The organism is Salipiger sp. ABN3_019, from assembly GCF_056158605.1.
This window is the reverse complement of the sequence record NZ_JBSWTP010000009.1, coordinates 1,568,450-2,012,359: the sequence shown is the minus strand read 5'-3', so window position 1 is coordinate 2,012,359 and position 443,910 is coordinate 1,568,450. Positions and strand designations below refer to the sequence as shown.

Genomic DNA, 443,910 nt, shown 5'->3' with positions numbered 1-443,910 from the left:
CGGATCGACAGCATGTTGCGATGCCGCCCCGCGTCCATGCCAAAGATCGAATGCGGCGCGTCCTTGAACACCACGGCGATCTCGGAGGCCTGCGCCGCCAGCCGCTTGCCGGTGCGCAGATAGAATGGCGTGTTCGCCCACCGCCAGTTCGAGATATAGCACTTCATCGCGATGAAGCTCTCGGTCTTCGAGGCGGGGTTCTCCACGTCTTCGCGGTAAGAACTCATCTCGCCATCCGAGGTATACTGCCCACGCACGATGCTCTCGGGGTCCACCGGATCGAGGGCGCGGATCACCTTGAGCTTCTCGTCGCGCACTGAATCGGGCTCGAACCGCGCGGGCGGCTCCATGGCGATCAGGCACAGAAGCTGCATCAGGTGGTTCTGCACCATATCGCGCATGGCGCCCGACTTGTCGTAATAGCTGCCGCGCCCGGCCACGCCGACGGTCTCGGCCACGGTGATCTGGATGTGATCGACGTATTGCGCGTTCCACAGCGGCTCGAACAGCATGTTGCCAAAACGCACGGCCATCAGGTTCTGCACCGTCTCTTTGCCGAGGTAATGGTCGATGCGGTAGATCTGCGTCTCGTGGAAGTGCCGCGCCAGTTCCTCGTTGAGCGCGCGGGCGCTTTCGAGATCATGGCCAAAGGGCTTCTCGACAACGATCCGAACGGCGGGATTGGTCAGCCCGTGGCTGCGCAGCCCCTCTGCCAGATCGCCAAAGAGGCTCGGCCCCACCGAGAAATAGAAGGCGCGCACGATGTCCTCGTCGTCGCGCAGCGCGGATTTGAGCTCGTCCCAGCCGCCCTCGCCGCGGGCGTCCACGGCCACATAGTCCAAAAGGCCAAGGAACTCCTCGAGCGCGGCATCGTCGCATTTGGCCTTGCTGAATTCGCGGATCGCCTCGCGCACCATGTCGCGGAACTCATCGGCGCTGATCTCCGAGCGCGCGGCACCGATCACCCGCGAGCCCGCGGGCATCTGCCCCGAGCAATAGCGGCGGAACAGGCCGGGCAGGATCTTGCGCCGGGCCAGATCGCCGGTGCCCCCAAAAATGACCAAGTCGAACGGATCGACGGGAATAACGCGGGAAACCATCTCGGGCTAACTCCAATTCTTGTATCTGTGGCGGTTAGCGCTAACCGACCTCTGCCTACCCCATTGCTGCCGCCGAGTCTAACATCCTGCGACCACACGGCAATGGTCGCGGCAAGATTAACCGCAGCGGGTAACCAGCCGGTGACCGATTGCCGAAAGCCGACAGTCCGCTTGAACCGGACCCGCCCCCGTGCGACGCAAGGACACCAGAAAGTTACGGGCAGATCATGGCACGACGCATCATCATAGACACCGATCCGGGACAGGACGACGCGATCGCCATCCTGCTGGCGCTGGCCTCGCCCGAGCTAGAGGTTCTGGGGCTGACCGCGGTCGCCGGGAACGTGCCGCTGGCGCTGACCTCGCGGAATGCACGGATGGTGCTGGAACTTGCCGGGCGCACCGATGTGCCGGTCTATGCGGGCTGCGACGCGCCGCTCTCGCGCCCGCTGGTCACCGCCGAACATGTGCACGGCAAGACCGGCCTCGACGGGCCGGTGCTGCCCGAGCCGCAGATGGCGCTGCAAGAGGACCATGCGGTGGATTTCATCATCGAGACGCTACGCCGCGAACCCGCAGGCAGCGTCACCCTCTGCCCGCTGGGGCCGCTGACAAATATTGCCACCGCCTTCCGCCGCGCGCCGGACATCATCCCGCGGGTGCAAGAGATCGTGCTCATGGGCGGCGCCTATTTCGAGGTCGGCAACATCAGCCCCGCCGCCGAGTTCAACATCTTCGTCGATCCCGAAGCCGCCGCCGAGGTGTTTGGCGCGGGTGTGCCGCTGGTGGTCATGCCGCTCGACGTCACCCATAAGGCGCTGGTCACCCCCACCCGCAACGAGGCGTTTCGGGCCTTGGGCAGCAAAGTCGGCACGGCGGTCGCCGAGATGACTGATTTTTTCGAGCGCTTCGATCTGGAGAAATACGGATCGAACGGCGCGCCGCTGCATGATCCCTGCGTCACCGCCTATCTGCTGGCACCCGGCATCTTCTCGGGGCGGCACATCAACGTCGAGATCGAGACCACCTCGGAACTGACCCGCGGCATGACCGTCGCCGACTGGTGGCGGGTCTCTGATCGCGCGCCCAATGCCACCTTCATCGGCGATCTCGATGCCGATGCCTTTTTCACCCTGCTGACCGAAAGACTGGCCAACCTATGAAATCCCTGCATCTTGCCGGCCCCGACGACCTCGAGCGGCTGCTGCCCATGGTGGCCAGTTTTCAGACCGAACGCGCCGGGCAGCAGCCCGACGAAGAGCATCTCTCCGCCGCCCTGACGCCGCTGCTGGACGGCGCACCGCAGGGCGCGATCTGGCTGATCGGGCCGCGCAAGGCACCGGTGGGCTATGTGGTGGCGGCCTTCGGCTGGTCGGTGGAGAGCGGCGGGCTGACCGCAACGCTCGACCAGATCTACGTGCGCCCCGCAGTGCGCCGCCGCGGCATGGGCAGCGAGGCGTTGTTCCAGCTTACCCAGGCGCTGCGTCAGGGCGGGGTCACGGCGCTGCAGATGGAAGTCTCGGCGAGCGACGAGCCGCTGCTGCGCTTCTGCCGCCGCGCCCGGCTGCAGGACCGGGACGGCGCGATGCTCATGCGCTGCGCGCTCTGAGGGCTGGGCTGATGGCTGGGGCTGAGGGGCGCTGCCCCTCTTGGCCTGCGGCCAATTCACCCCGGCGTATTTTCAAAGAGAAGAAGACCCGGCGGCTTGGCTGGGCGTGAGACAGGGAACCCCGCAGGGGCTTTTCGTTCCCGCCGCGCGGCCTTATCTCTGGGGCATGACCCTTAGCATCCCCTTCGACAACAGCTACGCCCGCCTGCCCGAGAGCTTTTACGCCCGTCTTGAGCCGGCGCGGGTGGCCGCGCCCGAGCTTATCGCCTTCAACCAAAGCCTCGCGCAGGATCTTGGCATCAGCGGCGAAGACGATCCCCTGCTCGCCGCGATATTTGCTGGCAACACCCTGCCCGGCGGCGCCGAGCCGCTGGCGCAGATTTATGCCGGGCACCAGTTCGGTGGCTTCTCGCCGCAGCTGGGCGATGGCCGCGCGCTGCTGCTGGGCGAGGTGGTGGACCGCAGCGGCATCCGCCGCGACATCCAACTCAAGGGATCGGGGCCCACGCCCTTTTCCCGGCGCGGTGATGGCCGCGCGGCGCTGGGGCCAGTGCTGCGCGAATATGTGGTCTCGGAAGCGATGCATGCGCTTGGTGTGCCGACCACCCGCGCCCTTGCCGCCGTGCGCAGCGGCGAGCAGGTCTACCGCGAGACAGTACTGCCCGGCGCGGTGCTCACCCGCGTCGCCGCCAGCCACATCCGCGTCGGCACCTTCCAGCTGTTCGCCTCGCGCAAGCAATACGATCAGCTGCAGCAGCTTTTCGACTACACCCGCGAGCGGCATTACCCCGAGGCCGAGACCCCCGGCGCGCTTCTGGCGGCGGTCTGCGCGCGGCAGGCCGAGCTGGTGGCGCAGTGGATGTCGCTGGGGTTCATCCATGGCGTGATGAACACCGACAATTGCACGCTTTCGGGCGAGACCATCGACTATGGTCCCTGCGCCTTCATGGATCACTATGATCCAAACACCGTCTATTCCTCGATCGACCGCTATGGGCGCTATGCCTATCAGGCGCAGGCGGATGTGATCGTGTGGAACATGGCGCAGCTGGCGACGGCGCTGGTGCCGCTGGTGCAGGACCAGCAGGCGGCGGTCGATGAGTTCACCACCATCGTCAACGGCATGCCCAATCTCATTCGCGCCGCCTGGCTGCGCCGCTTCGGCGCCAAGCTCGGGATTGCCGATGCGCAGGCCGAGGACGCACCGCTGATCGCCGATCTGCTGGCGATGATGCAGGCGGGCGGCTCTGATTTCACCAATACCTTCCGAGCGCTCGCCAGCGGTTCGGCACGCGACGAGATCACCGAGCGCAGCGCCTATGACCTCTGGCACGCCCGCTGGCAGGAACGCATCGCCCGGGCGGACGCCCCCGAAGCGCTCATGCGGCGCACCAACCCGGCCTTCATCCCGCGCAATCACCGGATCGAGCAGATGATCGCCGCCGCGCTCGACGGCGACGACCGGCCCTTCCACCATCTGAACGCGGTGCTCGCGCGCCCCTATGAGGACCAGCCGGAGGCCGAGGAGTTGCGCCGCCCGCCCGCGCCGTCGGAAGTGGTGCAGGCGACCTTCTGCGGCACCTGAACCGCTTCGGCGTCATTTCGCCAAAACCGGCTCAGGCCCGCGGCGCGGCTCTTTAAGCCGAGGTTTTCGCTTCACCCCTGCTGGTGCTTCCGGCAAGCTGCCCTAGGGTCACTGACGTGAGTTGACCAAAACCAAGGGAGAGAGAAGATGAGCCTCATGGGCACACTGGCGAAGATCGCCGTCGGATACGCCGCTGCGCGCGGGGTCGACCGTCTCTCGGGCGAACAGGGGCTCGGGCCACTGATCGGCGGCAAGGCGCAATTGCCCGGTTCCGAGCCCGGCACCAACCTGCAGGCGCAGATGGGCAAGATGCTCGGCGGCAGCGGCAATCCGCTGGGCGCCATCGTCGAGCAGCTGCAAAAGAGCGGTCTGGGCAACCTGCCGGGGATGGATCAGGCCGGTCAGGCGGCAAGCTCTGGCCTTGCGGGGATGCTCGCCGCCATGGCCAAGGCCGCCAATATGGGTGGAAAGAACCTCGGCTCGATGCTCGACCAGATGAGCACGGCGCAGGCCGCCCCCGAGGCCGAAACCGCCGCCGGGCTGATGCTGCGGGCGATGATCCAGGCGGCCAAGGCCGACGGCGACATCGACAAGGCCGAGCAGGCCAAGCTGATGGACACGCTCGGCGAGGATGCCAGCGCCGAGGATATCGCCTTCCTCAAGGCGCAGCTTGCCGCAAAGGTCGACCCCGAGGCGCTGGCCAAGGACACGCCGGATGCGCAAAAGACGCAGGTCTATTCGGCCTCGCTGATGACCATCACGGTGGACACGCAGAAAGAGGCAGAGTATCTGGATCGCCTCGCCAAGGCGATGGGCCTGCCTGAGACCGCAGTCAATGCACTGCATATGCAGATGGGCCTGCAGCCGCTCTACACCTGACTTACCCGAAGGCCCGCATGCAAAGACCGCCGCACTACGGCCTGGGGCTCGCCGCCCTGGGCGCCCTTGTCCTGACCCCCGACACGCTGCTCATGCGGCTGTCGCAGATGGACGGGCTGGCGATGCTGGTCTGGCGCGCGCTGGCGCTCGGCACGGTGTTCTGGGCGATCTTCCTGCTCACCAGTCGCGCGCCGCGCAACCTTGGCCTGCTGCTGACCCGGCCCGGGCTGACGGTGATCGCCTGCCAGAGCGCCAATGCCGCGCTCTTCGCGCTCGGCATCTCCATGGCGCCGGTGGCCGTGGTGCTTTTGGCGGTGGCGACCATGCCGGTCTGGGCGGCGCTGCTGTCGCGGCTGCTTTATGGCGAGCCGACCCGGCGATCCACATGGATCACCATGGCGGCGGTGCTGCTCGGCATCGCGCTGGCGGTCAGCGGCAAGGGCGGCACGGGCCATGGCACCACCGAGGCCAGCAACACGCTGGTGGGCGCGCTCTGCGGGCTGGGTGTGGCGCTGACCCTCGGGCTCAGCTTCGTCACCCTGCGCCATGCGCCGCGCCTGCCGCTGCTGCCGGCGATGGGCAGTGGCGCGCTGATCTCGGGGCTCTGCGGGCTGGTGCTGATCGCGCCGGGCGCGCTGACCGAGGGCCACGCGCTGCCGATCCTCGCCACCGGCCTGCTGATCCTGCCGATCTCGTTCTTCTGCCTCAGCTCGGCCTCGCGCCACACGGCGGCGGCCAACGTCAGCCTGCTGATGCTGCTCGAGACGGTGCTGGGCCCGGTCTGGGTCTGGGCCTTCCTGCCCGAGAGCCCGGGGCCCCGGATGCTGCTTGGCGGCGCCATCGTGGTGGCCAGCCTCGCGCTCTACATCCTCAGCACGCGCCGCCGCCCGGTCCCGGCTTCTTCTCTTGCCAAATACGCCGGGGGTGAGGTGCCCCGCGCCGAGGGGGCGGAGCCCCCTGCTCGGCCGCCAGCCGCGCGCCCCTGAGGGGTCGCGACCGGCGCTGACACGCGCCCGAGCACTCGCCCAAACAGCGCGTCACTCGACCAGCAGGTTGACCCGCCGGTTCTGCTTGCCCTTGTTCTCGATCTTGCCGAGGCGGATTTCCCCGATCTCGCCGGTGCGCGCCACATGGGTACCGCCGCAGGGCTGCAGGTCGATCTGTTCCGCGCCTTCGCCGATCCGCACCAACCGCACATGGCCCGCGCCGCGCGGCGGCTGCACGCTCATGGTCTTCACCAGCTCGGGGTTGGCGTCCAGCTGCGCCTCGGTGATCCAGTCTTCGCTCACCGGCAGATCAGCGGCGACAAAGGCGTTGAGCTGCGCTTCCAACGCCTCGCGGTCCTCGGGCGGTTCGGGCATGAGGAAATCCAGCCGCCCCTTGCCTGCGCCGATCTGGCCACCGGTGACCGGCAGCGGCAGCGCCACCGACAGAAGATGCAGCGCGGTGTGCACGCGCATATGGCGGTGCCGACGCTCCCAGTCGAGGTGCTGGGTGACATGCGCGCCGACCATCGGCAGCGGCTTCGGCTCGGCGGGGACCAGCACGATCGCGCCGTCCTCGCCTTTTACCGCCGTGGCGATCTCGATCTCGCCGCCGGGCCAGCTGAGCCGCCCGCTGTCGCCGGGCTGGCCGCCGCCGGTGGCGTAGAACAGCGAGGCATCGAGGATGATCCCGCCCTCTTCGGTCAGGCCGATCACTTCACCCGGCGCCTCGCGGCGGTAGGCATCTTCAAGGAACAGACGCTCGGTCAACTCTCTCTCCTAGGCATCATCCGGCCCGGCGGTCGGGAACTCTTCATCCCGATGCTCGGCCGTGGTCTCTGTATCGCTGTCGCGCGGCACCTGTTTGTCGCCGCTCTTGCCAGCCACGTCCGCCTGCGGCGGCACCGCATTGCTGCGCAGCGCCTCGGGATTGCGCAGCCAGATATCGCGCTGCGCGAAGGGGATCTCGATCCCTTCTTCGGTGAAGCGGCGGGCGATCTCGTGGTTGAAGTCCGACAGGATGTTCAGCTTCTGGTTCACGTCGCGCACGATGGCGCGGATCTCGAACTCCAGCAAATCCGCGCCAAAGCGTGCGAAGACCACCGAGGGTTCGGGGTTCAGCAGCACCATATCGTGCTGGCGCACGATGCGCAGCAGAATGTCCTCGACCAGCCGCGTGTCGGTGCCATAGGCCACGCCCACCGAGGCGAAGACCCGCCCGATGACGTTGCCGCGGGTGAAGTTGGTCACCGTGCCCGAGATGAAGTCCGAGTTCGGCACGATCACATCGGTGCGGTCGAAGGTCTCGATCCGTGTGGCGCGCACCGAGATATCCTTGACGATGCCCATATTGGGGCCGACCTCGATCCAGTCGCCCTGGCTGATCGGCCGTTCGATCAGCAGGATGATGCCCGACACGAAGTTCTGCACAATGTTCTGCAGGCCGAAACCGATGCCGACCGACAGCGCCGAGATGACATAGCCAAGCGCGGTGAGGTTGATGCCCGCCGCGGTGATCGCCAGCAGCGCCGCCAGCATCACGCCAGCGTAGCCCAGCCCCGAGACCACCGCGTTTTGCCCGCCGATGTCGAGCCGCGTCTTGGGCAGGATCGAACTGCGCAGCCCGCTTTGCAGCAGCCGGGTGACGCTATAGCCCACCGCAAAGACCACCAGCATGGTCAGGAAGCTGGTCGGCGAGATCCGCGTGTCGCCCAGCAGGAAGCCTTCCTGAAAGCGCGCCCAAAGCTCTGTCAGATCGGCGATCCGCGCGCCCCAGATCAGCGCCAGCGCGGGCAGCGCCAGCAGGATGATCACAAAGCCCGCCAGCACCGTGACGAGGCTGTCGTTGGGGTCTTTGCGGGTGATCAGCGCATAGAGATCGCGCACGAAGCGTTGCAGCACCAGCACCAGCGCCAGCAGCGACAGCGTTTGCACCGCCGGGAACACCATGCCTTGGCCGACGCGGTGATAGCCGATGGCCGCAAGGATCGGACCGGCAACGGAGAGGAAGATCGCGCCGCGTCCGATCAGCCGGGCGATCTGCATGCGGAAGGTCGAGCCTTCGAGCAGCGTGCCCTCGCCGTCCGTGTCTTCGCTGTCCTCTTCGCTCAGCCCCGACAGAATAAGCCCCAGCCGGAACAGCATCAGCGCCGACAGCAGCAGCAGCGGGAAGTCGAGAACCGCGATGGTTTCTTCGGTGAAGTCGTAAAGCTGCGCCAGCGTCTCGCCCATGCCGCGCAGCACGAAGAGCACCGCCAGCACTGACGAGTAAAGCCACGCCTCGGTGCGCTGCCAACTGGGCAGCGGCATGGTGGCGATCGAGTTGTCGCTGTTGAAGCTCTGATCCGCCAGCCAGCGGATATAGAGCAGCACCATCCCCCAGATCGGCACGCTGATCAGGATGACGTTGAGGTTCTCGCCCGGTAGCCCCGAGATCTCGGCGGCCACCACCAGCAGGATCAGCCCCGCCAGCGGCACGATGATCGAGCCCAGCGAGGCGACGAAGCGCCAGACGCCGGTGCCCCGCCGGGTGCGGCGGCGCAGCATTTCCTCGAGCTTGGTGATCCAGCGCGGTCCGCGCACCAGCAGCAGGATCGACAGGCCCACCAAGAGCACGATCACCGGCAGGTTCTCACGGGCGGTGGCCCGCGTGGTCTCGGAGGCGAGATTGTCGCGCACGCCCTGCACGACGGAAGATCCCGCGCCCATGACCTCGCCGAACGCGGGCCCCCAGAGCTGCGGGTTCAGCGGTGACGGCCCAAGCGTCAGCAGCCGGTTGGTCTGCAATTCCCGGATGTTGCCGTCGATTTCGCTGATCAGACCGTTGGCCTGCGTATAGGCCTCTTGCGCGCGGCGCCCCGGCGCCTGCGCCTGCGACAGCTGATCGTTCAGATCCGCGCGGCGCTGCGCAATGTCCTCGGCCTCGCTCTCGCCTTCGGCCGGGGGCGGCCCCAGCGTCTCAAGCTGCGACTGAAGCGTGTCGATCCGGCCCGCGTTGGTGCTTTCGGCCTGCAGGAAACTGTCGCGCCAGCCAGCGATCTCGCGGCGCAGGTCTTCGTATTCCTTGACCGTCGCCACGCCGCCGTCGATCAGCGTGTCGGCCTTTTCGACGGTGCTCAGCCATTCCTTGTAGTCGATGTCGGACTGTTCCTGCGCGACCGCAAAGGTCGCGCAGAGCAGCAGCATGGCAATCGCGGCGAGGCCGCGCCGGATCAGGGCAGTCATACGTCCTCGAAGACACCCGGGATCGACGCCGGCGAGCGGTCGAGCCAGCCGGGAACCGGCAGATCGCGCGAGCGCAGGAAGCTCGGGTTGAACAGTTTCGACTGATAACGGGTGCCATAGTCGCAGAGGACCGTGACGATCGTGTGGCCCGGACCCATCTCCTTGGCCATGCGGATCGCCCCGGCGACGTTGATGCCCGACGAGCCGCCGACGCAAAGCCCTTCCTCGGCCAGCAGATCAAACACCACCGGCAGCGCCTCGGCGTCGGGGATTTGATAGGCGAAATCGGGGGTGAACCCTTCAAGGTTGGCGGTGATACGGCCCTGCCCGATGCCCTCGGTGATCGAGTCACCTTCGGATTTGAGCTCACCGGTGGTGTAATAGCTGTAGAGCGCCGCGCCCATCGGATCGGCCAGCCCCACCTTCACGCCCTTGGGCTGCAGCGCCATGCCGGTGCCGGCCAGCGTGCCGCCCGAGCCCACGGCGCAGATGAAGCCGTCGACCTTGCCGCCGGTCTGCTCCCAGATCTCGGGGCCGGTGGTTTCCACATGCGACAGCCGGTTCGCCACGTTGTCAAACTGGTTGGCCCAGATCGCGCCGTGCTTTTCGGTCTTGGCCAGCTCTTCCGCCAGACGGCCCGAATAGCGCACGTAGTTGTTGGGGTTGCGGTAAGGCGCCGCCGGAACCTGCACCAGTTCGGCACCGGCCAGACGGATCATGTCCTTCTTTTCCTGCGACTGGGTCTCGGGAATCACGATCACCGTGCGGAAGCCCATCGAGGCGCCGACAAGCGCGAGGCCGATGCCGGTGTTGCCCGCGGTGCCTTCGACGATGGTGCCGCCGGGCTCGAGCAGCCCCTTCTCCATCGCGTCCTTGATAATGAACAGCGCCGCGCGGTCCTTCACCGACTGGCCGGGGTTCATGAATTCGGCCTTGGCGAGGATCTCGCAGCCCGTCATCTCGCTGGCTTTCCGCAGCCGGATCAGCGGCGTATTGCCAACCGCTTGTGCAAGATCTTGTGCCACGCGCATGGGTATCTCCCCTTGGTCTAACCGTTGGAGCACAGGTGTAGGGCGTGAGGGGGGTGAACTCAAGCCGCCGCGCGGAGCCTTTCACGCTGACGTGCCAGCCACAGCAGCATCATCGCCAGCGGCCCGGCGTTCACCTCGCCGCTTTCCACCAGCGCCATGGCGTCGTCAAAGGCCAGCACGTGGCTGCGGATGTCTTCGTTCTCGCTGTCGAGACCACCCAGACCACCGCCGTGCTCGCCCAGATCGCACAGCCCGAGGAAGCAATGAAAGAACTCGCTGGTGTAGCCCGGCGAGGCATAGACCCGCATCATCGGCTCCAGCGAACCCAGATGCAGCCCCGCTTCCTCGACCGCCTCGCGCCGTGCGCAATCCTCGGGGCTTTCGCCCGCATCGACCAGCCCGGCCACCGGCTCGAGAATCCACGGATGGCGGTCCTCGCGCAGGATCGGGCCATAGCGCATCTGTTCGATCAGCAGCACAAGATCGCGCTCGGGATCATAGGGCAGCACCAGCGCGGCATCATAGGCCACAAAGCCCTCGCGCTGGATCACATCCGACATCGCGCCGTCAAAGCGCTCGTGCTGCAGGGAAAACTGCCGCATCCGGAAGAACCCGTCATGCGCCGAACTGTCCGAGACGATCCGGACCGCATGCTCGCGCGTCCGGTCAGAGCGCAGCACGCAAGGCGTCTCGCGGTCCGCCAGCGCCCGCGACCAGGCGCGCGCGGCAAGGTAGGGACGGATCGCCCGGACCATGGCGGCGGGCCGCTGGCCATAGCCGCGCATGATCTCCCGCGCGATCTCGCAGGCCAAGGCGCCCTGCGCGTGCCCCCAAGCCTCGGCGTCAAAGCGCGGCTGCCCCTCGGCACTGTCCGGCGACACAGGTGCCTGAACGGATTCCTGCACCTGCGGCACATCGACCGGCGCAAAATCGCTTTCCGACCAGCCGGTGAAATAGCACAGCCGCTCCAGATCCTGCGCTTCGCCGTCCGTCACCAGCACGCCCGCCGCGCGCTCGCCCTGCACCTTGCACAGGCGGGTCAGCGTGTCCGCGCCGCCCGCAGGCGGCAGCACCGCGTGATCGGGCAATTCCGCGGGAACCAGCACCGGCACCCGGCCAAGAACGATCTCCAGCAGCGGCGGATAGGCCAGCGTGCCGGTCAGGAACATCGTCATCGCGCTTATCTCCAGTTGCGTGCTGCAAGCTCCGTCAGCATGCCGGCGATGACAGCACCGGCGAGCATCAGAAAGATGAACCCGCCATCGAACAGAAGCTCGCCGAAGTCCAGAGTAAGTTCGAATATGGCTGCGAAGGCTTCCATTGGACCGTCGTAACGATGCCGCATGGCAAGGCGTGTCATCTCATTGATCGCCTGCACGAAAAGCCCGCAGGCCACCAGCGCCGCCGCCGATGTCAGCCCCGCCGAGATGCCATGCGCATAGCCGCGGGACGCCTGCCCGCCCGGCAAGACCCAGCCGATCACCAGCCCGAGCACCACATTGACCCAGCGAAAATAGCCGAAATCCTGCATCTGCTCCAAGGCCACCATCAGGTACCCCGAGGCGAGATAGGCCAATGCCGCAAGACATAGGGCGCCAACAAGGCGCGCAGCAGTCGTCATGAGAAACCCCTCGGAAACACATACGCAAAAATACCGTGCCAGCTAACTCCGCTCTCCTGCAGGATGCAAGAGAGCCCGCAAGCTTCCGTGAGGGCCGTTGCCGTTGCGCCGCGCGTGCCGGTGTCAGAAGTCGCGCTCTTCATAAGCGGTCAGCGCCGCCTGCCGCCCCTCAGAGGCGCTCACCACCGGCTTTGGATAGCCATCCTCGGGCGACAGGTCCCAACTGCGCGGCACCGCCTCGAAGTAATCCAATGCGTCCTGCGGCGGCTGGCTCTGGCCCTCGGCGATCCAGCGGCGGCGGTAAGCGCCCTTGGGGTCGAATTTCTCGGCCTGCGTCTCGGGGTTGAAGACGCGGAAATAGGGCGCCGCATCGGGGCCGCAGCCCGCCACCCATTGCCAGCCCATGGCGTTCGAGGCCGGATCCCAATCCACAAGGCAATCGTCAAACCACGCCATGCCGATGCGCCAATGCACCATCATGTGTTTCGTCAGGTAGCTCGCGACGATCATCCGCGCGCGGTTGTGCATATAGCCGGTGACATACATCTCGCGCAGCGCCGCGTCGACGACCTCCATGCCGGTGCGCGCCTGCTCCCACGCCCGCACTTCCTTAAGGCGGCGGTCCTCCTTCCACGGAAAGGCCTTCCACTCCTCACGCCAGTTGTCTTCCAGCATATGCGGCGTGTGCCACATCAGATGATAGGCAAACTCGCGCCACGCCAGTTCGGCGAGAAATTTTCCCGCGCCCGCCTTGCCGTCCGCCTGCGCCCGCAGCCCCGCGTGCCAGCAGCGCGCCGGGCTGATTTCGCCAAGGCTGAGGTACTCCGACATGCGCGAGGTGCCCTCGACATCGAGCCGGTCGCGCATCTCGCCATAGTCCCCGACCCCATCGCGAATGAACGCCCCGAGCCGCGCCTGCGCCGCCGCCTCTCCGGGTTTCACATGTTTGGCGAGCACTTCGGCGCCCCGATTCATCGCCGCGCCGAGCTGCCAATCCGTCAGCGCCTCGCTCTCCGGCCAGTCCGCTGGCGCGGACAGATCCGAAGGTTCCGGCAAGGGCTCGGGCACCTCGCGCTCTTTCACCGCCCGCCAGAACGGGCTGTAAACCTTGTAATAACCGCCCTGCTTGGTCTCCACGGTCCACGGTTCGAACATCAGATGCCCGGCAAAGCTGCGCGCGTCGATCCCGTCTTCCTTCAGCGCCGATTTGATGTCGGCGTCGCGCTCCACCGAGGCCGGATCATAAGCGCGCTGCCAATAGACCGCGCCCGCCCCGGTTTCGCGCACCAGCGCCGGGATCACCTCGCGCGCAGGCCCCGCGCGCAGGATCAGTTTCGATCCTTTCTCCTCCAGCGCCCCCATATAAGCGGCGAGCCCCTGCTCCAGCCGCCATTTCGGCGCCGCGCCAAGCGCCTCGACCGTGCTGTCCCGCACGAACACCGGGATCACCGGCCCGCCGCGCTCCACGGCGGCACAAAGCGCCGCGTGGTCGGACAGCCGCAGATCGCGCCGGATCCACACCAATGTCGGGGACTGCTCACTCATCGCTCACCTCCTGCTCGTGCCCCCAAGCTGGCCCGCAAGCGCAGGCGGTCAAGCACAGACGGCACAGGCCCTTTCATCTTTCCAAAAATACTCAAGCACCGCGCCCGACAGAGCGCGGCGCACGGCAGAGGCCCGCCCCCACCTTTCATTGTTCCCTAAAATACGCAGCCCGCCACCCCGCGGATCACCGGCCGCTCAAAGAACCTCATCCAGCGCCGCGATCAGCTTCGCGATCTCCGCCTCCGAGGTGTAATGGGTGAACGACAGCCGCAGCACGCCCTTTTCAGGGTCCACACCCTGCGCCTGCAGCGCGCGCACCGCGTAGAAATCGCCGCCCCCCGCCATGATGCCACGCGCCGCCAGCGCCTCGTTCAGCTCGGCGGCGGGACGTGCGTGTTCCAGCGCCACGGTGGGCGCGCGGCGCTCGGCGTCCGACGGCCCCAGCAGGCGCACGGAATTGCGGCCCGAGAGATAGTCGAGCAAAGGCCCGGTCAGCGCCACTTCCTGCGCGCGCATGAGGCCCGCCACGCCGCGCGCATCGGTGCCGTGATGGGCGGCCTGCGCGTCGATGTAATCGGCCATCCCGGCGCAGGCCGCGATCTGCGCATGGTCCGGACCGGCGGGAGTGAAGCGTTTGTAGAGGGTGCCCGCGTTGAAGAAATGCCCTTGGTTCGGCAGCGCCTCGCCAAGCGCGCGGCGGATCACCATAAGACCCTGATGCGGCCCATAGGTCTTATAGGCGGAGAAAAGGTAGATATCCGCCCCCAGCGCACCCACATCGGGAAACCCATGCGGCGCGTAGCTCACCCCATCAACGCAGGCATAAGCCCCGGCGGCGTGGATCATCGTGCAGATCTGCCGCACCGGGTTGATCTCGCCCACCACGTTCGAGCAATGCGGGAAGCACACCAGCCGTACCTTCTCGTCGAGCAGATCGGCCAGCGCCGCCGGGTCGAGATGGCCGGTCTCGGGGTCCATCCGCCACTCACGTACCTCAATCCCCTCCTCCGCCAGCCGCCGCCACGGACCGGAGTTCGCCTCATGGTCCTGATCAGTGACGATGATCGCCTCGCCGGGCTTCAGAAAACGGCGGAAAGCGTTGGCCAGCACGAATGTGTTGGCGCTGGTCGAGGGGCCAAAGCTCAACTCCTCGGTCTCCACGCCCAGAAGCGCCGCCATGCGGCTGCGCGCCTCATCCATCTCGGCGCCCCCGGCCTCGGCGGGCGCATAGGGGCCATAGGGCTGCATCTTGCGCTCCCGGTAAAAGCGCGTCAGCCGGTCGATCACCGCACCGCAGGTGTAGGAGCCGCCCGCGTTCTCGAAGAAGGCGAGATCGTGCAGCGAGGGCTCGGCAAAGGCGGGGAACTGGGCACGGGTGAAATCGACGTCAAGCATCAGGCGCTCCTTGCAATTTGCGCAAATTCTCCCGCACCAAAGCCGCGCCGCGCGGCAGGGTCAAGGTGGTGACGCGGCGGCACAGGTGCTTGCGGCGCGGACGCCGCGCGCTTATCTTCGTGTCAGCACCGCCGATCGTGGCGGCCGCAATGGAGAGTGGATGCTCGAGCTTGTCTGAATAAACTCCCGCGCAATTGCGCCGGAGCCGCTGAAAACCCCGCCGAACCGGGTCCCCTCGGGGGCCTGCGTTATCGCGTTTTTCATTCAGGCAAATATCATGAATATCTCGAAACCCGAAAACCGTGTGCTGCACGTGCTGGCACAGGGTGGCCGCATCTCACACGAACGTTGCGGTAGCCGCATCACCGACATCACCTGCATCACCACCGATGGGATGATCCTGTCGTCCTGCTCGCTGGAGATTTTCCAGCGACTTCGACGCAAACGGCTGGTCGCCTCGAAGGGCGGCGGCGCGTATCGTATCTCCGAGCGCGGGCGGCGGCTGGTCGCAGCCCGCCCCGACAACCGAGTTTAGGCGCATTCAGGCGCGTCTAGGCTCGATCAGGGAGGCAGACATGCAGATCAGACCGGAACGACCGGAAGAGGCCGAGGCGATCTCGGCCCTCACCACCCACGCCTTTGCCACCGCCCCGCATGCGGATGGCACCGAGGCGCAGATCGTCGGAGGGCTGCGCGCCGCAAGCGCGCTGACCCTCTCGCTGGTCGCCGACGAAGGCGGCACGCTTCTTGGCCATGTGGCCGTCTCGCCGGTGCAGGTGGATGGGCATTGGGGCTGGCAGGGGCTGGGGCCGATCTCGGTGCTGCCCGAGCGGCAGGGCACCGGCATTGGCGCGGCGCTGATGCATGCGGCGGTAGAGCAACTGCGGGCCTCTGGCGCGCATGGCATCGTGCTGGTGGGCGATCCGGCGTTCTACACCCGCTTCGGCTTTCGCGCGGCACCGGGGATCGGGCTGACGGGCATCCCGCCCGAAGCGATCCTTGCGCTGCCGTTCCACGAGGCCATGCCCGAGGGGGCGCTGCGGTTTCACCAGGCCTTTGGCCTCGAATACTAAGCCCAGCCGGCTTCAAACAAGGCAGCGCCAAAACCAAACGCGGGCCCCGAGGGGCCCGCGCTTTTCTTTCCACGGGTCAGACCCGTCAGGTCAGCCGCGCGGCTCGGCGCGCAGGCCGCGCCAGATCGCAAGGCACATGATCAGCAGCACGATGGTGAACGGCAGACCGGTCGAGATGACCATCGACTGCAGCGACGACAGGCCGCCCGCCGAAAGCAGCAGCACGATCGCCACCGCACCCTCGAAGACCGCCCAGAACACACGCTGCGGAACCGGTGCGTCGACCTTGCCGCCTGCGGTGATCGTGTCGATCACCAGCGAGCCCGAGTCCGACGAGGTGACGAAGAACACGATCACCAGCACCACCGCGATCACCGAGGTGATCGACGACAGCGGCAGCCCCTCCAGCATCGCAAAGAGCGAGAGCGGCGGGTTGTAGCTGTCGATCACATTGGCTTTCACCATGCTGTTGGCCGGATCGCTCAGCACTTGGTCAATCGCCACGCCGCCAAACACCGCCATCCACAGCACGCAGACGAGGCTCGGGATGATCAGCACACAGATCACGAACTCACGCACGGTGCGGCCACGGCTGACGCGGGCGATGAACATGCCCACGAACGGCGACCAGCTGATCCACCACGCCCAGTAGAACGAGGTCCAGCCCTGCACAAAGTCGGTGTCTTCGCGGCCAACCGGGTTCGACAGCGGCACGAGGTCCACCAGATAGGCGCCGAGCCCGCTGAAGAAGTCCGAGAAGATCATCATCGTCGGGCCGACCGCCAGCACGAAGAGCAGCAGCAGCGCCGCGAGGCCCATGTTGATCTCGGACAGGACCTTCACCCCGCCGTCGAGGCCGCGCACCACCGAGACCAGAGCAACCGCCGTGATGCCGGAGATGATCAGCACCTGCATCGTCGAGCCGATCGGAACGCCGAACACATGGTTGAGGCCCGCGTTCACCTGCTGCGCGCCAAAGCCCAGCGAGGTGGCAAGACCAAAGAGCGTGGCAAAGACCGCAAGGATATCGATGATATGGCCCCACCAGCCCCAGACGCGCTCGCCGAGCAGCGGATAGAAGGCCGAGCGCACGGTCAGCGGCAGACCCTTGTTGTAGGAGAACAGCGCCAGCGCCAGCGCCATCACCGCGTAGATCGCCCAAGGGTGCAGACCCCAGTGAAAGATCGTCGCCGCAAGGCCCATGGTCTTGGCCGCCTCGACATTCTCGGGGATCAGATTGCCATCTGCGTCAAAGGGCGACGGCACACCGAGCGGCGAGCTGACCGCCATGTGGTAAACCGGCTCGAGCACGCCGAAGAACATAAGGCCAATGCCCATGCCCGCGGCGAACAGCATCGCGAACCAGCCCGCGTAGCCGTAATCGGGCGTCGCTTCGGCCCCGCCGAGGCGCACCTTGCCGAGCGGCGAGACGATGAGCACGAGGCAGAAGATGACAAAGATGTTCGCCGCGCCAAGGAAGAACCAGTCGAAGGTCTTGGTGGCGAAGGAGAACAGCCAGCTGAACACCGCGCCCGCCTGTTCCGGCAGCGCGAGCGTGTAGAACACGAAGGCCACGACCACCGCACCCGAGATGAGGAACACCGGGTTGTGGATGTCGAGGCCGAACGGGCCGATTGTGGTTTCGATATTGTCCTGACCGATCTCATAGTCGGTCTGGATGATGTCCGACGCGCCTTCCGGCGCTGGGATACCCAGATCCTCGGTGTCTTCCGTGGAGTTGTTGTCGCTCACGTGTGGACCCTCCTTATTGTGTTGTCTTGTTGTGTGGTTCTTGGCGGTGTGCCTGTGTCATGAGCCTGAGAGGCAGCTCAGCGCACCACCATGACCGAGACTTTTGCGCGGGATGCCACCGTGCCGCCGTTCGACGGCCAGAAGTGGTCGGCGATGCCGGGGATGTGGCTGGCCATCACCACGAGGTCGGCATCGGTGTCGATGACCGCCTTCACCAGCGCCGGATCAAGGTCCACCGCCGGATCATGGGTGATCACCGGAAAGGACTCCACCTCGACGCCAGCCGCGAGGGCCTTGGCCTTGGCGAAAACGGCGAGTTTCTCGCCATATTCCTCCGGTGTGTGCGCGATCGACGAGGGCGTCGACGCGCTGACCCCGACATAGATCAGCTTGGCTCCGTAATGCGCGGCCAGATCCCCCGCCACGTCCAGAGCCTTCTGCAGCCGATCCGCATGGGTCAAATCGACCGGCACCATGATGCGTTTGAACATGGGTCCCTCCGTCTTTCACGGCCCGTGTGCGGGCCTGCGTACCTGTTCCAGCAAGGCGCGACAGGGGCGCTGAGCCTCTGATCCCGCCTGCCCCTCTGTCACCCGCCGCGGCGGCCTATGCCCGCGCCAGCCTTGGGCAATTGCCGTTGGCGCGGGGCCGCAACGGCCCGGCGGACCCCCGGCGCGCCATCAGCTAGCGCACGGAGACGTGAGGTAAAGGTTACATTTATTTTAGCTGCGGACCAAGCTTAGCCTGCCCTAGCGTCAGCTCGGCGGCTTTTCCCGCCCCCTCGCTGAGCCCTGAGCCGGGATCACTGCGAAGGCATCAAAAACAGATCGCTGACCCAGCCCGCGCCGCCCGCGGCGGTGACCATCGCATGGATCTGCCCGCGGTGATGGGTCTGGTGGTTGAACATATGCGCGATGCACACCGCTTTGGGTTGCTGTTGCTCGCACCCGCTCGCCCCCGACCACCAGCGCAAATCGCCCACCAGATCCGCGCTGCCGAGGGCCTCCGCCCAGCCCAGCATGTGCGCGTCCAGTTCCTGCCGCTCTGAAGACCAATCAGCCAGCCCATCGGTCAGCGCCACGCTGTCTACAATGCCGCCCTCGGGCCGCGCGACATCCGAAAGCCGGCTGAGCCACATGCGATCAGCCCAGAGAAGATGGTTGGCGGTGGCAAGAATGGAGCCAAAGAACGCGCCCCTCTGCGCCGTCAGATCCTGCGGCGGCAGCAAGGCGAGCTCCGCCTGCATCAGCCGGTTCTGCCAGTCGTTATAACGCGCAAGGCGCTGCACATCCGCTGGGTCCATCCGCTCTCTCCTGCTGGGCTGAAGCGCCGCATCCGGGCGGATGTTAAGATCACCGCGGCCACAGCCGCAACTTATGCGCGTCCGGATCGGCAGAACCCCACTTGACCGGACCTGCGGGGATGCTAGTGAGGCGGGACGGTGGGCCTGTAGCTCAATTGGTTAGAGCAGGGCGCTCATAACGCCTTGGTTGCGGGTTCAAGTCCTGCCGGGCCTACCAAAAACCGCCATATTCGGCGATCCCTCCCCTGAACCTTCCTCGGAACATCCCGCTGTCGTGCAAGCCTTCGCTCTGCAAAGGCAAACGCTGTGCTTGGGCCCGCCGCTGTCCATGCGCCAGGTCGACAATCCATGCCACAGGCATGTGATTTGACCAATTTGCGCCACAGTTAGATCAAAGTTTCTCCGCTTAGTTCACCTAAACAATTCATTAACCACTGAGCAGATGCCCACTCTGGGCAGCAAGAGCCTGAGGGCAAGGTCGCAAGTAACTACAAGTGATAAGGGGTAAACCTCATGCCGGACCGTCTTGATCGCCACCCGAAACTCGCCACCTCTTTTGTGGGTGTCATGTCTTTCGTCGTGATCGCGGCCACTGCCGCTGCCATCTTTGGCATCCGCTGGCAGGCAGAGGATTACGAGGTGCGTCTGCAGCGCGAATTGGGGCTGCGCAGCGCGCAGGCTCTCGCGCAGACCTTCAACAAAGCGATCGAACGGGAATGGGACTCGCTGCGCGCCGTCGCCGCCCGGACCGCCGATGCCTCCACCGAGGAAATGCAGGACTTCGCCGACGCCGTCATTCAAGCCGGTGGTCAGGTGGCTTGGGTCGGCTTCGCCTCGCCCGACGGGGTGATCATCGCCGGATCGCGTGGCGAGCGGGTCGGAGAGTTTGCGGACCAATGGAACTGGTTCAAGTCCGGCTTCAGCGGCGAGACGGTGGGGACCGCCTGGACCAAGAAGAACGGCGACGAAAGCGGCGAGCGCTTCATCAACCTGTCGATGCCGGTGACCGATCAGAACGGCGACACCGTAGCCGTGGCCGTCTACCGTCTGCGCATCGCGTGGGTTGCCGACTATATGGCCGATGCCGCCAGCAACCTCGCCGTCGGCGCGGTCATCCGCGACCGCAAGGGCCAGACCATCGTCGACACCCGCGGCGGCGACCACGCCGAAGACCTGCCGCCGCGCGTCGAAGGCATGATCCTCGCAGGCCGCCCCGACGCCGACCGCACCGCGCTGGAGCGCACCGACGCGGGCCATCTCTATGCCGTGCTGCCCAGCTTCACCAACGCCTCGATGCCGGGCTTTGGCTGGACGCTGATCGTCGATGTGCACGCGGACAGCTTTGCCGAGGCCCTGCCCGACTTCATGCGCGGCGTGAACATTCTGATCGCGGCGGTCGCCCTTGGCACCCTGCTCTGCGCGGCGCTGCTGTTCCGCCACCTCACGCGCCCGTTCCAGCGTCTCATCCAGACCGCCACCGCGCTCGCCGATGGTCAGGTCGTCTATCCCCGCGAAGAGCAGACCACCCGCGAGAGCATGCTTCTGTCGGCGGTGCTGGCGCGGCTCCAGACGCAAATCCAATCGCTGCGGGCCACAACTCGATAAGGGGTGACCCGCGCCACGAAGAAGGCCCGCAGCGGAGATGCTGCGGGCCTTTTGCTTTGCGGATCACGGAAAGGGCCGGTTCAGGCGGAGGCCGCCGCCTTGGGCTCTGCACCCTGCCCCAGCACATCCGCCGCGATCTCAAAGCTCTTCAGCCGCGCCGCGGGATCGTGGATCATCCCGGTCAGGATCATCTCATCCGGCTGGTAGCGCACGATCAGCGCATCGAGTTGCTCCGCGACCGCCGCACGATCGCCAACCGCAGAGATCCGCAGCGCCGAATTGGCGGCGGCAAGGTAGCGCGGATCGGTGGCTGCCTCGATATCGTCCAGTGGGCGCGGCAGTTTGCCGGGGCGTCCGGTGCGCAGATTGATGAAGGCCTGCTGCTGCGAGCTTTTGAGCCGCAGCGCCTCCTCGGTGGTGTCCGCCGCCCAGACGTTGGCGGCCAGCATGAAATGCGGCTCCTGCGTCACCCCCGGCTGGAACCGGCTGCGATAGACGTCGATCGCCTGCTCCAGCGCGTCGGGCGCGAAATGCGAGGCAAAGGCGTAGGGCAGCCCGAGATGCGCCGCCAGCTGCGCGCCGAAGAGCGACGAGCCGAGGATCCACACCGGCACATACGTGCCCTCGCCGGGCACCGCGCGCACCGGCTGGTGTGGCTCGGCGGGTTGGAACAGGCCCAGCAGTTCGACCACATCTTCGGGGAAGCGATCGGCGCTCTGCGCCATATTGCGTCGCAGCGCCATGGCGGTGGTTTGATCCGAGCCTGGCGCGCGCCCGAGGCCAAGGTCGATGCGCCCGGGAAACAGCGTCTCCAGCGTGCCGAACTGTTCGGCGATGACCAGCGGCGCATGGTTGGGCAGCATGATGCCGCCCGCGCCCACGCGAATGGTCTTGGTCGCCGCAGCCACCTGTCCGATCACCAGCGAGGTCGCCGCCGAGGCGATGCCGGGCATATTGTGGTGCTCGGCCAGCCAATAGCGCGCGTAGCCCCAGGCCTCGGCGTGCTTTGCCAGCTCGAGCGTGTTCTGCAGCGCCTCCGCCGTGGTGCCGCCTTCGGGCACCGGCGACAGGTCGAGCAGGCTGTAGGGAATGCGGGTCATGGAGAACCTCTTTGTCGTGTCGACCCTCGATATAGGCTCCGCATGCCCGCACCGTCACCCTGCACAGACGCACACAGCGCGCCCGAACCTGTGCACCCGCACAAACCGCCTCAGCGCGCCGCCATGCGGATCGCGCCGTCGAGGCGGATCACCTCGCCGTTCAGCATCGGGTTCTCGACGATATGCTGGACCAGCGCGGCATATTCCGCCGGATCGCCAAGCCGCGCCGGGAACGGCACCTGCTGGCCAAGGCTGTCCTGCACCTCCTGCGGCAGCCCCTGCATCATCGGCGTCAGGAAGAGCCCCGGCGCGATGGCACAGACGCGAATACCGGTCGGGGCCAGATCGCGCGCCATGGGCAGTGTCATGCCAACCACACCGCCCTTGGAGGCGGCATAGGCCACCTGCCCGACCTGCCCCTCATAGGCGGCCACAGAGGCGGTGTTGACGATGACGCCGCGGTTGCCGTCCTTGTCCAGCGGCGCGTTCTGAGCCATCAGCGCCGCCGCCTGCGAGGCGACGTTGAACGTGCCGGTAAGGTTGATGGCGATGGTTTTGGCAAAGAGCGCCGGATCATGCGCCGCGCCGCGCGAGACGGTCTTGGCCCCCGGCGCGATCCCGGCGCAGCTGACCGCCACATGCAGCGCGCCATGCGCCGCGGCGACCTGCGCCAGCGCGGCGGCGACGCTCTCGGGGTCGGTCACATCGGTTTCGATAAAGCTGCCACCGATGTCGCCCGCCGTCACCGGCCCGCGCTCGGCATCCTTGTCCAGCAGCACCACTTTGGCGCCAAGCCCGGCGAGCCGCACCGCCGTCGCCGCGCCAAGCCCCGAAGCGCCGCCCGACACCACGGCCACGACATTTTCGTCGATCTGCATGAAATCCTCCAGTTTCTCCTCGGGCGCGAGATGACCGCAGCCAAGGCCCCGCGTCCAGCGCGCGGGCGGAGGGACGTTGCGTCAGTCCTCGCGCGTGGCCGCGTCGATCACCGGGCTGCCAAGCGCGCCATACAGGATCATCACCACCGCGCGGCTCGGCGCTTCCTTCAGCGTCTCGCCCAGTTCCGCCACGGTCGAGGCCACCATGCGCTGCCCGGCCTTGCTCACGTTCTCGGCCATCAGCGTCGGCGTCTCGGGCGGCAGCCCCGCCGCGATCAGCCGCTCTGCCAGCTTCGAGAAGGTCCGCCGCCCCATGTAGACGCAGGTGACCGCCTCGGGATCGGCCAGCGCGGCGAGGTTCATCTCTTCGGGCAGCGCGCCGGTGACGTCATGGCCGGTGACGAACTGCAGCCGCCGCGCGGTGAGCCGCCGGGTGAGCGGCATCGACGCCGCCGCAGCCGCCGCCGACGCGGAGGTCACGCCCGGCACCACCTCGAAGGGAATGCCCGCCTCGGTCACGGCTTTGATCTCTTCCTCGAGCCGTCCGAAGATGCCCGCGTCGCCCGATTTCAGCCGCACCACATGCTGGCCCGACAACGCATGTTCGACCAGCAGCGCGCTGACATATTCCTGCTTTGGCGAGGGGCAGCCCGCGCGCTTGCCGACGGCGACCATCTCGGTGCCTGGGTTGCAAAGTTCGAGGATTGGACCGGAGGCGAGATCGTCATAGAGCACGGCATCGGCGGCCTGCAGGCACTTCAGCGCCCGCACGGTCAGCAGATCGGGGTCTCCGGGACCGGAAGAGACGAAACTGACAAAGCCGGACATGGGGCCTCCGTGAGCGGAATGAGCGGTGCGCCCTCTGCTACGCTGCGGAAGGGAGCGGTGCAAGCTGGGTGCTGCGCCAACGTGCCCGGAATCAAGGCGAAGCCGCCGGGCGAGCGCCGGCCCGTCCCGGCGGGCTGGCGCTTTGGTAGGTTCCACAAGGCGACACGGTCATCCGGGTTTGGCCTACATAAAGCGCCCTAGCCGCAGCTTGCGGCGCCACCCCACGGGCCAGCGCTCACCCGGCGGCCTCCGGCCCGTACGGGCGCCATCCCAGCCGGAGCAAGGCGCGCAGCGCCGCCGGCCAGCGGCCGACCGCCCCCCGGGCGGCCGCTTCTTTGTCGTTACCGCGCGCTCGGCGGTTCAGCGGTGCGGCACGATAAAGCGCTGCCCCTCAAGCGCCGCAAGCGGCAGCCCGCGGTCGGCCGCTGGCCTCTGTTAGGGCTGTAAGGCGACTAGCGGCTCGCCCACCCCCGCAAAGAAAACGCCCCGCACCTTGCGGTACGGGGCATCAAATCTCGACCTGTGGTCAGGACATCAGAGGCGCGAGGCCACGTTTTCCCAGTTCACCAGGTTGTCGAGGAAGTTCGCCAGATAGGCCGGACGCTTGTTGCGGAAGTCGATGTAGTAGGAGTGCTCCCACACGTCGCAGCCAAGCAGCGCGGTCTGGCCGAAGCACAGCGGGTTCACGCCGTTCTCGGTCTTGGTGATCTTCAGGCCACCGTCGGTGTCTTTCACCAGCCAGGCCCAGCCCGAGCCGAACTGACCAGCGCCAGCGGCCGAGAAGTCTTCCTTGAACTTGTCGAAGGTGCCGAAGGACTCGGTGATCGCTTTTTCCAGCTCACCCGGAAGCGCGTTCTCACCCGGGCCCATCATTTCCCAGAACTGGGTGTGGTTCCAGTGCTGCGAGGCGTTGTTGAACAGGCCGGACTGGGCGACAGCGCCGGACTTGTAGGTGCCCTTGACGATCTCTTCCAGCGACTTGTCCGCCCACTCGGTGCCGTCGATCAGCTTGTTCAGCGTGGTGACGTAGGTGTTGTGGTGGATGTCGTGGTGATACTCCAGCGTCTCCTTGGACATACCCTTGGAGGCCAGCGCGTCGTGGGCATAGGGAAGGTCGGGAAGTTCAAAGGACATATGCGTTTCCTTTCGCCTGTCTGTGAGTTTGAGTGTATTCCTAGACCTGCTACACGCGAGGTCAAGCTAAGTTCCGTGTACCATTGCACTCAGGGCTGTGCGGCAAGTTCGTTCAGCGGTGCGCCTTCGCAGATGCCACTGGCCTGAAACACCCGGTCAAATCCCGCCGGGATCGCGGTGACGACAACCTCTCCGCTGCGCTTGTCAAACCCAGCACGGTAGAGCATCCGCCGCGTTTGCTGCGCCCCCGATCCAACCGGATAATCCCATATAAAGCTGATCCTGCGCGTGCTGTCGCGGGCCACTTTGCCCGGCACCGGCAGGCCGTGATTGTAACTCAGCGCGATCGGGTCCGAGATGATCACGCGCCCAGTTTCGGGATCATGGGCGATGAACAGCACCGGCGGGATCCAGCGTTGGCTGTAGGGCGCATCTATGCGGCATAAATATCCGATCGCCCCTGCCGGAATCACCAGCGGCACCACTTCTGCCGCCGGCGCGGCCAGCGCGCGATCCTGCCGCGCGGCGGGCGCTCCGCCCGCCCAAAGCGTCTGAGCGCTCAGCGCAACTGGCCCCGCAAGCGCGCCGATCTGCGCCGCCACACACAGGTGGCGCAGGGCGATCCGGGCGATGGTATGCGCTTGGAACCTCATCCGATCGCCTCTCTCCCTTGCGGTACGTCTGCCGACGCTACGGGTGCCGGGCCAAAGGTGCAATGAGCTACGCCTCAGAAATATTCGAAATCCGGGCCATTTTTCGCCGCGCCAGACAGCAGACGAAAGACGTAATCGGCCACCGAGCGAAAGGCGAAGATCTGCGCCTCCTCGTCCGAGACCAGCCAGATCGCCGCAGCCGCCTGCGAAAGTCGGGTGCGGCGCAGCGCCCCGACCGGAAACGCAGCGGGCGCCATATTGCTGGGCGTGAGCCGCGCCAGCGTCTCGCGCAGGCAGCCGCCGGTCAGGCTCAGCCGCACCCGCATGTCCGACACGTCGAGCACCAGCGCAAGCGCCCCGGCGTCATCCAGCTCGGCCTGCAGCCGCCGCGCCGCCTCGGCGGCTTCGCCATGCGGCAACAGCAACAGCAGCTCATCGGGCGACATCCACAGCAGCCCCCGCTCCGCCGTGCCCGAGACCTGCCAGCGCCCCGGCAGCGCGCAGCCCGCCAGTGCCTCAACCGGGTGGGCAAAGGCCGGATGATCAAACGCGCCGCGCAGCGAAACCATGCCGCAGGGCCCCATCTCGCGCAGGGTGATCGCGCCTTCGGCCACGGCGCCCATCAGCGGGCTCATCGGCTCCATGGTGATCTCAGACATCGTTCCTTGCCCCCTCGGCATCGTAAAAGACCGGGCTGACGATCCGCGCTTTCAGCGTGGTCTTGGCCTCGTCTGCGGGATCATAGTCATCGGTGGTGAAGGTCAGCTCCTCGCCCATCCGCTGCGGGCCGCCGCGCACCAGCGCCATGGCGATCCCCTTGCCCAGCGTCGGCGAGAAATAGGAGGAGGTCACCCGCCCCTCGGTGTTGCGCTGGCCATTGGCGTTCTTGCCCGCCGCAATGGCGAGCGCGCCCGTGGGCAGCACACCGCCATCGTCCATTTCGAGCCCGACCAGTTTCCAGCGGGTCTGATCGGCCATATGCACCCGCTCCTGCGCGCGCTTGCCGAGGAAGTCTTCCTTCTTCTTCGAGATCGCCCAGCCAAGGTTCAGATCCTGCGGGATCACCGTGCCGTCGGTCTCGTCGCCGATCATGATGAAGCCCTTCTCGGCGCGCATCACATGCAGTGCCTCGGTGCCATAGGGCGTGGCGTCCCATTCCGCGCCAAGCTCCAGCAAACGCCCCCAGAATGCCCGCCCGAGGCCCGCCGGAACCGCCACCTCATAGCTGAGTTCTCCAGAAAAGGAGATGCGGAACACCCGCGCCGGGAAGCCGCCGAGCGTACCTTCGGCAAAGCTCATGAACGGCAGCGCCTCTTTGCTGAGGTCCATGCCGCCGAGCTTTTCCAGAAGGTGCCGCGCCTGCGGGCCAACCACGGCGACCTGCGCGTAGGCCTCGGTTATATTGGCGGTATAGGCTTGCCAGTCAAACCATTCACATTGCAGCCAATCTTCCATATGAGCATGCACATGCTCGGCGCCGCCCGTGGTGGTGTGGCAGAGCCAAGTGTCCTCGGCCAGCCGAACCACCACGCCGTCATCCATCAAAAAGCCGTTCTCGCTGCACATCAGCCCGTAGCGACATTTGCCCACCGGCAGCGTGCTCATCATGTTGGTGTAGAGCATGTCGAGGAATTTGCCCGCATCCGGCCCTTTGACGACAATCTTGCCCAGCGTGGATGCATCCAGCAGCCCAAGGCTTTGACGTGTCGCAAGAATCTCGCGATTGACCGCCATCTCGGTGGTCTCGCCGGGGCGCTTGTAGCAATAGGGCCGCCGCCATTGCCCCACCGGCTCGAAAGCGGCGCCGTTGGCCTCGTGCCACGCATCCATCGGCGTGCGGCGCAGCGGCTGGAACAGCTCGTCCCGCGCCTCGCCGGTGATCGCGCCAAAAGAGATCGGCGTGTAAGGCGGGCGGAACGTGGTGGTGCCAACCTGAGGAATGGCCTCACCCAATGCATGAGAAAGCACGGCAAGACCATTGATATTGCTGAGCTTACCCTGATCCGTCGCCATGCCCAGCGTGGTGTAGCGCTTGGCGTGTTCGACACTCTCATAGCCCTCGCGGGCGGCAAGCTGCAGGTCCGATACTTTCACGTCGTTCTGATAGTCGAGGAAGGCCTTCATGCGCAGATCGGGCGTCGCCTTGCTGGGCATGATCCATGTGGCCAGAAGCGGGGTCTCGCCAAGGTCCTCGCCCGTCGCAGAGATACCTTTTGCCTCCTCACACCCCACTTCAAGAGCGGCCTTTAGACCTGCTTTATCAGCACTTTGCAGGACATAATTCAGCCTCATTTCGCCATCAGCCGCGCCCGCCGCGATCAGATTTGCCATGCCATCGGCACCGCTGGCGGCCCGCGCGGGATCGGGTCTGAAGAAAGCGCCATCCTCGTCCCAGCGCAGCTTGCCGCCGCAATGGGACCAGAGATGCACAACCGGAGACCAGCCGCCCGACATGGCAAGCGCATCGCAAGCAATATCCTCGAGCACATTGCCGGTGCCATCGGCGAGACAACTGTGCACCGTCGCCACCCGCGCCCCGCCCGTGACTTTCGCCACCGCGCGCCCGGGATCGACGCGCACGCCGCGCTCGCGCACCAGTTCCATCAACTTGCCGCCGCCCATGGGCCGCGCGTCGAGCACCCGCTCGACGATCACACCGGCATCGACGAGCGTCAGCGCGGTGCGATAAGCGTCGTCATTGTTGGTGACGATCACCACCTTCTCGCCCGGCGTGACGCCATAGTTCACCACATAATCGCGCATCGCCGAGGCCAGCATCACCCCCGGCACGTCATTGCCGGCAAAGCTCAGCGGCCGCTCGATCGCGCCGGTGGCTGTGATGATGCGCTTGGCGCGGATCCGCCAGAGCCGGTGACGCGGACCCGCCGCGCCCGGCACGTGATCGGTCAGCCGCTCGTAGCCGAGCACATAGCCATGATCCTGCACCGCCGCGCCCATGCAGCGCGCGACGCGGCGCAGGTTCGGCAGCGCGTCAAGCTCAGAGAGCGTCGCCTCGACCCACGCCTCGGGCGTCATGCCGTCGATCGTTCCGCCATCGACCGGCGCACGCCCGCCCCAATGCGGCGATTGCTCGATCAGCAGCACCTCGGCCCCGGCCCGCGCGGCGGTCTTGGCGGCCTGCAGCCCCGCGATGCCGCCGCCGACCACCAGCACATCGGTGTGGACATGGAAATGCTCGTACCCATCGGCGTCGCGGCTTTCCGGATGCGGCGCCTTGCCAAGCCCGGCGGCGCGGCGGATGACCGGCTCGTAGAGATGCTTCCAGAAGGCGCGCGGCCAGAGGAAGGTCTTGTAGTAGAACCCCGCGGGCAGAAAGCGCGAGAGCGCCGCGTTCACCGCGCCGATGTCATGCTCGAGGCTGGGCCAGCGGTTCTGGCTTTCGGCGGTGAGCCCGTCAAAGACCTCGGTGGTCGTGGCGCGCTGGTTCGGCTCGAAGCGTGGGCCGGTGCCAAGCCCGACCAGCGCGTTCGGCTCTTCCGCCCCCGAGGCAACGACCCCGCGCGGGCGGTGATATTTGAAGCTGCGGCCCATCAGCAGCCGGTCGTTGGCGATGAGCGCCGAGGCCAGCGTGTCGCCGGGATGGGCGGTCATCGATGTGCCGTCGAAGGTGAAGCGGATGCTCTTGGAGCGGTCGATGAACCGACCGCCCTTGGCCAGACGGGTGCTCATGTGCGGTGCCTCGCTGTCTGGAATCCGCCGGAGCCTCCGGCGGGAGTATTTGCCGAAAGGTGAAAGCTCATGCGGGCACCTGCCAGTCCGGGTGGCGGGTGCGGATCCGCGCGAGGATCTCTTCGGGCGGTTCGGGCGCGCGGGCGCTGTAGGTGCCATAGACCTCCATCGTCACACTGTCGCGCGCCGCAAGGAACCACTTGCCGCAGCCATAGGCGTGGCGCCAACGTTCCAGCACCGGGCCTTTCGCCGCGTGGCGGTTGAAGAGGTAGGCCTCAAAATCGGCATCGGAACTGCCGGGGCCCTCGCGCCGCAGATGCGCCTCGCCTCCGGGCGCGAGTTCGATCTCTGCAGCCTCGAGGCCGCAGCAGGGACAGGTGAGGATCAGCATGCGACCTCTCCTTTGGTTGGGGAAGACAGGGGCATGGCGCAGCGCCGCCAGCCCGCCGGAGCGGCGGGGGCGGTAATTTGGCGGATCAGAGAGCGCGCGGTGCCGTCAGTCCGCAGCGGCGGGCGGCTCGGCGGTGTCCTGAAGCGTGCCACTTTCGCCTTCCACCGCTTCGACCGCTTCGACGAGGCTTTGGCTGTCGGCGCTGGCGGCAGCGCTGCTTTGGTCGCCAGCGCCCGCCTCTGGTCCGGCTCCGAACAGCGCCCAGAGGACAACGGCAATGACCACGAGCGCCACGCCCAGAAGCAGGGAGAGCAGCGCCACGAGGCCGCTGCGCGCCGATGAGCGGCTCTTGCGGGGGGCGTCCCGGCCAGGTGCGCGGCCTGTTGCGCGGGCCTCTGCCGCGGGTGTGTCATGCGGCGTGGCGTGGCCTGCCATGGGCGCTCTCCTTGGGTGCTGCGTTGCGTGACCGCAACGCGCAGCCCGGCGGTTCCGTTCCGCTGCACCGCGGCAATGGTCCATTTTCCGTTCATCGTGCGGGCACCTCCCCCCTGCGCGCGCCTGATTTGCGGGCGTACACGCTGAATACACGCGGAATTCAGCGCTGTGTTGCGCTTGGTCAATGATTGGTCACCGCCCCGACCTACCGTGAGGAAACGCCGGCCCGAACCGGAAGACAAGAAGCCACGCAAGGAGGCCCCATGAGCAGACTTCTGACCCTGACCCTGACCAGCCATCGCGGTCGCCGCTACCCGGTCGAGCTTTTCACCGCCGACACCGCCTTTGCCGACGAAGGCGCGGTCTATCTTCTGATGCGCCTGCCCGAGGGGCGCGCCGTGCAGGCGCAAATCCTCTATGTGGGCGACGCCGAAGCGCTTGGCGCGCAGCTTGAGGCCGACAAGCGCGAGAACGGCCCGTGGTCCCGCGCCGCCGAAATGGGGTTCGACACCGTGGGTGCCGTGGCGCTGTCGCGCCCCGAGGACCGGCAGATGATCGCCCGCGAGTTCATCGACAGCTGGCACCCGCCCTGCAACGCGGGCCAAGGCGCGCAGACCGGGCTGATGGGGCTGGCCGCGCCCCTGCCCGTCACCCTGCCGCGCAGCGCGCTCGGCCGCTGAGGCGCGAGCAGCAGCGCCTCCGAAGGGGCTCGTGGCGGCGCTCAATGGGCCACCCCCGCCGCCACGCTTTCGTCGATGAACCGCCCTTCGCGGAACCGATCCAGCCCGAACTCGGCGGTGAGCGGTGAGTGCCCCTTGGCCATCAGTTCGGCAAAGCCCCAGCCCGAGCCGGGGATCGCCTTGAAGCCGCCGGTGCCCCAGCCGCAGTTGAGAAAACAATTCTCCAGCGGTGTCTGCGACAGGATCGGCGAGCGGTCGCCGGTCACATCGACGATGCCGCCCCATTGCCGCAGCATCTTGAGGCGGCTGATCATCGGGAAGGTCTCGGTGAGCGCCCGCACGGTTTCCTCGATGTGCTGGAAGCTGCCGCGCTGGGTGTAATTGACGAAGCCGTCGGTGCCGCCGCCGATCACCATCTCGCCCTTGTCCGACTGGCTCATATAGCCGTGCACCGTGTTGGCCATGACCACCACATCCATGCAGGGTTTGATCGGCTCGGAGACCAGCGCCTGCAGCGCCACCAACTCGATCGGCAACCGGAAGCCGGCCTTCTCGGCCAGCACGCCCGAATGTCCCGCCACCACGATGCCAAGCTTGTCGCAGTCGATCTCGCCGCGGGTGGTGCTGACGCCCTGCACCTTGCCGCCCTCCGCGCGGATGCCGGTCACCTCGCAATTCTGCACGATGTCCATGCCCATGTCCGAGCAGGCCCGCGCATAGCCCCAGGCCACCGCATCGTGGCGCGCCGTGCCGCCGCGCGCCTGCCACAGCGCGCCCAGCACCGGATAGCGCGGCCCGTCGATGTTCATGATCGGGCACAGGCGTTTCACCTCGCGCGGGCCAATCATCTCGGTCTCGATGTTCTGCAGTCGGTTGGCGTGTACGGTGCGCTGATAGCCGCGCAGCTCATGCTCGGTCTGCGCCAGCATCATCACGCCGCGCGGGCTGAACATCACGTTGTAATTGAGGTCCTGACTGAGCCCCTCGTAAAGCGAGCGGGCCTTCTCATAGATCGCTGCCGAAGGGTCCTGCAGGTAGTTCGAGCGGATGATCGTGGTGTTGCGCCCGGTGTTGCCGCCGCCAAGCCAGCCCTTCTCGAGGATCGCCACATCGGTGATGCCGAAATTCTTGCCGAGGTAATAGGCGGTGGCCAGACCATGTCCGCCCGCCCCGATGATCACCACGCTGTAGCGGCGCTTCGGCTCGGGCTTGCGCCAGGCGCGCGCCCAGCCGGTGTGGTAACGGGCGGCCTCACGGGCGATGGCAAATACCGAATAGCGTTTCATGGGTCTCGAATCCGCTTTGTGAAAAATCCACTGGCTGATGCAATTCCTGCACGCGGCGGCGCGCGGTGCAACCGCCTGTCTTGCCGCGCGGTGAACACGCGGCAAAGAGCTGCAGGGCTTTGCCCTTTTTTCCCGGCGCGCGGGCATATACATGGAGGGCAGAAGGAGAGCTTGGGATGATGATTTTCTGGATCGTGACCGGCCTTGCGGTGCTTGCCGTGGCCGCCCCGATGGTGGTGGCCCTGCTGCGCGCGCGCCGCGAGATCACCGGGGCCGAGGCCTCCGACCTGCAGGTCTACCGCGACCAGCTTTCCGAGATCGACCGCGACCGCGCCCGTGGCACCATCGGCGAGGCCGAGGCCGAGCGGCTGCGCACCGAAGTGTCGCGCCGCATTCTCGCCGCCGACAGCCGCGCCCATCAAGCCGGTGCCGCGCCCGCCAGCGGCGCCGCACGCGGACCGCGCCGGCTGAGTGCCGCGCTGCTGCTGCTGGCGCTGATCGGCGGCAGCTATGCGCTCTATCTGACGCTCGGCGCGCCCGGCTATGGCGATCTGACGCTGCGCGGGCGTATCGCCGCAGCGCAAGAGATGCGCGAGGCTCGCCCCTCGCAACAAGAGGCCGAAGCCGCCCTGCCCGCCAGCCCGCCCAGCGATGCGCCCGAGGAATACGCTCAGCTCGTCACCCGCCTGCGCGGCGCGGTGGAGGAGCGCCCGGACGATCTGCAGGGCCAGATGCTGCTCGCCCGCTCTGAGGCAGCGCTTGGCAATTACGCCGCCGCCTATGCGGCGCAGCGCCGGGTGATCGACCTCAAGGCCGATGCTGCCGGTGCCGAAGATTATGCCGATCTGGCGGATATGATGGTTCTGGCGGCAGGTGGCTACGTCTCGCCCGAGGCCGAAAAAGTGCTCGATCAGGTCATGCAGCGCGATCCCGAGAACGGCGTGGCACGCTATTACGGCGGGCTGATGATGGCGCAGACCGGCCGCCCCGACAGCGCCTTCCGCATCTGGGACAATCTGCTGCGCGACAGCGACGCGGGCTCGCCCTGGGTGCCCGCCATCGCCGAGCAGATGCCGCAGATGGCGCAGCGCGCCGGGATCAACGACTACACGCTGCCGCAGATGGCCAGCGCCGATCTTCCGGGACCAACTACAGAAGACATGCAAGCCGCCTCCGAGATGTCCGAAGGCGACCGTCAGGCGATGATCGAGGGGATGGTCGACAATCTCTCGCAGCGTCTCGCTGATCAGGGCGGCAGCCCCGAGGAATGGGCCCGCCTGCTCACCGCGCTCGGCGTGCTCGGCCAGACCGATCGCGCGCAATCCATCTGGAACGAAGCGCAGCAGGTTTTCGCCACCCGCCCCGAGGCGCTCGCCACGGTGCGCCAAGGCGCGGCCCGCGCCGGCCTCACCGACTGATGGCCCGGCGGTCCATTCGTCGCTGGGCCCTTCTTCTCTTTCCAAATACGCCGGGGTGAATTGGCCGACAGGCCAAGAGGGGCAGCGCCCCTCCCTTCCCACACCGCCCGCGCTGGCTTAAACAGCGCGAAACCAGCACAGGACGCCCCGAGATGATCCACGAAGACATCGCCGATTTCGCCGCCGCCCTGCCGCCGATGCGGGCCATTGCCGGGCTCGACCTTGGCACCAAGACCATCGGCGTCGCGCTCTCGGACCGGCTGCTGTCGGTCGCCACCCCGGTGGAGACGATCAAGCGCAAGAAATTCACCCTCGACGCCGAGGCGCTGCTCAAGATCGTTCGGGACCGCGAGGTCGGCGGCATCATCCTCGGGCTGCCGCGCAATATGGACGGCTCCGAAGGCCCGCGCGCGCAATCCACCCGCGCCTTCGCGCGCAACCTGTCGAACCTCTGGGACGGGCCGATCAGCTTCTGGGACGAGCGTCTGTCGACCGTCGCCGCCGAACGCGCGCTGCTCGAAGCCGACACCTCGCGCAAGAAGCGCGCCGAGCTGATCGACCATGTGGCGGCGAGCTTCATCCTGCAGGGCGCGCTGGACCGGCTGCGCCATCTGCGCGGGGCCTGAGCCGATGACCGGCGACGCGCCCAGCGACGATGGCCCCATAGAAAGCCCCTGCATCAATATCTGCGTGGTGCACCGCGCAGCCGGGCTCTGCACCGGCTGTTTGCGCACGCTCGATGAGATCGCGGGCTGGGGCGGCTACACGCCGCAGGAACGCCGCGCCATCATGGACGCGCTGCCCGAGCGCAAGGCGCTGCTGCGCCAGCGCCGGGGCGGCCGCGCCGGACGCCGCAGCCGCGAGGCTTAGGCGGCGGCGTCGCGCATCCGGCCCTGCGCCTCTTCGATCACCTCGAGGCCAGCGCCATCGCGGGTCGACTTTTCGGACAGCACCTGCCGCCATTTGCGCGCGCCGGGACGCCCCGCGTAGAGCCCCAGCATGTGCCGCGTGATCTGATGCAGCTTCCCGCCCGACGCGATATGGCGCTCGATATAGGGAAGCATGGCGGCGACCGCCGCATCCGGCGATACCGTCTCCACATCCCGCCCGAAGATACGCGCATCCGCCTCGGCCAGCACGTCCCACGGCTGGTGATAGGCCGACCGGCCGATCATCACCCCGTCGAGGCCCCGCGCCAGATGCGCCTCGGCCTCTTCGAGGCTCTGCACCCCGCCGTTGATCGACACATGAAGCTGCGGAAAGGCGGCCTTCATCTCATGCACCAACTCGTAATCGAGCGGCGGGATATCGCGGTTCTCCTTGGGGCTGAGCCCCTGCAGCCACGCCTTGCGCGCGTGGATGGTGACCCGCGCGCAGCCCGCTGCGGCGATCTTTTCGAGGAACTCGGGCAGCACCTCGCGCGGCTCCTGCTCGTCGACACCGATGCGGCATTTCACCGTCACCTCGACGTCCACCGCCTCGCGCATGGCCGCGACGCAATCGGAGACCAGCTGCGGGTGTTTCATCAGCACCGCGCCGAAGGTGCCCGACTGCACCCGATCCGAGGGACAGCCGCAGTTGAGGTTGATCTCGTCATAGCCCGCCTCGGCCCCCAGCTTCGCCGCCTGCGCAAGCTCTTCGGGATCCGAGCCGCCAAGCTGCAGCGCCACCGGATGCTCCGAGGGATCATAGGTGAGCAGATGCAAGGCCCCGCCACGCACCAGCGCGGGCGACGTGACCATCTCGGTATAAAGCAGGCTCTCACGCGACAAGATGCGATGCAGGTACCGGCAGTGCCGGTCGGTCCAATCCATCATCGGAGCGACGGAAAGCCGCGCGGCCCGCGACAGGTCGAGATCTTTCTGTGCTGCCTGTGCGGTCATGGTGCATTGGCCCCTTGGTTGCCTGTGCGGGGCCGTTTGCCCCGGATCAGGGCCCGGTGCAATAGACTGTGCAACACAATATGCGCCGGAATGACGCCTGCTCGGCTTCGGCCCCGCGTGCAGGATAGCGCATGCGCGGGCCGGGCCCAAGCGGGCGGGCGCTGTTCAGCCTTCGGGCACTGACAGCGCCTCGGCCACCGCTTCGGCGGGCAGGTCGAGCCATGTGGCGCCCATCTCCTCGACAAAGCGCGCCTCCATGCGGCTCAGCGGGCCGGGGGTGACGATCACATGCCCCTGCCCCGAGCGCTTGGCGATCTGCCGCGCGAAAATGCGCAGCATCTGATCGTCGAAGCGGCAGCCGAGGAACAGGAATGGCGTGCCGGTGCGGCGGCGCTGCACCTCCTCGGGGATCGGACGCTGGATGTCGATCTCGGTCAGTACCTCGACGTAATCGCTGTCGGAGATCAGCATCGAGCCGCCCTTGCGCGCCAGCCCGTGCGGCTTGTAGATCAAGGTCTTCCACGCGGGATCGGCGGCTTCGACCTCGGCGCCGGTGGTGTCATAGGCGCGGGTGAAGATGTCGATCCATTCGCCATTGCGGCTGACACCCTGCACCAGCCCCCAATCTTCGGTGCCTTGGCTTGCGGCATCGAAGGCGCGCAGCAACCCGTCGTCATACCATGTGTCCACCACCATCGAGGGGCGCACCCGCGCCAGCCAGTCGTGCACCGGATTGGGGCCGGGGGTATCCCCGGCAAAGGCGTCCTGCACCAGCTTGTCGAGCGTGGCGCGGAACTTGCGGCTCTCGACATATTGCGCCACCGACCACAGGTTGCCCTGCGCCCGGCGCGGCGCACGCACCTGCGCCTCGATCTGCGCGCAGAGCGCAGCCGGAGAGCTTGGCGCGCGGCCGCCCGAGAGCGCCGAGACCTCGGGTCCGAGATAGGCGATGCGGCGTCCGGCGGCGACCTCGATCATCGCCTGTTCAAGCTGGTCATAGGGCGACATGGCTCAGTCCTCCTCGGCGGTGGTCAGGCGGCGCGCGTCCACGGTGATCGGCAGGCGCGGCGGCTCGTCAAAGGCGGGCATGGCAAAAACCCAGCCGTTCGACAGCCGGGCCCAGCCACCCCAGAGCCCCTCGTTCTCGGTCTCGACGACCATTTCCTCGAGGTCCTTCTTGGGCACATAGGCCTCGAGCCCCTTCGGCGTTTCGCGGATGATGACTTTCATTCTGCCGCCTCCCTGCTGGTGCGTGTGACGATGTGGGATTGCAGCGCGCTTGGGTCGTCCACCCGGCGCGACGCGTCCGGGTCGGCTGCAATAAGCTCGCGCTCGCGCATCCCGACGATGCTGCCGCGCCCGACAAAATCGACCGCGTAGATATAGAATTGCTGGAGGAACACGCCGATGTCGCGCACGTAGCCCTCGTCGCCCTTGCGCACCACGGTCTCGCCGATCTCGACCCCGGCCATGGTGCCGTCGTTCTTGACGTTCTTCTTCGAGATCACCTTGTCGCCCGGCTCGAAGGCCGGGTCGCGGTAGACCTCGATCTCGCGGTCATCGGTAGACATCAGGCATTCTCCTTCAGCTGAGCGAGCCGCGCGCGGGCGGTCTCGCGGATGATTTCCTCTGGATCGTCGAGCAGCGCCTCGGCCTCGGCGGTGGTGCCATTCTCGGCGACCGTGTGGCGCACCCGCATGTCCGCATCCCCGACAAAGGGCGCCGGGCAGCGCGCCGCCGCCTCGCGGCGCACCAGCGGGTCGGGATCGAGCCGCAGCCGGTCGAGCCAGCCCTCGCCGATGCGCCGCGCGACGATGCGGCGGATCTCGGGGTCGTCATCGCCGAGCATCACCGGCAGCATTCCCGGCGCGGCGCGGCGTGCGACGATGCTGCGCACATAGCTGTCGGCGTCGTCCGCCATCGCCACCAGCGCATCCACATCGAGCCGATGCGCCACGGCGATGCGCACCCGCCGGTCCGGATCATGCACCCGCCGCGCCGCCTGCACGCTGGGCAGGCGCAGGATCGCCATGGCGCGCACCCCGGCATCCGGGTCCGACAGCATCCGCGGCAAGCGAAAGACCGAGGCCACCCTTGCGGCATTCATCCGCACCTCAAAGTAAGGGTGCGTCAGGCATTCGTCGGCCAGATCGCGGTTGAGCAGAAAGAACCGCTCGATCCGCTTGGCGTAGCGGTCGTGCAGGCAGGACCAGCCCAGCCCGCAGCGCCCCGGTGCCAGCCGGGCACGAAACCGGCAGCCCGTGCAATCAAGCGGCGCGCCCTGCCAGTCGAGAGGCTCTGGTCCATCGGGCATGCTCAGGCCGGCACGCAGGTTTCCGGCACCGGGCAGATCTCGGCGCATTGCGGGATATCGTAGTGCCCCTTGCACTCGGTGCAGAGGTCGGGATCGATGATGTAGGTCTCATCCTCGAAGCGGATCGCGGCGTTGGGGCATTCAAACTCGCAGGCACCGCAGACGGTGCAATTGCTCTGGACGATGGTCAGGGACATGGCGTGCTCACTCCTGATGCGAACGGCTGTCGAAGGGCGCGGGCTGCGCCCCCCCCGGGGGAACTTGCGGTCAGGCGATTTCAGCGGCGGGAAGCCCCGCCTTGGCGCGGTAGACCGCCGAGACCGCGGTCTCGATGTACTCGTAGGCGTAGTCCTGAATGGCCTCGATCCCGGCGGCTTCGAGGTCTTCGCGCGGGCAGTCGCCGATCTTGGCCACGAGGATCGTGTCGATCCCCTCGAGCGTCTTGATCACCAGTTCGAGCTTGTCCTCTTCGCCGTAGCCGCCGACGCAGTAATTGTCGCAGCGCCGGTGGGTGACAAAGCGCACGCCTTCCGCATCCACCTCGAAGATCTGAAATTCGGTGGCATGGCCGAAGTGCTGATTGATCCGCCCGCCGCCCTTGGTGGCGACCGCGATCAGCATCGCACCGGCATCGCCCGCAACGGCGGCCTGCGTTTCGGCCTTGGCTTCCTCGGCGGCGGCGCGGCGCTCGCCGCGCTCTTCGGCGACCCACTCTTTGTAGGCCTCGCGCTTGGAGGGATCGTAGGTCACCTCGTCGGGCACCAGATCCATGGTGAACTCCTGCCCGCGGTCCTCGCCCAGCAGGCCCACCGCATCGGCGCGGCACTGGCGGCAGTGCTTCATCAGGTTGGCCCCGCCCGCGCAGGCATCCTGCAGCTTCTTCAGCTCGGCGGCGGTCGGCCCGCGCTGGCCTTCGAGACCAAAGACCGTGCCATGCTCGGGGGCCGAGATCAGCGGCATGATGTTGTGCAGGAAGGCGCCGCGCTTCTTCACCTCCTTGTTCACCTCAAGAAGATGCTCGTCATTGATGCCGGGGATCATCACCGAGTTGACCTTCACGAGGATGCCGCGCTCGTGCAGCATGTCGAGGCTCTGCATCTGCCGCTCGTGCAGGATCTGGCTGGCCTCGAGCCCGGTGCGGCGCTTGTGGTCCCAGAAAATCCACGGGTAGATCTTCGTGCCGACCTCGGGGTCGATCATGTTGATCGTCAGCGTCACATGGTCGATGTTCATGTCGAGCAGATCATCCACGTGATCGGGCAGCGCCAGACCGTTGGTCGAGAGGCAGAGTTTAATGTCGGGCAGTTGCTCATGGACCAGCCGGAAGGTCTCGCGGGTCTTTTTCCAATCGTAGGCGCTGTCGCCCGGCCCGGCGATGCCAAGCACCGAAAGTTGCGGGATCTCATTGGCGACGGCGATCACCTTGCGCGCGGCCTTTTCCGGCGTCAGCCGTTCCGAGACCACGCCGGGGCGGGATTCATTGGCGCAGTCGTACTTGCGGTTGCAGTAGTTGCACTGGATGTTGCAGGCGGGTGCCACGGCCACATGCATGCGCGCGAAGTAGTGATGCGCCTCTTCCGAATAGCACGGGTGATCCTTCACCTTTTCCCAAGTGGCCGGGTCCATATCCTCTGGCGCGTCGGAGGAGCCACAGGCCGAGGAGGAGCAGCCTTCGGATTCCATCGCCTTGGTGAGCGTATCCTTGGAGCCGACCGAGAGGTCGCCGATCGAAATGACATTGGACATGCGCGCGTTTCCTTCATGCTGGAGGTTCGGAGCGTTTCCATGTCCTTCAGCAAGCGCCGTGCCAAACGCCGGGGCCTTGGGTTTTGCGACATTCCGGCGGGCGATTGTCGCGCCGGATGTCGCTAAGGGCACAAAGCCTGCAACATCCCAAGCGCCGTGGCCCTACAAACGCGCGTGGCTAAACTGGGATTAGCGGACAGGGATTGGCAAACGCAAACGGCCCGATCCATTTCGGACCGGGCCGCCATAGGCGCGCTTGGGAGGGATCAGATCTTGCGCACCTCGATGCCGTGTTTTTGCAGCGCGTAAGCCACCTGCCGCGGTGTCATACCCAAAAGCCGCGCGGCCTTGGCCTGCACCCAGCCCGCCTCTTCCATCGCCGCGATCAGATCCTCGCGGGCGGTGTTGGCGGTCTTGCGGCGCGGATACCCGAGGGTGTCGTCGGGGCTGCTGGCCACGGGCGGCGCGGGCGGCGGCGGTGTGCGCCGCACGGTGGGCGTCACCACCCGCCCCACACCAAGCCCGCCAATCGGCGAGGCCGCGCCTTCCTGTAGCCGCGACAGTTCCGACGACAGGCAAGTGCCCTGCTGGCAGGCCAGTTCCTGCCCGAGCACCACCACACCATCCGACAGCGCCGCAGCCCGGTTCACGCAGTTCTCCAGCTCGCGCACGTTGCCGGGGAAGCTGCATTTGCAGATCGTCTCGAAGGCATCGGGCGCGAACACCACGCTAGTGCCGTTCATCTGGTTGAACCGATCGAGGAACAACTGCGCCAGCGGGCGGATGTCGCTTTTGCGGTCGCGCAGGGGCGGCAGCACGATGGGCACGACGCAGATGCGGAAATATAGATCGGCGCGGAAACTGCCCTCGGCGACGCTGCGCTCGAGATCCTTGTTGGTGGCGGCGACGATGCGCGTGTCGACCTTGATCGTCTTGGTGCCGCCGACCCGTTCGAACTCACCCTCCTGCAGAACCCGCAGAAGCTTGGTCTGGAACGCGGGCGAGATCTCTCCGATCTCGTCAAGGAACAGCGTGCCCTTGTCGGCCAGTTCGAACCGTCCTTTCTTCAGCGCCCCGGCGCTGGTGAACGCGCCCTTCTCATGGCCGAAAAGCTCCGACTCCAGCAGCGTTTCCGACAGCGCCGCGCAGTTCACCCGCACGAACGGCCCGCGCGCCCGATCCGAGGCGGTGTGCACGGCGCGGGCGAAAAGCTCTTTGCCGGTGCCGCTTTCGCCGCGCAGCAGCACCGGGGCACGGGTTCCGGCCACCCGTTTCACCTGCGCGATCACATCGGCAATGGCCGGGCTGTCGCCGACGATGCCGTCGATATTGACCGGCGGGCGCTGCCGGGTCCGGCCGTCGGTGACGCTTTGCAGCATGCGCCGCGTGTCGGTCAGCGCGCGCTCGCGGTCGCGGGCGATGCGGCGGCGGAAGCGCAGCGCCTGTTCGAGCAGCGCGGCCACCATCGTCATCACCCGCACATCCAGATCCGAGGCGCCGGTGAGGTCGCTGTCATGGCTGCGGAAGGCACAGAGCACCCCCAGCACGAACTGGCTGCGCTCGGGGTCGCGCAGCGGCACGGCCACCAAGGTCTGACCACAGTCGCGCAGCCGCGTGGGCACCGCGTCCGGCCCGTATTCATCGGCCAGATCGAAAGAGACCAGCGTCACCCCCGAGCGGAACACCATCTGCACCACCTTGTCCGGGATCACCTCTGCGATCGGCATGCTGTCGTCATGCACAAAGGCGGTGGCGGCGATATGATAGGGGTTCACCGTGCCGGGGGGCGGCGCGCTGCCGGGCTCTGCCAGCAAGGCCAGAACCCCGTGTCGCAGGTCGAGAAACGATGAAAGAACATTTAAAATATCCGGCACCACGTCGATCGGATCGGGTGCCGTTGCAAAAGACTTGGCGATCTCGAAGACCGCATCGAGCGCGTGCCGCTCGGCCGCGCCACGGCCTGCAGGCATGTGTGTCGCCTCGGAATTTCTTGGGTCGTGCGTGGTCGTAGAGATCATGTCGAGCCCTCTCCTGAAGTGACGTCCTCCCAGATGTCTCTCTTCAACGGGCGCGTATCGGGGCTCCTCTCCCCGGCGTCCGTTCGAGCACTCTATCAACTGAAGGCAAACTCCGGGGGGCTTTCGCGCGGCAGCGGCCACAGGATACCTCTCAGCCACGCTGCGGCCCGCCCGATGCCCAAGCTTGCAGCAGCCGCGCGCCGTTTCCGCCAGAAAAACGCAGATCAAAGCGGTTCGGGTCATCAATAGGTCACATCTCGCGGATACCCGACAGAATCACTGCACCCGGACTCGGCCGCCACTACTCGGCAACTGCCGCACGCCGCCTCTGGTAAGACGAGGCGAGTCCCAGCATGGAGCGATATTTGGCCACGGTGCGCCGGGCGATGCGCAGACCTGCCCGCTCGGCAAGCTCGACAATCGCATCATCCGAGAGCGGCTGCGTCTTGTCCTCATTGCGCACGGTGGTTTCGACAAAGCAAAGCGCGCTGTCGCGCGAGACGGCGGGCGCCCCCGCCATGGACGAGACAGCGCGCGAGAAGAACGCCTTCAGCGGCAGCGCATGTGTCGGGGTCTGGATCATCCGCCCCGAGATGGCGCGCGAGACCGTCGAGGCGTGAAGCCCAAGCTCTCCAGCCACGTCTTCGAGGGTGAGCGGCACCAGATCCTCTGCCGCGCCGCGATCAAGAAAGGCGGCCTGTTTGGCGACCAGCACGGCGGCGGTGCGCAGCAATGTGTCGCCGCGCCGTTCCAGCGCCAGCGCCAGCGCGCGCGCCTCCGACAGCGCCTTGCGGTTGGCGCGGCGAGCCTCGGCGGTATCGCCCTCGACCCCGCGCTCTTCCTGAACGGTGATCTTTGGCGTGGTGGCGCGGTTGAGCTCGACCGTCCAGCCGTCTTCGCTGCGGGTGGCCAGGATATCGGGCGGGAAGACCGGCACCGCCACGTGATCGAAGGCCAGCCCCGGCTTGGGGTCGAGCCCCTTGAGCTGTGACAGGATGTCGGGCACATCCGCGGGCTCGCAGTCGCACAGCACCGCAAGCTCGGCGATGCGCCCCTCGCCGACCAGATCGAGATTGGCCAGCAGCGTCTCGACCTCCCATGTCAGCAGGTCCGCCTCGCGCGCCTGGATCAGCAGGCATTCGGCAAGGTTGCGGGCAAACAGCCCCGCAGGCTCGATCCCCTGCAGCGCGCGCAGCACCTGCTCGGCGCGGAGGCTGGGCACCCCGGCCTGCAGCGCCACGGCCTCGACCGGCTGGCCAAGCCAGCCCGTGGGCTCCAGCGCCTCGGCAAAACGCAGCGCGATCATCCGGTCCTGCGGCGCCGGGAAGGCCAGTTCGATCTGCCCCACCACATGCGACATCAGGCTTGGCCGATCCGCCGCCAGCGCCGCCACCGCGTCGAAATCATCGCCGCCGCGCGCGACAAAGGCGGCGGGCGGACGATAGGAGACATAGGGGTTGGTCTCGGCGCGCTCGGCCAGATGCTCCGAGAGATCCTCGGACGCCATGCCGAGGATCGACAGGGAGTGCAGCATCTGCCCCCCCATCTGCATGGTCTGCCGTGTCGAAAGCGTCTGGACCAGTTCCATGGCTAGATTCCTATCACGCTGCCGCCGCTACGGTTGCGCTGCGCCCCATCTGCCGCGGCGTCGCAACGCCCGCCTGCGCAAATCTGCGGCGATGGCGGGCCCGAGTGATATCTGCGGTGCCGTATGCGGCACCGCCCACCACGCCAGATGGGGCACGCCCGCTCATTCCTCCGGCACGCTGTTCGACGGCTCGGCATTGAGCTGCGCGTAATTCGCATCGCCAATGCTGCCCAGCAGCTCGAGCTGGGTTTCGAGGTAGTCGATATGCCCCTCCTCGTCGGTCATCAGCTCTTCGAAGAGGTTCTTGCTGACGTAATCGCCCTCGGCCTCGCAGAGCTCGCGGGCTTCCTTATAGAGCGCGCGTGCGCCGTATTCTGCTTCGAGATCGGCCTCTAGCGTCTCCTTCGGGGTCTCGCCGATGCGCAGCGGATCGAGCACCTGCAGGTTCGGATGACCTTCAAGAAAGATGATCCGGTCGATCAGCTTGTCCGCATGGCCCATCTCTTCGATGCTTTCCTCGCGCGACTTGGCGGCCATCTTCTGCAGCCCCCAATCGGCCTGCAGCCGGTAATGCAGCCAATACTGGTTGACCGCCGTCAACTCGGAGCGCAGCGCCTTGTTGAGATAATCGATGACCTTTGCATTGCCCTTCATAGTCTACCTTCCCTGATTGCGGTTTTCGTCTCTGTGGTTTCATCCGAGCCGTAGCCCAGCTTGTGGCGGAAGCGCTGCGCCTCGGTGTTGACGAGCCGGCAGCAGCGCCCGCATTCCATGCGCCGGCCGGCGCGGTGAAAGACCCGGCCCGGGGTGATCACCGTCCACGGGTCCTCGTGGAGCATCTCGCGCACGACCGCCTGCACCGCGCGTTGATCGAGGCAGGTGCAGGAACATAGGATCATCGTCGCCCCCCTCGGCGCTGCGCTTTGCCCTCAGCCGCCGGTCGCCAGACCCGCGCGCCCCCCAGCCCCCACCGATGCCAGCCGCAGCGGCACCAGATCATGCACCGTGCCCGCCACCGGCACCGGCGCGACCTCGGCCCGCCCATCGCAAAGCGTGATGACCTTGCTGCACAGGCGGCGGACCTCTTGCGGGGCGTGGCTGATGAAGATCATCGGCACCTGCGTGCGCGCCTGCACCTCGGCGATCAGATCGAGCGTGCGCGCCTTCAGCGCCGGGTCGAGCGCCGAGACCGGCTCGTCGAGGAGCAGCAATTCCGGCTCGGCCATCAACGCCCGCGCGATCGCTGCGCGCTGCCGCTCTCCGCCCGACAGCCGACCGGGCCGGGCGCGCAGCAGCGGGCGAAGCTCCAGCGCGTCGATCACCTCATCCCAAAAACCCGTGCCGACGTTGCTGGCGCCATAGGCAAGGTTCTTGCCGACGCTCATATGCGGGAACAGCACGCCGTCCTGAAACACCACGCCAATGCCGCGCCGCGCGGGCGCGACCGACAGGCCCGTTGCCGCATCGAAAAGGCTGCGACCGTTGAGGCTGATATAGCCGCCCGAGGGCCTGATGTGCCCGGCGAGACAGGAAAACAGCGTCGATTTGCCCGCCCCCGAGCGCCCGATCAGCCCGGTCACGCCGCGCGCTTCGAGCAGCAGATCAACGTCGAGCAGAAAGTCGCCCTGCCGGTGTTTGAGGCTAATTTCGATCAGCCCCGGACGCGCGTGCCGCCGCCTGCGATGCGAGGACCCCATGATCATGCCCGTGCCTCCTGTTGCCATGTGAGCCGCCGCGATACCGCCTCGGATGCCAGCAGCGCCGCCCCCGCAAGTGCCAGCGACAGCAGGCAGAGCCGGGTCGCCGCGGCCTCTCCGCCGGGGCTTTGGGTAACGGTGAACAGCGCCAGCGGCAGGGTCTGGGTGCGGCCCGGAATATTGCCCGCAAGGGTGATGGTCGCGCCGAACTCGCCGACCGCGCGGGCAAAGGCCAGCGTCAGCCCGGTCAGGATCCCCGGCGCCATCAGCGGCAGGGTGACGGTGGCGAAGATCTTCACCTCCGACGCGCCCAGCGAGCGCGCCGCGCGGGCAAAGCGCGGGTCGAGCGCCTCGGCGGACTGGCGGATGGCGCGCACCATCAGCGGAAAGCCCACCACGGCGCAGGCGATCACCACGGCGCTTTCGGAAAAGGCGATGCGGAGGCCGAACCATTGCTCCAGCGGCGCGCCAATTAGGCCGCGACGCCCCAGCGCCAGCAGCAGCAGATAGCCCAGCACCACCGGCGGCAGCACCAGCGGCAGATGCACCAGCGCGTTCAGCGCAGCATGGCCGGGAAAGCGCCGGGTGCCCAGCAGCCAGCCAAGGCCCACCGCCAGCGGCAGCGACCACAGCACCGCGCGTGCCGAGGCCGAGAGCGACAGCAGCAGTGCCGCCTGTTCTGCGGGCTCGAGCATCATGTGCCGCCCTCCAATGCGATGAAGCCATGTTCGGCCAGCACCCCCGCCGCCTCGGCACTGCCAAGGTAGCTGCAGAGCGCCGCGCCGCCTTCTGCGTCCTCGCCCTGCGCCAGCGGCGCCACGAGGTAGCGAATGGGCGGATGGCTGTCTTCGGGGATGTCCCAGACCACCTGCACCCCCGGCTGACCGGCGGCGTCCGAGGCATAGACCAGCCCCAGCGCCGCATCGCCCGAGGCCACCGCCGCGACGGTGGCGAGCGTGTTGCGCGTCGGCACGAAGGCCGGAGCGATCCTCTCCCAGACCTTCAGCGTCTCGAGCGCGGCCTTGCCGTAGCTGCCCACCGGGGCGGTCTCGGGATCGGCCATGACGAAATTCTCACCGGCAAGCCGCGCGCCGATCTCCTCGGGCACAAGCGCGGCTGCCCCGGCGGGCGCGATCAGCACCAGCCGGTTGGACATCAGCACCGAGACCTCCGCCTCGGCCACCAGCCCGCGCTCGATGAGATAGGCCATCCACTTGGGGTTGGCGGAGACGAAGATATCCGCCGGCGCGCCCTGCTCGATCTGCCGCGCCAGCATCCCCGAGGCGCCGTAGCTGGTGACCGCCGCGATGCCGCTTTCCTGCAGCGCCGCATCCAGCGCGCGGCTGGTCGAGGCCGCAGCCAGCACCATGGGATCAGCCGCCGCCAGCGCCGGAACGCAGACGGCCAGCACCGCAAGGAGGCGCGCCGGGCGGATCATTGCGCGCCCAGCTTGAGCGTGTCGAGACCGACGAAGCGCGCCTTCATCTTTGCCTCTTCGTCGCGGAATACCTTAAAGACCTTTTCCTTCAGCGGCGTGCTTTCGAGGAAGTCGGCATAGGCCTGCTTGAGCAGCCCGCGCGCCTGCAGGAACACCTCTTCCTCGGTCAGCCCGTCAAAGCTCGCGTCGCGCAGATAGCCGCCAAAGCGCTTCATGATGTGCAGCCGCGAGACGTTGACCACCTCCTGCTCGAAGGGCAGCAGCAGATAGGTAAAGATATCCTCCGCCGAGGACAGTTTGCCGATGTGGTCCAGAACGCCGGTCTCTTCGAAATCCTTGGGCATGGTCTCTCTCCTTGTTGCTTGCGTGGCTTGGTTGGGTGAAATCAGTTCGGCCTCTCGGTGGGCACATCTTGCAGGCGCCCATCCGGGGCGTGGCAGCGCGCCTCATGGTGCTGCAGATCGCGGTCGCGCGCGGCGAGCCGTGCCTCGAGAAAGGCGACGCGGTCCGCGAGCCCGGCCAGCGAGCGCCCCACGGGATCGGGGATCAGGTGATGATTGAGATCGACGCGATAGGGATCGGCGCTGGGACGCGGCGCGCTGCGCACGATGCGCGCGGGAATGCCGACCACCGTCGCGCCCGGCGGCACCGCTTCGACGACCACCGAATTGGCCCCGACACGGGCCCCGGCGGCGACGGTGATCGGCCCGAGGATCTTGGCCCCCGCACCCACCATCACCCCGTCGCCAAGCGTCGGATGGCGCTTGCCCGGCGACCACGACACGCCGCCCAGCGTCACCCCATGATAAAGCGTCACGTCGCGGCCCACTTCAGCGGTCTCGCCAATCACCACGCCCGCGCCATGGTCGATGAAGAACCCCGGCCCGATCTGCGCGCCGGGATGGATGTCGATGCCGGTGACGGCGCGCGCCGCGTAGGACAGCAGCCGCGCCCAGAAGCGCCAGCCGCGCCGCCACAGCCCATGCGCCAGCCGATGCGCCACCGTGGCGTGCAGGCCCGGATAGGTCAGCGCGGTTTCCAGCTTGCCGCGCGCTGCCGGATCGCGCTGCCGGATGGCGGCGAAATCGGCGCTTATGAGGCGGCGCAGGCTCATGACGCCTGCCCCGCATCCGGCACCAGCGCCAGCCCCGAGACGCGCGCCACCATGCGGCGCAGATCCTCGGGCGTGGCGGGCCGTTTGAACCGCTGCGCGTGGGCGCGCAGATGCGGTTTCAGCGCCAGCGCGATACCGTCGGTGGCAGGCAAGCCCGCCGCGCTCAACGCCGCGCGCAGCCCCGCCAGACCCGAGTGCTTGCCGATTACGAGCTGCCGCTCGCGGCCAAAGCGCGAGGGCGCGCAGCGCGGGTCCTCGTAGGTGTCGGGGCTCTTGAGGATAGCGTCCACATGGATCCCCGCCTCATGCGCAAAGACCAGATCGCCGGTGATCGGCTTGGCCACCGGCAGCGCCCGCCCCGAGGCGCGCGCCACCACCGCCGAAAGCGCGGGCAGCGCGGTCAGGTCGATGCCGGTGGCGATGCCGTTCGCCTCCAGCGCCGCGCCGACCTCTTCCAGCGCAGCGTTGCCCGCCCGCTCGCCAAGGCCGTTCACGGTGACCGACAGGAACGGCGCGCCCGCGTGATAGGCCATCATCGTGTTGGCGGTGGCCATGCCGAAATCATTGTGCGCGTGCATCTCGATGGGCAGCGTGATGCGCTCGGCCAGCGCCGCCACCAGCCGGTAGGCGCCCATCGGATCAAGCAGCCCAAGCGTGTCGGCGATACGGAAGCGCACCGCCCCTGCCGCCGCCGCCACCTCGGCCAGCCGCACGAGGAACTCGGGATCGGTGCGGCTGGCGTCTTCGGCCCCGACCGAGACCACATGCCCGCGATCCACGGCGCAGAACACCAGCGCGGCGGTCTCGGCCAGCAGCCAGTCCGGGCTGCGGCCCAGCTTGCCATCAAGCTGCATCTTCGATGTGGGGACGGCGAAATGCACCCGCCGCACCCCGGTCTTCATCGCCATGTCCAGATCGCTCATCCGCAGGCGGCACCAGGCCACCGGCTCGGCGCGGGTCAGCTCCGCCGCCAGCACCCGCATGTCGGCCACCTCGTCCCAGCCCATCGCCGGGATGCCCAGCTCGATCTCGGCGACCCCTGCGCGGTCGAGCGCCCGGGCGATGGCGCGTTTCTCGGTCAGGGTGAAGGCGACGCCGGCGGTCTGCTCGCCATCGCGCAGGGTGGTGTCGCAGATCGCGACCTGTGGCTGAGAGGAGAGGAAGGACATGGCAGGCACCTCAGGCGTATTCGGGGTTGAAACCGTCGGGCTTGGCGCCCGCTTCGGACCAGAAGGGCGACATGGTGCGCAGCCCGGCGATGATCTCGGGCATCACCTTCAGCACATGGTCGATCTCGGCCTCGGTGGTCTCGCGGCTGAGCGAGAAGCGGATCGCGCCATGCGCGGCGGTAAAGGGGATGTCCATCGCCCGCAGCACATGGCTCGGCTCCAGCGAGCCGGAGGTGCAGGCCGACCCCGACGAGGCGGCAATCCCGGCGGCGTTGAGCTTGAGCAGGATCGCCTCGCCCTCGATATACTCAAACGCCACGGTGGCGGTGTTGGGCAGCCGGTCGTGCGGATCGCCGGTGACGAAGCAATGGCCGATGCTCTTGATCAGCCCGCTCTCGAGCTTGTTCCGCAGCGCCGCCATGCGCGCGCCATCCTCGGCCATGGTCTGCAGGGTCATCTCTGCCGCATGGCCAAGCCCGATGATCGCCGGGGCATTCTCGGTTCCGGCGCGGCGCCCGCGTTCCTGATGCCCGCCGCGCAGCAGCGGACGGAACCGCGTGCCCTTGCGCAGGTAGAGCGCGCCCAGCCCTTTCGGCCCGTGGAACTTGTGCGACGAGAGCGAGAGCATGTCGATCTCGGTGCTCTTGAGGTCGATCGGCACCTTGCCAACCGCCTGCACCGCATCGGTGTGAAACAGCGCGCCGACTTCATGCGCCAGTTCCGCCAGACCATCGACGGGGAAAATCGTGCCGGTCTCATTGTTGGCCCACATCAAGCTGACGATGGCGGTCTTCTCCGACAGCGCCTCACGGTAGGCGTCGATCTCGAGACGGCCGAGCTTGTCCACGGGGATGCGGTGCACCACGACGCCTTCGTGCTTTTCCAGCCAGTCGCAGAGCGACAGGATCGCCGGATGCTCGACGGTCGAGGTGATCACCTCGTTGCGCCCCGGCATCACCTGCAGCGCCGAGCGGATCGCGGTGTTGTTGGATTCGGTGCCGCCCGAGGTGAAGATGATCTCGTGATCGAACTCCGCCCCGATCAGGGCCTGCAGCGACTTGCGCGCCTTGCGCAGCGCGCCGCCGACCTCCGAGCCGAAGGCATGGATCGACGAGGCGTTGCCGAACTGCTCGGAGAAAAAGGGCAGCATCTTCGCAACGGTCTCGGGAAAGACGCGGGTGGTGGCGTTGTTGTCGAGGTAAACGGGTTCCATCGTGCGGCCTCCTCAGGTCTTGGCGACGGGCATGACGCGCACGGGGCGGCCAAGTGCCTCGGAAAGTTTCATCTGGATGCCGCCCAGCGTCTGCGACGCCAGCTGGCACCCCGAGCAGGCGCCGGTGAGATGGACGAGGACCAGCGAGCCCTCCATATCCACCATCTCGACGTCGCCGCCGTCGCGGCGGAAGATCGGGCGCAGCTCCTCGATGATCTTGGCGCAGATGATCGCCTCCTTGGCGGGGCTGAGGCCCGAGGTAACTTCGGGGGCCACTGCGGCGGCGGGCGTGGGCGCGACCGGGCGCGGCATCTGCTTCGCGGCGGCATCGCGCGTGGCCGAGATCACCGCGCCGTTGGGCATGGCGATCTGGGTCGGCGCAGTGGTCTGCACGGGTTCAATCTGTACGGGTTCGATTTGCATAGGTGCCGAGGGCTGCGGCGGTGCCTTGGGCGTCGGCGGCTGGTCGGGGATCACAAAGCCCTGCGCCTTTTTCTTCGGCGCCGGAGCGGGCGCCGCGCCGAACACGAAGGCTTCGGAGGCGGCGATCACCCCTTCGGCCACCATCGCGGCATTGGTGTCGGCCAGCAATTCCTCAAGCGGCTCGCGGCACGAGCTGCAGCCGCCGCCCGCCTTGGTGTAGAAAGTCACCATCTCGGGCGAGGTCAGCTTGTTGGTGCGGATCGCGCGCTCGATCATCCCGGCGTCAACGCCAAAGCACTTGCAGATCAGCGCGCCCTCTTCGTGGTCATCCTCGTCCAGCGCCTCGCCGGTATAGGCGGCGACGGCGGCGTGCAGCGCCTCTTGGCCCATGACCGAGCAATGCATCTTCTCGGGCGGCAGACCGTCGAGGAAATCGGCGATGTCCTGATTGGTCAGCCGCCGCGCCTCGGTGATCGTCTTGCCGATGATCAGTTCGGTGAGCGCCGAGGACGAGGCGATGGCCGAGCCGCAGCCGAAGGTCTGGAACTTGGCGTCTTCGATCACATCGGTTTCGGGGTTCACCTTGAGCATGAGCTTCAGCGCGTCACCGCAGGACAGCGAGCCCACTTCCCCCACCGCGTTGGCGTCAAGCAAAGCGCCAGCGTTGCGCGGGTTGAAGAAGTATTCCTTGACCTTTTCCGAGTAGTCCCACATCGCGCCCGCTCCCTTAGCAGAAGGATTTGCCGCAGCCGCAGGACGACTGGGCGTTGGGGTTGTCGAAAACGAAGCCCGAGCCTTCGATCCCGGTGACAAAGTCGATCTTGGTGCCGGTCAGATGCGCCTGGCTTTCGGGATCGACGAGCACGGTGACCTCGCCAGCTTCGATGATGGCGTCGTCGGGCTGGGCTTCGAGTTCCAGCGCCATGCCGTATTTCATCCCGGCGCAGCCGCCGCCCTGAACCATGACGCGAAGGCCCGCGACGGGCTGCCCGGCGCCGTCGATGGCGGTCTTGATGGCGCTGCGGGCGGGTTCGGTGATCTCGATCATCTTGCTCTCCTGTGCGGTGCTGAGGTGGCATCGGAAGAGATGAAGCAAGCAGCGTGCCAAGTTGCGCGCGCCGGGTGATCCATTGATTTTATGAGAAATTCTTCAAACCATGTCGCGACAATGAATGATTTGCGACAGGTGCGACAAAAGCCGACAGTGCCAAGGGGGCTTGCGCAGTGCGGCTTAGGCGTCGTCCCCCGACTGCGCGAGGATATCCAGGATCCACCGCCCGCCGAAACGATCCGTGGGATCAAGCTCGGCAGCCTTGGCAAGCACGTCCTCGGCCTCGGATCTCTGACCGGTGCGGGCGGCGCAATAGCCGATCGCGACGAGCACCTGCAGGAACATCCCCGGCGCGAACTCATGGGCGGTGAAATCGGCGTCCGTGGCGCGCACCTCGCGCCAGTCGGGCGAGACGTTGAGCCGCCGCGCCACATGGCCCAGCAGCACATGCGCCTGCATCCGCGCCGCGGCATAATCATGGGTGTAGTAATAAAAGCGATAGGCCGCGAGCCGCACTTCCGCGTCATCGGGCGCAGCCTCAAGCGCCGCGGCGATCACCTCGGCCCCCTCCTCGGGGTTGCTGTGCGGTGCCTCGGCCCCGGCCAGCAAGTCGTGCCTGTCACTCTGGGGCAAAACAATCCGCCCGTTCTTCGCAATCGTCGCAGGTGGGCGACAGACACAGCGAGAACGCCGCATCCGAGCAGATCTGCCGATAGAAGAACTTCTTCCAGCGCATGTTCTGGCTGTTCGCGGCGGCGAGCCCCGGCAGATGCCGCGCGATAAGCCCGCTCAGCGCCGCGCGCGAGGGCAGGCCGCAGTCTTCCCACAGGTGCCGCCGCTCCATGGCGCGCCGGGCGAGGATCGCGGCAAGCCAGCGCGCCTCGTCGTCCGAGGCCCGCGCGCGCCAGAGGATCAGCGTGGCGATCGCCTGCTGGTCGGCGGAATATTGCGGCGCAGGCAGGCTCAGGTCCGGCAGCACCGCCGAAGGCGACCAGCGATCGCGCAGCCGCGCGATCTCGGCCCCCGAAAGGCCAAGCCGCTCGGTCAGCGGCCCCTGCCCGGCCTCGCGCTCGGCCAGCGCATGGTCGAGGATGCAGGCAAAATCCGAGCGCGACAGCATGGCCGCGGCAAGCGCGCCCTGCACCGCGGGAAGATCAGTCAACAGCTGCATGGCTCTGGCAATCCGACGGGCAGACCCGCGCGCAGGCCCCGCAGCCGATGCAGAGATCGGGCGCGACCATGGTCATCACCGATTTGATGATCTCATCCTCGACATCATCGTATTCGTCGGTGCCCGGCCGCACGAGATCGCCATCTTCGGTCAGCCCGTGCAACGTCATCACACCGCGGCCGCAGACCTTGTAGCAGCGCCCGCAGCCGATGCATTTCTCGGGGTCGATCGCCATGAGAAACTCGGGCACATATTCCGTGCCGCCCCGGGTGAGCGCCGTGCGTGTCATGCGCTTTCCTCCGCCGCTTTCTTGGCAGCCTTGAGTTCCTTTCGCGCCTCGGTCAGTTCCTTGAACACCTCATAGGTCGCGGCGGCCACTTCGGGGATCTTCTGCCAGTCGGTGGGCAGTTCCTCGGCCAGATCGTGCAGGTTCATCTTGGCGTCGGTCGAGCGCATCGACAGTTTCTTGACGCGTTTTTCCAGATCTTCGACGGTCATCCTTTTGATCCTTTCTGGGGTTCGTTCTGGGGTCCTTTCCGGGGTGTCAGCCCGCGCAGAAAGCGCGAGGCAGGCGTGCGTCCCGCGGGGCGGCGCGCCACCAGCGGCGGCAGGCTCACCACGGGTTTCGCGGCGGGCAGCGGGGCGATGCGGATCATCGCCTCAGCCCTTCGCGGCGTCGGGATAGGTGTCGATGATCTCGGCGGCGCCCTCGACCAGCTTTTCCCCCGCCTCGGCAAGCTTGGCCCATGTCTCGAAGCCAAAGCGATGCACGTCGCGCAGATGTTTGGAGACCACCACCAGCTTGCCCGCGATCAGCACGATGCGGCCAAAGCCCTCGTGGCTCATCTTCTGCATCTGGCTGGCCATGCAGCCGGTCTTTTTCTCGATCATCAGCCCGACCGCATCGTAGAACTTGCCAATGCGCCACATGACGTCGGGATCGGGATCGCCGATGATTGGAATCTCGCGCCGCTCTTCGCGGGTCACGATGAACTCATCCATCAGCTCGGCGTCGGACTTGCCGTCCCACTGCCCATAGCTGTCCTCGGCGCGGATCACCGCGGCAAGCTGGGTCAGGAAATCGCTTTGCACCATGTCGCCCCCGCGCGGGGCCTCTAGGGTATCCGAGACCATCAGGCCCACTCCTCTTCATCCATGAAATCGGGTTTTTGAAACGTGCCGAGTATCTTGCGCAGGAAGGGCGGCGGCGTGCCGCGCAGCATCTCTTGCGTTTGGGCCAACACGTCGCTGATCGGCTCGGGGTCCTTGCGTTTGATCGGATGGATCCCCGCCTTCACCACCTTGGCCGCCGAGGGCCCACCGATGGCCAGCGCAAAGAGCAGCGCGCAGCCCTCCAGCGCCTCAACCTTGGGCGTGATCTTGTCGTCCTGATCGTCGTGCTTGCCCTTTTGGCCGGTAACATTGTCGAAGGCATGCGCCTCGATGAACCGAAAGCCGCTTTGCCAAACCTCGTAGATCGCGAACTTCTTGGCGCTGCCGAAATGCGCGCCGAGGGTTTCCATGTCATTGGTGGCGATGGCGATGCGCAGGGGCGTCTCGCCCGGTGCCGGTCCGTCTGAAGTGGCGCTGTCAATGACGCGCAATGTGCGGGACATGATCGAACTCCTCTGGGATGGGGGCGGCGCCAAAGTCTTCCGGCGTCGCGCGGTGATGTTGCGCCTGCATGATGTTGGCGAACTCGTAGAGAAAGGCGCGGCTGCCGCGGTAGCCGACGCGGCAGAGATCCTGCGCGCCGATGCGGTCGAAGATCGGGAAGCCCACGCGCATCAGCGGCAGATGCAGCGCCTCCGACAGATGCCGGCCGTGGCTGTGGGTGAGCAGGATCTGCGCCGCGCCCGCCTCGCTGCCGCGCCGCAGATCGCCCAGATCGCCCAGCACCACCTCGTCGCAGGGCATCCGGTCAAAAAGCGGCGAATGTTGCGAGGCGGTGACCGCCGCGACGATCTCGGTGCCCATGGAACTCAGCGCGGTCGACAGCGAGAACAGCAGGTCAGGATCGGCCCCGATGGCCACCCGCACGCCGCCGGTATGGAAATGCGCGTCCAGCGCCGCGTCCACCAGCCGCGCACGATCGCGCTTGACCGAGGGCGGCGGATCGGCGACGCCCGAAAGCGCCATGAGCGTGCGCACCAGCGCGTCCACCGGTTTCAGCCCGGTGACCGACTGGAACACGCGATAGGGCACCATGGCGCGGTCTTCGATGATCTGCGCCGCCTTGCGCATGCTCTCTCCGATGGCCAGCGTGAAGGCGCTGCGCGCCGCCTCGGGGATGCGGGCCACCGGGGTGCCGCCCTGGGTGGCGCCCGACCAGTCGTCGCTCACATGGCCGTCGAGCGAGCCCGAGATGTCCGGCAGTACCAGCGGCTCGAGCCCGAAGGAGCGGATCAGCCGCGTCAGCTCGTCGATATCGCCGGGCGTCAGATGCGCCCCCGCAAGCAAGGTGACCTGCCGCAGATCCACATCGCGCTCGGTCACCCGCGGCACCAGATCCGCGACAATGGCTTCCACCGCCTTGGCCCAGCCGTCCTGCAGCGCGCCGTCGAAATCGGGGGTCGAGGCATAGACCACTTTGGTATCGGCAAAATCCTCACGCCGCTGCAGGATCAGCCGCAGATCGCCCGGCACATCCTCGCCCCGCGTCTCGGTGAGCGCGGTGGAGGCGATGCCGATGAACTCCGGCGCGCTCTTCTTGCGCAGGTTCTCGATGGCTTCTTCGATCTGATCGGCGCCGCCAAGGATGGTCGAGACCTCATTCATCGCCGTGGTCTGAAGCGGCACCGCCTCTTTGAAGTGGCGCACGAGGTGGACCATGGCAAAGGCGGTGCAGCCCTGCGAGCCATGAAACAGCGGGATCGCCCGGTCGATCCCGAGGTAGGCCAGCGCCGCGCCCAGCGGGGCCGAGCTTTTCAGCGGCATGGTCGAAAGCGCGCGCTTGGGATGGGTCAGCTTGGCCATGTCAGCAATCCTCGAAATCGGTGGCGGAGGAGGTGAAGCCTGCGACCTCTACCGGCGCGGCCAGGGCAGCGCCCGAGGGCGGCAGCGGCGGCACCAGCGAAACCGCCCTGCCCGTTCCGGCGATCCCGGTGACCGGGCACTCTCCGCTCAGCGGCGGCAAGGTGCGGGTCTCGGTCAGCGGCGTCTCCCAGGGCGCGGGCGCGCGCAGCTCTTCCCACATCGGATTGTTCACCGCGCGGTCGATGGCGCGCAGCAGATCGACCATCCCCATGTAGCCCGCGTAGGGCTCGTGCTTTTCCTGATTTACATCGACCCAGGGCATGCGCGCCTTCAGCGCGACGAACTGGCTCCGCCCGCCCGACATCAGCACATCGGCGCCCGCGTCCTTGAGCAGCCGGTACATGTCCTTGGGCGCCAAATTGTCGAACATATGCTTGTCGTCGCCCATGATCTCGGTGACGCGGGTCTTGTCCTCTTCGGTGGCCTTGCGCACCGAGGTGCCGATCACCTCCATCCCCAGTTCCTGCAGCGCCGCCACCACCGACCACGACTTGTGCCCGCCGGTGTAGAGCAGCACCCGCCGCCCCTCGACCCGCGCGCGGAAGCCTTCGAGCCGCGCCCAGATCGCCGCCTCTTCCTCGGTGATCAGCGCCTCGCAGCGGTCCAGAAGTTCGGCATCGGCGCCCTGCTCCACAAGGATGCGGCACATCTCGCGCAGCGAAGCGGAAGTATCGGAGATGCCGTAGAAAGACCCCTCGAACCACGGCACGCCATGGCGTTCCTCGAGCTTGCGGGCGACGTTGATCAGCGCCTTGGAGCAGACCATCATCGTCACCTTGGCGCGGTGCATATAGGCGACCTGCTTGTAGCGGGCATCCGCCGCCAGCGAGCCGAGGATGCGGATCCCCAGCTTGTCGAACAGCGGTTTTACCTGCCACAGCTCGCCCGACAGGTTGTAATCGCCGACGATATTGATGTCGTAAGGAGTTAGCGTCTCGGGCTCCAGCGTGCCGATCACGTGATCCAGCATGGCCTCGCCCGCCAGCTTATTGCCGAGGTTCTTGGAGCCGACGAAGCCGGGCGCGTTGACCGGAATGCAGGGCGTGCCGAATTTCTCGGTGGCGGCGCGGCACACCGCGCCGATGTCATCCCCGATCAGCGCCGGAACGCAGGTGGCATAGACAAAGACCGCGGGCGGCGCCTCGGCCTCGATCACCTCGCGGATCGCGCGGAAGAGCTTGCGCTCGCCGTGCCCCATAACGATGTCGAGCTCGCTCATGTCGGTGGTGAAGCCGGTCCGGTAGCGCTCGGACCCCGAAGAGGCCGCGCCCCGGTTGTCCCAGCCGTTGCCCTCGCAGGCCAGCGGCGCATGCACCAGATGCGCCACGTCGACGATGGGCTGCAGCACGATCTTGGCGCCGTCGAAGGCGCAGCCCCCCGCCGCCGCGCCGGGGGTCAGCGGCTTGGCGCAGCCCTTCTTGCGCTGCTGCTCGGACTTCGAGACGTTGGTGCCGCAGGCGGGCTCGTCAAAGACATCGGCGATCTTGTCTTTCAGGGCATCGGCCATCTTGGGGTCTCCTCGCGCGGGTTCGAGGTATCCAAGCAAGCGCCGTGCCATCCGCCATTGGCCGCGGTTTTCAAGGGCGCGCGGGGCCTTACCGGGACATGGAGCGCCTGTAGCTTTCCCGACAATGGGGCATCCGAAACGCTGGGGCACTATCCTGAGGCCGCGCAGAAGGCGCTATCGAACCAATGCATTCGAATGTATGATTTTGGTGTCTTAGGGAGGAGACCAACATGATCAGGAGAACCGCGCTCGCCGCCATTCTGGCGGCGGCGCCTGCAATGGCCATGGCAGCAGGAAAAACCCATCACGTGGCGATCCACGTCGATCAGAACGAGCCGCATGTGCTCAATATGGCGCTCAACAACGCCCAGAACCTCGCGGCCTATTACGCCGAGGTGGGTGATGAGGTGGTCATCGAGATGGTCACCTATGGGCCCGGCCTGCACATGCTGGTCGAGGGGAAAAGCCCGGTGAAGGACCGGATCGAGACGATGTCGCTGGAACTGCCGATCACCTTCTCGGCCTGCGCCAATACGATCGCCGGGATGGAGAAGAAGACCGGCGAGAAGGTCGTGCTGCTGGAAGAGGCCGGCGTGGTGCCCTCGGGCGTTGTGCGGCTGATCGAGCTGCAGGAGGAAGGCTACGCCTACGTGCGGCCCTAAGCGGCGCAGTGCCTCGCCCGGCGGCTTCGCCTTGATCCCGGGCGTGTCGGCGCAACGCCAGAAAAACACCGGCCGCGGTCTCCCGCGGCCGGTGTCCTGTTCGCCCTGCCTCGATTAGCGGGTCAGGTCGTAGCTGTAGTCGGTCTCGCCCGGCACGATGGTGTCGTCGTCGAGCTTGTCGAACACCGTATCCAGCAGCTTGACCAGCACCGTCAGCGCGCCTTGATACCCCATGGTCGGGAAGCGGTGGTGGTGGTGGCGGTCGAAGATCGGGAAGGCCAGACGGATCAGCGGCGTGCCGGTGTCGCGCTCGAGATACTTGCCGTAGCTGTTGCCGATCAGCATGTCGCAGGGCTCGGTGTTGAGGAACGAGCGCATGTGCCACAGGTCCTTGCCCGCCCAGACCTGACCCTGCTTGCCGAAGGGCGAAGAGGCCAGAAGCGCTTCCATCTTGGCGGCCCACTTCTTGTTGCCGTTGGTCGCAAGGCAGTGCACCGGCTCGCCGCCCAGTTCCATGACGAAGCGGGTCATGCCGTAGACGAAATCGGGATCGCCGTAGATCGCGAAGGTCTTGCCGTGCAGCCACGCCTGGCTGTCGGCGATGGCATCCACCAGACGGCCACGCTCGAGGCGCAGTTCCTCGGGGATCTCCTTGCCGGTCAGCTCCTGCACTTTCATCAGGAACTCATCGGTGCCCTGCACACCCATCGGATAGTGCAGCGCGGCGGTCTCCTGCCCCTTGCCCGCGATATATTCCAGCGTCTTGGGGCTGCAGTATTCCTGCATCGAGATCGTCGCCTTGGCGTTCAGCGCCGCCTTGGCCTCGTCGAGCTTGGTGCCGCCGTCATACATGCGGAACTCGCCGTCCGAGGGCGTGTCGTAGACGTCCGAGACATCCGACAGGAAGCTGAACTCGACGCCCATGGCATCCAGCATCTTCGTGATCTCGCGGTTGTTGGCCACGGCGAACCCGTCGAAACCGGGGATGATGTTGATCTTGTCGGTCTCGGTGCGTTCCTCGCCTTCCCAGAAGTGGCTGATGATGCCCTTTTGCATGTTGTCATAGCCATCGACGTGGCTGCCGACGAAGGCCGGAGTGTGCGCGAAGGGCACGTCGAAGTCTTCGGCGACAGAGCCCTTTTCCTTGGCCTGCAGGATGAAGGAGTTGAGGTCGTCGCCGATCACCTCGGCCATGCAGGTGGTGCTGACCGCGATCATCTTGGGATCGTAGAGCGCCTTGGCGTTGGCCAGACCGTCGACCATATTGACCAGCCCGCCAAAGACCGCCGCATCCTCGGTCATCGAGGACGACACGCAGGAGCTCGGCTCTTTGAAGTGGCGCGACAGATGCGAGCGGTAGTAGGCGACGCAGCCCTGGCTGCCGTGCACGAAGGACAGCGTGTCCTCATAGCCAGCGGCGGCAAACACCGCGCCGAGCGGCTGGCAGGCCTTGGCGGGGTTCACCGTCAGCGCCTCGCGGGCGAGGTTCTTCTCGCGGTACTCCCACGACTTGGTCCAGTCACCGATCTCGGTGACCAGCTCGTCGGGATGGCCGCATTCGAACTTCATCTTCTTGTTGGCCAGCATCTCCTTGTATTCGGGCTGCTGGAAGAGCGGTGCGTGGTCGAGCACCTTGTCGCCGGACTGGGGCATGGATGTATTCCTTCTGTTGGCCGTCCGCATTCCGAGACGCGCCTGTTGAGGGGATCATGTGGGAGGGGCGCCGGGGGACCGGGAGCAATGGCCCCCCGGCGCTGGGAAAACGCGAAGGGTTACTCGGCGGCGATGGCCTGACCGGCTTCCCAAGGCGCGTCATAGAGGTTCCAGACCGGCGAGTTCACCGCCATGTCCATGTCGCGGGCGAAGATCGCGAAGCCGTCATAGCCGTGGTACGGACCGGAGTAGTCCCAGCTGTGCATCTGGCGGAACGGGATGCCCATCTTCTGCACCGGGTATTTCTCCTTGATGCCCGAGCCGACGAGATCGGGGCGCACGCGCTCGATGAACTTCTCCAGCTCGTAGCCGGTGACATCATCATAGATCAGCGTGCCTTCCTTCACGTAGTGGCCGGTGCGCTTGTAGTCGTCGCCATGGGCGAACTCATAGCCGGTGCCGGCGATGACCATGCCCAGATCGTCATAGGCCGTCACCACGTGGCGCGGACGCAGGCCGCCGACGTAGAGCATCACCGATTTGCCTTCGAGGCGCGGCTTGTATTTGGCGATCACCTCGTCGACCAGCGGCTGATACTTGGCGATAACCTTCTCGGCGTTTTCCTGAATGGTCTCGTCGAAGTTCTTGGCGATGGCGCGCAGGCTCGCGGCGATCTGGGTCGGGCCGAAGAAGTTGTACTCCATCCAGCCGATGCCGTGCTTTTCCTCCATGTAGCGGCAGATGTAGTTCATCGACCGATAGCAGTGGATGAGGTTGAGCCGGGCCTTGGGGGCGCGCTCGATCTCGGCCAGCGTCGCGTCGCCGGACCAGTTGCCGACCACGTTCAGACCCATCTCTTCGAGCAGGATGCGCGAGGCCCAAGCGTCGCCGCCGATGTTGTAATCGCCAATGACGTTCACATCGTAGGGGCCGGGCTCATAGGCCTTCACCGCATCGCTTTCTTCCTGTTCGAACACCCAGTCACGCACCGCGTCGTTGGCGATGTGGTGACCCAGCGACTGCGACACGCCGCGGAAGCCTTCGCAGCGGACCGGCACCATGGTCTTGCCGGTTTCCTTCTTCTTCTGGCGGGCGACCGCTTCGATGTCGTCGCCGATGAGGCCGATCGGGCATTCCGACTGGATCGTGGTGCCGTTCGACAGCGGGAACAGCTCGTTGATCTCGTCGATGGTCTTGGCCAGCTTCTTGTCGCCGCCAAAGACGATGTCCTTTTCCTGGAAATCGGTGGTGAACTGCATCGTCACAAAGCTGTCCACGCCGGTCTTGCCGATGTAGTAGTTGCGGCGCTGCGACCACGAGTACTGCCCGCAGCCCACGGGGCCGTGCGAGATATGCACCATGTCCTTCACCGGTCCCCAGACCACCCCCTTGGAGCCCGCATAGGCGCAGCCCCGGATGGTCATCACGCCCGGCACGGACTTGACGTTGGATTTCTGGGTGTCGCATTTCGACGCGATCCCGGTGGTGGCATCGGGCTCTTCTTCCGAAGGCTTCGACACCGTCAGGTGCTTGGCGCGGCGTTTCTTCGCCTTGGCCGGATAGGCTTCGAGGACTTCCTCGATCATCGCCTCATAATCTTCCGGCCCGTTTGCGTGATCCTTGGCCATCCTTTTGGCTCCTCTCACTGATTTCCGGGGGGATGGAGGCCGCAGCGCGCGGCCTCCGGTGGCTCTGGGGGCTCTGGGGTCGGGCCGTCTCAGCCAGCCTGCGCTTCGGAGGCGGCGATGGCCGCGAGACGCTCTTCCTCGGACTGCATGATGCCGAACTCCATCAGCATCTCTTCCAGCTCGTCCATGGTGACCGGGGTCGGGATCACGCCCTTGCCCGAGTTCTCGTGGATCTTGCGGGCCAGTTCGCGGTACTCGTTGGCCTGCGCGCTTTCGGGCGCATATTGCAGCACAGTCTGGCGACGCAGTTCCGCGTGCTGCACGATGTTGTCGCGCGGCACGAAGTGGATGAGCTTCGATCCCAGCTTGGCGGCCATCGCTTCGGCCAGTTCCAGTTCCTTGTCGGTCTGACGCTCGTTGCAGATCAGCCCGCCAAGGCGCACGCCGCCGGAGTTGGCGTATTTCAAAATGCCCTTCGAGATGTTGTTGGCGGCATAGAGCGCCATCATCTCGCCGGACATGACGATGTAGATTTCCTGCGCCTTGTTCTCGCGGATCGGCATGGCGAAGCCGCCACAGACCACGTCGCCCAGAACGTCGTAGGACACGTAGTCCACGTCGTCATAAGCGCCGTTTTCCTCGAGGAAGTTGATCGAGGTGATCACGCCGCGGCCGGCACAGCCGACCCCCGGCTCGGGGCCGCCGGACTCGACGCATTTGATGTCCTGATAGCCAACCTTGAGCACGTCTTCGAGCTCGAGGTCCTCTACCGAGCCCATCTCGGCGGCAAGGTGCAGCACGGTGTCCTGCGCCTTGGAGTTGAGGATAAGGCGGGTGGAGTCCGCCTTGGGGTCACAGCCGACGATCAGGATCTTCTGACCCATTTCGACCAGCGCTGCGAGGGTGTTCTGCGAGGTGGTGGACTTGCCGATCCCACCCTTGCCGTAGAAGGCGATCTGACGAAGTTCGCTCATAATCGGTTCCTTTGGTTGCTTCGTTCGGTGTCATGGTCGAGACGGTGCGCGACCGCGCTCGATGAGTAAGAAGCAGGGAGCGTGCCAAGCCGTGGAAATCACTCAGGTGGTTTAAAATCAGTGGCTTAGGCGGATTTTTGGAGCTTGGAGCAAAGCCGACAAAAGCCGACAAAGACCGACAGTCACACCCCATATTCGCACTGCCCCAAAAAAGGACGCGGCCCCGAACCACCGGAGCCGCGCCATAACGGGTTTTGGAGGGGAAGGCCGGATCAGGCCGCGTCGCTGGCCGCAGAGAGCGGCAGGCCGAAGGTCTCGGCGATGCTCGCCAGCCAGCCCGAGAGCCGCTCTTCGGTCAGCATGGATTCATTGTCGAGATCGAGCGCCAGCCCAAGGAAGTGATCGCCGTCGACCGCCATGGACTCCTCGAAGCCGTAACCTTCGGTCGGCCAGTAACCGACCATCTTGGCACCGCGCTCTTCAAAGAACTCATGCAGGAAGAAGACGGCGTTGATGAACTCCAGCGGATAGGTCACCTGATCGCCAAGCCCGTAGATCGCGATGGTCTTGCCCTCAAAGCTCTGGTCCTCGAGCTTGGGCAGGAACTCCTCCCAGCTTTCGCTCTCGGCATCGGCGCTGAGGCCGGGCAGCAGCCCGTCGCCCAGCGTCGGCGTGCCGAGGATCAGGAAGTCGTAACTCATGAAGTCATCGACCTCGGTGCGGTTGACGTTCAGCGGCTTCGCCATCAGCTCATCGTCGAACTGGCGCTTGATCTGCTTCGCGATCTTGCGGGTGTTGCCGGTGTCGGTTCCGAAAAAGATGCCAATCTTGGCCATGGGCTGCATTCCTCTGTCTGGATGTCGGATGCGCGCAGCACCCATCCGCCGCGCGGGGCGGCACTGCGCCTGCCACTCATCCAGCAAGCCGCGTGCCAAGTGGTCCCCGCCGCCCCAAGACGCGAACACCCCGCCAACATGGGCGGGGTGTTAAAGGCGGCTCCAAAGGAGGCGGCGCGCGCCCTACTCTGCTGCGACCGCTGCGGTCTCGAGATAGGCAAGCAGAGTGTCCGGCGAGCTTTCGCCGTAGGGATCGTCGGGGCAGTTGTCCATCAGGCCGGGCTCTTCGAACCACGCCTCGACCACGCCATCATTGACGATCGCCGCATACCGCCAAGACCGCTGACCAAAGCCAAGGTTGTCCTTGCCGACCAGCATGCCCATCCGCCGGGTGAACTCGCCCGAGCCGTCGGGAATGACCTTCACATGCGCGATCCCCTGCGCGCGCGCCCATTGGTTCATCACAAAGCTGTCGTTGACCGACAGGCAATAAATCTCGTCGATGCCAAGGTCGCGGAACCGGGCGAAATTCTCCTCGAACCCGGGCAGCTGGTAGGTCGAGCAGGTGGGCGTGAACGCCCCCGGCAGCGAGAAGAGGATCACCCGCTTGCCCTTGAAGTAATCGGCGGTGGTCATGTCCTGCCAGCGAAACGGGTTCGGACCGCCGACACTCTCGTCGCGCACCCGCGTGCGAAAGGTGACATTCGGCAGCTTCATGTTGGTTTTCATCTGTCGCTCCTGTGATTGGGTGTTTGGGTATTGCCTGCGCAGGGCGCGGCTCAGTCCGAGCCGCCCGGCGCGCCGCTGAAGCGCACCAGCACATCCTCGTTGCGCGCGATGAACTGGCACGCCAGCCGGTAGCGCGGCGGCATGTCGTTGACCTCGGCGTTCTCGATCTCTGCTGGGGTCAGCTTCGAAAGCTCCTTGAGCCGCGCCTTTTCCTTTTCGGTCAGGGCCATGCCCATCGCGGGCTTGTCCTCGAGCGAGGTCACTTCGATCAGGCACGACCCGCAGTCGCCATCGCCGCAATCAAAGGGGATCGGGATCTCATGCTCTTTGGCGAGCGCGAGGATCGTCGCGGTGTTTCCGGCGACGGCGTAGACGGTTTTGTCGCGCTGCATGATCGGGGATTGGAAGGTAATATTGGCCATGGCTGTGCTCACTTGCTGTGTGGAAGGAAGGCCACCCGCGAAGGGCCGCTCTTTCGGATTTCAGCAAAACTCATGCCAGCCGGTGCGCAGTGGCGGGCGATCACGGGCGGCAAGGGAACTTCGGTGATCTCTGCCGGAAAGCCATCGCCGACCGGCGACAGACGCGCGCGCATCCGTGGGCTCGCGAACATCCGCCCGGCCTCGTCGATCAGCAGCACCGCATCCACGCCCATGTCCGAGGCGACCTGCGGCCAGTCCTGCGCCCCGGCAACCGACAGCGCGGTGGCCGCCGCATCGGCGCGGCTTGGGTCGGTGTCCAGCACCGTGACCGAGACGATCTGCTGGACCGGCCAGCCTGTCTTTGGGTCGATGATATGCGCAAAACGGGTGCCGGAATACTCGAAGTATCTCTCGTAATTTCCTGATGTGTATAGGCTTTCTCCGGGTCTCAACTCGACCGATGCGACCGCCCCCCAGACAAAGGGATCGCGGATCGCCACCCGCCATGGCCGCGCGCCGTTGCCGCCGCTCACCGTGACGTCGCCGCCCGCGTTGAGCACCGCGTTCTCGATCCCGCGCGCGTGCAGCACGGCCACCGCCTGCTCCAGTGCCGCGCCCTTGGCAAAGCCGCCGAGGTCAAGCTGCACGGCCCGGTTGATCGAGCGGACGCGCGTGCCGTCTAGAATGAGATCGGTCATCTTCGGCTGCGCGCCCAGCAGCGCACCAATCTGTTCGGGTGCCGGTGGCGCGCCTTCCGGGGGCGTGTCCTGATGAAATCCCCATAGGCCGATCAACGCGCCAATCGCGGGCTCGAACCGCCCGCCGCTGGCACAGGAGAGGTCCCGCGCCCGCGACAGCGCCGAGGCCAGATTTGGCGGCACCGAGGCAGGCTCTCCGCTGGCCAGCGCGGCATTGAGATCACTCAGTGCGCCCGGTCGCCATGCGTGCCAAGCGCCGTGCAGCCCCTGAAGCAGCTGCGCCACGTCCCCCGCCGCCGCCCGAGCGCGCGCGGGCCGCTCGCCCTGAATGACGATCTCGACAAGCGTGCCGAAGACATAGACCGTCTCGCGATATTCGCCGCCGCGCCCTGTCCGCAGCCCAAAGCCAAGCGCCGCCACAAGCAGCACCGCCAGCGCCCACAGACGCAGGGCGCGGGCACTCATCCGCGCGATCCGGCCGGGATGATCCGCTCGATCCTGATCTCCTCTGCCAGCCGTCCGCGCCGCTCGCTGGCACGAAACGGCAGGAAGGAGACGGCAAGCGCGGGGATGCAGAGCGCCGCGGCCAGCGCGTCGGAGATCCCCAGCGCGCTGCACAGGCTGACGCAGAGGACCAGCATCAGCACCGGCAGAAGGTACATCAGCCCCGCCGCCCCGAGAAAGGCCCCAGACGGCATGACCACCACCGCGCTGTCACCGGGCTGCGCCGGCCCCGCGTGGGGCAGCACGAGCCGCTCGGAGCGATGGGTCTTGCGCGCGGCGGCCATCTCGGTCAGCGCGCGCGGACCGCAGGTCTCGCGCACCGCGCAGGCGGCGCATCCGGCGGTGCGTCGCAGTTCCAGCTCGATCTGACCGTCGCGGGTGCCGATCACCCGCAGGGTCTCGCGCAGGAAACCCGGCGTATCGCTGGGGCTATTGCTTTGGGTGGTATCCATCTTCGGCCCTCCAAATCCTGACATCTTGCGCAACCGCCGACCGTCAGCCCGGCTTCACCTTCACCGCGCCGCCCAGCACCTGACACTGGCAGGCCAGCCGGTCGGATTGTCCGGCAAGGTTTTCGCGCAGAACCCGAAGCTCCAGCGCGGAGGGGTCCGACAGATGCTCAGAGCCCTCGAGCACATGGGTGATGCAGGTGCCGCAGTCGCCCTCGCGGCAGCCGAAGACGATCCCCGCCCCCACTTTTTCCGAGATCTCGATGATCCGCGTGCCCGCAGGCACGGTCACCGTCAGATCGACATCGGTGAACGTCAGACTTCCTTTGGTCATGGCGCGGGTCTCCCTCTGGCGGCGCGCGTGTCACGGCGTGTGCCTCAGAGCCAAGCAAGTGCCGTGCCAAACCTGTGAGCGCCTGCACCTTCAGCGCCAGTTCCCGCGCCCCGTGGGCCCATCCGCCCCCTGTCCGACATTTTGTAGCCATTGCGACAGCGGCGGCGCGCGGGCACCGCGAACACCAGCCTCCACCCAGCCACCCCACAGAAACGACGCGCGAAATCCACTTGGCACGGGCCTTGCTTCACCCTCTCCACCGCCGCCCCGCAGAGACAGAGACGCGGCAGAGGAGACCGAGATGAGCGAGATTTTCCTGATCCTGTTGGGCACCGCGCTGGTGAACAATGTCGTGCTGGTGAAGTTCCTCGGGCTCTGTCCCTTCATGGGCGTCTCGCGCAAGACCGACGCGGCCATCGGCATGGGGCTTGCCACCACCTTCGTGCTGACCCTCGCCGCCGCCGCCTCATGGGTGATTGAAACCGCGCTCCTGCTGCCTCTGGGCCTGCAATACCTGCGCATCCTCGCCTTCATTCTGGTGATCGCCGCCATCGTGCAGTTCACCGAGGCGGTGATGCGCAAGATGTCCCCGGTGCTCTACCGCGCGCTTGGCATCTATCTGCCGCTGATCACCACCAACTGCGCGGTGCTCGGCGTTGCGCTGCTGAACATTCAAGAAGAGCACAATTTCGCGCAGAGCCTGCTCTACGGCTTCGGCTCGGCGCTGGGGTTCACGCTGGTGCTCGTGATCTTTGCCGGGCTGCGCGAGAAACTCGCCCAGCTTTCAGTGCCCGCGGCCTTTGCCGGGGTGCCCATTTCCTTCATTTCCGCGGGCCTGCTGTCCATGGCGTTCATGGGCTTTGCCGGTCTCGTGCCCAATTGATCCGCCACGTTCGGAGGATACGACCATGCTTGCCGCCGCCGCCACCATGTCTGCCCTTGGCGTGACACTGGGCCTTGTTCTGGGCGTCGCCGCCCGCCGCCTGCAGGTGGACGCCCCGCCCATCGTCGAAGAGATCACCGCCGCCCTGCCCGGAACCAACTGCGGCCAATGCGGCTTTCCCGGCTGCTCGGGCGCGGCGGAGGCCATCGCAGAAGGCGGCGCGCCGCTCACCCTCTGCCCGCCGGGCGGGCGCGACGTGGTGCTACAGCTGGCCGAGATCACCGGCATTGCGCCGCCCGCGCCGGGCGACATGGCCGACACGACCCCGCGCATCGCCTTCATCTTCGAGGACCATTGCACCGGCTGCACCAAGTGTTTCAAGCGCTGCCCGACCGACGCCATCCTTGGCGCTGCCAAGCAGATCCACACGGTGATCCCCGACGCCTGCATCGGCTGCAACGAATGCGTCGAGGTCTGCCCGACCCAAGCGATCCTTCTGCGCAAAAAGCCCCGCACCCTGCGCAGCTGGTACTGGGAGAAACCGCAGACAGCCCAGACCAGCCAGACCGCCCAGACCAGCCGGAGGCTGGCATGAGCTTCCTGTCGCTCGCTGCCCTGCGCAAACCGGCTCAGCTTTTCGGCATCCGCGGCGGTGTGCACCCCGAGGGCCGCAAGTTCCTCGCCGCCCATTGCGCGATCGAGCCGCTGCCCATGCCCAAGCTCCTGCGCATTCCGCTGCAGCAGCACATCGGAGCAGAGGCCGAGCCGCTGGTGCGGCGCGGCGATCATGTGCTCAAGGGCCAGCTGATCGGCCGTGCGCGCGGGCCGGTGTCGGCCAATGTCCATGCGCCCACCTCGGGCGAGATCATCGCGGTGGGCCATTTCACCGCGCCGCATCCTTCCGGTCTGCCGGTGCCGACAATCACCCTGCGCCCCGATGGCGCCGACGAATGGGGCCCGCGCATGCCGCGCCTGCGCCCCGAGACCGCCAGCCCCGAAGATCTTGCCGCCCGCGTCGCCGAGGCCGGGATCGTCGGCATGGGCGGCGCCACCTTCCCCGCGGCGGTGAAGCTGAACCTGCGCGCGAAATACCAGTTGCACACGCTGATCATCAACGCCGCCGAATGCGAGCCTTACCTCACCTGCGACGACCGGCTGATCCGCGAGCAGGCCGAGGAAGTGGCCGATGGCGCGGCGATCATGGCGCGGGCGCTGGGGGTCTCGCGGCTGATCGTCGCCATCGAGTCGAACAAGCCCGAGGCCGCCGACGCGCTGCAGCGCCACAACCTGCCGATGGGCCTGCGGCTCGAGATCAAAGTGGTGCCGACGCAATATCCCATGGGCTCGGAAAAGCACCTCGTGCAGACCGTCACCGGGATGGAGACCCCGGCCCGCGCGCTCACCGCCGAGCTGGGCGTGGTTGTGCACAATGCCGCCACCGCGCAGGCGGTGCATGCCGCCGTGCGCTACGGCGAGCCGCTGATCTCGCGCGTGGTCACCGTTTCAGGGCGCGGCGTCGGTCAGCCCGCCAACATTCGGGTGCTGATCGGCACGCCGGTGGCGGATCTGCTGGACCATTGCGGCGGCCTGCAGGGCGAGCCCGACCGGCTGCTTCTGGGCGGGCCGATGATGGGCCAGCCGGTGCAGAACCTGCGCGTGCCCATCGTCAAGGGCACCAACGGCGTGCTCGCCCTCACCCGCGCCGAGACCCGCGCCAGCGAGCCGCACCCCTGCATCCGCTGCGGCTCCTGCGTGCAGGTCTGCCCCTGCGGCCTGATGCCCTTCGAGATGAACGCCCGCATTCAGGCCGAGGACCTTGATGGCGCGGCGGGCGTCGGGCTGATGGATTGCGTCTCCTGCGGCTCCTGTTCCTACATCTGCCCCTCGTCGATCCCGCTGGTGCAGGCCTTCAACTACGCCAAGGGCGCGCTGGCCGAGAGCCAGAGCCGCAAGCATCAGCAAGAGGCCACCAAGCGCCTCGCCGCCGAGCGTACCGCCCGTGAAGAGGCCGTGGCCGAGGCCAAACGCGCCGCCATGGCCAAGCGCAAGGCCGAGATGGCCGAAAAGAAAAAGCGCGACGCCGAGAAGAAGCGCGCCAAGGAGGCCGCAGCCGCCGCCTCGGATACGGAGGTCACCAAATGAGCCTTCCTCGCATCATTGCCGGGCCGCACACCCATTCGATGTTCAACGTGCCGCGCACCATGGTGGCGGTGATGGTCTGCCTGACCCCCGCGACGCTCTTTGGCATGGCGCAATTCGGCTGGCCCGCCGCGCTGCTCTTTGCGGTGACGCTGCTGTCGGCGCTGCTGTTCGAGGCGCTGGCCCTGTCGCTCGCGGGAAAACCGCTGCTGCGCGGGCTGTCGGACGGCTCGGCGGTGCTGACCGGCTGGCTGCTGGCGCTGTCGCTGCCGCCCTGGGCACCGTGGTGGCTGGGCGTCACCGGGGCGGGTATCGCGATCCTGCTGGCCAAACACGCCTTTGGCGGGCTCGGGCAGAACCTCTTCAATCCCGCGATGGTCGCCCGTGCCATGCTGCTGATCGCCCTGCCGGTGCAGATGACCACATGGGTCGCCCCGCTTGGCGGTGCCGGTCCCGATCTGGCTCAGGCGGCGGCGATCACCTTTGGCGGCGGCAGCGGCTTCGACGCGGTCAGCAGCGCCTCGACGCTGAACCACGTGCAAAGCAGCCTCGACGCCGGGGTGCCCATGGCCGAGATCCTCGCCGGGCTGCCGGACCTGAAGACCCACGCGCAGGGGATGATCTCGGGCAGCCTTGGCGAGACCTCGGCCTACCTGCTGCTAGGCGGGGGCGTCGCGCTGGTGCTCCTTCGGATCATCACGCTGGTGATCCCGCTCACCGTGCTGGGCTCTGTCTTTATCCTTGCCGCCATCGCCCATGCGCTCGACCCCGAGCATTTCATCCCGCCGCTGCTGCATCTGACCTCGGGCGGGCTGATGCTCTGCGCCTTCTTCATCGCCACCGATTACGTCACCTCGCCGGTCACCGGCGCGGGTAAAGCGATTTATGGCATCGGCGTCGGCGCGCTGATCTTCGTCATTCGCACATGGGGCGCCTTCCCCGAGGGCGTCGCCTTCGCGGTGCTGCTGATGAACGCGGTGACGCCGCTAATCGACACCTATGTGCGTCCGCGTGTCTTTGGCCGCACCCGCGCGGGCAAGCCGCTGCCGCTGACCGACAAGCTGGGAGAGAAGGCATGAGCGACACCCTGCAGCCCAAACCCCCGCGCCTGCGGGCGTTGCGCGACACGCCGCTCGCCGCCGGGCTTGCGCTGGGGCTCTTCGGCCTTGGCAGCGCGATGACGCTGGCGCTCACCGACCAGCTGACCATGGGCCCGATTGCGGCGCGCGAGGCCGAGGACATGCGCGCCTCGCTCTCGCAGGTGCTGACCATGGCGCATGACAACGACCCGGCGCAGGAACCGCTGGCGCTGGAGGACCCCGCTGAGGGGCCGCTGAACGTGCATCGTGCCACCCTTCACGGAGAGGTCACCGGCGCCGCTTTCGAGCTGACCGGCTACGGATATGGCGGCGCGATCCGGGTGCTGATGGGGATCGCCCCGGATGGCACGCTAAGCGGCGTCCGGGTGCTGTCGCATGCGGAAACCCCGGGTCTGGGCGACAAGATAGAGGCCGCCAAAAGCGAATGGGTTCAGTACTTTACCGGACGCAGCTTAACCAATACCGCGCCCGAGGGCTGGCACATCGCCCGCGACGGCGGGATCTTCGACCAGTTCTCGGGCGCCTCGATCACCCCGCGCGCAGTGGTCGCCACCGTCGCCCGCGGCCTCGCGCTGTACGAGCGCCAGCGCGCGGCGATCCTCACCGCAGCAGAAGGAGCCGAACCATGACCGATTACGCGCGCATCGCCCGCGACGGGCTATGGGACAACAATGTGGTCTTTGGCCAGCTTCTTGCGCTCTGCCCGCTGCTGGCGGTGACCGGCACTGCGACCAACGGGCTGGGCATGGGGCTGGCGACCACGGCGGTGCTGATCGCCTCGGGGCTGGCGGTCTCGCTGCTGCGCCATGTGATCACCCCCGACATCCGGATCCCCGCCTTCGTGCTGATCATCGCCTGCCTCGTGACGGCGGTGGACATGGAACTCAACGCCTTTGCCCATGAGTTGCACCGGCAGCTTGGCCTGTTCATCCCGCTGATCGTCACCAATTGCGCCATTCTTGGCCGCGCCGAGGCCTTCGCCTCGCGCCAGCACCCGCTCGCCGCGGGCTGGGACGGGCTGATGATGGGGCTTGGCTTCACCGCCGCGCTGGTGCTGCTGGGGGCGCTGCGCGAGATTCTCGGCGCGGGCACGCTCTTTGCCGGGGCCTCGGTCCTGCTCGGGCCGAGCTTTGGCTTTCTCGAGACCACGGTGATCCCCGGCTATCAGGGGTTTCTGCTGATGATCCTGCCGCCGGGCGGCTTTCTGGTGCTGGGGGGCTTGCTGGCGCTGAAGGCGCTGCTCGACCGGCGCAGCACGCAAAGCGCCGCGGGCCGCGGCAGCGCAGACCCGGCGCGCGTGTTCACCGCCGTGGGCGTGCTGCAGCCCGAGCCTGACATGGCTGATATGGGAGAGAGTGAATGAACGTCGGATGCGCCTATGCCAAACCCACCGCGCAGGTGTGGAAACGCTTTGAGATCGACGAGGGCGCCACGGTGCGCGACGTGATCGAGCGCTCGGGCCTGCTGGGAGAATTCCCCGAGATCGACCTTGCCGAGATGAAGGTCGGCATCTTCGGGACAGTGGCGAAACTCGACAAACAGGTGAAGGAGGGCGACCGGGTCGAGATCTACCGCCCCATTCACCCCGAGGCGGAACTGCTTGAAAAGAAGCAAAAAGGAGACGGATCATGACGCGCCTCACGCGCCGCGGCTTTGGCGCCGCATTGCTCTGCGGGGCGGCGCTTGCCCCGTTCACCCTGCCGGGCCGCGCCCGTGCGCTTGTGGTCGGCGGCGGCCCTGCCGGGGCCAGCGCCGCGCTCGCCCTCGCCCGCAGCGCGCCACGCGCGTCGGTGGTGCTGGTCGAGCGCGATCCCACGCGCCTTGCCCGCGCCGCCAGTCCCGCCTTTGCCCGCCCCGAGGCCGGGCCGACGCTGTCGGAGCTGCAGGCCGCCGGGGTCGAGATCATGATCGACGAGGTGACCGAAATCGACTGGCAGCGCGCAGAGCTACAGGGCTTCAGCGGGCGCAGCACCGGGTTCGATCAGCTTGTCATCGCGCCCGGCATCGCCGCGCTGCCCGAGGATATCCCCGGCTTTGACGCCGCCGCGCGCCACCGCTTCCCCGCCGCATGGGGCAATCGGCGCGAGGCGCTGCGGCTCTCGGCCCAGCTTGCCGCGCTGCCGGAAAGAGGCCACGTGGTGCTGCGCCTGCCTGCATCGGGCCTGAGCCATCCACAGATCGCGCTGTCGCGTGCACTTAGGTTGGCCGATCACCTCACAAAGCACCGCCCCTCGGCGCGGCTGACGGTGCTCGACGGCGGCGCAGCGGCGGGGCTTGCAGCGGCCTTTCACGCGGCGGTCCCCAAGGGGCTGGAGGCGCGCTGGCTTGGTCCGCGCGAGGGCGGCAGGGTCACCGCGCTCTCTGCGCCCGACGGCTCGATCGAGACCACTGCCGGACGGCTGCGGGCAGATGTGGTCAACTTCATCCCGCCGCAGGGGGCGGCGACGCTTGCGCGTGCCGCGGGGCTCACTGGCGCCGACCACTGGTGCCCCACCGATGCCGCCGGACGCTCCACCCTGCAGCCGCAGGCGATCATCCTCGGCGACGCGCGGCAGAGCGCGGCGCGGAGCCTGTCCTCGGCGCTGACGCAGGCGCGCGCGCTGCATATCTGAGCCGAGCCGTCGGGGCTGGAGCGATCAGCCCACCAGCCCCGACAGGTCCATGGCATCGCTGTCCTTCAGCGTCTTCAGTACGAAATCCGAGCGCACCTGCGAGATCTGCGGCATCTGCAGCAGCCGCTCGTGCAGGAAGGTCGAGAAGCTCTCGAGGTCGCGCGCGCGGACGTGCAGCACGTAATCGGCATCCCCCGACACCGAAAAGGCCGACTGGATCTCGGGCTGCCGGTCGATCCAACGCGAGAAATCGCTGTCGGTGGTCTTGTCGTGCACCCGCAGGTTCACCCGCACCACCACCCGGATCCCGAGCCCGAGCCGCCCCGCATCAAGCCGCGCGCGATAGCCCTCGATCACCCCTGCCGCCTCGAGCGCGGCGCGGCGGCGCGAGCATTGCGAGGGCGACAGGTTCACCACCTGCGACAGTTGCGCATTTGTCAGCGCGCCGTCACGCTGCAGCGCGTCGAGGATGAGACGGTCAAAACGGTCGAAGGCCACGGCGGGCAAACCTCATGCATTCATTTCAAGTCGGATACACATACCACGCGCTCTGAACGCAAACCATGCACGTTTTGCGCATCTCCTCAAATCGAAACGCATGCGATTGCACACAACGTGCAGCCTCCTCGCGCTATCCTGAGATCAGACAACAGGAGGCCGCAATGTTCGACACCACCCCCACCCATGTGCATCAGGCCATCGCTCAGGCGGTGCGGGATCACGGGATCGACACGATGTTCGGCCTGATGGGCGACGCAAATCTGTTCATCGCCGATCACTTCGTGCGCGGCTGTGGCGGGCGCTTCGTTCCGGCGGCGCATGAGGGCAGTTCGGTGCTGATGGCGCTGGCCTATGCGCATGTGGCGGGCCGCATCGGCGTCGCCACCGTCACCCATGGCCCGGCGCTGACCAATTGCGTCACCGCGCTGACCGAAGGCGCGCGCGGGCAGATCCCCATGGTACTGCTCGCCGGGGACACGCCGGTCGCCAACCCGCGCCACCTGCAGGGCATCGACCAGCGCGAGGTGGTGAAATCCACCGGCGCCGGCTTTGAACAGATGCGCTCGCCCGAGCTTGCGGTGCGCGACGTGGCGCGGGCCTTCTACCGCGCGCAGGTCGAGCGGCGGCCCATCGTGCTCAACATGCCCGCCGATTTCATGTGGCAGGATGCGCCCTATGCGCCCTGCGTGCTGGATGTGTTCGAGACCCGCAGCTTTGTGCCCGAGGGCGATGCGCTCGACGAGGCGATCGGGATGATCGCCAGCGCCCGCCGCCCGGTGATCCTTGCCGGGGCTGGCGCCTGCAGCGCGCGCGACCAGATCATTGCGCTCGCCGACCGGCTCGAAGCGCCACTGGCCGCCACGCTCAAGGCCAAGGGGCTGTTCCGCGGCCATCCGCACGACATGGACATCTTTGGCACGCTGAGCACGCCCGCCGCCTATGAGGTGATCGGCAAATCCGACTGTATCGTCAGCTTTGGCGCCGGGCTGCATGATTTCACCACCGACAAGGGCGCGCTGCTGAACGGCAAGCGGCTGGTGCAGATCGACAGCGACAGCCGGGCCATCGGCCGCAACGTGCATCCCGATGCGGGGCTCATCGCCGACGCCGGGCTGACGGCGGACAATATCGTGCACTGGCTCGATGAGGCAGAGATCCCCGCCAGCGGCTTCACCCGCGAGCTTGAGCCGGGCAGCCTGCGGCGCCATCCCCCGGCCCGCAGCACCAAGATGCCCGAAGGCTATGTGAACTACGTGGGCGCGCTCGACCGGCTGGAGCAGGCACTGCCGCAGGACCGCATCCTTGTCACCGACGGCGGGCGCTTCATGACCGAGGTCTGGTGCCGGGTATCCGCCCCCGATCCCCGCAGCTTTGTCGTCACCGCCAATTTCGGCGCCATCGGGCTTGGCCTGCAGGAGGCCATCGGCGCCGCGGTGGCGGCGCCCGAGCGGCCCGTGGTGCTGTTCTCCGGCGACGGCGGTTTCATGATGGGCGGGCTGGGCGAGTTCAACACCGCCGTGCGGCTGCGGCAGGACCTTATCGTGATCCTGTGCAACGACAGCGCCTATGGCGCCGAGCATATCCAGTTCATCGACCGCAAGATGGACCCGGGCCTGACGCAATTCGACTGGCCGAGCTTTGCCGAGGTTGCCACCTCGCTCGGCGGCAAGGGGCTGCTGGTGCAAAGCGAGGACGACCTGCAGACCGCCATCGACGCCATAGAGACCCGCGACCGCCCGCTGCTGATCGAACTGCGGCTCCATCCCAACGACGTGCCCCGGATGCGTCTCTGAGCGCAGGGCACCGCCGCAGCGCTTGACCTTCGGCGGCGCAGGGCGCAGGCATCCGGCGCCAGACCCCGGAGAGCCGCCATGTCCCGCCCGCCCCTCGTCATCTCGATCCAGAGCCAGGTCGTGCTTGGCCATGTGGGCAATTCCGCCGCGCTGTTTCCGATGCAGGCGGCGGGGCTCGAGGTGGCGGCGATCCCCACGGTGGTCTTTTCCAACACCCCCGATTACCCCACGCTGCGCGGCCGCGCCCTGCCCGCGGATTTCTTTGCCGAGCTGCTGCTCGGCGCCAAAGAGCGCGGCCTGCCAGAGCGCGCGGCCTATATCGTGTCGGGCTATATCGGATCGCCAGAGGTCGCTGAACTGACGGCGGGTTTCATCGCCGAGGCGAAGCGGCAGAACCCCGGCCTCACCTATCTGTGCGATCCGGTCATGGGGGATGCGGGACCGGGGCTTTACGTGCCCGGCAGCATCGCCGAGATCCACCGCGACCAGCTGCTGCCGCTGGCCGATCTCGCCACGCCCAACCCGTTCGAGCTGTCATGGCTCACCGGGCGCGAACTGCAGACCCTGGACGATCTGCGCGCCGCGCGGGCCGCGCTGCGGCTGGCCGAGGGCGCGCGCCTGATCACCACCGGCTGCGCGCTCGCGGACACGCCCGCGGGCCACATCGAAAGCGTCATCCTGAGCGGACCTGAGGTCACGCGTCACCCCGCCCCGCATCTGCCCATCGCGCTGCCCGGCACCGGAGACCTTTATGCCGGGCTGCTGACTGCGGCGCTGGCGCGCGGGCGCAGCCTGCCCGACGCTGTGGAGATGGCGCAGCAACTCACCGGACGTGCCCTGCAGCGCGCCGCCGCGCTTGGCGCCGGTGAGGTGGTGCTCAGCGATCCGGCACTGCGCAAGACCCTGCTGCAGTTGGAAAACGATTCAATTCTGCCCAATCCCTAGGCAACCTCCGGTGGCAGGCGCGCGACAGGTTGCGCGGAATTGCGCGGCAAGTCTGTTTCGAAACGCACCATGTCGCATCCAGCCCTCAGAATTGTCGCGAGCGCGATATTTCTACCCTCAGATTGTCGCGGATGATCCATGGCCTGCGTCGCATTTCTGCGGTGCGGCTCGGAGCGGAAGCGGCAGCGCGCACCACCGCGGAGGGCGGTGTCGCCTTCCGGGGCGCCCCCTTCTCCACCAGAGATCACGGGCCCCGCGCCCGGCCTACGGAGTTCGGCCATGACCGCTGACGCCAAGACCCTCGACCTGCTGAGCCGCCGCAAGCCCGGCCATTCGCTGCAGCAGGCCTTCTACACCGACCCCGAGATCTTCGCTCAGGACATGGAGCAGATCTGGTACCGCGACTGGCTCTTCGCCACACCGGTCGCCGCGCTGCCCAAGACCGGCAGCTATGTCACCCAGAAGGTCGGCCCCTACCGCGTGGTCATCGTCCGCGGCCCCGATGGCTCGATCCGCGCCTTCCACAACACCTGCCGCCACCGCGGCTCGGTGATCTGCAAGGCCGCCTCCGGTCAGGTCGCCAAGCTGGTCTGCCCCTACCACCAGTGGACCTACGAGCTTGACGGACGCCTGCTGTGGGCGCGCGACATGGGCAGCGATTTCGACGCCTCGTCGCATGGGCTGAAGCCGGTGCACTGCCGTGTGCTGTCGGGCCTCGTCTATATCTGCCTCGCCGATGAAGCACCCGATTTCGACGCCTTCGCCGCCATGGCCGAGCCCTTCCTCGCCGTGCACGACCTGAGCAACGCCAAGGTCGCGCATCAGTCGACCATCGTCGAGAACGGCAACTGGAAGCTGGTGTGGGAGAACAACCGCGAGTGCTATCACTGCGCCGGCAACCACCCGTCGCTGTGCCGCACCTACCCCGAGGATCCGACGATCACCGGCGTGTCGCAGGACGGCACCTTCCCGCCCATCGTCGAAAGCCACTTCAGCCGCCTTGAAGCCGCTGGTGCGCCCTCGCGTTTCCAGATGGGCGCCGATGGCCAGTACCGCCTTGCGCGCATGCCGCTGCTCGACGGGGCCGAAAGCTATACAATGAACGGCAAGATCGCGGTGCAAAAGCGCCTCGGCAGCATCCCGTTCAACGATGCGGGCACGCTGCTGAAGTTCCACTATCCGACCACCTGGAACCACTTCCTGTCGGATCATTCGATCACCTTCCGCGTCGTCCCGATCAGCCCGACCGAGACCGAGGTGCAGACCACCTGGCTCGTGCACAAGGATGCCGTCGAAGGCGTGGATTACGATCTGGAGAACCTCACCACCGTCTGGATCCACACCAACGACGAGGACCGTGTCGTGGTCGAGGACAACCAGCAGGGCATCAACTCGCCCGCCTATGAGCCCGGCCCCTATTCGGCCAGCCATGAGGATGGCGTGAACCAATTCGTCGACTGGTATTGCGACACGATGACCAAACGTCTCAGCCCCGCACGGATGGCAGCAGAATAATGGCGGCGGCAAACAACATGCCCTCCGCCGCCGTGCGCTATTGGAAAGATGACGAGATGCTGGAATGCGTCTCGGTCATCCCCGAGGCGCCGAATGTGTCGACCTTCTGTTTCGCGGCCCCGTCGGGCGCGCTGTTTGACTACCTGCCCGGCCAGTTCGTCACGCTGGAACTGCCGGTGCCGGGCGGGCCGCTGCACCGCACCTATACGATCTCGTCCTCGCCGTCGCGGGCGCTGTCGATCACCGTCACCGTGAAGGCGCAGCCGGATTCGATCGGCACGCGCTGGATGCTCGACAACCTGCGTCCGGGGATGCGGATCAAGGCGATCGGTCCGGCCGGGCACTTCACCTCGCATCACCACCCGGCCGAGAAGTATCTGTTCATCTCGGCGGGCTCGGGGATCACCCCGATGATGTCGATGGTCACCTATATGTATGATCTGGGGCGCATCCCGGATGTGGTGTTCATCAACTGCGCCAAGCGCCCGTCGGACATCGTGTTCCGCGAGCGGCTCGAGCATATCGCCAGCCGCATCGACGGCATCGAACTGCGCTGGGTGGTCGAGGAAGGCGACCGGTTCCACCCGTGGACCGGCTACAAGGGCATGTTCAACCAGCTGATGCTGGGCCTCACCGCGCCGGACTATCTGGAGCGCGAGGTGTTCTGCTGCGGCCCCGAGCCCTTCATGCAGGCGGTGCGCGAGGCGCTGCAGGGCCTTGGCTACGACATGGACCGCTACCATCAAGAGAGCTTCCAGCCCTCTCTGGCCAAGGAAGAGCAGGATGCGACCGAGGGCGATGTGGTGCCCGAGCACGACGTCTCTGCCGAGGTTACCTTCGCCTCCTCCGGCGTCACCCAGAGCTGCAAGGAGACCGATACGATCCTCGCCACCGCACGCTCGGCGGGTCTCAATATTCCCTCGGGCTGTACCTTCGGCGTCTGCGGCACCTGCAAGATCAAGAAGACCTCGGGTCAGGTCCACATGGTGCACAATGGCGGCATCACCGAAGAGGATATCGCCGACGGCTACGTGCTGGCCTGCTGCTCGCATCCCATCGGCAAGGTCGAAGTCGAGGCCTGAGCGCATTCAGACACGGACAAGGAAAAGGCCGTCGCGAGAGATCGCGGCGGCCCTTTTTGTCACTGCCCGAAGGGTGATCCACCCGAACTCAAGGCGAAGCCGCCGGGCGCGCGCGCCCGGCTATCGTTCGGGCTTACTCTGCCGCCACGGTCTTTACGCCGCCCGGCACGTAGTTGAGGATCGGCGCGAGCCAGCGCTCGACCTCCTCGACCGCCATGCCCTTGCGCACGGCGTAATCCTCGACCTGATCGCGCTCGACCTTCGCCACGCCGAAATAATAGCTCTCGGGATGGCCGATATAGAGCCCCGACACCGACGAACCCGGCCACATGGCATAGCTCTCGGTCAGTTCGACGCCGGTGGCATTGGTCGCATCAAGCAGTTCGAACAAGGTCGTCTTCTCGGTGTGGTCGGGCTGCGCGGGATAGCCCGGCGCGGGGCGGATGCCAGCGTATTTCTCGGCGATCAGTTCCTCGGGTGTGCAGGCCTCATCCGGCGCGTAGCCCCAAAGCTCGCGGCGCACCATCTCGTGCATGCGCTCGGCGAAGGCCTCGGCGAAACGGTCGGCCAGCGCTTTCACGAGGATCGACGAATAGTCGTCGTTCTTCGCCTCGAACTCCTTGGCGATGCGCTCTTCCTCGATGCCCGCGGTCACCACAAAGCCGCCGACGTAATCGGGCGTGCCCTCGGGCGCAACAAAATCCGACATCGCCACATTGGGCCGGTCGCCGCGCTTGGCGGTCTGCTGGCGCAGGGTGAAGAAGGTCGCCAGTTCCTCGGAGCGGGTCTCGTCCTTGTAGAGGCGAATGTCGTCGCCCACGGCGTTGGCGGGCCAGAAGCCGACCACGGCGCGCGGGTGGAACCACTTCTCGTCGATGATCTTCTTGAGCATCGCCTGCGCGTCGTCAAAGAGCGCGCGCGCCGCCTCGCCCTGCTTCTCGTCATCGAGGATCTTCGGATAGACGCCCTTCATCTCCCATGTCTGGAAGAACGGCGTCCAGTCGATGTAACGCGCCAGTTCGGCCAGATCCCAATCGTCAAAGGCCTTGGTGCCAAGGAAGCTCGGCGCGTGCTGCGGCTGGAAATCGAGTTTCAGCGCGTTGGCGCGGGCGTTCTCCAGCGGCAGGCGCTTCTTGGCCAGTTCGGCGCGGGCGTGCTTTTCGGCGACGTCGGCATATTCACTCTGCACATTCGCGACATACTCGGGCTTCTGCACCGGCGAGAGCAGCGACGAGACCACGCCCACGGCGCGCGAGGCGTCGTTGACATGCACCGCCTGCCCGGCGCCGTAGCGCGGGTAAATCTTCACCGCCGTGTGCACGCGGGAGGTGGTCGCGCCGCCGATCAGCAGCGGAATGTCGAAGCCCTCGCGCTCCATCTCCGAGGCCACATGCACCATCTCGTCGAGCGACGGGGTGATGAGGCCCGACAGGCCGATCACATCCACATTGCGCTCGCGCGCGGTGGCGAGGATCTTCTCCGCCGGGACCATGACGCCGAGGTCGATGATCTCGTAGTTGTTGCAGGCCAGCACGACGCCGACGATGTTTTTGCCGATGTCGTGTACGTCGCCCTTCACCGTGGCCATGAGCACCTTGCCAGCGCTCTCGCGGCCATCGCCGCCGTTCAGGCGCTTTTCCTCTTCCATGTAGGGCAGCAGCACCGCCACGGCCTGTTTCATCACGCGGGCGGATTTCACCACCTGCGGCAGGAACATCTTGCCCGCGCCAAAGAGATCGCCGACCACGTTCATCCCGGCCATGAGCGGCCCTTCGATGACGTGCAGCGGGCGCTCGGCGGCCTGCCGGGCTTCTTCGGTGTCGGCGTCGATGAACTCGGTGATGCCGTTGACCAGCGCATGCTCGAGCCGCTTCTCAACGGGCAGCTCGCGCCAGCTCATGTCCTTCTCGCGGCCCTTGGCGCCGCCCTGACCGCGATACTCCTCGGCCAGTTCCAGCATGTTCTCGGTGGCCGAGCCGCCGTTCGCGGGTTTGCGATTCAGCACCACATCCTCGCAGGCCTCGCGCAGCTTGGCGTCGATCTGGTCATAGACCGCCAATTGGCCCGCGTTGACGATGCCCATGTCCATGCCGTTCTGGATGGCATGATAGAGGAACACCGCGTGCATCGCCTCACGCACTGGCTCGTTGCCCCGGAACGAGAACGACAGGTTCGACACGCCGCCCGAGATGTGGACGTGCGGGCAGGTTTCGGTGATGCGCTTGGTGGCCTCGATGAAATCGACGCCGTAGTTGTCATGCTCCTCGATGCCGGTGGCGACGGCAAAGACGTTCGGATCGAAGATGATGTCCTCGGGCGGGAAGCCCACCTGCTCGGTCAGGATCTTATAGGCGCGCTGGCAGATCTCGACCTTGCGGTCCTCGGTGTCGGCTTGGCCCGTCTCGTCAAAGGCCATCACGACCACGGCAGCGCCATAGGCACGGCACAGACGCGCCTGATGCAGGAAGCTCTCTTCGCCTTCCTTCAGCGAGATCGAGTTGACGATGGACTTGCCCTGCACACATTGCAAGCCCGCCTCGATCACCTCCCATTTGGAGCTGTCGATCATGATCGGCACGCGGGCGATGTCGGGCTCGGCGGCGATGAGGTTGAGGAACTCGATCATCGCCTGCTTGGAGTTGATGAGCCCCTCATCCATGTTGATGTCGATCACCTGCGCGCCGTTCTCGACCTGATTGAGCGCGACCTCGAGCGCGGTGGCATAGTCGCCATTGGTGATCAGCTTGCGGAAGCGGGCGGAGCCGGTGACATTGGTCCGCTCTCCGACGTTGACGAAGGGGATCGCCTCGGTGAGCGTGAAGGGCTCCAGCCCCGAAAGGCGCATCTGCGGGATGTGCTCGGGGATCTCGCGCGGTGCGTACTCAGCCACGGCCCCCGCGATGGCGCGGATGTGGTCATAGGTCGAGCCGCAGCAGCCGCCAACGATGTTCACCAGCCCGTCGCGGGCAAAACCAGCGACCTGCTCGGCCATCTGCTCGGGAGTCTCGTCATATTCGCCCATCTCGTTGGGCAGGCCAGCGTTGGGATAGGCGCAAATCAGCGTGTCGGCCACCGACGAAAGCTCGGCAAGATGCGGGCGCATGGCATTGGCCCCAAGCGCGCAGTTCAGGCCAATGGTCAGCGGCGCGGCATGGCGCACCGAGTGCCAGAAGGCGGTGGGCGTCTGGCCCGAGAGCGTGCGGCCCGAAAGGTCGGTGATCGTGCCCGAGATCATCACCGGCAGCCGCTCGCCGCGCTCGGCGAACACTTCTTCGCAGGCAAAGATCGCGGCCTTGGCGTTCAGCGTGTCAAAGATCGTCTCGATCAGCAGGATGTCGATGCCGCCGTCGATCAGCGCCCGCGCCTGCTGGGCATAGGCCTCGCGCAGCTGGTCGAAGGTCACCGCGCGGTAGCCGGGGTTGTTCACGTCGGGGCTGATCGAGGCGGTGCGGTTGGTCGGCCCAAGCGCGCCAGCGACGAAGCGCGCGCGCCCGTCCTCGGCCTCGGCCCGGTCCATGGCCTTGCGCGCCAGCCGCGCGCCCTCGAAGTTGAGGTCATAGACCGCCGCCTGCATGTCGTAATCGGCCTGCGCGATGGTGGTCGACGAGAAGGTGTTGGTCTCGGCGATATCGGCGCCCGCCATGGCGTATTGGTAGTGGATCTCCTCGATCGCCTCGGGGCGGGTGAGGTTGAGGATGTCGTTGTTGCCCTGCTGCGGCTTGTCGCTGGAATGCGGCAGGTGGCAGGTGCAGGCGCCGCCGCCGCAGCCTTGGAAGTCGCCCTCCGACAGGCCCAGCTTCTGGATCTGCGTGCCCATGGCACCGTCGAGGATGAGGATGCGCTCGCGCGCGGCCGCCTCGAGACGGTCGAAGACGGGGGAGCGGGTCGGGATGGAAGCGGACATGACGGACTCCGGGCCAGAGGTGGCAAGCATTGGTTGCGCCGTCTCTAGCGATCTCGGGCGGTGAAGGCCATCTCATATTAATCATCGTTTATATGAAGACGGCTCAAGCGGCGGCCAAAAGCCTCTCAAGGCTTTTGCAAATCTCTTTGAAGAGATTTGCCCGGCCGCAACGCAAAGGGGCGGACCTTTCGGCCCGCCCCTCGCTGTCTCTCACCGGACCGATTAGTTCGGGATCAGGTCGGGCACGATGGTGACGATCCCCGGCGCGAACCACAGCAGCGCAAGACCGGCCACCTGGATCAGCACGAAGGGCAGCACCCCGCGGTAGATATGCCCCGTCGTCACCGAGCTTGGCGCCACGCCGCGCAGGTAGAACAGCGCGAAGCCGAAAGGCGGCGTCAGGAACGAGGTCTGCAGGTTCACCGCGATCATGATGGTCACCCATTTGGGATCGAAGCTGCCGCCATAGATCACCGGCCCGACAATCGGCACCACGATGTAGATGATCTCGAGGAAGTCGAGCACGAAGCCGAGGATGAACAGCACCAGCATGACGATCAGGAAGACCTTATGCTCGTCATCGAAGCTGCGCAGGAAGCTCTGGATGTAGTGCTCGCCGCCAAAGGAGATCACCACGAGGTTGAGCAGCTGCGAGGCCACGAGGATGGTGAACACCATCGAGGTCACCTTGGCCGTCTCGCGCACCGCCGGGGTCAGCACCCCCGCTTTGAACAGCACCCAGCAGGCAAAGAGCAGACCAAAGAGCGCGTAGAGATAGGCCGCCTGTGCCACCATGAAGGCGATCCAGGTTTCGGCGCCCGCGCCCTCGGTGCCGACGCGCAGGTCGAAGTTCACCCCGATGAGGATCATGATCGCCACCGCGAAGGTGGACATCAGGATGATCTTCGGCGAGCGCCCCTCTTCGCCCAGCTTGCGGTAGGCCGCCAGCATGATGGCACCGGCCGCGCCGAGCGCCGCGGCGGGCGTCGGGTTGGTGATGCCGCCGAGGATCGAGCCCAGCACGGCGACGATCAGCACCAGCGGCGGGAAGACCACGCGGATGAGATCGTTCTGCGCAAGGCGCGCTGCCGCGTGCTTGCAGCCCCAGAGCGCGATGGCCCATGGGATGAGCATCATCAGCACGGTGGCGAGCGGCGAGGTGCTGGGCGAGATGAAGAGCACATCCACCAGCAGACCAAGCGCCAGACCGCCTGCCCCGATCAGCAGCGGCTTCGGCTCGGACGAGGGCGAGACCGCCCGTGCCCATGCCAGCACGATGCCCAGCAGCACGGCGATCACCGCGATGCCGGTGCCGATCGGCGCGGCATTGGCGATCTTTTCGGCGCGCAGGGTCTCGATCTCTTCGGCGCTCAGACGGTGCGATTGCTCGACCCCACCAGCTTCGTCGATAGCCTGCTGTTCGGCCACCGCCGCATCCCATGCCGCCTGACCGTGCAGGTCGATCATCGACGCCTTGCACTCTTCACCGACGTTGGTGCGCAGCGAGGCCATCTGGCCGCTGTCCGAGAAGCTGTCGACCTGCGTCGACTGCGAGCCGACGATGCCGATCTGCCCCAGTACCAGCGTGCCGGCGATGATCAGCGCCGGAACGCCGAGGTACCAGGTGAAGGCCTCGCCGCGGGTCACCGGCTCGCTGGTGGACCCTTCAAGCTGCACCGGCGGTGCGGACTGCGGACGGAACATGGCAAAGCCGAAGGCATAAAGCGCGTAGAGCACCGCCAGCAGAATGCCCGGCAGCAGCGCCGCCTGGAACAGCGTGCCAACGGAAACCACCGCAGGCTCGCCCAGCAGCGTCAGCGCGTCGGTACAGCCCGCAAGCTGCGCGCGGTCTTCCTGCGCCGTGGCGTAGAGGTCACCGGCCAGCGTGCCCAGCAGAACGATCACGATCGACGGCGGGATGATCTGGCCCAGCGTGCCCGACGCGGCGATGACGCCGGTCGCCAGCTCGGGCGAGTAGTTGTTGCGCAGCATGGTCGGCAGGGCCAGCAGGCCCATGGTCACCACCGTTGCGCCGACGATGCCGGTGGAGGCCGCGAGGAACGCGCCCACCACCACGATCGACACCGCAAGGCCGCCCGGCAGCGGTCCGAAGACGCGCGCCATGGTGGTCAGCAGGTCGTTGGCGATCTTCGAGCGTTCCAGCACGATGCCCATCATCACGAACATCAGCACGGCCAGCAGCGTCTCGATGGACTGGCCCGCGATGACCCGCTCGTTGATGCGGTTGACGATGAACGACACGTTGCGGTCAAGCGCCACTTCCCAGCCGCGATCAAAGACCGGCATCGCGTAGCGCGGCAGGTCCGGATAACGGAAGATGGAAATGGCGTCCTCGCGCACGCCGCTTGCGACCAGCGCACGATAGGCGTCAGAGCCCGTGTCGATGGCCTGATGGATCAGCAGCCCCGCGCTGTCGAGCGCGGCGATGATGCCAAAGGAGATGACCCCCGCGCCGCCGATGGCGAAGGCCACCGGGAAGCCCGAAAGGATCGAGGAAAAGAGCGTGAGAAAGACGATGATCAGGCCGATCTCGACGCCATCGAGTCCGAATAGCATTTACCTATGTCCCTCTCAGAATTCCGCGTGGTCGTAGGCTTCTTCGCCCTGCTCGACCTTGTCGTGATCGTGGTATTTGCCGTCGCTCTCCGGGCCCTCTTTCCATTCGAGGTAGGAGCGCCAGAAGAAGGTGACCCCCTGCAGGAAGATGAAGCCGCACATCAGCACGATCAGGATCTTGAACAGGAAGTAGGCGGAAAAGCCGTTGGGGCTGAAGCCGATGGTCTCGACGTTCCAGCGCAGCGCCCGGGCCTTCATCACCAGCCGCTCGAGGCCTTCGGAGGCCGAGGGCTTGGGCACGATCAGGTGCCGCCACAGGAAGAACCACGAGTAAAGCCACATCAGCGTGGCCATCGGCATCATGAAGAACAGGCTGCCGAACATGTCGATGATCTTCTTGGTGGAGTATTTCACCGGCGAGTAGACCAGATCGACGCGCACATGCCCGCCCTGCACGAAGGTGTAGGCAAGGCAGAGCGCCACGACGATGGCGTTATAGAGCTTGAGCTCTTCGGACCACCAGCTGACGTCGAAGGTCACCGGAACGCCAAAGCCGAACGACAGGTCCGGCCGGGCGAAAACGCGCTGCACGAGGATGATGATCACCTGCTGCAGCACCATGATGAGACCGGCCCATGCGGCGACGCGCCCGACGGTGTTGTGGAAGGCTTCGAGCCCGCGCACCATGCCCCACATGAAGCTGTTGCGCCAAATTCCGATCGCCGTGAGCACGAGGAACGTGGTGAGCACGACAAAGAAGAACTCTGCCGATGCGCCGTAATAGACGAAGCGCATCACCGCCTCGTTGTCCGCCCAGTTCAGCCAGCTTGACGGATGCGTCAGTGCGTAGCCGAAATTCCAGAAGGACATGGCGATATTGCCGAAGAACCAGGCCAGCGCGTCCAGTATCGCACTGAACGCCCCACCCGAGGCTGTCTCTTCCATGACCGGTGCCCCCTTTTCTTATCTTGTTGGATGCCGCCCCCGGACCTGCGAAATTGCGGTCCCGGACGGGGCGATGTCTTGAAGCAGCGACGCCCCCGCGTGAAGCGGGGGCGCGTTTTGCGGTATGCGTGGGATCAAAGACCCATGACGCGGTTACGCTGTGCCGAGAACGAGCCTTCCGAGCGGCTGATCCACTGTGCCGAGGAGCGCAGCGAGGTGTTGAAGCTCTCAAAGCACTTGGCATAGAGCTCGTCGCCCATGGGCTCTTCCATGACTTCCTTGGCCGCGGCGCCGAAGGCATCCCAGACGCTGTCGGGGAATTCCATCAGCTTCACGCCGCCGGACTGCAGGCGCTGCAGCGCTGCCGAGTTGTTGGCCATGAACAGCGACATGGTCCACAGGTTCGACGCGCGCGCCACCTGACGGACGATCTCCTGATGACCTGCGCTCAGGCCCTCGAACACGTCGAGGTTCATGGTCAGGTTCAGGTTCGGACCCGGCTCGTGGAAACCGGCGGTGTAGTAAATCTTGGTGATTTCCTGGAAACCGGCCTTCTCGTCGGCCCACGGACCGATCCACTCGGTGCCGTCGATCGCGCCCGAGGACAGCGCCTGATACACTTCCGCGCCCGGCAGGTTCTGCACCGATGCGCCGAGCTTGCCCAGCACCTGGCCGCCCTGGCCCGGCATACGGAACTTCAGGCCCTGGAAGTCTTCCGGCGAGTTGATCTCTTTCGAGAACCAGCCGCCCGACTGCGGGCCGGTGTTGCCCGACGGGAAGGCCTTGAGGCCGAAGATCGAGTAGAGTTCGTCGCAGAGCGCCTCGCCGCCATCATGGTAGAACCAGTTGGCATATTCCATGAAGTTCATGCCGAAGGGCACCTGGCTGAAGAACGACAGCGCCGGGTGCTGGCCGAGGAAGTAGTAGTCCACGCCATGGTACATGTCGGCCTGACCGGCGGACACCGCGTCGAACACCTCGAAGGCGCCCACGAGCTCGCCCGCGGCCTTCAGCTCGACGGTCAGCTGGCCATCTGTGGCCGCAGTGATCTGGTCGGCGCAATATTGCGCGCTGTCATGCACACCGGCAAGGCCGCGGCCCCAGGTGGTGACCATGGTGAGGGTACGCTTGCCCTGCGCATAGGCCGGAGCGGCAAGCGCAGACGCGGCAGCAGCGGCACCACCAGCGGTGGACGCCCTCAGAAAGGAACGACGATCCATTTAAATCCTCCCATAGATTATCAGGCGCGGGCCATCTCCTCATGTCCTCGCGCGGATCGTTACAGTTCGGGCAGACTAAGACAGGTGCGCGCGCAAACGAAATACCCAGCACTACGTAAATCGCGACATAAAATTGCCGATTACGCAGCGAAACGGCAGCTTCCCCTTGCCTTCCGTTGCGGAATTTCTAGGGAAAAATCGCCTTCCGGCTTCCCTCAAGGCCGAATCGTGGCGTAACTGGAACAAGATGCGCGCGCTCATGCAGAAATTCAGCCTCAGCTACGGACAGAAGCTCTTTCTTCTGGCCTCGGTGCCGCTGATCCTCGCCTGCGCCGCCATCGCGCTGCTGGTGGCCTATCAGTCGCGGATGCTGGCCGAGCGTGAAATTCGCCAGCTCGAAACCGAACTTCTGGAAGCCAAGAAGCAGGAGCTGCGCAACTACGTCACGCAGGCGCGCAACGGGTTCTACTTCATCTATGGTGCCGCCGCCCCCGACGACGAGGCCGCCAAGACGCAGGTCGCGCAGATCCTCGCAGCGATGATCTACGGCGAGGACGGCTCGTTCTTCGTCTACGACTACGACGGCACCAATCTGGTCTCGCCGCGCCGCACCGACATGATCGGCAAGAACTGGTCGGGGCTGGCCGACAGCGCGGGCACGCCGATCGTTGATCCGATGATCGAGATCGCCCGGCAGGGTTCGGGCTATCACTCGTTTCTCTGGCCCAAACCCTCGACCGGCGAAGAGGCCGAGATGATCGCCTTCGTGCTGGGCTTTCAGGACTGGCAATGGGCGGTGGGCACCGGCGTCTGGATCGACGACGTGCTGGCCACGGTCAGCGCCAGCCGCACCGAGGTGCAGGCCCGCATCCGCCGCACCTTCCTTTATATCGGCGGGATCACCCTTGGCGCGCTGCTGATGGTGTTCCTCTCGGGGCTGGCGATGAACCTGCGCGAACGGCGGCTGGCGGACGCCAAGCTCAAGGAACTGACGCAGCGGGTGTTTGACGCGCAGGAGGACGAGCGCCGCCGCGTCGCGCGCGAGTTGCACGACGGCATCAGCCAAATCCTCGTCGGGGTGAAATACGCGCTCGACATCACCCGCCGCCGCCTCAGCCAGAACGACCCGCGCGCCATGGATACGCTGGGCCGCGGCACCGAGGCGCTTTCGGGAGCCATCCAGGAGGTGCGCCGGATCAGCCGCGACCTGCGCCCCGGCGTGCTCGACGATCTCGGTCTCGGCCCCGCCCTGCGCGCACTCATCGACGATTTCGAGGCCCGCACCGGCATCACCAGCCGCCTCGAGACGGTGGTCTTCCGCAACCGCGTCGATCAGGAGGGCCGGATCGCCCTCTACCGCATCGCGCAGGAGGCGCTGACCAATATCGAGCGCCACTCCGGCGCCACCTCGGTCACCATGGACCTGCGCGGTCATCGCCGCGGCGCCACGCTCCGGATCGAGGACAATGGCCACGGCATCGACCCCGAGAAGGCGCGCGGCCAGCGCGGCATCGGCCTGCGCAATATGCAGGAGCGCATGGATCAGCTTGGCGGAAGCTTGCGGATCTTGTCCTCGAAATCTGGCACGGTTATCGAAGCGCAGATCCCGCTGTCCCACCTCCTGCCACCCGAAGACGGCGCAACCACTTCCAGCAGCAAGGCGTCCGCATGACACAGCCCATCCCCCAGCACGCGCAGGGCGCAGAGCCCACCAAAGTGGTGATCGTCGACGATCACCCGCTCGTCGCCGAAGGGATCGAGGCGCTGCTCGACAGCTATGACGACATTGCCGTGCTGGCCACGGTCTCGGACGGGCAGATCATGATCGACCGGCTCGACGAGCTGTCGCCGGATGTGATCCTGATGGATCTCAACATGCCCGGCCTCGGCGGGCTTTCGGCCACCGAGATGATCCTCGAACGCCGCCCCGAGACGCGCATCCTCATCCTGTCGATGCATGACACCCCGCAATATATCACCACCGCGCTCGGCCATGGCGCCTCGGGCTATGTGCTGAAGGATGTGCCGACCGAAGAGATCAAGACCGCCATCGACACGGTGATGCGCGGCGAGCGCTATCTCTGCACCGGTGCCGAGGGCGCTTTGGCGCCGGTGATGTCGGGCGGGCGCGAACAGCTGACCAACCGCGAGCAGACCATTCTGCTGCAGCTGGCGCAGGGCAAATCCAACAAGGAAGTGGCGCAGGCGCTGGATATCTCGGTGCGCACGGTCGAGACGCACCGCAAGAACATCAAGCGCAAGCTCGGCATCAGCTCCACCGCCGGGCTCACCCGCTACGCGCTGGAACATGGTGTGCTGCAGGGCACCGGCGTCAACAGCTGAGCGCCCCCGCCCTCGTTCCTCTTGGCAAAAATATCCCGGGGAGTCCGCGTCAGCGGACGGGGCAGCGCCCCGAAAGCCGCCACCGCCAGACCGCGCTCAGATCAGCTTGCCGATCTTCGCCACCGCGTCTTCGGCCTCTCCGAACATGGCGGGCAGCAGCTGCGGGACATGCACGGTCTCGATCGCGGCCTCTTCGGCGGCGTGATGGGTCTGGATGCTGGACAGCGCTTGGGTCAGGACGAGCAGCCCCACCAGCGCGACGGCCTTCAGCGCGCCAAAGTCGCGCGCCCGGCGATAGAACCTGTGATGATGCGCCATGTTTCCCTCCTGCGCATAAGTAAACCCTCCAGTTCAGTATTCCACGCAGGTGCCGCACGCACAATTCACGTTGACGCGCGGTCTCGTGTCATGCGCGAGTCGTGGCGCACAGCAGGCCAAAACTGGCGCAATGTTTCGTAAAAGATCATTCACACCCACATCACGCGCAACAAAAGTAAATTTTTCTCGCGCCGCACGCAGTTTTTCTGTGGCGTTAGGTGTTGACGCCCCCTGCCCCTCCGCCTATGGTCCGGCCCACGCACGAAGGGAGTCTGCGGATTATGGGCCTACTTGTAATCATTGTAGAGACATGGCGCATGGGCCGGTAATCGGAACCATAATGGACCCCCATGCGCCCCCGAAATCCTCGGGGGCTTTTTTGTGCGCGACAGAAATTAAGTGAATGACGTCTGGAACGGAGACCGCGATGACACGTCAGATGACCGGAGCGAAGATGGTGGTTCAGGCCCTGAAGGATCAGGGTGTGGACACGGTATTCGGCTATCCCGGTGGCGCGGTGCTACCGATTTATGACGAGATCTTTCAGCAAAACGACATCCGCCACATCCTCGTGCGGCATGAGCAGGGCGCGATCCACGCTGCCGAAGGCTATGCCCGCTCGACCGGCAAGCCGGGTGTGGCGCTGGTGACCTCCGGCCCCGGCGCGACCAACGCCGTGACCGGCCTGACCGATGCGCTGCTGGATTCGATCCCGATCATCGTCCTTTCGGGTCAGGTGCCCACCTTCATGATCGGCTCGGACGCCTTTCAGGAGGCCGATACCGTCGGCATTACCCGTCCCTGCACCAAGCACAACTGGCTGGTGAAAGAGACCGACAAACTGTCGGCCACCATCCATCAGGGCTTTCACGTGGCGACCTCGGGCCGCCCCGGCCCAGTGCTGATCGACATTCCCAAAGATGTGCAGTTCGCCACCGGCACCTATACCGCCAAGCCGCAGGCACCGGTCGGCCACTACCAGCCGCAGGTGAAGGGCGATATCGAGACGATCACTCAGTTGGTCGAGGCCATTGAGACCGCCGAGAAACCGGTGTTCTACACCGGCGGCGGCGTGATCAACTCGGGCCCTGCCGCGAGCCAGTTGCTGCGCGAGATCGTCGAGGCCACCGGCTTCCCGATCACCTCAACGCTCATGGGTCTTGGCGCCTACCCGGCGTCGGGCAAGGCGTGGCTGGGGATGCTCGGCATGCATGGTCTTTACGAGGCCAACCTCGCGATGCACGGCTGCGATCTGATGATCAACATCGGCGCACGCTTCGACGACCGGATCACCGGGCGCCTCGATGCCTTCTCACCGCGCTCGAAGAAGGCGCATATCGACATCGATCCCTCGTCGATCAACAAGGTGATCAAGGCCGATATCCCGATCGTCGGCGACGTGGGCCATGTGCTCGAGGACGTGCTGAAGATCTGGAAGGCGCGCGGCCGCAAGGTGAACCGCGAGGCCATCGCCAAATGGTGGCGTCAGATCGAAGAGTGGAAGAAGGTCGAATGCCTGACCTACAAGAACTCCGAGACCACGATCAAACCGCAGTACGCGCTGCAGCGGCTCGAGGCGCTGACCAAGAGCCATGACCGCTATATCGCCACCGAAGTGGGCCAGCACCAGATGTGGGCGGCGCAGTTCCTCGGCTTCGAGGATCCCAACCGCTGGATGACCTCGGGCGGCCTTGGCACCATGGGCTACGGCTTCCCCGCCTCGATCGGCGTGCAGGTCGCCCATCCCGATGCGCTGGTGATCAACGTGGCGGGCGAGGCGTCTTGGCTGATGAACATGCAGGAGATGGGCACCGCGGTGCAGTTCAACCTGCCGGTGAAGCAGTTCATCCTCAACAACGAGCGGCTCGGCATGGTGCGCCAGTGGCAGCAGCTGCTGCACGGCGAGCGCTATTCGCAAAGCTGGTCCGAGGCGCTGCCCGATTTCGTCAAGCTGGCCGAGGCCTTCGGGGCCAAGGGCATTATCTGCAAGGATCCCGCCGATCTCGACGACGCGATCATGGAGATGATCAACTACGACGGGCCGGTGATCTTCGACTGCCTCGTCGAGAAGCACGAGAACTGCTTCCCGATGATCCCGTCGGGCGAGCCGCACAACAAGATGCTGCTGGGCGACGCACAGGCGACCAACGCCATCGCCGGCAAGGGCGCGGTGCTGGTCTGAGCCTTCAGCGGACGGGGCTGCCCCGTCCGCCCCCACCCCACGCATGTTCCGCAGCGCCGGTCAGAGGAGGAAGCCGGATGATCTTTGCCGCCATCACTTCGGCCAGCCACCCAGCCCGCCAATGCGACGCATCCCTTGCGTGCGCCCTGCCGCTGCGGGCAAGAAAAACGCGGCGCCCCCGTTCAGGGCGCCGCGCGAGCCATGCTGAAATCTTCGCTGAAATGCCGGTTGAAAAGGGCTTTCTGAAACCGGCTTACAGGATGAAATCGAGCAGCCCGTCGTCGCAATCGTCGGCGTATTCCTCGCCGCCGTGCTCGTCAGAGCCGCTTTCGACATTGCCGGTGAGCAGCGCAAAAAGATTGATGTCCTCACCGACATCCGCGTCTGCCAGAGCGGTGACATCGATCGCCTCGCCCACATCCGCATCGGCGATGGCGTCAACGTCCAGCCCATGCTCATCGAGATCGGCGCTGGCAAAAGCATCGACGTTGATCCCGTCGTCGCCGCCGATATCTGCATCGGCAAGCACGTCGACATCCAGCCCGTCCTCATCGAGATCGGCGCTGGCAAAGGCATCCACGTCGATGCCGTCGTCGCCGCCCACGTTGACCCCGGCCAGCACATCGGTGTCGAGCCCGTCTTCGTCGAGGTCCACATCGGCAATCGCCCCGATATCGATCCCATCGTCGCCGCCGATATTCACATCGGCCAGCAGATCCACATGCAGGCCACCGTCGTGCTGGTCTTCGTCCTTCGAGCCGAAGCCCCTGAAAATTCCGAACATCAATAACTCCTCCTGTTGCATGCGCCTTACGACGCACAGCAGGAGTCACGAAAAAGAGAGCGAAACGGTTTCCAAAAATTTAGGCAACATTGTGTCAACAAGCGGTCAACAATCCGCCACAATTGCCCGAATGCCCGTCCCGCGCCCAGCGTTGCAATAAGGAGCTGCAATAATGTCGCCGCTACAGATCAAGAAAGGTTCGTCCAAACATTCGGCCTATAACCTCCGGCCGACATTCTCGGACGTGCAGGAAACCCATACGATTACCGTTCTGGTGGAAAACGAGCCGGGCGTTCTGGCGCGGGTTATCGGGCTCTTTTCCGGGCGCGGCTATAACATCGACAGCCTGACCGTGGCCGAGGTGGATCACGAGGGGCATCTGTCGCGGATCACCATCGTCACCACCGGCACGCCGCAGGTGATCGAACAGATCAAGGCACAGCTTGGCCGCATCGTTTCGGTGCGCGACGTGCACGACCTGACCGCCGAAGGCAGCTCGGTCGAGCGGGAACTGGCGCTGCTGAAGGTCGTGGGCGCTGGCGACAAGCGGGTCGAGGCGCTGCGCCTTGCGGACATCTTCCGCGCCAATGTGGTGGACAGCACGCTCGAGAGCTTTGTCTTTCAACTCACCGGCACGCCTGACAAGATCGACGCCTTTGCCGACCTGATGCGCCCGCTGGGCCTTGTTCAGGTGGCGCGCACCGGGGTCGCGGCGCTGTCGCGCGGACACGACTGAGCACAAGACGCGCAACACATTGGGTAGAAATGCGAAAGGGTCCGCTTAGCGGACCCTTTCTTTGTTCCAAGGACGCGACGTTCCGGAGTGGTGGCTAGGCGACAAAAGCCTTTTCACGTCGGCGTGCCCCCGGAAAGGCGATCACCCGCTCCCCAGCCGGACGATCGACCATGCTCGGCGTTGCGGAAGACTCCACAGCGCGCAAACTCTGAGCAAGACCGAAGTAGGATTGCGACTCAAGACGTTCAGGATTGCTTGCCCGCCGCAGGCTCTCGCCCTCGGTGACCTCGAATTGAATGAGGTCCCCCACATCCAGTTCCGCGCCGTCGTGAATGCTCGGATTTGAATTGTGCCAATAAGCCAGATCACCATGGTCCTCACACCAGATGACCGCTTTCTGTTCGGTTTGATCGGCCCAAAGTACAACACCATACATTTTCTGTGACATGGACACCCCCCACCGTCTCTCCACTTAACACTGACGCACTCAAGCACCTGGGCACATCGCGCGAAACGTGACGCACGCTTGCTTTTTGTGACAATATGCGCAACGCTTGGTGCGCAATGGCATCAACGCTGACGCTATAGCGCGACAGGTAATCGGTTCAAAGGGAGAAATTGCCCATGGATGGCGTTGTCCTTGAAGGAACTGTCTCGAAGAAGAAAGAAAGCGGCATGGCAAACCGTCCCGGAGACAGACAATCACAGCCCAGCCCCGCAGAATTGCGCAGCGTGTTCGGTGCAAATCTTCGAAGGCTCGGGAAACACGCCCCCTCCATTTCCGCCCTGTGCCGCGACCTCGGAATTAACCGGACGCAGTTCAATCGCTATCTGGCGGGGGAGTCCTTCCCGCGGCCGGACGTGCTGCACCGCATCTGTACCTTCTTCAACGTCGACGCACGCATTCTGCTCGAACCGGTCGAGGAGATCCGGCAAGAGCCGCGCGATCTGCTGAGCCATCCGTTCATCGCCGATTATGTCGGTGCCGGAATGAAGGGGCTGGTCGAGGATGATTTCCCCTCGGGCTTCTACCGCTTCTCGCGCGCTGCCTTCTCCGAAGAAGAGCGTTTCGTCGTCGGCGTCGTGCATATTTCGCGTCAGGGCGGCTATACCTTCCTGCGCGGCTTCGAGCCGAAAGAGGCGCTGGCCATGTATGATCTGCCCACCGATGCCGCCTCGCGCGAGTATCGCGGGCTGGTCATGCCGCAGGCCGAAGGGATCGCCGCGCTGGTCAGCCGCCGCGATGCGGTGACCACCTCGTTCAACTACCTGTCGCGCGCTGCCGCGCTCGCCAACCATTTCTGGGTTGGCTACACCGTGCGCACCACCCCCGAGAACCCTTCGGGCAGGCGCGCGGCGCGGCTGGTCTACGAATACCTCGGCCATGACACCCACAAGGTGCTCGCCGCTGCGCGCGGTGCCGGCTACCGGACGATGAAAGAGCTTGTGCCCTTCCACCGCCAGCAGTTGCGCGTCAACGAGCCGTTCCGCTGACCACAAGCGGGGTGCCGTCAGACCCGGCGCCCCGCCCAGCACTCCCCTCATCCGCCATCCATCACGTGCCGTCGACCCGCAGCAGATCGTAAAGGTGCCACGTCGCATGTCCCAGCACCGGCAAGGCGACGAAGAGCCCCAGAAACGCCGGCAGCATCGCCACGAAGGTCACCAGCGCCAGCAGCACACCCCAGCCGAACATCGGCAGCGGGTGGGCGGCAACATATTGGAACGACGCGATCATCGCGGTGACGAAATCCACGTCCCGGTCCAAAAGCAGCGGCAGCGCCAGCACGGTGATCATGTAAAGCAGCGTGGCAAACCCCGCCCCCACAACCGAGCCCACCGCCAGCATGGTCAGCCCGTTTGGCGTGAGGAACACCTCGAGGCTCGAGGACACATTGGTCATCGGCGCAAGCCCGAGGAACAGCGCAAAGATCATGTGGCCGAGGAAGAACCAGAACAGAAAGACGATCACGATCACCGCGCAGAGCGAGGGCAATTGCCGTTTCGACTGCCGCAGGATGACGCTGAAGATCTGCATCCAGTCCAAGGGCTGGCCGCGTTCGAGACGGCGCGAGACCTCGTAAAAGCCCACCGCCGCAAAGGGGCTGATCAGCGGAAAGCCGATCGCCGCCAGAACCAGCCAATAGCTGGTGCCGGTCGCCATGGTCAGCCATGCCAGAAACAGGCCCGCCAGCACGTAGACGCCGGCAAAGACGAGCGCGAAGCCCGGCGCGAAGACCAGATCGGACCAGCCCTGCCGCAATGCCTTGCGCAATGTCTTGACCGTGACGTCGGAAAACTCGGGCACCCCGTGCAACGGGGCCTCGGCGTGATCATCCGGACCGAAGCGCCGCCCGTCTCTGTCCTCCCCAGTCCTCTCCGACCCGATACGCTCCATACGCCTTCCCTCCGATCCCCTCTTGCAGGAGATTTAAGCCGGGAGGGACCGCGTTAGGCAAGCATCCTGTCGGGCAGGCGTGGCAGGATCAGTCGTCGCGGGCGTCGGCGCGGGACTTGCCCGAGACCTGCTGCGCCAGCGTCGCGCCCATGAACGGGTCGAGATCGCCGTCGAGCACGCCTTGGGTGTCCGAGGTCTCGTGGCTGGTGCGCAGGTCCTTCACCATCTGGTAGGGCTGCAGCACGTACGACCGGATTCTGGTTGCCCCAGCCCGCCGAGCCCTTGTTCTCATGGGCTTCGTTGATCGCCGCGTTCCGCTTGTCGAGCTCCATCTGATAGAGCCGCGATTTCAGCGCCTTCATGGCGATATCGCGGTTCTGGTGCTGCGACTTTTCCGACGAGGTCACGACGATGCCCGTGGGGTGGTGGGTGATCCGAACGGCGGAGTCGGTGGTGTTCACGTGCTGGCCGCCCGCGCCGGACGAGCGGTAGGTGTCGACGCGGATGTCAGCGGGGTTCACCTCGATCTCGATATTGTCGTCGACCACCGGGTAGACCCAGACCGAGGCAAAGGAGGTCTCGCGCGTGCCCTTGCCGAAGGGCGAGATGCGCACCAGACGGTGCACGCCGCTCTCGGACTTCAGCCAGCCATAGGCGTTGGGGCCGGAGATCTTGTAGGCGCAGGATTTGATGCCCGCCTCGGCGCCCGCTTCTTCCGATTGCAGCTCGACCTCATAGCCGCGCTTTTCGGCCCAGCGGACGTACATCCGCTGCAGCATGGCGGCCCAGTCACAGGCCTCGGTGCCACCGGCACCGGCGTTGATCTCAAGGAAGGTGTCATTGCCGTCGGCCTCGCCGTCGAGCAGCGCCTCAAGCTCTTTTTGCCCCGCCGTCTCGGCCAGCGCCTTGAGCGACGTCTCGGCCTCGGCGACGACCTCGTCGTCTTCTTCCATCTCGCCCAGCTCGATCAGTTCGATCTGATCCGCCAGTTCCTGCTTGATCGACTTGTAGGTGTCGATGGCATCCACCAGCTGCTGACGCTCGCGCATCAGCTTTTGCGCTGCGGCGGGATCGTCCCAGAGGTTCGGGTCTTCGACCCGCGCGTTAAACTCCTCGAGCCGGAATTCGGCGGTCTCCCAGTCAAGGCGCTGCTCCAGCAGGTCGACCGACTTCTTGATTTTCTCGACGGTGTTCTGGATCTCGGCGCGCATGCGGGTCTTCCTGGGAAAAGGGCGGTTTTGGTCTGGCGTTTGTTCCGGGGGACATAAACCAGCGCCGGTCGCCCTTCAAGCGCAGAGCGCGTGCCGGGGATCGGGGGCCGCCCGCCCCCGCCGCGCCACGACGCGTTGGGCCGCGCTCAGCTGGCCGCGCCGCCCGCGTAGACCGTGATGGTCGGCAGATCGGTCAGCGGCGCGCCGATGAGGCGCATTGCGGCCAGCGAGATCCGGCTGCCCCCCGAGGCCGGGCCGTCGATGGGCCGAAGCTCGACCTGCGCCGATTTGCCGGTGCCGGGATAGACCACCCTGCCCTTGGTCACGCTCGAGACCAGCGGCGTTTCGAGCCAGAAGCCCGGCTCGGCAGGATCACCGAGCGAGGCCACCGTGCTGCCAAGCTGACGCTCGGAACTGCTCGGCGCGGCGGCGGCGGCGGCGCGTTCTTCGACGCTGGTGGTGTCGAACTCTTCCTCGGTACGCGCGCTGGCCGGCGGGCGCGCCGTGGTCACCGCGGTCTGGGTCGGGCTCTGCGCCTCGGGCGCGGGGCTGGTCGGGCTCTGCGCGCCCTGCTGCGCGCAGGCACCAAGCGCGACAAGCGCCGCGCCTAAAACGAGTTTCTGCGCCAGCGCCAGCTTGGGCGCGCGGCTGCGGATCGGGGCGTGTGTCGCAACGTTCACTGTCATGTGTGCAAGATTAGGGCGCACCCCCCGGTCTGACAATCGCGCAGCGGCTTGTCCCGGCAGGGTTTCGCGCATACATTCAGACCCATGACCCCGCTTGTCGATCCATTCCTCCGCCCGATCTCCTACCTGCGCGTCTCGGTGACGGACCGCTGCGATTTCCGCTGCGTCTATTGCATGTCCGAGAACATGAGCTTCCTGCCCAAGAAGGAGCTTCTGACGCTCGAAGAGCTGGACCGCCTGTGCTCGACCTTCGTCGGCCTTGGCGTCGAAAAGCTGCGCATCACCGGCGGTGAGCCTCTGGTCCGGCGCGACATCATGACCTTCTTTGGCGCGATGACCCGGCATCTCAACTCCGGGGCGCTGAAGGAATTGACGCTGACCACCAATGGCTCGCAACTCGAACGCTTTGCGCAGCCGCTGTGGAACGCGGGCGTGCGCCGGGTGAACATCTCGCTCGACACGCTGGACGAACAGAAATTCGCCGACATCACCCGCTGGGGCCGCCTGCCGCAGGTGCTGCGCGGCATCGACGCGGCTCAGGCCGTGGGCATGCGGGTGAAGCTGAACGCCGTGGCGCTGAAGGGCTTCAACGAGGACGAGCTGTTCTCGATGACCGAATGGTGCGCCGAGCGCGGCATCGATCTGACGTGGATCGAGGTCATGCCCATGGGTGACATCGGTAATGAGGACCGTCTGGGCCAGTACTGGAAGCTGTCGGATGTGCGCGCCAAGCTTGCCGAGCAATATACGCTCACCGATCTGCCCGAAAGCACCGGCGGCCCGGCCCGCTACGTGCGTCTGGAAGAGACCGGCCAGAAGATCGGCTTCATCACCCCGCTGACGCACAATTTCTGCGAAAGCTGCAACCGCGTGCGGCTGACCTGCACCGGCGAGCTTTATATGTGCCTCGGTCAAGAGGACAACGCCGATCTGCGCGCACCGCTGCGCAACCATCCGGGCAGCGACGCGCCGCTCGAAGAGGCGATCCGCGCTGCCATTGCGCGCAAGCCCAAGGGCCATGATTTCGACTATTCGCGCCAGTCGGTGGACGGGCGCGTGTCGCGGCACATGAGCCATACCGGCGGCTGAACCGCGTGACGCTCTGGAACTGAGGGGGCGAGCCTGAACGGGTGAAACTAAGGGGGCTCTGCCCCCTCGCCGCTGCGCGGCTCACCCCCGGCGTATTTTCAAAGAGAAGAAGATAAAGCGGCGACGTTGGAGCAACGGCGTTAAAGCGATTACGGCCACCGCTTCGTAGTAATGAAAAGCGCCCGCCACGGGGAACCGGGCGGGCGCTTCTTTGGTGTGCTCGGTCGGGCGTCAGTCGCCCTGCAGCAGCGTGGTGATCCGGCGCACGGCGGCGCGGCGGTTCTCACGCTCGTCGCCCTGGCTTTGCACCGCAAGATCGCTCTCGCCGTAGCCCTGCAGCACCATGTTCGACGGCGGCACGTCGAAATATTCGGTCAGCGCCAGCGCCACGGATTCCGCCCGGCGGTCCGAGAGCGCGAGGTTGTAGCTGGCCGAGCCGGTGGCGTCGGTGTGGCCCTCGATCAGGAAGACCTCCGATGGGTTCTGCTCGATCATCCGCTTCATCGCATTGCCGAGCGCCGCCAGTTCCTCGGCCTCACCAGGGCGGATCGCCGCGGAGTTGGTCGGAAAGGTCACCGTGTCCACCGAGATCTCGGGCACCAGATGGCGCACGCGGTCGATGTTGCGGATCTGGTTCAGCGAGAAGGCCCGGTTCACACCCTCGGCTTCCTGAGCGGCCAGCGCGGCGGCAAGGTCCTCGCCCTGCAGGTCGCGGAAGTTGAGACGCTGGGTGCGGGCCTGCGGCAGCTCGCTCACCACCACGTCCTGCGCCTGCTGCGTGTCGTCAAACAGCATGACCTGCTGACCATCGGGAAGGATGCGCGCACGGCGCAGCACCCGGCCATCGGCGGCCTTGATCGTCTCGACCGTGGTGCCGTCGTCATAGGCCACGACGGTGCGGGTCGAGCCGTCGTCATAGCGGTAGGTCTTTACGTCCGAGCCGGGCTGACGCAGCAGCACGTCGTCGTTGCGCAGCACGCGGTACTGGCCGTTCTCTTCGACCACGACGCGGTCGCCGGTGTTCTGCACCACCTGCGCGTCATCGCCGACCATCTGGCTCAGCGCGAAGGTGCCGAGACCAAGCAGCGCAGCTTTTTCGAAGTTGCTGAGCCCGTCTTCGTCGTCGTCATCGTCTTTCTTGGCGCGCTCTTTGCGGGCCTCTTTGCGTGCGTCTTTGCGCGACTGCAGGTCGGTGGCGAAATCCTCGTCCGAGCTGCGCACGTCGGCGTCGGTCAGCGTTTCTTCGGTCAGTTCCGCCTCGCTGCTGTCGGACTCGCTCGCGGCGGCGGCGGCCACTTTGGCCTCCTGCTTGTCCTGACGAGCCACCGCTTCGGCCTGCGCCTCCGCGCTTTGCTTCTTCGGGGCCTCCTGCTCGGGCGCGGGCTGCTGGCCCGTTTGCTCTGCGGCGGTCTGCTCCGGTGCGGTCTGCTGGCTGTCTGCGGCGCGCGGTGCGTCCTGCGCCTCGGGGTCTTTGCCGCCGAGCTCATTGGCCAGGTCCTCGGCCTTCACGTCGCCGCCGGGTTTCGTCTCGGCCTTGGTCTCGGCTGTGGTCTCAGCTTGGGCATCAGCCTTCGGTGCCGGTGCGGCCTCTGCCGCAGTGGGCGCCTCAGTGGTTTGCTGCGCCTTCGGCTTCTTGTCTGCCTCTGCCTCGACCGTGCCGTCCTGCTGCGTTTCGAGCTTTTTGGCGAGATCGTCCGATGCCACATCGCCATCCGCCGGTGCCGTCTGCTCCGTCGCGGCGGCTGCGCCAGCGGCGGGCGCCTTTGCCGCACTGTCGGCCTTGGGCGCCTGCGTTTTGGCTTCGGCGTCCTGCTGAGCCTTCAGACCTTTGGGCTGGCGGTCGGCGCTCTGCGCATCCTGCGTCTGCTCAGGTGCCTGCTTGGTTGCCTGCGTCCCGGCGTCGAGCTTGGGCTCTGCCGCGGCGGCGGTGCTGGCCTCCCCCTCGGCGATGCCCGGCTCGCTTGCCTTCTGCGCCTGCTTCGCCTTCTTGCCCGGAGCCGCGTCCGCCTCTGCGGAGACCCCGGTCTGGGCCTTCGGCGCGTCCACAGCGGGCTCTGCTGCGGTCTGCGTCGCGGCAGGCTCGGCGGTCTGCTCTTTGCCCTTCGCCTGCTTGCCGCCAGCGTCTTTACCGGTCTCGGCAGCGGCGTCGGCCTCGGCCTTCTTGGCCTTGCCCGGCTTTTCCTCGCCTTTGCTCTGCTTGGCCTTGGCCTGATCACCCTTGGCCTGCTCACCCTTCTGTTGCGCGTTTTCGGGCGCACAGGCAGGGGCGTCGGGCGTCTTGGCGCAATCCGCGCCGTTGTTGCTCTGCGCGGCGGCAGGCATCGCGAGGCTGGCTGCCAGCGCGAGCATGGTCGTCGATTTGAGAAGACCCTTGGTCATCTTGTCGTCCTTTCTCCTCTCCGCTTTCGCGGCATGAGGGGGCAACGTCGCGGACGAACAAAGGTTCATTCAAAACGTCTAAAAAATAATCACCTTTTGGATGGAACTTTTCTTATTCCTGCAGCAAGGCCATGAGCCGCGCCTTCTCGCCGCTGTCGCCGGTGCTGGAGATCACCTCGCCGAGCGCCTCCAGTGAGGCGATGGAATGGCCGGCGCGAAAACTGTCCACATGCGGCAGCATGGCGCGAATGCCCGCCGCCTTGGGGGCGAACCCATCCCAGCGCAGCAGCGGGTTGAGCCAGATCAGCCGCCGCGCCGAAAGATGCAGACGCTGCATTTCCCGCCCGAGCAGCCCCGCGTTGTCGCGGTCGAGCCCGTCGGTGATCAGAAGCACCACCGCGCCCTGCCCCAGAACGCGGCGGCTCCAGTCGCGGTTAAACGCGTGCAGGCAGCCACCGATCCGCGTGCCGCCCTCCCAGTCCTGCGCCTCGGCCCCCGCCGCGCGCAGCGCCGCATCCACGTCGCGCGTGGCCAGATGGCGGGTGATATTGGTGAGCCGCGTGCCAAAGGTGAAGGCATGCACCCGCGCCCAGCCCGCGCCCTTGCGGTTGGCCACCGCGTGCAGGAAATGCAGCACCATCCGCGAGTATTGGCTCATCGAGCCAGAGATATCGCAGAGCACCACGAGGTTCGGCCATTTCTCGCGCGGTTTGAGATAGGCGAGCTCGCGCAGCTCTCCGCCTTGCCGCAGGGCCGCGCGCAGGCTGCGCCGCCCGTCGATCCGCCGCCCGCGCAGCGAGGCAATGCCGCGGCGCGAGGGCAAGGGTTTCACCGGCAGGGTCAGCCGGGCCAGCATGCGCTTAGCCTCGGCAATCTCTTCGGTGGACATCTGTTCGAAATCGAGGCTCTTGAGCCGTTCCTCGCGCGAGACGGTGAACGACGCGTCGACCTCGATCTTCGTCGCCTCCTCTTCCGGCGGCTCTTCTGGCAGATCGGGCAGCGCGTCGCCCAGCAGCGCCTGCGCGGCGCGCTTCTCGGCCGATTGCGCGCGCTTTTCCTCTTGTACGCCGCGCACCGCCGGGAGCATCATCGACATCATGTGCTCGAGATAGCGCGGGTCGCGCCAGTAGAGGCGAAACACCTGCGCAAAGACCAGCCGCTGCTCGGGGCGCGAGACGAAACAGGCGTGCAGTGTCCAGTAGAAATCCATCCGGTCGGTGAACCCCGCCGCCTCCACCGCCCGCACCGCATCCACCACGCGGCCCGGCCCCACCGGCAATCCGGCGCGGCGCAGCGCGCGGGCAAAATGCAGGATGTTCTGCGCGAGGCGCGGGTGCTCGGGGAGCGTGAGGGGGATTTGTTCGGCCATCTAGTGCAGGATCCGGACGGCGAAGTTTCGGGGGCTCTGCCCCCAGACACAGGACAGCCGGGGGCTCTGCCCCCGGACACAGGGCAGCCGGGGGCGCTGCCCCCGGACCCCCGGGATATTTCGGTCTAGACGAAGCGTCATGCGGTCTCGAGCGAGGATTTGGCTTCGTCGAGCAGGCGTTTGGCTTCGGAGCCTTGGATTTTCATGATGTCATCCTGATACTTCAGGATCGCGCCGAGCGTGTCCGAGATCACCTCGGGCGAGAGGTCGATCACATCAAGCGCCAGCAGGCATTTCGCCCAGTCGATGGTTTCCGCCACGCCCGGTTTCTTGAACAGGTCCTCGGTGCGCAACGCCTGTACGAAGGCCACGATCTGCCGCGACAGCGCCTCGGCCACCTCCGGGGCGCGGGCGTGCAGGATCTCCAGCTCGCGGTCAAAATCGGGGTAGTCGACCCAGTGATAAAGGCAGCGCCGCTTCAGCGCGTCATGCACCTCGCGGGTGCGGTTGGAGGTGAGGATCACCACCGGCGGCTCGGGCGCGGTGATCGTGCCAAGCTCGGGGATGGTGACCTGAAAATCGCTCAGCGCCTCAAGCAGAAACGCCTCGAAGGGCTCGTCGGTGCGGTCCAGCTCGTCGATCAGCAGGATCGGCGCGCCGGTCTCATCCGGGCGCATCGCCTGCAGCAAAGGCCGCTCGATCAGGAAGTCCGGGCCGAAGAGATCATGCTGCAGCTGGCCGCGGTCGGCCCCGCCCGCCAGAGTGCCCGCAGCTTCGGCGGCGCGGATGGCGATCATCTGCGCCGGAAAGTTCCACTCGTAGACCGCCGTCGCCGCATCCAGCCCCTCGTAGCATTGCAGGCGGATCAGCCGCCGCCCGGTGGCAAGGCTCAGCGCCTTGGCGATCTCGGTCTTGCCGACCCCCGCCTCGCCTTCGAGAAACAGCGGCCGCCCGAGCCGCAGCGCCAGAAACAGCACCGTGGCCAACGGGCGCGGGCAGACATAGCCGCTGCGGGCCAGCATGTCTTGCACCGCATCGATCGAGCCGGGCAGACCGGCGCCTTGGTGATCCATCATGTGCCTCCTCCTGCCTCTCTTGCTGCCCGTCCGCGCGCATCCGGTCAAGATCCCAGCGTTACCGACCTTTGGCTCTATCGCCGCGCCGCGTTGACGCAGCCGGGGCAAGATGCGATGGTCAAAGGCAATATCACGGGGGAGAAACCCTCGGATGGGGACGGGCGGCGACGGGCAGCGACATGGCGACACCATCGGCAAGCGGGCTGCGCATCTGCGCGGTCACCTGCGTGAAGAACGAGGGCCCCTTCGTGCTCGAATGGGTGGCCTATCATCGGCTGATCGGCGTCACCGACTTTCTGATCTATTCCAATGATTGCGACGATGGCACCGATGCGCTGCTGGACGCGCTGGCGCCCGCGGGCGTCCGGCATCTGCCGAACCCGGCCGAGGGGCGGAATTACCAGATGGAGGCGCTGAAGGACGCCGCACGGCAGGATCTGGTCACCGGCGCCGATTGGGTCTGGGTGGCGGACGTGGACGAGTTTCCCAATATCCACGTGGGCGATCACAGCTTTGCCGCGCTGATCGAGGCGTGTGGCAATCCACAGGCGATCTCGCTCAGCTTTCAGTTCTTCGCCAATGATGGCGTCGAGACCTTCGAGGACCGTCCGGTGATCGGCCAGTTCTGCCGTGCGCACAACCCCGACCTCTGGTGCGACCAGAGCGCCATCGAGGTGAAGACGCTGGTCCGCCGCGACTTCCCGCTGCAATATTTCGGTGCCCATCGCCCCTTTGCCCGCAAGTCCCGCGCGCCCGAAAGCTGGACCGATGGCGCCGGGCGCGCCGTGCCCGGCCCGTTCCTCAGCGCTGCCAAACCGCGCCGCATCCGCAAGTTCCCCGCCGCCGGGGCGCGGCGCTTTGCGACGCTCAACCATTACGCGCTGCGCTCGGTCGACAGCTATCTGGTGAAAACCGAGCGCGGCGACGTGAACCGCGAGGGCCGGGTGTTCGACGAGAGCTACTGGCAAGAGCGCAACGACCCGGCATGGGAAGACCGCTCGATCCAGCGGATGCTTCCGGCGCTGGAGGAAGAGATCGCCGCGCTGCGCACCCTGCCCGAGGTGGCGCGGCTGCATGATCTGTCGGTGCAGGCGCATCGCGCCAAGGTCGGCATGCTGCGCGCCCGGCCCGAGATCGCCGCCCGCGCCGCGCATCTGGCCGCCCTGCCCGCGCTGCCGCCGGGTGAGGCCGAGCTGATCGCCGAGCTTGGCCTTGCGGAGACACCGCGATGATCGTCGTGAACCTCGGCCTGCCCAAGAGCGGCACCACAACGCTCGGCGTCGCGCTGGAGCGGGCCGGGCTGCGCGTCGCCGACTACCGGCTGCGGCGCGGCAAATGTCCCGACCCGTCGATCGCAGGCAGCTTTGTGGCGCGGCAGCTCTATGATGGCTATTTCGGCTCGGGCGATCCGTTGCAGCGGCTCGGCGGGCTCGATGCGCTGACCGAGATCAGCGTGCTCAACACGCGGCTCTGCCTCTGGCCGCAGACCGACTTCGGGCTGATCGAGGCGCTGCGCAGCCGCCATCCCGAGCTGAAGTTCCTGGCCTCGACGCGCGACCCGCAGGCGATGGCGCATTCCATGCTGCGCTGGTCCGACCTTGGCAGCAACCGCCTTCCGCGCGGTGCGGTGCCCGGCCTGCCCGCGGGCTATGGCGAGACCCGGCTGGAGCGGGCGCAGTGGATCGCCGCGCATCATGCCTTTCTCGCCCGCATCTTCGCGGATGACCCGCGCTTTCTTGCCTATGACATCGACGACCCCGAAGCACCGGTGCGTATCTCGGCGCATCTCGGCGTTGATCTGCCGTGGTGGGGCAAGGCCAACGAGAACCTCTCGGGGCGGCGCGGCGCGGCGGCGGAGACGCCATGAGAATTTGCGTTCACATCGGTCCCGAGGCCCAGATCGCCGACCGGCTGCAGCGGGTGCTGGACGGCAAGCGCAGGCAGTTGGCCAAGCGCGGCGTGCTCTATTCCCGCAGCCTTGGCGCGCGCAACCACACGCGGCTTTACATGGCGGTGAGCGATCCGCAGGCAGTGGATGCGCTGCGCTGGAGCCGCGGCTGCGCCACCCCTGAGGCGCAGGCCGTGCTGCGCGACGCGGTGGCGGCGGACCTGCGGGCCGAGGTCGAGGCGGCGGAGCCCGATCTGCTCATCCTCGCGGCGCATCAGCTTGGGTCTGCGCTGGTGAGTGCCTCAGAGCTGACGCGGCTGCGGGCGCTGCTCACCCCGCTCAGCGAAGACATCACCATTGTCGCGCATGTGGACACGCCCGCGCAGATGCTGGCGCGCAGCTATGCGGCGCAGCTGATGGAGGGACGCGCGCGCGGGCTGGATCTGGAGCTTGGCTTGCTGGACGCGCCCGACTGGTGGCAGGCCGCGCTGGTGAGCCGACCGCCGCGCGATCCGCGTGCCGGGCAGTTCCCCGAGGCACAGGGCGCGCCGCAGTGGCTCGATCTCGCGCGGCTGCAGCGCGAGTGGCAGGCGGTCTTTGGCCCCGGCACCGTGCAGATGCGCAGCGTCGATCCGCAGCGGCTATACGGCGCGGAGGTCACCGAGGAGATCCGCGCGGCCTTCGGCATTCCTGAGACCATCGGGCGGGCAGAACCAGCAGAGCCGCCCAAGGCCCCCTCTGCCGCATGGCTCAGCCGCTGCCGGAGGATGAACGAGGTGCTGCTGCGCCGTCTTGCCACCGATCCAGGGCTGGTGCTGCAGCGCCCGCTCTGGCGGCGGCTGCTGACCGAGATCAAGGTGAAGGGCGCGCCGCTGGATCCGGCCGCGCTGGCGCCGGTGAATGACCGTTTCGCTGCGGATATCGAAGCGCTCTGCGCGCAGCATCCGGGGCTGCAACTGGACATCGGCAGCGCGCCCAGCACGGGTGCGCCGTGGCAAGAGGCCGATCCGCTCTTTGGCTTTCGCGCCACGCAATACCTCATTGCCTTCCGCTGGCGCATCGAGCGCGCCTCGAAAGAAGCGCAAGCCTCGGAGCGCGCCGCCCTCCAAAACACCCCAAAAGCAGCCCCGACCACAGCCCCCGGCCTTCCGCCGCATGTGGCGCAGAAACTGGCGGGTCTGCAGGGCTCGCCATGGCTGCCGCACAACAATCACGGCACGTTGGACGAGACCGCCCCGGCGCCGGACTACACGCCCGCGCCGCGCCCGGCTGAGACGCAGGACCGCCGCGTCATCCTCGGCTGCATGAAGAACGAGGCACCCTATATCGTCGAATGGATCGCCTATCACCGCGCCATCGGCGCGGATGACTTCCTGATCTATTCCAACGATTGCGAAGATGGCACCGATGCGATCCTGAACCGGTTGCAAGCCATGGGCGTGCTGCAGCACCGCGACAACTCCGCATGGTCCGGTAGCTCGCCGCAGCAGCACGCGCTCGACGCCGCGCAAGACGAGCCGCTGGTACGCGCCGCGCATTGGCTGCTGCACATCGACGTCGATGAGTTCGTCAACATCCGCACCGGCAATGGCACGCTGGATGATCTCTTTGCCGCCGCGCCCAAGGCCAGCCATTTCGCCCTGACGTGGCGGCTCTTTGGGCATGGCGGGGTGCGGGCGCTGAGCGATGCGCCGGTGATCGCGCAATTCACCGATTGCGCGCCGCGCTACAGCCCCAAGCCGCACACTACATGGGGCTTCAAGACCCTGATGCGCAACGATGGCGCCTATGCCAAGCTCTCGTGCCACCGCCCCAACAAGCTTCGCAAGGCCGCCGAGGAGGCGGTGACTTGGGTCAATGGCTCGGGCCGTGACATGACGGCGGAGGTGGCGCGGAACGGCTGGCGCAACTCGCGCAAATCCGTCGGTTACGATCTGGTGCAACTCAACCATTACGCCCTGCGCTCGGCGGAAAGCTATCTGATCAAGCGCCAGCGCGGGCGGGCGCTGCATGTGGACCGGGCGATCGGGCTGAACTACTGGATCCGCATGGACTGGTCGGGGGCGCGCGATCTCACCATCCAGCGCAATCTGCCGCGCCTGCGCGCCGAGATGGACCGGCTTCTGGCCGACCCCGAACTTGCCCGCCTGCACCGCGCCGGGCAGGCGTGGCACCGCGCCAAAGCCACCGAGCTGCGCGCCACGCCCGAATTTGCCGAGCTTTACGATCAGGCGCTGGCGCTGCGCCTCACCCCCGCCGAGCGCGTCGCATGGGCGCTGTCGCTGGACATGGAGAGCTGAGCGATGGACACGGCCAAACCGCCGCGCGACCCCTATCTGCATTCGCGCGGGCTGCGCATCCCCAAGCATCCGCAGCTGACCACCGGGCGCGTGCGCGGCGCGATCAAGGGCGAGACCTACGAACGCAAGGAATGCGACGCCGTGAGCCGCGTGGTGCACGAAGGCGACCGGGTGCTCGAACTGGGCGGCGGCATTGGCTATATGTCGACGCTGCTGTCGGTGCGGCGCAAGGTGGCCAGCGTCACCAGCTACGAGGCGAACCCGGCGCTGATCCCCTATATCCGGCAGGTGCACGCCGCCAATGGCGTCAGCAATGTCGATCTGCGCAATGCGCTGCTCTCGCCAGACGGCGGTGATCCGGTGCCCTTTTATGTGCGGCGCAACTTCCTCGCCTCCTCGATGGACCGCGAGAGCGATCCCGACAGCATCACCGAAACCGTGCCCGTGCCGCGCCACGACCTGCGCGAGGTGCTGGCCGAGACCGCGCCGGACGTGCTGGTCTGCGATATCGAGGGCGCCGAGGCCGAACTGCTGCCCGCTGGCGACTGGTCGTGCCTGCGCGTGGCGGTGATCGAACTGCACCCGCAATGGATCGGCCAGCGCGGAGTGCAGGCGGTGTTCGACGCCATGCAGCGCGCCGGGCTCACCTATTTCCCCAAGGCGTCGGAGGCGAAGGTGGTCACCTTTCGGCGCGGCTGGTGAGGACGGGTCCGACGATCACCGCGCCAAAAATTACCGCGGTTGTCTGCCTGCGCAACGAGGCGGCCTTTCTGCTCGACTGGCTGGCGCATCATTACGCCGCCGGGATCAGCCATGTGGTCGCGCTCAGCAACGATTGTCAGGATGGCACCGACGCGATGCTGGACCGGCTGGCAGAGATCGCGCCGCTGACCCACATCCGCAACGACGGCCCTTATGACAAGGGCGGCATCCAGTTCACCGGCCTGAAACTCGCCGACAAGGCCCCCGCCGTGCAGCAGGCCGACTGGCTGCTGGCGCTCGACGTGGATGAGTTCGTCAACGTCCATACCGGCGATCACACCCTGCCCGCACTCATCGCGGCGCTGCCCGAGGCGACGGCGATCCCGCTCACCTGGCGGCTGTTCGGCAACGCCGGGGTGCTGCGCTACATGGATGTGCCGGTGCCGCAGCAGTTCACCCGCGCCGCGCCGGTGCGGATGTTCTGGCCGTGGCGCTCGGCGATGTTCAAGACGTTCTACCGCAACGATGGCACTTATCGGAAGCTGGGCGTGCACCGTCCGCGCAACCCCGATCCCGACCGGATCGCCGCCGCCCGCTGGTTCGATGGCGAGGGGCGCGAGTTTGACGCGCAGTTCCACACCCGGCGCATCTTTTCGAACTACGGGCGCTCGAACTACCGGCTGGCGCAGCTCAACCACTACCCGCTCGGGGCGATGGAGAGCTATGTGCTGAAGGCCGACCGGGGCCGCGCGGTGCACAGCGATCACATGCTCGGGCTCGACTATTGGTGCGAGCGCAATTTCAACACCGACGAAGACCTCAGCATCGCCGCGCTGGCCGCACCATCAGCGGCGCGCCGCGCCGACCTCGCCGCCGATCCGCAACTGGCCGATCTGCACGCGCAGGCGGTGCGCTGGCGCCAGACGCGGTTTGCCGAGCTGATGGCCGAAGAGCCCTTTCGCGCGCTTATGGGCCGTCTGATGATGACCCCGCCCTCGCGCCCGCTGAGCCCGGAACTCGCGCGCCCGCTGATCGCGGCGGCGACCCGTGCGCGGCTTGGCGAGGAGGACTGAGGCCCCTTTCGCCGGTGCCAGAGCCGCCTCCTCAAAAGGCAGTTTTTGATTGCCGCCGTAACACCGCCATATTACCCATAAAGCCACACAGTTCCGCCCCATTCGGCGCTCAGGCTGCAGAGGATACCGGGCACGTTCCGTACCTGGCCTCCATCGCTTGCCTGCCGCCGCCCTGCCCTTTGCCCTGACGGGCCCGAAGGGAACGCACGGGGAACGCACTGGCAGGTGAGAAGGTTACGACAGTGAGTGTTTTACGGAACGGTGCCGGAAGCGACAGGACAATGGCAGATATCATGAAGGACAGCGCGGAACAGCCCCTCGACCGGCCCGCATTCGACGATGAGCTCGACCTCACGGATGTCGATCTTAGTGCGTTCACCCGCGCGGATTGGATCGCCGAGATCTCGAAGCTTGGCGAAAAGCATGGCTTTGCCGAACCGCTGGGCAAGCGGCATCACGCGATCTTCGTCGAGGATGGCGACACGCTGCTGGTCACCTTCGAGAGCATGCCCGGCATCTCCGCCTACAGCCAGACCGCCACGCCGCTCGGCTGGGAGATGCAGGCGATCGAAGGCTGGTCGAACCTGTCGGTGATCTGCACCGCCGACACATGGTTCCGCGACGAAGAGGTGACGCGCTTCTTCGATCAGTTGCTCGATGACGGATTTTTCGACGAGTTCGACAAGGTGATCTTCTACGGGGCCGGTCCCTGCGGCTATGCCGCCGCCGCCTATTCCGTGGCCGCGCCCGGGGCGCGCGTGGTGCTGCTGCAGCCGCAGGCTACGCTCGATCCGCGCGTTGCCGAATGGGACGATCGCTTCCCCGAGATGCGCCGCGTCGATTTCACCTCGCGCTTCGGCTACGCGCCCGACATGCTGGACGCCGCGCAGGCGGGCTATGTGCTCTACGATCCGCAGCAGCGGATGGATGCCATGCACGCGGCGCTGTTCGAGCGGCGCAATGTCACCCGCTTCCGCCTGCCCTATATGGGCGATGCGCTGCAGGGCGATCTGCTGGAGCTTGACCTGATCCACCCGATCCTTTCCGCCGCCGCCGAGGATCGGCTCGACACTGCCGAGATGGCGCGGCTGCTGCGCAAGCGGCGCGGCCATATCCCCTATCTGCGGCGTCTGCTTAGCCGGCTGGATGCCGAGAACCGTCCGCTGCTGGCCGAATGGCTTTGCGCCAATGTCACCGAGCGGATCAACGCCCCGCGCTTCCGCCGCCGGCTCGAGGCGCTGCGCGCCGAGGGGGTCACGCCCGAGGGCTGACCTCAGGCGGACCCCGCGCGCCCCCCGCTTGGCCCCGTGCCGCGCGCGGGCTTTGAGGCGGCGTTTTCCGGCAACCCTGCCTGCCCCGCGCCGCGCAGACTGACGGCATGACCCAAGACAAGGCTCCCGCCGCAAGCGCCAAAGACCCGCTCACTGACCCGCTCGTTGTCTTCACCCCGTCGGGCAAACGCGGCCACGTGCCCACCGGCACCCCGGTGCTCGACGCCGCGCGCCGGTTGGGCGTTGATCTCGACAGCGTCTGCGGCGGCCGGGGCATCTGCTCGAAATGTCAGGTCGCGCCCGCCTTCGGGCAGTTCGCCAAACATGGGATCACCTCGGAGCCGGGCGCGCTCTCGGCGTGGAACGCCACCGAGCAGCGCTATGCCGACAAGCGCGGCCTGCCCGAGGGGCGCCGCCTTGGCTGTCAGGCGCAGATCCTGTCGGACGTGGTGATTGATGTCCCGCCCGAAAGCCAGTTGCACCGGCAGGTGATCCGCAAATCCGCCAGCGCCCGCGCGGTGGAGATGGACCCGGCGATCCGCCTGCATTTCATCGAGGTCGCCGCCGCCGACATGCACGCTCCCAGCGGCGATGCCGAGCGGGTCGCCGAGGCGCTGGAGGCGCAGTGGGGCCTCTCCGGCGCCCGCCCGGCGCTGCCGGTGCTGGCGGCGCTGAGCCAAGCGCTGCAGGACGGCAGCGGCAGGATCACCGTCGCCCTGCATCACACTCATGCGAACCAGCCGCCGCAGATCGTCGCCGCATGGCCCGGCCTGCTGGAAGGCGATGCCTACGGTCTGGCGGTGGATCTGGGCTCGACCACCATCGCCGCGCATCTGGTCTCGCTGCGCAGCGGAGAGGTCGTGGCTTCGGCGGGCCGGATGAACCCGCAGATCCGCTTTGGCGAGGATCTGATGTCGCGCGTGTCCTATGCCATGATGAACCCCGGCGGCGCGGTGCAGATGACCGCCGCCGTGCGCGAGGCCCTGGCCGCGCTGGCGGGCGAGCTGACCGCCGAGGCGGGCATTGCGCCGGATCGCCTGCTCGATGTGACCATCGTCGGCAACCCGGTGATGCACCACCTGCTGCTCGGCCTCGACCCGACGCCGCTGGGACAGGCGCCCTTCGCCCTCGCCACCTCCTCTGCGCTCGATCTCGGCGCGCGCGATCTGGGCCTCGCCACCCTGCCTGCGGGCGCGCGCGTCTACCTGCTGCCGCTGATCGCCGGCCATGTGGGCGCCGATGCTGCCGCCGTGGCGCTGGCCGAGGATCCGGGCGCGTCGGACGATCTGGTGCTGATCGTCGATGTGGGCACCAACGCCGAGATCCTGCTCGGCAACCGCAGCCGCGTGCTTGCCTGTTCCTCGCCCACCGGCCCCGCCTTCGAGGGCGCGCAGATCAGCGCCGGGCAGCGCGCCGCCCCCGGTGCCATCGAGGCGGTGCGCATCGACCCGGCCACCAAAGAGCCGCGCTTTCGGGTGATCGGCTGCCCGCTCTGGTCCAACGAGGACGGCTTTGCCGAAGCCACCGCAGGCACCGGCGTCACCGGCATCTGCGGCTCTGGCATCATCGAGGCGGTGGCCGAGATGCGCATGGCCGGGCTGGTGGATGCGCGCGGGCTGATCGGCTCGGCGGCACAGACCGGCAGCGCCCGGATGATCCCCGAGGGGCGCACCCATGGCTATCTGCTGCATGACGCCAGCGCCTCGGGCGGGCCGCGCATCCTCGTCACCCAAGCCGACATTCGCGCCATCCAGCTGGCCAAGGCGGCGCTCTACGCCGGGGCGCGGCTGCTGATGGACGAGATGGGGGTGGATGAGGTCGATTGCGTGGTGCTGGCCGGGGCCTTCGGCGCGCATATCTCGCCGCTGCACGCGCTGGTGCTGGGGATGATCCCCGATGTGCCGCCCGAGCGGGTCACCTCGGCTGGCAACGCTGCGGGCACCGGCGCGCGCATCGCGCTCTGCAGCCTTGCGGCGCGGCGCCGGATCGAGGCGCAGGTGCGCCAGATCACCAAGGTGGAAACCGCCGTGGAGCCGCGCTTTCAGGAGCATTTCGTCGCCGCCAGCGCGCTGCCCCATGCCGAGGCGCCCTTCGCCCATCTGCGCCAAGTGTCGCCCCTGCCCGAGCCGCAGTTCAACGCGGGCGACAGCGGCGGGCGGCGGCGGCGCGGTCGGGGACTTCCCGGTCAGGCGTCTGAGACGATCTGATCCACGAGGCCGCGCAAATCGCCGAAATACCCGCCCGAACGCGCCGGGCGCATCGGGTCCGAGGTGATCGCGATCACCATCTCGCGCTCTGGCACCACCACCAGCATCTGCCCGCCGTATCCCCGCGCATAGGCCGCCTGCGCGCCATCGAACCGCGTCAGGAACCAGCCGTAGCCGTATTGATCGCCCGAGAACGGCGAGCGCGCGCGCGGCTGCCACGAGGTCTCGATCCACCGCTGCGGCACCACCTGCCGCCCCTGCCACCCGCCGTTCTGCCGCACCATCTCGCCGATCCGCAGCAGGCCGCGCGGGGTCAGCCCCATGTCGTTGCCGCCCAGATACCGCCCCTGCGGATCGCGCACCCAAGGCGCCACGTCGATGCCCAAGGGATCGCCCAGCCCGCTGCGCGCAAGGCTCAGCAGGCTTTCGCCCGTGGCTTCGCTCAGCGCCGCGCCCAGCACATGCCAGCCCCCCGTGGAATAGATGAACCGCCCACCCGGCCGCGCCTGCGGATCGGGCTGCAGCGCGCTGTCGAGCCAATTGTCGCTGGCCACCCATGCGCCGTAAGACGCCCCAGAGGTGCGCACCAGCCCGCCGCGCATCGACAGCAGATCGCCCACGGTCAGATCATCGCGGCTGTCGCCGGTCGGCGCGCGTCCCAAAAGCGGCAGCACAGGCGCCTCGACGCCGCCGATCTCGCCTTGCTCGATGGCAATGCCGGTCAGCAGCGCCACCAGCGTTTTCGACACCGATTTGACGTTGGCAATACGGTCAAGCCCCGGCCCGCGAAACGCCTCTTCATAAAGCGGCGTGCCGCCGCGCCAGACCAGCAGCGCGTGCAACTGATCAAGCCCCTCGGCCCGCCCCGCCCAAGCGCGGCTCTGCGCCAGCGCCGGCGCAGCCAGCGGCAGGCCAAGCGCGGCGGCGGAGGTGGCAAGGAAAGCGCGGCGGGAGACGGCGGAGGACTGGCTCATGAAACAAAGTTTGCGCGTCATGGGCGCTGCGGCAAGCCAACGCCTGTTCACAGCCGCGTGGGGCGCAATTTCCGCGACGCAGCCGCTTGACGCCAGCCCGCGCCGCCAGTAGATCAGCACTCCAGAGCGCGGGTATGGTGAAAAGGTATCACGCGAGCTTCCCAAGCTTAAGTTACGGGTTCGATTCCCGTTACCCGCTCCATCCTCCCCGCCAGTCTAAATCATGCGGCCTAGATCACGAAGCCTAGACCACAGGCGTCAGACCAGCCCGCTCAGACCTCAGCCCTGAGACGCACCCGGAGCGCCGCGACACCGCTGCGGATCTCATCCCGCAGCTGCCCCTCGCGCGGCGCGTCGCGCAGCGTGGTCAACAGCGCCTCCGAGGGGCGCCCGCGCCGTGCCCAGACCTGCCGCCCCAGCACCCCCAGCGCCTCGGCGGGCAGATGCTCCGGCACCTCGTGGCCGGACAGCGTGGCCCAGACCAGCGACCAGCAGCGCGCCACCGTCCAAGGATTGTAGCCGCCGCCGCCCGAGACGATCATTCGCGGCGCCAGCGCGCGCAGCTCCCGCACCGCCGAGGCATGGGCGTTGTTCGACAGCGCCAGCCGCGCCAGCGGATCCTCCAGCACCGCATCGGCGCCGCATTGCAAAAAGATCGCGTCGGGCCGGAACGCTGCCACCGCCGGCAGGATCATCTCCTGCAGCACATGGGCAAACTCAGCATCGTTGAACTCCCGCGGCACCGGCAGGTTGAACGCCGCGCCACCGGCCCGATCCTCCAGCGCGCCGGTGAAGGGCCAGCGCCGCGCCTCATGCACGGAAATCACCCGCACCTGCTCGGATCCGTCAAAGGCGATCTCCACCCCGTCGCCGTGATGTGCGTCGATGTCCACATAGGCCACGCGCCGCATCCCCAGCCGCAGCAGGTGGCCGATGGTCAGCACCGGCTCGTTGAGAAAGCAAAAGCCGCTGGCGCGGTCGGCCAGCGCGTGATGCGTGCCGCCGCCGGGGTTGAACACCGCGCTGCCCTCCGCCGCGACGATCTCCGCCGCCAACAGCCCGCCGCCCACCGCCGTTGCGGGGCGCCGGTACATCTCGGGAAAGATCGGGTTCGACAGCGTGCCCAGCCCGTGCCGCTCGCGGGTCTGATCCGACACGGCCCCCGCCGCCTCCGCCGCTTGCAGCGCCGCCACATAGTCCGGCGCATGAAAATCGGTCAGCGCGGCGGGCTTGGCGCGCGGCGAGACCCGCCACTCCTGAGCCGTCAGCCAGCCCATGGCGCGGCACAGATCGATCACCGCCGGCACCCGCTCGATCGACAGCGGATGCAGCGCGCCGTAGCGCGAGCCGCGATAGATCTCCGATCCGATGAAAATCGCCATGCCTACCTCTTTCGCGCCCTGCGGCCCCGGGCTTCTTCTCTTTCAAAATACGCCGGGGGTGAGGCCGTAGGCCGAGGGGGCAGCGCCCCCTCTACGAGCCCAACTCCCGAGACCTAGCCCGCGATCGCCCGCAGCGCCTTGGCCCGCGCCGGAGGGATGGCGGCGGTCTCGACCCCGGTGAACACATGCAGCGTGTTCATCTGTCGGTCCACCACTGCGTGATCGCTGACCCAGCCGCCCATGCCCAGATAGGTGCGCAGCAGCGGCGGGATCAGCCGCATCACCCCGCGCGCTTCTGCCTCGGTGGGCACAAAACCCACCCGCTCCGCCGCCTTGGCACCGATCCGCCAGCGCTCGGGGGCCGCATGGCGCGCCGCAAGAAAGCCGAAAGCCTTTGCATAGGGCGCCGGATCGGTCCCGGCGAAACTGGCGCAGCCAAAGAGCAGCCGCGCGCCGCCCCGATCGACGAGCGCGGTGATCGCCCCCCACGCCAGCCGCAGCACATCCGGGTCGACCAGACCGGGCCTTGTGCAGAAGCGCCCCAGTTCGATCATCGGCCCGCCGTAGCCCGCGAGCCGCTGCAGATCGTAATATTGCGCGGAATAGCTGGTGCCGATCTCGGCGCTGGTATCGAGCCAGAGGTAGCGGAAGCAGGCCTGCAGTTGCCCGGCGCGATCCTCGATCAGTGCGTGGCTGCAGCGCGTGTCGAGCGGGTCCACATCGGCCCCACCCTCGGGACCGAAAAACGCCAGCCCGCGCAGCCGCTGCGCTGCCGCGACATCGGCAGCGCCTTGCGCGAGGCGGACCCTCAGGCCGCCGCGGGATAGAAGAACGCCGCCCTCTCCCGATGCAGCGTCGTGCAGGCGGGAGGACATGGCGCGTGCCTCACTGCTGGTCGAAATCGCCGAGGGAAAGCCCGCCGATATTGCCGAAGAGCTTGCGGATGAAGCCCAATTCGCCATCGGTGGTGCGGGTGATCCGCCGGGTCAGCGGCACGACATTGCCATCCTCGAGCCCGTAGCGGGTGATATTGTCCACCACGCCCTGCCCGTCGAAGGTGATCGCCAGCACCTGCCGGTCCACCACTTCGGGCTCGTGCCAGGCAAAGCTGCGCACTTCCGACTCGATGTAGTAATAGCCGCCCTGATCCAGCACGCCCGAGGCCGTGGGAACGCCGATGACGTCCTCTACGGTCGCGCGGGTGTCGATACCGGGCACAATCTGCTGCAATTCGTCTTCGCGCGGCACGTAACCGTGGGTCTGGTACTGTGCCGTACAGGCGCTCAATACCAGCGTAGCCGCTCCGGCCAGAAATGCGAATCTCAACCGTGATACCATGGACGCAGTCCTGCCCCTTGCCTTGCCCTCGCGGGCCTTCTATCCCGCATTACACAACCGAGCCAAGCGCTTCAAGCAAAGGAAAGCCCAGCCTATGGACAGAGGCGGAAACCCCGCGCGGCTGCGCGTCTCGACGATGCGCCGCGACTCCCCCACCGAATTCGATTTCCGCCCCGACGCGGACGAGCGCGCCGCCATGGCCGAGCAGCTGGGTCTGCTGGGTCTGCGCAAGGCGCGGCTGGCCGGACGGCTCAGCCCCGAGGCGGGCGGGGCCTATCGGCTGACCGCCGAGCTTGGCGCCACCGTGGTGCAGCCCTGCGTCGTCACGCTCGATCCGGTGACCACGCGGATCGACGAGCCGCTGAACCGCGTCTTCCGTCCCGCCGCGCAGATCGCCGAGCCCGATCCCGGCTCGGAAATCGAAGTGCCCGAGGAGGAAGAGGACGAACTGCCCGACGTGATCGACCTTGCGTCGATTCTGACCGAGGCCCTCAGCCTCGCGCTGCCGCCCTACCCGCGCAGCGAAGGGGCCGAGGCCGCCGCCGAGCAGTCGTCGCAAATCATCGATGCCGCAGAGGCCGAGGAGCAGGACCGCGAATCTCGTCCGAACCCGTTTGCCGGGCTCGCCGGACTGCGCGATCAGCTCTCAAAAGACGAAAAAGACGAGAAGTAAGAGCGATAAGCGCGAAATCTCTCTTGCGTCTTTGCAAGAAATACCTATTTTCGCGCCTTCATCGGAATTCCGGGTTGCCAGCCGCCATGGGTTAAGACTATGAGGCCGGACACGCCCGAACGTTATCGGGCACTCGTATAGCCCCCACACGCGAACAATCGAGGTTGAGACATGGCCGTCCAACAGAACAAAGTATCGAAATCGCGCCGCAACAACCGTCGCGCCCATGACGCGCTCGTCGCGGCCAACCCCAATGAGTGCAGCAACTGCGGCGAACTGAAGCGCCCGCACCACGTCTGCCCCTCCTGCGGCCACTATGCCGACCGTGAGGTCGTCGCCATGGCCGACGAGATCGACCTGGACGAAGACGCGGCATAAATTGCTGAAAGGCCCGGTCGTCGCATGACATCCGCAACGGATAACCGTCAAGCGCGCGGGCCTCTGGTCCTTTCCATCGACGCCATGGGTGGCGATCGCGGGCCGGCAACCATCGTTGCCGGTCTTTCCGCCTTTGCGCGGAAGCACCGCGATGTCCGCTTCCTTTTGCACGGACCCGAGGCAGAACTGCGCCCGCTGGTGGACAAGCACAAAGGCTTGCCCGCCCAGGTCGAGATCCGCGACGCTTCCGGCGTCGTGTCGATGGAAGACAAACCCAGCCACGTGATGCGCAACGGGCAGGACACGTCGATGTGGTCCACGCTCGACGCGGTGCGCAACCGTGAGGCCACCGTTGCCGTGTCTTGCGGCAACACCGGCGCGCTGATGCTGCTGTCGATGGTCCGGCTGCGCAAGCTGCCCGGGGTGAACCGCCCTGCCATCGCCGTGCTCTGGCCCTCGCTGAACCCGCAGGGGTTCAACGTGATGCTGGACGTGGGCGCGGACATCCGCGCCGACGCCGACGATCTGCTGAAATACGCGATGATGGGGGCGTCCTACGCCCGCAACGGCCTGTCGCTGACGCGCCCGCGTGTCGGCCTGCTGAACGTCGGCACCGAAGAGCACAAAGGCCGCGCCGAGCTGAAGGCCGCGCATGACCTGATCGCCGCGAACGCCGAGGCGGGCAGCTTCGATTACGTCGGCTTCGTCGAAGGCGGAGACATCCCCGGCAAGCGCTGCGATGTCATCGTCACCGACGGGTTCACCGGCAATATCGCGCTCAAGACCGGCGAAGGCACCGCCTCGCTGATCAACAAGCTGCTGCGCGAGGCCTTCACCTATTCGCCGCTGTCGCGGCTTGCGGCCCTGCTGGCGCTGAGCTCGCTCAAGCGGCTGCAGGCGCGCGTCGATCCGCGCCGCAAGAACGGCGGCGTGTTCCTCGGGCTGAACGGAACCGTGGTGAAATCCCATGGCGCCGCCGATGCCACCGGGGTGGCAGCAGCGGTGGAACTGGCCTATGACCTCGCGCAGTCGGGCTTTGGCGACAGACTGGCGGCACGGGTTGCCGCCTCTGCCGCAAGCGCAGAGCCCACAGAGGCCACAGAGCCGGCAGAAGCCACAGAGACAAAAAAGAGCGGAACAGGCATATGAGCATACGGGCAAAGGTCGCGGGCGTCGGGCATTACCTGCCGGAGCGCATCGTCCCCAACTCGGAATTCGAGAAAACCCTCGACACCTCCGATGAATGGATCCGCACCCGCTCGGGCATCGAACGCCGCCATTTTGCCGCCGAGGGCGAGACCACCTCGATCCTCGCCGCCCATGCCGCCGCCGCCGCGCTGAAAGATGCCGGCGTCGACGCCTCCGAGGTCGACGCGCTGATCGTCGCCACCTCGACCCCCGACCTCACCTTCCCCTCCGCCGCCACCATGGTGCAGGCGCGCATCGGCATGACCGGCGGGTTTGCCTTTGACGTGCAGGCGGTTTGCGCGGGCTTTGTCTATGCGCTGGCCAATGCCAACGCGCTGATCGTCGCGGGCACCGCCAAACGCGTGCTGGTCATCGGCGCCGAGACCTTCTCGCGCATCATGGACTGGACCGACCGCTCGACCTGCGTGCTCTTCGGCGATGGCGCGGGCGCGCTGCTGCTCGAGGCGGATGAGGGCGAGGGCACCTCTGCCGACCGCGGCATTCTCTCGGTCGATCTGCATTCCGACGGCAACTTCCGCGATCTGCTGTATGTCGACGGCGGGGTCAGCACACAGTCGATCGGTTACCTGCGGATGGAGGGCAAGGAGATCTTCCGCCACGCGGTCGAGAAGCTGGCCAAGACCGCCACCGCCGCGATGGAAAAGGCCGGGATCAGCTCGGAACAGGTGGATTGGGTCGTGCCGCATCAGGCCAACATCCGCATCATCAACGGCACCGCGAAAAAGCTCGGCCTGCCGATGGAGCAGGTGGTGGTCACCGTGCAGGATCACGGCAACACCTCCGCCGCCTCGATCCCGCTGGCGCTCTCGGTCGGCAAGGCCGAAGGCAAGATCAAAACCGGCGACGTTGTGGTCACCGAGGCCATCGGCGGCGGTCTCGCATGGGGCGCGGTGGTGCTGCGCTGGTAAGCGCCAGCGCCTCGCCCTGCCGCAATCCTGGGCCCGGCTTCCCACCCGGCCCGCACCCCAGCCCGAAAACTCCGGCAAAATCCGGCCCTTGCACGGCAAGAGGACGCTCCGCGCGCTTGACTCGGAATCCGCCTGCCCCCTATGCTTGGCCGCAACCTTTGGAGGCTGCCACTATGAGTGACAAGACTTTGACCCGGATGGACCTGAGCGAAGCCGTGTTTCGCGAAGTGGGCCTGTCGCGCAATGAAAGCGCGGAACTGGTCGAATCCGTGCTGCAGCACATGTCCGACGCGCTGGTGCGCGGCGAACAGGTGAAGATCTCGTCCTTCGGCACCTTCTCGGTGCGGGACAAGGCGGCGCGCATTGGCCGCAATCCCAAAACCGGCGAAGAAGTGCCGATCCAGCCGCGCCGCGTGCTGACCTTCCGGCCCTCGCACCTGATGAAAGAACGCGTGGCCGAGGGCAACAAGTCCTGAGCGGCCCGCGCTGATCCAACTGCAACCCTGCGTCCCCTCCGCCCCGCGCCCCAGCGCTTCGTCTGGGGGGCGCTTCTGAGGGGACCGACCACATGAGCAAGTCGCGCGACGCCTTCCGCACCATCAGCGAGGTCGCCGAACTGCTGGAGACCCCAGCGCATGTGCTGCGCTTCTGGGAAACCAAGTTCACCCAAGTCAAACCCGTGAAACGCGCCGGCGGCCGCCGCTATTACCGGCCCAATGACGTCGCGCTTCTGGCCGGAATTCGGCAGCTGCTGCATGACGACGGGCTGACCATCAAGGGCGTGCAGAAGGTGCTGCGCGAACAGGGCGTCAAACATGTGGCGGCCATCGCGCCGCCGCCCGGCCTGCTGGACGAAAGCGGCGAGGACATCGCCGAGGCCCCCGCCGCGCCGACCGCTGCCGAGCGCGCGCCGCAACAAGACAGCGCCACCGTCCTGCCCTTCGCGCAGCCGCAGGCCGCGTTGCCCGAGGCCGAGTTCGGTTGCCTCCGCCGAACCGGCGCCTGACCCCCAGCCCGACTCCACTGCGCCCGACGCTCCGCTCTTTGCCGAGGCCAGCGATCCGGACCCGCAGGCCACCGCCGATGATGCGCTCTGGCAGCCCGACCCTCAGGCAGACGCTGAGGCCCTACCCGCAGAGCCCGACGACACCCCGGAAGAGCCGCTCCCCGGCTTCCTGACCCAATCGCTGGAGGACCGCGGCGCCACGCCTCTGCCCGAGGCCGGAAGCGCGGAAGGCGCCCCCGCTGCCGCTGCCCCGCTGCCCGAGGTCGCGCAGCTCGACAGCCTACCCCAGCCCGCGTCCGGCCCGCTCACGGCGCTCGCCACAGCCCCGCAACTGACCGCGCAGAAAGCGGTTTCCGCCCGCGCCAAACTGGCCGCGCTGCGCGCCTTCGTCGCCGCGCGCGACAGCCATTCGGCAGCGTGAGAAAATTGGTGAAAAAACTTGCGCATTAGGGGTTGTGCCTGCGCTCAGAACCAGTAAATACCGGCCTCACAAGTCGGGCTATAGCGCAGCCTGGTAGCGCGTCCGTCTGGGGGACGGAAGGTCGCAGGTTCGAGTCCTGCTAGCCCGACCAATTCACCCCCGCCGCCGTTTCTGACTTGATCCGCCCCTCGGGGTGAGAGAAACGGCCAGAGGTAAGCCTCTCCAAAACCACCAAAAAGTTGCACCGCTCGCCCTTGAGCGTAGCTAACCCGTCGCCCTGTTGGCCGCTGTCACACAGCCGCGCCCGAAGTGCCGCCCGCGCGCATTTGCCGTTCCCCTCGCCCACGCCGCTTGCTAAGCAAGTTCAACGCAATACCGGGGGATCGTGACCATGACAGGGGTGCTCGCCAGCCAGCAGATTTCGGCGCTCGTCGACAGCGGAGCCATCCGCAGCGCAGCACCGCTCGTCGAGGGGCAAATCCAACCCGCCAGCCTCGATCTGCAACTCGGCCATGAGGCGATCCGCGTGCGCGCCTCCTTCCTCGCCGGAGCCGGACGCCCGCTGGACGCGCGGCTGCAAGAGTTTGAGATGCACCGCGTCGACCTCACCGAAGGCGCCGTGCTGGAGAAGGGCTGCGTCTATGTGGTGCCGCTGCTCGAAAGCCTCGATCTGCCCCAGGACCTTTCGGCCGTCGCCAATGCCAAAAGCTCGACCGGGCGGCTCGACCTGCTGACCCGCACGATCACCGATGGCGGCACCGAGTTTGATCGAATCGCGCCCGGATACAAAGGCCCGCTCTACGCCGAGATTTGCCCCCGCTCCTTCTCGGTGCTGGCGCGCACCGGCATGCGGCTCAACCAGATCCGCTTTCGGCGCGGCCAGTCGGTGCTGAGCGACGCCGAGCTCACCACACTGCATGAGGCCGAAACGCTGGTCAGCGGCGGCCCGGCGGTGATCGGTGAGGGCCTTGGCTTTTCCGTCGACCTGCAGCCCGGCGCTGGTGAGCTTGTCGGCTGGCGCGCCAAGCCGCACACCGGGGTGATCGACCTCGACCGGATCGGGCAGTATGACCCGGCGGAGTTCTGGGACCCGCTGCAGGCCTCGCGCGGGCAGCTGATCCTCGACCCCGACGCATTTTACATTCTCGTCAGCCGCGAGGCGGTGCATATTCCGCCGCTCTATGCCGCCGAGATGGCGCCCTATCTGGCCATGGTCGGCGAGTTCCGGGTGCATTACGCGGGCTTCTTCGATCCGGGCTTTGGCCATTCCGCGGCTGGCGGCACCGGCTCTCGCGGGGTTCTGGAAGTGCGCTGCCACGAAGCGCCCTTCGTGCTTGAGCATGGGCAGATCGTCGGGCGGCTGGTCTATGAGCGTATGGATGAGCCGCCAGAGCAGCTTTACGGGGCCGGGATCGCCTCGAACTATCAGGGTCAGGGCCTGAAGCTGTCGAAACACTTTCGCAGCTAAGACCCGGCGCTGACCGCCGAAGCGTCACGCCGCCTCACAGAGCACCACGCCCCGTTCGCCCTGCTTGCGGGCCTCATCCAGCGCCTGCCGCGCCCGGCGCAGCGCGGGCCCCAGATCGCCGTCGCCGCGCCGGGCCATGACCACGGCAGCGGTGAGCGCGATCGGCAGCAGCTCCCGCTCGGGATCGCGCAATTCGCCGCCCCGCGCGCAGAGGTCCTGCGCCCGTATCGTCAGCGAATCCAGGGTGCAGTTCCGGGCCAGAAGCATGAGGCCCATATCCTCGTCCCGGCAAAGCAGTTCCTCGGGCGCGAGGTCGCGGTGAAGGCCGACAGAGACCAGCCGCAGCACCCGTTCTGCCGCGGTGCGGCCATAGCGCGCCTCTAGCGCGTCTATCCCCTCAACCTCGAGCAGCACGAGCCCTTGGCTGGTCAGCGGCCCGAAGGTGGCGCTGTAAAGCTCTGCCGAGGCCCGGGTGCGCATGCCCGTCGACGGATCGCGCATCGCGGCACGGTAGAGGCGCCATTCGGTGAGACGCAGCCGCGAGGCGCTGGCGTCATATTTGCCGCCAAGAAAGAGGATCGCCGCCAGCATCACCAGCGTGTCGACCAGCATCAGCGTCACGCTCGACAATTCCAGCCAAGGGCCCGGCACGAAGCGGACAGAGACCGCCTGCACCGCCACCAGCACGAGCCACGCGAGGAGGATGCCGCGCACGATCCGCCCCGAGGACGAGCCGCTGACCAGCGGCCGCAGCAGCGCGCGGCGGGCATGTCTGGAAACATTTGCCACCCCAAGCGCCAGCAGCAGCAGCGATGTGGACAGGGACATATCGCCGAACATCACGGGCTGGCCATTGAGATAGCCCACGGCGGCGATGAACGGCAGGAACATGGTCATCAGCGTCAGGCTGAAAGACGACAGCGGCAGCCGCCGGTAGCACAGCTGCGCCCCGGCCAGCAGCACGAAGGACACCGCGGTGTTGCCGCCCATGCGCCCGGCGCCCACATCGATCCCGGCGCGGTAGCCGAGCCCGGTGAGCAGGCACAGCGCAATGACCATGAGCCAAAGCAGCGTCTCGCGCCCGTCAGAGCGGCGCAGGGGCCGCTGCAGCAGCGTCGCCGACAGCGCCGCGACCCCCGCCAGCAGCGTCGGCAGAGAGAGCGCCGCGTCGCCGCTTGGCGCATAGAGACGCGAGATGCCGTAAATATGCCCCTCTGCCGCGATCAGCAGCAGCGCACCGGCCAGCACCAGACAGACCGTACGCGTCCACGCGAGGGGCCGAAGGCTGGGATGGGCGGGCGCGAGAAACACGCCGTTCTGCGCCGTCAGAGCCTGAAATTTTGCACTGTGATCCACCTGTCCGGCCTCCGGAATTCGCTTGGTAAGACAGGCATCCTCGCAGATCGCAGTTAAGGCGGGCTTTAGATGACGCCGCCGCCGCACAACGATCTGCGACTTACTCCGGCGCATTTGACGAAAACCTGCGCGGCCCTGCCATCACCGGCTGCCGGGCGACGACCAAAGCATGCCCAAGATCGCGCGAGGGCAAGATAACTCCCCCGTTGCGATCTTGTTCCAATCCCGCAAGCCGCCAAGCGCAATTCCGCCTAAAGAATGAAATATCAATCACTTCAGGCGGTTTTTTCATCTTTGCGGGAACGGTTTTTCTGATCTTGCGGTTGAGGCACCAGAACGGCGGATCGCAGCGCGGCCGCCAAAGATCAGAAAGGATTATTCCGATGACCACCAAGAAAACGCTTCTGCTTTCGCTGCCGCTTGCCGCTCTGGTTGCCGCTCCCGTCTCCGCCGCGATGAGCGCCTCGGCCACCACCGAGCTGAACCTGCGCGCAGGCCCTGGCCCGCAGTACCAGATCGAGAACGTGATCCCCTCGGACGCCGAGGTTGACGTGAAGGGCTGCCTGGCAGACGCGGAATGGTGCGAGGTGAGCTATGAAGGTGTGGAAGGCTGGGCCTATTCCGCCTATCTGACCACCCCGGTCGAGGACGAGCCGGTTGTGCTTTACGAAAACCGCGACCGTGTTGAGGTGAAAACCATCACCTATGAAGACAAGGACAATGCCGCAGCTGGCGCAGGCGTCGGCGGTGCATGGGGCGCGGCCGTGGGCTCGCTGCTGGTGGGTGGCCCGGCTGCCGTCGCAGCAGGCGCGGTGCTGGGTGCCGTGACCGGCGCGGCAAACAACGCCGAAGAAAAGACCGTCACCTATATCGAGCGCAACCCGGTCGAGCCGGTCTATCTGAACGGTGAAGTTGCCGTGGGCGCGGGCATCCCGCAGGAGATCGAGGTCTATGAGGTGCCGGAGAGCGACTTTGAGTATCTCAACGTCAACCAGCAGACCGTGCTGATCGACCCCGAGACCCGTCGCATCGTTCAGGTCGTGCGCTAACTTAGCGCCGCAATAACCTGATTATAAATACGAAAGGCCCCGATTGATCGGGGCCTTTTGACGTCTGCGGCGCGCCTTGGGCTGGCAAAGACGAGGTCAGTCTTCGAACAGTTCCGACTGACCGGGGGCTTCGTCTTCCTCGTCGTCCGCGTCTCTCTGACCCAGCGAAATGCTGCCCGGCGGCGGGCGGTTGTCGAGCAGACCGGCGGCGCGCAGTTCCTTCAGCCCCGGCAGGTCGCGCGCGTTCTCCAGCCCGAACTGGTCGAGGAAATCCTGCGTCACCACGAAGGTCACGGGGCGGCCCGGGGTCATCTTGCGGCGGCCAAAGCGGATCCACTCCATCTCCAGAAGCTGGTCGATGGTGCCGCGCGAAACGCTGACGCCGCGAATCTCCTCGATCTCGGCGCGGGTGACCGGCTGGTGATAGGCGATGATCGCCAGTGTCTCGATCGCCGCGCGCGAGAGCTTGCGGGTCTCCACCGTTTCCTTTTGCATCAGGAAACCGAGGTCAGGCGCGGTGCGGATCGCCCAAGCGTCGCCGACGCGCACCACATGCACGCCGCGCCCCTCATAGCGTTTGCGCAGATGCGCCAGCGCTTCGGCGGGATCGCAGCCATGCGGCATGCGATCTTCGAGCTCGCGCACCGTCACCGGCTCGGCGGAGGCAAAGAGGATGGCCTCGACCATACGCTCCTGCGCGCCCATGGGCGGTGCCTCGAACAGGCTGTCCTGATCCTCCTCGGCAGGCTGCTCGGGGCGGAAATCGTCGATATCTTCACTCACGCGGGGTCTCTCTCTTGCGCAGATGGATCGGCGCGAAGGTCTCGTCCTGCCGGATCTCCACATGGCCTTCCTTGGCCAGTTCCAGAGAGGCGGCAAAGGTGGCGGCGGTGGCAGAGCGCCAGCGCATGGGATCCTCGGACCAGCCATCGGGCAGCCAGCCGGAAATGTCGGTCCACTCCCCGGCAAAGCCCATCAGCCCGCGCATCCGGTCGAGCGCCTGCTCCATGGTGAAGACGTCGTGGCGGTCCATCACGAAGGGGCGGAACTCGTCGCGGGTACGGATGCGGGCATAGGCCTGCATCAGGTCGATCAGCGAGGCGGTGTATTTCACCTTGCGCACGCGCTGCATGTCTTCGGGGATGCCACGGGCGAAAAAGTCGCGCCCCAGACGGTCGCGCGCCATCAGCCGGGCGGCGACGTCGCGCATGGCCTGCAGGCGCTCGAGCTGGAAGGCAAGGTGGGCGGCCAGTTCCTCGCCCGACGGACCCTCTTCGGTGGGGTCGGGCGGCAGCAACAGGCGCGATTTCAGGAAGGCCAGCCAGGCGGCCATCACCAGATAGTCGGCGGCAAGTTCGATGCGCAGCTCCTTGGCGCGCTCGACGAAGGCGAGATATTGGCGCGACAGCTCCAGCACCGAGATCTTGCGCAGATCGACCTTTTGCGTGCGCGACAGCGACAGCAGCAGGTCGAGCGGCCCCTCATAGCCCTCGACGTCGACGATCAGCGCCTCCGCCGCAAGACGGTCGGCGACGCTGAGCGTCTCGAACTCCAGTTGCGAATTGTCCTGCATGTGATCAGCGGTGCCCGGCCAGCAAGGCCTCACGTTCGGCCCTGAGGGCCGCTATGTCAATCTCGGCAGGCACGGTGCGCGTGCGCAGCGCCGCCTCGGCGCGCACCTGCGCGGCCTCGGTCATCGAGCCGGCCTCTCGCACAGCCTGTTCCATCTCGGGCATCTTGCCGTTGCAATGCAGCACCAGATCACAGCCCGCGGCAATCGAGGCCGCGCTGCGCTCGCCGATGCTGCCCGAGAGCGCCTCCATCGAGATGTCGTCGGTCATCAACAGGCCCTGAAAGCCGATGTTTTCGCGAATGAGTGTGATCATTGCCGGGTCGATGGTGGCGGGCTTGGTGTTGAGCCCCTCAAAGACCAGATGCGCGGTCATCGCCAGCGGCAGATCGGCGAAGGGCCGGAAGGCGGCGAAATCCACCTCTTCCAGTTCCCCGCGCGGCGCGTCGATGCGCGGCAGGTCCTTGTGGCTGTCGAGCTGCGCAAGCCCATGACCGGGCAGGTGTTTCATCACCGGCAGCACGCCGCCATCGACCATGCCCTTGGTCGCGGCCTTGCCCATCTCGACCACCTGCGACAGGCTCTCGCCGTAGCAGCGGTTGCGCAGGAAGGCATGGGTCTGAGGCCGCGCCACATCGAGCATGGGCGCGCAATTGCCGTCTATCCCCAGCGCCAGAAGCTCGGCGGCGATCAGGCGATAGCGCAGTTCCATGGCGCGCGCGGCGTTGGCTCCGGCCTGCATCACCTCATCGAGCGGCGGCAGGAACTCGGTGGCGAGCGGCGGGCGCAGGCGCTGCACGCGGCCCCCCTCCTGATCGATGAAGATCGGGGCGTGCCAGCCCACAGCAGCGCGTAGATCGTCGCAGAGTGCGCGGATCTGCTCCGCCGTTTCAAGGTTGCGGGCAAAGAGGATGAAGCCGAACGGGCGCGCTTCGGCAAAGAAACGCGCCTCGTCCTCGCTCAGCACCGGGCCGAGCGGCGCCAGAATGGTCGCCCCAAAGCGGCTCACCGGGTGGTCACCGGGATGCAGTCGGCGTTTTCGGCAACGAAGGCGGCGCAGAAGCGGCGCGCGTCGGCCAGATCGTCAAAGCCCGCAGCGCGCAGCCGGTAGAAGGTGCGCCCGCCCGAGCTTGCCTTTTCGATCACCCGATCCTTGCCGTCCATGAACTCGCCAAACCGGGCGCTGAAGCGCTGCCATTCCTCGCGCGCCACATCGGCGCTGACATAGGCGCCAAGCTGCGCAAGCCGTGTGCCCGCGGGCAGCGTGTCGGGGCTGATCTCTTCGGGACCAACGGCTTCGGGCTCTGCCGGGGCCAATGCGACCGGCTGGTTCAGCAGATCGCCGGGTCGGGTGGAGGGCCGCAGCGAGCGGATCAGCGCGCCCGCGGGCGCGGCGCCGGTGACGCTGGCGACCAGTTCGCCCTCGCCATCCTCGCCATCCAGATCGCTGAGCGGCTTGGCATTGGCGGCGATCTGATCGGCAAGCGCCTGGATCGGATCGACCTCGCCGCCTTCGGCCAGATCATCGCTCAGCCCCTCGCCGGACGCGTCGCTGGACAAGGCCGCCGGTTCGATCCGGTCGGCGTTGCGCCGCGCCTCGGCCAGCCGCGATTGCGGGATATCTTCGTCCGACAGACCGATGCCCTGCGGCGCCAGCAGCAGCCGGTCCGCGCCGCCCTCGGCGGTGCCGGTCCCGGCCACGGCGTTGACCGCAAGCCCCTGATGGTCGGCGGTGGAGCCGCCCGGATCCTCGGGCGCCACACGCATGGGACCGTCCATGGCCTGCACCACGGGGATCCCGTTCACATCACGCATCAGAAGATCGTAGCCCCAGACGCCAACGCCAACGACCAGCGCCAGCGACACCGCCGCACCGGCCCAATTGGCCAGCGATGCGGCGCGGCGCCCGGACGGGGCCGGTGCCTCCGGCCCCTCATAGGGGTAATCGGGGTAGTCCGCGGAATAATCCGCCGGGTAGTCCGCCATGTCTGCCTCGGTCTGCCTGTCGGGCCGGCGACGGGTGTCGCTGCCGGCCATCTTGCTCTGCCTTGTTGCCCCGAGGCGCCTTTTGTCAGCGCATCTCTTCTGCCGGGGTCACGCCCAAGATACCAAGACCCGCCGAAATGACAACCGCGACGGCCCGCGCCAGCGCGATTTTGCCTTGGCTGACAGTCGGATCGTCCTGCAGGAAGCGCAGGTCGGGCTCGTCGTGGCCGCGGTTCCACAGACCGTGCAGATCCGAGGCCAGTTCGTTGAGCCAGATGGCAACCTTATGCGGCTCGTGGCCCTTGGCGGCGATCTCGACGAGGCGCGGCCATTCGGCGACCTTCTTGGCCAGCGCCAGCTCTGCCTCATGGGTCATGCCCGACAGATCGACCTTGGACAGCGCCGCATCGCTGACGTCGATCCCCGCTTCCTGCGCCTTGCGCATCACCGAGCAGACCCGCGCGTGGGCGTATTGCACATAGAACACCGGGTTCTCGCGGCTCTGCTCAACGGCCTTGGCAAAATCGAAGTCCAGCGAGGCGTCGTTCTTGCGGGTCAGCATGACGAAACGGGTGACATCGGGGCCAACCTCTTCGACCACGTCGCGCAGGGTGACAAAGGTCCCCGCCCGCTTGGACATTTTGAATTCTTCGCCGTTTTTGAAGAGCTTAACCAGCTGGATCAGCTTGATATCCAGCGGCACCTTGCCATCGGACAGCGCCGAAACCGCCGCCTTCATCCGCTTGACGTAGCCGCCGTGGTCGGCGCCGAACACGTCGATCAGCATGTCGAAGCCGCGGCTCACCTTGTCGTAGTGATAGGCGATGTCGGGGGCGAAATAGGTCCATCTGCCGTCCGACTTCATGATCGGACGATCGACGTCGTCGCCATGCTCGGTCGACTTGAAGAGGGTCTGCTCGCGCGGCTCCCAATCCTCGGGCTTCTTGCCCTTCGGCGGCTCCAGCACGCCGCGGTAGATCAGGCCCTTCTCGGTCAGCGAGGCAATGGCGGCCTCGATCTTGCCGGTGCCGTAGAGCGACTTTTCCGAGAAGAAATGATCCATCTTCACGCCGAGCAGCGCCAGATCCTCGCGGATCATGCCCATCATCTCGTCGGTGGCGAAGTTGCGCACCTCTTCGAGCCATTCGGCCTCGGGCTGATCGACATATTTGTCACCAACCTGCGCCTTCAGCTTCTCGCCGACGCCGATGAGATATTCGCCCGGGTAGGTCCCGGCTTCGAATTCAACAGTGCGGCCATGCGCTTCGAGGTAGCGCAGGTACACCGACCGCGCCAGCACATCGACCTGCGCGCCGCCGTCGTTAATGTAATACTCGCGCGTCACAGCGTAGCCCGCGTAATCCAGCAGAGAGGCCAGCGCATCGCCGAAGACCGCGCCGCGGGTATGGCCCACGTGCATCGGGCCGGTGGGGTTGGCCGAGACATATTCGACGTTGACCTTCAGCCCCTGCCCCATGTCCGAGCGGCCATAGTCGGTGCCGGCCTCAAGCACGGTGGCGGGCAGCGCCTGCCACACCGACGGGTCAAGGCGCAGGTTGAGGAACCCCGGGCCCGCAACCTCGGCGCTGGCGATCCGGCTGTCGGCGCCCAGCTTGGCGGCGAGCGCCTCGGCGATGTCGCGCGGCTTTTGCTTGGCGGGCTTGGCCAGCACCATCGCGGCATTGGTCGCCATGTCGCCATGCGAGGGGTCTCGCGGCGGCTCCACCGTCACGGCGGCGGTCGCCAGCCCCTCGGGCAGCGCGCCTTCGGACTGCAGCGCCTCGATTGCCTGAAGGACAAGCGCGCGAATGTCGGTGAAGAGGTTCATCTATCTGTCTCCATACGGTCGGATGCTCCTCTACCATCTTGGCCCGCAGGGTCAAATGCAGAGAGCGGCGGAATGGCCGGGAATGTGCCGGAACGCCCGCAGGCGGCCCCGAAACCCATGCCCGGCCCCTGCCCTAGACCGCTTTCGCGCCCTTCAGCGTGTCATTGCCGTTCTCGTCGCGGCGGTCTTCCTTGCGCTCTTCGCGCTTGGGCGCCAGCACCACCAGCCGCACGCCGTCGGCCTCTTTCGGCGCATCATCCGGCCCAAGCAGGCGGAAGGTGCCATTGGGCCCAAGATCGGCCACGATGTGCCCGCGCGGGTTCATCTCACGCCAGTTTTCCAGCGTGAACTCTTCGGTGAGCCTTGAGACGCGGAACTCCCAACCTTCGGAGATGCGCGCGTTGCCCTCCCAATAGCTCTCGTCCGGCCCGAAGCGGCGCCCGCCAAGCGTGGCGGGCAGCGCGTGACGGGTCGAACTGTCGCGCTGCGGCTTGAGTTGGAAGATGTGCTCGCGCCCGAAATCCGGCGCAAGGTCGGTCGCGACCAGCGTGTTGTAGGCGTCATTGTCGGTGGCGGCGATCAGATGCTCGTAGCTCACCAGATCGAGCCGATGCTCGGCGGCTTCCGACAGGATGTCGCCAAAGAACGTATCCAGCCCCGCCTTGCGCGCGTCGCGCAGATGCGCGTGGTTGGGATCGGCGATCAGCACCGGCAGTTCCAGCTTCTTCAGCGCCAGACCCAGCGCCACGGACCAGCGCGAGCCGCCGGTGATCAGCACGCCGGGCGTTTCGGTCGCGGTCTGCCCCAGAAGCCGCGCCATGGGGGCCAGCGTGAAGCCATGCAGCACCACCGTCGCCGCCACCAGCGCGAAGGCCAGCGCCGGGATGCGGCCCGCGTCCTCGACCCCCAGCGACACCAGCCGCTGCCCAAACAGCCCGGCCACCGCCACCAGCACCACGCCGCGCGGCCCGGTGAAGGCCACCAGCAACCGCTCGGACCACGGCAGATTGGTGCCGATAAGCGAGATCAGCACCGGAATCGGCCGCGCCAGCAGGATCACCGACAACACGAAGGCTGCGGCCCGCCAATCGAGCGAGGCCAGCGTCTCGCGGCTCATGTTCGCGGCGAGCAGGATGAACACGCCCGACACCAGCAGGATCGTCGCGTGCTCTTTGAAGCGGCGCATCTCCTCGTAGCTGGCGAGCCCGGCGTTGGCGATCCACACGCCCATCAGCGTCACCGCCAGCAGCCCGCTCTCATGCAGCACCGAGTCGGCCAGCGCAAAGACCGCCAGCATCGACACGAACAGCACCGGCACCTTCATGTATTCGGGCACCTTGCCGCGCTTGAAGGCCTGCGACAGCCCCCAGCCGCCCAGCACCCCCAGCGCCGAGGCCGCAAGAATGCCCACCGCGATGTCGACCAGCGCCTCGCTCATGGACACGGCATCGGCCAGCACGGTGACCACCTCGAAGGCGAGCACCGCCGCCAGCGCGCCGACCGGGTCGTTGACGATGGCTTCCCATTGCAGCAGCGCCGAGGGTCGGTGTTTCAGCCGCGCCTGCCGCAAGAGCGGCGCGATCACCGTGGGGCCGGTGACGATCATGATGCCGCCAAAGACCGCCGAGCTTTCCCAGCTCAGCCCCGCCACCCAATGCAGCGCCGCCGCCGAAGCCAGCCAGCCCAGCGGCGCGCCGACAAAGATCAGCCGCCGCACCCCGAGCCGCGCGTCGCGCAGCCCCTGAAAGTTCAGCGTCAGCCCGCCTTCGAAAAGAATGATGGCCACGGCGATCGCCAGCATCGGCTCCATCAGCTCGCCGAAATCGCCATGCGGATCGAGGATGCCGAAGCCCGGCCCGATGGCCAGCCCCGCCACCAGCATCACCACGATCGCCGGCAGCTTCATCCGCCATGCAAGCCATTGCGATCCCACGCCAAGCGCGCCCACGAGGGCGAAGCCAAGTATAGGGTCGATCCCGCCCATATCAGGTCCGGTCATTCATGGGCCCTTTCGTCTGTCCCGCGCCTCCCGCGTCCATGATCTGGTCCGCGGGGCGGCTCTGTCCAGAGCACAGGCTAACACGGGCCTATGGCACGTCGTGCAGGATATCCTTGCCGGTGAGCTTGGCATGCTGCTGCAGGGCAAAGCGGTCGGTCATCCCGGCCACATAATCGGCCACCATCCGCGCAAGCTCGGTCTCGCCGCGCGGCTCGGTCGCGCGCCAGCGTGCCGGCAAAAGCAGCGGGTTGTTCATATAGATCGGGAACAGCTCCATCAGCGCCTGCGTCACCTTCTCGCGGATCACCACCACCGAAGGCGCGCGATACATGCGGGTGAAGAGGAACGTGCGCACCTGTTTCAGCTCGCGGTACATCTCATCCGAGAAAGCCACCACCGGATGGCCAAGCGCGCGGATGTCGTCGCAGCTCTGCGGGTTCGCGGCAGCGATGCGGGCGCGGCTGGTGTCGATCACGTCGCTGACCATATAGCCGAACACCCGGCGCAGCGCCTCATGGCGGCGGCGGTAGGCGTCGAGGCCCGGATAGAGCCGGTCAACCTCGGCATAGGCGGGCGCGATCAGCGGCAGATCGGCGATATCCTCTTCGGTGAACAGCCCGGCGCGAAGCCCGTCCTGCAGATCATGGTTGTTATAGGCCACATCGTCGGCGATCGCCGCCACCTGCGCCTCGCCGCTGGCATGGGTGTGAAGCTCCAGATCATGCTCGGCGTTATATTCGGCCAGCGCCAGCGGCAGCGTCTCGCCCTCTTTCAGCGGCAGCAGCGGGCCGTTGTGCTTTGCGATCCCCTCGAGCGTGTCCCAGGTGAGGTTCAGCCCGTCGAACTCGGCATAGTGGCACTCGAGCCGGGTGACGATGCGCAGCGTCTGGGCGTTGTGATCGAAGCCGCCATAGGGCGCCATCAGATCATGCATCGCATCCTCGCCGGTATGGCCGAAGGGCGTGTGCCCAAGGTCATGCGCCAGCGCCACCGCTTCGGTCAGGTCAGTGTTGAGCCCCAGCGCGCCGGCCATGGTGCGCGCCACCTGCGCCACCTCGATGCTGTGGGTGAGCCGGGTGCGGTAGAAATCGCCCTCATGCTCGACGAAGACCTGCGTCTTATGCTTGAGCCGGCGGAAGGCCGAGCTATGGATGATGCGGTCGCGGTCACGCTGAAAGCACGAGCGGAACGCGCTTTCCTCTTCCGCCACGCGGCGGGGTCTCGCCCCTTCGGGGGCGCAGGAATAGATAGCCATCTCTTCAGCCTTTCAGCCCATCGGGTCGCGGCTCACGGCACGGTGCTTGGCACGGCTGTGCCGGGTGGTTGCCGCTGCTCTTGAGGATCCCTATATTATGGACCGACCGGGAGATAAACCTTTGAGGCCGCCCATGAACCTGCCCCCGAAAGTGACTGACCGCGCCTATGAGCGCCTCGCCGAGATCGGTGCGGGCGCGCAGGGCAAGGCGCTGCGCATCGCCGTCGAAGGCGGCGGCTGCTCGGGCTTTCAGTATGACATCCGCCTCGACGAGGCCGCCGAGGACGATCTGGTGCTCGAACGTCAGGGTGAGCGCGTGGTGGTCGACAGCGTCTCGCTGCCTTTCCTGACCGACGCGGTGATCGACTTCTCCGAAGAGCTGATCGGCGCGCGCTTCACCATCGAGAACCCCAATGCCACCAGCTCCTGCGGCTGCGGCACCAGCTTCTCGATGTAAACGCGCCCTGCCCATGACGCATCAAAGCCACGGCAGTGCCGTGGCTTTTTTGTTTAGCTGCAAGGCTTTCCGCGCCTATTCCCCGGCGGCCGCCTTGGCGAAGCGCTCCAGCGCCTCCTCCATCTTCTCGATGTACGCGGCGTCATCATCGATATCGAGATCGTCGAAGGTCTCCTCCGGCTCCTCCCAAAGGATCTGCGTTTCGCCATCCTCGCCCGCATAAACCAGCATCTTCAGCGGCAGGTAGAGCCCGGCCCGCATGTCGTCCTGCATGGCGGGCGTGCCGAGCTTGGGGTTGCCGAAGATCAAAAGCTGCGCCTCGGCAAGCTCCATCCCCGCCGCCCGCGCGCCCGCGCCGTGATCGACCCGCGCAAAAACACTCGCTCCCGCGGCTTTGACACTGGCCTCGAGCCGGTCGGCGACCTCGGCCACCGAGCCTTCGGCCTGCACGCGTTCCACATCCGCGAAAGCCGCGGCGGGCAAAAGCGCCGCAAGCGCGATGGGTGCAAGAAGATGTTTCATATCGCTCCTCCCTAAAGCTGCAGATCCAAAACCAGCATCCGCCGCCAGAGGTTCCCCGCAAGCCTCTCCGCCACCGCCACAGCCCGCTACCGCAAAGGAAAAAAGGGGCGCGCCCGCCAAGGCCCGCCCCTTCTTCTCATTTCAAATACGCGTATCTCGACCGCGCCACCGGCGCCGCGTCAGTGGTCCGTGCTGGCGGTCCCCACTGCTGGCCCCTACTGGCGGTCAGCTACCCGTGGTCCGCGCCTCAGTCCTCGGTGACCGCGTCGTCGCCGTCGCCGCCGTTGAACTCGAGCCCATGCGCCGCGCGGATCTTATCCTCGATCTCGGTGGCGATCTGGGTGTTTTCCTTCAGGTAGTTCTTGGCGTTCTCACGCCCCTGACCGATGCGCTCGTCCCCGTAGGAATACCAGGCGCCGGATTTGTCGACCACGCCGGCCTTGACCCCAAGATCCAGCAGTTCGCCGGTTTTCGAGATGCCTTCGCCGTACATGATGTCGAACTCGACCTGCTTGAACGGCGGCGCGACCTTGTTCTTCACCACTTTGACGCGGGTGGCGTTGCCGACCACTTCGTCCCGGTCCTTGATCGAGCCGATGCGGCGGATGTCGAGGCGCACCGAGCTGTAGAACTTCAGCGCGTTGCCGCCGGTGGTGGTTTCGGGCGAGCCGAACATCACGCCGATCTTCATCCGGATCTGGTTGATGAAGATCACCATGCAGTTGCTGCGCGCGATCGAGCCGGTGAGCTTGCGCATCGCCTGGCTCATCAGACGGGCGTGCACGCCGACCGAGCTGTCGCCCATGTCGCCCTCAAGCTCGCTCTTGGGGGTCAGCGCGGCGACGGAGTCGACCACCACGAGGCTGACCGCGCCCGAACGCACCAGCGTATCGGTGATTTCCAGAGCCTGTTCGCCGGTGTCGGGCTGCGAGATCAGCAACTCGTCAAGATCGACGCCCAGTTTCTTGGCATATTGCGGGTCAAGCGCGTGTTCCGCGTCGACAAAAGCCGCAACGCCGCCCTTTTTCTGTTCCTCGGCCACCGCATGCAGGGTGAGCGTGGTCTTGCCCGAGCTTTCCGGGCCATAGATCTCGATGATCCGGCCCTTGGGCAGGCCGCCAATGCCGAGGGCGATGTCGAGCCCCAGCGAGCCGGTGGAGGTTGCCTCGATGTCGCGCAGGGCGTTGTCGCCGCCCAGCTTCATGATCGAGCCCTTGCCGAATTGCCGCTCGATCTGGGCCAGCGCCGAGTCGAGTGCCTTTTGCCTGTCCGCGTTGCGCTTGCTGTCCATAGTCAGAAGATCTGCCGTTGCCATGATTTCCGATCCTTATTTCACACCGCGTCCGGGGCGGCAATCGCTGCTTTTGTTCGCCTCTTGTTCTTACTCGCCGTTATGAGACCAAAAAGAGAACATTTCAAGCACGAACTCACGTAAGTCTTGCGAAACATGGTTAAAGAGTAGTTTATCGGCAAAAAGACAAAGCTGGGGACGGGAATGCTGGTGTTCTGGAAGGCGCGGCTGGTGCTGCTGGCGGTGCCAAAGACGGGAACCTCTGCCTATGAGGCGGCGCTGGGGCCACATGCGTCGATGGCGGTGCTCGATCCGCCCGAGCTGAAACACGCGCCGGTCTACCGCTACAACCGCTTCTTCCGGCCGATGTTCGAGAAGATGGGCGTGGAGCATATGGAGCTTATGGCCGTGGTGCGCGAGCCGGTGTCCTGGCTCGGCTCGTGGTATCGCTATCGCCAGCGCGGGTTTCTGGAGGGCAAGCCCACCTCGACCCGCGGCCTCAGCTTCGATGATTTCGTCGACGCCTATACCCGCGGCGAGCGCCCGCCCTTCGCCAATGTCGGCAGTCAGGCGAAATTCGTCGAGCCGCGGCCCAATGGCACCAACGTCACGCATCTGTTCCGCTACGAGAACCAGGCGGTGATCACCGGGTTTCTGGAGGAGCGGCTGGGGCTGCAACTGGATCTGCCGCGCGAGAATGTCTCGCCGCGCGCCGATCTGGCGCTGTCGCCCGAGATCGAAGCCAAGCTGCGCCGCAAATGCTCGGCGGATTTCGAGCTTTGGGAGCGGGCTGGCTGAGCCCGCCCCTCAGGCCAGCTGCCGCTGCACCGTCTCGGTGAGATCGCTGAGCGAAAACGGCTTGGGCAGGAACACCGAATTGGGCACTTCGATCCGGCTCTTGTCGAGCGCTTCCTCGGCATAGCCCGACACGAAAACCACCCGCGTGCCCGGCCTGTCGACCAGCGCCCGGCGCACCCAGCTGGGTCCGTCGAGCCCCGGCATCACCACATCGGTGACAAAGACATCCACGTGCAATTTCGCATCGGCAAGGATCTCCAGCGCCTCCTCGGCGGTTTCGGCCTCGATCACCTCAAAGCCCCGCAGCCGCAGCGCCCGGCCCGCAAAGGCGCGCACCGGCGCTTCATCCTCGACCAGCAGCACGGTGCTGCCGTCGCGCGGCGCTGAACTGGCGCTCTCCTCAGGCCTCACCGCTTCCACCTCGGCGGCCTGCTCATGGGCCGGGAAGAGCAGCGTGAAACAGCTGCCCTCGCCCAGCACGCTGTCGACAAAGATGAAGCCGCCGGTCTGTTTGACGATGCCATAGACCGTCGACAGGCCAAGCCCCGTGCCCTCGCCCGTGCGCTTGGTGGTGAAGAAGGGCTCAAAGACTTTCTGCAGCTTGTCCTGCGGGATGCCGACGCCCTGATCCACCACCTTCACGCAGGCATAGGCCCCCGGCTCGACCCGCGCGCGGTCGCGCTGCAGCGGGTCGTGCAGCACGCAGCGCTCGGTCTCGATAGTGATCTCGCCGCCCTCGGGCATGGCGTCGCGGGCGTTGACCACGAGGTTCATCATCACCTGCTCGAGCTGGCGGCGGTCGCCGCGGATCGGCGGCAGCACCGGATCGTGGCGCAGGGTCAGATTGACCCGCTCGCCGACCAGCCGGTTGAGCAGATGGGTGAGGTCCGACAGCGTGTCGCGCAGGTCGAGCTTTTCGGCGCTGAGCGTCTGCTTGCGCGAGAAGGCCAGCAACTGCCCGACCAGCGCCGCCGCGCGGTTGGCGTTCTGGTTGATCTGCATGAGGTCGGCATAGTCGGCATCGCCCTGATCATGGCGCAGCAGCAGCAGGTCGCAATGGCCCGAGATGGCGGTCAGCAGATTGTTGAAATCATGCGCGACGCCTCCGGCCAATTGGCCGATCGCCTGCATCTTCTGGCTCTGGACGAATTGCGCCTCGAGCGTCTTGAGCTCGGTCGCGTCGTTCAGCACCGCGACAAGCTCGGCGCGTCCGCCCTCCATCACACGGTTGAGCGTGACCTGCACGAACACCTCGCGGTCCGGACGCACCAGCCGCAGGAACTCCGAACGGTGCAGGCCACGGCCCGCGGCGGCATCCACCAACCAGTCGGTGATCGCACGGCCCAGCCCCTCCATATGCTCGCCGATCCGGCTGCCATCGGCGCTGGTGACCTCGAGCATGCGGCAGGCCTCGGGGTTGGCGCGCAGGATCAGCCCGTCAGGGCGCAGCCGCAGCAGCGGCACAGGCAGCTCGTCAACGCCGTCGCGCACCGCTGCGCCGTTGGTGTCCGGCAGTCGCTGCAGGGTGATTTCCTGCCGCCCCACGCCCGCATCGGCGATATGGATCTCGAAACTCTCCGGCCCTTCCGCCGTGACCACCTGCTGTACCATGCCCGAGCGCGGCGCGGCCTCGAGCACCTCGTCGAGCCGCTTGATGCGGCGGCCCAGCAGGCGCCGCGCCGGCGCGTTCATATAGAGCACCGCGCCGCTGCGCCCCACGGTCAGCACCGGCGTTTCGGGGCTATGGAGGCGCGGCGGCACCGCGGGATCGGCCAAGGGCCGCGGCGGCAGACGTTCGAGCCGCCAGCAAGCCGTGCCCGCGGTTTCGATCAAAGTGACCCGGTAGCGCCCCGCAGAGGACACCACATCCTCGCTGGCCCCGCCCTCGCCATCGGCGCGGAGCAAGAGCCGCTGGATCAGCGCCGCAGCGTCGGGCAGCAGCGGCGACAACACCGCCTCGACCCGGTCGCCCGGCCCCGCGCCCAAGCCAGCGCGCGCCGCGCGGTTGGCATAGCTCACGCGCCTGCCGCTGCCCGAGAGCAGCGCTGGCACCGGGTCCACCTCGATGAGGCCCTCAAGCGCCGCCATATCGCGCCCGGCGCGCCGCCGCCCCAGACCGCGCCGCAGCGCCAGCAACCCTGCCAGCGCAAAGAACGCGCCGCCCGCGGCAAAAAGCGCAAGCTCCATCTCGGCGCTGGCCATATCGCCCGGCGGCGGCAGCAAGGCCGCCGCGGCGACGCAGCCCAGACCGGCCGTCGCCAAAACGAGGCCCGGAACCATCTCGCGCAGCTGCCGCGGCAGCGCTTTCGCCTCATAGGCCTCTGATTGCGTCACACTGCCTCCATTCCCGCGACAAGCATCACGTCTTCATGTGGCACATGCAGGATTAACCAAAGGTTAACCGCGGCGTGACATGACGTCAGGCAGCGGATGGAGCGGCAAGATTACGCTTCAGGAGGGGAGCTTCAGGAGGCGCGTGTCAGGAGGCGCGTTTCAGGAGCGCGTGATAAAAACCGTCGCCACCGTCGCGCGGCAGATACTGGCGCTGCTCCGTCACCGTCCACTCTGGGTGGCGCTGCGTGAACGCCGCGATCTGCGCGCCGTTCTCGGGTGCCAGCATCGAGCAGGTCGCATAGGCCAGCACCCCGCCGGGGCGCACCAGCCGCGCAGCGATATCGAGGATTTCGGCCTGCACCTTCTGCAACTCCTGCAGCCGGTCCGGCGTCAGCCGCCATTTGCCTTCGGGCGCCCGGCGCCACGCACCGCTGCCGGAACAGGGCACGTCGCAAAGCACCAGATCATAACTGCCCTTGGGTTTGGCCACGGGGCGCACACGGGCTCCGGCGCGCTCGGCGCGGGCGGGCAGATCGGACATGCGGCGCGGCTCGGCGTCATGCGCCTCGATCTCGCCGCCGGCGCGGGCGGCCATGGCGAGCGCCTTGCCCCCACCCCCGGCGCAATAATCCAGCACCCGCTGCCCCGGCGCCAGCGGCAGCGCCTCGACCACCGCCTGACTTGCCACGTCCTGCAGTTCCACCAGACCCTCGGCAAAGGCGCGGCCTTGCGCGATGCGGCGCGCGCCTTCGGTCACCTCGAGCGCCCCTGCGGCGAGCGGATGCGGGCGGGTCTCGATACCCTCGGCGGCCAGCGCCTCCTGCGCCGCGGCCAGATCCCCGCGCAGGCTGTTGACCCGCAGAAACACCGGCGCGCGCTCGCGCAGCGCCTCTGCCGCCGGACCCGCCTCATCGCCAAGGCTTTCGGTCAGCAGAGCGTCGAGCCAATCGGGCATGTCGCGCGCCTCGGCCCCCTCGGGCAGAGCGCCCGCCGCCAACTCGGCATCGGTCAGCGGCGCGGGGGCGTGGCCGTCGCCGGTGAACAGCGTCTCGGGTATGATCCCCTGCTGGCGCAGCAATCCGATGAGCCGCGCACGACCGCTCTCGCCGCCGCCCTGCACGGCGGTCGAGCGCCAGCGCCGCAGCGTGTCGAAGACATGGTCACGCACCGCCGCCCGGTCCTTGGAGCCCGCGTAGCGCGCGCCCCGCGACCACCCAAGCAGCGCCTGTTCCGCCGCCATGCCGCCAGCGATCCGGTCGAGCACCTCGGCGGCGGCCTGAAGCCGTGCGCCGGGGGTCATGCTGCGCGCTCCGCCCAGAGGGCCGCGCCCGTGATCGTCCGGCTGACCCGCCCTGTGATGGAATGCTGCATGGCGCCTGCCCCTCTACCTCGCCCGCCTTGGGCCGTTCAGCGCCCCTCTACCCGGCTCCGGCGCGGCGCGTCCAGCGCTTTCCCCGCAGCGCCTGCCCTACAAAGCCCCAAGCTCAGGGCCACAGCAGCCGCGGCGCGGGCGCCTCAAAGCTCATCCGTCCGGCGCGCATCCCCCACAAGGGCCGCCCGATCTCGGCAACCGTCGCCGCCCGGCTCGCCCCCGGCAGCAGCACCAGATCCGCCGCGCTGCCCAAAGTGATCGCCGGATCGCGCCCCAGCAGGCGGAACGCCGCGCCGCTCACCATGTCGAAACAGGCGCTGAGATCCGCGTCCTGCCCCAGTTGCGCGACATTGGCAAAGAGATTGGCCATGCGCGGCAGCGAGCAATCCCCATAGGGCGTGAACGGGTTGAGCACATTGTTGGTGGCCACGGTGCAGCACACGCCGCCCGCGTGAAAGCGATGCGCCGGCGCCACTCCGCGCGGCACCGCATGATCGAACGCGCGCCCGGTGATGAAGAGATCGGTGGCCGGCAGCACGGTCAGCGCGATCCCCGCCTCGCGCAGCAGCGCAACGCTCTGCGCCAGCGCCTCGGGCGGCAGCATCGAAAGCTTCGTGACATGGCCGATCGCCACCCGCCCCTGCATGCCAAAGGCGATAGTCTGGCGCGCCACTTCATCCAGATGCCGCCAGCCGGGATCGAGGTCGAAATCGAGGTGGAAATCCAGATCCACATCGAACTCCCGCGCCATCTGAAAGATCCGCACGATCTGCCCATGCGGGTCACTGTCGGTATAGGGGCAGCCGCCCAGCAGATCCGCTCCCTGCGCCAGCGCCGCGCGCAGCAACTCTTCGGTGCCGGGATAGTTCAACAGCCCTTCCTGCGGAAACACGCAGATCTGCAGATCGAGCGCCCAGGCATAGTCCTTGGCCAGTTGCTGCACCGCGTGAAACCCCGCCAGACCGATCACCGGGTCGATCTCGACCTGCGTGCGGATGAGCGTGGTGCCCTGCCCGATCGCCTGCTCCAGCACCTTCGCGCCGCGGGCGTAGACGTCCTCTTGGGTGAAACCGCGCTTGGCCGCGGTCACCGCCTCAAGCGCGCCCTTGAGCGTGCCGCTGTCGTTCACCGCGCGTTCGAGGATGCAGGCCTTGTCGAGGTGCAGATGGCTGTCGGCAAAGCCGCGGATGAGCAGCCCGCCGCGCGCCTCTCGCACCGGCGCATCACTGTCGATCCGCGGCGCGATGGCGGCGATTTTTCCCTCTGCGATGCCGATATCAACCGGCTCCGCACCGTCCTGCAGCCGCGCCTGAGAGATGACGAGATCGAGGGACATGGCAAGGCCTTTCGCTTGGGAGGCGCCGCGCCCGGCACCGTTCAACCGCTTCTAGCCATTGGGTTTCCGCCAAAGCAAGACAGGCGGCGCGGGATCGCGCCCCCCGCTACCGGCGCTGCGCAGGAAAGAGGCGATGCGCCCTACCGCCCACAGCTTCGGACCCGGCCTCGGACAATTTACCGAATATTCAGAATTGATTTCATTAAATGCCGCATCTTCCGCCCGTACCGGAGAGCGCCGAAATGCCCACGATCACGATCGACGAGACGACATTCGCCAACCTGCGGATGCTCAAGATATGGCACGACACGGTAACGCCGAGTGAGACCGTCGAGGCCGTGGTCAATGACGCGATGTGTCAGCTCGGTCTCTACACCGGGTCCGAGGCAGAGGACGCCGCTGCGCCACCATCCGCCTCGATCTCAGGACCCGCGTCAGACCCGGCATCAGCGCCCCCTAAAGATATGAAAGTCATAAAGGCGACCGTCGACGGCGAGCCGGTAAGAGACCTCAGTTGGATCGGCGTGCTGCGCGCCGCGATCTTGGCGCTCAGGCGCCGAGGCACGGATATCGAGCGGGTGATGCAAGACGTCCAGATCGCCTTCATACGCGGAAACTATACAGAGAAAGGCTACTATTACGTGCCCAACCTCGGAGCGTCGCTCCGCAACCTCTCGTCTAGGGACGCTTGGACAAGGATCGAGCGGCTGGCGACGAAGGAGAACATCGCAATTCGCCTCGAATATGCGCCTAAGGAGAGCGCCTTGAATGGCGATGCCTTGCTTCTCACTTGCGGACCGCAGAAATGATCCACCGGGGGCGGGACAACGCTCAGATGACCATGCCGGCAGTAGACGTCACGCGCATTGCTCCACTCGCGTTTCGCAGCCGATTTAGGCGAACCGTTCTCAATGAGACCGCCCCCCAAAGGAAAAGGCCGGCCCCGAAGGACCGGCCCTGATCTTCTCAATCCGCTGCGGCTCAGCCGATGCGGTAGTTCGGCAACTCGCGGGTGATCTGCACGTCGTGCACATGGCTTTCCGACAGGCCGGCGTTGGTGATGCGCACGAAATTGCAGTTCTTGCGCATCTCTTCGACGGTGGCGTTGCCGGTGTAGCCCATGGCGGCGCGCAGGCCGCCGACCAGCTGGTGGATCACCGCCGAGGCCGAGCCCTTATAGGGGACCTGACCCTCGATGCCCTCGGGCACCAGCTTGTCGCTCGCCGCGTCTTTCTGGAAGTAGCGGTCCGCCGAGCCGCGCGCCATGGCGCCGAGGCTGCCCATGCCGCGGTAAGCCTTGAACGAGCGGCCCTGATAGAGGATCACCTCGCCCGGGCTCTCGTCGGTGCCCGCGATCATGCTGCCGACCATGGCGCAGGACGCTCCCGCCGCGATCGCCTTGGCGAAATCGCCCGAGAACTTGATGCCGCCGTCGGCGATCACCGGCACGTCACCGGCAGCCTTGGCGCAGTCCATCACCGCCGTCAGCTGCGGCACGCCAACCCCGGCGACCATGCGGGTGGTGCAGATCGAGCCCGGGCCGATGCCGACTTTCACCGCATCCGCGCCCGCGTCGATCAGCGCGCGGGTGGCATCGGCGGTGGCGACATTGCCCGCGATCACCTGCACGTGGTTCGACAGGTTCTTGGCGCGGGTCACCGCCTCGAGCACCCCGGCGCTATGGCCATGCGCGGTGTCGATCACCACGATGTCGACACCCGCATCCACCAGCGCTTCGGTGCGCTCAAAGCCAGCCTCGCCAACGCCACTCGCCGCAGCGACACGCAGACGCCCCAGCTCGTCCTTCGAGGCGGTGGGGTTGACCACGGCCTTCTCGGTGTCCTTCAGCGTCAGCAGGCCGGTGAGCTTGCCGGTGGCGTCGGTGACCAGCAGCTTCTCGATCCGGCGCGCGCGCATCAGGCTGATCGCCTCTTCGCGGTCGGCGGGCTCTTGCAGGATGGCGAGGTTTTCCGAGGTCATCATCACCCGCACCGGCGTGTCGGGCTTCTGCGCAAAGCGCATGTCGCGGTTGGTGACGATGCCGACCACGCGGTGCTTTTCATCGACCACCGGGAAGCCGGTGAAGCCGTAGCGCTCGGTCAGCGCCTGCGCGTCGGCCAGCGTCTGCTCGGGGGTCAGCGTCACCGGGTTGTAGACGATGCCACTCTCAAAGCGTTTCACCCTGCGCACTTCCTGCGCCTGACGCTCGATGTCGAGGTTCTTGTGGATCACCCCGATGCCGCCGGCCTGTGCCATGGTGATGGCCATGCGGGCCTCGGTCACCGTGTCCATCGCCGAGGACAGCAGCGGAATGTTGAGCGCGATGCTCTTCGTCACCCGCGTGCGCGTGTCAGCCGTGGACGGCAGGACGCTGGACGCAGCGGGAAGCAGTAGGACGTCGTCGAAGGTGAAAGCCTCGCGAATCTCCATGGGGGCGGCTCCTTGGGAGGGTATCGGTTGGCACGTCCCTATTGCACGGATGTTGGGCGGGGGAAAGACCCCTCGCGATTTCGCGCGCTTGGACGTGGTATTTGGGGGGGCGCTGCCCCCGCCCTGCGGGCTCCCCCGGGATATTTTCGTCTAGACGAAGAGACGCCAGACAAGATCGATCAGCGCGAGGGCCGCAAAGGGGAGCGAAAGCAGCAAGGCCAGCAAGAGCGCGGCGGCGCGGGTCGGACGGGCGCGCGGTGCCGTGGTGTCTCTTGGCTTGGCGGGGCGCGGGCTGAGGGGCGGACGGCTCATGCGGCCATGTTAACCACAAAGTGACGTCTCGAAGCGTTAATGCCCGCATGGATGCGCCCTGCTTGCCCCTGCCGCAATCGCCGCAGTACGCCTGCGCCTGCGCGCTTCTCGGCACCGAGACGCGCGGCGGCACGTTGACACGCTCAGGATGCGTCTCTGGCGGCCACTGGCTGCACTGGCAGACACAAGCGCGCCACCTGCCCTGCCTTGGCCGGGTCGAGCTGCTCTCACGCGGCCCGGTGACCTGCGACCTTACCAATACGACCGCGGCGCTGGCCGCATGGTTCGAGGGGTTTCTCGCAGCCCGCCCCCGCGGGCCATTGCTGCTGAATGCCGATGGCATGCCGCCCGAAGTGCTGCGCCGCGCGGGGTTCTGGCCGCTGCTCACCCCGGCGAGCTTGGCGCTGCTGCCGCTGGGCTCCGAGGCGGAGATGCGCGCCGCCATGGCGCAGAAATGGCGCAACCGGCTCAACCGGGCGCAGCGCAGCGGGCTGCGGCTGCGGCGGCTGGCGCTGCGCGGCGATCACTGGCTGCTGCCCGCAGAGGCGGCGCAGGCGCGCGCCCGGCGCTATCGCAACCTGCCGCCGGGATTTCTTGCCGCCTATGCTGCCGCCAACCCCGGTGATGCGCTGATCTGGGAAGCGCGGCTGGATGGCGCGCCCGTCGCCGCCATCGCAGTGCTGCGCCACGGGCTGATGGCCAGTTGGACCAGTGGCGTTACAAAGCCCGAAGGCCGCCGCTCCGGCGCGATGAACCTGCTGCTTTGGGAGGCCGCGCGCTGGCTTGCGGCGCAGGGGCACCTCTGGCTCGACATGGGCATCCTCAACCAGCAGGACGCGCCGGGGCTGACGCATTTCAAGCTCGGCACCGGCGCGCGCGTGCATCGGCTCGGCGGCACTTGGCTGCACAGCCGCGCCCTCGCCCCGCTGGCCCTCCGCCTGCCACGCGCCTTGGCGCGTTGACACCCGCAACGCGCCCCCGCCACATCCCTCCCGCAAATAAAAGGGCCGGCCACCGCGCGGTGCCCAGCCCTTCTTCTCTTCGCAAGTACGCCGGGGTGAATTGCCCGCAGGGCAAGAGGGGCAGCGCCCCTCCCCGGCGCAAGGCTTACTCGGTCACGCTCACCGAGGTCATCACATCGGGCTTGCCGATCACCGCGCCATTGCGGCCTTCGCCGCGCTTGATCGCGTCGACCACTTCCATGCCCGAGGTCACCTCGCCCACCACCGTGTACTGGCCGTTCAGATGCGGCGCCGGGGCGAACATGATGAAGAACTGCGAGTTGGCCGAGTTGGGGTTCTGCGAGCGGGCCATGCCGACCACGCCGCGCTCAAACGCTTTGTCCGAGAACTCCGCCGGCAGATCATCCATGTCCGACCCGCCGGTGCCCGCCATGCGCAGGTCTTCGCCCAGCTTGCCGTATTGCACGTCGCCGGTCTGCGCCATGAAGCCGTCGATCACCCGGTGAAACACCACGCCGTCATAGGCGCCGGATTTCGCCAGTTCGGTCAGCCGGGCCGAGGCCTCGGGCGCGACATCGTCGAACAGTTCGATGTGGAAGGTGCCATTGGCGCCCTCGCCCTCGACCTGCACGTCGAGCCCCGCCGCCAGCGCGGGCGAGGCCAGCACCGAAAGCAGCAGTGCCAGCTTACGCATCTGCAGCCACCTTCACCGAAATCATCCGGTCGGGCTCGGCAGGCGGCTCGCCGCGGGTGATCGCGTCCACATGCTCCATGCCTTCGACAACCCGGCCATAGACGGTGTACTGGCCGTTGAGGAAGTGGTTGTCCTTGAAATTGATGAAGAACTGCGAATTGGCCGAGTTCGGGTTCATCGAGCGCGCGGCGCCCAGCGTGCCCCGGTCATGCGGCAGTTTCGAGAACTCCGCCGGCAGATCCGGCAGGTCCGAGCCACCGGTTCCGGCGCGGCGCAGGTTGAAGCCGTCTTCCATGTCGCCATGCTCGACATCGCCGGTCTGCGCCATGAAACCGTCGATCACGCGGTGGAAACAGACGTTGTCATATTCGCCCGCGCGCGCCAGTTCCTTCATGCGCTCGGCGTGTTTGGGGGCCACGTCGGGCAGCAGCTCGATGGTGACGGTGCCACCTTTCAGCTCGATGAGAATGGTGTTCTCGGGGTCCTTGATCTCGGCCATGTCGATACTCCCTATGGCAAGTGCTGGCCGAGATTTAGTCTGCCCCGCTCCGAATGCCAAGTCGGGCGCGCGCCCAAACAGCGCAAGCTCTTGTGTTGCATTGACCTCTGGGGCCGCTCGGGGCAGACCTTTGGGCAAGGACGAGATCAGGAGGACCAGAATGGCCTGGAAGACACTCGACGACATGGACCTGAGCGGCAAGCGCGTGCTGACCCGTGTCGACATCAACGTGCCGGTGGATGGCGGCGTGGTCACCGATGCAACGCGGATCGAGCGCGTGGCCCCCACCGTGCAGGACATCCTCTCGCGCGGCGGCACCCCGGTGCTGCTCGCCCATTTCGGCCGCCCCAAGGGCAAGGTCGTGCCCGAGATGTCGCTGAAAATGCTGGTGCCCGCGCTCGAGGCCGCCTTTGGCACCGCCGTCAATTTCGCCACGCTCGACGAGGCTGCGGCGGTGATCGACGGCTGCGGCGAGGGCCAGATCGTGCTGCTGGAGAACACCCGCTTCGAGCCCGGCGAGGAAAAGAACGACGAGGCGCTGGCGCAGCGCTATGCCGCGCTTGGCGATGTCTATTGCAACGATGCCTTCTCGGCGGCACACCGCGCCCATGCCTCCACCGCCGCGCTGGCGCATCTGCTGCCGGCCTGCGCCGGACGGCTGATGCAGGCCGAACTGGAAGCGCTGGAGGCGGCTCTGGGTAACCCCAAGCGCCCGGTGCTGGCGGTGGTCGGCGGCGCGAAAGTGTCGACCAAGCTCGACCTGCTGGGCAATCTGGTGGAAAAGGTCGACATGCTGGTGATCGGCGGCGGCATGGCCAACACGTTCCTTGCGGCGCAGGGCGTGGACGTGGGCAAATCGCTCTGCGAGCATGAGATGACCGGCACCGCCCTTCAGATCGCCGAGAAGGCCGCCGCGGCAGGCTGCGAGATCCTGCTGCCGCGGGACGTGGTGGTGGCGCGCGAGTTCCGTGAAAACGCGCCGTCGGAAGTGGTACCTGCCGAGGCCTGCCCCGCGGATGCGATGATCCTCGACGCCGGTCCCGACAGCGTGGCCCACGTCGAGCAGGCCATCGGCCGCGCCGAGACGCTGATCTGGAACGGCCCGCTCGGCGCCTTCGAGATCGCCCCCTTCGATGCTGCGACCAATGCCGCGGCCAAATTTGCCGCCAAGCGCACCGCGCAGGGCGAGCTGGTCTCGGTTGCCGGTGGCGGTGACACGGTGGCGGCGCTCAACAAGGCCGGCGCGTCGGAGGATTTCACCTATATCTCCACCGCGGGCGGCGCCTTCCTCGAATGGATGGAAGGCAAGACCCTGCCCGGCGTCGCCGCACTAGGGTAACAGGCGGTAAGCGGCGGTAACTGGCCACCGCAACTGCGCTTTTCCCGGCACACCCGCCGGGAAAAGCGGCAAATTACCGGCCCGCGCCCGCCGCCGGCACCGGCAATCATTCCCAACACGATTCGCCTGTGGCATAGTTTCTGCGCCGGAAGGCCCCCGCACGAACGAGGGGCCGCGGCAGAGTGCAGAGCGGTACGATCTTTGAGCAGGACCAAATTTTCATGACGGGCAGACGCAAACCGGCCTTTGGCGGCCTGATTTTCGCGAGTATCGCGGTGAGCCTTGCAGGCTATTTCACCTTCGCCGCGGTTCAGGGCGACTATGGCGTGTTCCGCCGCGCCGAGATCGAGGTCGAGGGCGACCGGCTGACCGCCGAGCTTGACCGGCTCAACACCGAAGTGGCGCATATGGAAAACCTCACCCGCCGCCTGTCGGATGATTTTCTCGATCTCGACCTGCTCGACCAGCAGGCCCGCGACGTTCTGGGAATGATCCGCTCGGACGAAATCGTCGTGCGCTAAGGCCCGCCGCGGCACTCCATCCAACCCACAGTTCTAGGGGCTCCGCCCCCGCCCGCCGCTGCGCGGCGCGCTCCCCCGGCGTATTTTTGAAGAGAAGAAGCCCCGGGGACCACCTGTAAGCGCCTCTGAGGGCTTCTTCTCTTTCCAAATACGCATAGCGCACCGGTCCGTCCGGGCGCCGCGCAGGCAGCGGCGCGCGCCGGCGGGGTTTCGCCACCCGCTTGCCCTGAGCCCGGCCCGCACCACTTTTTCCCGCAACAGCCGCCAGCGCCCTTTGACACTGACGTGTCAGGGCTTTACTGTGTGAGAAAGTTTAACACTAAACTAAGTTGGGAGGAGCGCTAATGGCCGCCCGGAAACCAGCCGCCAAGCCGAACGTCTCGCCCGAAGAGCTCAAGCAATACTATCGTGACATGCTGCTCATCCGCCGCTTCGAAGAGAAGGCGGGTCAGCTGTATGGCATGGGGCTCATCGGTGGGTTCTGTCACCTTTACATCGGTCAGGAAGCCGTTGTCGTCGGCCTCGAGGCCGCAGCGGAGGAAGGCGACAAGCGCGTCACCTCCTATCGCGACCACGGCCACATGCTCGCCTGCGGCATGGACCCCAACGGCGTGATGGCCGAGCTCACCGGCCGCGAAGGCGGCTACTCCAAGGGCAAGGGCGGCTCGATGCATATGTTCAGCCGCGAGAAGCATTTCTACGGCGGCCACGGCATCGTCGGCGCGCAGGTGCCGCTTGGCGCCGGTCTCGCCTTTGCCGATGCCTATCTCGACAATTCCCGCGTGACCTTCACCTATTTCGGCGACGGCGCTGCCAACCAGGGCCAGGTCTATGAGACCTTCAACATGGCCTCGATCTGGAAGCTGCCGGTGGTCTTCGTGATCGAGAACAACCAATACGCCATGGGCACCTCGCAGAAGCGCTCGACCTCCACCGACGAGATCTATACCCGCGGCGCGCCCTTCGGCATCCCGGGCGAGCTGGTCGACGGTATGGATGTGCTGGCGGTCAAGGAAGCTGGCGAAAAGGCCGTGGCGCACTGCCGCGCCGGCAAAGGTCCCTATATCCTCGAGATCAAGACCTACCGCTACCGCGGCCACTCCATGTCGGACCCGGCGAAATACCGGACCCGCGAGGAAGTGCAGAAGATGCGCGACGAGCGCGACCCGATCCAGAACGTGCGCGACCTGCTGCTGCAGGGCAAGCATACTTCGGAAGATGACCTCAAGGCCATCGACAAGGAAATCAAGGACATCGTCAACGCCTCGGCGGAGTTCTCGAAAGAGAGCCCGGAGCCCGCTCTGGAAGAGCTGTGGACCGACATCTATGCCGACGAAGTGCCGCAAGGCGACGCGGTAGAGGCCTGAGGCAGAAGGACTAGACGCATATGGCAACCGAAATTCTCATGCCCGCGCTCTCGCCGACCATGGAAGAGGGCACGCTGGCCAAATGGCTGGTCAAGGAAGGCGACACCGTCACCTCGGGCGACATTCTCGCCGAGATCGAGACCGACAAGGCCACGATGGAGTTCGAAGCGGTCGATGAAGGCATCGTCGGCAAGATCCTCATCGAGGAAGGCACCGAAGGCGTGAAGGTCAACACCCCGATCGCCGTGCTGGTCGAGGAAGGCGAAGACGCCTCGTCGATCGAGGTCTCCTCGGGTGGCGACGCAGCTCCGGCAGCCGCCGAAGAAGCGCCCGCGGCTCCGGCAGAAGCGGCTCCCGCCTCCGCCCCCGCGACCCCCAAAGCCAAGGCGGTTGAACCCGACTGGCCCGAGGGCACCGAGCTCAAGCAGCAGACCGTGCGCGAAGCGCTGCGCGACGCCATGGCCGAGGAAATGCGCTCGGACGCCAATGTCTTCGTCATGGGCGAGGAAGTGGCCGAGTACCAGGGCGCCTATAAGGTGACCCAGGGCCTGCTCGACGAGTTCGGCTCCAAGCGCGTGATCGACACGCCGATCACCGAGCACGGCTTTGCCGGTATCGGTGTTGGCGCGGCCTTCGGCGGGCTCAAGCCCATCGTCGAGTTCATGACCTTCAACTTCGCCATGCAGGCGATCGACCAGATCATCAACTCGGCGGCCAAGACGCTTTACATGTCCGGCGGCCAGATGGGTGCGCCCATGGTGTTCCGCGGCCCGAACGGCGCAGCGGCCCGCGTCGGCGCGCAGCACTCTCAGGACTACGCGGCGTGGTACGCGATGGTGCCCGGCCTCAAGGTGGCGATGCCCTACTCGGCCTCGGACGCCAAGGGCCTGCTCAAATCGGCGATCCGCGATCCCAACCCGGTGATCTTCCTCGAGAACGAAATCCTCTACGGCCGCTCCTTCGATGTGCCGGTGATGGATGACTTCACAGTGCCCTTCGGCAAGGCCCGCATCTGGCGCGAGGGCGAGGATGTCACCATCGTGTCCTTCGGCATCGGCATGACCTACGCCCTCGAGGCGGCGGAAAAGCTGGCGGAAGACGGCATCTCGGCCGAGGTCATCGACCTGCGCACCCTGCGCCCGATCGACTATGGCACGGTCATCGAGTTGGTCAAAAAGACCAACCGCTGCGTGACCGTGGAAGAAGGCTGGCCCGTCGGCTCGATCGGCAACCACCTGTCGGCCTACATCATGCAGAACGCTTTCGACTGGCTCGACGCCCCGGTGATCAACTGCACCGGCAAGGACGTGCCCATGCCCTATGCGGCGAACCTCGAAAAGCACGCGCTGATCACCACCGCAGAGGTGGTCGACGCGGTCCGCCAAGTCACCTACCGGTAAGGAGAGCGCGTCATGCCCACGGAAATCCTGATGCCCGCGCTGTCGCCGACCATGGAGGAAGGCACACTGGCCAAATGGCTGGTGAAAGAGGGCGATACGGTCAACTCCGGCGACATCCTCGCCGAGATCGAGACCGACAAGGCGACGATGGAGTTCGAAGCCGTCGACGAAGGCACCATCGGCAAGATCCTCATCGAGGAAGGCAGTGAAAGGGTGAAGGTGAACACCCCCATCGCCGTGTTGCTCGAAGAAGGTGAAAGCGCCGACGACATCGACACCTCGGCCGCCAAACCCGAGGCGAAAGCCGAAGCGCCCAAGGCGGAAGAGGCCAAGGCCGCGGCCGCCACCCCGGCAGCTGGCTCCGCAACCCCTGCCCCGGCAGCGCCCGCCGCTGCCGATGGCACCCGCATCTTCGCGTCGCCGCTGGCCCGCCGCATCGCGGCGGACAAGGGGCTCGACCTGGCGCAGGTCAAAGGCACCGGCCCGCACGGTCGCATCGTGAAAGCCGACGTCGAGGCCGCCAAGCCCGGCGCTGCTCCGGCCAAGTCCGAGGCTGCGGCACCTGCCGAGAAGAAGGCCGCCGATGCCGCCGTCATGCCCGCCGGTCCGTCCACGGATGCGGTGCGCAAGATGTACGACGGGCGCGACTTCGAAGAGGTCAAACTCGACGGCATGCGCAAGACGGTGGCCAGCCGTCTCACCGAGGCCAAGCAGACGATCCCGCACTTCTACCTGCGCCGCGATATCAAGCTCGACGCGCTGCTGAAGTTCCGCAGCCAGCTCAACAAGCAGCTGGAAGCGCGCGGCGTGAAGCTCTCGGTCAACGACTTCATCATCAAGGCCTGCGCGCTGGCGCTGCAGTCCGTGCCCGACGCAAACGCCGTCTGGGCAGGCGACCGCATCTTCAAGCTCAAGCCCTCGGATGTGGCCGTGGCCGTGGCGATCGAAGGCGGTCTCTTCACCCCGGTGCTGAAAGACGCCGAGATGAAGTCGCTGTCGGCGCTCTCGTCCGAGATGAAGGATCTGGCGGGCCGCGCCCGCAACAAGAAGCTCGCACCGCATGAATATGTCGGCGGCAGCTTCGCGATCTCCAACCTCGGCATGTATGGCATCGACAACTTCGACGCGGTGATCAACCCGCCGCATGGCGCGATCCTCGCCGTGGGCGCGGGCGTTAAGAAGCCGATCGTCGGCGAAGATGGCGAGCTGACCGTGGCCACCGTGATGTCGGTGACGCTCTCGGTCGACCACCGGGTCATCGACGGCGCGCTTGGCGCCGAGCTGCTGTCGGCCATCGCCGACAACCTCGAGAACCCGATGGTGATGCTGGCCTGATCCGCCGCAAAACCTGAGCACATCAGCGGCCCTCGCCTTCGCGGCGGGGGCCGTTTTCCGTTCGGGCCCCGCACTCGGCGCGCGGAAAGCTGCCCATGCGTCATGCAATCGCTGCATGGCGAGCTTGCGCAGGCGTCGCTTGAGAAGATGTACCGTTCGCGTAGATTAAGCTCATGCTGCGTCGCGGCGGGCTTGTCATGCCTGTTTGACACCCGCCCCGCCAAGGCTTCCCGACATCGCATTCGACGACCCACGTCCAACCCAACTTCCGACCATCGGAGCTGTGACATGGCTACCCAAGACCGTCAGGCCGTTCTGACGATCCTCTCGCTGGCGCTTGGCGCCTTTGCAATCGGCGTTTCCGAATTCGCCGCAATGGGGCTGCTGCCCTATTACGCCGCCGATCTGTCGGTGACCGAACCCGAAGCGGGCCACGCGGTCAGCGCCTATGCGCTTGGCGTCGTCGTCGGCGCGCCGGTGCTGGCCGTCCTCGGCTCGATGATCCCGCGCAAGTTGCTGCTGATCCTGCTGATCTCTTTCTTCGGCCTCGGCAACTTGCTGAGCTCCATGTCCACCGATCTCACCACGCTGATCATCGGGCGTTTCGCCTCGGGTCTGCCGCATGGGGCCTTCCTCGGCATCTCGATGCTGTTCGCCGCCGAGTTCTCGCCCGAGGGCCGCAAGGCGCGCGGCGTGGCGCAGGTGCTGATGGGGCTGACCATCGCCAATGTGATCGGCGTGCCGCTGGCCGGTGCCGCGGGTCAGGTGTTTGGCTGGCGTCTGTGCTTTGTCGTGACCGCCGCCATTGCCGCCGCTTCGGCGCTGATGATCACCCGCGTCGCGCCCAATGTGCAGACCGGCCCGATGCCGAGCCCGCTGCGTGAGCTTGGCGCGCTGGCCAACCGCGCCGTCTGGAGCACGCTGATGATCGGCGCCATTGGTTTTGGCGGGGTCTTCGCGGTCTATTCCTATTTCTCCGCCGCCATGCTCGACGCCACCACCGCCCCCGCTTGGGCGATCCCGGCGGCGCTCTCGGGCTTTGGCCTTGGCGGCGTGCTGGGCAATCTCATCGCCGGGCGTCTGGCCGATTGGTCGCGGCTCGGCGGCGCGCTGCTGCTGCTGGTGGGCATGGTGCTGATGTCGCTGCTCTACACCGTGGTGATCGGCGATTGGCTGATGATGAGCCTGTCGATCTTCCTGCTCGGCACCACCGCCAGCCTCGCCATCCCGCTGCAGATGCGCCTGATGGATGTAGCCGGAGAGGCGCAGACGCTGGCCGCCGCGCTCAACCACGCCGCCTTCAACGCCGCCAACGCGCTGGGGCCGTTCCTTGCCGGGCGCGCGCTGGCTGCGGGCCATGGCTGGGGCGCAACCGGGCAAGTGGGTGCGGCGCTCGCCGCAGGCGGGATCGTGATGCTGGCTCTGGCGTGGTTCGAGAGCCGCAGCCGCGCCCGCCGCGTCATGCCCGCCGTGATGCCCGCTGAGTGACTTGCCGGAGCAAGGCGCGCAGCGCCGCCGGCCAGCGGCCGACCGCCCCCAGGGCGGCCGCTTCGGTCAGGACAGCGCGCGCGCAAGCGCAGGCCGGTGCGGCACGATAAAGCGCCAAGCCACGATCGCTGGAAGCGGCAGCCCGCGGTCGTCCACTGGCCTCTGTAGCGCTCATCAAATCCACCTATGGCGCTCACCACCACAACGCAAAAGGCGCGGACCCCGAGGTCCGCGCCTTTCTCTATTCCGCAGTCCTGAAACCGCTCACTCGCTGCAATTGCAGCCGGTCAGCTTCTGGTCCATCGAGCGCGAGGGCTGATCGCAGCCCGCCTCGCCGACGATCTTGGCAGGCACCCCCGCCACGGTCTTGCACGGCGGCACCTCGGCCAGAACCACCGAGCCCGCGGCAATGCGCGAGCCGCAGCCGACCTTGATATTGCCCAGCACCTTGGCCCCCGCACCGATCAGCACGCCATTGCCGATCTTGGGGTGACGGTCCTCGTCTTCCTTGCCGGTGCCGCCCAGCGTCACCGAGTGCAGGATCGACACGTCATCGCCCACCACCGCGGTCTCGCCGATGACGATGGAATGCGCGTGGTCGATCATGATGCCCTTGCCGATCTTCGCCGCCGGGTGAATGTCGACACCGAACACCTCGGACGAACGCATCTGGAAGAAATACGACAGATCGCGCCGCCCTTGGGTCCACAGCCAATGCGCCACGCGCTGGCTCTGCACCGCCTGAAAGCCCTTGAAGTAGAGCAGCGGCTGCAGATAGCGGTGGCAGGCCGGGTCACGCTCATAGGTGGCCTGAATGTCGGCGCGCGCCTTCAGCGCCAGCGAGGGGTCCATGCTGTAGGCCTCGTCGCAGATCTCGCGCAGGATTTGCTCGGACATCTCGCCATTGGCCAGCTTGAGCGAAATCCGATAGGCCAAAGCCCGCTCTATGGTGGGATGGTGCAGGATCGAATAATGCACCGAGCCCCCAAGCAGCGGCTCGGCGGCCACGACCTCTTCGGCCTCGTGGATGATCCGGGCCCAGACAGGGTCGAGTTCGGCGATCTTGGCGCGGGTCTTGGCCATTGGAATCCTCCGTGCGGTTGCCCAGCAGTCTAGCAGATAGGCGCGGCGCGCCGAAATGCAAAACCGTGATCTAGGGGATCGCGGGCGGAGATGAAAGCGCCGATTGCCCGGCGCCGCGGGTCTTAGTCTCAGGTCTTAGTCTCAGGCCTCATTCTCAGGCCGAGAGCATCAGCGTCGCGAAGGGTCCCGGCCCATAGCGCGCCGACACTTGCGCCACGCGCAGCTCGAACGCGCCCGAAAGCCCATCGCTCGCTGGATCGTAACTCCAAGACGGCACGCCGGAAAACGCTTCGCGGATCAGCGTCTCCCCCTGCGTGACGCGAATAAGATAGCTCTCGCTTTCCTCGCCCAAGGGAACCTCGGGCAGATCCCAATCATCGCCCTCGATCCGGGTGCGCCGAATCCAGCTGACCAACAGCCCACCCGCGCCGAAATCCGCGCGCAGATGCGCTGGCTTGTAGGGCCGCAGCCCGTTGCCATCGAAGGCCAGAACCCGGTGCACATAGCTCGGATCGTCATAGCCGCGCCGCGCCGGTCCGATGCGGTAATGCCGTGCCTGCCGCCGCTGCGCCGCCGCCAGCGCGATCTGCTGCGGCGCGCCGTCGAGCAGCACCACCCATGAGCCCACCGGCCAGACTTCGGGCATCAGCCCGTCGCTGCCCGCCTGACCGCGCAGCCGGTGCGAGATAAACCACACGCCCGGCTCGGCCAGTTGCGCATTGCGGAACTGCAGCACTTCCCAGTTGCCCGGGCTGCCGTCGCCGATGGCCATGAGATTGGCACCGGCCAGAAACGCCGCCTCTTCCACCGATTGCAGCGCGCCGGACGTCAGCCGCAGTTGCAGCGCGTCGCCGCGGTCGATCCGTCCCGGCGGCGCGGCGAAAAGCGGTGTCTCGGTGCGCCCCACGGTGGCCCGCGCGGCGAGGATCTCGTTCAGCACGTAATCCGCATCGCTCGGCGCGTCATAAACCGCGACACTGCCCGGCCAAGGCTGCGCGGTCAGCGCAAGATGCGGCGCGTGGGGCACCTCCTCGCCGCTCATCAGCGGCAGATCGAGGAACAGCGGCAACACCGGCACCGGCGCCGCGAAGGGCCGCAGCAGCGGCGCGCTGTCCTGCATCTGTGCAGGAAGATAGGTGTCGGGCTCGATCCGCACCGCCTCGATGCGCTGGCTGTCGCCGATCTCCACCCGGTCGATGCGCATCCGCGTGACGCCCGAGGGGGACGGCAGCGAGACGATGTCGCCCGCACCGAGATCGAGCCGCGACGGCGGCAGGCTGAAGTCCAGCGTGTCCCGCGCGATCCGCGCCTCGGCCAGCCAACGCTCGAGGATCATCCTCCCCTCGGCCCGGCTCAGCGACAGCGGCAGTTCGCTCTCGGCCACCGCATGGGTGCCCTCGTCGGGCAGCACCACCTCCTCGGCGGCGATGGCGTGATCGCCCTCGGCCTCGACAAAGCGCAGCCGCAGCCGCCCCGACATCTCGGCCTCGGCGGCGCGGGTCTGCCGCAGATCCCCCTCGTCATCGCCATCATGCACCAAATCGGACAGGTCCAGCGCCACCGCAGCCCGGCCCCGGCGCGGCAGGAACAGCAGCACGCCGTCGCGTTCGATCGCATCCACCCCATGCGCCAACAAGAGCCCCTGCAGCGCGCTCCGCGCATCGCCCACACGGTCGATCTGATAGCCGCGCACCCAGCCCCAAAGGCGGCTCACGTCGAACTGCGGCACCCCGGCAGCGGTGCAGACCTCGGCCACCACCGACGCCAGTGTGCGCGCCGAGCAGCGCCCGTTCAGCCAATGCCCGCGCCGGTAGTTGCCGCCATCGCTCCACAGATCCTCGAGCCCCGGAAACCACGGAAACGGCCGCGCATCCCACGCCCAGACCAGCGCCTTGGACATATCGAGCATCGGCGCGCCATAGACCTCCGAGACCGGGTTATGCGCCGGGTCATTCCAATGGGCATGGATCGCACGCAGGTACTGGCGCTGCATAAGATCGTCCCGCAAGTCATTGGAATAATGCGGAAGAAGGCTCTCAGAGCTTTTCGGGTCGAGGAATTTATTGGGCTGGTTGGCGCCCTTGTCGATGGCGGCGCAGCCCAGTTCGGTGAACCAGATCGGCTTGCTTTGCGGCTCCCAACCGGTCGGCAGCGCCTGCCGCACACCGCCGATCCGCTCGTGGTGCAGGTTTGACCACCAGCTGCGCAAATCCTTGTAGCGATAGACCCATGGCTCGCCATGCGCGCCATCGGTGATCGCAACGCGGCGCTGCGCCTCGCGCGCCTCGGCGCTGGGATAATACCAGTCGAACCCCTCGCCGCCCTCGACGTTCGACATGAGGTACCCGGGATCGTAAATCGCGCCCCATGCGGCATCGGCATGATCGTCGCCATCGCGCCAGTCCGACAGCGGCATGTAATTGTCGATGCCGATGAAATCGATCTGCGGATCGCTCCACAGCGGGTCGAGATGGAAATAGACATCGCCCGAGCCGTCCTGCGGGTGATAGCCGAAATACTCGCTCCAGTCGGCGGCATAGCCGATCTTCACCTCCGGCCCCAGCAGCGCCCGGCACTCGGCGGCCAAGGCGCGCAGCGCCGCCACCGCGGGAAAGCCCGAAGCGCCGCGGATCTGCGTCAGCCCGCGCATCTCCGAGCCGATGCAGAAGGCCGCAACACCGCCCGCCGCCGCGCAGAGCGCCGCCTGATGCAGGATGAAGCGTCGGAACGACCATTCATCCGGCCCCGCGTAGCTCACGGCGCCTCCCTGCACCGAGAAATCCGCCGCCGCGGCGCTGCCGAAGAAGGCCGCCACCTCCTCTTCCGCCGCAGCCGTCCCATCGGGCGAGCCCGCGCGCCCCGGCGCCGCGCTGAGCGTGATCCTGCCGCGCCACGGCAGCACCGGCTGCCCCTCGGCGCCGGTCCACGGGTCGGGAAGATCATTGCCCGCCATCTGCTCCATCAGGATGAAGGGGTAATAGACCACCTCCAGCCCGCGCGCCGCCATCTCCTGCAGCGCCTCGATCACCGAGGCGTCCGACGGCGTGCCGCCATAGACCGGGCGGTCCTCCAGCCTTGGCACCAGACCCGCCGCATCGCGCCCCAGCCCCGAGACGCGCCACGGCATCTCCTCGGAGTCCCATTCGGCCTGCTCAAGCTTGGGCCGGATCGCGCAACGCCCGCAGCGCAGGTCATCGCCGAACCAGCTCACCACCAGCGAGGCGGCACGGCACGCGGGCAGCTCATCGCGCAGCTGATCCAGCGACACGAGAAAATCCGGCACATCGGCGGGCGTGTTGAGATTGACCGCGCCTTTCGCGCCGCCGCCGTAATCGAGATAGACCGGCCGGGTCGCCAAAGCATATTCGCCTGTGCCGGGGATCATCGCGACGCCGCGGATTGCCAGAGGCACATCCTCGGCATCTTCAAGCTCCGGTCGCGTGACCTCGAAACTCAGTTGCGGCACACGGTTGCCGAAGCGTTCGAGCAGCAGATCCTCGATCACCACATAGGCGGTGCCGCGATAGGCCGGCACCAGCCCCGCGCCCTCCACCGCCTCCATCTTGGGATCGGGCAGCTGGTCCTCGCTGCCGCTGTAAACGCGCATGTTGAGATCGCGCAACGCGATCTCGCTGCCATCCGCCCAGACCCGGTTCACCCCGGTGACCTCACCCTCGCAGAGCGCCAGAGCGAGGCTCACCGAATAGCTGTAGCTTTTCACCGTGGTCTCGCCGCGCGGGCTGCCCTTGCCGCCGCTCGAGACCGTCTGTTTCTTCACCTCTTCGCGGAACTCGCTGGCCCAGATCACCTGCCCGCCAATGCGCATCCGGCCAAACACCTGCGATATCGCCGCGCCCTCGCCAGCGCCGCTGAGCCGGAACCGCTCGATCCGCCCGGTTTCGACGGTCTCCGAGCCGCCGCCCATCAGGCGCTGATCCAAAGCGCGCCCCAGACCGGCGCCGATGAAGCGGCCGACGGCGGTCATCGACAGGCCAAGCACCGAGCCGCCCACCGCGCTGCCAAGCGCCGCACCCGCGGCGGAAAGGAGGATAGTCGCCATCAGTCGTTCTCCATCGGAAGGGCAAAACGTGCCGCGATGCGCCGCCGCCACGGCGCGCTGAGGGCGCTTTCGATCACCCCATGGCCGCTGTAGGCATGGACGAAGGACGCCTCAGCCCCGATGCGCGCCTGCAGCCCCAGATGCTTGGCGACGCTGCCCGCGCGCATGCGGAACAGCAGCACATCGCCCGGGAACTCATCGCCCAGGGTTTTCGGGCGCAGGTGGCGCAGGGCGGCCTGCAGCAGCGCCTCTTCACCCTGCGGCTCCGACCAGTCCATGCTGTAGCGCGGCACCGGCTCGGGCTCTGGCCCCAGCAACTCGCGCCAGACGCCGCGCAGCAGCCCGAGGCAGTCGCAGCCCGCGCCGCGCCGCGATCCCTGATGCAGATAAGGCGTGCCGATCCAGGCGCGGGCCACCGCCACCGCGCGCGCGCCGCTCATCGTCTCGACCCGCCGTCGGTGACCGATGCGCTGCTGGCATGGGTCAGCATCCAATCCTCTTCCGGCACGTCAGGAAACCCTTGGAAGTTGATGATGTTGTTAAATTTAAACCGGCAGGTGTCGAACATCTTGTCGCAGCCCGCGGTGAGCAGAACGCGATCTCCCGGCGCAAGCGGCGCGCGCAGCGGCTCCCACAGGTCGATGACCCGCAGCCCGTCGATGTGGCGATCGCGCTTGATCCCCCCGGACAGCCCCGCAGCGGCGCCGCTCAGCATCTCGAGCCGCCCACGGCTGAACCAGCCAAGCTCGAACCCTGGCAGAAGCGGAACCAAAAGGCTCTGCGATCCATCCACCGAAACGATATCATTTTCAGCAAGATAACCGGCATTCTTGAGATCGAATTTGCACGCCGCATCGCCCAGAACCGCGGCGCAGGATTTGTGGTAGACCCGCCCCAAGGGACGGTTCAGCCGCTCGGTCAGCCCGCGCAGTTCCGCATGAAAGGCCGAAGGGCCGCGCCGGATTTGTCCCAGCGTGCCGCGAAACAGGATGCGGCGCTGGCTGACGTCGGCCCAGTTGACCAGCCAGGCGACAAGCTCGGCATCGTCAAAGCGCCCGGCCTCGATATCCGCCTCCGAGAGCGATGCATCCGACAGCGCGCCCATCGCCTCGGAATTGTCCACCGAAAGCCCGGTCGCCTGCTGCACTGCCTTGGCGCTGAGCCCGCTGTCGGCGCGGAACTCCAGCCCGTCGAAGCGCAGCGCGCGGTCGTGGTCGGTAAAGCCAAGGCGCAGCCCGTCGCGCCGGGTCAGCGCCCAGCAACGCACCACGGTGGTCAGCCCGCCGGCCAGATGGGCGTGAAGCTCTGCCGCGCCCATCAGACGCGCACCTCGACCACCGGCACATCGGGTACCTGTCCGGCCTGAAAGCTCGCGACCGAGACGTTGATCCGGTCGGTGTCGAAGCGCACCGGCACGTCGAACTCAAAGCCCGCGCTGACCTCGGCCCCGGCCAGCGGCGGCTCGGCGAAGGTGACAAGGCCGGTGATGGTGTCCACCTCGAAATGCACGCCCTCATGCATCTCGACATCCTGCACCGCCGCCAGCACCGTTCCGGCCACCGGCTTGGTGATGGCGCGCGCATAGCTTGCCGTGCCCGAGCGGTAGATCTTTGTGAGCTGGAAGGTGCGGGTCGCGCCGTCGCCGCGGGCGATCACCTGATCCCCGGCAGAGACGCTCTGCGACGGCAAGCAAGAGGCGTAATCCGACCAATCCTTCCAGCGAAACCCATAAAGCTGCCCGCGCCGCGCCTCGAAGAACGCCAGAAGCTGCGCGATATGATCCAGCGAGCGCAGACCCAGCCCGGCATCGAAGCGCCGCCGCGACTGTGCCCAAGGGCTGTTGCGCTCTTCGAAGCCCGAGCTCAGCTCAACCACATCGGTGCGGCGCTCTGGCCCGCCCATGGCGCCAAAGCTGAGGTCGGCGGGAAAGCGTATCTCGTGAAAGCTCATGATCGCTCCTTCAGCGGTTGCGCGCGCCCTGCGACAGCGCGCGGCTCATCTGCGCGGCGATCTGCGCGCGGCTGCGCTGAAAGCCCTGCACGTCGGGGGTCTGGATGTTCATCACCACGGTGACCGGCTGGCTGCGTCCCTCGGCGCGCACGCCAAGCCGCCCGTCGGCGCCGCGCGACAGCGGCAAGATCGCCTCGGGCCCCGCCTCGCCCATCAGGCCCATGCCGCCGCGCATGGGAAAGCGCACCGGCCCGCTGACGACGCCGCCGCTGGCGAAGGGCGTGACCCGCCCCTGAGAGAAGGCGCCGCCCTGCGCAAAGGGGGAAAACGCCCCGAAAAGCTGCGTCACCCCGGCGGCCAGAGCGCCGCCCAGATGGTCGGTCACCGGGCGCACCGCGGCGCGGTAGGCACTGTCACGCACGCTGCGCGCCACCTGCTCCAGCGCCTCGGAGGCGCTGCGCCCGCCGAACACCACGCCATCGAAGGCCCGCGCCAGCGAGCGGCTGAGCGTGCCTTCGAGCTTTGACGCACCGCGCCCGGTGGCGGAAAACGTCTGGTGGATGCGCTTCAGTTCCGCATCGAACCCCGCCGCCATGGTGCTGGCCCCGCCAAGGCTCTGCTCCAGCCCCTCGAGGGCCCGGTCAAGATCATCCATCTCGGTCATCGCCATCTCCTTGCACCGCGTCCGGGAAGGCCGCGATCAATTCCTCCAGCCGGGCGCGGCCCATCGCGCGCGACCCGTCGCCGCCCAGCATCAGCCGCAATTCAGCCGGGGTAAGCGCCCAGAACTCCGCCGGGCGCAGGCCCAAACGCTCGACCGCCGCACGCAAAAGCGCCGCCCAGTCAAAGCTGCTCATCCGGTCTCTCCGGGCAGCGCGAAAGCATGCGCCAGAAGCTCTGCCGCCGCGCGCGCGGCCAGCAGCGGGCCGCCGCCGATCTCGGCGCTCACGAGGTCCTGCGCCGTGCCCGGCCAGCCGCCCCCGCGCAGCCCCGCGACGATCAGCGCGAGCACATCGCGGGTCGAACAGCTGCCGCTTTCGAAGCGGCGCACGAGATCAAGCAGCGTGCCGTCCTCCAGCATCGCCTCCAATTCGGCCAACGCGCCCAGCGTCAGCCGCATCACGTGGCGCTGGCCGTCGATCTCCAGCGCCACTTCGCCGCGCCACGGGTTCGGCATTTACGCCTCCACCGCCGGCACGAAGCTCAGCGCGCCGGCCGAGGCGAGCGCGATCTCATAGGTCGCCTCGCCGTCGTGGCTGCCGGCATAGTCGATCGAGGTGAGCTGAAACGGCCCCTCGACGGTGCCGAAATCGGGGATGATCACCTGAAAATCCGGCGTCTCCCCGTCAAAGAAGATCTGCCGCGCGCGCTCGTCGGTGCCCGCGTCCTTGAACACGCCCGAGCCCGAAAGATTGGCCGATTTCACCCCGGCCCCGGCGAGCAGTTCGCGCCAGCCTCCGGCGCTTTCCAGAGAGGTCACATCGACGCTCTCGGCGTTGAAACTCACCCGCGTGGCGCGCAGCCCCGCCATGGTTTCGAACTGGCCGTCGCCGGTCAGGTCGAGCTTGATCAGAAGGTCTTTGCCGTTCTGGGCAGCCATTGTCGCAACTCCTTGATGTGGCGCGTTCAGTCGTCTTCGAGGCGCGCGCGGAATGTCATTTCGATGCGGCGCAGACCGCCGGTCTCGCGGCGGGCGCGGGCGCGGCGGAAGCGCAGGCCGATGAGCCGCCCGCGGCTCAGCGCCAGATCGGCCTCATGCAGCGCGTCCGAGACCGCCGCCGCCACCGTCTTGGCCGCCGCAAACCCCGCAGCCTCGGTCACCACGGCAACGGTGAGATCGTGCCAAGCGCCGCGGCTGCCCACATCCGAGGCGTCGCGCGCCTCTTCCGCGCCGAGCGTGACGTAGAGCGGCGGCAGGTTTCCGGCGGGCAGCGCGTCGTAGATGTTGCTGCCGACCAGTTCGGCCAGCGCGGCATCGGCCTGCAGCGCGGCAAACACCGCGGCCTGCAACGCGCCGGACATCGCATAGCTCATGACGCCACCTCCTCCTGCGCTTCGCATTGCAGGTAGAGGCCCGAGGCGTCGCGCTCGGTCACCGCCTGAATGTCGAAGATCCGGCTGCCGCGCCGAAATCGCTGGCCCGGTGCCGGGCGGCTCGACGATCCCTCGGGGGCCGCGCGCACGGTGATGCGGAAACGGCCCCGCGCCACCGGCCCGGCCTCGCCCTGCACCTCGCGCCCGCTGCGCGGCTGCAGTTCCGCCCAGAGCGTGCCGAGCGCCTGCCAGCCCTCGGTGAAACCGCCCATGCCGTCGGGCGTGCGGGCCGGGGCCTCGAGCACCAGCCGCTGTGAAAGACGCACCGCCCTCATGAGGTGAATCCCATGCGCAGCGGCCGGTAGCGCGCGATCAGCGAGGTTACCCCAAAGGGCATGCAACCCTGGCTCAGCGCGGTCTCGTCGCGGTATTCGTAGTAATGCGCCGCGAGCAGCAGCACCGCCTGCGCCAGATCGGGCGGCAGCGCATCGAAACTGGCGGCAAATCCCGCGCTGAAGCGCAGCTCCGCCGCGCCGCCCTCGGGGATGGTCGGAAGCGTGGCCCCCTGCGGGCGCAGCCGCGGGGCGATGCTGTCCACCTCCAGCCGGTAGCGCTCGGGCGCGATCACCTGCGCCGCGCCGTAACGGTCGATCAGCGCCAGTTCGGTGACGCTCTGCACCGGCGCCAGCGGGAGCACCGCGCCCTCGGGGTCGCGCCAGCCGTGCAGCGTCCAGAGGAATCTGCGGATCAGCAGCGCCTTGCCGGTCCGGGCCTCGATCGCCGCCAGCGCCGCGCGCAGAAAGGCCCGCAGCACCGGCTCCTGCAGGTCCGCCTCGTCAAAGCCGCTGCCCATGCGCAGCTGCGCCGTCAGCGCCTCGACCGGCAGCAGCTCGTCCGCCACCTGCGTCTCTTCGATCACCATCATCAGCCTTCTCCGGTTCGTGCCGCAGGCGGCCATGGCGACACCCCGCCGCCATGGCCCCTCACGCTCAGCTGGTGGCGCAGCGCAGCAGCTTGATCGCGGCGAAATCGCTCACGTCGCCGCCGACGCGCTTGGTGGCGTAGAACAGCACATGCGGCTTGGCGCTGAACGGATCGCGCAGCACGCGCAGATCGGGGCGTTCGGCGATCGTGTAGCCGGCGGCGAAATCGCCAAAGGCGATGGGATAGGTATCGGCGGCGATGTCGGGCATGTCCTCGGCGATCAGCACCGGGTAGCCCAGCAGCCGCGCCGGCTGCCCTGCCGAGAGCCCATCGCTCCACAGGTGCCGCCCGTCCGCATCCTTGAGCTTGCGCAGGGCACCGGCGGTCTTGGAGTTCATCACGAAGCTCGCCTTGGCGCGGTACTCGGCGCCCAGCGCGTAGACGAGGTCGATGATCTTATCGCCATCGCCGATCCCCGCGGCCACCTCCGAGGGCACATAGCCCAGATTGCCCCACTCCCAGATCTCATTGTCGACCATGCTGTGCGACAGGATGCCCATGGGCTTGTCGACGCCGTCCCCCGCCACGAAAGCCGCCGCCTCGGCGCGCGAGAACTTGTCGGCGATGCGCCCGGCGAGCCAGGCCTCCAGATCGAAGGCCGCGTCATCCAGCAGACGCTGCGAGGCCTTGGGCATGGCCGAAAGCTCGTGCAGCTTGATCTGGATGCGGTCGATGGTCGGCGTCTCGCTCTCGGTGCTGTCCGAAAGCTCGTTCGCCCAGCCCGCGCCGGTGTCACCCTGATCGACCAGCACGTCGACGGATCCCGCCTCGACGCTCACCACGGCAGCGATGGCACGGATCGAGGCCGCGCCTTCCAGCACGCCGCGCACGGTCTCGGAGGTGACCGGATCGACGAGATAGCCGCCATCCGCCGCGACGGCGGTCGAGAGCGCCTTGCCCTCCAGCACCAGCCCGCGCAGCCCGTCGTCGTCGCCGGTGCGCAGATAGGCGTTGAACGCCTTGCGGTGCGGCAGCTCCAGCTCGGCGGTGGTGGCCAGCGCCGGGCGCGCCGCGGCATGAGAGGTCTTGGTATCCAGCATGGTCAGTCGCTCTTCGTGTTTGTCCAGTTTCGCGTGAATGTCGGCCTGCATGGCCCTGATGTCCGCCGTGAGCCCCGCCATCGCGGCGCCCACACGGGCGACCGGGGACAGATCTTCCCGGCCCGAGAATGGCTCTCGGTTGTCTTCATCAACTCGGTCCCCTGTTGAGGGCGCGCGTCAGCGGCGCGCCAGGTCGAGGCGCGCGGCGTCGATGGCCAGCGCCAGATCACGCATCATGTCTGCCTCGGGATGCTCTCCCTTGGCCGCCACCCGCGCACTGGGCAGCATCGGGAAAGTGACAAGCTACACCTCCCAAAGCTCCAGTTCCTTGAGGAGCCTGCGCCCCCCGTGCTCTTTCACCGCCGTGACGGTGCGATAGCCGATCGACAGCCCGTCGATGGCCCCCGCAGCGATGAGCGCCGCCGCCTCGCGTCCCTTCTCGACGCTCTCCAGCAGCCGTCCCTTCACATGCAGGCCGCGCGCGTCCTCGCGCACCTCGTCCCAGATGCCGATGGGCTGACCCGGGTCGTGCTGCCAGAGCATACGCACCGCGCGACCCTCGTCCGCCAGCCGCTTCAGCGAGGCGGCATAGGCACCTTGCGCAACGATATCGCCCCCCTGATCCGGCGCGCCGAAGAGCGAGGCGTAACCTTCGATCCGCGTCCCTTCGGCCTTGGTGACCTGCGCGGTAATCTCTGTGCCCAGCCGGCAGAACTTGTGCTCCAGTTGCATCGCTTGCATCCCTTCGTGTTCCGCCCCTCAGGGCGCCATGGTGACAAACCCCTGCAGCGCCTGCGCCAGCAGACCCGCGGCCACCCCGTAGACCGCCAGCCACAGGCGCTTCTCGAGCCGCTCCAGCACCAGTTCGAGCCGGGCGAGCCGTCCCTCCAAAGCGTCGATCTGCAGCTTGTGCAGCCGCTCGTGGGCATCGAGTTTCAGCGCCGGGGCGCAGGCGAAGGGCTCATAGGGCAGATCGCGCTCACGCACCGGGTTCTTCCCCTGTCTTCTCCCCCGGTGTGTCGCCATCCTCGGTGAGCGGCGGCAGCCCCAGCATCCGGCGTTTTTCTGGCACCGTAAGGAAGGCCGCCTCGGAGACACGGCGCCAATGGGTCTCGCGTTCCGCCGACAGGGCTGGCACCTGATCGAGGTCGGGCTTTAGCTCCACCTCCTCGCCAGTGAAGCCCGCCAGCCACCTGCCCAGCGCGGCGCTCACCCGCTGCGCCAGCGGCAGGACGGTCAGCCGGTAGAAGGCGCGGTTGGCCTCTTGGTAATTGGCGTAGGTGGCATCGCCGGGAATGCCCAGCAGCATCGGCGGCACGCCAAAGGCGATGGCGATCTCGCGCGCGGCGGCCTCCTTGGTCTGGCGGAACTCCATGTCCGAGGGAGAGAACCCCATGGGCTTCCAGTCGAGCCCCCCTTCCAGCAACATCGGCCGTCCGGCGTTGCGCGCGCCCTGATGGTTGCTCTCCATCTCCGCCACCAGCCGCTCGTACTGATCCTGTGCAAGCGTGCCCTGCCCGTCGGCCCCGGTCCAGACAATCGCCCCCGAGGGCCGCGCCGCATTGTCGAGCAGCCCCTTGGACCAGCGCGAGGCGCTGTTGTGCACATCCACCGCCTGCGCCGCCGGTTGCAGCGGCGAGAGGCCATAGTGATCGTCCTGCGGGTGGAAGTTCTTCACATGGCAGATCGGTGCGGGCGTGTCCTGCACGTCGAAGCGATGGCGCCTGCCGTCCACCTGATACTCATAGGCGACGGGCCAGCCATCAGCCCCCGGCACCAGCCGCATCCGTTCCGAGCGCAGCACATGCAGCTCCACCGGCAGCCCGCGTCCCTGGCCCACCGCTTCGACATAGCCATCCCCCGACAGCAGCAACTGGCCATACAGTGCCTCGAACAGCTCAGCACGGCCCTGCGCGGGATTGGGCGCGTTCAGGCAGCGCAGGATGGGATGGGTGCTGTAGCGCATCTCACTGTCCTGCAGCACCAGCGGCAGCGCGGCGGCAGCCTCCGAGATCAGCTTCACCGCGCGAAAGCCCACGGGGTTGCCAGAGAACCCCTGCCGGGTCAGCGAGCCGGTGTCACGCGGCGTCCAAGCCACGCGCCCGACCGCCTGCATCGCGACAAGCGGCCCGACGGCAGAGGCTTTCACCTCGGGCAGAGTTTCCCCCTCGCGCGTTCGCCGCAGAAATTCGAACACCATTGCACGCTCCTCGCTTCGCCCCGGAACATCGGCCACCCGGCCGTGTTGCGCGTTGAGAAGAACCCTAGAGAGCGTTGGTTAACCACGCTTGCAGGCAGCGCCCGCCGCCATGGCAACACCCTCTAAGGCAGGTGCAATGGGCGAGGTGAAGCGTCAGGCGCCGATCACCAGCGCGTCCGAGGGATTGAGCGCCAGCGAGACCGTCTCACCCACCTGCGGCGGTGCCTGCCGCGTGGTGTTGAACAGATCCACCGCCAGCGGCTGCCCGCCAAGGTCGATGCGCAGGCGGATCACCGAGCCAAGGAAATCAAGCTCGGTGATCGTGCCGGTGAGCGCCGTCTCTCCGGGATGCGCGCCAAGCCGCAGCATTTCCGGGCGCAGCCCCAAGGTCGCCTCTCCGGGCGGCACGGCGCGTCCCAGCACCAGCTCGTTCTCGCCCAGCTTCACCCGGCCCACCTGCGGATCGAGCACTTTGGCGTCGAGCGTGTTCAGCGTTCCCACGAAGCCCGCCACAAAGCGGGTCGCGGGGGCGTTGTAGATCTCGAAGGGGCTTCCCACCTGCTCGGCCACCCCCTGGTGCATCACCACGATGCGGTCGGACATCGACAGCGCCTCTTCCTGATCGTGGGTGACAAAGATGGTGGTGATCCCCAGCTCGCGCTGAATGCTGCGGATCTCGTTGCGCAGGCTGACCCGCACCTTGGCGTCCAGCGCCGAGAGCGGCTCGTCGAGCAGCAGCACCTGCGGCTTGGGAGCCAGGGCCCGCGCCAGCGCCACACGCTGCTGTTGCCCGCCCGAAAGCTGGAACGGATAGCGATCGCCCAGTTCCGGCAAGCCGATCAGCGACAGCATCTCCTCGACCCGTGCCGCGATCTCACGCGCGGGGGCGCCCTTCACCCGCAGGCCGAAGCCGACGTTCTGCGCCACGGTGAGGTTCGGGAACAGCGCGTAGGCCTGAAACACCATACCGATGTTGCGCTGGTTGGGCTTGAGGCTGGAGACCTCGCGCCCCTCGATGGTGATATTCCCGGCGCTCGGGCTCTCGAACCCAGCCACCATGCGCAGCACCGTGGTCTTGCCACAGCCCGACGGCCCGAGCAGCGAAATGAACTCGCCCTTCTGCACATCGAGGTTGAAGTCCTTCACGACGCGGGTGGCGCCAAAGCTCTTTTCCAGGTGAGAAATCGTCAGGAAGCTCATCGGCCCGCCTTGTCGTGTTTGGTAAATCTGGTGACCAGCTGGATCAGCCCCATGCAGGCCCAGGTGATGATGAAAGCGATGGTGGCCAGCGCGAAGGGCTCATAGGCCTTGTTGGCGCCCATCAGCTGCAGATACGGGCCAAAGGCCGGACGGTTGAGCAGCGCCGCCATGGTGAACTCGCCCATGACGATGGCGAAGGTCACGAAAGACCCCGACAGCACCGCGACCAGCACATTGGGCAGGATCAGCTTGGCGATGATGGTGAACCACCCCGCGCCAAGGCTCTGCGCCGCTTCGGTCAGCGTGGCGACGTCGATGGTGCGCAGCCCAGTGTCCACCGCGCGGTACATATAGGGCAGCGACAGCATGGCGTAGCCGAACATCAGCAGCAGGTTGGTGCCAAAGAGCGTGCCGGTCAGCGGCAGCCAGCTCGAGGTGTTGTAAAGCCGGATATAGCCGAACACCGTGACGATCGCCGGGATCACCAGCGGCAGCAGGGTGACGAACTCGACCAGCGGGCGCAGACGCGGCAGCTTCAGCCGCACCCAAAAGGCGGTGGGCACCACCAGCAGGATACCAAAGACGATGGTCAGCAGCGCCATCACCACCGAATAGGAAAAGGTCTCGCGGAACTGCGGATCGGCCAGCACAGCAGCGTAAGCGTCGAAGCTATACTCGCCCCGCCGCATGGACAGCGAGAACTCGACCATGCCGACCAACGGCAGGATGAAATAAGTCAGGCCCAGAAGCAGGATGGCCCAAGAGGCAGCCTTGGTCATTTCAGCCACCTCTCGGAACGGATGCGCAGCCAGATGTAGATGACGTTGGCCAGCCCGGTGACGAGGATCATCCCAAAGGCCATGGCATAGCCCAGATGCGGGTTGCCCAGAACGTCACCGCGAATTTGCGCGAACAGCATGATCGGCACGATGTTGAGCGAGCTTCCCGTCAGCGCGATGGCGGTCGCCACAGCACCGAAGGCATTGGCAAAGAGCAGCGCGAAGGTGCCGAGGATGGTCGGAAAGAGGATCGGCAGCGCCACGATACGCCAGTATTGCGCGCCGCTTGCCCCAAGGCACGAAGCCGCCTCGCGCCATTCGCGCTTCAGCCCGTCCAGCGCCGGGGTGATGATCAGGATCATCAGCGGGATCTGGAAAAAGAGGTATGTGATCGTCAGCCCCCAGAAGCTGAGGATGTTGAACCCCATGGCGCGCAGGTTGATGCCGAACTCGGTGCGCAGGAACATGGTCACCAGACCCAGCGGGCCGAGCGTCGCCAGAAACGCGAAGGCCAGCGGCACGCCTGCAAAGTTCGAGGCGACGCCAGAGAAGGTCATCAGCGGCGAGCGGATGCCGCGTGGCAGCCCGCCCAGCACCATGCCCGCCGCCATCAGAAAGCCGATGAGACAGCCGATCGCCGAGGAGGCGACGGAAATCTTGATCGAGATCCAATAGGACGACAGGATCGACGCGGTGAACAGCCCGGCGATATTCTCGAAAGTGAAAGAGCCGTCGGCACGCTGGAAGGCACCGATGACGATCTTCATCGTCGGCATCACCAGAAACAGCGCGATGAACAGCGCGAAGGGCAGCAGGCCCAGCCACGTCAGGCTCGGGCGCCAGCGGCGCTTTGGCGGGGGGGATGTCAGGTCAGTCACACAAGGTCCGGATAAGGGCAGGACGGAAAACGCCACTCCCGCCCCGGTGCCTTTGCTTTTAGACACACGCCGGCGGGACAGGGGCCCGCCCGGAACATCCGGTGGGCCCCCGAGTGTTTGGTCTTACTGGACGTTGGCGCCCACGACGGCATCCCAGCCACCGACGACCGCTTCTTTGTTGCCCGCCTGCTCGTCGAGCGACGGGAAATAGGCGGCCTCATAGCTTTCCGCCGGCGGCAGCGCGTCGAGCAGGTCCTGCGGGATCTTGCCATCGGCGGCCATCGCGTTGAACCGCGCCGGGTGGCAGTAGCCCTTGAGCCACAGGCTCTGGCCCTCGTCGGAATAGAGATACTCCATCCACAATTTGGCGGCGTTCGGATGCGGCGCATGGGCCGAGATGCCCTGCACATAGACACCGGCCAGAACGCCCGACTTCGGCACCACCACGTCGACCGGCGGGTTGCCGTTCAGCGTGTCGCGGGCCGCCAGAGCGTTATAGTCCCACATGATGGTGATCGGGGTCGCGCCCTGCGCCAGCGTGCCCGCCTTGCCGATGACCGGCACGAAATTACCCGCCTCGTTCATCTTCTTGAAGAAATCGAGGCCCTTCTCACCGGCATCCTTGCCAGCGGCACCGCCCTCGGCCATGCCCGCCGCGAGCACCGCGAGGATCGCTTGGTTCGAGGCGCGCGGATCGCCCGCCAGCGCCACCGAGCCCGCGTATTCCGGCTTCAGCAGGTCCGACCAATCCTCGGGCGTGGTGTCGATCAGGTCCTTGTTCACCATGAACGACATGACGCCGTAATAGTCGCCGTACCAGTAGCCTTCCTCATCCTTCACCGCGTCGGGGATCTCGTCCCAGGTCGAAACCTTGTAGGGCTGCAGCAGGCCTTCTTCCTTGGCCTGCGGGCCGAACGACAGGCCCACGTCCAGAACGTCGGGCGCCTGCGGGCCGGTGTTGCCCTTGTTGGCGCGCACCGCCTCAAGCTCATCCGCCGAGCCCGCGTCGGGGTTCAGCTCGTTGACCTCGATGTCGGGGTATTTGGCCTTGAAGCCCGCGATCACGTCGCCATAGCCGCACCAGCTGTGCGGCAGAGCGATGGTGGTCAGCATGCCTTCTTCGATCGCCGCCGCCTCAAGCTCGGACAGGTCTTGCGCCTGTACCATCGACGTCGTGGCCATCAGCGCGGCGACGCCAGCCAGCCAAATCTTTGTATTTGCTTTCACAATCATTCTCCCCGGTATCCGGACCCGGCCCGATTGGCCGTGCCGCGCGTGTAGGTTTTTATCTTGACGGTCTTATGACAGCCGAAAATGTGGCAAAGACCGCGGCGCGAGACTTGCGTGAAAATTGACGCCGCGCAAGCCTGCTGGGCCGCTGCACTGCCGCAATCACCAACTCCTGCATCGAAAACGCCCGCCAACCGCCGAAAAACGCGTCGAAATCCGCTGCGCGGGGGCAATTGCCAGAAGGCGGATGCCCCCGGCGGCAGGTCACAAAAGCCGCATCCGGGGCCGACGCCAGCTTTCCGCCGGGCCGGTCACCAGTTCGGTCAGCGCCCAGACCAGCGCATCCACCCGGTCCGGCGAGCCCTGACCGGCAAAGCCCGAAACGGTCATCAGGCCCATCTGCTCTTCGAGCGCTTCGAACCGCCGCGCGTGCCCGATCCGCCCCTGCTCATAGAGCGCCGCCACCGGCTCGGCACGGGACGCCTTGCCTCGGGTTGCCGTCACCTTGCGCAGCGGCACATTTGGCGCCACCTGCCGCAGCACCGCCTCGACCATCGCGCCGCCCTGATTGACCTCGGCGACGATGCGGTCCCCCTGCCAGCGCTCCAGCGCCTCGACCGCCGCTTGTGCCCAGCCGGTCGGCCCCACTCCCTGCACCGAGGCATCCTCGAGCACATAGGCCCGCCACGCCTGCGGCGGTCCGTCGCTGACCACGCCGCAGACCACGATCCCGCAGGCATCCGCGCTCTGCCCGTCGCCTGCAGGCGGGTCCACCGCCACGACGATCCGGTCAAAGCAGCCCGGCACCTCGGCCAGCCGCGCGCGCTCCAGCATGTCCTGCGTCCAAAGCGTGCCATCCACGTCAGAGACCATCTCTCCATCCAGCTCCTGCCGCGCCAGCCGCGTCGCGCCATAGCGCGCCCGCACCTCGTCAAGGAAAGACGCCGCAAGATTGGCGCGATTGGCTTCGGTCGGCGCGCGGGTCACCACGGTACTGGGCAGGTCCAGCACCTCCTTGAGCACCGCCACATTGCGCGGCGTGGTGGTCACGCAGGCGCGCGGATGGGTGCCGAGCCGCAGCGCGAATTGCAGCATGTCCCATGTCTCGCGCGCCTTGCGCCATTTCGCCAGTTCATCGGCCCAAGCGGCATCGAACTGCGGGCCGCGCAAAGCCTCGGGATCATGCGCCGAAAACACCATCGCCTCGGCGCCATTGGGCCACGTCAGGCAACGCCGCGTGGCGCTCCAGTCCGGGCGCCGGTCGGGCGGCGAACAGGCGAGGATGCCGCTGTCGCCAAAGACCATCACCTCGCGCGCCTGATCCAGCGTCTCGCCCACCAGCGCCACACGTTTGCACCGGCCCGGCGAGAGCGGCAGCGGCCCTTCGACCATGGCGCGCACCCATTCGGCCCCGGCGCGGGTCTTGCCCGCCCCGCGCCCGCCCATAATCACCCACGAGCGCCAATCGCCCTCGGGCGGCAACTGGTGCTCCATCGCCCAGAACTCGAACAGAAAGGGGAGCGCCAGGCGCTCCCCCTCGGTCAGTTCAGTCAGAAAGCTCTCCTGCACCGCAGCACCGGCGGAGGCGAGCCATGCGGCAGCCGACCTCAAGCCGGGCCCGCTCGAGATCGAGCGCCCAGTCTCCTGCAATTCCCTTTTGCTTGCGTCTGACATTGGTGATCAGTGCCTCCGTTTCATGAGCGACCTTGAGCCAGTAGCGCAGATCCGCCACCGCCTTGCTGGTCTCGGGTTTGTCCAAAGTACCGCTTTCCTCGTACTGCCCGCGCAGACGCCGCATGTCGGCGCCCAGATGCCGCAGCATGTCGGCGATCATCTCCCGCTCTTCTTCGAGACGGGTCAGTTCCTCGTCGAGATGGATGAGAACCATGGCTCGATACCTTTCTTGCCTGTGAAAAGTGCCTCTGCTCGGCCTGCTTTGGGTTTTTTTGGATGCAGGCCCGCCAAACGAAAAAACGGCCACCGGGGTTACCCCCGGGGCCGCCTGCTCAATTCGTCCAGCATGTCTGAAACGCTACGCGGCAGCGCACGCCAAGTCAAGTTACCGGGCCGCGCGGAGCATATCTAAACCACTGTTAATGATTGATAATAATAGACCACCGCAGCGCCCGATCCAACGCGCACCCTACGCTCTTGCCGCCCCCCGGAGGCTCTGGCACAAAGTCACCCATAGCACAGTCCGGAGCCGCGCCATGCCGACCCTTTCCAGCCGCATCACCTCTCTCAACGCCGGGGGCGGCGATGGCTGGGAGATTTTCTACAAGGCCCGCGCGCTGGTCGCCGCGGGGCAGCCGGTCACCGAACTGACCATTGGCGAGCCCGACACAAAGACCGATCCCGCGATCCTTGCCGAAATGCACCGCGCCGCCAGCGCCGGGCACACCGGCTATGCGGTGGTTCCCGGCACGCCTGCGCTGCGCGATGCCATCGCCGCGCGGGTCACCGAACGCAGCGGCGTGCCCACCACGCGCGCGAACGTGCTGGTCACCCCCGGTGGCCAATCGGCGCTTTTCGCCGCGCATATGGCGGCCTGCACTCCGGGCGGCGCCGCGCTGATGGTCGAGCCGCATTACGTCACCTACCCCGGCACCATCCGCGCCGCCGGGGCGATCCCCCACAGCGTGCAGACCCGCCCCGAACGCAGCTTCTTTCCCGATCCCGCCGACCTGCGCCGCAGCGCCGTCGCCAGCGGCGCAAGCTCGCTGCTGATCAACACGCCCAACAACCCCACCGGCGCGGTCTACCCCCGCGAAACGCTGAGCGGCATCGCCGATGTGGCGCAAGAGCAGGACCTCTGGGTGATCTCCGACGAGGTCTACGACACGCAGATCTGGGAGGGCGCCCACCTCAGCCCCCGCGCCCTGCCCGGCATGGCCGAGCGCACCATGGTGATCGGCTCGCTGTCGAAAAGCCACGCGATGACCGGCAGCCGCATCGGCTGGCTGATCGCGCCCGAAGCGGCGATCGAAGCGCTGATCGATCTGGCCACCAACACCACCTACGGCGTGCCCGGCTACATTCAGGACGCCGCGCTTTATGCGCTCACCGCAGATGCCACGCTGGAGCCGCGCGTCGCCGAGCCGTTCCGCCGCCGCCGCGCGCTGGCGCAGGGCATTCTCGCTGCGCAGAACACCGTTGGCCTCGTGCCCTCGGGCGGCGCCATGTATCTCTTCCTCGACGTCCGCGCGACCGGCCTTTCCGGCATCGCTTTCGCCGACGCTCTGCTCGACGCGCACCGCATTGCAGTCATGCCGGGCGAGAGCTTCGGCCCCTCGGCAGCGGGCTTCATCCGCGTCGCGCTCACCCTGCCCGACGCGCAGTTCTCCGAGGCGCTCTCGACGCTGGCCGGTTTCGCCGCCGGTCTCGCCAAGGCCGCCTGAGCCGTGGCAGGCTAGCGCATGTCCGGCACACCGATCTCGAGCATCCGCAACCTTGGGCCCGCGATGGAGGGTGCCTGCATAAACGCGGGCATTCCCGACGCCGAAACCCTGCGCGAGATCGGCGCGGATGCCGCTTACGGGCGGCTGCTCGCCCAAGGCACCAAGCCGCATTTCATCGGCTATTACGTGCTGCATATGGCGCTGCAGGGGCGCCCGTGGAACGATTGCCGCGGCAAGGAGAAAGAGGCCCTGCGCCAGCGGTTCGACGCGCTGGTCGCAGAGCACACCGCCCAAGCCCCGCTGTCCGGGATCGAGGCGATCCTTGACGAGATCGGCGTCGTGGACCCCGGCAAGAAGACCCGCTAAAGCACATTATTTCAAATCTATTTCAATGCCTTGGGGCGCATTCTCCCGCCCCTCAAGGAACCAGCCCCCGAGTTTGCGTGTTGGCCCTGCAACGACGAACACAACCGCAACGGAGACTGACATGGACCTGATCCGCATCATCCTCTCGATCATTCTTCCCCCCCTCGGCGTCTTTCTGCAGGTGGGCCTGGGCAAGCACTTCTGGATCAACATCCTGCTGACCATCCTCGGCTATATCCCGGGCATCGTGCACGCCATCTGGATCATCGCGCGCACCGGCCCCAAGCAGCAGAGCGTATAAGCGCGGAAGGGCCCAGCCATGAGCATTTCACAGTCTGATCTCGCACGGCTCGACCGCATCGATCGCTGGGCGCGGCGCATGGACCGGGCCTACCGCATCCCTTTCACACCGATCCGCTTCGGCTGGGACGCGGTGCTGGGCCTCGTGCCCGGCGTGGGTGACACGCTCGCCCTCGCCCCGGCGGTCTGGATCGTGAAAGAGGCCCGCGACATGGGCGCGCCCGCGCCGCTGCTGGCGCAGATGGGCGGCAATATCGCGGTCGACTGGATCATCGGTCTGCTGCCGCTGGTGGGCGATATTTTCGATATCGGCTACCGCGCCAACACCCGCAACGCCATGCTGCTGCGCGACTGGGCGCAGAGCCGCGCGGCGGCAGCGGGCAGCGGCCCCGCAAGGCCGATCCGCTCTGCGGCGGCCTGACGCGGCACCGCCCCGCCAAACGAACCTGCCAAACGCAAAAGGGCGCCCCGTGGGGCGCCCTTTCGTATCTCTCGGTCTCACGACCGGGGTGAGCGAAATGGCTCAGCCGACGAGCTCGAGGCCCGAGAAGAAGTAGGCGATCTCTTCCGCGGCGGTTTCCGGCGCGTCCGAACCGTGCACCGAGTTCTCGCCGACCGACTCGGCGAACTCTGCGCGGATGGTGCCCTCTGCGGCGTCTGCCGGGTTGGTGGCGCCCATCACTTCGCGGTTCTTGGCGATTGCGCCTTCACCTTCCAGCACCTGCACGACGACCGGCTCGGAGGCCATGAATTCGCACAGCTCGCCGTAGAACGGACGCTCGGCGTGGACCTTGTAGAACTCGCCGGCCTGCGCCGGGGTCAGCTGGATGCGCTTCTGCGCGACGATGCGCAGGCCAGCTTCTTCGAACTTGGCGTTGATCTTGCCGGTCAGGTTGCGGCGGGTTGCGTCGGGCTTGATGATCGACAGGGTGCGTTCGACGGCCATTTTGGTCTCTCCAATATCGCAAGGCCGGGCGACGGCCCGGCCAGTATTCTCTGCGCAGGGCGTTACCATGGGGTTGATGGATTGGGAAGACCCTGCTGGCCGCCGATGCCTCATTGATAGGCAAAAAAGGGGCGCTGCCCCTCTTGGCCTGCGGCCAATTCACCCCGGCGTATTTGTAAAGAGAAGAAGCGGACCCGCCTTGCTCTTCTTCTCTTTGAAAATACGCACGGCGCGACATGGCCGCCGGGAGGCGCGCCCGGGCAAAGGCGCTATGCGTGCAAAGGGGGATGTTGCCCGCCCGCGGCCTCTGCTATGGGCAGCCTCATGCTGAGTATTCGAGACATCTCCTATTCCGTCGAAGGCCGCCCTCTGCTCGAGGAAGCCTCTGCCGTGATTCCCGCCGGCCATAAGGTCGGCCTCGTCGGCCCCAATGGCGCTGGCAAGACCACGCTCTTCCGCCTGATCCGCGGCGAGCTGACGCTGGACGGCGGCGAACTTGAGCTGCCCGCCCGCGCCAAGATCGGCGGCGTTGCGCAGGAGGCGCCGGCCTCGGATGTCTCGCTGATCGAGACGGTTCTGGCCTGCGATCTCGAGCGCGCGGCGCTGATGGCCGAGGCCGAGACCGCCACCGACGCGCATCGCATCGCCGAGGTGCAGACGCGGCTGGCGGATATCGATGCGTGGTCTGCCGAGGCGCGCGCCGCCACCATCCTCAAGGGCCTCGGGTTCGACGAGGCGGCGCAGCAGCGCCCCTGCTCGGATTTCTCGGGCGGCTGGCGGATGCGCGTGGCGCTGGCGGGGGTGCTCTTTGCCGAGCCCGACCTGCTGCTGCTCGACGAGCCAACCAACTACCTCGACCTCGAAGGCGCGCTCTGGCTCGAGAGCTACCTGCAGAGCTACCCGCATACGGTGATCGTGATCAGCCACGACCGCGGGCTGCTGAACCGGGCCGTCGGTGCGATCCTGCATCTCGAGGACCGCAAGCTGGTGCTCTATCAGGGCAATTACGACACGTTCGCCCGCACCCGCGCCGAGCGCCGTGCGGTGCAGGCCGCCATGGCCAAGAAGCAGGACGATCGCCGCGCCCACCTGCAGAAATTCGTCGACCGTTTCCGCGCCAAGGCCTCCAAGGCCCGGCAGGCGCAGGCACGGGTGAAGATGCTGGAAAAGATGGAGCGGATCACCGCCCCCGAGGATGTGGCCAAGCGCGTCTTCACCTTCCCGCAGCCCGACGAGCTGTCGCCGCCCATCCTGGCGCTGGAGGATGCCTCCACCGGCTATGGCGAGACCGTCGTGCTGCGCAAGCTGTCGCTGCGCATCGATCAGGACGACCGCATCGCGCTGCTGGGCCGCAACGGTCAGGGCAAGTCGACGCTGTCGAAGCTCTTTGCCGGGCGGCTGGAGCTGATGGGCGGCAAGATGACGTCGAGCTCGAAACTGCGCATCGGCTATTTCGCCCAGCATCAGGTGGACGAGCTGCATCTCGACGAGACCCCGCTGCAGCACCTGCAGCGCGAGCGCCCCGAGACCGCGCCGCCGAAGCTGCGTGCGCAACTGGCGGGCTTCGGGCTTGGCGCGGATCAGGCGGAGACGGAAGTCGGCCGCCTCTCGGGCGGGCAGAAGGCGCGTCTGTCGCTGCTGCTGGCGACGCTCGATGCGCCGCATATGCTGATCCTCGACGAGCCGACCAACCACCTCGACATCGAAAGCCGCGAGGCGCTGGTCGAGGCGCTGACCGCCTATTCCGGCGCGGTGATCCTCGTGTCGCACGACATGCACCTGCTGGGGCTGGTCGCCGACCGGCTGTGGCTGGTCAAGGACGGCACGGTGACGCCCTATGAGGAAGACCTTGAGGCCTATCGCAAGCTGCTGCTGACGCAGGACAAGCCCGAAAAACCCGGCAAGGCGGCAAAGGCTGCCGAAAAGGCCGCCGCCGCCAAGCCCAAGCGCCCGAGCCGCGACGAGATGCAGGCGCTGCGCTCGGAGGCGCGCAAATGCGAGGAACGGGTCGGCAAGATCGAAGAGATGCGTGAGAAGCTGGCCAAGAAGCTGGCCGATCCCGCGCTCTATGAAGATGGCCGGGCGGGTGAGCTGGAGACATGGAACCGCAAATATGCGGAAGTCATGGACGGGCTGCACCGCGCCGAGGCGCTGTGGGAGGCGGCGATGGAGAAGCTGGAGACCGCTCAGGCCAGCTGAGCCCTTCGTTTTTCTGGACAGGCGGGCGTCGAGCCCCTAGCCCTTAGTCATGGACATGGCCTTTCTCATCAGCGCCTTCGCCACGCTTTTCGTGGTGATCGACCCGATCGGGTTGACCCCGGTGTTCATCGCGCTGACCCAGGGGGCGGACAGCGCGCATCGCCGGGCTGTGGGCATTCGCGCCTGTATCACCGCGCTGGTGATCCTGATGCTCTTTGCCTTCTTCGGCGAGGCGGTGCTGGGCTTCATCGGCATCTCCATGCCCGCCTTCCGCATCTCGGGCGGGCTGCTGCTGTTCCTGACCGCTCTCGACATGCTGTTCGAGCGGCGCACCAAGCGCCGCGAGGACAAGGTCGAGGATGAGGTGATGCCCGACCCTTCGGTGTTTCCCATCGCCATCCCGCTGATCGCCGGTCCCGGGGCGATCGCCTCGATCATCCTGCTGATGGGCCAGTCGCATGGTCCGCTGGAGACCGCCATGGTGCTGGGCGTTCTGGGCATCGTGCTGCTGATGGTGCTGGGCTGTTTCCTTGTGGCGGGCCCGATGGAGCGCGCGCTTGGCCATGTGGGCATCGTGGTGATCACCCGGCTTTTCGGCATGCTGCTGGCGGCGCTTTCGGTGCAGTTTGTCATCGACGGCATCCGCGGCATCGACTGGTCCGGCGTGTTCTAGGCTCCTGCCCGCGAGGCGGCGCCTCACGCGGAACTCGTAAGCTGGCACAAGACCCCTTACATTAGCCAAATGGCAGAAGGAGCGCGCCGTGTCGGGCTATGAGATCGGACGTCTGGGCTATCTGGGGCTGTTGCTGACGGCGCTGGTGATCTGGATGTTCGTGCAGCACCGGGGCCGCATCGGTCAGAAATTGCAGCAATTGGCGGCCTGGGGCCTGATCTTTGTCGCGGTCCTGGCGGCCATCGGCCTTTGGGGAGACATCCGCCAGACGGTCCTGCCGCAGCAGTCGGTCTTTGCCGAGACCGGGCGGATCGAATTGCCGCGCGCTCCCGACGGGCATTATTACCTGACCCTGCAGATCAACGACGTGCCCGTGCGCTTTGTGGTCGACACCGGCGCCAGCGGCGTGGTGCTGACCCGCCGCGATGCCGAGCGTGCCGGGCTGGATCCCGATGCGCTGATCTTCCATTCGCGCGCGCGCACCGCCAACGGCTCTGTCGAGACCGCGCCGGTGAGGCTTGAAAAGGTCACGCTCGGACGGTTCGAGGACAGCGACCTGCCCGCCTATGTCAACGGCGGCGAGATGGACAATTCCCTGCTTGGGATGAGCTATCTGCAGCGCTTCGACCGGCTCGAGATTGCGGGCGGAAAGATGGTGCTGCAGCGGGGCTGAGGCTCAGACGTCGATCTTTAGCCGCTCGCGGTCCAGCACAAGGATCGCACCGCGCCGCAGCTCGATGATCCCCTCTCGGCGCAGATCGCCCAGCAGCTTGTTGATGGTCTGTCGCGAGCACCCCACCATGGCGGCAAGGTAGGATTGACTCAGCCGCGCCTCACGATGCTCGTCGGTGGTGAACTGGTGCAGGTAGATGCACAGCCGCTCTTCGACCGAGAAGAACTGCGCAATGGCCCGCAGCTCGTTGTCCCGCGTCAGGCGGCTTTGCAGGATCGCGGCGGTATTGCGCACGATCAGCCGCGGCGGCATGTGCCGGAACAAAAGCTCGTCGGTGGCCGACAGCACGATGGCATCCGGCAGCGTCCGGCAGGTCGAGGCGCAGCGCGTGCCCGACAGACCTTCGACCTCGCCCAGCACTTCACCGGGATCGGCCACATGCACCACGGCGGCATTGCCCTGCTTGTCGAGATAGATCACCTCGACCCGGCCGCGGCCGATCAGGTAGAACACCGGGGTCGGCTCGCCTTGTTGCAGGATATCCGTCGGCGCATCAAAGCGATGTACGGTACAATCGGCGAGGAAGGCCTCTTTCTGCGCAACCGTCAGCCCTTCGAGGAGCGGACAGCCAAGCAGCGCCTGATGATCGATCAAAGATGTCATGAGATCAGTCCGATACCCGGATTGACAACTTGTGCAAGAACAAAACACGCATCTCATGTGCGGGAAGTCGCAACTTATTACAAACGTCGTTCATCAAGGCAGTCATCTTTATAAAATGAAATGGGTAAATGGCCGTTTCAACCCGCTCTGCGCTTCGAGCTTTCGGGAATTTACCCGATGCGCCCAAATCGACCAAGACCGGAATTGAAACAGCCGTTACTCGTATACCCTCACCCTCTTGCGGGTAAACCCGCGCAAGACACCGCCGCAACGCACGAGTCGCGCGCCAAGCGGTGTGAACATCTTGTAGGAAATTTTCCGCCACCTCAGTGTAAGCGAGGTGACATTTCTGATCGAAATTCCGCGGAAAAGTTATAATTTTTATAATCTTTATATGCTGTTGCAATTATGCAAGCATTTATTCGCGCTACGCGGGAATGCTCAAATCCGCGGACACGCAGGCGGAAAAACATGCCCGCGGATTCGCCAGTATCGCAGGAGGTGGCGCAGGAGGTGCCGCTCAGGATTTGGCCTTTTTCTCCCAACGCCCCGACTCTTCTGACCAATATTGCGCCGTGCAGCCCGCGCCGGTCAGCGCGCGCCACTGCCCGCGGGCCTGCGTCAGCGCGCGCTCGTCCATACCGTCGAAAAGGATGCAGACACGTTCCATCTGCGCGACCTCTTCGGCAGAGACCTCGGCGCCATCCACCGACATCAGGCAGCTTGCGCCATTGGGCAGATCGGCGCGCTCGGTCAGCAGGATCGGCTGCTGCGCATCATGGGCGCCCCCGGCCCTGCCATGCGGCAGAAAACCTTCCTCGGGCCCAAGCCACAGCCGCTCGTCCAGCCAGTCGAGCCGCCCCGGATCGACGCCGCGCACCGCCACCCGCCAGCCTGCCGCCAGAGATTTCTCCAGCAGCATCGGCAGCGTCTCCTCCAGCGGCCTCTGGGTGAGGTGATAGAACATCGCAACGCCCATGGCTCAGGCTCCGTGATCGGCGTGTGGAAGGGACTTGCGCGAGCGCAGCGCGGCAGCGCCCATGCTCTCAGCCCTCGGTCTTTTCGAAACGCTCGCGCACAAGCCGGTCGAGCGACAGCACGCCCCAGCCGGTGGCCCCGGCGGGCGCAAGCAGGGTCGGCGATTTGACCTTGGCGACCCCGGCGATGTCGAGATGGATCCACGGCACATCGTCGCGCACGAAGCGTTTGAGGAATTGCGCCGCGGTGATCGACCCGGCGGGACGCCCGCCGATGTTCTTCATGTCCGCCAGCGGAGATTTCAACATGTCGTCATAGGCTTGGCCCAGCGGCATCCGCCACGCGCCCTCGCCCTCGGTCTCGGCGGCCTTGAGGAAGTCGCGGGCGAAATCGTCTTCATTGGCGTAGACGGCGGCGTTCTCATGCCCCAGCGCAACGATGCAGGCGCCGGTGAGCGTGGCCAGATCGACCATCGCGGCGGGCTTCACATGCTCTTGCGCGTACCACAGCACATCGCACAGCACGAGGCGGCCCTCGGCGTCGGTGTTGAGGATCTCGATCGTGTCGCCCTTCATGGATTTCACGATATCGCCGGGCCGCATGGCAGTGCCCGAGGGCATGTTCTCGACCAGCCCCACAAGACCCACCACATGCGCGGGCGCCTTGCGCAGCGCCAGCGCCTTCATCACGCCCGCAACCGTGCCCGCGCCGCCCATGTCCATGGTCATGTCTTCCATGCCCGGCCCCGGCTTCAGCGAGATGCCGCCGGTGTCAAAGACCACGCCCTTGCCGACCAGCGCCAGCGGATCGCCCTCGGCGCCTTTCCAGCGCATCACCACCATCTTCGACGGCGCGGCAGATCCCTGCCCCACGGCCAGCAGCGCGTTCATGCCCAGTTCGGCCATACGCGCCTCGTCCAGCATCTCGACCTCGACGCCAAGCGCGGTCAGCGCCTCGAGACGGGCGGCAAATTCCTCGGTGGTCAGCACGTTGGCGGGCTCGCTCACCAGATCGCGGGTAAAGGCGACACCTTCGGCCACCGCCAAGAGCGAGGTCGCGGCGGTTTCGGTCTGCTCTGGCTTCGAGCACAGGATGGTTGCGTTCGCCGGGGTCTCGGCGCTCTCGGACTTGTGATTGACCACCGCGTGGCCGCGCAGCGCCAGTGCCAGTGCCAGATGCGGCAGCCGCGCGGTGCTTTCCCCGACGATGGTCAGCGCCGCCGTTCCGGCGGTTTTCGCCAGCGCGGCGCCGGCCTTGCGCGCCTCGGCAACGCTCGGACGGCGCTCGAGTTTCACGACATCCAGCGCCTCGGCGGCGAGGCCGGTCGGAAACGCCAGAGTGATCACCTCACCCGCTTTCGCCTTTTCCCAACGGTCCGACTCCAGCAGCCGCGCCACAGCGCCCTTGGACAGACGGTTGAGGCGCCGGGCACCGGGACTCATCCGGCCCTCGGCGTTGATCAGCAACGCCAAGCGCCCTTCCCGCTCGGCCAGCCCATCCAGTTCCACCGCCGAAAATTCGAAACCGCGCAGCTCGCTCATCCGCCGTCCTTCCCGTTGTCTGTCGTGTTTGTGTTTGTCTCCAAGTCCTAGTTCGCCGCAATCGGCTTGACCAGAGGCACCTTTTCCGACGATGACCGATCGTCTAGGGTCGTCGCCAAAGGAAAGCCGGGGGAAAATCGAGTGCAGAGATTCGACAGATACATGCTGTCGCAGCTCATGATCCTGTTCGGATTTTTCTCGCTGGTGCTGGTGATGGTCTATTGGGTGAACCGTGCGGTGAACCTCTTTGGCGACCTGATCGCCGATGGGCACACCGGCGGTATTTTCCTCGAGTTCACGCTGCTCAGCCTGCCCGCGGTGATCGGGATCGTGCTGCCCATCGCGGCCTTTGCCGCCGCCGTCTATGTCACCAATCGCGCCAGCAACAATTCGGAACTGACCGTGGTGCAGGCCGCGGGCTTCTCGCCGTGGCGCCTCGCCCGTCCGGTGCTGGTCTTTGGGGTGATCATCGGCGCGATGATGGCGGTGCTGACCCATGCGCTTGTGCCGCTGTCGATCGCCCAACTGCGCGAGCGTGAGGCCGAGATCTCGGGCTCCGTCTCGGCGCGGCTGCTGCATGAGGGCACCTTCCTGCACCCCACCAAGGGCGTGACCTTCTACATCCGCGAGATCTCGCCCGAGGGCGAGCTGCGCGACGTCTTCCTGTCCGACCGCCGTCAGGAGGGCCGCGAGGTGATCTACACCGCGCGCACCGCCTACATTCTGCGCGGCGACAGTGGCGACACCATGCTGACCATGGTCGAGGGCATCGCCGAGACGCTGCGTCTGTCGGACAACAGCCTGTCGACCACCACGTTCACCGATCTCACCTACGACATCTCTAGCCTGATCACCCCCGACCGCCGCCCCGGACGCCGCGCCCGGCAGATCGGCACGCTGGAGCTGCTGACCGACACCGAAGCGGTGGCCGAAGAGGTCAACAACTCGGTCGGCGAAGTGCTGGAAGAGGCGCATATGCGCTTTGAGCAGCCGCTGCTTTGCGTTGTCGCGGCGCTGATCGGCTATGCGGCGCTGATGACCGGCAGTTTCTCGCGCTTCGGCGTCACCCGGCAGATCGTCGGCGCGATCTTCCTGCTGGTGCTGATCAAGATCATCGAAAGCGCGGTCTCGACCCCGGTGCGGGCCAATGGCGCGCTCTGGCCGCTGATCTACCTGCCCAGCATCGCCGGTTTCGCCATCAGCGCGCTGATGCTCTGGCGCGCCGCCCGCCCCCGCCGTCCCAGCGCCGCACGCCGCCGGCAGGCCGCTTCCGGAGCCGCCGCATGATCCTGCACTACTATTTCGCCCGCCGCTTCCTGAAGCTCTTTCTCGCCATCGGCCTGATCTTCGCGCTGTTCTTCTTCCTCGTCGATCTGGTCGAGCAATTGCGGAAGTTCGGCGAGAGCGAAGGCTTTGGACAGGTGGTTCACATCACCCTGCTGAAGCTGCCCGAGGGCGTTTACACGATCCTGCCGCTGGTGATCATTCTTGCGGCGATCTCGCTCTGCATCTCGCTGGCGCGCAGTTCTGAACTGGTGGTCAGCCGCGCTGCGGGGCGCTCGGGTCTGGCGGCGCTCATGGGCCCGGTGGGCGTGGCGCTGGCGATCGGCTGCTTTGCCGTGGCGATGGTCAATCCCATCGTCGCCGCCACCTCGAAGCGCGCCGCCGATCTTGAACAGGAATGGGACAGCGACGGCGGCTCTGTGTTGTCGATCGGCTCCGAGGGCCTGTGGCTGCGGCAGGGCGACGAGAACGGCCAAACGGTGATCCGCGCCAGCCGCACCAACCCCGATGCGACGGTGCTTTACGATGTCAGCTTCGTCTCCTACGCGCCGGGCGGCGGGCCGGATCAGCGCATCGTCGCCGAGCGCGCCCGGCTGGACGGTGGCGACTGGGTGCTGACCAAGGCCAAGACATGGCCGCTCAGCGGCGCGGTGAACCCCGAGGCCGCCTCGCTCAGCTACGACGAGATGCGGGTGCCCTCGAACCTCACCCAAGACGGCATCCGCGACCGGTTCGGCCAACCCTCGGCAATCCCGATCTGGGAGCTTCCGGCCTTCATTCGCGGGCTTGAGAACGCGGGCTTCTCGGCGCGGCGGCACATCGTCTGGCTGCAGTCGGAACTCGCCCAGCCGGTGTTTCTGGTGGCCATGGTACTGGTCGCCGCCGGGTTCACCATGCGCCCGGCGCGGCTGGCCAACACCGGGCTTTCGGTGCTCGGGTCCGTCATGCTCGGCTTCGGGCTTTACTACGTCAGGAACTTCGCGCAGATCCTCGGCGAAAACGGGCAGCTGAACCCGCTGCTTGCCGCTTGGGTGCCGCCTGTCGCCGCCTTGCTGCTGGCGCTGGGTCTGGTGCTTCAGATGGAGGAAGGATGACCCCCCACACCCGCCTGCTCGCGGCGGCACTGGCCCTTGGCCTGCCGCTCTGCGCGACCCTTCCCGACGCGCTGCGCGCCCAGACCGCCATTCCCTCGAGCGGCGGCGAACAGAGCGCCACGCCCGCCCTGCTGGTCGCCGACAACGTCTATGTCGAAAGCGGTAACCGGCTGATCGCCCAAGGCAATGTCGAGGCGCTGCAGGATGGCACCCGGCTGTCCGCCAGCCGCATCGTCTACGATCAAGAGGCCGACAGCCTGCAGATCGAAGGGCCGATTCGCATCACCGATGCCTCGGGCAATCTCATGCTGGCCGACAGCGCCCAGCTTGAAGAAGGGCTGCGCAATGGCATCCTCAGCGGCGCGCGCATGGTGATGGACGAACAGCTACAGCTGGCCGCCGTCGAAGCGCGCCGCGCCGAGGGCCGTTTCACCCAACTGAGCCGTGTCGCGGTGACCTCCTGCCAGATCTGCGGCAAGAACGAGGTTCCGCTCTGGTCGATCCGCGCGCAGCGGGTGGTGCACGACGAAGAGGCCAAGCAGATCTATTTCGAAGGCGCGCAGCTGCGGGTGCTCGACGTGCCGGTGTTCTGGGTGCCCAGCATGCGCCTGCCCGACCCCACGCTGAAGCGCACCCGAGGCTTCCTGATCCCCACCGTGCGCAGCTCCACGCTGCTCGGTTTTGGCGTCAAGCTGCCCTACTTCATCCCGATCGGCGAGCATCAGGACGTCACGCTGACGCCCTATATCTCGCCGATCACGAAGACCGTCGAGGGACGCTACCGCCGTGCCTTCGCGCGGGGTGATCTGGAACTCAACGGCGCGCTCACCCGCGACACGCTGACCGATGACACCACCCGCGGCTATCTTTTCGCCGAAGGCAAGTTCGGGCTGCGCGACGAGTTCCAGCTTGAGTTCGATCTCAAGATGGTCAGCGACGAGGCCTATCTGAACGATTACGACTATGACGACCTCGACCGGCTGGGCAGCACCATCGAGCTGTCGCGCGCGCGCTCGGACGACCTGCTGCGCCTCGGGCTGGCGCATTACCAGTCGCTGCGCGCCTCGGAAAAGGACGAGGAACTGCCGTCGTGGATCTTTGACGGGTCTTACGAAAAGCGGTTCTTCCCGGACCGCATCGGCGGTGAGCTGCGGCTCGGCACTGAGCTGCACGGGCATTACCGCACCTCGGATGAGGACATCACCGGCCGCGATGTGGCGCGGCTGACCGCCGAGGCAAGCTGGCGCAAGCGCTGGACGCTGGCGGGCGGCATTCGTCTGGGCTGGACCAACACGCTGTGGTTCGACCGCTACGACTACAGCCAGGACAGCAGTTCCGACAGCGACGTCTCGCGCGTGATGGGCGGCACCGCCGTCGAGCTGCGCTGGCCGCTGATCCGGCGCGGCGCCGATGGCGCGCGCACGCTGCTCGAGCCGGTGGCGCAATACGGGCTGGTCGGCGGCACGCGGGTCAACATCGTCTCGGACGAGAGCACCCGTGTCGAGTTTGACGAGGGCAACCTGCTGTCGCTGTCGCGCTTCCCCGCCGCCGACCGCCGCGAGCACGGGCAGACGCTGGCCACCGGCGTGCGCTGGCTGCACGAGGCCCCCGATGGCTGGCGCGCGGGCATGACCGTCGGGCGGGTCTGGCAGGCGGATGTGGATGAAGACTTCAGCCGCTCTTCGGGGCTCGACAGCAGCATGTCCGACTGGCTGGTCGCCGCGGGCTTCAGCAATGACAGCGGGCTGACCATCTCGGCACGCGGCCTGATGGGCGGGCTCACCGATTTCAGCAAGGCCGAGGCGCGCGTCGACTGGTCCAATCCGCGCATTGATCTTGGCGCCTCTTACCTGCTGCTGGTGCAGGACCCCGACGAGGACCGCGACGAGACGCAATCGGAATGGTCGCTCGATGGCAGCTACCGTTTTGCCACCAACTGGACCAGCTCGGCAGAATGGCGCTACGACCTTGCCGATCAACGGCTTGACCGCGCCGGTCTGGGCCTGCAATACCGCAATGAATGCGTCCAGGTGGATTTCTCGGTAACGCGGAAATACGCGTCCTCGAGCAACCTGGAACCGTCAACCGATTTCGGCCTTTCCGTCGCGCTGACAGGCTTCGGCACCACGGAAAGCGCCAAGGAGTATCGACGCACATGCAAGTGACCCCCGTCCGCTTTTCGGCCCGCCTTCTCCGTTCCGTCCTCTTGGCGGCCGGTCTGGCGCTCGCTCCCGCCGCGCTGCCCGCGCAGGGGCTGTTCTCGCCCGCGATCACCGTCGACGAGATGGTGATCACCAACTACGAGATCCAGCAGCGCGCACGGATGATTGAGGTGCTCAACTCCGGCCAGAACCCGCAGCAACTGGCGCGCGAACAGCTGATCGACGACCGGCTGCGCATGCAGGCCGCCTCTGACGCGGGGATCACCCCCACCGACGAAGAGATCGAGGACGGGATGACCGAATTTGCCCAACGCGGCAATCTCGGCCTCGACCAGTTCGTCGCCCTGCTGGCGCAGAACGGCGTCGACGAGCAGACCTTCCGTGAATTCGTCCGCGCCGGCTATGCGTGGCGACAGTTGGTGCAGGCGCGCTTTCAAGCCCGCGCGCAGGTGAGCGACGAAGAAGTCGACCGCGCGCTTTCGGGCACCGGCACCGGCTCCAACGTGCGCGTGCTGCTGTCGGAGATCATCATCCCGATCCGTCCCGGCACCGAGGCGCAGGTGAACAATCTCGCCGAGCGCATCTCGAACTACCGCTCGACCGCCGATTTCTCCGCCGCCGCGCGCGAATACTCGGCCACCGCGACCCGCGGTGAAGGCGGACGGCTGCCGTGGCAGGATCTCAACGACCTGCCGCCCGTGCTGCGCCCGCTGGTGATCGGTCTCGCCCCCGGCGAGGTCACCGATCCGATCCCGATCCAAGGCGCCGTGGCGCTCTTCCAGATGCGTCAGGTCGAAGAGAGCGGCTATTCCGAACCCGAGATCGCCTCGGTCGATTACGCCACCTACTACATGGCCGGTGGCCGCAGCGCCGAGACCCTCGCCAAGGCGCGGGTTCTGGCCAGCAAGATCGACCGCTGCGACGATCTTTATGGCGTCGCCAAGGGCCAGCCTGCAGAGGTGCTGCAGCGCCACCAGCAGGCACCTTCGGAGATCCCCACCGACATCGCCTATGAGCTGTCGAAGCTCGATGCGGGCGAGGTCTCGACCGCGCTGACGCGCTCCAACGGCCAGACGCTGATGTTCCTGATGATGTGCAGCCGCACGCCGGAGGTCACCGCCGACGCCGACCGCCAGCAGGTGAGCGTCGGTCTGCGCAACCAGCGGCTCAACCAGCTCTCCGAGGCCTATCTCGCGCAGCTGCGCGCCAACGCGCGCATCGTCGAGAAATGAGCCCGCACCGGCCCGCTCTGCCCCTCGCGCTGTCGTGCGGCGAGCCCTCGGGCATCGGGCCGGAACTGGCCGAGGCCGCGTGGCAGGCGCTCGGGGCCGAGCTGCCGTTCTTCTGGATCGGCGCGCCGCACCACCTGCCGGGCAGCGTACCGCATGTGATCATCGAGCGCCCCGCCGAGGCGCCAGAGGCCGCCACGCGCGGCCTGCCGGTGCTGGTGCAAGAGATGCCCGGGCCCCGCGTGACGGGCGTGCCGCAGGCGGCGCAGGCCGCTGGTGTCGTCGCCGCCATCGAGCGCGGCGTCGCCCTGTGCCAGAGCGGTGAGGCCGCGGCGCTCTGCACCCTGCCGATCTCGAAGCAGGCGCTGGCAACCGGCTGCGGCTTCGCCTTCCCCGGCCATACCGAATTTCTCGCCCATCTCGGCCATGTGCCCGAGGTGGTGATGATGCTCGCCTGCCCCGAGCTGAAAGTGGTGCCCGCCACCATCCATATTGCGCTCGAAGAGGTGCCGCAGGCTCTGACCGCCGAACTGCTCGAGGCGCGGCTGCGCATCACCCATGCGGCCATGGCAGGCTTTGGCATCGCCCGCCCGCGCATCGCCGTCGCCGGGCTCAACCCGCACGCCGGCGAAGGCGGGCGCATGGGCCGGCAGGAGATCGAGATGATCGCGCCACTGCTGGACCGGCTGCGCGCCGAGGGCCTGGATCTGATCGGCCCGCTGCCCGCCGACACGATGTTCCACGCCGCCGCCCGCGCGCGCTATGACGTGGCGGTCTGCATGTACCACGATCAGGCGCTGATCCCCGTAAAGACACTGGGCTTCGACGAGGGCGTCAACGTCACGCTCGGCCTGCCCTTCGTGCGCACCTCGCCCGACCATGGCACCGCTTTCGACATCGCGGGCAAGGGGCTGGCAAATCCCTCCTCGACGCTCGCCGCGCTGCGCATGGCCGCCGAGCTTTCGGCTGGCGCGGTCCCGGCGTAACGGTATAGAGGGGGCGCTGCCCCCTCGCCCTGCGGGCTCACCCCCGGCGTATTTGGAGAACAATGAAGACATGAGCGGTATCGACGGCCTGCCCCCGCTGCGCGAGGTGATCGCCACCCATCAGCTGAGCGCCAAGAAATCGCTCGGGCAGAACTTCCTGCTCGATCTCAACCTGACCGCCAAGATCGCGCGGGCGGCGGGCGATCTGTCGAATATGGACGTGCTGGAGATCGGCCCCGGCCCGGGCGGGCTGACCCGCGGGCTGCTGGCCGAGGGCGCACGGCGGGTGCTGGCGGTCGAGAAGGACGCGCGCTGCCTGCCCGCGCTCGACGAGATCGTGCAGCACTACGACGGCCGCCTCGAGGTGATCAACGGCGACGCGCTGGAGATCGACCCGCTGGAGCGGCTCACCCCGCCGATCGCCATCTGCGCCAATCTGCCCTACAACGTCGGCACCGAGCTGCTGGTGCGCTGGCTGACGCCGACCGACTGGCCACCCTTCTGGTCGACCCTGACGTTGATGTTCCAGCGCGAGGTCGCCGAGCGCATCGTGGCGCAGCCCGGCTCGAAGGCCTATGGGCGGCTCGCGCTGCTGGCGCAATGGCGCTGCGAGGCGCGCATCGTGCTCAGCCTACCGCCCTCGGCCTTCACCCCGCCGCCCAAAGTGTCCTCGGCGGTGGTGCATTTGAAAGCCCTGCCCGAGCCGCGCTACCCCGCCGATGCCAAAACCTTGGAGCGGGTGGTCGCCATGGCGTTCAACCAGCGCCGCAAGATGCTGCGCGCCGCGCTGAAGGGGCTGACGCCGGACATCGAGGACAAGCTGCGGGCGGCGGGCATCGAGCCCACCGAACGCGCCGAGCAGGTCTCGCTCGAGCAATTCTGCGCGCTAGCGCGGGTGCTGAAGGGCTGACGCCGAGCCGCCCGGCTCCCCTATCAGCATCCCCAAAACCAAAAAGGCCGGGCATCGCGCCCGGCCTTTTCTTGTTCCCCACAGAGAGTGCTCAGTTGCCCTGAGCCTTCTCCGCTTCGATCTTGCGCCATGCGGCGACGTTGCGGTTGTGCTCGGCCAGCGTGGCCGCGAAGGCATGGCCGCCCGACCCATCCGCCACGAAATACACATAGTCCGATTGCGCCGGGTTCAGCGCCGCCTCGATGCTGGCGCGGCCCGGGTTGGCGATCGGGGTCGGCGGCAGCCCGTCGATGACATAGGTGTTGTACGGCGTCTCCTTGCGCAGCTCGGACTGGCGCAGCCCGCGGCCCAGCACACCCTCGCCATTGGTCAGCCCGTAGATCACCGTCGGGTCCGTCTGCAGGCGCATGCCGCGCTCGATACGGTTGACGAAGACCGAAGCCACCATCGGACGCTCCTCGGCGACACCGGTTTCCTTCTCGACGATCGACGCCATGATCAGCGCCTCTTCGGGGCTGTCATAGGGCACGCCCTCGGCGCGGTTCTGCCACGCCTGCGCGAGGATCGCCTCCTGCGCCTGCTCCATACGCGCGATGAGATCGGCGCGGCTGTCGCCGGGGCTGATCTCATAGCTGTCGGGGGCAAGCGCGCCCTCGGCGGGACGCTCGGCGACCTCGCCGTCGAGCACGTCGATCTGGCCCAGTTCCTCGACCACTTTCCAGCTGGTCACACCCTCGGCCAGCGCCACGCGGAAGCGCGTGCCGACCTCGGATTTGATCGCCTCATAGCCCTCGGGGCGCGGCTCGTCGCTGGCGGGGTCGAACTCGATGCGCTCCACATAGCGGCCGGTCTCGGGGTCGAGTTCGCGCACCTGCACCTCGGCGCTGTTGACGCCGATGCGATAGACCACCTCGGTGCCACAGGTCGACGCGCCGCCCTTGGTGACGATGTCGGTGATCTGCGTCATCGAGGCATGTTCGGGCACCAGGTAGGACCCGGCCTTGAGCTGATCGGTCTTGTCGCCATAATCGGCGCCGAGACGGAAGATCATGTCAGAGCTGATCGCACCCTGTTCGGCGAGATCATGCGAGACGCGGGTGAAATTCGAGCCGCGTTCGACCTGCAGGCACATGGGCTGCTCCAGCGGACCCTCGGCGCTGTACTCATTCTGAGCCCAGAGCAGTAGCCCGCCGGCGAGGAACACCAGCACCACCAGAAAGGTCATCGCGTTGGAGGCGATGTTGCGCCACATATCAGCTGACCTTCCCGAAGATCACGCTCGCGTTGGTGCCGCCGAAGCCGAAGCTGTTGGACAGGGCGTAGGTCACCTTGCGCGCGCGCTTGGCGTTGGGGGCGAGATCGATGGGCGTCTCCACCGCCGGGTTGTCGAGGTTGATCGTCGGCGGCGCGACCTGATCGCGGATCGCCAGGATCGAGAAGATCGCTTCGATCGCACCGGCGGCGCCCAGCAGGTGGCCGGTGGCCGATTTGGTCGACGACATGGTGACGTTCTTGGCGTGATCGCCCAGCAGCCGTTCCACCGCGCCAAGCTCGATCGTATCGGCCATGGTCGAGGTGCCGTGGGCGTTGATGTAGTCGATGTCCGACGGCTCGAGCCCGGCGGATTTCAGCGCCGCGCGCATCGAGCGCTCGCCGCCTTCGCCATCCTCGGAGGGGGCGGTGATGTGATAGGCGTCGCCCGACAGACCGTAACCGATAACCTCAGCGTAGATCTTCGCGCCGCGCGCCTTGGCGTGCTCGTATTCCTCGAGCACGACAATGCCCGCGCCCTCGCCCATGACGAAACCGTCACGGTCGGCATCATATGGACGGCTGGCCTTCTGCGGATCGTCGGCGCGCTTGGTCGACAGCGCCTTGCAGGCGTTGAACCCGGCGATGCCGATCTTGCAGATCGCCGCCTCGGCGCCGCCCGCGACCATCACGTCGGCGTCGCCGTATTTGATCAGCCGCATCGCATCGCCAATGGCGTGCGCGCCGGTCGAGCAGGCGGTGACCACCGAGTGGTTCGGACCCTTGAAGCCGTATTTGATCGAGACCTGACCCGAAATGAGGTTGATCAGCGCGCCGGGCACAAAGAACGGCGACACGCGGCGCGGGCCCTTCTGTTCCATCATCACGGCGGTGTTGGCGATGGAGTTGAGGCCACCGATGCCCGAGCCGATCAGAACGCCGGTGCGCTCCAGATCTTCTTTCTCGGTGGGGGTCCAGCCAAAATCCTCGACCGCCTGCTGCGCGGCGGCCATGCCGAAGAGAATGAAGGTATCGACCTTGCGCTGCTCTTTCGGCTCCATATAGGCATCGGCATTGAACGTCCCGTCCGACCCGTCACCCAGCGGCACTTCGCAGGCATAGGTGGTGGTGAGCCCCTCGGTATCGAAGCCTTTAATCGGGCCAGCGCCCGACTGGCCGTCAAGAATACGTTCCCAGCTCTTTTCGACACCATCCGCCAGCGGCGTGACAAGCCCCAGCCCGGTAACCACAACGCGACGCATTGCTCTGCCTCTCTCTCAAGTTCGTAATGTTGACGCCGCTCTTACCGCGCGGGCGGCATAGTCGGCAAGCATAACGGTTAGTCTTTCGAAGGATCAGGCCCAGTCTTGGCCGAGATCCGCGCGTGCCCGGCCGATCCAATGCTCGCGCAGCCAATCGCAGGGTTTGGAATGGCGGATCAGGCTGCCGTTGTAGCCCTCCAGCGCCTCGGACATCTTCGGGTGGCCATGGAAGCAGACCACGCGGGCCTCTTCCGGCAGGCGCGGCGCATGCAGCCAATTGCCCGGAAAGGGATTGCAGTCATACTTGAAGGACACAACCCAAGGCTCTGGGATATATGTGAAAACATCGCGATCCATCGCCTTGTGCGAGGTATAGCGCTGCTCTGATCCACGGGCCTTTTCGACCTCTGCATAGGCGTCTTTGCCAAGGTCTTCATACAGGAACCCATGCTGCGCCGGATCGAAGCGGAACACCGAGCCATGCCCGGTGGGCCGCCCTTTGCGCTTCTCGGTCCAATCGTGGCGCATGGCGATGGTGCCGGGCGCGAGATCGTGAATTTCGCCCAGCGGGCCGGTGATCACGACGTCGAGATCAAAGCCCAGAACCGGCCCTTCCAGATCGGGAACAAGTCCGGGCCGGAACAGCGAGACCTTGCGCATCGCGCCCTGCCGGTTGGCGACGGCCAGCGCGGCGGCCATGGGCTCGGCGAAAGGTTCGACCGGCAGGTCGATGATCTCGATATCGGGGTGCAGCCCCTCGGCGTGTTCGGTCATGCAAAAGAAGCGCACCGGGCGATCCATATGCCGCCGCACGCCGGAATACAGCCGGTTGACGTATTCCGGCCCAAAGGCGGTGCCCCATTTGATGCAGAAGATATTGGCGCGCATGGTGCCCTCCGAACGGTCTTTCCCGCGCTTTATCGCAAGGCGCGGGAAAGTGCCAACCTTTCGAGGAAAAACCGCCCGCGGCGGCGCGCTAGTGCCCTTCGACCTTATGCCGGATACGGTGGATCCCCAGCCAGACCAGCACCACCACCGGCAGCACCGACATCGCGGTCAGCATGCCCTTCGAGATGCCCACCGCATCGGCGACGGGATAAAGCAGATAGCCCACCAGCGAGACCGCGTAGTAAGAGATCGCGACCACCGAGAGCCCCTCGACCGTGGTCTGCAGCTGCAACTGCTGGTCGGCGCGCTTGTCCATGCTGGCCAAGATCTCTTGGTTCTGGGCCGAGCGTTTGACCTCCACACTCGTCCGCAGAAGCTCGGCGGCGCGCATGGCGCGGGCCGACATATCCGAGAGCTGCTTTTCGCTGCTTTTCACCGTGCGCATGGCAGGATCGAAGCGCCGCGCCATGAACTCACGGAAGGTCTGCCGCCCCTCGAACCGCTCTTCGCGCAGTACCGCGATGCGCTGGCCCACCAATGCCTCATAGGCCGCCGTGGCCGAGAGGCGGAAAGCGCTCTGCGCCGCCACGGTCTCTAGCTCGGAAGACACCCGCAGCAGCGCGCGCAGCGTGTCCTCTTCGGGGGTGTCGCCATGGGTCATCTGGGTCGACAGCCGCGTCAGATCCTCGTCGATGCGGATCAGGTCCGAGCGGATGGCGGTGACACGGGTAAACCCGAGCATTGCCATGGTCTTATACACCTCGATCTCGCAGATCCGCTGCACCACGCGGCCCACCCGCCGTTCTCCGACACCGGGACTGACGAAGATGCCAAAGCGCTGATGCCCGGCCGGGTCGATGCGGAAATCGCCGCCCACCACCAGCGCATCGTCCAGCATCCGGCTGACCGCCACGCTGTCGGCGACGAACCAATCGCTGAAGACGTCGTTCATCTGGTTGGGATCGGCGGGACGCGGCGCGATGCGGATCATCGCCGAGGTCATCCGCACGCCGGGGGCTTTCTCGAGCCAATCCTCGGGGAAAATGCCAAAGTCGCGCGGATCAAAGGGCGTGTCGCCCAGCCCCGGCAGAAAGGCGGTGTAGGTGACGAACTCGGTGTGCAGTTCCCATTTGATCTCGGCCTTGCCGATCTTGCCCGAGTAATGCTTGGCGTCGGGCTGCGGATGCTGCGCGCCGTGACGATCAAGCAGGTCGATGAGATGCGCCAGATCCGCGCTGCGATCGCGCGAGGCGGCATCGCTGGGCCGTTTGATTGCCAGATAGATGGCGCGGCAGGGCGCCTCTAGCGCCGGGAACGGCCTTGCGTGCAACTCATTGGCAAGCTGATAGCGCAGCGGGTGGTCTTGGATCGGCGGCATAGTGCAGGCTCCGGGAGTCTTTTTCCCGACAGTAGCCAGACACCCCGCGAAGTAAAGAAATTACGCAAGCGTTTTCAGTATATTAGCGGAATACCTTTGTATACCGCACGAAGCACCGGCACCCTGCGATGCCGGTGCGCGGGTTCAGCCCGCGATGCGCACCAGATGATTGTCCCACGCCACCTCAGCACGGCGCAGCGCCCTCGGGGCGTCTCCGCGCAGTTCGATGAGCCCGCCAAGCCCGTCGCTGGCGATATAGCCGCCCTCATGCGTGGCGAGACCGCAGACATCTGTCCGCGACACCGCGCCAAGAAAAGCGCCCGCCTCCGAGAACCGGTGGATGCGCCCGCCGCGCGGCGAGGTGATGGCGATCTCTTGCCCGTCTCCCGAAAAGGCAACGCTGCCCGCGTAGCCGTTCATCGCCAGTTCGTCGGCCAGCGGTGCCTCACAAAGCACCGGTGCCTCACCGCGGCGGTGCAGCCCCAGAAGCGGCGTCGCCGCCCCCGGCTCGCCCTGCCATTGCATGCAGAATCCCACCAGCCCATCGCCGCGCAGCGCAAGATGGCGGATGGAGTTCTGGTGCAGGTCCTCCTCCAGTTCGACCATCTCCAGCAGCGTGCCATTCAAGCTGACATACGACAGGTTCGGCTTCATGCTGTCGATGTTAAGCTTGGTGCGGTCCCATGCATCGGTCTGAATGCCGCCATTGGCCACCACAAGGCTCTGCCCGTCCGGCATCAGGCGCATCTCATGCGGACCAAGACCGTGCGTGGGGAAATCCGAGACACGTTTGTAGCCCGCCTCGACATCCCAGATGCCGATCCGCCCGGCGCTGCCCTCGGCCTCCTGCTCGGAGGTGAAAAGCACCGTGCCATCGGCGGAAAACGCACCATGACCGTTGAAGCTATGGCCCTCGGGGGCGCTCAGCTCGTGCAGCAGCGCGCCGGTGATGCAGTCGATGACCAGCGCATAGGTGCCCGGACGGCGGGCAAAGCCCACGGCCTCGGCGCGGCTGGGATGGGCGCAGGCGGCATGGCCGCGCGCCGGCAGCGGCACACGAAAGGCCTCGGCCCCGTCGTCGCGCAGGCCGATCAGGGTGAAGCTGCCGTCGCCCTGTTTCGCGGCGGCCAGATAGGCCGGATCACCGACCGCCGCCCAGCCCGTTGCGGGCGCGGCAGAGACGGCAAGCAGGCTGGCAAGAAAGCTGCGGCGTGTGGTCATGGCGTCAGTCTCCGTCTGCGGAATTGAACCCGGCGGCGATGCCGAGCGGCGCGCCCAGTTCGGCCTCGATGGCGTCCTTCAGCGCGCGCACCTGCTGCTGGACGATCTCCACATGCAGACGCTCCGACGGATCGCCCACCTGCTGGAACGAGGGGTCCTCGACCCGGCTCGCCACTTCGCGCAATTGCTCGATGGCGGCATCGGTCACCGGCATTTCCCAATCGGCCAGCGCCTTGGCGAGCGCATAAGCGCCTTCGGCATCGCGCAGCACGTTGCGCAGGCTGCGCCCCGAGCGCCACGCCTCGGCGCGGGTCGGACGCGGGCGCTCGAAACTGCCCAAGGGACGGCCAAGGCGGGTGTCGGCGGTGAACTCCAGCCCCGAGACCACCTGCGTGAAGAGCGCGCGCATCGCCTCATCCTCGGCGAGATAGGTGGCGTTGCCCTCTTCCCCGGCGGTCAGCAGCACATTGGCAAAGCTCTCGGTCCAGCCGGTTTCCAGCGCTGCCGCCTGCCGCGCCAGATCGCGCGTCATGGTCTGCACCATCGTGCAGGCGTAGCTGCCCTGCGCATAGCCGGAAAACTCCTCGTCATAGAGCATGAACTCCAGCGGGTAGAGCCCGCGCACCGCGATCGAGGCATCGGCAAAACCGGCAGGATCGGTGCCCACCGGGTCTTCGGACGCGATGAAGCGCGACAGCGTCTTGGGGGTGAAGCCCCGGCTGTCGGGCCAGAAGGCCACCGGCAGCGCGCCGGTTTCCGACGGGCCGATGTGAATGTCGGCCAGCGCGTTCCAGCGATCAAAGGCGTGGTTCCACGGATCGCGCAGGCTTGCGGCGGTGCAATCTTGCTCAGCGGCCTCGGCCAGCGTCCCGGTGGCCTCGGCGAAGGCCTTGAAGCTGGGCAGGATCTGCTCGGAGAGCGCCTCGGGCACACCGGCGTGAAGCGGGCCACAAAGCGGACCTGCGGCCAGCACGGCACAGAGGGTCAGACGGTGTTTCATTCACAAACTCTCCAGATATCGGATCAAGGCCGCGCGGTCCGGCGGCGCCATGGACACCACCCGCGCGCGCTGCGTTTCGGCCTCGCCGCCATGCCAGAGGATCGCCTCCAGCAGGCTGCGCGCCCGTCCGTCGTGCAGGAAGGTGGTATGACCGCTCACCCGCTGGGTCAGGCCGATGCCCCAGAGCGGCGCGGTGCGCCACTCGCGCCCCGTGGCGCGGCCCTCGGGCCGGTGGTCGGCCAGCCCCTCGCCCATGTCGTGCAGCAGCATGTCCGAATAGGGCCAGATCAGCTGAAAGCTCTGCTCGGGTTGGGCGTCGAGCCGGTGGGTGACGAATTTCGGGGTGTGGCAGGCCGGGCAGCCGGTCTCGTAAAAGACCTGCTTGCCGCGCAGCACCTGCGGATCGTCCGCATCGCGCCGCGCGGGCACGGCAAGGTTGCGGCTGTAGAAGGTGACGAGATCGAGCGCCTGCTGGTCCGCCTCGAAGCCGCCATGCGCCTCGCTATCGCCGCCGGGCGCGGCGCGGCAGACCTCCTGCGCGGCGGTGCAATCGCCCCAGACATCGGGAAAGAGCGGCGTCGAGATGCCAATGTCATGGGCAAAGGCCGAGGCCGACTGCTCGCGCAGCGTCGCCATGCCCGCCTTATGGCCAAAGCGGCCCAGCATGGCTGCGTCATATTCCTGCGACCAGACGATCGCGGCGCGGCCAGAAATGCCGTCGCCATCCGCATCCTCGGGATCGGCCAGCGCGAGGATGTCCTCTGCCGGAATCGCCTCGAGCAAGCCAAGCCCGATCATCTGGGGGGCCACGCGCGGGCTGAGCATCGCGCCTTTCGCCAGCGGGCCATAGGCGAGGTCTTCGGCGGCATAGCTGGGCGCGCGCAGCGCGGCGGTCTCGCCGCCCGAGAGCGGCACCTCAAACTCTTCATAGGTGACCGAGAACCGCGCCTCGGCGCCCTGCCCGACCGTGCCGAAATCCTGTATCTGCGTGCCGTAGACCGGATCGGGGGCCGTGGCGATCCACTCTTCGATGGCGGGCATCTCCGCCTCGGGCGCGGCAGGCACCGAGACCCGCAAGAAGATCGACACCGCGCCGTCATTCGGGCCCGCGGGCGGATGGCCCCGCCCGTCCTTCAGATGGCAGTTCTGGCAGCCGCGCGCGTTGTAGAGCGGCCCCAGCCCGTCCGAAGCCAGCGTCGACGAGGGCGAGGAGACCCAGAGCTTGCGGAACAGCCCATTGCCGACCTTGAAGTCGAGCTCGCGGTCGAACTCCATATTGCCCGAAGGCTGCGAGAAGGCATCGGCGTTGCGCCGGACGCGCACGGTGGCGGCACCGCCGGGCAGATCCTCGAACTGCTCGGGCGCGCTGAAATCCTGCGGCAGAGCCGTCACGGCGGCGATACGGGCGGCCTCGGCTTCCGTGCGGGCAATGATGTTGAGGTGCAGATCGCGCAGATCCGGCCCGGAGGCGGCAGCGACGGCAGATGCGCCGCCCAGAAGGGCGGCGCAGAGCACGAGGTTACTCGGCTTCATCCATCGGCATGGCGTTGATGACCGCATAGCGTTCGGCACCGACCCGGTCGTAGAGTTCCAGTTGCGTCTCGAGAAAGTCGATATGACCTTCTTCGTCGGTCATCAGTTCCTCGAACAGGTTCTTGCTCACATAGTCGCCCACCGACTCGCAATGCTCGCGGGCTTCTTTGTAGAGCGCCCGTGCCTCATGCTCGGCAGCGAGGTCGCATTCAAGGGTTTCTTTCGGATCCTGACCGATCCGCAGCGGGTCGAGCTTCTGCAGATTCGGGTGCCCGCCGAGGAAGATGATCCGGGTGATCAGCTTGTCGGCGTGGTTCATCTCTTCGATGCTTTCCTCGCGGCTTTTCTTGGCCATGTGACCAAGGCCCCAGTCTTCTTGCAGCCGGTAGTGCAGCCAATACTGGCTGACCGCCGTCAGCTCAGACCGGAGTGCCTTGTTGAGATACTCGATGACCTTTTCGTCGCCCTTCATATCCGTCTTCCTGTGTTTGCGCGCGACGCCGGAGGCCGCGCAGGTGCATGGGTACCTCCAGATTGTCGTTGCATCGCATGGTTTGCAAGAAGAGCGGCATGCAACCACCGCAATCGGCAGCTTTTCCGAGCGCGTGGTAGATCTTTCCGGGCGTGATGATCGTCTGCGCATCAGCTTGTCGCATCCAGTCGATCGCGGCGTGAATGTCGCGGTCAGAGATACCCATACATTGGCAGACGATCATCGTTTCGGCCTTTCTTACTGGAAGACGGCGTTGGGGTTGTCGAGGCTGTCAGAGCCTTCGAACTCGAGGTTTTCGAGCTCGAGCGCGGTGACGATACGCTCGATGGTGCGGGTCTGGTCGATGAGACCGTCGACGCCGCCCATGATCAGCGCCTCGCCCTTCTCGTTGCCGGCCTCGAGCATCTGGTCGTAGCTGAAACCGCCCTCGGCCGCGGTCTTGATCTCGCCGAGCGCCACCATGGTCGCGTCGAGCTTGGCTTTCATCTCGGTGTCGAGGTCACCCGAAGTTTCGGCCACCAGATCGCTCAGCGACGGGCCCGAGACGACCGAGCCGTCCACCCGCTCGTACTGGCCGAGATAGACGTTCTGGACGCCCTTGCCGTCGTAGAAATGCGAGTTGTGGGTGTTGTCCGAGAAGCAATCATGCTCTTCCTCGGGATCGTTGAGCATCAGGCCAAGGCGCATACGCTCGCCCGCCTGCTCGCCGTAGGAGAGCGAGCCCATGCCGGTCAGCATCATGACGATGCCCTGATCGGCATTCTCCGACACCGCCTCGCGCGCGGCGCCGCCCTCGGCCCAGTTGGCAGCCATTTCTTCGAGGTCGGACACCAGCAGGTCGGTCGCGGCGGTCAGATAATCCGCGCGGCGGTCGCAGTTGCCGCCGGTGCAGGCGTCGCCGGTGACGTAATCGGTATAGGGGCGCTCACCCGCGCCATGCTCGGTGCCGTTGAGGTCCTGTCCCCAGAGCAGGAACTCGATGGCGTGATAGCCGCGCGCCACATTGGTTTCGATGCCGTCGGCCTCGTTCAGCGTGTCGGCGATCAGCTCGGGGGTGATCTCCGACGCGTCCACTTCGGCACCTGCCAGTTCCAGCGTCGAATTGGCGATGACGTTGGATGCGGCAAAGGGATTCTCGTCGGTGGCACCGCCGTAGGTCTCGTCGACGTAGTCGATCAGACCCTCGTCGAGCGGCCATGCGTTCACCTTGCCTTCCCAGTCATCCACGATCGGGTTGCCGAAACGGAACACTTCGGTCTGCTGGTAGGGGTTGCGCGCGGCGAGCCATGCGTCGCGGGCGGCGGCCAGCGTCTCTTCCGACGGCTCGGCCACCAGCGCGGCGACCGCCTCTTGCAGCGCCTTGGCGGTGGTCAGGCTGTCCTCATAGCCGGCCTGCGCGATGTCGGCGTAGGTGGACACCACCTCGGCCTTATCGGTGGCGGCCAGCGCCGGTGCGGCGATGGTCAGCGCAAGTACAGATGTCGTAAGAAGCTTCATCGTGGATTTTTCCCTCGTTGGCTGGTTGTTTTTAATGCGGCTTGCGGGGGTGGATCACTTGGTCAGGATCAGTTTGCCGGCCTTGGTGATGCGCAGCGTGTAGACCTGCCCATCAAGCTCGATCTCGGCCAGATTCCCGGCATCCGTCAATTGGCGCGCGTCGTGGCGCGGAATTGCCGGCTGGGCGGCGTTGGCTTTGAACCTGTCGATCATCATGGTGTCACTCCTCGTTCGGTATGGGCCGTGTCCGCATCCCGGAACGTCTCGATCCGGTCGATGAGCGCCTCGAAAGCCCCATCAATCGGCCAGAGACCGCAAAAGACCATGTCCAACAGTTCTGCCCGCATGCCGCGCGCCGATACTGCCTCGGAGGTGCCGATGTCGCTGTGCATTCTGGAATCCTCGTCCCTGCGTTCCCGGTATCGGCTTCCCCGCAGGATCCGCGGAGTGGCTGGCTTGCGGTCAAAACTGAGCAAATGAATTGGATTTGTCAATCCGACAAATTCCGTCAGATTTCACAAACCCGCGCAACACCGTGCGGATTCCCGCCCTGTTCGCGTTGCGTTCGCTGTGCAGATGCGCGATCACTTGCGCAAAGGGGAGACAATGGCCGAATTCCGCTTCATCCACAGCTCGGACCTTCACTTGGGCCGGCGCTTCGCCGCCATGCCCGAAGAGATCCGCCCGCATCTCGCCGAGGCCCGCCACGGCGCCATCGCCCGTCTGGCCGAGGCCGCCCGCGCGCATGGCGCGGCGCATGTCCTGCTCGCCGGGGATGTCTTCGACACGCCCACGCCCAGCCCGCGGGTTCTGGTGCAGGCGCTCAACGCTTTCGGGGCCGAAGAGGCGCTGACGTGGTGGGTTCTGCCCGGCAACCACGACAGCCTCGGCGCCGAGGCGCTCTGGGCCGAGGTCGCCGCCCGCGCTCCGGCAAATCTGCGGCTGCTCGACCGCGCCGAGCCGGTAGAGATGGCCGCCGGGGTCTGGCTGCTGCCCGCGCCGCTGCCGCGCAAGTTTCCGGGCTATGATCTGACCGGCTGGATGACCGGCGCCGAGACGCCCGAGGGCGCGCTGCGCATCGGGCTTGCCCATGGCGCCGTGCGCAGCTTCGACGAAGAGGATGCGCGGGTCGATGAGGTGATCCCGCCCGACCGGGCCGAGACGGCGCGGCTCGACTATCTCGCGCTTGGCGACTGGCACGGGCAGATGTCGCTGGGCCCGCGCACATGGTACGCGGGCACGCCCGAGCGTGACGGCTTTCGCCACGCAGGGCGCGGCGCCTGTCTTGCGGTCACCCTGCCCGGCCCCGGTGCGGCACCACAGGTCGCTGCCGTCGACACCGGGCTTTACCATTGGGCCGACACCGAGCTGAGCCTGCTGCCCGGCCAAGACGCCGCCGAGGCCCTGACCGAAGCGCTGCCCGAGGGCCGCGCGCGCCGCCGCGATCATCTGCTGCGCCTGCGCGCCACCGGCCGCACCACGCTCGCCGGACGCGCCGCGCTCGAGGGTGCTGCGGCGCAGGTGAGCCCCGACTTCGGCTATTTCGAACTCGACACCTCCGGCCTCGGCACCGAACACGAGCTGTCGGATCTCGACGCCATCGACCGCGCCGGGGCGCTGCGCATCGCCGCCGAGCGCCTCGCCGAGGCTGCCGAAGACACCGCCACCACCGAGCGCGATCGGCAGGTCGCCAGCGCCGCGCTCAACCGGCTTTACGGGCTCTTGCAGGAGGGTGAGGCATGAAGCTGCGCTCGGTCACGCTTTGCGACATCCGCCGCTTTTCCCGCCCGGTCACGCTGCAGGGCTTTGGTCCGGGGCTCAACGTGCTTTCGGCCCCCAATGAGGACGGCAAGTCGACGCTGTTCGACGCGCTGCAGGCGCTGTTCTTCGTGCCCCACCGCAGCCGCGCCAAAGAGGTCACCGCGCTGCGCCCCCATGCGGGCGGCGCGCCCACGGTGTCGGCGGAGATCGAGCGCGACGGCACGGTCTTCCGCCTCACCAAACGCTGGTTCTCGCGCGCCATGGCCGAGGTCCATGAGGGTGCCAAGCTGATCGCCAAGGGCGAGGCCGCCGAGGAATGGATCGCTGCGCTCACCGAGGCGCCGGAACAGGGCGGCCCGGCGGGGCTGCTGTGGGTGCGGCAAGGGCTGGTGGCGCTCGATCAGGGCGAAAAGCGCGAGCAGGACAATGCGCAGCGCGCGCGCCGCGATCTTCTCGCCTCGGTCGCCGGTGAGGTCGAGGCGCTGACCGGCGGGCGCCGGATGGACCGCGCGCTGGCAGCCGCCGAGGCCGCGCTGGCCGAACTGGTCACCGCCTCGGGCAAGTCCAAGGCGGGCGGCCCGCTGAAGGCCGCAGAGGATGATCTGGCCACGCTCACCGAGCAGCAGGCCGAGCTTTCGCGCACCGCACAGGCGCTGGAAAGGGCGATCGACGAGCGGCGGCGTCTGCGCGGCGAATTGGCCGAGCTACAGGACCCCGAAGCGCAGGAGGCCCGCGAAACCCGTCTCGCCGAGGCGCGCGCCGCCTATGATGCCGCCCGCGCCCATGCCGACCGCCAGCAGCGCGCCGAAGAGCAGGTTGCCGTGCGGCAGGCGCAGCGCGACAGCGCCGCCGAGAAATCCGCCGCCCTCGCCCGCGCCCGCGCCGCCGCCACCGAGGCCGAGGCGCGTCTCAAGGCGCTGCGCGAGGAAGAAGATGTGCAGGCCGCCGCCGCGCTGACCGCGAAACAAGCATTACAAGGCGCGCGCGAGGCCCGCGAGGCCGCGCGCCAGACCTTTCAGACCGCGCAGAAGGATCAGGCGGCGGCGCAGCAGGCCGCGCTGCTTGCCCGCACCCGCGCCGACCGCGCCGCGCTGCAAAAGCGTCTGAGCGAGGCCCGGGCGCTGGCAAAGGCCGAACAGGACGCGCTGAGCGCCGCCCGTCACGGCCCGGACGACGCAGCCTTGGAGCGGCTCGAGGCCGCCGCCTCGGAACTGCGCGTCCAGCGCGAGTTGCACGCGCGCAGCGCGCCACGGCTGCGGCTCGACTACCTGCCCGGCGCGCCCGAGGTCTTGCTGGACGGCTGCCCGCTGCCCGGCGGCGAAGACCGCCCGCTGCAGGGCGACACCGCGCTTGATCTGCCGGGCCTTGGCACCCTGCATCTGAGCCCCGGCGCGGTGCAGCAAGGCGATGCGCTCGAGCGTGCCCGCGAGGCGTTCGAGGCGGCTCTGGCCGCGACCCAATGCGCCTCGCCCGAAGCCGCGCGCGCTGCCGCCCGCGCCCGGCGCAAGGCCGAGGCCAGCCTGCAAGAGACCCGCGCCGCCCTGCGCGGTGTGGCGCCCGACGGTCTGCGCGCCATCGAGGCGGCGCTGGCGGCGCTGCCTGATGAGCAAAGCGAGGGCACGGACACATCCGCCGCCCCCGATCCCGAAGCCGCCACTGCTGCGCTGCAGGCCGCCGAAGACGCGCTCGCCACCGCCGAGACAAAGCTCGAAGCGGCGCGCAGCCGCGACGAGCAGGCGCGCATGTCCGAGGTCCGCGCCCTGACCGCGCGCGAGGCCGCCGAGGCCCGGCTCGCGGATCTGCAGGCCACGCTGCCCGAGGACCCGGAAGCCGCCGCCGCGCCTCTCGCCGAAGCACTGCAGCAGGCCGAAGACGCGCTGACCGCAGCCCGCGACGCCGCCGCCGCGCTGGCCGGCGAGGCCCCGGATTTGCAGAGCGCCGAGGCGACGCTCGCCCGCGCGCAGGCGGTGCTTGATCAGGCCGCCAAGCGCCAGCGCGAACTGTCCGAGCGTCAGGCCGCGCTCGACACCGAGATCAGCCTGCGCGCCGGTGAGGGCGTCGAGGAGGAACTGGCTGCAACCGAAGAGCAACTGACCCGCGCCCGCGCCCGCGCCGAGCGCTATGGGTTCGAGCGTGACACGCTGCTGCTGTTGAAAGAAACGCTAGAGACCGCCCGCTCGGAGGCCCGCGAGCACTACTTTGAGCCGGTCACGCGCGAGCTGACACCGCTTCTGCGGCTGCTCTGGCCCGAGGCCGAACTGGTTTTCGACGAAGACAGCGCCCTGCCCCGGGCTTTGGCGCGCGACGGGCTCGAAGAGCCGATGGAGGTGCTCTCCGGCGGCACGCGCGAGCAGATCGCGCTGCTGGTGAGGCTGGCTTTCGCGCGGCTTCTGGCGCGCGGCGGGCGGCATGCGCCGGTGATCCTCGACGATGCGCTTGTCTATACCGATGACGCGCGGATCGAGCGCATGTTCGACGCGCTGCACCGGCAGTCGGGCGATCAGCAAATTCTCGTGCTCACCTGCCGCCAGCGCGCCTTCCGCGATCTTGGCGGCCAGATGCTAACCTATGCGCCCGGAGAACTGCCCGAGGAGGCGCGCTAGGCCGCGTCGCGCTGCAGCGCCGCGCGCAGGCAATCGATCTGATCTAGCCCGTAATAGCGTCTGCCGTGCAGCACATAAGTTGGCGAGCCAAAAACCCCCGCGTCGATCGCACCATCGGTCACGGCGGTGACCGCATCGCGCATCTCTTCGGCCTGTGCCTGCGCAAGGATGCGCCCGCCGGGCAGATCGGCGGCTTCGAAGGCTTCCTGCAGATCGCCCGGATCGGCGATGTTGCGGTGCTCGGCCCAGACCCCGCGCAGGCAGGCGAAGGTCACCGCGTCCTGATCGAGGCCAAGCACGCCGGCGGCCAGAATGCAGCGACAGGCGAGCCTCGGATCGGTGGGCCAGCTTGGCGGCATCGCCTCCATCCTCAGACCGCGCAGCCGCGCGAGCCGGGCCTGCTGTTCGATCCTGTAGCTGCGGCGGGCCTCGCCATGCTCATAGGGCGGCGTGACCCCGGCGGCGGCATAGACCCGCGCCATGTCGAGCGGCAGAAAGCGCACCCGCGCCCCGGAGTGCCGCGCCAGCGCCATGAGATCGTGATGCCCAAGATAGGCGTAGCCCGACATTGGCGCGAAATAATAGTCAATCACGGGCTCGGCGGGCATGGGTGGGCGCTCCTGGTTTCGGTCAGCTAGCCTGGATCAACTAGCCTGGGTCAGCTCAGAGGGGCATCCCGCGGGGCCATGGCACAAGCGCCGCATCAAGGCGCTTCGCCCAAGCGTCGCACGCGGGGGCCGATCCCTTCAATCAGGACAAATCCCGCCGATTTGGTCAACGCAGCCAAAGGGCTTGATGCGCCGCCATGCCGCGCCGCGGCGGCCACCGGCAGCTTCCCGCCAGTGGCAGAGCGCGAACGCCTGCATTATTCGCAATGTGAAGACAATCCGCCGTTCTGCGCGGTCACGCCTCGGGCGGTTCCGGCAGTTCGGCAAGCGCCGCGCGAAGATCGGCGATCCGCTCGGCCACCGGCGCGCTGTGCTGCCCGGCACGGTCCGACCACGCGCTGAACCGGTCCAGCAGCGGCAGGAAAAGCGCGATCTCCTCCGGGTCCCAATCCTTGAGAAAACTTCCCAGAACCAGAAACTTGTAGCTGCGCACCGCCGAGACGATCTCGGCGCCCGATGTGGTCAGTTCCAGCACCGTGCGGCGCGCGTCCTTCTGGCTGACCGCGCGGCGCACCAGCCCCATACGGATCAGATCCGAAGCGATGCGGCTGGCGCGCGATGGGTCGATCCGCAGCCGCGCCGCCACGGTCGATACCATTGTTTCCTCGCCGCGCGCGTCTTCGAATTCGCCCTCGGGCGCGCGCACCGCCAGCAGCACGTCAAGCTGAGCAAGATCAATCGACAGCCCCAGATCGGCCAGCGCCCGCTCGCCCAATTCGCGCTTCATCACGCGCCGCCGCCACTTCTGCAGCGCGACGTCGATGTCGATCGCCGCCTGCGCCGAGGCATCGTCGATCCCCGCGCGGCGAAGGTGATCCCTGATCCGGGCGTCTTTGTCGGGCAAGGTCAGACCCTCCGAATTACGTGCTGTTGACATGTATTTGCTCTTGTCACATATATGCCCTCGACAGCTACCAATCGCAAGGTGCCCCGCCGTGGCCGGTCCGAAGCGACCCGAGCCGGACCGGCGCGCGGCGCCTTACGTGTGTATGCCCTCTGCCTGCCCCGACTGCTGACTGCCCAGACGACTGCCTATCCAGACGACTGCCGATCCTGACCGCCGCCACCGAGGAGCCCCCGCATGACCCATCGCGCCGACCCGCTGGACAGCCCCGAGCCCATGGCCCCTGCCCGCTCCGACACCGATCCGGCGGTGATCCGGCTGGCGCTGATCGCCGTGGCCTCGACGCTGCTCTTTGCGTCGCTGGGCCAGACCATCGTATCGACCGCGATGCCGACCATGGTGGCCGATCTGGGCGGGATGGAGCATATCACATGGGTGATCACCGCCTATCTCATGGCCTCGACCATCGGCGCGCCGATCGCGGGCAAACTGTCGGATCTGTTTGGGCGCAAGGCGGTGCTGCAGACCGGCATTGGCGTCTTCCTCGTGGGCGCGGTGCTCTGCGGCTTTGCCACGAACATGGGCATGGTCATCGCCGGGCGGCTGGTGCAGGGCGCTGGGGCGGGCACGCTGATCGTCACCTCCATGGCGGTGGTCGGCGATCTGGTGCCCGCGCGCCAGCGCGGACAGGCGCAGGGCCTGATGGGCGCGGCCTTCGGCATCTCGACGGTGGTCGGCCCGCTGCTCGGCGGCTTTATCGTGCAGCACTGGTCGTGGCACTGGATTTTCTTCGTCAACTTCCCCGTCGGCGCGCTGGCCTTCGTCGTGCTGGGCATCGCCCTGCCGAGCCGCACCGACCACAGCCCCAAGCCCATCGACTATCTCGGCGCGCTGCTGCTGACCACGCTGCTGGCAAGCGCCGTGCTGATCTCCAACATGGGCGGCAGCGTGCTGGCGTGGAGCCATCCGGGCGTGCTGGCGCTGGCGGCGCTCTGTCTTGCGGCGCTGGTCGGTTTCATCGCGGTGGAGCGCCGTGCGCCCGAGCCGATCCTGCCGCTCTCGCTGTTCCGCAACAACGCCTTTCTGGTGGTCAATTCCATGGGCTTTCTTGTGGGCATGGCGATGTTCGGCACGATCACCTTCCTGCCGCTCTTCCTGCAGGTGGCCAAGGGCATCTCGCCCACCCAGTCGGGGCTTTTCCTTGTGCCGATGATGGGCGGGCTGCTGGCCGCCTCGATCGGTGCCGGGCGGGTGATGTCGAAGACCGGCCGTTACAAGGCGCTGCCGGTGGCCGCCACGGCGCTGCTGGCGCTGGCAATGCTGACGATGACGCAGGTCTCGGGCGAGACGCCGCTCTGGCGCATCGCGCTGAGCATGGTCGGCGTCGGGCTCGGCCTCGGGCCGGTGTTCAGCGTTGGCGTGGCGGCGATCCAGAACTCGATCCCGCGCAGCATGATCGGCATCGGCACCGCCAGCGCCAATATGTTCCGGCTGATCGGCGGATCGATTGGCACCGCCGCCTTTGGCGCGATCTTCGGCCTTGGGCTGGCGCGCAATCTCGACGGTGCCCTGCCCGAAGGCGCAAGCGGCGGCATCCGCAGCATGAGCGCCGAGATGATCGCAGCACTGCCGCCCGAGCAGCAGGCACAGATCATCGAGGGCTTCAGCGCCGCATTGCATCCGGTGTTCTGGATCGCCGCCTGCGGTGGTCTGCTGGCCTGCGCCATCGGCCTGATGCTGCGCGAACGCCCGCTCGAGGATTGAGCCCCGACGCAAGCGATCAGGACGCGATGTCCCGCGCCCTGTCCTCCTCCAGCAGCTCTTGCTCCTGCGGGCGCAGGGCGCCGGTGCTCTCGAGCCGCGAGCGCAAGTAGTCGGCGGCCCGCACCGGAGGGTAGACCGGCGTGCCGGTGCCGGGCAGCGCGGCGATCATGCTCTCAGGGTTCGGATCGAGGAAAAAGGCCACCGACTGCCGGCGCCGCGCGGGCGGCAGTACGCGGTGCGTGGTCGAGACATAGATGTCATTGGTCCAGCGCATCAGGCAATCGCCGATATTGACGATCAGCGCGCCCGGAAGCTGCGGCACATCCATCCAGTGCCCGCCGCGCGGCAGCACCTGCAGCCCCGGCTCGCCATCGGTGGCCAAAAGCGTCAGCGCGCCGTAATCCGTGTGCGCCGCAGCCCCATGCTCATCCGCGGCCCCGGTGCCGGGCGGGTAACTCAGCAGCCGCAGCGTCGCCATCGGCTGGGTGAAATGCGGCGCGAAGAACTCCGGCGGCTGGCCGAGATCCATGGCGATCGCCTCATGCAGTTTTATCCCCAGCGACAGCATATGGCCGTAGCAGGCCAGCATCGCCTCGCGGAAGCCCGGCAGGTCGGGCCAGAGATTGCTGCCGCGAAACGGCTCTCCGGCCAGAACGCTTGGATCATCTTCCGGCAGGTCGAGCCCGACGTTGAACGCCTCTTTACGGTCGGGACGTCCGGCGCCCCCGGCCTGCTCCGAGCCGATCCGCGCCCAGCCCCGGTTGCGCGCGTTGCCGCTGAGCGACAGCGGCGCTTTCAGCGCCTCGGGCATGTCGAAGAACGCGGCGGCGCGGTCGAAGACGGCGGGCAAAAGCTCGGGCGGCAGCGGCGGATTGGCGAGCAGGAAGAACCCATCCTCGCGGCAGGCCTGCCCCAGCGCGAAGGCAAAGCCCTCGGGATCGTCGTTCAGATCGTCATAATCGAGCACGGGGATCATCGCTGCATTCCCTCCGTGGATCGGCTCACCTGAAGGCGCGGACCAAAGGCCAGCGCGGTTCAGGCAATTCTCCACCATCCTGAAGGCTTCGCAAGCGGTTTGAGCGCCCGGCCCGTGCGCAATGGCACCGAACCGCGCATGGATGAGGGCACGAGGCCCCTCTTCAGCGTCCTTGCGCGGCCCGTCAGCCGCGCAGACGGCGCATCAGATGTGCCAAAAGCCCGTTGGGCGCGGGCAGGAAGCAGCAGATCAGCACGAAGCGCAGAGGATTGATGACCATCATGGCGTAATGTCCCCGGAATGCAGCAGCGCCGGCGCGACCCTCGTGCCGGTCGCGGTAAATCTGCCGCCTCGCCATCACGGATTCGTGACGCCGCCATGACGTTGCAATGACGCCGGGGGTTGGGGCCAAAAGCCTTCGAAGGCTTTTGCAACGTCCTTCGAAGGACGTTGGCCCGGCCCCGGCGCTCAGCTTTTTATAAGGATCGCGCGGAAATCATTCACATTGGTGCCCGTCGGCCCCGGCACAAAAAGGTCGCCCAAGAGATCGAAGGCCCCCCAAGCGTCGTTGCGCGACAGCGCGGCCATGGCATCGCCGCCCGCCGCGCGCAGCCGCGCCGCGCTGCTGCCATCGGCGAAGGCGCCAGCGTTGTCCTCGCTGCCATCGATTCCGTCGGTGTCCGCAGCCAGCGCGTGGATCCCCGGCAGACCGTCGATCGCATGGGCAAAGGACAGCAGAAACTCGGTGTTGCGCCCGCCGCGTCCGCCGCTGCCGCGCAGGGTGACCGTGGTCTCACCGCCCGAGAGCATTACCACCGGCGCGGTGAAGGGCCGCCCGTGCAGCACCACCTCGCGCGCCATCGCCGCATGCACCCGGCCCACGTCGCGCGCCTCGCCCTCCATCGCGTCCGACAGGATCACCGCCGGCACGCCCTCGGCTTCGGCCCGGGCCGCCGCCGCCTCGAGCGACAGCCGCGCCGAGGCCACCACATGCACCTCGTTGCGGGCGAAACAGGCGTCCTCGGGTTTTGGCGCCGCCGCGGCGGGGCTGCGGATATGCGCAAGGATGTTCTCGGGCAGCGCGATGTTCCACGCCTCGATCATCGCCAGCGCCGCCGCCGCATCCACCGCGTCGGGCACGGTCGGTCCCGAGGCCACCTGCGCCGGATCATCCCCCGGCACGTCCGAGACGATCAGGCTGACCACTTTCGCCGGTGCGCAGGCCGCCGCGAGCCGCCCGCCCTTGATGCCGCTGGCGTGTTTGCGAATGGCGTTCATCACGCCGATCGGCGCGCCCGACGCCAGCAGCGCACGGTTGAGCGCCTGCTCGTCCTCCAGCGTTAGCCCGTCGGGCGGCGACGGCAGCAGCGCCGAGCCTCCGCCGCAGACCAGCGCCACCACCAGATCCTTTTCGGTGAGCCCCTCGACCGCCTTGAACAGCGCCGCGCTGGCCTCGAGCCCCGCCGCGTCGGGCACCGGGTGCGAGGCCTCCATCACCTTGAGCTGCGCGCAGGGCGCGGCATAGCCGTAGCGGGTGACGATGACGCCCTCGAGCGGCCCGTCCCAGAGCGCCTCGAACGCCTGCGCCAGTTGTGCCGCCCCTTTGCCGAGGCCGATCACCACCGTGCGCCCCTCGGGCTTTGCGGGCAATGCCGTGCGCAGCGCCTGTTCCGGGTCCGCTGCCGCGACAGCAGCCTCGAACAGGCCCCTGAGAAAGCGCGTCTCTTCGTTCATTCCGGGCTCCTCCGCCGTGTCGTGTCTGTCTCGGGCCAGGCGCTGATCCGCACCGCATGCGCCCGAGGCTCTCCTCCCTCCGGCAGCGACAGATCCGCCTCTACCGCCGCTATGGCGCCGCCTGCGGCGCGCACGTGATCCTGCACCGCCCCAAGCGCGGAGACCAGAGCCTCCTGCGCGCCGGTGTCCAGCCCCAGTTCCTGCCCCAGATCGCGCCGCGCCCGCGGCGACAGCGGCAAAAGCGCACTCACCCGGCCCCCGCCGGGGCGCGACAGCCGCAGCAGATAGCCAAACGACGGGCCGGAACGCAGATCCAGCGTCACCGCCGCGCCGGTCTTATCCCCCGCCTGCGCCGCCCCCACACCCAGCACCGCCCGCGCTTCGGGGCCATCCACGGTGACCGGCGCCTCTTCGCCCGGGCGCGGCATGAGCGGCGGCTCACCGCCGGGCCGCAGCGTGCCGATCTCGATCACCGCATGCAGCGCCTCAAGCGCCGGTTTGAGCCCGGCCAGCGGGATCACCCCGTCCTGCATCAGCGCCTCGGAGCGGCTGCGGGTCATCTCGGCCCGGTTCAGCGCCAGCAGCGCCAGCGGCATGCCGATGCGCTGCCGCGCCTGCGCCGCCGCGAGCCCGGCCCGGCCCCAAACGCCGCCTGCGCCCCGCGCACCGCTGCGCACCACCGCCAGCGACAGCACCGCCTCGCCGGTCATCATCTCGGCAAACACCCGCGCCAGCCGCCCATCCTCGCTGTTCAGCAGCCCGGCGCAATCGAGCGGGTTGGACGCGGCCACCCCCGCCTGCAGATCGCGCGAGAGCGCCTCGCGCTGCAGATCGCTCAGCGCGGCAAAGCGCAGCCCGCTGCGCCGCCCGACGGCGTCGATCTGCGCCGCCAGCCCGGGCGCACAGGCCATGGCCGAAAGCGCATTCGCGGGCAGCGGGCCCACCATATGCAGGATCCACAGCGCCTCGACCAAAGCCTTCGGGCCGCCCACATGCGCCGCCCCGGCGCGCCGCAGCAGCGCCTTGCGGCCCGGTCCCAGCCCGGTGCTGAGAAAGATCAGCGCCTTGCCGTGCTGCTGCGCGATACGGCCAAGATCCACCAGCGCCGCCGGATCGCCAAGGGTCTCGGTCTGCACCGCCAGCGCGGTCACCCGCTCGTCGGCCAGAAGCCGCGGCGCAAGGTTGTGCAGCGCGGTCGTGCCGCCGCCCGAGAGGGGCGAAACCATGGGCAAAACATAGGACAGCGGCAAGCCCCGCGCGCGCGCCAGCACCCGCTCCGCCTGCTCGGGATTGTCGCAGAGCAGCGCCACGCCCCGGCGCATCTGCGCCTGTTCTTCCGCTCCCGGCCAGAGCGCCACGCGCTCGGCGGGGACCAGCAAGCCGCCGGGAAACACCGGCAGCGGCGGTGCCTCGGGTGCGGCAGCCAGATGCGGGCAGACGGCAGCCCCCGCCCCTTTGGCCGCCAAGTCCGCAAGGGCCGCGCCAAGCGCCCCGTCCCTCAGCGCGACAAAGGCCAGATCCGGCGCCTGCGGCAGCGCTGCGATGCCTGCAAAGCCGCGCACCCCGGCCACCGCTGCGCTCGCGTCCTGCGCATCCGTCGGCACCGGCCAGATCGTCCAGGGATAGCCCTGCGCGCGCAGCGCCTCGATCACCGGCGCAAGCTCTGCGACGGGGCCGATCAGCGCAATCGAGCGCGGGGCGAATATGCGGCTGTCGTGCTGGGTCATGCGGCCTTACCGGTGTCTTACTCCGCCGATTTCATATGAAAACGCAGCGGGTTGCGAGCGGAAAACGAGCGCAGGTCACAGGTTGTTCATGGGCTGCGGGCGTTTCGGTCACATCTCCGGCATAGCGCTGCCGCAAGCGCCCCGCAGGGCGCAGCCCTTAGCCGCCCGCCATGCGCGACAGATCGTAGCCGTACCATGTCAGGATCTCGCGCGCCGCCGTGCGCCGCTCGCCGGGGCGGCCAGTGCGGTCCATGATCCACACCCGTCCGCCCGCGGGATCGCCAAGGGCCGCGGTGCGGTTGTCGGCGTCGATCCAATGCACCCAAAGCGTCTCGCCCGCGACCTGCAGGCGGCCCGGCGCCTCTTCCTGCAGCGGCAGGGCGACGCCATCGATGCGCATTTCAGAGCCCGACACCTCGATCTGCGCTCCGGGCGCCATGCCCGCCCCTTCGGTCACCGTCCAGCCGCCCTGCAGCCGCTCCAGCCGCGCATCGGCCTGCGAGCCCACGGGGGCGGTCGGGTTGCGCAGGGGAATCTCCACCGGCGGCGGCGGCGCCTTGGCGGCGCAGGCCGCCACAAGCGCCAGGGCGGGCAGCGCGGCAACATTCCGTATCAGCTTTTGGATGGGCATTGCGGCACGCTCCCGAGGTTTCGAGCGCCAGCCTCTCGCAGCCTGCCCGCAGGTGCAAGCCGCGGCAGGATGCTGCGCGCGCCTCAGCCCCGGAACCCGGTGGCGACGACGAATTTCTCGGAGGAATCCGACCGGCTCGCCGGGGGCTTGACGTTGGCGACCTTGTCGAAACGCTGTTTGAGAAGTTGCTGCAGCGAACCCTCGGCCCCGCCCGCCAGCACTTTGGCGACAAAGGTGCCGCCCTCATCGAGCACGTCGAACGCCAGATAGGCCGCCGCCTCGCAAAGCGCGATGATCCGCAGGTGGTCGGTCTGCTTGTGGCCCGAGGACGACGCCGCCATGTCGGACATGACCACATCGGCCTTGCCGCCGAGCCATTCCTTCACCTTGTCGTCGGCGCCATCTTCCATGAAGTCGAGCTGGTGGATCTCGGCGCCTGCGATCGGCGTCACCTCCTGCAGGTCGACCCCCAGCACGGTGCCCACGGCCTTGCCCTTCTTCTCACCAAGCGCGTTGACCCGCGGCACCGCCACCTGGCACCAGCCGCCGGGCGCGCAGCCCAGATCGACCACCCGCGCGCCGGGCACGAGGAAGCGGTATTTCTCGTCCAGCTCGAGGATCTTGAACGCCGCCCGACCGCGATAGCCCTCGGTCTGCGCGCGTTTCACATAAGGATCGTTGAGCTGGCGCTGCAGCCAGCGGGTCGAGCTGAGCTTGCGGCCACGCGCGGATTTCACCTGGACCTTGAGGTCCCGCTGGCCGCGCCCCGATGTGTTTTTGCCGTCAGGTTTCTTCGCCATCGTCCCGCTCTTCGTCTAGATGCAAATATCCCGGGGGAGTCCGCGTCAGCGGACGGGGGCAGCGCCCCCTGCCGGAGTTTCAGCCGCCCCTATAACGGCCCGTCTTCCAGAACGCCATCCACCGACATCTGCGCATAGAGCAGCCCCTCGCGCAGCCCGCGGTCGGCCACCGACAGCCGGTCGGTGGGCCAGATGCGCAAAAGCGCCTGCAGGATCGCCGCGCCCGACATGATCAGCGCCTGCCGGTCCTGCCCGATGCGCGGATCGCGCCGCCGCCCGGCGGGCCCGAGTTCGAGGTATTTGCGGATCACCGCCTCGATCTGGTCCGAAGACATGCGCAGCCCGTCGACCTTGGTGCGATCATAACGGCGCAGCCCCAGATGCGAGGCCGCCACCGTGGTCACCGTGCCCGAGGTGCCGATGATCTGAAAACCCTCACGGCTCTGCGCGTCCTTGTAAGGCGCGAATTCCGAAAGATTTTCTTCAAAGAACCAGCTCATCAGCGCGTAGCGCGCCGCGTCGTCCTGCACGTCGTTGAACTGATCGCGCAGCGTCGCGACCCCCAGCGGCACGGAAATCCAGTCCACCACTTTGGCGGCGGGAAACGGGCTTTCGGGCGGATGGAACCCCGAGTGCAGCCGCATGATCGCGCGCGGACGGTCGCGGTGCGGTACCGACGACAGGTCGATCCACACCAGTTCCGTCGAGCCGCCGCCGATGTCCACCACCAGCAGCTGCTCGGTGCGGGTCGAGACCAGCGGCGCGCAGGAGATCACCGCCAGCCGCGCTTCTTCCTCGGGCTGGATGATCTCCATTTCGAGGCCGGTCTCGCGCTTGATCTGGCGGATGAACTCGCGCGAGTTCTTCGCCCGCCGGCAGGCCTCTGTGGCCACCAAGCGCATTCGCGACACCTCATGGCGTCGAATCTTCTGCTGGCAGACCCGCAGGGCCGCCACCGTTCGCCCCATCGAAGCACGGGACAAACGGCCGCTCCGCTCGAGCCCATGCCCAAGCTGGACGGATTTGGAAAACGAGTCGACCACATGAAACTGGCTGCCCTTGGGTTGGGCAATCAGCATGCGACAACTGTTCGTACCCAGATCCAGCGCCGCATACAGCGCATTCGGATCGGGTTTGTTCGGCGCGGGGCTCTCGACCGGTTTCGGGAAAGCGCCCGCACCTCTGGGACGCCTTGGCGCCATGTTCTGCGCCTTTCCGTATATGTAGTTGTATTCAGGATACGCGGCGCAAAGACGAGGCGCAAGAGAACCTTCCGCCCGGTTTGAACGGGTTGGGGTAGAAGGCGTTCAAATATTCGTACTCTGCCTCGAGGAAGACCCCCAGCGCCTGCAGCGTCTGCGGCTGCAGGCTTTCGGGATCGAGCGGCGCGGCGCTGCAGTTCTCGCGCGGCATCACCACACGCTCTCCGCTGCGCTTGGACAGATCGGCGGCAAGCTGCGGAAATTCGGCGGTGGTATAGACCCTGTCATATGCATCGAGGTCAGGGCCAAGGAACAGCCATGCGGGCAGCACGTGGTGCTTCACGCTCGATGCGCTGTCGCGATACGCGGCGAGGTTCTGGAAAAAGAAATCCGGGTCCGGGTCCAGCGGCAGCCCCTCCTCCGCGCGCCGCAGCCGCCGCGAATTGTGAAGCTCGCGCAGGTCGACGACGCGGTTGGTATAGACCGACAGAAGCCGCTTCAGCGGCTCGCGCACCACGCAAAAGCGCCAATGGTCCGCGACCTTCTCCCAGCGGTGCGGGCGGAAGCGGCGGGTGGGATAGATCGCGTGCCAGATGTTCACGTCGCGCTCGGCCTCGGGCGGCAGGCGCGCCCGCGGGTCGAGCTGCGCCAGCGCCGCCTTGACCGTCGAACAGCCAGCCTTCGGCAGCGCCATATAGGCGATCTTGTGGGTTTCCACCGCAATGACCATAAGGCGCCGCCCCAACTGCCGAACAAACATCGACAAGCCTACCGCCCCATCCGGCCCGCGGCAACGCGGCATCGGGTTTGGCCCGGCCCGCCTGTCGCTCAAGGCCGCTACGCGGTCGAAAACCGACCATGGCACGTGCCTGCCCGCCCCTAGACTGAAGTTCAGGCACAAGGGAGCCCAGCGGCATGACCGAGATGACCATCCTCTATTGGCGCGATATTCCCGCGCAGGTGATCGCGGGCACCGGTCGGCGCGCCGAGAAATGCGTGCTGCCGCCGCGGTTCGAGGCGGCCATCGACCGCGCCGCGATGAAAAGCGGGGCCAGCGGCACCGACGCCTATCTCGCCGCGTGGCGGCGCGCCTCCGCCGAAGGCACAGCCGCGCCGAGCGCCGCTGCGCTGGCCGCGCGGCTCGATCACGCGTATGACCCCGAGCGCCTGCGCGCGCTCGTCGAGCGCGGCGGCTGGTCCGCGCAGACCGCCGATGTGAAAGGACCCTGATGACCCTGCTGAGCTTCCGCAAGTCCCGTGCCGCCGCCCCCGCAACGCCGCTCTCTGCGCTCGCCGGCTATTCGATCGAGGTGATGCCGCGCACCGCCGCCGCGATCCCCGATTTCCGCGCCCTGCTGCCCGAGGGCACCCGCGTCTATATCGCCCATATCGACGGCACGCCGATCGAGGACATGGTGGCCACCGCCGCCCGGCTCGCGGCGCAGGGCTTTGCCGTGATGCCGCATTTCCCCGCCCGCTCGATCCCGGACGCCGCAACCCTCGGCGACTGGATCGCCCGCTATCAGGGCGAGGCGGGCGTCACCGAAGGCCTGATCCTCGCCGGCGGCATCCCCGAGCCGCGCGGCACGTTCCACAGCTCGATGCAGCTGCTCGAGACCGGGATCTTCGACCGCGCTGGCTTCACCCGGCTGCATGTGGCGGGTCATCCCGAGGGCAGCCGCGACATCGACCCCGACGGCTCGGACCGCGCGGTGATGCAGGCGCTGCGCTGGAAGCAAGGTTTCGCACAGCGCAGCGATGCGCAGATGGCGCTGGTCACGCAGTTTGCCTTTGAGGCCGCGCCGATCCTCGCATGGGGCCGCCGCCTGCGCGACGAGGGCATCGATCTGCCGGTGCATCTGGGCATCGCCGGGCCTGCCAAACTTCAGACGCTGATCCGCTTCGCCGTCACCTGCGGCGTCGGCCCGTCGCTCAAGGTGCTGCAGAAACGCGCCCGCGACGTCAGCAAGCTGATGCTGCCCTACGAGCCCAATGATCTGATCGCCGAGATCACCCGCGCCCGCGCCGCCGAGCCCGATCTGCCCATCGCGCAGTTGCATCTCTTCCCGCTGGGGGGCATCCCTGCGGCTGCGGCATGGGCGGCCCGGCATGGGGGCGCCGCCGCGCAACCGGCCGCGCGGGCAGTCTGAGCCAGCGGCCCCCACCGCAGGCAAAGGGCATACACCGCATGATCCGCGCACTTCTCTTCGATCTCGACGGCACTCTGCTGCATTCCGATCCGCTGCATTTCGAGGTCTTCGCCGATCTTTTCGCCGAACGCGGGCGCGAGCTGACCGAGGCGGGCTACCTGTCGGACATCCACGGGCGGCACAATCTCGAGAGCTTTCCCGAGCTTTTTCCCGGCGAGGACGCGCAGGCGCTGTCGAACCACAAGGAAGCGCGCTTCCGCGACAAGCTGGGCGATGGCCATGCGCCGATGCCGGGCGCCGAGGCGCTGATGCTGCGGGCCAAGGCGCAGGGCTGGCGCATCGCCGTGGTGACCAATGCCCCGCGCGACAATGCCGAGGCGATGCTCGGTGCCACCGGGCTGCGCGCCTTTGCCGAGACGCTGGTGATCGGCGACGAATGCGCCCGCGCCAAGCCCGACCCCGAGCCCTACGCGGTGGCTATGCGCGCCTTTGGCGTGCCGCCGCAGGAATGCATCGCTTTTGAGGACAGCCCCTCGGGGATGCGCGCCGCCGCCGCTTCGGGCGCGCACACCGTGGGCATCCTGTCGTCCGGCCTGAGCGCCGACCAGCTGCGCGCCGCGGGCGCGCAGACCGTGATCCGCGACTACACCGACCCGGCCCTCGAGGAGTTGCTCGCACGGCTGGAATAGCACTCGACCAGGGAGGAGGCCCCACATGACACGCACGATGACCCGCACCGTTCTGGAATCCCGGACCCGCACCGTGACCATCGGCTTTGATGAGCCGTTCTGCGTCATCGGCGAAAGGATCAACCCCACCGGCCGCAAGAAGCTGGCGGCGGAACTGGAGGCCGGGGATTTCTCCACCGTCGAGACTGACGCGCTGGCGCAGGTGGCGGCGGGGGCGATGGTGCTCGATGTGAACGCGGGCGTGGTCTACAACTCCAACCCCGATCCGAACCAGACCGAGCCGCCGCTGATGCGCAGCCTGATCGAACTGGTGCAGGATCTGGTGGATGTGCCGCTCTGCATCGACAGCTCGGTCCCCGGCGCGCTGGAGGCAGGATTGGCGGCGGCGCAGGGCCGCCCCCTGCTCAACTCGGTCACCGGCGAGGAAGAGCGGCTCGAGCGCGTGCTGCCGCTGGTGAAGAAACACAATGTGCCGGTGGTGGCGATCTCCAACGATGACACCGGCATTTCGGAAGACCCCGAAATACGCTTTGCCGTGGCGAAAAAGATTGTCGAGCGCGCGGCGGATTACGGCATCCCGGCGCATGACATCGTGGTCGATCCGCTGGTCATGCCGGTGGGCGCCATGGCCACGGCGGGCCAGCAGGTCTTTGCGCTGGTGCGGCGGCTGCGCGAAGAGCTTGGGGTGAACACCACCTGCGGCGCGTCGAACATCTCTTTCGGTCTGCCCAACCGCCACGGAATCAACACCGCCTTCCTGCCCATGGCGATCGGCGCGGGGATGACCTCGGCAATCATGAACCCCGTCGCCCTGCCGGTGACGCAGGCGAAGATCGCCGCGAAGAAGGCCGAGGTCGCCGCCGCGGGCATCACCCTGCCCGAGATCGACGACGAAAGCTTCGTGCGGCTCTTCGGGCTGGGCGCGATGAAAGCCGGTCCCGGCGCCGAGATGATCGCGATCCGTGCGGCGAATTTCCTCGTGAACCAAGACCCGCACGGCGCGGCATGGATCGCCATGAACAAGGGCGAAGACAGCGGTGCCGAGGCGCGTGGCGGGCGGCGCGGCGGACGGCGGCGGCGGGCCTAGCGCAGCGCGAGCCGGGCGAGCGCCTGCCCGTGGGGTGGCGCTGCGACGGTTGTGATCGGCACTTTATCCCGGCCAAACACGTGCGACCTCAAGCCGTTGCGCAACAATGTCAAAGCGCCAGCCCGCCGGGACGGGCAGGCGCTCGCCCGGCGCCTTCGGCTTGATTCCGGGCAGATGGCGCTCGTTTCAATCGGTGTCACGGCCACGCCGCATAAGACGTGGACGGCGCGCTGCGCCGCGCCGCGCGGCGTCGGAACCGGCTCGGAGGAACGCCCTCCATCCGTTTGAAAAACCTGTTGAAATAGGCCGGGTCCGAAAACCCGAGCCGGAACCCCACCTGCGCCACCTGCAGGCCGGAGTTGGTCAGCAGTTCCGCCGCCTCGCGGTGCAGCGCCTCATGCAGCCAGACCTGCGGCGCGCGCCCGGTGGCGCGGCGCACCGCGTCCGAAAGCCGGTCGCGCGAGACCCCCAGCGCGGCGGCATAGTCACCCACCTGCCAATGCTCGCGCAGATGCAGCCCGGCCAGTTGCACGAACCCCTGCACGAGGCCGCCGGTGGCCACATCGGGGCGCTGCCGCCCGGCCTTGACGCCGCGCCAGAGCTGAATCAGCAGCAGCGACAGGATGTGGCCCGCCATCATCTCGGCCCCCGGTGCGCCGCCAGTCAGTTCTTCGCGCAGGTCCGCCAGCCGCCGCAGGATCTGCGCGCGCTCCGGCCCCACCGGCACCGACAGATCGCCGCGCAGCACTTGGCTCAACTCGTCGCCAAAGGCCGAGGCGGGCAGCACCCGCGCCAGCGCGCCCTTGCTGAGCTGCAGCATCTCGCCGCGACTGCCCGGAGACAGCCGCAGCGCCCCCGCGCGCCCCGGTGCCAGCCAGACGAAGCGCGGCGATTCCACCGCCATGTCGCGCGCCGCGCCCTCGACCCGCGCCCGCCCGGCCTCGAGCAGCAGCAGACAAGCGCTTTCTTCGCGCAGAGCGTAAGTGGTTTCCGCCAGCGGGCTGCGGATTTCATGCGCGGTAATGCCGTGATGCGTGGCCTGCCGCAGCGGGTAAGTTTTCATCATGCTCATGATTTGGGCGCGCTTTGGTCCTTATCCGTGCAATTCTTCCCCGCACCAGTGCATTTTATCAATGTTTTTTTCAGATACCTTCTTCGTCACCCGTCACAGGACGCCTCGAGGAGGGGGACGCGTGTGGCGCAATCGGATGCTGCAAATGCATCAACGGGAGGACTGCATGTTACACAACACGAGGCGCGCCGTGCTGCGCGCGTTGCCGCTTGCCATGGTCTCGGCGCTGGCGCTCAGCGCCCCGCTGGCGGCACAGGAAGACCCTGTCACCATCGGCTATGCCGTGTCGAAATCCGGCCCCAGCGCCACCGGCGCGGGCATCACCACCATCCCCAATTACGAGCTTTGGGTGAGCGAGGTGAATGCCGCAGGCGGGCTCGAGATGCCCGATGGCAGCCGCCGCCCCATCGAAGTGATCGAATATGACGACCGCTCCAGCGCCGAAGACCTCGTGCGCGCCATCGAACGGCTGGCCACGCAGGACAAGGTCGATCTGATCCTGCCGCCGTGGGGCACGGGCGGCAATCTTGCCATCGCGCCGCTGATGGACCGTTTCGGCTACCCGCAACTGGCCGTCACCTCGGTGACCGACAAGGCGCCTGAGTTTGCCAAGCGCTGGGACCGCTCGTTCTGGATGCTGGGCGGCGGGCATGACTACGCCACCGCGCTGGTTGAGACGCTGGCCGCCGCCAAGGAGGCCGGGACGATCAACGACAAGGTTGCGATGATCTCGGTCGCCGACGGCTTTGGCATCGATCTGGTGAAGGCCGCGCGCCCGGCGTTTGAAGAGGCCGGGTTCGAACTGGTCTACGACGAGAGCTACCCGCTCGGCACCTCCGATTTCGCCGCGATCCTCAACGAGGTGCGGGGCTCTGGCGCTGACAGTTTCGTCGCCTTCTCCTACCCGCCGGGCAGCTTTGGCGTGACCAAACAGGCGATCACTACCGGCTTTAATCCCAAGGTGTTTTACATCGGCGTCGGCGGCGCCTTCCCGATCTACGGCAAGATCACCGAAGGCAAGCAAGAGGGCGTGATGTCCATCGGCGGCGTCGATGCCTCCAGCCCCGCCATTCAGGAGTATTTCGCCAAGCACACCGAAGCCAAGGGCGCCCCGCCCGACAGCTGGGCAAGCGCGATCACCTATGCCTCGCTGGAGATGCTGGAAGAGGCGGTGAAGCGCGTCGGCCTCGACCATGAGGCGCTGGCGCAAGAGCTTTCCACCGGCAGCTTCGAGACGGTGATCGGCGAGGTGAAGCTGGAAGACAACCAGCTGCGCAAGCTGTGGTGGGTCGGCCAGTGGCAGGGCGAGCACTTCGTCGCCGTGAGCCCTGCTGACCAGACCGGCGCAGCCGCCCCGGTCATCCCGAAACCCGAATGGTAATCGGCGGTGGCGGGCCCTGCGCCCGCCCTGCCCCAACCCTCTAGCAGGGACGATAAATGTTTCTTTCCACGCTCTTTCTCGGGCTGGTGCTGGGCGGCACCTATGCGCTTCTGGCGCTGGGTCTGTCGCTGCAATACGGCATCGCCCGGATCATGAACCTCGCCTATGGCGAGTTCATGCTGCTCGCCTGTTTCGCGGTGACGATGATGTTCACCAGCTGGGGTCTTGGTCCGCTCTGGGGGCTGCTGGTCGTCGTGCCGCTGGGCTATGCGCTCGGCTGGATCATCCACGCGGTGATGATGCGCCCGCTGATCAACCGCTCGGGCGGCGGCGGACGGCTTGAGGTCGACACCATTCTGGCCACCTTCGGCCTGCTCTTTGTCGTGCAGGGGCTGATGCTGATCACCTTTGGCAGCGATTTCACCTCCTACAGCTATCTCGACCAGGGCGTCGGCATCCTTGGCACCACCATCGCCGCCAACCGGCTGATCGCCTTCGCGGTGTCGCTGATCATCGGCTTTGGCCTTTACGCCCTGATGATCCGCACCCGCTGGGGCCGTGCGCTGCGCGCGGTGGCGCTTGCTCCGGCCTCGGCCTATCTCGTCGGCATCGACGTGAACAAGCTGGGCCGGCAGGGCTTTGCCCTTGGCGGCGCGCTGGCCGCTGCCGGTGGCGCGCTCATCTCGATGTTCCAAACCTTTTCGGCCACCGATGGCGTGGTCTTCACCATGAAGGCGCTGATCGTCGTCATCATGGGCGGCGTCGGCAACATCCTCGGCGCGCTCATCGCCGGGCTGCTGCTGGGGCTGGCCGAGACCTTCGTGGCCGCCTTCATCGATCCGGGCCTGACGCTGGCCGCAACCTACACATTGTTCCTCGCCGTGCTGCTGTGGCGGCCGACGGGGCTGTTCGGCAAGGCGGGGGGTTGAGACGATGCACTATCTGATCGCAACCGTCTGCTTGGGGCTGCTCTCTGCCTTGCCGTTCTGGCTTGGAGACTATGGCACCGGCCTGCTGGTGGGTCTTGCGGGCTATGTGACGCTGGCCACCGCTTGGGCGATGTTCTCGGGACCGACGCGCTATATCTCGCTGGCCACGGTCGCCTTCTTCGGCGTCGGCGCCTACACTGTGGCGGTGCTGAACGAGGTGCTGCCCTACCCTCTGGTGCTGCTCTGCGCCGCCGGGATCGGTGGGGTCATGGCGCTGCTGGTGGGCCTGTCGACCCTGCGCCTTGCGGGCATCTACTTCGTGATCTTCACCTTCGGCCTTGCGGAACTGGTGCGCCAGTTGATCACCTGGTTCGAGGTCAATGTGACCGGCACGCTGGGCCGCTACATCTTCCTCGATCTGGAGGCCAAGCACATCTACTGGCAGCTGCTGGCGCTCGGCGCGGCGACGCTGGCGCTCTCGGCATGGATCCGGCGCGCGCGGCTTGGCCTTGCGCTGCGGGTGATCGGTGATGACGAGACCGTGGCGGCGCACTCGGGGATCAACCTCGCGCGGACCAAGCTGGTGCTCTTCGTCGCCTCGTCGGTGATCATCACGCTGGTCGGCGCGATCCAAGCGCCGCGCTGGGTCTATGTGGAGCCCTCGATCGTCTTCAACCCGACGGTCAGCTTCCTGACGGTGATCATGGCGCTGCTCGGCGGGGCGACCCGGCTCTGGGGGCCGATCTGTGGCGCGGTGCCGCTGTTCCTGCTCTTCGAATGGCTCTCGGCGCGCTTCCCGGATCACTTCTCGATCCTGCTGGGGCTGATGTTCATGGCGGTTGTCTATGCGCTGCCGAACGGCGTGCTGGCGGCGCTCGAGAAGTTCCGCGGCCCGCGCGGCAACGGCGCGCCGAAAGATGAGCGCAAGGAGGTGAACGCATGAGCGTGCTGCTGGAAACCCAAGGGCTCACCAAGCGGTTCGGCGGGCTGACGGCGGTGAACGAGGTCTCGCTCACCGTCCGGCGCGGCGAGGTTCTGGGGCTGCTGGGGCCGAACGGCTCGGGCAAGACCACGCTGATGAACCTCATCTCGGGCGCGCTGAAACCCACCGAGGGCGCGCTGGTCATCGACGGGCGCGACCACACCGGCGCCCCGCCCCACCGCATCGCGAAAGCGGGCGTGGCGCGGACCTTCCAGCTGGTGAAAATCCTGCCCTCGCTGACGCTGGAAGAGAACGTCATGGTGCCCGCCGCCTTTGGCCCGGACCGGCTCTGGGGGCGCGCGCTGAAGGCGCAGGTGGCCGAGTGCCTCGATCTGGTCGGGCTGCACGCGCGCGCCGGGCAGCAGGCGTCGGAACTGACCTACATCGACCAGAAGCGGCTGGAACTGGCGCGCGCGCTGGCCGCCGCGCCCAAGCTGCTGCTGCTCGACGAATGGCTCGCCGGGCTCAACCCGACCGAGTTGCACGAGGGCATCCACCTGATCCGCGAGCTCGAGCGTACCGGCATCACCATCGTCATGGTCGAGCACATCATGGACGCGGTGCGCGCGCTCTGCCCGCGCTGCGCGGTGATGAACTCCGGCACGCTGATCGCCGACGGCCCCACGGATCAAGTCCTGTCGGACCCGCATGTGGTCGCCGCTTATCTGGGAGAAGAGGATGCTTGAGATCGACAACCTGCGTCTGACCTACGGCAAGCACACCGCGCTTGGCGGGGTGAGCATGGCGGTGGACAAGGGCGAATGCGTGGTGATCCTCGGCGCCAATGGCGCGGGGAAATCCTCGCTGCTGAAGGCGGTGGGCGGCGTGGTTCGCCCGGCCTCGGGCACCATCAGCCACGAGGGGCAGGATCTGGCGCAGGTGCCCGCGCATGAGATCGTCGAGCGCGGCATCGCGCTGGTGCCCGAGGGGCGCGGCATCTTCGCCCGGATGAGCGTCGCCGACAATCTCGCGCTTGGCTGCCACCCGGCGCGCGCGCGCAGCGGTGCCGAGGCGCGCCGCCGCGAGGTGCTGGATCTCTTCCCGCGCCTTGCCGAGCGGCAGAAACAGCTTGTCGGCACCATGTCGGGCGGCGAGCAGCAGATGGTCGCCATCGCCCGCGCGCTGATGTCGAACCCCGATCTGCTGCTGCTCGACGAGCCCAGCCTCGGGCTTGCGCCCATCGTCACCAAGGAGGTCTTTGCCGCGCTCGGGCGCATCCGCGAGACCGGGCTGACGCTGCTGATCGTCGAACAGAACGTGCGCGCGAGCCTTGCCCTCGCCACCCGCGGCTACCTGCTGGAAGCCGGGCGCGTGGTCGGTGGCGGCAGTGCCGCAGAGTTGCAGAGCGATCCGGCAGTGCAGCGCGCCTTTCTGGGCGGCACCTCTGAACCTCTTGAAAACGAATTCATTTAACAAGGAGACAGACAGGCATGGACAGCCTCAACCTGTTTATCGACGGCGAACATGTGCCCGCCGAGGAAGAGCGCCAGTTCGAGCGCGCCAACCCGGTGACGGGCGAGCTGGCCACCCGCGCCGCCGCGGCCAGCAAGGCCGACGCGATCCGCGCCGTGGATGCTGCCGCCGCGGCCTTCCCCGAATGGGCCGCCGTGCCGCCGGGCCAGCGCCGCAAGCTGCTGATCAAAGCCTCGGAAGCGCTGGCGGCGCGCGGTGACGACATCGTCGCCGCAATGAAATCCGAGATCGGCGCAACCGAGGCATGGGCCCGGTTCAACGTCATGCTCGCCGCCGACATGCTGCTGGAAGCGGCCAGCCTGACGACCCAGATCAAGGGCGAGATCGTGCCCTCGAACCGCCCCGGCTCCACCGCCTATGCGGTGCGCCAGCCGGCGGGCGTGGTCTTGGCCATGGCGCCATGGAACGCGCCAGTGATCCTTGGCGTGCGCTCGATCGCGACGCCGCTCGCCTGCGGCAACACCGTGGTGATGAAGACCTCGGAGCTGTGCCCGCGCACCCACGCGCTGATCCTCGAGGCGGTCTCGGAGGCGGGCCTGCCCAAAGGCGTGGTCAACGCCATCTCGAACGCGCCCGAGGATGCGCCGGATCTGGTCGAGACGCTGATCGCCCATCCAGCCGTGCGCCGGGTGAACTTCACCGGCTCGACCCGCGTCGGCCGGATCGTCGCCGAGCTTTCGGCGCGGCACCTTAAACCCTCGCTGCTGGAACTGGGCGGCAAGGCGCCCTTCATCGTTCTCGATGACGCCGACATCCCCGCCGCCGTCGCCGCCGCAGGCTTTGGCGCCTACATGAACCAAGGCCAGATCTGCATGTCGACCGAGCGCATCATCGTCATGGATGAGATCGCCGACGCCTTCGTTTCGGCTTTTGCCGAAAAGGTCGAAAGCCTGACCGCCGGAGACCCGCGCGAGGGCAAGGCGCCGCTTGGCAGCCTCGTCAACATGGGCGCTGCCGACCGCATCCGCGACCTCATCGAAGACGCCGTGCAGAAGGGCGCGCGGCTGATCGGCGGCGGCGGCTCGGGCACCATCCTCAACGCCGCGGCGCTCGACGGAGTGACGCCGCAGATGCGCCTTTACACCGAAGAGAGCTTTGGCCCCGTCGCCTCGATCATCCGCGTCGGCAGCGTCGACGAGGCGGTGCGCGTGGCGAATGAAAGCGAATTTGGCCTGTCGGCGGCGGTCTTTGGCCGCGATCAGGCCCGCGCCATGGCCGTCGCCCGGCGCATCGAGAGTGGTATTTGCCACGTCAACGGCCCGACGGTTCATGACGAGGCGCAAATGCCCTTCGGCGGCGTGAAGGATTCAGGCTACGGTCGCTTTGGCGGCACGTGGGGAGTCGCCGAGTTCACCGAATTGCGCTGGCTGACGACGCAGGACGGTGATCTGCACTACCCGATCTGATCCGGGGAGGGATCAAGTCGGACCATAAATGGGAGGAGAAACCATGAAACTGAAACTGGCAAAAACCGCTGTCGCGGCCCTCGCCCTCAGCGCCGCCACAAGCGGCGCATGGGCGCAGGAGCATGTCTTCAAGCTGCACCATTTCCTTGGCGCCAAATCACCGGCGCAGACCGACATGCTGGAGCCTTGGGCAAAGGCTGTGGAGGAGAACTCCGGCGGCAAGGTGAAGGTCGAGATCTACCCCTCGATGACCCTCGGCGGGCGTCCGCCCGAGCTGATCAACCAGGTGCGCGACGGTGTCGTCGACCTGATCTGGACGGTGAACGGCTATACGCCGGGTCTCTTCCCGCGCACCGAGGTGATGGAACTGCCCTTCGTCTACAAGAACGATCCGGTGGCGGCGAACCTCGCGCTTTACGATATGTACGACGAAGACCTGAAGGACGACTTCAAGGGCGTCGAGCCGATGTTCATCCACGTCCACGCCGGTCAGGCGATCCAGACGGTGGACAAGGAAGTGCGGATGCCCTCCGATCTGGAAGGGCTGAAGCTGCGCATCCCCACCCGCACCGGAGCATGGGTGATCGAGGCGCTTGGCGCGTCGCCGGTCTCGATGCCGGTGCCGGATCTGCCGCAGGCGCTGTCCAAGAAAGTGGTCGATGGCGCCTTCATCCCGTGGGAGATCATCCCCGCGCTGAAGATTCAGGACCAGACGCAGTATCAGATCGAAGGGGCCGACAAGACCCGCTTCGGCACCACCACCTTCCAGGTCTCGATGAACAAGGCGCGCTGGGACAGCCTGCCCGAAGACGTGCAGACAGCCTTCCGCGACGCCTCGGATCGTGACTGGGTGGCCAAGGTCGGCCAGATCTGGCGCGACATCGACGAGCGCGGCATCAAGGTCGCGACCGACGCGGGCAACACTCATGTCACCCTCACCGAAGAAGAAACCGCGGCCTTCCAGACCGCGCTCGAGCCGGTGGTCGACCGCTGGATCGAGGATGTCTCCGGCAAGGGCATCGACGGCGCCGCCATGGTCGAGAAAGCGCGCGCGCTGATCGAGGAAAACGCCGACGCGGGCATGAGCAACTGATGTTCGCCGCAGAAGTCGAAGGCCGCAGCGGGTTCTCCGCTGCGGTCGCACGTCTCGTCACCCTCTGGGCGCTGCTGGGCGGCGTGCTCTTGCTGGTGATCGTGCTGATCAACATCGCCTCGGTGGTCGGCGCCGTGGTGGCCAAACCCTTCCCCGGCGATTTCGAACTGACCGAGATGGGCGTGGCCGTCGCGGTCTTTGCCTTTCTGCCCTACTGCCAATTGACGGACGCCAATGTGACCGCCGACATTTTCACCGCGAACGCACCCGGCCCCGTGCTGGCGGTGCTGCGCGCCCTCGCCTCGCTGATCGCCTTCGGCTTCGCCTGCATCCTGGTGTGGCGCATGTACCTCGGGATGCTCGACCAAAAGGCCTATAATTACACGACGACGATCCTGCAGCTGCCGATCTGGTGGGCCTTCGTGCCGATCCTCGTCTCGCTGGTGCTGCTGATCGCCGCCGCCGCTCTGACCTTCAAGGAAAGCCTGTCGGAGGTGCGGCCATGAGCGATCCCATCACCCTTGGCATCCTGTCGCTGGTCATCCTTGTGGTGCTCATCGCCATCCGCATTCCCATCGCCTACGGCATGATCCTCGTCGGCGGCGTCGGCATCGCGCTGGTCAACGGGCCGATGCTGCTGATGAGCCAGCTCAAGACCCTCGCCTACGGGCAGTTCTCGATCTACGACCTGTCGGTCGTGCCGATGTTCGTGCTGATGGGAGAACTCGCCACTGTCGCGGGGCTCTCACAGGCGCTCTTTCGCGGGGCCAACGCATGGCTCGGCTGGATGCGCGGCGGCACCGCCATGGCCGCCATCGCGGGCTGTGCGGGTTTTGGTGCGGTCTGCGGCTCGTCGCTGGCCACCGCCTCGACCATGGGCAAGGTCGCCCTGCCCGAGCTCAAACGCTACAATTACGCCGGATCGCTGGCCACCGGCTCGCTCGCCGCGGGCGGCGTGCTGGGCATCCTGATCCCGCCCTCGGTGGTGCTGATCGTCTACGCGGTGATCGTCGAGGCCAATATCGTCACCATGTTCGCCGCGGCCATGCTGCCCGGCATCCTTGCGGTGATCTTCTTCATCCTGACCATCGCGCTCTACGTGCTGATCCGCCCCGAGGCCGGCCCGCCGGGCGGCGCGTCGAACCGTTCCGAGTTCATCTCGGCGACGCTGGGCCTTCTGCCGGTCATGGTGATCTTTGGGCTGGTGCTGGGCGGCATCTATGCGGGGTTCTTCAACCCCACCCCGGCGGCGGCGGTGGGGGTGTTCCTGGTCTGGGTCTACGGCATGGCCAAGCGCAAGCTGAGCCTTGCGCAGATGGTCATCGCGCTGAAATCCACCGCCCGCACCTCGGGGATGATCTATGTGATCCTGCTCGGTGCCGAGCTGATGAAGATCTTCATGTCGCGCATCGGTCTGCCGCAGCAGGCCGCCCTATGGATCGCCGAAAGCGGCATGGCGCCGATGACGGTGATGGTGCTGATCCTCGTGGCGCTGATCCTGCTGGGCTGCCTGATGGACAGCATGTCGATGATCCTGCTGGTGATCCCCTTCTTCTGGCCGATGCTGGTGGAGATCAACGGCGGGCTTTACGCCACCGCCGATGGCGCGGGCTTTGGCATGAGCACTGAAGACCTCAAGGTCTGGTTCGGCATCCTCGCGCTCATCGTCGCCGAACTGGGGCTGATCACCCCGCCGGTGGGGATGAACGTGTTTATCATCTCGGCGCTGGCCAAGGACACGCCGATGATCGAAACCTTTAAGGGCGTCGCGCCCTTCTTCTGCGCCGAGCTCGTGCGGGTGGCGCTGCTTCTAGCCTTCCCCGCTCTGGCGCTCTGGCTGCCATCGCTGCTGGGAGGCTGAGATGAAAGACAAAGCAACCGTCACCGCCGGGGGCGCGATCTTCCCCCGGCTGAAGGCGCTCGGCGTGGACTATGTCTTTGCCAATTCCGGCACCGACTTTCCGCCGATCATCGAGGGGCTGGCCCAGGCCGCCGCCGAGGGCATCGATCTGCCAAAGGCGCTGGTCATGCCGCATGAGCACGCGGCCATGGGCATGGCGCATGGCTACACGCTGATGACCGGCAAGGCGCAGGCGGTGATGCTGCACACCAATGTGGGGCTCGCCAATGGCGCCATCGGTGCGATCAATGCCGCCTGCGAGCATATCCCGATGATCCTCATGTCGGGCCGCACCCCGGTCACCGAGCAAGGCCGCTTCGGCGCCCGCACCGTGCCCATCGGCTGGGGGCAGGAGATGCGCGATCAGGCCGCCTTGGTGCGCGAGGCGAGCAAATGGGAGTATGAGCTGAAATTCCCCGAGCAGGTCACCGGCCTGCTCGACCGCGCCTATGCCATCGCCAGTTCCACCCCCAAGGGCCCGGTGTACCTGTCGATCCCGCGCGAAGTGCTCTGCGAGCAGGTCTCCACCGAGGGGCTCGAAGCCCCCGCCTCCATGGCCGCCGCGCAGGCCGCGCCGGACCCCGAGGCGATCGCCACGCTGGCGCATTGGCTGGCCGAGGCCGAGCACCCGCTGATCATCGCGCAGCGCGGCGCGGGCGATGCCGAGAGCTTCGCCGCCTTCGCCGATTGGGCCGAGGATTGGGGCATTGCGGTCTGCTCTTGGTGGGCGACGCATCTGGCGATTGCGACTGACCACCCCTGCCATGTGGGCGCCGACCCCGGCCCGTGGCTGGAGCAGGCCGATGTGGTGCTGATCCTCGACTGCCTCGCGCCATGGATGCCCGACGCCCATGCCCCTAAGCCCGGCGCGAAGGTGATCAACATGGGCCCCGACCCGATCTTTTCGCGCTTCCCGGTGCGCAACTTCCGCTCGGACCTGTCGATCACCGGCGAGAACGCCCGCAGCATCCCGGCGCTGATCGCCGCCATGGAGGGGCTGCCCAAGGGCGATCACATCGCCCCCCGCCGCACCCGGCTGGCCGAGACCACCGCCCGCGCCCGGCAGGCGCAGACCGAGGCGGCCCAGCCCAAGGCAGGGTTCCTCACCAAACCCGCCGTCAGCCGCATCCTCGGCGAGGCGCTCGACGCGCAGGAGGTGCCGTCTTCGGTGTTCTCGGAGCTTGGCACGATGCTGGGCCCGCTGCCGCGCCGCGCCCACAGATCGTGGTTTCAGGAGCCGCATTCGGGCGGCCTCGGCTGGTCCTTCCCCGCGGCACTCGGCGCGCAGCTGGCCGAGCCTGACCGGCTTTGCGTCGCCACGCTCGGCGATGGCAGCTATATGTTCGCCAACCCCGTGGCCTGCCATCAGATCGCCGAGGCGCTGGCGCTGCCGATCCTGATCGTGATCCTCAACAACGCCGAATGGGGCGCGGTGCGCGCCTCGGTCACCGGGCTCTATCCTGAGGGTGCCGCGAGCCGCGCCAATCAGATGCCGCTCACCGGCCTCGCGCCCGCGCCCGACTTCTGCAAGGTGGCCGAGGCGAGCAACGCCTGGGCCCGCGCGGTCGAGACGCCGGACGATCTGCGCCCCGCACTCGACGCGGCGCTGCGGGTCATCCGCGACGAACGGCGCTGCGCCCTGCTAAATGTGCGCATCGCGGGCTGAGCCGCCGGATTTGCGTATTTGAAAAGAGAAGAAGGCCCAGGCGCTCGCGTAGCCCGGGCGCTTCTTCTCTTTGAAAATACGCCGGGGGTGAGGCCGAAGGACGAGGGGGCAGCGCCCCCTTTTTCCGCAACCTCCCCGCCCGACACGCTTTTCCAGAACGCAAAACGGCGCCCACGAGGGGCGCCGTTTGCAACTCCGGTGACGGAGTCGGAAAAGCTCAGGAGGCTTCCTTGATGAACTTCACCGCGTCGCCGAAGGTCTGGATGGTTTCGGCTGCGTCATCGGGGATCTCGATGCCGAACTCTTCTTCGAAGGCCATCACCAGTTCCACGGTGTCGAGGCTGTCTGCGCCCAGATCGTCGATGAAGGAGGCGCTCTCGGTCACCTTGTCTTCTTCAACGCCCAGGTGCTCTACCACGATCTTGCGCACGCGATCAGGAATATCGCTCATTCTTATGTCCTCACAATGTCCTTGGGCCGTTTGACCCATCTCTTGCCCTCGCCCCAGCGGGGTGGCTGCTCAATCCGCCCGGAACCGGGCAGCGTATCCCCGGCTGGCCGGGAGCGACCGAAAAGCACGCAAGGCCCTCTCCGGTCAAAGTTCCTGCGCGCCTATAGCATACGCGCGCAGGATGGCAAACGCTTTCCGAGATGCCCGAAGGCACCCGGTCAGAGCATTGCCATTCCGCCGTTCACATGCAGCGTCGCGCCTGTGACATAACCAGCTTCTGCGCTCGAAAGATAGAGCACCGCTGCGGCAATTTCATCGGCGGTGCCCATACGGCCCGCGGGAATCTGGCTCATGATGCCCGACTTCTGATCATCGTTGAGCTTGTCGGTCATCGCGGTCTCGATGAAGCCCGGGGCCACCGCGTTGGCGGTGATGCCGCGACTCGCAACCTCATAGGCCAGCGATTTGGTCATCCCGACGAGCCCCGCCTTGGCGGCGGCATAGTTCGCCTGACCGGGGTTGCCGGTGGCGCCGACGATCGACGAGATATTGATGATCCGGCCCCAGCGCGCCTTCATCATGCCGCGCATCACGCCCTTGCAGAGCTTGAAGTTGGCGGTGAGGTTGACGTCGAGCACCGACTGCCATTCCTCGTCCGACATGCGCATGAACAGGTTGTCGCGGGTGATGCCGGCGTTGTTGACCAGAATGTCGACCGCGCCCATCGCCTCGGCCGCCTGTTTCGGCAGCGCCGCCACGGCTTCGGGGTCCGACAGGTTGCAGGGCAGCACGAAGGCGCGCTCGCCCAACTCGTTCGCCAGTTCCTGCAGCGGTGCTTCGCGGGTGCCCGAGAGCCCCACCGTTGCGCCAGCGTCATGCAGCGCCTTGGCGATGGCGCCGCCGATGCCGCCCGATGCGCCGGTGATCAGCGCGCATTTTCCCGTCAGATCGAACATAAGGTCCGTGCCCCTCTCGTTTTGCCGTAAATCTTTCCGGGCGATATGGCATCCCCGCCGTCCTCGGGCAAGGGCAAGCACCCGCAGCCCGGCATTGGCCCGCCGCCTAACCAGCCGCATGACCCGCCGCCTGACCTGCCTGCGCAGGGTCGTCCGAGATGTGCTATTCTCACCAGAAGACCGGCATCGGCGAGGAGGACCGCATGGCCAAGGCAACCACATTCCCGCGCGTGCAAGGGCTGCTCTATCTGACGGAGGGCGGCACCGAGACCGAGGTCATGTACCGGCACGGCCATCCGCTGCGCGAGTTTGCCATGTTCGAGCTAATGGACAAGCCAGCGGCGGTCACGGACCTGCGCGACATGTACCGCCGCTATCTCGATGCCGCTGCCGAACATGGGTTTGCGGCGCTGCTTTCGGGCTTTGACTATCGCGCCAGTCCCGATTGGGGAGCGAAATTGGGCTATTCCGCCGAAGGCCTGCGCGAGATGCAGCACAAATGCATCGACTTCCTGCGCGAGGTCGCCCGCCCCTACGAGCGGCAGCTGCCCCGCGTCGCGATCGCGGGCTGTGTGGGTCCGCGCGGCGATGCCTATGCGCTCAACCGCGAGATCACCGCCGCAGAGGCCGAGGATTACCACGCGGCGCAGATGCAGACGCTCCGCGCGTGCGGCGTCGATCTGGTGTGGGCCGCGACGATCAACAATGTGCCCGAAGCGGTGGGGCTTTCGCGCGCTGCCGCAGACGCGGGCCTGCCGCTGAACCTCTCGTTCACCCTCGACAGCAGCCATCACCTCCGGTCCGGTCCGAGCCTGCGTGAAGCCATAGAGGCGACCGATGCCGAGGCAGGCGAGTCGCGTCCCGACAGCTATGGCATCAACTGCTCGCACCCGGTGGAGTTCGAACCGGCGCTGGAGCCCGGCGTATGGACCGAGCGCCTGCGCTCGCTGCGGCCCAATGCGGCGAAGATGGACAAGGTGTCGCTGTGCAAGCTGGGGCATATCGAGGAAGGCGATCCGGTCGAGCTTGCACGCATGATGGGGAATCTGGCACGGCGCTATCCCGGCATTGATATCTGGGGCGGCTGCTGCGGCAGCTGGGACCGGCATCTGGGGCTGATCGCCAGCGCCGTCCGTGCCGCGCGCGAGACCCCGGTAGCTGTCTGAAACCACGGGGAAAAATCTTCGCCCGGAAATCCGATAAATTCACTCAACTATATGAATTTACTCATTTTTTTCACGCAAGCCCTTGCGCACCCCGCGGCGGGCGGTTATCTGAAGCTCAAGACAGCAAGCAAGCCAAGACGCCAGCCAGCTATCGATCTCCCCGCCAGCCGAAACCACGCCGCGCCCCAGCGCCTTTATGACAGCCAGGCAGCCACGCAGCTTTCCGCCAGTGACCGGAGACGCCCTCCCCCCGCTCGGATCGCAGCTGTTCCCGAAGGAACGCGCCACGCCCCCGCAGCGGGTTGCGCCAGAGCGTTGCACCAGAGCCTTGCGCCAGACGGCCCGGACGAAAAAGCCCCGCGACCCATCAGGGACGCGGGGCTTTTCCTTTTCACGGGAGCGCTGCGGCTCAGGCGGCCTCTTCGGCCACCCGCGGCACCAGCGCGCGCATCACATCCGCCATCTCGATCACGCCCACCGGCTTGTCGCCGCGCAGCACGCGGAAGCGGCGATCCATCTCGCCGCCCGCGGCGGCGATGACGCTTTCGAGGTTGTCGGTGTGCTGAACATCGCCGCTGAACAGCTCGCCGCCGGGCACGCCCTTGTGCATCACCGAGCGCACGCGCAGCACGCGGGCGCGGTTGATGTCGGCGACGAACTCTTCGATGTAGGGATCGGACGGGTTGAGCAGGATATGCTGCGGCTCGCCCTGCTGCACCACCGCGCCATCCTTCAGGATCACAAGGTGATCGGCCAGCTTCAACGCCTCATCAAGATCGTGGGTGATGAAGATGATCGTCTTGTGCAGCTCTTCCTGCAGCTCCAGCAGCAGATCCTGCATGTCGGTGCGGATCAGCGGGTCGAGCGCCGAGAAGGCTTCGTCCATCAGCATGATGTCCGAGTTCGACGCCAGCGCGCGGGCGATGCCCACCCGCTGCTGCATCCCGCCCGAAAGCTGGTGCGGATATTGCTCGCCGTTGCCCGAAAGGCCGACGCGGTCGAGCCACTTCTGCGCCTCGGCCTCATAGTCGGCCCGCTTCACGCCGCGCGTCGCCAGCGCCATGCCGGCGTTTTCCAGCACGGTGCGATGCGGCAGCAGCGCGAACTTCTGGAACACCATCGACATGTTCTCGCGGCGGAACTTGCGCAGCCGGGTCTCATTGAACGACAGGATGTCCTCGCCGTTCACGATGACCTCGCCCGCGGTGGGTTCGATCAGCCGGTTGAGGTGGCGGATCAGCGTCGATTTGCCCGAGCCCGACAGGCCCATGATCACGGTGATCTCGCCCTCGCGCATGTCGACGTTGATGTCGTCGAGCCCGAGCACGTGGTTCGAGGTCTCCAGCAGATCGGCCTTCGACTTGCCCGCCTTCACCTCGGCCAGCGCGCCCTGCGGGTCCTCGCCGAAGATCTTGTAGAGATTGCGGATCGAGACTTTCACAGTGTCTGTCATGTCATCCTCCTTCAGCGGCTGGACTGGCTGGCGTCGATGCGCGCGAGCGAGGCTTTGGTCACACGGTCCAGCGCGATGGCCAGCACCACGATGCCAAAGCCCGCCACAAGGCCGGTGCCCAGTTCGAGGTTGCGGATGCCGCGCAGCACGAGGATGCCCAGACCCGGTGCCGAGACCATCGAGGCGATGACCACCATGGCAAGGCTCATCATGATCGTCTGGTTCACACCGGCCATGATGTTGGGCAGCGCCAGCGGGATCTGCACGCCAAACAGCTTCTGGCTCTTGGTCATGCCGAAGGCGTCGGCGGCCTCGATCACGTCCTGATCGACGAGGCGGATGCCAAGGTCGGTCAACCGCACCACTGGCACGATGGCGTAAAGGATCACCGCGATGCCGTAGAGCTTTGGCTCGGTCACCGAGAACAGGAAGATCAACGGGATCAGGTAAACGAAGGGCGGCAGCGTCTGCAGCATGTCGAGCACCGGGATCGCCACGCGCTGAAGCCTGTCACTACGCGACATGGCGATGCCTATGGGCACCCCGAAGAGAACGCAGATAAAGGCGCAGACGAAGATGATCGCGAGGGTCTGCATCGCCACCGTGTAATGGTCCACAAAGGCCAGCAGACCAATCACGGCGGCCACGAGGCCCACGATCTTCCACGACCGCGTCACGGCCCAGCAGATCAGCAGCAGGATCGGCACCATGATCCACCACGGCGTGTCGGTCATCACCCAAAGCGACTCGCGCAGCATCCAGCTGAGCGGCTGGGTGAGCGGATCGACCACCACGCGCAGCGCATCGCGGATGCCCAGAAAGCCCTGCTCGAGCCCATCGGTGAGATCGCGGGTTTCGGGAATCGCGCCGCAGGCGTCGTGCAGCGCATCGAGCGAGGGAAAGGGAAGATCCCAAAGCGAGGTTGCCTCGGCGGCATCGCCGCCCTTGGTCTTGGCCAGCAGGTCGGCCATGGACATGGGGCCATCGCTGGCCCCGCCATCGCACCAATCCCGCAGCCCCAACGTGTCGAACAGACCGTCATATGTTGCCATGTATCGATGTCCGGACCCTCAGCGGGCCCGCCCTGAATTGTGAAACTAAAAGAACGGGACCGCGCCCGGCGGCCCCGTTCGAGCGGGCGCAATGCGCCCTTGGGTCATGCGATTACTGCAGCAGCTGCGAGAGCTTTTCCTGCGCGTCCTCGTTCAGCCAGCCCTGCCACTCGCCCGAGTTGGCGGTGATGAAATGCACGGCGGTCTCTTCTGCCGAAGCGTTGTTCTCGTCCTGCCATGCCAGCAGGCCGCTCATGGTCGAGGTTTCGAACTTCATGTTGCGGAAGAACTCGGTCACTGCCGGGTTCTCTTCGGCGAACTCCGCGGTCACGGCGGTGAGGATCGGCGCGGCGGGGAATTCCGAAACCTGCGGGTCAGGCGTGTCGGGGTTCTGCAGGTTGTTGAAGGCGGTCTCGTCGTAGTCGCCCAGCTTGACCTGCGTCATGTCGTATTTGCCCATCGGCACGGTCGGGCCCCAGTAGTAGCCGAACCACGGCTCACCATCGGTGACCGCCGCGCCCATCGAGGTGGCCAGCGTCTCGCCCGAGCCGTGGTTGAACACTTCGATGCCCGCGCCTTCGAGATCGAGCGCACGCACGAGGTTGTCCGACACCACGCGGCAGCCCCAGCCGTCGGGGCAGTTGTTGAAGCGGCCGCCGACCAGATCGGGGTTCTCCATCACGCCTTCGATGGTGGTCAGCTCGGGGTGCTCTTCGGCGAGCGCGGTGGGAATCCACCAGCCTTCGACGCCGCCCGGCTCCAGCACCGAGGTCAGCTCGACCAGCGAGCCGCCCTCTTTGAGCTTCTTGTAGGCATCGCCTGCCGAGTTCATCCAAAGGTTGGTGATCACGTCCGGCTCGCCGTTCTCGGCCACCGAGGTCATCGCGGGCACGGTGTCGGACTGCACGAGGCTCACATCGCAGCCATAGCCCTGCTCGAGCATGAATTTCGCGACATTGGTGGTCACCTCGGCGGCGGCCCAGCCCATCTGCGCGATGGAAACGTCGCCGCACTGGCCCGCCTCATCCTGTGCCTGTGCCGCGAGGGGCAGCACCAGAGAGCCGGCAAGAGCGGTGGAAACGAGCGTCAGCTTACGCATGGGTAAACTCCTTACAAACTTGAATGGGAGGATTTCAAAACAACGCCGGGTCGCCTGAGGCGTCCGGGGGTTCGGATGGCCGCGCAGGAACGCGGCGCAAACAGACCTCTTTTTGTCGTTTTTGGTCATCGGGGCGGTGCCTAACAAGCCAGTCCCCAAGGTGCAAACAGTTGACCTGTTAACGCGAGCGGAGCGCTATGTGCTTGCGCGCACGTTGATTTCCGGCGCGGCCGCGTCATATTCCAATCGTTTGCCCGCCTAAGGCGTCTTTTGCGCAGCTGCCCGGACCGACAGCACCGTTGAGCCCGCGCAACAGCGGCGGGCCTAGCTGCGTGCCGCTCTTGCGTTGGTGGGGCTGTGGGGGAAAACTTTCCACAAAATCCGCATCCTGACGCCGCAATCTGGCGATAGAGGCCGGATTGAGGCAGCACCGCAGCGAGGCATGATGCAGGCAACACCGGCGTTCCGTTTCTTCGTGTTCGGCATTTTCTATGCGGCGGCGTCGCTGGCGTTCGCCCTGCTCACCCGCGACGGCGTGTTCGACAATTTGCTGAACTCGCTGGAGGTGGGCACGCGCGGGGCGCTGCAAATATTCACCCTTTTCGGCATCGTGCTGGCGTTCGCCACGCTGCGCGCCAAGCGCCGCAAGCAAGAGACAGTGGCCATGGTCGCGCTGCAGATCACGCTGGCCTACCTTGGCGTGGCGGCGCTGAACTTTGGCTTCACCCTGTTCAAGATCGGCATGCCCGCGCTGCTGCCCTATTTCGCCGATCCGCTGCTCGCCGATCTCGACGCATGGCTGCACGGCGGCAGCGACGCGTGGCGGCTGGTGGACGACACGCTGGGCTCGGATGTCGCGCGGCAGATTCTGCCGCTCTATCAGGGGCCGTGGCTGGTTCTGGCTTTCCTGTTCCCGGTATTGCTGGTGGCGACGGATGACGACAGCGCGCGCGTGAGCCGCTTTCTCGGGCTCTACTGCGCCGCATGGCTGCTGATCGGCAACCTTCTGGCGCTTTCCGGCCTGTCAGTGGGGCCGATCTATTATGACCGCCTGCTCGGCACCGCACGATTCACCGAATTGCAGCAGGTGCTGCACACCCAGGGCGTCGATCAGACCTTGCTCGGTCACGTGCAGGAGTTCCTCTGGAGGACGTACAGCAGCGGCAAACAAGCGCTGGGAACCGGCATCTCGGCCTTCCCTTCGGTGCATGTCTCGGTGGCCTTCACCATCGCGCTTTATTGTCTGGAGCGCTCGGCCCTGCTGGTGCTGCCCGGCCTCGCCTTCGCCGCCGCGATCCTGCTGATGTCGGTCTGGAGCGGCTATCACTACGCAATCGACGGCTATGTCTCGATCCTTGCGATGCTGGGCCTCTGGGGCTGGCAGCACCTTCGCGCCCGCCGCCCGATCGAGATCCCGTCGCAAACCGTGGCGGACGCCGCAGCGCGCGAAACACCGGGCAGCTAACGTGGCGCAACGGTGACCCAAGCGCCACAACCATTCGCGCGCGACATGGGACGCCCCATAAATTACCCAGCAAAATCAATATGGTGCGGGTGAAGGGACTCGAACCCCCACGCCAAAGGCGCCAGAACCTAAAATTGACGACTACCCTGCGAAATCAGCACCTTAGCCGAATTATTTCGCAGGACATACCGTGCACAAATCGGCAACCTGCGAAACGCTGAATGGCAGCCCGCATCTGCAAAATTCGACTTCCACACGGGCTGATAGAAAGCCGAAATTTTGCAGCAAAATCAGTGCGGACGTGACCCATTTTGGGTGCGATGCGCGCCTAGTGAAATCAATGAGTTGCAGCGAAAGTGCCCCATGCTCCACGGGCAGCTTCGCTCACCCATGAACTCCGCAGCAGGCATGGTGCAGGCGGGCGCGTACCATGCGGCGTGCAGTGCTGGTAGCATGCGCGAAGGAAGGCATGTGAACAACGCGCACCCCGCAGGCGTGTACTAGTACTAGCCTCGCGCGGAGGCGCGGCCGCAGCGCCGCACCAGGACAATACAGACCTTGCACGCGGTCTTGATCAACTGCTAATGGCACCGCGGAATGACAGCGCCCATATACACTCGATCGAAACTTCTTTGTGGACAGAAGTGTTGAGAACGTAGCAGGCTTCGAATCATAAGTAGGGAGCAAAGGCCATGTCAGCTCTTGCAAAGATGGACAACGGTAAGGTGCGTGCGACACATCGCTCGTGGCGTACTGGCTTAGATCAGAGAGCGATGTTCAAGCACGTTGTGACGCTGGATGTCGAAACTGCGGAGGAAAGCTGGGACCGTTTGTCGGTGCATACGCCAGTACTCGAGTTCCATGAACTGCCTTCACGCCTTCATCACTCTCTCGTATCTGCCCTGCAGAACCTCAAGCCAAAAAAATAGTGAACGAACGCAGCCCACAAGACTCTAGCGAGCGCGCGCCGGCTCCTGAGGCCCCTCAGGAGCCCTGTTACGATGGCGAGGTGTTATCTGGAGGTGAGGAAGGTGGCGAAGCGCTACCTCACGGTGATCCTGCACTCAGCCAGACCCTTGTCGCTATGGTCAGCAACTACACTGATCGCCCCGACTTGCTGATTGCTGAGATTGAGAAACACGATCCTGGCTTCGTCCAGCGGATGAACAAGGCATCGGAGGATCATGCGGAAGAGCAGCGGTCCGCACGCTTCCGCTTCGGCAGAACGCAAGCCTATGTCTCACTGGCCGTTTCGGTGATTGCAGCCCTAGCACTCTTGGGCGCCCTGTTCTTTGCCATTGCCAAGGATGCAGGCTTCGGAACCTTCGTCGGAATTTTCCTTTTTTATGCAGTGTCTCAAGGTGGGCCCGCTGGGTTCATGAAGATCATTGAAAGCCTGCGACACCTCACTCAAGGCAATAATGGTGGAGAAAAGAGCGAAAAATAGGCGCCTTTCCGACCGCCCCGACTACCCAAACCGCCTCCGCACTTCATCAAGCGCCGCCTCTATGCTATCCGCATAGCCCTGCTCGGGCGCGCCCGCCTGAATGAACCACATCCAGCTGCGATCGCCATCAGGCAGCATCGTCGCGTAGACCCGGCCCACGAGGCGCCCATCTTTGAGCACCTCCCAATCATTGTCGCCGTCGTCTCTTCCGGCCACCATCGTTCTTCTGCGCGTCCACATGAGCCGCACATAGGCGCCAAGGCGACAAAGAAAAAGCCCTGGCGTTATGGCCAGGGCGAGTGATGACACAGAGGTTTTCCGAGGTTACCCCTGCGCATTTGAAGGCGTACGTCAGAGCCGTACAATCTACACGCTAAACTTTTCAGGTGTTCCCGCCAAGCGCCTTTACCCACCGGGACCAGGCGAAGGTCCCGCCGGACACCAGCCCCCAGATCACCACCGCCGCCGCGATCGAGGCCGCGTTGACGTCAATGCTGAGGATCCCGGTTGCCTTGTCGAAATCGACGAAGGGCAGCGTGGCAGCGAGGCCGGCCAGCGGCAGGAGAATGAAGACGCGCAGCAGGAGCGCAATTTGTCCGGTCATGATGAAGTCCTTTCAGATCGCGCACTCTGCGCGGAGGTAAGCGGCACGCGGCCGCGGAAAGCACCAGCGCGAGGCGCCAGTCGGTGATGGGAAGGAGGAGGATCATTTGCGCGTGGCGACCTGCGCGACTTGCTCCTCGAGGCAATGGAGCACGTGTTTCGCGATGATCAGCCCGCCCGGGTCATCGACCGGGGCGATCCGCGCGACCCAACCAAGCAGGATGTTCGCCAAGATCATGCGAAGATCGTTCGCGGATTGGTGCGGCGCCGCTCTCATGCCGCCACCGAGAACGGCGTGTCGGCGATCCGATCCCATTTCAGGAACGATGCACCGAGTTTGATGTGGTAGCCATGGGTCGCATAGCCGGGCCCGTTGTAGCCCTTGGCAAAGCCGGCCCAGTCGTGCCGCCGCAGCTCATCATCGAGGCCGGCCGCGACGATGTAGTCGACCAGTGCCTGCAGCTGCGCCTCTTCGTCATCAGCGAAGGCCTCGACCATGGCGCGGGCAGTGGGGTAGCCGAGCATCTCGGCATTGAAGCCCATCATCTGGGGCAGCCCCCAGGATGCGGAGCGCAACGCGGCCTCTTCATCGATCGCGATGGCGGCGAGCAGGCGCGGGTAGCTGTCCTTGGGATAGGGCCGCGCGCCCCAGTTTCGATAGGCCAGCCCCTGCGCCACGGCGCGGTCGCGCTTCTCACCCGCCCCCAGCTCGCGGTAGAAGACGTGCGGCTCGAAGAGCATGGCCAGCCGCTCCTCGCTGTCGAAGCCAGAGCCGCGCGCCTCGACCTCTATCACCGCGTGCAGCTCATCCTCGCCCACGCCGATCTGCGCTCCGATGCGCGGCAGGTCGATATCGTCGAGCCGCTTCCCCTGCCCCTTGAAGCGCGGCGGCGCCAGCGTGGTCTCCACCTGCTTGGATGCGAGGTAGCTTGCAGCAGCTTCGCGCGTGCGTGGTCCCAGAATGCTGTCCTCCGGGCCAGCCTCGAAGCCCAAGTCATTGAGCGCCATTTGCAGGGCGCGGATTTCGTCTCTCATGGCATCTCTCCATGTGGAAAGACCCCACCGGCGGCGGGGCGTGACAATTTTTGGTTTTGGCTTATCTGGTTCTCTAAGCGCGGCGACGAGGTTCTGAGGAACAGCCGCTACGGCTTCAAATTCCACAGGCTTAACTTCGCATTTTCCGCGCCAGTAAAGTTCGGCGACGTGCTCACCTTACCGTGATTGACCTAGGGGTGTCCTCGGTCACCGATCTCCTTAAGGTGGTATTCGAGCGCGGCACCGGGAATCCAGACTTTGCTCTCAAGACTACCTTTCGACCGCCGATGCACCTTTCTCTCAGCGTCGGCTCAACGATCCGCCGCGCTCACCATTCCAAATCGGTAGAAGATCGGCTGTCTTTAGAGCGGGGGCACATCCAAAGATGGAAATGAAATGCTTCTTTCGGGTTTACGCGGCTCTTGGCCTCACCTTAAGGTAGCATTTGAGCGCACCGCCTCTCCCAAGAGTACTCACACACACACACACACATACCCTTGGGACGGTTCGAAATTATTGGCAGCGATACCCTCGCTTGGCGGTGTGCTCACCGTAGACCTTGGGTGCCATAGCACGGCGAGTTGTACTTACAGAGAATCCGTGAGTAGGTACACGAGAGCGCACTGCAGGGGGCGGAAGTCGCCAAGACTACCTCAGCTCGCGTAACGGCTTCCCTCTACCCGAAGCGTCTCAACTTCTCTGCGGTGCGCTCGCCTTCAATTCCAGAAGCGCGAGCGTGTCAGGTGCCGCTCATCGCGGTAGCAGCTGTGCACCGCATCGGCGTAGGTGTCGGTCAGAAACAGCGTCCACGGCACCGGCACATATAGGCGGCTCCACTCAAGACGCCCGGTCCCGCGCACCATCGGCGGGTCACGGAACTGCGCCGCGCGCAGAGGCACGCCATTGGGCCGCTGGCCGAGGTAGACCTCAATGCCGCGGTAGTCGCATTCTCGGTACTTCTCGGCCCAGCCCTGCGCCTCGATGCCGTCAAGCAAATCGACATGATCAGTCGCCGTGAAGGGCGAGACCACAGGGAAGAACTTCGTCTCAATCAGCGGAGCGAAAACGTAGAAAACGGCGAACAGCAGGCACAGCCCGAAGCTGCCGAAATACTGCCGCGCGGCGGCGCGAGTGTTGCTCATTTTTCAAGCCTCTTCCGAATGATCTCTTTGAGAAAATCCCGGTCCTGAATGAGGCCTGTCGTCACGTCGATTGCCATATAACCAAACACGCTCAGAACGATCACGACGAGGGTCTCGCTGCGGCCCGTCATTGCCGCGATATCCGGGGTGAGTGAAAAGCCAATTCCCGCCGAAATTCCGCCGAGCATCGCCCGGGTGATGAAATTCCGCTCGTGATTTCGTAGCATTACAATCAACACGCCCGTCGCGAGAGCCACCCAAAATTCCAGTGGTTTTTGCATATTTCCGCGCCTACGTGCCCTGTGCCTCATTTTTCAAGAACTTGCACAGCGGCAAGCCCATACCGATCTCAATCGTATCCATAGCGGCCCCCTGTTGGCTGCGGTGGTAGGCGCCCGGCCAAAGGTCAGAGCTTGGCCGGGCGCTGTCGCTGTCAAATAAGCCAATGCAAAAGAAACTCTTTCGGCCTGCGTAGGCCCCGACCTCTTTTTGTGGTCAGGCTCCTGGAGGGGCGTACTTGTAGGTATGACCGGACGGCAGCAGTTCGACCTGGCCCGCGGTGTGAGCAAGCCAGCCCTCTGCGATTTCGCGCTGCGTCGGATCAGTAGCTCCAATCACACCCCAGAGGCTCATTTGCACCTCACGCGTTTCGCCGCCGATATAGGCTTGAGCCCAAGTGAACCCAAAGCTGTAGTCGGCCGGCGTTCCGCTGACCGTGGTTCCACTCACCGACACGCCGTTGACGTAGAGCGTCGGACCCGCGCCATCTGTAAACATCAGACTGATGAGTGTGGGTCCATCGCGCGCCTCAACCACCCACTCTGTGGCCGATGTCGTCCCATCGGCGTTTTCAGTCAGGAAGCTAAGTTTATCCTCGTCGTCCGCGAAATATAGCGCCGCGCCTGCGTCACTGGTCTGTTTCCGCCAAGAGTAAATATTGCGAGTCTCAGTATCGCTGCGTTCATCGCCACGGCAAAGAAGCATCGACAACAGCATATCCGCAGACCACGCATCGCTGACCAAAGGATCAACGATGTGCTCGGCGACGAGGTTTCGGCCGAGCCCGCTCTCGGGGTGAAACAACCCATCCTGATTGGTCAGCACCCGCAACTTGTCACCATAGGCCTCGACCATCACGCCCTCGATCGCTGTGGCACCGGGTAGCGTGATACGGGTCAGGAACTTTCCTTCGAGAGTCATGGCGGTCAAATAACCATCGGCCCCATTGGCGCCCGAGGTCGCGTAGAGATAGCCGTTGAAGATGGTCAGGCAGTCTATGTCGATCGACTGTGCAGAGATCGTGCGCTGCAGGGCGAGCGTATCCAGATCATAGACCCAGATACTGGTGACCCCCGAAGCCGACACTGAGGCGGACACGTACAGCTCGTCTTCGCCTGGATCAATGGCGCAACCGTTACCGCGAGCCGGGAGCGCAATACGCCTAGTCGTGCCATCGCCAACTAGGGTGCCGTCCAAATTGATGGCGCGGGCATATCGGGTGCCGCTCGACTTGGTCTCAATCCACCAGATTTGCTCGCGAGACGCGTCATAGGCAGCACCTTGCGCACTCTCAAAGGTCTCGCTGTAGAGCGCCGACAGGTCATATTCGGCCAGCTTCACGCCGAAGTCATTGGAGACCCGCACGAGTGACGGCTGCCAGTCGGTGTCTGGGTTGCCGGTCCCATCGTCAGCACGCCGCCCTTCCTGCGCCACGATATACTCGCCAAGAGGTCCGGCGCAGAGGCCAGTATTCGTAAATCCATCCAACACGCCGCCGATGCTGTCGGTGCGCACATTGGAAGGCACAAGCCGATGATACTTCGACAGCTTTGCCTGAGGCTCTGCAAGGTAAGCCCCCGCCTCCATCCGGATCGAGCCGTCCGGCTGAATGAAGCCTTGGTTGCTGACTGAGGGCTGGCGGAATACCAGTTTCACCGTGAAACTTGTGTTCCTGCCAATCGGGATATCCGATCCGACCTGCACCGCATCCGCGAAATCCTCGCCCACGCCTGCCCGGTAGAGGCGTATCGCCTTGAGAATGCCGCTATCCGGTGAGGTGCCGGAAACCTCCAGTCCACCAACGACCGCGGTCGCCGATACGGCTGTCAAATCGAAGCCAGCGATGATGCCGAGCACGTAGCTCCAAAGTCCCTCACTCGTCGGCCCGACCGCACGCACCCCAAGGTCATAAGACTTGCCAACCTCAACCGGCCCGAACTGGCCAGTGACCTTTCCACTGTCGTCGACCGCGCTGCTTGGAATGTCCGGAAGCGGGATAAACTTCATCTGGCCATTCTCACGCCATGACACCTCGTATTTGTCGATCACGTAGTCGGTGACCGGATCGAATTCGAACTCGATCATCAGCACCACGGCGCCGCCCGAGTTGATTTCGACCGTCTGCGCCGCGAGGTTCTGAACGGTGCCGAGGAACACATCCTCTTCGGTGAGGCTTTGCGTCTGGATTTCCTGCTCTTCCGTCTCCGGGTCCCACGCGTAGACCGCCGGCGCATCCTCTTTGAGTGTGACCGGCACGCGAAACGCGACCTTGCCGTCCTCGCCATCCTGCAGCCAAACGCCCGCCTGCGCTTCCTCGACCTGCCACGTGCCGTTCATGCGGGTGAAGGGCGCTGGCAGCGATGCCGTGACACCCGAGCCGGGGAGCAGCTTGATCGCGCTCGGCGGCAGAACCGCGGTGAGCCTCTTCTGCGCAGCCCGGCGCATGGCGGCGATCTTCTGGCACTGCGCTCGGACGAACTCACCCGCAACGATCTTCCCTTTGACCACATCCCGCGCGTAGCGCGTGGTCTGGTCAATGCGCCTGGAGGAACTCATCCGCCGCGCTCTTCGAGGGTCCGCCACGCGGAGCCGCACCGGTCTTCTCTCCGACCGATTCCGGCGTCAGCGTCAGCGCCTTCTCCAGCTTGCTGATCTGATCGTTGAGCTTCTGCACCATCGACCAGAGCATGTTCACATATTGCCCGCCATCCTCGGATACTCGGACAGGACCTTCCGACACAGCCTGCGGATAGAGGACCTGATACTCGGCCATCGCACGGACCAGCCGGTCGAGAGTGCGGGCCCGTGCCGGCGTCCAAAGCTTCCGCCCCTCGAGGTCAGCCTTGTATTCCGCCCACAGCACTTTCGCCATTTCCGCCATGGCCGCGCCCTCGTCGTGACCGGCGAAAATGTCGCTGTAGCGAGGCTGGCGCATGGCGGCTCCAATAGGTCAGAGGGACACCCCTATTTTTCGAGGTGATATTGCAAACGCAGGAGTTAGCCCGGTTTCCGACCCAGAAGCCCTGAACTTTGACCCTCCCCCCTCCCGGTATGGCACTTCGGCACCATCAAGCAGAAAGGTCGGAGAATTCGTCAGATCGCTTGCGATTTTCGGTCACCACTGCTGACCTACCCGCAGCTTCGCCTCTGCGATGAGTTCCGCGTCCGGGTGATGCTGCTTCTCGATGCTGTCGCAGGCGGCATGGCACGCTCGACACACACATCGGCAGTTGTCCGGGTCGCGCTCGAGATCGGGTCGCAGGGAAACTGGGCGCAGGTGGTCGACCACCGCGCTGCGATCGCCGCTCCTGCCCTTGGTCACCAGCACGCCGCACATCTGACATTTGAAGAGGTCGCGGACCAGGATGCTGTCCCTAAATGCGCGACCTCGGCGAGTTGCGAAGAAGTGGGCCAATGGCTGCCCTTCTGTTTGATTGGCCGCGTTGATAACTGGCCGCCGCCCCAGTCCATGCGAGCCTCCAAGCCGGAGGCCTATTACCCATGGGCAGAGCCCGGATTAGCGCTTGTCAGAAATGCAGTAGCACCGGCCCTCTCCGTTGTTCCGCAAAAACGCGTGGGCCGGTGGTCGGGCTGACCGGCCTTAGCCTGGTGCAACCTTACCCGCAGAATACCACATTTCGACCAGCAATCAACATATCCAAAGAACTTCAAGAGATAGCACAATTCGTGCCAGCAACTGTGCGGCTACCTATTGATGGGAACTAGATCAAGACGCATCCCACATAGCTTCCGGCCCTCACTGGAACCTTTCCCCTGATAGAACGGAATACGGACCACCAGTGTCGTATGGCTATTCTTCCAGACGCGGACGGTTTGGATATCGCGTCGATTGAAAAACTTGTGCACCTCATGAAGCGCAGCCTCCCTGCTCTCGAGCAGCCAGACTTTATCTTCATTGCCGCTCTGTCGGAGCGTCGCAAGGCGTATGAAATCACCATCCAACGGGGTCGATAGAAGCGCTTCGTCTTCTATGGAAGTAAGTTGCATCTTGCCGATCTTACCTTTGCCAGCCCTCTCGCCCATGAAATAGGCCGGCAGCGTGTAGGCGAAGAGAAGAGGCAGAACGACATAAAGCAACCATGCGTAAGAATTCGGCACGAGGTCTATCGAGAAGATCAGAGCAGATATCAGCCCCAAAATTATCCCTACCAGCCCCAACAGAAGCCTGAGAACCCACTTCATTTGACATACCCCGAACAAGCTATTTCGTGTGCACACTACGCCGACACTTATCAAACGCTATCTTAAACTGCGCGCCGCACGTCCAGCGGATCGACCCGCACCCGAACGCTCTGCCCGAACAGCGAAGCCTCCGCCTCGATCTCCGGCCAGCCCTCGGCATTCTGAACCATGCGCTGAAACTTGACCGCCTGCTCCATGAACGGGCCCGCAACGATCTGCAGCGCCTCGCCAGCGTTGAACTCTCGCATGGCGGTGCGATCGTTGCGCTCGATGATCCGCTGCGCCTCTGCCTCCTCCCCCGCAGCGGCAGCGATGAAGGCGCGAACCTGACGCTCAGCCTCTTTCGCTGGCACCGCCATCATGGTGCGCGAGAGGCCGCGGCACTGCATGGCGTCGATGAAACGATCTGCTGAGATGTCGGCGAAGATGGGAGCGCCAGTCGGTTGCTGTATGGAGCCTCCGCGCTCGACACCGACAACGGCGTCAACGCGCACAGCATCTAGACTCTCGCAAAAAGACCAGCACAATATGTTGGCGCGCCGAGGTGCAAACTCGACGCGCCCTACCACACGACCCAAATCTTGAAAGGAACTGGTCGCATGGAATCCATTCTCGCCAAGGCCCTGCCCGGGCTTGGCCAGCTTGCTATTAAGGGTTGGTTCACAGCGATGGGTATTGTCGGACTGTTGGCCCTCTTCGCCGTTATGATCTTCGGTACTCCTTACGACCCAGGCTTGATCGCATCCGGTGCCGTCGCGCTGATGTGCTTCGGGTTCGGAGAAACCGAATGCCGCACATTCAGAACGATCGTCGACCACGACCCCATCTACGGGGTCTACAAGATTACGCAGCCCTACTGGCGCCCGACTGCACTTGGTATCGGCTTGCATGGAGTAGCAGTAGCTGCGCTCATCTTCGCAATATTCCGCTTCTTCACAAGCGATACCGCAGAGGCCGCAAGCACACTCGTCTAAGGCCTCAGATGTGCTTGCGACTGAGATGAGTTCCGGGCTTTCGACCTTCCGCGCCCGGAGAGCGGAGTTGCCGCCATGCGTGCAGGCGTTGGCCGCACAGCTGGTCGAACCGTGAGTGGTGGCGGCAGTGCGCGCGCCGGGCACTGGGGAGGGGACGAGCCCGGCGCACTGGCCGGCGGGGAGAGCCAGCGTCTGGTTCATGCGGCGCCCTCGGCACGCGCGATGGGTGTCAGCATCTCGATCAGCTCAGCCGCCAGCGGGCGCAGCTGCGCCGCTTCCCGGTGGTCGACGTGACCGTCCGCCACTGCCTCGGACAGTTCAGCGATCATCGCGCCCAGCGCGCTGAGCGTGCGAAGGTGTTCCGGGTCGCTGGCATCGCCGAGCATCGCCTGCTGGCCACACGCCGCGAGAACATCGCTGGTGAAGGACGGGCCAAGCACGCGGAACAGGTTGAGCAGATTGGCAGTGCCAGGCGCCACATCACCGCGGGCGTAACTGTCCAGCGTCCGCTCTTTGATGCCGGTCGCCTCGCTCAGACCGTGATACGAATACCGGCGCCCGCGCCCGACGCGCAGCTGCAGCGCATCCGAAACGACGCGCTTGGCAGTATCTTGCGGAATAAGCGGTTCTTTTTTCATGGAAAGACCTCAGAGGCGTGCCCATGTCAGATGCATGGCTAAATTAGTGAGTTCAGACGGCCCGTTTGGCCGCACGCTTCGATCCGGCAGAGACCTCTACCGGACGACGGAAGCTGAAAATCGGAAGCGGGCACTCGACCCCGTTCTCAGCACACATGGTTGAGATCACCGCATACCAAGCAGCCGGGAAGGTGCCGTCGGACACCGCATTGCTGATCGCCGCCTTCGAAACACAAAGGCGGCGCTCCATTTCTTTGCGCCCCAGCGCTTCGCAGATTTCGGCAACTGTCATCATGAACCCACGGTAGTACACAACTTATGTACCCGCAAGCCTCACAATCTATGTCCGTTCACAATTCCTGTACTCATGCGAATATTCCCCGCATGAATTACGAGGAAAAAAGCGAACTGGCGCGCACAGGTGACTTCAGCAAGGAAGCCGCGGCGCTTCGCCTGCGAGCTGCGCGGCGCGCCGCCGGCCTCGGACAAGCTGAGCTTGGCAAGGCAGGCAATGTCACAAAGGCAGCGATCAGCAATGCGGAGAGCGCCCTATCTTACCCGGGTCGCTCTGTGATGATTTACCTGTACAGGGAGCACCGCATTGACCTTAACTTCATGGTCTGCGGCGAGTTTTCGCAGCTTCCCGGCGATGTGCAGGAGCGGCTTTTCGAAGCAATCGAAGCCGAACTGCGTGAAGCGGCTCAAACGCCAGATTGAGACTGACACCTATGGCGCGCAGCAACCTACCAACTAAAAAATGCAAAGCGCCCAAGACACCACTCCATCAAATGTTCTCCATTTGTACCGCAAGCGCTGCCGCTGTGTCGCGTCAACCGGCGGACACATTCCCGTGCCGAGATTGAAGGTCGCTCATGACGGACTACCCCTGGAAGCTCAACAAACGACAGCTAGACCGCATACATAAACACATCCGACGCTTCATGACGGATGGCTGCTGGATCTGTGAATTGAACGAGTGGCGCGTACATCCCTACCTCATCGGCGAAAAGCCGTTCGATCCCGAAGCGAATTACATGGCCATCGCAGACAGCGGACCAAAGGTGCGCATCGCATGCGGAAACTGCGGAAACGTTGTCTACTTCTCAGCAGATGTTATGCAGCTCCCAATGAATGCAGAGCAGGCCGATGACTGAGTTGAGGATCATTGACCCAGACGGCGACAACGCCCACATTGAACCTAGGGCCATTCCGCGTGACGCGGAGGTCACGGGAGATGATGAATTGCGCGAGAGAATGGCACGACTGGAAGGCCAGACCAGCGCCCTGCAATGGGCAGTCGGGATTGTGTCTGCCGTCATGCTCGCCGCTATCAGCGTGGTTGTAGCCATGCAAATTCACATCTCCGGCACGGTGAACAGCCTCGAGAACAAGGTTGACGCCCTGCCCCGCGAGATCAGCGCGGAGATTCAGGCGATTACCAGCACCCTCAGCTCTGCAATCACCGCTACGAACTCCAGCCGACCAGAGGTTATCGTCATCCCGGCGCCAATCGCACAAGTCGCAAATGGCGACGACGGCAGTGAGGATCAACTTCAGCCCTAATAAGGCCGCCGCCTACACCCCTTTAGAGCTTTGAGCCACGAGCAAGCCCGGCATCGCGCCGGGCTTTTTGTTGCCGCCAGCCCAGCGCTGGCAGGAGCAATGTAGCAGCGTAAGTCGACATTAGGGACACGAAAGTACATTAATAATTTACCGTCTATCTTGACTGTACATTTTTTCTGTACCAATATCTCCCCCTAGCAGCCCACCGAAGACGCCACAGCAGATCGCGGGCCAACAACGGGAGACCCGACAGTGCAAACCCTTACCGACCTTGAGAACGTGATCGTCCGCCACACGCACAAGCTGCGCGCCGGGATCATCATGGGCGACGAGCCGACCGCGTGCCATTCCGCAAGCATCCTTTGCGCCCTCTCCGCCCCCATCGAGGCCATGAAGCCGACGCTCCCCACGCCCCCGTGGGTCCTCGAGCGTAGCTAAGCCTTACCGCCACCAGGAAAGGATCGCCCCCATGCGCCTGTCCGACTTCCTCACCGCCCTCACCTTCGCCGCCGGGACCGCCGTCCTGCTGATGAGCATCTTCTACTTCGGCGCCGTGCGGTTCGTTGAACTCTCGTCCTGTGGGGCGTGCTGATGAGCCGTTCGGTTTCCACTTGGGTCGGGCGCACTGACGATACCGCGGCACCCGCCAGCGCCAAGGCGCGGATCGTGGAGCGTCAGGGCGGTATCTGCGCCTGCGGATGCGGCGTGAAGCTCGGATTGGCCGGTGAGCGTATCGAGTTCGATCACGAACAAGCCCTGATCCTCGGCGGCGCCAACGACGAGAACAATCTGCGCGCCCTGCGCAGGCCCTGCCACGCAGCGAAGACACGCGCCGACGTGGCCCAGAAATCAACCGAAGCACGGAAGCGCGCGAAGCACCTCGGGCTCAAGCCCAAGAGCAAGGCTCAGCTTCCGGGGTCCAAGGCGTCGAAATGGAAGCGGCGCGTAGATGGAATTGTAGTCAGGAGGGACGAGGAATGAGCATGACAGAAACCGACGCCCAGCGCGTGAAGGCCTACCGCCGCAGCGCCGCCATGCCGCCCATCGTGCCGCAGGAAGAGATCGACCGCCGGGCGCGGGCAAAGGCCGAGAACGACGACTGGCGCACCATCGGTCCGCTGGACGGCATCATGCGCCGCCACCGTATCGAAACAGGCCGCGCCAAGCCTGACCTGCGCGGACTTCAGTCCGGCGACGTGCTGAAGCGCTGGTATCACGACGCCCCGCGCCTCCTCACCACACAGCAGATGCTCTTCATCGCGGCTGTCGTGGGCGTGGGTGCGTGGATCGCCGGGTTCAAGTGGATGGGAATTCTCTGATGCGAGACACTTTCGATTTTCTCGACCTCCCGCCCCAGCCCGCGCCCGATGGCGTTCCGATGATCGTCGACAGCTTCGCCGGTGGCGGCGGGGCGAGCACTGGCATCGAGATGGCGCTTGGCCGCGGCCCCGACATCGCGATCAACCACAACCCAGCGGCGCTGGCGCTGCACGCTGCGAACCACCCCGAGACGCTGCACCTGTCTGAGAACGTCTATCGCGTCGATCCGCTCGACCACCTTTCGGGCAAGCACATCGGCCTGATGTGGTTCAGCCCAGACTGCAAGCACTTCAGCAAGGCGAAGGGCGGCAAGCCCGTCGCGCGAAACATCCGCGACCTCGCGTGGATCATCCCCGGCTGGATCGAGCGCATCCAGAAGAGCGGCGGGCGCGTCGACGTGGTGCTGATGGAGAACGTCGAGGAGTTCGCAGGCTGGGGCCCGCTGATCGAGACCGAGCGCGGCCTGATGCCCTGCCCGGCCCGCAAGGGTGAGACCTTTGACGCCTGGTGCAAGGCGATCCGCGAGCTCGGCGGCAAGATCGAACGCCGCGAGCTGCGCGCCTGCGACTACGGCGCCCCGACGATCCGCAAGCGGCTCTTCGTGGCCATCCGCTTCGACGGCCAGCGCATCGTCTGGCCAGCGCCGACGCACGGCGCCCCGGGCTCGCCTGAGGTGAAGGCGGGCAAACTGATGCCGTGGCGCACCGCGGCGGAATGCATCGACTGGTCGCTGCCCTGCCCGAGCATCTTCGACAGCAAGGCCGAGATCATGGCCAAGCACGGGCTGCGCGCCGTGCGCCCGCTGGCGAACAACACCCTAGCTCGCGTGGCCAAGGGCCTGCGCCGCTACGTGCTCGATGCCGAGCGACCCTTCTTGGTCAACCTGACCCACGGCGCGCGCACCGAAGACCTCGCCGACCCGCTGCGCACGGTGACCGGCGCTAACCGCGGCGAGAAGGCGCTGGTTACCCCCTCGCTGGTGAGCATCGCCCACGGCGACAGCGGCGGCCGCCGGGAATACCCGTTGACCGATCCCTACGGCGTCGTGACCGCTGGCGGTGTAGCACATGCACTCGTCGCCCCTTCTATCGCCAAGTTCATGACCGGTGCCACCGGCAGCGACATCGCTGCACCGCTCCCGACGGTCACCGCCAACAACTACCTCAAGCGCCCCGGCGGCGCTGCCCCGCTCGGCGTCCTTGTGCCCCTGCTGGCCAGCCTGAAGGGCACCACGCGCCGCATGGTCCCCGTGCTGCAGCCTCACCCCACCATCTGCGCCGAAGGCAACCACAGCGCCGTCGTGGAACCGGTGCTGACCTACGCGCAGCAGGGCGGGCGCTGCCGGTTCATCGAGGATCCGCACCATACCATCTGCGCGAGCAAGAAAGACCAGAACACCATGATCGCCGCGACCATGGTGCATGTCGGGAACGGCGAGCGGGAAGGCCAGGCGCCCCGCGCGCTCGACATCACCGCGCCGCTAAACACCGTCGTCGCCGGCGGCGTGAAGCAATACCCGGTCGCCGCCTACCTCGCCCAGCAGAACCACGACGGGCGCCGGGCCGACGGCTTCAACCCCGGCCGCGCGGCGGACTCGCCGATGTCGACCGTCACCGGCTCTGGCAGCCACCAGACACCGGTCGCCGCATGGCTAGCGAAATACTACGGCACAGGGGACGGAGCTCGCGCTGGAGAGCCCATGCACACAGTCACGACCAAAGATCGCATAGGCCCAGTGCAGGCCGAGCTTGCGGCCCCGCCCTTCGAGGAAGCACACGCGCCCCGGGCCCGCCAAGTGGCCGACCTACTGCGCCAGCATGGCCTCTGGGATGACCGCGAGTTCGTCAGCGTCGAGATCGGCGGCACGGCCTTCGTGATCGTAGACGTGGGCATGCGGATGCTCACGCCACGCGAGCTCTTCAACGCACAGGGATTCCCGCCCGACTACGTGATCGAAGGCGTCTGGCACGAGCGGGACGGCAACTGGGATTTCCAGGCATTCCCGAAAGACGTGCAGGTCTCCTGCGTTGGGAACAGCGTCTGCCCGCCGCTGGCCGAGGCGCTGGTGAGGTTGAACTGTGCGCAGCTTGTTGAGATGAAGGAGGCTGCCGCGTGAGTGTCGTCGCCCTCCAAAAGCCCCGGAATGGGGAATTAGGGTCCAAACCGGGGCAACTGGTAATACAAAATCACTGCCTTAAAAGTTCTGCCCTCCGCCTCGGCACCGGGAAAATTCCAGCGTTCTGCTCCGAGGCCTCTTCAGGCGGGTCAGCCCACTCACGGACCTCGGCCACGCTGCGACAAGTTGTCTCCACAGTCGAGACCCATTCTTCCTTAAGATGCAAAGGTTTCTGTGGATATCAACCGCTAGGTTTCGGCCGCACAACTCGTAGTGCATTTCGCCTCGGGCCCGCCGATGACATTTCGCGCACTTCCCCCCGAACGCTGCCGCTATGACCAACCTCCTCCTCACCTTCCTCCTCTTCGTCGCCCTTGTCCGCCCCCTCCACATGCTGGGGAGATGGGGAAGCGGAGGGAGAGAAAAGCCAAGCTTCAGAGATATTACCAAAGGAGGCCGTGATGGCAGCGAGACGCGAGAAGCTCGCCGTGACCGATAAGGAAGCAGCGTTCATGCTATCCCTGCCCTTGGCGGAATTCACACAGCTGGTAGACGCTGGCGCCCTCCCGCGGCCGGTGCAGCTGGCGCCAAAGGTAAGGCGCTGGCCGGTCGACACCCTGCGCGCTGTACTGACCGGCGCCAACGTCGAAGATGGAGACGATTTCGAGACATGAAACGCCCTAACCTGCCCTACCTCGAATTCAAGACCGTCAAGGGACGGGAATACATCTACTTCCGGAAGGGCAAGGTCCGTCGGCGGATGCCGGACAATCCCGACAGCGAGGAATTCGCGATCGAGTATTGGGCTACGCGGAACGGGCAGCGGCGGAAACCGGTCAAGACGACGTGGAATGCGCTGATCATCAGCTACTACGGCAGCCCGGCCTTCAAAACGCTGTCCAAGGGCTCGCAGGCGAACTACCGGCGCCACTGCGAAGCCATCCGTGAGAAGAACGGCAACAAGGACATGCGCACCTTCCGCCGGAAGCACGCGCTCGCTGCTCGGGACGCGCTGCAGGACACTTGGTCGAAGGCCAATGAGCGGATTGCCGTGCTGTCGGTGCTCTGCCGCCATGCCGTCGATCTGGAGTGGATCGAGCGCAACCCGGTCACCGACATCGAGAAGCTGTCCGGCGGCGAGTATGAGCCTTGGCCGGAGGCGAAACTGCGCGCCTTCGAGAACGCTTGCGATGGACAGGACACCGCGCGCACTGCCTACGAGCTCGGCATCGGCACAGGCCAGCGCCTCGGCGATTGCGTCAAGATGATGTGGGCCGACTTCGACGGAGAGTTCATGGCCGTGGTGCAGGAGAAGACCGGTGAGAAGGTCTGGGTCTACTGCCCTGCCCGCCTACGCGCATATCTTGAGGCGCTCCCGCAGCGCGGCGCCTACATTCTCGCGAAGAACCTCACTCAGCCGCTTGGGAAGCGCCAGGTGCAAGCCGCGGTGGAGACCGTCAGGGAAGAGATCGGCGTGATGCGCGGTGGGGATAGACTGGTTCCGCATGGTTGGCGCTACACCGCCGCAGTGCAGCTGGCCGAGGCGGGCTGCAGCGATGCCCAAATTCAAGCTGTGACCGGGCATCGAACGCTAGCCATGGTCCAGAAGTATCGCGCCCGTGCTGATCAAAAGCGTCAATCGAAAAGAGCTCAAGAGCTGCGTGATTCGCCAAAAATTAAGTAATCCTCCGCAAACGCGAAGAAATGGTCGCCCGATATCGGTTATCTTCAGGCCTCACGAGCCCTCGCAAATCTCAGAAAATCATCTACCAACGCAATCTTGCCCGGGGCGACACGCCATTCACCTGTACTTCTTTCGAAGAAGTCAGACGAAAGCAAATCTTGGAATTCCGGCGTTCTCGTTACAGAGTATCCAAAATGCAGATCGGCGGGCAAACGACCATTCTTACCACCCTCCTTCACTTTTTCCATATATTTTCTTTTATTCTTTTCGCCGAAGTCGCCCCTACTAACAGCAGTATAAAAATCCTCATTCGCCTTCCATGAACTATACTCCCTATTCAGGGACAATTTATCCTGAATCCCCTCATAGAATTCTGTCAGAACCCCAATACCACCGCGTACGTACATATCAAAAACCAATAGATCGGAATCCTCGAAACTCTGAGGATTCAGAAGCATGAATTTCTTAGCAATCTTTCGCCTTTGCACGGAAGACCAAGCAGATTTAATCCACACCGCACTCGAAATCACCGAGATCAGTATCGCGAGCCCTGAGAGAAAATATACAGCGATTCTAACTACCTGAATTAACCAGTAGCCAGAGAAGGCAGAAGATAGGAACCCTTGATCCACTTCACCCGGCATCTCCGTGGAGACAAAAATCTCCCTCTGATTGGCAATCTTTCCATTCACTGAGATGCTAATCTCATCGGAGAACTTATGCATGACTATGAATTTGACAGAAAGCCACTCACTTTCTTCCAGAATGAACGGATTAAAAGTGACCGATGATTTGTCAAAATCTTTAAACCTATCCCTACTCAAGTACTCGCTACTGGCACGTGACACTTCGACACGCAGTATTTCTCCGGGGTCGACAGAAAGAGTCAGCAATGAGTGCGGATCGAAATCTGAAACTGTTACCGCTCGACTGCCGATGTTCGACAATTTTACCGATATTACAGAGATCGTTTCGCCGCTGTCCTCAATATCCCTACCCAAGTAAAAAACATCTAGTTCAGGAAGCTTCTCACGCACATCCAGAACACTCTCGTTCTCAGTGACCTCAAAGTATACCTGGGGATCGTTGCTTTTGTAGTACGTGTACGCTGCAAAAAGTACGCCGATTAAACCCACAATAAGGCTTACCGCATTCCAACCGTGTCTACTCAAGAACGTTTTTACGGTGTCTTCCGAACGCAAATTTTGACCTTCCCCAAAACTAATTCCCCTAGATCGAGCAGAACGAGCCGCAGCCCAACGCTCTCTGGTCCCAGCGTTTTGCGGGCCCACAACGAGGAAAGCAACGCTGTTCTAGACTTTTCCTTGTGGACGAAGAGACAACATTCCGTCTTCTGCCACAACTCAAATTAGAACGAATAGAGAACATCTAGAGAAAATGCGAAACGGAATGCGAAACCGTGTGCTGACCACGCGACTTCCTGAGTGAAAATCTATGATTTTATGCTTTATTTTCAAAATGGTGCGGGTGAAGGGACTCGAACCCCCACGCCAAAGGCGCCAGAACCTAAATCTGGTGCGTCTACCAATTCCGCCACACCCGCACACGGGCGCACAAAGCGCCCGGATCGGGCGGATCTCTAGCAAAGAGCCACAGGCGAGGCGAGAGGAAAAATCACCTTCCAGAAAACGCGCGACTTTAATCTGCCATTGACGTAGGGTCTGGCAAAACGAGGCAGTGATAAAGCAGGACAGCGCCCATGGAACCGAAAACGGTCCGGCGCGACGACGGGGCTCTTCCCGCGCGCCATATCAATTCTTCGTGCAGGCTGAACGCGCTTGTGGCTGGCACTACGGTGCTGACCCTCGATGGCGCCTTGCCGGCGGAATATCTCTCTCCGGGCGACCGGGTCATCACCCGCGACAGAGGCGTCGTCATTCTGCGCCGGGTCCGCCATTTCCGGCGCGCGGTCGCCATGGTGGCGATCAAGGCCGGGTCGCTGGGCAATTCGCGCCCAGAGGGCGACACGGTGCTGCCCGCCGATCAGGAGATTCTCATGCGCGGCTGGCGCGCCTCGGCGCTGTTTGGGGCCAGTCAGGCGCTGGTGCCGCTGAGCCGCATCGAGGATGGCCATTTCGTGCGCGCCTTAGGCCATCGCTCGGCCACGCTCGTGGCGCTCAGCTTCGATCAGCCGCATATCCTCTATGGTGACGGGCTGGAGCTGGCCTCGGCCGATCCGGTGCCCCTGCCCGCGTGAGCGCCCCCCGCCGAGGCGTGGCACCTACGCAGCAAACTCGGCAAGCACCTGCGGCAGCACCTCGGGCAGATCTGCGGCGATGAGGCCGGGGCCGAATCTGCGCGCCGCCTCCACATGTAGGAAGGCCGCTGTTTCGGCGGCCTGCATCGGCTCCGCGCCGCGCGCCATCAGCCCGCAGATCAGCCCCGCCAGCACATCTCCCGCGCCCGCCGTGGCGAGCCATGGCGCCGCGCGGCCATAGACCGCCGCATGGACCGACGCCGCCCCGTCCGGTGCCGCGATCACCGTGTCGGCGCCCTTCAGCAGCACCGTGCAGCCCGCGCGCGCCGCCGCAGCGCGCGCCGCGTCGAGCTTTGAGAGCGCCGGTCCGTTGGTCGCGGGCGCGGACAGCCCCGCGGCGATATCGGGGAAGAGCCGCGCGAACTCGCCGCCGTGCGGCGTCAGCACGCAGCTTTGGTGCAGGCAGGAAAAGAGCACCTCCGGCGCCTCGGCAAAGGCGCTGAGCGCATCGGCGTCCAGCACCGTCGCCCGCCCGGCCATCAGCGCCGCGGGCACCAGCGCGCGCGCCCTGTCGATGCCAAGCCCCGGCCCGAGACAAAGCGCATTGAGCCGCCTGTCTTCGAGCATCGCCGTCAGATCCTCGGCCTCTTCAATGCGGCGCAGCATGAGAGCGGTGATCTGCGAGGCCACCTCCATCTGCGCGCTGCCGGGCGCGCCGAGCGTCACCAGACCCGCGCCGATACGCAGCGCCGCGCGCGCCGCAAGCCGGGCCGCGCCCGTCCTGCCGAAACCGCCGCTCAGCACCAGCGCATGGCCGTAGCCGAACTTATGCCCCGCGCTCTTGGTCAAGGCGACGCTCGGCCCGGTCACAAGCTGCGCCGCACCCGCGCAGGGCGTATCCTCCAGACCAATGTCCACCACGTCGAGCGCCCCGCAATTGCCCGGCCCCTCGGCAAGGAAATGCCCCGGTTTCGCACTGTGGAAGGTCACCGTCAGATCGGCGCGGAGCACCGCACCCGGCCCCTCGCCGCTGGTCAGAACGCGCCCCGAATCCGCGCAAAGCCCCGAGGGCACATCCACCGCCACGCGCTGCCAGTCCTGAAACTCCGGCGCCTCGAAGCGCGCCAGCGCCTCCGCGATCTCGGGGCCGAGCCCCCGCGTCAGACCGGTGCCAAAAAGCGCGTCGATCAGCACGCCCTGCCCGCCGCTCAGCAGCGGCGCCTCTGTGAGCGGTCGCACCGGTCCCAGCTCGCACCAGCGCCGGTGATTCAGCGCCGCATCGGGCGGCAGGCGCTCGGCATCGCCCAGCAAGAACACCTCTACGTCCCAGCCCGCGCCATGCAGCATCCGCGCGATGACAAAACCGTCGCCGCCATTGTTGCCCGGTCCGCAGAGCACAATCGCCCGCTGCGTCTCAAGCTCGGTCTCGAGCCAGCGGCGCCCGATCGCGGCCACCACACCGGCGCCCGCACGCTCCATCAATTCGGCGCCGCTTACTGCCCCGCTTTGGATCGCAGCCTGCTCGGCGGCACGCATCTGCGCACTGGTCAGGAGTGCTGACATTGCTCGGATCCTCAAGTTTTCAAACTGCTCACTTAAACGGCGACTTGCGCAAAATGTAACCACATGCCAAAAATCGCCTCATATTTCCCTGCCACGGCAGCCTATCCGATTGTCGACGCCGATGAGAAGTGTTCTGGCAGGGTCCGACACGGGATCACGAGGAGACAGGCCATGAAGAAGGTCGAGGCGATCATCAAGCCCTTCAAGCTCGACGAGGTAAAGGAAGCCTTGCAAGACGCGGGCATTCAGGGCCTCTCTGTGCTCGAAGTCAAAGGCTTCGGTCGTCAGAAAGGCCACACCGAGCTCTACCGGGGCGCGGAGTATGTGGTTGATTTTCTTCCTAAGGTGAAAATCGAAGTGGTTCTCGACGACGATCAGGTGGATGCCGCAGTCGAGGCGATCATCACAGCCGCCAAGACCGACAAGATCGGCGACGGCAAGATTTTCGTCAGCCCTGTCGAACAGGCAATCCGCATCCGCACCGGCGAATCCGGCTCCGACGCTCTCTGAGCCACGGACCCGAACGACCGCGCTCCGCGCGCCCTTGCGGCGCCGGAGCAGCCAATCACCCGAAAAATTCGGACCCAAGTACAGAAAGGGAAGAAGGGAATGAGCAAGGACGCAGTTCTCAAGCTTATTAAGGATGAGGACGTCGCATACGTCGACATCCGCTTTACCGACCCGCGCGGCAAGCTCCAGCACGTGACCGTCGTCGCCGATCTCGTCGACGAAGATTTCCTCGATGAAGGTTTCATGTTCGACGGCTCGTCCATCGCCGGCTGGAAGTCGATCGAAGCTTCCGACATGAAGCTCATGCCCGACACCGAAAGCGCCTACATCGACCCGTTCTACGCCGAGAAGACGCTCTGCCTGCACTGCTCGGTCGTCGAACCCGACACCGGCGAAGCCTACGACCGCGACCCGCGCGGCACCGCAGCCAAAGCAGAAGCCTACCTGATCTCCTCGGGCATCGGCGACTCGGCGTTCTTCGGCCCGGAAGCTGAATTCTTCCTGTTCGACGACGTGAAATACTCGGTCACCCCGAACAAAATCTCGGCAGAGGTCGATGCGGACCACGGCGCGTGGAACACCGACGCTGACTTCGAGATGGGCAACCTGGGCCACCGTCCGACCTACAAGGGCGGCTACTTCCCGGTGAACCCGTCGGACGACGGCCAGGACATCCGCTCCGAGATGCTGTCGACCATGAAGCGCCTCGGCATGAAGGTCGACAAGCACCACCACGAAGTTGCGACCTCGCAGCACGAGCTGGGCCTGATCTTCGGCACGCTGACCAAGCAGGCCGACGAGCTGCAGAAGTACAAATACGTCATCCACAACGTGGCACAGGCCTATGGCCGTTCGGCAACCTTCATGCCGAAGCCGATCAAGGGTGACAACGGCTCGGGCATGCACGTGAACATGTCGATCTGGAAGGACGGCAAGCCGCTCTTCGCAGGCGACAAATACGCGGACCTGTCGCAGGAAGCGCTGTACTTCATCGGCGGCATCCTGAAGCACGCGAAGGCCCTGAACGCCTTCACCAACCCGGCGACCAACTCCTACAAGCGTCTGGTTCCGGGCTTCGAAGCCCCCGTTCTGCGCGCCTACTCGGCTCGCAACCGCTCGGGCTGCGTCCGTATTCCGTGGACCGAATTGCCGAAGGCAAAGCGTGTGGAAGCTCGCTTCCCCGACCCCGCGGCAAACCCCTACCTGTGCTTCTCGGCGCTCCTGATGGCCGGCCTCGACGGCATCAAGAACAAGATCGATCCGGGCGAAGCCATGGACAAGAACCTCTACGACCTTCCGCCGGAAGAGCTCGCAGAGATCCCGACCGTCTGCGGCTCGCTGCGTGAAGCGCTCACCGAGCTGGAAGCCGACATGGACTTCCTGCTGGCTGGCGACGTGTTCACCAAGAGCCAGGTCGAAGGCTACATCGCTCTGAAGATGGAAGAGCTGGAAGCCTACGAAATGACCCCGCACCCCGTGGAATTCGCGCTGTACTACAGCTGCTGATCCCGCACCGCGGAGACCTCGGAAAAGGCGCCCTTCAGGGCGCCTTTTTCATGCCGTGATCCTGCCCTGTAAAATCCAGATTGCTCCCCGAGGCTCACCCATGAGGGAATTTCGACCTCACGCCTCAGAGGAATTTCAGAATGAACGAAAATTTCACCGACCGCTTCGACAGCTTCGCGAGCCACGGCGACGCGCAGCCGCTTTCGACCCTGTCCGGCAGCTTTGCTGACGCCGAGACGCCGCGGGACCGCCGCCGCCGGCTGCAGCGCAACACCATGCTTGGCCTTGCCATCGCGGCCCTGCTCGTTCTGGTGGTGATGATCATCACCCGCGCCATGGAAATCGCCTCGATCTGAGCCCCGCGCCGCCGCCGCACGGGGCCGAATTGGCCCGATCGTGCGCCGTATCTGCCGCACCGTGAAGCAGCGGAGACCCGCCGCGCAGCACCCGCGGCTGTCTCTTCCCTTTCCGAACCCCGGGCGGCGAACTACCTATTTCAACCAAAGACGTTTGTTCGGAGTCCCAAGATGCGCCGCACCTTTCTGAAGTTCCTCGCAGCCGCCACGCTGTCCCTGTCCGCCGGATCCGCCATCGCGGCCACTTGCGGCAATTCCGCCGCCGGGTTTGACGCGTGGAAACGCGAGTTCGCCGCCGAGGCGCAACGCGCCGGTGTCGGCCAGCGCGGCATCGACGCGCTGATGAGCGCCCCCTATTCCAGCTACACCATCAAGGTCGACCGCAGCCAGAAGGGCGTGAAATACCCGCTCGACGAGTTCATCCGCATCCGCCTCGGCTCGCTTGACGGCTTTGCCGCGCAGGTGCGCAAGCGCCGCGACCAGAACCCGCAGTTCTTCCGCTCGCTCGAGCAGCGCTACGGCGTGCCCGCCGGGATCCTTCTGGCGATCCACGGAATGGAAACCGGCTTTGGCCGCACCATGGGCAATGTGCCGGTGGTCTCGTCGATCACCACGGTCGCCTATGACTGCCGCCGGGCGTCCTTCTTCACCCCGCATGCCATCGCGGCGCTGCAGATGGTGGATCGCGGGATGCTCTCGCCCAGCCAGCAAGGCGCCGCCCATGGCGAACTTGGCCATACCCAGTTCCTGCCCGGCAACGCGCTGCGCTATGGCGTCGATGGCAATGGCGATGGCCGCGTCGATTTCTACAACCAATTCGACGCGCTGGCCTCGACCGCCAATTTCCTGCGCCAGAAAGGCTGGCAGCCGGGGCAGCCGTTCAGCGAAGGCACCGCCAATTTCCGCGTCCTGAACGAGTGGAACGCCGCGACGGTCTACCAGCAGGCGATCTCGCTCGTGGCGCAAAGAGTCGGCTGATTTACATTTCTGCAAACGCGGGACGGGCAAGGCTGTGAGCACTTGCCCACCCCTGGGCAATTTCCCGCCTGAATTTCTCCCCATTTGCCGCGCAAATTTTCCGTCAAAGGCGTTCCAGAAGGAAAACGACAATGACGGGCAAAGCCCCCTACGCAGCTCTTCACCTGCCGCTCGATGCTGGCAAACCCGATCTGTTCGAACTGCTCAAGGCGGCGGGCAAAGCACTTCTCCAGCATGACAATGGCTCTGGCCGCCCGCTGCGAATCTCGCGCCGCCGCCTCGCGCTGATGGGCGACCGTCTGGGCCTGTGTCTGAGCCAGTTTGAGCCGCGCGGCGGTCGGGGCAGACGTCTGGTCGTACGTGTTCTCAGCCGTGACGGCGGCATCGCTCAGGGCGCCCGCGCCATTGCCCTGCTGCTCGAAGCCGTGCGCACCCTTTCGGCGCTCAGCGGCGCCACCGAGATCGAATGGCTCTCGCCCGGCACAAGGCTCACCCCCGAAGCACTGCCCGCGCAATCCCAGCGCGAACTCCGCAAACGCTTCACCGCGCTTGATAGCGCCGAAGAGCGTGCGCTGACCGAAAGCATCCGCACCGCCATGGATGGCCACGCCAGCGCAGGCTCCAGCCTGGCGGCAACCGCTCCGCAGCCGGAGACCCTCGCCGCGCCGAAGCCGGTGAATGGTTGGGTGACCACAGGCGCGATGGCCGTGCTGAGCTTTCCCGCCGCGCTGGTGCTCTCCGTGGTGGGCGGCGTCCGCGGCGGCGATCTGCGGACCGCTCCGTAAGCAGCCCCGCGTCCTAGAGCGTCTCTGGCCCGCGCCGCACCACATAGGTGTGGATCGAAAACACCACGGCACGGGTTTCGGGCAGGCGCAAGAGGCATTGCCGTTCCGAGCGCAGGTAAGGCGCCGTCTCCGGCGCGGCCCGGTCATTGTTGCTGCGCCGGGGCACCGGCTGATGCAGCAGCGGATCGTCATGAAACAGCCGGTTGACCCGCATCAGCGGCCGCCCGGGCTGAACCCCGTCGAACAGGCGCTGCACGCGCCGCCCGATATTGTCGTCATATTCGGGGATCGGCACATGGATGATGCTGAGCGGACGCGAGATCTTCTCCGCCAGCCGCCAGCCCGCCGGAAAGCACAGCACCGCCCCGGTCAGCACGTGCTCGTCGCCGCGCTTTTGCAGCAGGCACAGGTCCTCCTGCACCAGAACGCCAAGCGTGCCCATGGGATCGCCCCGATCCAGTTTCACCACCACCCCGTCAGGACGCGTCACCTGCTCGCCGTCGCGCGTATAGCCGCCCGGCAAATGCGCCAGCACCACCTCCAGCAATTCCTGCGCCGCGGGCATCGCCTCAGGCTCGATCCCCAGCACCGTCTCGCGCAGCTCGCGCAGCAGGCGCGCGCGCTCTTCCATCTGCGGCGCGAAAGCGTCATCGACCTGCAGCCAGTCCGCCGGATCGAGCGGGGCGATGCCCGGCAGCGGCTTCATCTGGCTCAGGTCATAGGGAATCTGCGCCTGCAGGATCATCGCGCTCAGTCTCCGCTCTCGGCCCTCCAGAGGGGCAGTTTCTCACGCAGCACACAGACCGAAGGCTGCGGCGCGTAGCGCGGAAGATCGTCCAGCGCCACCCAGCGAAGGTCATGCAATTCCGCGTTGCGCCGCAAGGGGATCGCTGGGTCAGCCTCGAACAGGAAGCGCAGATCGTAATGGAAATGCGTAGGCTCTGAGCGCCGGGCCGGGATCTGGTGAATATCAATGTCGAAAAGCTGGCCTGAGAACTGGCCGGAGAGCTGCCGCGCCGCCAATCCGGTCTCCTCGAAAATCTCGCGCGCGGCGACCGCCGCGACATCTGGATCGCCATCGCAATGGCCGCCCGGCTGCAGCCAGCGGTTCAGCTTGGCGTGATGGAGGAGCAGCGTGAAGCCGCCGCAGGGCGAGACCACGAAACCCGAGCCGGTGATATGATCCTGGGCCGGATCGCGCCCATAGGGCTGCGGCACGCGCCGCAGCAGCGCCGCCACGGCGCCGAGGTTCTCGCGATCCCGCGCGTCGCGCAGCGGCATAGTCCAAGGCAGGTCAGTCATCGGGCCCCTCGTGCGACGGATCGGGCAAAAGAAAACGCGGCGCAGATATCTGCGCCGCGTTCTGTCACTTGGCTCGGAGCAAGGCTCAGCCGCGGGCGCGGCCCACCAGCTTCCACAGCGCCGGCAGCAGCAGCGCGGCCAGCGCCAGCTTCACCGCATCGCCGAAGAGGAAGGGCGTCAGGCCCCACTCGAGGATCGGCTTGTCCCAGCCATAGAGCATGCCGAGCCAGATCAGGCCGGGCACGTAAAGCACGACGTTGCCCAGCAGCATGGCCGCGGCCATCTTCGGCGCGGTGCGGTCCCAGCCGCGGCGCGCCAGCGTGCCGAGCAGAACGGTGGCCATCAGGTAGCCCACGAGGTAGCCGCCGGTGCTGCCCATCATGTACTCGATGCCGTTGAGATCGGCCGAGGAGCTCTGGAACACGTCAAAGCCGAGCATGCCGATGATCATCCAGCCCAGCATGGTCACGAGGCCAAGCCGTGCGCCATAGGCCGCGCCCACGGTGAGCACGGCGAAAGTGCCCATGCTGATGGCCACCGGCGAGCCCGGCACCGGCACTTTGATCTTCGCGGCGATCGCCAATAGCGCGATACCGGCGATGACCAGCGCGGCCTGTTTGGCGCGCAGCGCAAGGCCTTCACGGGCGCCGAAAGTGTCCACCAGAACGGACCGGTTCATTGCGAGATTCATCGGGTGCGTCCCCTCTTCCTGTCAAAAGACTTTCATGCGTTGTGCCCCATGCGCCGCCGCCTCGCAAGCCTTCATCCGAACCCTCGGCGCCCCGGCTGGAAGGCGCCGCCCCCAGCTTTCATCGTTCTGCAAATACGCAAATCCGCGCCCTGCCCGCATCAGCCTGCGCGTGGCATGGGCCGGACGCCTCCGGCGGGCGTATTTGCGGAACAATGAAAGCACCCGTTGGACCAAGACTTGCAAAGCTGCAAATCCCGCTCTGCTAAGCACCTCAGGCGCCCTTTCATCTTTCCAAAAATACTCGATGCCCGGGGCTGCCGCCTGCGCGCGCTCAGGGCTCGAGATCGCGGCCCAAAGCCTGCTCCAGCGCGGGCAGGAAATCTTCGGTATAGAGCGTGCCGGCGAGCGGGCCGACGTGCTTGTGCAGCACCGTGCCGTCGCCACCCAGGATGAAGGTCTCGGGCGGGCCGGTGACGCCCCATTCGATGGCGGCGCGGCCCTGCGGGTCGAACGGCACGCCGATGAAGGGCGAGCCGTCCTCGGTGAGATAGCCCGAGGCGGCGCCGGTCTTGTCTTTGTAGTTCACCCCAACGATGCGCACGCCCTGCTCGGCCAGATGCAGCAGCACCGGATGTTCGGCGCGGCACGGCGGGCACCAGCTGGCCCAGAAGTTCACCACCGTCACCTCGCCCGAGCGCAGCGCCTCATCGGCCACTTCGGGGAAGCCTTCGAGCGTCTGCGTGGGCAGCGCCGGGGCGCTCTTGCCGAGGAAGGTCGAGGGCAGCGTGTTGGGATCGCCGCGCTGCATGCCGAAATAGGCCATCACCGCGAAGGCGGCAAAGATCACCGGCGGGATCACCATCAGCGGCGAGATCTTAGCCATGCCGTTTCACCCGATCTTCGATTTTCTGCAGTTCGGCGCGCACCTTGCGCGCGCGGGCGATGCTCAGCGCCACAACCACGATGATCAGCCCGAGGCTGACGCCATAGGACGCCAGAACCGCGAAGGCGTATTTTCCCAAATCAGGCATCATGTGCGCCCCTCCCGCGCCAGCAGCGCGCGCGACCGGCGGGCGCGAATTTCCGTCTGGGTGCGCAGGAAGATCAGCGCCACGAAGAGCAGCACGAAGCCCGCGATGCAGACCAGCAGCGGATACCAGAAGACATCGGCCACGTTCTCTTCCTTGTCCATGGACAGCGAGGCGCCCTGATGCAGCCCTTGGTTCCAGAACAGCACCGCATAGCGCGACAGCAGCGCGAAGACCGAGCCGACGAGACAGAGGATCGAGGTGAGATCGGCGGCGGTGTCGTCATTCTCGATCGCCGACCACAGCGCCATATAGCCGAGGTAGAAGAGGAACAGGATCAGGAAGGAGGTCAGACGCGGATCCCACGCCCACCATGTGCCCCACATCGGCTGCCCCCAGAGCGCGCCGGTGGCCAGCGCGATCACCGTGAACACCGCGCCCACCGGGGCGGCGGCGCGGGCCGCCAGCGCCGAGACGTGGTGGCGCCGGATGATCCAGATCAGCGAGGCGACCAGCATCATGATCCACGCGTTGATCGCCATCAGCGCCGAGGGCACATGCAGATAGATGATCTTCACCGTCGCGCCCTGCCGGTAATCGTCGGGCGTGAAGAAATAGCCCCAGACCAGCCCCGCCGCGAGGCAGAGCACCGCCCCGGCCGACACCCATGGCAGGATGCGGTCCGTGGTGCGGATGAATTTTACCGGATTGGCGTATTCCCAGATCGACATGGGCCTCCCCTAGCGCAGCTCACGCCCCGTTACACTTCAAATATTCGGCAAGCGCAATCTCTGGCGCCCGCCGCTCGGCTGTGGCGCGTCAGCGCAGATTGATGCGCAGCACCGCCGCGCTGGCGAAGGGCAGCAGCGCCAGCGTGCCAAAGCTGATCCCCGCAAGCATCAGCAGCGGCGTTTGCACCGCCAGCCCCTCGGCGCCGCGCCGCGCCACTTCGGCGCCGAAGATCAGCGTCGGCACATAGAGCGGCAACACGAGGATCGACAGCAGCAGCCCGCCACGCTTCAGCCCCACGGTCAGCGCCGCCCCAAAAGTGCCGATGACCGACAGCGCCGGTGTGCCGAGCGCCAGCGAGACCAGCACCCAAAGATAGCCCGAGGGCGGCAGGCTCAGCAGCACGCCGAGCGCGGGCGCGGCAAGCACCAGCGGCAGGCCGGTGGTGATCCAATGCGCCAGCGCCTTGATGGTGACGATCCCCTCCATCGGCAGCGGCGCGGTGGCCAGCAGGTCGAGCGAGCCATCCTCCCAGTCGAGCGCAAAGATCCGGTCGAGCGACAGCAGGCAGGCCAGCAGCGCGCCGATCCACAGCACGCCGGGCGCGATGCGCGACAAGAGCCCGGTCTCGGGGCCGACGCCGAAGGGAATGAGGACCGTGACGATCAGGAAGAACGCAAGGCCGAGGCCAAAGCCGCCCCCTGCCCGCACCGCCAACCGCAGGTCCCGTAGAAGTAGCGCGATCACAGGAAGGCCTCGTCCTCTATGGAGACGCGCGGCGCCGCCTTGAACGGGGTGACGTCGAGGATCTCTGCCTCGTCTAGCCCCAGATCGATATGCGTGGCCATCAGCGCCGAGCCGCCGCCCGAGAGATGTCCGCGCACCGCGTCGGCAAACCGCGCCACCGAGGCGGCATCAAGCGACACGGTGGGCTCGTCCAGCACCCAGACCGGACGGCCAGTGACCATCAGCCGCGCGAGGCCCAAGCGGCGCTTTTGCCCCGCCGAGAGCGTGCCCGCGGGCCGGTCTTCCAGCCCGCGCAGATCAAAGGCGTCAAGCGCCGGCTCGATGTCGGATTGCGCAAAGACCTGCGCCCAGAAGCGCAGGTTCTCAGCCACCGTCAGCATGGATTTGAGACCGTCGGAATGGGCGGCATAGGCGACGCGCTCGCCCGCGCCTTCGATCGTGCCGCTGAACGCGGGCTGCAGCCCCGCGATGCTGCGCAGAAGCGTTGTCTTGCCCGAGCCATTGGGCCCGCGCAAAACCAAGGCACGTCCGGGGGCGAGCGTAAATCTCAGCCCCTCCAGCACCGGCACCCCTCCCCGGGCCACGGCCAGATCGCGTACAGATAGGTCCATGCTTTCGCTTACCTCAGTGATGAGGTTCGGGAAAGCGCGAAAGCCGCGCCGCGACAAGCTGTTGCAGGAAAATGGCTGGTCCGGTCTGGTCATCCTTTGGGGATGACGCCACGGACTGGCTGGGATGGGTCGTCGTCAGACGGGCAGCGCGGCCAGCGCAACCCGGCGCCCCTCACCCAGCAGCACGTTGTAGGTGCGGCAGGCAGAGGGAGAGTTCATCACTTCGACGCCGACACCGGCCTCTTCGAGCCGGGCCGAAAGCGCCTTGGGCAGCAGGGCGATATCGCCGCCGGTGCCGACAAAGATCACATCGACCTCGCCCGCGAGCGCGACCAGCGTCTCTTCGTCCGAGAGCCCCGCCCAGGACTTCATGCCCTGCGGCGAGATGCAGACGCCGCCATCGACGGGCCGACCGCCGATACGAAAGAAGCCCGGGCCATAGCCCTCGACAGGCATGGCATCGCTAAAGTTGATTTCGTTCATCCGCATGGTTCTTCCCCTAGTCCCACACAGGCGATCCGCCGCGGACCGCACTTCCATGAACGCGCAGGCCAAGACGCGGTACACCCCTCCCACGTCAACATACGACGCCTGGCCTAGCCGCGTGGCCGCACTTTATGACACATCGGTGAAGAATCAAACGAATTTTGCCGCACAGCAGCATCGGCGCCCTCGCCGGAGAGGCGGGCGCCCTTGTGTATGGGGTTTGACACTAGCGCGCCTATGCCAAGGACCCAAGGCGCTAACCTAAAGTCTAGGCCCGCAACACTGCGTTTCCCTGAGCGTTGCACAATGCGTGATCATCTCCGCGGCATCCCCCGGCGAGCAAACGAAAAAAGGGGCCGACGATGCGGCCCCCTTCCATACCAGAATGGAACTTTGCGCCTCAGACGCTGGTCCCGGATTTCTTGGCTTCGACCTCGGCCTCGGGCTTTGACCAGTCGCGTTTGACGCCGAACCACAGCAGCAGCGCCGAGGCGATGAACACCGACGAATAGGTGCCGACAAAGACGCCCCAGATCATCGCGAAGACGAATCCGCGGATCACGTCACCGCCCAGAGCAAACAGCGCGAAGAGCGCCAGCAACGTGGTGAAGGAGGTCATGAAAGTCCGGCTGAGCGTCTCGTTGATCGATAGGTTCAGCACGTCCTTGAGCTCGGTCTTCTTGTATTTGATCAGGTTCTCACGCACCCGGTCAAAGACCACCACCGTATCGTTGAGCGAGTAGCCGACGATGGTCAGCAGCGCTGCGATGGTGGTCAGGTCGAACTTGATCTGCAGTTCCGAGAAGACCCCGATCGTCAGGATCACGTCGTGCACCAGCGCCAGCACGGCCCCGGCGGCGAACTGCCATTCGAACCGCAGCCAGATGTAGATCAGCACCGCGCCGATCGCCAGAGCCACGGCCTCGACCGCGGTCCAGATCAGTTCGCCCGAAACCTTCGGGCCAACGGATTCCACCGAGACGAACTTGATGTCCGGCGCGACCCCCTGCAGCGCCGCCTCGACGGTGGCGATGGTTTCCGGGGTCACCGATTCCACATCGTTCTGCGCCTGAATGCGCACCATGGCGACGTTCTGATCCGGCCCGAAGGAGGGATCGAACACCTCGGAGATCACCACATCCCCCAGCCCCAGCGCGCCGAGCGCGTCACGGTACGCGCCGACGTCGACCGCCTCCGTGCTTTGGGTCCGGATGGTGGTGCCGCCGCGGAAGTCGATGCCGTAGTTCAGGCCGCGGATGCCGAAGCTGGCCAGCGCGAGCACGAGCAGAACGCCCGAAATGCCCAGCCACAGCTTCCAGTGCTTGAAGAAGTCAAAGCTCGTATTGTCGGGAATGACGCGAAGACGCATGGCTCAGACCTCGATGGTTTTGGGACGGCGACGTTCGAACCACATCGCGATCAGCAGCCGGGTGACATAGATCGCGGTGAAGACCGAGGTGACGATGCCGAGGCCGAGGGTGATGGCGAAACCGCGCACCGGACCCGAGCCCATGACATAGAGGATGATCGCCGTGATGATGGTGGTGATGTTGGCGTCGACGATGGCCGAAAGCGCCTTTTCATAGCCAAGCTCGATGGCACGGGCCGGGCCGCGCGCGGTCTTCAGTTCCTCGCGGATACGCTCGAAGATCAGCACGTTGGCGTCCACCGCCATACCCACGGTCAGCACGATGCCGGCGATGCCGGGCAGCGTCAGCGTGGCGCCGATGGTCGACAGCAGGCCGAAGATCAGGCCGATGTTGATGATCAGCGCGACGTTGGCGAAGAGGCCAAACAGACCGTAGCTGGCCCACATGAAGCCTAGCACCGCGACAAAGGCGACACCGGTGGCGAGCTTGCCCGCGTCGATGCTGTCCTGCCCCAGTTCCGGCCCGATGGTCCGCTCTTCGAGGAAGTCGAGCCCCGCAGGCAGCGCACCGGCGCGCAGCAGCACGGCGAGATTGGTGGATTCCTCGACGCTGAAGTTGCCGGTGATAATGCCCGAGCCGCCGGGAATGTGGCTCTGGATCACCGGGGCCGAGATCACCTCGTCATCGAGCACGATGGCGAAAGGCGAGCCGATGTTCTCGGCTGTGTAATCACCGAACTTGCGCGCGCCGCCGGGGTTGAAGCGGAAGGTCACCGCCGGGCGGCCGTTCTGGTCAAAGCTGGGCTGGCTGTCGGTCAGTTCCTCGCCGGTGACGACGGGGGCCTGCTCGAGCACATAATAGACGCCCTCTTCATCCATCGACGGCAGCAGCTCGTTGCCGACGCCGGGGGTGGTGTCGGCATTGGTGGTGCGGCTGACGACCGGCTGGAAGGTCAGCTGCGCGGTGGTGCCGATGATGTCCTTGAGCTCTGCAGCCGAGCCGACGCCCGGCACCTGGATCAGGATGCGGTCATTGCCCTGACGCTGGATCGTCGGCTCACGCGTGCCGACCTCGTCGATACGGCGGCGGATGATCTCCAGCGACTGCTGCATGGTGCGCTCGTCGGTGGCCTGTTTCTCGGCGTCCGAAAGCGTCACCACGATCTCGTCGCCATCGCCCGCGACCTGCAGATCGTTGGCGCCCGCGCCGGTGAGCGAGGTCACAGGGCGTGCAAGGCCGCGCACCAGCTCCAGCGCGCTGGCCATGCCGTCGGGGTTGGAGATGCGCACGCGCAGCTCGCCCGGCTCGGAGGGCTGCAGGCGGATGGTGCCGACGGTGCTGCGCTCGGGGCGCAGGATGTCACGCACGTCCGGCCAGAGGGTTTCGAGCCGCGAGGCGTAAACCTCATCCAGCTTGACCTCGGCCAGCAGGTGAGCGCCGCCGCGCAGGTCGAGACCGAGGTTCACCAGCCCCGAGGGCAGCCAGTTCGGCCAGCTGGCCGCGGCCTCTTCACGCTCGGGCGTGGCACCGGATTTCTCGATCGCGGCAACCGCGTCGTTGTGGGATTCTACCCTGTTATAGAACAGGTTAGGGCTGGCCAAGGCCAGCCCTACGATCACAAGCGCCCAGATTGTCAGGCGTTTCCAAAGATCGATCTGAAGCATTGTTGTGGGCGCTTTCGCGTTGGGATCAGGATTTGGCGGGCTCGGTCTTCGACAGGACCTGAGCGACGGTGCTCTGCACCACGCGGACCTTCACACCCTCGGCGATCTCGACCTCGACTTCGCCGCCTTCCTTGACCTTGGACACCTTGCCGATCAGGCCACCCTGGGTGACGATCTGGTCGCCGCGGCGCAGGGCGTTCACCATCTTCTGGTGCTCTTTGACCTTCTTCTGCTGGGGACGGATCAGCAGGAAGTACATGATACCGAAGATCAGGATCAGGGGAACGAACTGGGCAATTGCGCTGCCATCCATGGGCGGGCTCCTCTTGGTGTATGTTGGGGGACACCCCCCGCAAAATTTGGCCGGAACCTATGTGCGATCCTCCGCCGATGCAAGGCGCGATGGCAGCGGTCACACCGCATGCACAAAGGATGCACGGGGCATGCGCACACGTGTGCGTGATGGACGCTGGGGAAGCCTGCCCCTAGGTTGGCCCAAGAGATTGCACGAGGGCCTCAGAAGGATGCGGATTTCGGTCATGTTCGGTACGTCGACGGGAGGGCTTCTGGTCCCGACCCTCGCCCTCCTGCTCCTCGCCCTGCCCGCCGCTGCGGCGGACCTTCCGCCCTTGCCGCCCGAGGACCATGCGCAGTGGCAGGCGATCGGGCGGGTCAATACCAAGGGTTACAACCGGCGCGGCATGTGTTCGGGCACGCTCGTCGCGCCCGATCTGGTGCTGACCGCCGCCCATTGCGTCGCCGGGGCCGAGGGCGACCCGCTGCGGCCCGAGCGGCTGCATTTCGTCGCAGGCTGGCTGGGTGGGGACTATGCCGATCACGCCGCCGTGGCCTCTTATGAAGTGCATCCGCAGGCCTATGCGGGCCACCGTATCGACATCGAGCATGACCTTGCCCTGCTCTCCCTCGCGCGTCCGCTGGAGGTGACGCCGCTGACGCTGGGCGGCACATCAGGCGATGCGCCCGCGCCGCCCTTTGCGGTGATCGGCTATCACGATCTGCGGCCCAACCGGCTTTCGGCGCGCTTTGACTGCGGCGGTGCACTCGACCATGCGCTGCTGCGCCTGTCGTGCCCGGTGCGGCACGGCAATTCCGGCGGCCCGGTACTGACGCAAAACGACGGGATCTGGCGCATCATCGGCGTCGTGAGCGCCACCAATGCGCAAACCAGCCTCGCGGTGCCGGTGGATCGCTGGCTGAGGGATCGCCTTCCGCACGGCGCCCTCTACACTCCCTGAGCGATTCAGGGCATAACCCGCGCGAGTCGCAGACAAAGAGGATTAGACCGATGCATGACATCCGCGCCATTCGCGAAAACCCCGCCGCCTTTGATGCGGCGCTCTCGCGCCGGGGTGTGGAGAATGCCTCGGCCCCCGTGCTGGCGCTGGACGAAGAGCGCCGCGCCGCGATCCACGCCGCCGAAACCGCGCAGGCCGCGCAGAAGGCCGCCTCCAAGGACGTGGGCAAGGCCAAGGCCAGCGGCGATGAGGCCGAGTTCGAGCGCCTGCGCGCGCTGGTCGCAGAGAAGAAGGCCGAGGTCGCAGAGATGCAGGCCAAGGCCAAGGATCTCGACGCGCAGCTGACCGACATGCTGATGAGCATCCCCAACCTGCCCTATGATGACACGCCCGATGGTGCCGACGAAGACGACAACGTCGAGATCCGCCGCTGGGGTGAGCCGAGGGCGCTTGGCTTCGAAGCCAAGGAGCATTTCGACCTGCCCGCCGTGATCCCCGGTATGGACTTCGAGACCGCGGCCAAACTCAGCGGCTCGCGCTTTGTGGTGCTTTCGGGCGCCGTGGCGCGCGTGCACCGGGCGCTGGCGCAGTTCATGCTCGACACCCACATCGAGGAGAACGGGCTCGCCGAGACCTGGACCCCGGTGCTGGTGCGCGATGAGATGATGTATGGCACCGGCCAGCTGCCGAAGTTCGGCGAGGACAGCTATCAGACCCGCGAGGGCTGGTGGCTGGTGCCCACCGCCGAGGTGACGCTGACCAATATCGTCAACGGGCTGACGGTGGACGAAGGCTATCTGCCGCGCCGCTATGTGGCGCACACCCAATGCTTCCGCTCCGAGGCGGGCTCGGCGGGCCGCGACACCGCGGGCATGCTGCGCCAGCACCAGTTCGAGAAGGTCGAGATGGTCTCGGTGACGCACCCGGACAACAGCCGCGAAGAGCACGACCGCATGACCAAATGCGCCGAGGGCATCCTTGAAAGGCTCGGCCTGCCCTATCGCACCGTGGTTCTGTGCACCGGCGACATCGGCTTTGGCGCGCGCCGCACGCATGACATCGAGGTCTGGCTGCCCGGTCAGAACCAATACCGCGAGATCAGCTCGGTCTCGACCTGCGGCGATTTCCAGGCCCGCCGGATGAACGCGCGCTTCAAGCCCGCAGATGGCGGCAAGCCCGAGTTCCTGCATACGCTGAACGGCTCGGGCCTCGCCGTCGGGCGCTGCCTGATCGCGGTGCTGGAGAACGGCCAGCAAGAGGACGGCTCGGTAGACCTGCCCGAGGCGCTGCACCCGTGGCTGCGCGGCAAGACCCGCATCGCCGCTGACGGCACGTTGGTCTGAGATGATCTGGGTCCGGCCGCTTCTGCTGTTCCTCGCGGCGGTCGCCTTCGCGGCCTCGCCGCTGGTGTTTCCCGGGTTCAACGGGTTCGCGCCGGACGCCTTTCCCGTGCCGCAGATCGACCCGCCGGTGCAACCGGCGGGCTATGCCTTCGCGATCTGGGGGCTGATCTATCTGTGGCTGATCGCGGGCACCGGCTTTGGCCTCTTCCGCCGCTCGGATGATTTCGACTGGATGGATCACCGCGACCCGCTGCTGGTCAGCCTCGCAGTGGGCATCTTCTGGCTGCCGGTGGCGCAGGTCTCGCCGATCGCCGCCACCGCGATGATCTGGGTGATGCTGGTGACCGCGTTGCTGGCGCTGTTCCGCGCCGGTGACATGGACCGCTGGTGGCAGATCGCGCCCATTGCGATCTATGCAGGCTGGCTCTCGGCGGCCTCCTGCGTCTCGGTCGGACTGCTGCTGTCGGGCTATGGGCTGCTGCCGCAGACCCCTGCGGCGCTGCTGGCACTGGCGCTGGCGCTGGCGCTCTCGGTGACCATCCAATACCGGCTGCACCGCGCGCCGCTCTACGGCATCACGGTGATCTGGGCGCTGGTGGCGGTGATCGTCGCCAATGCCAGCCCGTTCAACATCGCCGTTGCCGGACTGGCCGCCGCCGGTATCGTGGCGATCCTCGCGCTGCGCGGGACCGACACCGAATAAGCGGGGCACCAGCCCGTCGCCGACATGAAATCACCCTCACAGGATATCCCGTGAGGGTGTTTTTTATCTGGATGCTGTCGGGGTGTCCTGCGCTCTGGCGGACCCGCCGAATAGCCCCCTCCCTTGCCCGCGCTCGGCTCATTCGAGCCGAGTTTGGGCCTGTCAGTCGACCGGGATAATAACGACGGTGGTTCTGATCTCGTAAGGCAGGATTACGATTTCATGCACCTCCGGGTCGTCACCCGAGACCGAGATCTGGGTGGCAGCTTCGCAGATACCGGCTTCTGCCTCGGTCATGGACCCTGCGTTTTCTTCTGCTGCCATAGCGATTTCGTCAGCGATGGCGATGACGAAACCGTCACATTTCACCTGCTTGGTATTTGCCATGGCTGCGCCAGACGCCATCACAAGAACAGCCGCGATTGCGGAAAGATGAGTCAATTTCATTCCAAAAACTCCAGATCAATGTGACTCGAAGGTTAACCAGAGCCCTTTAATCTTGCAACCTTCTGTTGCGTAAGAGCGCCAAGCGCACACTTATGCTGCGAGTGCGAAGGCGCTCAAAACCGCCTAACTGCACACGCTAAAGGGCCTTTCCGACACGCTCAAAGCCCGGATGGGTTGTCGCGAGCGGCCCGCGACTGCGCGGCAGTTCCCGCCCGGCATCAAGGTCTGGCATGCATAAAACCCCCAGAAATCGCCCTGTATTGAGAATAAAACGGGGATAATATTCCAACAACTTACCACATTATCGCGGCAGTCGAGAGCCTCTATCTCTGCCTCATCACATGATACGCCGCCAAACGCGGCCCCGATCTTGGAGAGATACAATGACTAACATCCTGCAATCGCTTGGTTTCGGTTCCACCAACTCGATCCTCACCGCCGCCCTGCTGCTGCGCGTCGCACTTGGCGCGCTCTTCCTCGCCCACGCTTGGCTGAAGGTCTTCGTCTTCACCCCCACCGGCGCGGCGCAATACTTCGCCTCGCTCGGCGTGCCCGGGGTCATGGCCTATGTCACGATCGCCGTCGAGGTCTTGGGCGGTTTTGCGCTCATCCTCGGGTTCCAGACCAGCCTCGTGGCGCTGCTGCTGATCCCGGTGCTGCTTGGCGCCGCCATCCTCGCCCACGGTCCGAACGGTTTTTGGTTCACCAATGAAGGCGGCGGCTGGGAATATCCGGCGTTCTGGGCGCTGGCCCTGCTGGTGCAATCGCTGCTCGGCGGCGGGTTGCTGGCCATCACCAAAGGCTGACCCCTTCGCCAGCGCGAAACAAAACCGCGAAACAAAAAGCGCCGGAGCCTCCGCTCCGGCGCTTTTCCATGTCCCAAGGGTGAGGCCCTTAGCCCTTCTGTTTGGGCAGCTTGCCGAGGTGCTTCTTGAGCGCACCGGCGTTCTTCTCGCGCTTGCCCTTCCAGGGGTTCTTGTCGCCCTGCCCGCGCAGCGTCAGGCGGATCGGCGTGCCGGGCATGTCAAAGGCCTCGCGCAGCCCGTTCACCAGATAGCGGGTGTAGCTGTCGGGCATATCCTGCGGACGCGAGCACATCACCACGAACCCCGGCGGGCGGGTCTTGGCCTGCGTCATATAGCGCAGCTTGATGCGGCGGCCCTGCGGCGCGGGCGGCGGGTGGCTCGAGACCATGCCTTCGAGCCAGCGGTTGAGCTGGCCGGTCGACACGCGGCGGTTCCAGGTGGTCCAGGCCTTCATGATCGCCGCGTTCAGACGATCGAGGCCGCGCCCGGTCTTGGCCGAAACGGTGACCAGCGGCGCGCCGCGCAGCTGCGGCAGAAGCCGGTTGAAGGCTTCCTTGAGGTCGCGCAGCTTCTCCTGCTTGTGCTCCTCGACGTCCCATTTGTTGACCGCGATGACCACGGCGCGGCCCTCACGCTCGGCAAGGTCGGCGATGCGCAGGTCCTGCTGCTCGAAGGGGATGGCCGCATCAAGCAGAACCACCACCACCTCGGCGAATTTCACCGCGCGCAGACCGTCGGAAACCGAGAGTTTCTCGAGCTTTTCCTGCACCTTGGCGCGTTTGCGCATGCCGGCGGTGTCAAAGATGCGCATGGGCACGCCTTCCCAGTCCATGCGGACCGAGATGGCGTCGCGGGTGATCCCCGCCTCGGGGCCGGTGAGCAGCCGGTCCTCGCCGAGGATTTTGTTGATCAGCGTCGACTTGCCGGCATTGGGTCGGCCCACCACGGCGATCTGCAGCGGCTTGGTCGCGGTCGGCATCGGCAGCGTGGCCTCGCCGGTCTCCTCGTCGATTTCGTCATCCTCGACGTCAAGCTCGACCTCCGGCGCTTCCTCGGCGGCGCGCTCGGCGAAGCCGTCGGCGAGCGGCTGCAGCGCGCTGTAGAGATCGGGCAGGCCCTCGCCGTGCTCGGCGGAAAGCCGGATCGGCTCGCCAAGGCCGAGGCTATAGGCCTCCAGCACACCGGCATCGGCGGCAGAGCCCTCGCCCTTGTTGGCGGCAAGGATCACATGCGCCGAACGCTTGCGCAGGATCTCGGCGAACACCTCATCGGTGGGCGTCACGCCGACGCGGGCGTCGATCATGAAGAGGCACACATCGGCCATATCCACGGCGCGCTCGGTCAAGCGGCGCATGCGGCCCTGAAGGCTCTCGTCGGTGGCTTCTTCCAGGCCGGCGGTGTCGATCACGGTAAAGCGCAGATCGCCCAGCTTGCCCTCGCCCTCACGCAGGTCGCGGGTGACACCGGGCTGGTCGTCGACCAGCGCCAGCCGCTTGCCGACAAGCCGGTTGAACAGAGTGGATTTGCCAACGTTGGGGCGGCCGACGATGGCGAGGGAGAATGTCATGGCACGCACCTCTTGCGGATTCAAACCCCGCCTTTAGCGCAAAGCGCGGGCGGGAGAAAGGGATCTCGAACGCGGCCGCCGCTTGGCGCCTTCGCGCAGGGTTGCTTGGGGGCTCCGCCCCCGGCCGCTGCGCGGCCTCCCCCGGGATATTTCTGCCAAGAGGAAGACGAAGGAGCGCGCGTCCCTGCTTCTTCTCTTTAAAAATACGCAAATCCCAAAAGCAGACGCCCGCGCCACCCGTTCGGGGCAGCGCGGGCGCGGGCCGCATGAGCGCGGATTACTTCAGATCGACCGGCAGCAGCGCATCGGGCAGGTTCTGATAGCTGACCGGGCGCAGGAAGCGGCGGATCGACATGGTGCCCACCGAGGTTGCGCCGAAGTTGGTCGAGGCCGGGTAAGGCCCGCCGTGGACCATCGCGTCGCAAACCTCGACGCCGGTCGGGAAGCCGTTGACCAGCACCCGGCCCGCCTTGCGCTCGAGCACCGGCATCAGCCGCTGCGCCAGCGCGGTGTCGCCCTCGTCCATATGGAGCGTCGCGGTGAGCTGGCCTTCGAAGCCGCGCGCCAGCTCGTCCATTTCGTCCGGACCCGAAACACGCACCACCAGACCGAGCGGGCCGAAGACCTCTTCGCCAAGCGCATGGTCCTGCAGGTAGTTGGCGGCATCGGTCTCGAAGAGGTTGGGCAGCGCGTTGCGGCCTTCGCTGTCGGTGACCAGCACCGGCTTCACGGCGTTGCGGCCATCGAACCGCGATTTGCCGTCCTTATAGGCCTGCGCAATGCCATCGGTGAGCATGCACTGGGTGGTGACGCCCTTCAGCGCCTCGGCAGCCGCGGCCACGAAAGCGTCGCCCTCGGGGCCGGTCTCGACCACGGCAATGCCGGGGTTGGTGCAGAACTGCCCCGCGCCCATGGTGAGCGAGCCCGCCCAGCCGGTGCCGATGTCAGCGCCGCGCGCTTTCATCGCCTCGGGGAGCAGGAACATCGGGTTCACCGAGCCGAGCTCGCCGAAGAAGGGGATCGGCACGTCGCGCTGCGCGCAGAGATCAAAGAGGGCACGGCCACCGCCAAGCGAGCCGGTGAAACCCACCGCGTTGATCAGCGGGTGCTGCACCAGCGCCTGACCGACGTCGCGCTTGCCGCCCTGCACGAGGCTGAAGACGCCCTTGGGCATGCCGGTCTTCTCGATCGCGGCGAGGATCGCCTCGGCGACGATCTCGCCGGTACCGGGGTGCGCGCCGTGGCCCTTGACGACCACAGGGCAGCCTGCAGCCAGCGCGGCAGCGGTGTCACCGCCCGCGGTGGAGAACGCCAGCGGGAAGTTCGAGGCACCAAAGACGGCAACCGGGCCGATCGGGCGCTGCACCAGCTTGATGTCGGGGCGCGGCAGCGGCTGGCGGTCGGGCAGAGCCTTGTCGTGGCGGATGTCGAGATAATCGCCCTTCAGGATGTGCTCTGCGAACAGGCGCAGCTGGCCGGTGGTGCGGCCGCGCTCGCCCTGCAGGCGGCCTTCGGGCAGGCCGGTTTCCTGCGTGCCGATCTCGGTGATCGCTTCGCCGCGCGCCTCGATCTCATCGGCGATGGCGTTCAGAAACTCGGCGCGGGCCGCGCGGGTGGTGTAGCCATAGGTCCAGAAGGCTTCCTCGGCCGCCTTGCAGGCCTGATCGACCAGCTCGGGCGTGCCGACCGAATACTCATGGCTGGGGCCATGCGCGGGTTCGGAGGCGAAGGTGGTCTCGCCTGCCACCCACGCGCCGGCGATAAGGTGTTTGCCATGGGGGGTGAACACGGATTTGTCGAGCATCGAAATATCCTCTGTGTTTGCGCAGCCCCTCCCGGGCCGCGCTTGGATTCGGAAATGGTATACCAGCATCGGGCGGAGGGACGTCAAGCGCGGCAACCCGCAATCGGCCTCTGCGGAAGCTGTTCGCCCGTGGGGGCAGCGGGCTGACGTCGGGTGCGCGGGCGCTGTGCAGGCCGCGACTAAGGGACCTGACTATGCTTCGCAAAGGGTCGCAAACGCAGGAAGGCGGCTCCCTTTGCGGGAACCGCCCTCCTCGTCGTGCTTCTTCTGCGCACGGAAGTCTTGCGTCCTTCCGGGCCTGTGGCCGGATCGGGTCGCTCGGGTCTAGCGCGACTTCCTGTCATGCTCCTGTTCGCTTTCACTCGTCAGGGCAAAGATCAGGACCGCGATAATGATAAGAGCGGCCAACCCGACGATAAAGATATCGATGGTCATGGCTGTCTCCTTTTGCGCTTGTCATGAGAACGCGGCAGCGCAGCGCCGGTTCCGGAACAGAATGTCGCATATCCGTGTTAAGATTTCGGAACCCAAGGAAAGGCGAAAACATGCTCATCTCGCTCTCGGACCTGCTCACATGGCGCCTCACGGGGGGCGAGCGCGATTTTGTGTTGCAGGATCTGCTGTTCGATCCCGACGGACGCAAGCTGGCCTGGGCCATCGTCTCGCCCGCCGGTTTCGGTGCCGCCGAGCGGCTTCTGGTGACCGCCTCGTCGCTGGGGCTGCCCGAAGCACATGACCGCAGCCTGCCGCTGCATGTCACCGATGGCGAGCTTCAGCGCGCGCCGCGCATGGCAGGCGGGCGCGAGGATATGCTGGCGCTGATGGCGACCATGCCGCCGCTGGTGGTGGGGCCCTTCGGCTCGCCGCATGCGCCGCTGCCCGCCGGTGCCCTGCCCGAGGCCGAAACCGACCCGCGCTGGGAGGCGGCGCTGGAGCGCTACGAGAGCCTTGCGGATTGGATCGGCAAGCCGGTGTTCGGACGCGACGGCGAGGCGGGCAGCGTCAGTGACCTTCTTTATGAGGCGCAGACCGGGCGGCTTAGCCATATCGTTGTGGATAATGGCAAATTCTTTGGTCACGAGCGCCGGGTCGTGCCGATCTTCGAGATGGTCACCCATGCGGATGCCGATCACGGCGGCCATATCGTGCTGGACCTGCCGCTGACGCAGATCGAGACGGCGCCGCCGGTGGCCGATATGATCAGCGGCTGAGCGCCGGGCTCTAGCGGTCGAAGAACTGCGGCAGCGCCGCATCGGCCTCGGCGGCGTCCAACTGGCATTGGGCGTCGCGGCGGGCGCGGGCGGCGGCCACCAGCGCGCGGAAAAGCCGCCGGTGCGCGCGGCGGTAGACGAGGTATTCAGGGTGCCATTGCACCCCCAGCGCAAAAGGATCGCTCAGCCGCTCGACTGCCTGCACCATGCCGCCATCGTCGCGCCCCGCGACGCGCAGCCCGTCGCCGAGCCGGTCCACCGCCTGCGAGTGCAGCGCATTGACCCGCAGACACTCGGCGCGCGCGGTATGGGCCAGCAGCGTTTCCGACAGCACATCGACCTTCTTGCGCGGCAGCACCGTGCGGTAGCGCCGCGATGGGTGCACCGCATAGGCATCCGCGTGCAGCGTGCCGCCGAGCACCACGTTGAGCATCTGCGCCCCGCGGCAAATCCCCAAGATCGGCATGTTGCGCTCGAACGCGCCGCGCAGGACGCCTTGTTCCAGCGCGTCGCGTTCCGGATCAAGCCGCACGTCAAGCTGCAACTCGCCGCCGTAGAGCGTGGGCTCGATGTCGTCGCCGCCGCCAATGACCACGCCATGCACGCCGTCGAGATCGACCTCGCGCCGCCCGGTCTGCCAGCGCAGCGCGCGGCCACCCGCCAGCCAGACGGCGAAGGCCATGAAGGGAAAGACCCGCCAGCCCGACCTGCGCGAGACGGTGACCCCGATCAGAGGTCGCACAGCCCTGCCCCTTGCAGCATCCGCTCGACCCGATAGGACCAGTCGAGGCGGATCGAGGTCAGCGCGTCGCGGTGGTCGCGCCATGCGGCGCAGAGCCGTTCCAGCAAGTCGGCATCGCCCGCGACGGTTTCCACCAGCACCCAGCGGTTCCATTCCGTCGCGAGGCTCCAGCCCTTCTCGTCGATGCGGCAGTCGGGCAGACGCCAATGGTAGGTCGGGCGCGGCGAGACCAATTCCATATCGACCGCTTTGGCCACTTTCTTCTCGTCGAGATGGGCAAAGAGGCACAGCATGTCGAGCGAGTGGTTCCGCGACGGCGCAAGCCCGAGGTAGGTGTCGATAAGGGCGTCCATCGTCGCGGGCGGCTTTTCGGCGGCCAGACGGTCGACCAGCGCCCGCGGATAGGGCGCGACCCATGTCATCACGCGGCGCGAGAAATCGGTGCCCGCGACGCGCTTGATGTAATCTTCGAGCAGCGCGTGGGCGGTGATCACCGGCATCACATCGGCATAGTCGGTCGACACGACCTCGGGGTTGAAATGCACTCCGAAGGCCGACAGCACGCCGGTGCCGGTGCCCTCGGCCCCGGCCTCGCGCAGCGCCTGAATGGCGCGGTCGAACTCGGCGAGCTGCGGCACTTCCAGCGGGTCCGAGACGATCTCGACCGGCACCACCGCGCGCGCCAGATCGCGGATCTGCCCGCCGACACCGTCATGGTCGAGCCGTTCCAGCGGCTGGCTGTCGAGATAGACCTCGAAGTCCCCCATGCCGCCGCCTTCGACCACCCAATGGCCGCGCTTTTCCTCGCGGGCGCTGCCGCCCAATTGTTTGACGAGGATGCGCGCCACCTGCGCCTCGGTGAGGCCCGAGAACTCGATCTCGACGCCGATGCGGCGCGGTTTGCCTGCGGCGGTTTCGGGCCGCGGCAGCGGCAAAGGCTCGGTCAGATCAGTAGTCCGGGACATTGGGCATCCCCGTTGGAGTGGTCGGATCAGGGGTGAAATCCACCAGCGCAAAGCTGATGTAGACACGGTATTCGCCGGTCTCTGTGTGATGCTGTTCGAGCGTGCCGCCCAGCTGCGTCGCAAAGGCCATCATCAGTTTCGAGCCCAGCCCGGCGGGCTCGCCGCGCATGCCCTGCGGGACCGCCTCTTCGGCTTCGGCTTTGGTGCTCTGGGTCGAGGAGTTCAGCACCTCAAGCTCGGCCCGGCCCGCGGCCAAGCGCGCCAGACGGATCGACACGCGGGTGATGCCATCGGCTCCGGGGGTGGCGTATTTCATCGCATTGGTCATCGCCTCGGCGGTGAGCAGCGACAGCGGCACCGCCTGATCGGGCACCGCCTCGATATCGTCGGCAGAGACCGTCAGATTGACCCGCCGCCCGCTGACCTCGGACATCTGCTCCATCTGCTGGACCAGATCCTTGAGCAGCGCACCGGCGTTCACATGACCAAGGTCTTCGGTTTGATAGAGATTGCGGTGAATGGTGGCGAGGCTGCGCACCCGGTCTTGCAGGCGATGCAGGATGGCGCGGGTCTCGTCGCTGCGCGACTGGCGGATCTGCATGTTCATGATCGAGGAGATGAGCTGCAGGTTGTTCTTCACCCGGTGGTGGACTTCCTTGAGAAGAATGGTTTTTTCGCGCAGCGCGTTTTCCTGCTGCGCCTCGTCGCGCAGGATCGCATCGGCCATGTCGAGGAAATCGTCTTCCATATCCGCAAGCTCGGCGGGCATCGCCTCGTCACGGATCGCAGGCACCCGGCGCGACAGCGCAAAGGCGCGCATGCGCCGCGACAGGCGCTTGATGTGGCGGATCACCAGACGGTTGACGGCAAGGAAGGCGACGATCACCGAGGCCGCCCACATCAGGAACGGCAGAGCGGCGGCCATGACCGCCAGCCCATCGACGCTGATCGCCTGCGCCTCGGCGTTCTTGCGGCTCCAGATGCCGATCGCGTGGATCATCCCCGGCACCAGCGGCGCGGCGGCATAGACGCGGGTCTCGCCGTCGGCGCTGCGCGCGGCAAAGCTCTGGGATTTGGCACCGATCAGGCTCTGCAAATCCGAATCCGCCGGGAGCATGTTTTCGACATTCTCCACCTCTTCGCGAGAGGTGAGGATTTCACCGTGATCGTTGATGGTGATGAGATCGGCGAAGTCGCTTGGCCCGCCTTCGCCATGACCGCGCGGGAGCAGCACCGACGGCACCGAGAGCAGCACGTGACCGGCCAGTTCTCCGCCGACGAAATAGGGCTGCGCCACAACGATCACCGAGCGCTGCGAGATCGGCGCGTGGGTGTTGAGCCATGCGGTGGCACCCGGCTCGTCGACGATGCGCTGCAGGCGCGGATACTCCGCCGCGGTCATGGGAACGCCGCGCGAATTGCACGAGACATCGCCATCGAGCGTCATGATCCCGGCAAAGGAATAGCCCGGCGAGGCACCGAGATAGGCCGCCAGCCGGTCCGAGCATTGGTCTGTATCCTCGAGCCGCTGGCCCAAGGTGGCGCCGATTGCCTGCGCCCCGCCCTGCGCGCGCAGGATCGTCTCGCGCTCGCCAAGCGCGGCGGCTTCGGTCAGCGCAACGAGGCTGAGCTGAGAGCGCAGACGCGTCTCTTCGGCCAGCTTGCTGGTTTGGAAATAAGCGACGACACCGATGGGTACGAGGGCCAGCGACAGGAACAGAATGATCCGAGCGGCAAGACCTGTCGGCCTGCGTTGCCACACGCCGCCTGCAAGTGATTTCATGACACCCCTATCCGCTCTGCCCGCCTGCCGGTCCGATGCGATCCATGCCGCGCCGTATCCCGGGTCGTTGAACCGGCGCCATCATCGGGCGCCGGTGGTTTTCCTTGAAGGGCGCTTTAGCCCAGTGCTCCGCTCGGACGCGCGCCCGAGACCACGGCCATGGTGGCTTGGTCGGTCAGTTCGAGCCGGTCGTGCTCGTCAAGCTCCAGCAGTTCTGCCAGACGCGCCCGCGCGCGGTTCACCCGGCTTTTGATCGTGCCCACCGCAACGCCGCAGGTTTCGGCGGCCTCTTCATAGGCGAAGCCCTGCGCGCCGACGAGCACCAGCGCCTCGCGCTGTTCGTCGGTCAGCTTGGCAAAGGCACGGCGGAAGTCGTTCATCTGCAGACGACCGTCATGCGCCGGCTTTTCCGAAAGGCTTTCGGTAAACACCCCTTCGGCATCCGACACTTCGCGTCCGGCCTTGCGGCGGTTCGAGTAGTAGGTGTTGCGAAGGATGGTGAAGAGCCAGGCGCGCATATTGGTGCCCTGCTCGAATGTGTTGATCTTGGTCCACGCCTTGACCAGCGTGTCCTGCACCATGTCGTCGGCCAGCGCGGAATTGCGGGTCAGCGAAAAAGCGAAGGCGCGGAGCGCCGGAAGGTGATCGACGATCTCGTCACGAGGATCGGAACTCATGCATTGTCCCCGCCTTGGGTGCCACCGTTATCGTCCTGCGCGCGCAGCTGCGCGATCAGGTCGAGGAACCGGTCGGGAACTTTCTCTTCGAGCATGTCCTGATAGACCCGCCGAAGATTTTCGTCGATGACCTCTGCCTCTTTGGTATTGCGCCGCGATTGTGTCATTGCCGCCGTTCGATCCTTGCCTTTGCAGAGGGGAATTTCTGCATCTATCTTTGCCGTATCAGGGAACCAATGCCGAGGTCCGGCGTTTGGTTCCCGAGAAAAGCGAAAAAAAGGACGTATTCATGACACAGGGCGATTTGGGCCAGACCATCGGCGCGGTCCTTCCCTATCTCCGTCGTTACGCGCGCGCGCTGACCGGCAGTCAGACCACAGGCGACAATTATGCAGCGGCGACCCTGGAAGCGATCCTTGCGGACCGCGAAGGCATTTCCTCCGCATCCTCGCCGAAGGTCGGCCTGTTCCACGTGTTCCACGGCATCTGGGCAAGCACCGGCGCGCCCGTCACCGATGAGGCGACCGGCCCGCTTGCCAAAGCGCAGTCCCGCCTCTCGAAGCTGACCGCGAACAGCCGCGAAGCGCTGCTTCTGCACACGATCGAAGAGTTCACGCTCCCCGAGGTTGGCGAAATCATGCAGATCTCCGAGGCCGAGGTGACCGAACTGGTGAACCTCGCCCGTCAGGAAATGGCGGATGCGGTCACTGGCCGCGTGCTGATCATCGAGGACGAGGCGATCATCGCCATGGACCTCGAAAGCATCGTCGCCGATCTGGGCCACCGCGTCACCGGCGTGGCACGCACCCGCGCCGCCGCAGTGGAACTGGCGCAGCAAGAGACCCCCGATCTGGTTCTGGCCGACATCCAGCTTGCCGACAATTCATCGGGCATCGACGCGGTGAACGACATTCTCGGTGCGCTGGGGGATCGCCCGGTGATCTTCATCACCGCCTTCCCCGAGCGTCTGCTCACCGGCGAGCGCCCGGAACCGGCCTTCCTGATCTCCAAGCCTTACTCGGAAGAGCAGGTTCGTTCGGCGGTCAGCCAGGCGATGTTCTTCTCGTCGACGGAAACCCTTAAGGCCTGATCCAGAGCTCGGTCCCGGCGCCGCCCACCGGCCCCTGATCTTCGGCCCTGCGATCATTGAAAACCCCGCCACGTTTGGCGGGGTTTTCTTTTTGTGGCAAAGCCTTGCGGCAAAGACCTGATGCGATGTGAGAAAAGCGTGGGCGGCGGGATGCGCCGCCCATCTGCGATCAGGTCTTGCGTACGAACCGCATGATCAGCGTCACCACGAAAAGCACAAGGAAGATGAAGAACAGCACCTGTGCGATGCCCGCCGAGGCGGAAGCGATGCCGCCAAAGCCGAAAAGTGCGGCCACGATGGCCACGACGAAGAAGAGAAGTGCCCAGTAAAGCATTGAAGTATCCTCCTAAAGTTCAGTCGATGATCAAACCGTGGCGCGGCTCGATTTCGGGCCCGCGATCAGCCAGATGATGAAGCCCAGCACCGGCAGGATGATGATGAGCAGCGTCCAAAGCACCTTGGCGCCCGTGCTGGCGCTGGAGCCGAGCACCGAGACGATGGCCCAGATATCCAGAACCAAAACGATGAAGCCGCCGATACCTGCAAATTCCATGAAGTGATCTCCTTTTCTCGTAACGGCAGGCACATCTTGCCGGCCCGGTGCCCGAGGGCTCCGGCCCCGCGGAGCAAACTCCGCGTGATCCGTCTTGCTACATGATCGTCCGGTCCGGTCCCGCGCCCTGCGCCTCGCCGTTCCGTCTCATGTCAAGAACCCGCAATGTGGAAAAAGGTTCCGCGCGGCCTCACGGTTGCGCGAGAGCCGCCCGGTACAATCGCCGGGCGGCTCTTTGGTCAGCGTTCTTTGGTCAGCTTGGCCGATCAGGCGAAGCTGGGCAGCCAGAGCACGATCGCCGGGAAGGCCACCAGCAGCGCGATGGTCACCGCGTCCGCGATGAAGAACGGCGTCACGCCGCGGAACACATCCTGCACCGACAGTTCGGGCCGCACGCCCGCGACCACGAAGCAGTTGAGCCCGATGGGCGGGGTGATCAGGCAGAACTCGGCCATCTTCACCACGAGAATGCCGAACCAGATGGCGCACATCTCAGACGACATGCCAAAGGCGCTCTCGGCGGCCGAAACCCCCTCGCCCCCGTTCAGCGCCATCACCGCCGGGTAGACCACCGGCAGGGTCAGCAGCAGCATACCGATGGCGTCCATGAACATCCCCAGCACCGCATAGGCGAGCAGGATGCACACAAGGATCATCAGCGGCGGATAGTGCAGCGAGGTGATCCAGTCGGCGAAGGCACCCGGAAGATCGGCGAACCCCAGAAAGCGCACATAGATCAGCACACCCCAGATGATGGTAAAGATCATGATCGCCAGTTTCGCGGTCTCGATCAGCGCATCCTTCAGCTCTCGCCAGCGCATGCCGCGCAGCAGGGCCATCAGGAAGACGATGAACGCGCCCACCGCACCGCCCTCTGTCGGCGTGCCCCAAGCGTCGCCGAAGGGGTTGTAGACGAAGAAGATGATGATCACGACCACCGCCACGATCGGCAGCGCCGGCGGCAGCGAGGCGAAGCGCTGGCGCCACGTGAACCCGCGCACCGGCGGGCCGAAGTTCGGCAGCGCCAGCGCCAGCCCGATGATCAGCATGGCGTAGATCACCGCCGAGAAAACCCCTGGCACGAAGCCCGCCAGCAAGAGCTTGCCCACGTCCTGCTCGACGATGATCGCGTAGATCACGAGGATCGCCGAGGGCGGGATGAGGCTGGCCAGCGTGCCGCCCGCCGCCACGACCCCCGCCGCAAAGCGCTTGTCGTAGCCGATCTTCAGCATCTCGGGGATGGCGATGCGGGCAAAGACCGCCGCCGTTGCCACGCTCGCGCCCGAAACGGCGGCAAAACCTGCGGTGGCGAAGACGGTCGAGACCGCCAGTCCTCCGGGCACCCACGCCAGCCAGCGTTTCGCCGCCTCGAAGAGCGCCTTGGTCAGCCCGGCGTAATAGGCCAGATAGCCGATGAGGATGAAGGTGGGGATGAGGCTGAGCGCCTGACTGGCGACCTTGCCGTGCGGCACCTGACCGGCGGTCTTGATGGCAACGGTGACGGCCCAGCCGATCTGTTCGGGGTCATAGCCTTTCTTCGACCAGAACACCCACCACAGGCCGACGAGCCCGGCAAGCCCCGCAGCAAAAGCCACGCGCATGCCCAGCACCACCAACACAAAGAGGCCAGCGGTGACCCAAAGTCCGATCTCGATGGAACTCATGCGTCATGCCCCTGAATATGTTCTGCCTCGGCCGCGGCCTGTTCGGCGACGCTCTGCACCAGTGGCACGGCCACCGGGTTGTCGAGCCCAAGAATGAACGCCCGCAGATAGCCCCAGAGCTGCAGCACCAGCCGCAGGCAGATGACCGAAAACGCCACCGGCACGATCAGCTTGGCCGGCCAGAGCGGCAGGCCCAGATCAATGGTGCTGTCACGCGACCACATCGGCTTGGTCAGATCGAAGCTGCGGTCGAAATGCGCCCAAGACCCCCAGACCAGCGCCACCATAAGCAGCAGGATCGCCAGCGTGGTGATCATCTCGGCCAGCCACAGCGGACGGCCCTTCAGCTGCCCCACGAGGATGTCCATGCGGATGTGCCCGCCCTGTCGCTGCACGTAAGAGATGCCGAGGATCGCGATCAGCGGCATCGCCATCTCGATCCAATCGACATAGCCGCGCAGCGGCGTGTTGAAGAAGTTGCGCCCCACGACCGAGACCACCGCCAGCACCATCAGCGCGAAGGCCCCGAGCCCCGAAACGAAGGCAAAGCCCCGCTCCAGACGCTCGAGCCCCCGGTCGAGGCGCGACAGCAGCGAGTCGTCGGAAAGCACCGCGGATGCTCCGGCCATCTGTCCCCCTGTCCCTTTCTCGGTCCCTTGGGACCTCTGCGTTCAAAAAAGCCGCCCCGTCACGCGGGGCGGCCCAAAGCGGTCCTCGCCGCGATCAGTTTCCGGCCTTGGCCTCGGCCAGCGTCGAGGTCACCAGATCGTAAAGCTCCTGCGCCGGCAGGCCCTGCCCGCTCATCTCTTCGATCCATGCGGTGTGGATGGGCTTGGCAACTTCGGCGAATTTGGCCAGTTCCTCGTCGGAGTAGACGACTTTCTCGACACCCTTCTCGTCGAGCACGCCGTCCCATTTGGCCAGCAGCTTGCCGTAGGTCTCGATGTAATAGTCGAGCGCCTCCTCGACCGAACTGTCGAGCGCCTCGCGCTCTTCGTCCGACAGCATGTCATAGGCGTCGATGTTCACCACCACCGGGCAGTTCACCGTGCCGGGGTTGAGGTTGGCGGTCCACCAGTCGGCCTCGTTGATCGTGCCAAAGCTGAGATGCGCGTGCTGGGCGAAGCTGACGGTATCGACCACGCCCGCTTCCATCGCCTGATAGGCCTCGGTTGCGGTCACCGAGGTGGGCACGGCGCCGACGGATTCAAACGCGCGGCCAATTCCGCCGGTGGCGCGCACGCGCATGCCGTCAAAGCTTTCGAGGGTGCCGCGCGCATCGCCGGTGCCCACGATGTTGTACTGCGGCATCGGCGTGGTCATCAGCAGCTTGGCGTTCCATTGCGCCATCTCTTCGGCGACCGCCGGATGCGCGTAGACGGCGCGGCTCACCGCCCGCTCCTGCTCCAGCGTCTCGACCCCGAGGAACGGCAGTTCCAGCACGGTGATCGCGCGGTTCTTGTCGGGGTGATAGCCGGCGCAGAACTGCGCCATCTCGAACGCGCCGATCGAGATGCCGTCGAGGTTCTCGGTGTTCTTGCTGAGGCCGCCGTAAGAGATGTTCATGGTGAACTCGCCGCCGGTCTTCTCCTCGACCAGCTCGGCGATCTTATGCACGTGCTCGGTGAACTCGCGGCGCTTGCCCCAGAGCGAGACGTTCCATTCCGTCGCCATGGCCTCGGTTGCAAATGCCGCGGTGAGTGCGGCCACGCTGAGCGTGGTCGTAAGATGTTTCATGATTTCCTCCCGTTGTGGCGGAACTCCGGGCCGCCTTGGCGCTTATGCTTAGCCAAAGCGCTTCACGGCGCAACCCTCCCTGCCCTAACGTCACCTTAGCGGGCGAGTCGCATGGACAGCATGCGCCTTCGCGGTGAGCCCGCAGCTTAGGCGCAAACATGGTATACCATGGCACACTGCATCAGATTGTCACACCCACAGTTGGGGATTGCTGTTCTCTGAGCCGCCAAGACCGCGCCCTTGCGACGTTGCGTCAGTTCGTTGGAATGCAATATGTTTCCGGCCTGCGGGCAAAGATTTTTACAAAATGCTGCACTGCAGGGCAAATGATTTACAAAAAAAATCTTAGTTTACTGTGCCTTATTCAAATATTTTCGATCTGGGGTATGATCCTTGTCAGGGATGGACAGTGTCGCACGGCGACATGGAAGAGAATGGACCTAGGGAGGACCTCATGAAAGACGACGCCCAGACTGCGCCCGCCGGGACCTATGCCCCGTCCGAGGAGTTCGCCGAGAACGCTCTGATCGGCGCCGAGCAATACGACGAGATGTACGCGCAATCGGTTTCGGACCCGGATGGGTTCTGGGCCGCGGCGGCGCAGCGTCTGGAGTGGATGGCGCGGCCGACGAAGATCAAGAACACCTGCTTTGACTTCGGCAAGGTCGACATCAAGTGGTTCGAGGACGGCGTGCTGAACGTCGCCCACAACTGCATCGACCGCCACCTGCCCGAGCGCGCCGAGCAGACCGCCATCATCTTCGAGCCCGACGAGCCTTCGGACCCGGCCCAGCACATCACCTATGCCGAGCTTTACGACAAGGTGAACCGCATGGCCAACGTCCTGCTCTCGCAGGGCGTCATGCGCGGCGACCGCGTCGTCATCTACCTGCCGATGATCCCCGAGGCCGCCTATGCCATGCTGGCCTGCGCGCGCATCGGCGCCATCCATTCCATCGTCTTCGCCGGCTTCTCGCCCGACGCGCTGGCCAACCGCATCAACGATTGCGGCGCCAAGATCGTCATTACCTCTGACACCGCGCCGCGCGGCGGCCGCCGCACCGCGCTGAAGTCCAACACCGACGCAGCCCTCCTGCACTGCTCGGACAAGGTGCGCTGCCTCGTCGTCAAGCACACCGGCGACCAGACCAGCTGGATCGACGGGCGCGATGTGGACGTGAAAGCGCTGATGGAAACCGCCGGCCCCGACTGTCCGCCGCGGCCGATGAATGCCGAAGATCCCCTTTTCATCCTTTACACCTCGGGCTCGACCGGCAAGCCCAAGGGGGTTGTGCACACAAGTGGTGGATATTTGGTTTACGCCGCCCTCACCCATGAGATCGTGTTCGATTACCACGAAGGCGACGTCTATTGGTGCACCGCCGACGTGGGCTGGGTGACCGGGCATTCCTACATCGTTTACGGGCCCTTGGCCAATGGCGCCACGACGCTGATGTTCGAGGGCGTGCCGACCTATCCCGACGCCAGCCGGTTCTGGCAGGTTTGTGAAAAACACAAGGTAAATCAGTTCTACACCGCCCCCACAGCGATCCGCGCGCTCATGGGCCAAGGTGACGATTTCGTAACCAAATGCGATCTATCCTCGCTCAAGCTGCTGGGCACCGTGGGCGAGCCGATCAACCCCGAGGCCTGGAACTGGTACAACGACAAGGTCGGTCAGGGCCGCTGCCCGATCGTCGACACCTGGTGGCAGACCGAAACCGGCGGCCACCTGATGACCCCGCTGCCCGGTGCCCATGCCACCAAGCCGGGCGCGGCGATGAAGCCTTTCTTCGGCGTGCAGCCGGTGGTGCTCGAGCCCACCTCGGGCGTCGAGATCTCCGAGCGCCCGACCGAGGGCGTGCTGGCGATCAAGGACAGCTGGCCGGGCCAGATGCGCACCGTCTGGGGCGACCACGAGCGTTTTGAGCAGACCTATTTCCAGCAGTACAAAGGCTATTACTTCTCGGGCGACGGCTGCCGCGCCGATGAGGATGGCGACTATTGGATCACCGGCCGGGTCGACGACGTGATCAACGTCTCGGGCCACCGCATGGGCACCGCCGAGGTGGAAAGCGCGCTTGTCGCCCACGCCAAGGTCGCCGAGGCCGCTGTGGTGGGCTACCCGCATGCGGTGAAGGGTCAGGGCATCTATTGCTACATCACCCTGATGAACGGCATCGAGCCCAGCGAGGAGCTCAAGAAGGAGCTCCGCACCTGGGTGCGCACCGAGATCGGCCCGATCGCCAGCCCCGACCTCATCCAATGGGCCCCCGGCCTGCCAAAGACCCGCTCGGGCAAGATCATGCGCCGCATCCTGCGCAAGATCGCCGAGAACGACTATGGCGCGCTTGGCGACACCTCCACCCTCGCCGATCCCTCGGTCGTCGATGACCTCATCGAAAACCGCGCCAACAAAGGGTGAGCGAGATGGACGGACAAACCACCGTGACCCGCGCGCCCGTGCTTATTCTTCTCGGCCCTCCGGGGGCCGGGAAAGGCACCCAGGCCCGTAAGCTCGAAGAGACATACGGGCTGGTTCAGCTCTCGACCGGCGATCTGCTGCGCGCCGCCGTGGCGCAGGGCACCGAGGCGGGCAAAGCCGCCAAGGCGGTGATGGACGCCGGCGGGCTGGTGAGCGATGAGATCGTCATCGCCATCCTGCGCGACCGCATCAAGGCGCCCGACTGCGCCAGCGGCGTGATCCTCGACGGGTTTCCGCGCACCACCGTGCAGGCCGAGGCGCTGGACGCGCTGCTGGCCGAGAGCGGGCAAAAGATCAATGCGGCGATCAGCCTTGAAGTGGATGATGCTGCCATGGTGGACCGAATCTCGGGCCGCTACACCTGCGCCGCCTGCGGCGAGGGCTATCACGACACGTTCAAGACGCCCAAGGAGGCGGGCGTCTGCGACAGCTGCGGCGGGACAGAGATGAAGCGCCGTGCCGATGACAAGGCGGAAACGGTGGCCTCGCGTCTCGAGGCCTATCACGCCCAGACCGCCCCGCTGATCGGCTACTACGAAGGCAAAGGCGCCCTGAGCCGTATCGACGCAATGGGCAAGATCGAGGAGATCGCCGCCGGGCTCGGCGCGATCGTCGAAAAAGCGACGGGCTGAGCCGTCGGAGGCCGCTCAAAGGAGGGGCGGCCGCATTTTCAGGAGGAGGAACCGCCATGGCGGATCAATCAACGCACCATACGCATGGCGCCGAGGAGGCCGGCAAGGCCTACTGGTCGGCCAACCTGCGTCTCATCTTCATCAGCCTGATCATCTGGGCGGTCTGCAGCTTCGGCTTCGGCATCCTGCTGCGCCCGATGCTCTCGGGCATCTCGGTCGGCGGCTCGGACCTCGGGTTCTGGTTCGCCCAGCAGGGCAGCATCATCGTCTTCCTGGCACTGATTTTCTTCTACGCCTGGCGGATGAACAAGCTCGACCGTGAATACGGCGTAGACGAGGAGTAAGGCGCCATGGATCAGTTTACCATCAACCTGCTGTTCGTGGGCGCGTCCTTCGCGCTCTACATCGGCATCGCGATCTGGGCCCGCGCGGGCTCTACATCGGAATTCTACGCCGCCGGACGCGGCGTGCACCCGGTCACCAACGGTATGGCGACGGCGGCGGACTGGATGTCGGCGGCCTCTTTCATCTCGATGGCGGGCCTCATCGCCTTCACCGGCTATGACAACTCGACCTACCTGATGGGCTGGACCGGCGGCTACGTGCTGCTGGCGCTGCTGCTCGCGCCCTATCTGCGCAAGTTCGGCAAGTTCACCGTCTCCGAGTTCATCGGCGACCGGTTCTACTCGCCCACCGCGCGTCTGGTGGCCGTGATCTGCCTGATCATCGCCTCGACCACCTATGTGATCGGCCAGATGACCGGCGTCGGCGTGGCCTTTGGCCGCTTCCTCGAGGTGGACAGCACCACCGGCCTGCTGATCGGCGCGGTCATCGTGTTCGCTTACGCGGTGTTTGGCGGCATGAAGGGCGTGACCTACACGCAGGTGGCACAATACTGCGTGCTGATCCTCGCCTATACGATCCCGGCGATCTTCATCTCGCTGCAACTGACCGGCAACCCGATCCCTGCGCTTGGCCTCTTCGGCACCGAGCAGGCCACCGGCACGCCGCTGCTGCAGACGCTTGACCAGATCGTCACCGATCTCGGCTTCGGCGAATACACCGCGCACAATGGCGATACGTTCAACATGGTGCTCTTCACCCTGAGCCTGATGATCGGCACCGCCGGCCTGCCCCACGTCATCATGCGCTTCTTCACCGTTCCCAAAGTGTCGGACGCACGCTGGTCGGCGGGCTGGGCTCTGGTGTTCATCGCCCTGCTCTACCTGACGGCCCCGGCCGTGGGCGCCATGGCACGCCTCAACATCACCCAGCAGTTCTGGCCGGAAGGCGCTGCGGGTCAGGCGGTGTCGGTGGAAACCATCGAAAGCGATCCCGCCTACGACTGGATGCAGACATGGCAGCAGACCGGCCTTCTGGGCTGGGAAGACAAGAACGGCGATGGTCGCATCCAGTACTACAACGACGAGAACCCGGCGATGGAAGAGCGCGCCGCGGCAGAAGGCTGGACCGGCAACGAGCTGACCAACTTCAACCGTGACATCCTCGTGCTCGCCAACCCCGAGATCGCCAACCTGCCGGGCTGGGTGATCGGCCTTGTCGCAGCGGGCGGCCTTGCCGCGGCGCTTTCGACCGCAGCCGGTCTGCTGCTCGCCATTTCCTCGGCGGTCAGCCACGACCTCATCAAGGGTCAGATCAACCCGGCCATTTCGGAAAAGGGTGAACTGATGTCGGCCCGCGTCGCCATGGCCGTGGCCATCGCCGTCGCAACCTGGCTGGGCATGAACCCCCCGGGCTTCGCGGCGCAGACCGTGGCGCTGGCCTTCGGCCTTGCCGCAGCCTCGATCTTCCCGGCGTTGATGATGGGCATCTTCTCGAAGGTGAACAACAAGGGCGCCGTGGCAGGTATGGTCACCGGTCTGGTGGTCACGCTGATCTACATCTTCCTGCACAAGGGCTGGTTCTTCATCCCCGACACCAACAGCTACACCGACGCCGATCCGCTGCTTGGCACCATCAAGTCGACCTCGTTCGGCGCGGTGGGGGCACTGGTGAACTTCGCGGTGGCCTTCACGGTCTCGGCGATGACCAAGCCGATCCCGCAGGAAATCTCCGAGCTGGTGGAAAGCGTGCGCGTGCCGCGCGGTGCCGGTGCGGCGCAAGATCACTGATCCTTGAGCGGTCGGGGCATGGGCGCTGCGGCGCCCATGCACTATGCAAATCTCCCGCCCCGCGCTATGCCGGGGCGGGATTTTTCTTAACGATACGCACCTGCGGAGCCGCAAATGCCCCTTCAGCCCGACGACCTGCGCCGTTTCCTGACCTCGGTGCACCCCTATGACGCGCTGGATCCCGACGCGCTCGACGTGCTGGTGCCGCAGTTCCTGATCCGCCACTACAAGCCCGGCGAAGAGATCTATGCCGCCGGCGTGCAGCTTGAAGGGCTCTACCTCGTGCTGTCGGGACAGGTGGAAATCCGCGACGAGAACGGCGTCGCGGTCTCGCTGCTTGGCCAGCGCAACTCTTTTGGCGAGCGTGGGCTGATGCGCGACGGCACCGCCGCCACCACCGCAAGCGCGCTCGACGACACGACGCTGCTGCTGCTGCCGACCTATGCCTTCCGCGAGCTGATTGCCGAGCACACCGCCGCCCGGCGCTTCTTTGACCGCTCGCGCGCCGCGCGCCCGCAAAAGACCGATCTGGCGCACAGCCGGGTCGAGACGCTGATGGCCCGCGCGCCGCTGACCGTTCCACCCGAGACCCCCGCGCAAGAGGCCGCGCTGCTGATGCGCGAGGAAGGCGTCTCGTCGCTTTGCGTGACCAATGCGCGCGATCTGATCGGCATCGTCACCATTCGCGACATCTCGAACAAAGTGGTGGCCGGTGGCCTCGACACCAACACCCCGGTCTCCGAGATCATGACCTATGAGCCGGTCACCCTGCCGCCCTCGGCCATCGGCTCGGATGTGCTGCACATGATGGTCGAGCGGCGCATCGGCCACGTCCCGGTCACCGAGGCCGGGCAATTGGTGGGCATCGTCACCCAGACCGACCTCACCCGGTTTCAGGCGGTCAGCTCCGCCGAACTGGTCGCCGCGATCTCGCGCGCGCGCAGCGCCGAAGAAATGGCCGAGACCACCGCGCGCATTCCGCAGCTGCTGGCGCAGCTGGTGGCGGGCGGCAATCGCCATGAGGTGACCACGCGGCTGATCACCGACATCGCCGACACGGTGACCCGCCGCCTTCTGGCGCTGGCCGAGGAAGACCTTGGCACCGCGCCCGTGCCGTGGCTGTGGCTCGCCTGCGGCTCGCAGGGGCGGCAGGAACAGACCGGCGTGTCGGATCAGGACAACTGCATGATCCTTGACGACAGCGCCAGCGAACGCGACATGGAATACTTCGCGGAGATGGCGAAGTTCGTCTGCGATGGCCTTGATAAGGCGGGATATTACTACTGTCCCGGCGACATGATGGCGACCAACCCGCGCTGGCTGCAGACGGTGTCGAAATGGCGCGAATATTTCCGCGGCTGGATTGGCACCCCCGACCCCGAGGCGCAGATGCTCGCCTCGGTGATGTTCGACCTGCGCCCCATCGGCGGCACCAAATCGCTCTATGAGGACCTGCAGGAAGAGACTTTGGAGGCGGCTTCGAAGAACTCGATCTTCACCGCGCATATGATCTCCAACTCGCTCAAGCACACGCCGCCTCTGGGGCTGCTGCGCGGCTTTGCGACGATCCGCTCGGGCGAGCACAAGAACACCGTCGATCTCAAGCACAATGGTGTGGTGCCGGTGGTCGATCTGGCGCGGGTCTACGCGCTGCAGGCGCGGCTGCCCGAGGTCGGCACACGCGCCCGCATCGAGGCTGCGATCGCCGCTGGCGCCGTGTCCGGATCGGGCGGGCAGGATCTGCTGGATGCCTATGATTTGATTGCCGAAACGCGGCTCGAACATCAGGCGGGTCTGGTCAAACGGGGTGAAAAGCCCGACAATTATCTTGCGCCAACCACGCTGTCGGATTTCGAGCGCAGCCACCTGCGCGACGCCTTCGTGGTGGTCAAATCGATGCAATCGGCCATCGGCCACGGGCGCGGCATGCTGAGCTGAGGCGGGCCTGAGCAAGGACCTGAGGGGGGAGAGATGTTCTACGAATTGATCGCGGTGCTGGTGGCGGGCGTGGCCGGTGCGGGCGTGGTGATGCTGCTGAGCAAGGCGAGCCGGGGCCGTCTGCCCCGCTGGGCGATCCCGGTGGGTGCGGGGCTGGCCATGCTGGGCGCTTCCATCGCCAGCGAATACGGCTGGTATGACGCCACCGCGCGCGCGCTTCCGGGCGGTGTCGAGGTGGTCGAAACCCATGCCTCCAGCGCCGCCTGGCGGCCTTGGACCTACGCATGGCCGATGACCGACCGCTTCATCGCCGTCGATGCCGCCGGGCGGCGTGAGAACGCGCAGACGCCGGGGCTTTATCTCGCCGATCTCTACTTCTTCGCGCGCTGGCACCCGACGCAGGTGGTTGAAATCATGGTCGATTGCCCCGGTCAGCGCCGTGCCGACCCGATGGGCAGCGATGGCGGCGACCCGCGCTGGCGCGAGGTCGGGGCCGAAGACGCGATCCTGTCGGCGGTCTGCTCGGAGCGCGCCGCATGAGCAAGCTGAGCCTGCGCTTCCGCGTCTTCCTTTTCTTCGCATTGCTCGCCGTCGGCGGCGCGGGGATCGTGGCGCTGTCGCTCTGGCTCGGCTATGGACGCGCGCTGGCGACCACCTCGGGCAATGGGTTTTTCTTTGCCGGGGTTCTGGCGGTCTTCGGCATCGTCGCGCTCTGCACCGGCATCTGGCTGCTGTTCGACGAGAATATCGCCAAGCCGGTCGAGAGCCTCGCCGCCGAAATGCGCATCCGCGCCCATGCCGGGATCGACAAGCAGGTCGACACCCATGGCGCGCGCTATCTGGGCGATCTGGCCCATGCCGCGCAGGCGGTCTCGGCCAAGCTGGGCGAGACGGCGCTGCAAAGCGCGCAGCGGGTTGCCGATGAGACCGCGCAACTGGCGGCGGACAAGGCGCGGCTCACCGCCCTGCTCACCGAGATCCCTGTGGCCACGATCATGGTCAGCCCCAAGGGCCAGATCGTGCTCTACGACGGTCAGGCCGCCGAGGTGCTCTCACAAATCCACGTGCCGCGCCTCAACGCGGCGATCACCGATTACTTCCTCGCTTCGGGCGTCGAAGCCGCCGTGCGCGAGTTGCACCGCACGGGCCGCGAGGTCGCGCTCACTCTGCGGTCGGTGGACGAGGCGCAAAGCTACGACGGGCGGATGAAACCTCTCGACGGCGGCGGCTACCTGCTGATCATCGAAGGCGCCCACGCCAGCATCGCCCCCGAGGCAGAGCGCCCGCTGGTCTTCGACTTCTCGCTGCTCACCGCCCATGCGCCCGAGGCGATCGAAGAGACGCCGCTGCGCGCCCTCACCTATGTGGTCTTCGACACCGAGACGACCGGGCTTTTGCCGCATAAGGACGAGGTGGTGCAGATCGGCGCGGTGCGCGTGGTGGGCGGGCGCATCGTGCCGGGCGAGCGGATCGACCAGCTTGTCGATCCCGGCGCGCCGATCCCGCCCTCTTCGACCAAAGTGCACCGGGTGACCGACGCCATGGTGCGCGGCAAGCCCGATATCTTCGAGGCCGGGCGGCGGTTCCACCATTTCGCCCGCAACGCGGTGATCGTGGCGCATAATGCGCCCTTCGACATGGCCTTTCTGCGCCGCCATCAGGCGCGCATGGGGGTGGAGTGGAGCAATCCGATCCTCGACACGGTGCTGCTGTCGGCGGTGCTCTTCGGCACCACCGAGACACATACGCTGGACGCGCTCTGCGAGCGGCTCGGCGTGACCATCCCGCCCGAGTTGCGGCATACGGCGCTTGGCGATGCGCAGGCCACGGCCGAGGTGCTGGTCAGGATGCTGCCGATGCTCGAAGCGCGGGGGATGACCACCTTCGGCGAGGTGGTGGAACAGACACGGCAGCACGGCAGACTTCTGGAAGACCTGAACTGAGGCTGTCGAGCGCCGCCTGAAGCGCCCCGCGCGGAAGCCGCGCCAGCGGCACCGCCCGCAGCCCGTCCAGCCGCGGCGCAAGCGCGCGCAGCGCGGCGTCGAGCGCCATAGCTCGCGGGATCACCCTCTCGCCGGTCTCGCGATGCGGCACCGGCAGCGGCCAATATGCGCAGACCGGCGGCACCGAACGCAGCACCCCCGGCAGCGCCTCGGCCGCGGCGCTGTCGAGCGCGATCACCACCTGCGCGGGCGCGAACGCCTGCATGGGGCGCGGCGGCTCGGCGGGCGGCATGCCTTGCGCCTGCAGCACCGCCGCGAGCAGCGGATCGACCCGCCCCGCAGGCTGCACCCCCGCCGAGATCCAGACCGCCTGCCCCCAGAGCCGCCGCCGCGCCAGCGCCGCTGCCAGCGGCGACAGCTGCGCCCCGTCACGGCAGAGAAACAGCACGCGCGGCAAGCCAGCGGCGCTGCGGCCCCGATCTGGCCGCCGATCTTGCCCCCTTGTTAACCCTTGAGTTGGCCCGTCGAGCTCGGACAGACGGCCAAGCGCCACATCCGCCGTCAGCCAGTCCACCACCTGCCCCAGCGCCGCCGGAACCGCATGATAGAGCCGCAGCGGCCCGCGCACCCGCTGCGCCAAAAGCCCCGCCTCGCAAAGCGCCGCCAGATGCGCCGAAAGCGTCGAGCCCGGCACCCCGAGTGCGCTGGCCAGAGCGCCCGCAGGCAGCGGATGCGGCAGATGCCGGATCAGCAGCCGGACCAGCCGCAGGCGCAGCGGGTTGCCAAGCAGCGTCAGCCGGGTTTGACAGAGCGTCTCCATGCGCACCCCCATAGCGCGCCACGTCTCAAGACATGGTAAACACGCGCCCACTTGACCTTTGCGCGGCGCGGCCCTAGCGCTCTGCCCATGGCACAGGCACCCCTTCTTCAGCTTTCCGACATCTCGCTCACCTTCGGGGGCGAGCCGGTCTTCTCCGGCCTTTCGCTCAACGTCCAGCCCGGCGACCGCGTCGCGCTGGTCGGGCGCAATGGCTCGGGCAAATCCACCTTGATGAAAGTCATGGCGAGCTTCGTCGAGCCCGACACCGGCGACCGCATCGTGCCGCCGGGCATTTCGGTGGGCTATATGGAGCAGGAGCCGGACCTTTCGGGCTTTGAGACGCTGGGCGACTATGCCGCCGAAGGGCTTGGCCCGGCAGAGATGTATAAGGTCGAAGCGGCGGGCGAAGGGCTCGGCTTCGATCCCGAGCGCCCGGTCGCCACCGCTTCGGGCGGCGAGCGGCGCCGCGCCGCGCTGGCCAAACTGATGGCCGAAGACCCGGACGTCATGCTGCTCGACGAGCCGACCAACCACCTCGACATCACCGCCATCGGCTGGCTCGAGGCGGAACTCAAGCGCACCCGCAAGGCCTTCGTGCTGATCTCGCACGACCGGCGCTTCCTCGAGAATCTCACCCGCGCCACGCTGTGGATCGACCGCGGTGCGGTGCGCCGTCAGGAACAGGGCTTCGCCGGTTTCGAAGAGTGGCGCGACAAGACATGGGCCGAAGAGGACGAGGCCCGCCACAAGCTCGACCGCAAGATCAAGGCCGAGGCGAAATGGGCGGTCGAGGGCATCTCGGCCCGCCGCACCCGCAACCAGGGCCGGGTGCGCGCGCTGCAGGCGCTGCGCGCCGAACGTTCCTCGCAGATCCGCCGTCAGGGCACGGCGGCGATGGAGCTGTCGTCCGGCCCGACCTCGGGCAAGAAGGTGATCGAGGCGACCGGGCTCACCAAGGGCTTTGGCGACAAGCAGATCGTCAAGGATTTCTCGCTGACCGTGATGCGCGGCGACCGGGTGGCGTTCGTCGGCCCGAACGGCGTCGGCAAGACCACCCTCATCCGCATGCTGATGGGCGAGATCGCGCCCGATGCGGGCAGCGTCAAGCTGGGCACCAACCTGATGCCCGCCATCTTCGACCAGAGCCGCGCGCGGCTCGACCCGGATATGAGCCTGTGGGAAAGCCTCACCGGCGATCCCGAGATGCGGGTTTCGGGCAAGGCCGATCAGGTGCTGGTGCGCGGCCAGCCCAAGCACGTGGTGGGCTATCTCAAGGAGTTCCTGTTTGACGAGCGGCAGGCCCGCGCGCCCGTGCGCTCGCTCTCGGGCGGCGAGAAGGCGCGGCTGCTGCTGGCCAAGATCATGGCCAGCGAAAGCAACATGCTGGTGCTCGACGAGCCGACCAACGATCTCGACGTGGAAACGCTGGACCTGCTGCAGGATCTGCTGGGCGAGTATGATGGCACGGTGCTGCTGATCAGCCACGACCGCGACTTCCTCGACCGCGTCGCCAGCACCACCATCGCGATGGAGGGCGACGGCCTCGCCATCCCCTACGCCGGCGGCTGGAGCGACTATCAGGCGCAGAAGGCCGAAGCCGAAGCGGAGGCCGCGCCCAAGGAAAAGCCCGCCACGAAGTCCGCCAAGGACGGCCCCGCCGCGCCGAAACCGAAAGCGCAGCCGAAGGGCATGAGCTTCAAGGACAAGCACCGGCTGGAAGAGCTGCCGGGACTGATCGACCGGCTGACCGCCGAGATCGGCAAGCTCGAAGGGCTGCTGGCGGACCCCGAACTGTTCACCCGCGAGCCGGTGAAGTTCAAAAAGGCCACCGAGGCGCTGGACGAGCGGCAGCAGAAGCTGGCCGCTGCCGAAGAGGAATGGCTGGAACTGGCGGAAAAGGCCGAAGAGGCGTCCTGAGGGACAAATCTCTTCGAAGAGATTTGCAAGAGCCTTCGAAGGCTCTTGCGCCCTGCCCGGCCATAATTTTTGGCCTGAATCTTTGACCTGCCTCTGCGGCCTTACTCTCCGGGCTGGCCCAGCGGCACGCGTTTCTCGGCGATCACCATGAACCCGACGGTCAGCAGGATCCGCACCACGTGGTGCAGGCTGACCAGCGCCGGGTTCGCCGCCAGCGACAGGGCGATGATCGACATTTCGGTCACCCCGCCCGGCGCGTAAGAGATCATCAGGTGCAGAAACGGAATGTCGGTCGCCGCCGCCAGCGCCAGCGCAAAGCTGCCCCCCAGCGCCAGCATCCACAGCACCGACACGAGGCTCAGCCATGCCGAGCGGCGCAGCATCGCTGCCGTCATGCCGCTGAAGCGCACGCCGAGCGAGCTGCCCACCACCACCTGCGCCGCAGCGATCAGCCAGAACGGCAGATGCATGTCCACCACGCCCGACAGCGTCAGCCCCGCCGAGAGCAGCAGCGGCCCGGTGATCTGCCCCGCCGGCAGTTTGATGCGCGAGGCGATCAGCAGTCCGGCCAGCGCCGCCATCACGATCAGCGCCAGCTCGCGCAGGGTGACCGGCCCCGAGGGCATCACGCTCTGCCCCGCTGCGCTGCCCACCGGATGGCCGACCCAGAGCGACAGCGCCGAGGGCAGGATCGAGATAACCAGAATGATCCGCAGGAATTGCTGCGCGGTCAGCAGCCGCAGATCGGCCCCCGCCTTTTCGCCCAGCACAAGGCTTTCCATCAGCCCGCCGGGCGTGCCCGCGTAAAAGGCCGTGGCGCGGTCATAGCCGCCAAGCCGCCGGAAGATCAGGAAATTGCCGCTGTGGCAGAGCACCACAAACACCGCCAGCGCGCCGAGGGTCAGCGGCAGTTCGGGCAGCAGCGCAAGGATCTGCGGCGTCACCTGCGTGCCGATCATCACCCCGATGAGGCCGATGAACACCGTGCGGAACTTCATCGGAAAGCCGTAGTCGGCCAGCGCGCTCTTCTGGAACAGCGCCACCGCTAGGCCCGAGGTGAACAGCGAGCCCAGCATGAAGGGCATTGGCAAATGCGCCAGCTGCGCCAGCCAGCCGCCGATGCCGCCCGCGATGAGCAGGCAGCCGGTGGTAAAGATCATCCGGAGGGAAAGCGTTGAGAGACTCATGTCCGGACATAAGCCCAAGGCCGTGAGACGTGCAATGCCGCACGGACACACACACGGACACACACACGCCCCACCGGCCTAGCGCCGATCAGGCCATCGCGCCCTGCGCATCCAGATCGCTGAAGTATCTGCGCGCGCTTTCCAGCGTCCGCAGCAGCTCTTTGGTGGAGCGGGTGATATAGAGCGGATATTCGAACAACATGCTGACCCGCAAATTCGGGTTGATGATGATCGTCTTGCGGATCGTCGTGTCGGCATCCTCCTGCGGGTGGATCATGCCAAAGGTGTTCGACAGCATCCCGTCAGGGTCGGAGAGGATCGGAAAGCTAATCTCCTTGCCGCTGCGCTCTGCGACCTTGTCGCACCAGCGCTGCAGCTCGGGCACCGTGTTGCGCGCGACACCCACAGTCTTGACGCCCGCGTTGCGCAGGCTCGGCTGGATGGCCGCGATGCGGGCCAGTTCCTTGGTGCAGGTCATCGAAAACGGATCGGCGATGCTGAAAAAGATCGCCCAGTTGCCGCTGATATACGGGTGGAAGGTCAGTTTCCCCATGGTCGACTGAGCCGAGAAATTGGGGAAGAACTCGCCGATCCGCGGCGACCATTTCGCAGAGTTCGTGTAGTCGGACGGAACTTCGACCCAGGTGTCGGGAACCTCCCGCAGGTACTTTCTCTTGTCTCGTTGCATATTGCTTCTGCCCTTGTCTCGGCCTGTCGTGCGGCCAGCCTGTGGAACCCGTTGCTTCGGGCTTTGCGTTGGGGTGAGACGAGTCCGGCCCGCGGTGAGCGGCATTCGCCCGAGAAGCCGGCAGCACGGACCGCGCCGCGATGTGTCTTCTCGGCAGCTTGCCCCACCAAATCTCTACCTAGGGTCAATTCGGTAACTATTTGTTAACCTTCTCTCAAGCTCATCTCGAAGCGCGCATTGCGCGTTTCCGCAAGACCTAAGCAACTTTGCCACAGTGTGATGCGGGTCTTTGCAGCCCTAAGGAGAGTTCTGACGCGGCCTCCGCAACGAAAAACGCCGCGCCCGGAGCCGGGCACGGCGCTTGAGATGAGCATATGCGCGAATTGCCTTGGCGCCGCTTCAGCGCGACAGGTCGCTGGCGATCCGGTCGGCAAGCTGATCGGTGGCCGCGCCTGCTGCTGCCGCGATGCCTGCGGCCCCGGCGGAAGGCAGCTGTGTGCGGATGTCGAACCGCGTCACCCGCTCGCGGATGATGCGGTCGTAGGACGAGAGCGCATATTGGCCCGAAAGCTCGAAGGTGCCGTTCGCCCGCGCCACCATCGAGGAGACGCGCACATGCACCGCCGCCTGCGACGGCTCTTCCAGCGGCCAAGGCTCGGCGGCGACGGTGGCGCTGCTGATCAGGCCCAGCCGCTCGGCAAGGCTCTGGGTCATGGCGCGGCGCGGATCGTCGGCCCAGAGCGCGCTTTCCACTTGGGTGAGCGCGCCGCTGGCATCCTCGATCAGGATCTCCGAGGCCTCGGCATAGGCGGGCAGCGAGACCTCGCGCACCTCCAGCGTCGACACGGCGAGGCGCTGAGCGGTCACCGGCGCGGCGCTGTCGATCCGATAACGCGGCTCGGTGCCGCAAGCGGCAAGCAGCGGGAGCAGGAGAAGCGGCAGGAATTTCATAGTCATGGTCATCTTTCCTCTCAGCGCCCGAAGAGCAGCGAGTTGGGATTGCGTTCGATCGAGCGGGCGAGCTTGTTGAGCGCCTCTGCAGCGCTCTGCACCTCGCGCAGCGCCGAGACGGTCTGACGGTTGAAGGCGGACTGGCCATCATAGCCAGAGATCACCGACTCCGCCTCGGCCACCAGCCGCTGGATGCGGGCCGAAAGCTCGGGCAACGTGGCGACCGCCTCTTCCACCGCCGCGGCGGCGTCGCGGGCAGAGGCCAGCGTGGCGTTGGTGTTCTCGACCACCCCGCCAGCGCGCAATTCGGCCAGCGCGCCCTGCGCCTCCTGCAGCATCGCCGAAAGGTCGGACGGCAGCTGCCGCGTGCTGTCCTGATCGACGAATTTGCCTGCGCCATCGAGGAACTCCCCGGCCTCGGCCACGAAGCTCTCGAGGTCCAGCGCGGTCGCCTTTTGCGTCAGCGCGCGCAGGTCTTCGATCAGACCGGGCACACCGGCGGCGCTTTCCTCGACCGAACCGGCCACCGAGGTAACCTCTTCGGCAGCGGCCTCCGCGGCCTCCAGCGCCGACACCAGCTGGGTGATCGCCCCGGCGTTGCGCATGTCTTCGATCACTCCGCGCAGATCGGCCACGGCGCCGCGCAACTCGCCCGGAATGGCTTGGGTCTCATCGCTGCCAAGCAGGCCCCGTGCATCCTCGACAAGGCCGATCACCGCGTCAGGCGCGTCCCGCAGCCGCGGGTTCGCGGCAAAGCTTTCGATCGACGACAGCGTGTCGATGGCCTGATCCATCAGGTCCTCGACCGGCAGGTCATTGATGCGCTGGAACAGGCCCTCGGCGGTGGCGGTGACATCGGGCAGATCCGACGGCACCGACGGAATGAGCGGCGCGTCCTGCGCGAAGATACCGAAGGTGGCGGGCGCAGCGTCGGGGATCTCTGCAAGCTCGACCACCAGCGACTGGCTGAACAGGTTCTGCGAGGCCAGCCGTGCGCGCAGCCCGTTCTTCACCGCGTTCGACAGGAAGGCGATGGTCTCGGATTGCGGCGCTTCCTCATCCAGACCCAGCGCGCGCGGGTCGATTGACAGCGTGGTGCGCAGGCGAACCGATTGCTCCTCGCCCTCGCCGTCGATGAAGGCACCGATCTCGGTCACCCGGCCAATGCGCAGGCCGCGGTAGGTGACGGCCGAGCCGACCTCGAGGCCGCGCACCAACTCGTCGAACTCTGCGGTGAGTTCCACGGCGTTGGAGATGGTCTCGGAGAACAGGCTGTCGCGGGCCAACTCCTCGTCGTCATAAAGGTCAAAGGCATAGCCCGCGGGCACCGGGTTGCCGCCCGACACCACCGTGTCGAAGGCGAGGCCGCCACGGATCAGCGCCGCGACCGAGCCCACCGACAGGTTGAGCCCGCTGGGACCGAAGTTCACCGAGAACCCCGAGGTGTCCCAAAACCGCGTCGCGGTTGTGATGCGGCGATCGTTGGGGGCCTCGATGAAGGCATCCACGGCGACGCCATTGCCGCGTTCGAGCAGGCGCGGCGTTTCGATCCGGCCCACTTCGATGCCCTGATAGAAGATCGGCGCGCCGGGCGACAGCTGGGTGCCGTCTTCGGCGCGGATGGTGATGCGCGTGCCCTTCACGCCCGGACGGACCAGCGGCGACTGGTCGAGGCCGCGAAACTTGGTGGTGCCGCCCGCGCCCTCTTGCGGAGTGAAGCCCGCCTCGATGTAGACGCCCGACAGCACGGTCGACAGGCCCGAGATGCCCGAGGCGGAGACTTCGGGGCGGACCACCCAGAACTCGGCATCCGAGGGCAGCGAGTTGAGCACGTTGCGATCGATGCGCGCCTTGACCTCGACGGTGGACAGATCGCCCGCGAATTCCACCTCCTCGACCGTGCCGATGATCACGTCGCGGTAGCGGATGGTGGTTTCCTCGGCGGTGATGCCCGCCGCGTTCTCGAAGGTGATCTCGATCAGCGCGCCGCGTTCGGCAAAGCTCTGCCACGCGATGAACAGCGTCACCGCGATGGCCGCCAGCGGCACCAGCCAGACCAGCGAGAGGTTGCGCCAGACAGACCGGCGCTTGGGCTCGACCGACATCTGCGCCGGTTTCGGATCACTCATTCTTTGTCACTTTCACTCGCGTCCCAGATCAGCCTTGGGTCGAAGCTCTGCGCCGAAAGCATTGTAAATGCAACGGAAAGCGCAAAGCTGATGGCTGCAATCCCGGGGTTGATGGCGGCGGCGAAATCCATCTGCACAAGGGCCGTCAGGATCGCCACCACAAAAACGTCGATCATCGACCAGCGGCCGACGAATTCCACCACCTCGTAAAGATGCTGGCGTTTGCCCGGAGAGAGTTTCACCCGATGCGTCACGCTCAGCGCCAGATAGGCGATGGCAATGAACTTGGCGACGGGGATCATGATCGAGGCAAAGAACACGATCCCCGCGATGCCGTAGCTGCCATGGTGGATAAGGTCGACCACCCCGCCAAAGATCGTGCTGTTGGTGGTCTTGCCCAGCATGGTGGTCTTCAGCATGGGATAGACATTGGCGGGCACATAGACCACCAGCCCCGCCCCCAGCCACGCCCAGACCCGCTGCAGCGAGGTTTCGTCGCGGCTCGACAGATGCGAGCCGCAGCGCTCGCAGCGCTCGGGGCCCGGCACATGGACCTTGCCGCATTCGGTGCAGGCGATCATGCCCGCGGCGCGCGCAGTCAGGACTCGCGGCGCGCTTCCAGCGTCTTCCATAGGGTTACCCTGCACATGAATGTATCTTTGAGCACGGTCACGAGGACCAATGCAACGAAGGCCCAGAACGCCGGTCCGATCGACAGATGCGCCAGCCCCGCCACTTTCACCAGCGCCACGGCGACGCCGACGATGAACACCTCGGCCATGGCCCATGGCCGCAGGTGATCGGCGAGACGAAAGAAGAACTCGGCATGGCGCGCCGGACGATGGCCGAAGGCCATGGGCGCCATCACATAGACCAGCGACAGAAAGCGGATCGACGGCAGAATGACGATCAGCGCCGCCATGACGATGGTCAGCGGCGCGGTCATCCCGTTCGAAAATGCGAGGATCGTGTCGAGCAGCGAACTGCGCTGCACCCTCCCCGCCACCGAAAGTTCGAGGAACGGGAAGAAGATCGCCGCCACCATCAGCACCAGTGCCGAGAGCGCCAGCATGATGATCCGCGTCATCGCCGAGGTGCGCGGCGCCTCCAGCACCTCATGGCAGCGCACGCAGCGCGCGGTCTCGCCGGGGGCGATGTCGCGCTCTTCATGCAGCGTGTCACACAAGGGGCAGGCAATAAGGTGCTCGGCCTGCTCCGCGGTGAAGGCGGGCGGCGGCAGGACCGGATTGATCTCCGGCGGGAGTTCTTCGGCAACCACATCGGCGAGGCTCATGCGCCCAATCTAGAGTTCCCCGCACCCCAAGGAAAGGTCTGAGCGTCCAGAGCTTTGCCGCTGCCCGCGAAGCAGGCAGCGGGTGTGCTTTCGGGGTGGCACCTCCGTAGAATTGTCGACAATCCACATTCGACTCGCTACCACGTGGGGCAGAATGACACTGCAAGACCGGAGGTCCCGACTGCCCATGAGATGTTTCTACGCTCCCGAAACCGAAGGTCATGATCCGCAGTTCCGCCTCACCCATGGCACCGTGGTGCGCAACGCCGAGCGCGCCGAACGTGCCAAGCTGCTGCTCGAAGGGCTCTCGCACCTCGATCTGACCGCCGAGACCCCGCCCGAAGCGCCGCGCGCCGCCTATGAGGCGGTGCATACCCCCGAGTTCGTCCGCTTTCTCGAGACCGGCTGGGAAGAGTGGCAGAAGCTGCCGAACGCCGGGCCCGAGGTTGTGCCCAATGTCTTTCCGCGCGGCGAAGTAACCACCTACCCCGAGACGATCATCGCCCGCGCGGGCTGGCATATGTCCGACACCTCTGCCCCGATCGGCGCGAAAAGCTGGGAGGCGACGCGCCGCTCGGCAGATTGCGCCGTGGCTGCGGCCAACGCGGTGATCGACGGCGCCCCCGCCGCCTATGCGCTGTGCCGTCCGCCCGGGCACCACACCACCGCCGATGTGGCGGGCGGTCACTGCCTGATGAATGTCACCGCCATCGCCGCGCAACAGCTGCGCACGGCGCATGAGCATGTGGCGGTGCTGGATATCGACGTGCACCACGGCAATGGCACGCAGGCGATCTTTTATGACCGCGCCGATGTGCTGATGGTTTCGGTCCACGCCGAGACCCATGACTACTATCCGTTCTACACCGGCTATGCCCATGAAACCGGCACGGGTGCCGGTCAGGGGTTCAACCTCAACCTGCCGCTGCCGCGCAGCACCACCTCGGAGGCATGGCTTGCCGCGGTCGATCAGGGGCTGGAGCGGATCAAGGCCTATGCGCCGGGCGCGCTGGTGCTCAGCCTCGGGCTCGACGCGCATGAAAATGACCCCCTTGACGGCATGAAGGTCAGCTTCGATGGTTTCGCCGAAGCCGGACGCCGGATTGCCGCGGCGGGGCTCCCCACGGTGATCGTACAGGAAGGCGGGTATCTCTCGCCCGATCTGCCCACTTCCCTCGCCGCCTTCATGGGCGGTTTCCTCGGCAAGGACCCGCGCGCGGCCTGACGGCGCGCATCTGGAATTCGGAGACATATGACATGAACAAGATCCCCAACTCGCTGCACGCCTCGGACATCGCGCACAGCATGCACCCCTACACCAACATGCGTCTGCATGAGGAACAGGGACCGATGATCATCACGCGTGGCGAGGGTGTCCACGTCTACGATTCCGAAGGCAAGGAATACATCGAAGGGCTCGCGGGCCTGTGGTCGGTCGCCGTGGGCTTCTCGCAGCCGCGCCTGACCGAAGCGGCGGCCAAGCAGATGGCCGAGCTGCCCTATTACCACACCTTCGCCCATAAGGCGCATGAGCCCTCGATCCGCCTCGCCGAGAAGCTGGCCGAGATGACCCCCGAGGGCATGGACCGCGTGTTCTTCACCAACTCGGGCTCCGAGGCGAACGACACCGTCATCAAGATGGTCTGGTTCTACAACAACGCCCTTGGCCGCCCGGAGAAGAAGAAGTTCCTCGCCCGCAACAAGGCCTACCACGGCATCACCATCGCCTCTGGCTCGCTCACCGGCCTGCCGGCGAACCACAAGGATTTCGACCTGCCCGCGATCCCGGTGACCCACCTCACCTGCCCGCACTACTGGAAGTGGGCCGAGGAAGGCGAGACCGAGGCCGACTTCACCGCGCGCCTGCTGAAAGAGGCCGAGGACACTATCCTCGCAGAAGGCCCCGAGACCATCGCCGGTTTCATCGGCGAGCCGGTGATGGGCGCTGGCGGCGTGATGACCCCGCCCGAGGGCTACTGGCCGGGCATCCGCGCGCTCTGCGACAAGTATGACATCCTGCTGGTCTCGGACGAGGTGATCAACGGCTTCGGTCGCTGCGGCACCCCCTTCGGCTGTGAGAAATACGGCTTCACCCCCGACATTATGGTGACCTCGAAGCAGCTGACCTCGTCCTACATGCCGCTGGCCGCGATCATCGTGAACGACAAGGTCTACAACACCATCGCCGATCACACCGCCAAGCTGGGCACCTTCGGCCATGGTTTCACCGGCTCGGGCCACCCCGTCGCCTGCGCCGTGGGTCTTGAGAACCTCAAGATCATCGAAGAGCAGGACCTGATGGGCAACGCCGCCCGTCTCGAAGCCAAGTTCCAGGAAGGTCTGCGCAAGTTCGCCGATCACCCGCTGGTGGGCGAAGTGCGCGGCGTCGGCCTGATCGGCGGCATCGAACTGGCCAAGGACAAGGCAAAGCGCCAGAGCTTCGAGCCCGGCGGCAAGGTCGCCCCGCAGGTGGTGAAATTCTGCGCCGAAGAGGGCCTCATCCTGCGCGCGGTCTACGAGACTGTCGCGCTCTGCCCGCCGCTGATCGTCACCGAGGAAGACATCGACAAGATCCTCGCGCGGCTCGGCAAGGCGCTCGACCGTGGCTGGGAATGGGTGCAGGCCGAAGGTCTGGTCTGACCGCCGCGAATCTTTGGACATAGTTTTAGGGGCGCCCGCGTGGCGCCCTTTTTCCTGCCTTTTGAGCAGCGCCACCCCCGATCTGCGGCCGTTCTGACCGGTATTGCGACAATATTTTGTCACCGGGCATGTTAAGCTGCGTCATTACAGCTTTTTCGCATTCGAATTAAAAAATATATACTCATGCATCGCTTGCCTATTTTCCTCGCTTTGACCAATGCACTCCGATGACCAGTAAACAGGCCCAACTTGACGCAGCGCTGACCCGCATCGCCGCCGCCATCGATCTTGAGTTGAGCGTCCCCGTTCCGCAGCAGTTGCGCGGCGCACTGGAGTTCGGCATCGCCTCGGGCCAGCTTCCGATCGGGGCCCGCCTGCCCTCGGTGCGCAGCATGGCGCGCAAGCTCAGCCTCTCGCCGGTGACGGTCAGCAACGTCTATGCGACGCTGCAGGGCGCGGGCCATCTGGAAGGGCGCGTGGGCTCTGGCACATTTGTCAGTCGCAACGCGCCGGTGGCCGACCCCGAGAAGTTCCACGCGCTGGAGAAGGCGATCACCGAGCTTATCGCTCTTGCGCGGGACTGTGGCATCAGCCGCGACGATCTGGCGACCCGCATCGGCATGGACCGCACCAGCGACGAGCGCCCGCTGCGTCTGCTCATGCTGGGCAATTTCACTGCGGCGACGCGGGATTATGCCGCCGATGTGCGCCCCCATCTGCCGCTTGGCGACAGCATCGAGACAGCGATCCTCGACGATATCTCCGACGACCCGCCGCAGGGCTACGATCTGGTCCTGACGCCGCGCACCCTGCTGCCGCAGGCGCGCGCGCTGTTTCCGGACATCGAAGTTCTGGGGCTGACGGTCCTGCCGAATGAGGCGACGCGCGTCGCGCTTGCCGCGATCCCGCCCACTGCGGCGGTGGTGGGCTATTCGTATTTCCCCACCTATGTGTCGATGATGAAAGCCAATCTTCTGCGCTACGCCCCGCATCTGGCGCGGCTTGACATGGTGGTGCGCGGCGACGAGAGCGAGGCCGCGCGCGCCAAGATCAAGGGCGCCGACGTGCTGGTCTATTCCACCGGCGCAGAGCAGATGGCGGCGCATTTGCAGTCCGGACAAAGCGCCTTCGAATACCGTCACAGCCCCGACAGCGCCGAGCTTCGCGAAGAGCTTTTGCCAATGCTGGAGCGCTGCCGCCAGAGACCCGCGCGGGGCTGACGCCCACACCGCGGCAGACACTAGCCATCATGCAAAAAGGGCGTCCCCATCGCTGGGAACGCCCTTTTTTCAATTCTTGCCGTATGCGACCGACGCTCAGCGATAGCCGTGCAGCGTGCCGTCGCCCGAGACCACATAAAGCGTGCCGCCCGAAACGATCGGGCGCGTGGTCGCGCCGCCTTCGATCGGGGTGGTGCCCACAAGCTGGCCAGAGGCCGGATCAAAGGCCCGCAGCACCCCATCCGAAGAGGCGACGATCAGCCGCCCGCCCGCAAGGATCGGGCCGTGGTGCACAAAGGCGCTGTCACGGCGCTTCTGCGGACGCCGCACCGGCTCGTAGCCCGGCAGGTCCACCGCCCAGATTTGCGCGCCGGTGTCCGCGTTAAGCCGCACCAACTGGTTCTGATCCGAGACCAGATAGACGGAATCGCCCACCGGCCAGACCGCATCGAGCGCGCCCATGCGCGCCGTCCACAGCCGCTCGCCGCTGGCAAGGCTCAGCGCCACAACACGGCCCGAGTGGTTGCCCACATAGACCTTGCCGTTCGAGATCAGCGGATCGCCGGTGATATCGGTGATCGTCGCCAGCGCGCTGCCGTTGCGGCTGCCCGCCACATCAGCGCTCCAGCGCCGCAGCCCGCCCTGACGGAAGGCCGCCTGAACCGCACCCGACCCAAAGGCAAAGACGACGATCTCGCCGTCGAGCGCAGGTGCCGGGGCCCCGGCGACATTGTTGTAATCCTCGGGGTAGTCGATGCGCCAGCGCACGCGGCCCGTGTCGGCCTCGATTGCCCAGCCGACGGAATCGCCGGAGGTCAGATAGACCAGCCCGCCCCGCACCGTCGGCGCGCCGGTGGCCGTGCCACCCAGTTGCTGCGTCCAGATCTCGGCGCCGGTGGCGGCATCAAGCGCGGTCACCTTGCCAAAGCCCGAGGCCACGTAGAGCCGGTTGCCCTCGACCGCGAGACCGCCGCCCTGCGCCTGTTTCGCCTGATCGCGGCTCGGCACCATGCTCTTTTGCCACAGCACGCTGCCGTTGGTTCCGACGGCGCTGACCGTGTGGCCCGAGTCCATGGTGAAGATGCGCCCGCCAGCGGCCACGGGATCGACGTTGAGCCGCGCCCGCTTGCCATCGCCCGCCCCGATCGACGTGGCGAAAACCTGCTGCAGCGGCAGCGACAGCGCCGCGTGGTTGCTGCGCGCGAAGGGCGAGACCGGGCTTTGCGCCGCGAGCCCGCCGGTCGCCGCGCCGACCGAAACCGGGGCCGCGCGGTTGGCGGGCGTGGCCTCTGCCGAGCCGCCCTCAAGCACCTCATGGACGCCCAGCCGTTCGCCGGTGAGCACCGCTTCGGGACGCTCGCAGGCGCTCAGCGCCGTCAGCCCCAGAAGCGCCGCGGAAATCGTGGTGATGCGCAAAACACTGCTCCCGTCAAACTTTGTCACTGCCGCGTCGCGGTCCGGTTCAGCCCGCATCGGGCTCGCCACCGAGCGCCACAATCAACTGCGTTGCGCGCTGGCGCAAGCCCGCGGTGATCTCGGCATCCTGCAGGATACGCTGCAGTTTTTCGAGGGCCGCGTCGTTGTCGCCCGCCTTGATGTCGAGCAGCGCAAGCTGTTCCTCGGCCAGCAGACGCAGCGGCTTGCCGGGCACGGCCAGCGCTTCGAGGCGCACGCGGCGCTCGTCGTCCGACAGGCCCGAATCCGTGCGGCTGACCGCCTTGAAGGCGGCGATCTCGCGGTAAATCTCGGGAAGCCCCTCTTCCGAGGCCGCCTGCTCCAGCAGCGCGGCGGCGGCTGCGGGGTCCTCGGCGTTGACCAGCTCGCTGGCGGCCAGCATGTCGGTCACAGCGGCGCCTTCCGGGCTTGGTGCGGTCACCGCCTGCAGCGCCTCGGCGCGATCCGCCGGTGCGTCGGTGTCGATGGCGCTGCGCAGAGCGTCCCCAAAGGTTTCCGCCTGCGCTTGCCGCTGCACCGCGCTGTATTCGCGCCATGCCGCGCCGCCGACGATGGCCAGAACCACCACGACGCCAACCCAGCCATAGCGCTTGAGCAGCGCGAAGAGCCGGTCGCGACGGACCTCCTCGGTCACCTCATCGATGAAACTGTCGGTATTGCTCACGGGCTGCCTCGTCTTTCGAATGTTGCCCTCTCTTAACGCGGCTGGCGCAGGCTGCCAAGGCCAAGCCCGCGCAGCCATTGCCACATCCCCAGCTCCGCCGAAGACTGGGCAGGCGTGGCAGAGCGCCGCTTGAACGGTTTCCAAAATACCGTATTCTGAACTGGTCAGTTCAGTCACATCTCCGCGCGGCCCCGCGCAACTGGGGCAACCGCCCTGCCACGCCTTGGCGCGGCAGCGAACACGGGAAGCCCAGCATGAAACTCATCTCTATTCTCACCGCACTTGTGGTTGCCGCGGCGCTCTATGCGGTGGTGCTCGACCGCGAGCGGCTGATGGGCTGGGCACGCGGCGGCGCGCCCGCGGGCAGTGCTGCGGACAGTGCTGCGCAAACCTCCGACGGGACCGCGGCCACCGATGCGCCGCAAGAGCCGCAGGCGACGGCCCCCGAGCCCGGGGCGGTGGCGGTCATGGCGCGCCACTCCAAAGCGCAGGAGATCGACGATGCCGTGCTGCTGCGCGGCGAGACGCAGGCCTCGCGCGAGGTCGAGGTGCTGGCCGAGGCTGGGGGCCGGGTGATTTCCGAGCCGCTGCCCAAGGGCACGATGGTCGATGCGGGCGAAGTTCTGTGCAAGCTCGACCCCGGCACCACCGGCGCGGCGCTGACCGAGGCCGAGGCGCGGCTTGCCGAGGCCCGTGCGCAGCGCCCGCAGACCGAGGCCGCCCTGCCCGAGGCCGAGGCGGTGCTGGCGCAGGCGCAGGCCGCCGTGGCCGAGGCCGAGATCAACCTCACCGCCGCGCGCGAGCTGTCGCAGGGCGGCTATTCCTCGCGCACCACCGTCGCTTCTGCCGAGGCCAAGATGCGTGCCGCCGAGGCCAGCGTGCGCAGCGCCGAGGCCGGGCTCGAAGCCGCCCGCGCCGGCACCGACAGCCTCGAAGCGTCGATCCAGAGCGCCGAGGCCGCCGTCGCCAGCGCCCGCAAGGCGGTGGACAATCTCACCATCACCGCGCCCTTCGCGGGCGTGCTGGAAAGCGACACCGCCGAGCTTGGCCTGCTGATGAGCACCACCGGCAACGCCAGCTGCGCGCATGTGCTGAAGCTCGATCCGATCCGGCTGGTGGGCTACGCCCCCGAGGCCGACATCACCCGCGTCACGCTGGGCGCGCGCGCCGGGGCGCAGATCGCGGGCGAGATGTGGCAGGGAGAGGTGACCTTTGTGTCGCGTCAGGCCGATGAGACCACCCGCACCTTCCGCATCGAGGTGACTTTGGCCAACCCCGATCTGAAGCTGCGCGCCGGTCAGACCGCGCGCATCCTGATCGAAGCCGCCGGGGCCATGGCGCATCTTCTGCCGCAAAGCGCGCTCACGCTGAACGACGATGGCCGCATGGGGCTGCGCATCGTAAGCGCCGAGCAGACCGCGCAATTCGTGCCCGTCAGCATTTTGCGCGACACGCCCGAAGGGGTCTGGGTGGCTGGGCTGCCCGATGAGGTGGACGTCATCACGCTGGGGCAGGAATATGTCACCGATGGCGTGCCGGTGGCTCCGAGCTATCAGGAAATCATCCCGGAGGAGATGAGCCAATGACCGGCATCGTCGACTGGGCCGCGCAACGCGCCCGCATGGTGCTGGCCTTCATCGTGCTGTCGATCGTCGCCGGGGCCTTTGCCTATGCCACGCTGCCCAAAGAGGGCGAGCCCGACATCGAGATCCCCGCGCTATTCGTCTCGGTGCCCTTCCCCGGCATCTCGGCGGAGGATTCCGAGACGCTGCTGGTCAAGCCGATGGAGACCGAACTTTCGGACATCGACGGTCTCGACAAGATCAGCGGCGTCGCCTCCGAGGGCTACGCCGGTGTCGCCATGGAGTTCGAGTTCGGCTGGAACCGCACCGAGACCATGGCCGAAGTGCGCGACGCGATGACCAAGGCCGAGGCGAAATTCCCCGAAGGCGCCGAGCAATATTCGATCAATGAGATCAATTTCTCGGAGTTTCCGATCATCATCGTCTCGCTGACCGGCCCCCTGCCCGAGCGCACCATGGCGCGTGTCGCCAAGGATCTGCAGGACCGGGTCGAGGCGCTCGACTCGGTGCTGGAGGCGGGCATCGCGGGCAACCGCGACGAGATGCTCGAAGTGGTGATCGACCCGCTGAAGCTGGAAAGCTACAACGTCACCGCCAACGAGTTGATCCAGACCGTTCAGAACAACAACCAGCTCATCGCGGCGGGTGAAGTGCGCAGCGAGCGCGGCACCTTCTCGGTGAAAATCCCGTCGAGCTTCCGCGAGCCGCAGGACATTTTCGATCTGCCGATCAAGGTGAACGGCGACCGGGTGGTGACGCTGGGCGATCTTGGCGACATCCGCCTCACCTTCGAGGACCGCACCGGCACCGCGCGCTTCAACGGCGATACGGCGGTGGCGCTGCAGGTGGTGAAGCGCAAGGGCTACAACCTCATCGACACTGCCAAGGCGGTGCGCGAGACCGTGGCCGAGGCGCAGGACGGCTGGCCGCAAGAGCTGCGCGCCACCGTGGTGGTCGAGGAAAGCAACGACCAGTCGCGGATCGTGGATTCCATGGTCAGCCAGCTTGAAGGCGCGGTTCTGACAGCCATCGCGCTGGTGATGATCGTGGTGTTGGGCTCGCTCGGCACCCGCGCGGCGCTGCTGGTGGGCTTTGCCATCCCCACCTCGTTCCTGCTCTGCTTCGTGCTGCTGGCGGTCATGGGCATCACCATCTCGAACATCGTGATGTTCGGGCTGATCCTTGCGGTGGGCATGCTGGTCGATGGCGCGATCGTGGTGGTGGAATACGCCGACAAGCGCATCTCGGAAGGCGTCGGACCGATGCACGCCTATGTGGAGGCGGCCAAGCGGATGTTCTGGCCGGTGGTCAGCTCCACCGCCACCACGCTTTGTGCCTTCCTGCCAATGCTGTTCTGGCCGGGGGTCGCGGGCGAGTTCATGGGCATGCTGCCGGTGACGCTGATCTTTGTGCTCTCGGCCTCGCTGATCGTCGCGCTGGTCTATCTGCCGGTGATGGGCGGCGTCTCGGGACGGTTCTCACGCCTGCTGCACAATGCCTCGCTTGGCCTGCGCAAGCTGGTGAAGACATGGCCCATGCGCGCGGCGCTGGTGCCCTTGGCGCTGGGGGGCATGCTGCTGGGGGCGCTGCTGGTGCTGAACCCCTCGCTGCTTGGCTTCACCCTCATCGAAGGCCGCGGCGCACGGGTGCCGGGCATCGTGATCTTTCTGATCTCGGCGGTCATGGCTTCGATCACGCTCGACGCCGCGCAGATCGAGCGCAAGCGCACCAAAGTGCGCAAGACCTATCGCCGCACGATCTTTGGCCGGGTGATCCAACTGGTCACCGGCAACCCGGTGATGCCGCTGGTGACCATCGGCGCGGTGATCTTCTTCGTGATCTCGGTCTTCGGCTACTACGGGCAGAACAACAACGGCACCGAGTTCTTTACCGAAAGCGAGCCCGAGCAGGCCATCGTCTATGTCCGCGCCCGCGGCAACCTCTCGCTGGCCGAGAAGGACGCGCTGGTCAAACGGGCCGAGAAGATCGTTCTGGCGCACCCCGGCATCGAGACCGCTTTCTCTTTCGCTGGCGACGGCGGGCTGGAGTCGAACACCGGCGGCGCGCAGCCGCCCACCGACACCATCGGGCAGATCCAGCTTGAAGTGGTGCCGTGGGAAGACCGCCGCAACCAGCCCGAGCTTGACGGCGACATCGTTCTGGCCGAGCTGACCGAGGACCTGTCGACCATCCCCGGCGTCGAGACCGAGATCCTCAACCTCGCCATGGGCCCCGCCTCGGCCAAGCCGGTGCATCTGCGGCTCAAGGGCGACAATTGGGACGATCTACTGGCGGCGGCGGGCACCGCACGGCAGCAGTTCGACGGCACCGCCGGGCTGCGGCTGATCGAGGACACCCGCCCCCTGCCCGGCATCGACTGGCAGATCGACGTCGACGTGGAAGAGGCCGGGCGCTACGGCGCCGATGTGGCCACCGTGGGTGCCATGGTGCAGCTTGTGACGCGCGGCGTGACGCTCGACACCATGCCGGTGGACAGCTCCGACGAAGAGATCGACATCCGCGTGCGCCTGCCCGAGGAGAACCGGGTGCTCTCGACGCTCGACAACCTGCGGGTGCGCACCACCGAGGGGCTGATCCCTCTGTCGCATTTCATCACCCGCACCCCGGTGCCGAAGCTTGCCGAGATCAACCGCGAAGGCCGCAAGCGCCATTTCGACGTGAAGGCGGGCGTGGCCGAGGGGCTGGTGAAATTCACCTCCGAAGGCGTGGTGCTTGGCTATGGCCGCGAGGCACCCGGCGGCGCGGTGAGCCTGCGCGGCACCGGCTATGACATCACCAGCACCGAGGCGGGCGTAGAGCCAAGCGCCATCACCGACGCGGCGCAGGCGGGCACGCTGGCCTCTGTGCCCGTGACTGCAAACGAGCGCATCGCCGCGCTGACCGAATGGCTGCAGGACGCCCCGCTGCCGGATGGCATCAGTTGGGAATGGACCGGCGATCAGGAAGAGGAAGCCGAAAGCCAGGCCTTCCTCACGCAGGCCTTCGCAGCGGCGCTGGGTCTGATGTTCATCATCCTGCTGGCGCAGTTCAACAGTTTCTACAATTCGGTGCTGGTGCTGCTGGCGGTGATCCTGTCGACCGCCGGGGTGTTCCTTGGGATGATCGTGCTCGACCAGACCTTCTCGATCATCATGTCGGGCACCGGTGTGGTGGCGCTGGCGGGCATCGTGGTGAACAACAACATCGTGCTGATCGACACCTTTCAGGATTACTCGCGCTATATGCCCCGGCTCGAGGCCATCGTGCGCACCGCCGAGGACCGCATCCGCCCGGTGCTGCTGACCACGATCACCACCATCGCGGGCCTTTTCCCGATGATGATCGGCCTCAGCCTCGACTTCTTCGGCGGCGGCTACACGCTCAACGCGCCGACCTCGCTGTGGTGGAAGCCGCTGGCCTCGGCGGTGGTCTTCGGCCTTGCGGTGGCGACGGTGCTGACGCTGGTCTTCACGCCCGCCATGCTGGCGCTGCGGGTGTGGCTCTCGACCTACGCGCATTGGCTGGCGCGCCTGCTGGCGATCGCCTCCTTCGGGCGCGGCAGCCGGGCCGCACGGGACTGGGCGCTGCAGCGCGAGGCGCGCAAGGTGAAGGCGCCGCTGATCCTCTGGGACGACCCGGACGCGGCTGGCAGCAGCCCCGGCGCGACCAGTTCCATGCGCGCGGCGGAATGACGCCCACCATGGCAGCCTGAGCTGCGGCACCTATATAATAAAGAGCGGGCGCATTTGAGCGCCCGCCCGTCACCGGGAGCCGCATTGTGAAGCCGTCGCTGATTGCCCTCGCCCTGATCGCAGGCGCCGCCCTGCCCGCGCCGCTTGCCGCGCAGATCAAGGGCTGCGTTGCCGACAAGAACGGCATCACCCGCTGCCCCGGACCGTCGACCTTTTCGACCGATCATCTGGGCATCACCCGCGAGCATCGCACGGCGCCGCAGACCACCGACAAGAACGGCATCGTGCGCGACAACACCGGCGGCGGCTATTTCATCGCCCCCGGCGATCCCACCGTCGACCGGGGCGGCACGATCAGCAACAAGCGCCCGCCCAGCACCATGCGCCGCGGCAATCAGACCTGCACCACCGACGCCAACGGCATCACCCGCTGCGAGTGACCGGCGCGCGCCGCGGCAACGGCCCAACACTAGACCGGCAGGCATGAAAAAGCCGCCGAAGGGGGGGACCCACGGCGGCGATCACTCGTCACGAACCTCGGTCAGTCGCTGGCGGGCGGCGTTTGTGCCTGCTCTGCCGGTGCAGCCGCCTGACCCGGATCGGGTTCCTCGCCGCTGAACGCAGAGGCCAGCCACCAGACCAGCAGAATCGCGACAACCGCCAAGGCGCCCCATATGCCCCAGAGCGGGCCACGGTGCTGACGTTCCTGTGTCTCGGTATTGGTATCGGGGGCGGACATGGTGTTCCTCCTGTGGTTCCTCCAGAGCGGCCCGGCCGGCCCGAGGGAACAGGGCCGACCGAGATCCGGCGTGCCATCCGGACTTTCCGCGAGGCGGGCGGTTGCCGCGCCTCTCTCATGGGCATAACGTCCCGCTGACGCGCCGGTTCCGGCGCGGCCGAAGCCCTCCACCCCAATAGGCCAGGAGACGCCCATGAAGGACGCAAGCCCCCAGACCATCTACCTCAAGGATTACACCCCGTTCGGCTGGACCGCCGAAGAGGTACATCTGACCTTCGTGCTTGCGCCCTCGGCGACCCGCGTCCGCTCGCGCATCCGCTTTGCGCCCAACCCCGACGCGCCGCAGCAGAATTTCTTTCTGCATGGCGAGCAGCTCAAGCCGATCTCCTTTGCCATCGACGGCGCGCCGGTGAGCCCCGAGGTCACCGAGACCGGCCTCACCTGCGCCGTGCCCGAGGGCGCCTTCATCTGGGAGGCCGAGGTCGAGATCGCCCCGGTGGAGAATTTCGCCCTTGAAGGGCTCTATATGTCGAACGGCATGTATTGCACCCAATGCGAGGCCGAGGGCTTTCGCAAGATCACCTTCTACCCCGACCGCCCCGACGTGATGTCGGTCTTCACCGTGCGCATCGAGGGCGATGAGACGGTCAAACTGTCGAACGGCAACCCGCAGGGTCAGGGCGACGGCTGGGCCGAATGGCACGATCCGTGGCCGAAGCCCGCCTATCTGTTCGCGCTGGTGGCCGGTGATCTGGTCAACCACCCCGGCGCCTTCACCACCATGTCGGGCCGCGAGGTCGAACTGAACCTCTGGGTGCGCCCCGGCGACGAGGGCAAATGCGCCTTCGGCATGGAGGCGCTGAAGAAGTCGATGAAATGGGACGAGGAGGTCTATGGCCGCGAGTACGACCTCGACATCTTCAACATCGTCGCCGTGGACGATTTCAACATGGGCGCGATGGAGAACAAGGGGCTGAACATCTTCAACTCCTCCGCCGTGCTCGCCTCGCCCGAAACCTCGACCGACGCCAATTTCGAGCGCATCGAGGCGATCATCGCGCATGAGTATTTCCACAACTGGACCGGCAACCGCATCACCTGCCGCGACTGGTTCCAACTGTGCCTGAAAGAAGGTCTGACGGTGTTCCGCGACGCGCAGTTCACCTCCGATATGCGCAGCGCCGAGGTCAAGCGGATCTCTGACGTGATCGACCTGCGCGGCCGCCAGTTCCCCGAGGATCAGGGCCCGCTCTCGCACCCGGTGCGCCCCGAGAGCTTTCAGGAGATCAACAACTTCTACACCGCCACCGTCTACGAGAAGGGCGCCGAGGTGATCGGCATGCTCAAGACGCTGGTCGGCGATGAGGCCTATGCCAAAGCGCTCGATCTCTACTTCGAGCGGCACGATGGGGATGCCGCCACCATCGAGGACTGGCTGAAGGTCTTCGAGGATGCCACCGGGCGCGATCTGACGCAGTTCAAGCGCTGGTATTCGCAGGCAGGCACGCCGCATGTGGCGGTCTCCGAGGCCTTCGAGAATGGCACCTATACGCTGACCCTCAAGCAGCACACGCCGCCCACCCCCGGCCAGCCCGACAAGGCGCCGCAGGTGATCCCGGTGGCCGTGGGCCTGCTCTCGCCCAACGGCGACGAGGTGCTGCCGACCAAAGTGCTGGAACTGACCGAGGCGGAGCAGAGCTTCACCTTCGAAGGGCTGAGCGCAAAGCCCGTGCCCTCGATCCTGCGCGGCTTTTCGGCCCCCGTGGTGCTGGAGCGTGAGACCTCCAAGGAAGAGCGCGCCTTCCTGCTGGCGCATGACACCGACACGTTCAACCGCTGGGAAGCGAGCCGCGATCTGGCGCGCGAATGTCTCGTGGCGATGATCACCGAGGGCGCAGAGCCCGACACCGCATGGCTCGACGGGCTCGAGGCGGTGATCCGCGACAGCGCGCTCGACCCGGCCTATCGCGCGCTGATGCTGGGGCTGCCGACGCAATCCGAACTGGCGCAGGTGCTGCACCAGCGCGGCGTCACCCCCGATCCCGATGCGATCTGGACCGCCACCGAGACGCTGAAGAAGACCCGCGCCGAGCGCTGGTCGAAACTGCTGCCGCAGCTTGCCGAAGAGGCCAAGGTCACCGAGCCCTACCAGCCCGACGCCGAGCAATCTGGCAAGCGCGCGCTTGGCTCGGCCGTTCTGGCGCTGACCTCGCGTCTTGATGGCGGCGAGGCTGCCAAGGCGCAGTTCGAGAGCGCCGACAATATGACGCTGCAGCTTTCGGCGCTGGCCTGCCTCGTGCAGGCGGGCGCGGGCGAGGACGCGCTTGCGAAGTTCCGCGCCCAGTGGAACGGCGACCGGCTGGTGATGGACAAATGGTTCGGCCTGCAGGTCGCGGCCTCTGGCCCGTCGGAGACCGCCGACCGCGCCAAGGCGCTGACCGAGGATCCCGACTTCGACATGACGAACCCCAACCGCTTCCGCGCGGTGATGGGCGCGCTGGCGATGAACCACGCCGGGTTCCACCGCATCGACGGCGCGGGCTACCAGCTGCTCGCCGACTGGCTGATTAAGCTCGACGAGAAGAACCCGCAGACCACGGCGCGCATGTGCTCGGCCTTCCAGACATGGAAGCGCTATGACGAGACGCGCCGCGGATTGATGAAGGCGCAGCTCGAGCGCATCGCCGCCAAACCGGGCCTGTCGCGGGACGTGACCGAAATGGTCACGCGGCTGCTGTCATGAGCCGCCTGCTGCTGGTCACCGGCGGCAGCGCCGGCATCGGGGCGGCCTGCTGCCGCCTCGCCCCCGCCCGCGGCTGGGAGCGCGTCGTGGTGCACTACGGGCGCGACAAGGCCGGGGCCGAGCGCGTCGCCGAGGAGGTGCGCGCGCAAGGTGCAGAGGCGCATGTGGTCGGCGCCGATGTCTCGGACCATGCACAGGTGGCGCAGCTTTTTGCCGAGTTGACCGCGCTGACGCCGGGGCCGCTCGATCTGGTCAACAACGCCGGGATCGTCGCGCCCACCGGGGCGCTCGCCGATCTGACACCGGACCGGGTACGCCGGGTCTTCGAGGTGAATGTCTTTGGGGCCTTCGAGGTGGCGCGGCAGGCGGTGGCCTACATGCGCGCCCACGCGGGCGGCGGCGTCGTCAATGTCAGCTCGGTAGCCGCGCGTCTGGGGTCTGCGCGGCAATATATGGACTATGCCGCCAGCAAGGGCGCCATCGACACGTTCACGCTGGGGCTGGCGGATGAGCTGGCCCCCGAGGGCATCCGGGTGAATGCCGTGCGTCCGGGCCTCATTGAGACCGACATCCACGCCAAGGGCGGCGAGCCCGACCGGCTTGCCCGCATCGGCCATACCCCGCCGCTGGGCCGTGCCGGAACCGCCACGGAAGTCGCAGAGAGCATCCTGTGGCTGCTGTCGGACCGTGCGGGCTATGTCACGCGCAGCATCCTCGACGTGGGCGGCGGGCGCTGAGGCGCCCTGCCCCCTGCTCCTCTGCCGCTTGATCCTTCGGGCGGACTGAACCCGGACTGAGAGCGGAATGAAAAACGGGCGGAACCATTTCTGGCTCCGCCCGTTTTTACCCTGAAACGATCTTCAGCAGATCACATGTCGTCTTCCAGCAGGCGGCCCTGCGTCGAGAAGAACGCATGTGCATAGCTTGCATCGAGCGAGCGCGAATGCTCCAGCGGGCTGGTGGCCGGACCCGGCTCGTTCGCCGCCATGATGCCGGGCAGCAGGCTGACCGGACGCTCGACCGGGCGCAGCGAGCGGCCCATGCCGGTGCAATAGGATTGTGCGCGGGTCCATGCGATCATGTCCTCGCGCTTCTTGCGCGAGTGGAACGGACCCCAGTCGGCCGCCACGCCGCGCATGTTCTGGCTGACCACGCCGTCACGCGCCACGGTGCGCGCCATGATGCGCAAGCCGCACGCAAGGTTGGCCCGCGGGTTCTTCAGCGCCTCGACGTTGGTCGCCTGACAGCCATAAAGGCGCGCGGTCGACGGCAGGATTTGCATCAGGCCGATCCACTTGCCGCCGCCGCCAACTGCGGTGGGACGGAAGGTGCTCTCGTGCTTGACCAGCGATGAGACGAGACCGAGCCAAAAGGCCTCGCGCTGCTCGCGCGAGCCGCTTTCATAGGCCGGGCACCACGTGTCGATATCCGCGGGCACCACGTCGGGGAGCGCATTGGCCGGGCCGCGCAGCGACGAAAGCACCGCCAGCGACCACGTGCTGCGCCCGCCGGAGGTTCCCCAGCGGGCCTTCGGGATGGCCACACGCCGCGCCAGCGGGCGCCGCGACACAGACACCGCCTGCAGCGATTCCGGAGCGTCGGGCATCGCATGGGGCGAGACCCGGGGCATCGTGGGCGCCGCGACCGCGAGCGCGGCCTGAGCGACGGACGAAGGGCCCGTGTTGGCCTGTGCCACCGATCCGAGCGGTGGCACAATCATGAGCGCCGCAAGGGCTGGAATGAAACGGTTCAGCATGAGGCGAAACTTGCCCATCCCGGACATTTCCGACAACCCTTTGCGCCAGCTATGGGCGGCGGATCGCCGATCGCGCCGGGAAATGGTTGAAACTCCGAAGGATTCTTGCCTACAGCGGCCCCGCAACACTCCTTAAATTTCGAACAATTCGCCATTGCGTCAGCGGAGGTCCGCCGCTGTTCCGCCCGAATCCCTCGGCAGTTTTTGGGTCATGCGCCATGATCCTTCTCGCCCCAGACACCCTCTCCCGCCGCCCCGGATGCTCGCACGGCTGGGCACTTTGGCAGGGCGCGCGCCGCAGCGGGATGCCGATGCGATGGGCGGCCAACCAGCCTATAAGGGGAATGCTGCGTCTCCGCCGCTGGCGATTGATTTTCCCCTGCGCAGCCCCGCGCCAGAGACGCAGGCGCGCGAGACCTACCGCCAGCAGGCCAGCCGCCTCGCCCGGCAAGAGCGCTGGGACGACCTGACACAGATGCTGCGCGCCGCCGACCTCGGGCACGAGCGCACCCCCGCTGGCATGCCCGTGGCACGGCTGCTCTGCGAGGGGGCCTTTGCCGACACGGTGTCCTGTGCCCGGCGCGCCACCGGCTCTGGCGACGTTGAGGCCGCGCATCAGGTGCTGCGCGACTGGGCCCGCGCCCTGGGCCCGACGGTCGAGACGCCTTGGCGCGCGCTGCTGCTCGCCAGCGCGCAGCTGGAGGTCGCGGCGCTTTTCCGCGGGGCGCCGGGGGCTGCGGATCCCAATGCCGCGCGGTGTGCCGCCGCGCTGGAGCACCTTGAGGCCGCGCTCATGACCCTGCGCCCGCATGACCCGCGCAGGCTGGGCTCGGCGGCGCTGGCGGCGGCGCGCTGCCGCGTGGTCGAACTGCTGCCCTGCCCCGAGGCGCGGCTCGCCGCCGAATATGAGGCGCTCGTCGCCGCCGAACCAGACTGCCCGGCAAATCTACGCGCCTATGGGGTCGACCTGTCTCCGGCCCGTTTCGGCTCTTGGCCCGCGCTTGACCGGGCGGCGCGGCGCATGGCCATGCTGACCGCCGCGCATTGGGGCAGCGGGGCTTATGCGTGGATGTGGTGGGATGTGCTTGTACAGCAGCCTGCGGGCTTTGCGCATGTGGAGGCCGAGTATTTCGTCGCCGCGCTGCACGACATCCTCGAGGCGCGCCCGGGCCAGCACATGGCCAACAAGCTTGCCGCCTACTGTGGCCTCGCGCTTTCCGGGGACGCGCCGCCCGCTTCGGCGCGCGCCCGGATCACCGGCTGTTTCGATTGGATCGTGCAGGACCACCTGCGCGAAGTGCACCCCGAGATCTGGACCGCCGCCCGCCCCCTGCCCGGCTGCGCCGATCCGGCCGCCGCCCTGCGGCTTGGCACCAGCCGCGCCCGGTCTGCTCTGGCCGAACATTTCGCCGATGAGGTGGCGCGCGGGCGCAGCGTGATCTTCACGGAAACCGGCATCCACCTGCAGCCCGCACCGGGCGGCGCCTGCACCCTTGCCCCCTGTCCCGCTCTGGCGTATCCCCGTCGCAACCTGAGAGACGAGGACCCCCTATGCTTGACCTGAGCTTCGAGCCCCCCAAACCCAAGGTCATTGCCGGCGCCAAATACGATTGGGAGCTGGTGATCGGGATGGAGATTCACGCCCAGATTTCCACCGAGGCAAAGCTGTTCTCCGGCGCCTCCACCCAATTCGGCGCCGAGCCGAACTCGAACGTGGCCTTCGTGGACGCGGCGATGCCCGGCATGCTGCCGGTGATCAACGAGTATTGCATCGAGCAGGCCGTGCGCACCGGGCTGGGTCTGAAGGCCGAGATCAACCTGAAATCCGCCTTCGACCGCAAGAACTACTTCTACCCCGACCTGCCGCAGGGCTATCAGATTTCGCAGCTCTACCACCCGCTGGTGGGCGAAGGCGAAGTCATCGTCGACATGGAGCCGGGCATCGCCCGCAAGGTGCGCATCGAGCGCATCCACGTCGAGCAGGACGCGGGCAAGTCGATCCACGACATGGACCCGTCGATGTCCTTCGTCGACCTCAACCGCACCGGCGTGGCGCTGATGGAGATCGTCAGCCGCCCCGACATCCGCGGCCCCGAGGAAGCGGCGGCCTATGTGGTGAAGCTGCGCCAGATCCTGCGCTATCTCGGCACCTGCGACGGCAACATGCAAAACGGCAACCTGCGCGCTGACGTGAACGTCTCGGTCTGCCGTCCCGGCCAGTACGAGAAGTATCAGGAGACGCAGGACTTCAGCCACCTCGGCACGCGCTGCGAGATCAAGAACATGAACTCCATGCGCTTTATCCAGCAGGCCATCGACTATGAGGCGAAGCGCCAGATCGCCATCCTCGAAAACGGCGGCTCGGTGGATCAGGAGACCCGTCTTTACGATCCGGACAAGGGCGAGACCCGTTCGATGCGCTCGAAGGAAGAGGCGCATGACTACCGCTACTTCCCCGACCCCGACCTGCTGCCGCTCGAGATCGAGCAGGGCTGGGTGGACGATATCGCCGCCTCGCTGCCGGAACTGCCCGACGAGAAGAAGGCACGTTTCGTCAAGGACTTCGGCCTGTCGGAATACGATGCGGGCGTGCTGACCGCGGAAGTGGTGAACTCGGCCTATTTCGAAGAGGTGGTCACCGCCTGCAACGACGGCAAGCTGGCCGCCAACTGGGTGATCAACGAGCTGTTTGGCCGCCTCAAGAAAGAAGGCCATGACATCACCGAGAGCCCGGTCTCGCCGGCGCAGCTTGCGGGGATTATCGCGCTGATCAAAAAGGGCGACATCTCGGGCAAGATCGGCAAGGACGTCTTCGAGATCCTCTACACCGAAGGCGGCGACCCGGCGCAGATCGTCGAGGCAAAGGGCCTCAAGCAGGTCACCGACACCGGCGCGATCGAGACCGCGGTGGACGAGGTGATCGCGGCCAACCCGGCGCAGGTCGAAAAGGCCAAGCAGAACCCCAAGCTCGCGGGCTGGTTCGTCGGTCAGGTGATGAAATCCACCGGCGGCAAAGCCAACCCCAAGGCGGTGAACGAGATCGTCGCCGCGAAGCTGGGCCTCTGACAGACCCGCTCTTTGAGACAAGAAAGGCCGCTCAGGTAGGGCGGCCTTTTTCTTTGCTGCGCTCCTTGAGCCGTTCAGGCCCCGCCCTCGCGCAGCGCGATGCGCAGCGCATCAAACTCGGCAACGCCCTCGTCATGGCCATCGGTGAAGCTCGCCACCGTGACGGGGCGCGGCAGATCGGGGAAATGATACACGGCGTTGACGCTGAACGGTCCGGCCCCCGAATGCCCCGACGCGCGCCCTGCCGCGCCCACCTCTCCGGTCATCAGCCCGAGGCCGTATCCGCATAGCGTCCAGGGCCGCCCCTCCAGCGCGCCGCCAAGCTCGTGCCGGTCGAGCATCTGCGTCAGGCTTTGCGCTGACACAAGGCGCCCGTCGAACAGCGCATGCAGGATCAGCGCCGCATCCTCGGCGGTCCCGATGAGGCAACCGTGGTAGACCCAGCCCGGATGGTAGCGCCGCGCGGCGGGCCAATGCACCTGCGCAAAGTCCTCGCGGCTTTCGGCCAGCCTGCAGCCCCGCAACCCGAGCGGCGCGGCGATCATATCCCGGATGAGCGCCCCGAACCGCTGCCCCGAAACCGTCTCGATGTGCTGCCGGGCCAGCATGTAACCGAGGTTGGAATAGGCCCAGCCCTGCCCCGGCGCGAAACGCACGCCCTGCGCCATGGTGCGGCGAAACAGCGTCTCGGTCGGCCACGGCTCTTCGTCCGCCGCGACCGCGTGGCGGTAGGCAGGCAGCGGGCCGTAATCGGGCAGCCCGCCGCTGTGATCCAGAAGCTGCCTCAGGGTGCAGGGTGCGTCGCTGACCTGCGCGTCGAGATCAAGCTCGCCATCCTCGGCCAGCCTCAGGGCGCAGATCGCCAGAACGGTCTTGGTGAAGCTCCAGTAAGGAAACACGCGCTCCGGCACGCCCTCGCTGCCAGAGCCCTGCGCGGTGATCCAAAACGCATCCATCGCTTCGCCCTCCTGACGCAGTCACCTAGCGCGGGTTAGGCGCATCGCAAGCTCGCCTCAGCCGGTGGCAGCGAGAAGCGCGCGCAACTGGCTGGGGAAGAGTTGCAGGATCATCGTCTCGGTCTTCGCCTCGCCCTCATGCGCCACATAGACCCGCATGTCGATGGGCTCGTCATCGCCCTCTTCCAGCGCCGAAAAATCGAGGTCGAACATTGCGCGCCAGTTCTCGGCATCGACCACCTGATAGGCCGCCTCGCCCGAGATCTCGCCGCGCGAGGCACTGACCACCGGCAGGGTTTCGGGGCCGCGCTCGATGCCCTCCATGCCCATGGGCTCGAAATCGCAGACGATCTTTACCGTGTCCGCCGGGCGCGGCTGTCCCGGGATGCCGCCGCGGCCGATCCGCACGGCGCGGAAGCGCGCGCTGCGCGGCGGCACCGGGCAATCCTCGAGCCATGTCAGCTGGTACTCGAAGCTGAAAGAGCCGCCCGCCACCGCCGCCTCGGAGGGGGTCCAGAAGGCGACGATATTGTCGTGGATCTCATCGTCGGTGGGCAACTCAATGAGCGTCACCGCGCCCTCGCCCCATCCGGCCTTGGGCGCCACCCATGCCGAGGCGCGGCGCTCGTAGAACACGCCATCATCCTGATATTGCTCGAACTCCCGCTCGCGCTGCATCAGGCCAAAACCCGTCGGATCGGTGGTGCCAAAGCTGTTGGCCATCACCCGCGGCGGGTTGCCCAAGGGCCGCCAGATGCGCTCGCCATTGCCCAAATGAATCTCCAGCCCGTCGCTGTCATGCACCTCGGGGCGCCAGTCGGCGGCGATGTGGCGGTCGGGCTTGCCGTACCAATACATCGAGGTCAGCGGCGCCAGCCCCAGCCGCTCTACATCGCCGCGCAGGAAGACCTCGGCAGAGACGTCTTGGATTACCCCGTTGTCGCGGCGCGAGGCGATGCGATAGGCGCCAGTGGCGCGCGGGCTTTCAAGCAGCGCATAGGTGGTCAGCGCGCCGCCCTCGCCCTGCTCCAGCCAGAAGCGGGTGAAGCGCGGGAACTCTTCGGGGCCATCGGGGATCGCCGTATCCATCGCCAGCCCGCGCACCGACAGGCCGAACTGCCCCGAATAGCCCGCCGTGCGCCAGTAAGACGCGCCGAGGAAGGCCATCCAGTCGAGCCGCTCTTTGGGATCCTGCACCGCGAAACCGGCAAAACCTTCGGTCTTTTCCAGCCGGTTGGCCGGGTTGCCGACGGGAATGTCAAAAAGATCGCGCGAGAAAGGCACCTCGCGCGCGGTGCCGTTTTCCAGCGCGTAGACATGCACCGGCTCGGGGAAATAGCGGCCCGGGAAGAAGAAGCGCACCGGCTGCGCGTTGCCCTGATCGGCCCAAAGCGCCTTTTCCTTACGGAAGCTGATCGCGCCGTGGGCGTCATAGTCGATCTGCTGCAGGATCTCGCGGTCGGGCACCGCCATCGGGGTGAAACTCTCTTTCGCCAGATTGCCCGCCAGTTCCTTCAGCCCCTCGAAGCTGAAGCTCTCGGGCGGCCCAAGCGGGATACCCGATGCGATGGCGCCATCCTGTGCGCGGGCCAGTTCCGGCAGCAGGCAAAAGGCCCCCGTGCCGAGGGCGGATGCGAGGAAAGCGCGGCGATCAAGAGTGTCATCGGACATAGGAGGCTCCGGAAACTGTATGTCGTTGCCCGCTTATTTGGCGCATTTCTGCGCAGCAGCAATTCCCTAGCGTTAACATGGGCAAGGCTTCGCCGATAGCGCCGCTGTTCTGCCCGATTGTTCAGCCCGTTGCCAACGCCTCGATATCTCCGGCGATGTCCTCGGCCAGCTGCGCCACACGCGCCTGCGAGTCGGTGCGCTGCGCATAGGCGCGCAGGCCAAATATCTCGGCCTGCAAGCGGCTCGCCAGCCGCTCGGGATCGGCCCCGACAGGCAATTGCCCCACCCGCTGCGCATCGCGGTAGACCTCGGCGAATGCCGCCTCCATGCGGCGCATCAGATCCTCGGTCTCGGCCCGCAAACCCGGATCATCGTCGGGCGTTTCCAGCAGCGTTTTGACCAGCATGCAAGCGCGCGACGGAGCCTGCCGCGCCTCGGGACAGCCGAGGCTGCGCACATGCCCCGCCAGCGCCGCAAGCGGCGTCGGGCCGCGCGCCATCATGTCCTGAAACTGCGCCTTCGAGCTTTGCGCATAAAGCCGCAAGGCCTCGGCAAAAAGAGCCTCTTTCGATCCGAATGCCGCGTAGATCGAGCCCGGCCGCATGTCGAGCGCCGCTTCGAGATCCTTCAGCGAGGTGGCGTGATAGCCCTTTGCCCAGAACAGCGCGAGCGCCTTCTCCAGCACCTCTTGCCGGTCATGCCGTGCCTGTCTTGCCATTGCGCGGACGCGCTCCTTTCCGCTCACTTGAGTGATTGCTCAAAATATATCTTGAGTGATCGCTCAGGTAAAGCTAAGCCTTCCGCATGAATTTGAGCAATCACTCAAGAATCGGAGGATCCCCATGACCGACTTCACCATCCACACGCTCGAAAGCGCGCCCGAGGCCAGCCGCCCCCTGCTCGAGGATTCGAACCGCAGCTTTGGCCGGGTGCCCGGCCTGCACGCGGTGATGGCCGAGGCCCCGGCGCTGCTCGACGGCTACAAGCATCTGCACCGGCTCTTTGGCGAGGCCACCAGCTTTGACAAGGATGAGATCACCGTGGTCTGGCAGACGATCAACGTCGAGCATGAGTGCCACTACTGCGTGCCCGCCCACACCGGCATCGCCAAGATGATGAAGGTGGATGACGCGATCACCGAGGCGCTGCGCGACGAGACGCCCCTGCCCAATGCACGGCTCGAAGCGCTGCGGAGCTTCACGCTGCAAGTGGTGCGCCAGCGCGGCGATCTGAGCGCGGCACAGGTCGAGGCGTTTCTGCAGGCAGGCTTCACCCGCCAGCAAATCCTCGAAGTGATCCTTGGCGTGGCGCAGAAGGTGATGTCGAATTACACCAACCACCTCGCAGAGACGCCGGTGGACGCGGTGATGCAGAAATTCGCGTGGGAGAAAAAGGCAGAGGCGGCAGCCTGAGCTTTCCTTCGACGCAAGCAAGCGGGCGCGCCAGTTTGGCGCGCCCGATCTCTTTGTCCCTGCCCCCAAGGCTCCAAGAGGCTCCCCAAGCCTGCCCCTATGAGGCGCCCCATACGCGCGGCGCCTGCCGCGCCAATTGCCCGGCCTCGATGGCGGTGAGCCGCGCCGCCGCCGCCTCGGCGCAGCCCGTGTCCCGCAGCGCCCTGCGCCATGCGCGCAGCGCCGAACGCGGCGACCATGGCAGTGCCGCCGTACTTAGCCACGCGCGCAAATCCGGCGGCAGACGGTCAAAGGCCGACATCGGATCGCCCTCGCGGCGGCGATTGGCCGGGGCACCAAGATTGCGGATCGTCTTGCGTGTCATATCTCGCCCCCTGCGAAGCGTCGGGACAAGCAGAGACAATAAGGCAGAACGCTGCGGCTCATTTCAGCACTCTCATTTAGTTACGTTATAACATCCCATATTGCACATCCCAAAAGCCCCCGCAAGCCGCCGCGGCTTGCACTTCCGCGGCGCTCTGCCTATGGGCGAATGACGCCCCAACGTAAGGATCCCCTCATGCGCCGACCCGGACCCGACCTGCAGAACGTGACGACCGGGGCAATGGTGGCGATCGTCGGGGTGTTCAGTTCCTTCCCGATCGTGCTGCAGGGGCTGTCGGCTGTGGGGGCCACCCCCGATCAGGCAGGCGCTGGCCTCGCCGCCGCCGCGCTCTCCATGGCCATCGCGGGCATCGTGCTGGCGTGGTGGCGGCGCGAGCCGGTGTCCTGCGCATGGTCGACGCCTGCCGTGGCGCTCTTGGCCGCATCGCAGCCGCTGGCCGACGGGTTTCCGGGGGCCGTGGCCGCCTTCGTCGTCGCGGGCGGGCTGATCGCGCTCGCCGGGCTCTGGCCCGCGCTGGCGCGGCTGGTGACCTCGGTTCCCACAGCGCTGGCGCAGGCGATGCTTGCCGGTGTTCTGGCGGGGCTCTGCATGGCCCCCTTCCGCGCGCTGGTGGATGCTCCCGAGGTGGCCCTGCCCATCCTGCTCAGCTGGTTCCTCGTCGGTCGCATCAAGCGCATCCTCGCGGTGCCTGCCGCCGTGCTGGCCGCGCTTGGTGTGACCCTTTGGGCGCATGACTTCTCGCTGCCGATGAGCGGGCCGTGGCTGAGCCATCCGGTCTGGGTCACCCCGGTGTTCTCGCTCGAGGCGGTGCTGGGGCTTGGTCTGCCGCTTTTCATCGTCACCATGGCCACGCAGAACATTCCTGCGGTGGCGGTGCTGCGCAGCTTTGGCTACACGCCGCCGCCGGGTCCGCTGCTGGCGGGGGTTGGCGGCATTTCGCTGCTGACCGCGCCCTTCGGCAACCCCGCCACCTGCCTCGCGGCGATCACCGCCAGCATGTGCTCGAACGCCGACAGCCACCCCGATCCCGCGCGGCGCTACTGGTCGGCGGTGATGGCGGGCGTGTTCTATGCCATCTTCGGCCTCTTTGCGGTGGCGGTCACCGCCGTGGCCGCACTTGCCCCCGCCATGACGCTGCAGGTGCTGGCGGGCGTCGCGCTGCTGCCGGTCTTTGCCGCCTCGGCGCAAGGCGCGCTGCAGGCCGAGGAAAGCCGCGAGGCGGCCGCCGTGACCTTCCTCGCCACCGCCTCGGGGATCACCCTCTGGGGGCTTGGCGCGGCGGTCTGGGGGCTGGTGCTGGGCGGCATCGTACTGGCGGTTCGCCTGCCGAAACGGCGCTGACGCCCGTTCCGTCCTGGCCTTTACTTGCCGGCCCGCGCGCCTTACCCCTTGAGGGGCATTGGTTAACGTTTGTGTTAACGTTCGTTAAGAGGGATCGAGCCGCGATGAAGACCCACGAATACAAGGTGATCCCGGCCCCCACCAAGGGTGAGAAGGCCAAGGCCATCAAAGGTGCCGAGGCGAAATTTGCCGCGGCCATGAGCCGGCTGCTCAACGAGATGGCCGAACAGGGCTGGGACTACATCCGCGCCGACACCCTGCCGAGCGAAGAACGCAGCGGCCTGACGTCAAGTCAGACCGTCTGGCGCACGGTGCTGGTGTTCTCACGCCCGGTTCCGGCAGCGCCGCAGAGCGTCGCCGTTCAGCACGAGGCTGCACCCGTTGCTGGGAGTGGCGGCCCGGTGGTGACCCCCATCACGCCCCCCGACGCGTCCCCCAACGCGCCCGCTGCCACGGCAGAGGAAAAGCTGACGCCGGTGCCCGGCAACGACGACCGCGACCCCGACCGCGCCAGCTAAACCCGCCTCAGCCCTGCAGATCCAGCGACAGCGCATGGATCGCCGCCACGAGGTCTTCGCCAAGCGCTGCATGCACGGCACGGTGGCGCTGGATGCGCGTCATTCCGCCGAGTTCGACCGCTCGCATCCGCACGTGGAAATGGCTTTCGCCGCCCTCTTGATAGCCAGCATGACCCACGTGTTTCTGGCTTTCGTCGAGGACTTCAAGTTCGGCCGGATCAAACGCATCCTGCAACCGGCTCTCGATCAGTTTCGCTCGCGACATTTTTGGCTCCTGCCTCTTCAAGTTCGGTCAGGATTGTCTAAACTCCCTCGTCCGAGTCGAAAAGGTGAGACCATGAGCAGACCCGACCCCTTCGGTTTCGACATGTCGATTAAGTCGGCCAAGAAGAAGAACCCGCGTGGCCGGCGTGGCATGACCGGCGAACAGGAAACCTCCACCCGCGTGTGCGAACACGAGGGCTGTCAGGAGCCGGGCAAGTTCCGCGCTCCGAAGGCACCGGACGTGCTTGATGAATTCTACTGGTTCTGCAAGGACCACGTGCGCGAGTACAATCAGAAATGGTCGTTCTTCGAAGGCAAGACCGAAGCCGAGATGAACGCGCAGCAGAGCGCCGACAAGGTGTGGGAGCGCAGGACCAAGGATTACCGCGACCCCGAGCAACGCGCATGGGCGCGGCTTGGCATTGAGGACGCGCATCAGGTGCTGGGCGACAACGCCACCCGCAACCCCGGCCGCAAGGCTCCGGGCGGTGGCCGCCGTCTGCCCCCGACCGAAAAGCGCGCGCTGGAGATCCTCGAGGTTGAGACCGCCGAGACCAAGGCCGAAGTGCGCAAGGCGTACAAGAAGCTGATCAAAGTGCTGCACCCCGACATGAACGGCGGCGACCGCTCTCAGGAAGAGCAGCTGCAGGAAGTCGTCTGGGCGTGGGACCAGATCAAGGAAAGCCGCAACTTCAAGTAAGGCCGCGGCAGTTTCCCAGAACAACACCCTTCGAAGCCTGCTTCGGGGGGTGTTTTTCTTTGGTCTTGGCGCCTTCAGAACATGCAGATTGCCGTAGCGGAAAGTTTTAACAACTTATTGGTGTGTTTCGTTTGACAATAATCTTAGAGTTGTGTCACGTTTCGGGTGTCAGCGGAATTGCGACGCTGGCACATGTGGCCCGAGCTCCCTGTCGTGGGCACACACGTACCACCAAAGGGCCTGCATGCCCCTCCCCCGGTCGTGCAGGCCCACCTCTCTTTCCGATCATTTCAACCGACGCGGATCAACCGGCTCGGATCAACCAACGCGGAAACGCAGCGCGATGCCATTGATGCAGTGGCGCTTGCCCGTCGGCGGCGGCCCGTCGTCAAACACATGGCCCAGATGCGAGCCGCAGCGGCTGCAGTGGCATTCGGTGCGCGTCATGAAAAGCGAGCGGTCGCGCTGGGTGCCGATCGCGCCGGGCAGCGCCTCATAAAAGCTGGGCCAGCCGGTGCCGCTGTTGAATTTGGTCTTGGAACTGTAGAGCGGCAGATCGCAGCCCTTGCACAGATAGGTGCCCGCCCGCCGTTCGTTGTTCAGCGGCGAGCTATAGGCCCGCTCGGTCCCGGCCTCGCGCATGACCCGGTATTCCGCATCGCTGAGCCGCGCGCGCCAAGCCTCGGTGCTGCGCGACACCTCAAAGCCCGCGCCAGCGCGCCCCGCCTGCCCGACGCCCATTACGGCGGCGAGCACGGCCAGAAATCCCCTGCGTCGCATGGGTCTCCTCCTTCTCCTCCTGCCCCGGAACATGCGCTCCCGGCCCGACCGAGGTCAAGCCGGGAGCAACGCGCCGCCGGGGAGGCGGATACGGAAACGTAGATACTCACACAATTCCGCTCCGCGGCAGCGCGGCCCCCGCCCGGCTGCCCCGCTTTCGCGGTGGGGCAGGCAACCGAGCGGGATCTCTTTACATCGCCGGCAGAAGCACCCGGTCGATGACGTGGATGACGCCGTTGGACTGGCGCACATCCGCGATTGTGACATTGGCGGTCCGGCCCTGCTCGTCGGTCAGGGTGATCGTGCCGCCCTCCATCTTGGCCTGCAGCGTGCAGCCGCCCACCGTGGGCACCGGATGCATGCCGCCGTCATCGGCGATCATCCCGGCGATCGCGTCGGACAGCGCGTTGGTGGCGACCACATGGCAGGTCAGGATCTTCGCCAGTTGCTCTTTGTGCTGATCCATCATCAGCTGCGACAGGCTCTCGTCCGAGATCTTGTCGAAAGCCGCGTCGGTCGGCGCGAAGACTGTGAACGGCCCTGCGGAATTCAGCGTGTCCACCAGTCCGGCCTGCTTCACCGCGGCCACCAGCGTTTCATGATCCGCGGAGTTGACCGCGTTCTCGACAATCGTCTTGTCAGGGTACATGGCGGCGCCACCGACCATCGGGTTCTCGGCGGCGACCGCAGCCCCCGCCAGCGGCAGGGCGATCAGTGCGGCTGCAAATAGCTTACTCGTCATCTCTTTTCTCCTCCTCAAGCCCCTGAATGTCGGGGTCGGAAGAAGCCACGCAGCACTGCGCGCAAGAGTTTCAAAACTTGAGATAACGCCGCTGTGAGCAGCCCGGAAAGCTGCCCGGAAAGCTGCCCTGTCAGCCGCGCGGCGCCAATTGCCCCAGCGCAATCACCGGCCCGGTCGGCAGCCCGGTGGGAGAGCCGCCCGCGGGCTCTTCGGACAGGGCGATGGTAGCTCCGGCAAGCTGCACCGCGATCTCGGAGGCGAGCGGGATCTCGGTCAGCCCTTCGCGATCCACCAGACCGATCGACACCGGCGCCTGCTCGGCATCGGACAGCAGCCAGACCTCGAGGCTGCGGTCCGCCGGGTAATCGCCCGCATCGCGCCGCACCATGAAGGTGCCGCTGTCGGGCGCGTAATGCGCCAAAAGCTGCAGCCCCTGCTCGCCCGCCACCAGATCGGCATAAAGATGCGGCTCGGGCTCGCCGATGGTCAGCAGCCCCGAGACCATCGCCGCCCATGCAATCGCCGCTGCGGCCACCGCCCCCAGCACATAGGGCATCAACTGCCGCCAGAGCCCGCGCGGCGCGGGCTTGGCTGCGCCATAGAGCCGCGCCTCGATCAGGCGGAAAATCTCGGCCCGCGGCGTCTCTTCGGTGATCGGATCGGTGAGCGCGGCGAAATACTCGCGCCATGTGGCCACATCCTGCTGAAGGTCGGGATCCCGCGCCAGCTGAGTTTCGAACGCGCGCAGCTCGGCCTCGGGCAAAAGCCCGAGGACGTATTCCGCCGCAGAGGCTTCGGCGCCTCCCGGCAGATCCTGTTGCTGCGGCCCGGTCATCGGCTCAGGCACTCCCTCAGGCTCATCAGGCTGCGGCGCAGCCATGTTCTTACGGTGTTGAGCTTCACTCCGGTGGCCTCGGAAAGCTCGGCATAGGTTGCGCCTTCGAGATAGGCGCGGCGCACCATCTCAGCGCGATCCGGCGGCAGCTCACCCATGCACAGGGCCAGCGCCTGTGCCTCGGCCCGCGCCTCGGCCTGCTGGGCCGGACCGGGACCGGGATCGGCCAGACGTTCGTCTATCTCGATGGGCTCGACCGGCTTGCCCGCATCGCGGCGGCGGCGACGGTCGACGGCGGAGTTGCGCGCCAGGGTGATCAGCCAAGTCATCGGAGAATACCCGTTGACCCGATACTTACCGGCATGTGTCCAGATCTTCACGTAAGTGTCCTGCAGCGCCTCTTCAGCTTGCGCCCTGTCCTGCAAGACACGCAGACAGACCCCGAAGAGTTTCGCCGAGGTCCGCTCGTAGAGCGTAGCAAAGGCGGCCCGGTCGGCCATCGCCACACGCGCGATCAGATCCTCGATGTCAGGATGCGGAGAACTCGCCAAGAAACATGCCTGTCTGCTTTTGGTATCCCCGGCAGCCTAATGCGCCGAGTGCCACCCACGCAAACACTATCGCAGGGCATTTTCATGGCGGTGCGCAAAGCCCGCGCCGCCCCCTTGCCCTTGCCATCGATATGGGGCACGACGGTGCGCAAGTTTTCTTAACGACCGGACAAGGGCAGAACCATGGCGGATGGCACGATCGACATCAATGCGAAACCCACCGAGGAGATTTCGGTCCGCGAGGTGTTCGGCATCGACACGGACATGGTGGTGCACGGCTTCCCCGAGAACAGCGACCGCGTTCCCGACGTCGACAGCACCTATAAGTTCGACCCCGACACCACGCTGGCGATCCTCGCGGGTTTCCGCAACAACCGCCGCGTGATGATTCAGGGCTACCACGGCACCGGCAAATCGACCCACATCGAACAGGTCGCCGCCCGCCTCAACTGGCCCTGCGTGCGCGTCAACCTCGACAGCCACATCTCCCGGATCGACCTGATCGGCAAGGACGCTATCAAGCTGGTGGACGGCAAGCAGGTCACCCAGTTCCAGGAAGGCATCCTGCCCTGGGCGCTGCGCAACCCCACCGCCATCGTCTTTGACGAATATGACGCGGGCCGCGCCGACGTGATGTTCGTGATCCAGCGTGTGCTGGAGACCGACGGCAAGCTCACCCTTCTGGACCAGAACCAGGTGATCACGCCGCACAAATATTTCCGCATCTTCGCCACCGCCAACACCGTGGGCCTTGGCGACACCACCGGCCTCTATCACGGCACCCAGCAGATCAACCAAGGCCAGATGGACCGCTGGAGCCTTGTGGCGACGCTGAACTACCTCAGCATCGACGCCGAGGTGAACATCGTGCTGAGCAAGGCGCCGCATTACAACAACGAGAAGGGCCGCAAGACCATCCGCCAGATGGTCACCGTGGCCGATTTCACCCGCCGCGCCTTCATGAACGGCGAGCTGTCGACCGTGATGTCGCCGCGGACGGTGATCGCATGGGCCGCCAACGCCGAGATCTTCCGCGACGTGGGCTATGCCTTCCGCCTGTCGTTCCTCAACAAATGCGACGAGCTCGAGCGCCAGACCGTGGCCGAGTTCTACCAGCGCTGCTTCGACGAGGAACTGCCGGAAAGCGCCGCCTCGCTGTCGCTGGCGTAAGGCCGGGCGACGATCCCGGACAGCGGGGGCGCTGCCCCCGTCCGCTGCGCGGACTCCCCCGGGATATTTGAGCCAAGAGGAAGTTTCAGGGGCGCGGATCGATCTCGGTCCGCGCCCTTTTGACGAGGGGAGGAGAACATGGGGAAACCTCTGCATATCGGGCTGATCGGCGGCATCGGCGTCGCCGCCACGCTGGTCTATTATCAGCGGCTGACCGCCGCCGTCGCCGCCATGGGCGAGCCGCTGGAATTGACCATCGTGCATGCGGATGTGGCGGAACTGATCCGCAACAATCTCGCCGACGACCGCGCCGCGCAGGCACAAAGCTATGCGCGGCTGCTGCGGCGGCTGGCGGACGCTGGCTGCGATTGCGCCGCGATCACCTCGCTCGGCGGGCATTTCTGCTTTGACGAGACGCGGGCGCTGTCGCCGCTGCCGCTGGTCTCTGCCGTGGCGCCGCTGGATGCGTTCTTTGCCGCCGAGGGGCTGTCGCGCGTCGGCCTTCTGGGCACGCGGGTGGTGATGCGCACGCGGCTCTACGGTCAGTTGGCGCGCACCGAGGCGGTGGCGCTGGACGCCGAGGCCGAGATGCTGGGCCAGCGCTATCAGGACATGGCCGTGATGGGACGTTGCAGCGAAGCCGACCGGCAGCTGTTCTTCGACGCCGGCCGCCGCATGGTCGAGGATCAGGGCGCCGAGGCTATCATTCTGGCGGGCACCGATCTTGGGCTCGCCTTCGACGGCACGCACGATCCGGGCTATCGCGTGATTGATGCGCTCGACGTGCATGTGGATCTGCTCGCCCGCCTCGCCACCGGGAGGGCCGTGCTGTGAAACCTATCCTTGCGATCTTGCTGCTGAGTGCCGCCCCTGCCCTCGCCCAGCCGACCACCGGCGCGCGTGCCCAAGGCGAGGCCGCCGCCCGCTGCGCCGCGCTCTGGCAGGGTGCCGCGCTGGAGGCCAGCGACCACCCGGCCTTTGCCGGCACCGCACCGGCCACCGAAGCGCTAGCCGGAGACTTCGCGGCGCAGGCGCGCGCGGCGGGTCTGTCACGCAGCACGCTGCGCGAGGTCATCGTCGAAGATCTGCCCGATGCGCGGCTGCTCTATCGTTCGGTGCTGAAGGGCGATCAGCAGAGCGCCGCGCTTTTCGAGCGCCGCGCCGCCGCCTGTGCTGGGCTGCAGGGCGGCAGCTGACCCTCCGAGTTTGGGGCGCGCGCGAAAGATGCGCGCTCCGCGCGCCTTCCCTCTTGCCAATTCCCCGCTCCGGCGCGAAACCTGTGCCCATGGCACGCGACACCGACAACCCCGCAGATCCGTTCAAGAAGGCGCTGGCCGAGGCCACCAAGGTCATGGCCGACGACCCCGAGCTTTCGGTGAACTATTCCGTCGACCCTTCGGGCGTCTCCGGCGACATTATGCGCTTGCCGCAGGTGTCGCGCCGGATGAGCCGGGACGAGGTGCTGCTGGCACGCGGCACCGCCGACGCGCTGGCGCTCTACCGCCGCTATCACGATGGCGCGACCCACGCCCGCTATGCCCCGCCGGGCGACATCGCGCGCGAGCTTTACGAGGCGATGGAAACCGCCCGCTGCGAGGCGATGGGCGCGCGCGACATGCCCGGCACCGCGGGCAATATCGACGCCAAGATCGGCCATGAGGCGGCGCGCCGCGGCTATGGCCAGATCACCCAGGCCTCGGAGGCGCCGCTGCCGGTGGCCGCGGGCTATCTCATCCGCCATCTCGCCACCGGGCGCGACCTGCCGAAAGATGCCGCCCACGTCATGGAACTGTGGCGCGGGTTTATCGAGGAACAGGCTGGCGGCACGCTCGAAGACCTGCAGGAGACCCTGTCGGATCAGGCCGCCTTTGCCCGGTTCGCGCGCCGCGTGATCACCGATCTCGGCTATGGCGATCAGCTTGGCGAGGATCCCGATCAGCTGGACGATGAGGCCGAGGACGAGGCCGATCCCGGCTCGGACGAAGAGCAGCAGCCCGACAGCACCGGTCAGGACGATCAGGACGACGACGAGGCCGAAGCCTCGCCCGAACAGTCGCAGGAACAGACGCAGGACCAGAGCCAGGCGCAGGTGTCCGCCGACGAGATGGCCGATCAGGAGCTTGGCGAAGAAGCCGAGATGCCCGAGGGCGAGGCCCCGATGGAGCCGCCCGCCCCGGCGCCGGTCTCCGAGGCCGATCCCGAGTACAAGGTCTTCGATTCCACCCATGACGAGGAGATTCCCGCCGAGGAACTGGCCGAGGCGCAGGAGCTTGAACGGCTGCGCGCCTATCTCGATCAGCAGCTCGAGCCGCTGAAGGGCGCGGTCTCGCGGCTGGCCAACAAGCTGCAGCGCCGCCTGCAGGCGCAGCAGAACCGCTCGTGGGAGTTCGACAAGGAAGAGGGCGTGCTGGATGCGGGCCGCCTCGCCCGCGTCGTCGCCAACCCCACCACGCCGCTGTCGTTCAAGGTCGAGAAGGACATGGAGTTCCGCGACACGGTGGTGACGCTGCTGCTCGACAACTCCGGCTCGATGCGCGGGCGCCCGATCTCCATTGCCGCGATCTGCGCCGACGTGCTGGCGCGCACGCTGGAGCGCTGCAACGTCAAGGTCGAGATCCTCGGCTTCACCACCCGCGCGTGGAAGGGCGGGCTGGCGCGCGAGAAATGGCTGAACGAAGGCCGCGAGCAGCAGCCCGGACGCCTCAACGACCTGCGCCACATCATCTACAAGAGCGCCGACGCGCCGTGGCGCCGGGTGCGCGACAACCTCGGGCTGATGATGAAGGAAGGCCTGCTGAAAGAGAACATCGACGGCGAGGCGCTGGAATGGGCACACCGCCGCATGGCGCATCGCCCCGAGGCCCGCAAGATCCTCATGGTGATCTCCGACGGTGCCCCGGTGGATGATTCCACGCTCTCGGTGAACCCGGCCAATTACCTCGAGAAGCACCTGCGCGACGTGATCGCCATGGTCGAGCGCAAGAAGCAGGTCGAGCTTCTGGCCATCGGTATCGGCCATGACGTGACGCGCTATTACGAGCGCGCGGTGACCATCACCGATGTCGAACAGCTGGCCGGGGCGATGACCGAACAGCTTGCCGCGCTCTTCGATTCCGACCCGCGCGCCCGGGCGCGCGTGATGGGCATCAAGCGCGCGGGCTGAGCCCGTACCAAGGCCGAGGGGCCAGCCCCTCGGGCTCCCCGGGATATTTACGTCTAGACGAAGATGCGCGCGTGCCGCTTCCTCTTGGTGCAAATATCCCGGGATGAATTGGCCGCGAGGCGCGCCAGTTTGCGCCATCGGCGCAAGCGCGATGACGACAAGGGGCAGCGCCCCTCATTTCTTTTCCGCACAAGACTTCAGGAGACCGCCGCATGTTCCAGACTTTCGAGCAGAGCGCATCCCCCGAGCAGGGCCCGCCGCGGCTGGCGGCGCTGCGCAGCGAACTGGCGCGCGAAGGGCTCAGCGGCTTTCTGGTGCCGCGCGCCGATGCGCATCAGGGCGAATATGTCGCGCCGCATGACGACCGGCTGGCCTGGCTCACCGGCTTCACCGGCTCGGCCGGCTATTGCGCGGCGCTGCTGGAGAAGGCCGGTGTCTTTGTCGACGGGCGCTATCGCGTGCAGGTTAAGGCCCAGGTCGCGGCGGAGTTCACCCCGGTGGACTGGCCCGAGGTCGGGCTGGCTGAATGGATCGCCGAGGCGCTGCCCGAGGGGGGCACCGTCGGGATCGATCCGTGGCTCTTTTCGGTCGATCAGATGCGCGCGCTGGAGCGCGGTCTGGGCGCAGTGACCCTGCGCCGTTGCGACAATCTGGTGGACCGGGTCTGGGCCGATCAGCCCGATCCGCCCATGGGCGCGGTCTTTGCCCAGCCAGTCGATCTGGCGGGCGAGGCGCATGAGGAGAAGATCGCCCGGCTCGCGGCAGGTCTCGGCAAGGCGGCGGCCTGCGTCCTCACCCTGCCCGACAGTCTGGCGTGGCTGCTCAACATCCGCGGCTCGGACGTGGCGCGCAACCCGGTACCGCATGGCTTTGCGATCCTGCACGCGGGCGGGCGCGTGACGCTGTTCATGGCGGCGCAAAAGCTTGGCGGGCTGGGCGATCACTTCGGCCCCAAGGTGGAGGTGCAGGCCCCCGAAGCCTTTGCTGGCGCGCTGGCGGCGCTGGAAGGCCCGGTGCAGATCGACCCGGCCAGCTGCCCGGTTGCGGTGCTGGACGCGCTCGAAGGCCGCGAGATCATCGAGGCCGCCGATCCCTGCCTGCTGCCCAAGGCGCGCAAGAACACCGCAGAACTGCAGGGCGCGCGCGAGGCGCATCTGCGCGACGGCGCGGCCATGGTGCGTTTCCTGCATTGGGTCGACAGCCAGACCCCCGGCACGTTTACCGAGATCGACGCGGTCAAAGCGCTCGAAGAGGAACGCCGCGCCACCAACGCGCTGCGCGACATCTCCTTCGAGACCATCTCGGGCGCCGGGCCCAATGGCGCCATCGTGCACTACCGGGTCACCGAAGAGACCAACCGGACCGTCGAGGCGGGCGAGCTGCTGCTGATCGACAGCGGCGGGCAATATGTGGACGGCACCACCGATATCACCCGCACCATGGCCATCGGCACCGTGGGCGACGAGGAACGCGCCGCCTTCACCCGCGTGCTCAAGGGGATGATCGGCCTGTCGCGGCTGCGCTTCCCGAAGGGGCTCGCCGGGCGGGACATCGACGCTCTGGCGCGGGTGCACCTGTGGGAAGCGGGGCTCGATTATGGCCATGGCACCGGGCACGGCGTCGGCTCGTACCTGTCGGTGCACGAAGGGCCGCAGCGCATCGCGCGCACCGGCACCGTGCCGCTGGAGCCGGGGATGATCCTTTCCAACGAGCCGGGCTTCTATCGGGAAGGAAGTTATGGTATCCGCATCGAGAACCTCATCGCGGTGGAACCCGCATCCCCCCTTCCCGGCCAGAGCGTGGCCTCTATGCTGCGCTTCGAAACGCTGACTTGGGTGCCGATCGACCGGCGTCTGATCGAGACGGGATTGCTGACCGCCGCGGAACGCGATTGGCTCAACGCCTATCACACCGAGGTTTTCGAACGCATCGCTCCGCTTGTCACAGGCGCCGTGCGGGACTGGCTCGAAGCGGCCTGCGCGCCGCTTTGACACAGGACTGTCGCACTGGCGTTGGTATATGATGGGCGGATAACGGGAGAGACATGATGTTGAAACAGATTGCCGTGCGCCCGGCCACGGGCACTTGGGTCATTCGCGCTGGGGGCGCCGTTCTCGGCGAGAGCAGCCGCGCGCTGGAACTGACCGAGGGCGACAAGCCCCAGACCATCTACTTCCCGCGCGAGGATGTGGCTATGGCCTTCCTCGAGCCCAGCGGATACCGCAGCACCAGCGCCGCCCTTGGCGACGCGGAGCACTTCCATATCGCCTCGAAGAGCCGCAGCTACGACAATGCGGTGTTCTCCTACACCGATCCCAAACCGGAAGCCTCGCAGATCAAGGGCTATCTCGCGTTCGATCTGCAGGACGGTGTGGCTGTCGAACAGGTGTGAGCTAGGCTCTGGACCGGCGGGCAGCGCGCTGGCTCGACAAGCCCTGCCTCGAAAAGCCCCGCCCCGAAAACATGAAAGCCGGTCCCGTTGGGGCCGGCTTTTTCGGTATGCGCCCTGCCCTTTGAAGGCGCTTCACGCCCCGCGCAGATTGTCCCGCAGCCGGCTCACCTGATCGCGCAGCGCCAAAAGCTCGTCGACGCTCATGCCCGACTGCTCCGAAATGCAGCCCGCGATATGCGCGGTGCGCGCCTCCATCGCAGCCCCCTGCTCGGTGAGGCTGATGCGCACCTGCCGTTCGTCCTTTTCGTCGCGGCGGCGGCTGACCAGCCCCATCCCCTCGAGCCGCTTCAGCAGCGGTGTCAGCGTGCTCAATTCCAATTGCAGCTGCCGCGACAGCAGGCCCACGGTCGGCGGCTCCTCGGCGGCCCAGAGCGCGCTCATCACCAGAAACTGCGGGTAGGTCAGCCCGAGCTTTTCCAGATGCGGGCGATACGCCTGCTGCAGCGCATGCACGGCGGAATAGAGCGAGAAACAGACCATGTCTTGGGGGGCGAGTGTCATGCCCAAGATATAAATCGCGCGCGATCATTTCTCAAGCGATTGACTTATGCCGCGCGACACATATCTATCGTGCACGATATAATCGCTCACAAAGGATTCTCTCATGGCACTCGACATCAAGTATCGCACGCAGGCGCAGGCATCGGGCAATGGCCGCGATGGCATCACCAAGCTGACCTCGGGCCTGCTGACCGTGACGATGAACGCGCCCAAAGAACTCGGTGGCGCGGGCAAGGGCCACAACCCCGAAGAGCTGTTCGCCATGGGCTATGCCGCCTGTTTCCTCAGCGCGATGCGCTTTGTCGCGCAGACCGAAAAGCTGGGCACCGTGCCCGCCGAGGCGACGGTGGACGCCGAAGTGGCGATCGGCGCCAAGGAGAGCGGCGGCTTCGAGCTTGTGGTGAAACTGATCGCCAAGATGCCGGGGCTGGAGCGTGAGACCGCTGAGACGATCCTCAACCGCGCGCATGAGGTCTGCCCCTATTCCGACGCCACCCGCGGCAATATCGAGGTGACGCTCGAACTGGCCTGATGCGCTGACGTGCAAAGCCCCCGGCCACCGCGTGCGGGCCGGGGCAAAGGCCTCAGCTGTGCTCTTCCGCCGCGGTTGCGGCCAAAGCGCGGTTGTAGGCCTTCAGCGCGTCCACATGGAACAGCGCGCCCTGCAGCACCGGCGCGTCGTCTGGGCTCTTGCGGGTCACCACCGGCAGATAAGCCACGCCGGATTTGTCGAAGAGCGGCAGCGCCGCCTCCAGCGTCGCCTGTGCGTTGAGGAAAAGCCCCTGCTCGATCATCCGCAGGCAGGCTTCCTCATCCGCCGCACCCTCGTCATTGGGTTTGCGCATCACCCCCTGCACCCGGAACATCGCCAGCAGATAGGCCTGCGGCCCGGCGGCGAGATGCACGTTGCGCCGCTCAAGCTGCGACAGGAAAAAGCTGCGATGCACGAGGCGCGAGGCCAGCGCGGTCGACATCGAGACCGAGATCATCACCGCCAGCCCGGTCTGCCAGTCGCCGGTCAGTTCAAACACGATCAGCGTGGTCGAGATCGGCGCGCCCAGCACCGCCGCCGCCACCGCCCCCATGCCCGCCAGCGCATAGAGCGTGAAGACAGAGCTTTGCTCGGGGAAAAGCCCGGTGGCCACATGCGCAAAGGCCAGCCCGGTCAGCGCGCCCAGCATCAGCGAGGGCGAGAACACCCCGCCGCCCATGCGCCCGGCCATGGTGATCGAGACCGCCGCCACTTTCACCGCTGCGAAAATCATCGCCTGACTGAGCGTGAGTTGCCCCGACAGCGCGCGCGATGTGGTCTCATAGCCGACGCCGATGATATGCGGGTAGAAGATGGCGATTGCCCCCAGCATCAGCCCCGCCACCGCCGGGCGCAGCCAATGCGGCAGACCGAGGCGCTTCTGGATCGCCGTACCCACGCCGTCGGACCAGAACAGCGCCTTGATCATCAGCACCGCCACCAGCCCGCAGACGAGGCCCATCAGGAAGAAGGCGGGCAGTTCGAGGTAGAATTGCACAGTGGTGGTGCCGGGCAGCACGAACTCGGTGACATCGCCGAAATAGATGCGGTTGATCACCGTGCCCGCGGCGCTGGCCACCACGATCGGGGCAAAGGCATGCAGGGCAAAGTGGCGCAGCACCACCTCTAGCCCGAAAAGCGCCCCGGCGATGGGCGCGTTGAAACTGGCCGAGACCGCCGCCGCCACGGCGCAGCCCAGAAGGTCGCGCCCGGTGATGCCGTCGACGCGCAAGAGGTTCGACACCCAAGAGGCGATCATCGCGGCGATATGCACCACCGGCCCCTCGCGGCCCGTCGAGCCGCCGGTCGAGAGGGTGATCCACGAGCAGAGCGCCGAGGCGATACCCGCCTTCTTCTCGACCCGCCCGTCGTTGAGCGCCGCGCCCTCGATCACGTCAGAGACGCTGCGCACGCGCCCGTCAGGGGTGAACTTCTGCAAAATCAGCCCGACCAATGCGCCGCCGACCACCGGCACCAGCAGCACATAGACCCACGGCAGGCTCTGCGCGAAACTATGCAGCAGGTTGACGTCCTCGGTGCCGTAGACAAAGGCCTGCAGCCGCTGGATCGCGAGGCGAAAGAGCAGCGCGGCAAAGCCTGCGGCGGCGCCGACGAACAGAGCGATGATCCAAAAGGTGATCTGACCCGGCCCCTTGTGCCGCAGCGTGTCCCACCCCCGGTTGCACAGCGCGCGCGTCTCGCGCCACTGCATGGCTAGCTGGCTCAGCATCGCTCGGTTCCGTCCTCGTCCTGCCCGTTCCCTGCCCTCATCGCAGCCCCGCCGCTGTGCCCGCGCGGGCTTGCTTGCTCACGCTCTTACTCACGCCCTCGCTCGCGCCCCTGCTCACGCCCATGTGTAGCATGGCTTTCGCAGCCCGCCCGGCGCGGATAAGGTCGCCCCGATTTTCCACGGAGGTTCTCTATGCCCGTCGCCGAAGCCCTGGAGGCTCTTGATCACTTCCTAGGCGAACAATTCACCCGCTCCAAGTCCGAACTGGACCTGCACGGCCGATCCGAGTCCTATTTCCCCCTGACGCCGCCCGATGGCGTCGCTTACCCCGAAACCGCCGAAGAGGTGCAGCGCATCGTGCAGATCTGCGCCGAGCACGGCTGCCCGGTGATCGGCTGGGGTGCCGGCACCTCGCTCGAGGGCCACGGACAGGCGGTGAAAGGCGGCGTCACCGTCGACTTCAGCCGCATGAACAAAGTGCTGGAGATCCGCCCCGCCGACATGGATGTGAGCATTCAGCCCGGCGTCACCCGCGAGGCGCTGAACGAGGAACTGCGCGCCACGGGGCTCTTCTTCCCGGTCGATCCCGGCGCCAATGCCTCGCTTGGCGGCATGGCGATGACCCGCGCCTCGGGCACCACCACCGTGCGCTACGGCTCCATGCGCGACAACGTGCTGGGGCTGAAGGCGGTGCTGGCCGATGGCCGGATGATCGAGACCGGCACCCGCGCCCGCAAATCCGCCGCCGGGTTCGACCTGACGGCGCTCTTTGTGGGCTCGGAGGGCACGCTGGGGCTGGTCACCGAGCTTACCCTGCGGCTGCATGGCATCCCCGAGGCGGTCTCGGCGGGCATCTGCGCCTTTGACGACATGGGTAGCGCCGTCACCACGGTAATGGAGACCATCCAGATGGGCATCCCCATGGCACGCATCGAGTTCGTCGACGCCGCCACCGCCCGCGCTTTCTCGGGCTACTCGGGCATGGAGATGGCCGAGAGCCCGCACCTGCTGGTCGAGTTCAACGGCTCGCCCGAAAGCGTGAAGCAGGACGCCGAGCGCTTTGCCGAGATCGTCGCCGACAATGGCGGCAGCCCGTTCGAATGGTCCGCCCGCGAGGAAGAGCGCCGCGCGCTCTGGGCGCTGCGCCACAACGGCTATTACGCCATCCTCGCCTCGCGCAAAGGCGCGCGCGCGGTGGTGACCGACATCTGCGTGCCGATCTCCGAGCTTGCGCAGGCGGTGGAAGAAACCCAGGCCGACATCGCCGCCAGCGGCATCCCCGGCCCGATCCTCGGCCATGTGGGCGACGGCAATTTCCACGCGGTGCTGCTCATCGACCCCGACAGCCCCGAGGAGCTGAAGACCGCCAAGGCGCTGTCGCACCAAATGGCCGAACGGGCGCTGCGCCTCGGCGGCACCTGCACCGGCGAGCATGGCGTCGGCCTTGGCAAGATGGCCTATATGGAGGCCGAACACGGGGCCGGCTGGCAGGTCATGGGGCAGATCAAGCGCGCGCTCGATCCGCAGAACATCATGAACCCCGGCAAGCTCGTGCCGCAGGACTGACCATGAGGGCCGGGGCGGCGCGCTGTCCCGGCCCTCGCTGCGGTGGCGGGCGAAGATGCGTATTTGTAGGAACAATGAATTGGCGCGTGGGGCTTTCATTGTTCCCCTAAATACGCCCGCCGGAGGCGCTCTTAGTCGCGCCAGAAGCGGGCGGTGAACAGCACGAAGACCGCCATGATTTCCAGCCGGCCCACGAGCATGGCAAAGACCAGCAGCCATTTGGCGGTGTCGTTGAGCGTGGCGAAATTGCCCGCCGGGCCGATGATGTCGCCCAGCCCCGGGCCGACATTGGCCAGCGCCGTGGCCGCGCCCGACACCGAGGTCACGAAGTCGAGCCCGGTGAAGCCGAGCGCCACCGACAGCACACCGAGCGAGACCACGAAGAAGACGAAATAGGCCATCACCGAGCTCAGCACCTCGTCGCTGACCGGGCGGCCCTCGAAGCGCGGGGTGAAGACGCCATGCGGCGCGCGGATGCGCTTGAGCTGCACCCGGATCGAAGCGAAGAGCAGCTGGTAGCGGAAGATTTTCACCGAGCAGGCGGTCGAGCCCGCGCAGCCGCCGATCAGCCCGATGAAGAAGAAGAGCGTGATCAGGAAGGCACCCCAGCCCATGTAGTCCACCGAGGCGTAGCCGGTGCCAGAGATGATCGAGGTGATGTTGAACAGCAACTCGCGGATCGCCTGTTCGGGGTGATGCGGGAATTTGATCACCAGCGTCACGCTCATCACCAGCACCAGCGTGAAGATCGTTGCGAAGAAGGCCCGCACCTGACTGTCGCGCCAAAGCGCGCGCTGGTTGCCGTTGAGCATCTGCACATAACGCACGAAGGGCAGCGCGGCGGCGACCATGAAGAAGGCGGCGACATATTCCGCCGGACCCGAAAAGGTGCCGAAAGACGCGTCGTAATTGGCAAACCCGCCGGTCGAGAGCGTGGTGAGCGCATGCACCGTGGCATCGAAGGCGTCCATGCCGCAGACCATATAGGCCGCGGTGCAGGCAAGCGTCATGCCCACATAGATGGTTGAGATCGACGAGGCGATCTCGGTGGCGCGGGGCAGGATTTTGCCCATGGTCTCGAAGGCTTCGGAGCGGAAGATCTGCATCCCGCCGACCCGCAGTTCGGGCAGGAACACCATGGCGACGACGATGATCCCGACCCCGCCCAGCCATTGCAGCATGCCGCGCCACAGCAAGATGCCCTTGGGCAGATCATCGAGCCCGGTGAACACCGTCGAGCCGGTGGTGGTCACGCCCGACATGGCCTCGAACACCGCATCCACCAGCCGCGCCTCGGTGGCGCCCAGCATGAAGGGGATGCCGCCAAAGAGCGGCAGCACCACCCATGCGCCGACGGTCAGCAAGAAGGTCTGCTGCAGCGTCAGCCCCTGCCGCCCGGCATTGGCGCAGGCCAGCGCGATCAGACCGCCGGTCAGCATGGTCAGCAGCGCGCTTTCGAGAAAGACATGCCACTCGCCGCGCGCCTCGGCGATATCCACCAGAAGCGGTACGAGCATGCAGGCACCAAGCGTCGTGACGAGCAGGCCGAGAACATAGGCAACGGGGCGGATGTCGAACATGGCCAGAGCCTTCGCCCGGCGCTGCTCCCCTGTCAAGCGCCGCGCTTGGGCAAGGGTCAGTCGCCGAAAAGGTCACGGAAGACATGTGGCAAAATCTGCTCGCGGGTGAGCCCCAACTCGGCCAGCCGGTCATCGCTCTGGCTTTCCAGCACGATAATCTCGCGCAGCCGCGCACGGGCCAGCCCGGCGGCGTTCACCCCAAGCCCGAGCTGGGTGAAATAGCTGTCGATCCGGGCGCGCAGCGAGCCGCGCCCCATGCCGATCATCACGTTTTCCGCTGCAGTGCTCGTGGTCATGCCAAGACCTCCGGTGGGTTGCGTTGCCCTCCGCCTTCAAGATGGTCCGGCAGGCGCGCCCGGTCACCTCTGCACCGGCAGAAATTGCTGCATTGCAGCAAAATGCCGCCGGAGTGACCGGCGGCATGAAGCTGTTGCTCAGGAAAGCGGCAGCGGCGGAGCCATGGGCCGCGCCTTCGCCTGCCTTTGCTTAGCCCTGATGGATCAGGCTCGGGAAGAGCGTCGGATCGAGGCTGGCCTGCGCAAAGGTCGGCCCTTCGGTCAGCAGCGCCACCGCGTCATGCGAGTGCAGGCTTTCCTGATGGCTGGCAAGCACGCGGTAGTCGCCGATGCGCGGATCGGCCTGCAGCGCCTCGGCAAAGAGCCGCGCCGCGTCTTCGACGAAGATCGGATTGGCGGCGTTGAGCTCGGCGAAGGCCTGCTCGTCCTCGCGCTTGACCATGACCTGCGTCTCCGTCGGCACGGCAGAGCGGCAGAGCGCCACGAGGTCCTCGAACCACATCCAGTCTTCGTCGTCGGTCAGCACCGCCGACACGCGCGCCACCGAGCGCTGCGAGTGCGGCGTGGCAAGCTGACCACGGAACTGGCGCGCATGCTCGGAAAGCTCCAGCGAGCACGGGCAGGTCGAGCTGTAGACATAATCGAGGTGCACGACGCGCTGGCGCACGCCGTCATTCTCGATCAGTTCCAGCGCGATGTCGTAATACTGATAGCCCGACAGGCCCGAGCGCAGGCTGTCGACCCGCATCGGGAAGCGGAAACGCATCTGGATGCGCGCGTCGAAGCTTTCGAGGTCGGACTTATAGTCGTCCAGCGCCGCTTCGATCACGCCAAAGCTGAAGGTCTTTTCGGCATGGGTGTAGAAGCTGCGCATGATGCGCGACATGTTGATGCCTTTTTTGTCGGCCTCGAGGCTGACCGTGCCGGTCACCGAGGTCTCGACGGTCAGCGGCGCACCTTCCTTGGTGCGATAGCTGATCGGAAGGCGGAAATTCGAGATGCCCACATGCTGAATGCGGCGGTTCTCGCCGCGGATCAGCGACGACGGGCCGTTCTGCAGGTCGGGCAGCGAGTTTTTGTACGAAGGCTCGACGGTGAACCCTTCGGGATATTGGCGCGAAAAGGTAGGGTAATCCTGTGCGGCCCCGAGAAGCTTCAGCAGCGCAGGGTCGAGATCAGTGATCTCGTTGTCGGCAGCGGTTTCGGTCCATTTGCGCAGGACCGCGAGCGCGGCCTCCGCTTCGTCACGGTTCGGGTCACGGTCTACAACCGGGGAATACACATTCATTGCCTGCCCTCCGAGGCGGGGTTCTTTCCACTTACTTAAGGTGTTTTACCGAAATATCCACCACTTACGATACCTATACGAGCATACCTATCCGTATGGATCATCTCTTGCGGGCAAAAATGTGGCCGGGCAATCTTTATTTTGCCCGGCCACAAAATCTTCACGATTTATCAAGTGCTTGTTGAATATCGGCAACAAGGTCCTCGGTGGCCTCGATGCCCACCGAAAGGCGGATCAGCCCGTCCCCGATGCCCAGATCGGCGCGCTGCTCGGGGCTGAGGCGCTGGTGCGTGGTGGTCGCGGGGTGGGTCGCAATGGACTTTGCGTCACCGAGATTGTTCGAGATCAGGATCACCTTCAGCGCATTGCAGAAGCGGAAGGCTGCCTCTTTCCCGCCTTCGATCTCGAAGGCCACCATGGTGCCCCCTGCCCCAAGCTGCCGCTGCGCCAGATCGTGCTGCGGATGGCTTTCGAGCCCCGGATAGCTGACGCGCGTGACTTTGGGATGGGGGATCACCGCCTTGGCGATCGCCTCGGCAGACGCGGTCTGCGCACGCACCCGCAGGTCGATGGTCTCCAGCCCCTTGAGCATGACCCAAGCGGTGAACGGGCTCATCGAGCCGCCGGTGTGCTTCATATAGGGTTCGATCACGCCGCGGATGATCTCGCGCGAGCCAAGGATCACACCGCCCAGCGTGCGGCCCTGCCCGTCGATGTGCTTGGTCGCCGAATAGACCACCACGTCGGCCCCCTGCTCGATGGCGCGGCTGTAGACCGGGGTCGAAAAGACGTTGTCGACCACAACCTTGGCGCCCTTGGCATGGGCCAGCTTGGCGACGGCTTCGACGTCCACCAGCTCCAGCGTCGGGTTCGACATGCTCTCGAAGAACACCAGTTCGGCACCGGGCGCCAGCGCCTCTTCCCATTGCGCCAGATCGGCCCCGTCGACAAAGACCACCTCGACGCCGAAGCGGGTCAGAATGGTTTCGAGCACATAAAGGCAGGATCCGAACAGCGCGCGCGCGGCGACCACGCGGTCACCGGCCTTGAGCATGGCGGTCAGCGCGCCCGAGACGGCAGCCATGCCGGAGGCGGTGGCAAAGGCGTCTTCGGCGCCTTCGAGCAGCGCGATGCGCTCTTCGAACATGGCGACGGTCGGGTTGCCGTAGCGGGCGTAGATATATTCATCCGCCTCGGTCTTGATAAAGCGCGCCTCGGCCTGCTCGGCGCTGTCATAGGCAAAGCCCTGCGTAAGGAAGATCGCCTCGCTGAGCTCCCCCCACTGGCTGCGCTTGGTGCCGCCGTGCACCAGTTCGGTGCGCGATGCCTTCTTGAAATCTGCCATGATCTTCCACCTTTCTGTGTCCGGGCTAACCCTCTGCGCCGGAGATGAAAAAGCCCCATTCGCGGTCAAGCGAAAGGGGCTCTCTCGTCCGACCTTTTAGCGGCATGTTTTACGTGGCCCGCAATCCGTCAACAAATCGCCACGGGGCTGAAATACGCCGCCGCCGCGCCTCGGTCAAGCGCGCAGCAGCCGCAGCCCCGCGCGCAGGTCCGATCGCGGCGGCAAATTGTCCGGCCCCGGCACATGCCGCCAGCCGCGCTTGTCATCCGCCGCGATCCCGTCTCATCATGGCGGCGCGAAGCAAGCCACGGGACGGACATGGAAAGCACGCTCTTTCAGGCCTCGATCTACCTCGCAGCCGCGGTCATCGCTGTGCCCATCGCCGCACGGCTGGGGCTGGGGTCGGTGCTGGGCTATCTGCTGGCCGGGATCGTCATCGGGCCGGTGCTGCACCTCGTCTCGCACACCGACGATCTGCGCCATTATGCCGAGTTCGGCGTGGTGATGATGCTGTTCATCATCGGGCTGGAACTGGAGCCCCGCGCGCTGTGGGACATGCGACACCGGCTGATCGGGCTCGGAGGCTTGCAAATCCTGCTGACGCTGGGGGCGGTGACCGGGCTGACCATGGCCTTTGGCCTCGACTGGCGCCCGGCGGTGGCCGCGGGGATGATCTTTGCGCTCTCCTCCACCGCCATTGTGCTGCAGACCCTCTCGGAGAAGGGGCTGATGCAGACCAATGGCGGGCGCGGCGCCTTTTCGGTGCTGCTGACGCAGGACATCGCGGTGATCCCGATGCTGGTGCTGCTGCCGCTGCTCAGCGGCCCGTTCATGGCGGCCAGTTCCAACGCTGACCACAGCGACGCAGGCCACGGCGGGCACGGCATGTCGCTGGTCGAAGGCCTGCCCGGCTGGGGCGTGGCGCTGGTCACGCTGGGGGCCATCGCGCTGATCATCCTCGCCGGGGTCTACGGCGCGCGCCCGCTGTTTCGCTACATCAACGCCGCGCGTCTGCCAGAGATGTTCACCGCCGTGGCGCTGCTCATCGTCGTCGGCATCGCCTTCCTGATGGGGCTGGTGGGCCTCTCGCCCGCGCTCGGAACCTTCCTTGCCGGTGTGGTGCTGGCCAACTCGGAGTTCCGCCACCAGCTCGAGGCCGACATCGAGCCCTTCAAGGGGCTGCTGCTGGGGCTTTTCTTCATCACCGTGGGCGCCGGGATCGATTTCGCCGACTTCCTGCGCGAGCCCCTGCTGCTGCTTGGCGCCACCGCCGCGCTGATCCTCGTCAAGGGTGCGATCCTGCATGTGCTGGGCGGGCTCTTTCACCTCAAGGGCCGCGACCGGATGCTGTTCACCCTGTCGCTGGCGCAGGCGGGCGAGTTTGGCTTCGTGCTGATCTCTTTCGCGCTGCAGCAAAACGTTCTGACCGAGGAGTTGGGCCAGCGCATGCTGATGGTGGTGGCGCTGTCGATGCTGATCACCCCGGCGCTTTTCATCCTCTATGACACGCTGTCGGCCAAGCTGGTCGAGAAAGCCGAACCGCGCGCCGACGACCGGATCGACAGTCAGGGGCCGATCATCATCGCCGGGATCGGGCGCTTTGGGCAGATCGTCAATCGCCTCGTGCAGAACTCGGGCTTTCAGACCGTGGTGATCGACCACGACATGCAGACCATCGAGTTGATGCGCAACTTCGGCATGAAGGGCTTCTTCGGCGATCCCACCCGGCCCGAACTGCTGCATGCGGCGGGCATCGGCAAGGCCAAGGTGCTGGTCGCCGCGCTTGATGACCCCAAGGCCACGACCAAACTGGTGCGCTTCGCCAAGCGCATCCGCCCCGACCTTTTCGTCATCGCCCGCGCCCGCGACCGCACCCATGTCTACGAGCTTTATCAGGCGGGCGCCGACAAGATGGTGCGCGAGATGTTCGACAGCTCGCTGCGGGCCGGACGCTACGTGCTCGAAGAGGCCGGGCTGACCGAATATGAGGCCGCCGCCGCCGAGCAGACCTTCTACCGGCACGACCGCGAGACCATGCGCGAGCTTGCCGAGCTTTGGGACCCGGGCACCCATCCCGCCGAGAACCCGGCCTACATCAAGCGATCGCAGGAACTGGAGAAGGATCTCGAAACCGCGCTCTTCGCCGCGCTCGAGGCGCAGCGGCGCGAGTTGGCCTGATCTCGCCGCTGCTGGCCAAGGGAGAATCACCCAAGGCGCGTCGCTGCAGTGCAGCAAGATATGCCGCCTAGGCGACACTTGGCGCTATAAAATAAGGGGTTTAAGTATCCCACGGTATGCCGCAGGCGCGAAAAACGCAGGGCGGATGGGGCGATAAGCTCAATTCCCGTGCAGAATGCGGCGCCAGCGCCATCAATCGCGGGAATGTGTGCGCAATGCGCCCTTTCGTCGCTGTTGTTTACGATCACCTCATGTATGCGGAGGCCGCCGGAGGTGGACCAAGACCCGCGCAAGAGGCGCCGGCCACGTCCCGCCCTCCGTCCGACAGACGCGAAATGCCTCGATCATGACACAGACTTCCAAGCCTCCCAGAATTGTCATCGTCGGCGCCGGCACTGCCGGGCTGAACCTCGCCACCCGCCTCAGCCATAAGTTCGGCCGACACGGCAAGGCCGAGATCACGCTGGTGGACGAGAACCTCTCGCATATGTGGAAACCCTCGCTGCACGAATTCGCAGCCGGCACCAAAGGGTTCGACGAAGAGATCAGCCTGCTCGAGCATTCGCATCGCAACGATTACAGCTTCCGCCTCGGACGGTTCACCGGCATCGACCGCGAGAAAAAGCTGGTGCACCTGCAGGCGGTGAACGACCCGGCCAACCGCCCGCTCGCCCCCAAGCGCGCCCTGCCCTATGACATCCTCGTGCTGGCCATCGGCAGCCGCTCGAACGACTTCGGCACGCCGGGTGTGGCCGAGAACTGCATGATGCTGGACACGCCCGCGCAGGCCAAACGCCTGCAGGCGGAACTGCTGAACCTCTTCCTGCGCTTCCAGACCGGCGCGCTTTGCACCCGGAACGACAAGCTGGAGCTGACGATCATCGGCGCGGGCGCCACCGGCGTGGAACTGGCCGCAGAGCTGCGCGAGGCCGCCGGTCAGTTCGCCCGCAACGGCATCCACAAGGTGCGCCGCCCCGACGCGGTGACCATCCGCGTGCTGGAAGCCGCGCCGCGCGTGCTGGGGGCGCTGCCCGAGAATATCTCGATGAAGGTCGAGCGGCACCTGCGCGAGCTGCACATCGACGTGCACTGCGGTGCGAAAGTGGCGCGGATCGAGCCAGGTTCGGTGCATCTGGCAGATGGCACGGAATTCACCTCGAACCTGACCGTCTGGGCCGCCGGTGTGCGCGCCCCCGAAGTGATCGGCCAACTGGAAGGCTTCGAGACCGGCAGCCTAGGCCGCCTCAAGGTGCGCCCCACCCTGCAGACGCTGGCCGACGATCAGATTTACGCTCTGGGCGACTGCGCCGATTGCCCATGGCCCGCCAAGGAGACCTCGCTGCCGCCGCGCGCGCAGGTCGCCACCCAGCAGGCCGAGTTCATGGAGCGCCAGATCGCCGCACAGCTGGCTGGCAAGCCGCTCAAGCCCTTCTCCTATGCCGACCACGGCTCGCTGGTGGCGATCTCCAACGAGGGCGCTGTGGGCTCGCTGATGGGCAAGGCGATCGGCACGATCACCATCGAGGGCTGGCTGGCCCGCCGCGCCTATCGCTCGCTGCACTTCCTGCACCGCAAGTCGGTTCTGGGCACATGGCGCGCCACGCTGAGCTCGCTGATCGGCGGCGCGTCCAAGCGCATCCGTCCGAAGCTGAAGCTGCACTGAGCCGCGCCAAAGGCAGGCAAAGCAAAAGGGCCGTCCCCGCGGGGACGGCCCTTTTTAGTTTTGAGAGAATGCGCCCTATCAGGCGGCGCGCAGCCCCAGCACTTCGTCGACCTGACGGGCGGCGGCCACTTCGTCGCCACCGCTGACAGCCGCGACTTCGCGGGTCAGGCGCTCGAGCGCGGCTTCATAGAGCTGACGCTCGGAGTAGCTCTGCTCGCGCTGATCGTCGGCGCGGTGCAGGTCGCGCACCACTTCGGCGATGGCGATCAGGTCACCCGAGTTGATCTTCTGTTCGTATTCCTGAGCCCGGCGGGACCACATGGCACGTTTCACCTTGGCCTTGCCCTTCAGGGTCTTCATGGCCTGGCTCACCACGTCGGGGGAGGACAGCGAACGCATGCCGATTTCAGTGGCCTTATGGGTGGGCACCCGCAGGGTCATCTTGTCCTTTTCGAAGGAGATCACAAACAGTTCCAGCTTGAGGCCGGCGATTTCCTGCTCTTCGATCGACATGATCTGGCCCACACCATGGGCGGGGTAGACCACGTAGTCGTTCGGGCGGAATTCGTTCTTCTTGGTCTTGGTCATCCAACAGCGTCCTTAGCAGCAAAACCTTGTGCACACGCGACAGAAAGACGGACGGGATGCGGAGCATTCCGTTCGCCTGGTGTTAACGCGTTTCGCTTAACCCCCCGGGTGCAGATCGGCCCGGTCGTATGTGCATGGTTTCAACATGAGTGGCGCAGAATATAGCACAAAACGAACGTCTTTCCTAGGAGCGCCCGCGCCGGAAAGAACTATTTCTGTACCAATATGTTACGGGGAAAAACACGCCCCCGTGTGCGGGTTCCGGCGCGGCAGGCACGAATCGCGCCCCGCGCCGGTCGTCATGCGTCTCGGTCAGTCGCCCTCGCCCGGCGCTTCCGAGAAATACTTGGTCATCTTGTCCGCCTCGCCATCGCGCTCTTCGGCTTCGGGCAGCGGGTCTTTCTTGGTGATGATCACCGGCCAGAGCTCCGCGTACTTGCGGTTGAACTCCACCCATTTCTCCATGTCCGGCTCGGTGTCCGGACGGATCGCATCGGCGGGGCATTCCGGCTCGCAGACGCCGCAGTCGATGCATTCGTCGGGGTGAATGACCAGCGTATTCTCACCCTCGTAGAAACAGTCCACCGGGCAGACTTCCACGCAGTCGGTGTATTTGCAGGCGATACAATTTTCGGTGACGACGTAGGTCATTGCTGTCTCTCAAAGGCTGATGGGCGCTTAGCTAGACCAGCACAGCGGATCATTCAAGCGTCCGGCCGCGATCAAGATCGAGTTTCCTGCGGTCACGCTTGGTGGGACGAGAATTGCCTTCGAGGCGCTGCACCGGTGGAACGTCGTCCTTCGATTTCGGCTGCGGCGGATCGAGGTCCTCGTAGAGTTGCTGCGCTTCGGGGGCCGGACCGCGCCGTTCGCCAAGCGCCAGCACCTTGATCACCCGCACCTGCCGCGCCTGAGAGAAGGTCAGCACATCCCCCGGCCCGACGTTGAAGGCCGGCTTCGATACGTTGGTCCCATTCACGCGAAGACCCGCCCCGATGGCCTTGGCCGACAGGCTCCGCGTCTTGAAGAAGCGGGCCTGCCAGAGCCATTTGTCGAGGCGGATCTTCTGTACCTGTTCGGGCACTGGGTCAGTGTCCCGAGGGGCTCAGGACTTGTCCTTGTTGAAGCCCATGAGCGCGGCCGCGAAGGGGTTGTCCGGATCGATCCGGTCCTTCTTCTCGGGACGCAACTCGAAGGTCTTCGGCCCTTTCGGACCACCCTTGCCGCCGCTGCGGGGACCGCCCTTGCCGCGCGGCTTGCCGCCGCCCTTGGGGCCACCCTTGCCGCGCGCCTGACGACCGCCTTCACGGCCACCCTCGCGGGCACCGCTGTCACGGCCACCCTGACGGCCACCACGGTTGCGGTTACCACCCCAGGTGAAGGTGTAGAACACCTCGATCTCGGGGCCTGCGAGCGCCGCATCGGGGCTCTCGCCCGGCAGCACTTCGGTTTCCGATGCCTCGGGAATGTGGTCGTCCACCTCGGTCGCGTCCGGCGTCTCGGCGATGGGGGCAACGCCCTCGTCGTCGATGCTCTCGGTGCCGGTCACCACATCCGCGGGCGCGGGCTCGGCAGCCGGATCGGCCATTGCGGCGGGGGTCGCCTCTTCTTCCTGCGCGGCGTCGAACACCGGCTCGTCCTCACCGGGCGTGCCGGTCGGCTCGGAGCTTTCGGTCAGCACCTTGTCGGCGGCACGCACCTTGGTGCGCTCGCCCTTCTCGGCGCGATAGCCGAGACCTTCCATCAGGTCGGCGAACTGCTCCAGCGTCATGCCGGTGATCGACAGCATGTCGGCCTTGGCCTCAAAGCCACCGCGGCTGTCTTCGCTGCGCAGCATGTCGGCCAGACGCTCGAGCATGTCGATGCGGATGGCGCGCTCGCCCGCGGGGCGATAGCCGGACAGCGAGTAATGCACCATCGGCACATCGCGCATGTTGGGCACGGTCACCAGACCCGGCGGCGGTGCCTCGGGGAAGGTGTCGAGATCGTTCGACAGCGACCACAGCACCAGACGCAGGCGCGTCGGTGCGGGCTTGAGCAGCAGCGGCATGAAGATCGTGTACTGACCGAAGCGCACGCCATGCTTGCGCAGCGCGCCACGGGCGTCCTGATCCAGCTGTTTGACCTCATCGGCCACCTGGCTGCGGGGGATGATGCCCATCGCCTCGATCAGGCGGAAGCCGAAGCCACGCGCCAGACCGGTCAGAGCCTCGTCGTTCTGCAGGTTCAGCAGCGGCTCGAAGAGCGCGGCGATCTTGCGATCGATGAAATGCTGCAGACGGCGTTCGACCTTCTGCGCCACATCGGGGCCAGCCTCGTCATCGACGAAAACGGCAACGCGCGGCTTCAGCGGGTCATCGCCCTTCACCAGCTTGCCAACCGCCTGCTCGCCCCACATCAGACCACCCTGTTCGGTGAAGTCGATCTCGGTATCGGGAGCGTTATAGAAGCGATCCGCCCGCAGGTGGAAATGCGGCGCCAGCGCCTGCAGCGACGCTGTCTTCAGCGTCTTGGCTTCCTGGCCCGTCGCCCCGGCATCCTGCCGGAACCGGAACCCCTCGAGCCGACCGACGAATTCGCCTTCGACGGTCACTTCTCCGTTGTCGTTCACCTCGGCCAAGAGGGCCTCCTTCTGCTTCAACCGCCGCAAGAGCACTGATGTGCGGCGGTCAACAAATCTTTGCGTCAGACGCGCGTGCAGCGCATCGGACAGTGCGTCTTCTACCGCGCGGGTCGCCTCGCGCCAATGGCTTTCGTCATCCACCCAACCTTTGCGTTGCGCCACGTAAGTCCATGTGCGGATGAACGCCAGCCGTTTCGACAACGCATCGATATCTCCATCGGTTCGATCAATGCGTTTCACTTGCCGCGCCATGAAGTCGCGCGGGATGCTCCCACGCTCGTGAAGATGCTGGTAGATCACCTGCAGCATGGACGCATGTTCATTATGACTGATGCCGCGGAAATCGGGAATACGGCAGACATCCCACAGCAGCTTTACCGAGGCCGGGTCGGACGCGCGGGCGCGGACCTCCGCCTGCGAATTGAGCGTTTTCAGCGACATCAGATCGTCGGCCTCGCGCGCCTTGACCAGATTCTGGTCCGGCGGCGCCTGCTCCAGCAAGTCGATCAGCGCCTCGGGCGAGCCGAATTTCAGCGCCGAATTCCGCCAGTTGAGCTTTTTCAGCGGGGTGAACCGGTGGCTGGTGATCGCCTCCACCCACTCTTCGTCGATCTGCCCCGCGTCGCCGGTGGTGCCAAACGAGCCGTCGCGCATCCCCCGCCCCGCACGGCCCGCAATCTGCGCCAACTCGTTCGGCTGCAACTCGCGCATGCGGCGCCCGTCGAACTTGCGCAGCGAGGAAAACGCCACGTGATCGACATCGAGGTTGAGCCCCATGCCGATGGCATCGGTGGCCACGAGGTAATCCACATCGCCGTTCTGATAGAGATCGACCTGCGCGTTGCGGGTGCGCGGGCTGAGCGCCCCCATCACCACCGCCGCCCCGCCCTTGGTGCGGCGCAGAAGCTCGGCGATGGCATAGACGTTGTCCACCGAGAAGCCGACGATGGCGCTGCGCGGCGGCATGCGGGAGATCTTGCGCGAGCCCGAATAGAACAGCTGGCTCATGCGGTCGCGGCGCATGAACTCCACACCCTTCACCAGCTGCGAGATCGGCCCACGCATGGTGTCGGAGCCCAGAAACAGCGTCTCGTTGAGCCCGCGCATGCGCAAAAGCCGGTCAGTGAACACATGGCCGCGCTCGGGATCGGCGCAAAGCTGGATCTCGTCGATGGCGACAAAATCACAGCCCATGCCCTCAGGCATCGCCTCGACCGTGCAAATCCAATATTGCGCGCGCGGCGGCACGATGCGTTCTTCGCCGGTGACCAGCGCCGCGACAGAGGGGCCGCGTGCGGCGACCACCTTGTCATAGACCTCGCGCGCCAAAAGACGCAGCGGCAGGCCGATCATACCGGACCTGTGCGCCAGCATCCGTTCGATGGCGTAATGGGTTTTGCCTGTGTTGGTCGGGCCGAGGACGGCCGCGATCCGCGCGCGTTGGGCCATGGGAGGGGGCCTTGTCTTTCGTCTTCAGCGAACCTCGGGTCCGCTTGTAGCCTTTAGAGGGAAACGCCTTTCACCTGCGTCTCCAGCCGATCGATTGCCTCGGTGACAGTCTCGTCGTAAGGCCTGAGCTCAACTACCCGTGAATAGGCCCGATAAGCAAGGTCAAGATCGCCCAGTTCCTCGTGGATCGCGCCAACGCCCTGCAGGGCGCCAAAATGATTGGGGTTAAGCGCCAGCGTATGTTCCAGCGCATCCATCGCCGGACCTAACCGGTCGGCGGCGTAATAGGCCAGCGCAAGCGTGCTCCAGCCCTCTGCGAAGCCGGGCGCATGATCGGTGAGCGCGGTGAGATGGCCGATGGCGGTGTCGATCTCGCCGACCTCCAGCGCGTCGCGGCCCCGCTTGAGCAGCAGATCCATCGCCGCAGACCCCGATTTCGACCATTCCGCGCGCAGGTCACGCTCGGCACGGTCGGCAATCTCGGCGCTGGGGGCTGCGGCCAGCTCGGCCAGCAGCTCTGCCTCGCGGCTCTGGGTGTCCTTTTCGGAACCCTGCTGAGACCCCTGCGGCCCGGCGGCGATTGCCGCATCCGGCGCCGCGTTTTGCGCACCCATCTGTGGCCCATCCGGAGTGCCCTGTTGTGCCCCCTCTTGCGCCAAAGCGAGGCAAGGTAGGGAAAACGTGACTAGGGCCAGCGCAAGCGCCGTTCTAGGTTGGATTTTGCGCGACAGCATGCTCATACAGGAAAGTGTAACCCAAGCCCGCTGGATTGCCAGCACAGGAATTCGTGAGGAGTGTCCGGATCATGAGCGAAACGGTCAAGGCGGCGGTCGCCGCGCTGAACAAGAAGCTGGATGGCGAGGGATTCGCCGGGGTTGCGAAATTCGTGATCGAAGGCAAAGGCGCGATCATCGTCGACGAAGCCGGGGCACGGGCCGCGGCAGAGGTTGGCGAGCTGCCCGCCGACGTCACGCTCACCGCCGACACCGAGACGTTCCGCGCCATCATCGAGGGTGAGAAGAACCCCACCACCGCCTATATGACCGGCGCGCTGCAGATGGATGGCGACATGGGCGCGGCCATGCGGCTGGCCAAGACGCTGGCCGGATGAGCGCCGAGGCCCCCTTCTATGCCGATCTGGCCGAGGGCCCCGAGGGCGCCCGTGCGCTCTGGATCCGCGCCGAAGACGGGCTGCGCCTGCGGCTTGGCCATTATCCCGGCCCGGCAAAGGCCGAAGGCACCGTGCTGCTGTTCCCCGGCCGCACCGAATACGTCGAGAAATACGGCCGCGTCGCGCAGGCCTTTGCCGCGCGCGGCTTTCACACGCTGACCATCGACTGGCGCGGACAGGGGCTGGCCGACCGCATGCTCGAGGACGCGCAGACCGGCCATGTGCATCTCTTTGCCGACTACCAGCGCGACGTGGATGCGATGCTGGGGGCGGCGCGCGATCTTGGCCTGCCCGAGCCCTTCCATCTGCTTGGCCACTCCATGGGCGGTGCCATCGGCCTGCGCGCGCTGGTGCGCGGCCTGCCGGTCGCGGGCGCCGGGTTCACCGCGCCGATGTGGGGCATCCGCTTTGTCGGACCGGTGCGGCAGGCGGCATGGGCGCTCAGCTGGTCCGGCGCGCGTTTCGGCATGGGGCATTTCTACGCCCCCTCCACCGGCCCCGGCAGCTATCTCACCCGCACCGCCTTTGAGGGCAATGTGCTGACCACCGACCGCAGCGGCTGGGATTATATGCTGCGACAGGTGAGCGAGGTTCCGCAGTTGCAGTTGGGCGGGCCGTCGCTGCGCTGGCTGCATGAGGCGCTGGCCGAATGCCTTGCGCTGTCGCGGTTGCCCGCGCCCGAGGTGCCCTGCCTCACCTTCCTCGGCAGCAATGAGCGCGTGGTGGACGGTGCCCGGATCCGCAGCCGCATGGCCCGCTGGCCGGGTGGCCGACTGGAGCTGATCCAAGGCGGCGAGCATGAGGTGCTCATGGAAGATGCGGTGACGCGCGAGCGGGTCATCTCGCAGATCTCGGCGCTGTACCGGCAGGCGGCAGAGGACAAGGGCGCGCAGGCCCGCGCCTGAGGGCGCTGCGTTCTCGCTTGGCTCGGACCGGCAGTTCGGGCCGCGATCTGGCCGAGCGCCGCCCCCGCGCTATGCTTCCGCGCATGGCGGATCCGGTTCTCAGCTTCACCGAGCGCGGCATTTACTGCCCCGCGGCGGATATCTACATCGACCCATGGCGCCCGGTGCCGCGGGCGCTGATCACCCACGCGCATTCTGACCACGCCCGCCCCGGCCACGGCAGCTATCTCGCCACGCCGGTCACCGCCGCGATGATCCGGCACCGGCTGGGCGTCGAGGTCGAGACGCTGCCCTATGCCGAGCCGCGCCGGATCGGCGGTGCCACCGTCAGCTTTCATCCCGCCGGACATGTGCCCGGCTCGGCGCAGGTGCGGGTCGAGGTGGGCGGCGAGGTCTGGGTGGTTTCGGGCGACTATAAGCTCGAGGACGACGGCCTGTCCGAGCCCTTCGAGCCGGTGCGCTGCCATGCGTTCATCACCGAATGCACCTTTGGCCTGCCGGTGTTCCGCTGGCAGCCGCAGGCCGAGATCGCCGCCGAGATCAACGGCTGGTGGCGCGCCAATCGCGAGGCCGGGCGCGCCTCGCTGCTGGGGGCCTACAGCCTTGGCAAGGCGCAGCGGCTGATCTCGATGCTCGACCCGGAGATAGGCCCGATCCTCACCCATGGCGCGGTGGAGGGCAGCAATGCCGTGCTGCGCGAGATCGGTGCCTTCGACCGCGAGACGATCCCCGTGACGCCCGACTTCGACCGCAAGGCGCATCCGGCGCCGATGGTGGTCGCGCCGCCCTCGGCCTTTGGCACATCATGGGCGCGCAAATTCGGTCCGGCACAGACCGGTTTCGCCTCGGGCTGGATGCGGCTGCGCGGCGTGCGGCGGCGGCGCGGCGTGCAGCGCGGCTTTGTCATCTCGGACCACGCCGACTGGCCCGCGCTGCTGCGCGCCATCAAGGAGACGGGCGCGGAAAATATATATCCCACGCATGGTTACACGGATATCTTTGCGCAATACCTGCGCAGCGAGGGCTATGAAGCGACGCCCGTTCCCACCGAGTTCGGCGGCGACGAGGATGCCGCCGAGAAAACCGGAGACGCCGCATGAAGGACTTCGCGCGCCTCTTCACCAAGCTCGACCAAACCACCAGAACTTCAGAGAAAACCGCTGCCCTCACCGAGTTCTTCCGCAGCGCGCCCGAGGCTGATCGGCTGTGGGCCGTGGCGCTCTTCTCGGGCCGCCGTCCAAAGCGCGCGGTGACCACCACGCTACTGCGCGAATGGGCCGCCGAGCGCGCGGGCATCCCACTGTGGTTGTTCGAAGAGAGCTATCCCATCGTCGGCGATCTGGCCGAAACGATCGCGCTGATCCTGCCCCCGCCGAGCGCGCCCGAGGACCGTGACCTTGCCCATTGGATCGACGTGGTGAAGGGGCTCGCGCCGCTGGAGCCCGAGGCGCGCAAGGCGGCGGTGCTGGAGGTCTGGGACCGCTTGGACCCCACCGAGCGCTTTCTTTTCAACAAGCTGATCACCGGCGGCTTTCGCATCGGCATCAGCCGCAAGCTGATGACCCGCGCGCTGGCCGAGGCGACGGGCGTCGACGAGCCCGCCATGGCGCTGCGGCTGATGGGCAAATGGCAGCCCGAAGAGACCACTTGGGCGCAGTTGACCGCCGAAGAAGATGCCAGTGAGGACGACAGCCGACCCTACCCGTTCTGCCTTGCCTCGCCGCTTGAGGCGGAGGCGGCGAGCCTTGGGGATCCCGCCGACTGGCTGGCGGAATGGAAATGGGATGGCATCCGCGGTCAGCTGATCCTGCGCGGCGGCACGCATCATCTGTGGTCGCGCGGCGAGGAGTTGATCACCGACCGCTTTCCCGAATTTGCCCGAAGCCCCGACTTCCTGCCGCCGGGCACGGTTCTGGATGGCGAGATCCTCGCATGGAAGGACGGCGGCCCGCTGCCCTTCGCGCAGTTGCAGCCCCGGATCGGGCGCAAGACGGTGCCCAAGAAGCTGCTGACCGAGGCGCCGGTGCGGATGCTGGCCTATGATCTGCTGGAGCATGAGGGGGAAGACATCCGCGCCCTGCCCCTGTCCGAGCGCCGCCAGCGGCTCGAAGCGCTGCTTGAGGGGTTGCCGGAGGACGCCGCCGTGATGCCCTCGCCGCTGCTGACCGAAGCCGATTGGCCCGCGCTCGGCGCCCAGCGCGAGAGCGCCCGCGCGCACCGTTCCGAGGGGCTGATGCTCAAACACCGGGACTCGGCCTATCGGGATGGACGCAAGCGCGGCGACTGGTGGAAGTGGAAGCTCGACCCGCTGAGCGTCGACGCGGTGATGATCTATGCGCAGCAGGGACACGGGCGGCGTGCGAACCTTTTCACCGACTTCACCTTCGCGGTGAAGGACGGCAACGGGCTGGTGCCCTTCACCAAGGCCTATTCCGGCCTCACCGACGCCGAGTTCGACGAGATCACCCGCTGGGTGAAGCGCAACACGCAGCAGCGCTTTGGCCCGGTGCGGCAGGTGACGCCCGAACTGGTGTTCGAGATCGCCTTCGAGGGCATTCAGGAAAGCCCGCGTCACAAGTCCGGCATCGCGCTGCGCTTCCCGCGCATGGCGCGCTGGCGGCGCGACAAACCGGTGGATGAGATCGACACGCTGGAGGGGCTGAAATCGCTGCTGGACGCCTATGGCTGAGCCCCGCCGTCTCTTCTGCAGGCCCTTGACGGCGGCGGGTTCAAAAGAAAGAAACATCCGATCATTATAGGGCAACATACCGTGCCCCGAAGACCCGCCCGGAACAGGGGCCCACGGCCTCGGCGACCGCACATCCACCCAACGAAAGACCCCCTGTTGGAGAAAAGAATGAAGTTCCGCTTCCCCATCGTGATCATCGACGAAGATTTCCGCTCCGAGAACAGCTCGGGCCTTGGCATCCGCGCGCTCGCCGAAGCCATCGAGTCCGAGGGGTTCGAGGTGCTGGGCGTCACCAGCTATGGCGACCTGTCGCAATTCGCGCAGCAGCAATCCCGCGCCAGCGCCTTCGTGCTGTCGATCGACGACGAGGAATTTTCTCCCGGCCCCGAACTTGATCCGGCGGTTCTCAACCTGCGCAACTTCATCGAGGAACTGCGCTGGAAGAACGAGGATGTGCCGATCTACATCTACGGCGAGACCAAGACCTCGCGGCACCTGCCCAACGACATCCTGCGCGAGTTGCATGGCTTCATCCATATGTTCGAGGACACGCCGGAGTTCGTCGCCAAGCACATCATCCGCGAAGCCAAGAGCTATCTCGAAGGCATCCAGCCCCCCTTCTTCAAGGCGCTGCTCGATTACGCCGAGGATGGGTCCTACTCGTGGCACTGCCCCGGGCATTCGGGCGGCGTGGCGTTCCTCAAGTCCCCCATCGGCCAGATGTACCACCAGTTCTACGGCGAGAACATGCTGCGCGCCGACGTGTGCAACGCGGTGGAGGAACTGGGCCAGCTGCTCGACCACAATGGCGCCATCGGCGAATCCGAGCGCAATGCCGCGCGCATCTTCAACGCCGATCACTGCTTCTTCGTGACCAATGGCACCTCGACCAGCAACAAGATGGTCTGGCACCACAGCGTGGCCCCCGGTGACGTGGTGGTCGTGGACCGCAACTGTCACAAGTCGATCCTGCACTCGATCATCATGACCGGCGCGATCCCGGTGTTCCTCAAGCCGACGCGCAACCATTGGGGCATCATCGGCCCGATCCAGCGCAGCGAGTTCGAGATCGAGAGCATCAAGGCCAAGATCCGCGCCAACCCGTTGCTGAAGGACGTGGATGCCGACGCCGTGCAGCCGCGCATCCTGACGCTGACGCAATCGACCTATGACGGGGTTCTTTACAACACCGAAGAGATCAAAGGGCTGCTCGACGGCTATGTCGAGAACCTGCATTTCGACGAGGCGTGGCTGCCGCATGCCGCCTTCCACCCGTTCTATGGCACCTATCACGCCATGGGGCGCAAGCGCGGGCGCACCAAGAAATCGGTGACCTATGCCACCCAGTCGGTGCACAAGCTGCTGGCGGGGATTTCGCAGGCCAGCCATGTGCTGGTGCAGGACAGCGAAGAGACCAAGCTCGACCGGCATCTCTTCAACGAAGCCTATCTCATGCACACCTCCACCAGCCCCCAGTACAGCATCATTGCCTCCTGCGATGTGGCGGCGGCGATGATGGAGCCGCCGGGCGGCACCGCGCTGGTTGAAGAGAGCATCGTCGAAGCGCTGGAATTCCGCCGCGCCATGCACAAGGTCGACGAGGAATACGGCGCCGACGATTGGTGGTTCAAAGTCTGGGGCCCCGAGGATTTCGACCACAACAGCGATGGCATGGGCCGCACCCGCGACTGGGTGCTGAAGAAGACCGATGCCGAGGGCGTCGAGAGCAGCGGCACCGACAGCTGGCACGGCTTTGGTGACATGGCGCCGGGCTTCAACATGCTCGACCCGATCAAGGCGACGATCATCACGCCGGGGCTCGACCTCGATGGCCGGTTTGACGACTGGGGCATCCCCGCCTCGATCGTCACCAAATATCTCGCCGAGCATGGCGTGGTGGTGGAAAAGACCGGGCTTTACAGCTTCTTCATCATGTTCACCATCGGCATCACCAAGGGCCGCTGGAACACGCTGCTGACCGCGCTGCAGCAGTTCAAGGATGATTACGCCAAGAACCAGCCGATGTGGCGCTCGATGCCGGAGTTCTGCCAGAAGCACCGCCGCTACGAGCGCATGGGGCTCAAGGACCTGTGCCAGCATGTCCACGCGCAATACGCGCAATACGACGTGGCACGGCTGTCGACCGAGATTTATCTGTCGGACCTCGAGCCTGCGATGAACCCCGGCGAGGCCTATGCCCATATCGCCCGCCGCACCACGCAGCGCGTGCCGATCGACGAGCTGGAAGGGCGGATCACCACCTCGCTGGTCACCCCCTACCCGCCGGGCATCCCGCTGCTGATCCCGGGCGAGGTGTTCAACAAGCGCATCGTCGACTACCTGCGGTTCAACCGCGAGTTCGCCCGCGCCTGCCCCGGCTTCGAGACCGACATCCACGGGCTGGTGCAGGAGGTCATGCCCGACGGCTCGGTGGAGTATTTCGCCGACTGCGTGGCAAAGTGACATCGGGGCGCGCGGCAGCAAGGGGCGCTGCCCCTCGGCGCTGCGCGCCTCACCCTGGGATATTTTGATCTAGACGAAGCGGCAGAGCGCCAGCCGGCGCTTTGCCCTTGAACCTGCGGGGGGCGGGCTCTTACCTGTCTCCCAACAATGAGAACAAGGAGAGACGCGATGACCGTTCGGCCCGTTTTTGATGCCACTGCCGCTGCCGGGGGCAAGAACCTGGGCGATCTGCCGGAATGGGATCTGACCGATCTCTACCCCGCGCCCGACGCGCCGGAGGTGAAGCGCGATCTGGACTGGCTGGAAGACGCTTGCGCGCGCTTTGCGCATGACTACGAGGGCAAGCTGGGCGAGCTCGATGCCGCGGGCTTCCTCGAGATGATCCAGCGCCATGAAAAGATCGAGGCGGTCGCGGGCCGCATCATGTCCTTTGCCGGGCTGCGCTACTACCAGCTGACCATCGATGCCGAGCGCGCCAAGTTCCTGTCGGACTGCCAAGAGAAAATCACCCATTTCACCACGCCGCTGGTGTTCTTCACGCTCGAGCTGAACCGGCTCGACGATGAGGTCCTTGACGGGCTCTTTGCCGCCGATGCCGAGCTGGGCCGCTACAAGCCCGCCTTCGACCGCATCCGCGCGATGAAGCCGCACCAGCTGTCGGACGAGATGGAGCATTTCCTGCACGATATGGGCGTGGTCGGCGACGCATGGGAGCGGCTCTTTGACGAGACCATCGCCGGGCTCAGCTTCACCGTGGACGGCGAGGAGATGAGCATCGAGAGCACGCTCAACCTGCTGACCGAACAGGACCGCGCAAAGCGCGAGGCCGCGGCCCACGAACTGGCACGGGTCTTTGGCCAGAACATCCGCACCTTCGCCCGCGTGCACAACACGCAGGCCAAGGAAAAGGAAGTGATGGACCGCTGGCGCAAGATGCCCACCGCGCAGCACGCCCGGCACCTTGCGAATGACGTGGAGCCCGAAGTGGTGGAGGCGCTGCGCGACGCCGTGGTCAATGCCTACCCGCGCCTGTCGCACCGCTATTACGAGCTGAAGCGCAAATGGCTGGGGCTCGACCGTATGCAGGTCTGGGACCGCAATGCGCCGCTGCCGATGGAGACCGACCGGATCGTCGGCTGGGACGAGGCGGAAAAGACCGTGATGGACGCCTATGCCGGTTTCGATCCGCGCATGGCCGAGATCGCCGAGCCCTTCTTCAAGAAGGGCTGGATCGACGCCGCCGCCAACCCGGGCAAAGCTCCGGGCGCCTTTGCCCACCCCACGGTCACCGATGCGCACCCCTATGTGCTGCTCAACTACCTCGGCAAGCCGCGCGACGTGATGACGCTGGCGCATGAGCTGGGCCATGGCGTGCATCAGGTGCTGGCCGCCGGTCAGGGCGAGATGCTGGCCTCGACCCCGCTGACGCTGGCCGAGACCGCCTCGGTGTTTGGCGAGATGCTGACCTTCCGCCGCCTGCTCGATCAGGCCAAGGACAAGGCCGAGCGCAAGGTGCTGCTGGCGGGCAAGGTCGAGGACATGATCAACACGGTCGTCCGGCAGATCGCCTTTTATGACTTCGAGTGCAAACTGCATGCGGCGCGCCGCGGTGGCGAGCTGACGCCCGAGGACATCAACGCGCTGTGGATGTCGGTGCAGGCCGAAAGCCTCGGCGATGCCTTCGACTTCATGGAAGGCTACGAGACCTTCTGGGCCTATATCCCGCATTTCGTGCACTCGCCCTTCTACGTCTACGCCTATGCCTTCGGTGACGGGCTGGTGAACGCGCTTTACGCGGAATACGAGGCCAACCCCGAAGGGTTCCAGGACAAGTATTTCGACATGCTGAAGGCGGGCGGGTCGAAGCACCACAAAGCGCTGCTGGCGCCCTTCGGCCTCGACGCCACCGATCCCAAGTTCTGGGACAAGGGCCTGTCGATGATCGAGGGCTTCATCGACGAGCTTGAGGCGATGGAAGACTGATCTTCCGGGGCGGGCGCGAAGGTGCCCGCCCCTCTCTTTCGGACCTATGACGGTCCACTCTCCCCCGCAGTCAGAGGATCCGCCCCATGCCGCCGCGCGACGATGACAGCCAAGGCACGCCGCAAGCGGCCCCCGGCCGGCCGCGGGCAAAGCGCAGCATCAAGCGGCGGATGCAGCATTTTCTGGTGCATGTGCGCCGCAAGGTGCCGCCGGGGCTGCGGCTGGTGCTGGGCCTGCTGCTGATCTGCGGCGGCGTTCTTGGCTTTCTGCCGGTGCTGGGCTTTTGGATGATCCCGCTGGGCTTTGCCGTGGCGATGCTGGACGTGATGCCGCTCTACCGGCGCGGGCTCGAACGGGGCCGCGCGCTGCGGCGGCGCGATAATCGCGACCGTGCAGAGAACCAAGCAGAGACCCGGGACGACGATCCTACTTGAGTTGGCTGTCCTTCGAGCCGCGCCGGTTGATCCCGCCGCGCGCCTGATAGGCGCCGTCGCGCTCTTGCTGACAGTCGATGCAGAGCTTCACGCCCGGAATGGCGGTGCGGCGCTTTTCGGGGATCGGCTCTTCGCATTCGACGCAATGGGTCGCGCTCTCGCCCATGGGGCGCTTGCGGGCCTGCATCCGCGCAAGCTCGTCCTTGATGCTGTCTTCGATCTGCTCTTGTACCGCACCGTCGCGGCTCCAGCCTCCGGCCATGGCGTCACCTCCTGAAGGGTGAAGATAGGCGCGCCTCCGCCGTGCTCCAAGCGTTTTCGGCAAATGTGCGCGGGCGCAGATCCAATCCGCGCCCGCCTGCGTATTCATTTCATTGACTTCACGTCACCGAGACTATTTGTGAGCGCAAAGGAGATGTTCGTGATGCGTATTCTTGCCCTGCTGCTCGGCCTTGTCACCCTGCCCGCGGCGGCCCCGCTGGCGGTGGCCTCCGAGACCACCGAGTTCCAGTCGATCGACGGCGGGACGCTCGACCTTGCGCAATGGCGCGGCCAGCCGGTGCTGGTGGTCAACACCGCCTCGCGCTGCGGCTTTGCCGGGCAGTTCGACGGGCTGCAGGATCTCTACGACCGTTACCGCGCGCGCGGGCTGGTGGTCGTCGCCGTGCCGTCGGATGACTTCAAGCAAGAGCTGAACAGCGACGCGGCGGTCAAGGAGTTCTGCGAATTGAACTTCGACATCGACCTGCCGATGACCACGATCACCCATGTCAAAGGCGAAGAGGCGCACCCGTTCTTCCGGCAACTGTCGGAAGAGCACGGCTACGCCCCGTCGTGGAATTTCAACAAAGTGCTGATCGGCCCCGATGGCGACTATGTCGCGGGCTGGGGCAGCACCACGCTGCCCCTCTCGGCGCCGATCACCGGCCAGATCGAGCCGCTGCTCGACTGACCGTTATCGGGCTCAGGCCTCTTCGGCGTCGGCCACCAGCAGCGCGTAGATCTCGTCTTTCAGCGCGGCACGGCGCTTGCGCAGATCGGCCTCGGCCAGCGCCTCCATCGGGGTGAGCCCGCTTTCGGCACCATGCACCTCGCGGTTCACCTCGTAGTAGCGCTCGGCCAGCGTGGAGAAATGGCCGCCCTGCTGCTTCAGGACCGAGATACGCTCGGCGAACTGCGGGAATTCTTCGGCGAGGGAATGCGGAACATGGGACATGGGCAGGTGCCTCCTTTTCTTGTCTTGCCCCTGTCTTGCCACGCCCGGCGCCCGTCCACTTTGATGCGGATCAACGTGCCCCGAGGTCATTTTGGCCCCTAGCGCCGCGCCGGTCGCCAGCCTGCGGCTTCGGCCTCTGCGGCAGAGCAGAACCACCGCTCGCCCGCGCTTTCGTCGATCCGCGTCGGCCCATAGTGCTGCTGTCCCGGGCTGTGGTAGATGCGCGCGCCCTTGGACGAGATATTGCCCTTGATCACACAGCCCTCGGGCGCCTCTTCCAATGCCGCGGCATTGGCGGCGCGGCGGGTCTCGGCGCGATAGGCCGCCGGGCGCTGCACCTGCGCGCCATGCAGCCCGACACCCCGGACGGCGGCGCGTTTCTCGTCGAGATCATAGTCCATGGAATAGTCGCGATAGGCAAAGAGCAGCCCCTCGGACACCAGCGTGCGGCCCATGTCCTTGCCATCCACAGAGCAGCGCGCCACGGCCCGGCCATAGCGATCTGTGTCGAGCCGCTCGCAGCGCGCGCGGCGGCCGTCGTAGCGCGCGCGCACCTCATCGGTGACCCAAGCGCCGCAATTCCATTGCGGCGTTCCGTCGCCGCCGCAGGTCTGGCCCTGCTCGGGCGCGTCGACGCCAAAGAGACGGACGCGCACGTCGCCGACATCGAAAGTATCGCCGTCGATCACATGCAGCGATCCGCTGAAACTCGATTGTGCGGCAGGCGCGGGTGACGTTAGGGCAAGGAGTGAGCCCAAAGCACCAACAAAAAGTGAACGTATATAGATCATTAGGCCAAAATCGCCGCATGGCGCGGCAAGTTCAACCAAATTCATTAACCTTCGTTAAGATGCCTTCCGGATCATACCCAAGACCGTGCATGAACCCGGCGTGGCGGCTGGCACAGCGCCGTCACGAAGCTCGGACGCGCCCCCCATGCCCTGCCCCGCACTCAGGCGTCAAGCGTGCCCAGATGCCGGTTCTGCGGCAGGCGGGAGACCTCGACACCGCGCGCGCTCCGGCGCAGCGCATAGCCATAGCCCTTCACGCGAAAGCGCCATTCGGCTTCGGACAGGGACTTTTGCCGCTCGCTCAGAAGAAAGGCGGTGACGGCGTCAAACTCTTCGGTCAGTCGGTTCTCGGCAAACATGGATACACACCCAATAAAACTGTTTCTACATGGGAAACCCTGCGGGTGGATTGGGGCCGAAATGCGATGCACTTGGGGATTTTTCATGATCAGGAAACGCACTGTTTCCAGTGCGACACTCCCGACCCTGCTGCAGAATTCGGCCTCAGAACTTGGTGTCCGGCCCCGACGGGGTGATCCGGCGTTTCAGCATCGCCTCGCGCAGCGTGATGAACAGCACCGAGCCGATGATCACCAGCCCGCCCGCGACCACGAAAGGATCCACCGGCTCGGCAAAGAACAGCGCCCCGATGGTGATCGACCAGACCAGCTGCAGGAAGGTGATGGGCTGGGTGACGGTGACCGGGGCATTGGCGAAGGCCAGCACCATCGCATAGTGCCCGCCGGTGGCGAAGGCGGCTGTGGCGAAAAGGATCGCCGCGTCGGTCCAGCTTGGCCAGACCCAGACCGACAGCGCGAAGGGAAACAGCCCCAGCGTCACCGAGATCGATAGCAGCGCCAGCGCCACGGCGGGCGACAGCTCGTCGGTGATGATCTTGGCGATGAGATAGGAGATGGCGAACATCATGGATGTCCCGAGCATGGCGAAATGCCCCGGATCAAGCTCGCGGAACCCCGGTCGCAGGATCAGCAGCGCGCCGCCAAGCGCCGCGACGATCGCCAGCATCCGGCGCAGCGCGAGCCGCTCTCCCAGCACCAGCACCGCCAGCACCGTCACATAAATCGGCGTGAGGTAGTTCATCGCCGTGACCTCGGCGAGCGGGATGCGCGACATGGCGAAGAACCAGCAGATCACCCCAAGCGTCTGCGCCGCGCCGCGCAGCGCCGACAGGCGCCACTGGCGGCCCGTCATCCGCAGGTCGCGCAGCGCGCGCCACGCCGGGATCAGAAACACCAGCCCGAAGAGATAGCGCAGGAAGGCCGATTCCGCCGCAGGCACCCGTCCGTGCAGCAGCTTGACGGTGACGGTCACCGCCACGAAGCAGAGCCCCGTGACGACCATGAAGAGGATGCCCCGCACCGGGTTCGATTGCTTCGTGCTCATGCGCTCTTTGGTAGCCCGCCCAGCGTCAGGCGCAAGGGGCCGCGCTCATCCCAGCAGCAGCTTGAGGGCAATCGCCCACATGGTCAGACCGATCCCGAGGTCCAGCACGCGCCACGCGACGGGCCGCGCAAAGACCGGCGCCAGAAGCCGCGCGCCAAAGCCAAGCGCGAAGAAGAAGATGACGGACGCGGTCACCGCCCCTGCCCCAAACGCCAACCGGTCGGGATATTGCGCCGAGACCGCGCCCAGCAGCATCACCGTGTCGAGATAGACATGCGGGTTCAGCCACGTCAGCGCGAGGCAGGTCAGCACCGCGCGCCGCAACGTGCCATTGCCCGGTGCCTCTTCGGCCCGCAGCGCGCCACCGCCGCGCCACGCCGCGAGCAGCGTGCGCGCGCCGTATACCGTCAGGAAGGCGGCGCCGAGCCAGCGCATGGCGGTCTCCAGCCCCGGCAGCTGCGCCGCCAGAAGGCCAAAACCGGTGACGCCCGCGACGATCAGCACGGCGTCCGACAGAGCACATACCAGCACCACCGGCAGCACATGCGCGCGGCGCAGCCCCTGCCGCAGCACAAACGCATTCTGCGCTCCGATCGCCACGATCAGCGAAAGCCCAAGGGCGAACCCGGCAGCTGCTGCCTGCATGATGTCTCTCCGTTTTTTAGCGTTGCAGCCCGGCTAACACGCGGCGTTTCGGAAAGACTAGTTAAACAATCTGCGGCTAGTTAAGATGCGCTAATGCAGTACGATCCCTCTCAACTCGCCGCGCTGGAAGCGGTGCTCCGGCTTGGCAGCTTCGACGCTGCGGCGCGGCAGCTCAGCGTCACGCCCTCGGCGATCTCGCAGCGCATCAAGGCGCTGGAGGACCGCGCGGGCGCAGCGCTGGTGATCCGTGCCACGCCCTGCACCGCCACGCCCGCCGGTGCGCGCCTCGCGCGGCACGCCTCGGAGGTGGCGCTGCTTGAGGCGGCGCTGGCGCGCGATCTCGGCCATGATCTGGGACAGATGGCGCCGCAGGCTCGGCTGCGGCTGGCGGTGAATGCCGACAGCCTCGGGACATGGCTCCTGCCCGCGCTGACCGGGCTCGAAATGCTGTTCGAAATCGTGCTGGACGATCAGGCGTTCTCGGCCGACTGGCTGCGGCGCGGAGAGGTGTCGGCGGCGATCTGCGACCACGCCCGCCCGGTGCAGGGATGCGATGCCGTGCCGCTGGGCCGGATGCGCTATCTGGCGACCTGCTCGCCAGAGTTCCACGCGCGCTATTTCCCGCAAGGCCCGACGCTGGAGGCGTTTGCCCGCGCGCCGCTGCTGCAGTTTGACGGCAAGGACGCGCTGCAGCACGACTGGCTGCGGCGGGTGACGGGCGAGGCTTTGCTGCCCCCCACGCATCGCATCCCCTCGACCCAAGGCTTTGTAGAGGCCGCGCGGCTGGGGCTGGGATGGGGGCTGAACCCCGAACATCTTGCCGCGCCGCTGCTGGCGAGCGGAGACCTCGTCTCGCTCGCCCCCGAACAACCCGAAGAGATCGCGCTGCACTGGCAGGTCAACCGGCTGGTCTCTGGCGCGCTGGCGCCGCTCACCCGCGCGGTGCGGGCGCAGGCGCGTCAGGCGCTCTTGCCGTGCTGATCCTTCTTTTCGACCTCATGCAGGCCGATGGCGATGACGCCGCCGATGAGGCTCAGCACCGCAAAGCCCGCCAGCGCCGCCACCGGGCCAATCACCGCCAGACCGCCGCCGAGCGCGCCGGTGAGCAGCAGCAGCCCGCCAATCAGCGTGTTGGCAAGCGCGGCATAGCTGGCACGGCCCTCCTCCGGCGCCATGTCCACGAGATAGGTCGAGCGCCCCTGCCGCACGCCTTGGTAAGAGATCAGCAGCGCAAAGAGCAGCACCGGTGTCACCCAGACCGGATCGGTCCAGCCCAGCAGCGCCGCCACAACCGCAAGCGCCATCGCCGCGGCCCCGGCAAATCCCGACAGCATCAGAACCTTGCGCGACGAGCGGTCGGCCAGCCGCCCCCAGACCCAGCTCGACACGAAGGCCGCCAGCGCCGAGGCCAGCACCATGGCACCGAGCTTTTGCAGCGCGCCCTCATGCTGTTCGAGCAGCACCAGATAGGGCGGCGCCAGCGAGGTCACAGTCAGCGCGCCGCGGCAGGCGATGAAGCGGCGGAACTGCGGGTCTTCGCGCAGCGGCGACAGATCGATCGGCTGCGCGTCGGTCTCGGGCGCGCTGTCCTCTTCCTCGAGCGTGGAGAACAGCGCAGCGGCCCCTAGCCAGAGCGCTGCGGCGATGCCGATGGCCACCGCGATGGGCGGCACGTCCTGCAAGAGACCCGACATCAGCAGCAGTGCAAAGACCACCACCCCGGCAGAGGCGACCGAGCCTGCCGTGCCGGTAATCGAACCGCGCCGGGTCTTCGAAACGGTCTTGCCCAGAACGTCCTTGTAGCTCACCGAGGCGGCGGCGCGCGACAGCGCCAGCAGCCCGAGCAGCAGGCATAGCGCGATCCCGGCGGCCACCCCCTGCAGGGTCAGCGCCACGACGACCATGGCAGCCGCCGCAAGCCCCTGCCCGACCGAGCCCGCGACCCAGACCCACTTGCGCTGTTTCGAGCGCCGCACCACGCCCGCCAGCAGCAGCTGCGGCAGCAGCGCCCCCGCCTCGCGGATCGGCACCAGCAGCCCGGAGATGGCCGCCGGAGCGCCGAGCGTCTGCGCCAGCCACGTCAGTACCAGCTTGGGATTGATCAGCCCGTCGGCGAGCTTGGTCATCGACAGCGAGGCCACATGACGCAGCCCGTTGCGGGCCTCGGAGGGCGGCGCCCCGTCCTCGCCTTCGGTGAGGGTGTCGTAAAGCCGCGTCTCGTCGATATGGGTCATGTCTCTGTGCCTGCCGCTGTTGCCATGTCGGTGGGTCTGGGCCGGTGGGTCTGGGCCAGTGGGTCCGGCAGGAGAACGCGGCAGCGCATCGGCAGGTTCCCGCCGGGCTGCGCCTTTCAGCCGATGCTGCGCGCGAGCACCCGGCTGATGGTGGTCAGCGGCTGGCCGCTTTGCTCTGCCCAGAGGTTGAACGCCCCCTGCACCGCCGCCATCGCCCGGCGGGAGGTTGGCGTCTTGTCGATCACCCCTTCGGCGATCAGCCGCCCCACCACGTCGCGGCTGAGCACATAGCCATCCTTGCCCACGGCGCGCAGCATATAGGCGCCGGTGTTGCCGCCGAGACGCGCGCCGCTGCGCTTGAGCCAATCGAGCAGCGCGTCGAACTCGCTGACCGGCCAATCGGCGATACGGCGGGCGAAACTGCCGTGCTCGGCGGCGGTGTCGAGGATGAACACGGCGTTGTCGCGGATCGCGGTGATTTTCGGCCCCGAGCGGATCACCCGCCGGTCCGACAGAAGCGCATCCAGCGCCTCGCCTTCGATCATCGAGACCGGGCCCGGTTCGAAATTATGGAACGCCTCGGTGATGCCGGGCCATTTGGCATCGACCACCTTCCAGCTGATCCCGGCCTGAAAGATGCCGCGGGCCATGGCCGCAAGAAAGCGCGCGTCAGGCAGCGCGGCGATCTCTTCGGGCGGCAGCGGCGCGGGAATCTCGGCAAGCGCCGCATCGCGCCCGCCATGGCGCTCGGCGGCGATTTGAAGGATGTCGTCGAATGTGCGCATAGAGCTCTCCGTGAACCTTGGCCAGCGTGGCGCATCGCCAAGCACTTGCCTAGCCCTTCGGACTTGATGGCTACGGTGATGTAGGGGGCTCTGCCCCCGCCGCGGCTGCGCCGCGACCTCCCCCGGTGTATTTGGCCCGGCGTATTTGAAAAGAGAAGAAGCACCCTTGGCTTGACACCCCTACCCGCGGGCGCCACAAGGCGGCACGACATATAACCCGCAACCGGGCGTTCCGTGGGCGCCAGACCGACGAGGAGACTAGGCCAATGAGCCAGATTTCCCTGACATTTCCTGATGGTAACGCGCGCGAATTCGAGCAGGGTGTGACCCCTGCCGAGGTCGCTGCCGCCATCTCCAAGAGCCTGTCCAAAAAGGCCATCTCCGCCACCGTGAACGGCGCGCATTGGGACCTGCAGTGGCCCATCGACGCCGACAGCACGATCGCGATCCACACCCTGCAGGACGAAGAGCAGGCGCTCGAGCTGATCCGCCACGATCTGGCGCACGTCATGGCGCGCGCCGTGCAGGCGATCTGGCCCGACACCAAGGTCACCATCGGCCCGGTCACCGAATACGGCTGGTTCTACGATTTCGACCGCGCCGAGCCCTTCACCCCCGAGGATCTGGGGCAGATCGAGGCGAAGATGAAAGAGATCATCGCCGCCCGTGACGAGGTGAAGACCGAGATCTGGGACCGCGACCGCGCGCGCAAGTTCTACGAGGACAGCGGCGAGGGCTACAAGGTCGAGCTGGTGGACCGCATCCCCGAAGGTGCGCCGATCCGTATGTACTGGCACGGTGAGTGGCAGGACCTCTGCCGCGGCCCGCACCTGCAGCACACCGGGCAGCTGCCCGCCGACGCCTTCAAGCTGATGGGCGTCTCGGGGGCCTATTGGTTCGGCGACACCTCGCGCCCGATGCTGCAGCGGATCACCGGCGTGGCCTTCCGCAACCGCGACGAGCTGAAGAAATACCTCAACTTCCTTGAGGAAGCCGCCAAGCGCGATCACCGCAAGCTGGGCCGCGAGATGGATCTGTTCCACCTGCAGCCGGAAGCGCCGGGGCAGATCTTCTGGCACCCCAATGGCTGGAAAATCTACACCACACTGCAGGACTACATGCGCCGCCGCCAAGAGCGGGACGGCTATGTGGAGGTGAACACGCCGCAGGTTGTGGACCGCAAGCTGTGGGAAGCCTCGGGGCACTGGGACAACTACCAGGAGAACATGTTCATCGTCGAAGTGGACGAGGAACATGCCCGCGAGAAGGCGATCAACGCGCTCAAGCCGATGAACTGCCCGTGCCACGTGCAGGTGTTCAATCAGGGCCTGAAGTCCTACCGCGACCTGCCGCTGCGCATGGCCGAGTTCGGCTCGTGCAACCGCTACGAGCCCTCGGGCGCGCTGCACGGCATCATGCGGGTGCGCGGCTTCACCCAGGACGACGCGCATATCTTCTGCACCGACGCGCAGATCGAGGCGGAAACCAAGAAGTTCATCGAGTTTCTTGCGTCGATCTATTCCGATCTGGGCTTCGAGAACTGGACGATCAAGCTCTCGACCCGCCCCGAAAAGCGCATCGGCTCGGACGAGAGCTGGGACCGCACCGAGGCGGCGCTTGGCGATGCCTGCAAGGCCGCGGGCTACGACTTTGAGCTGCAGGAAGGCGAAGGCGCTTTCTACGGCCCGAAGCTGGAGTTCACCCTGACCGACGCGATCGGCCGGGACTGGCAGTGCGGCACGCTGCAGGTGGACCCCAACCTGCCCGAGCGTCTGGATGCGAGCTACATCGGTCAGGACGGCGAGAAGCACCGCCCCGTCATGCTGCACCGCGCCGTGCTGGGCAGCTTCGAGCGGTTCATCGGCATCTTGATCGAGGAACACGCCGGCAAGCTGCCGTTCTGGCTGGCGCCGCGGCAGGTGGTGGTCGCCTCGATCACCTCCGAGGCGGATGACTATGTGAATGAGGTCGTCGCCGCGCTGCGCGATGCGGGTGTGCGGGCCGAGGCCGACACGCGCAACGAGAAGATCAACTACAAGGTGCGCGAGCACTCGGTCGGCAAAGTGCCGGTGATCCTTGCCGTGGGGCACCGCGAGGTCGAGGAACGCACGGTCACCGTGCGCCGCCTCGGCGAGAAGCAGACCCAGGTGCAGGCGCTCGACGAGTTGGTCGCCGCGCTGTCGCTGGATGCCACCGCGCCCGATCTGCGCTGAGCTGTTCAGTTCGTGACATGAGAAAGCCCCGGGCCTGCGCCCGGGGCTTTTTTTCGTCGCGGTAGCCGGTGCAATCAGAGCCGGACGTTCGCTCGCCCGGCGGCTTCGCCTTGGTTCCGGGCGAGATCCTCAGCCCGCCAGCGCCGCCTGCACGTCCTTCGTCCAGCCCAGATACATGCTGTCGCCGTCCACGATCAGCGGGCGTTTCATCAGCGTCGGATGGTCGGCCAGCAATTCCAGCGGCGGGCGCGCGCGTTCTGCCTCGTCCAGACCGCGCCATGTGGTCGAGCGGGTGTTCAGCAGCTTGTCGCCGAAGCGCGTCAGCGCCGCTTCCAGCACATCGGTCGGCACACCGTCAGCGCGAACATCCAAAAATTCCGCCTGCGGCAGGGCTTTCACCGCCTTCCGGCAGGTATCGCAGGTCTTTAACCCGTAGATCAGCATACGCCATCTCCTTCATCTTCCGGGCACAATTTATTGCTTAATGCCGCAGGTGCGAAGCCTTTCGCTTGATTTTTGCAGGCACCATGCAACTCTTGGGTCGTGACCTTCGATGATCAGACCCGGAAAGTCAGGAAATCCGCTGGGACCGGCTTCCTTTCCCTGAGAGGCGAATGTGACGGGGCGCCCGCATTACGGGCAGAAACAGGAAAGTTGGAAGGAGCACGGAGACATGCCGAGCGGCACCGTGAAATGGTTCAATACCACCAAAGGCTACGGCTTCATCGCACCTGAAGAAGGCGGCAAGGACGTCTTCGTCCATATCTCGGCTGTTGAGCGTTCTGGGCTCACCGGCCTCGCCGACAACCAGAAAGTGAGCTACGAGCTCAAGGAAGGTCGCGACGGACGCATGATGGCGTCTGACCTGAAAACTCTTTAAAAATCAAAATCTTCAAATCTGACCCTCCCCCTTCTTGGGGTCGGGTCCAATAAGTCTTTGCCTGCGCGTCGGCCTGCCCTGTGGCTCCGGCGCGTTTTGTTTTTTGGGACCCTCGTAGACGCCTATTGCGCCTGCAGGCGGCGTGCCTCCTGCCCGGCCAGCCGGATCAGATCCTGCATATAGGGTTTTTCCAGATCCTCGCTGCGCGTTGCCGCATAGAGCCGCCGGGTGATCCCCGCTTCGGTCAGCGGGCGGGTGATATAATCGGAATTATACTTCACCTCGCGCACCACCCAATCCGGTAAAACTGAAACGCCGCGATTCGATGCAACCAATAGCAGAATCACCGCAGTAAGCTCCACTTGGCGAATCGCCGCCGGTTCGACCTTTGCCGGGCTCAGCAATTGCGAGAAGATATCGAGCCGCGAGCGCTCCACCGGATAGGTGATCAGCGTCTCGCCGCGGAAGTCCTGCGCCTCGATCCACGGCTTCTCGGCCAGCGGATGCTGCGAGGAGGCGACAAAGACCGGATGGTACTCGAAGAGCGGCGTAAAGGTGATGCCCGGCAGGTCCTCGGGGTCGGAAGAGATCACCACGTCGACCTCTTCCTTCATCAGCGCCGGAAGCGCGTCGAAGGCGAGGCCGGGGCGGATGTCCACATCCACGTCGCCCCAGCTTTTGCGGAAACCCTCGAGCACCGGGAAAAGCCATTCGAAACAGGCGTGACATTCGATGGCGATATGCAGCCGCCCCGCCGAACCCTCGCGCAGCCCGTCGAACTCGGCCAGCGCCGCATCGACCTGCGGCAGCACCTGATCCGCCAGCCGCAGCAGCCGCAGCCCCGCCGCCGACAGCTTCATCGGCTTTGAACGGCGCACGAAAAGCTCCACCCCGGCCTGATCCTCCAGCCCCTTGATCTGGTGCGAAAGCGCCGATTGCGTTATGTTCAGCTGATCGGCGGCACGCGCGAGCCCCCCTGCTTCATGGATGGCTTTGATCGTGCGCAGGTGACGGAACTCGATGTGCATCTTCGCGTTCGCCTCATGTTGTTCTTGAGAAGTATGAGTTTGTCTCACGGACGCTCTTCTGTCACAAGGACCGAAATCCAAACTGGAGTCCCGGCCCATGACGCGCCCCGACATCTCATTCGAGTTCTTCCCGCCCCGCAACATCGAGGCGACCTTCCGCCTGTGGGACACCGTGCAGGCGCTCTCGCCGCTGGGTCCGCGCTTTGTGTCGGTGACCTATGGCGCGGGCGGCACCACCCGCGAGCTGACCCGTGACGTGGTGGCGACGCTGCATAAGAACTCGGGCCTGAAGGTCGCCGCGCATCTCACCTGCGTCGACGCCACCCGCGAGGAAACGCTGGCCATCGCCCGCCAGTTCAAAGAGGCCGGCGTGAACGACATCGTTGCGCTGCGCGGCGACCCGCCCAAGGGCGCCAGCGGCTTCACCCCGCACCCCGAGGGCTTCAACTCGTCGATCGAACTGATCGAGGCGCTGCGCGAGGCGGGCGATTTCACCATCCGCGTCGGCGCCTACCCCGACAAGCACCCCGAGGCGCCCACCGCCACGGCGGATGTGGACTACCTCAAGCGCAAGTTCGACGCGGGCGCATCCGAGGCGCTGACGCAGTTCTTCTTCGAGGCCGAGAGCTTCTTCCGCTTCCGCGACGAATGCGAGAAGGCCGGGATCGACAAGCCGATCGTGCCGGGCATCCTGCCGATCGAGAACTGGAAGGGCGCGCGCCGCTTCGCCGAAGCCACCGGCACCAAGATCCCCGCTTGGGTGATCGAGGCCTTCGAGAAGGCCGAGCGCGACGACCGTCAGGACCTTTTGGCCACGGCGATGTGCACCGAGCTGTGCAACGAGCTGCTCGAAGGCGGCGTCGACAAGCTGCACTTCTATACGCTCAACCGCCCCGAGCTGACCCGCGACGTGTGCTACGCCCTTGGCGTGACGCCGGACAACAAGCTCGAGAACGTGGCCTGAGGGTATATTTGCGAGCGCTGGACTGCGCCCGGAATCAAGGCGAAGCCGCCGGGCGAGCGCCGGCCCGTCCCGGCGGGCTGGCGCTTTTTCATCGTAGCGCGGCGTTCGTTTTTCACCCGAATGTGGCCGAGATAAAGCGCGGAACTCACTCGTCGATGCGCCACCCCACGGGCCGGCGCTCGCCCGGCTCCCCCGCTCTAAGCCGGTGTTGCGCACTGCCTCTTTTCCACCCAATCCCCGCATCTTAGTCATTTCCTCGGCGCGGGCCTGTTCCCTTCCCCGATCCCATCGGCTTAACTGACCTCGGGGACAGAATAAGGAGCAGGGTTTGCGGCTGGCGGTTTTCACCGATCTCGACGGGACGCTGCTCGATCATGGCAGCTACTCCTATGCCGCGGCGCAGCCCGCCCTCAGCGCGCTGAAGGCGCGCGGCATCCCGTTGATCCTCGCCTCCTCCAAGACCGCCGCCGAGATTGCGCCGCTGCATGCCGAGCTGGGCCTCGGCGACTGGCCCGCCATCGTCGAGAACGGCGCCGACCGGATCGCGCCCGGCGCGCTCTCCGAGGATGCGCCGGTTTACGAAAAACTGCGCGAAGCGCTGGCGGCCCTTCCGCAACAATCCCAGCATTTCAAAGGCTTCGGCGATATGGACGCTGCCGAGGTGGCGCGGGTCACCGGCCTGCCCCTCGATGGCGCCGCACTGGCCCGCAAACGCCGCTTCACCGAGCCCGGCCTCTGGTCCGGCAGCGAGGCCGAGCAGGATGACTTCCTTACGGCGCTGGCCGAGCGGGGCATCCACGCCCGCAAGGGCGGCCGCTTTCTCACGCTGTCCTTTGGCGGCACCAAGGCGCAGCAAATGGCGGGCATCCTGCACGATTTGGGCTGCGACACCGCCATCGCGCTTGGCGACGCCCCCAATGACATCGAAATGATCGAGAGCGCCGATCATGGCGTCATCATCCGCAACGATCATGGCAACGGCATCCCGCCCTTGCCGGGCGAACAGACGGGCCAAATCCGCCGCACCGCCCTGCCCGGCCCCGAGGGCTGGAACACCGCCATTCTTTCACTACTCGACGACCTCGGGCTCTAGGAGACTACCGCCATGGCCGACTTCCAGCAGAACGGCAATATTGCCCAGTTCCACAACCTGCGCTCGCGCCCCATCGAAGAGATGATCTACGAGCTCGAGACCTACGCGCAGAGCCGGAAAATCTCGCTGATCCTGCCCTCGCTCTTTTCCGAGCTCGAAGGCGACGCGCTGCCCAACATCCTGTCGGAACTGAGCAAGGTCACCTATCTGCACCGCATCGTCATCGGCCTCGACCGCGCCGATGAGGCCCAGTACCGCCACGCCCGCGAGTTCTTTTCGGTGCTGCCGCAACAGACCACGGTGATCTGGAACGACAGCCCGCGCATGCTCGAGATCATGGGACGGCTCGAGGCGCTCGGCCTTGCGCCGCAGGAGCCCGGCAAGGGCAAGAACGTCTGGGGCTGCATGGGCTATCTCATCTCCTGCGCCGACAGTTCGGTCATGGCGATCCACGATTGCGACATCGTCACCTACACGCGCGAGCTTCTCGACCGGCTGGTCTACCCGGTGGCCAACCCCACCTTCAGCTATCAACTCTCGAAGGGCTATTACCCGCGCGTCGGCGGTGGAAAACTCAATGGCCGGGTCACCCGCCTGCTGGTCTCGCCGCTGCTGATCGCGCTCAAGCGCACCATCGGAGACCGCGATTACATCGACTACCTGCGCGCCTTCCGCTACCCGCTGTCGGGCGAGATGGCGCTGCGCACCGGCCTGCTGCCGGACCTGCGCATTCCCTCGGACTGGGGGCTCGAGATCGGCGTTCTGTCAGAGGCATGGCGCAACCTTGGCCCGCGGCAGGTGTGTCAGGTCGAGATCGCCGACATCTATGACCACAAACATCAGGATCTGTCGCAGGAAGACGCCTCCAAAGGTCTGTCGCGCATGTCCGTCGACATCTGCAAGGCGATCTTCCGCAAGCTTGCCGCCGACGGCACGGTGTTCACCCCGCATGTCTTCCGCACGCTGAAGGCCACCTACTACCGCTCCGCGCTCGACCTGCTGGAGGCCTATTCGGCGGATGCCAAGATGAACGGTCTGACCATCGACCGCCACGCCGAAGAGCGCAGCATCGAGATGTTCGGCGAGAACATCGTGCGCGCCGGGCAGCTGTTCATCGAGAACCCGCAGGAGACGCCCTTCATTCCCACGTGGAACCGGGTGCATTCCGCTGATCCCTCGCTGCTGGCCGATTTCCGCGCAGCGGTGGCGGCAGATGAGGCCGAATTCGGCTGAAGCCCGCCGACCTCACGTCACAGTGATCACAGATCCCTTGCGACGTCGCGTCCTTCACCGGGACGTCGCATTGACCTCCCCTAACTCTCGTCCGAGTAGAGGATTTTTAGAGCCCTGCCCGCGCCGGACCTCCCATGCCCGGTGCCTCCCCGCGGGGTGCTTCAAATCGAGAGGAGGAGAAGAATGGGTCTCATTGGGATCATAGTGTCGCTTGGCCTGCTGATGTATCTGGCTTACCGCGGCATCAACGTGCTGATCCTGGCACCGCTTCTGGCCATGCTGGCCGTGCTGATGTCGGGCGGTCTGCCGGTTCTGGCCACCTATACGCAGGTCTTCATGAAGTCGCTCGGCGGCTATGTGATCACCTATTTCCCGCTGTTCCTGCTGGGCGCGATCTTCGGCAAGGTCATGGCCGATGGCGGCGCGGCACGAACCATCGCCGAGAAGATCGTCGAATGGGTCGGCGGGGATCGCGCGATCCTCGCGGTCGTTCTGGCCTGCGGCGTGCTTACCTTCGGCGGCGTGTCGCTCTTTGTGGTGGCCTTCGCCATCTACCCGATCGCCAACGCGCTGTTCCGCCGCGCTGACGTGCCCAAGCGCCTGCTGCCCGCAGCCATCGCGCTCGGCTCGTTCACCTTCACCATGACCGCCTTCCCCGGCACCCCGGCGATCCAGAACGCGATCCCGATCCCGTTCTTCGGCACCAACGTCTTTGCGGCGCCGCTGCTGGGCACGCTGGCGGGTCTGATCATGCTGGCGGGCGGCACGCTGTGGCTGAGCCGCCGCGCCAAGGCCGCGCAGGGCCGCGGCGAGGGCTACGGCACCCATGAGCGCACCGCAGCGGATTCCTCGCTGCCCGAGGATGCCGACCGTCCGGGCTTTGCCGCGGCGATCGCGCCGGTGATTGCGGTGATCGCGCTCAACGCGCTGTTCACCTATGTGGTGATCCCCAACATGACCGCCGACTACCTCGCAGACCCGCAATACGGCGAGACCTCGCTGTCGCGCGTCGCGGGCATCTGGGCGATCATCGTATCGCTGGTGGTCTCGATCATCCTTGCCGTGGCGCTGAACTGGCGCCGCTTCGCGGACGTGAAAGAGACGGTGAACAACGGCACGATGGGCTCGCTCCTGCCGATCTTCAACACCGCCTCCGAGGTTGGTTACGGCGCGGTCATCGCCTCGCTGCCCGCCTTCGGGCTGATCCGTGACGCGGTGCTGGGCCTCTTTCCCGAGAACCCGGTCGCCTCGCTGGCGGTGGCGGTGAACGTGCTTGCGGGCATCACCGGCTCGGCCTCGGGCGGCATGTCCATCGCGCTCAACGCGCTTGGCGAGCAATTCGCGGCCATGGGCATGGACCAGGGCGTCTCCATGGGGCTCATGCACCGGGTGACGGCGCTGTCCTCGGGCGGCTTTGACGCGCTGCCGCACAATGGCGCGGTGATCACCCTGCTGGCGATCACCGGCATGACCCACAAGAAGAGCTATGCCGATATCTTCGTGGTCGCCGTGGCGATCCCGGTCTTCGCGACGATCACCGTGATCGTGCTGGGCTCGCTGGGTCTCTGACGCAGCGCACAGACGACCGCAAAGGGGCGCCGCTGGCGCCCCTTTTTTATGCCTCGGTCTGATCCTCTCGCGCGCCCGCCTTGCGGGTCTTGCGCCGCCCGTAGGTGGCCACGCGCCAGATGTAGACGCCGACGATCCCCACGACCACGGCGGTAGAGACCGGATCAAGCCAGCCCGCCACCAGCCCATATTGCGAGCCCAGCACGAACCCCGCGGAGGCCAGAAACGCGGTCCAGCTGACCGTGCCCACCGCCGAGAAGGCCATGAAGCTCGCCAGCGGCATCCGCGCCACGCCCGCGGGCACCGAGATGAAGGTGCGCACCGTCGGGATCAGCCGCCCGATAAGCACCGCGCTGCCGCCATGACGGGTGAACCAATCGTTGGAGCGGTCGAGGTCTTCGGGAAGAATGGTGAGCCAGCGGCCATGTTTCGCGGCCAGCCGCTTCAGCCGGTGCGTGCCCAGCTTGCGCCCGATCCAGTACCAGAACAGCGCACCGGCCAGCGAGCCGAGCGAGCCCGCGACGATCACCCAAAACAGATGCTCGGTCCCGGCGGCGGCGTTGAACCCACCCAGCGGCATGATCAGTTCGGACGGGATCGGCGGGAAGACGTTTTCGAGGAACATCAGCACACCGATGCCAAACGCTCCTACCGCGTCAATGAACCCCGAGATCCAGTCGAACATGCCACCCTCCAGACGTTTGCACTGGCAAACGCGCGACAGCGACCGAAGGTTCACCGCCCGCTTCGTCTAGACACAAATATCCCGGGGGAGTCCGCCACCGGCGGACGGGGGCAGCGCCCCCCAGCCCCCTACCCTTGGTTCGAAATCCAGCGGCACTGATAAGGCGCCAACGTCACCGGCCCGGCCTCGATGGTCTCGCCCGACAGCAGGTCGACCCAATGCTCGTCGGCGATCAGGTTCAGCCCCTCGTGCGGGATCACCACCTCTTCGTCCGAGCAATTGTGCAGCGCAAAGATCGACTGCGAGCGGTCCAGCGACTGCCGCCACAGGCCAAACACCCGCTCGTCGAGATTGAGCGTGAACTGCGTCGCGTTGGGATGGAAACCCGCCTGCTCGGCGCGCAGCTTAAGCCGGTCCGACAGCATCTCCAGCACCTGCGCATGTACCGTCTCGGGATCATCGAGATAGGCGTTGAGCTGCCCATAGTCCCAGCGGTGGCGGTTGATCGCCCGGTTCATCCCGCGCCGCTGCACCGCCTCAAGGTCATTGGGCGTGCCCAGCATCGAGTGGATGTAGAAGGCCGGGATCCCCTCCAGCGACATGACGATGGTCTGCGAGCACAGGAACCGCGGCAGATGCTGGTCATCCTCGCCCTTATAGGTGCGCGCCATGGCAGCAAAGAAGGCGCAGTTGAGCTCATAGACGCTCTCGCCGCCGCCGGGCAGCGAACGCATGGAGGCCAGCCCGCCCAGTTCCTTGGCGGTGTCGATGACCTTGCCCACTTCCTCGGGCGGCAGCAGCCCCTCGGCGGGGCGCATGCCGATGCCGTCGTGCGACGCGGTGAAGTTGAGGTAGGCGCAGCCCAGCGGCGCGGGCGGCATGGCGCGCTGCCAGTCGTTGAGATATTTCGCCGTCCCCGCCATCATCGCGTGCAGCACCAGCGGTGGCAGCGGGAAGTTGTAGACCATATGCGCTTCGTTGCGGTGCCCGAAATACGAGAGGTTCTCGGCCTTCGGCACATTGGTCTCGGTCAGCAGGATGACGCTTTCGGTGGCGTAATCCATCAGCAGCCGCAGCAGGCGGATCACCGCATGGGTCTGCGGCAGGTGGATGCAGTTGGTGCCGATCTCCTTCCACAGGAAGGCCACCGCGTCGAGCCGGATGATCCGCACGCCATTGTCCACATGCAGACGGATGATGCGCAGGATCTCCAGCAGCACCTCGGGGTTGCGGAAGTCGAGGTCGATCTGGTCGTGGCTGAAGGTGCACCAGACATAGCGCGTGCCCATCGCCGTCTCGACCTCCTGCAGCAGCGGCGTCGTGCGCGGGCGCACCACCATTGACACATCATCGTCCGGCGAGGCCTCGAAGAAGAACTCGTCAAAAGGCTTCTGCCCCTGCCGGTAGGCGTTGAACCACACCCCCTGCGAAGACACATGGTTGAGCACCAGATCCGACATCAGGTGGAACTCGTCGCCGATGCGGGTGATGTCCACCCAGTCGCCAAGCTGCGGGTTCACCTTGCGATAGTCGGTCACCGCAAAGCCATCGTCCGAGGTGAAGGGGAAGAACGGCAGCACATGCACGCCGTTGACCACGCCCTTCATCCGGCTGCGCAGGAAGTGGTTCATCAAATCCAGCGGCTTGTGGCTGCCGTCGATCAGACTGTCGCCATAAGTGATCAGCACCGCATCTTTTTGCGACCACAGATTGTTGCCCGGTTTGCGCGGTTGACGGCGGCGGCTCTTGTTCTCGGGCCAGAAGGCGTCGATGACCTGACTGGACAGGATGTCGGCATTGAGATCGGGATAAATGAAATGCAGAAGTTCTGAAAGGCGGGCGCTGAAGGAAGTTTCGGTCATGAAAACGGGTCTCGACGGGTCCGGGTTTGCAGGCCGGGAAGCCGAGAGGACGGCACGGACTTCCGGGCGCTTTCCCTTGGGGTAAGGCCTCCTTCCCTATTTCACAAGCGGTTAGTCCGCAAACACACCTCTGAGGTGCATCTTCCCGCATCGCCGTCGCCCGCGCATTGGGCAACGACGCGCTCTGCCCGGCCGCCTGCCCTATGCCGCGTTGCCGGGCAGGAGTTTCCGATGGCGTCCCTGTCGCATCTGCCGAGAAACATGTCGCCCCGGCACCGCGCAAGCGCAGAAAGTTGCGCTTTGATGGCGCGGTATTCCGCTTGACCTCCCCCGGCGCAGGCGGCAGCGAGATCCCCAGACAGATTTTCGGGAAAGAAACGGACCGATCATGAGCTCCTCCTACGCCCTCACCGTGCAATGCCCCTCGACCCGCGGCATCGTCGCCGCCATCTCCGGCTTTCTGGCCGAGCAGGGCTGCAATATCACCGACAGCGCCCAGTTCGACGATTTGGCCACCGGCAATTTCTTCATGCGGGTCAGCTTCCGCAGCGAGACCGGCGCCGAGATCGCCGCGCTGGAAGAGGCGCTCGCCGCCGTGGCCGAGAGCTTCGGCATGAATTTCGCCTTCCATGACGAGGCGGCGAAGATGAAAGTGGTGGTGATGGTCAGCCGCTTCGGCCATTGCCTCAACGACCTGCTCTACCGCTGCCGCATCGGCGCGCTGCCGGTGGAGATCGTCGCGGTGATCTCCAATCACATGGACTACCAAAAGGTGGTGGTGAACGCCGACATCCCCTTCCACTGCATCAAGGTCACCAAGGAGAACAAGCCGCAGGCCGAGGCGGCGATCATGCAGGTGGTCGAGGACGCAGGCGCCGAGCTCATTGTGCTGGCGCGCTACATGCAGATCCTCAGCGACGAGATGTGCCGCAAGATGTCGGGGCGGATCATCAACATCCACCACAGCTTCCTGCCCAGCTTCAAGGGCGCCAACCCCTACAAGCAGGCCTATCAGCGCGGCGTGAAGCTGATCGGCGCGACCTCGCATTACGTCACCGCCGACCTCGACGAAGGCCCGATCATCGAGCAGGACATCGTGCGTGTCACCCACGCGCAATCGCCCGAGGATTATGTCTCGCTGGGCCGCGACGTCGAGGCACAAGTGCTGGCCCGCGCCATCCACGCGCATGCCCACCGGCGGGTCTTCATCAACGGCGACAAGACCGTGGTCTTCCCCGCCTCGCCGGGCAGCTACAGCTCGGAACGCATGGGCTGAGACGCGGCGCTTTTGCCCGATATCCCCGCCCGCGGCACGCTCCGGCCTGCCTCCGGCGGGGATATTTTCATCTAGACGAAGCGGCAGCCTACGTCTCTTCGTCTAGACCCAAATATCCCGGGGGAGACGCGCGCAGCGCGGCGGGGGCAGAGCCCCCTACATCTAGCAGCGCCGCAGGTCGTGCGGCGGGGGCAGAGCCCCCTGCCTCTAGCAGCGCCGCAGGTCGTGCGGCGGGGGCAGAGCCCCCTCTACCTCAGCCCTTCTTGGCCTTGCGCGGCTTCACCGTGCCCGCTTTTTCCGCAAGGTCACGGGCGATGGCGAAGGCACCCTTGATCTTGTCCACATCGTTGGCCCAGTCGCGGCGGACGACGATCTTATTGTCCTTGATCTTCGCCAGACCGTTCTGCGCTTGGATGAATTCCACCAGCCCCTCGGGCTTGGCAAATTTGTCGTTGTGGAACTGGATCGTCGCGCCCTTCGGGCCGCCGTCAAGCTTGGCGATCCCGGCGCGTTTGCACATCGCCTTGATCCGCACCACCAGCATCAGCGTGTTGACCTCTTTCGGCAGCTTGCCGAAACGGTCGATCAGCTCGGCGGCGAAGCCCTCGAGTTCAACCTTCGTGGTCAGCTCCGACAGGCGGCGGTAGAGGCCAAGGCGCACGTCGAGATCGGGCACATAATCCTCGGGGATCAGTACCGGCACGCCGAGGTTGATCTGCGGTGCCCATTGCCCGTCATCGTCGGTGAGCCCTTCGAGCTGGCCCGACTTGATCTTGGCGATCGCCTCTTCGAGCATCGACTGGTAAAGCTCGTAGCCCACGTCGCGCATCTGGCCCGATTGTTCCTCGCCCAGCAGGTTGCCGGCGCCGCGGATGTCGAGGTCCTGGCTGGCGAGCGTAAAGCCCGCGCCCAGCGTGTCGAGCGAGCCCAGCACGCGCAGGCGCTTTTCGGCGCTGTCGGTGAGCTTGGTGCGCGGCTTGGTGGTCAGATAGGCATAGGCGCGGGTCTTGGAGCGCCCGACCCGGCCGCGGATCTGATAAAGCTGCGACAGGCCGAACATATCGGCGCGGTGCACCACCATCGTGTTGGCGGTGGGAATGTCGAGGCCCGACTCGACAATCGTCGTCGCCAGCAGCACGTCGTATTTGCCGTCGTAGAAGGCGTTCATCCGGTCGTCGAGTTCCCCCGCCGCCATCTGGCCATGCGCCACGACGAAGGAGACCTCGGGCACCTGTTCGCGCAGGAATTCCTCTATTTCGGGAAGATCCGAAATGCGCGGCACCACAAAGAAGCTCTGGCCGCCGCGATAATGCTCGCGCAGCAGCGCCTCGCGGATGGTCACCGGATCGAACTCGGACACATAGGTGCGGATCGACAGCCGGTCCACGGGCGGCGTGCCGATGATCGACAGATCGCGCACGCCCGAAAGCGAGAGTTGCAGCGTGCGCGGGATCGGCGTCGCGGTCAGCGTCAGCACGTGGATGTCCGAGCGCAGCTGCTTCAGCCGTTCCTTGTGACCAACGCCGAAATGCTGCTCTTCGTCGATGATCAGCAGCCCGAGGTTATTGAAGCGGATATTCTTTGAGAGCAGCGCATGGGTGCCCACGGCAATGTCCACCGTGCCCTTGGAGATGCCGTCGCGGGTCTTGGCGGCATCGCCCGAGGTGACGAAGCGCGACAGCGGCGCGACGTTGAGCGGGAAGCCCCGGAAGCGCTCGGCAAAGCTCTTGTAGTGCTGGCGGGCGAGCAGCGTCGTGGGCGCGATCACCGCCACCTGCACGCCGGACATGGCGGCGACGAAGGCGGCGCGCATCGCCACCTCGGTCTTGCCGAAGCCCACGTCGCCGCAGATCAGCCGGTCCATCGGGTTGCCGCTGGTCATATCGGCCAGCACATCCTCGATGGCGCTCATCTGGTCGTCGGTCTCATTGTAGGGAAAGCGGGCGCAGAAGCTTTCCCACGCGCCGGGCGGCGGGTCGATGATCGGCGCTTTGCGCAGGGCGCGTTCGGCCGCCACGCGGATGAGCTTGTCGGCCATCTCGCGGATGCGTTCCTTGAGGCGCGCCTTCTTGGCCTGCCACGCGCCGCCGCCAAGCTTGTCGAGCAGCCCCTCGTCATGACCGTAGCGCGACAGCAGTTCGATGTTCTCTACCGGCAGGTAGAGCCGCGCGCCCTCGGCGTATTCCAGCAGCAGGCATTCATGCGCCGCCCCGGCGGCGGTGATCACCTCCAGCCCCTGATAGCGCCCGATGCCGAAATCCACATGCACCACCAGATCGCCCGGAGTGAGCGACTGCGCTTCGGTGAGGAAGTTCTCGGCCTTACGGCGTTTCTTCGGCGCGCGGATCAGCCGGTCGCCCAGCACGTCCTGTTCCGAGATCACGGTGATCTTGCCGCCGCTCTTGGGATCGCCCCACGGCGCAACAAAGCCCTGCTCCAGCCCCCAGACCGCCAGATGCAGCCCGCGCTTGCCGATGCGGGTGCCATCCATGACCGGGATCGCCTCGGCCAGCCCCTCGTCCTCGATGAGGCCCGTGAGACGCTCGCGCGCGCCTTCGGACCAAGAGGCGATCAGCACCGGCCCTTCGGAGAGCTGTTTCTTCACGTGATCGGCGAGCGCGGCGAACAGGCTGATGTTCTCTTGCTGCCGCTCGGGGGCGAAGCTGCGCCCGATGCGCCCGCCCGCGTCCACCACACCCGGACCGCTGGCCTGCGGCAGCGGGTTGAACTGCACCACGCGGCGCGCACCGAAGGCGGCATCCCAGCCCGGCTCGTCGAGATAGAGCAGCCCCGGCGGCACCGGCTTATAGACCGAGTCGATGCGGCCCTTTTGGGTCATCGCGTGGCGGCGCGTCTCATACTGGTCGGTGATGCTGTCCCAGCGGGCGATGCGCGCGGGGGTGATCTGATCGTCCATCAGCACCGGCGCGCCGGGCATATAGTCGAAGAGCGTCTCGAGCTTTTCGTGGAAGAACGGCAGCCAATGCTCCATCCCCTGCGTCTTGCGCCCGGCGCTGACCGCCTCGTAAAGCGGATCATCCGAGCCCGCCGCGCCGAACTCGATGCGGTAGTTCTGCCGGAATCGGGTGATCGCCGCCTCGTCGAGGATCACCTCGGAGACCGGCGCCAGTTCCACCAGATCAAGCTTTTCCGTGGTGCGCTGGCTGACCGGATCAAAGCGCCGCGCGCCGTCCAGCACGTCGCCGAAGAGGTCGAGCCGCACCGGCCCGCCCTCACCCGGCGGAAAGATGTCGATGATCCCGCCGCGCACCGCGTAATCGCCCGGCTCATGCACCGTGGGCGCGTTGGAAAAGCCCATGCGTACGAGGAAGCTGCGTAGCCCCGCCTCGTCGATCCGGTCGCCCACCCGCGCGGCAAAGGCCGCCTCGCGCAGGATCTCGCGCGCCGGAATGCGCTGCATCGCCGCCGAGAGCGTGGTCAGCAGCACATAGCGCTGCGGCATGCCGTGCACGAGCCCCGCGAGGGTCGACATACGCGTGGCCGAAATATCGGGGTTGGGCGAGACCCTGTCATAGGGCAGGCAGTCCCAGCCCGGAAAGCTCACCACCGGCATGCCGGGGTCGAAGAAGGCCAGCGCCTCGCGCAGCGCCGCAAGGCGCTTGTCGTCGCGGGCGATATGCAGCACAGGCCCGCCGGTCTTTTCGACCTCGGCAAGGATGAGCTTGGCGTCGAACCCCTCGGGCGCGCCGCCCATGGTGATACCGGCCATCTGGGTAAGTGACTGGGACATGCCGCTCAAATGGCGCGCCCGCAGCGCCGCGTCAACCGAGAACGCCGTGCCCGAGGTTTTGATACATGCCCCACATGGCGGTGACGAAGATCGAGATCATGCCGATCACCTGCGTCCAGAAGCGATGCACCGTCAGCTTGCGCCACAGCGCCTCGCCGCTCAGGCGACGATTGCGAATGCGCTCGGCGGTGGCGATGCCCATCAGCCCCACCAGAGAGAGCGGAAAGCCGAGCAGGAACAGCGCCTGCGCCAGTTCGATATCATACCAGAAGCCGAGGCTTGCCAGCATGGTCAGCACCGCCGCGCCAAGCCCGACAACCCAGAGCCCCGCCGTCTCGATGATAAAGAGCCGCCGGTTCACGTTGATGCGCACCATGTCTTCGAGGTCCAGCGCCGCCTGCCCACCCTGACGGCGCGCGCGCCCCACCATGTCGAAGGGCACGCCCAGCACCCAATGGCTGGTGCTCGACCATGTGACGGCGAGCGCGATCCAGAACCACAGGTTGGAAAACGACCGAAGGTCGATGGTTTCGGAGACGAGGCCGGTCAGGTCCACGGCGTATCCACTTTTTCAGCCGGGCCGCAGCGGCCCATTCCCTTTTGCCCGCGGGGCCTTGGTCGAGGCCGCCCCAGCCCGGCGCGCGGGCGGGCCCCGGCGCCATCGCCGGTCTCGCAGAGGTGTTCCCTGCCCGGGCGGCAGCCCTTGTGACAGGCGTCTTTCCATGCCACCCAAGGGAAACCTTGACAAGGGATACGAAGGACACGCCCGATGAAACCCGTGATTGCCGCCTTTCCTGCCACACGTCTGCGCCGGCTGCGCAAATCCCCTGCGATCCGCGCCCTGACCCAGCAGACGCAGCTCACGCCCGGCGATTTCATCTGGCCGGTCTTCGTGCGCGATGGCGAAGGCATTTCGGAGCCCATCGCCTCGATGCCCGGGGTGAACCGGCTGTCGGTGGACAAGGTGGTCGAGGCGGCGCGCGAGGCGCATGCGCTCGGCATCCCGGCGATCTGCCTGTTTCCCTATACCGATCCGTCGTTGAAGACCGAGGATTGCGCCGAGGCGTGGAACCCCGAGAACCTGTCGAACCGCGCCACCCGCGCCATCAAGGACGCGGTGCCGGAGATCGCGGTGATGACCGATGTGGCGCTCGATCCTTACAATATCACCGGCCATGACGGCTTCATCGAGAATGGCGAGATCGTCAACGACCGCACCGTCGAGGCGCTGGTGAAACAGGCGCTGAGCCAGGCCCGCGCCGGGGCCGATATCATCGGCCCGTCGGACATGATGGACGGGCGCATCGGCGCGATCCGTTCCGAACTGGAACGCGAGGGCTTCCAGAACGTGCTGCTGCTGACCTATGCGGCGAAATATGCCTCGGGCTTTTATGGCCCGTTCCGCGACGCGGTGGGCGCTTCCGGGGCCCTCAAAGGCGCGCTGGCGGGCGATAAGCAAAGCTATCAGATGCAGCCCGGCAATTCCGACGAGGCGATGCGGCTGATCGAGCGCGACCTGCTCGAAGGCGCCGATATGATCATGGTCAAGCCCGGCATGCCCTATCTCGACATCTGCCGCCGCGCCAAGGACATGTTCGGCGCGCCCACTTTTGCCTATCAGGTGTCGGGCGAATACGCGATGCTGGCCGGCGCCTTCGAGAACGGCTGGCTCGACCGCGACAAGGTCATGCTCGAGAGCCTGATCGCCTTCAAACGCTCGGGCTGCGACGGGGTGCTGACCTATTTCGCCCCCGCCGCCGCGCGTTTGCTCAACGGCTAGCGGGCTGCCGCCGCGTCCGCGCATGATCTAGTGACAGGCCCGCGCGGCCTGCCTATACTTGCGCCAGACAACCGGCGGGACAGCCGGAGAGTGAGGCTTGGCCGGGACATGCCGGCCCGTAGATCGACGAGGAACGAGCAGAATGAACAACACTCGACGGGGACTCCTTATGGGGCTCGGCGCCACGGGGCTTCTGGCCGCCTGTGGCAATGGCGTGGGCAGCAGCGGCGCGGCGACCATCGACGCGCGCGTCGATGCGACGCTGAGCCAGATGTTCGCGCAATATCCCGGCACACGGAACCTGCAGGCGAAATCCTCGGGCATGCTGGTGATGCCGCTGGTGACCGAAGCCGGTCTCGGGCTCGGCGGCGCCTATGGCCGCGGCGCGCTGCGGGTGAATGGCGCCACGGTGGATTACTACTCGGTGGTCAAGGGATCCGGCGGACTGCAGATCGGCGCCCAGCAATATGCCCATGTGCTGTTCTTCATGACCGAGGAATCGCTGATGAACTTCCGCCGCTCGCCGGGCTGGGCCGCGGGCGCCAACATCGAATACGCGATCCCCGAGGGCGGCGAGACGCTGGCGGCAGAGACCACCACCTCGCTGGCCCCGATCATCGCGGTGATCTTCGGCAAATCGGGCCTGCATCTCGGCGCGACGCTGGAAGGCGTGAAATACACCCGTATCATTCCCTGATACGCAAGCGGAAACGGGCTGTATGAGGGGGCGCTGCCCCCTCTTCGCTGCGCGAATTCACCCCCGGCGTATTTTGCAAGAGAAGAAGGGCCCGCGCGCGATGCCGGGCCCTTCTTCTCTTTTCAAATACGCATAATCCGGCCGCGCGGGTAGCGCCGCGTCAGTGGTAATGGAACTCGCCCACCACCTGCCGCCACTCGCCGCCCGAGAGCATCTTGCGGTGGGTGAAGCGCACGGAATGCAGCGGCCCCTCGATCTCGTCCTGCCAGAACTCGATGAACTTGAAGAGCCGCGGATGGTCCGGCGCGAGATCATACTCCTGCCAGACAAATGTGTTCAGCACGTTGCGATAGTCGGGCATCCGGTAGAAAAGCTCGGCCGTGGTCAGCCCATAGCCCTTCAGCATCAGTTCCGTGGCGCTCTGCTCCATTGGCTTTACCTCGCATGACAACCATGTAACAAGCGTGCCGCGAGCATTCTTAGTTTTCAACGAAAACAGTATGTTAGCCACCATGCGCGGTGGCTGCCAGAAATCGGAACCCGGCGCCATTGCGCCCAACACCTAGCATCTGATATAACTCGCTGTAACAAGATATAGAGAAATCACGGACGGGCGAGCAACGTGAACGACACGCCGGAAACCCCTGAAAACGAAGACGAAACCCCGCGCCCCGAGCGTTCCTCTTACGACGGGCCGGCGATCTCGATCATCGACGAGATGAAGTCGAGCTATCTCGACTACGCCATGAGCGTCATCGTCAGCCGCGCGATCCCCGATCTGCGCGACGGCCTAAAACCTGTGCATCGGCGCATTCTCTACACGCTGTGGGAGAACGGGCAGACCAAGTCCAAATCCTACCGCAAATGCGCCACCGCCGTCGGCGACGTGATGGGCCGCTACCACCCACATGGCGACTCGGCGGTCTATGACGCACTGGTGCGTATGGCGCAGGATTTCTCCATGTCGCTGCCGCTGATCGACGGTCAGGGCAACTTCGGCTCCATGGACGGCGATCCGCCCGCCGCCTACCGTTACACCGAGGCGCGTCTCGACCGCACCGCCGAAGCCCTGCTCGAGGACATCGAGAAGGACACGGTGGATTTCGTCCCCAACTACGCCAACGAACGCAACGAGCCGGTGGTGCTGCCCGCGCGCTATCCCAACGTGCTGGTCAACGGCGCCGAGGGCATCGCCGTGGGTATGGCGACGCGCATCCCGCCGCACAACCTCGGCGAGGTGATCGACGCGACGCTGGCGCTGATCGAGAACCCGGACCTCTCGTCCGAGCAGCTCATTGACTATATCCCCGCCCCCGATTTCCCGACGGGCGGCGTGATCCTGGGGCGCTCCGGCGCGCGCAAGGCCTATCTCGAGGGCCGCGGCTCGGTGATCATCCGCGCCAAGACCCGCATCGAAGAGCTGCGCCGGGACCGCTACGCCATCGTCATCGACGAGATCCCCTATCAGGTGAACAAGGCGACGATGATCGAGCGCATCGCCGAATGCGTGCGCGAGAAGAAGATCGAAGGCATCGCCCATGTGCAGGACGAGAGCGACCGCTCTGGCGTGCGCGTGGTGGTCGAACTGAAGCGGGACGCCACCGCCGAGGTGGTTCTCAACCAGCTTTACCGCTTCACCCCGATGCAGGTCAGCTTCGGCTGCAACATGCTGGCGCTGAACGGTGGCAAGCCCGAGCAGCTGACCCTGCGCGCCTTCCTCACCGCCTTCCTCGACTTCCGCGAGGATGTGATCGCCCGCCGCACCGCCTATCTGCTGCGCAAGGCGCGGGAACGCTCGCATATCCTCTGCGGCCTTGCGGTGGCGGTGGCCAATGTCGACGAGGTGGTGGCGACCATCCGCGCCTCGGCCGATGCCTCGGAAGCGCGTGAAAAGCTGATGACCCGCCGCTGGCCGGCCGAGGAAATCGCGCCGTTCATCCGTCTGATCGACGATCCGACCCACAAGATGAACGACGATGGCACCTACAACCTGTCGGAAACGCAGGCCCGCGCCATCCTCGAGCTGCGCCTGCAGCGCCTCACCCAGCTGGGCGTGAAAGAGGTCACCGACGAGCTCGAAGATCTCGCCGGGAAGATCAAGGAATACCTCGAGATCCTCGGCTCGCGCGAGCGCATCCTCGAGATCATCTCGAACGAGATGATCGCGGTCCGGGACCAGTTCGCCGTGCCGCGCCGCACCGAGATCGTCGACTGGGCCGGCGACATGGACGACGAGGACCTGATCGAGCGTGAGGACATGGTCGTCACGGTCACCCAGTCGGGCTATATCAAGCGCACCCCGCTGGCCGATTTCCGCGCCCAGAAGCGCGGCGGCAAGGGGCTGTCGGGCGGCGGCCTCAAAGAGGACGACGTGGTCACCCAGCTCTTCGTGGCCAACACCCACACGCAGCTGCTGTTCTTCACCACCGACGGCATGGCCTATAAGCTCAAATGCTGGCGCCTGCCGCAGGGGGGCCGCACCTCCAAGGGCAAGGCCATCGTCAACATCCTGCCGATCCCGCAGGGCGTGTCGGTGGCGGCGATCATGCCGGTGGACCGCCCCGAGGATGACTGGGACGATCTGCAGATCGTCTTCGCCACCAACAAGGGCTCGGTGCGCCGCAACCGCCTGTCGGACTTCACCAACGTCAAATCGAACGGCAAGATCGCCATGAAGTTCGAAGACGGCGAGGACATGCGCCTGATCAACGCGCGCATCTGCTCGGAAGAGGACGACGTGATGCTGGTCACCAACTCCGGCCGCGCCATCCGCTTCCCGGTGCCGGACGTGCGGGTGTTCAACTCGCGCAACTCCACCGGTGTGCGCGGCGTGAAGCTCAACAATGGTGACGAGGTGGTCTCGATGTCGGTGATCCGGCACTTCGATGCGACCTCGGATGAGCGCGCTTCCTACCTCAAGATGCGCCGCGCCATGGCCGGGATCGCCGATGAGGCCGAAGCCTCGGAAGAGGAGGAAGGCAACGCCGACAGCCTGCTGCCCGCCGAGCGCTACGCCGAGATGTCGGCGGTCGAGAACCTGATTCTGACGATCACCGCCAAGGGCCTCGGCAAGCTCAGCTCCAGCCACGACTACCCGGTGCGCGGCCGCGGCGGGCTTGGCGTCACCGCATGGGAGAAATCCATGCGCGGCGGCGAGATCGTGGCCTCCTTCCCGGTCGAGATGGACGATCAGATCATGCTCGCCACCTCCACCGGTCAGTCGATCCGCGTGCCGGTCGACGGCATCTCGTTCCGCTCGCGCAACGCCGGCGGCGTGAAGGTGTTCAACACACGCGCCGGTGAGGTCGTGGTCTCGGTCGCCTGGATCGCCGATCAGGGCGACGAGGACGAGGTGGCCGGTGAGGCAGATGGAGAAACCTCCGAGGAGTGATCCCCGGCGCCAGTTCCGAAGCAAATACGACGTCCCGGCCTTAGCATGGCCGGGACGTTTCTTTTTGAGTATTTGTCGAAAGATGAAAGCCCGCCCCTTTCATCTTTCCGCAAATACTCACTCTGCACGGGCCGCAGCATCAGGGCGATGAGGGCTTGGCGCGCCCTGCCCGCATGCCCATATTGACCCCATGCTGAAGTTCATGCCGATCCTGCTGGCCATCGCCTATGCCGTCGTCGCCTATCACTTCTCGGCGTGGCGCACCGCGCGCGAGCTTGATGGCCACTCGACCGAACTGGCCGACCCGAAGCTCAAGGCGCTGACCGACCGGATGGCGGCGGCGCTCGACCTGCCGCGAATCCGTGTGAACATCTATGAGATCGCGCCCGTCAACGGGCTGGCGGCGCCGGATGGGCGGATCTTCATCACCCGCGGCTTCTATGATCGCTACAAGGCGGGCGAGGTGAGCGCCGAGGAACTGGCCTCGGTCATCGCGCATGAGCTGGGCCATGTGGCGCTGGGGCACTCGCGGCGGCGGATGATCGATTTTTCCGGCCAGAACGCGATCCGCGCGGCGCTGGCCATGGTTTTTGCGCGCTTCATTCCCGGACTCGGGCCGCTCATCGCGAATATGCTCACCTCGCTGTTGGCGGCGCGGCTGTCGCGCGGCGATGAATATGAGGCCGATGCCTATGCCGCGGCGCTGCTGCACAAGGCCGGGATCGGCGTCGGGCCGCAGAAATCGCTTTTCACCAAGCTGGAAGCGCTGAGCGGCGGCGGCGGGCGCGGCATGCCTGCGTGGCTGCTCTCGCACCCTAAGACATCCGAGCGGATTGCGGCGCTCGAGGCGCTGGAAGCGCGTTGGACGGCGGTCGAAAGCTGAGGCCGCGCCCTGCCCGGATCAGGCGCGCAGCCAGCGGCGGCGCAGCCAGTGGTCGAGCGACAGCCAGCCGCCTCCTGTCAGCGCGAGCGTGGTGAACAGAAAGCCCCAGAGCAGCCTTTGATCGAGGATCGGCGCATCCGGCTGGCGATCGAAGAGCGCGCCGATGGCCGAGGCATCGACGCCATGGCCGATGATGTCGGTGAGGCTCATGACGATCACGAAGCCCAGCATGCCCAATGCGGCGAGCCGCGTGGCAAGGCCGAGGATCAGCAGCAGCGGCAGGATAAGCTCCGCTGCGGTGCCTGCGGCAACCACCAGATGCGCGGCGAGGCCAAGCTGGCTGGCGTCATAATTCACCGCCTCCATGGCGCGCGGAAAGATCTGCGCGTAGCCGTTGAGCGAGAGCCCGAAGCCGTCGATCTTGGTCAGTGCCGAGGACCAGAAGAAACCCGCCAGCGTGGCGGCAAAGACCGCGCGCCCGGCAAGACCAAGCAGCCCCGGCGCGGCGGCGAGAAGCGCGCGCTCGGCGCGCAGCAGATGCGCTTTCAGGTCCGGCGCGGCGGTATGGGGGAGCACATGGGTCATGGGGCTGGGTCTCCGTGGATGAGGGCTTCGTCTGCGGCAAAGGCACCGGCCTCGAACAGGCATCCGAAGATGGCGGCGTGATCTGCGCCGATGGGCAGCGCGGCGCCGAGCGGGGTGCCGCGGGCAAGGGCGCGCAGCGTGGCTGCCGTCCCCTCCGGCGCGGGAAAGGTCAGCACCTTGAGATGCGGGCGGCTGACCAGCACCTCTCTGGCGCGGCTCTGCGCCAGATCGGGCCGCGCCGCGTTGCGTGCCCAGATCGCCAATGCCGAGGGGCCGAGGGTCAGCACCCGCAGCGCCGGGTGAAGGCGCGGGCAGAGCGCCGCCAAAGCTTCGGGCGGCAGACCCGCCAGTGCGCCGGGCGCCAGCGGCGCTGCGTCAGCAGATTGGCTGGCGTCGCGGCGGGCCTGCTCGATGCGGGCCACATCCGCGAGGTAGGAGAGCGCGGCAAGCGGCGGGAAGTCCGCGATCCAATCGGCAAGCTCTGCGCCATAGGTCGCCATCACCGGGCTGCGCGGCGGATGCGCTTGCGCGAAGGTGCGGGCCATGGCGCGAAAGTATTCCTCGCCCACCAGACGCTCGACCACCGGAAAGGCCGCCGAGAGCGCCTCGGTGAGTGCGACGCTGACGTTGTTGCGGTAGACGTCATAGCGCCGCGTGGCCGCCGCCCCCGAGGGATCGCGCAGCGCCGCCGGGCGCGGCGCCTCGGGCGACAGAAGCGCGCTGGCAAAGGTTTGCGTGAAAGCGCCCGGCCCGCTCATGCCGCCCTCCGCCGTGCCATGACCTGCGTGGCACGCGCGGCCTCGGTCTCGAGGGTGGCGAAATCGGGCACGTCATTGTCCCATTCGATCAGCGTCGGGCGCGGGCCGATGCGGGCGATGACATCCGCATAGAGCGCCCAGACCGGATCGGCCACCGGCGCCCCATGGGTGTCGATGAGCAGCGGCGCGCCCTGCCCGTCTTCCTCTTCGGCGTAGCCCGCGAGGTGAATCTCGCCCACCTCCTCGACCGGATAATCGGCGAGATAGGCGGCGGCGGATGTTCCAAGGTTGCTGGCGGAGATAAAGACGTTGTTGATGTCCAAGAGCAGCCCGCAGCCGGTGCGCCGGGCCACCTGTGCAAGGAAATCGGTCTCGCTCATCGTGCTCTCGGCAAACACCGCATAGCTCGAGGGGTTCTCGAGCAGCATCCGCAGGCCGAGGCTTTGCTGCACCTCCTCTACATGCGCGGCGACACGGGCCAGCGTGGCCTCGGTGTAGGGCAGCGGCAGCAGGTCGCTGAAATAGGTGCCCTCATGGGTCGACCACGCGAGATGCTCGGAAAACTGCGCCGGGCGAACCCGGTCGATCAGGCGGCGGAGCCGGGCCAGATGCGTGCGGTCGAGCGGCTCGGCACCGCCAATCGACAGCCCGACGCCATGCACCGAGATCGGAAAGCGCGCGCGCAGATCGTCCAGCATGGCAAGCCGCGGGCCGCCGTCGACCATGTAATTCTCGGCGTGGATCTCCAGCCAGCTTACCGCTCCCGGGCTGGCAAGATCGTCAAAATGCTGGGATTTGAAGCCGATGCCAGCGGTGTTGGGCAGATGGGTCGGGTGCATTGTCAGAGCCTCCCTCAAGGCGCTTGGGGACAGGGGCGCGCGGCAGCCCAAAGCGGGCCGCCACGCGCATCGCGCTGGGGCGATCAGCCCTTCGGCAGGTCGCGCTCCAGCGGCTCGAGCGAGCCCATGCGGGCCATGCCATCGGCCATGGCGGGCAGCTCGATCTCGGCGCAGGTGCCGGCGGGCACCAGCGTCCAGGCGTTGCCCTGATAATCCACCGAGGAGGTGCCGGCGCAGGTGGTGCCGGGGCCCGCGGCGCAGCCGTTCTCGCCCGCCATGGCGACGCCGTAGCACTTCTCCTGCTCTTGGGCGTGGGCGGCGCCGGTCATTTGCGCGAGACCGGCGGCGACGGCACCGGCGAGGGCGAGATGTTTGCTGTGAATGGTCATGTCAGTCTCTCCAGAATTGGCCAGAATTGGCTCGCAGTTCTCATCGTCTGCACCGGGGTCTTCGGCATGGCGGGGGGATTTGTTACGGCGCTCGCGCTTCTGTGATAGTCTGGAAATATTCCGTGGGCGCTGTAACGCGGCGCCTCGCGCGCCCGTATGCGCAGTCAGATGCCCGAAGAGCAGGACCGGACCGGACGCCGATGAAAGCCCCCGCACGCGGACAGGATGAAGAGATCGAGACGCTAATGCGCGCCGCGCTCGGCGGTAACCGCAAGGCCTATGCCGCCTGCCTCGCGCGGCTGGTGCCGCGCATGCGCGCCATGGCCGCCAGCGATCTGCCCGGCCAGCACGCCCATCTGGCCGAGGACGTGGTGCAGGAGGCGCTCTTGTCAATCCACCTCAAGCGCGGCAGCTGGGACCCGTCGCGGCCGCTGATGCCCTGGGTGCGGGTGATCGTGAAGCACAAGGCGATCGACGTGCTGCGCAAGACCCCGAAGGCCCCGCATGAGCCGGTCGAGGATCATCCGGGGCTGGACGCCCCTGCGGTAGATCCGCTGGCGGGGCTGCATCTGGAGCAGGCGCTGGCGCGGCTGCCCGCGCGCGACGCGGCGCTGGTGCGTGAACATGCAGTGAATGGCGTTGACGCCGAGACACTGTCGAAGGATTTCGATCTCAGCCCCGGTGCGCTGCGCGTCGCGCTGCACCGGGCGCTGAGACGACTGGCCGACGCGGCCAGAAAGGAGGAAGAATGGAAACCGATGAGCTGATCGCCGCGCTCAGCGCCGACGATATGCCCGCAAAGCGCCCGAACCTGCATTGGCGGATGGCCTTTGGCGTCGCGATTTCCATCGTGCTGATGCTGGTGTTCTGGGGCATGCGTCCGGGGTGGCCGGATGTGCTGCTCATGCTGCCGCTGTTGGTCAAACAGGGGCTTCCGGTGGTGCTGGCAGGGCTTGCTTGGGCCGTGCTGCGTGGCAGCGATCCCGAAGCGCAGGTGCCGCTCTGGCCGCTGGGGCTGCTGGCCGCTACCAGCGTCGCGGGCTGGCTGCTGTCGGCGCTCTCGGGCGGCGACGTTCTGGGGCAGTCGCTGTGGCAATGCCTGCTGTCGATCCCGGCGCTCGCCCTGCCCATCGCGATCGCCCTCTTCCGCGGCCTGCGGCACCGGATCGAGCCCCGCCCCGCGCGCACCGGCATGCTTGCCGGGCTGTTCGCGGGCGCCGCGGCGGCAGCGGTCTATGCGGTTCATTGCGACGAGGACAGCGCCGCCTTCTTCCTGCTGTGGTACGGTCTGGCGATCGTTCTCTGCGGGATTGTCGGACGGGTTGCAGGACGGCGCTGGCTGGGCGTTTAACCCCCCTCCTGCGGTCGGGTTCTCCGGCATTGACACAGGCTACCACCTACCGCCGCACATTGTTTTATGTTAAGTGTATTCATGGGGCATCTTCGGCATGCCACCCGTCCCCATAGGCTGCCGAACCTCCGTCGGACGGGCCTCTCGCCTCTCCCGCCCAAGTTTTTCTCCATGCCCCGAACGGCCCGATATTGCCGGGCCGAGTCGTTTGAATTCCATTTTTCAGAGACGAATTCAGACCCCGAAAGGAAAAGCCATGAAGTCCCTTCTAGCCGTTTCCGCCATGACGCTGGCGCTCGCCAGCGCCAGCCCTGCCGCCGCGCAAGATTCGCTGATCGACCAACTCTCGCACTATGTGCCCGACTCGGTGATCAGCCTGCTCGACAGCAGTGAAATCCTCGATGCGTTCACCATGACCCGCAGCAGCCAGTCGGACCTTCGGGCCGAGACGCGCGTCGAATATCTTGCGACCAGTGGCGCGGTGCCGCGCACCTATTCGACCCACCAGTTGAACAGTGTGGGGCGCTATCTGACCGATGCCGAGATGCAGAACATGTCGGCGCAGCACTTTGGCGACGCGCTGGCGATCATCGCCTCGAGCAAGCCCGAGGGTCAGAAAGCCGCGATGATCAGATCGCTGTCTTATCGCTGACCGCGTGATCGATTGAACGACGCCGGGGGCTGCGCATCGCCGCGGCCCCTTTTGCTGCAGCGCTTGCATCACGCTGGGAACTGAGGCTTCATCGCGGTATGAGGACCACTCGATGACCCCTGTTCGACCGATCTTCACCGCCTTTGCCTGCGCCGGGCTTCTCGTGCTTGGGGCCTGCGCCGCGCGTAAGCCAAGCGAGGCCGAAGTGCTGACCGTCGCCTGCAGCGCCGGCATCGCCGAGGCCTGCGGCTACCTCTCGCGCGGGCGCTCGGTCACCGGCACGCCGCTCTGAGATTTCCCCTGTCGGTTGGGGTCGCCCGTCAGGCGTATGGGAATATATTCGCCCACATGAAGGGGTCAGCGCGCATCCAAGAGCGCATGCGCCACAGCGCGCCGAATCTTTGAGAACAGCCAAGCCGCGGCTGAACGCGGATCATATACGCCAAGACGGGAAAACTGCGGCAAAGCGAAGCCCCAGCCCCACTCGGGCACCATCTAAAGCATTGATTTCATGGGAACATGGTGGGTGATGAGAGACTCGAACTCCCGACATCTTCGGTGTAAACGAAGCGCTCTACCAACTGAGCTAATCACCCGTGAGGGGCGGTTTAGCCAAGCTTGCGGCGGCTTTCAAGCCTCATCCTTCGTCAACTTGTCGATCCATCTGCGCGGCCCCGGTCCATCGGCTCCACGGCGGTCCGACGGGTTGTAGAGTGGGCAGCTTTCCAGCGACAGGCAGCCACAGCCGATGCAGCCGTCAAGCTCGTCCCGCAGCTGTTCGAGACGGCGGATCCGCGCGTCGATCCGGTCACGCCAGCCTTCCGATACCTGCTGCCATTCGGCCTTTCCAACCGGGCGCGTGCGCGGCAGCGCCGCGAGCATCTCGCGAATCTCGGCAAGCGGGATGCCCATCTGCTGAGCCACCCGAATGACGGCGACCCGGCGAAGCTCGCGTCTGTCGTAGCGCCGGTGGTTCGCGTCGGTGCGCCAGCTTTCGATCAGCCCTTCAGCCTCGTAGAAATGCAGCGTCGACACCGCCACTCCGGCGCGTTTGGCCATTTCGCCAACGCTCAGATCGCGGGCCTTTGGCTTCGGCATGACGTCTCTCCGGCAGGGAAATTGGCGCTTGACCTCAAGTGTACTTGAGGAAGCATTTTCACAGGCGTTCACCAACTCTGCAAGGAAAGAGACATCATGACCGCCCCGATCCGCACGTTCGAGACCCCCCGTACCCGCCGCCCTTCCCTTCGCGTGATCCTGCAGCGCTGGCTGACCCGGCGCCGCGCCGCGCATCGCGCTGCCGCGTTGCGGGCCAACCCGCATCTGGCGCGGGACATCGGCCTGTCCGAGCACGCTCAGGCGCCGCTGCCACCGCTGCGCTATCGGGACTGATGGCTTGATCTGGAAAGGAAAAAGGCGCGCCTCGGGGAAACCGATCAGCGCGCCTTTGGAAATAATGGTGGGTGATAAGAGATTTGAACTCCTGACATCTTCGATGTGAACGAAGCGCTCTACCACTGAGCTAATCACCCGGTAGGCGGGCTTTTACTGATAGGACCGGGAGGGCGCAAGAGGGATCAGAGCAAAAAATTCACAAATTTTTCGCCCGACGTGAGGGCACCTTCATCGGCCCGCGCGCGGGATAAAAACTGGGGCTCTGCCCCGTCCGCTTGCGCGGACTCCCCGGGATATTTTTATCTAGACGAAGCGGCATTTGAGGATTGATGGGGCCCATGAAGAAGGGGCGGACCCGAAGGCCCGCCCCTGAAGCTTTGCACTGAAGTTTTGCGAGGAACGGCGGCTTAATGCGTTGTCGCGCCGGTGCTTAATGCGCTGTCGCGCCCGTGGCCTTTTCTTCCTTCGCGCGCAGGGCGGCGGCGGCCTCTTCGGCCTCCTCGTCCCACTCGATGGGCTCGGGCTTGCCGATCAGCGCCATCTCCAGCACTTCCGAGACGTGCTTGACCGGGATGATCTCGAGCCCCTGCTTCACGTTGTCGGGCAGCTCGGCGAGGTCCTTCTCGTTCTCTTCGGGAATGAACACCGTCTTGATGCCGCCCCGCAGAGCCGCGAGCAGTTTCTCCTTGAGCCCGCCGATGGCCGACGCGTTGCCGCGCAGGGTGACCTCGCCGGTCATGGCGATGTCTTTGCGCACCGGCAGGCCGGTCAGCACCGAGACGATCGCCGTCACCATCGCGAGACCGGCCGAAGGGCCGTCTTTGGGCGTGGCGCCGTCCGGCACGTGGACGTGGATGTCCATCTTGTCGAACTTCGGCGGTTTCACCCCGATCTGCGGCGAGATCGAGCGCACATAGCTCGACGCGGCCTCGATCAACTCCTTCATCACATCGCCAAGCTTGCCGGTGGTTTTCATCCGGCCCTTGCCCGGCAGGCGCAGCGCTTCGATCTGCAGCAGATCGCCGCCGACCGACGTATAGGCAAGCCCGGTGACGACACCCACTTGGTTCTCATCCTCGGCCAGACCGTAGCGGTGTTTCTTCACGCCGAGGAAGTCGTCGAGATTTTCGCGCGTGACTTCCACGTGCTTGGTCTCGCCCTTGACGATCTTGGTCACGGCTTTCCGCGCGATCTTGGCCACTTCCCGTTCGAGGTTCCGCACACCGGCCTCGCGCGTGTAGTAGCGCAGGATATCGGTGAGCGCCTCATCGGTGATGGTGAACTCGCCCTTCTTCAGACCATGCGCCTTGATCTGCTTGTCGAGCAGGTGACGCTTGGTGATCTCGAGCTTCTCGTCCTCGGTGTAACCCGAGAGCGGGATGATCTCCATCCGGTCAAGCAGCGGGCCGGGCATGTTGTACGAGTTCGAGGTCGTCACGAACATGACGTTCGACAGATCGTATTCCACCTCGAGGTAGTGATCGACGAAGGTGCCGTTCTGTTCGGGGTCGAGCACCTCGAGCATTGCCGATGCGGGATCGCCACGGAAGTCCTGCCCCATCTTGTCGATCTCGTCGAGCAGGATGAGCGGGTTGGTGGTTTTCGCCTTTTTCAGCGCCTGAATGATCTTACCCGGCATCGAGCCGATGTAGGTCCGGCGGTGGCCACGGATCTCGAACTCGTCCCGCACGCCGCCTAGCGAGATGCGGATGAACTCGCGCCCGGTGGCCTTGGCCATCGACTTGCCCAGCGAGGTTTTACCCACGCCCGGCGGGCCGACGAGGCAGAGGATCGGGCCCTTCAGCTTTTGGCTGCGCGCCTGAACCGCAAGATATTCGACGATCCGTTCCTTGACCTTCTCGAGGCTGTAGTGGTCGTGATCGAGGATCTCCTGAGCACGGCCCAGATCCTTCTTCACGCGGCTTTTCACGCCCCATGGGATCGACAGCATCCAGTCGAGATAGTTGCGCACCACGGTTGCCTCAGCGGACATCGGGCTCATGTTGCGCAGCTTCTTGAGCTCGGCCTCGGCCTTTTCCTTGGCCTCTTTCGAGAGCTTGGTGGCCTCGATCTTTTCGGCCAGTTCGTTGATCTCGTTCTGGCCGTCTTCGCCGTCGCCGAGTTCCTTCTGAATGGCCTTCATCTGCTCATTCAGATAGTACTCGCGCTGGGTCTTCTCCATCTGGCTCTTGACGCGGGTCTTGATCTTCTTCTCGACCTGCAGAACCGACAGCTCACCCTGCATCAGGCCATAGACTTTCTCGAGGCGCTCGCTCACGGGCAGCGTTTCCAGAAGCTCCTGCTTCTGTTCCACCTCAATGCCGAGATGGCCCGCCACGAGGTCGGCCAGCTTGGCCGGATCGGTGGTTTCGGACACCGCCGAGAGCGCCTCTTCGGGGATGTTCTTCTTGACCTTGGCGTAGCGCTCGAACTCTTCGCCGACGGTGCGCACCAGCGCGGTGATCGCGGCGGTGTCGCCCGGCATCTCGGAAAGATACTCGGCCTTGGCTTCGAAGAAGCGGTCATTGTCGATGTATTCGGTAATCTTCACGCGCGCCTGCCCCTCGACCAGCACCTTCACGGTGCCGTCGGGCAGCTTGAGCAGCTGCAGCACGTTGGCCAGCACGCCAGCGCGATAGATGCCGTCGGAATCGGGATCGTCCACGGACGGGTCGATCTGGGCGGCAAGCAGGATCTGCTTGTCGTCGGCCATAACCTCTTCCAGCGCGTGCACCGATTTTTCGCGCCCCACGAAGAGCGGCACGATCATATGCGGAAACACAACAATGTCCCGCAGCGGCAGCACCGGATAGGATGTGTTGAGAGGCTGTTGCATACGCATTCCTTGCTAGTGGCAGGACGGTCTGGCCCCGGATATCGGCGACCCTTGCCGTCCCCTGTCGGAGTATTCAGGTGGGGCGCGGGCGTTAACTTTTCAAGCGCGCGGGACCCGTTCTCACCAATGTGACGCTCCGCTGCGCCGGGCGCAAGCCGCCAATTCGCCTATGGCGAGCGAATAGAGGCGCGCCGCGCGAAAACCTTGCAACAGCCTTAACGGCAACACGGGTTAACACTCGCGCGGCGCGCCCCTTCACCGCCCGGTCAGGCGGCGTCGCTCAGGGTGGGGTAGTCGGTGTAGCCTTCCTCCCCGCCCGCATAGAAGGTGTTCTGGTCGCCCTCGTTCAGCGGCGCGTTCTTTTGCAGGCGCGTCACCAGATCGGGGTTCGAGATGAACGGACGGCCAAAGGCCACCAGATCGGCCTTGCCGCTCTTGACAGCCTCGATGGCCATCTCGCGGTCATAGCCGTTGTTGCCCATCCAGACGCCCTCATAGAGCTTGTGCAGCGCCTCGAGGCTTTCGCCCTCGGCCAGCTCGCGCGGACCGCCGGTGGCGCCTTCGACCACGTGCAGATACGACAGGTTATAAGCGTTCAGCTTCTTCACCACATATTCGAACAGCGGCTGCGGGTCGTCATCGTCGATGCCATTGGCCGGCGAGAAGGGCGACAGGCGCAGGCCGGTGCGATCGGCGCCGATCTCGTCGGTGACCGCATCCAGCACCTCAAAGAGGAAACGCGCGCGGTTCTCGATCGAGCCGCCGTATTGGTCCTCGCGCTTGTTGGCGCCGGTCTTCAGGAACTGGTCGATCAGATAGCCATTGGCGCCATGCACCTCGACCCCGTCAAAGCCAGCCTCGATCGCCGCGCGGGCGGCGTGGCGGTAATCGGCGACGATGCCGGCCAGTTCTTCGGTCTCCAGCGCGCGGGGCGTGGAGGTCTCGGCCGGACCGTCAACCGTGAAGGTCTTGGCGCCTGCCGGGATCGCCGAGGGCGCAACCGGGGCCTGCCCGTCCGGCTGGATCGACGTGTGGCTGATGCGGCCCACGTGCCAAAGCTGGATGACGATCTTGCCGCCTTCCGCGTGCACGGCATCGGTCACCTTCTTCCACGCGGCCACTTGGCCTTCGGAATAGATGCCCGGGGTCTTGATATAGCCTTTGCCCTGCGCCGAGATCTGCGAGGCTTCGGTGATGATCAGCCCTGCGCCAGCGCGCTGGCGATAGTATTCCACATGCAGGTCGCCGACTTCGGCGGTGTCATTGTCGGCACGGCTGCGGGTGAGCGGGGCCATCACCACGCGGTTGGCCATCTCGATGGCACCGGCGGTGAACGGGGTAAAGAGCGCCTCGGTCATGAAGTCTCTCCCTTGCTTGGGTCCAGTGTCTTGCCGACCACGGTGGCCGGCATGGGAAACGAGAGATAAGCGCGCGCCGCGCTGCGGCAAGCGCGCAAAGCGATGTGCACAATTGCACGGAACGCATGACTGGCGATGTGCCGGCCGTTTCGATGGCTGCCGCCGCTCTGCAAGTCACTGGTCGTTCACATGGTCCGGCCTTCATGATACAATCATAGGTATATTAATACGCAACTATTTCACCCAGGATTTCTCATCCATCAGCCGCGTCATGCACCATATTCTGCCCGCCGTTTTGCTCATTGTGCTTTTTGCCAGCCTGCCGGACGCGGCCTATGCGCCGCTTCGGAGTGCCTCGTCGAGACTCTCAACCACTGGGTCGCCGGGTGGGTCTGCCCCCGCCTTTTCGCCCAGCAGCCTCGAAAGGCAGACCGGGCGCGCGCTCTATCATGGCTCGGCGCGGTTGCTTGCAGGGCCCGGCGATCTTTCTCCGGGCGATTTCGGGGCCTTTGGGGTGATCGCATTTGCCCGCGGGCCGCAGTTCCCAAGGGGCAGCAGCGACCCCGAAGCGGCGCGCGCCGCGATGATCTGCCATGCCTTCGTCGCGTCCCTAAGCACCCTTGCGGACACCCAGCCCGAAGGGCCCTCCTCAGACCGCATGGTGGTCACGGTCTGGCCCATGCAAAGCTCTGCCGCCGCCGCCCGCGCGCGCCAAGCCGCGCCCGGCGAGACCTGCGCCATCGCGCTGCAGCGCTATCGCTTCGAGACCGCCGATCTGGCGATCGGAGCGGCGGTGGACAGCGGGCAGCTCAACCCATCGCGGCGCGGCCCCTTCCTGATGGCATGGCAGCCCGGCGCGAGCTTTGCCGATCCGGGCCGACCGATCCTCTTTGACGATCTGTCCAACGTGAACGATCCCGAAGAAGCGCAGGCGCGGTTTGCCCGGTGGGACCGCGACATCGCAGATGAGGAACGCTATGGCGACGTGCTGGAGGATCGCCTCGGCCTTTGGGCCTACGCCCGTCTGCGGCTGAGGACATGGGCCGACACGCAAGGCGCAGAGCTGCTGTCAGCCCTGCGCGCCGCGCTCATGTCCGGATGGCAGCAAGATGCCTGATCTGCTGAGCGCCGCCCTGCCCTATCTCTTCCTCGCGCTCATTGCAGCGGCGCTCACCTCATGGGTCGGCCCCACCACCGACGCGGGCTATCAGGCGCTTTTTGTCACCAGCTTCGCCGGTCTGAGCGCGCTGTGGCTGCTTGTCATCGCGCTTACCAAAAGCCGCAACTGACCCGCCTCAGAGCGGCGGGATGTCACCTTCGGCCCGCTGGGCGTGGAACTCTTCCTCGAAGGCGGCGAACGTGCCACCAGCGATCGCGTCGCGCAGCCCCTGCATCAGTTCCTGATAATAGTGCAGGTTGTGCCACGTCAGCAGCATCCCCGAGATCATCTCACCCGCGCGGTAGACATGGTGCAGATAGGCGCGCGAATAGCTGCGGCACGCCGGACAGCTGCAATGCTCGTCAAGCGGGCGCGGGTCGTCCTGATGGCGGGCGTTCTTGATGTTGACCATGCCGCGGCGCGTCCACGCCTGCCCGGTCCGTCCCGAGCGCGAGGGCAGCACGCAGTCCATCATGTCGATGCCGCGCTTCACCGCGCCGACGATATCGTCGGGCTTGCCCACCCCCATCAGATAGCGCGGCTTGTCCTCGGGCAGCTGACCGGGGGCGAAGTCGAGCACGTTGAACATCGCCTCCTGCCCCTCGCCCACCGCGAGCCCGCCCACGGCATAGCCGTCAAAGCCGATAGACCGCAGCGCCTCGGCGCTCTCGCCGCGCAGGTCTTCTTCGAGCCCGCCCTGCTGGATGCCGAACAGCATATGCCCCGGCCGATCGCCGAAAGCATCGCGCGAGCGCTGCGCCCACCGCATGGACAGGCGCATGCTTTCCTCGATCCGCTTGCGGTCGGCGGGCAGCGCCGGGCATTCGTCGAAACACATCACGATGTCCGAGCCGAGCAGCCGCTGAATCTCCATCGAGCTTTCCGGCGAGAGCATGTGCTTCGAGCCGTCGATATGGCTCTTGAAGGTGACCCCCTCCTCGGTGAGCTTGCGCAGCCCGGCAAGGCTCATCACCTGAAAGCCGCCCGAGTCCGTCAGAATGGGGCGTTCCCAGTTCATGAACTTGTGCAGCCCGCCAAGGCGCGCGACGCGCTCGGCACCGGGGCGCAGCATCAGGTGATAGGTATTGCCCAGCAGGATATCGGCGCCGGTGGCGCGCACGCTTTCGGGCAGCATCGCCTTGACGGTCGCAGCGGTGCCGACGGGCATGAAGGCGGGGGTGCGGATCTCGCCGCGCGGGGTAGAGATCACCCCGGTGCGCGCTGCTCCGTCCCGCCCGGACAGGGTAAAGGAGGTCTGGCTCATGTGCTTCCCTCTGCCCCAAAGCGCAGGATTTGCCAAGCGGTTTGGCGCGCGCCTCCCCTGCACCACCCTATGCTGCGCAACTCCCCGCCTTTGCCGCAAGCGGTGCCCAGCGCGCCGCACCAAAAATTTCTAAAATCCTAAATTTTGAGGTGCAGTTCAGATTTGCAGCGCACCCTAGGCCCAGTCACCTCAACCCCTGTCACCTCAACCCCTGTCACCTCAAACATGGAGCCTTGCATGATCCGCTTTGCCCCCCGAAAGACCGACCACACCACCCCGCGCCGAAGGCCCGGTGCGCTTTCGCATTCTGGAAAGTCCTTTGTCTATGGCGCACTCGCGCTCAGCATGCTTGGCGCGCAGACCGCCCATGCGGGCGACGATGTGCCCCCGCCCGATTATCAGGGCCGATATTTCATCACCACCGACGGCTGCGCCTATTCGCGCGCGCAGGCCTATGGCTATCACGCCAGCTGGCATCTTTTGCTCAATGCCTCGGTGATCGGCTTCCAAGATGCCCACTCCGGCTGCGCCGCGATGCTCGACACCGGCGTTCCCACAGGCATCATCAGCACTTCCGGCTATTCCGGCTCGTAGCGGCTGACGCTGACGTCGCTTCCGCTTACCCCGCGCTTGGCGCCAGCCCGCACCGCCGGGCCGGCGCGCACTCATTGAGCGCTACAGCGTCCTTCGTGTCCCCAATAGAATGAAGCGGAATGAAGCGCCCTAGGCCTCGCGCAGATCGAAGGCGGCCTCCGCCACGTCGCGCCCGTTCACCTGCAGGATCACCGCATGCGGGCCGGGATGCAGCCGGAAGGTGGTCGCATCGCCTTTCATGCGGTGCCGTTTCACCAGCCGCAGCCTCTGCCCCGGCTTCAGTTGCACCGATCTGAGCTTGAACACCTTTTCGGCGCTGCCCTTCGGACGGTGGAAGCGCAGCCGGTAGTCCACCATCACGGCGCCACCCTCCGGCGCCTCGATCTCTGCGGCAATCTCCAGCGTCTCGCCGATGGGCAGGCTTGGCGGATCGAGGCTCAGCTGCGCGCGCACCGGCAGGTCCGCGCGATAGCCAAGCAGCGCCAGCGCCCGGGGCTCACCCCGCTTCACCGCCGTGCGCAGCGCATGGCGGGTCATCCAGTCCAACTCCTTGGCGTCCTGCCGCGCACCGGCCTGCCAGTCCTCGAGCCGCCCAAGCACCGCGTCGGGCGCGATCTTCGACAGATCGTTGAGGTGATTGGCTACAGAGCGGGTCACAAAGCGCGTCTCATCCCCGTGCAGCGCGTCAAGAAAGCGCAGCGGCAGCAGTGGGTCAAGCGAGATGCCCATCCCCCAAGGCAGCTTGGGCCGCGTCCCTTCCGAGACCAGCCGCCGCACATGGTAATGCGGGTCCTCCACCCAAGCGTCGAGCCGCGCCAGCACCTGATCCGGCCAGCGATTGAGGAACGGGCGAATGGCGTATTCCATGGAAAACCGCTGCGTGGCCGCGTGCAGCAGATCAAGCGCGCGCTCCGGGTGGTCCATCCCGTGACGCATGGCCAGAACGCCGGGCACCGCGTGGATGAACCGCCCGAAGTCATCGTCGCGCAAGCTGGGGTCAAGCGGCGGCGGCAGCGCCGCCTCCACCTGATCCGCCATTTCGGGAAAATCCGAAGCAAGCTGCTCGGCCAGAGCCTCGGCGATCACCTCCAGCCGCGCATGCACGCCCAGCCCCTCGAAACGCGGCAAAGCGGTCTCGACGAACCGGTCGGGCGCGAAGCCCGGCAGGACGGAATATTCCTGCGCCAGAACGCCAAGCGTGCCGCGATTGAACAGCTGATCGGCGAACGAGTAGCCCGCGCCCCCGCCCTGCCCGTCCGGTCCCCGTGCCATCGGTTCAGATTGTCGCCAGCGTCTCGCCGCCGTCCAGAACGATGTTCTGCCCGACGATGAAGCGCGCGTGCACCGAACACAGATAAGCGCACATCTTGCCGAAGTCCGCCGCCTGCCCGTATTCGCGGGTCGGAATACCCGACGCGCGCTCGGCGCTGATCTCGGCGATCGGGCGTCCTGTGCGCTCGGCGTCGTGGGTGTCCATCTGCACGATGCGCGCGGTCTCATGCACCCCCGGCAGCAGGTTGTTGATGGTCACGCCCTTCTCGGCCACCTGACGCGAGGTGCCCGCGACAAAGCCTGTCAGCCCCGCCCGCGCCGAGTTCGACAGACCCAGCTGCAGGATCGGCGCCTTCACCGAACGCGAGGTGATGTTGACCACCCGGCCCCAGCCGCGCTCCATCATCCCCGGCAGCAGCGCCTGCATCAGCGCGATCGGGGTCAGCATGTTGCCGTCCAGCGCCTTGAGGAAATCGCTGCGATCCCAGTCGCTCCAGATACCCGGGGGCGGACCGCCCGCATTGGTCACGAGGATGTCGGCGCCGCGCGCCAGTTCCAGCACCTGCGCGCGCCCGTCTTCCGAGACGATATCGGCAGCCGCCGTGACGACTTTGACACCATAGGTGCTGCGGATCTCCTCGGCCGCCTGTTCCAGAGCTTCGGCCCCGCGCGCGTTCATCACAAGGTTGCAGCCAGCCTCTGCCAGCGCCTCGGCGCAGCCGCGTCCCAGCCCCTTGGACGATGCGCAGACCAGCGCCGTCTTGCCCGAAATCCCGAGATCCATGTTTTTCTCCTCTTGTCGTCTGCCGGCAAAACGCCGGGCTCGGGGCCATATGATGACACATTCCCTTGGCATACAATGGGGTGTAGGCTCGGCCTTCCTGCGGCGCGCGCTAGGTGGTCTTTGGCGCCGCGGCGTCACTGGCAATCCGGTAGGTCGCGCAGCCCTTTGGGACGACGAACGGCAGACAGATCGGCAAACAGATCGGCGAGCGGGCCGAAGAGACGAGCGCGCGGACCCTGCTGCGCATGAACGGTAGAGACGAGTGATGGCAAGAGCCCCTTTGCAGACCGAAGCCACCCGCGCACCGCACAGCGTGAGCGTCTATCGCGGCGCGCATCTGCGCGTGGTGAGCGGCGCCAACCTCGGCGACGGGCTGAGCTTTGCCGACGATCTGCAGCCCGACGACGTCTACGCGCTCTCGCCCTTGGCGCGCCCCTGCCGTCTGTCGCTGCTGCCCGCCGCCGCGTCGCCCTTCCAGGTGGCGCCCGGCAGCGAGACCGGCACCGCTGGCGCCGAGCTGCATCTCGACAGCTGCCTGCTGTTCATGAGCGGCGACGGTGCCATCACAGAAGCAATCGTTCTGGTCGAAACCGATGCCGATGGGCTGGTGACCGAGCTATACCTCATGCCGCTCGCGCCGATGCAGCCGCGCAAGGACTACGCTTTGGTCGGCGTGTCGACGCAGGAGGCTCTGGCCAAGTTTGCGCAAGCGGCCTGCGTCTCGTTCACCCGCGGCACGCTGATCACCATGGCCTCTGGCGCGCAGCGTCCCGTCGAGGATCTGCAACTGGGCGACCGCGTGCTGACCCGCGACGACGGCCCGCAGGAAATCCGCTGGATCGGCCATCAGGTGGTGCGGGCCAGCGGGGCCTTCGCACCGATCCTGATCCGCGCCGGGGCGCTCAACAATGCGCGCGATCTGCTGGTCAGCCCCGACCACCGGCTGTTCATCTACCAGCGCCGCGACCGGCTGGGCGCCGGGCGCGCCGAGCTTCTGGTGCGCGCCCGCCACCTGCTCAACGGCGAGAGCATCCTGCAACAGCAGGGCGGCTTCGTGGAATATTACCAGATGCTCTTCGATCATCATCAGATCATCTATGCCGAGGGCATCGCCGCCGAATCCATGCTGGTCGACACGCGCACCCGCGCAGCGCTGCCCACGGAACTCTCCGAACAGCTTGCCGCCCTGCTGCCGCGCCACCGCGCCACGGATCAGCCGGAGATCGAGGTGCAGGAAGTGATGCTGCAGCGCCCCGACGCCGCCGATTTGCTGCGGCGCTCGTCGGTGGGATAAAGCTCAAGCCACGATGGTGATGGCGCGGCTCATTGGGGGCTCTGCCCCAGTCCGCTGACGCGGCCTCCCCCGGGATATTTGGACCTAGGCGAAAGCGAAAAGGGCTTCTTCTCTTTCCAAATACGCCAGCCCAAGGCTGCAGCTCGCGCCGCGCTCAGTGGTCGCGTAATGCGTCGATCAACTGATCCTTGGTCATCTCCGAGCGGCCGTCGATGTCGATCTCTTGCGCGCGCTCGTAAAGCGCGTCTTTCGTCCATTCCTCATAGGGCGGCGCCTTGCCGCCCTTCTTTGACGGGTGCATGTCGGGATTGGCCTTGGCGTTGGCGATACGCGCGGCTTTTTCCTTCGAATAGCCGTCGTCGCGCAGATCGGAATAGAGCTTGTCGTCCTTGATCGAGGGGCCGTGGTCGCGGGTCATGGCAGGTCTCCTTTCCCGTGCTCAACCCCGCGCCGCAGCGCGCGGTTCCCCATAGACAAAAGCGCCTTGCGGACCTATACGCGCGCTCATGCTGGACACCGCTTCGAACCGCCCCACCCTGCCGCCCGAGATCGCGCGGCGCCGCACCTTCGCGATCATCTCGCACCCGGATGCGGGCAAGACCACGCTGACCGAAAAGTTCCTGCTTTTCGGCGGGGCCATTCAGATGGCCGGACAGGTCCGCGCCAAGGGCGAAGCGCGGCGCACGCGCTCGGACTTCATGAAGATGGAGCAGGAGCGCGGCATCTCGGTTTCCGCCTCGGCGATGTCCTTTGAATACGGGCAGTTCCGCTACAATCTTGTCGACACGCCCGGCCACTCGGACTTCTCCGAAGACACCTACCGCACGCTGACCGCGGTGGATGCGGCGATCATGGTGATCGACGGCGCCAAGGGTGTGGAAAGCCAGACCCGCAAGCTGTTTGAGGTTTGCCGCCTGCGCGACCTGCCGATCCTGACCTTCTGCAACAAGATGGACCGCGAAGCGCGCGACACATTCGAGATCATCGACGAGATTCAGGAAAACCTCGCCATCGACGTGACGCCTGCCAGCTGGCCGATCGGCATGGGGCGCGATTTCCTCGGCTGCTACGACATGATCCACGACCGGCTGGAACTGATGGACCGGGCCGACCGCAACCGCGTGGCGGAATTGATCAAGATCAGCGGCCTCGATGACCCGAAGCTGGCCGAACACGTCCCCGCCGAATTGCTCGAGCAGCTGCGCGAAGAGATCGAAATGGCGCGCGAGCTGCTGCCCGCGCTCGACCCGCAGTCGGTGCTCGAAGGTCATATGACACCGATCTGGTTCGGCTCTGCGATCAACTCCTTCGGCGTGAAGGAACTGATGGATGGCATCGGCGAGCTGGCCCCCGAGCCGCAGCCGACCTCGGCCGCGCCCCGGCAGATTGCCCCGGATGAAAAGAAGGTCGCTGGGTTCGTCTTCAAGGTGCAGGCCAATATGGACCCCAAGCACCGCGACCGCGTCGCCTTCGTGCGGCTGTCGTCCGGGCATTTCGAGCGCGGCATGAAGCTGACCCATGTGCGCACCAAAAAGCCCATGGCGATCTCCAACCCGGTGCTGTTCCTTGCCGCCGACCGCGAGCTTGCCGAAGAGGCCTGGGCCGGCGACATCATCGGCATCCCCAACCACGGCCAGCTGCGCATCGGCGACACGCTGACCGAGGGCGAGGCGCTGAAGGTCACCGGCATCCCCTCTTTCGCGCCGGAACTGCTGCAAAGCGTGCGCGCGGGCGATCCGCTGAAGGCCAAGCACCTGGAAAAGGCGCTGTTCCAATTTGCCGAGGAAGGCGCGGCGAAAGTCTTCAAGCCGTCGATCGGCTCGGGCTATATCGTCGGCGTCGTCGGCGCGCTGCAGTTCGAGGTTCTGGGCGCGCGGATCGAGCAGGAATATTCGCTGCCGGTGCGCTTCGAGCCCTCGCAGTTCACCTCGGCGCGCTGGGTGCATGGCGAGAAGGCGGCGGTGGAGAAATTCACCAACGCCAACAAGCAGCACATCGCCCACGACAATGACGGCGACATCGTCTACCTGACGCGCATGCAATGGGACATCGACCGGGTCGAGCGCGACTATCCGGGCGTGACCCTCTCGGCGACCAAGGAAATGATGGTCTGATCCCGAGCGGCCTGTTGCATCACTGCACAGGCCAACCCCCTGACCCTACGTCATTTTATCCGATCCGGCGCCGCGAAATCACATTTTCGCGGCGCCGGGCGCTTTGAGGCACACCTTTGCGCCGCCCCGCGCTATACTGGCGCCTGCAGAGGGCGCGAAGCCCCGAAGATACAACGACAAAAGACCACCGAGGCAGAGGCAGCATGTCCCAAGACAGCGTGATTATCCGGCCCCTTCGGGCCGAAGACGAAGCCGCGTGGCGCGTGCTATGGACCGGCTATCTCACCTTCTACGAGACCTCGGTGCCCGAAGAGGTCTATGCGTCCACCTTCGCCCGGCTGCTGGGCGCGGATCCGCAGGATTTCAGCTGTCTCGTGGCCGAGAGCGAGGGTGCGCTCATCGGGCTGGTGCATTTCCTCTTCCACCGCCACTGCTGGCGCATCGAGAATGTGTGCTACCTGCAGGACCTCTATGCCGCCCCCGAGGCGCGCGGCAAGGGCGTGGGCCGGGCGCTGATCGAGGCGGTCTATGCCGCTGCCGATGCCGCTGGCGCGCCGACGGTCTACTGGCTGACGCAGGAGTTCAACCACACCGCCCGGCAGCTTTATGACCGGATCGGGACCGAGACGCCCTTTATCAAATATCAGCGGCCCTGAGCGATGTGGCGGCGCGGGTTCATCGTGCTGACCCTCGGGCTGCTGCTCGGCTCCTGCGCGCCGAGCGGCCCCGAGACCGCGCGGCGTGGCACTGCCGCGCCGGAAACCCCGCTGGCCGAACCGCCGCTCGCCGCACGTTTCGGCGCGCCGCAGCCCGAGCCGCCGCAGGTCGCCAACACGCAGATCGCCCGTGACGTGCTCGACCTCGCCTTCTTGCTGGAATCGGGCAAGAGCCTGCCGATCTTCACCCGCTTCGAGACGCCCGTAACCCTGCGCGTGGCCGGAGATGCGCCGCCCAGCCTGAGCGCCGACCTTGCGCGCCTGCTGCGGCGGCTGCGCGAAGAGGCAGGGATCGACATCACCGAGACCAAGGCCAAAGCGGCCAATATCACCCTTGTTCCCGTCTCGCGCGAGACGATCCGCAAGGAACTGCCGCAGGCCGCCTGTTTCGTCATCCCCGGCGTCAGCTCGCTCGCCGAGTACCGCCGCGCGCGCCGCGCTGGGAGCACCAGCTGGGTGGATGTGCACAAGCGCGAGACCGCCGCCGTCTTCCTGCCTGCCGACGCCGCGCCGCAGGAACTGCGCGACTGCCTGCACGAAGAGATCGCGCAGGCGCTGGGGCCACTCAACGATCTCTACCGGCTGGGCGACAGCGTGTTCAACGACGACAATGTGCACACGGTGCTTTCCGGCTATGACATGCTGGTGCTGCGGGTCTTCTACGATCCCGCGCTGCGTTCGGGGATGAGCCGCGCCGAGGTGGCGCAGGCGCTGCCCGCGATCCTTGCCCGGCTCAATCCGCGCGGCGAGTCCCTGCCCGACCGGCATCTCGCGCCCACCCCGCGGCCTTGGATCGACGCCATCCAGACCGCGCTGAACACCGGCGAGCCGATGCCGAAGCGCCGCGCCTCGGCCGAAGATGCGCTGCGCCTCGCGCAACGCGAAGGCTGGCGCGATCACCGGCTCGGCTTTGCGCATTTCGTGCTGGGGCGGCTGTTGCAGGGCGATGAACCGGCGGCTGCGCGCGCCGAGTTCGACGCCGCGCGCCGCGTGTTCGCGGCCTTGCCCGGCGCACGTCTGCACGAGGCCTATGTGGACGCGCAGCTTGGCGCGCTGGCGCTGCGGGCCGGCGATGCGGCGCGCACGCTGGAGCTTGTGACGCCGCAGCAGGAGACCGCGACGCGCTATGAAAACGCCGCGCTTCTGGCGACGCTGAAGATGCTGCGCGCCGAGGCGCTGCAGATGTCGGGGCGCGCCTCGGAAGCCGAACAGCTCCGGCTGGACTCTCTGGGATGGGCGCGCTACGGCTTCGGCCCGGATTGGGCGGCACAGGCCAAGCTGCGACAGATCGCTGCGCTCAATCCGAAGAACGGGAGTTGAGGACAGCGCATGATCGTGATCGCCGGAGCCCTGCTGGGCGCCATCATCGGCGGGCTGACCGCCCGGCGCCGCAAGGGCAACAAGGCCGATATCGCGCAGTTCGTCGCGGTCTATGCGATCGCCTTCGGGCTGGTCGGGCTGATCGTCACCATCGCGGTTGAGAAGCTGGCGTTCTGAGCTGATCTTGCGGGTTCAGGGGGCGCTGCCCCCTCTTCGCTGCGCGAATTCACCCCCGGCGTATTTTCAAAGAGAAGAAGACCCGGGTTGAGGGCGCTGGCTGGGCGCGGCATCATTGCGGCCGGAGGTGGCGGATGTTCCTGCGATTTTTCGAAACCCTGAGACAGGCGCAGGTGCCGGTCTCGCTGCGCGAGTTCCTGAGCTTTCTCGAGGCGCTAAAGGCCGGGCTGGCGCGCTATGACGTCGAGGGGTTCTATTACCTCGCGCGCTGCGCGCTGGTGAAGGACGAGCGCCATCTCGACCGGTTCGACCGCGCCTTTGCCGAAGCCTTCAAGGGCGTCGAGGCGATCTCTTTCGAGCAGGTTCTGGAGGCGGTGGCGCTGCCCGCGGACTGGCTGCAGAAGATGGCCGAAAAGCATCTGTCGGCGGAAGAGAAGGCCGAGATCGAGGCGATGGGCGGCTTCGAGAAGCTGATGGAGACGCTCAAGCAGCGCCTGCGCGAGCAGCAAAAGCGCCACGAGGGCGGCAGCAAATGGATCGGCACCGCGGGCACCTCGCCCTTTGGCGCCAATGGCTACAACCCCGAGGGCGTGCGCATCGGTCAGGACCAGAGCCGCCACCAGCGCGCAGTGAAGGTCTGGGACAAGCGCGAGTTCCGCAACCTCGACGATCAGGTCGAGCTAGGCACGCGCAACATCAAGGTCGCGCTGAAGCGGCTGCGGGCCTGGGCGCGCGACGGGGCGGCGGATGAGTTGGACCTCGACGGCACGATCCGCGCCACCGCCGAGCATGGCTATCTCGACGTGAAGACCCGCCCCGAGCGGCGCAATGCGGTGAAGGTGCTGCTGTTTCTCGACGCGGGCGGCTCGATCGATCCGCATGTGAAGGTGGTCGAAGAGCTGTTCTCGGCGGCGCGGGCCGAGTTCAAGCACCTCGAGCACTACTACTTTCACAACTGCCTGTACGAAGGGGTCTGGCGCGACAACCGCCGCCGCTGGGACGCGCAGCTGCCGACGTGGGAGGTGCTCAACACCTATGGGCCCGACTATAAATGCATCTTCGTCGGGGATGCCTCGATGAGCCCCTATGAGATCGCCGTGCCGGGCGGCGCCAATGAGCATTGGAACAAGGAGGCGGGCGAGGTCTGGCTGCGCCGCGCCCGGGCGCAATGGCCCGATCACCTGTGGATCAACCCGGTGCCCGAGAAGCACTGGCGCTACACCCAGTCGATCGCGATGATCCGCGAGATTTTCGAGGAGCGCATGGTGCCGATGACGCTGGAAGGGATCGCCCGCGGCACCCGCGAGCTGGCGCGTTAGAACTCCACTTCAAGCTCGACGATCTCGTCAGGCTCGGCCAGGGCGCCTTCGGTCCATTCGCGCATCGGCGCCCAGTTCAGGACGGTCTCGACATAGGCCTCGAGCGTCGGATCGAGCGCCACCGAATAGGTGCGGAAGCGGGTGCAGACCGGGGCGTACATGGCATCGGCGACCGAGGGGCGCGCACCAAAGAGGAACGGCCCGCCGTAGGTGTCGAGGCACTCGTGCCAGATCACCTTGATCCGCTCTACATCGGGCCGCGCGCCCGAGAAAATCTTAAAGCTCTGATGCCGCGCCTTGAGGTTCATCGGCAGCGCCGAGCGCAGGTTGTAAAAGCCCGAATGCATCTCGCCAGAGATCGACCGGCAATGCGAGCGCGCCACGATGTCATCGGGGTAGAGCCCGGCCTCGGGCAGGATCTCGTTGAGATACTGAGCGATGGCCAGCGTGTCCCAGACCTGCACCTTGCCATGCACCAGCCGCGGCACCAGCACCGTGGGCGAGAGCAGCAACAGCTCCTGCCGGGCGGTGGCGTCGGTGGTGTCGACCATCTCTTCGGTGAACTCCAGCCCGGCCATGCGGCAGAGCAGCCAGCCCCGCAAAGACCACGAGGAGTAGTTTTTCGATGAAATGGTGAGCGTTGCCTGCCCCATGCGTCTTCCTCCCGTTGTCACTCGCGCCAAGACCACAGTTTCTTGTCGCATCGCGCGCGCAGACCTGGCTAGCGTTTTCGCGAGGCAGCGAGGGGAAATCGACGTGCTCTACGCAGGCTACCAAGGTCTTGATGATTTTATCGCCCCTTTTCGCATGGCGGCGCTGCATGGGCTGACGTTCATGCCCCGCCTGGCCGGGCCCTTCGCGCAGCTGTCGCGGCACAATGCCGCCGCGCTGGAGATGGTCAGCCGGTTCCGGCTCAGCCACGAGCGCCCCGCCTTCGGCATCACCACGGTGCGCGACGGCAACCGCGACGTGCCGGTGCGCGAGGAGGTGGCGCTCGACCTGCCGTTTGGCCAATTGCTGCATTTTCGCAAGGAGATCGACACGCCGCGCCCCAAGGTGCTGGTGACCGCGCCGCTCTCGGGGCATTTCGCCACGCTGCTGGCGGGCACGGTGAAAGTGCTGCTGCGCGACCACGACGTCTATATCACCGACTGGAAGAACGCCCGCGACGTGCCGAAATCGGCGGGTGCTTTCGGGGTGGAGGATTACGTCGCCTATGTGATCCGCTTTCTCGAAGAGATCGGGCCGGGCGCGCATATTCTTGGCATCTGCCAGCCCTGCGTTCAGGCGCTGGCCGCGGTTGCGGTGATGTCGGAGGATCGCAACCCCGCGACGCCGCTGTCGATGACGCTGATGGCGGGGCCGGTGGATGTGCGCGAAAGCCCCACGACGGTGAACGCGCTGGCCGATGAAAAGCCGCTCGACTGGTTCGAGCGCAACGTCATCGCCACCGTGCCGCTGCGCTATGCCGGGGCCGGTCGACGGGTCTATCCGGGCTTTGTGCAACTCACCGCCTTCATGTCGATGAACATGGAGCGGCACCGCGCGCAGCACAAACGGCTCTACGATCACCTCGCCGCCGGAGAGACCGAAGAAGCGCGCAAGGTGAAGGAATTCTACGACGAGTATTTCGCCGTTCTCGATCTGACCGAAGAGTTCTACATCGAGACCATCGAGCGCATCTTCAAGAAGGCCGAACTGGCGACGGGCGCGTTCACCTATCGCGGGCGCAAGGTGAACCCCGCTGCCATTCGCCATACCGCGCTGCTCACCGTCGAAGGCGGGCGCGACGATATCTGCGGGCTCGGCCAGACCTCGGCGGCGCACGACCTCTGTTCGTCGCTGCGCCCGCATCTGAAGCGCCACCACCTGCAGGCCAACGTCGGCCACTATGGCGTCTTCAACGGGCGCCGGTGGGAGAATGAGATCTACCCGGTGGTGCGCAACATGATCCTTGCCATGGAGTGAGGCGGCGGGGGAGTGAGGCGGCGGGCCGCCCGAGGCCCCGCCGCCAGCGTGGCCGAAAGGCGACGCGGGCGGGCCATGCGCGCCGCGCCGCTGCTCGGGCAATTGCGCGCGCCCACGCTTGGCGGCAGTCTCCGGCCCATGAGCGCAGACAAGACCCCCAGCTATCCCGGCGGAATCGCGGCCATTCTCACGCAGATGGAAGGCCGGCGCGATGCCATCGACTATGCCCCCGGCGAGGCGCTGCCGCCCTATGACACGCCGCTAGCGGGGCTTGCGGATCGGATCATCGGCGATCCCGATGGCGACCCCGAAGAAGCCCCGCCCTTCCGCTCGTCCTACCACCGCAAGCGCCACGCGCTGCGCAAGGAACTGACGGGCCGGTCCGAGCTGGTGTTCCTGAATGCGCTGCTCATCGCGCATCTGCGCAAGCGCAGCTTCCCCGAGCACGCCCCGGCGCTGTTCCAGAGGCTCTGGGCCGAAGAGGGCGCGGCACTGCTGGCGCAGATCGATCCACGCTGGCTGGTCTCTTCGGTCACCACCTTCGGCGATCATGGGCTCAGCCTCGTGCAGCGCTCGGTGGGGCTGGCGCTGACCGCGCTCTTCGGCACCATGAAGCTCTATGAGTTCGAGCGGCTCTATTCCGGGCTCGCCGCCGACCGGCCCTTCGCGCTCGACGGTAAGGCGCGCAGCCCGCTGCCGCTGGAGATGGACAGCTATTCGCTGCCCAGCGGCGGGCTCGATGTGAACCTGATCGGACGGCTGTGGATGGAGGCCGAGGGTGATCCGGTGATCCGCCCGCTTGCGCACCATCTGCTGGAGCTTCTGATCTGCGACGAGCGCACGGTGTTTCGCCGCCTGCGCATCATGCGGCAGCGGCAGACGCGCCGGCAGGCCACCCCCGCCAAAAGCAATGCCGCGGCCAATGTCGCGCCGGTGCCGCAAAGCCATCGCGGCCTGACGCCGGAAACGCTGCGCTGGGGCCTGACCTCGACCATCCGCGCGCCGCTGCGCGACATCGCCCGCTTTGCCGCGCATCACATCGAGCTTGGGGCGCATCTGCTGCACATCCATCTCGATGCGCCCGATGAAGAGACCGCCGCCGTTCTCACCCGCCACCCCTCGGTGCGGATCGTGCAGTGCGACACCGCCTATTGGGCGCAGACCGGCCGTCCCCGCCCCGAGGCGCATCAGCTGCGCCAAGCCTATAACGCCACGCAAAGCCTGCGCGCGGGGCATGGCTTGCACTGGCTGGCGCATGTGGATGTGGATGAATTCCTGCTGTCGCAGCGCCCGATCCCCGAGCTTCTGGCCGAGGTCCCGATGAGCGCCGCCTTTGCCCGCGTCGCCCCTGCCGAGGCGCTGGCCCCCGAGGCCGGTCTGCCGCAGCGTTTCAAGACCACCCACAAGCACGCCGGGCGTCCGAAATCGGTGCTGCAGGACGTCTACCCCACCTTCGGCGCGCATCTCTACGGCGGCTTTCTTTCGCACAGTTCCGGCAAGGTCTTTGCCCGCACCGGGATCGACGACACGCGGCTTGGCATTCACACGCTGAAATTCCGCGGCGAGGAAGCCAGCAACCGTCACCGGCTGAGCGACGTCTGGCTGGGGCATCTGCACGCGCCCTCGTGGCAGGGCTTCCGCGCGCATCTCGACTTCCGCCGCAGCCTCGGGTCTTACCGCCGCAGCTCGGAGCGGCCCGAGATGGGTCAGGCCGAGCTGATCCAATATCTTCTCGACGAAGAGGGCGAGGCCGGTCTGCGGGCGCTGTTTGACGAGGTCTGCGCCGACACGCCGGATCTGCGGGCGCGCCTCGCGCAGCAAGGCATGCTGATTGAGCAAAGCTTCGATCCCGATGCGGCCGTCGCCCGCGTGTTCGGAGAGCTGCCGTGATCCGCTGGGGCACGGTCACCACCACCAATGCCGCGCTGCCGCGCATTCTCGACTTTGCCGCGTGGCATCTCGAGCAGGGCGCGCACCGGCTTTACATCTACCTCGACGCGCCGGCCCCGCAGGCCGAGGCGGTGCTCTCGTCCCACCCCAAGCTGCGCGTCTTCACCACCGACGACGCGTGGTGGCAAAAGCGCGGAAAACGCCCCGACAAGCATCAGGTCCGCCAGTGCCGCAACGCCCGGCACGCGAGTAACCGCAAGCCCGAGACCGACTGGCTGGCGCATGTGGATGTGGATGAGTTTCTGCTGCCCGCGCGCCCGCTGGCCGATCAGCTTGCCGCCCTGCCCGCAGATTGCCTCTGCGCCCGCGTCCGCCCGGTCGAGGCGCTGGCCCCTGCGTCCGGAGATGAGGGGGCAGAGACGCTGTTCAAAGCCTTCCATCTCGAACAGAAGGCCCGCCAGAGCGCCGCCGAGGCGTGCTTTCCCACATGGGGGCGGCATCTTTCGGGCGGCTTCCTCAGCCATGTGGCGGGAAAGCTGTTCTTCCGCCCGGGCACCGAGGGGCTGGAGATCCGCATCCACAACGTCCTGCTCGGCGATCAGATGAACCCCGGAGAGCGCCCCCTGCCCGAGACCGAGCTGGGGCACTTCCACGCCGCCGACTGGGCGCATTTTCTGGAGGCCTACCGCTTTCGGCTGGCGCGCGGCTCCTACCGAGCCGAGCTGAAACCGCAGGTGCGCGGGACAGAGGCGGTGAGCCTGCACCAGCTTTTCGCGATGATCGAAGCGGCCGGCGGCGAGGAGGCTTTGCGCGCCTTCTATGATGAGGTCTGCACCGCCACGCCCGAATTGACCGAGCGGCTGGACCGGCATGGGCTGCTGCGCCGCTGCCGCATGGACCTGCCCGCCCTGCGGGCAAAACATTTTCCGGGCGCGCCGCAGAGCGAAGTGCAGACCTGAGTGCACCTTGACCCGGCGCGCGGGGCCTGATCCAACCTTGGTATACCAAGACCGGAACACCATGCTCACTGTCCTCACCCATGATATCCTGCCGGTCTTTGCGCTGCTGGCGCTCGGCTTTGCCCTTGGCAGGCGGCAGATTTTCACCCGGCAAGACGCGGCCTCGGCGAACCGCATCGCGCTGATGGTGCTGCAACCGGGGCTGATCTTTCCGCTGATCGCCACCGTGCCCTTCGCCGATTTCGACCTGCGCGCCCTGCTCACCTATGGGGCCTGCGAGGCCGCAGCCTTCGCCGCCTGCTACGCGCTGGCGCGGCGGCTTTTCCGCTGCGAGCCGCTGGAGGCTTGGCTGCTGGCGATGACGGTGATCTTCGTCAACTCGCTGCTTTATATCCGTCCGATCTCGCTGCTGATCTACGGCGAAAGCGGCGCGCTGCCGGTGACTGCCGTGGTCGCATGGGACACGGCGATCGCCTTTGCCTTCTTCATCATCAGCTCCGACCTGATCGCCCGCCCCTCGGCCGGACCGCTGCCCGCGCTGAAGCGCCTTTCGGTCAATCCCACGCTGATCTCTATCGTGCTGGGCATCGCCGTGAACCTTTCTGGCCTGCCGCTGCCGGAGCCGATCCGCACCGCCTGCGATTTTGCCGGGGCTGGCACCGCGCCGCTGGTGCTCTTCGCGCTCGGCCTGCTGCTCTCGGGACAGAGCCTGAAGCCCTCGCCGGTGGTGGTGAGCTTTGCGGCGCTGAAACTCTTCGGCTTCCCGCTGCTGGTGACTCTGGCGCTGTGGCTCGCGGGCGTCGCTGGGCAATGGCAGGCACAGTTCACCCTGCTCGCCGCCGGACCCTCGGGCGCCATGGCCTTCGCGCTGGCGCTGCTGCATGGCACGCGCACCGACCGCATCGCCGCGGTGACGATCTGGACCAGCGCGCTATCGCTGCTGTCGCTGGCCGCGCTGGCCTGAAGAGCTTCGATCCGGCCTCAGGCCGTCGCGGGGAACACGAAGCAGCGGTCGCGCCGCACGGTCAGCCAAAGCGGCGTACCGGGTTTCGGCAGGAAGACATTCGGCACCGTGGCCTTGATCATGCCGCCGTCGAAATCCATGCGGAACTCCACAAGGCTTTCCGAGCCCATGAAGCGCGCGCGCTCGACCACGCCGCGCGCCGGGGTGCCCGCCATCTGCGTCGGGTTCGGGCCGCGCCCGCCCCGGTCAAAGTCGATCCCCACGTGCTGCGGGCGGAAGACAATATCCACCTTCTCGCCATCGGGCACGCCCGGCGCAAGGAACGGGCCAAAGGGCGTCTGTGCAAGCGCGCCCTGAACTTTGCCGCTCAGCGCGTTGATATCGCTGAAAAAAGCCACCGCCGCCTTATCCGCCGGCGCGTTGTAGATGTTGTAGGGCGCACCGCGCTGGACGATCTTGCCGCCGCGCATTAGGGCGATCTCATCGGCCATGCGCATGGCCTCTTCGGGCTCATGGGTGACCAGCAGAACCGAGGTGCCCTCTTCCTTCAGCAGCGCCAGCGTCTCGTCGCGGATGCCGTCGCGCAGACGGTTGTCGAGGCCCGAGAAAGGCTCGTCCATCAGCATGATGCGCGGCCTGGGCGCCAGCGCGCGCGCCAGCGCCACGCGCTGCTGCTCGCCGCCCGAAAGCTGGTGCGGGTATTCGTCGATGAAATGCCCAAGGCCAACCCGGTCCAGAAGTTCCAGCGCCCGCGCCTTCTTGGCACTTGCCGAGCCCTTGAGGCCGAAGGCGACATTCTCGCCCACCGACAGATGCGGGAAGAGCGCGAAATCCTGAAACATCAGCCCGATTGCGCGGCGCTCGGGCGGGATGCGAAACACCGTGTCGCACACGAGCGTGCCGTCGACGTGGATCGAGCCGCTGTCCTGCATGTCGACCCCGGCGATCATCCGCAGCGTCGTCGACTTGCCGCAGCCCGACGGCCCCAGCAGGCAGGTCACATCCCCCGGCTCGATGCTGAGCGAGACATCATCGACAACCGCGCGCCCCTCGAAACGCCGGACGAGATTTCGGACCTCCAGACGGGGTTGCGCCACTGCTGCCTGCCTCGCGTTGTTCCTGATGAAATGCATCGGGGATTGAGCTTACAAGCCGAAGTAGCAGCCCCCAGAGCGGCAGACAAGGCGAAGGGGCCACCCGGCCAGCCCTGCCACGCGCTAACGGAGGAGCCATCTCGCAAACCGCCGCACGGCAATGCAGAATTCCGTGCAAAGCACCACCGGAGTCGGCCGCCGCAACCCTGCGTCAAATACGCACACCAACCGTGCAACCAAAAGATGTATCACAGAAACATCACATGTCCTCACGGGGCTCATGGCCATAGTAACCGATGGTAACAATCGCAATAGTTCGGTGGAATTTTTAATCCTGACATTACCGTTAGAATTCGGCTAACTTTGCTAAAATTCACGTCAGCGTAGCCGTTTTCGGGTTGTGATACCGTGTGAAATCGGCTGCCTTCTCTCGACGCCGCCAACGACGATCAGGGAGTTTCATGTCACTATTTATCATCGCGCTCCTGCCCTTCCTCGGAGCCTTGCTTCCGGGTCTGATGATTCAGGCGGGCCGGCGCGCCTGCGGAATGGCGACCCTGTTCGTCACCCTCGCAGCGCTGCTTGGCCTGATCACCCACCTGCCCGCCGTCTGGGCCGGAGAGACCGTCACCGCCTCGGTCGCATGGATGCCCTCCATCGGCCTGAACGTGACGCTCTTCCTCGACGGGCTGGGCATGATGTTTGCCGCGCTGATCCTCGGGATCGGTGCGCTGGTGATCATTTACGCCCGCTATTACCTGACGCGCGATGACAATATGGGCGAGTTCTACACCTATCTGCTGCTCTTTCAGGGCGCGATGGTGGGCATCGTCCTGTCGAACAACATCCTGCTGTTGCTGATCTTCTGGGAGCTGACCTCGCTGTCGTCCTTCCTGCTGATCGGCTTTTGGAAACATCTGCCCGAGGGCCGTCAGGGCGCGCGTATGGCGCTGACCGTGACCGGCATGGGCGGGCTGGCGCTGATCGGCGGCATGCTTCTTCTGGGCTCGGCGGCGGGCACCTACGAGATCACCGAGATCCTCGCGCGGCGCGACGTGATCCAAGCCTCGCCCTATTACGTTCCGGCGCTGCTGCTGATCCTGCTGGGCTGTTTCACCAAGTCGGCGCAATTCCCCTTCCACTTCTGGCTGCCGCACGCGATGGCCGCGCCGACGCCGGTGTCGTCCTATCTGCATTCGGCGACGATGGTGAAGGCGGGCATCTTCCTGATGGCGCGGCTCTGGCCCGCGCTGGCGGGCAGCGACGAATGGTTCTGGATCGTCACCACGGCGGGTCTGGTGACCATGGTGCTGGGCGCTGTCATCGGCCTCTTCAAGCACGACCTGAAGGCGCTGCTGGCCTTCTCGACGGTCTCGCACCTTGGCCTGATCACCATGCTTTTGGGCACCGGCACGTCCTATGGCGCGATGGCGGCGGTGTTTCACATCCTCAACCACGCTGCGTTCAAATGCTCGCTCTTCATGACGGCGGGCATCGTCGATCACGAGGCGCACACCCGCGACATCCGCCGTCTTGGCGGGCTGCGCCACCTGATGCCCGTGACCGCGACCATCGCGATCGTCGGCGCGCTGGCCATGGCTGGCATTCCCCTGTTCAACGGCTTTTTGTCGAAGGAAATGTTCCTCGAAGAAGCCTCGCACACCGTCCTTTTCGGCTCGCATTGGCTGGTGCCGGCGCTGGCAACGCTGGGGGCGATCTTTTCGGCGGCCTACAGCTTTCGCTTCATCGCCCATGCCTTCCTTGGCAAGACCCGCGACGACTATCCGCACAAGCCGCATGACCCGAATTTCGGCATGTGGGGACCGCCCGCGTTTCTTGGCCTGATCGTCGTCACCGTGGGCTGCCTGCCCTTCCTTGCCGAACCTGTGGTGAAGCGCGTCACCTCCGCCGTCATCGGCGCCGAGGGCGAAGTGCCCGGCGCGCATCTGGCGCTGTGGCATGGGATCACCCCGGCGTTGATCATGTCGGTGATCGCCACGGTCGGCGGCCTGATCCTGCTGGCGCTTTTCACGCCGCTGCTGAAGGGCTGGGACGCGGCGCCCCGCCCCGAGGCCAAGCGCATCTTCGAAGCGCTGGTCGATGCCTGTGCGCGCGGCTCCGAGCGGCTGACGCAGGGCATGCACAACGGCAGCTTCTCGCGGTATGCGACGATCTTCACCGTCACCGTGCTGGCCGCTGCCGCGCATGCGTGGTTCACCGGATCCGTCGGCCCGGTCACCCGCGAGATCCTGCCCATCCAGCCGCTGCCGCTGGCGGGATGGATCCTCATCCTCACCGCCACCACGCTGATCGTGCTGTTCCACCGCAACCGTCTGGTCGCGCTGATCCTGATGGGCGTGATCGGCACCATGGTGTCGATCGCCTTCAACTACCTTTCGGCGCCGGACCTCGCGCTGACGCAGATCTCGGTCGAGGTGGTGACGATCATCCTGCTGCTGCTGGCGCTGAACTTTCTGCCCAACACCACCCCCATCGAATCCACCTCGGCCCGTCGCCTCCGCGACGGCGCGCTGGCGGTACTTGCCGGTCTTGGCACCGCAGGGCTGACCTATGCCATCCTGCGCCGCGATTTCTCGCTCGGCACGATCTCGGACTACATGCTCGAGAATTCCTACGCCGGGGGTGGTGGCACCAATGTGGTGAACGTGATCCTCGTGGACTTCCGGGGCTTTGATACCTTCGGCGAGATCATCGTGCTGGGGATCGCCGCTCTGGTGATCTACGCGGTGACCGAGGCGCTGCTGTCCGGCCCCGTCCGCGCCCGCCTGCTCAACCGCGTGCCCGACCAGAAACAGGCCGGCGACGCGCACCCGCTGATCATGGTGGTGGTCACGCGACTGCTGCTGCCGGTGCTGCTGATGGTCGGCATCTACATCTTCCTGCGCGGCCATAACGAGCCCGGCGGCGGCTTTGTGTCGGGCCTCGTGGTGTCGATTGCGGTGGTGATGCAGTACATGGCCTCGGGCTTTTCCTGGGCCAACGACCGCCAGCGCTACCCCTACCACGGGGTGATCGGCGCGGGCGTGCTGATCGCCGGGCTGACCGGGATCGGCGCGTGGCTGTTCAGCCGCCCCTTCCTGACCTCGACCTTCGGCTACGTGAAGCTGCCGGGGCTCGAGAAATTCGAGCTGGCCTCCGCCATGGCCTTCGATCTGGGTGTGTTCCTGTCGGTCGTGGGTGCCGTGATGCTGTCGCTCGAGAGCTTCTCGCGCCTCGCCCGCCGCGCCGATACCGAGACCAGCGAGCACGCGATGGACATCGACCCCTCGCGCGACACCGAAACCGGAGAGGCCTGATCCATGGAGTTCCTCATCGCAACCGCCATTGGCGTGCTTACCGCCGCGGGGATCTATCTGGTCATGCGCAAGCGCACCTTCCCGGTGATCCTTGGCACCTCGCTGCTGACCTATGCCGTCAACATGTTCCTCTTCGCCTCGGGTCGGCTGGTGATCAACCAGCCCCCCATTCTGCGCGACGATGCCACAAGCTATACCGACCCGCTGCCGCAGGCGCTGGTGCTGACCGCCATCGTGATCTCCTTCGGGATGACCGCCGTGGTGGTGATGATCGCCCTCGCCTCTTACCTGAACGCCGATGACGACCATGTGGACGAGGCGCAGGCTCTGGCCAGCGAACGCCGCGCCGGAGATGAGCCTGCTGAAGGCCCGGCCGACGAGAAGGAGTCCCGCGCATGATGCACTGGATCATCGCCCCCGTGGTGCTGCCGGCCATGATGGCCGCCACCATCGTCCTCGCCGCCCGTTTCCACGACAGCCTGCAGCGGGTGTTCTCGCTGGGCTCGCTGGTGGCGCTGCTGGCGATTTCCATCGGCCTTTACATGCAGGCCTCGGACGGCACGATCACGCTTTACCAGCTGGGTCACTGGCAGGCCCCCTTCGGCATCGTGCTGGTCGCCGACCGGCTGTCGACGACCATGGTGCTGCTGACCGCGGTGCTGGCGCTGCCGGTGCTGATCTACGCCATCGGCTCCGGCTGGGATAAACGCGGGCAGCATTTTCACGCGCTCTTTCAGTTCCAGATCATGGGGATCATGGGCGCGTTCCTGACCGGCGACGCCTTCAACCTCTTCGTCTTCTTCGAAGTGCTGCTGATCGCCTCTTATGGCCTGATGATCCACTCGGGCGGAGCCACACGCACCCGCTCGGGCGTGCAGTACATGCTCTACAACCTCTTGGGCTCGACGCTGTTTCTCTTCGCGCTCGGCACGCTTTATTCGCAGGCGGGCACGCTGAACCTCGCCGATTTGGCGCAGCGCGTGCAGCAGATGGACCCCGAGAATTCCGCCGGGCTGCGGGTCGCCGCGGTGCTGCTGCTGCTGGTCTTCGCGGTGAAGGCGGCGCTGCTGCCGCTGCACTTCTGGCTGCCGTCGAGCTATGCCAACGCCCCCGCCCCGGTCGCCGCGCTTTTTGCGATCATGACCAAGGTCGGCGCCTACAGCATCATCCGCTTTTACACGCTGGTCTTCCCGCCCTCGCTGCCGCTGGTGCAGGGCGCGCATGAGGAATGGCTGCTGCCGCTGGCGCTGATCACGCTGGTGATCGGCATGATCGGCGTTCTGGGCACGCGCGAGATCGGCCGTCTGGTGGCCTTCTCGGTGGTTGGCTCGATGGGTATGCTGCTGGCCTCGGTGGCGCAGTTCACCCCCGAGGGGATTTCCGCCGCGCTTTACTATGCGCTGCACTCGACGCTGGCGACGGCGGCGCTGTTCCTGATCGTCGACGTGGTGCGCGAGCGTCGCGGCAGCGTCGCGGGCACCATCGAAGAGACCCTGCCCATGGCGGGCGGCGCGCTGGTGGCCGGGCTGTTCTTCATAGCCTCGATCGCCATGGCGGGCCTGCCGCCGCTTTCGGGCTTTCTGGGCAAGCTGCTGATCCTCGAAGCCGCGCAGCAAGGCACGCTGACATGGTGGGTCTGGGCAGCGGTACTGGGCTCGTCGCTGATCGCCGTGGTGGGCTTTTCGCGCGCCGGCTCGACGATCTTTTGGAAGTCGCATCAGGTGGCCGTCGAAAACTGCGGCACCGTCGATGATCCCGAGGACGAACAAGGCGCCCGCGAGGTGCATGACCCCGCCGACGACCATCACCCGCTGCCGATGATCGCGATCGGCCTTCTGGTGGCGCTGCTGGTCGCGCTGACCGTCTTCTCCGGCCCGGTGACGCGGCAACTGGACGCCACCGCGCAGCAGCTTTTCGCGCCGCAGCCTTACATCTCAACCGTGCTCGAGACGCCGGGCAAGGAGATCAAGGCGCACGGTGATGATCACGGGGATGAACACGGCGGCGACCACGTAGAGACCGGCGAGAACGAGGCCAAGCACCTGCCCGCCGATGAAGCCCATGAAGACCCGCCGCATGACGGCGAGGCGCTGCACGGCGAGGACGCTGATGCAGAAAGCACGGAAGGAGGACACTGATGGCCACCCGCTACATCCGCAGGCTCTTCCCGCATCCGCTGCTGTCGGTGGCGCTGGTGATTGTCTGGCAGTTTCTGTCGAATGATCCGTCGGTCAACAGCCTCGTCTTCGGCGTGATCCTTGGCGTGCTGCTGCCCTTCGCCACCGCCGCCTATTGGCCGGACAGGCCGCAGGTAACACGGCCGTGGCGGCTGATACCCTATGGCCTCATCGTCGCGTGGGACATCATCACCGCCAATATCACCGTGGCGCTGATCGTGCTCTTCAAGCGCAATGACGACATCCATTCGAAATGGATCAGCATCCCGCTCGACGTGCGCACCCCCGAGGCGATCACCGCCCTTGCGGGCACGATCACCCTGACACCGGGCACCGTCTCGGTGGATCTGTCGGACGAGGGCCACGCGCTGCTGGTCCATGCGCTGCACGCCGACAACCCCGAGAAGGTCGCCCGCAAGATCAAGCAGCGCTACGAACGCCGCCTGAAGGAGATTTTCGAATGATCGTCACCTATGCGCTCATCTTCGCCTTCGTCGCGGTCAGCCTGTCGCTGCTGCTGACGATGATCCGCCTGATCAAAGGGCCGCACATCGGCGACCGTATCCTTGCGCTCGACACGCTGTCGATCAACGCGGTGGCGCTGATCATCCTCGTCGGCATCGCCGGGGCCACGCAGATTTACTTCGAGGCGGCGCTGATCATCGCCATGGTGGGCTTTGTGTCCACGGTGGCGGTCGCGCGCTTCGTGCTGAGGGGAGACATCATCGAATGACCCATGGCTACATCGACATCGCCATCGCCGCGGCACTGGTCATCGGCGGGCTGTTCACGCTGGTGGGCTCGGTGGGCCTGCTGAAGTTGCGCGCCCCCATGGCACGGCTGCACGCCCCCACCAAGGCCTCCACCTTGGGGGTAGGCTCGATCCTGCTCGCCTCGGTGCTCTTTGCTTTCGCCTCCGATGCGCCCTCGTATCACGAGCTGCTGATCATCGCGTTCCTGTTCATGACCGCGCCCGTCTCGGCCTATTTCATCTCGAAGGTGCATATCCATCTGCAGAACCAGCGCGACCCGCTGCCGAAACCGGCGCGCGACCGCATCTGGGCGACGATGGCCAAGCGCGAGGAAGACACGCCGAGCCTGCCCGAAGAGCAGGGCAAGTAAACCGCGGTATCGCTGGGTCTGGCCAAGCTGGCGGCGGCAGCGCCCTACTCTGCCGCCTCCAGCGCCTTGCCGAGCCGCGGCAGACGCGCCTTCTTGAGCAGGCTACGCATGGTCCAGTCCTCGCCCGAGAGCCGCCGCGCTTCGGCCAGAACGCCCTCGCAGGCGTCCCGCACCTTGCCCGGATTGGCCTCGAACATGCCGCGCAGAAAACCGTCGGCATCGACCCGGCTGAGCCCCTCTTCGGCGAGGATGCCGCGCGGGAAATCCTTGGCATTTTCTGTGACGATGATGTCCGCACTGCCAGAGATGGCCGCCGCCAGCACGTGCAGATCCGCCGGATCGGGCAGCCAGAGCCGGTCTTCCATAGTGGGCTGATAGCGCACCTCGGACGTCGGCCAAGCCGCCCGGACCTGCGCGATCTCGCCGCGTGCCTGCACCTCTCCCATCGGCCCCAGCTTGCGCGAGGCCAGCGCCCATTCCTCGAGGATGCGCGCCGACCAAAGCGGCTGAAAGAGCCCCTGCGCGGCGACGCCCAGCAACACCTCGCGCATCACCGTCGGGTAGATGACGCAGGTGTCGAGCAGGACTTTCACCGGCTGGCTCACAGGCGGAACACCAGCGCCTTCAGATAGCCCGACTCCGCCAGCTGCGGCAGCAGCGGATGGTCCGGCCCGGCAAAGCCGGTGTGCAGCAGCTGCGCGCGCCGCCCGGCCCGGCCAATGCCACGCAGACAGGCGCCGGTGAAGCTCGACAGATCCGCCGCATGGCTGCACGAGCAGAGCACCAGATAGCCGCCCTCCTCGACCAACGGCGCCGAGAGGCGCGCGACCTTCTCATAGGCGCGCAGCCCCGCTTCCAGCGCGGGCTTGGCCGGGGCGAAGGCGGGCGGGTCGCAGACCACGAGCCCAAAGCGCGCGGCTTCCTGCCCCAGCGCCTCGAGCGTGTCGAAGGCGTCGCCCTGACGGGTCGCAAAGCGCTCCGCCGCGCCCATCCGTTTGGCGCCTTCCTCGGCCAGCGCCAGCGCCGAGGCCGAGCCGTCCACCGACAGCGCGCTCGACGCGCCGCCCGCCAGCGCCGCCAAAGCGAAACCGCCGACGTGAGAGAAGACGTCGAGCATTTTCTGCCCGTTCGCCAGCCGCGCCGCAAAGCCATGGTTCGGGCGCTGGTCGTAGAACAGCCCGGTCTTCTGACCGCCGGTGAGGTCCGCCATATAGGTGGCCCCGTTCATCTCCACCGGCAGCGGCGCCTCGGGCGCTTGGCCGAGCAGCACCGCATCCTGATCGTCGAGGCCCTCAAGCTGGCGACCGCGGCCGCCGGCGTTCTTGAGGATATTCGTGACCCCCGTGACCTCGGCCAGCGCCTCGGCCAACTGCGGCAGCAGCAGCTCGGCCCAAGCGGCGTTGGGCTGGATCACCGCGGTGTCGCCGAAGCGGTCGATGATTACCCCGGGCAGCCCGTCGGCCTCGGCATGCACCAGCCGGTAATAGGGTGCCGGGAAGAGCCGCGCGCGCAGTTCCAGCGCGCGGGTCAGCTTGGCCGCCAACCAGGCTTTGTCGATCACCGCCTCGGGATCGCGGTCGAGCATCCGGCAGGTGATCTTCGAGTCCGGCGTCAGCCCGACAAGGCCCAGCGGCTTGCGCTCGTTGTCCTCAAGCAGGGCGACGGTGCCCGCCGGCAGCTTCTTGGTGCGGCGGTCGAGGACCATCTCGTTGGAATAGACCCAAGGGTAGCCACGGCGCAGCGCCTGCGGCTTGGTTTTGGGAAGGAGGCGGACGGTGGGAATATCAGGGGTGCTCATGGCGCCCCTTTAGCGCCGCGCGCGGCACTTGGGAAGCGTCTTCGCGGTCTGGCCCGCACGGGCGCGCGGTCTTTGTCCGTCCGCCAAAGACGTCAGCCCCGGCCCGGCCTCGCTGCCCCAATTTCGCGCGGAGGCCCCGGCCCGCGGCCCGCTGCGGTTCTTCGACCTTTACTGATAGCGCTAACCGGGCTACATGCTACGGCAAGGACGCCAGACCGGGCAGCCCACGCTGGGCCAGCCGGACAGCGAAAGGAGCTCCCTCTCATGTCGCTCAACGCCACCATCGCCAAAGTCACCAAGGACATCGAGGACCGCTCGGAGAAACTCCGCGGCACCTATCTCGACCGTATGCGCCGCGCCGCCGAGGAAGGCCCGCGCCGCGCGCATCTCACTTGCGGCAATCAGGCCCACGCCTATGCCGCCACCGGGCAGGACCAGCAGGCGCTGGCAACCGGCCGCGCCCCGAACCTCGGCATCGTCACTGCCTATAACGACATGCTCTCGGCCCACCAGCCTTACGAGCGCTACCCCGAACTGCTGCGCAGCGCCGCGCGCTCGGTCGGCAGCACGGCGCAGGTGGCGGGCGGGGTCCCGGCCATGTGCGACGGCGTCACCCAAGGCCAAGTCGGCATGGAGCTCTCGCTCTTCTCGCGCGACGTGATCGCGCTGGCCACCGGCGTTTCGCTTTCGCACAACACTTATGACGCCGCCGTCTACCTCGGCGTCTGCGACAAGATCGTGCCCGGCCTCGTCATCGCCGCCGCCACCTTCGGCTATATCCCCGGCCTGTTCCTGCCCGCCGGGCCGATGACCTCCGGCCTGCCGAACGACGAGAAAGCCAAGGTCCGCCAGCAGTACGCCACCGGCGAGGTTGGTCGCGACAAGCTGATGGAAGCCGAAATGAAGAGCTACCACGGCCCCGGCACCTGCACGTTCTACGGCACCGCCAACTCCAACCAGATGCTGATGGAGTTCATGGGTCTGCACCTGCCCGGCAGTTCCTTCATCAACCCGAACACGCCGCTGCGCGATGCGCTGACCGAAGCCGGGGCGAAACGGGCGCTGGCGATCACCGCGCTCGGCAATGAGTATCGCCCGGTCTGCGACGTGCTCGACGCCAAGGCCTTCGTCAACGGCATCGTCGGGCTGATGGCCACGGGCGGGTCGACCAACCTCGTGCTGCACCTTCCGGCCATGGCGCGCGCCGCGGGCGTGGCGCTGGAGCTGTCGGATTTCGACGCGATCTCGCAGGCGGTGCCGCTGATGGCCAAGGTCTACCCCAACGGGCTGGCGGACGTGAACCACTTCCACGCCGCGGGCGGGCTGCAATATATGATCGGCGAGCTTCTGGACGCAGGCCTCATGCATGAGGACGTCAAGACCGTCGCCGGTGACGGCATGAGCCTCTACACCCAAGAGCCCAAGCTCAAGGATGGCGCCATCGTCTATGAGGACGCCCCGCGCGCGAGTCAGAACGACAAGATCCTCCGCCCCGCCTCGGACCCGTTCCAAAAGAGCGGCGGGCTCAAGCAGATGATCGGCAACCTCGGCCACGGCATCATGAAGATCTCGGCGGTGAAACCCGAGCATCACGTCGTCGAGGCCCCGGTGCGCATCTTCCACGATCAGGCGCAGGTGAAAGACGCCTTCAAGGCGGGCGAGTTCACCTCCGACACCATCGTCGTGGTGCGTTTCCAAGGGCCGAAGTCGAACGGCATGCCCGAGTTGCACAGCCTGACGCCGACGCTGGCGGTGCTGCAGGACCGCGGTCTCAAGGTGGCGCTGGTCACCGACGGGCGCATGTCCGGCGCGTCGGGCAAGGTGCCCTCGGCGATCCACGTCTGCCCCGAAGCCGCCGACGGCGGCCCGCTCGCCAAGCTGCGCGACGGCGACATCGTGCGGCTTGATGCGGGCAGCGGCACGCTGCAATGTCTCACCGAGGGCTTCGAGGACCGCGAGAGCGCCACCGCGGATCTCTCGGGCAACGGCCACGGCGTCGGGCGCGAGCTGTTCGAGGCCTTCCGCCAGAACGTCGGCCTCGCCTCCAACGGCGCGGCGGTGGTGGTCTGACGCCGGCGCTCACAAAGCGCCGCCCTTGCCCTTTCATCTTTCTGAAAATACTCAATAGCTGACCGATCCGGTCCTTCCGACATCCAGACAAAGGCCCCGCCCATGACTCCCCAGGACGCCAGCCGCTCCAACGAAGCCCTCTGCAAGCTCGCCCCGGTGATCCCGGTGCTGGTGATCGACGACGTCGCCCATGCCCGCCCGCTGGCCGAGGCGCTGGTGGCCGGCGGCCTGCCGGTGCTGGAGGTCACGCTGCGCACCCCGGTGGCGCTGGACGCCATCCGCGAGATGGCCAAGGTCGACGGCGGCGTGGTCGGCGCGGGCACGCTGCTGACCCCCGAGGACGTGAAAGCCGCGGTCGAGGCCGGGGCGAAATTCGGCGTCTCGCCGGGCGCGACGGATAAGATCCTCGACGCCTGCGAGGCGGCGGATCTGCCGCTGCTGCCCGGCGCCGCCACCGCCTCCGAGGCGATGGCGCTGCTCGAGCGCGGCTATACCGTGCAGAAATTCTTCCCTGCCGAGGCCAATGGCGGCGCCCCGGCGCTCAAGGCCATCGGCGCGCCGATCCCGCAGGTCAAATTCTGCCCCACCGGCGGCGTCAGCATGAAGAACGTCGGCGACTACCTGTCGCTGAAGAACGTTCTGTGCTGCGGCGGGTCGTGGGTCGCGCCCAAGGACCTCATGCAGGCGGGCGACTGGGATGGCATCGTGGCGCTCGCCAAGGAAGCCGCGGCGCTGCCGCGCTGATCACGCCAGAGGGGGCCAGAGGGAGCCTGAGGGGGCGCTGCCCCCTCGCCCTTCGGGCTCACCCCCGGCGTATTTGGAAAGAGAAGAAGAAGAAGAAGGCAGCGCGCGACGGTCCTGCCTTCTTCTCTTTGAAAGTACGCGCGCCGCAGGCGCTCTTCAGACCTGTTGTCTCAGAGCCGCCGTGCCGCGCGGCCACCGCGCCGCCGGGGGACACTCTCCTTGCCCAGCCCCTGCTTCAGCACCGCGGTCATCGGATGGCTCGGCACCTCATGGC

General features: G+C 66.2%; 439 protein-coding genes, 6 tRNA genes, 1 pseudogene and 1 riboswitch (2 of these 447 only partly in view). Of the genes and pseudogenes, 194 read left to right on the top strand and 252 right to left on the bottom strand.

The genetic code is table 11. The annotated features are described in order from the left end of the window. Positions 1-1,100, bottom strand: the 5' portion of a protein-coding gene (zwf, locus tag ACXAD2_RS17925; RefSeq protein WP_475172515.1) for a glucose-6-phosphate dehydrogenase. Its footprint begins 358 nt before the window's first position; 1,100 of the gene's 1,458 nt are visible here — the first part of the coding sequence; it begins with the start codon at positions 1,098-1,100; its stop codon lies off the left edge, out of view. A 227-nt stretch (positions 1,101-1,327) separates the two neighbouring features. Between zwf and ACXAD2_RS17920 the strand changes: the two genes are divergently transcribed. From ACXAD2_RS17920 to ACXAD2_RS17900, 5 genes are all read left to right on the top strand, one after another. Further along, positions 1,328-2,263: a nucleoside hydrolase gene (locus tag ACXAD2_RS17920; RefSeq protein ID WP_475172512.1), complete on the top strand. Its 936-nt coding sequence runs from the start codon at positions 1,328-1,330 to the stop codon at positions 2,261-2,263. Next, complete coding sequence (locus tag ACXAD2_RS17915; RefSeq protein ID WP_475172509.1) at positions 2,260-2,709, top strand: N-acetyltransferase family protein; 450 nt, start codon at positions 2,260-2,262, stop codon at positions 2,707-2,709. Before ACXAD2_RS17920 ends, ACXAD2_RS17915 begins: the two co-directional genes overlap by 4 nt. Positions 2,710-2,875: 166 nt before the next feature. Continuing rightward, entirely contained in the window at positions 2,876-4,294 is a 1,419-nt protein-coding gene (locus ACXAD2_RS17910) for a protein adenylyltransferase SelO (protein WP_475174943.1), read from the top strand. Positions 4,295-4,441: 147 nt separating this feature from the next. Continuing rightward, on the top strand, positions 4,442-5,173 hold the full coding sequence (locus ACXAD2_RS17905; RefSeq protein WP_164179740.1) for a DUF533 domain-containing protein: 732 nt from the start codon (positions 4,442-4,444) through the stop codon (positions 5,171-5,173). Between the two features lie 17 nt (positions 5,174-5,190). Beyond that, a complete protein-coding gene (locus ACXAD2_RS17900) occupies positions 5,191-6,159 on the top strand; it encodes a DMT family transporter (RefSeq protein ID WP_475172502.1) in 969 nt (322 codons plus the stop codon). A 51-nt stretch (positions 6,160-6,210) separates the two neighbouring features. Here the strand turns inward: ACXAD2_RS17900 and ACXAD2_RS17895 are convergent, their stop codons facing one another. The 7 genes from ACXAD2_RS17895 to ACXAD2_RS17865 all read right to left on the bottom strand — a co-directional run bounded on the left by ACXAD2_RS17895 (position 6,211) and on the right by ACXAD2_RS17865 (position 14,976). Beyond that, a complete protein-coding gene (locus ACXAD2_RS17895; protein WP_475172499.1) occupies positions 6,211-6,927 on the bottom strand; it encodes an alanyl-tRNA editing protein in 717 nt (238 codons plus the stop codon). A gap of 9 nt (positions 6,928-6,936) precedes the next feature. After that, a complete protein-coding gene (locus tag ACXAD2_RS17890; RefSeq protein WP_475172495.1) occupies positions 6,937-9,381 on the bottom strand; it encodes a DUF3772 domain-containing protein in 2,445 nt (814 codons plus the stop codon). Further along, positions 9,378-10,412, bottom strand: a complete 1,035-nt coding sequence (locus tag ACXAD2_RS17885) for a cysteine synthase A (protein WP_066099679.1) — start codon at positions 10,410-10,412, stop codon at positions 9,378-9,380. The genes ACXAD2_RS17890 and ACXAD2_RS17885 overlap by 4 nt, the downstream gene beginning before the upstream one ends. 59 nt (positions 10,413-10,471) lie before the next feature. Next, the gene (locus tag ACXAD2_RS17880; RefSeq protein ID WP_475172490.1) at positions 10,472-11,587 is read right to left on the bottom strand and encodes an NUDIX domain-containing protein; all 1,116 of its coding nucleotides are present in this window, start codon (positions 11,585-11,587) and stop codon (positions 10,472-10,474) included. Between the two features lie 5 nt (positions 11,588-11,592). Next, the gene (locus ACXAD2_RS17875) at positions 11,593-12,033 is read right to left on the bottom strand and encodes a TrgA family protein (protein ID WP_475172487.1); all 441 of its coding nucleotides are present in this window, start codon (positions 12,031-12,033) and stop codon (positions 11,593-11,595) included. A 123-nt stretch (positions 12,034-12,156) separates the two neighbouring features. After that, entirely contained in the window at positions 12,157-13,578 is a 1,422-nt protein-coding gene (locus tag ACXAD2_RS17870) for a cryptochrome/photolyase family protein (RefSeq protein ID WP_475172481.1), read from the bottom strand. 195 nt (positions 13,579-13,773) lie between these two features. After that, entirely contained in the window at positions 13,774-14,976 is a 1,203-nt protein-coding gene (locus ACXAD2_RS17865; RefSeq protein ID WP_475174938.1) for an aminotransferase class V-fold PLP-dependent enzyme, read from the bottom strand. 274 nt (positions 14,977-15,250) lie between these two features. Here ACXAD2_RS17865 and ACXAD2_RS17860 point away from each other — a divergent pair, with 274 nt between their 5' ends. Beyond that, complete coding sequence (locus ACXAD2_RS17860; RefSeq protein WP_224900421.1) at positions 15,251-15,508, top strand: YjhX family toxin; 258 nt, start codon at positions 15,251-15,253, stop codon at positions 15,506-15,508. A 40-nt stretch (positions 15,509-15,548) separates the two neighbouring features. Beyond that, entirely contained in the window at positions 15,549-16,046 is a 498-nt protein-coding gene (locus ACXAD2_RS17855; RefSeq protein WP_475172474.1) for a GNAT family N-acetyltransferase, read from the top strand. A 90-nt stretch (positions 16,047-16,136) separates the two neighbouring features. Here the strand turns inward: ACXAD2_RS17855 and ACXAD2_RS17850 are convergent, their stop codons facing one another. The 3 genes from ACXAD2_RS17850 to ACXAD2_RS17840 form a co-directional block, all read right to left on the bottom strand. Beyond that, positions 16,137-17,798: a BCCT family transporter gene (locus ACXAD2_RS17850; RefSeq protein ID WP_475172468.1), complete on the bottom strand. Its 1,662-nt coding sequence runs from the start codon at positions 17,796-17,798 to the stop codon at positions 16,137-16,139. Between the two features lie 77 nt (positions 17,799-17,875). Then, positions 17,876-18,289, bottom strand: coding sequence for a universal stress protein (locus ACXAD2_RS17845; RefSeq protein ID WP_475172465.1), 414 nt, complete (start codon positions 18,287-18,289; stop codon positions 17,876-17,878). 311 nt (positions 18,290-18,600) lie between these two features. Continuing rightward, positions 18,601-19,086: a DinB family protein gene (locus ACXAD2_RS17840; protein WP_475172459.1), complete on the bottom strand. Its 486-nt coding sequence runs from the start codon at positions 19,084-19,086 to the stop codon at positions 18,601-18,603. Between the two features lie 155 nt (positions 19,087-19,241). Between ACXAD2_RS17840 and ACXAD2_RS17835 the strand changes: the two genes are divergently transcribed. Then, positions 19,242-19,318, top strand: a tRNA-Ile gene (locus tag ACXAD2_RS17835). A 296-nt stretch (positions 19,319-19,614) separates the two neighbouring features. Further along, complete coding sequence (locus ACXAD2_RS17830; RefSeq protein WP_475172456.1) at positions 19,615-20,706, top strand: cache domain-containing protein; 1,092 nt, start codon at positions 19,615-19,617, stop codon at positions 20,704-20,706. A gap of 80 nt (positions 20,707-20,786) precedes the next feature. On the opposite strand, the gene ACXAD2_RS17825 is transcribed toward ACXAD2_RS17830, so the two are convergent. The 9 genes from ACXAD2_RS17825 to ACXAD2_RS17785 all read right to left on the bottom strand — a co-directional run bounded on the left by ACXAD2_RS17825 (position 20,787) and on the right by ACXAD2_RS17785 (position 29,815). Next, complete coding sequence (locus tag ACXAD2_RS17825; RefSeq protein WP_475172453.1) at positions 20,787-21,806, bottom strand: LLM class flavin-dependent oxidoreductase; 1,020 nt, start codon at positions 21,804-21,806, stop codon at positions 20,787-20,789. 110 nt (positions 21,807-21,916) lie between these two features. After that, positions 21,917-22,684 carry an SDR family NAD(P)-dependent oxidoreductase gene (locus tag ACXAD2_RS17820; protein WP_475172450.1) on the bottom strand — a complete coding sequence of 256 codons (768 nt, stop codon included), beginning with the start codon at positions 22,682-22,684 and terminating at the stop codon, positions 21,917-21,919. 81 nt (positions 22,685-22,765) lie between these two features. Then, positions 22,766-23,512, bottom strand: a complete 747-nt coding sequence (gene cobA / locus ACXAD2_RS17815) for a uroporphyrinogen-III C-methyltransferase (protein ID WP_475172447.1) — start codon at positions 23,510-23,512, stop codon at positions 22,766-22,768. A gap of 534 nt (positions 23,513-24,046) precedes the next feature. Continuing rightward, the gene (locus ACXAD2_RS17810; protein ID WP_475172445.1) at positions 24,047-24,646 is read right to left on the bottom strand and encodes a superoxide dismutase; all 600 of its coding nucleotides are present in this window, start codon (positions 24,644-24,646) and stop codon (positions 24,047-24,049) included. Between the two features lie 89 nt (positions 24,647-24,735). Continuing rightward, positions 24,736-25,299, bottom strand: a complete 564-nt coding sequence (locus tag ACXAD2_RS17805; RefSeq protein WP_475172443.1) for a hypothetical protein — start codon at positions 25,297-25,299, stop codon at positions 24,736-24,738. Positions 25,300-25,373: 74 nt separating this feature from the next. After that, positions 25,374-25,958 carry a sarcosine oxidase subunit gamma gene (locus ACXAD2_RS17800; protein ID WP_475172440.1) on the bottom strand — a complete coding sequence of 195 codons (585 nt, stop codon included), beginning with the start codon at positions 25,956-25,958 and terminating at the stop codon, positions 25,374-25,376. Further along, complete coding sequence (locus ACXAD2_RS17795; protein ID WP_475172438.1) at positions 25,951-28,989, bottom strand: sarcosine oxidase subunit alpha family protein; 3,039 nt, start codon at positions 28,987-28,989, stop codon at positions 25,951-25,953. Before ACXAD2_RS17795 ends, ACXAD2_RS17800 begins: the two co-directional genes overlap by 8 nt. A 67-nt stretch (positions 28,990-29,056) precedes the next feature. Further along, entirely contained in the window at positions 29,057-29,380 is a 324-nt protein-coding gene (locus tag ACXAD2_RS17790) for a sarcosine oxidase subunit delta (protein WP_475172436.1), read from the bottom strand. 105 nt (positions 29,381-29,485) lie between these two features. Further along, entirely contained in the window at positions 29,486-29,815 is a 330-nt protein-coding gene (locus ACXAD2_RS17785) for a hypothetical protein (protein WP_475172433.1), read from the bottom strand. Between the two features lie 263 nt (positions 29,816-30,078). Here ACXAD2_RS17785 and ACXAD2_RS17780 point away from each other — a divergent pair, with 263 nt between their 5' ends. After that, positions 30,079-30,495 carry a hypothetical protein gene (locus ACXAD2_RS17780; RefSeq protein ID WP_066099639.1) on the top strand — a complete coding sequence of 139 codons (417 nt, stop codon included), beginning with the start codon at positions 30,079-30,081 and terminating at the stop codon, positions 30,493-30,495. Positions 30,496-30,536: 41 nt separating this feature from the next. Here ACXAD2_RS17780 and ACXAD2_RS17775 read toward each other — a convergent pair whose 3' ends face one another. Beyond that, positions 30,537-31,781: a sarcosine oxidase subunit beta family protein gene (locus ACXAD2_RS17775; protein WP_475172430.1), complete on the bottom strand. Its 1,245-nt coding sequence runs from the start codon at positions 31,779-31,781 to the stop codon at positions 30,537-30,539. A gap of 176 nt (positions 31,782-31,957) precedes the next feature. Between ACXAD2_RS17775 and ccmI the strand changes: the two genes are divergently transcribed. From ccmI to ACXAD2_RS17760, 3 genes are all read left to right on the top strand, one after another. Beyond that, the gene (gene ccmI / locus ACXAD2_RS17770; RefSeq protein WP_475172428.1) at positions 31,958-33,199 is read left to right on the top strand and encodes a c-type cytochrome biogenesis protein CcmI; all 1,242 of its coding nucleotides are present in this window, start codon (positions 31,958-31,960) and stop codon (positions 33,197-33,199) included. 152 nt (positions 33,200-33,351) lie between these two features. Next, positions 33,352-33,825 carry a Holliday junction resolvase RuvX gene (gene ruvX / locus ACXAD2_RS17765; protein ID WP_224900365.1) on the top strand — a complete coding sequence of 158 codons (474 nt, stop codon included), beginning with the start codon at positions 33,352-33,354 and terminating at the stop codon, positions 33,823-33,825. Positions 33,826-33,829: 4 nt separating this feature from the next. Further along, positions 33,830-34,069: a DUF1289 domain-containing protein gene (locus ACXAD2_RS17760; RefSeq protein WP_475172424.1), complete on the top strand. Its 240-nt coding sequence runs from the start codon at positions 33,830-33,832 to the stop codon at positions 34,067-34,069. Here the strand turns inward: ACXAD2_RS17760 and dusA are convergent. From dusA to nifE, 28 genes are all read right to left on the bottom strand, one after another. Then, positions 34,066-35,082, bottom strand: coding sequence for a tRNA dihydrouridine(20/20a) synthase DusA (gene dusA, locus ACXAD2_RS17755; protein ID WP_475172422.1), 1,017 nt, complete (start codon positions 35,080-35,082; stop codon positions 34,066-34,068). The genes ACXAD2_RS17760 and dusA overlap by 4 nt on opposite strands. A 165-nt stretch (positions 35,083-35,247) precedes the next feature. Beyond that, positions 35,248-36,090 carry an SIR2 family NAD-dependent protein deacylase gene (locus ACXAD2_RS17750; RefSeq protein ID WP_475172420.1) on the bottom strand — a complete coding sequence of 281 codons (843 nt, stop codon included), beginning with the start codon at positions 36,088-36,090 and terminating at the stop codon, positions 35,248-35,250. Between the two features lie 3 nt (positions 36,091-36,093). Continuing rightward, complete coding sequence (gene nifT / locus ACXAD2_RS17745) at positions 36,094-36,312, bottom strand: putative nitrogen fixation protein NifT (RefSeq protein WP_475172417.1); 219 nt, start codon at positions 36,310-36,312, stop codon at positions 36,094-36,096. Next, positions 36,309-36,653, bottom strand: a complete 345-nt coding sequence (locus ACXAD2_RS17740) for a nitrogen fixation protein NifZ (protein WP_066099615.1) — start codon at positions 36,651-36,653, stop codon at positions 36,309-36,311. The genes nifT and ACXAD2_RS17740 overlap by 4 nt, the downstream gene beginning before the upstream one ends. After that, positions 36,653-37,396: a 4Fe4S-binding leucine-rich repeat protein gene (locus ACXAD2_RS17735; RefSeq protein ID WP_475172414.1), complete on the bottom strand. Its 744-nt coding sequence runs from the start codon at positions 37,394-37,396 to the stop codon at positions 36,653-36,655. Before ACXAD2_RS17735 ends, ACXAD2_RS17740 begins: the two co-directional genes overlap by 1 nt. Positions 37,397-37,398: 2 nt before the next feature. Then, on the bottom strand, positions 37,399-37,593 hold the full coding sequence (locus ACXAD2_RS17730; RefSeq protein ID WP_475172411.1) for a 4Fe-4S binding protein: 195 nt from the start codon (positions 37,591-37,593) through the stop codon (positions 37,399-37,401). Positions 37,594-37,663: 70 nt separating this feature from the next. Further along, on the bottom strand, positions 37,664-39,142 hold the full coding sequence (gene nifB / locus ACXAD2_RS17725) for a nitrogenase cofactor biosynthesis protein NifB (RefSeq protein WP_475172408.1): 1,479 nt from the start codon (positions 39,140-39,142) through the stop codon (positions 37,664-37,666). A 266-nt stretch (positions 39,143-39,408) separates the two neighbouring features. Further along, the gene (gene nifA / locus ACXAD2_RS17720) at positions 39,409-41,112 is read right to left on the bottom strand and encodes a nif-specific transcriptional activator NifA (protein ID WP_475172405.1); all 1,704 of its coding nucleotides are present in this window, start codon (positions 41,110-41,112) and stop codon (positions 39,409-39,411) included. 349 nt (positions 41,113-41,461) lie between these two features. Then, positions 41,462-42,748: an RNA polymerase factor sigma-54 gene (gene rpoN, locus ACXAD2_RS17715; protein ID WP_475172403.1), complete on the bottom strand. Its 1,287-nt coding sequence runs from the start codon at positions 42,746-42,748 to the stop codon at positions 41,462-41,464. Positions 42,749-42,910: 162 nt separating this feature from the next. Further along, positions 42,911-43,402: a bacterioferritin gene (gene bfr / locus ACXAD2_RS17710; protein ID WP_066099600.1), complete on the bottom strand. Its 492-nt coding sequence runs from the start codon at positions 43,400-43,402 to the stop codon at positions 42,911-42,913. Beyond that, positions 43,399-43,647: a hypothetical protein gene (locus ACXAD2_RS17705; protein WP_475172400.1), complete on the bottom strand. Its 249-nt coding sequence runs from the start codon at positions 43,645-43,647 to the stop codon at positions 43,399-43,401. Before ACXAD2_RS17705 ends, bfr (ACXAD2_RS17710) begins: the two co-directional genes overlap by 4 nt. A 30-nt stretch (positions 43,648-43,677) precedes the next feature. Next, entirely contained in the window at positions 43,678-44,451 is a 774-nt protein-coding gene (locus ACXAD2_RS17700) for an ATP-binding cassette domain-containing protein (protein WP_475172397.1), read from the bottom strand. Beyond that, a complete protein-coding gene (gene modB / locus ACXAD2_RS17695; RefSeq protein ID WP_475172393.1) occupies positions 44,448-45,143 on the bottom strand; it encodes a molybdate ABC transporter permease subunit in 696 nt (231 codons plus the stop codon). Before modB ends, ACXAD2_RS17700 begins: the two co-directional genes overlap by 4 nt. After that, positions 45,140-45,883 (bottom strand): molybdate ABC transporter substrate-binding protein, encoded by a 744-nt coding sequence (modA, locus tag ACXAD2_RS17690; protein ID WP_475172391.1) that lies wholly within the window; start codon positions 45,881-45,883, stop codon positions 45,140-45,142. Before modA ends, modB begins: the two co-directional genes overlap by 4 nt. After that, on the bottom strand, positions 45,880-46,227 hold the full coding sequence (nifW, locus tag ACXAD2_RS17685) for a nitrogenase stabilizing/protective protein NifW (RefSeq protein ID WP_066099588.1): 348 nt from the start codon (positions 46,225-46,227) through the stop codon (positions 45,880-45,882). Before nifW ends, modA begins: the two co-directional genes overlap by 4 nt. 41 nt (positions 46,228-46,268) lie before the next feature. Continuing rightward, the gene (gene cysE / locus ACXAD2_RS17680) at positions 46,269-46,997 is read right to left on the bottom strand and encodes a serine O-acetyltransferase (RefSeq protein ID WP_157373881.1); all 729 of its coding nucleotides are present in this window, start codon (positions 46,995-46,997) and stop codon (positions 46,269-46,271) included. Continuing rightward, positions 46,994-48,166 (bottom strand): homocitrate synthase, encoded by a 1,173-nt coding sequence (nifV, locus tag ACXAD2_RS17675; protein WP_475172387.1) that lies wholly within the window; start codon positions 48,164-48,166, stop codon positions 46,994-46,996. Before nifV ends, cysE (ACXAD2_RS17680) begins: the two co-directional genes overlap by 4 nt. A 10-nt stretch (positions 48,167-48,176) precedes the next feature. Next, the gene (nifS, locus tag ACXAD2_RS17670) at positions 48,177-49,379 is read right to left on the bottom strand and encodes a cysteine desulfurase NifS (RefSeq protein WP_475172385.1); all 1,203 of its coding nucleotides are present in this window, start codon (positions 49,377-49,379) and stop codon (positions 48,177-48,179) included. Positions 49,380-49,391: 12 nt separating this feature from the next. Continuing rightward, positions 49,392-50,516: a Fe-S cluster assembly protein NifU gene (gene nifU, locus ACXAD2_RS17665; protein WP_475172383.1), complete on the bottom strand. Its 1,125-nt coding sequence runs from the start codon at positions 50,514-50,516 to the stop codon at positions 49,392-49,394. Between the two features lie 13 nt (positions 50,517-50,529). Continuing rightward, positions 50,530-50,850 (bottom strand): iron-sulfur cluster assembly accessory protein, encoded by a 321-nt coding sequence (locus ACXAD2_RS17660; protein WP_066099580.1) that lies wholly within the window; start codon positions 50,848-50,850, stop codon positions 50,530-50,532. A 183-nt stretch (positions 50,851-51,033) separates the two neighbouring features. After that, positions 51,034-51,486, bottom strand: a complete 453-nt coding sequence (locus ACXAD2_RS17655; RefSeq protein WP_157373879.1) for a tetratricopeptide repeat protein — start codon at positions 51,484-51,486, stop codon at positions 51,034-51,036. Further along, positions 51,473-52,024, bottom strand: a complete 552-nt coding sequence (locus ACXAD2_RS17650; protein WP_475172379.1) for a nitrogen fixation protein NifQ — start codon at positions 52,022-52,024, stop codon at positions 51,473-51,475. Before ACXAD2_RS17650 ends, ACXAD2_RS17655 begins: the two co-directional genes overlap by 14 nt. Further along, a complete protein-coding gene (fdxB, locus tag ACXAD2_RS17645; protein ID WP_475172377.1) occupies positions 52,008-52,313 on the bottom strand; it encodes a ferredoxin III, nif-specific in 306 nt (101 codons plus the stop codon). The genes ACXAD2_RS17650 and fdxB overlap by 17 nt, the downstream gene beginning before the upstream one ends. After that, complete coding sequence (locus ACXAD2_RS17640) at positions 52,310-52,522, bottom strand: CCE_0567 family metalloprotein (RefSeq protein ID WP_224900299.1); 213 nt, start codon at positions 52,520-52,522, stop codon at positions 52,310-52,312. Before ACXAD2_RS17640 ends, fdxB begins: the two co-directional genes overlap by 4 nt. Positions 52,523-52,684: 162 nt before the next feature. After that, positions 52,685-53,158, bottom strand: a complete 474-nt coding sequence (locus ACXAD2_RS17635; RefSeq protein ID WP_475172374.1) for a NifX-associated nitrogen fixation protein — start codon at positions 53,156-53,158, stop codon at positions 52,685-52,687. After that, positions 53,158-53,640 carry a nitrogen fixation protein NifX gene (gene nifX, locus ACXAD2_RS17630; protein WP_083191103.1) on the bottom strand — a complete coding sequence of 161 codons (483 nt, stop codon included), beginning with the start codon at positions 53,638-53,640 and terminating at the stop codon, positions 53,158-53,160. Before nifX ends, ACXAD2_RS17635 begins: the two co-directional genes overlap by 1 nt. Beyond that, positions 53,615-55,000: a nitrogenase iron-molybdenum cofactor biosynthesis protein NifN gene (nifN, locus tag ACXAD2_RS17625; protein ID WP_475172370.1), complete on the bottom strand. Its 1,386-nt coding sequence runs from the start codon at positions 54,998-55,000 to the stop codon at positions 53,615-53,617. Before nifN ends, nifX begins: the two co-directional genes overlap by 26 nt. Position 55,001: 1 nt before the next feature. After that, positions 55,002-56,567, bottom strand: coding sequence for a nitrogenase iron-molybdenum cofactor biosynthesis protein NifE (gene nifE, locus ACXAD2_RS17620; protein ID WP_475172368.1), 1,566 nt, complete (start codon positions 56,565-56,567; stop codon positions 55,002-55,004). A gap of 230 nt (positions 56,568-56,797) precedes the next feature. On the opposite strand from nifE, the gene ACXAD2_RS17615 reads away from it, so the two are divergent. Continuing rightward, positions 56,798-57,229 carry a DsrE family protein gene (locus tag ACXAD2_RS17615; protein WP_475172365.1) on the top strand — a complete coding sequence of 144 codons (432 nt, stop codon included), beginning with the start codon at positions 56,798-56,800 and terminating at the stop codon, positions 57,227-57,229. 114 nt (positions 57,230-57,343) lie between these two features. Here ACXAD2_RS17615 and nifK read toward each other — a convergent pair whose 3' ends face one another. From nifK to ACXAD2_RS17570, 9 genes are all read right to left on the bottom strand, one after another. Beyond that, positions 57,344-58,882, bottom strand: a complete 1,539-nt coding sequence (gene nifK, locus ACXAD2_RS17610; protein ID WP_475172362.1) for a nitrogenase molybdenum-iron protein subunit beta — start codon at positions 58,880-58,882, stop codon at positions 57,344-57,346. Positions 58,883-59,001: 119 nt separating this feature from the next. After that, on the bottom strand, positions 59,002-60,510 hold the full coding sequence (nifD, locus tag ACXAD2_RS17605) for a nitrogenase molybdenum-iron protein alpha chain (protein ID WP_066099560.1): 1,509 nt from the start codon (positions 60,508-60,510) through the stop codon (positions 59,002-59,004). Positions 60,511-60,599: 89 nt separating this feature from the next. Then, positions 60,600-61,484, bottom strand: a complete 885-nt coding sequence (gene nifH / locus ACXAD2_RS17600) for a nitrogenase iron protein (protein ID WP_475172359.1) — start codon at positions 61,482-61,484, stop codon at positions 60,600-60,602. Positions 61,485-61,756: 272 nt separating this feature from the next. Beyond that, positions 61,757-62,320, bottom strand: a complete 564-nt coding sequence (locus ACXAD2_RS17595; RefSeq protein WP_475172357.1) for a flavodoxin — start codon at positions 62,318-62,320, stop codon at positions 61,757-61,759. Between the two features lie 183 nt (positions 62,321-62,503). Continuing rightward, positions 62,504-63,049 (bottom strand): peroxiredoxin, encoded by a 546-nt coding sequence (locus tag ACXAD2_RS17590; protein WP_066099555.1) that lies wholly within the window; start codon positions 63,047-63,049, stop codon positions 62,504-62,506. A gap of 50 nt (positions 63,050-63,099) precedes the next feature. Continuing rightward, positions 63,100-63,471 (bottom strand): 2Fe-2S iron-sulfur cluster-binding protein, encoded by a 372-nt coding sequence (locus ACXAD2_RS17585; RefSeq protein WP_164179834.1) that lies wholly within the window; start codon positions 63,469-63,471, stop codon positions 63,100-63,102. A gap of 8 nt (positions 63,472-63,479) precedes the next feature. Next, the gene (locus tag ACXAD2_RS17580) at positions 63,480-64,634 is read right to left on the bottom strand and encodes an FAD:protein FMN transferase (RefSeq protein ID WP_475172353.1); all 1,155 of its coding nucleotides are present in this window, start codon (positions 64,632-64,634) and stop codon (positions 63,480-63,482) included. Further along, positions 64,631-65,125 (bottom strand): SoxR reducing system RseC family protein, encoded by a 495-nt coding sequence (locus ACXAD2_RS17575; protein WP_475172349.1) that lies wholly within the window; start codon positions 65,123-65,125, stop codon positions 64,631-64,633. Before ACXAD2_RS17575 ends, ACXAD2_RS17580 begins: the two co-directional genes overlap by 4 nt. 43 nt (positions 65,126-65,168) lie before the next feature. Further along, entirely contained in the window at positions 65,169-65,456 is a 288-nt protein-coding gene (locus tag ACXAD2_RS17570) for a 2Fe-2S iron-sulfur cluster-binding protein (protein ID WP_066099547.1), read from the bottom strand. Positions 65,457-65,757: 301 nt separating this feature from the next. Between ACXAD2_RS17570 and rsxA the strand changes: the two genes are divergently transcribed. The 8 genes from rsxA to ACXAD2_RS17530 are packed head-to-tail and all read left to right on the top strand — an operon-like array spanning position 65,758 to position 72,190. Next, entirely contained in the window at positions 65,758-66,339 is a 582-nt protein-coding gene (gene rsxA / locus ACXAD2_RS17565; protein WP_066099545.1) for an electron transport complex subunit RsxA, read from the top strand. Between the two features lie 25 nt (positions 66,340-66,364). Continuing rightward, the gene (locus tag ACXAD2_RS17560; RefSeq protein WP_475172344.1) at positions 66,365-66,934 is read left to right on the top strand and encodes an RnfABCDGE type electron transport complex subunit B; all 570 of its coding nucleotides are present in this window, start codon (positions 66,365-66,367) and stop codon (positions 66,932-66,934) included. Next, entirely contained in the window at positions 66,931-68,481 is a 1,551-nt protein-coding gene (gene rsxC / locus ACXAD2_RS17555; RefSeq protein WP_475172341.1) for an electron transport complex subunit RsxC, read from the top strand. Before ACXAD2_RS17560 ends, rsxC begins: the two co-directional genes overlap by 4 nt. Next, positions 68,478-69,557, top strand: coding sequence for an RnfABCDGE type electron transport complex subunit D (locus ACXAD2_RS17550; RefSeq protein ID WP_475172338.1), 1,080 nt, complete (start codon positions 68,478-68,480; stop codon positions 69,555-69,557). Before rsxC ends, ACXAD2_RS17550 begins: the two co-directional genes overlap by 4 nt. Further along, positions 69,554-70,207 (top strand): RnfABCDGE type electron transport complex subunit G, encoded by a 654-nt coding sequence (locus tag ACXAD2_RS17545; RefSeq protein ID WP_475172336.1) that lies wholly within the window; start codon positions 69,554-69,556, stop codon positions 70,205-70,207. The genes ACXAD2_RS17550 and ACXAD2_RS17545 overlap by 4 nt, the downstream gene beginning before the upstream one ends. Continuing rightward, positions 70,204-70,941: an electron transport complex subunit E gene (locus ACXAD2_RS17540; protein ID WP_475172334.1), complete on the top strand. Its 738-nt coding sequence runs from the start codon at positions 70,204-70,206 to the stop codon at positions 70,939-70,941. The genes ACXAD2_RS17545 and ACXAD2_RS17540 overlap by 4 nt, the downstream gene beginning before the upstream one ends. Beyond that, positions 70,938-71,210, top strand: a complete 273-nt coding sequence (locus tag ACXAD2_RS17535; RefSeq protein ID WP_475172331.1) for an RnfH family protein — start codon at positions 70,938-70,940, stop codon at positions 71,208-71,210. The genes ACXAD2_RS17540 and ACXAD2_RS17535 overlap by 4 nt, the downstream gene beginning before the upstream one ends. Continuing rightward, the gene (locus ACXAD2_RS17530; protein WP_475172329.1) at positions 71,207-72,190 is read left to right on the top strand and encodes an FAD-dependent oxidoreductase; all 984 of its coding nucleotides are present in this window, start codon (positions 71,207-71,209) and stop codon (positions 72,188-72,190) included. The genes ACXAD2_RS17535 and ACXAD2_RS17530 overlap by 4 nt, the downstream gene beginning before the upstream one ends. Positions 72,191-72,214: 24 nt before the next feature. On the opposite strand, the gene ACXAD2_RS17525 is transcribed toward ACXAD2_RS17530, so the two are convergent. Next, the gene (locus tag ACXAD2_RS17525) at positions 72,215-72,688 is read right to left on the bottom strand and encodes an Lrp/AsnC family transcriptional regulator (RefSeq protein ID WP_224900240.1); all 474 of its coding nucleotides are present in this window, start codon (positions 72,686-72,688) and stop codon (positions 72,215-72,217) included. A gap of 164 nt (positions 72,689-72,852) precedes the next feature. On the opposite strand from ACXAD2_RS17525, the gene ACXAD2_RS17520 reads away from it, so the two are divergent. From ACXAD2_RS17520 to ACXAD2_RS17505, 4 genes are all read left to right on the top strand, one after another. Further along, the gene (locus tag ACXAD2_RS17520) at positions 72,853-74,484 is read left to right on the top strand and encodes a thiamine pyrophosphate-binding protein (protein WP_475172325.1); all 1,632 of its coding nucleotides are present in this window, start codon (positions 72,853-72,855) and stop codon (positions 74,482-74,484) included. A gap of 78 nt (positions 74,485-74,562) precedes the next feature. Beyond that, positions 74,563-75,429 (top strand): pyridoxal kinase, encoded by an 867-nt coding sequence (gene pdxY / locus ACXAD2_RS17515; protein ID WP_475172323.1) that lies wholly within the window; start codon positions 74,563-74,565, stop codon positions 75,427-75,429. 279 nt (positions 75,430-75,708) lie between these two features. Next, positions 75,709-76,944, top strand: a complete 1,236-nt coding sequence (locus ACXAD2_RS17510) for an aromatic ring-hydroxylating oxygenase subunit alpha (protein ID WP_475172318.1) — start codon at positions 75,709-75,711, stop codon at positions 76,942-76,944. 17 nt (positions 76,945-76,961) lie between these two features. Then, positions 76,962-78,026, top strand: a complete 1,065-nt coding sequence (locus ACXAD2_RS17505) for an FAD-binding oxidoreductase (protein WP_157373873.1) — start codon at positions 76,962-76,964, stop codon at positions 78,024-78,026. Between the two features lie 133 nt (positions 78,027-78,159). Here the strand turns inward: ACXAD2_RS17505 and metH are convergent, their stop codons facing one another. The 4 genes from metH to ACXAD2_RS17485 all read right to left on the bottom strand — a co-directional run bounded on the left by metH (position 78,160) and on the right by ACXAD2_RS17485 (position 86,672). Continuing rightward, complete coding sequence (metH, locus tag ACXAD2_RS17500) at positions 78,160-81,930, bottom strand: methionine synthase (RefSeq protein ID WP_475172311.1); 3,771 nt, start codon at positions 81,928-81,930, stop codon at positions 78,160-78,162. Between the two features lie 222 nt (positions 81,931-82,152). Continuing rightward, positions 82,153-84,507 (bottom strand): TRAP transporter large permease, encoded by a 2,355-nt coding sequence (locus ACXAD2_RS17495; RefSeq protein WP_475172305.1) that lies wholly within the window; start codon positions 84,505-84,507, stop codon positions 82,153-82,155. A gap of 15 nt (positions 84,508-84,522) precedes the next feature. Continuing rightward, on the bottom strand, positions 84,523-85,452 hold the full coding sequence (locus ACXAD2_RS17490) for a TRAP transporter small permease subunit (RefSeq protein ID WP_475172302.1): 930 nt from the start codon (positions 85,450-85,452) through the stop codon (positions 84,523-84,525). Positions 85,453-85,586: 134 nt separating this feature from the next. Next, the gene (locus ACXAD2_RS17485; RefSeq protein WP_475172300.1) at positions 85,587-86,672 is read right to left on the bottom strand and encodes a TRAP transporter substrate-binding protein; all 1,086 of its coding nucleotides are present in this window, start codon (positions 86,670-86,672) and stop codon (positions 85,587-85,589) included. Between the two features lie 259 nt (positions 86,673-86,931). On the opposite strand from ACXAD2_RS17485, the gene ACXAD2_RS17480 reads away from it, so the two are divergent. Together ACXAD2_RS17480 and ACXAD2_RS17475 are read left to right on the top strand one after the other, a co-directional pair. After that, on the top strand, positions 86,932-88,344 hold the full coding sequence (locus ACXAD2_RS17480) for a cache domain-containing protein (protein WP_475172296.1): 1,413 nt from the start codon (positions 86,932-86,934) through the stop codon (positions 88,342-88,344). Next, a complete protein-coding gene (locus ACXAD2_RS17475) occupies positions 88,341-89,015 on the top strand; it encodes a response regulator transcription factor (protein WP_164181981.1) in 675 nt (224 codons plus the stop codon). The genes ACXAD2_RS17480 and ACXAD2_RS17475 overlap by 4 nt, the downstream gene beginning before the upstream one ends. 96 nt (positions 89,016-89,111) lie before the next feature. Here ACXAD2_RS17475 and ACXAD2_RS17470 read toward each other — a convergent pair whose 3' ends face one another. After that, on the bottom strand, positions 89,112-89,333 hold the full coding sequence (locus ACXAD2_RS17470) for a hypothetical protein (RefSeq protein WP_475172288.1): 222 nt from the start codon (positions 89,331-89,333) through the stop codon (positions 89,112-89,114). Positions 89,334-89,760: 427 nt separating this feature from the next. Between ACXAD2_RS17470 and ACXAD2_RS17465 the strand changes: the two genes are divergently transcribed. Next, complete coding sequence (locus ACXAD2_RS17465; protein ID WP_475172285.1) at positions 89,761-91,515, top strand: acetolactate synthase 3 large subunit; 1,755 nt, start codon at positions 89,761-89,763, stop codon at positions 91,513-91,515. Positions 91,516-91,768: 253 nt separating this feature from the next. On the opposite strand, the gene ACXAD2_RS17460 is transcribed toward ACXAD2_RS17465, so the two are convergent. Next, positions 91,769-92,299 (bottom strand): hypothetical protein, encoded by a 531-nt coding sequence (locus ACXAD2_RS17460; RefSeq protein WP_475172281.1) that lies wholly within the window; start codon positions 92,297-92,299, stop codon positions 91,769-91,771. 172 nt (positions 92,300-92,471) lie between these two features. On the opposite strand from ACXAD2_RS17460, the gene ilvN reads away from it, so the two are divergent. Continuing rightward, the gene (ilvN, locus tag ACXAD2_RS17455; protein ID WP_066099499.1) at positions 92,472-93,035 is read left to right on the top strand and encodes an acetolactate synthase small subunit; all 564 of its coding nucleotides are present in this window, start codon (positions 92,472-92,474) and stop codon (positions 93,033-93,035) included. A 94-nt stretch (positions 93,036-93,129) separates the two neighbouring features. On the opposite strand, the gene ACXAD2_RS17450 is transcribed toward ilvN, so the two are convergent. Further along, entirely contained in the window at positions 93,130-93,483 is a 354-nt protein-coding gene (locus ACXAD2_RS17450; RefSeq protein ID WP_475172277.1) for a S1 domain-containing protein, read from the bottom strand. Between the two features lie 227 nt (positions 93,484-93,710). On the opposite strand from ACXAD2_RS17450, the gene ACXAD2_RS17445 reads away from it, so the two are divergent. Continuing rightward, complete coding sequence (locus ACXAD2_RS17445) at positions 93,711-94,529, top strand: helix-turn-helix domain-containing protein (RefSeq protein WP_083191101.1); 819 nt, start codon at positions 93,711-93,713, stop codon at positions 94,527-94,529. A gap of 61 nt (positions 94,530-94,590) precedes the next feature. Here the strand turns inward: ACXAD2_RS17445 and ACXAD2_RS17440 are convergent, their stop codons facing one another. The 3 genes from ACXAD2_RS17440 to ACXAD2_RS17430 form a co-directional block, all read right to left on the bottom strand. Next, entirely contained in the window at positions 94,591-95,433 is an 843-nt protein-coding gene (locus tag ACXAD2_RS17440) for a DUF2189 domain-containing protein (RefSeq protein WP_475172273.1), read from the bottom strand. 88 nt (positions 95,434-95,521) lie between these two features. Further along, positions 95,522-96,644, bottom strand: a protein-coding gene (prfB, locus tag ACXAD2_RS17435; protein ID WP_066099492.1) for a peptide chain release factor 2 whose coding sequence is annotated in 2 segments (ribosomal slippage) — positions 95,522-95,689 and positions 95,691-96,644 — 1,122 coding nt in all. Because the reading frame shifts where the segments join, the coding sequence is not laid out codon by codon here. A gap of 146 nt (positions 96,645-96,790) precedes the next feature. Continuing rightward, entirely contained in the window at positions 96,791-97,330 is a 540-nt protein-coding gene (locus ACXAD2_RS17430; protein WP_475172267.1) for a hypothetical protein, read from the bottom strand. Positions 97,331-97,414: 84 nt separating this feature from the next. Between ACXAD2_RS17430 and moaA the strand changes: the two genes are divergently transcribed. Next, positions 97,415-98,419: a GTP 3',8-cyclase MoaA gene (gene moaA / locus ACXAD2_RS17425; protein ID WP_475172265.1), complete on the top strand. Its 1,005-nt coding sequence runs from the start codon at positions 97,415-97,417 to the stop codon at positions 98,417-98,419. A gap of 231 nt (positions 98,420-98,650) precedes the next feature. On the opposite strand, the gene ACXAD2_RS17420 is transcribed toward moaA, so the two are convergent. The 3 genes from ACXAD2_RS17420 to ACXAD2_RS17410 form a co-directional block, all read right to left on the bottom strand. Beyond that, entirely contained in the window at positions 98,651-100,798 is a 2,148-nt protein-coding gene (locus tag ACXAD2_RS17420) for an OmpA family protein (RefSeq protein WP_475172263.1), read from the bottom strand. Positions 100,799-100,910: 112 nt separating this feature from the next. Beyond that, the gene (locus ACXAD2_RS17415; RefSeq protein WP_475172258.1) at positions 100,911-102,167 is read right to left on the bottom strand and encodes a vWA domain-containing protein; all 1,257 of its coding nucleotides are present in this window, start codon (positions 102,165-102,167) and stop codon (positions 100,911-100,913) included. A gap of 137 nt (positions 102,168-102,304) precedes the next feature. Then, positions 102,305-103,243, bottom strand: coding sequence for an AAA family ATPase (locus ACXAD2_RS17410; RefSeq protein WP_475172255.1), 939 nt, complete (start codon positions 103,241-103,243; stop codon positions 102,305-102,307). A 203-nt stretch (positions 103,244-103,446) separates the two neighbouring features. Here ACXAD2_RS17410 and ACXAD2_RS17405 point away from each other — a divergent pair, with 203 nt between their 5' ends. The 7 genes from ACXAD2_RS17405 to ACXAD2_RS17375 all read left to right on the top strand — a co-directional run bounded on the left by ACXAD2_RS17405 (position 103,447) and on the right by ACXAD2_RS17375 (position 112,684). Then, positions 103,447-104,475, top strand: coding sequence for a glycosyltransferase family 2 protein (locus ACXAD2_RS17405; protein WP_475174935.1), 1,029 nt, complete (start codon positions 103,447-103,449; stop codon positions 104,473-104,475). Beyond that, positions 104,472-105,110 (top strand): sulfotransferase family protein, encoded by a 639-nt coding sequence (locus ACXAD2_RS17400; protein WP_475172252.1) that lies wholly within the window; start codon positions 104,472-104,474, stop codon positions 105,108-105,110. The genes ACXAD2_RS17405 and ACXAD2_RS17400 overlap by 4 nt, the downstream gene beginning before the upstream one ends. Then, positions 105,107-107,431, top strand: coding sequence for a glycosyltransferase family 2 protein (locus ACXAD2_RS17395; protein WP_475172249.1), 2,325 nt, complete (start codon positions 105,107-105,109; stop codon positions 107,429-107,431). The genes ACXAD2_RS17400 and ACXAD2_RS17395 overlap by 4 nt, the downstream gene beginning before the upstream one ends. 3 nt (positions 107,432-107,434) lie before the next feature. Further along, positions 107,435-108,133 (top strand): FkbM family methyltransferase, encoded by a 699-nt coding sequence (locus ACXAD2_RS17390; protein WP_475172246.1) that lies wholly within the window; start codon positions 107,435-107,437, stop codon positions 108,131-108,133. Continuing rightward, positions 108,130-109,206 (top strand): glycosyltransferase family 2 protein, encoded by a 1,077-nt coding sequence (locus ACXAD2_RS17385; RefSeq protein ID WP_475172244.1) that lies wholly within the window; start codon positions 108,130-108,132, stop codon positions 109,204-109,206. Before ACXAD2_RS17390 ends, ACXAD2_RS17385 begins: the two co-directional genes overlap by 4 nt. Positions 109,207-109,487: 281 nt before the next feature. Then, positions 109,488-110,477 (top strand): phosphoadenosine phosphosulfate reductase, encoded by a 990-nt coding sequence (locus ACXAD2_RS17380; RefSeq protein WP_475172241.1) that lies wholly within the window; start codon positions 109,488-109,490, stop codon positions 110,475-110,477. Positions 110,478-110,584: 107 nt separating this feature from the next. Beyond that, the gene (locus tag ACXAD2_RS17375; RefSeq protein WP_475172236.1) at positions 110,585-112,684 is read left to right on the top strand and encodes an ASKHA domain-containing protein; all 2,100 of its coding nucleotides are present in this window, start codon (positions 110,585-110,587) and stop codon (positions 112,682-112,684) included. Here the strand turns inward: ACXAD2_RS17375 and ACXAD2_RS17370 are convergent. After that, positions 112,663-113,679, bottom strand: a complete 1,017-nt coding sequence (locus ACXAD2_RS17370; protein ID WP_475172234.1) for a serine hydrolase domain-containing protein — start codon at positions 113,677-113,679, stop codon at positions 112,663-112,665. The two genes, ACXAD2_RS17375 and ACXAD2_RS17370, sit on opposite strands and share 22 nt — an antisense overlap. 107 nt (positions 113,680-113,786) lie before the next feature. On the opposite strand from ACXAD2_RS17370, the gene ACXAD2_RS17365 reads away from it, so the two are divergent. After that, positions 113,787-113,860 (top strand) — tRNA-Gly (locus tag ACXAD2_RS17365). A gap of 70 nt (positions 113,861-113,930) precedes the next feature. Here the strand turns inward: ACXAD2_RS17365 and ACXAD2_RS17360 are convergent. From ACXAD2_RS17360 to ACXAD2_RS17350, 3 genes are all read right to left on the bottom strand, one after another. Further along, positions 113,931-115,040 (bottom strand): acetoin utilization protein AcuC, encoded by a 1,110-nt coding sequence (locus ACXAD2_RS17360; protein WP_475172232.1) that lies wholly within the window; start codon positions 115,038-115,040, stop codon positions 113,931-113,933. Between the two features lie 113 nt (positions 115,041-115,153). Continuing rightward, positions 115,154-115,915: a GNAT family N-acetyltransferase gene (locus ACXAD2_RS17355; protein ID WP_475172230.1), complete on the bottom strand. Its 762-nt coding sequence runs from the start codon at positions 115,913-115,915 to the stop codon at positions 115,154-115,156. 10 nt (positions 115,916-115,925) lie between these two features. Continuing rightward, a complete protein-coding gene (locus ACXAD2_RS17350) occupies positions 115,926-116,378 on the bottom strand; it encodes an outer membrane protein assembly factor BamE (RefSeq protein ID WP_066106421.1) in 453 nt (150 codons plus the stop codon). A gap of 94 nt (positions 116,379-116,472) precedes the next feature. Here ACXAD2_RS17350 and ACXAD2_RS17345 point away from each other — a divergent pair, with 94 nt between their 5' ends. The 8 genes from ACXAD2_RS17345 (at position 116,473) to ACXAD2_RS17310 (ending at position 122,441) form a co-directional block, all read left to right on the top strand. Continuing rightward, positions 116,473-117,051, top strand: a complete 579-nt coding sequence (locus tag ACXAD2_RS17345) for a YceD family protein (RefSeq protein WP_066106418.1) — start codon at positions 116,473-116,475, stop codon at positions 117,049-117,051. A gap of 171 nt (positions 117,052-117,222) precedes the next feature. Beyond that, entirely contained in the window at positions 117,223-117,429 is a 207-nt protein-coding gene (rpmF, locus tag ACXAD2_RS17340) for a 50S ribosomal protein L32 (RefSeq protein ID WP_066106415.1), read from the top strand. Positions 117,430-117,453: 24 nt separating this feature from the next. Beyond that, positions 117,454-118,578 (top strand): phosphate acyltransferase PlsX, encoded by a 1,125-nt coding sequence (gene plsX, locus ACXAD2_RS17335; protein ID WP_164181902.1) that lies wholly within the window; start codon positions 117,454-117,456, stop codon positions 118,576-118,578. After that, positions 118,575-119,546 carry a beta-ketoacyl-ACP synthase III gene (locus tag ACXAD2_RS17330; RefSeq protein ID WP_475172228.1) on the top strand — a complete coding sequence of 324 codons (972 nt, stop codon included), beginning with the start codon at positions 118,575-118,577 and terminating at the stop codon, positions 119,544-119,546. The genes plsX and ACXAD2_RS17330 overlap by 4 nt, the downstream gene beginning before the upstream one ends. Positions 119,547-119,719: 173 nt before the next feature. Then, on the top strand, positions 119,720-120,022 hold the full coding sequence (ihfA, locus tag ACXAD2_RS17325; protein WP_066106404.1) for an integration host factor subunit alpha: 303 nt from the start codon (positions 119,720-119,722) through the stop codon (positions 120,020-120,022). A gap of 92 nt (positions 120,023-120,114) precedes the next feature. Continuing rightward, on the top strand, positions 120,115-120,552 hold the full coding sequence (locus ACXAD2_RS17320) for a MerR family transcriptional regulator (protein WP_475172222.1): 438 nt from the start codon (positions 120,115-120,117) through the stop codon (positions 120,550-120,552). A 495-nt stretch (positions 120,553-121,047) separates the two neighbouring features. Then, positions 121,048-121,124, top strand: a tRNA-Pro gene (locus ACXAD2_RS17315). Between the two features lie 240 nt (positions 121,125-121,364). Continuing rightward, positions 121,365-122,441 (top strand): 2'-deoxycytidine 5'-triphosphate deaminase, encoded by a 1,077-nt coding sequence (locus tag ACXAD2_RS17310; RefSeq protein WP_475172220.1) that lies wholly within the window; start codon positions 121,365-121,367, stop codon positions 122,439-122,441. Positions 122,442-122,465: 24 nt separating this feature from the next. Here the strand turns inward: ACXAD2_RS17310 and ACXAD2_RS17305 are convergent, their stop codons facing one another. Together ACXAD2_RS17305 and ACXAD2_RS17300 are read right to left on the bottom strand one after the other, a co-directional pair. Beyond that, positions 122,466-123,797: a nucleotidyl cyclase domain-containing protein gene (locus tag ACXAD2_RS17305; RefSeq protein WP_475172219.1), complete on the bottom strand. Its 1,332-nt coding sequence runs from the start codon at positions 123,795-123,797 to the stop codon at positions 122,466-122,468. 100 nt (positions 123,798-123,897) lie between these two features. After that, positions 123,898-124,191, bottom strand: a complete 294-nt coding sequence (locus ACXAD2_RS17300) for a hypothetical protein (RefSeq protein ID WP_475172217.1) — start codon at positions 124,189-124,191, stop codon at positions 123,898-123,900. On the opposite strand from ACXAD2_RS17300, the gene ACXAD2_RS17295 reads away from it, so the two are divergent. Next, on the top strand, positions 124,181-124,846 hold the full coding sequence (locus ACXAD2_RS17295) for a DUF1236 domain-containing protein (RefSeq protein ID WP_066106394.1): 666 nt from the start codon (positions 124,181-124,183) through the stop codon (positions 124,844-124,846). The two genes, ACXAD2_RS17300 and ACXAD2_RS17295, sit on opposite strands and share 11 nt — an antisense overlap. 96 nt (positions 124,847-124,942) lie before the next feature. Here the strand turns inward: ACXAD2_RS17295 and scpB are convergent, their stop codons facing one another. From scpB to ACXAD2_RS17260, 7 genes are all read right to left on the bottom strand, one after another. Then, on the bottom strand, positions 124,943-125,551 hold the full coding sequence (scpB, locus tag ACXAD2_RS17290) for an SMC-Scp complex subunit ScpB (RefSeq protein WP_475174931.1): 609 nt from the start codon (positions 125,549-125,551) through the stop codon (positions 124,943-124,945). Between the two features lie 70 nt (positions 125,552-125,621). Continuing rightward, positions 125,622-126,419 (bottom strand): segregation and condensation protein A, encoded by a 798-nt coding sequence (locus ACXAD2_RS17285; RefSeq protein ID WP_066106391.1) that lies wholly within the window; start codon positions 126,417-126,419, stop codon positions 125,622-125,624. A 4-nt stretch (positions 126,420-126,423) separates the two neighbouring features. Continuing rightward, positions 126,424-127,425, bottom strand: a complete 1,002-nt coding sequence (locus ACXAD2_RS17280) for a glycoside hydrolase family 3 N-terminal domain-containing protein (protein WP_475172216.1) — start codon at positions 127,423-127,425, stop codon at positions 126,424-126,426. After that, positions 127,422-128,453, bottom strand: coding sequence for an SPOR domain-containing protein (locus tag ACXAD2_RS17275; protein WP_475172214.1), 1,032 nt, complete (start codon positions 128,451-128,453; stop codon positions 127,422-127,424). The genes ACXAD2_RS17280 and ACXAD2_RS17275 overlap by 4 nt, the downstream gene beginning before the upstream one ends. A 34-nt stretch (positions 128,454-128,487) precedes the next feature. After that, complete coding sequence (gene argS, locus ACXAD2_RS17270; RefSeq protein WP_475172213.1) at positions 128,488-130,230, bottom strand: arginine--tRNA ligase; 1,743 nt, start codon at positions 130,228-130,230, stop codon at positions 128,488-128,490. 133 nt (positions 130,231-130,363) lie between these two features. Further along, entirely contained in the window at positions 130,364-132,229 is a 1,866-nt protein-coding gene (locus ACXAD2_RS17265; RefSeq protein WP_475172211.1) for a cation:proton antiporter, read from the bottom strand. 88 nt (positions 132,230-132,317) lie between these two features. Beyond that, positions 132,318-133,484: a deoxyguanosinetriphosphate triphosphohydrolase gene (locus ACXAD2_RS17260; protein ID WP_475172209.1), complete on the bottom strand. Its 1,167-nt coding sequence runs from the start codon at positions 133,482-133,484 to the stop codon at positions 132,318-132,320. 133 nt (positions 133,485-133,617) lie between these two features. On the opposite strand from ACXAD2_RS17260, the gene ACXAD2_RS17255 reads away from it, so the two are divergent. Next, a complete protein-coding gene (locus ACXAD2_RS17255; protein ID WP_164181885.1) occupies positions 133,618-133,941 on the top strand; it encodes a HesB/IscA family protein in 324 nt (107 codons plus the stop codon). A gap of 75 nt (positions 133,942-134,016) precedes the next feature. On the opposite strand, the gene ACXAD2_RS17250 is transcribed toward ACXAD2_RS17255, so the two are convergent. Next, the gene (locus ACXAD2_RS17250) at positions 134,017-134,463 is read right to left on the bottom strand and encodes a DUF302 domain-containing protein (protein ID WP_475172208.1); all 447 of its coding nucleotides are present in this window, start codon (positions 134,461-134,463) and stop codon (positions 134,017-134,019) included. 247 nt (positions 134,464-134,710) lie between these two features. Further along, entirely contained in the window at positions 134,711-135,778 is a 1,068-nt protein-coding gene (gene recA / locus ACXAD2_RS17245) for a recombinase RecA (protein WP_066106368.1), read from the bottom strand. A 180-nt stretch (positions 135,779-135,958) separates the two neighbouring features. Here recA and ACXAD2_RS17240 point away from each other — a divergent pair, with 180 nt between their 5' ends. Beyond that, positions 135,959-136,552, top strand: coding sequence for a gamma-glutamyl kinase (locus tag ACXAD2_RS17240; protein WP_475172205.1), 594 nt, complete (start codon positions 135,959-135,961; stop codon positions 136,550-136,552). A 9-nt stretch (positions 136,553-136,561) separates the two neighbouring features. Here the strand turns inward: ACXAD2_RS17240 and ACXAD2_RS17235 are convergent, their stop codons facing one another. The 3 genes from ACXAD2_RS17235 to ACXAD2_RS17225 form a co-directional block, all read right to left on the bottom strand. Then, positions 136,562-138,739, bottom strand: coding sequence for an ATP-binding response regulator (locus tag ACXAD2_RS17235; protein WP_475174928.1), 2,178 nt, complete (start codon positions 138,737-138,739; stop codon positions 136,562-136,564). Positions 138,740-139,031: 292 nt separating this feature from the next. Beyond that, the gene (locus tag ACXAD2_RS17230) at positions 139,032-140,186 is read right to left on the bottom strand and encodes an RsmB/NOP family class I SAM-dependent RNA methyltransferase (protein ID WP_475172203.1); all 1,155 of its coding nucleotides are present in this window, start codon (positions 140,184-140,186) and stop codon (positions 139,032-139,034) included. 184 nt (positions 140,187-140,370) lie between these two features. Beyond that, positions 140,371-141,594, bottom strand: a complete 1,224-nt coding sequence (locus tag ACXAD2_RS17225) for an amidohydrolase family protein (RefSeq protein WP_475172202.1) — start codon at positions 141,592-141,594, stop codon at positions 140,371-140,373. A 242-nt stretch (positions 141,595-141,836) separates the two neighbouring features. Here ACXAD2_RS17225 and ACXAD2_RS17220 point away from each other — a divergent pair, with 242 nt between their 5' ends. Next, entirely contained in the window at positions 141,837-142,403 is a 567-nt protein-coding gene (locus ACXAD2_RS17220; protein WP_475172200.1) for a hypothetical protein, read from the top strand. Positions 142,404-142,575: 172 nt separating this feature from the next. On the opposite strand, the gene guaB is transcribed toward ACXAD2_RS17220, so the two are convergent. Continuing rightward, a complete protein-coding gene (guaB, locus tag ACXAD2_RS17215) occupies positions 142,576-144,024 on the bottom strand; it encodes an IMP dehydrogenase (RefSeq protein WP_475172198.1) in 1,449 nt (482 codons plus the stop codon). Between the two features lie 150 nt (positions 144,025-144,174). Continuing rightward, a complete protein-coding gene (locus ACXAD2_RS17210) occupies positions 144,175-144,336 on the bottom strand; it encodes a hypothetical protein (RefSeq protein WP_475172196.1) in 162 nt (53 codons plus the stop codon). A 62-nt stretch (positions 144,337-144,398) separates the two neighbouring features. Here ACXAD2_RS17210 and ACXAD2_RS17205 point away from each other — a divergent pair, with 62 nt between their 5' ends. Beyond that, complete coding sequence (locus tag ACXAD2_RS17205) at positions 144,399-145,298, top strand: GNAT family N-acetyltransferase (RefSeq protein ID WP_475172195.1); 900 nt, start codon at positions 144,399-144,401, stop codon at positions 145,296-145,298. Positions 145,299-145,443: 145 nt separating this feature from the next. Here the strand turns inward: ACXAD2_RS17205 and ACXAD2_RS17200 are convergent, their stop codons facing one another. Both ACXAD2_RS17200 and ACXAD2_RS17195 read right to left on the bottom strand, forming a co-directional pair. After that, complete coding sequence (locus ACXAD2_RS17200; protein ID WP_475172194.1) at positions 145,444-145,992, bottom strand: peptidylprolyl isomerase; 549 nt, start codon at positions 145,990-145,992, stop codon at positions 145,444-145,446. Continuing rightward, positions 145,985-146,491, bottom strand: coding sequence for a peptidylprolyl isomerase (locus tag ACXAD2_RS17195; protein WP_066106345.1), 507 nt, complete (start codon positions 146,489-146,491; stop codon positions 145,985-145,987). The genes ACXAD2_RS17200 and ACXAD2_RS17195 overlap by 8 nt, the downstream gene beginning before the upstream one ends. Positions 146,492-146,651: 160 nt before the next feature. Here ACXAD2_RS17195 and ACXAD2_RS17190 point away from each other — a divergent pair, with 160 nt between their 5' ends. The 6 genes from ACXAD2_RS17190 to ACXAD2_RS17165 all read left to right on the top strand — a co-directional run bounded on the left by ACXAD2_RS17190 (position 146,652) and on the right by ACXAD2_RS17165 (position 153,941). Further along, on the top strand, positions 146,652-147,830 hold the full coding sequence (locus tag ACXAD2_RS17190; RefSeq protein WP_475172192.1) for a phosphoglycerate kinase: 1,179 nt from the start codon (positions 146,652-146,654) through the stop codon (positions 147,828-147,830). Between the two features lie 221 nt (positions 147,831-148,051). Then, complete coding sequence (locus tag ACXAD2_RS17185; protein ID WP_066106339.1) at positions 148,052-148,351, top strand: FtsB family cell division protein; 300 nt, start codon at positions 148,052-148,054, stop codon at positions 148,349-148,351. 344 nt (positions 148,352-148,695) lie between these two features. Beyond that, positions 148,696-149,718 carry a pyruvate dehydrogenase (acetyl-transferring) E1 component subunit alpha gene (gene pdhA / locus ACXAD2_RS17180; RefSeq protein ID WP_475172189.1) on the top strand — a complete coding sequence of 341 codons (1,023 nt, stop codon included), beginning with the start codon at positions 148,696-148,698 and terminating at the stop codon, positions 149,716-149,718. Between the two features lie 20 nt (positions 149,719-149,738). Next, entirely contained in the window at positions 149,739-151,118 is a 1,380-nt protein-coding gene (locus ACXAD2_RS17175; RefSeq protein ID WP_475172186.1) for a pyruvate dehydrogenase complex E1 component subunit beta, read from the top strand. A gap of 12 nt (positions 151,119-151,130) precedes the next feature. Continuing rightward, positions 151,131-152,453: a pyruvate dehydrogenase complex dihydrolipoamide acetyltransferase gene (locus tag ACXAD2_RS17170; RefSeq protein ID WP_475172184.1), complete on the top strand. Its 1,323-nt coding sequence runs from the start codon at positions 151,131-151,133 to the stop codon at positions 152,451-152,453. 288 nt (positions 152,454-152,741) lie between these two features. After that, entirely contained in the window at positions 152,742-153,941 is a 1,200-nt protein-coding gene (locus tag ACXAD2_RS17165) for an MFS transporter (protein ID WP_475172181.1), read from the top strand. 264 nt (positions 153,942-154,205) lie between these two features. Here ACXAD2_RS17165 and cysE (ACXAD2_RS17160) read toward each other — a convergent pair whose 3' ends face one another. The 22 genes and pseudogenes from cysE (ACXAD2_RS17160) to ACXAD2_RS17055 form a co-directional block, all read right to left on the bottom strand. Next, positions 154,206-155,024 (bottom strand): serine O-acetyltransferase, encoded by an 819-nt coding sequence (gene cysE, locus ACXAD2_RS17160; RefSeq protein WP_475172179.1) that lies wholly within the window; start codon positions 155,022-155,024, stop codon positions 154,206-154,208. Between the two features lie 154 nt (positions 155,025-155,178). Beyond that, positions 155,179-159,084: a baseplate multidomain protein megatron gene (locus ACXAD2_RS17155; RefSeq protein WP_475172178.1), complete on the bottom strand. Its 3,906-nt coding sequence runs from the start codon at positions 159,082-159,084 to the stop codon at positions 155,179-155,181. Further along, positions 159,084-159,524, bottom strand: a complete 441-nt coding sequence (locus ACXAD2_RS17150) for a C40 family peptidase (RefSeq protein ID WP_475172176.1) — start codon at positions 159,522-159,524, stop codon at positions 159,084-159,086. The genes ACXAD2_RS17155 and ACXAD2_RS17150 overlap by 1 nt, the downstream gene beginning before the upstream one ends. Next, entirely contained in the window at positions 159,521-160,402 is an 882-nt protein-coding gene (locus tag ACXAD2_RS17145; protein ID WP_475172175.1) for a DUF2163 domain-containing protein, read from the bottom strand. The genes ACXAD2_RS17150 and ACXAD2_RS17145 overlap by 4 nt, the downstream gene beginning before the upstream one ends. Next, positions 160,402-161,034 (bottom strand): phage distal tail protein, Rcc01695 family, encoded by a 633-nt coding sequence (locus ACXAD2_RS17140; protein WP_475172172.1) that lies wholly within the window; start codon positions 161,032-161,034, stop codon positions 160,402-160,404. The genes ACXAD2_RS17145 and ACXAD2_RS17140 overlap by 1 nt, the downstream gene beginning before the upstream one ends. Positions 161,035-161,044: 10 nt before the next feature. Beyond that, positions 161,045-161,704 carry a phage tail tape measure protein gene (locus tag ACXAD2_RS17135; protein WP_475172170.1) on the bottom strand — a complete coding sequence of 220 codons (660 nt, stop codon included), beginning with the start codon at positions 161,702-161,704 and terminating at the stop codon, positions 161,045-161,047. Further along, positions 161,682-161,891 carry a rcc01693 family protein gene (locus ACXAD2_RS17130; RefSeq protein WP_475172169.1) on the bottom strand — a complete coding sequence of 70 codons (210 nt, stop codon included), beginning with the start codon at positions 161,889-161,891 and terminating at the stop codon, positions 161,682-161,684. The genes ACXAD2_RS17135 and ACXAD2_RS17130 overlap by 23 nt, the downstream gene beginning before the upstream one ends. Beyond that, a complete protein-coding gene (locus ACXAD2_RS17125) occupies positions 161,888-162,211 on the bottom strand; it encodes a gene transfer agent family protein (protein WP_224900064.1) in 324 nt (107 codons plus the stop codon). The genes ACXAD2_RS17130 and ACXAD2_RS17125 overlap by 4 nt, the downstream gene beginning before the upstream one ends. Then, positions 162,212-162,634: a phage major tail protein, TP901-1 family gene (locus tag ACXAD2_RS17120; RefSeq protein WP_066106302.1), complete on the bottom strand. Its 423-nt coding sequence runs from the start codon at positions 162,632-162,634 to the stop codon at positions 162,212-162,214. Positions 162,635-162,660: 26 nt separating this feature from the next. Then, on the bottom strand, positions 162,661-163,068 hold the full coding sequence (locus tag ACXAD2_RS17115) for a DUF3168 domain-containing protein (RefSeq protein ID WP_475172167.1): 408 nt from the start codon (positions 163,066-163,068) through the stop codon (positions 162,661-162,663). Beyond that, complete coding sequence (locus tag ACXAD2_RS17110) at positions 163,065-163,403, bottom strand: head-tail adaptor protein (RefSeq protein ID WP_475172166.1); 339 nt, start codon at positions 163,401-163,403, stop codon at positions 163,065-163,067. The genes ACXAD2_RS17115 and ACXAD2_RS17110 overlap by 4 nt, the downstream gene beginning before the upstream one ends. Next, positions 163,400-163,993: a head-tail connector protein gene (locus ACXAD2_RS17105; RefSeq protein ID WP_475172165.1), complete on the bottom strand. Its 594-nt coding sequence runs from the start codon at positions 163,991-163,993 to the stop codon at positions 163,400-163,402. The genes ACXAD2_RS17110 and ACXAD2_RS17105 overlap by 4 nt, the downstream gene beginning before the upstream one ends. Positions 163,994-164,057: 64 nt before the next feature. Further along, entirely contained in the window at positions 164,058-165,143 is a 1,086-nt protein-coding gene (locus tag ACXAD2_RS17100; protein WP_475172163.1) for a phage major capsid protein, read from the bottom strand. Between the two features lie 126 nt (positions 165,144-165,269). After that, positions 165,270-165,824 (bottom strand): annotated as a pseudogene (locus ACXAD2_RS17095) (HK97 family phage prohead protease). 27 nt (positions 165,825-165,851) lie between these two features. Continuing rightward, entirely contained in the window at positions 165,852-166,118 is a 267-nt protein-coding gene (locus ACXAD2_RS17090) for a GTA head formation protein, RCAP_rcc01685 family (RefSeq protein WP_475172162.1), read from the bottom strand. Then, positions 166,072-167,292 carry a phage portal protein gene (locus ACXAD2_RS17085; protein WP_475172161.1) on the bottom strand — a complete coding sequence of 407 codons (1,221 nt, stop codon included), beginning with the start codon at positions 167,290-167,292 and terminating at the stop codon, positions 166,072-166,074. The genes ACXAD2_RS17090 and ACXAD2_RS17085 overlap by 47 nt, the downstream gene beginning before the upstream one ends. A 153-nt stretch (positions 167,293-167,445) precedes the next feature. Continuing rightward, positions 167,446-168,492 (bottom strand): ABC transporter ATP-binding protein, encoded by a 1,047-nt coding sequence (locus ACXAD2_RS17080; protein ID WP_475172159.1) that lies wholly within the window; start codon positions 168,490-168,492, stop codon positions 167,446-167,448. Then, positions 168,489-169,271 carry an ABC transporter permease gene (locus tag ACXAD2_RS17075; RefSeq protein WP_475172157.1) on the bottom strand — a complete coding sequence of 261 codons (783 nt, stop codon included), beginning with the start codon at positions 169,269-169,271 and terminating at the stop codon, positions 168,489-168,491. The genes ACXAD2_RS17080 and ACXAD2_RS17075 overlap by 4 nt, the downstream gene beginning before the upstream one ends. Beyond that, positions 169,268-170,149: an ABC transporter permease gene (locus tag ACXAD2_RS17070; protein ID WP_066106274.1), complete on the bottom strand. Its 882-nt coding sequence runs from the start codon at positions 170,147-170,149 to the stop codon at positions 169,268-169,270. The genes ACXAD2_RS17075 and ACXAD2_RS17070 overlap by 4 nt, the downstream gene beginning before the upstream one ends. 123 nt (positions 170,150-170,272) lie before the next feature. Further along, entirely contained in the window at positions 170,273-171,331 is a 1,059-nt protein-coding gene (locus ACXAD2_RS17065) for an ABC transporter substrate-binding protein (protein WP_475174925.1), read from the bottom strand. A 312-nt stretch (positions 171,332-171,643) separates the two neighbouring features. After that, positions 171,644-172,990: a DNA-packaging protein gene (locus ACXAD2_RS17060; protein WP_475172155.1), complete on the bottom strand. Its 1,347-nt coding sequence runs from the start codon at positions 172,988-172,990 to the stop codon at positions 171,644-171,646. Further along, on the bottom strand, positions 172,926-173,267 hold the full coding sequence (locus ACXAD2_RS17055; protein WP_066106268.1) for a hypothetical protein: 342 nt from the start codon (positions 173,265-173,267) through the stop codon (positions 172,926-172,928). The genes ACXAD2_RS17060 and ACXAD2_RS17055 overlap by 65 nt, the downstream gene beginning before the upstream one ends. Before the next feature lie 322 nt (positions 173,268-173,589). Between ACXAD2_RS17055 and ACXAD2_RS17050 the strand changes: the two genes are divergently transcribed. The 4 genes from ACXAD2_RS17050 to ACXAD2_RS17035 all read left to right on the top strand — a co-directional run bounded on the left by ACXAD2_RS17050 (position 173,590) and on the right by ACXAD2_RS17035 (position 175,864). Next, a complete protein-coding gene (locus tag ACXAD2_RS17050) occupies positions 173,590-174,777 on the top strand; it encodes a pyridoxal phosphate-dependent aminotransferase (protein ID WP_475172153.1) in 1,188 nt (395 codons plus the stop codon). Positions 174,778-174,795: 18 nt separating this feature from the next. Further along, complete coding sequence (locus tag ACXAD2_RS17045; protein WP_475172151.1) at positions 174,796-175,143, top strand: TfoX/Sxy family protein; 348 nt, start codon at positions 174,796-174,798, stop codon at positions 175,141-175,143. A 121-nt stretch (positions 175,144-175,264) separates the two neighbouring features. Next, positions 175,265-175,444 carry a YqaE/Pmp3 family membrane protein gene (locus ACXAD2_RS17040; protein ID WP_066106261.1) on the top strand — a complete coding sequence of 60 codons (180 nt, stop codon included), beginning with the start codon at positions 175,265-175,267 and terminating at the stop codon, positions 175,442-175,444. An 18-nt stretch (positions 175,445-175,462) separates the two neighbouring features. Beyond that, positions 175,463-175,864: a DUF4112 domain-containing protein gene (locus ACXAD2_RS17035; RefSeq protein ID WP_475172149.1), complete on the top strand. Its 402-nt coding sequence runs from the start codon at positions 175,463-175,465 to the stop codon at positions 175,862-175,864. 102 nt (positions 175,865-175,966) lie between these two features. On the opposite strand, the gene ndk is transcribed toward ACXAD2_RS17035, so the two are convergent. Further along, entirely contained in the window at positions 175,967-176,389 is a 423-nt protein-coding gene (gene ndk, locus ACXAD2_RS17030) for a nucleoside-diphosphate kinase (RefSeq protein ID WP_066106256.1), read from the bottom strand. Positions 176,390-176,713: 324 nt separating this feature from the next. On the opposite strand from ndk, the gene ACXAD2_RS17025 reads away from it, so the two are divergent. From ACXAD2_RS17025 to ACXAD2_RS17015, 3 genes are all read left to right on the top strand, one after another. Beyond that, entirely contained in the window at positions 176,714-178,588 is a 1,875-nt protein-coding gene (locus tag ACXAD2_RS17025; RefSeq protein WP_475172147.1) for an ABC-F family ATP-binding cassette domain-containing protein, read from the top strand. A gap of 49 nt (positions 178,589-178,637) precedes the next feature. Beyond that, complete coding sequence (locus ACXAD2_RS17020; protein WP_475172145.1) at positions 178,638-179,261, top strand: MarC family protein; 624 nt, start codon at positions 178,638-178,640, stop codon at positions 179,259-179,261. A gap of 88 nt (positions 179,262-179,349) precedes the next feature. After that, complete coding sequence (locus tag ACXAD2_RS17015; RefSeq protein WP_475172144.1) at positions 179,350-179,934, top strand: retropepsin-like aspartic protease family protein; 585 nt, start codon at positions 179,350-179,352, stop codon at positions 179,932-179,934. Between the two features lie 3 nt (positions 179,935-179,937). Here the strand turns inward: ACXAD2_RS17015 and ACXAD2_RS17010 are convergent, their stop codons facing one another. From ACXAD2_RS17010 to ACXAD2_RS17000, 3 genes are all read right to left on the bottom strand, one after another. Next, the gene (locus tag ACXAD2_RS17010) at positions 179,938-180,597 is read right to left on the bottom strand and encodes a Crp/Fnr family transcriptional regulator (RefSeq protein WP_475172142.1); all 660 of its coding nucleotides are present in this window, start codon (positions 180,595-180,597) and stop codon (positions 179,938-179,940) included. A 520-nt stretch (positions 180,598-181,117) separates the two neighbouring features. Further along, a complete protein-coding gene (locus tag ACXAD2_RS17005; protein ID WP_475172140.1) occupies positions 181,118-181,576 on the bottom strand; it encodes a DNA polymerase III subunit chi in 459 nt (152 codons plus the stop codon). Between the two features lie 67 nt (positions 181,577-181,643). Next, complete coding sequence (locus ACXAD2_RS17000; protein ID WP_475172138.1) at positions 181,644-183,116, bottom strand: leucyl aminopeptidase; 1,473 nt, start codon at positions 183,114-183,116, stop codon at positions 181,644-181,646. Positions 183,117-183,278: 162 nt separating this feature from the next. Here ACXAD2_RS17000 and lptF point away from each other — a divergent pair, with 162 nt between their 5' ends. The 6 genes from lptF (at position 183,279) to rsmA (ending at position 190,781) form a co-directional block, all read left to right on the top strand. Then, a complete protein-coding gene (gene lptF / locus ACXAD2_RS16995) occupies positions 183,279-184,403 on the top strand; it encodes an LPS export ABC transporter permease LptF (RefSeq protein ID WP_475174922.1) in 1,125 nt (374 codons plus the stop codon). Beyond that, positions 184,400-185,494, top strand: a complete 1,095-nt coding sequence (lptG, locus tag ACXAD2_RS16990) for an LPS export ABC transporter permease LptG (protein WP_224899994.1) — start codon at positions 184,400-184,402, stop codon at positions 185,492-185,494. Before lptF ends, lptG begins: the two co-directional genes overlap by 4 nt. Continuing rightward, complete coding sequence (locus ACXAD2_RS16985; RefSeq protein WP_475172135.1) at positions 185,491-187,659, top strand: LPS-assembly protein LptD; 2,169 nt, start codon at positions 185,491-185,493, stop codon at positions 187,657-187,659. Before lptG ends, ACXAD2_RS16985 begins: the two co-directional genes overlap by 4 nt. Continuing rightward, entirely contained in the window at positions 187,650-188,888 is a 1,239-nt protein-coding gene (locus ACXAD2_RS16980) for a peptidylprolyl isomerase (RefSeq protein WP_475172133.1), read from the top strand. Before ACXAD2_RS16985 ends, ACXAD2_RS16980 begins: the two co-directional genes overlap by 10 nt. Then, entirely contained in the window at positions 188,885-189,871 is a 987-nt protein-coding gene (gene pdxA, locus ACXAD2_RS16975) for a 4-hydroxythreonine-4-phosphate dehydrogenase PdxA (RefSeq protein WP_475172132.1), read from the top strand. Before ACXAD2_RS16980 ends, pdxA begins: the two co-directional genes overlap by 4 nt. 70 nt (positions 189,872-189,941) lie before the next feature. Continuing rightward, the gene (rsmA, locus tag ACXAD2_RS16970) at positions 189,942-190,781 is read left to right on the top strand and encodes a 16S rRNA (adenine(1518)-N(6)/adenine(1519)-N(6))-dimethyltransferase RsmA (RefSeq protein ID WP_475172130.1); all 840 of its coding nucleotides are present in this window, start codon (positions 189,942-189,944) and stop codon (positions 190,779-190,781) included. Positions 190,782-190,872: 91 nt separating this feature from the next. On the opposite strand, the gene mltG is transcribed toward rsmA, so the two are convergent. The 12 genes from mltG to ACXAD2_RS16910 form a co-directional block, all read right to left on the bottom strand. Continuing rightward, positions 190,873-192,033, bottom strand: coding sequence for an endolytic transglycosylase MltG (gene mltG / locus ACXAD2_RS16965; protein ID WP_475172128.1), 1,161 nt, complete (start codon positions 192,031-192,033; stop codon positions 190,873-190,875). Position 192,034: 1 nt separating this feature from the next. Beyond that, positions 192,035-193,294, bottom strand: coding sequence for a beta-ketoacyl-ACP synthase II (gene fabF / locus ACXAD2_RS16960; protein ID WP_475172125.1), 1,260 nt, complete (start codon positions 193,292-193,294; stop codon positions 192,035-192,037). A 93-nt stretch (positions 193,295-193,387) separates the two neighbouring features. Continuing rightward, a complete protein-coding gene (locus ACXAD2_RS16955) occupies positions 193,388-194,182 on the bottom strand; it encodes a glycosyl transferase (protein ID WP_475172123.1) in 795 nt (264 codons plus the stop codon). 88 nt (positions 194,183-194,270) lie between these two features. Then, on the bottom strand, positions 194,271-195,560 hold the full coding sequence (locus ACXAD2_RS16950) for a DUF3422 family protein (RefSeq protein WP_475172121.1): 1,290 nt from the start codon (positions 195,558-195,560) through the stop codon (positions 194,271-194,273). Between the two features lie 144 nt (positions 195,561-195,704). Next, positions 195,705-196,781 carry a DUF1513 domain-containing protein gene (locus ACXAD2_RS16945; RefSeq protein ID WP_475172119.1) on the bottom strand — a complete coding sequence of 359 codons (1,077 nt, stop codon included), beginning with the start codon at positions 196,779-196,781 and terminating at the stop codon, positions 195,705-195,707. Positions 196,782-196,785: 4 nt separating this feature from the next. Then, positions 196,786-197,781, bottom strand: a complete 996-nt coding sequence (locus tag ACXAD2_RS16940) for an imelysin family protein (protein ID WP_475172118.1) — start codon at positions 197,779-197,781, stop codon at positions 196,786-196,788. Continuing rightward, positions 197,782-199,314, bottom strand: a complete 1,533-nt coding sequence (locus ACXAD2_RS16935) for a di-heme oxidoreductase family protein (RefSeq protein ID WP_475172114.1) — start codon at positions 199,312-199,314, stop codon at positions 197,782-197,784. Continuing rightward, positions 199,301-199,786 carry a bacterioferritin gene (gene bfr, locus ACXAD2_RS16930; protein WP_066106201.1) on the bottom strand — a complete coding sequence of 162 codons (486 nt, stop codon included), beginning with the start codon at positions 199,784-199,786 and terminating at the stop codon, positions 199,301-199,303. Before bfr (ACXAD2_RS16930) ends, ACXAD2_RS16935 begins: the two co-directional genes overlap by 14 nt. Further along, positions 199,734-200,030 (bottom strand): (2Fe-2S)-binding protein, encoded by a 297-nt coding sequence (locus ACXAD2_RS16925; protein WP_475172112.1) that lies wholly within the window; start codon positions 200,028-200,030, stop codon positions 199,734-199,736. The genes bfr (ACXAD2_RS16930) and ACXAD2_RS16925 overlap by 53 nt, the downstream gene beginning before the upstream one ends. A gap of 14 nt (positions 200,031-200,044) precedes the next feature. Beyond that, entirely contained in the window at positions 200,045-201,304 is a 1,260-nt protein-coding gene (locus tag ACXAD2_RS16920; RefSeq protein ID WP_475172110.1) for an imelysin family protein, read from the bottom strand. A 54-nt stretch (positions 201,305-201,358) separates the two neighbouring features. Next, positions 201,359-201,520, bottom strand: coding sequence for a hemin uptake protein HemP (gene hemP / locus ACXAD2_RS16915; RefSeq protein WP_475172109.1), 162 nt, complete (start codon positions 201,518-201,520; stop codon positions 201,359-201,361). Then, the gene (locus ACXAD2_RS16910; protein WP_475172107.1) at positions 201,517-201,696 is read right to left on the bottom strand and encodes a hypothetical protein; all 180 of its coding nucleotides are present in this window, start codon (positions 201,694-201,696) and stop codon (positions 201,517-201,519) included. The genes hemP and ACXAD2_RS16910 overlap by 4 nt, the downstream gene beginning before the upstream one ends. Positions 201,697-201,910: 214 nt before the next feature. Here ACXAD2_RS16910 and ACXAD2_RS16905 point away from each other — a divergent pair, with 214 nt between their 5' ends. Beyond that, on the top strand, positions 201,911-203,047 hold the full coding sequence (locus ACXAD2_RS16905; protein ID WP_475172106.1) for a metallophosphoesterase family protein: 1,137 nt from the start codon (positions 201,911-201,913) through the stop codon (positions 203,045-203,047). Further along, positions 203,044-205,668, top strand: a complete 2,625-nt coding sequence (locus ACXAD2_RS16900; RefSeq protein WP_475172104.1) for an AAA family ATPase — start codon at positions 203,044-203,046, stop codon at positions 205,666-205,668. The genes ACXAD2_RS16905 and ACXAD2_RS16900 overlap by 4 nt, the downstream gene beginning before the upstream one ends. Here the strand turns inward: ACXAD2_RS16900 and ACXAD2_RS16895 are convergent. Further along, positions 205,665-206,276, bottom strand: a complete 612-nt coding sequence (locus ACXAD2_RS16895) for a DsbA family protein (RefSeq protein WP_475172103.1) — start codon at positions 206,274-206,276, stop codon at positions 205,665-205,667. The two genes, ACXAD2_RS16900 and ACXAD2_RS16895, sit on opposite strands and share 4 nt — an antisense overlap. A gap of 295 nt (positions 206,277-206,571) precedes the next feature. Next, positions 206,572-207,213 (bottom strand): MarR family winged helix-turn-helix transcriptional regulator, encoded by a 642-nt coding sequence (locus tag ACXAD2_RS16890; protein WP_224899959.1) that lies wholly within the window; start codon positions 207,211-207,213, stop codon positions 206,572-206,574. 204 nt (positions 207,214-207,417) lie between these two features. On the opposite strand from ACXAD2_RS16890, the gene ACXAD2_RS16885 reads away from it, so the two are divergent. Then, complete coding sequence (locus tag ACXAD2_RS16885) at positions 207,418-208,944, top strand: MDR family MFS transporter (protein ID WP_475172099.1); 1,527 nt, start codon at positions 207,418-207,420, stop codon at positions 208,942-208,944. Positions 208,945-208,960: 16 nt separating this feature from the next. Here the strand turns inward: ACXAD2_RS16885 and ACXAD2_RS16880 are convergent, their stop codons facing one another. The 7 genes from ACXAD2_RS16880 to ACXAD2_RS16850 form a co-directional block, all read right to left on the bottom strand. Further along, complete coding sequence (locus ACXAD2_RS16880; RefSeq protein ID WP_475172096.1) at positions 208,961-209,920, bottom strand: isopenicillin N synthase family dioxygenase; 960 nt, start codon at positions 209,918-209,920, stop codon at positions 208,961-208,963. 468 nt (positions 209,921-210,388) lie between these two features. Then, the gene (locus tag ACXAD2_RS16875) at positions 210,389-211,654 is read right to left on the bottom strand and encodes a glycerate kinase type-2 family protein (RefSeq protein ID WP_475172094.1); all 1,266 of its coding nucleotides are present in this window, start codon (positions 211,652-211,654) and stop codon (positions 210,389-210,391) included. After that, positions 211,651-213,381, bottom strand: a complete 1,731-nt coding sequence (locus tag ACXAD2_RS16870) for a CoA-binding protein (protein WP_475172092.1) — start codon at positions 213,379-213,381, stop codon at positions 211,651-211,653. The genes ACXAD2_RS16875 and ACXAD2_RS16870 overlap by 4 nt, the downstream gene beginning before the upstream one ends. 157 nt (positions 213,382-213,538) lie before the next feature. Beyond that, positions 213,539-214,012: a lipocalin/fatty acid-binding family protein gene (locus tag ACXAD2_RS16865; protein ID WP_475172091.1), complete on the bottom strand. Its 474-nt coding sequence runs from the start codon at positions 214,010-214,012 to the stop codon at positions 213,539-213,541. A gap of 83 nt (positions 214,013-214,095) precedes the next feature. After that, positions 214,096-214,812, bottom strand: a complete 717-nt coding sequence (locus ACXAD2_RS16860; RefSeq protein ID WP_066106176.1) for an RlmE family RNA methyltransferase — start codon at positions 214,810-214,812, stop codon at positions 214,096-214,098. Positions 214,813-214,901: 89 nt separating this feature from the next. Next, entirely contained in the window at positions 214,902-216,014 is a 1,113-nt protein-coding gene (locus tag ACXAD2_RS16855; RefSeq protein WP_066106173.1) for a Ppx/GppA phosphatase family protein, read from the bottom strand. A gap of 31 nt (positions 216,015-216,045) precedes the next feature. Continuing rightward, complete coding sequence (locus ACXAD2_RS16850) at positions 216,046-216,774, bottom strand: sulfotransferase family 2 domain-containing protein (protein ID WP_475174919.1); 729 nt, start codon at positions 216,772-216,774, stop codon at positions 216,046-216,048. A 155-nt stretch (positions 216,775-216,929) separates the two neighbouring features. Between ACXAD2_RS16850 and ACXAD2_RS16845 the strand changes: the two genes are divergently transcribed. From ACXAD2_RS16845 to ACXAD2_RS16830, 4 genes are read left to right on the top strand one after another with little or no spacing between them, the layout of a single operon-like run. Beyond that, positions 216,930-217,244 (top strand): virulence factor, encoded by a 315-nt coding sequence (locus tag ACXAD2_RS16845; RefSeq protein ID WP_475172089.1) that lies wholly within the window; start codon positions 216,930-216,932, stop codon positions 217,242-217,244. Continuing rightward, on the top strand, positions 217,244-218,164 hold the full coding sequence (locus tag ACXAD2_RS16840) for a methylenetetrahydrofolate reductase (RefSeq protein WP_475172088.1): 921 nt from the start codon (positions 217,244-217,246) through the stop codon (positions 218,162-218,164). Before ACXAD2_RS16845 ends, ACXAD2_RS16840 begins: the two co-directional genes overlap by 1 nt. A gap of 38 nt (positions 218,165-218,202) precedes the next feature. Beyond that, positions 218,203-218,853, top strand: a complete 651-nt coding sequence (locus tag ACXAD2_RS16835; RefSeq protein ID WP_066106162.1) for an HAD family hydrolase — start codon at positions 218,203-218,205, stop codon at positions 218,851-218,853. A gap of 37 nt (positions 218,854-218,890) precedes the next feature. Next, positions 218,891-219,940, top strand: coding sequence for a dihydropteroate synthase (locus tag ACXAD2_RS16830; protein WP_475174916.1), 1,050 nt, complete (start codon positions 218,891-218,893; stop codon positions 219,938-219,940). 196 nt (positions 219,941-220,136) lie between these two features. On the opposite strand, the gene ACXAD2_RS16825 is transcribed toward ACXAD2_RS16830, so the two are convergent. Then, positions 220,137-221,012, bottom strand: a complete 876-nt coding sequence (locus ACXAD2_RS16825) for a helix-turn-helix domain-containing protein (protein WP_475172086.1) — start codon at positions 221,010-221,012, stop codon at positions 220,137-220,139. A gap of 166 nt (positions 221,013-221,178) precedes the next feature. On the opposite strand from ACXAD2_RS16825, the gene ACXAD2_RS16820 reads away from it, so the two are divergent. The 10 genes from ACXAD2_RS16820 to ACXAD2_RS16775 are packed head-to-tail and all read left to right on the top strand — an operon-like array spanning position 221,179 to position 231,842. Further along, positions 221,179-222,393, top strand: a complete 1,215-nt coding sequence (locus tag ACXAD2_RS16820; protein ID WP_475172084.1) for an amino acid ABC transporter substrate-binding protein — start codon at positions 221,179-221,181, stop codon at positions 222,391-222,393. 56 nt (positions 222,394-222,449) lie between these two features. Next, positions 222,450-223,322, top strand: coding sequence for a branched-chain amino acid ABC transporter permease (locus ACXAD2_RS16815; RefSeq protein ID WP_164184102.1), 873 nt, complete (start codon positions 222,450-222,452; stop codon positions 223,320-223,322). A 4-nt stretch (positions 223,323-223,326) separates the two neighbouring features. After that, the gene (locus ACXAD2_RS16810) at positions 223,327-224,265 is read left to right on the top strand and encodes a branched-chain amino acid ABC transporter permease (protein ID WP_475172081.1); all 939 of its coding nucleotides are present in this window, start codon (positions 223,327-223,329) and stop codon (positions 224,263-224,265) included. After that, complete coding sequence (locus ACXAD2_RS16805) at positions 224,262-224,990, top strand: ABC transporter ATP-binding protein (protein ID WP_224899921.1); 729 nt, start codon at positions 224,262-224,264, stop codon at positions 224,988-224,990. Before ACXAD2_RS16810 ends, ACXAD2_RS16805 begins: the two co-directional genes overlap by 4 nt. Continuing rightward, complete coding sequence (locus ACXAD2_RS16800) at positions 224,983-225,717, top strand: ABC transporter ATP-binding protein (RefSeq protein ID WP_164184108.1); 735 nt, start codon at positions 224,983-224,985, stop codon at positions 225,715-225,717. The genes ACXAD2_RS16805 and ACXAD2_RS16800 overlap by 8 nt, the downstream gene beginning before the upstream one ends. 17 nt (positions 225,718-225,734) lie before the next feature. Continuing rightward, a complete protein-coding gene (locus ACXAD2_RS16795; protein ID WP_224899914.1) occupies positions 225,735-227,183 on the top strand; it encodes an aldehyde dehydrogenase in 1,449 nt (482 codons plus the stop codon). 43 nt (positions 227,184-227,226) lie between these two features. Continuing rightward, positions 227,227-228,276 (top strand): TRAP transporter substrate-binding protein, encoded by a 1,050-nt coding sequence (locus tag ACXAD2_RS16790; protein ID WP_475172077.1) that lies wholly within the window; start codon positions 227,227-227,229, stop codon positions 228,274-228,276. After that, a complete protein-coding gene (locus tag ACXAD2_RS16785; RefSeq protein WP_475172075.1) occupies positions 228,276-228,782 on the top strand; it encodes a TRAP transporter small permease in 507 nt (168 codons plus the stop codon). Before ACXAD2_RS16790 ends, ACXAD2_RS16785 begins: the two co-directional genes overlap by 1 nt. Continuing rightward, positions 228,779-230,137 carry a TRAP transporter large permease gene (locus ACXAD2_RS16780; protein ID WP_475172073.1) on the top strand — a complete coding sequence of 453 codons (1,359 nt, stop codon included), beginning with the start codon at positions 228,779-228,781 and terminating at the stop codon, positions 230,135-230,137. Before ACXAD2_RS16785 ends, ACXAD2_RS16780 begins: the two co-directional genes overlap by 4 nt. Position 230,138: 1 nt before the next feature. Further along, the gene (locus ACXAD2_RS16775; protein WP_475172070.1) at positions 230,139-231,842 is read left to right on the top strand and encodes a thiamine pyrophosphate-requiring protein; all 1,704 of its coding nucleotides are present in this window, start codon (positions 230,139-230,141) and stop codon (positions 231,840-231,842) included. A 217-nt stretch (positions 231,843-232,059) separates the two neighbouring features. Here the strand turns inward: ACXAD2_RS16775 and ACXAD2_RS16770 are convergent, their stop codons facing one another. Together ACXAD2_RS16770 and fabG are read right to left on the bottom strand one after the other, a co-directional pair. After that, positions 232,060-232,293, bottom strand: a complete 234-nt coding sequence (locus tag ACXAD2_RS16770) for an acyl carrier protein (RefSeq protein ID WP_007800270.1) — start codon at positions 232,291-232,293, stop codon at positions 232,060-232,062. Between the two features lie 218 nt (positions 232,294-232,511). Then, on the bottom strand, positions 232,512-233,249 hold the full coding sequence (gene fabG / locus ACXAD2_RS16765; protein WP_066106055.1) for a 3-oxoacyl-[acyl-carrier-protein] reductase: 738 nt from the start codon (positions 233,247-233,249) through the stop codon (positions 232,512-232,514). A gap of 203 nt (positions 233,250-233,452) precedes the next feature. On the opposite strand from fabG, the gene ACXAD2_RS16760 reads away from it, so the two are divergent. Beyond that, positions 233,453-234,415 carry a homocysteine S-methyltransferase family protein gene (locus tag ACXAD2_RS16760; RefSeq protein WP_475172069.1) on the top strand — a complete coding sequence of 321 codons (963 nt, stop codon included), beginning with the start codon at positions 233,453-233,455 and terminating at the stop codon, positions 234,413-234,415. A gap of 409 nt (positions 234,416-234,824) precedes the next feature. Here the strand turns inward: ACXAD2_RS16760 and ACXAD2_RS16755 are convergent, their stop codons facing one another. From ACXAD2_RS16755 to ACXAD2_RS16745, 3 genes are all read right to left on the bottom strand, one after another. Beyond that, a complete protein-coding gene (locus ACXAD2_RS16755) occupies positions 234,825-235,868 on the bottom strand; it encodes a quaternary amine ABC transporter ATP-binding protein (protein WP_066106046.1) in 1,044 nt (347 codons plus the stop codon). 11 nt (positions 235,869-235,879) lie between these two features. Next, positions 235,880-236,920 (bottom strand): ABC transporter permease, encoded by a 1,041-nt coding sequence (locus ACXAD2_RS16750; protein WP_475172067.1) that lies wholly within the window; start codon positions 236,918-236,920, stop codon positions 235,880-235,882. A 112-nt stretch (positions 236,921-237,032) separates the two neighbouring features. Then, entirely contained in the window at positions 237,033-238,019 is a 987-nt protein-coding gene (locus ACXAD2_RS16745; protein WP_475172066.1) for an ABC transporter substrate-binding protein, read from the bottom strand. Between the two features lie 442 nt (positions 238,020-238,461). On the opposite strand from ACXAD2_RS16745, the gene ACXAD2_RS16740 reads away from it, so the two are divergent. The 3 genes from ACXAD2_RS16740 (at position 238,462) to ACXAD2_RS16730 (ending at position 240,931) form a co-directional block, all read left to right on the top strand. After that, positions 238,462-239,484 (top strand): phosphatase PAP2 family protein, encoded by a 1,023-nt coding sequence (locus ACXAD2_RS16740; protein WP_475172064.1) that lies wholly within the window; start codon positions 238,462-238,464, stop codon positions 239,482-239,484. A gap of 692 nt (positions 239,485-240,176) precedes the next feature. Further along, positions 240,177-240,413 carry a hypothetical protein gene (locus ACXAD2_RS16735; protein WP_475172061.1) on the top strand — a complete coding sequence of 79 codons (237 nt, stop codon included), beginning with the start codon at positions 240,177-240,179 and terminating at the stop codon, positions 240,411-240,413. Beyond that, positions 240,413-240,931: a hypothetical protein gene (locus ACXAD2_RS16730; protein ID WP_475172059.1), complete on the top strand. Its 519-nt coding sequence runs from the start codon at positions 240,413-240,415 to the stop codon at positions 240,929-240,931. The genes ACXAD2_RS16735 and ACXAD2_RS16730 overlap by 1 nt, the downstream gene beginning before the upstream one ends. 21 nt (positions 240,932-240,952) lie before the next feature. On the opposite strand, the gene ACXAD2_RS16725 is transcribed toward ACXAD2_RS16730, so the two are convergent. From ACXAD2_RS16725 to ACXAD2_RS16675, 11 genes are all read right to left on the bottom strand, one after another. After that, positions 240,953-241,150 carry a hypothetical protein gene (locus tag ACXAD2_RS16725; protein WP_475172057.1) on the bottom strand — a complete coding sequence of 66 codons (198 nt, stop codon included), beginning with the start codon at positions 241,148-241,150 and terminating at the stop codon, positions 240,953-240,955. Positions 241,151-241,313: 163 nt separating this feature from the next. Beyond that, positions 241,314-241,535 (bottom strand): hypothetical protein, encoded by a 222-nt coding sequence (locus tag ACXAD2_RS16720; protein ID WP_475172056.1) that lies wholly within the window; start codon positions 241,533-241,535, stop codon positions 241,314-241,316. Positions 241,536-241,637: 102 nt separating this feature from the next. Next, positions 241,638-241,772, bottom strand: coding sequence for a hypothetical protein (locus tag ACXAD2_RS16715; protein WP_475172054.1), 135 nt, complete (start codon positions 241,770-241,772; stop codon positions 241,638-241,640). 35 nt (positions 241,773-241,807) lie between these two features. Further along, positions 241,808-242,569 carry an N-acetylmuramidase domain-containing protein gene (locus tag ACXAD2_RS16710; RefSeq protein ID WP_475172053.1) on the bottom strand — a complete coding sequence of 254 codons (762 nt, stop codon included), beginning with the start codon at positions 242,567-242,569 and terminating at the stop codon, positions 241,808-241,810. Between the two features lie 716 nt (positions 242,570-243,285). Next, positions 243,286-243,711 carry a hypothetical protein gene (locus ACXAD2_RS16705; protein WP_475172052.1) on the bottom strand — a complete coding sequence of 142 codons (426 nt, stop codon included), beginning with the start codon at positions 243,709-243,711 and terminating at the stop codon, positions 243,286-243,288. After that, on the bottom strand, positions 243,708-243,992 hold the full coding sequence (locus ACXAD2_RS16700; protein WP_475172050.1) for a hypothetical protein: 285 nt from the start codon (positions 243,990-243,992) through the stop codon (positions 243,708-243,710). Before ACXAD2_RS16700 ends, ACXAD2_RS16705 begins: the two co-directional genes overlap by 4 nt. Positions 243,993-244,206: 214 nt before the next feature. Then, on the bottom strand, positions 244,207-246,546 hold the full coding sequence (locus ACXAD2_RS16695) for a hypothetical protein (protein ID WP_475172049.1): 2,340 nt from the start codon (positions 246,544-246,546) through the stop codon (positions 244,207-244,209). Further along, complete coding sequence (locus ACXAD2_RS16690; protein WP_475172048.1) at positions 246,524-246,925, bottom strand: P27 family phage terminase small subunit; 402 nt, start codon at positions 246,923-246,925, stop codon at positions 246,524-246,526. The genes ACXAD2_RS16695 and ACXAD2_RS16690 overlap by 23 nt, the downstream gene beginning before the upstream one ends. Positions 246,926-247,105: 180 nt before the next feature. Beyond that, positions 247,106-247,327: an HNH endonuclease gene (locus ACXAD2_RS16685; protein ID WP_475174912.1), complete on the bottom strand. Its 222-nt coding sequence runs from the start codon at positions 247,325-247,327 to the stop codon at positions 247,106-247,108. Positions 247,328-247,695: 368 nt separating this feature from the next. Continuing rightward, on the bottom strand, positions 247,696-248,193 hold the full coding sequence (locus ACXAD2_RS16680; protein WP_475172046.1) for a hypothetical protein: 498 nt from the start codon (positions 248,191-248,193) through the stop codon (positions 247,696-247,698). Positions 248,194-248,255: 62 nt separating this feature from the next. Continuing rightward, entirely contained in the window at positions 248,256-248,687 is a 432-nt protein-coding gene (locus tag ACXAD2_RS16675) for a hypothetical protein (protein WP_475172045.1), read from the bottom strand. Positions 248,688-248,792: 105 nt separating this feature from the next. On the opposite strand from ACXAD2_RS16675, the gene ACXAD2_RS16670 reads away from it, so the two are divergent. Continuing rightward, positions 248,793-249,167 carry a hypothetical protein gene (locus tag ACXAD2_RS16670; protein ID WP_475172044.1) on the top strand — a complete coding sequence of 125 codons (375 nt, stop codon included), beginning with the start codon at positions 248,793-248,795 and terminating at the stop codon, positions 249,165-249,167. Positions 249,168-249,364: 197 nt separating this feature from the next. Here ACXAD2_RS16670 and ACXAD2_RS16665 read toward each other — a convergent pair whose 3' ends face one another. Both ACXAD2_RS16665 and ACXAD2_RS16660 read right to left on the bottom strand, forming a co-directional pair. Further along, on the bottom strand, positions 249,365-249,805 hold the full coding sequence (locus ACXAD2_RS16665) for a hypothetical protein (RefSeq protein ID WP_475172042.1): 441 nt from the start codon (positions 249,803-249,805) through the stop codon (positions 249,365-249,367). Between the two features lie 52 nt (positions 249,806-249,857). Further along, positions 249,858-250,100, bottom strand: a complete 243-nt coding sequence (locus tag ACXAD2_RS16660; RefSeq protein ID WP_475172041.1) for a hypothetical protein — start codon at positions 250,098-250,100, stop codon at positions 249,858-249,860. 89 nt (positions 250,101-250,189) lie between these two features. Between ACXAD2_RS16660 and ACXAD2_RS16655 the strand changes: the two genes are divergently transcribed. The 10 genes from ACXAD2_RS16655 (at position 250,190) to ACXAD2_RS16610 (ending at position 256,488) form a co-directional block, all read left to right on the top strand. Beyond that, complete coding sequence (locus ACXAD2_RS16655; RefSeq protein WP_475172039.1) at positions 250,190-250,522, top strand: helix-turn-helix domain-containing protein; 333 nt, start codon at positions 250,190-250,192, stop codon at positions 250,520-250,522. A gap of 155 nt (positions 250,523-250,677) precedes the next feature. Further along, positions 250,678-250,959 carry a hypothetical protein gene (locus ACXAD2_RS16650; RefSeq protein WP_475172038.1) on the top strand — a complete coding sequence of 94 codons (282 nt, stop codon included), beginning with the start codon at positions 250,678-250,680 and terminating at the stop codon, positions 250,957-250,959. Further along, a complete protein-coding gene (locus ACXAD2_RS16645) occupies positions 250,952-251,368 on the top strand; it encodes a hypothetical protein (RefSeq protein ID WP_475172037.1) in 417 nt (138 codons plus the stop codon). The genes ACXAD2_RS16650 and ACXAD2_RS16645 overlap by 8 nt, the downstream gene beginning before the upstream one ends. 252 nt (positions 251,369-251,620) lie before the next feature. After that, entirely contained in the window at positions 251,621-251,806 is a 186-nt protein-coding gene (locus ACXAD2_RS16640) for a hypothetical protein (RefSeq protein WP_475172035.1), read from the top strand. A gap of 31 nt (positions 251,807-251,837) precedes the next feature. Continuing rightward, the gene (locus ACXAD2_RS16635; RefSeq protein WP_475172034.1) at positions 251,838-251,960 is read left to right on the top strand and encodes a hypothetical protein; all 123 of its coding nucleotides are present in this window, start codon (positions 251,838-251,840) and stop codon (positions 251,958-251,960) included. Then, positions 251,960-252,349 (top strand): HNH endonuclease, encoded by a 390-nt coding sequence (locus ACXAD2_RS16630; RefSeq protein ID WP_475172032.1) that lies wholly within the window; start codon positions 251,960-251,962, stop codon positions 252,347-252,349. The genes ACXAD2_RS16635 and ACXAD2_RS16630 overlap by 1 nt, the downstream gene beginning before the upstream one ends. Next, positions 252,346-252,687 (top strand): hypothetical protein, encoded by a 342-nt coding sequence (locus ACXAD2_RS16625; RefSeq protein WP_475172031.1) that lies wholly within the window; start codon positions 252,346-252,348, stop codon positions 252,685-252,687. Before ACXAD2_RS16630 ends, ACXAD2_RS16625 begins: the two co-directional genes overlap by 4 nt. Continuing rightward, positions 252,687-254,804, top strand: a complete 2,118-nt coding sequence (locus tag ACXAD2_RS16620; protein WP_475172030.1) for a DNA cytosine methyltransferase — start codon at positions 252,687-252,689, stop codon at positions 254,802-254,804. The genes ACXAD2_RS16625 and ACXAD2_RS16620 overlap by 1 nt, the downstream gene beginning before the upstream one ends. Positions 254,805-255,265: 461 nt before the next feature. Next, positions 255,266-255,478 (top strand): hypothetical protein, encoded by a 213-nt coding sequence (locus tag ACXAD2_RS16615; RefSeq protein ID WP_475172029.1) that lies wholly within the window; start codon positions 255,266-255,268, stop codon positions 255,476-255,478. Beyond that, positions 255,475-256,488, top strand: coding sequence for a site-specific integrase (locus ACXAD2_RS16610; RefSeq protein WP_475172027.1), 1,014 nt, complete (start codon positions 255,475-255,477; stop codon positions 256,486-256,488). Before ACXAD2_RS16615 ends, ACXAD2_RS16610 begins: the two co-directional genes overlap by 4 nt. Before the next feature lie 44 nt (positions 256,489-256,532). Here ACXAD2_RS16610 and ACXAD2_RS16605 read toward each other — a convergent pair whose 3' ends face one another. After that, the gene (locus ACXAD2_RS16605; RefSeq protein ID WP_475172026.1) at positions 256,533-257,690 is read right to left on the bottom strand and encodes a hypothetical protein; all 1,158 of its coding nucleotides are present in this window, start codon (positions 257,688-257,690) and stop codon (positions 256,533-256,535) included. 278 nt (positions 257,691-257,968) lie between these two features. After that, positions 257,969-258,052 (bottom strand) — tRNA-Leu (locus ACXAD2_RS16600). 156 nt (positions 258,053-258,208) lie between these two features. Here ACXAD2_RS16600 and ACXAD2_RS16595 point away from each other — a divergent pair. Continuing rightward, positions 258,209-258,706 (top strand): Hint domain-containing protein, encoded by a 498-nt coding sequence (locus ACXAD2_RS16595; RefSeq protein ID WP_475172025.1) that lies wholly within the window; start codon positions 258,209-258,211, stop codon positions 258,704-258,706. Positions 258,707-258,730: 24 nt separating this feature from the next. On the opposite strand, the gene ACXAD2_RS16590 is transcribed toward ACXAD2_RS16595, so the two are convergent. After that, positions 258,731-260,269, bottom strand: coding sequence for an NAD(P)H-hydrate dehydratase (locus ACXAD2_RS16590; RefSeq protein ID WP_475172024.1), 1,539 nt, complete (start codon positions 260,267-260,269; stop codon positions 258,731-258,733). Between the two features lie 171 nt (positions 260,270-260,440). On the opposite strand from ACXAD2_RS16590, the gene ACXAD2_RS16585 reads away from it, so the two are divergent. From ACXAD2_RS16585 to ACXAD2_RS16565, 5 genes are all read left to right on the top strand, one after another. Further along, entirely contained in the window at positions 260,441-260,779 is a 339-nt protein-coding gene (locus ACXAD2_RS16585) for a P-II family nitrogen regulator (RefSeq protein WP_066106028.1), read from the top strand. 99 nt (positions 260,780-260,878) lie between these two features. Next, a complete protein-coding gene (glnA, locus tag ACXAD2_RS16580) occupies positions 260,879-262,285 on the top strand; it encodes a type I glutamate--ammonia ligase (protein ID WP_475172022.1) in 1,407 nt (468 codons plus the stop codon). A gap of 140 nt (positions 262,286-262,425) precedes the next feature. Next, the gene (locus tag ACXAD2_RS16575) at positions 262,426-262,641 is read left to right on the top strand and encodes a hypothetical protein (RefSeq protein WP_475172020.1); all 216 of its coding nucleotides are present in this window, start codon (positions 262,426-262,428) and stop codon (positions 262,639-262,641) included. Between the two features lie 171 nt (positions 262,642-262,812). Further along, the gene (locus ACXAD2_RS16570; protein WP_475172018.1) at positions 262,813-263,619 is read left to right on the top strand and encodes a lytic murein transglycosylase; all 807 of its coding nucleotides are present in this window, start codon (positions 262,813-262,815) and stop codon (positions 263,617-263,619) included. Positions 263,620-263,750: 131 nt separating this feature from the next. Then, positions 263,751-264,404, top strand: coding sequence for a hypothetical protein (locus ACXAD2_RS16565; protein WP_475172016.1), 654 nt, complete (start codon positions 263,751-263,753; stop codon positions 264,402-264,404). A 13-nt stretch (positions 264,405-264,417) separates the two neighbouring features. Here ACXAD2_RS16565 and ACXAD2_RS16560 read toward each other — a convergent pair whose 3' ends face one another. The 12 genes from ACXAD2_RS16560 to yajC form a co-directional block, all read right to left on the bottom strand. Continuing rightward, positions 264,418-265,149 (bottom strand): heme-dependent oxidative N-demethylase family protein, encoded by a 732-nt coding sequence (locus tag ACXAD2_RS16560; protein ID WP_475172015.1) that lies wholly within the window; start codon positions 265,147-265,149, stop codon positions 264,418-264,420. Between the two features lie 5 nt (positions 265,150-265,154). After that, positions 265,155-265,706 (bottom strand): NUDIX hydrolase, encoded by a 552-nt coding sequence (locus ACXAD2_RS16555; protein WP_475172013.1) that lies wholly within the window; start codon positions 265,704-265,706, stop codon positions 265,155-265,157. 85 nt (positions 265,707-265,791) lie between these two features. Beyond that, on the bottom strand, positions 265,792-266,397 hold the full coding sequence (locus tag ACXAD2_RS16550; RefSeq protein WP_224899867.1) for a biotin transporter BioY: 606 nt from the start codon (positions 266,395-266,397) through the stop codon (positions 265,792-265,794). 331 nt (positions 266,398-266,728) lie between these two features. Continuing rightward, positions 266,729-267,280: a DsbE family thiol:disulfide interchange protein gene (locus ACXAD2_RS16545; RefSeq protein ID WP_475172010.1), complete on the bottom strand. Its 552-nt coding sequence runs from the start codon at positions 267,278-267,280 to the stop codon at positions 266,729-266,731. Then, entirely contained in the window at positions 267,273-267,431 is a 159-nt protein-coding gene (gene ccmD / locus ACXAD2_RS16540; protein WP_193789490.1) for a heme exporter protein CcmD, read from the bottom strand. Before ccmD ends, ACXAD2_RS16545 begins: the two co-directional genes overlap by 8 nt. Next, entirely contained in the window at positions 267,428-268,156 is a 729-nt protein-coding gene (locus tag ACXAD2_RS16535) for a heme ABC transporter permease (RefSeq protein WP_475172008.1), read from the bottom strand. Before ACXAD2_RS16535 ends, ccmD begins: the two co-directional genes overlap by 4 nt. Positions 268,157-268,244: 88 nt before the next feature. After that, positions 268,245-268,901, bottom strand: coding sequence for a heme exporter protein CcmB (gene ccmB / locus ACXAD2_RS16530; protein WP_066105998.1), 657 nt, complete (start codon positions 268,899-268,901; stop codon positions 268,245-268,247). Continuing rightward, positions 268,898-269,512, bottom strand: a complete 615-nt coding sequence (gene ccmA / locus ACXAD2_RS16525) for a heme ABC exporter ATP-binding protein CcmA (protein WP_475172007.1) — start codon at positions 269,510-269,512, stop codon at positions 268,898-268,900. Before ccmA ends, ccmB begins: the two co-directional genes overlap by 4 nt. A gap of 135 nt (positions 269,513-269,647) precedes the next feature. After that, positions 269,648-270,001, bottom strand: a complete 354-nt coding sequence (locus tag ACXAD2_RS16520; RefSeq protein WP_066105995.1) for an Mth938-like domain-containing protein — start codon at positions 269,999-270,001, stop codon at positions 269,648-269,650. 397 nt (positions 270,002-270,398) lie between these two features. Then, positions 270,399-271,367, bottom strand: a complete 969-nt coding sequence (gene secF / locus ACXAD2_RS16515) for a protein translocase subunit SecF (protein WP_475172006.1) — start codon at positions 271,365-271,367, stop codon at positions 270,399-270,401. A gap of 3 nt (positions 271,368-271,370) precedes the next feature. Then, positions 271,371-273,032, bottom strand: a complete 1,662-nt coding sequence (gene secD, locus ACXAD2_RS16510; protein WP_475172004.1) for a protein translocase subunit SecD — start codon at positions 273,030-273,032, stop codon at positions 271,371-271,373. Between the two features lie 25 nt (positions 273,033-273,057). Further along, positions 273,058-273,345: a preprotein translocase subunit YajC gene (gene yajC / locus ACXAD2_RS16505; RefSeq protein ID WP_475172002.1), complete on the bottom strand. Its 288-nt coding sequence runs from the start codon at positions 273,343-273,345 to the stop codon at positions 273,058-273,060. A 226-nt stretch (positions 273,346-273,571) separates the two neighbouring features. On the opposite strand from yajC, the gene ACXAD2_RS16500 reads away from it, so the two are divergent. Genes ACXAD2_RS16500 through ACXAD2_RS16490 form a run of 3 tightly spaced genes read left to right on the top strand, consistent with a single transcriptional unit; the run spans position 273,572 to position 276,334 of the window. Further along, the gene (locus tag ACXAD2_RS16500) at positions 273,572-274,288 is read left to right on the top strand and encodes a trypsin-like serine peptidase (protein WP_475172000.1); all 717 of its coding nucleotides are present in this window, start codon (positions 273,572-273,574) and stop codon (positions 274,286-274,288) included. A gap of 50 nt (positions 274,289-274,338) precedes the next feature. Further along, complete coding sequence (gene serS / locus ACXAD2_RS16495) at positions 274,339-275,631, top strand: serine--tRNA ligase (protein ID WP_475171998.1); 1,293 nt, start codon at positions 274,339-274,341, stop codon at positions 275,629-275,631. A 1-nt stretch (position 275,632) separates the two neighbouring features. Further along, complete coding sequence (locus ACXAD2_RS16490; RefSeq protein ID WP_475171997.1) at positions 275,633-276,334, top strand: hypothetical protein; 702 nt, start codon at positions 275,633-275,635, stop codon at positions 276,332-276,334. A gap of 162 nt (positions 276,335-276,496) precedes the next feature. On the opposite strand, the gene ACXAD2_RS16485 is transcribed toward ACXAD2_RS16490, so the two are convergent. Beyond that, entirely contained in the window at positions 276,497-276,781 is a 285-nt protein-coding gene (locus ACXAD2_RS16485; RefSeq protein ID WP_475171996.1) for a hypothetical protein, read from the bottom strand. A gap of 383 nt (positions 276,782-277,164) precedes the next feature. On the opposite strand from ACXAD2_RS16485, the gene ACXAD2_RS16480 reads away from it, so the two are divergent. Further along, positions 277,165-277,587, top strand: a complete 423-nt coding sequence (locus tag ACXAD2_RS16480) for a DoxX family protein (protein ID WP_475171994.1) — start codon at positions 277,165-277,167, stop codon at positions 277,585-277,587. An 88-nt stretch (positions 277,588-277,675) separates the two neighbouring features. On the opposite strand, the gene der is transcribed toward ACXAD2_RS16480, so the two are convergent. Both der and ACXAD2_RS16470 read right to left on the bottom strand, forming a co-directional pair. Then, the gene (gene der / locus ACXAD2_RS16475; RefSeq protein WP_475171991.1) at positions 277,676-279,154 is read right to left on the bottom strand and encodes a ribosome biogenesis GTPase Der; all 1,479 of its coding nucleotides are present in this window, start codon (positions 279,152-279,154) and stop codon (positions 277,676-277,678) included. Positions 279,155-279,431: 277 nt separating this feature from the next. Next, entirely contained in the window at positions 279,432-280,958 is a 1,527-nt protein-coding gene (locus ACXAD2_RS16470) for an aldehyde dehydrogenase (NADP(+)) (RefSeq protein WP_475171990.1), read from the bottom strand. Between the two features lie 545 nt (positions 280,959-281,503). Here ACXAD2_RS16470 and ACXAD2_RS16465 point away from each other — a divergent pair. Further along, on the top strand, positions 281,504-282,169 hold the full coding sequence (locus tag ACXAD2_RS16465; protein ID WP_475171987.1) for a PRC-barrel domain-containing protein: 666 nt from the start codon (positions 281,504-281,506) through the stop codon (positions 282,167-282,169). 10 nt (positions 282,170-282,179) lie between these two features. On the opposite strand, the gene ACXAD2_RS16460 is transcribed toward ACXAD2_RS16465, so the two are convergent. From ACXAD2_RS16460 to ACXAD2_RS16440, 5 genes are all read right to left on the bottom strand, one after another. Further along, a complete protein-coding gene (locus ACXAD2_RS16460) occupies positions 282,180-282,911 on the bottom strand; it encodes a gamma-glutamyl-gamma-aminobutyrate hydrolase family protein (protein ID WP_475171986.1) in 732 nt (243 codons plus the stop codon). Then, on the bottom strand, positions 282,899-283,876 hold the full coding sequence (locus ACXAD2_RS16455; protein ID WP_475171983.1) for an amidoligase family protein: 978 nt from the start codon (positions 283,874-283,876) through the stop codon (positions 282,899-282,901). Before ACXAD2_RS16455 ends, ACXAD2_RS16460 begins: the two co-directional genes overlap by 13 nt. Next, positions 283,860-285,659, bottom strand: a complete 1,800-nt coding sequence (locus tag ACXAD2_RS16450; RefSeq protein WP_475171981.1) for a sensor histidine kinase — start codon at positions 285,657-285,659, stop codon at positions 283,860-283,862. The genes ACXAD2_RS16455 and ACXAD2_RS16450 overlap by 17 nt, the downstream gene beginning before the upstream one ends. A gap of 116 nt (positions 285,660-285,775) precedes the next feature. Further along, entirely contained in the window at positions 285,776-286,336 is a 561-nt protein-coding gene (locus ACXAD2_RS16445; protein ID WP_475171979.1) for an RNA polymerase sigma factor, read from the bottom strand. Then, positions 286,333-286,503 (bottom strand): NepR family anti-sigma factor, encoded by a 171-nt coding sequence (locus ACXAD2_RS16440; protein ID WP_164184169.1) that lies wholly within the window; start codon positions 286,501-286,503, stop codon positions 286,333-286,335. The genes ACXAD2_RS16445 and ACXAD2_RS16440 overlap by 4 nt, the downstream gene beginning before the upstream one ends. A 122-nt stretch (positions 286,504-286,625) precedes the next feature. On the opposite strand from ACXAD2_RS16440, the gene ACXAD2_RS16435 reads away from it, so the two are divergent. After that, on the top strand, positions 286,626-287,426 hold the full coding sequence (locus ACXAD2_RS16435; RefSeq protein WP_066105941.1) for a response regulator: 801 nt from the start codon (positions 286,626-286,628) through the stop codon (positions 287,424-287,426). 169 nt (positions 287,427-287,595) lie between these two features. Here the strand turns inward: ACXAD2_RS16435 and ACXAD2_RS16430 are convergent, their stop codons facing one another. From ACXAD2_RS16430 to ACXAD2_RS16410, 5 genes are all read right to left on the bottom strand, one after another. Further along, positions 287,596-287,760, bottom strand: coding sequence for a DUF1328 domain-containing protein (locus ACXAD2_RS16430; RefSeq protein ID WP_083191243.1), 165 nt, complete (start codon positions 287,758-287,760; stop codon positions 287,596-287,598). Between the two features lie 30 nt (positions 287,761-287,790). Continuing rightward, on the bottom strand, positions 287,791-287,979 hold the full coding sequence (locus ACXAD2_RS16425) for a PLDc N-terminal domain-containing protein (RefSeq protein WP_066105939.1): 189 nt from the start codon (positions 287,977-287,979) through the stop codon (positions 287,791-287,793). Between the two features lie 266 nt (positions 287,980-288,245). Beyond that, complete coding sequence (locus ACXAD2_RS16420; RefSeq protein WP_475171976.1) at positions 288,246-289,643, bottom strand: TRAP transporter large permease; 1,398 nt, start codon at positions 289,641-289,643, stop codon at positions 288,246-288,248. Further along, positions 289,640-290,272, bottom strand: a complete 633-nt coding sequence (locus ACXAD2_RS16415; RefSeq protein ID WP_475171974.1) for a TRAP transporter small permease subunit — start codon at positions 290,270-290,272, stop codon at positions 289,640-289,642. Before ACXAD2_RS16415 ends, ACXAD2_RS16420 begins: the two co-directional genes overlap by 4 nt. Before the next feature lie 94 nt (positions 290,273-290,366). Next, positions 290,367-291,380 (bottom strand): C4-dicarboxylate TRAP transporter substrate-binding protein, encoded by a 1,014-nt coding sequence (locus ACXAD2_RS16410; protein ID WP_475171972.1) that lies wholly within the window; start codon positions 291,378-291,380, stop codon positions 290,367-290,369. 454 nt (positions 291,381-291,834) lie between these two features. Between ACXAD2_RS16410 and acs the strand changes: the two genes are divergently transcribed. From acs to ACXAD2_RS16375, 7 genes are all read left to right on the top strand, one after another. Continuing rightward, positions 291,835-293,805, top strand: a complete 1,971-nt coding sequence (gene acs / locus ACXAD2_RS16405) for an acetate--CoA ligase (protein WP_475171971.1) — start codon at positions 291,835-291,837, stop codon at positions 293,803-293,805. 5 nt (positions 293,806-293,810) lie between these two features. Then, complete coding sequence (locus ACXAD2_RS16400) at positions 293,811-294,497, top strand: adenylate kinase (RefSeq protein WP_475171969.1); 687 nt, start codon at positions 293,811-293,813, stop codon at positions 294,495-294,497. A gap of 56 nt (positions 294,498-294,553) precedes the next feature. Then, positions 294,554-294,841, top strand: a complete 288-nt coding sequence (locus tag ACXAD2_RS16395) for a DUF4212 domain-containing protein (RefSeq protein WP_066105923.1) — start codon at positions 294,554-294,556, stop codon at positions 294,839-294,841. Between the two features lie 6 nt (positions 294,842-294,847). Then, positions 294,848-296,629, top strand: a complete 1,782-nt coding sequence (locus ACXAD2_RS16390) for a sodium:solute symporter family protein (RefSeq protein ID WP_475171966.1) — start codon at positions 294,848-294,850, stop codon at positions 296,627-296,629. A 114-nt stretch (positions 296,630-296,743) separates the two neighbouring features. Next, the gene (locus ACXAD2_RS16385) at positions 296,744-298,567 is read left to right on the top strand and encodes a DUF294 nucleotidyltransferase-like domain-containing protein (protein ID WP_475171962.1); all 1,824 of its coding nucleotides are present in this window, start codon (positions 296,744-296,746) and stop codon (positions 298,565-298,567) included. 33 nt (positions 298,568-298,600) lie between these two features. After that, on the top strand, positions 298,601-299,107 hold the full coding sequence (locus ACXAD2_RS16380) for a hypothetical protein (RefSeq protein WP_475171959.1): 507 nt from the start codon (positions 298,601-298,603) through the stop codon (positions 299,105-299,107). Next, entirely contained in the window at positions 299,104-300,510 is a 1,407-nt protein-coding gene (locus ACXAD2_RS16375; protein ID WP_475171957.1) for a 3'-5' exonuclease, read from the top strand. The genes ACXAD2_RS16380 and ACXAD2_RS16375 overlap by 4 nt, the downstream gene beginning before the upstream one ends. On the opposite strand, the gene ACXAD2_RS16370 is transcribed toward ACXAD2_RS16375, so the two are convergent. Beyond that, positions 300,410-301,330: a helix-turn-helix domain-containing protein gene (locus ACXAD2_RS16370; RefSeq protein ID WP_475171955.1), complete on the bottom strand. Its 921-nt coding sequence runs from the start codon at positions 301,328-301,330 to the stop codon at positions 300,410-300,412. The genes ACXAD2_RS16375 and ACXAD2_RS16370 overlap by 101 nt on opposite strands. Before the next feature lie 87 nt (positions 301,331-301,417). Here ACXAD2_RS16370 and ACXAD2_RS16365 point away from each other — a divergent pair, with 87 nt between their 5' ends. After that, positions 301,418-303,247: an ABC-F family ATP-binding cassette domain-containing protein gene (locus tag ACXAD2_RS16365; RefSeq protein ID WP_475171953.1), complete on the top strand. Its 1,830-nt coding sequence runs from the start codon at positions 301,418-301,420 to the stop codon at positions 303,245-303,247. A 101-nt stretch (positions 303,248-303,348) separates the two neighbouring features. On the opposite strand, the gene ACXAD2_RS16360 is transcribed toward ACXAD2_RS16365, so the two are convergent. From ACXAD2_RS16360 to ACXAD2_RS16335, 6 genes are all read right to left on the bottom strand, one after another. After that, on the bottom strand, positions 303,349-304,434 hold the full coding sequence (locus ACXAD2_RS16360) for an AbrB family transcriptional regulator (RefSeq protein WP_475171952.1): 1,086 nt from the start codon (positions 304,432-304,434) through the stop codon (positions 303,349-303,351). Between the two features lie 88 nt (positions 304,435-304,522). Continuing rightward, entirely contained in the window at positions 304,523-305,122 is a 600-nt protein-coding gene (locus ACXAD2_RS16355) for a redoxin domain-containing protein (RefSeq protein ID WP_475171951.1), read from the bottom strand. Positions 305,123-305,521: 399 nt separating this feature from the next. Next, on the bottom strand, positions 305,522-306,079 hold the full coding sequence (locus ACXAD2_RS16350; protein ID WP_475171949.1) for a PqiC family protein: 558 nt from the start codon (positions 306,077-306,079) through the stop codon (positions 305,522-305,524). A 14-nt stretch (positions 306,080-306,093) separates the two neighbouring features. Beyond that, positions 306,094-308,202: an MlaD family protein gene (locus ACXAD2_RS16345; RefSeq protein WP_475171947.1), complete on the bottom strand. Its 2,109-nt coding sequence runs from the start codon at positions 308,200-308,202 to the stop codon at positions 306,094-306,096. Next, entirely contained in the window at positions 308,199-308,834 is a 636-nt protein-coding gene (locus ACXAD2_RS16340) for a paraquat-inducible protein A (RefSeq protein ID WP_164184986.1), read from the bottom strand. Before ACXAD2_RS16340 ends, ACXAD2_RS16345 begins: the two co-directional genes overlap by 4 nt. Next, positions 308,801-309,496: a paraquat-inducible protein A gene (locus tag ACXAD2_RS16335; protein ID WP_475171945.1), complete on the bottom strand. Its 696-nt coding sequence runs from the start codon at positions 309,494-309,496 to the stop codon at positions 308,801-308,803. Before ACXAD2_RS16335 ends, ACXAD2_RS16340 begins: the two co-directional genes overlap by 34 nt. Before the next feature lie 187 nt (positions 309,497-309,683). Between ACXAD2_RS16335 and ACXAD2_RS16330 the strand changes: the two genes are divergently transcribed. The 3 genes from ACXAD2_RS16330 to ACXAD2_RS16320 all read left to right on the top strand — a co-directional run bounded on the left by ACXAD2_RS16330 (position 309,684) and on the right by ACXAD2_RS16320 (position 313,356). Continuing rightward, positions 309,684-310,721, top strand: coding sequence for a histone deacetylase family protein (locus ACXAD2_RS16330; RefSeq protein WP_475171943.1), 1,038 nt, complete (start codon positions 309,684-309,686; stop codon positions 310,719-310,721). 32 nt (positions 310,722-310,753) lie between these two features. Beyond that, positions 310,754-312,136: an aspartate aminotransferase family protein gene (locus ACXAD2_RS16325; RefSeq protein ID WP_066105888.1), complete on the top strand. Its 1,383-nt coding sequence runs from the start codon at positions 310,754-310,756 to the stop codon at positions 312,134-312,136. Positions 312,137-312,363: 227 nt separating this feature from the next. After that, a complete protein-coding gene (locus ACXAD2_RS16320) occupies positions 312,364-313,356 on the top strand; it encodes a GntR family transcriptional regulator (RefSeq protein WP_475171941.1) in 993 nt (330 codons plus the stop codon). A gap of 96 nt (positions 313,357-313,452) precedes the next feature. Here ACXAD2_RS16320 and ACXAD2_RS16315 read toward each other — a convergent pair whose 3' ends face one another. Together ACXAD2_RS16315 and ACXAD2_RS16310 are read right to left on the bottom strand one after the other, a co-directional pair. Next, the gene (locus tag ACXAD2_RS16315; RefSeq protein ID WP_475171938.1) at positions 313,453-314,772 is read right to left on the bottom strand and encodes an outer membrane protein assembly factor BamB family protein; all 1,320 of its coding nucleotides are present in this window, start codon (positions 314,770-314,772) and stop codon (positions 313,453-313,455) included. Positions 314,773-314,818: 46 nt separating this feature from the next. Further along, positions 314,819-315,475: a tetratricopeptide repeat protein gene (locus ACXAD2_RS16310; protein ID WP_475171936.1), complete on the bottom strand. Its 657-nt coding sequence runs from the start codon at positions 315,473-315,475 to the stop codon at positions 314,819-314,821. Between the two features lie 254 nt (positions 315,476-315,729). Between ACXAD2_RS16310 and ACXAD2_RS16305 the strand changes: the two genes are divergently transcribed. The 3 genes from ACXAD2_RS16305 to ACXAD2_RS16295 all read left to right on the top strand — a co-directional run bounded on the left by ACXAD2_RS16305 (position 315,730) and on the right by ACXAD2_RS16295 (position 321,190). Further along, entirely contained in the window at positions 315,730-317,061 is a 1,332-nt protein-coding gene (locus ACXAD2_RS16305) for an efflux RND transporter periplasmic adaptor subunit (protein WP_475171934.1), read from the top strand. Next, positions 317,058-320,750, top strand: a complete 3,693-nt coding sequence (locus ACXAD2_RS16300; protein WP_475171931.1) for an efflux RND transporter permease subunit — start codon at positions 317,058-317,060, stop codon at positions 320,748-320,750. Before ACXAD2_RS16305 ends, ACXAD2_RS16300 begins: the two co-directional genes overlap by 4 nt. Positions 320,751-320,836: 86 nt before the next feature. After that, positions 320,837-321,190 (top strand): hypothetical protein, encoded by a 354-nt coding sequence (locus ACXAD2_RS16295; protein WP_164184969.1) that lies wholly within the window; start codon positions 320,837-320,839, stop codon positions 321,188-321,190. A gap of 101 nt (positions 321,191-321,291) precedes the next feature. On the opposite strand, the gene ACXAD2_RS16290 is transcribed toward ACXAD2_RS16295, so the two are convergent. Then, on the bottom strand, positions 321,292-321,489 hold the full coding sequence (locus ACXAD2_RS16290; RefSeq protein WP_475171929.1) for a hypothetical protein: 198 nt from the start codon (positions 321,487-321,489) through the stop codon (positions 321,292-321,294). A gap of 193 nt (positions 321,490-321,682) precedes the next feature. Between ACXAD2_RS16290 and pepN the strand changes: the two genes are divergently transcribed. Next, positions 321,683-324,232 carry an aminopeptidase N gene (gene pepN / locus ACXAD2_RS16285; protein WP_475171927.1) on the top strand — a complete coding sequence of 850 codons (2,550 nt, stop codon included), beginning with the start codon at positions 321,683-321,685 and terminating at the stop codon, positions 324,230-324,232. Further along, positions 324,229-324,969 carry an SDR family oxidoreductase gene (locus ACXAD2_RS16280; RefSeq protein ID WP_475171924.1) on the top strand — a complete coding sequence of 247 codons (741 nt, stop codon included), beginning with the start codon at positions 324,229-324,231 and terminating at the stop codon, positions 324,967-324,969. Before pepN ends, ACXAD2_RS16280 begins: the two co-directional genes overlap by 4 nt. 131 nt (positions 324,970-325,100) lie before the next feature. Here ACXAD2_RS16280 and ACXAD2_RS16275 read toward each other — a convergent pair whose 3' ends face one another. Beyond that, on the bottom strand, positions 325,101-326,006 hold the full coding sequence (locus ACXAD2_RS16275) for a lytic transglycosylase domain-containing protein (protein WP_475171922.1): 906 nt from the start codon (positions 326,004-326,006) through the stop codon (positions 325,101-325,103). A gap of 298 nt (positions 326,007-326,304) precedes the next feature. Here ACXAD2_RS16275 and ACXAD2_RS16270 point away from each other — a divergent pair, with 298 nt between their 5' ends. Together ACXAD2_RS16270 and gatB are read left to right on the top strand one after the other, a co-directional pair. Continuing rightward, positions 326,305-327,552 carry a hypothetical protein gene (locus tag ACXAD2_RS16270; RefSeq protein WP_475171921.1) on the top strand — a complete coding sequence of 416 codons (1,248 nt, stop codon included), beginning with the start codon at positions 326,305-326,307 and terminating at the stop codon, positions 327,550-327,552. Then, a complete protein-coding gene (gene gatB / locus ACXAD2_RS16265) occupies positions 327,540-329,054 on the top strand; it encodes an Asp-tRNA(Asn)/Glu-tRNA(Gln) amidotransferase subunit GatB (protein ID WP_066105856.1) in 1,515 nt (504 codons plus the stop codon). The genes ACXAD2_RS16270 and gatB overlap by 13 nt, the downstream gene beginning before the upstream one ends. Before the next feature lie 74 nt (positions 329,055-329,128). Here the strand turns inward: gatB and ACXAD2_RS16260 are convergent, their stop codons facing one another. The 3 genes from ACXAD2_RS16260 to ACXAD2_RS16250 all read right to left on the bottom strand — a co-directional run bounded on the left by ACXAD2_RS16260 (position 329,129) and on the right by ACXAD2_RS16250 (position 332,399). Beyond that, entirely contained in the window at positions 329,129-330,010 is an 882-nt protein-coding gene (locus ACXAD2_RS16260; RefSeq protein ID WP_475171919.1) for a serine hydrolase domain-containing protein, read from the bottom strand. 57 nt (positions 330,011-330,067) lie between these two features. Beyond that, positions 330,068-331,681, bottom strand: coding sequence for an OpgD/OpgG family glucan biosynthesis protein (locus ACXAD2_RS16255; RefSeq protein WP_475171917.1), 1,614 nt, complete (start codon positions 331,679-331,681; stop codon positions 330,068-330,070). A gap of 121 nt (positions 331,682-331,802) precedes the next feature. After that, positions 331,803-332,399, bottom strand: a complete 597-nt coding sequence (locus ACXAD2_RS16250) for a TetR/AcrR family transcriptional regulator (protein WP_475171916.1) — start codon at positions 332,397-332,399, stop codon at positions 331,803-331,805. A gap of 124 nt (positions 332,400-332,523) precedes the next feature. On the opposite strand from ACXAD2_RS16250, the gene ACXAD2_RS16245 reads away from it, so the two are divergent. After that, positions 332,524-333,093 carry a carboxymuconolactone decarboxylase family protein gene (locus ACXAD2_RS16245; protein WP_475171914.1) on the top strand — a complete coding sequence of 190 codons (570 nt, stop codon included), beginning with the start codon at positions 332,524-332,526 and terminating at the stop codon, positions 333,091-333,093. A gap of 97 nt (positions 333,094-333,190) precedes the next feature. Here the strand turns inward: ACXAD2_RS16245 and ACXAD2_RS16240 are convergent, their stop codons facing one another. Further along, complete coding sequence (locus ACXAD2_RS16240; protein WP_475171912.1) at positions 333,191-333,457, bottom strand: DUF6525 family protein; 267 nt, start codon at positions 333,455-333,457, stop codon at positions 333,191-333,193. A 195-nt stretch (positions 333,458-333,652) separates the two neighbouring features. On the opposite strand from ACXAD2_RS16240, the gene ACXAD2_RS16235 reads away from it, so the two are divergent. Both ACXAD2_RS16235 and ACXAD2_RS16230 read left to right on the top strand, forming a co-directional pair. Beyond that, the gene (locus tag ACXAD2_RS16235) at positions 333,653-334,819 is read left to right on the top strand and encodes a benzoate/H(+) symporter BenE family transporter (protein ID WP_066105841.1); all 1,167 of its coding nucleotides are present in this window, start codon (positions 333,653-333,655) and stop codon (positions 334,817-334,819) included. 104 nt (positions 334,820-334,923) lie between these two features. Next, positions 334,924-335,337 (top strand): DUF4177 domain-containing protein, encoded by a 414-nt coding sequence (locus ACXAD2_RS16230; RefSeq protein ID WP_475171907.1) that lies wholly within the window; start codon positions 334,924-334,926, stop codon positions 335,335-335,337. A 7-nt stretch (positions 335,338-335,344) separates the two neighbouring features. Here the strand turns inward: ACXAD2_RS16230 and ACXAD2_RS16225 are convergent, their stop codons facing one another. After that, a complete protein-coding gene (locus ACXAD2_RS16225) occupies positions 335,345-335,602 on the bottom strand; it encodes a BolA family protein (RefSeq protein WP_475171906.1) in 258 nt (85 codons plus the stop codon). Positions 335,603-335,674: 72 nt separating this feature from the next. On the opposite strand from ACXAD2_RS16225, the gene ACXAD2_RS16220 reads away from it, so the two are divergent. Continuing rightward, on the top strand, positions 335,675-336,301 hold the full coding sequence (locus ACXAD2_RS16220; RefSeq protein ID WP_475171904.1) for a DnaJ domain-containing protein: 627 nt from the start codon (positions 335,675-335,677) through the stop codon (positions 336,299-336,301). Between the two features lie 318 nt (positions 336,302-336,619). Here ACXAD2_RS16220 and msrB read toward each other — a convergent pair whose 3' ends face one another. The 4 genes from msrB to ACXAD2_RS16200 form a co-directional block, all read right to left on the bottom strand. After that, positions 336,620-337,081 (bottom strand): peptide-methionine (R)-S-oxide reductase MsrB, encoded by a 462-nt coding sequence (msrB, locus tag ACXAD2_RS16215; protein WP_475171902.1) that lies wholly within the window; start codon positions 337,079-337,081, stop codon positions 336,620-336,622. A gap of 190 nt (positions 337,082-337,271) precedes the next feature. Then, the gene (locus ACXAD2_RS16210) at positions 337,272-337,823 is read right to left on the bottom strand and encodes a fasciclin domain-containing protein (RefSeq protein WP_475171901.1); all 552 of its coding nucleotides are present in this window, start codon (positions 337,821-337,823) and stop codon (positions 337,272-337,274) included. A gap of 130 nt (positions 337,824-337,953) precedes the next feature. Beyond that, positions 337,954-338,658 carry an anti-sigma factor gene (locus tag ACXAD2_RS16205; protein ID WP_475171898.1) on the bottom strand — a complete coding sequence of 235 codons (705 nt, stop codon included), beginning with the start codon at positions 338,656-338,658 and terminating at the stop codon, positions 337,954-337,956. Continuing rightward, on the bottom strand, positions 338,655-339,158 hold the full coding sequence (locus tag ACXAD2_RS16200; RefSeq protein WP_475174909.1) for a sigma-70 family RNA polymerase sigma factor: 504 nt from the start codon (positions 339,156-339,158) through the stop codon (positions 338,655-338,657). The genes ACXAD2_RS16205 and ACXAD2_RS16200 overlap by 4 nt, the downstream gene beginning before the upstream one ends. 234 nt (positions 339,159-339,392) lie before the next feature. Here ACXAD2_RS16200 and cobS point away from each other — a divergent pair, with 234 nt between their 5' ends. The 6 genes from cobS (at position 339,393) to ACXAD2_RS16170 (ending at position 345,934) form a co-directional block, all read left to right on the top strand. Continuing rightward, positions 339,393-340,379, top strand: a complete 987-nt coding sequence (gene cobS, locus ACXAD2_RS16195; RefSeq protein WP_066105820.1) for a cobaltochelatase subunit CobS — start codon at positions 339,393-339,395, stop codon at positions 340,377-340,379. Between the two features lie 138 nt (positions 340,380-340,517). Beyond that, complete coding sequence (locus tag ACXAD2_RS16190) at positions 340,518-341,213, top strand: aspartate/glutamate racemase family protein (RefSeq protein ID WP_475171896.1); 696 nt, start codon at positions 340,518-340,520, stop codon at positions 341,211-341,213. After that, on the top strand, positions 341,210-341,575 hold the full coding sequence (locus ACXAD2_RS16185; protein ID WP_475171895.1) for a hypothetical protein: 366 nt from the start codon (positions 341,210-341,212) through the stop codon (positions 341,573-341,575). Before ACXAD2_RS16190 ends, ACXAD2_RS16185 begins: the two co-directional genes overlap by 4 nt. Before the next feature lie 89 nt (positions 341,576-341,664). Continuing rightward, complete coding sequence (gene cobT / locus ACXAD2_RS16180; RefSeq protein ID WP_066105815.1) at positions 341,665-343,542, top strand: cobaltochelatase subunit CobT; 1,878 nt, start codon at positions 341,665-341,667, stop codon at positions 343,540-343,542. A gap of 212 nt (positions 343,543-343,754) precedes the next feature. Continuing rightward, positions 343,755-345,533, top strand: a complete 1,779-nt coding sequence (locus ACXAD2_RS16175) for an aminopeptidase P family protein (protein ID WP_475171894.1) — start codon at positions 343,755-343,757, stop codon at positions 345,531-345,533. Positions 345,534-345,589: 56 nt separating this feature from the next. Further along, on the top strand, positions 345,590-345,934 hold the full coding sequence (locus tag ACXAD2_RS16170; protein ID WP_066105811.1) for a DUF427 domain-containing protein: 345 nt from the start codon (positions 345,590-345,592) through the stop codon (positions 345,932-345,934). Positions 345,935-346,066: 132 nt separating this feature from the next. Here the strand turns inward: ACXAD2_RS16170 and ACXAD2_RS16165 are convergent, their stop codons facing one another. After that, on the bottom strand, positions 346,067-346,495 hold the full coding sequence (locus ACXAD2_RS16165) for a MarR family winged helix-turn-helix transcriptional regulator (protein WP_475171893.1): 429 nt from the start codon (positions 346,493-346,495) through the stop codon (positions 346,067-346,069). 103 nt (positions 346,496-346,598) lie between these two features. Here ACXAD2_RS16165 and ACXAD2_RS16160 point away from each other — a divergent pair, with 103 nt between their 5' ends. Continuing rightward, positions 346,599-347,027, top strand: a complete 429-nt coding sequence (locus tag ACXAD2_RS16160) for an organic hydroperoxide resistance protein (protein ID WP_475171892.1) — start codon at positions 346,599-346,601, stop codon at positions 347,025-347,027. Between the two features lie 52 nt (positions 347,028-347,079). Here the strand turns inward: ACXAD2_RS16160 and ACXAD2_RS16155 are convergent, their stop codons facing one another. Beyond that, complete coding sequence (locus ACXAD2_RS16155; protein ID WP_475174907.1) at positions 347,080-348,738, bottom strand: chloride channel protein; 1,659 nt, start codon at positions 348,736-348,738, stop codon at positions 347,080-347,082. A gap of 210 nt (positions 348,739-348,948) precedes the next feature. Between ACXAD2_RS16155 and ACXAD2_RS16150 the strand changes: the two genes are divergently transcribed. Next, the gene (locus ACXAD2_RS16150) at positions 348,949-350,322 is read left to right on the top strand and encodes an FAD-binding oxidoreductase (protein WP_475171891.1); all 1,374 of its coding nucleotides are present in this window, start codon (positions 348,949-348,951) and stop codon (positions 350,320-350,322) included. A gap of 131 nt (positions 350,323-350,453) precedes the next feature. Here the strand turns inward: ACXAD2_RS16150 and ACXAD2_RS16145 are convergent, their stop codons facing one another. The 4 genes from ACXAD2_RS16145 to metZ all read right to left on the bottom strand — a co-directional run bounded on the left by ACXAD2_RS16145 (position 350,454) and on the right by metZ (position 354,831). Beyond that, the gene (locus ACXAD2_RS16145; protein ID WP_475171890.1) at positions 350,454-351,902 is read right to left on the bottom strand and encodes a TrkH family potassium uptake protein; all 1,449 of its coding nucleotides are present in this window, start codon (positions 351,900-351,902) and stop codon (positions 350,454-350,456) included. Between the two features lie 56 nt (positions 351,903-351,958). Then, positions 351,959-352,198, bottom strand: coding sequence for a hypothetical protein (locus ACXAD2_RS16140; RefSeq protein ID WP_066105795.1), 240 nt, complete (start codon positions 352,196-352,198; stop codon positions 351,959-351,961). 190 nt (positions 352,199-352,388) lie between these two features. Beyond that, positions 352,389-353,486 (bottom strand): GTP cyclohydrolase FolE2, encoded by a 1,098-nt coding sequence (gene folE2 / locus ACXAD2_RS16135; protein WP_475171889.1) that lies wholly within the window; start codon positions 353,484-353,486, stop codon positions 352,389-352,391. Between the two features lie 160 nt (positions 353,487-353,646). Continuing rightward, positions 353,647-354,831, bottom strand: coding sequence for an O-succinylhomoserine sulfhydrylase (metZ, locus tag ACXAD2_RS16130; protein WP_475171888.1), 1,185 nt, complete (start codon positions 354,829-354,831; stop codon positions 353,647-353,649). A 76-nt stretch (positions 354,832-354,907) separates the two neighbouring features. Next, positions 354,908-354,984, bottom strand: a riboswitch (SAM riboswitch). Positions 354,985-355,149: 165 nt separating this feature from the next. Between metZ and ACXAD2_RS16125 the strand changes: the two genes are divergently transcribed. Further along, positions 355,150-357,009 carry a monovalent cation:proton antiporter-2 (CPA2) family protein gene (locus ACXAD2_RS16125; protein WP_475171885.1) on the top strand — a complete coding sequence of 620 codons (1,860 nt, stop codon included), beginning with the start codon at positions 355,150-355,152 and terminating at the stop codon, positions 357,007-357,009. A gap of 346 nt (positions 357,010-357,355) precedes the next feature. Next, positions 357,356-358,672 carry an NAD(P)/FAD-dependent oxidoreductase gene (locus tag ACXAD2_RS16120; RefSeq protein ID WP_475171883.1) on the top strand — a complete coding sequence of 439 codons (1,317 nt, stop codon included), beginning with the start codon at positions 357,356-357,358 and terminating at the stop codon, positions 358,670-358,672. Between the two features lie 78 nt (positions 358,673-358,750). Here the strand turns inward: ACXAD2_RS16120 and ACXAD2_RS16115 are convergent, their stop codons facing one another. From ACXAD2_RS16115 to ACXAD2_RS16095, 5 genes are all read right to left on the bottom strand, one after another. Next, positions 358,751-359,260 carry a CarD family transcriptional regulator gene (locus tag ACXAD2_RS16115; RefSeq protein ID WP_066105780.1) on the bottom strand — a complete coding sequence of 170 codons (510 nt, stop codon included), beginning with the start codon at positions 359,258-359,260 and terminating at the stop codon, positions 358,751-358,753. A gap of 312 nt (positions 359,261-359,572) precedes the next feature. Beyond that, entirely contained in the window at positions 359,573-359,911 is a 339-nt protein-coding gene (fdxA, locus tag ACXAD2_RS16110) for a ferredoxin FdxA (protein WP_092430094.1), read from the bottom strand. 49 nt (positions 359,912-359,960) lie between these two features. Then, positions 359,961-360,344, bottom strand: a complete 384-nt coding sequence (locus ACXAD2_RS16105) for an RNA-binding S4 domain-containing protein (protein ID WP_475171880.1) — start codon at positions 360,342-360,344, stop codon at positions 359,961-359,963. A gap of 21 nt (positions 360,345-360,365) precedes the next feature. Then, positions 360,366-363,332: a helicase-related protein gene (locus ACXAD2_RS16100; protein ID WP_475171879.1), complete on the bottom strand. Its 2,967-nt coding sequence runs from the start codon at positions 363,330-363,332 to the stop codon at positions 360,366-360,368. Positions 363,333-363,385: 53 nt separating this feature from the next. Continuing rightward, positions 363,386-363,946: a tetratricopeptide repeat protein gene (locus tag ACXAD2_RS16095; RefSeq protein ID WP_475171877.1), complete on the bottom strand. Its 561-nt coding sequence runs from the start codon at positions 363,944-363,946 to the stop codon at positions 363,386-363,388. A gap of 191 nt (positions 363,947-364,137) precedes the next feature. Here ACXAD2_RS16095 and ACXAD2_RS16090 point away from each other — a divergent pair, with 191 nt between their 5' ends. The 7 genes from ACXAD2_RS16090 to ACXAD2_RS16060 all read left to right on the top strand — a co-directional run bounded on the left by ACXAD2_RS16090 (position 364,138) and on the right by ACXAD2_RS16060 (position 372,977). Beyond that, positions 364,138-364,443, top strand: a complete 306-nt coding sequence (locus ACXAD2_RS16090; RefSeq protein ID WP_475171876.1) for an SCP2 sterol-binding domain-containing protein — start codon at positions 364,138-364,140, stop codon at positions 364,441-364,443. Next, entirely contained in the window at positions 364,440-365,408 is a 969-nt protein-coding gene (locus tag ACXAD2_RS16085; protein WP_475171875.1) for an alpha/beta fold hydrolase, read from the top strand. Before ACXAD2_RS16090 ends, ACXAD2_RS16085 begins: the two co-directional genes overlap by 4 nt. Positions 365,409-365,491: 83 nt before the next feature. Then, a complete protein-coding gene (locus ACXAD2_RS16080; RefSeq protein WP_475171874.1) occupies positions 365,492-366,508 on the top strand; it encodes a ligase-associated DNA damage response exonuclease in 1,017 nt (338 codons plus the stop codon). Beyond that, positions 366,505-368,097 (top strand): ATP-dependent DNA ligase, encoded by a 1,593-nt coding sequence (locus ACXAD2_RS16075; protein WP_475171872.1) that lies wholly within the window; start codon positions 366,505-366,507, stop codon positions 368,095-368,097. The genes ACXAD2_RS16080 and ACXAD2_RS16075 overlap by 4 nt, the downstream gene beginning before the upstream one ends. 168 nt (positions 368,098-368,265) lie before the next feature. Then, positions 368,266-370,560, top strand: coding sequence for an Orn/Lys/Arg family decarboxylase (locus tag ACXAD2_RS16070; RefSeq protein ID WP_475171870.1), 2,295 nt, complete (start codon positions 368,266-368,268; stop codon positions 370,558-370,560). Positions 370,561-370,728: 168 nt separating this feature from the next. Next, positions 370,729-372,543, top strand: a complete 1,815-nt coding sequence (locus ACXAD2_RS16065; protein WP_475171869.1) for a M3 family oligoendopeptidase — start codon at positions 370,729-370,731, stop codon at positions 372,541-372,543. An 86-nt stretch (positions 372,544-372,629) separates the two neighbouring features. Continuing rightward, positions 372,630-372,977: a hypothetical protein gene (locus tag ACXAD2_RS16060; protein ID WP_475171867.1), complete on the top strand. Its 348-nt coding sequence runs from the start codon at positions 372,630-372,632 to the stop codon at positions 372,975-372,977. On the opposite strand, the gene ACXAD2_RS16055 is transcribed toward ACXAD2_RS16060, so the two are convergent. After that, entirely contained in the window at positions 372,970-373,239 is a 270-nt protein-coding gene (locus ACXAD2_RS16055) for a DksA/TraR family C4-type zinc finger protein (RefSeq protein ID WP_164183903.1), read from the bottom strand. The genes ACXAD2_RS16060 and ACXAD2_RS16055 overlap by 8 nt on opposite strands. A gap of 162 nt (positions 373,240-373,401) precedes the next feature. Between ACXAD2_RS16055 and ACXAD2_RS16050 the strand changes: the two genes are divergently transcribed. Continuing rightward, positions 373,402-373,929 (top strand): glutathione peroxidase, encoded by a 528-nt coding sequence (locus tag ACXAD2_RS16050; protein ID WP_224899617.1) that lies wholly within the window; start codon positions 373,402-373,404, stop codon positions 373,927-373,929. 12 nt (positions 373,930-373,941) lie between these two features. On the opposite strand, the gene ACXAD2_RS16045 is transcribed toward ACXAD2_RS16050, so the two are convergent. From ACXAD2_RS16045 to ACXAD2_RS16025, 5 genes are all read right to left on the bottom strand, one after another. Continuing rightward, a complete protein-coding gene (locus ACXAD2_RS16045) occupies positions 373,942-374,193 on the bottom strand; it encodes an HP1242/YdcH family protein (protein WP_066105749.1) in 252 nt (83 codons plus the stop codon). 98 nt (positions 374,194-374,291) lie between these two features. Beyond that, positions 374,292-374,882 carry a thermonuclease family protein gene (locus tag ACXAD2_RS16040; protein WP_475171864.1) on the bottom strand — a complete coding sequence of 197 codons (591 nt, stop codon included), beginning with the start codon at positions 374,880-374,882 and terminating at the stop codon, positions 374,292-374,294. A 263-nt stretch (positions 374,883-375,145) separates the two neighbouring features. Further along, complete coding sequence (locus ACXAD2_RS16035; protein ID WP_066105746.1) at positions 375,146-375,343, bottom strand: hypothetical protein; 198 nt, start codon at positions 375,341-375,343, stop codon at positions 375,146-375,148. A 145-nt stretch (positions 375,344-375,488) separates the two neighbouring features. Continuing rightward, positions 375,489-376,388, bottom strand: coding sequence for a DMT family transporter (locus ACXAD2_RS16030; protein WP_224899611.1), 900 nt, complete (start codon positions 376,386-376,388; stop codon positions 375,489-375,491). Between the two features lie 45 nt (positions 376,389-376,433). Further along, complete coding sequence (locus ACXAD2_RS16025; RefSeq protein WP_475171861.1) at positions 376,434-377,033, bottom strand: LysE/ArgO family amino acid transporter; 600 nt, start codon at positions 377,031-377,033, stop codon at positions 376,434-376,436. Positions 377,034-377,126: 93 nt separating this feature from the next. On the opposite strand from ACXAD2_RS16025, the gene ACXAD2_RS16020 reads away from it, so the two are divergent. Continuing rightward, positions 377,127-378,014, top strand: coding sequence for a LysR family transcriptional regulator ArgP (locus tag ACXAD2_RS16020; protein WP_475171860.1), 888 nt, complete (start codon positions 377,127-377,129; stop codon positions 378,012-378,014). Here ACXAD2_RS16020 and ACXAD2_RS16015 read toward each other — a convergent pair. Together ACXAD2_RS16015 and ACXAD2_RS16010 are read right to left on the bottom strand one after the other, a co-directional pair. Beyond that, entirely contained in the window at positions 377,993-379,267 is a 1,275-nt protein-coding gene (locus ACXAD2_RS16015; protein ID WP_475171857.1) for an MFS transporter, read from the bottom strand. The two genes, ACXAD2_RS16020 and ACXAD2_RS16015, sit on opposite strands and share 22 nt — an antisense overlap. A 116-nt stretch (positions 379,268-379,383) precedes the next feature. Further along, the gene (locus tag ACXAD2_RS16010; RefSeq protein WP_475171855.1) at positions 379,384-380,052 is read right to left on the bottom strand and encodes a DNA-3-methyladenine glycosylase I; all 669 of its coding nucleotides are present in this window, start codon (positions 380,050-380,052) and stop codon (positions 379,384-379,386) included. Between the two features lie 266 nt (positions 380,053-380,318). Here ACXAD2_RS16010 and thrS point away from each other — a divergent pair, with 266 nt between their 5' ends. Continuing rightward, positions 380,319-382,265, top strand: a complete 1,947-nt coding sequence (gene thrS / locus ACXAD2_RS16005) for a threonine--tRNA ligase (protein ID WP_475171853.1) — start codon at positions 380,319-380,321, stop codon at positions 382,263-382,265. A gap of 129 nt (positions 382,266-382,394) precedes the next feature. Here thrS and ACXAD2_RS16000 read toward each other — a convergent pair whose 3' ends face one another. After that, the gene (locus ACXAD2_RS16000) at positions 382,395-382,709 is read right to left on the bottom strand and encodes an arsenate reductase family protein (RefSeq protein WP_475171852.1); all 315 of its coding nucleotides are present in this window, start codon (positions 382,707-382,709) and stop codon (positions 382,395-382,397) included. Positions 382,710-382,938: 229 nt separating this feature from the next. On the opposite strand from ACXAD2_RS16000, the gene ACXAD2_RS15995 reads away from it, so the two are divergent. Then, the gene (locus ACXAD2_RS15995; protein WP_008885598.1) at positions 382,939-383,145 is read left to right on the top strand and encodes a cold-shock protein; all 207 of its coding nucleotides are present in this window, start codon (positions 382,939-382,941) and stop codon (positions 383,143-383,145) included. Between the two features lie 122 nt (positions 383,146-383,267). On the opposite strand, the gene ACXAD2_RS15990 is transcribed toward ACXAD2_RS15995, so the two are convergent. Further along, positions 383,268-384,173 carry a LysR family transcriptional regulator gene (locus ACXAD2_RS15990; protein ID WP_475171849.1) on the bottom strand — a complete coding sequence of 302 codons (906 nt, stop codon included), beginning with the start codon at positions 384,171-384,173 and terminating at the stop codon, positions 383,268-383,270. A 97-nt stretch (positions 384,174-384,270) separates the two neighbouring features. On the opposite strand from ACXAD2_RS15990, the gene metF reads away from it, so the two are divergent. The 4 genes from metF (at position 384,271) to ACXAD2_RS15970 (ending at position 389,032) form a co-directional block, all read left to right on the top strand. Continuing rightward, positions 384,271-385,137, top strand: a complete 867-nt coding sequence (gene metF, locus ACXAD2_RS15985; protein ID WP_475171848.1) for a methylenetetrahydrofolate reductase [NAD(P)H] — start codon at positions 384,271-384,273, stop codon at positions 385,135-385,137. 328 nt (positions 385,138-385,465) lie between these two features. Continuing rightward, positions 385,466-386,230: an HAD-IIB family hydrolase gene (locus ACXAD2_RS15980; protein WP_475171846.1), complete on the top strand. Its 765-nt coding sequence runs from the start codon at positions 385,466-385,468 to the stop codon at positions 386,228-386,230. Between the two features lie 12 nt (positions 386,231-386,242). After that, the gene (locus tag ACXAD2_RS15975) at positions 386,243-387,463 is read left to right on the top strand and encodes a glycosyltransferase family protein (protein WP_164183882.1); all 1,221 of its coding nucleotides are present in this window, start codon (positions 386,243-386,245) and stop codon (positions 387,461-387,463) included. Between the two features lie 183 nt (positions 387,464-387,646). Further along, the gene (locus ACXAD2_RS15970) at positions 387,647-389,032 is read left to right on the top strand and encodes a GntP family permease (protein WP_475171841.1); all 1,386 of its coding nucleotides are present in this window, start codon (positions 387,647-387,649) and stop codon (positions 389,030-389,032) included. Between the two features lie 46 nt (positions 389,033-389,078). Here ACXAD2_RS15970 and ACXAD2_RS15965 read toward each other — a convergent pair whose 3' ends face one another. Further along, a complete protein-coding gene (locus ACXAD2_RS15965; RefSeq protein ID WP_475171838.1) occupies positions 389,079-389,717 on the bottom strand; it encodes a DedA family protein in 639 nt (212 codons plus the stop codon). Positions 389,718-389,845: 128 nt separating this feature from the next. After that, positions 389,846-391,579, bottom strand: a complete 1,734-nt coding sequence (locus ACXAD2_RS15960) for an alpha-amylase family glycosyl hydrolase (RefSeq protein WP_066105708.1) — start codon at positions 391,577-391,579, stop codon at positions 389,846-389,848. A gap of 388 nt (positions 391,580-391,967) precedes the next feature. Here ACXAD2_RS15960 and purU point away from each other — a divergent pair, with 388 nt between their 5' ends. Continuing rightward, positions 391,968-392,855 (top strand): formyltetrahydrofolate deformylase, encoded by an 888-nt coding sequence (purU, locus tag ACXAD2_RS15955; protein WP_475171836.1) that lies wholly within the window; start codon positions 391,968-391,970, stop codon positions 392,853-392,855. 253 nt (positions 392,856-393,108) lie between these two features. Here the strand turns inward: purU and mfd are convergent, their stop codons facing one another. Then, entirely contained in the window at positions 393,109-396,606 is a 3,498-nt protein-coding gene (mfd, locus tag ACXAD2_RS15950) for a transcription-repair coupling factor (protein WP_475171835.1), read from the bottom strand. A gap of 31 nt (positions 396,607-396,637) precedes the next feature. Next, complete coding sequence (locus tag ACXAD2_RS15945; RefSeq protein WP_066105700.1) at positions 396,638-397,162, bottom strand: component of SufBCD complex; 525 nt, start codon at positions 397,160-397,162, stop codon at positions 396,638-396,640. 213 nt (positions 397,163-397,375) lie between these two features. Here ACXAD2_RS15945 and hemB point away from each other — a divergent pair, with 213 nt between their 5' ends. Together hemB and ACXAD2_RS15935 are read left to right on the top strand one after the other, a co-directional pair. Then, on the top strand, positions 397,376-398,386 hold the full coding sequence (hemB, locus tag ACXAD2_RS15940) for a porphobilinogen synthase (RefSeq protein ID WP_475171834.1): 1,011 nt from the start codon (positions 397,376-397,378) through the stop codon (positions 398,384-398,386). A gap of 142 nt (positions 398,387-398,528) precedes the next feature. Beyond that, positions 398,529-399,083 carry a lipid-binding SYLF domain-containing protein gene (locus tag ACXAD2_RS15935; RefSeq protein WP_164184898.1) on the top strand — a complete coding sequence of 185 codons (555 nt, stop codon included), beginning with the start codon at positions 398,529-398,531 and terminating at the stop codon, positions 399,081-399,083. Positions 399,084-399,243: 160 nt separating this feature from the next. Here the strand turns inward: ACXAD2_RS15935 and ACXAD2_RS15930 are convergent, their stop codons facing one another. Continuing rightward, entirely contained in the window at positions 399,244-399,513 is a 270-nt protein-coding gene (locus ACXAD2_RS15930) for an usg protein (protein ID WP_066105693.1), read from the bottom strand. Positions 399,514-399,705: 192 nt separating this feature from the next. Here ACXAD2_RS15930 and gyrA point away from each other — a divergent pair, with 192 nt between their 5' ends. Then, on the top strand, positions 399,706-402,474 hold the full coding sequence (gene gyrA, locus ACXAD2_RS15925; RefSeq protein WP_475171830.1) for a DNA gyrase subunit A: 2,769 nt from the start codon (positions 399,706-399,708) through the stop codon (positions 402,472-402,474). 190 nt (positions 402,475-402,664) lie between these two features. Continuing rightward, the gene (locus ACXAD2_RS15920; protein ID WP_475171828.1) at positions 402,665-403,357 is read left to right on the top strand and encodes a M48 family metalloprotease; all 693 of its coding nucleotides are present in this window, start codon (positions 402,665-402,667) and stop codon (positions 403,355-403,357) included. Positions 403,358-403,375: 18 nt separating this feature from the next. On the opposite strand, the gene ACXAD2_RS15915 is transcribed toward ACXAD2_RS15920, so the two are convergent. The 4 genes from ACXAD2_RS15915 to ACXAD2_RS15900 form a co-directional block, all read right to left on the bottom strand. Beyond that, positions 403,376-403,942 (bottom strand): DoxX family membrane protein, encoded by a 567-nt coding sequence (locus ACXAD2_RS15915; protein WP_475171825.1) that lies wholly within the window; start codon positions 403,940-403,942, stop codon positions 403,376-403,378. Beyond that, a complete protein-coding gene (locus tag ACXAD2_RS15910) occupies positions 403,939-404,700 on the bottom strand; it encodes an HvfC/BufC family peptide modification chaperone (protein WP_475171823.1) in 762 nt (253 codons plus the stop codon). The genes ACXAD2_RS15915 and ACXAD2_RS15910 overlap by 4 nt, the downstream gene beginning before the upstream one ends. Beyond that, entirely contained in the window at positions 404,697-405,539 is an 843-nt protein-coding gene (gene bufB, locus ACXAD2_RS15905; protein ID WP_475171821.1) for an MNIO family bufferin maturase, read from the bottom strand. Before bufB ends, ACXAD2_RS15910 begins: the two co-directional genes overlap by 4 nt. 83 nt (positions 405,540-405,622) lie before the next feature. After that, positions 405,623-405,928 carry a BufA1 family periplasmic bufferin-type metallophore gene (locus tag ACXAD2_RS15900; protein ID WP_475171819.1) on the bottom strand — a complete coding sequence of 102 codons (306 nt, stop codon included), beginning with the start codon at positions 405,926-405,928 and terminating at the stop codon, positions 405,623-405,625. A 200-nt stretch (positions 405,929-406,128) separates the two neighbouring features. On the opposite strand from ACXAD2_RS15900, the gene ACXAD2_RS15895 reads away from it, so the two are divergent. The 4 genes from ACXAD2_RS15895 to ACXAD2_RS15880 all read left to right on the top strand — a co-directional run bounded on the left by ACXAD2_RS15895 (position 406,129) and on the right by ACXAD2_RS15880 (position 408,223). Then, on the top strand, positions 406,129-406,695 hold the full coding sequence (locus tag ACXAD2_RS15895; protein WP_475171817.1) for a sigma-70 family RNA polymerase sigma factor: 567 nt from the start codon (positions 406,129-406,131) through the stop codon (positions 406,693-406,695). After that, on the top strand, positions 406,677-407,279 hold the full coding sequence (locus tag ACXAD2_RS15890) for an NrsF family protein (protein WP_475171815.1): 603 nt from the start codon (positions 406,677-406,679) through the stop codon (positions 407,277-407,279). Before ACXAD2_RS15895 ends, ACXAD2_RS15890 begins: the two co-directional genes overlap by 19 nt. A 256-nt stretch (positions 407,280-407,535) precedes the next feature. Continuing rightward, positions 407,536-407,931 (top strand): hypothetical protein, encoded by a 396-nt coding sequence (locus ACXAD2_RS15885; RefSeq protein ID WP_475171814.1) that lies wholly within the window; start codon positions 407,536-407,538, stop codon positions 407,929-407,931. 112 nt (positions 407,932-408,043) lie between these two features. After that, positions 408,044-408,223, top strand: coding sequence for a hypothetical protein (locus ACXAD2_RS15880; RefSeq protein WP_475171812.1), 180 nt, complete (start codon positions 408,044-408,046; stop codon positions 408,221-408,223). Between the two features lie 228 nt (positions 408,224-408,451). Here the strand turns inward: ACXAD2_RS15880 and ACXAD2_RS15875 are convergent. Both ACXAD2_RS15875 and soxR read right to left on the bottom strand, forming a co-directional pair. After that, positions 408,452-408,527 (bottom strand) — tRNA-Val (locus ACXAD2_RS15875). A 34-nt stretch (positions 408,528-408,561) separates the two neighbouring features. Beyond that, positions 408,562-409,029 (bottom strand): redox-sensitive transcriptional activator SoxR, encoded by a 468-nt coding sequence (gene soxR, locus ACXAD2_RS15870; protein ID WP_475171808.1) that lies wholly within the window; start codon positions 409,027-409,029, stop codon positions 408,562-408,564. Between the two features lie 96 nt (positions 409,030-409,125). Between soxR and ACXAD2_RS15865 the strand changes: the two genes are divergently transcribed. Next, a complete protein-coding gene (locus ACXAD2_RS15865) occupies positions 409,126-409,323 on the top strand; it encodes a hypothetical protein (RefSeq protein WP_475171806.1) in 198 nt (65 codons plus the stop codon). A gap of 65 nt (positions 409,324-409,388) precedes the next feature. Here ACXAD2_RS15865 and ACXAD2_RS15860 read toward each other — a convergent pair. The 3 genes from ACXAD2_RS15860 to ACXAD2_RS15850 all read right to left on the bottom strand — a co-directional run bounded on the left by ACXAD2_RS15860 (position 409,389) and on the right by ACXAD2_RS15850 (position 413,520). Then, positions 409,389-409,463: transfer RNA gene (locus ACXAD2_RS15860), tRNA-Val, on the bottom strand. 293 nt (positions 409,464-409,756) lie between these two features. Further along, complete coding sequence (lon, locus tag ACXAD2_RS15855) at positions 409,757-412,162, bottom strand: endopeptidase La (RefSeq protein ID WP_475171805.1); 2,406 nt, start codon at positions 412,160-412,162, stop codon at positions 409,757-409,759. Positions 412,163-412,428: 266 nt separating this feature from the next. After that, positions 412,429-413,520 carry an alkene reductase gene (locus ACXAD2_RS15850; RefSeq protein ID WP_066105661.1) on the bottom strand — a complete coding sequence of 364 codons (1,092 nt, stop codon included), beginning with the start codon at positions 413,518-413,520 and terminating at the stop codon, positions 412,429-412,431. Between the two features lie 271 nt (positions 413,521-413,791). Here ACXAD2_RS15850 and ACXAD2_RS15845 point away from each other — a divergent pair, with 271 nt between their 5' ends. Further along, positions 413,792-414,637, top strand: a complete 846-nt coding sequence (locus tag ACXAD2_RS15845) for a hypothetical protein (RefSeq protein WP_475171801.1) — start codon at positions 413,792-413,794, stop codon at positions 414,635-414,637. Continuing rightward, complete coding sequence (locus tag ACXAD2_RS15840; RefSeq protein ID WP_066105656.1) at positions 414,630-414,809, top strand: hypothetical protein; 180 nt, start codon at positions 414,630-414,632, stop codon at positions 414,807-414,809. Before ACXAD2_RS15845 ends, ACXAD2_RS15840 begins: the two co-directional genes overlap by 8 nt. A gap of 6 nt (positions 414,810-414,815) precedes the next feature. On the opposite strand, the gene tgt is transcribed toward ACXAD2_RS15840, so the two are convergent. After that, a complete protein-coding gene (gene tgt / locus ACXAD2_RS15835) occupies positions 414,816-415,943 on the bottom strand; it encodes a tRNA guanosine(34) transglycosylase Tgt (protein WP_475171799.1) in 1,128 nt (375 codons plus the stop codon). A 237-nt stretch (positions 415,944-416,180) separates the two neighbouring features. On the opposite strand from tgt, the gene ACXAD2_RS15830 reads away from it, so the two are divergent. After that, a complete protein-coding gene (locus ACXAD2_RS15830) occupies positions 416,181-416,537 on the top strand; it encodes a hypothetical protein (RefSeq protein ID WP_475171797.1) in 357 nt (118 codons plus the stop codon). 129 nt (positions 416,538-416,666) lie between these two features. Here the strand turns inward: ACXAD2_RS15830 and ACXAD2_RS15825 are convergent, their stop codons facing one another. After that, positions 416,667-417,809 (bottom strand): hypothetical protein, encoded by a 1,143-nt coding sequence (locus ACXAD2_RS15825; protein WP_475171795.1) that lies wholly within the window; start codon positions 417,807-417,809, stop codon positions 416,667-416,669. 4 nt (positions 417,810-417,813) lie between these two features. Beyond that, positions 417,814-418,593 (bottom strand): SDR family oxidoreductase, encoded by a 780-nt coding sequence (locus ACXAD2_RS15820; protein WP_475171794.1) that lies wholly within the window; start codon positions 418,591-418,593, stop codon positions 417,814-417,816. 265 nt (positions 418,594-418,858) lie between these two features. Here ACXAD2_RS15820 and ACXAD2_RS15815 point away from each other — a divergent pair, with 265 nt between their 5' ends. Beyond that, positions 418,859-419,887, top strand: coding sequence for a Hint domain-containing protein (locus ACXAD2_RS15815; RefSeq protein ID WP_475171792.1), 1,029 nt, complete (start codon positions 418,859-418,861; stop codon positions 419,885-419,887). A 154-nt stretch (positions 419,888-420,041) separates the two neighbouring features. On the opposite strand, the gene ACXAD2_RS15810 is transcribed toward ACXAD2_RS15815, so the two are convergent. Continuing rightward, the gene (locus ACXAD2_RS15810; protein ID WP_475171791.1) at positions 420,042-420,305 is read right to left on the bottom strand and encodes a DUF7218 family protein; all 264 of its coding nucleotides are present in this window, start codon (positions 420,303-420,305) and stop codon (positions 420,042-420,044) included. A gap of 88 nt (positions 420,306-420,393) precedes the next feature. Between ACXAD2_RS15810 and ACXAD2_RS15805 the strand changes: the two genes are divergently transcribed. The 5 genes from ACXAD2_RS15805 (at position 420,394) to ACXAD2_RS15785 (ending at position 425,533) form a co-directional block, all read left to right on the top strand. Beyond that, positions 420,394-422,001 (top strand): peptide chain release factor 3, encoded by a 1,608-nt coding sequence (locus ACXAD2_RS15805; RefSeq protein ID WP_475171790.1) that lies wholly within the window; start codon positions 420,394-420,396, stop codon positions 421,999-422,001. Positions 422,002-422,204: 203 nt separating this feature from the next. Beyond that, positions 422,205-422,657 carry an N-acetyltransferase family protein gene (locus ACXAD2_RS15800; RefSeq protein ID WP_475171789.1) on the top strand — a complete coding sequence of 151 codons (453 nt, stop codon included), beginning with the start codon at positions 422,205-422,207 and terminating at the stop codon, positions 422,655-422,657. Between the two features lie 3 nt (positions 422,658-422,660). Beyond that, a complete protein-coding gene (locus tag ACXAD2_RS15795; protein WP_475171787.1) occupies positions 422,661-424,037 on the top strand; it encodes a DUF2927 domain-containing protein in 1,377 nt (458 codons plus the stop codon). Between the two features lie 9 nt (positions 424,038-424,046). Then, the gene (locus ACXAD2_RS15790) at positions 424,047-424,214 is read left to right on the top strand and encodes an apolipoprotein acyltransferase (protein WP_066105624.1); all 168 of its coding nucleotides are present in this window, start codon (positions 424,047-424,049) and stop codon (positions 424,212-424,214) included. 134 nt (positions 424,215-424,348) lie between these two features. Further along, positions 424,349-425,533, top strand: a complete 1,185-nt coding sequence (locus tag ACXAD2_RS15785) for a vWA domain-containing protein (RefSeq protein ID WP_475171785.1) — start codon at positions 424,349-424,351, stop codon at positions 425,531-425,533. On the opposite strand, the gene ACXAD2_RS15780 is transcribed toward ACXAD2_RS15785, so the two are convergent. Beyond that, positions 425,530-426,186 (bottom strand): glutathione S-transferase family protein, encoded by a 657-nt coding sequence (locus tag ACXAD2_RS15780; protein WP_475171783.1) that lies wholly within the window; start codon positions 426,184-426,186, stop codon positions 425,530-425,532. The genes ACXAD2_RS15785 and ACXAD2_RS15780 overlap by 4 nt on opposite strands. A 103-nt stretch (positions 426,187-426,289) precedes the next feature. Here ACXAD2_RS15780 and ACXAD2_RS15775 point away from each other — a divergent pair, with 103 nt between their 5' ends. From ACXAD2_RS15775 to ACXAD2_RS15760, 4 genes are all read left to right on the top strand, one after another. After that, positions 426,290-427,501: a polyhydroxyalkanoate depolymerase gene (locus ACXAD2_RS15775; RefSeq protein ID WP_475171782.1), complete on the top strand. Its 1,212-nt coding sequence runs from the start codon at positions 426,290-426,292 to the stop codon at positions 427,499-427,501. A 138-nt stretch (positions 427,502-427,639) separates the two neighbouring features. Then, positions 427,640-429,391: a glycosyltransferase family 2 protein gene (locus ACXAD2_RS15770; RefSeq protein WP_475171780.1), complete on the top strand. Its 1,752-nt coding sequence runs from the start codon at positions 427,640-427,642 to the stop codon at positions 429,389-429,391. Then, a complete protein-coding gene (locus ACXAD2_RS15765; protein ID WP_475171779.1) occupies positions 429,388-430,350 on the top strand; it encodes a glycosyltransferase family 2 protein in 963 nt (320 codons plus the stop codon). Before ACXAD2_RS15770 ends, ACXAD2_RS15765 begins: the two co-directional genes overlap by 4 nt. Positions 430,351-430,411: 61 nt before the next feature. After that, a complete protein-coding gene (locus tag ACXAD2_RS15760) occupies positions 430,412-431,314 on the top strand; it encodes an AEC family transporter (protein WP_475171777.1) in 903 nt (300 codons plus the stop codon). A gap of 17 nt (positions 431,315-431,331) precedes the next feature. On the opposite strand, the gene ACXAD2_RS15755 is transcribed toward ACXAD2_RS15760, so the two are convergent. Next, positions 431,332-432,447, bottom strand: a complete 1,116-nt coding sequence (locus tag ACXAD2_RS15755) for an ABC transporter ATP-binding protein (protein ID WP_475171775.1) — start codon at positions 432,445-432,447, stop codon at positions 431,332-431,334. 422 nt (positions 432,448-432,869) lie between these two features. Between ACXAD2_RS15755 and ACXAD2_RS15750 the strand changes: the two genes are divergently transcribed. The 6 genes from ACXAD2_RS15750 to ACXAD2_RS15725 are packed head-to-tail and all read left to right on the top strand — an operon-like array spanning position 432,870 to position 439,024. Continuing rightward, a complete protein-coding gene (locus ACXAD2_RS15750; protein WP_475171773.1) occupies positions 432,870-435,725 on the top strand; it encodes a monovalent cation/H+ antiporter subunit A in 2,856 nt (951 codons plus the stop codon). 3 nt (positions 435,726-435,728) lie between these two features. Next, a complete protein-coding gene (locus ACXAD2_RS15745; RefSeq protein ID WP_066105600.1) occupies positions 435,729-436,124 on the top strand; it encodes a Na+/H+ antiporter subunit C in 396 nt (131 codons plus the stop codon). After that, positions 436,121-437,863, top strand: a complete 1,743-nt coding sequence (locus ACXAD2_RS15740) for a monovalent cation/H+ antiporter subunit D (RefSeq protein ID WP_475171772.1) — start codon at positions 436,121-436,123, stop codon at positions 437,861-437,863. The genes ACXAD2_RS15745 and ACXAD2_RS15740 overlap by 4 nt, the downstream gene beginning before the upstream one ends. Next, the gene (locus ACXAD2_RS15735; RefSeq protein ID WP_475171769.1) at positions 437,863-438,366 is read left to right on the top strand and encodes a Na+/H+ antiporter subunit E; all 504 of its coding nucleotides are present in this window, start codon (positions 437,863-437,865) and stop codon (positions 438,364-438,366) included. The genes ACXAD2_RS15740 and ACXAD2_RS15735 overlap by 1 nt, the downstream gene beginning before the upstream one ends. After that, positions 438,363-438,635, top strand: a complete 273-nt coding sequence (locus tag ACXAD2_RS15730; RefSeq protein WP_203595389.1) for a K+/H+ antiporter subunit F — start codon at positions 438,363-438,365, stop codon at positions 438,633-438,635. The genes ACXAD2_RS15735 and ACXAD2_RS15730 overlap by 4 nt, the downstream gene beginning before the upstream one ends. Further along, on the top strand, positions 438,632-439,024 hold the full coding sequence (locus ACXAD2_RS15725) for a Na+/H+ antiporter subunit G (protein WP_224899482.1): 393 nt from the start codon (positions 438,632-438,634) through the stop codon (positions 439,022-439,024). The genes ACXAD2_RS15730 and ACXAD2_RS15725 overlap by 4 nt, the downstream gene beginning before the upstream one ends. Positions 439,025-439,068: 44 nt before the next feature. Here the strand turns inward: ACXAD2_RS15725 and ACXAD2_RS15720 are convergent, their stop codons facing one another. Next, a complete protein-coding gene (locus ACXAD2_RS15720; protein ID WP_475174904.1) occupies positions 439,069-439,617 on the bottom strand; it encodes an RSP_2648 family PIN domain-containing protein in 549 nt (182 codons plus the stop codon). 8 nt (positions 439,618-439,625) lie between these two features. Beyond that, positions 439,626-440,822 carry an RSP_2647 family RNA methyltransferase gene (locus tag ACXAD2_RS15715; protein ID WP_475171767.1) on the bottom strand — a complete coding sequence of 399 codons (1,197 nt, stop codon included), beginning with the start codon at positions 440,820-440,822 and terminating at the stop codon, positions 439,626-439,628. Positions 440,823-441,086: 264 nt separating this feature from the next. Here ACXAD2_RS15715 and edd point away from each other — a divergent pair, with 264 nt between their 5' ends. Continuing rightward, on the top strand, positions 441,087-442,892 hold the full coding sequence (gene edd / locus ACXAD2_RS15710; protein WP_475171765.1) for a phosphogluconate dehydratase: 1,806 nt from the start codon (positions 441,087-441,089) through the stop codon (positions 442,890-442,892). Between the two features lie 102 nt (positions 442,893-442,994). Beyond that, a complete protein-coding gene (locus ACXAD2_RS15705) occupies positions 442,995-443,636 on the top strand; it encodes a bifunctional 4-hydroxy-2-oxoglutarate aldolase/2-dehydro-3-deoxy-phosphogluconate aldolase (protein ID WP_475171763.1) in 642 nt (213 codons plus the stop codon). 170 nt (positions 443,637-443,806) lie between these two features. Here the strand turns inward: ACXAD2_RS15705 and ACXAD2_RS15700 are convergent, their stop codons facing one another. Then, positions 443,807-443,910: the 3' end of a hypothetical protein gene (locus ACXAD2_RS15700; protein WP_475171761.1), read on the bottom strand. The gene runs 157 nt beyond the window's last position; 104 of the gene's 261 nt are visible here — the last part of the coding sequence; its start codon lies beyond the right edge, outside the window — the gene reads right to left on this strand; its stop codon occupies positions 443,807-443,809.

Coding starts and splice junctions, on each gene's coding strand:
- ACXAD2_RS17920 (WP_475172512.1), top strand. CDS start 1,328: ATGGCACGACGCATCATCATAGACACCGATCCGGGACAGGACGACGCG.
- ACXAD2_RS17915 (WP_475172509.1), top strand. CDS start 2,260: ATGAAATCCCTGCATCTTGCCGGCCCCGACGACCTCGAGCGGCTGCTG.
- ACXAD2_RS17910 (WP_475174943.1), top strand. CDS start 2,876: ATGACCCTTAGCATCCCCTTCGACAACAGCTACGCCCGCCTGCCCGAG.
- ACXAD2_RS17905 (WP_164179740.1), top strand. CDS start 4,442: ATGAGCCTCATGGGCACACTGGCGAAGATCGCCGTCGGATACGCCGCT.
- ACXAD2_RS17900 (WP_475172502.1), top strand. CDS start 5,191: ATGCAAAGACCGCCGCACTACGGCCTGGGGCTCGCCGCCCTGGGCGCC.
- ACXAD2_RS17890 (WP_475172495.1), bottom strand. CDS start 9,381: ATGACTGCCCTGATCCGGCGCGGCCTCGCCGCGATTGCCATGCTGCTG.
- ACXAD2_RS17885 (WP_066099679.1), bottom strand. CDS start 10,412: ATGCGCGTGGCACAAGATCTTGCACAAGCGGTTGGCAATACGCCGCTG.
- ACXAD2_RS17880 (WP_475172490.1), bottom strand. CDS start 11,587: ATGACGATGTTCCTGACCGGCACGCTGGCCTATCCGCCGCTGCTGGAG.
- ACXAD2_RS17875 (WP_475172487.1), bottom strand. CDS start 12,033: ATGACGACTGCTGCGCGCCTTGTTGGCGCCCTATGTCTTGCGGCATTG.
- ACXAD2_RS17870 (WP_475172481.1), bottom strand. CDS start 13,578: ATGAGTGAGCAGTCCCCGACATTGGTGTGGATCCGGCGCGATCTGCGG.
- ACXAD2_RS17860 (WP_224900421.1), top strand. CDS start 15,251: ATGAATATCTCGAAACCCGAAAACCGTGTGCTGCACGTGCTGGCACAG.
- ACXAD2_RS17855 (WP_475172474.1), top strand. CDS start 15,549: ATGCAGATCAGACCGGAACGACCGGAAGAGGCCGAGGCGATCTCGGCC.
- ACXAD2_RS17845 (WP_475172465.1), bottom strand. CDS start 18,289: ATGTTCAAACGCATCATGGTGCCGGTCGATTTGACCCATGCGGATCGG.
- ACXAD2_RS17830 (WP_475172456.1), top strand. CDS start 19,615: ATGCCGGACCGTCTTGATCGCCACCCGAAACTCGCCACCTCTTTTGTG.
- ACXAD2_RS17825 (WP_475172453.1), bottom strand. CDS start 21,806: ATGACCCGCATTCCCTACAGCCTGCTCGACCTGTCGCCGGTGCCCGAA.
- ACXAD2_RS17820 (WP_475172450.1), bottom strand. CDS start 22,684: ATGCAGATCGACGAAAATGTCGTGGCCGTGGTGTCGGGCGGCGCTTCG.
- cobA (WP_475172447.1), bottom strand. CDS start 23,512: ATGTCCGGCTTTGTCAGTTTCGTCTCTTCCGGTCCCGGAGACCCCGAT.
- ACXAD2_RS17810 (WP_475172445.1), bottom strand. CDS start 24,646: ATGTCCTTTGAACTTCCCGACCTTCCCTATGCCCACGACGCGCTGGCC.
- ACXAD2_RS17805 (WP_475172443.1), bottom strand. CDS start 25,299: ATGAGGTTCCAAGCGCATACCATCGCCCGGATCGCCCTGCGCCACCTG.
- ACXAD2_RS17800 (WP_475172440.1), bottom strand. CDS start 25,958: ATGTCTGAGATCACCATGGAGCCGATGAGCCCGCTGATGGGCGCCGTG.
- ACXAD2_RS17795 (WP_475172438.1), bottom strand. CDS start 28,989: ATGAGCACCCGTCTGGCCAAGGGCGGTCGGTTCATCGACCGCTCCAAG.
- ACXAD2_RS17790 (WP_475172436.1), bottom strand. CDS start 29,380: ATGCTGATCCTCACCTGTCCCTGCTGCGGCCTCGAGGCTGCAGAGATC.
- ACXAD2_RS17785 (WP_475172433.1), bottom strand. CDS start 29,815: ATGGCAGGCCACGCCACGCCGCATGACACACCCGCGGCAGAGGCCCGC.
- ACXAD2_RS17780 (WP_066099639.1), top strand. CDS start 30,079: ATGAGCAGACTTCTGACCCTGACCCTGACCAGCCATCGCGGTCGCCGC.
- ACXAD2_RS17775 (WP_475172430.1), bottom strand. CDS start 31,781: ATGAAACGCTATTCGGTATTTGCCATCGCCCGTGAGGCCGCCCGTTAC.
- ccmI (WP_475172428.1), top strand. CDS start 31,958: ATGATGATTTTCTGGATCGTGACCGGCCTTGCGGTGCTTGCCGTGGCC.
- ruvX (WP_224900365.1), top strand. CDS start 33,352: ATGATCCACGAAGACATCGCCGATTTCGCCGCCGCCCTGCCGCCGATG.
- ACXAD2_RS17760 (WP_475172424.1), top strand. CDS start 33,830: ATGACCGGCGACGCGCCCAGCGACGATGGCCCCATAGAAAGCCCCTGC.
- dusA (WP_475172422.1), bottom strand. CDS start 35,082: ATGACCGCACAGGCAGCACAGAAAGATCTCGACCTGTCGCGGGCCGCG.
- ACXAD2_RS17750 (WP_475172420.1), bottom strand. CDS start 36,090: ATGTCGCCCTATGACCAGCTTGAACAGGCGATGATCGAGGTCGCCGCC.
- nifT (WP_475172417.1), bottom strand. CDS start 36,312: ATGAAAGTCATCATCCGCGAAACGCCGAAGGGGCTCGAGGCCTATGTG.
- ACXAD2_RS17740 (WP_066099615.1), bottom strand. CDS start 36,653: ATGTCTACCGATGACCGCGAGATCGAGGTCTACCGCGACCCGGCCTTC.
- ACXAD2_RS17735 (WP_475172414.1), bottom strand. CDS start 37,396: ATGCCCGATGGACCAGAGCCTCTCGACTGGCAGGGCGCGCCGCTTGAT.
- ACXAD2_RS17730 (WP_475172411.1), bottom strand. CDS start 37,593: ATGTCCCTGACCATCGTCCAGAGCAATTGCACCGTCTGCGGTGCCTGC.
- nifB (WP_475172408.1), bottom strand. CDS start 39,142: ATGTCCAATGTCATTTCGATCGGCGACCTCTCGGTCGGCTCCAAGGAT.
- nifA (WP_475172405.1), bottom strand. CDS start 41,112: ATGCCTGCAGGCCGTGGCGCGGCCGAGCGGCACGCGCTCGATGCGGTC.
- rpoN (WP_475172403.1), bottom strand. CDS start 42,748: ATGGAACTGGTCCAGACGCTTTCGACACGGCAGACCATGCAGATGGGG.
- bfr (WP_066099600.1), bottom strand. CDS start 43,402: ATGAAGGGCAATGCAAAGGTCATCGATTATCTCAACAAGGCGCTGCGC.
- ACXAD2_RS17705 (WP_475172400.1), bottom strand. CDS start 43,647: ATGATCCTATGTTCCTGCACCTGCCTCGATCAACGCGCGGTGCAGGCG.
- ACXAD2_RS17700 (WP_475172397.1), bottom strand. CDS start 44,451: ATGATCATGGGGTCCTCGCATCGCAGGCGGCGGCACGCGCGTCCGGGG.
- modB (WP_475172393.1), bottom strand. CDS start 45,143: ATGATGCTCGAGCCCGCAGAACAGGCGGCACTGCTGCTGTCGCTCTCG.
- modA (WP_475172391.1), bottom strand. CDS start 45,883: ATGATCCGCCCGGCGCGCCTCCTTGCGGTGCTGGCCGTCTGCGTTCCG.
- nifW (WP_066099588.1), bottom strand. CDS start 46,227: ATGCCCAAGGATTTCGAAGAGACCGGCGTTCTGGACCACATCGGCAAA.
- cysE (WP_157373881.1), bottom strand. CDS start 46,997: ATGAGCCTGCGCCGCCTCATAAGCGCCGATTTCGCCGCCATCCGGCAG.
- nifV (WP_475172387.1), bottom strand. CDS start 48,166: ATGTCCTTCCTCTCCTCTCAGCCACAGGTCGCGATCTGCGACACCACC.
- nifS (WP_475172385.1), bottom strand. CDS start 49,379: ATGGAACCCGTTTACCTCGACAACAACGCCACCACCCGCGTCTTTCCC.
- nifU (WP_475172383.1), bottom strand. CDS start 50,516: ATGTGGGACTACTCGGAAAAGGTCAAGGAATACTTCTTCAACCCGCGC.
- ACXAD2_RS17660 (WP_066099580.1), bottom strand. CDS start 50,850: ATGATCGAGATCACCGAACCCGCCCGCAGCGCCATCAAGACCGCCATC.
- ACXAD2_RS17650 (WP_475172379.1), bottom strand. CDS start 52,024: ATGCAGCTGTTGACTGATCTTCCCGCGGTGCAGGGCGCGCTTGCCGCG.
- fdxB (WP_475172377.1), bottom strand. CDS start 52,313: ATGACACGCACGGCGCTCACCCGGGGCGGCACGGAATATGTGCCCGAG.
- ACXAD2_RS17640 (WP_224900299.1), bottom strand. CDS start 52,522: ATGACCGTCGAAGATCTGGAAAAACGCGTCAAGAAACTGTCGATGCGC.
- ACXAD2_RS17635 (WP_475172374.1), bottom strand. CDS start 53,158: ATGGTCTCGGATACCCTAGAGGCCCCGCGCGGGGGCGACATGGTGCAA.
- nifX (WP_083191103.1), bottom strand. CDS start 53,640: ATGTCCCGCACATTGCGCGTCATTGACAGCGCCACTTCAGACGGACCG.
- nifN (WP_475172370.1), bottom strand. CDS start 55,000: ATGGCCAAGCTGACCCATCCCAAGCGCGCGCTTTCGACCATGCCGCTG.
- nifE (WP_475172368.1), bottom strand. CDS start 56,567: ATGGCCGATGCCCTGAAAGACAAGATCGCCGATGTCTTTGACGAGCCC.
- ACXAD2_RS17615 (WP_475172365.1), top strand. CDS start 56,798: ATGATCAGGAGAACCGCGCTCGCCGCCATTCTGGCGGCGGCGCCTGCA.
- nifK (WP_475172362.1), bottom strand. CDS start 58,882: ATGCCCCAGTCCGGCGACAAGGTGCTCGACCACGCACCGCTCTTCCAG.
- nifD (WP_066099560.1), bottom strand. CDS start 60,510: ATGGCCAAGGATCACGCAAACGGGCCGGAAGATTATGAGGCGATGATC.
- nifH (WP_475172359.1), bottom strand. CDS start 61,484: ATGAGCGAACTTCGTCAGATCGCCTTCTACGGCAAGGGTGGGATCGGC.
- ACXAD2_RS17595 (WP_475172357.1), bottom strand. CDS start 62,320: ATGGCCAAGATTGGCATCTTTTTCGGAACCGACACCGGCAACACCCGC.
- ACXAD2_RS17590 (WP_066099555.1), bottom strand. CDS start 63,049: ATGAAAACCAACATGAAGCTGCCGAATGTCACCTTTCGCACGCGGGTG.
- ACXAD2_RS17585 (WP_164179834.1), bottom strand. CDS start 63,471: ATGGCCAATATTACCTTCCAATCCCCGATCATGCAGCGCGACAAAACC.
- ACXAD2_RS17580 (WP_475172353.1), bottom strand. CDS start 64,634: ATGAGTGCCCGCGCCCTGCGTCTGTGGGCGCTGGCGGTGCTGCTTGTG.
- ACXAD2_RS17575 (WP_475172349.1), bottom strand. CDS start 65,125: ATGGATACCACCCAAAGCAATAGCCCCAGCGATACGCCGGGTTTCCTG.
- ACXAD2_RS17570 (WP_066099547.1), bottom strand. CDS start 65,456: ATGACCAAAGGAAGTCTGACGTTCACCGATGTCGATCTGACGGTGACC.
- rsxA (WP_066099545.1), top strand. CDS start 65,758: ATGAGCGAGATTTTCCTGATCCTGTTGGGCACCGCGCTGGTGAACAAT.
- ACXAD2_RS17560 (WP_475172344.1), top strand. CDS start 66,365: ATGCTTGCCGCCGCCGCCACCATGTCTGCCCTTGGCGTGACACTGGGC.
- rsxC (WP_475172341.1), top strand. CDS start 66,931: ATGAGCTTCCTGTCGCTCGCTGCCCTGCGCAAACCGGCTCAGCTTTTC.
- ACXAD2_RS17550 (WP_475172338.1), top strand. CDS start 68,478: ATGAGCCTTCCTCGCATCATTGCCGGGCCGCACACCCATTCGATGTTC.
- ACXAD2_RS17545 (WP_475172336.1), top strand. CDS start 69,554: ATGAGCGACACCCTGCAGCCCAAACCCCCGCGCCTGCGGGCGTTGCGC.
- ACXAD2_RS17540 (WP_475172334.1), top strand. CDS start 70,204: ATGACCGATTACGCGCGCATCGCCCGCGACGGGCTATGGGACAACAAT.
- ACXAD2_RS17535 (WP_475172331.1), top strand. CDS start 70,938: ATGAACGTCGGATGCGCCTATGCCAAACCCACCGCGCAGGTGTGGAAA.
- ACXAD2_RS17530 (WP_475172329.1), top strand. CDS start 71,207: ATGACGCGCCTCACGCGCCGCGGCTTTGGCGCCGCATTGCTCTGCGGG.
- ACXAD2_RS17520 (WP_475172325.1), top strand. CDS start 72,853: ATGTTCGACACCACCCCCACCCATGTGCATCAGGCCATCGCTCAGGCG.
- pdxY (WP_475172323.1), top strand. CDS start 74,563: ATGTCCCGCCCGCCCCTCGTCATCTCGATCCAGAGCCAGGTCGTGCTT.
- ACXAD2_RS17510 (WP_475172318.1), top strand. CDS start 75,709: ATGACCGCTGACGCCAAGACCCTCGACCTGCTGAGCCGCCGCAAGCCC.
- ACXAD2_RS17505 (WP_157373873.1), top strand. CDS start 76,962: ATGCCCTCCGCCGCCGTGCGCTATTGGAAAGATGACGAGATGCTGGAA.
- metH (WP_475172311.1), bottom strand. CDS start 81,930: ATGTCCGCTTCCATCCCGACCCGCTCCCCCGTCTTCGACCGTCTCGAG.
- ACXAD2_RS17495 (WP_475172305.1), bottom strand. CDS start 84,507: ATGCTATTCGGACTCGATGGCGTCGAGATCGGCCTGATCATCGTCTTT.
- ACXAD2_RS17490 (WP_475172302.1), bottom strand. CDS start 85,452: ATGGAAGAGACAGCCTCGGGTGGGGCGTTCAGTGCGATACTGGACGCG.
- ACXAD2_RS17485 (WP_475172300.1), bottom strand. CDS start 86,672: ATGGATCGTCGTTCCTTTCTGAGGGCGTCCACCGCTGGTGGTGCCGCT.
- ACXAD2_RS17480 (WP_475172296.1), top strand. CDS start 86,932: ATGCAGAAATTCAGCCTCAGCTACGGACAGAAGCTCTTTCTTCTGGCC.
- ACXAD2_RS17475 (WP_164181981.1), top strand. CDS start 88,341: ATGACACAGCCCATCCCCCAGCACGCGCAGGGCGCAGAGCCCACCAAA.
- ACXAD2_RS17470 (WP_475172288.1), bottom strand. CDS start 89,333: ATGGCGCATCATCACAGGTTCTATCGCCGGGCGCGCGACTTTGGCGCG.
- ACXAD2_RS17465 (WP_475172285.1), top strand. CDS start 89,761: ATGACACGTCAGATGACCGGAGCGAAGATGGTGGTTCAGGCCCTGAAG.
- ACXAD2_RS17460 (WP_475172281.1), bottom strand. CDS start 92,299: ATGTTCGGAATTTTCAGGGGCTTCGGCTCGAAGGACGAAGACCAGCAC.
- ilvN (WP_066099499.1), top strand. CDS start 92,472: ATGTCGCCGCTACAGATCAAGAAAGGTTCGTCCAAACATTCGGCCTAT.
- ACXAD2_RS17450 (WP_475172277.1), bottom strand. CDS start 93,483: ATGTCACAGAAAATGTATGGTGTTGTACTTTGGGCCGATCAAACCGAA.
- ACXAD2_RS17445 (WP_083191101.1), top strand. CDS start 93,711: ATGGCAAACCGTCCCGGAGACAGACAATCACAGCCCAGCCCCGCAGAA.
- ACXAD2_RS17440 (WP_475172273.1), bottom strand. CDS start 95,433: ATGGAGCGTATCGGGTCGGAGAGGACTGGGGAGGACAGAGACGGGCGG.
- ACXAD2_RS17430 (WP_475172267.1), bottom strand. CDS start 97,330: ATGACAGTGAACGTTGCGACACACGCCCCGATCCGCAGCCGCGCGCCC.
- moaA (WP_475172265.1), top strand. CDS start 97,415: ATGACCCCGCTTGTCGATCCATTCCTCCGCCCGATCTCCTACCTGCGC.
- ACXAD2_RS17420 (WP_475172263.1), bottom strand. CDS start 100,798: ATGACCAAGGGTCTTCTCAAATCGACGACCATGCTCGCGCTGGCAGCC.
- ACXAD2_RS17415 (WP_475172258.1), bottom strand. CDS start 102,167: ATGGCCGAACAAATCCCCCTCACGCTCCCCGAGCACCCGCGCCTCGCG.
- ACXAD2_RS17410 (WP_475172255.1), bottom strand. CDS start 103,243: ATGATGGATCACCAAGGCGCCGGTCTGCCCGGCTCGATCGATGCGGTG.
- ACXAD2_RS17400 (WP_475172252.1), top strand. CDS start 104,472: ATGATCGTCGTGAACCTCGGCCTGCCCAAGAGCGGCACCACAACGCTC.
- ACXAD2_RS17395 (WP_475172249.1), top strand. CDS start 105,107: ATGAGAATTTGCGTTCACATCGGTCCCGAGGCCCAGATCGCCGACCGG.
- ACXAD2_RS17390 (WP_475172246.1), top strand. CDS start 107,435: ATGGACACGGCCAAACCGCCGCGCGACCCCTATCTGCATTCGCGCGGG.
- ACXAD2_RS17380 (WP_475172241.1), top strand. CDS start 109,488: ATGGCAGATATCATGAAGGACAGCGCGGAACAGCCCCTCGACCGGCCC.
- ACXAD2_RS17375 (WP_475172236.1), top strand. CDS start 110,585: ATGACCCAAGACAAGGCTCCCGCCGCAAGCGCCAAAGACCCGCTCACT.
- ACXAD2_RS17370 (WP_475172234.1), bottom strand. CDS start 113,679: ATGACGCGCAAACTTTGTTTCATGAGCCAGTCCTCCGCCGTCTCCCGC.
- ACXAD2_RS17360 (WP_475172232.1), bottom strand. CDS start 115,040: ATGGCGATTTTCATCGGATCGGAGATCTATCGCGGCTCGCGCTACGGC.
- ACXAD2_RS17355 (WP_475172230.1), bottom strand. CDS start 115,915: ATGTCCTCCCGCCTGCACGACGCTGCATCGGGAGAGGGCGGCGTTCTT.
- ACXAD2_RS17350 (WP_066106421.1), bottom strand. CDS start 116,378: ATGGTATCACGGTTGAGATTCGCATTTCTGGCCGGAGCGGCTACGCTG.
- ACXAD2_RS17345 (WP_066106418.1), top strand. CDS start 116,473: ATGGACAGAGGCGGAAACCCCGCGCGGCTGCGCGTCTCGACGATGCGC.
- rpmF (WP_066106415.1), top strand. CDS start 117,223: ATGGCCGTCCAACAGAACAAAGTATCGAAATCGCGCCGCAACAACCGT.
- plsX (WP_164181902.1), top strand. CDS start 117,454: ATGACATCCGCAACGGATAACCGTCAAGCGCGCGGGCCTCTGGTCCTT.
- ACXAD2_RS17330 (WP_475172228.1), top strand. CDS start 118,575: ATGAGCATACGGGCAAAGGTCGCGGGCGTCGGGCATTACCTGCCGGAG.
- ihfA (WP_066106404.1), top strand. CDS start 119,720: ATGAGTGACAAGACTTTGACCCGGATGGACCTGAGCGAAGCCGTGTTT.
- ACXAD2_RS17320 (WP_475172222.1), top strand. CDS start 120,115: ATGAGCAAGTCGCGCGACGCCTTCCGCACCATCAGCGAGGTCGCCGAA.
- ACXAD2_RS17310 (WP_475172220.1), top strand. CDS start 121,365: ATGACAGGGGTGCTCGCCAGCCAGCAGATTTCGGCGCTCGTCGACAGC.
- ACXAD2_RS17295 (WP_066106394.1), top strand. CDS start 124,181: ATGACCACCAAGAAAACGCTTCTGCTTTCGCTGCCGCTTGCCGCTCTG.
- scpB (WP_475174931.1), bottom strand. CDS start 125,551: ATGGGCGCGCAGGAGCGTATGGTCGAGGCCATCCTCTTTGCCTCCGCC.
- ACXAD2_RS17285 (WP_066106391.1), bottom strand. CDS start 126,419: ATGCAGGACAATTCGCAACTGGAGTTCGAGACGCTCAGCGTCGCCGAC.
- ACXAD2_RS17275 (WP_475172214.1), bottom strand. CDS start 128,453: ATGGCCGGCAGCGACACCCGTCGCCGGCCCGACAGGCAGACCGAGGCA.
- argS (WP_475172213.1), bottom strand. CDS start 130,230: ATGAACCTCTTCACCGACATTCGCGCGCTTGTCCTTCAGGCAATCGAG.
- ACXAD2_RS17265 (WP_475172211.1), bottom strand. CDS start 132,229: ATGACCGGACCTGATATGGGCGGGATCGACCCTATACTTGGCTTCGCC.
- ACXAD2_RS17260 (WP_475172209.1), bottom strand. CDS start 133,484: ATGGCTATCTATTCCTGCGCCCCCGAAGGGGCGAGACCCCGCCGCGTG.
- ACXAD2_RS17255 (WP_164181885.1), top strand. CDS start 133,618: ATGAACCTGCCCCCGAAAGTGACTGACCGCGCCTATGAGCGCCTCGCC.
- ACXAD2_RS17250 (WP_475172208.1), bottom strand. CDS start 134,463: ATGAAACATCTTCTTGCACCCATCGCGCTTGCGGCGCTTTTGCCCGCC.
- recA (WP_066106368.1), bottom strand. CDS start 135,778: ATGGCAACGGCAGATCTTCTGACTATGGACAGCAAGCGCAACGCGGAC.
- ACXAD2_RS17240 (WP_475172205.1), top strand. CDS start 135,959: ATGCTGGTGTTCTGGAAGGCGCGGCTGGTGCTGCTGGCGGTGCCAAAG.
- ACXAD2_RS17235 (WP_475174928.1), bottom strand. CDS start 138,739: ATGGAGCTTGCGCTTTTTGCCGCGGGCGGCGCGTTCTTTGCGCTGGCA.
- ACXAD2_RS17230 (WP_475172203.1), bottom strand. CDS start 140,186: ATGACCCCCGGCGCACGGCTTCAGGCCGCCGCCGAGGTGCTCGACCGG.
- ACXAD2_RS17225 (WP_475172202.1), bottom strand. CDS start 141,594: ATGTCCCTCGATCTCGTCATCTCTCAGGCGCGGCTGCAGGACGGTGCG.
- ACXAD2_RS17220 (WP_475172200.1), top strand. CDS start 141,837: ATGCCCACGATCACGATCGACGAGACGACATTCGCCAACCTGCGGATG.
- guaB (WP_475172198.1), bottom strand. CDS start 144,024: ATGGAGATTCGCGAGGCTTTCACCTTCGACGACGTCCTACTGCTTCCC.
- ACXAD2_RS17210 (WP_475172196.1), bottom strand. CDS start 144,336: ATGAGCCGTCCGCCCCTCAGCCCGCGCCCCGCCAAGCCAAGAGACACC.
- ACXAD2_RS17200 (WP_475172194.1), bottom strand. CDS start 145,992: ATGCGTAAGCTGGCACTGCTGCTTTCGGTGCTGGCCTCGCCCGCGCTG.
- ACXAD2_RS17195 (WP_066106345.1), bottom strand. CDS start 146,491: ATGGCCGAGATCAAGGACCCCGAGAACACCATTCTCATCGAGCTGAAA.
- ACXAD2_RS17190 (WP_475172192.1), top strand. CDS start 146,652: ATGGCCTGGAAGACACTCGACGACATGGACCTGAGCGGCAAGCGCGTG.
- ACXAD2_RS17185 (WP_066106339.1), top strand. CDS start 148,052: ATGACGGGCAGACGCAAACCGGCCTTTGGCGGCCTGATTTTCGCGAGT.
- pdhA (WP_475172189.1), top strand. CDS start 148,696: ATGGCCGCCCGGAAACCAGCCGCCAAGCCGAACGTCTCGCCCGAAGAG.
- ACXAD2_RS17175 (WP_475172186.1), top strand. CDS start 149,739: ATGGCAACCGAAATTCTCATGCCCGCGCTCTCGCCGACCATGGAAGAG.
- ACXAD2_RS17170 (WP_475172184.1), top strand. CDS start 151,131: ATGCCCACGGAAATCCTGATGCCCGCGCTGTCGCCGACCATGGAGGAA.
- ACXAD2_RS17165 (WP_475172181.1), top strand. CDS start 152,742: ATGGCTACCCAAGACCGTCAGGCCGTTCTGACGATCCTCTCGCTGGCG.
- cysE (WP_475172179.1), bottom strand. CDS start 155,024: ATGGCCAAGACCCGCGCCAAGATCGCCGAACTCGACCCTGTCTGGGCC.
- ACXAD2_RS17155 (WP_475172178.1), bottom strand. CDS start 159,084: ATGGCGACTATCCTCCTTTCCGCCGCGGGTGCGGCGCTTGGCAGCGCG.
- ACXAD2_RS17150 (WP_475172176.1), bottom strand. CDS start 159,524: ATGAGCGGCGCGCGCGCGGTGGCGGTGGCCCGCGCCTGGATCGGCACG.
- ACXAD2_RS17145 (WP_475172175.1), bottom strand. CDS start 160,402: ATGGGCGCGGCAGAGCTTCACGCCCATCTGGCCGGCGGGCTGACCACC.
- ACXAD2_RS17140 (WP_475172172.1), bottom strand. CDS start 161,034: ATGAGCTTTCACGAGATACGCTTTCCCGCCGACCTCAGCTTTGGCGCC.
- ACXAD2_RS17135 (WP_475172170.1), bottom strand. CDS start 161,704: ATGGCGATGACCGAGATGGATGATCTTGACCGGGCCCTCGAGGGGCTG.
- ACXAD2_RS17130 (WP_475172169.1), bottom strand. CDS start 161,891: ATGAGCAGCTTTGACTGGGCGGCGCTTTTGCGTGCGGCGGTCGAGCGT.
- ACXAD2_RS17125 (WP_224900064.1), bottom strand. CDS start 162,211: ATGCCGAACCCGTGGCGCGGCGAAGTGGCGCTGGAGATCGACGGCCAG.
- ACXAD2_RS17120 (WP_066106302.1), bottom strand. CDS start 162,634: ATGGCTGCCCAGAACGGCAAAGACCTTCTGATCAAGCTCGACCTGACC.
- ACXAD2_RS17115 (WP_475172167.1), bottom strand. CDS start 163,068: ATGAGCTATGCGATGTCCGGCGCGTTGCAGGCCGCGGTGTTTGCCGCG.
- ACXAD2_RS17110 (WP_475172166.1), bottom strand. CDS start 163,403: ATGAGGGCGGTGCGTCTTTCACAGCGGCTGGTGCTCGAGGCCCCGGCC.
- ACXAD2_RS17105 (WP_475172165.1), bottom strand. CDS start 163,993: ATGATGGTGATCGAAGAGACGCAGGTGGCGGACGAGCTGCTGCCGGTC.
- ACXAD2_RS17100 (WP_475172163.1), bottom strand. CDS start 165,143: ATGCAGGCCGACATTCACGCGAAACTGGACAAACACGAAGAGCGACTG.
- ACXAD2_RS17090 (WP_475172162.1), bottom strand. CDS start 166,118: ATGGCGACACACCGGGGGAGAAGACAGGGGAAGAACCCGGTGCGTGAG.
- ACXAD2_RS17085 (WP_475172161.1), bottom strand. CDS start 167,292: ATGGTGTTCGAATTTCTGCGGCGAACGCGCGAGGGGGAAACTCTGCCC.
- ACXAD2_RS17080 (WP_475172159.1), bottom strand. CDS start 168,492: ATGAGCTTCCTGACGATTTCTCACCTGGAAAAGAGCTTTGGCGCCACC.
- ACXAD2_RS17075 (WP_475172157.1), bottom strand. CDS start 169,271: ATGACCAAGGCTGCCTCTTGGGCCATCCTGCTTCTGGGCCTGACTTAT.
- ACXAD2_RS17065 (WP_475174925.1), bottom strand. CDS start 171,331: ATGGCCACGACGTCGATGGTACAGGCGCAAGACCTGTCCGAGCTTGAG.
- ACXAD2_RS17055 (WP_066106268.1), bottom strand. CDS start 173,267: ATGGTTCTCATCCATCTCGACGAGGAACTGACCCGTCTCGAAGAAGAG.
- ACXAD2_RS17050 (WP_475172153.1), top strand. CDS start 173,590: ATGCCGACCCTTTCCAGCCGCATCACCTCTCTCAACGCCGGGGGCGGC.
- ACXAD2_RS17045 (WP_475172151.1), top strand. CDS start 174,796: ATGTCCGGCACACCGATCTCGAGCATCCGCAACCTTGGGCCCGCGATG.
- ACXAD2_RS17040 (WP_066106261.1), top strand. CDS start 175,265: ATGGACCTGATCCGCATCATCCTCTCGATCATTCTTCCCCCCCTCGGC.
- ACXAD2_RS17035 (WP_475172149.1), top strand. CDS start 175,463: ATGAGCATTTCACAGTCTGATCTCGCACGGCTCGACCGCATCGATCGC.
- ndk (WP_066106256.1), bottom strand. CDS start 176,389: ATGGCCGTCGAACGCACCCTGTCGATCATCAAGCCCGACGCAACCCGC.
- ACXAD2_RS17025 (WP_475172147.1), top strand. CDS start 176,714: ATGCTGAGTATTCGAGACATCTCCTATTCCGTCGAAGGCCGCCCTCTG.
- ACXAD2_RS17020 (WP_475172145.1), top strand. CDS start 178,638: ATGGACATGGCCTTTCTCATCAGCGCCTTCGCCACGCTTTTCGTGGTG.
- ACXAD2_RS17010 (WP_475172142.1), bottom strand. CDS start 180,597: ATGACATCTTTGATCGATCATCAGGCGCTGCTTGGCTGTCCGCTCCTC.
- ACXAD2_RS17005 (WP_475172140.1), bottom strand. CDS start 181,576: ATGGGCGTTGCGATGTTCTATCACCTCACCCAGAGGCCGCTGGAGGAG.
- ACXAD2_RS17000 (WP_475172138.1), bottom strand. CDS start 183,116: ATGAGCGAGCTGCGCGGTTTCGAATTTTCGGCGGTGGAACTGGATGGG.
- lptF (WP_475174922.1), top strand. CDS start 183,279: ATGCTGTCGCAGCTCATGATCCTGTTCGGATTTTTCTCGCTGGTGCTG.
- lptG (WP_224899994.1), top strand. CDS start 184,400: ATGATCCTGCACTACTATTTCGCCCGCCGCTTCCTGAAGCTCTTTCTC.
- ACXAD2_RS16985 (WP_475172135.1), top strand. CDS start 185,491: ATGACCCCCCACACCCGCCTGCTCGCGGCGGCACTGGCCCTTGGCCTG.
- ACXAD2_RS16980 (WP_475172133.1), top strand. CDS start 187,650: ATGCAAGTGACCCCCGTCCGCTTTTCGGCCCGCCTTCTCCGTTCCGTC.
- pdxA (WP_475172132.1), top strand. CDS start 188,885: ATGAGCCCGCACCGGCCCGCTCTGCCCCTCGCGCTGTCGTGCGGCGAG.
- rsmA (WP_475172130.1), top strand. CDS start 189,942: ATGAGCGGTATCGACGGCCTGCCCCCGCTGCGCGAGGTGATCGCCACC.
- mltG (WP_475172128.1), bottom strand. CDS start 192,033: ATGTGGCGCAACATCGCCTCCAACGCGATGACCTTTCTGGTGGTGCTG.
- fabF (WP_475172125.1), bottom strand. CDS start 193,294: ATGCGTCGCGTTGTGGTTACCGGGCTGGGGCTTGTCACGCCGCTGGCG.
- ACXAD2_RS16955 (WP_475172123.1), bottom strand. CDS start 194,182: ATGCGCGCCAATATCTTCTGCATCAAATGGGGCACCGCCTTTGGGCCG.
- ACXAD2_RS16950 (WP_475172121.1), bottom strand. CDS start 195,560: ATGCCGCCGATCCAAGACCACCCGCTGCGCTATCAGCTTGCCAATGAG.
- ACXAD2_RS16945 (WP_475172119.1), bottom strand. CDS start 196,781: ATGACCACACGCCGCAGCTTTCTTGCCAGCCTGCTTGCCGTCTCTGCC.
- ACXAD2_RS16940 (WP_475172118.1), bottom strand. CDS start 197,781: ATGAAACACCGTCTGACCCTCTGTGCCGTGCTGGCCGCAGGTCCGCTT.
- ACXAD2_RS16935 (WP_475172114.1), bottom strand. CDS start 199,314: ATGAAGCCGAGTAACCTCGTGCTCTGCGCCGCCCTTCTGGGCGGCGCA.
- bfr (WP_066106201.1), bottom strand. CDS start 199,786: ATGAAGGGCGACGAAAAGGTCATCGAGTATCTCAACAAGGCACTCCGG.
- ACXAD2_RS16925 (WP_475172112.1), bottom strand. CDS start 200,030: ATGATCGTCTGCCAATGTATGGGTATCTCTGACCGCGACATTCACGCC.
- ACXAD2_RS16920 (WP_475172110.1), bottom strand. CDS start 201,304: ATGAAGCTTCTTACGACATCTGTACTTGCGCTGACCATCGCCGCACCG.
- hemP (WP_475172109.1), bottom strand. CDS start 201,520: ATGATGATCGACAGGTTCAAAGCCAACGCCGCCCAGCCGGCAATTCCG.
- ACXAD2_RS16910 (WP_475172107.1), bottom strand. CDS start 201,696: ATGCACAGCGACATCGGCACCTCCGAGGCAGTATCGGCGCGCGGCATG.
- ACXAD2_RS16905 (WP_475172106.1), top strand. CDS start 201,911: ATGGCCGAATTCCGCTTCATCCACAGCTCGGACCTTCACTTGGGCCGG.
- ACXAD2_RS16900 (WP_475172104.1), top strand. CDS start 203,044: ATGAAGCTGCGCTCGGTCACGCTTTGCGACATCCGCCGCTTTTCCCGC.
- ACXAD2_RS16895 (WP_475172103.1), bottom strand. CDS start 206,276: ATGCCCGCCGAGCCCGTGATTGACTATTATTTCGCGCCAATGTCGGGC.
- ACXAD2_RS16890 (WP_224899959.1), bottom strand. CDS start 207,213: ATGTCAACAGCACGTAATTCGGAGGGTCTGACCTTGCCCGACAAAGAC.
- ACXAD2_RS16885 (WP_475172099.1), top strand. CDS start 207,418: ATGACCCATCGCGCCGACCCGCTGGACAGCCCCGAGCCCATGGCCCCT.
- ACXAD2_RS16880 (WP_475172096.1), bottom strand. CDS start 209,920: ATGATCCCCGTGCTCGATTATGACGATCTGAACGACGATCCCGAGGGC.
- ACXAD2_RS16875 (WP_475172094.1), bottom strand. CDS start 211,654: ATGAACGAAGAGACGCGCTTTCTCAGGGGCCTGTTCGAGGCTGCTGTC.
- ACXAD2_RS16870 (WP_475172092.1), bottom strand. CDS start 213,381: ATGACCCAGCACGACAGCCGCATATTCGCCCCGCGCTCGATTGCGCTG.
- ACXAD2_RS16865 (WP_475172091.1), bottom strand. CDS start 214,012: ATGCCCATCCAAAAGCTGATACGGAATGTTGCCGCGCTGCCCGCCCTG.
- ACXAD2_RS16860 (WP_066106176.1), bottom strand. CDS start 214,812: ATGGCGAAGAAACCTGACGGCAAAAACACATCGGGGCGCGGCCAGCGG.
- ACXAD2_RS16855 (WP_066106173.1), bottom strand. CDS start 216,014: ATGGCGCCAAGGCGTCCCAGAGGTGCGGGCGCTTTCCCGAAACCGGTC.
- ACXAD2_RS16850 (WP_475174919.1), bottom strand. CDS start 216,774: ATGTTTGTTCGGCAGTTGGGGCGGCGCCTTATGGTCATTGCGGTGGAA.
- ACXAD2_RS16845 (WP_475172089.1), top strand. CDS start 216,930: ATGACCGAGATGACCATCCTCTATTGGCGCGATATTCCCGCGCAGGTG.
- ACXAD2_RS16840 (WP_475172088.1), top strand. CDS start 217,244: ATGACCCTGCTGAGCTTCCGCAAGTCCCGTGCCGCCGCCCCCGCAACG.
- ACXAD2_RS16835 (WP_066106162.1), top strand. CDS start 218,203: ATGATCCGCGCACTTCTCTTCGATCTCGACGGCACTCTGCTGCATTCC.
- ACXAD2_RS16830 (WP_475174916.1), top strand. CDS start 218,891: ATGACCCGCACCGTTCTGGAATCCCGGACCCGCACCGTGACCATCGGC.
- ACXAD2_RS16825 (WP_475172086.1), bottom strand. CDS start 221,012: ATGAGCATGATGAAAACTTACCCGCTGCGGCAGGCCACGCATCACGGC.
- ACXAD2_RS16820 (WP_475172084.1), top strand. CDS start 221,179: ATGTTACACAACACGAGGCGCGCCGTGCTGCGCGCGTTGCCGCTTGCC.
- ACXAD2_RS16815 (WP_164184102.1), top strand. CDS start 222,450: ATGTTTCTTTCCACGCTCTTTCTCGGGCTGGTGCTGGGCGGCACCTAT.
- ACXAD2_RS16810 (WP_475172081.1), top strand. CDS start 223,327: ATGCACTATCTGATCGCAACCGTCTGCTTGGGGCTGCTCTCTGCCTTG.
- ACXAD2_RS16805 (WP_224899921.1), top strand. CDS start 224,262: ATGAGCGTGCTGCTGGAAACCCAAGGGCTCACCAAGCGGTTCGGCGGG.
- ACXAD2_RS16800 (WP_164184108.1), top strand. CDS start 224,983: ATGCTTGAGATCGACAACCTGCGTCTGACCTACGGCAAGCACACCGCG.
- ACXAD2_RS16795 (WP_224899914.1), top strand. CDS start 225,735: ATGGACAGCCTCAACCTGTTTATCGACGGCGAACATGTGCCCGCCGAG.
- ACXAD2_RS16790 (WP_475172077.1), top strand. CDS start 227,227: ATGAAACTGAAACTGGCAAAAACCGCTGTCGCGGCCCTCGCCCTCAGC.
- ACXAD2_RS16785 (WP_475172075.1), top strand. CDS start 228,276: ATGTTCGCCGCAGAAGTCGAAGGCCGCAGCGGGTTCTCCGCTGCGGTC.
- ACXAD2_RS16780 (WP_475172073.1), top strand. CDS start 228,779: ATGAGCGATCCCATCACCCTTGGCATCCTGTCGCTGGTCATCCTTGTG.
- ACXAD2_RS16775 (WP_475172070.1), top strand. CDS start 230,139: ATGAAAGACAAAGCAACCGTCACCGCCGGGGGCGCGATCTTCCCCCGG.
- ACXAD2_RS16770 (WP_007800270.1), bottom strand. CDS start 232,293: ATGAGCGATATTCCTGATCGCGTGCGCAAGATCGTGGTAGAGCACCTG.
- fabG (WP_066106055.1), bottom strand. CDS start 233,249: ATGTTCGATCTGACGGGAAAATGCGCGCTGATCACCGGCGCATCGGGC.
- ACXAD2_RS16760 (WP_475172069.1), top strand. CDS start 233,453: ATGGCCAAGGCAACCACATTCCCGCGCGTGCAAGGGCTGCTCTATCTG.
- ACXAD2_RS16755 (WP_066106046.1), bottom strand. CDS start 235,868: ATGACAGACACTGTGAAAGTCTCGATCCGCAATCTCTACAAGATCTTC.
- ACXAD2_RS16750 (WP_475172067.1), bottom strand. CDS start 236,920: ATGGCAACATATGACGGTCTGTTCGACACGTTGGGGCTGCGGGATTGG.
- ACXAD2_RS16745 (WP_475172066.1), bottom strand. CDS start 238,019: ATGCGTAAGCTGACGCTCGTTTCCACCGCTCTTGCCGGCTCTCTGGTG.
- ACXAD2_RS16740 (WP_475172064.1), top strand. CDS start 238,462: ATGATGCAGGCAACACCGGCGTTCCGTTTCTTCGTGTTCGGCATTTTC.
- ACXAD2_RS16735 (WP_475172061.1), top strand. CDS start 240,177: ATGTCAGCTCTTGCAAAGATGGACAACGGTAAGGTGCGTGCGACACAT.
- ACXAD2_RS16725 (WP_475172057.1), bottom strand. CDS start 241,150: ATGGTGGCCGGAAGAGACGACGGCGACAATGATTGGGAGGTGCTCAAA.
- ACXAD2_RS16720 (WP_475172056.1), bottom strand. CDS start 241,535: ATGACCGGACAAATTGCGCTCCTGCTGCGCGTCTTCATTCTCCTGCCG.
- ACXAD2_RS16715 (WP_475172054.1), bottom strand. CDS start 241,772: ATGATCTTGGCGAACATCCTGCTTGGTTGGGTCGCGCGGATCGCCCCG.
- ACXAD2_RS16710 (WP_475172053.1), bottom strand. CDS start 242,569: ATGAGAGACGAAATCCGCGCCCTGCAAATGGCGCTCAATGACTTGGGC.
- ACXAD2_RS16705 (WP_475172052.1), bottom strand. CDS start 243,711: ATGAGCAACACTCGCGCCGCCGCGCGGCAGTATTTCGGCAGCTTCGGG.
- ACXAD2_RS16700 (WP_475172050.1), bottom strand. CDS start 243,992: ATGCAAAAACCACTGGAATTTTGGGTGGCTCTCGCGACGGGCGTGTTG.
- ACXAD2_RS16695 (WP_475172049.1), bottom strand. CDS start 246,546: ATGAGTTCCTCCAGGCGCATTGACCAGACCACGCGCTACGCGCGGGAT.
- ACXAD2_RS16690 (WP_475172048.1), bottom strand. CDS start 246,925: ATGCGCCAGCCTCGCTACAGCGACATTTTCGCCGGTCACGACGAGGGC.
- ACXAD2_RS16685 (WP_475174912.1), bottom strand. CDS start 247,327: ATGTGCGGCGTGCTGGTGACCAAGGGCAGGAGCGGCGATCGCAGCGCG.
- ACXAD2_RS16680 (WP_475172046.1), bottom strand. CDS start 248,193: ATGAAGTGGGTTCTCAGGCTTCTGTTGGGGCTGGTAGGGATAATTTTG.
- ACXAD2_RS16670 (WP_475172044.1), top strand. CDS start 248,793: ATGGAATCCATTCTCGCCAAGGCCCTGCCCGGGCTTGGCCAGCTTGCT.
- ACXAD2_RS16665 (WP_475172042.1), bottom strand. CDS start 249,805: ATGAAAAAAGAACCGCTTATTCCGCAAGATACTGCCAAGCGCGTCGTT.
- ACXAD2_RS16660 (WP_475172041.1), bottom strand. CDS start 250,100: ATGATGACAGTTGCCGAAATCTGCGAAGCGCTGGGGCGCAAAGAAATG.
- ACXAD2_RS16655 (WP_475172039.1), top strand. CDS start 250,190: ATGAATTACGAGGAAAAAAGCGAACTGGCGCGCACAGGTGACTTCAGC.
- ACXAD2_RS16650 (WP_475172038.1), top strand. CDS start 250,678: ATGACGGACTACCCCTGGAAGCTCAACAAACGACAGCTAGACCGCATA.
- ACXAD2_RS16645 (WP_475172037.1), top strand. CDS start 250,952: ATGACTGAGTTGAGGATCATTGACCCAGACGGCGACAACGCCCACATT.
- ACXAD2_RS16635 (WP_475172034.1), top strand. CDS start 251,838: ATGCGCCTGTCCGACTTCCTCACCGCCCTCACCTTCGCCGCCGGGACC.
- ACXAD2_RS16630 (WP_475172032.1), top strand. CDS start 251,960: ATGAGCCGTTCGGTTTCCACTTGGGTCGGGCGCACTGACGATACCGCG.
- ACXAD2_RS16625 (WP_475172031.1), top strand. CDS start 252,346: ATGAGCATGACAGAAACCGACGCCCAGCGCGTGAAGGCCTACCGCCGC.
- ACXAD2_RS16620 (WP_475172030.1), top strand. CDS start 252,687: ATGCGAGACACTTTCGATTTTCTCGACCTCCCGCCCCAGCCCGCGCCC.
- ACXAD2_RS16615 (WP_475172029.1), top strand. CDS start 255,266: ATGGCAGCGAGACGCGAGAAGCTCGCCGTGACCGATAAGGAAGCAGCG.
- ACXAD2_RS16610 (WP_475172027.1), top strand. CDS start 255,475: ATGAAACGCCCTAACCTGCCCTACCTCGAATTCAAGACCGTCAAGGGA.
- ACXAD2_RS16595 (WP_475172025.1), top strand. CDS start 258,209: ATGGAACCGAAAACGGTCCGGCGCGACGACGGGGCTCTTCCCGCGCGC.
- ACXAD2_RS16590 (WP_475172024.1), bottom strand. CDS start 260,269: ATGTCAGCACTCCTGACCAGTGCGCAGATGCGTGCCGCCGAGCAGGCT.
- ACXAD2_RS16585 (WP_066106028.1), top strand. CDS start 260,441: ATGAAGAAGGTCGAGGCGATCATCAAGCCCTTCAAGCTCGACGAGGTA.
- glnA (WP_475172022.1), top strand. CDS start 260,879: ATGAGCAAGGACGCAGTTCTCAAGCTTATTAAGGATGAGGACGTCGCA.
- ACXAD2_RS16575 (WP_475172020.1), top strand. CDS start 262,426: ATGAACGAAAATTTCACCGACCGCTTCGACAGCTTCGCGAGCCACGGC.
- ACXAD2_RS16570 (WP_475172018.1), top strand. CDS start 262,813: ATGCGCCGCACCTTTCTGAAGTTCCTCGCAGCCGCCACGCTGTCCCTG.
- ACXAD2_RS16565 (WP_475172016.1), top strand. CDS start 263,751: ATGACGGGCAAAGCCCCCTACGCAGCTCTTCACCTGCCGCTCGATGCT.
- ACXAD2_RS16560 (WP_475172015.1), bottom strand. CDS start 265,149: ATGATCCTGCAGGCGCAGATTCCCTATGACCTGAGCCAGATGAAGCCG.
- ACXAD2_RS16555 (WP_475172013.1), bottom strand. CDS start 265,706: ATGACTGACCTGCCTTGGACTATGCCGCTGCGCGACGCGCGGGATCGC.
- ACXAD2_RS16550 (WP_224899867.1), bottom strand. CDS start 266,397: ATGAATCTCGCAATGAACCGGTCCGTTCTGGTGGACACTTTCGGCGCC.
- ACXAD2_RS16545 (WP_475172010.1), bottom strand. CDS start 267,280: ATGGCTAAGATCTCGCCGCTGATGGTGATCCCGCCGGTGATCTTTGCC.
- ccmD (WP_193789490.1), bottom strand. CDS start 267,431: ATGATGCCTGATTTGGGAAAATACGCCTTCGCGGTTCTGGCGTCCTAT.
- ACXAD2_RS16535 (WP_475172008.1), bottom strand. CDS start 268,156: ATGTCGATCTGGGAATACGCCAATCCGGTAAAATTCATCCGCACCACG.
- ccmA (WP_475172007.1), bottom strand. CDS start 269,512: ATGGACCTATCTGTACGCGATCTGGCCGTGGCCCGGGGAGGGGTGCCG.
- ACXAD2_RS16520 (WP_066105995.1), bottom strand. CDS start 270,001: ATGCGGATGAACGAAATCAACTTTAGCGATGCCATGCCTGTCGAGGGC.
- secF (WP_475172006.1), bottom strand. CDS start 271,367: ATGCGTCTTCGCGTCATTCCCGACAATACGAGCTTTGACTTCTTCAAG.
- secD (WP_475172004.1), bottom strand. CDS start 273,032: ATGCTTCAGATCGATCTTTGGAAACGCCTGACAATCTGGGCGCTTGTG.
- yajC (WP_475172002.1), bottom strand. CDS start 273,345: ATGGATGGCAGCGCAATTGCCCAGTTCGTTCCCCTGATCCTGATCTTC.
- ACXAD2_RS16500 (WP_475172000.1), top strand. CDS start 273,572: ATGTTCGGTACGTCGACGGGAGGGCTTCTGGTCCCGACCCTCGCCCTC.
- serS (WP_475171998.1), top strand. CDS start 274,339: ATGCATGACATCCGCGCCATTCGCGAAAACCCCGCCGCCTTTGATGCG.
- ACXAD2_RS16490 (WP_475171997.1), top strand. CDS start 275,633: ATGATCTGGGTCCGGCCGCTTCTGCTGTTCCTCGCGGCGGTCGCCTTC.
- ACXAD2_RS16485 (WP_475171996.1), bottom strand. CDS start 276,781: ATGAAATTGACTCATCTTTCCGCAATCGCGGCTGTTCTTGTGATGGCG.
- ACXAD2_RS16480 (WP_475171994.1), top strand. CDS start 277,165: ATGACTAACATCCTGCAATCGCTTGGTTTCGGTTCCACCAACTCGATC.
- der (WP_475171991.1), bottom strand. CDS start 279,154: ATGACATTCTCCCTCGCCATCGTCGGCCGCCCCAACGTTGGCAAATCC.
- ACXAD2_RS16470 (WP_475171990.1), bottom strand. CDS start 280,958: ATGCTCGACAAATCCGTGTTCACCCCCCATGGCAAACACCTTATCGCC.
- ACXAD2_RS16465 (WP_475171987.1), top strand. CDS start 281,504: ATGCTCATCTCGCTCTCGGACCTGCTCACATGGCGCCTCACGGGGGGC.
- ACXAD2_RS16455 (WP_475171983.1), bottom strand. CDS start 283,876: ATGTCCCGGACTACTGATCTGACCGAGCCTTTGCCGCTGCCGCGGCCC.
- ACXAD2_RS16450 (WP_475171981.1), bottom strand. CDS start 285,659: ATGAAATCACTTGCAGGCGGCGTGTGGCAACGCAGGCCGACAGGTCTT.
- ACXAD2_RS16445 (WP_475171979.1), bottom strand. CDS start 286,336: ATGAGTTCCGATCCTCGTGACGAGATCGTCGATCACCTTCCGGCGCTC.
- ACXAD2_RS16440 (WP_164184169.1), bottom strand. CDS start 286,503: ATGACACAATCGCGGCGCAATACCAAAGAGGCAGAGGTCATCGACGAA.
- ACXAD2_RS16435 (WP_066105941.1), top strand. CDS start 286,626: ATGACACAGGGCGATTTGGGCCAGACCATCGGCGCGGTCCTTCCCTAT.
- ACXAD2_RS16430 (WP_083191243.1), bottom strand. CDS start 287,760: ATGCTTTACTGGGCACTTCTCTTCTTCGTCGTGGCCATCGTGGCCGCA.
- ACXAD2_RS16425 (WP_066105939.1), bottom strand. CDS start 287,979: ATGGAATTTGCAGGTATCGGCGGCTTCATCGTTTTGGTTCTGGATATC.
- ACXAD2_RS16420 (WP_475171976.1), bottom strand. CDS start 289,643: ATGAGTTCCATCGAGATCGGACTTTGGGTCACCGCTGGCCTCTTTGTG.
- ACXAD2_RS16415 (WP_475171974.1), bottom strand. CDS start 290,272: ATGGCCGGAGCATCCGCGGTGCTTTCCGACGACTCGCTGCTGTCGCGC.
- ACXAD2_RS16410 (WP_475171972.1), bottom strand. CDS start 291,380: ATGAAACATCTTACGACCACGCTCAGCGTGGCCGCACTCACCGCGGCA.
- acs (WP_475171971.1), top strand. CDS start 291,835: ATGAAAGACGACGCCCAGACTGCGCCCGCCGGGACCTATGCCCCGTCC.
- ACXAD2_RS16400 (WP_475171969.1), top strand. CDS start 293,811: ATGGACGGACAAACCACCGTGACCCGCGCGCCCGTGCTTATTCTTCTC.
- ACXAD2_RS16395 (WP_066105923.1), top strand. CDS start 294,554: ATGGCGGATCAATCAACGCACCATACGCATGGCGCCGAGGAGGCCGGC.
- ACXAD2_RS16390 (WP_475171966.1), top strand. CDS start 294,848: ATGGATCAGTTTACCATCAACCTGCTGTTCGTGGGCGCGTCCTTCGCG.
- ACXAD2_RS16385 (WP_475171962.1), top strand. CDS start 296,744: ATGCCCCTTCAGCCCGACGACCTGCGCCGTTTCCTGACCTCGGTGCAC.
- ACXAD2_RS16380 (WP_475171959.1), top strand. CDS start 298,601: ATGTTCTACGAATTGATCGCGGTGCTGGTGGCGGGCGTGGCCGGTGCG.
- ACXAD2_RS16375 (WP_475171957.1), top strand. CDS start 299,104: ATGAGCAAGCTGAGCCTGCGCTTCCGCGTCTTCCTTTTCTTCGCATTG.
- ACXAD2_RS16370 (WP_475171955.1), bottom strand. CDS start 301,330: ATGGAGACGCTCTGTCAAACCCGGCTGACGCTGCTTGGCAACCCGCTG.
- ACXAD2_RS16365 (WP_475171953.1), top strand. CDS start 301,418: ATGGCACAGGCACCCCTTCTTCAGCTTTCCGACATCTCGCTCACCTTC.
- ACXAD2_RS16360 (WP_475171952.1), bottom strand. CDS start 304,434: ATGAGTCTCTCAACGCTTTCCCTCCGGATGATCTTTACCACCGGCTGC.
- ACXAD2_RS16355 (WP_475171951.1), bottom strand. CDS start 305,122: ATGCAACGAGACAAGAGAAAGTACCTGCGGGAGGTTCCCGACACCTGG.
- ACXAD2_RS16350 (WP_475171949.1), bottom strand. CDS start 306,079: ATGACTATGAAATTCCTGCCGCTTCTCCTGCTCCCGCTGCTTGCCGCT.
- ACXAD2_RS16345 (WP_475171947.1), bottom strand. CDS start 308,202: ATGAGTGATCCGAAACCGGCGCAGATGTCGGTCGAGCCCAAGCGCCGG.
- ACXAD2_RS16340 (WP_164184986.1), bottom strand. CDS start 308,834: ATGGAAGACGCTGGAAGCGCGCCGCGAGTCCTGACTGCGCGCGCCGCG.
- ACXAD2_RS16335 (WP_475171945.1), bottom strand. CDS start 309,496: ATGAGCCTCGCCGATGTGGTTGCCGAAGAACTCCCGCCGGAGATCAAT.
- ACXAD2_RS16330 (WP_475171943.1), top strand. CDS start 309,684: ATGAGATGTTTCTACGCTCCCGAAACCGAAGGTCATGATCCGCAGTTC.
- ACXAD2_RS16325 (WP_066105888.1), top strand. CDS start 310,754: ATGAACAAGATCCCCAACTCGCTGCACGCCTCGGACATCGCGCACAGC.
- ACXAD2_RS16320 (WP_475171941.1), top strand. CDS start 312,364: ATGACCAGTAAACAGGCCCAACTTGACGCAGCGCTGACCCGCATCGCC.
- ACXAD2_RS16305 (WP_475171934.1), top strand. CDS start 315,730: ATGAAACTCATCTCTATTCTCACCGCACTTGTGGTTGCCGCGGCGCTC.
- ACXAD2_RS16300 (WP_475171931.1), top strand. CDS start 317,058: ATGACCGGCATCGTCGACTGGGCCGCGCAACGCGCCCGCATGGTGCTG.
- ACXAD2_RS16290 (WP_475171929.1), bottom strand. CDS start 321,489: ATGTCCGCCCCCGATACCAATACCGAGACACAGGAACGTCAGCACCGT.
- pepN (WP_475171927.1), top strand. CDS start 321,683: ATGAAGGACGCAAGCCCCCAGACCATCTACCTCAAGGATTACACCCCG.
- ACXAD2_RS16280 (WP_475171924.1), top strand. CDS start 324,229: ATGAGCCGCCTGCTGCTGGTCACCGGCGGCAGCGCCGGCATCGGGGCG.
- ACXAD2_RS16275 (WP_475171922.1), bottom strand. CDS start 326,006: ATGGGCAAGTTTCGCCTCATGCTGAACCGTTTCATTCCAGCCCTTGCG.
- ACXAD2_RS16270 (WP_475171921.1), top strand. CDS start 326,305: ATGGGCGGCCAACCAGCCTATAAGGGGAATGCTGCGTCTCCGCCGCTG.
- gatB (WP_066105856.1), top strand. CDS start 327,540: ATGCTTGACCTGAGCTTCGAGCCCCCCAAACCCAAGGTCATTGCCGGC.
- ACXAD2_RS16260 (WP_475171919.1), bottom strand. CDS start 330,010: ATGGATGCGTTTTGGATCACCGCGCAGGGCTCTGGCAGCGAGGGCGTG.
- ACXAD2_RS16255 (WP_475171917.1), bottom strand. CDS start 331,681: ATGTCCGATGACACTCTTGATCGCCGCGCTTTCCTCGCATCCGCCCTC.
- ACXAD2_RS16250 (WP_475171916.1), bottom strand. CDS start 332,399: ATGGCAAGACAGGCACGGCATGACCGGCAAGAGGTGCTGGAGAAGGCG.
- ACXAD2_RS16245 (WP_475171914.1), top strand. CDS start 332,524: ATGACCGACTTCACCATCCACACGCTCGAAAGCGCGCCCGAGGCCAGC.
- ACXAD2_RS16240 (WP_475171912.1), bottom strand. CDS start 333,457: ATGACACGCAAGACGATCCGCAATCTTGGTGCCCCGGCCAATCGCCGC.
- ACXAD2_RS16235 (WP_066105841.1), top strand. CDS start 333,653: ATGCGCCGACCCGGACCCGACCTGCAGAACGTGACGACCGGGGCAATG.
- ACXAD2_RS16230 (WP_475171907.1), top strand. CDS start 334,924: ATGAAGACCCACGAATACAAGGTGATCCCGGCCCCCACCAAGGGTGAG.
- ACXAD2_RS16225 (WP_475171906.1), bottom strand. CDS start 335,602: ATGTCGCGAGCGAAACTGATCGAGAGCCGGTTGCAGGATGCGTTTGAT.
- ACXAD2_RS16220 (WP_475171904.1), top strand. CDS start 335,675: ATGAGCAGACCCGACCCCTTCGGTTTCGACATGTCGATTAAGTCGGCC.
- msrB (WP_475171902.1), bottom strand. CDS start 337,081: ATGCGACGCAGGGGATTTCTGGCCGTGCTCGCCGCCGTAATGGGCGTC.
- ACXAD2_RS16210 (WP_475171901.1), bottom strand. CDS start 337,823: ATGACGAGTAAGCTATTTGCAGCCGCACTGATCGCCCTGCCGCTGGCG.
- ACXAD2_RS16205 (WP_475171898.1), bottom strand. CDS start 338,658: ATGACCGGGCCGCAGCAACAGGATCTGCCGGGAGGCGCCGAAGCCTCT.
- ACXAD2_RS16200 (WP_475174909.1), bottom strand. CDS start 339,158: ATGGCCGACCGGGCCGCCTTTGCTACGCTCTACGAGCGGACCTCGGCG.
- cobS (WP_066105820.1), top strand. CDS start 339,393: ATGGCGGATGGCACGATCGACATCAATGCGAAACCCACCGAGGAGATT.
- ACXAD2_RS16190 (WP_475171896.1), top strand. CDS start 340,518: ATGGGGAAACCTCTGCATATCGGGCTGATCGGCGGCATCGGCGTCGCC.
- cobT (WP_066105815.1), top strand. CDS start 341,665: ATGGCACGCGACACCGACAACCCCGCAGATCCGTTCAAGAAGGCGCTG.
- ACXAD2_RS16175 (WP_475171894.1), top strand. CDS start 343,755: ATGTTCCAGACTTTCGAGCAGAGCGCATCCCCCGAGCAGGGCCCGCCG.
- ACXAD2_RS16170 (WP_066105811.1), top strand. CDS start 345,590: ATGTTGAAACAGATTGCCGTGCGCCCGGCCACGGGCACTTGGGTCATT.
- ACXAD2_RS16165 (WP_475171893.1), bottom strand. CDS start 346,495: ATGACACTCGCCCCCCAAGACATGGTCTGTTTCTCGCTCTATTCCGCC.
- ACXAD2_RS16160 (WP_475171892.1), top strand. CDS start 346,599: ATGGCACTCGACATCAAGTATCGCACGCAGGCGCAGGCATCGGGCAAT.
- ACXAD2_RS16155 (WP_475174907.1), bottom strand. CDS start 348,738: ATGCAGTGGCGCGAGACGCGCGCGCTGTGCAACCGGGGGTGGGACACG.
- ACXAD2_RS16150 (WP_475171891.1), top strand. CDS start 348,949: ATGCCCGTCGCCGAAGCCCTGGAGGCTCTTGATCACTTCCTAGGCGAA.
- ACXAD2_RS16145 (WP_475171890.1), bottom strand. CDS start 351,902: ATGTTCGACATCCGCCCCGTTGCCTATGTTCTCGGCCTGCTCGTCACG.
- ACXAD2_RS16140 (WP_066105795.1), bottom strand. CDS start 352,198: ATGACCACGAGCACTGCAGCGGAAAACGTGATGATCGGCATGGGGCGC.
- folE2 (WP_475171889.1), bottom strand. CDS start 353,486: ATGAATGTGTATTCCCCGGTTGTAGACCGTGACCCGAACCGTGACGAA.
- metZ (WP_475171888.1), bottom strand. CDS start 354,831: ATGGCAGATTTCAAGAAGGCATCGCGCACCGAACTGGTGCACGGCGGC.
- ACXAD2_RS16125 (WP_475171885.1), top strand. CDS start 355,150: ATGGAAAGCACGCTCTTTCAGGCCTCGATCTACCTCGCAGCCGCGGTC.
- ACXAD2_RS16120 (WP_475171883.1), top strand. CDS start 357,356: ATGACACAGACTTCCAAGCCTCCCAGAATTGTCATCGTCGGCGCCGGC.
- ACXAD2_RS16115 (WP_066105780.1), bottom strand. CDS start 359,260: ATGACCAAGACCAAGAAGAACGAATTCCGCCCGAACGACTACGTGGTC.
- fdxA (WP_092430094.1), bottom strand. CDS start 359,911: ATGACCTACGTCGTCACCGAAAATTGTATCGCCTGCAAATACACCGAC.
- ACXAD2_RS16100 (WP_475171879.1), bottom strand. CDS start 363,332: ATGGCCCAACGCGCGCGGATCGCGGCCGTCCTCGGCCCGACCAACACA.
- ACXAD2_RS16095 (WP_475171877.1), bottom strand. CDS start 363,946: ATGGGTGCGCAAAACGCGGCGCCGGATGCGGCAATCGCCGCCGGGCCG.
- ACXAD2_RS16090 (WP_475171876.1), top strand. CDS start 364,138: ATGAGCGAAACGGTCAAGGCGGCGGTCGCCGCGCTGAACAAGAAGCTG.
- ACXAD2_RS16085 (WP_475171875.1), top strand. CDS start 364,440: ATGAGCGCCGAGGCCCCCTTCTATGCCGATCTGGCCGAGGGCCCCGAG.
- ACXAD2_RS16080 (WP_475171874.1), top strand. CDS start 365,492: ATGGCGGATCCGGTTCTCAGCTTCACCGAGCGCGGCATTTACTGCCCC.
- ACXAD2_RS16075 (WP_475171872.1), top strand. CDS start 366,505: ATGAAGGACTTCGCGCGCCTCTTCACCAAGCTCGACCAAACCACCAGA.
- ACXAD2_RS16070 (WP_475171870.1), top strand. CDS start 368,266: ATGAAGTTCCGCTTCCCCATCGTGATCATCGACGAAGATTTCCGCTCC.
- ACXAD2_RS16065 (WP_475171869.1), top strand. CDS start 370,729: ATGACCGTTCGGCCCGTTTTTGATGCCACTGCCGCTGCCGGGGGCAAG.
- ACXAD2_RS16060 (WP_475171867.1), top strand. CDS start 372,630: ATGCCGCCGCGCGACGATGACAGCCAAGGCACGCCGCAAGCGGCCCCC.
- ACXAD2_RS16055 (WP_164183903.1), bottom strand. CDS start 373,239: ATGGCCGGAGGCTGGAGCCGCGACGGTGCGGTACAAGAGCAGATCGAA.
- ACXAD2_RS16050 (WP_224899617.1), top strand. CDS start 373,402: ATGCGTATTCTTGCCCTGCTGCTCGGCCTTGTCACCCTGCCCGCGGCG.
- ACXAD2_RS16045 (WP_066105749.1), bottom strand. CDS start 374,193: ATGTCCCATGTTCCGCATTCCCTCGCCGAAGAATTCCCGCAGTTCGCC.
- ACXAD2_RS16035 (WP_066105746.1), bottom strand. CDS start 375,343: ATGTTTGCCGAGAACCGACTGACCGAAGAGTTTGACGCCGTCACCGCC.
- ACXAD2_RS16030 (WP_224899611.1), bottom strand. CDS start 376,388: ATGAGCACGAAGCAATCGAACCCGGTGCGGGGCATCCTCTTCATGGTC.
- ACXAD2_RS16025 (WP_475171861.1), bottom strand. CDS start 377,033: ATGCAGGCAGCAGCTGCCGGGTTCGCCCTTGGGCTTTCGCTGATCGTG.
- ACXAD2_RS16020 (WP_475171860.1), top strand. CDS start 377,127: ATGCAGTACGATCCCTCTCAACTCGCCGCGCTGGAAGCGGTGCTCCGG.
- ACXAD2_RS16015 (WP_475171857.1), bottom strand. CDS start 379,267: ATGACCCATATCGACGAGACGCGGCTTTACGACACCCTCACCGAAGGC.
- ACXAD2_RS16010 (WP_475171855.1), bottom strand. CDS start 380,052: ATGCGCACATTCGACGACATCCTTCAAATCGCCGCCGAGCGCCATGGC.
- thrS (WP_475171853.1), top strand. CDS start 380,319: ATGAGCCAGATTTCCCTGACATTTCCTGATGGTAACGCGCGCGAATTC.
- ACXAD2_RS16000 (WP_475171852.1), bottom strand. CDS start 382,709: ATGCTGATCTACGGGTTAAAGACCTGCGATACCTGCCGGAAGGCGGTG.
- ACXAD2_RS15995 (WP_008885598.1), top strand. CDS start 382,939: ATGCCGAGCGGCACCGTGAAATGGTTCAATACCACCAAAGGCTACGGC.
- ACXAD2_RS15990 (WP_475171849.1), bottom strand. CDS start 384,173: ATGCACATCGAGTTCCGTCACCTGCGCACGATCAAAGCCATCCATGAA.
- metF (WP_475171848.1), top strand. CDS start 384,271: ATGACGCGCCCCGACATCTCATTCGAGTTCTTCCCGCCCCGCAACATC.
- ACXAD2_RS15975 (WP_164183882.1), top strand. CDS start 386,243: ATGGCCGACTTCCAGCAGAACGGCAATATTGCCCAGTTCCACAACCTG.
- ACXAD2_RS15970 (WP_475171841.1), top strand. CDS start 387,647: ATGGGTCTCATTGGGATCATAGTGTCGCTTGGCCTGCTGATGTATCTG.
- ACXAD2_RS15965 (WP_475171838.1), bottom strand. CDS start 389,717: ATGTTCGACTGGATCTCGGGGTTCATTGACGCGGTAGGAGCGTTTGGC.
- ACXAD2_RS15960 (WP_066105708.1), bottom strand. CDS start 391,579: ATGACCGAAACTTCCTTCAGCGCCCGCCTTTCAGAACTTCTGCATTTC.
- purU (WP_475171836.1), top strand. CDS start 391,968: ATGAGCTCCTCCTACGCCCTCACCGTGCAATGCCCCTCGACCCGCGGC.
- mfd (WP_475171835.1), bottom strand. CDS start 396,606: ATGTCCCAGTCACTTACCCAGATGGCCGGTATCACCATGGGCGGCGCG.
- hemB (WP_475171834.1), top strand. CDS start 397,376: ATGAAACCCGTGATTGCCGCCTTTCCTGCCACACGTCTGCGCCGGCTG.
- ACXAD2_RS15935 (WP_164184898.1), top strand. CDS start 398,529: ATGAACAACACTCGACGGGGACTCCTTATGGGGCTCGGCGCCACGGGG.
- ACXAD2_RS15930 (WP_066105693.1), bottom strand. CDS start 399,513: ATGGAGCAGAGCGCCACGGAACTGATGCTGAAGGGCTATGGGCTGACC.
- ACXAD2_RS15920 (WP_475171828.1), top strand. CDS start 402,665: ATGCTGAAGTTCATGCCGATCCTGCTGGCCATCGCCTATGCCGTCGTC.
- ACXAD2_RS15915 (WP_475171825.1), bottom strand. CDS start 403,942: ATGACCCATGTGCTCCCCCATACCGCCGCGCCGGACCTGAAAGCGCAT.
- ACXAD2_RS15910 (WP_475171823.1), bottom strand. CDS start 404,700: ATGAGCGGGCCGGGCGCTTTCACGCAAACCTTTGCCAGCGCGCTTCTG.
- bufB (WP_475171821.1), bottom strand. CDS start 405,539: ATGCACCCGACCCATCTGCCCAACACCGCTGGCATCGGCTTCAAATCC.
- ACXAD2_RS15900 (WP_475171819.1), bottom strand. CDS start 405,928: ATGACCATTCACAGCAAACATCTCGCCCTCGCCGGTGCCGTCGCCGCC.
- ACXAD2_RS15895 (WP_475171817.1), top strand. CDS start 406,129: ATGAAAGCCCCCGCACGCGGACAGGATGAAGAGATCGAGACGCTAATG.
- ACXAD2_RS15890 (WP_475171815.1), top strand. CDS start 406,677: ATGGAAACCGATGAGCTGATCGCCGCGCTCAGCGCCGACGATATGCCC.
- ACXAD2_RS15885 (WP_475171814.1), top strand. CDS start 407,536: ATGAAGTCCCTTCTAGCCGTTTCCGCCATGACGCTGGCGCTCGCCAGC.
- ACXAD2_RS15880 (WP_475171812.1), top strand. CDS start 408,044: ATGACCCCTGTTCGACCGATCTTCACCGCCTTTGCCTGCGCCGGGCTT.
- soxR (WP_475171808.1), bottom strand. CDS start 409,029: ATGCCGAAGCCAAAGGCCCGCGATCTGAGCGTTGGCGAAATGGCCAAA.
- ACXAD2_RS15865 (WP_475171806.1), top strand. CDS start 409,126: ATGACCGCCCCGATCCGCACGTTCGAGACCCCCCGTACCCGCCGCCCT.
- lon (WP_475171805.1), bottom strand. CDS start 412,162: ATGCAACAGCCTCTCAACACATCCTATCCGGTGCTGCCGCTGCGGGAC.
- ACXAD2_RS15850 (WP_066105661.1), bottom strand. CDS start 413,520: ATGACCGAGGCGCTCTTTACCCCGTTCACCGCCGGTGCCATCGAGATG.
- ACXAD2_RS15845 (WP_475171801.1), top strand. CDS start 413,792: ATGCACCATATTCTGCCCGCCGTTTTGCTCATTGTGCTTTTTGCCAGC.
- ACXAD2_RS15840 (WP_066105656.1), top strand. CDS start 414,630: ATGCCTGATCTGCTGAGCGCCGCCCTGCCCTATCTCTTCCTCGCGCTC.
- tgt (WP_475171799.1), bottom strand. CDS start 415,943: ATGAGCCAGACCTCCTTTACCCTGTCCGGGCGGGACGGAGCAGCGCGC.
- ACXAD2_RS15830 (WP_475171797.1), top strand. CDS start 416,181: ATGATCCGCTTTGCCCCCCGAAAGACCGACCACACCACCCCGCGCCGA.
- ACXAD2_RS15825 (WP_475171795.1), bottom strand. CDS start 417,809: ATGGCACGGGGACCGGACGGGCAGGGCGGGGGCGCGGGCTACTCGTTC.
- ACXAD2_RS15820 (WP_475171794.1), bottom strand. CDS start 418,593: ATGGATCTCGGGATTTCGGGCAAGACGGCGCTGGTCTGCGCATCGTCC.
- ACXAD2_RS15815 (WP_475171792.1), top strand. CDS start 418,859: ATGGCAAGAGCCCCTTTGCAGACCGAAGCCACCCGCGCACCGCACAGC.
- ACXAD2_RS15810 (WP_475171791.1), bottom strand. CDS start 420,305: ATGACCCGCGACCACGGCCCCTCGATCAAGGACGACAAGCTCTATTCC.
- ACXAD2_RS15805 (WP_475171790.1), top strand. CDS start 420,394: ATGCTGGACACCGCTTCGAACCGCCCCACCCTGCCGCCCGAGATCGCG.
- ACXAD2_RS15800 (WP_475171789.1), top strand. CDS start 422,205: ATGTCCCAAGACAGCGTGATTATCCGGCCCCTTCGGGCCGAAGACGAA.
- ACXAD2_RS15795 (WP_475171787.1), top strand. CDS start 422,661: ATGTGGCGGCGCGGGTTCATCGTGCTGACCCTCGGGCTGCTGCTCGGC.
- ACXAD2_RS15790 (WP_066105624.1), top strand. CDS start 424,047: ATGATCGTGATCGCCGGAGCCCTGCTGGGCGCCATCATCGGCGGGCTG.
- ACXAD2_RS15785 (WP_475171785.1), top strand. CDS start 424,349: ATGTTCCTGCGATTTTTCGAAACCCTGAGACAGGCGCAGGTGCCGGTC.
- ACXAD2_RS15780 (WP_475171783.1), bottom strand. CDS start 426,186: ATGGGGCAGGCAACGCTCACCATTTCATCGAAAAACTACTCCTCGTGG.
- ACXAD2_RS15770 (WP_475171780.1), top strand. CDS start 427,640: ATGAGCGCAGACAAGACCCCCAGCTATCCCGGCGGAATCGCGGCCATT.
- ACXAD2_RS15760 (WP_475171777.1), top strand. CDS start 430,412: ATGCTCACTGTCCTCACCCATGATATCCTGCCGGTCTTTGCGCTGCTG.
- ACXAD2_RS15755 (WP_475171775.1), bottom strand. CDS start 432,447: ATGCATTTCATCAGGAACAACGCGAGGCAGGCAGCAGTGGCGCAACCC.
- ACXAD2_RS15750 (WP_475171773.1), top strand. CDS start 432,870: ATGTCACTATTTATCATCGCGCTCCTGCCCTTCCTCGGAGCCTTGCTT.
- ACXAD2_RS15745 (WP_066105600.1), top strand. CDS start 435,729: ATGGAGTTCCTCATCGCAACCGCCATTGGCGTGCTTACCGCCGCGGGG.
- ACXAD2_RS15740 (WP_475171772.1), top strand. CDS start 436,121: ATGATGCACTGGATCATCGCCCCCGTGGTGCTGCCGGCCATGATGGCC.
- ACXAD2_RS15735 (WP_475171769.1), top strand. CDS start 437,863: ATGGCCACCCGCTACATCCGCAGGCTCTTCCCGCATCCGCTGCTGTCG.
- ACXAD2_RS15730 (WP_203595389.1), top strand. CDS start 438,363: ATGATCGTCACCTATGCGCTCATCTTCGCCTTCGTCGCGGTCAGCCTG.
- ACXAD2_RS15725 (WP_224899482.1), top strand. CDS start 438,632: ATGACCCATGGCTACATCGACATCGCCATCGCCGCGGCACTGGTCATC.
- ACXAD2_RS15715 (WP_475171767.1), bottom strand. CDS start 440,822: ATGAGCACCCCTGATATTCCCACCGTCCGCCTCCTTCCCAAAACCAAG.
- edd (WP_475171765.1), top strand. CDS start 441,087: ATGTCGCTCAACGCCACCATCGCCAAAGTCACCAAGGACATCGAGGAC.
- ACXAD2_RS15705 (WP_475171763.1), top strand. CDS start 442,995: ATGACTCCCCAGGACGCCAGCCGCTCCAACGAAGCCCTCTGCAAGCTC.